Source organism: Bradyrhizobium sp. CW1, from assembly GCF_023100665.1.
Classification (GTDB): Bacteria; Pseudomonadota; Alphaproteobacteria; order Rhizobiales; family Xanthobacteraceae; genus Bradyrhizobium; species Bradyrhizobium canariense_D.
The window spans coordinates 1,386,728-1,838,408 of the sequence record NZ_CP064684.1; the positions used below are offsets into that span (position 1 = coordinate 1,386,728).

Sequence of the window (451,681 nt, forward strand, 5' to 3'; positions counted from 1 at the left end):
TGATCAGATTGTGCGCGGGAGTTGGCGCGAATTTCGACGCGGTCGCTGCTACAATGGCGGCCATCGGCGCGGCCATCCCCCGGTAATACTTTTCAGCCGGCGAACCCGGGGAGGTAACAACGTTCATCGGACGAAATTTGACCGCTCTCTTGGTGGTTGATTTCTTGGCCTTGCCCGATTTCGCTTTCGTAACTGACTTCTTCTTTGTAACCGACTTCTTCGTCTTTGCCTTGGCCATGAGACTTTCCCCTCCTTGAGCAACCCGACATCCGGGCCATCAATATCGTTGCGCGCGTTCGCCGCCACGACGCACGAAATGCGAGAACGTCGATGGCAGCTCAATTCGTGAGCCCACCGGGAAGATCGCAGCCGCGATGGGACTTTCCCTCATTCTCCCCGTCGCTCCGCACGAGCATGCGAAGTGCTTCGGGGCGAGCGACAAGGGGCGCGTGCGAGCGCTGCCGATCTTACGGCGCGAGCTTGAGCACTCCCGGCATGAGGCCCTTGTGGATCACACAAAAGAAGTCGACCGGATCCTTGAACTTGTCCGTGACTTCCAGCCGAAGGCTTCCAGTGAACCCGACGCCGAACTTACTGGTGGTCCCGTTGCAATCGAGTTCGCGGAGCGCGGCGTTGGGTTTGGCCGTCGTGTCGTCGCAGGCAAGCACGGGACTCTTGTCCTCGGCCGGAGACCCGCCATCGGTTCGCTTGATGGTGACAAATCCGTGATGGACGGGGCCGCTGGGGATCTGAACCTCGACGATGTCGCCGACCTTCAGATCATCGACGGCGAGAGGTGTGGAAGCCGTCGATTTCTTGTCCTTGTAGGTCCAAGCGAGCCCCTGGACACCGATCACATGGGTGTCGGCCGCAGATGCAGCACCCGCAAATGCCAGAGTTGCACCGACAATGATGCTCGCCGTCGGAAGCGGCATTGACAACGTCCTCATTGGTCTCCTCCTCACTTGGCGTTTTGACGCTATTGCGCTGCCAGCCCGGGACCCCAGACCTCGATAGGAGCCATCAACCCTTTGTCCTCGTGCTTGAGGATATGGCAATGGAAAACGAATCGTCCGAGCTGCTGGCTTGTATCGAAGCTCATCACCACAAACACCGACTGCCCCGGAGGCAGCGGAATCGTATCGTGCCAGCGTCGCGTCGCGCCGGGATCCAGGTCGCTGTTTTGTTGATCGTCATAGAGATCATAGTTTGGCGTATTCGCCGGGCATGCGCCCTGGCCGCAAGTGCGCGCCGAAGCAGGAGGCTTTATGAAATAGCTGTTGAGTTCATTGCCTGTCGCCAAACGAAATTTCATCTGGTGAATGTGGAAATTATGCAGAGTGCCGGTTGCATTGGTCAGAACCCAAAGCTGTTTGTGGCTGCCCGCATGAGCTTTCTTGTCGATGAAGACACACACATGCTTCTTCGTCCAATCGACCAGCTCATCGCTTCCGACATATTCCTCGAATGGGATGCCCCCTCCGTTGAGCCCGACCGTGTTTTTGTCGGGATCTTCATCCGGTGGCGGGTTGTGCATCGGTTCGTCCTGCGGGTCCGGTCCCGTCGGGCGTATAATCTGGGTGAAAACGCTCCAATCCGTCATTTTCCCGTTGCTCGTCGTGACGCCATCCAGAAACATGACACGGCGATATTCGCGAAATGCCGGGGCCAGATCGCGAATGCATCCCGGGGGTAGCTCCGTCGTCTCAATCGCCAATGCGGCACTCGGAGTTTGGGGTGGACCGGGAGTGGCGACGGCAGCATTCAATGCGATCCGCACGTTGCTGGTGGTCGCATTTGGCTCCAGCACGATACGGGCCAGTTGGATCTCCGGCCATTCGTCCGTCCCCGCTTCGACCGTGTGCTGCTTGGTCTTGAGAATATAGACCCGCTGGCGCTCGTGCTTGTCGTCGTTGCGCACGTAAATCTCCGCACGCGTGGCCGGCATCATCAGCACATCGTCATAGTCGACGGCCTGCACCGGTTTCTGTGCCTGCCCGGGCGCAATCGGTATCGCCGGGACGACTCCATCGAGGCTGAGGATCGTCATCCGCAGAGGCTTCGTGTCCGTCGCGTCCTCGTTCCGCAGCTCCAGCCAGTACGGGATGTTGGCGCTGAGATTGCCCAGCCGGAGGAGGAGATTCTTGCCGCCCTCCACAGTGATCGTCGGGTATCGCTGCCCGTTCACAGTAAAAAGCAGTGCCTTCTTCTGCTCGCGCTGACAGAAGCCGGTTCGCAGCTTCGGATCGAGGTCCGGTCCGGAACCGTCCGGCTTCCACACCCCGCATGGCTTGCCTGGGGTAAAATCCCGCGCGGCCGGATCGGGATCCCACGTCGCGGCATCGCCGTTCGCCTCGCCGGGGAGCTTGGCGATGTTCATCACCGGCATGTCGCGGAGCAGCGCATAGCGCACCATGGTGATGCGCTTCAAGTCGCTTGTGTCCTTCGCGATGTCGTTGGAGCACTTCTCCTTGTCGTTCGGATCCGGCAGACAGCCCGCCTTGACGTTGGCCGTTGCTTCGCCGACCGAAAGCAGTCCCGACATTCCACCCATCACCTGATCCGACGAGGTGCCGTGCAGATGCGAGTGATACCAATTCAGCCCAAGAGGGTGCGGGATGAGTCCCGTGCTTTCGAGAACGCGTGCGTCGATCATGTCATTGCCGGGGATCGGCGTCTTTCCCGGGATCGGCACCTTGTAATCGAAACGCAGGCCGGACTTGAGATGGACATAGACGTTGTCACCCGTGCCAAGCTCCGCGGGCGCGGGTCGCGCGTTGTTCGGCGATACGATTCCGCCATGAAAATAATGAAGGTTCGTCGAACCGTCATTATGGTCGTGCATGCTGCCGTTGGCGCTGGGGGTGAGCGCGTTGATCAGGTGCGCCGAAACGGTATCGCCCGGCATCGCTTCAACGATTGGGGTCAGATAGTTGTAATTGTAGTTTCCGGAGGTGACCTTGTAGCCACCCATGACGATCTCGGCGCTGGCTGCCCTCAGAGTGATCTTCACCTCGTTTTGGCCAATGCCGAGCGGCGTAATGGAGCAGATGCCGGCGAGATCAGGCTGTCCTGCCGTTGCTTCAGAGCAGATTGGCGGCTGAACGAGCTCTGCTGCGATTGCCGGCTGAAGCAGGAAACCCAGGGCGACCCCGGTCACCCATGCAGCCTGGCCAAACCGGATCGGAAGCCGCGCTTCCCACGGATTTAAGCGTTGCATCACCTGACTACCCAAATGACGGTGCGCACATGACGCCGCGCACGAAAGCGCGGACCAAATTCAATCGATTCAAAAAATAGTTCGAACTAAATAAAAAGACGTGAGCCACCTCACGTTGCCGTTGATACTACATGCGCCTTTCTGATGTAGTCAATCCATTCCACGCAGCCAGCGACGAAGACCCCAGATGCGGCCATTGATTGAAATGGCTGGTCTGAGGACATTTCCGGCTCCGCGAGGGCGGCCGGTAACATAGGGACGATCAAACAGCCATTCGGAGGCAGCCGCGCCGGCTGATCCGCAGACTGTTTCAGCTCCTTCTGCGGGCGGTCGCCGGAGCTTCCAGTCCGGCCGTGACGATGCCGTTCCGCCAAAGCCAACCCAGAACCGCCAGGGCCTTCTCCATGCGGTTTGCCAGATTGCGATCAGTTCGGAGCGCGGTGGACAATGTCGACATCGATGCGAGGACCGCATGAAGCGGTACGCCGTCCACGAAGGCGACGGCTTCCTGCAAATTCGGATGGAACAGGAAGGTGGTGCGGACAACTTGGGCGCCGATCAGGCTGGGTGACTGCACGAGCTCGGCTGCTGCACTCAGGGCCAGTATCTGGTCCGGCGGCGGCAATGGTGTTGCTGGCAGGGCGTTTTCGACACGCGGCGGCATGGGCGTCGCCCGAACACGCCAAAACTCAGTCGCGTGGACATGGTACGCCTCGGCGTATCGGTCCGATGACCAGCTGCGATGTGTCGCGGCTTGCGCGGATCGGCGCGCCTTCCAGTATTCGCTTGCGGCGTCCTTGTCGGACGACGGCGCGAGCATGGTGTTGACGACCGGGCCCGCGCGGAGCGCAGATTGAATTGCGGCTTGGACGCCGCTAGACGACAGCGGATCGAGGGCTGTGTCGGCATCGCCAATCCGCGACACGCCCGGCTCGTCATTGTCTGTTTGATAGGGCGCGGCGTCGCAAACCCGCGGCTCGCCTTCAAGATCGAGGCCGGGTCCGAGCACGCCGGCTTCTTCTAATAGGCGCAAATAACGGTCGCCCAGCGAGCCCGCCATTTCCTGGAGGGGGTGCGCTGCCGCGAACGCGATGGCAAGGCGTCGACGACTTGCAATTGGCGCTGCCCAGCTCCAGGACGACGCGGCGGCGCCGATGCGCACGCTGGCCTGCGTGTTGCCGCTCCACGTGCCGCGTAGCGCCAGAGTGCGGGGACCCATTCAGGTTCGCCGCTACCGAGCGCGCGAAGTTCTGCCGCGCGCATCGATGATATAACGGTCCCGTATTGGCGGCCCGACGGTTCGGTGACATCGGCTTGCCATCCAGACCCATCGCGTGCCAGTCGATCTATCCCGGCGGGTTGGAGAACCCGAACGCCGCAATCTGCTCCCGCACTGAGCAGGTCCGCGTCAAACCGACCTCTGTCCGCGATCAACGTGGGGACCGGTGCCGGCTGGAAACCTGACGATCCCCAACGCAATTGCACAGTGGGCCGGATCGTCCAAGATGTGCCGGATGCCCAGGAAGCCGAGTTGGTGGATGACACCGGGACTGAGGCAGACGCCGACATGTTCGCGCGGGAAGCTTCAACAGCGGACGCACGCGCTCGATGATGCGCTCGAAGCTGCCTCGGCCTCCCTTGGAGGGACGAAGGCGATCATGGACATCGGCCGGCCCATCGAGGCCGACCGTGACGGCAAAGCCATAGGCGTCGAATCGCGAGGGACAGCGCGCGCACGGCCCGGTGGTTCGTCGCCGATCCGGGGCGCCTCGGGCGCGAGCCCGGACACGCGCAGCAACTCCGACATTTGCTCATCGTCGGTCGCGGAGACGTCGCAAGACGTCCGCGAAGCTCCTTCCAGCCCTCTTGCATGTCCATGCGCGCGATCGTTCATACGCGTATCTCGCGAGCGAGCAGTAGTCTCTGTTCTCAATCTCCTGCGTCGTCCACGTGGTTGGGGTTGTGGCAGCGATCAGCGAAAGAAAGTTGAGAGTTGCAGTCGAACCCGTGCCGGCCTCATTCCAAGGATCAAGCACGAACACATTCTGTTTAGCGGCGAAAGCCCGATGGAAGAAGGGTCCGGCTGCTTGAGCAATTTCGCCCTCCGGGTCGACAACGACGTCGGCTTGATCATCAAGCCCGCTACCGAAAAGAAACGGCGCAATCGCGTTGGTAAATTTGCCGCCGCCGACGTCACCTACAATGGGCTGACTAAGATCAGCGTTGTATCGGGAAGGGCTCAAAGTCGTTCTTGCTCTCCCACCCGAACCCGACAAACATTCCCGACGATGACAGCAGCTCGGAATCGTCTGCCTCGTCGCGGGTCGCCCATCGGGCTGTCCCATGAACTGACATGCTGAATTCCCCAACCCGCCCAAGGGCGGCCCCACGCAATTGGCATTTAGATTGGCACCGTCATATTCTCACCGCCATAGAAACATCCGCCGGTTGCATAGCGCATTTTTTCATGAGACAGTTGGGTCCGGGTAGCTGAGTATCCTGGAGCCGCCCAATGGCGATCTCCAGCCTCAATCACAGCTTTTTTGGCCGGAGCACCCATGCTGCCGGCTCCGCCAGCTTTTTGCCCGCTACGCCACCGGTCAAGACCGTTGCATGGAAATCATCAGCCGCCGGATGCCTAACGACCGGTCCGGCCTTATGAGGGGGGCTGGATCAGGAAGAGCAGGCCGAGCGCAAGAATGCCTGCGTTATCGACAAGGTGGTGGTGGCCCTTCCCTTAGAGCTGACCCACGATGAAGATGAAAACGTCAGCATTGTATATGCCTTCTGCCACCGAAGGACGGGCCTCCTGGGCGGCCGCCATCCACGCTGGGCCAAAAGACCTCGATAATCCTCACGCCCACATCATTTTCAGGGATCGTGACCGAGAACCGGCAAACGGGTTGTGATGACGACCGAGCGTGGCAGTGCCGAGCGCTTCCAAGAGGGATGAGAGCAGGAAGCCAATATCGTCCTTCAGAGGGCCGGATATGACATAAGGATGGACCGGCGCAGCCTGGCAGATCAAGGCATCGACCGCGAGGCCCAATTGCATGTAGGCCCCGCACGGAGCACTACCGCGAACGATACCAGGAAGCTTATTCTGCGAGCCAGTTGCACGGCCTCGCACGGGTTTTGGCCATGAAAGCGGAGGGCGCCGCGCCGCGACGGATTCGACACGCTCGGAAGCGGCGGATTAAACTTCTTGGCAAGATCTCAGAGTCCCTCGAAAGGCTGTTCGACGGACCTGCAGGACAAAAACGACAGGACGAAGGACGAGAGATGGCAGATGACAGGAAAACAATACCATTCGGCCGGTAGAACAACAGCAGCGCCAGGCAGAGGCCGAGCAAGCGGAATCGCACAAGGCCGAGATGGAGGCCTATTTGGAGCAGCGCTCGTGCGAGCGCGGTGTTGATCGAGTAAGATCGCGATAACTGGCACGCGACACTTTATTGGAGTTAGTTCCTGCGGAGCACGTCATGGTTTATTTGCTGCTTTTTGTGATTTCTGCCGCTCTGACGATTTTTCTGACGTTTCGATCGGAGCTTCCTTTCGTCGGAAAGCTAGGAGTGAACATCGCCATTGCAACTTTTGCATTCTATTGCCTACTTTTTGCGAAAGGCGTCTTCTTCAACCCATTCAATACCGGCGACCCGACCATTCCGTTCGGCGACAAGCTGTCTGACTTCTCACCTTTGCACCTGCTGGCGGCTATCTTTGGTGCGCTCCTTGGCATCGTCGGCAGCGTGTATTTCAAGCTCGGTACCCTTCGTGCTCCTTTGGCTGCATTTGTCCGCCCCGCGTGCTGCGCACCCATGACTCTCATACCGGTCATCAAGCTCGCAGAGTCGGCCAATGACACATCGCTGCTTGGGGTTGCGACTCTTTTCTTGCTGGCCTACCAGACCGGCTTTTTTTGGGAAACGTTGCTTCGCACAACGACGCGAACCAAAGCTAGCAGGTAGTATGCGTCCCCCTCGTTTTCTCACCGCGAGGCTATGGCGACTGCTCGTCATGGCCGCAGCATTGTACTGCGAAAGCGCTCTCGCCTGTCCGCAGGTGCCAGCCGATGCCAGATTCACGGTGGTAAGGTGCGATGATCAACCCGCACCAACTCCTTGGTCCCAGCTTCTCAGGATACTCTTTGGCCTCGACGCCCGCGCAACGCGTCCCCTTAGAGTAGCCGTGGTAGCTGGCATAGACCGCTATCCGCAGATGGCCAAAGAGCCCACGCTTCCACCCGCAGGAAAGGATATAGAGAATCTTATCGATCTCTTCGCGAATTTTCTGGCCTACGATGTAGTCATCGTTTCCAAGAATGAGGCTGTGGAGCCCACTCAATTTGTTCGGCTCTTTTCAGAGTACCTACCATCGATCCTTCAAAATCGTTTTGGTTCACAAGTTGTGTTTGCATACAGCGGACATGGAGGATTCTGGGCCAACGAGTCGTATATTCTTACACAACGTGCCGAACGCTTGATTATTGACAGTCAGAAGAGCGCAGACGACGCTATTTCCATGACCGATTTGCGATCGATGTTGAGGCCAACGATTATTGCGTCACACCAATTCCTTGCCCTGCTGAACTCGTGCGAAGGCGGAGCGTTTCTGCGGGATAGGTTGCGGTTCGGGCAACCGTCTTTCAAGGACGAAGCCGCCGTCGCAGCCACAGCTGGCCGCGAGCAAGACATCGTGTACGCGGGACCTAAGGGGATGGGGAGCGTGTTCTTCGAGACCATCATCTCCATTTTGCGAACGAACAAGCCGCCGGTCTGGATGTCAGCGAGCGGGCAAAATCAGCCACCCCAAGGAAATCCACCAGATCAGCCTGCGGCGACGCCAGATGGGATGATCACGCTGACCGACCTGATGTCCCAAGTACGAGGTTTGGTAAACCGCTATGAAAACTACCGCGTTCTTCCCCAATGGGGCCCGATCCTGGATAGCAGGCGAGAAAGCGACTTCGTCTTTTTTGTCGATGCGCCGAAAGTCAAGGAAGCACTAAAGCGAACACACTTCAAAAGCGCGCGCGCTGTGTTTGGCGTGAACGAAGTGCCGACGCCCCCTGCGTGGCCTCTCACCAATCTGTTCTCGATTGAAGAGGCCCAATCTCTCGCAAAAGAAGGCGATTACGAAGTCCTTGGTATGAAGGCCGGCAGGCGTTCCCAGATTTGCTTTATCGAATCGACGGGCGTTGCATACGGAAATTCATTGTTGGAAAAGAACCAGTTCCGCATGTGGCAGATGCGATTGTTCGGCACAGGGAAGCAGACAAAACTTCGCTACATTCCGTTTCAGGATGCGCTTCCAAACACCGCAGCCGGCTTCTGGTACCTGGTCGATGCGGATGCCCTATCAACACTCCGTCCAGCAACAGGTATCGAATTCGTCGTAGATCGCGCAACTAATGACAATTCGATGAGGGTGAAGATCGATAAGCCCACAGAACGAATTCAAGAAGGGATTGGCATAGAGCTCAAGTATAGAAATGGGAATCTGTTTGACGAAATCTCGAATGGTCGATGGATTTCGGTTACGGGGTTTGAGCGAAGCCAGCCCCTCCCGTTAACGCCCACCTTGGTGGAAATGAATCCGAAAACACTTGCCTTCTTGAACAGTCGAATATCCGGATCGATCGCTATAGCCAAGATCCTCGGTGTACAAGAGGACTTCGTCAAGCGTACGGCCGCAATGAAGGATCTGGTCAGGTACGATACCGAGCCAAGCTCCCAAAACGTGTCCGACATTGCCAAACGGGGAGAGTTCAAACAAGATAACCCGTTCACGAGTCGCCACGAAAACGCGGGGTACCAAGCCCTGCCATACGATCAACAGTTGCTCATCCAACGCTTGTCAGAAAAAGATTGGTTGGCAATTCTGTCTGCATATGACGTGGAACGGGAAATCTTCGGTGAGCAAATTAGCCTTTTTGGATTCACACGCGCATTTGACAAACTCCGTGAGGCATGTGCGCCGAACAATCCTTCTCATTTTCCGCCTCTGCCAAAACGTACATAACGCGACCTAGCAGCCCGAACCGGCGCGCCGCAACCATTGAGTAGTGGGACGGAGCTGCGCCATTCCATATGTACAGGCAGAACGCCCTGGAATCGACAAAGCATCCCTACCACATGCCCGCATGCGTCTTGGGGCTTTGTGCTCAGTCGGGCGATAGCGTACTTTATCTACGCCGCGAGCCGCGGTATCTGCCCTTCGGCCAACCGAAGGAATTGAGTGTTGCAAGCCCGGGATTTGGACTTCCCTGGGAACATTCGAAGCCGCAGTTGGATCGCAGACGTTGCGCTCTTGCCGCTCGGCAAGAGCGTTTGATTTTCAGTCCGGTTGGGTTGGCACGATGGCAGCCCGGCGCCGCTGTAGATCCCCAAAGTGCAGGCAGCATTCACACGGTAGGCGCTGAATTTTCAGATTGCAGGAGCCGAGCCCAAGAGCTTTGACGATTGCTCAGTAAATTGCCTGTATGCAAGACAATTGGTTCTCGGGACCACAATTGGGGGGATCGTACCGTGACAGCTTCTCTTGATGGCGAAATTCGCGGCGGTCACCATCATATGCAGGTCCGCGTCTATTTCGAAGATACGGACTCCGGCCAGATTGTTTATCACGCGAATTTCTTGCGCTTCATGGAACGCGGCAGAACAAATTACTTGCGTTTGCTCGGAACGAATCAGCGAGAGCTCCTCAAAGAAGCGCAGAACGATGCGCCAGGCTTTGCCTTTGTGGTCCGTTCGATGACCATCGATTTTCTAAAACCGGCAATCTTGGACGACCTGCTTGAGGTTGTCACAGTTCCAGAAGAGGTGAGGGGCGCATCGATTGCCTTGCTCCAGGAATGTAGGCGCGGAGACGATCTTTTAGTCACGGCCCGCGTACGCGTGGCATTTATCTCGGGCGGATAAGCACAGCGCATCCCGAAGTCACTGCGGCTCGCCATGGAAGGGCATGGATAAATCTACGCTTGTTCACGCTATAGCCCTCCAACGCCCCAATGAAATCAAGGCGCTGTGTTGCGATGTTGGCAAGCCAGAGTTTTCCGGCATCGTCTATCACGCCAACTATCTGCGCTTCATGGAGCGCGGGCGGACCAATCATCTGCGGCTGATGGGCGCCGAGCAGCAGGCATTGTTCGAGCAGGCCGGGGCGGAAGAGGCAAGCTTCGCCTTCGTGGTGCGCTCGATGCATCTCGATTTCCTCAAGCCTGCCCGGATGGACGACGTGCTCGATGTCGTGACCTGGCCGGTCGCCGTGAAGGGCGCCTCCATCATGCTGGCGCAGGAGGTGCGGCGCGGCGAAGTCGTGCTGGTCAAAGCCGAGGTGCAGGTCGCCTTCATCAGCGGCGGACGTGCCCAGCCGATCCCGAAATCGATCCGCGCCTTGATGAAGGCTGATCTGATTTCGTGATCGGGCGATAGCGGACGGCCTCTCGACTCCTCCGCGCGCGGCGATAGATTGCACTCCCGCCAACCGATGAGGCCCTCATGTCGCGCCCGCCGCTCCCGCCCTTTACCCGTGAGACCGCAGCGCAAAAGGCCCGCATGGCCGAGGATGCCTGGAATTCGCGCGACCCGGTGCGCGTCTCGCTCGCCTATACCGAGGACAGCCGCTGGCGCAATCGCTCCGAGGTTTTTCAGGGGCGCGAGGCCATCGTCACGTTCCTCACCCGCAAATGGGAGAAGGAGCACGACTACCGCCTGATCAAGGACCTCTGGGCGTTTGACGAACACCGCATCGCGGTTCGCTTCCAGTACGAATGGCACGATGCGAGCGGCCAGTGGTATCGCTCCTACGGCAACGAGCAGTGGGAGTTCGACGAGCACGGCCTGATGCGGCGCCGCGAGGCCTCGATCAACGACATCGCGATTGCGGAGAAGGACCGGCGGTTTCACTGGCCGGCACCGGGGCCGAGGCCTGCGGATGTGGTGGGGCTGGGGACGGATCCGTTCTGAGGCCTATCAAGACGAGCTTGTCGCTTTCTTCCCTCTCCCCTTGTGGGAGAGGGTGGCTCGCCGCGAAGCGGCGAGACGGGTGAGGGGTCTCCCTCAGCGAGCACCTCTCGCGATTGAATCCGCGGATAGAGACCCCTCATCCGGCGCTTCGCGCCACCTTCTCCCACAAGGGGAGAAGGGAAGAGTCTGCGTGGCGAGAGCTGCGGACTACGTTGCCGTACGCTTCGCCAGAAACCTTGCAATCGCGCCACCAAGCTTGGCGTGATCCATCGGCTGCGCCAGTGATTCCCTCGCGGTGGCAACGACATCCTCCGGCGCCTTGCCGATGCGCAGCTCGCAGCACACTTGCGCAAACTCCACGTCGAACTCCGGATGCGGCTGCAGGGTGAGCGTCGCGCCGTTGGCGTAGAGCAGGCCGGCATGCGGGGTGAAATCGGAGGAGAGGATCGTCAGCGCATCGTTGGGCGGCTCCATCACCTGGTCCTGATGCGAGCAGGCGATGGCGACCGCTTCGCCGTCAACGACGCCGTTGTCCGGCAGCACCTGATAGACGTGCCGGCCGATGCCCCAGCCCTTCTCCGACTTGCGCACGGTGCCGCCGAGCGCCTGCGCGATCAACTGATGGCCGAAGCAGACGCCGACCATGGGTGTCCTGTTGGCGTAGGCCGTGCGCACGAAATCTTCCAGCGGCGCGATCCAGTCGAGCCCGTCATAGACGCCGGCGGCCGCGCCGGTGATCAGCACCGCCTCCAAATTGCGCGGATCGGGCAGCGCATCGCCGTTCGGGATGCTGACGATTTCGACCGTAGCTGTCGGATCCTCGGCGCGGACCATGCGCTCGAACATGTCCGGGAATGAACCGTGGCGCTCGCAATATTTTTGTGGGACCTGTCCGGTCTCGATGATGGTGATGCGTGCCATGTGCCCTCCGGTAAAGGTCAAGCTCAGTCGCTTCCTGCCCCATGTTGTTGGTGTGGCGCTGTGCGCTCCAGCAGCGCACTCTCTTTCCGGACCTCGTTGAGAAACGCCTTGGCCAGGCGCGACAGCGGCTCGGCTTCCGACCATAGCATATAGGCCACGGCGTGCGTCGTCGGCGCGAACGGCCGTACGGCGAGGCCGGTCCCGCCGTTCTGCCGTGGCGAGAAGGGATCGACCACCGCGGCGCCGACGCCAGCGGCGGCGAGCACGCAGGCCGTGTTGCAGTAGCGCACCTCGACGGTCGGCTGGAACGGCGCGCCGGCGCGTGCGAAACTGTCGCGCACGGCCTCGCCAAGCCGCGTGCCGCGCTCGAGCCCGATGAAGGGCAGGCCGGACAGGTCGGCTGCCGAGATCACCGGCCGGTCGGCGAGCGGGTGCTGCGGCGGCAGCACGCAGACCATCTCGCCGGTGTGCACCACCTCATGGGCGATGCCCGGATGATGTGTCAGCCCGAGCGCGAAGCCGAGCTCGGCGACGCGGTTGAGCACGCCTTCGATGATGCCCTCATAGCGCCGCACGTCGAAGAACACCCGCGTCTCCGGGCGGCGGCGCAGGAAGCCTGACAGCGCCGCGGGGATGATGCTGTAGGCGAGCGGCGGCGTCGCGACCAGCGCGAGATGCCCGGAGCGGTTCTCGCGCAGATCGCGCACGCGGTTCTCGAGCTTTGCGTGCAGCGCGAAGATCGCCTCGCTCTCCTTGTAGAGCGCCATCGCTTCCGTGGTCGGAAACAGCCGGTTGTTGACGCGCTCGAACAGCGCAAAACCCGCCTGCGCCTCCATCGTCTTCAGCGCATTGCTGACGGCAGGCTGCGACAGCGCCAGTTCGTCGGCGGCCGCAACCGTGGTGCGGTGGCGGATGACGGCGCGGAGAATCTCGAGCTGGCGCAGGTTCATATCACTGCCGATTATACTCTGGGCCAAAACATCATAGCAGAACGAATTGATTTTGCAGCCCCGCTTCCGCGTAATGGCCGCGGATTTGCACGTCGCATCAAAGGGTTCATCCGCCCATTGAGGCGCCACTGCGCACAGATTGGAGGCAATCTTGGTTCGTGTCCTTCGCGCTGCCGCCGCACAGATGGGGCCGACGCAAAAAGCCGATCCGCGCGAGCATACGCTGTCGCGGATGCTTGCGCTGCTGGAAGAGGCGGCCGGCCGCGGCGCCAGCCTCGTGGTGTTTCCCGAGCTTGCCTTCACCACATTCTTTCCGCGCTGGTTGCTCGAAGGCGACGCGCTCGACCATTATTTCGAACGCGGAATGCCGAACCCGAACGTCGCCGCCTTGTTTGACCGTGCGCGTGCGCTGCGCGTCGGCTTCTATGTTGGCTATGCCGAGCTGACGCCGGATGGACGCCGCTACAATTGCGCCATCCTGGTTGACCGCGACGGCGAGCTGCTCGGCCGCTATCGCAAGGTGCACCTGCCGGGCTCGGTCGAGCCGCGACAAGGTGCGCGCTACCAGCAGCTTGAGAAACGCTATTTCGACTATGGCGACCTCGGCTTTCCGGCCTTCCGCGCCGGCTCGGCCTGGGCCCACGCCATTATGGGCATGATGATCTGCAACGATCGCCGCTGGCCGGAATCCTGGCGCGTGCTTGGCCTGCAGGGCGTCGAGCTTGTCTGCATCGGCTACAATTCGGCGGCCTATGATCCCAATGGCGGTAGCACGGAAGATGCCTCCTTGCGCACCTTCCACTCCACGCTGGTGACGCAGGCCAACGCCTATATGAACGCGACCTGGGCGATCTCGGTGGCGAAGGCGGGCGAGGAGGACGGCTCCGGGCTGATCGGCGGCTCCTGCATCGTCGATCCCAATGGCCGCATCGTCGCGCAGGCCGCAACGCTGACCGACGAGGTGATCGTCGCCGATATCGATCTGGACCTCTGCCGCCAGGGCAAGGACAAGATGTTCAACTTCGCCGCGCACCGGCGGCCGGAGCAATACAGGGTGATCACCGAACGCGCCGGCGTCATCGAACCCGCGGTTCTCGACGCGGACTGACAGGACGTTCCAGCAACGTTGGCAAAGGAGCCGATATGACGCGCCTCTCGTATTTCCTCGGCATCGCAGCGCTGACGGCCGCCACGTCCGCGCAGGCGGCGGAGCTTCCGGCCGAGATCAAGCAGGCGGGCGCGTTGAAGCTCACGGTCAACTCGACATACGCGCCGATGGAATATCGCGATCCCGCAACGAATGAGCTCGTCGGGCTTGACGTCGATCTGGCGAACGAGCTCGCCAAGCGCCTCGGCGTGAAGATCGTCTGGAGCGAGACGCCGTTCGCCGAATTGATCCCGTCGCTCCAGACCAGGCGCGCCGACTTCATCATCTCCGGCATCTCCGATCGCGCCTCGCGGCGCGAGACCGCAGATTTCGTCGATTATCTCGGGACCGGCCCGCAGTTCTTCGTGATGGCGGAGAACGAAGCCAAGGCTGCGACCGATCTCTGCGGCAAGAAGGTCGGGACCACCCGCAGCACCAGCTTCCCGGTCGAGATCGAGAAGTGGAGCAAGCAGAATTGCGAGCCGGCCGGCAAGCCGGCGATCCAGTACGTGCCGGGCGAGAACTCGATCGACGTTCGCAACCAGCTCAAGCAGGGCCGTATCGACGCCGCCGTACAGGGCAGCGAGACGCTGCCTTATGCGCAGACGCAGGAACCCGGCAAATACCGCGTGATCGGCGAGCCCTTTGCCAAAGGCTATCAGGGCATCATGTTCCGCAAGGACGATGCGGCGCTTCGTGAAGTGGTGACCGAGAAGCTCATCGCGATGATCGCCGACGGTTCCTACAAGGCCGTCCTCGACAAATGGAGCCTTGGCGGCAACGCGGTCGCCCAGCCCATGCTGAACGCGGCGCCGCAATGAAGCCGGCACCGGCACTCGCGGAGGGTTTTCCCGATCTGTCGGGAATGCGGGTCGCGCGCGAGCCGCACTGGTTTCGCTGGCTCAGCGCGGCGCTGATCGTCCTCGTGCTTGCATTGATCGGGCGCGCTTTTGCGGGCGGCCAGATCGAATGGTCTTATGTCGGCCGCTTCCTGACCGCAAAGGTGATCATAGAGGGCATCGTCAACACCATGGTGATGGCGGTGCTGGCGATGGCGCTCGGTATCTTCCTTGGCGTCGTCGTCGCGATCATGCGGCTGTCGCCCAACCCGGTACTGAAGACCGTTGCCGCCGGCTACACTTGGTTGTTCCGCGGCACGCCGCTGATCCTGCAACTGCTGCTGTGGTTCAATCTCGCGCTGGTGTTTCCGACCATCGGCATTCCCGGCCTGTGGAGTGCGCGCGCCGTCGACGTCATGACGCCGTTCCTTGCCGCGCTGCTCGGGCTCGGCATCAACCAGGGTGCCTATACCTCGGAAGTGATGCGCGCCGGCATGCTGTCAGTCGATATCGGGCAATATGAGGCCGCGCAGGCGATTGGCATGGGACGCCTGCGTGCGCTGCGCCGGATCGTGCTGCCGCAGGCGATGCGGGTGGTGATCCCGCCGCTCGGCAACGAGTTCATCGGCATGGTGAAGGCGACCTCGCTCGCCAGCGTCATCCAGTATCCGGAACTGCTGCACAACGCCGAAAACATCTACTACGCCAATTCGCGCGTGATCGAGCTCCTGATCGTGGCCGGGCTCTGGTACCTGCTCGTCGTCTCAATCCTGACGCCGCTCCAGATGCTGCTCGAACGCCGTTTTGCGCGCGGCACATTGCGGCTCGCGCGATGACAAGACCCCTCGTCGCGATTCGCTCCGTCGCCAAGAATTTCGGCGAGTTCCAGGCTCTCAAGAGCGTCACGCTCGACGTCTGGCCCGGCGAGGTGATGTGTCTGATCGGCGCCTCCGGCTCGGGCAAGACCACACTGCTCCGCTGCATCAACCAGCTCGCGGCGATCGACAGCGGCGGCATCTGGCTCGACGGCGAGCTCCTGGGCGTGCGCGAGCAGGGCGGACGACTGCATCGGCTCAGCGAGCGCGAAATCGGGCGGCAACGGCTGAAAACCGGCATGGTGTTCCAGCGCTTCAACCTGTTTCCGCACAAGACCGCGCTCGAAAACATCACAGAGGGTCCGCTCCAGGTTCAAGGCCGAAAATCCGACGAGGTGCGCGCTGAGGCGATCGAGCTGCTGCGGCGCGTCGGATTGTCGGCCAAAGCGGACGCGTATCCCGCCCAGCTCTCCGGCGGCCAGCAGCAGCGGGTCGCGATTGCCCGCGCGCTTGCCATGAAGCCGATGCTGATGCTGTTCGACGAGCCGACCAGCGCGCTCGATCCCGAGCTCGTCGGCGAGGTCTTGGCGGTCATGAAGGAGCTGGCGCGGAGCGGCATGAGCATGATGGTCGTGACGCACGAACTCGGCTTCGCGCGCGAGGCCGCCGACCGCGTCGTCTACATGGACAAGGGCGCGATCATCGAGCACGGGCGCGCATCCGATGTGTTGGGCGCGCCGCGCGAGGAGCGTACCAAGGCATTTCTTTCGGCAGTGATCTGAATGGGGGCGTATCGATGAAGAGACTTCTGGTTACGGCGGCACTCGTTGGCGCCATGAGCGCTCCGGTCATGGCAGTCGAGCTGCCGGCGGAGATCGCCAAGCGCGGCAGCATCAAGGTCGCGCTGGTGCCGAACTATCCACCGATGGAGTTCCGCGATCCCGCCACCAACGCGTTGTCCGGCTTCGACATCGATCTCGGCGAGGCCATCGGCCGCAAGCTCGGCGTCAAGATCGAGTGGCAGGAGACCAGCTTTGCCGAGTTCATGCCGTCGATCTCGACCGGGCGGGTGGACGCCATCCTGTCCGGCTTCACGGACTATGCCAGCCGGCACGAGATCGCGTCCTTCGTCGATTATTTGCGCAGCGGCCCGCAGTTCTTCGTGCAGCAGTCGCGCAAGGCGGAGTTCAAGGACGCAGCCGCGCTCTGTGGCAAGAAGGTCGGCGCCAGCCGCCGCACCATGTTCCCCGCGCAGATCGCGGCCTGGAGCGAGAAGAATTGCGGCACCAATCCGATCCAGTTCGTCGGCACCGACGGCTCGGCCGACGCCCGCACCCAGCTCAGGCAGGGCCGCATCGATGCCGCCGCCCAGGGCAACGAGACGCTGCCCTACATCATGGACCTCGAGCCCGGCACCTATGCGACCGTGGGCGAGCCCATCGCGCAGCAATTCACCGGCATCGCTCTGCCGGTCAAGGAAAAGGCGCTGCAGCAAGCCATGCTCGAGGCGGTCGATGCACTGATCGCGGATGGCACCTATCGCACGCTCCTCGCCAAGTGGAAACTGACCGACAACGCACTCGAAAAGGCGACCATCAATGCTGGACAGTAAGGCACTCCAGAGCATTCCGCTCGTTCCGGCCAACACCGCGGATCCTGCACCGGAATACCCCTGGCCGAAGCCGTACAATTCGGCGATGTTCCTGTCGTTCGACGTGGACGCGGAGAGCGCCTGGACCAGCAAGGACGCGGTGCACGCCCAGCGGCTCATCACCATGAGCTATGGCGGCTATGAGGCGCGCGTCGGCACGCCGAAGCTCCTGGAGCTGCTCGAACAGCTCGATCTCAAGGCGACCTTCTTCGTCACGGGATGGTCGGTCGACGCGCATCCGGCGATGGCCGAGGCCATTCTCAAGGCCGGTCACGAGATCGGCCACCACGGCTATCACCATCTGTTGCCCGATCCCGGCGATCCCTGGATCGAGGAGGAGCTCGAGCGCGGGTTCGAGGCGCTCAAGCGCCGGCTCGGCGTCAGGCCGACCGGCTACCGCGCGCCCTACGGCGAATTCACCGAGGAACTGCGGGTGGCGTTAGTGCGCCACGGCATCGTCTACACCTCCTCGTTCCGCGACGACGTGCGGCCCTATCGCCATCGTCTCGCCGACGGCAAGCCGGGCACGATCGAGCTGCCGGTGACCGCCAGCTATGACGACTGGATGCACGGCCTGTCCGCGCGCTTCAGTCCGCGCTCGATTTTCCCCAAGGAGCATGTGCTCTCGATCTGGAAGGACGAGCTCGACGAAACCAGAGACTGGGGCGCGATGGTGACGACCGTGCTGCATCCACAATGCAGCGGTCGACCGATGCGGCTGCGCCTGCTGCGCGAATTCCTGACCTACGCAAAGTCGTGCCCGGATGTCTGGATCACGACCGGTGAGAAGATCGCGGCCAACTTCCTGCGCCACGAGGCCGGAAAAAGTTGAGCCACGCCATGACCCGTATCCTCGTCATCAACCCCAACTCCTCCGCATCGGTGACGGCGGCGATCGACGACGCCGTCGCGCCGCTACGCATCGCCGGCGGACCCGCAATCGAGGTCGTCGGCCTTGCCGGGGGGCCGCCGGGCATCAGCTCGCAACGCGACGCCGACAGCATGGTGATGCCGCTGGTCAACCGTGTGTCGCGCGCCGATGCGGATGCCTTCGTGCTCGCCTGCTTCAGTGATCCCGGCCTGCATGCGGTGCGCGAGGCGGCCGGCGGGCGCCCGGTGATGGGCATCGCCGAGTGCGGCATCTTTCGCGCAATGATGCTGGGCGAGCGATTTGGCGTCATCGCGCTGTCGCCGTCGAGCATTCGCCGCCAGCAGCGGATGGTGCGGCTGATGGGCATCGACAGCCGCTATGCCGGAAGCTGGTCGGTCGGCGCGAGCGCGGCGGAGACGGCAGGCGCGGACATCCGGGGACGGTTGATTGAAGCCGGCCGCGCGCTGGTCTCGCAATGCCGTGCCGATGTCGTGGTGATGGGCTGCGCCGGCATGGCCTCGCACCGCGCGGCGATTGCGGATGCCATCGGTGTGCCCGTGGTCGAGCCGGCGCAGCAGGCGGTGGCCGCTGCGATCGGCGCGGTCTTGTTGAACACGTAAGATCCTTCAGGAGCCTCTTGCAATGCCCGTCTCCCGCCGTTCGCTCCTCAAGGCCGTAGCCGCGGTGCCGGCGCTGTCATTTCCGGGCATCCTGCGCGCCGAATCCCAGACCACGCTACGCTTCATTCCGGTGATCGACCTCGCCTTCGTCGATCCCATCTATTCGACGGCACAAGTGTCGCGAAACCACGGCTTCATGGTCTACGACACGCTCTACGGCATGAGCTCTTCGCTCCAGGTCTCGCCTCAGATGCTGTCGGGCCATGTCGTCTCCGGCGACCGGCTGCAATGGGACCTCAGCTTGCGCGACGGTCTGTTCTGGCACGATGGCGAGCGCGTGCTCGCCCGCGACTGCGTCGCGAGCATCCGCCGCTGGGCCGCGCGCGACGGCTTTGGCGGCGAGCTGATGGAGGCGACTGACGAGCTGTCGGCCACTGACGACCGCACCATCCGCTTCCGCCTCAAACGTCCATTCCCGCTGTTGCCGCAAGCGCTGGGCAAGGCCGCGATCAACGCGTGCTTCATGATGCCGGAGCGGCTGGCGGGCCAGGATCCGTTCAAGCCGCTCACCGAAGTGATCGGCAGCGGCCCGTTCCGCTATCTCGCCGACGAGCGCGTGCAGGGTGCGCGCAACGCGTATGCCAGGTTCGAGCGCTATCAGCCGCGCACGGACGGCAAACCGGATTGGACAGCGGGCCCGAAGATCGTGCACTACGATCGGGTGGTCTGGACCACCACGCCCGATGCCGGCACCGGCGTCGCCGCGCTGCAGACCGGGGAGCAGGACTGGCAAGAGACCACGCCACACGACCTGCTGCCGATCATCAAGGCGGCCGGCGACATCGAGACGCGGATCCTCGATCCCCGCGGTTACGCCTGCATGCTGCGCCTCAATCATCTTCAGCCACCGTTCGACAATCCTGCCGTTCGCCGCGCGCTCCTGGGGGCCATCGATCAATCCGCCTTCATGACCGCGGTGGCCGGTACCGATCCGAACTTCCAGGTCTCACCGATCGGCTATTTCGCGCCGAATACGCCGATGGCCAGCGATGTCGGCCTCGATGTCTTCCGCGGCCCGCGTGACTACGCCAAAGTGAAGGCCGATCTCAAGGCCGCGGGGTATAATGGCAAGAAGGTCGTGGTGCTCGTGCCCACCAACTCACTGGCGCAGAAGCCGCTTGGCGAGATCGCCGTCGACTCCTTGCGCAAGGCCGGCATGAACGTCGAATATGCCGGGCTCGATTTCGCCGTGGTGCTGCAACGCCAACTCAAGAAGGACCCGATCGGGCAGGGCGGCTGGAGCGCGGCGGTCGGCAACTGGCAGGGCATCGACTGGCTCAATCCGGCCGGCAACACCAATATCCGTGGTGAGGGCAAGGTCGCCGGCTGGTATGCGAGCGAGAAGATGGCCGGGCTCCGCAGCCAGTGGCTGGCGGCCTCCGAGCTCGCGGAGCAGCAGCGCATCTGCCGTGAGATCCAGGCGGTGGCTTTCCAGGAAATCCCCTATATTCCGATTGGCCTGTACAAGCAGCCGACCGCCTATCGCAAAGCCATCACCGGCATTCTCGACGGCACCGCCGTCTTCTGGAACGTACGCCCCGCATGAGCATGATCGCAATCTTCGGCAGCTATGTGCTGTCACGCAAGGACGGCGCGCAGGACGTGTTGCGCGACCATTGGGTTCTGGTCGAAGGCAAGAAGATTGCCGCGGTCACGCGCGACAAGCCGCGGGCGGACGAGGTGCATGACCGTCCCGGCCGCTTCGTTCTGCCGGGCCTGTTGAACCTGCACAATCACTGCTTCTCCGAAGCGCTGGCGCGCAGCCACACCGAGGACGGCAACGGCCGCCGCAACAATCAGAGCATCGTTTACACGGTGCTTTTGCCGCTGACCAAGCGCGGTGCAGATATCTTGTCGGCGGAAGAGCGCATGGCGGTCGCGCGGCTCGGCATCCTCCAACTCCTGAAGGGCGGCGCCACCACGGTGATGGAGCCGTTCCGCAACTCGATCCCGGAGATGTTCGATGCCGCCGAGGAGATGGGCATCCGCTTCTACGGCGCGCCCTATCTGTTCTCGACGTCGGACGCCAAGGCCGGCCCCGACGGCGTGGTGCACTATTCCGGCGATGACGGCACAGCCGACATGGCGACCTGGGATGCACTCTACCAGCGCTGGAATAATCGCGGCGACGGCCGCATCGGCCTTGCGATGAGTCCGCATGCCACCGACACCTGCGGGCCTGATCTGTTGAGGGCCTGTGCCGCGCGGGCACGCGAGCTCGGCGTGCCCGTCACGACGCATATGGCGCAGAGCCGCGCCGAGGTCGAAACCATCGGCAAGCGCTATGGCGGCCGCACGCCGGCGCAATATCTCGACTGGCTCGGCCTGCTGGCGCCCGACCTGATGGCGGCACACTGCATGTTCAGCACCGATGACGATCTCAAGCTGATGGCCGCGCGCGGTATGACGGTTCTCAACTGCCCGCGCGTGTTCGCGCGCGCCGGCGTCACCGCGGCCTTCAGCCAGTTCGCGGAGCACGGCGTGCGCACGGTGGTCGGCACCGACGGCTACAACATGGACCTGCTCGGCGAGCTCAATGCGGCGTCGCTGATCTCCAAGATCACCTCGGCGCGTGCCGATGTCGCGAACGCGCCCGAGTTGATCGAGGCGAACACGGCAATCGCGGCCGATGTCATCAAGCGGCCCGATCTCGGCCGTATCGAGCCGGGCGCGACCGCCGACCTCACGATCGTCGATCTCACCCATCCGCATCTTCAGCCGCTGTTCGACCCGCGCCGCGCGCTGATCGCGCTCGCCAATCGCGCCAATATCGATCAGGTCATGGTCGACGGCCGCATGCTGGTCGATGCCGGCCGCTATCTCGGCGCCGACGAGGCGGCGATCACGGCTGCCGGCACCGCTGCGATTGGCAAGATCTGGGACCTGCCGGAGGCACAGGCGGCGTTCAACGGCTGAGGGGTGGCTCGTCGAATTCGGCGAGCGCCTTGCGTATGGTCTCGACCAGATCGAGCGCTACCGGCGAGGGGCTGCGCTGTGCCGGAAAGACCGCCGAGAATTCGAAGTCGATGCGCGGCAGGAAGCGGCGCACGACGACGCCGCGGGTGGAAAATTCCTGGGCGGTGAAGGGATCGCAGATGGCGACGCCAAGTCCTGACGACACCATGCCGCACATGATCTCCGACAGCGTGGTCTCGACCCTGAGCACGCGGCGGACATCGTGGCGATGGAAGACCTGGTCGACGAGGTGGCGGCTCGACGAGCCCGCCGACAGCGAGATGAAAGTCTCGCCCTCGAAGTCGCGGGGCTCCAGCACTTCCTTTTCCGCGAGGCGGTGACCGGTGGGCAGTACAGCCACACGCGCGGGCGCCGGCAGCTTCTGGCTCGGCAAGCCCGAATGCGCGATGGGCACCTCGGCAAAGCCGACGTCGCACTGATTGTTCAGTACCCAGTCGACCACGATCGGCGAGATCACGCCGAAGAAAGCGAGGTTGAGGTTCGGCCGCTCCCTCAGGAAGTGCCCGGTGAGCCGCGGCAAATAGCCATTCGACAATGCTGGAAGTGCCGCGATCCGCAGTGAGCCGGTGCGGCGGCCGCGGATTTCCTCGGCTGCCGCGGTGATGCGTTCGAGGCCGACGAAGGAGCGCTCGACTTCGGTGTAGAGTGCCATGGCCGCAGCGGTCGGCACGAGGCCGGTGCCGCGCCGTTCGAACAGCTCCATCTTCAACAGCGCCTGGAGGTCGCGCAGCAACCGGGAGACCGCCGGCTGCGTCACGGTCATCAGCGCCGCCGCCTCCGTCACGCTGCCGGTCAGCATCGTCGCCCGGAAAGCCTCCACCTGCCGCGAATTGATCCGGGCCATCCCCATTTCCATTCATAATATTTAGGCATGCAGAGGCTGCCATTATTCATTGGACGATGGAAGCCGGAGTTTGCGATCTTTTTCATCAGTGCTGGAGACGGCCCGCTTTTTCGGCAGATTGGAGGGGTTTAAACCTCCGGATCGCGCCAAAATTCGCCGCGCAAGGGCTGGAGCCCTAGTCGGAGAGGGATCTGCGCGGAAGGAAATGCGGAAGGTTCAGCCAACGAGACTCGTCGGCACGTCACCTCATCCCGGTATGGAGATCGGACCACATGAAGACTTTTCGCCTTCTGACAGCGGTCAGCATCGCGGCCCTCATCGCCGCCCCCTCGGTTGCCACGGCTCAGCAAAAGACGCTCTATGTCGCCGGCTATGGCGGCTCGTTCGAGAAGACCATCCGCGACGAGGTGATCCCGACTTTTGAGAAGGAGAACGGCGTCAAGGTCGAGTACGTCGCCGGCAACTCCACCGACACGCTGGCCAAGCTCCAGGCGCAGAAGGGCAACCAGCAGATCGACGTCGCCATCGTTGACGACGGCCCGATGTACCAGGCGATCCAACTCGGCTTCTGCGGCAAGCTCGATGGCCTGCCGACCGATCTCTACGACACCGCGCGCTTCAAGGACGATCGTGCGGTCGCGATCGGCATCGTCGCGACCGGCCTGATGTACAACACCAAGGTGTTTGCGGAGAAGGGCTGGGCGCCGCCGACCTCCTGGAACGATCTCAAGGACACGAAATACGCCAAGCAGCTCGTGATCCCGCCGATCAACAACACCTATGGCCTCGAAGCGCTGGTGATGCTGTCGAAGATGAATGGCGGCGGCGAGTCCAATGTCGATTCCGGCTTCAAGATCTTCAAGGAGCAGATCAATCCGAACGTGCTCGCCTATGAGCCGTCGCCGGGCAAGATGACCGAGCTGTTCCAGTCCGGGCAGGCTGTGATCGCGGTGTGGGGCACCGGCCGCGTGCAGAGCTTTGCCAATACCGGCTTCCCCGTCGATTTCGTCTATCCGAAGGAGGGCGCCGCGACGTTGCTGACGACCGCCTGTCCGATCACCAAGCCGAACGCCTCGCCGCTTGCGTCTAGCTTCGTCAAGATGCTGCTCGAACCCAAGATCCAGCTCGTGATGCTGAAGGATTACGGCTACGGCCCGGTGCTGAAATCGCTGGTGATCCCGCCCGAGCTCGGCAAGATGGCGCCGATCGGCGAGCGCGCGGCAAAGCTCTATAATCCGGACTGGACCGTCATCAACGAGAAGCGCGAGGAATGGACCAAGCGCTGGAATCGCGAGGTCGAGCGCTGATCGGTCATCCCGGAGACAGTGCGATGGCCTATCTCGAGCTCGAAGGGGTCGCCAAGCAATTCGGAGCGCAGACTGTCGTCGACGACTTCAGTCTCGCGGTCGGGAAGGGGGAGTTCGTCTCCTTTCTCGGCCCCTCCGGCTGCGGCAAGACCACGACCCTGCAGATGATCGCGGGCTTCCTCGATCCCACCCGCGGCGCGATCCGGCTGCAAGGCAAGGATCTGACCGCGATCCATCCGGCCAAACGCGGGCTCGGGATCGTGTTCCAGAGCTACGCGCTGTTTCCGCACATGACCGCGGCCGAGAATGTCGCCTTCGGGCTCGAGATGCGCAATGTGCCGCGCGGCGAACGGACCGAGCGCGTTCGCGCAGCGCTCGCGATGGTCGGGCTTGCCGGCTACGAGGATCGCCATCCGCGTCGCATGTCCGGCGGCCAGCAGCAGCGCGTGGCGCTGGCGCGCGCGCTGGTGATCAAGCCGAGCGTGCTGTTGCTCGACGAGCCGCTATCGAATCTCGACGCCAAGCTGCGCGAGGAGATGCAGATCGAGCTGCGCCAGATCCAGCGTACCATCGGCACCACCACGATCCTCGTCACCCACGACCAGAACGAGGCGATGTCGTTGTCCGACCGCATCGTGGTGATGAGCCAGGGCCGGATCGAGCAGATCGGCACGCCGCAAGAGACTTATGAGAAGCCGGCCTCGGCCTTCGTCTCGCAGTTTTTGGGAAAGACCAACGACTTTGCCGCGACGATCGATCGGACCAGTGCGCCTGGGCGATTGATTGTCGGCTCGTGGAGCGCGCCTGCGCATGTCGGGCGCAGCGGTCCCGTCACCATTAGCATTCGCCCCGAGCGGATCGACTTTGGCGACGCGGGCCTCAGCGCAAAGATCGTCACACGCATCTTCCAGGGCAATCACTGGCTGTTCCAGTGCGAGAGCGAATGCGGCCCGGCGACCGTGATCCGCCAGAATGACGGCCGGTCGCAGCCGGTCGAAGGCGAGGCCGTTCACCTCACCTGGCGGCCCGAGGACATGAGCGTGAGGGGCGTCGCATGAGCGCTTCCGCCGAGGAACGAAACGCACGCACGCCCTGGGCGCTGACGGCGCCCGCTTTGATGCTGTTCGTCGGCGTGCTCCTGATTCCGCTGGCAATGACCGTGATGCTGTCCTTCCATGATTGGGGCCAGTACAAGGGCATCGAGCCGGTCTTCATCCTCAAGAACTGGCATGAGATCGTAACCGATCCCTATTACGCCGAGATGTTCGGGCGGACGTTTCGCATCGCGATCCTGACTACGCTGCTCACCGCCGTGCTCGGTGCACCCGAAGCCTACATCCTCAACCGCATGAGCGGACGCTGGAAGAGCGTTTTTCTCCTGGTCATCCTGGGGCCGTTGCTGATTTCCGTGGTGGCGCGGACGCTCGGCTGGGCGCTGCTGTTCGGCGGCAACAACGGCCTCGTCAATAAGCTGCTGATGTCGGCCGGGCTGATCCGCGCGCCTATCCCCTTCATGTTCACCGAAACCGGCATGGTGGTCGCACTCGCGCACGTGATGATGCCGTTCATGGTGCTGTCGGTGTGGGCGGCGCTGCAGCGGCTCGATCCGCAGATCGAGAATGCCGCGATGTCGCTCGGCGCCGGCCCTGCGACCATCATCCACCGCATCATCATGCCGCAGATCATGCCGGGCGTGCTGTCTGGGGCGATCATCGTGTTCTCGCTCTCGGCCAGCGCGTTTGCGACGCCCGCCATCATCGGCGGCCGTCGACTCAAGGTCGCGGCGACGCTGGCCTATGACGAGTTCCTCAACACGCTGAACTGGCCGCTGGGGGCGGCGGTCGCCACGCTGCTGCTGGCCGCGCTGGTCTTGATCGTCGTCGGCAGCAACGCACTGATCGAGCGCCGTTACGCGGAGGTGTTCCGATGAGCCGGAATGGCCCGCTCGCGCTGATCTTCCACACCATCTTTGTCATCGTCATGGTGGCGCCGATCCTCGTCGTCTGCCTCGTTGCGTTCACGCCTGAAGGCTTCCTGTCGTTGCCGACAAACGGTTTTTCGTTGCGCTGGTTCAGGGCGATCGCCAACTATCCCGAATTCGTCCATGCTTTCTGGGTCAGCCTTGGCCTGGGCGCACTATCGTCGTTCGTCGCGCTATTATTCGCGGTACCGGCGGCGCTCGCGATCGCGCGCTATCGCTTCCGCGGCCGTGATGCGCTCGCGGCCCTCTTTCTCTCGCCGCTGATGATCCCGCATGTCGTGCTCGGCATCGCGTTCCTGCGCTTCTTCACCTCGGCCGGGATGGGCGGCAGCTTCGCCGCGCTGATCATCGCGCATGTCATCATCGTGTTTCCGTTCGCGCTACGGCTGACCCTGGCGGCGGCGACCGGCATGGACCTTTCGGTCGAGATGGCGGCGGTCTCGCTCGGTGCCGGCGGCTGGACGCTATTCCGCCGCGTGACGCTGCCGTTGATCCTGCCCGGCGTCATCAGCGGCTGGGCGCTCGCCTTCATCCAGTCCTTCGACGATCTCACCATGACCGTCTTCCTCGCGGGACCCGGCACCGAAACACTGCCGGTGCGCATGTTCCTCTACATCCAGGACAACATCGATCCGCTGGTGACGTCCGTCTCGGCCTGCGTGATCGCGATCACCATGACCGCCCTCATTCTGCTCGATCGCTTCTACGGGCTCGACCGCGTGCTCGCCGGCAAGGGCGATACAGGGCGATAGGAGAATCCATGCGAACAGATTACGACGTCGCCGTCGTCGGCGGCGGATTGCTCGGCTCCGCCATCGCCTGGGGCCTGGGAAGACTCGGCAAGAAGGTGGCCGTGCTCGACGAAGGCGACATCACCAAGCGCGCCTCACGCGCGAACTTTGCGCTGGTTTGGGTCCAGAGCAAGGGGCTCGGCATGCCAGCCTATACCGTCTGGACGGTGCAGGCGTCACAGGCGTGGAGCAGGCTCGCCTCGGAGCTGAAGCAGCAGACCGGCCTCGATGTCTCGCTTCAGCAGAACGGCGGTTTTCATCTGACGCTTGGCGAGGACGAGTTCGGTCAGCGCGCCGAGCTGGTCAAGCGCATGCACAACCAGACGGGTGCCGCCGATTACAAGATGGAGATGCTGCCGGCATCCGAGGTGAAGAAGGCGCTGCCGCTGATCGGGCCCGAGGTCTCCGGCGGCAGTTATTGTCCACTCGACGGTCACGTCAATTCGCTGCGCACGTTTCGTGCGTTCCACACCGGCTTCAAGGCATTCGGCATCGACTATCTTCCGGAGCGCCCGGTCTCGGCGATCAGCAGGAGCAGCGGCGAATTCTGCCTGACGACGCCGCAGGGCGAGCTCCGTGCCGCCAAGATCGTGCTCGCCGCCGGCAATGCTAACCAGACCCTGGCGCCGATGGTCGGTCTCCACGCCCCGATGGGCCCGACCCGCGGCCAGATCGTGGTGACCGAGCGCACCATGCCCTTTCTGCCGCATCCGCTGACCACGATCCGCCAGACCGACGAGGGCACGGTGATGATCGGCGACAGCAAGGAAGACGAGCTCGACGATCGCGCGCTGAAGCACTCGATCAGCGCCGTGATGACGGATCGCGCCCAGCGCATGTTTCCGCATCTCGCGCGGCTCAACGTGGTCCGGAGCTGGGCCGGCATCCGCGTCATGCCGCAGGACGGCTTTCCGATCTACGACCAGTCGGAGACGCATCCCGGTGCCTTCGTCGCCTGCTGCCACTCCGGGGTGACACTCGCCTCCAACCACGCCTTCGAGATCGCGCGGATGGTTGCGCAAGGCGCGCTCGAGCCCGAGCTGGTCGGCGCGTTCTCGGCCAGCCGTTTTGGCGCCGCCGGTGCCGCGAACAACAGCGGCTACTAGGGACATTGAAGGAGCCAGGATGTTCAAACGATCCGAGCAGGACAAGCGGCCAGCGGTGCAAATCTTCGTCGATGGCGTTGCCGTCGCGGCGCGGCAGGGCGACACCGTCTCCGCCGCGCTGCTGGCCTCGAGCTGCGATGCACGCCGTTCGACCGCAGTCAGCGGGGCGCTGCGTTTGCCCTATTGCATGATGGGCGTGTGCTTCGATTGCCTCGTCACCATCGATGGCGTCGGCAACCGACAGGGCTGCCTGGTGCCGGTCACCGACGGCATGCAGATCGAGATTCAGAAGGGCAAGCGGGAGATCGGGAAATGACTGTGGCTCCCAAGCGCGAAGAATATGACGTCGTGGTGATCGGGGCCGGGCCTGCCGGCCTTGCCGCCGCCGCGACGGCCGCCGAAGCCGGCCTGTCCACGCTGCTGCTCGACGAGAATATCGGCCCCGGAGGCCAGGTGTTTCGTGCCATCGCCTCGACGCCGGTGACCGACCGCAGCCAGCTCGGTGAGGACTATTGGGTCGGTACCGATCTCGTGCAGGCGCTACGCGCAGGCAACGCGGAGGTCATTCAGCGCGCAACGGTCTGGAGCCTCGATCGCAATCTCGATATCGCCGTCTCGGTCGGCGGCGCGTCCGCCTTCGTCAAGGCCAGGCGCGTGATCCTCGCGACCGGCGCGCTGGAGCGGCCGTTTCCGATTCCCGGGTGGACGCTTCCGGGCGTGATGACCGCGGGCGCCGCGCAGACCATGTTGAAAACATCGGCCCTGGTGCCGGATGGCCGCACGGTGATGGCGGGGCAGGGGCCGCTGCTCTGGCTGCTCGCCGCGCAGATCTTGCGTCTCGGCGGTCGCATCGATCGCATTCTCGACACCACCGAGCGCGGAAACTATTTCGCCGCACTCCCCCACGCTTTCGCTTTCCTGACCTCGCCGTATTTCGCCAAGGGCTTGTCGATGATGCGCGAGGTGAAGGCGAAGGTGCAGGTCGTCTCAGGTGTCAGCGAGCTTGCTGCCTCTGGTGACGGCCAACTCGCGAACGTCAGCTATGTCGCCGGCGGCAAACGCGAGACCGTCCTTGCGGATCTCTTGCTGCTGCACCAGGGCGTCGTGCCCAACGTCAATCTGGCGATGGCGGCCGGAATCGAGCATCGCTGGGATGATTTGCAATTGTGCTGGTCTCCGGTGCTGGATGCCAGCGGCAATTCGTCGGTCGCCGGCATTGCGATTGCTGGCGACGGCGCCGGCATCGGCGGGGCGAACGCAGCCGTAGTGCGCGGCCGCATCGCGGCACGCGCGGCAGTGGAGGCGTTGGCGCCTGCGGCTGCAAAAAAATCTGCGCCGATGGCGAGCCTCCGCGCCGATCTCGCCAAGGCCGAACGTGGTCGCGTTTTTCTCGACACGCTGTTCCGGCCGGCGCCGCAGTTTCGCATTCCCGCAGGCGACACCATCGTCTGTCGCTGTGAGGAGGTCACCGCAAAGGATATTCTCGACGCCGTCGCGATCGGCGCGACCGGGCCGAACCAGCTCAAGGCCTACCGCCGCACCGGCATGGGGCCGTGCCAGGGCCGGCTCTGCGGCCTCACCGTCACCGAGCTGATGGCGCAGGCGCGGGGCAAGAGCCCGCAGGAGATTGGCTATTACCGGCTGCGCGCGCCGGTCAAGCCGATCACGCTCGCCGAGCTCGCCGCCGTTCCGAAGAGCGCAGACGACATCAAGGCGGTGGTGCGCGGATGACGAAAAACGTGGATGCGATCGTCGTCGGCGGCGGCATCCACGGGTGCTCGACCGCGCTATATCTGTGTCTCGCCGGCCTCAAGCCGGTGCTGATCGAGAAGGACTATGCCGGCCGGCACGCTTCCGGTGTCAACGCCGGCGGCGTGCGCCAGCTTGCGCGGCACATCCCCGAAATCCCGCTTTCGATCCGCTCGATGGGTATCTGGGAGAAGATCACCGATCTCCTCGACGACGATTGCAGCTTTGAGAGCTATGGCCAGGTCCTCGTCGCCGAGAACGAAGAGGAACTCGCGGTCTGCCGCGCACGTGTGGCCGAGCTCAACGCGCTCGGCTTCACCCACGAAGAGCTGATCGATGCCGCAGAGCTGCGGCGCCTCGTGCCGGCGGTGGCCGAGACCTGTCCCGGCGGCGTGGTCTCGCGCCGCGACGGTGCGGCCAATCCCGCGCAGGCGACGACGGCGTTCCGTCGCAAGGCGGAGCAACTAGGTGCGACCGTGCGCGAGGGCATTGCCGCCACGAATATCCGGCACACCGATGGTCTCTGGCATGTCGATGTCGGCGCCGAGAGCTTTGCCGCGCCGGTGCTCGTCAATGCCGCCGGCGCCTGGGCCGGGACCATCGCAGCCGCGCTCGGTGAGCCCGTTCCGGTCGAGACGGTGGCGCCGATGTTGATGATCACCTCGCGCGTGCCGCATTTCATCGATCCGGTCGTGATCCTGCGCGGCCGCAAGCTGTCCTTCAAGCAATTCAAGAACGGCACGGTGCTGATCGGCGGCGGCCATTTGGCTACGCCCCATCAGGATCGCAACGAGACGGTGTTGGACTGGAAAAGCCTCGCGACCAGCGCCCGCACCGTGTTCGAGCTGTTCCCGGTCATGCGCGACGCGACGATCATGCGGGCCTGGGCCGGCATCGAGGCCAAGACCAAGGACGATCTGCCCGTGTTTGGACCGAGCAGCCGGCACAAGGGCCTCTATCACCAATTCGGTTTTTCGCTGCACGGTTTCCAGCTCGGCCCCGGCGCGGGCGCCGTCATGGCGGAGCTGATCGTCAACGGCGGCACCCAGACCCGCATCGGCGATCTCGGCATCGACCGTTTCCACCCCTCCACGCTCTAGCAAAAGAGGACATCATGAGCATTACCCGCAGCATCCGCACGCCCATCATGCACCGCGCCGTCGAAGCCAACGGCTTCGTCTTCATTGGCGGCACCATCGCCGACGACACCTCTGTGTCGATGGGCGAGCAGACCCGCAACATCCTCGGCAAGATCGCCGGCTATCTGAAGGAAGCGGGCACCGACAAGTCGCGCGTCGTGAGCACCTCGATCTTCGTCACGGACCTTTCCAAGAAGAAGGAGATGGACGCGGTCTGGACCGAGTTCTTCGGCGACAATCTGCCGACCCGCGCCACCGTCGGCGTCGCCGATCTCGGCGGCAGCGCGCTGATCGAGGTCGTGGTCACCGCGCTCAAGGGTTGATCGCGCGGGCCTGCGGCGGACGTCGGCGCTCCGCGCGCCGTCGTTCCTCAGAGCCTCGCCTTGATCTCGCCCTTCGATGGGATTAGTTAGAGAGCCCTCAAACAGGATATTCGAGATCCATGGATTTGACCCCGACCGCAAAGCCGACCTGCCTTGCTCACGGGGAATTCCATGCCTGCTTCCATCATCCTGTCCAACCTGTCGCTGTCCTCGCCTGACGGCCGCTCTCTTTTTTCCAATATCGATCTGACGTTCGGCGCCGAGCGGACCGGCCTCGTCGGCCGCAACGGCGTCGGGAAGACGACGCTGCTTGCGTCGATTTCGCGAGAGCACATTCCTCAATCGGGGCGCGTTGCTATCAACGGAACCGTTGGTCTGTTGCGCCAGGACGTCCAGCCCCTTGCGGGCGCGAAGGTGATCGACCTGTTCGGTGCGCGAGCCGCGCTCGATGTGCTTCGCCGTGCCGAGCGCGGGGATGCCTTGGCCGAGGAGGTTTCCGAGGTCGATTGGACCCTCGAAACACGGCTTACGTCCGCCCTTGCGCGTGTCGGGTTCGACGTCGCTCCGGAGATCGAGCTCGACCGCCTGTCGGGCGGGCAGGTCACGCGGGTTCGTCTGGCCGCGCTGATCTTTGCGGAGCCAGACTTCCTGCTGCTCGACGAGCCCACCAACAATCTCGATCGGGAGGGGCGCAAGGCGGTGATCGATTTCCTTGCGTCTTGGCGCGGTGGGGCGATCGTCGTCAGCCACGATCGGAGCCTGCTCGAAACCATGGATGCGATCGTCGAGCTGACGTCGCTCGGAGCTACGCGATACGGCGGCAATTGGAGCAGTTATTGCGAGCAGAAAGCCGTTGCGCTCGCGGCTGTCAGGCACGACCTCGCGCATGCCCAGAGGCGCCTGTCCGAGATCGACGGGAAAGCGCAGGAGGCCGCGGAGAGGAAAGCGCGCAAGGACGGCGGGGGCAAGAAGAAGCGCGCCAAGGGCGACATGCCGCGCATCCTGGCCGGCGCACGCAAGGACCGTAGCGAAGACACCGGCGGCAAGACCGCGCAGATCGCCGAGCGGCGGCGTGCGGATGCGCTTGAGGCCCTTGATACGGCGCGCCGGCGCATCGAGATTCTTCAGTCGCTGTCGGTGAAGCTGCCCTCGACCCGGCTGCCAGCGGGCAGGGAGGTGGTTTGGCTCGATTGCGTCAGCGCCGGCTATCGGCCGGACCGGGAAGTCTTGCGCGATCTATCGCTCGCGATCGTTGGTCCGGAGCGCCTGGCAATTGTCGGACCCAACGGTTCCGGCAAGACGACGCTGCTGAAACTCGTCGCCGGCGAACTACGTCCGCTCTCCGGCACCATGCGGGTCAGGCCGGATCTTGCGCTGTTCGATCAGAAGGCCAGCCTGCTCGATCCCGCGGTCTCCATCCTGGATAACTTCAGGCGCTTCCATCCGAAGGCGGGTGCAAATGAATGCCATGCGGCGCTGGCCCGGTTCATGTTTCGAGCCGATGCCGCCTTGCAGATTGCGGGACATTTGAGCGGCGGGCAGATGTTTCGTGCAGGCCTTGCCTGCGTGCTGGGCGGAGCGATGCCGCCGTCGCTGCTGATCCTCGACGAGCCGACCAATCATCTGGACATCGAATCCATCGAAGCCGTCGAAGCGGGCTTGAGGGCCTATGACGGCGCGCTGCTCGTCGTCAGTCATGATGAGGCGTTTTTGCAGGCGATCGGGATTACCCGACGGCTCGATCTTGCTGCCCCGAGGCAGCGCGCCGGTTGCAGGATCATTTGATCCCGCTTTGCGGTTCGGCACGACGACAATTTTCAAAAACCCGACGCCCTGCCCCCAGCGCGTCGGGTGGAAAAAGATGAGTATCAATCCGTGATCCCAACGCAGCAGTTGTGACTCGCGTCGCTCCAATTTACCACTCCGGGAAACTACCGCGTTGGAACCGGACGCCGCCCAACCTGCGCGCGGCCTAGGAGGCGGCGCTGCCGCCCGGTTCGAGCGCCTCACCCATCTCCAGCGGATGGGCCATGGTCTCGTGCAGCGCATCGCGGTCGAGCTCGCCTTCGGAGATGCTGATGACGACACAGGCGACGCCGTTGCCGATCAGATTGGTCAGCGCGCGGCACTCGCTCATGAACTTGTCGATGCCGACCAGGATCGCAATCGACTGGATCGGGATGTCGGGCACGATCGAGAGCGTCGCCGCCAGCGTGATGAAGCCCGCCCCCGTCACGCCAGAGGCTCCCTTCGAGGTGATCATGGCGATGCCGAGAATGCCGAGCTCCTGCCAGATGGTCAGATGGGTATTGGTCGCCTGCGCCAGGAACAGCGTTGCCAGCGTCATGTAGATGTTGGTGCCGTCGAGGTTGAAGCTGTAACCGGTCGGAATGACGAGGCCGACCACCGAACGCGAGGCGCCGAGATGCTCCATCTTCTGGATCATCTGCGGCAGCACCGTTTCTGATGACGAGGTGCCGAGCACGATCAGCAGCTCGTCCTTGATGTAGGCGATGAAACGCAAGATCGAGAAGCCGGCGAGCCGCGCGATTGCGCCGAGCACGACCACCACGAACAGGATGCTGGTGAGATAGAACGTGCCGATCAGGGCCGCGAGGTTGAGCAGCGAACCGAGGCCGTAGGCACCGACGGTGAACGCCATCGCGCCGAACGCTCCGATCGGGGCGACGCGCACGATGATGCGGATGATGCCGAAGAACATCTTTGCGGCCTTGTCGATCGCCTCCGCAATGGGCTCGCCGGCCTTGCCGAGGAACGCGATGGCGAAGCCCGACAGGATCGAGATCAGTAGCACCTGCAACAGATCGCCGCGTGCGATGGCGCCCAGATAGCTGTCGGGGATGATCGCCATCAGATGGGCGACGATGCCTTCTTCCTTGGCCTTGGTGACGTAGGTCGCCACCGATTTCGGGTCGATCGTGGCGGGATCGATGTTGAAGCCGTGCCCGGGCTGGAGCACCTCGCCGACCAGCAGGCCGACCGCGAGCGCCACGGTCGAGACCGTCTCGAAATAGATCAGCGACTTCAGCCCGACCCGACCGACGCGCTTGAGGTCGCCCATCGAGGAGATGCCGTGCACCACGGTGCAGAAGATCACCGGCGCGATCATCATCTTGATCAGCGCGATGAAACCGTCGCCGAGCGGCTTCAGGGCCTTGCCGAGATCGGGATAGAAATAGCCGACGAGCACCCCGAGTGCGATCGCGATCAGCACCTGAATGTAGAGGATCTTGTACCAGGGCTGGTGCCGGCGGTGGACGGCTGGCTGGATCGCAATGTGTGTCATAGAATAGGCCCCGGACGTATTGATCTTGTTTGATTTGCATCATGTGATGGCCGCTGCAGAAGCGACAATCACATTTTTATCTGTTCGCACGAAGATCTGTCGCTGCACCGCAACTGGGGGGAACATGCCGATTGCAACGGGCTCCGATGAGCGAGCGCAAGGCTATTTTCCGCGTTGGATTCTGAAGTCCTCCGGCGTGATCATGCCCGAGCAGCGGCTGCCGCTTGGCCAGACCGTCGTCTCCGGTCTCCAGCATTGCGTCGCAATGTCGGGCTCGACGATCATCGCGCCGCTGCTGATGGGGTTCGATCCCAATGTTGCGGTGCTGTTTTCCGGCATCGGCACGCTGATCTTCTTCGTCATCGTCGCGGGGCGCGTGCCGAGCTACCTCGGCTCGAGCTTCGCGTTCATCGCGGTCGTGATCGCCGCCACAGGCTATGCCGGGCACGGGCCGAACCCGAACCTGTCGGTTGCGCTTGGCGGCATCGTAGGAGCCGGCGTCCTCTACGGCCTGATCGCGCTGGTCGTGATGTGGTCGGGGGTTGGCTGGATCGAGAAGCTGTTGCCGCCGGTCGTCACCGGCGCTGTGGTCGCCGCGATCGGCCTCAACCTCGCGCCGGTGGCGGTCAAGGCAGTGAGCGCCAATGCGTTCGACACAGGAATCGGGCTCGCGACCGTTCTGATCATCGGCGTGGTTGCCGTTGGCGCGCCTGGCCTGTGGCGCCGCCTGCCGATCATTCTCGGCGCGATCGGCGGATATCTTTTGTACCTGCTGTTCGCGAACGGCCTCGGCTTCGGCAGGCCGATCGACTTCACGCAAGTTTCGGCTGCGTCGTGGATCGGCCTGCCGAGTCTTACCACGCCGACCTTCCAGGCCGATGCAATCGTCCTGATCGCGCCGGTCGCGATCATTCTCGTCGCCGAGAACCTCGGTCACATCAAGGCCGTCGGCGCCATGACGGGCCGGAGCCTCGATGACTATCTCGGCCGCGCCTTGCTTGCCGACAGCCTCGCGACCATGGTGGCCGCCTGCGGCGGCGGCACCGGCGTCACCACCTATGCCGAAAACATCGGCGTCATGGCGGCGACGAAGGTCTATTCGACCTTGCTGTTTGCCTTCGCGGCGATGGTGTCGATCGTGCTCGTTTTCTCGCCGAAATTCGGCGCGCTGGTCCTGTCGATCCCGGGTCCCGTCATCGGTGGGCTCTCGATCGTGCTGTTCGGGTTGATCGCCGCAATGGCCGGCCGGATCTGGGTCGAGAACAAGGTCGACTTCTCAAGTCCGGCAAACCTGATCACCGTCGCGGTCGCGCTCACCGCAGGCGCCGGCGACCTCACGCTCAAATTCGGCGCCTTCACGATCGGCGGGATCGGCACCGCAACCTTTGGCGCCATCATCCTGTACCAGATCCTGACTTCGCGACTGGCTCGCCGCTAGGAGTGAATCCCAGCGGTGCGCCGACGGATGGAACAAAACGCCGGTTCCCTCCATATTGATGTGTCCCCCGGAGAAGAACGATGCCACATATCGACCGCTCGACCACCTTTTCTTCGCGCCTCGTCGGCCAATACGCGCTGGTGACGGGCGCCTCGCAAGGCATCGGCCGCGCCGTCGCCATTCGGCTTGCCCAGGAAGGCGCGACCGTCGCCATCAACTATGTCGATCATCCGGAAAAGGCAGAGGAGGTGCTCGCGTCCGCGCGTACGGCATCGAGCGATCGCGGCCACGGCAAGCTCGACCATATCGTCGTCAGGGCCGACGTCAGCAACGAGCAGGACGTAGCCGCGATGTTCGAGACGATCCTGGCGCGCTGGAAGCGTCTCGACTGCCTGGTCAACAATGCGGGCTTCCAGCGGGAATCGCCGAGCGAGGCGCTCGACATCGACACCTATCGCCGCATCATCGACGTCAATCTCAACGGCGCCGTGCTCTGCGCCCAGAAGGCGCTCGCGCATTTCGTTGCGCGCGGCGCAGGCGGCAGCATCATCAATTGCTCCAGCGTCCACCAGATCATCCCGAAACCCGGCTACCTCGCCTATTCCATCAGCAAGGGCGGCATGGCCAATCTGACACGCACGCTGGCACTCGAATTCGCCGGCCGCGGCATTCGCGTCAATGCGGTCGGTCCAGGCGCGATCGACACCCCAATCAACGCGGCCTGGACCGGCGATCCGGAAAAGCGCGGTGTGGTCACCAGCCACATTCCGCTCGGCCGTGTCGGCACGCCGGAGGAGATCGCCGGCGTGTTCGCCTTCCTCGCCTCGGATGAGGCCAGCTACATCACGGGGCAGACCATCTATGCGTGCGGAGGTCTGACGCTGTTTCCCGAATTCCGCGAGAACTGGGCAAGCTAGCGGGCTTCCTCGCCATCTGGCAAAACCGGCCTGCGCAGACTACATCTGCGTCATGGCAAATCATCCGCTCCGCGATTTCGTCGGACGGCACGAAAATCTGTTCGTGCTGACCGGCGCTGGCTGCAGCACCAATTCGGGCATCCCCGATTATCGCGACAGTCACGGCAACTGGAAGCGGACCCAGCCGGTGAACTTCCAGGCTTTCATGTCGGAAGAGCATACGCGTCGGCGCTATTGGGCGCGCAGCCTGATCGGCTGGCGGCGGTTCGGCCAGGCGAGGCCGAACGATGCGCATCACGCGCTCGCCCGGCTCGAGGCGAGCGGGCGTTGCGGAATGCTGCTGACCCAGAACGTCGACCGGCTGCATCAATCCGCCGGCCACCGCCAGGTGATCGACCTGCACGGCCGGCTCGATCTGGTCCGCTGCATGGGCTGCGGTCAAAAGACCCCGCGGAGCGAATTCCAGAAGACGCTCGGCCACGCCAATGCGGAATGGTTGACGCTCGACGCGGCCGATGCGCCCGACGGCGATGCGGACCTGGAGCATGCGGATTTTTCGTCGTTCAAGGTGCCGGCCTGCGAATCCTGCGGCGGCATCCTCAAGCCCGACGTCGTGTTCTTCGGCGAGACCGTCCCGCGCGACGTGGTCGTGACCGCGCAGGATCATCTGGCGCAGGCGGACGCCATGCTCATCGTCGGCTCGTCACTGATGGTCTATTCCGGTTTCCGCTTTGTGCAGGCGGCCGCGCAACGGCAAATCCCGATCGCTGCGGTCAATCTCGGACGCACCCGCGCCGATGATCTCCTCACGCTGAAGGTCGAGGAGCGCTGCGAAGCGGCGCTTGCATTCCTGCTCTGATCGCGCGGCCTGCGAACACGCCTTGCCTATTGCATGGGTGCCAAGCAGAATAGCTGGACGGCAGCATGTTCCTGTCATCCATGGCATGGAAATTGCTGCGCTTTTGTCCTCGGTCTTGACGATCAGCACGGAGAGTTTGGAATGCTTGAGGGAGCCGAGGTGCGGCTTGCCGTCGATATCGGTGGCACGTTCACCGACATCGTGCTGGACGTGGGCGAGGTGCGCAAGACGCGCAAATTGCTGACGACGCCGCAGCGGCCGGAAGAGGCGGTGCTGGACGGCATGCGGCTCATTCTCGCTGATGCGCGCGCCTATATCAGCGACATCGACGTCTTCATTCACGGCACGACGCTCGCGACCAACGCCATCATCGAGCGTCGCGGCGCCAAGACGGCGTTGATCGCGACCGAGGGCTTTCGCGACGTGCTCGATATCGGCACCGAGAGCCGCTACGACCAGTATGACCTCTCCATCGACAAGCCGAAGCCGCTGGCGCCGCGATCTTTGCGCTTCACCGTGCCCGAGCGCATCGACGCGCATGGCGCCGTCCGCCTCCCGTTGGACGAAGCGGCGGTGCGCGCGCTCGCGCCAAGATTGCGCGCGCTGAACGTCGAGAGCGTCGCAATCGCGTTCCTGCACTCCTACGCCAATCCCGAGCACGAGCGCCGCACGGCCGCGATCATCAGTGAGGAGATGCCCGGCATTTCCGTGACCGTATCGTCCGCGGTGTGCCCGGAGATCCGCGAATATGAGCGCACATCGACTGCAGTGGCCAACGCCTATGTGCAGCCGCTAATCGATGGTTATCTCGCTCGCATGTCCGACGCCTTGCAGGTCGAGCAGTACCGCGGCGCGATCTATCTCGTCACCTCCGGCGGCGGTGTCACCTCGATCGAGACGGCGCGGCGCTTTCCGGTGCGCCTCGTCGAATCCGGTCCTGCCGGCGGCGCCATTTTCGCGGCGCAGATCGCGGCGCGTCTCGGCGAGAGCAAGGTGCTGTCCTTCGATATGGGCGGTACCACGGCAAAGATCTGTCTGATCGAAAAATACCAGCCCGAGACCTCGCGCGTGTTCGAGGTCGATCGCGCAGCGCGCTTCCTGAAAGGTTCGGGTCTGCCGGTGCGGATTCCCGTGATCGAGATGGTCGAGATCGGCGCCGGCGGCGGCTCGATCGCCCATGTCGATGCGATGAAGCGCGTCACGGTCGGTCCTGAGAGTGCCTCGTCGGAGCCCGGGCCCGCCTGCTACGGCCGCGGCGGCCTGCGCCCGGCCGTGACGGATGCCGACGTCGCGCTCGGCATGATCGATCCGGACGACTTCGCGGGTGGCACGATCAAGCTCGACCCTGAACTCTCGAAGCAGGCGCTGCTGCGCAGCGTCGGCGAGCCGCTGGGTCTGTCGGCAGAGACTGCGGCCTATGCCGTGCACGAGGTCGTCTGCGAGAACATGGCGAGCGCGGCGCGCGTGCATGCGGTCGAGCGCGGTGAGATTGTCGGTCAGCACACGCTGATCGCCTTCGGCGGCGCGGCGCCTCTGCATGCGGCGCGCGTCGCCGAGAAGATCGGTGTCTCCCGCGTGATCGTTCCTTCCAATGCCGGCGTCGGCTCGGCCGTTGGCTTCCTCGCGGCTCCGATCGCCTACGAGCTGGTGCGCAGCCGTCATGTGCGGCTCGACGATTTCGACACCGAAGGGGTCTCCGATCTGCTCCAGGAGATGGTGACCGAAGCGCGTGCGCTGGTCGAGACGGGTGCGGCAGGCGCGCCGGTCCGCGAGCGCCGCGCGGCCTTCATGCGCTATGTCGGTCAAGGCCATGAGATCTCGATCGAACTGCCGAACCGGCGGCTGGCGACGGCCGATCTGGCCGGCCTGCGTCAGAAGTTCGAGGCGGATTATGCGGTGATGTTCGAGCGGCCGATCCCGGGTGCGGCGATCGAGGTCTTGAGCTGGTCGGTGCTTGCGACGACCGAGGCGCGCAATCCGCCTATTGTCGCGGCCGTTACGCGCAAGCCCGCCGGGAAGGCGACCGGCAGCCGCAAGTTCTTCGATGGCCGGGTCGGGGAGGTGATCGAGATCCCGCTCTATCGCCGCGAGGACATGGCGCCAGGCGCGACGATTGCAGGTCCCGCCGTGATCGCGGAGGACGAGACCTCGACGTTCGTCTCCAACAGTTTTGATGCCCATATCGACGGTGCCGGCAGCATCGTCATGGAACGGAAGGCGGCCTGATCATGAGCAAGGCAAGCGGCGCGAGCCTGATCGACCTTCAGATCATGTGGCACCGGCTGATCGCCGTGGTCGAGGAGCAGGCGCAGGTGCTGCTCCGCACGGCCTTCAGCCCGATCGTGCGCGAATGCGGCGACCTCTCGGCCGGCGTGTTCGACCTCAAGGGACGGATGCTGGCGCAGGCGGTGACCGGCACGCCCGGCCACGTCAACTCGATGGCGGAATCGGTCAAGCACTTCATCGCCCACTTTCCGATCGAGACGATGAAGGAGGGCGACGCCTACATCACCAACGATCCCTGGATGGGCACCGGCCATCTCAACGATTTCGTCGTCACCACGCCCTGCTTCAAGGACGGCAAGCCGGTCGCGCTGTTTTCCTGCACCAGCCATCTCATGGACATCGGCGGCATCGGCTTCGGACCCGACGCCACCGACGTGTTCATGGAGGGGCTCTACATCCCCATGCTGAAGCTGATCGACCAGGGCGTCGTCAACGAGACGCTGATGGCGATGATCCGCACCAACACGCGGCTGCCGATCGACACCGAGGGCGATACCTATTCGCTCGCCGGCTGCAACGACGTCGGCTGCGAGCGCCTGGTCGAGATGATGACCGAGTTCGGCATCGACTCGCTCGATGCGCTCGGCGACTACATCTGCGACCGCTCGCGCGAGGCCGTGCTGGCCGAGATCGCCAAACTGCCGAAAGGCAGCTGGCGCAACACCATGGTGGTCGACGGCTATGATGAGCCGGTCACGCTGGCCGCCGTGCTGACGATCTCGGACGAAGGCATCCACGTCGACTTCGACGGCACCTCGGCCGCGTCCAGGTTCGGCATCAACGTGCCTCTGTCCTACACCATCGCTTACACCGTGTTCGGTCTCGGCTGCGTCGTCGCCTCCCAGATTCCGAACAATGCCGGTTCGCTCTCGCCACTGACGGTGTCGGCTCCCAAAGGCGCGATCCTCAATGCGCCAAAGCCGGCGCCGGTCGCCTCGCGCCACATCATCGGCCAGATGCTGCCCGATGTCGTGTTCGGCTGCCTGCGCCAGATCATTCCCGAGCGCGTGCCCGCGGAAGGCACCTCGTGCCTGTGGAATCTCAACGTGCGCGGCCAGACCCGCTCGGGCGCCGGCGGCAATTACGGATTTTCGATGGCGGTGACCTCCAATGGCGGGACCGGCGCGCGCTTCGCGAAGGACGGGCTGTCGGCGACCGCCTATCCCAGCGGCGTGCGCGGCACGCCGGTTGAGATCGCCGAGACGCAGACGCCGCTGATCTTCTGGCGCAAGGAACTGCGTCCGGATTCCGGCGGGGCAGGGCGAACCCGCGGGGGCCTCGGCCAGATCATCGAGGTCGGCAGCGGTGTCGATGGGCCGTTCGACATCCTGGCGGCATTCGATCGCATCGATCATCCGCCACGCGGACGTGATGGCGGCAAGAACGGCGAGGCCGGCTATGTCGGCCTGAAGTCCGGCAAGAAGCTGCGTGGAAAAGGCTTTCAGCAGGTGCCGCCGGACGACCGGCTGGTGGTGCTGACACCAGGCGGCGCCGGCATCGGCGATCCCCGGGAGCGCGCGCCGACAGCCGTCAACGACGACATCGAAAGCGGCCTCGTGTCTGCCGACAATGCGGTTGAAATTTATGGGCACACGCGATGACGCTTCAGGCGTCGTGCGCGTAGCAAACGGAGGGGCTCAATGATCACGCGACGGACTTTTACCGCGGGCGCAGCGACGCTGCTCGCAGCCGGCCACATCTCGACCCGCGCGCGAGCGGCGACGGTAAGCTGGGACATGTCGACGGTATGGCCCGACGGCAATTTCCACACCCAGAACGCGTTTGCCTTCGCGGAAGAGGTGAAGAAGCAGACGGCTGGCTCGGTCGCGATCACCGTGAAGGCCGGTGGACAGCTCGGCTTCAAGGGCCCCGAGCATCTGCGCGCCGTCCGCGACGGTCTGGTGCCGCTCGCCGACGTCCTCAATATTCAGCAGGTCGGCGACGAACCCTTCATGGGCGTCGAAAGCATTCCCTTTCTCTGCGGCTCCATGGACGAATTGAAGGTGCTGCACAAATACGTGCGGCCCGAATACGAGAAGGTCGCCGCGCGCAACAACCAGAAGATCCTCTACATCGTGCCCTGGCCGACGCAATATCTGCATCTCAAGGTCAAGGTCGCCGATGTCGACGGCTTGAAGAACATCAAGATCCGCGTGCCCGACAAGAACGCCGTCGACATGCTGGCCGTGGTCGGCATGGCGCCGGTGATGATTCCGTGGGGCGAGACCATCCCGGCGCTGGCGTCGGGCGCGGTCTCCGGCGTATCCACCTCGTCGGTGTCGGGCGTCGACGGAAAATTCTGGGAATTCCTGAAATACATCTACCCGACCAACCACGTCTGGTCGTCGCAGATGCTCACCGTCAACCTCGATTCCTGGAAGGCGCTGAGTGCCGATCAGCAGCAGCTCGTCGCCGGCATTGCCGCGAAGATGGAGCCGGGCTTCTGGGCGAACTCGCTCAAGGCGGACGTCGACAGCCTCAACCGGCTCAAGGAAGGCGGCATGGAGGTGATGCCGGTCTCGGATGCCATGATCACGGACATTCGCGCCAAGACCGCGCCGCAGCTCGACGCTTTCGTCAAGCGCGTGCCGGCGGCCGACAAGCCGGTGCGGGCCTATCTCGCGGAAATGAAGCGCTGAGGACTTGCAGTGGCGGATGTTTTGCCTGCGTCGTCCCATAGTCTCAACGCGGCGGCGCCGGAGCCGCTGCGCATCCTGCTCGACGGCATCGACCGTCTTGGCCGGCTGGACGGCTGGATCGGTGGCGGCTGCCTCTTGATGCTGACGCTGCTGATGCTGTGCGAGGTCGCAACGCGCTTCCTCTCGAACTTCCTGCCGTTCTTTCCGCCCACAATCTCGATCGCGTGGGAGTATTCCTCCTATCTGATGGCGGCGTCCTTCACCTTCGGCGCCGCCATGACCCTGCGCGTCGGCGGCCATATCCGTGTCGTGCTGCTGCTGAAGAACGTCCCCGCTCCGTTTCAGCGCGCGATCGAAATCCTGTCGGCCGCCGCCGGCTTCGCCTTCATGGCCTTCCTGACATCGTCGATGGCGAAGTTCGCCTTCGGCGCCTATGTGCGCGGCCAGGTCTCGACCTCGAGCGACACCCCGCTGTGGTTTCCACAGGCCGTCGTCACCTTCGGCATGCTGCTGCTGACGCTGCAGTTCCTGGCGCGCGTGATCCAGGCCGTGCTCGGCCTGCCGCTGGAGGACCACCGCATGAAGGCCTCGCCCGTCGAATGATCGCCCACGCGCCAGCCAGCAGACACCGGATACCATGACCATCGAAGTCATTGCTCTCTTCGGGATCCTGTTTGCGCTTCTGGCATGCGGCGTATGGATCGGCCTGACGCTTGCGCTCACCGCAACGCTGCTGCTGGCGATGTTCCGCTCAATCCCGCTCGACAAGCTGCTGCCGCAATACGCCTGGAACATCTTGACGACGCAGGAACTGCTGGCGCTGCCGCTGTTCATCCTGATGGGCGAGTTGCTGTTTCGCACCCGTCTGTCACGTTCTCTGTTCCAGGGGCTCGCGCCCTGGGCGGGGCTTTTGCCGGGTCGTCTTCTGCATGTGAACGTGATCGGCTGCACCATCTTCGCCGCAATCTCCGGCTCGTCGGCGGCGACGACGCAGGTGATCGGCCGCATGTCCCTGAACGAACTGCTGCGCCGCGGCTATTCCCGCGACATCGCGATCGGCTCGCTCGCCGGCGCCGGCACGCTCGGCTTTTTGATCCCGCCATCCAACATCATGATCATCTACGGCGTGCTCGGCGACGTCTCGATCCTGAAACTGTTCACGGCCGGGGTGCTGCCCGGACTGCTGCTGGCCGCCACCTTCATGGGGTGGGTGATGCTGCACACGACCCTTAACCCCGGCATGGTGCCGGAGGCGGAAGCCAAGCTCTCGCAAGTGCCATGGCGCGAACGGTTTGCGGCGCTCAAGGACCTCGCGCCGGCGCTGTTCCTGATCGCCTGCGTGCTCGGCTCGATGTATGGCGGGCTGGCGACGCCGTCGGAGGCCGCCGCGGTCGGCGTGTTCGGCGCGGCGCTGGTCGCCTGGGCGCAGGGCTCGATGTCGCAGCAGGTGATGCGTGACGTGCTGATCGGCTCGGTCGTGACCTGTTCGATGATCGCGCTGATCGTGCTCGGCGCCTCGATCCTCGGCAACGCCGCGGCCTTCCTCGGCATCCCGCAGGCAGTCGCCGCCTTCGTGAAGGGCTTGGGGCTATCGCCGTTCATGCTGATCGTGGTGCTGATTATCTTTTATCTGATCCTCGGCTGTTTCCTCGATGGCTTCTCGATGATCGTGATGACGCTGCCGATCGTGCTGCCGATCGTGAAGGGCGCGGGCTTCGACGAGATCTGGTTCGGCATCTTCCTCGTGCTCGCGGTCGAGATGGCCCAGATCACGCCGCCGGTCGGCTTCAACCTGTTCGTGATCCAAGGCCTGACCGACGACGGCCTCGGCTACATCGCGCGCGTCACGATGCCCTATCTCCTCATCATGGTCGGATTCGTGCTGCTGCTGACGCTCTGGCCCGGCATAGTCACGATCCTGCCGAGGGTGTTGTACGGATAGATTGCGCCGTCCCGGCCGCTCAGCCGGGACGGCGCGCCTCAATCGTCAAAGCTTACGCCGCGGCCTTCTTCCGCGCCTGCTCGGCCTTGTACAGCTCGAACTCTTCCGCGATCGCCTTGGCGATCGAGGGCCGTTGACGCAGGCGTTCGTAATAGGCCTTCACGTTCGGCCATTTGGCGAGCTCGATCGGCGGCGTCGCCATGGTCCAGTTGATGACCGTGACGAGATAGGCGTCGGCGACGCTGAATTGGTCGAGCAGGAAGTCGCGCCCCTTCAGGTAATTGTCGAGATAGTCCAGCCGCGACAGGTTCTTCTCCAGCGCGTAGGCTTTCGTCTCCTGCGGCGCCTTGCGGTCGAGCACCGGGATGAACAGGCCCTTGTGCAGCTCGGTGCCGATGAAGCAGAGCCATTGATGCAGTCGCGTGCGCTCGATGCCCGCTGCGGCTCCGAGACCCGATTGCGGGAAGCGGTCGGCGATATATTGCAGGATCGCGGCGTTCTCGGTCAGCACCACGCCGTCGTCCGTCCGCAGTGTCGGCACCAGGCCGATCGGGTTCACGGTTCGAAAGTCGGTGCCGTCGCTCAGCACCGTCTTGGTCGGCGGATCGACTTCGAGATAATTGGCTTCGGCGCCGGCTTCATACAGCGCGACGCGGCTCGCCATCGAACAGGCGAGCGGCGAGAAATAAAGATCCATCTTGAGCCTCCTTGGGCAATTCTTCGATGTGACTTTTGGAGTGGCGCTCAACCTGGCCAGATTGATTTTTGTACTGTCTTGCATATTATGGAGTTGGTCAAGGATTAAATTGCGAAATGGTACAAAAATCGAAGCCGCCAGCTGCTGCCACTGAGCCCAAGCGCCGCGGCCGTCCGCGCGCCTACGAACCCGAGGTCGCGCTCGGCAAGGCGCTCGACCTGTTCCGCACGCAGGGTTTCGCCGCGACCTCGCTCGACGATCTCAGCGAAGCCACCGGCATGAATCGCCCGAGCCTCTATGGCGCCTTCGGCGACAAGCGCGAGCTCTACATCAAGAGCTATCAGCGCTACCGTGAGGACGCGCGCGCATCCATGGTGGAGATCTTTCGACAGGAGATGCCCGTGCGCCAGCGGCTGGAGCGTATCTTCGCCTCCGCGCTGAACATCTATCTGTCCGGCGCAACCGGCCCGCGCGGCTGCTTCACCGTGGTCACGGCGGCCTCCGAAGCGGTCGGCGATCCCGACATCCGCGCCATGGTGCTCGATGGCCTTAACGAACTCGACAAGGCGTTTGCGAGTTGCTTCCGCCGCGCCAAGGAGAAAGGCGAATTGCCCGAAAGCGCCGATCCCGCCGTGCTGGCGCAGCTCGCTTCAGCGACCGTGCACTCAATTGCCATTCGTTCGCGCGCGCGCGTGTCGCGGAAGGATCTCGAGGCGATCGTGAAGGGAGCGATCGACGTGATGGTGGGACGAAAGAGCTAGGCGGTTGCGTGGCGCGAGCTAACGTCGTCCTGGCGAAAGCCAGGACCCCTAGCCACCGAATCTGGTTTGGCGAAGATTCGGAGTTGCCGCCGTCGCGCCGCAGCTCCTCCCTGTAGCCCGCCTACGCCGCGCGAATATGCGCGAGGAAGCGGTCCACCTCGTCCCGCAGCCGCTGCGATTGCTTTGACAGCTCGATCGCGGAGCCCAGCACCTCCTCCGCTGCTGTTCCCGTCGCGGCGATGCCGGCGGTGACGCCTGCGATGTTTTGCGAGACCTCGCCGGTGCGGGCGGCTGCCTGCTGCACGTTCTGGGCGATCTCCTGCGTTGCGGTGCCCTGCTGGCCGACGGCGGCGGCGATCGCGGCGGAGATCTCGTCGACCTCCTGGATCGTTGCGCAGATCGACTGGATGCCGTCCACTGCGCCGGTGGTCTCGCCTTGTACCGCCGTGACCTGGGCGCCGATCTCCTCGGTCGCTTTGGCGGTCTGGGTTGCCAGCGCCTTCACCTCGGAGGCGACCACCGCAAAGCCGCGGCCGGCTTCGCCCGCGCGCGCCGCCTCGATCGTCGCGTTGAGTGCCAGCAGATTGGTCTGCTCGGCGATGCCGCTGATGAAGGAGACGACGTCGCCGATTTTTTGCGCGGCGTCGGCCAGACTTTGCACGCGCTCGTTCGACCGTCGTCCGTCGCTCGCGGCTTTGCCGACCACCGCGGTCGCGTGCGCAAGGCGCCGGCTGATCTCGGTCATGGACGACGACAGCTCTTCCGCGGCGGCAGCGACCGTCTGCACATTTTCCGAGGCGAGCGCCGAGGCCGACGACACCGTGCCGGTCTGCTGCCGCGACCGCTCGACGATATCAGACATCGAGCGCGCCGTGTTCTCCATCTCGACCGCGGCCGAGGAGACCGTGGTGACGACCTCGCGGATGCTGGCTTCGAAATTGTCGGCGAGCGCGGCGAACGCGCGTCGCTTCTCCGCTTCGGATTGCGCCTTAGTGTCGGCCTGTTCGGCCTGGAGCCGGTTGAAGTTGACGGCGTTGTCGCGGAACACCGCGACAGCCTTGACCATCGCGCCGACCTCGTCATTCGCCTTGCTGACGGGGACGGTGACATCGAGGTGTCCGTCGGCCAGCTCGCGCATCACGCTGGTGATGGAAATGATCGGGCGCGAGATGCTGCGGGCGATGAGATAGCCGACGATGGCGGCGAGCACGAGCCCGAGCGCGGCGATGCCGAATGCCAGCAGCCAGGCACGGTCGGCGGAGGCCACATAGTCGGCATTGTCCATCACCAGTTCGACGGCGCCGAGCGGCTTGCCGGAAAAATCCCTGATCGGTCCGAGCAGCGCCGCTACCGGCGTCGTGTCGAGCTTGGCCTGCCGTACCGTGAAGTCGCCGCCGGCGGCGCGGCCGTAATCGGCCGCATCGAAGAAGCTCTTCCCCTTCAGCGTGCCGCCGAACAGCTTGAAGCCGCCGCCGTCCGCGAGATGGAAGGCGATGTCGACATGGCGGTTGGTCTTGAAATCGTCGAGGAAGGACTGGCCGAAGGTCAGGCCAAACTCCACTGAGCCGAGATGCTTGCCGCCTTGCGCGATCGGCACGACGCCGCGGATGCCGAGCCCAGCCAAGCCGCCCTCGAGGCCGACCACGACCTTGCGCTCCTGGTTGGCCATGATCACGGTTTTGCGGAAGCCCGAGAGGTCGTCGCCAAATTTAGCAGGCTGGTGCACGCGCAGGAACGAGGTCGCGGGCGCCACGTGGAACTGGAACTGTTCGACGCCGTACTCCGATTTGGTCGCAGCAAACACCGGCCCGAACAGGCTGATCAGGGCATTGCGATCCTGTTTGGCCATCGCGTCCTGCGTTGCCGGCATCGCGGCGACGACGGCGCTCATGGCGGCGGCGCGCTGGGATTCCTCGGCAATTCGCGACTGGAGCGCGTCGTAATGACTGCGAAGCTCGCGCTGGTCGGCCCGGTCGATGATGCCGGAGATGATCCACATCGCCCCGAGCACGGCGAACAGGGCGGTCGCCGCCGCCGTCACCGCCAGCGCAACCGTGATCCGCATCCTGAGGCCGAGCGTGAAGCGCATGTCCGACTCGTTCGTTGAGCGTTGATTAAGGAGACCTATCAACTTCTCGCTAAGAGAGGGTGAACGGGATGCCGGCCGAGCGGGTGCCTTCGGGGGTGACGGAGTGACCAAAGAAGTCTGGTGTCGTCCTGGCTTTCGCCAGGACGACACGGAGGGTAGGGAGCGGTCGTGCCTTTTTCAGGCGTGCGGCCTAATACCCCCGCGTCCGGTCCACCACGTTCTCCAGCACACCACACGCCTCGAACCGCGCGATCTGCTCGGCGACATAGGCCGAGATCGCGTCGGCGTCGGTGTCGGCGGCGTTGTGCGGGGTCAGCAAAACCTTGGGATGGGTCCAGAACCGGCTGTCCGCCGGCTGCGGCTCCTGTACGAAGACGTCGAGCGAGGCGGCGCCCAGCGTGCCGTCGTCGAGGCAGGCCAGGATGTCGGCTTCATTCTGGAGGCCGCCGCGGCCGGCGTTGATCAGCACGGGCGCACCGAGCGGGCTCTTGCGGTTGAGCTTGGTGAAGACGTCGCGGTTGAGGATGCCGTGTGTATCAGGCGTCAGCGGCAATAGGCTGACGAGAATATCGGTCGTGCGCAGGAACGCGTCGATTTGCCCGGCGCCATGGAAACATTCGACACCCGCGATGATACGCGGGCTGCGGCTCCAGCCGGCGACGCGGAAACCAAGCCGCCGCAGCACATCGGCCGCATCAGTACCGAGCGTGCCCAGGCCCATGATACCCACCGTGACGGCGCTCGCTGGCCATTGATAGGTCGGCTCCCAGCGCTTTTCGCGCTGCGACTGGCGCAGATAAAGCTCCTGGCGGTGGTGCATCAGCACGTGCTGCACGACGTATTCGGTCATGCGGCCGGTCAGATCAGGCACGGCCACGCGCACCAGCGGCACGTTCGGAAGGCTCTTGTCCGCCATCAGCGCGTCGACGCCGGCGCCCAGATTGAAGATCGCACGCAGATTGGGGAAAGAGCCGAGGTCGCCCGGCACCGGCTTCCACACCGCGGCATAATGCACCTCGGCCGGATCGAGCCCGGCATCGGGCAGCAGCACCACGCGGCGGCCGCCGCAGACGGCGTCGAACCGGGCCTTCCAGCGCTCAGGCAGCCAGTTCTGCTGCGTGCTGTTGATCAGGACGGCCAGGGTGCCAACGGTCATTCGAAGTGCCTCTTTAAGTTCCGCTTTTGAAGGCCCTCCTTGGCACGATCTGCCGGATTTTTCTTGCAATTTTTTTCCGCAGCCATGTCGGGGCAAGGCATACTGGATCGTCTTCAAAACAAGCGCTCAGAGAAGGTACTGCCCATGCTTTATGCGATCCTTTGCTATCACGACGAGGACTTCGTCGGCTCATGGAGCAAGGACCAGGACGAGACCGTGATGAAGAAGCTCGCCGTGGTGCAGGAAGGTCTCGCGAAGCAGGGCAGGCTCGGCCCGGTGGCGCGGCTGCTGCCGACCACTGCGGCAGCGACGCTGCGCAAGGAGGACCCGCCACTGGTGCTCGACGGCCCCTACGCTGAGACCAAGGAGCAGTTGCTCGGCTTCTATATCGTGGATTGCAAGAATCTCGATGACGCACTCGATGTCGCCCGCGACCTCGGTGCCGCCAATCCCGGCGGCGCCTACGAGGTGCGCCCCGTCGGCGTGTTCAGTCCCGGAGGGAATCTGAAATGAGCGAAGCCGATACCGCCTGGATCGAGACCGCGCTGACCTCGGCGCGCCCCCAGGCGGTCGGCGCGCTGCTGCGCTATTTCCGCGATCTCGACACCGCCGAGGAGGCCTTCCAGAACGCCTGCCTGCGCGCGCTGAAGACCTGGCCGCAGAACGGACCGCCGCGCGATCCCGCCGCCTGGCTGATCATGGTCGGCCGCAACGTTGCCATCGACGAGGTGCGCCGCACCCGCAAGCAGCAGCCGCTGCCGGAGGACGACCAGGCGATCTCCGATCTCGACGACGCCGAGGGCGCGCTCGCCGAGCGGCTCGACGGCTCGCACTACCGCGACGACATCTTGCGGCTGATGTTCATCTGCTGCCATCCAGGGCTGCCGGCAACGCAGCAGATCGCGCTGGCGCTCCGCATCGTCTGCGGCCTGACGGTGAAGCAGATCGCGCGCGCCTTCCTGGTGTCGGAAGCGGCGATGGAGCAGCGCATCACGCGTGCCAAGGCCAAGGTCGCGGAGGCCGGGACGCCGTTTGAAACGCCGGGCGCGGTCGAGCGCTCGGAGCGGCTCGCCGTTGTCGCGGCGATGATCTATTTGATCTTCAACGAGGGCTATTCGGCGAGCGGCGACACCGCCGAAATCAGAAAGCCGCTGTGCGAGGAAGCGATCCGGCTGGCGCGGCTGCTGCTGCGGCTGTTCCAGAGCGAGCCGGAGATCATGGGACTCACGGCGCTCATCTTGTTGCAGCATGCGCGCAGTGCCTCGCGCTTTGCCGCGGATGGCTCGCTGATCCTGCTGGACGACCAGGATCGTTCGCTGTGGAACGGCACGATGATCGCGGAAGGCCTCGCGCTGATCGACAAGGCGATACGCCATCGCCGCAGCGGGCCCTACCAGATCCAGGCCGCGATTGCTGCGCTGCATGCCCGCGCCTCCACGCCTGAGGAGACCGACTGGGCGCAGATCGACCTGCTCTATGGTGCGCTGGAGGTGGTGCAGCCCTCGCCGGTGGTGACGCTCAACCGCGCGGTCGCGGTTTCCAAGGTGCGCGGACCGCAAGCCGCGCTCGACCTGATCGAGCCGCTGGCGCCAAAGCTTGCCAACTACTTCCATTTCTATGGCGTGCGCGGCGCCTTCCTGATGCAGCTCGGCCGCAACGACGAAGCCCGCATCGCCTTCGACCGCGCCATCGCCCTCGCCAACACGTCCGCAGAAGCCGCTCACATCCGCATGCATCTCGATCGCCTGATCCGGGACAGCCAGCCCAAGGGCGCCAATGGCGGCGCCAGGCAAGACGCTAAGGTCGAAGGCGCAAAGGTGAAGTAGGGAGCGCCTGCCTGGGGCATAACAAATTTTTCCGCTTCGCCTTGTCGGGCCCGGTCCCCTCCCTTCGTCCTAGGAGCGTATCCAGGGAGCCATTCATGCTGAAAGCCATTGCCGTCATCGCCATCCTGCTCGCGGTCGGAATCGTGGGCGTGCTCGGCTTTGCCCTGACGAAGCCCGACACATTCCGCGTCGAGCGCAGCCTCGCCGTGAAAGCGCCGGCCAATGCAGTCTATCCCTTGGTTGCCGATTTCCATCGCTGGACGGCCTGGTCCCCCTACGAGAACCGCGATCCTGCGATGAAGCGGGCGTTTGGCGGCACCGCGCAAGGCAAGGGCGCGACCTATGCCTGGGACGGCAACAACAATGTCGGCGCCGGCCATATGGAGATCCTCGAGGCGAGTGCGTCGTCAAAACTACGCATCAAGCTCGATTTCGAGCGGCCTTTCGAAGGCCACAACACCGCCGAGTTCACCTTTGTGCCGCAAGGCGATGCCACACTGGTCACGTGGGCGATGTCCGGTCCGGCCCCGTTCCTGTCCAAAGTCATGCAGGTGTTCGTCAACATGGACAACATGATCGGCAAGGATTTCGAGGCGGGCTTGGCCAGCCTGAAGAAGCTCACCGAGAAGTAGCGCCGTCACCCCGAACCAAAGCAAAAAGGAGAGAAACGATGCTCAATCCCTATCTGTTCTATCAGGACACCTGCGAAGCGGCGTTCAATTATTACGCCAAGGTTCTCGGCGGCAAGATCGACGCCATGATGCGTTCTTCGGACGCACCGCCGGACATGGCTGCGGCGCCCGGCCGCGAGAAGACGATCATGCATGCGCGGATGTCGCTGCCCGACGGCAGCGTGCTGATGGCCTCCGACGCACCAAGCGAACATTTTCACAAGCCGCAGGGCTTTTCGATCTCGCTCACGGTCGCGGACCCGGCGGAGGGCGAGCGCAAGTTCAACGCGCTCGCCGATGGGGGCAACGTCACCATGCCCTTCAGCAAGACGTTCTGGGCCAAGGGTTTTGGCATGTGCGTCGACAAGTTCGGCATTCCCTGGATGGTGAACTGCCCGGCCGAGGAAATGTGACAGGCGCGATCGCCTGACGCGCTGAACGGCGATCCCCTCTCCTCTACGATGCGGGAGAGGGGCGCCCATGAGGACGTCGCGTCGACCGCGTGCCCCTCAGCGGATCGATCCGGTCACGTCATTGCTCGGTGGCTGGGAGGAGGGAACGCAGCGCGGACAGATCACGAGCTTTGTCCCGAGCTGCCTGTCATTCTCCGCTTCGATTTCGTCATGGATTGCCCACCACGCCGGGGAGTACGGGCGCAAGGTGCCGAGGACTCTCTCCCGCTCCTGATTCGGATCACTCGCCGCGGGAGCTTGGGTCGCCACGCGACGCTTGATGCCGGAGGGACGGTTCGGATCCTGACCGAGGCCGTCCCATGCGATCGGACGGCGATCCTGCGCAGGCGCGACCACGCATCCCATGAGCGTTGCGCAAAAAGTGAGCAAGACGAAGCCGTGTCGGATCATGCCGGACCCTTGGGTGTTGTATGCGACGCGCCAAGTCCGCTTACCGAAGCTTGCGTCGCACCGCTCAAATGGAACCTAAGGGAAACGCGTGGCCGACATGGCCGAATATGAATTCTGCTGTCGCACCACATTGCGAGAGCAGTGAGGCCGCTTCGTGAAATGATGCGGACCGCATCGCACAACAACTGGCGCAATATTAGGCTGTGAACTCCGGGACAGAATCGTTATTTATTCCGTCATAAATTCTAAAAACTGGGGCGGGCGGACTTGGAAGGGGAGCGACCGATGGCGGCGGCGCTGCAGATCAACTTTGCACTTTGGGGTATGCTCATCTGCGCGAGCATGGAATTGACCGAGTTGATCCAGAGTTTTTACTAGAGCTCTCGAAGCAGGTGACCGGCGCAATTTTGCCGGGCACTCGCGTCCGTCGATCATCACCGGCAGCGCGGATAGATCGCGGCGAGGTCGCGTCCCTTCAGCAGAAGCAACCGCGACGAGAGGCCGCCGCGGCGACTGATCCAGTCGCGCACCGGGCCGGGATAGGCCGCAAGCACCGCATCGGATGCTTCCGGCTCGGCGTAGAAGCGTCCGCGCCGATCGACCGAGCGCGCCGCATGGAAGCCGAGCACGGCGCGTTTTGTCACACAAATCCGCTCGCCCGGCACGATGCTCAGTACCAGTGTGCAGGCGGACAGGCAGGGACCGTCGATCACCACGCGCTCGCCGCTCTCGCGCACCTTCTCGAACAAATCGAGGAACGGCCCGACCTGTCCACCGGGCGACTGGATGATGCGGATTTCGGCCGAGGCAGGTGTGGCGGCGAGCAGCGCGGATGCGAGGATCAGGGCCCTGAGAAAGGTGACGCGCCGCATGAAGCCTCCGCGAATTCGAGTCCGTAGGATAGGCCGACGAGAAGAGGTGGTAACGCTTCGCTAGGCCAACCTACGCGGTGCCTACCCGTTCCTCCGCTCGCCGCGCAGCGTCGGCAGGCCGATGCCTGCCGCATCGAAGCCGCCATCGACGGCCAAAATTTGTCCGGTGATGTAGCTCGATCGTTCCGAGCACAGGAAGTAGATGGCTTCGGCGAGTTCCTCTTCCAGGCCGTAGCGGTTGAGCGGAATGGCGTCGTGATAATCGGCGCGGATCTCGCTGGTGTGCACCTGCTTCGCCATCGCGGTGTCGACCGGTCCCGGCGCGACCGCGTTGACGCGGATGTTGAGGGACGCGAGCTCAACCGCGAGCTGCTTGGTAAGGTGCGCGAGGCCGGCCTTGCTGGTGCCGTAGGCCGAGCGCAGCGTCGAGGCGCGCACTGCCGAGATCGAGGTGATGTTGACGATGGCGCCGCCATTGCCGTCGCGCATCAGCGGCACCGCCGCCTTGGTGCAGAGGAACGGGCCGGTGAGGTTGACCTCGAGCACGCGCCGCCAATCGGTCTCCGACGTCTCCATCAGCGGCGCGAACACGGCAACGCCGGCATTATTGACGAGCGCATCGAGCCGGCCAAACCGCTGTTCGACCGTCGTCATCGCGGCGGCAACCGCGGCTGCGTCCGAGACGTCGCAGGTCAACGCCAGCGTGGCCTCGTCCCGGCCGATCTCGGCGACCGCGCAGCCGAGCAACTCGCCCTCGATGTCGATCAACGCCACCCGCCAGCCCTCGCTCAAAAACTTCTTCGCGGTCGCAAGCCCGATGCCACGCGCGGCTCCGGTGACGAGGGCAACGCGGTGCGGGGTAGGGGGCATTGGCTGATCGGTCCTTATGAAAGATTGGGTCGCGCAAACGCGAGCCTCTTTTTACTTCGCTTTCGTCCCGACGAGGAAGGCCTTAACTCGAAGGCACGATGTCGGGACGGTCCTCGATGGATCGTCTTCCAGGGGATCATTGCCAGGGAGATCCGCAATGTCCAACCACGAGCGCCAGATTCGAGACCTTTTCGCCGCTTATCTCGGCAACGACCGGCAACGGGTCGCCGACGCGTTGGCGGACGATTTTCGCTTCACCAGCCCGTTCGACGACGATCTCGACAAGGCGGCTTATTTCGAGCGTTGCTGGAGGGACACCGGCTGGATTGCGCGGCACGACATCGAGCGGATTTTCGTCCAAGGCGACGAGGCCTTCGTCACCTATCTCTGCCTGGCGACAGATGGCAGGAGCTTTCGCAACACCGAGTTCTTCACCTTCGCCGGCGGCAAGATTCGCTGCATCGACGTCTATTTCGGCGCTGCCCGGCAGGACGGGCGTTTCCTGCCGCAGGCGCGCTAGGGCCAGCCAATAATCGCCAGAATAATTTTCGTCACCTGTCGGTTTCGTCAAGGTTCCTTCGTCTTGGAGGTGAGGGTGGGCGGCCCGGGCCGTCGCTCCGCCCATCCGGAGTGGCGCCTCGGCGCGCAACCCGAACGAAAAAGCACGCAAGGAGTGCTCATGCGATTCATGATGCTGATGATCCCGCTCGGCTACGAGACCGCGGCGCCCGACGTTCAACTCGATCCCGAGCGGGTCGCTGCGATGATGCGCTACAACGAGGCGCTGAAGGACGCCGGCGTGCTGATCACGCTCGACGGCCTGCACCCGCCCTCGATGGGCGCGCGCGTCTCGTTTGCGGCCGGCAAGCCCATCGTGACCGATGGTCCGTTCGCCGAGGCCAAGGAGGTCCTGGGCGGCTACTGGATGATCGAGGTTGCCTCGCGTGCCGAGGCGATCGCCTGGGCCAGGCGGTGTCCGGCCGCACCGAACGAAATCATCGAGATCCGTCAGGTGCAGGAGATGAGCGACTTCCCGCCTGACGTGCGGGAGGCCGCCGGTTTCGGCGACCTGAAGAAATAGCCGCAGCTTCGTCTATCCATCACCAAAGGAGAGAACCGATGAGCACCGACACCTATCTCGCCGTTTTCCTCGGCAGCAAGACCAGTTCCAAATGGACCGCATGGAATGCGATGCCCGAGGCCGAGCGCAAGGCGAAAGAGCAGGAGGGCATGGCGGCGTGGAAAGGCTGGGTCGAAAAGCACCAGGGCGCGATCGAGGCCATGGGCGGCCCGCTCGGCAAGACCAAGAAGGTCGACGGCAAGGGCATCGCCGACATCGCCAACGAGATGGGCGCCTTCACCGTGGTGCGCGCAGCGTCCCATGAAGCCGCGGCGAAGATGTTCGAGAACCACCCGCACTTCACGATCTTCCCCGGCGAACGCGTCGAGATCATGCCGGTGCTGCCGATCCCTAGCGGCTAGGATCTCGGGCCGCCTCGCCGGACCGGGAAGAATACGGGCTGATCAACCCGTCGCCGCTAGTGACCTTCACCGCCGGCTCATGTAAAGGTCGTTCACATGAGCTGGCGCAAGGAGACGCGCCGCGCCGAGCGCGGCTATCACCACGGCAATCTGAAGGAAGCCCTGTTGCAGGCCGCCCTCGGATTGATCGCCGAGAAGGGCGCGGCCGGCTTCACCTTTGCCGATGCCGCGCGCATGGCCGGCGTCAGTGCGGCGGCGCCGTACCGGCATTTTCGCGACCGTGAAGAACTGCTGTCCTCGATCGCGCAGCGCGGCTTCGAGCAGTTTGAATCGCGCCTGACCGCGGCTTGGGACGACGGACGGCCCGACACCGTCACGGCGTTCGAGCGTGTCGGCAGGGCCTATCTCGCCTTCGCCCGCGAGGAGCCCGCGTTCTACAACGCGATGTTCGAATCTGGCCTCCCGGTGGATGCCAATCCGGCGCTCCAGGCGGCCAGCGAGCGTGCTTTCAACATCATTCGTGCCGCGGCGGAGCGGCTTGCCGCGCTGGCGCCGCCGGGCACGCCGCGGCCGCCGGCGATGATGATGGCGCTGCACATCTGGTCCATGGCGCATGGCGTGGCCTCGCTGTTCTCCCGCGGTGACGCCGCGCGTCGAAAGCTGCCGATGTCGCCGGACGAGCTGCTCGACGCTGAGGTGCTGATCTATCTGCGCGGTCTCGGCTTCCCGACCGATCGCCGTCCCCCGGCGAAAAGCGCCGAGCCGCCGCCGGTGCCGCCGGAGGCATCCTCCGGTTCAGGCGTGCCGCCCGGTGGTCCCTGGGGCAAGCCGAAATAAAGTTACCCAAATAATTGCCCCGCCCTGTCAGGCGGTCGGCTTGACAAAACCGCGGGATGATCTACCTATGTAAATGTTATTTACATTCACAACGGCGCTGATGCCGTCATGGAGAGGGAAATGGCCTACACCGCTGATGTCAATCGATGGCGCGGCCCTTCGGACCAACAATACGAGCGCCCCCACATGCTCAATACGCCCTGGCATCCCGGCTGGATCGCCGTGACCATCCTCGGCTTCATCATCTGGTGGCCGATCGGACTTGCCCTTCTCTTTTTCACACTCGGGAGCAGAAGAATGTCGTGCTGGAGCAACCAGGATCGCTGGCAGAACAAGATGGAGCGGATGCAGTACAAGATGGATCGTATGCGCGGCCGCATGGAGCGCCACGGTTTCGGCTTTGGCTTCGGTCCGCCCTCGAGCGGCAACCGCGCCTTTGACGAGTACCGCACCGAGACATTGCAGCGGCTCGAGGAGGAGCAGGTCGAGTTCAAGAACTTCCTCGACCGTCTGCGTCACGCCAAGGACAAGGAAGAGTTCGACCAGTTCATGGCGCAACACAAGACACGCCCGACCCCGCCGCCGACCGACCAGCAGCAAGGTTGATCTCAAGCTTGATCTCGGGACTGACGCCTCTCAAAGCCGTCAGGCGCATGCCCCCAAAGTCCTGATGGCCCCGAGCCGCCCGCCTGCGCAACCCGCAGGCGGGCGGTTTGATTTTGGGAATGCGCGTCAGGCTGCCGCGACCGTCCGGATTGCCTTGGTTTGGAAAAGTCTTGATCTGGAAAGTCCTGGTCCAGAGAGACTTGGTCAGCGCGCCGTGGCGAGCTGCGCGCGAACCGACTCCAGGAAGTGTTCGTAGGCATAGTCCACGATCTCGTTCAGTGATCGCGTTCGCGCAAACATCGCCTTGGCCTCGGCGAGAAACTCGTCGCGGGTCGGAATCTTCGGCAAATGCAGATGCGTCAGTGCATCGACACCTTCGTGCGCGCGACTCAGGATGTCGTGCAGCGTCGGCAGTTGCAACTGGGCCAAATCGGCTCGGCGGAGCGCCGACGAAATCGCATGCGCCAGGGTCTGCGCATCGAACCGTCCGGCAAGCTCGCGGGCCGCCCGGTTGATGACGCGTGCGCCAAGCGGCTGCTCGTTGCGCAGCACCTGCTCGGGTGGCGACTTCATGTTCCAGACGATGCCGAACCAGGACAGCACCTTCAGGATGTAATAGGTGACGTCGATTTCCCACCAGCGAAAACCCTGCCGCACGCTGCTCTGGTAGGCGTGGTGATTGTTGTGCCAGCCCTCACCGAGAGTGAACAAGGCCAGCAGCCAATTGTTGCGTGAATCATCGCCGGTCACGTACCGCTTGCGTCCATGCACGTGGGCGAGGGAATTGATGCAGAAGGTCGCGTGATAGACCAGCACGGTGCTCCACAGGAAGCCGACGACGAGACCGGACCATCCGCCAACCAGGAAGCAGATCGCAGCCAGCGTGACGGCTGGCAGGAGTTCCAGGCGATGCAGCCACATCAACTCCGGATAGGCGGCGAAATCTCCGACTTTCACGAGGTCGGTGCCATCGTGCTCCCTGTAAAAAATCCAGCCGAGATGACTGTAGAGGAAGCCTCGATGACGCGGCGAATGCACGTCGTCTTCGGTATCGGAATGCAGATGATGATGTCGATGCTTGGCCGCCCACCACAAAACGCTTTTCTGCGCGGTGCTTTGCGCAAGCCAGGCCAGGATGAACTGAAACACTCGACCGGTCGCAAAAGCCCGATGGGAGAAATAGCGGTGGTAGCCTGCTCCGATCGCAAACATACGGACGACATAGAGTGAGGCGCAGATCGCGATGGCCTGCCAGGTAACGCCGGTCCAGATCGCAGCAATGCAGCCGAGATGGACCAGCAGGAACGGCAGGGCGGAGGGATACATGATGTCGTCGTGTTGGTCGTCAGCGGGGGCGTTGGGCGACATGTATTGGCGTGACCTTGGAGGACGGGGATTCGGGATTCGCTTCGGCAGCACTGAGGGCCGCTGTGTGCGACAATCCCGGGGATGGCGGACCACTGCGGGGCTTTGAACGAGATGCTTTGCCTGAGCAACCCGGGCCAGCGCGGCAGCACGAACCTGAGACCATAGCTACGGGCGGAACTCGGCTGCCTCCATATATATGATCCCGACTGCTTGGCATGCAAGCTCGTAGCCTCACGGGGTGCGTGGCGCGCGGGCTGCCGACGGCCTATAGCCGACAGTGAAAAGGAAGCGTCAAAATACCGCAGGCAGCAACGATGGCGGAAGCGGCGATGATGGCGAGCGAAACCCTCTGGCAGAAGATCCGCGACGAGGCGCAGCGCACCGCGGCAGCCGACGCCATATTCGGCAAGGCTCTTGTCGGACTCATCCTCGTCCATGACGATTTTACCGCCGCACTGTCCGACCTGATCGGACGCCGGCTTGGCGACAGCGAGGTCGAACGCGCGCGCTTCACGACATTTTCCCGCGACGCCTTCAATGGTCAGCCGGATCTGATCGAGGCGGCCGGCCGCGACTTGCAGGCCATCGTGCTTGGCGATCCCGCCATCAGCGGAGTGTTGGCGCCGCTGCTGCACTTGAAGGGCTACGTCGCCTTGCAGGCGTGGCGCGTCTCGAACTGGCTCTGGCATCACGACCATGGTGACGCGGCGCTGCTGTTTCAGAACGAGGCGTCGAACGTCCTGCAGGTCAGCATTCATCCGGCGGCGAGCTTGGGATCGTCGGTGTATCTCGACCACGCCACCGGCATCGTGATCGGTGCCGATGTGGTGATCGGCGACGAGGCCACCATCCTTCAGAACGTCAGCATCGGTCGTGGCACGGAACTGCCGGCGCGCTCGCCTCGCATTGGTCGCGGCGTGTTCATCGGCTCCGGCGCGACAATTCTCGGCAACGTCAGAATCGGCGATTTTGCAAAGATCGGCGCCGACACCGTCGTGACGAGCGACGTGCCCCGGGGCTGCACCGCAATCGGCAATCCGGCGCGGCTGACCAATTGCCCAGAGCCCGCTTCCGCGGCCTGACTCGCCGTCACGTCATCAGGCGACGTGCTCCTCGTTCACGCGGCGCGGCGGCGGCTCTCGCCGCCATGACGCGGGCTGACCGGCTCCGAACTGGTCTGGCCCGGCGCGTCCAGCACCGCGACGTGATGCCGGTAGACCAACTCCCAGCCCTTCCAGCCCGTGAAAAGCAGAATGCCGACCACGACCAGGGACAGCGCCACGCCCCACGGCTTGATTGCAGCTTCCGCGCCTTGCGCGTAGCGGAGGTAGAAATTGATCAGGGCCAGCACGACGGCTACGAGATTGCCGATCATGTGATACCAGGCGTCATTGAGGCTGCGGATGCGGGCATCGCTGAAGAAGTCGGTGAAGCCGGCCACGGCCGCAACGAGCGCCATCACAATACCGGCGCCGATCAGCCAGATCGCGGCTCTGGCCCAAAAGCCGTCACCGGTGCCGATGAAGGCGAGATCGGCGATGGGCGCGCCGACCAGGAAGGCGACGGGGAACGGGATGATCATGGGGTGGAGCGGATGATCGCCGACCGCGGCGGTCGTCTTGGGGTTGATGCTCATGGCAAAACCTCGCGAGAAGTGATTTTCCAGACAATTTTTCGGACGGAGGCTGGTTCCTCTGACCGGGATAGCGGGCTCCGCTCCTGATGCGCACGGGAAAGCGGAACTCTGCTGTCCCGGGCGCAGCGCACCGTCCCGTCGGGAACACGGCCCGCCCGCCGCGCCTCCCATCCCCCTGTGCGACCTCCCTTTCCCGCACTCAAATTCGTCTGCGGTAACCCAGCATTAACCATCGCCGGGCTCTGGTAATTGCGGACAATCGCGCGCCCAAAGCCTGAAGTCTGAGCCTTGGGGTCGGGCCCATAGTTTTGACATCTTGGCAGGGAATGCAGGCGGCCGGCTTTGGACGAGCCCTGCACCCCAGAAAGACAAGGCTTTGAGCGGGCTTGCCGGCCGCGCCGGTTCTAGCGCGGCTATTGGGGAACCGGCGGCCATTTGCTGGCCGGGACATTAGGTCGGGACATCAGGTAACGATCGCCTTGAGAGGATACTGCTTATGAATCCGGCCGACGTGGCTCAGTCAGCCCTTCCGGTTGCCGCTTCCGCGGACGTGTCGCTGATCGCGCTGTTCTGGCAGGCTCACTGGATCGTGAAAGCGGTGATGCTGGGGCTTCTCGCCTGCTCGGTCTGGGTCTGGGCGATCGCCATCGACAAGATCTTCCTGTTTGCCCGCACCCGCCGCTCGATGGACCGTTTCGAGCAGGCTTTCTGGTCCGGCGAGTCGATCGAGGACCTCTATCGCACGCTCTCGGCCAAGCCGACACATTCCATGGCGGCCTGCTTCGTCGCCGCGATGCGCGAGTGGAAGCGTTCGTTCGAGAGCCAGGCCCGCTCGGTCGCAGGCCTTCAGATGCGCATCGACAAGGTCATGAATGTCTCGATCGCCCGCGAGGTCGAGCGGCTGGAACGCCGGCTGCTGGTGCTCGCCACCGTCGGCTCCGCAGGCCCCTTCGTCGGCCTGTTCGGCACCGTCTGGGGCATCATGTCGAGCTTCCAGTCGATCGCGGCGTCGAAAAACACCTCTTTGGCGGTGGTGGCCCCTGGCATCGCGGAGGCGCTGTTTGCGACCGCCGTCGGCCTTATCGCCGCCATTCCTGCCACTATTTTCTACAATAAGTTCACCTCCGAGGTGAACCGGCAGGCCCAGCGGCTCGAAGGCTTCGCCGATGAATTTTCAGCCATCCTGTCGCGCCAGATCGACGAGCGGGGCTGACGGACGGCATGTATAGTGTGAAGGGCAATTTGGGCACCAGACCATGGGCATGAACGTTGCGAGTTCGTCCGGAGGCGGTGGGCGCCGTGGCCGGCGCAAGCCGGTCGTGGCCGAAATCAACGTCACGCCGATGGTGGACGTGATGCTGGTGCTGCTCATCATCTTCATGGTCTCGGCGCCGATGTTGACGGTCGGCGTGCCGCTCGACCTGCCGCAGACCCAGGCCAAGAGCCTCGAAAACAACGACCAGAAGCCGATCCAGATGTCGGTGGACATCAAGGGCAAGGTGTTCATCAACGACGCCGAGATCGCGATCAACGAACTGATCCCCAAGCTGAAGGCGATCACGGACGCGCGCGGCGGGCTCGAGGAACGCATCTATTTGCGTGCCGACAAGAAGGCGGATTACGGGACGGTGGCCAAGGTCATGGGCCAGTTGTCCGGCGCAGGCTTCAAGAAGCTGGCGCTCGTCACGGAAGCGGATCAGGGGTAAACCGTGAAGGTGAAGGTCGACAAGACACTCGTTGCGTCGATTGCCCTCCACGTCCTCGTGCTGGGATGGGGGCTCGTCACCTTTAGCAGCAGGGCTTTTGTGCCGGCGGAAGAGTCGCTGCCGATCGACATCATCTCCACCGATCAACTCGCGCAGATGATGTCGGGGCAGAAGACCGGCGACAAGAAAGAGCCGAAGCCGAAGGTCGAGAAGATCGCGGAAGCCAAGCCCGAGGAAGACGCTGTCGGCAAGGTCACCGAGAAGAAAGAGCTGATCAAGACCAACTCGACGCCGGAGCCGCCGCCAAAACCCGTGGAGAAGCCGGTCGAGAAGAAGCCCGAGCCGCCCAAGCCCGTCGCTGAGGCGAAGCCCAAGGAAGAACCGAAGCCGCCGGAAAAAAAGCCTGACCCGGCCAAGGAAGATCCGATCGCCGAGCTGCAGAAAAAGCTCGAAACCAAGAAGCCGCCGCCCAAGCCGCCGGAGCAAAAGGTCGCGGCGGTGCAGCCGCAACAGCAGCTGCCGAAGCCCAAGGAGCGCAGCTTCGATCCCGCGCAGATCCAGCGCGATCTCGACAAGCGCGCCGCGACCCGGCACGAACTCGCCGGCTCGACGCTGAATGCGTCGGCCTCGCTGGGATCGACGACCGGAACGGCCGCCAACAACATTGCGACCTGGCGGGGCGCGTTCCAGGGGGCGGTGAAGCGCTGCTTCACGCCGACCTATAACGGCCAGGATGCGGATCAATACGAAGCCGACATCGACATTCCCATGAAGATCGACGGATCGCTCGCGTCCGAGCCGATCGTCGTCGCGGTGAGGGGACCGTCGCGATCGATCGCACAGGCGGTGGCGGAGAGTGCCAGACGCGCCATCGTGCAGTGTCAGGTCTATTCGTTCATGCCGAAGCAGCAATACGAGAGCTGGAAGCTCATTCCGATGACTTTCGGCCTGAAAGACATGTTGTGACATCCGAACAAAAGAATTTTGCGATGAATGACGTTCGATCGATGAACCGCCGCCGCTTCATGACCCTGACCGGATCGACGCTCGCGATGCTGGGGGGCGGACAAGCCTTGGCCCAGCAGCCGCAGGGACGGCTCCGCATCGATCCCACCGAGTTTCGGCCGATTCCGATTGCGATCACCAATTTTGTGCCGGGCTCGCCGGCCGACGGTGACGTCGGCAACGGCGTCACCCAGGTCATCACCAACAATCTGAAGCGCTCGGGCCTGTTTGCGCCGGTCGACCAGGCCGCCTTCATCGAGCGCATCAGCAACATCGACGTCGCGCCGCAGTTCGAGAACTGGAAGACCCTGAACGCGCAGGCCCTCGTCACCGGCCGCATGACGCGGCAGCCGGACGGCCGCCTCAAGGCTGAATTCCGCTTGTGGGACGTCGTCACGGGCCAGCAGCTCGCCGGCCAACAATATTTCACCTCGCCGGAATATTGGCGTCGCATCGCCCACATCATCTCCGACCAGATCTATGAGAAGCTGACCGGCGAGAAGGGCTATTTCGACAGCCGCGTGGTGTTCGTTGACGAGACCGGGCCGAAAGAGCGCCGCGTCAAGCGGCTCGCGATGATGGACCAGGACGGCGCCAATGTGCGCTATCTGACCCGCGGCTCCGACCTCGTGCTGACGCCGCGCTTCTCGCCGAACTCGCAAGAGATCACCTACATGGAATTTGGCCAGGGCGATCCGAAGGTCTACCTGTTCAACATCGAGACCGGCCAGCGCGAGATCGTCGGCAACTTCCCCGGCATGACCTTTGCGCCGAGGTTCTCGCCGGACGGCCAGCGCGTCATCATGAGTCTGCAGCAGGGCGGCAATTCCAACCTGTTCGTGATGGATCTGCGCTCGCGCTCGACCACGCGCCTCACCGACACGCCCGCGATCGACACCTCGCCTTCCTACTCCCCGGACGGCACCCGCATCTGCTTCGAGTCCGATCGCGGCGGCAGATCGCAGATCTATGTCATGGCCGCGGGCGGCGGAGCGGCGCAGCGCATCTCTTTCTCCAAGGACGACAACAACGCCACCTATTCGACGCCGGTGTGGTCGCCGCGGGGCGATTACATCGCCTTCACCAGGCAAGGTGGCGGGCAGTTTTCGATCGGCGTGATGAAGCCGGACGGCTCCGGCGAACGGCTTCTCACCTCCGGCTATCATAACGAAGGTCCGACCTTCTCGCCGAACGGCCGCGTGCTGATGTTCTTCCGCGATCCGGGCGGCAGCGGCGGGCCGTCGCTGTTCTCCGTCGACATCTCGGGGCGCAACGAGCTGAAAGTGCCGACGCCGGGCTTCGCCTCCGACCCGGCATGGTCGCCGCTCTTGTCCTCGACATCGGGCTAGCCGCCGCCCCCGGCGCGCGATGATTTGACCGCGCGCCTTTTCCGAAAACTTGGCGAGATGTTTCCCCGCGATAATTGTTCTTTAAGGTTGCACTAGGCAAACTTTTCCCATGGGTTTGTTTCTATTGATGTATTCCGACTATTGGTCATTCAAAACAACTCGACTTTAACGATGTTCCCTCAGAAAGACTTCATACCGGATCGGTAAAACTGCGCTCCAGACAGGACGCGCGTAAACACCAGATGCAGTTTGCAAGTCAGAGCGGAGAGCCGGAACAGCGGCCGCCGAAAACTTCGGCGGCGCAAATCGATTCGTTGTTCGAAGCGCCTGGCCCGTTGCTGGCGGGACTCATTTTCGTGTCGATTGGTGCGGCCCTCACCGCGCTGAGGACGGGCGAGCCGCTGATCTGGGCGTGCGTCGCACTTCTGATCCTGGCCGGGACCGCGCGGGCGATCGACCTGCGCCTCTATCAGGCACGTCACGCGGTCATGACCGTCGAGGCGGCCGCACGCTGGCAGAAGCGCTATCAGATCGGAGCAAAGATCCAGGCGGCTGCGATCGGCATCTGGTGCGCCACCACCCTGTTGGCCACGGACGACGCCGTGGCCCACATGATCGCCTTGTCCGTCACGACCGGAATCGCGGCAGGCGGCGCGGGCAGGGCATATGGCCGGCCTGCGATCTTCCACCTCCAGGCCGTGCTGATCTTCGGCCCGGCCGTGCTTGCCTTGGCGCTGCGTGGAACACCCTACTACATCGCGATGGCGCTGGTCAGCGCCGCGTTCCTGATGGCGATCATGCAGCTCTCGGTGAATCTGCATCGAATCTTCATGGGAGCGGTCGTGGCACGTGAGCGTGAAGCCGCGCTCGCCGGCCAGTTCGATACGGCTCTGAACAACATGCCGCACGGCCTCTGCATGTTCCGCGTCGACGGACAGCTGGCGGTCATGAACCACCGCTTCGGCGCAATGATGAATCTGCCGGAAGGTCTCGCGCAGCGCGGGGTCAACGCGCGTGACATCGTCGCGGCGTGCGTGAGCGCGGGATCCATCTCCGCTGGGAGCGGCGAGCGAATCGTCGCGGACATCGAGAGTTCGCAAGCCAAGGAGATCATCACCGCCGATCCCGATACGCAGCGAAACCGGTCGTTGTCCTGGACTGTCCAGCCGATGGCTGACGGTGGCGCGGTGGTGCTGCTCGAGGACATTACCGAGCGACGTAGCGCCGAGGCCAAGATCACGCATCTGGCGCGCTACGACGACCTCACCGCGCTGCCCAACCGCGTTCATTTCCGCGATGAGATCGAAAGGCTGCTGGCGATCTCGCACGGCGCCGAGCGCCTGTCCGCGCTGCTGTTCGTCGACCTCGACCAGTTCAAGCAGGTCAACGACACGCTCGGCCATCCCTGCGGCGACCAGCTCCTGTGCGCGGTCGCCAACCGTCTGCGCGAGATGCTGCGCCCCGAGGATTTCGTCGCCCGCTTCGGCGGTGACGAATTCGTCGTGTTCCAGGAGAACATCTCCTCGCCCGAGGACGCCGCTGCGCTGGCGCGCCGGATCGTCGAACGGCTGAGCGAGCGTTACCGCATCGACAATCATCTGGTCGAGATCGGCGCCAGCGTCGGCATCGCATTGACCTTGCCGGAGGGCATCAGCGCAGACACGCTGCTCAAGAATGCCGACATGGCGCTGTACCGGGCCAAGGCCGACGGCCGCGGCACCTTCTGCTTCTTCCGCGACGAGATGGCGGCGACCGTCGAGGCGCGCCGCATCCTCGAGCTCGATCTGCGCAAGGCGCTCGCCAACGAGGAGTTCGAGCTGTTCTATCAGCCGCTGGTCAATCTGAAATCCGGCAAGATCACGACGTGCGAGGCGCTGCTGCGCTGGAATCATCCGGTGCGCGGCACGGTCTCGCCGATCGACATCATCCCGGTCGCCGAGGACATGGGGCTGATCGTCGATCTCGGCCGCTGGATCCTGCGCCGCGCTTGCATGGAATGCATGAAATGGCCGGAGGGCGTCAGCGTCGCCGTCAACTTCTCGCCGCAGCAATTCCACCAGCGCGACGTCTTGAGCGAAATCCGCTACGCGCTCGAGGTTTCGGGGCTCCCGGCGCATCGGCTGGAGATCGAGATCACCGAATCCTCCCTGTTGCGCAACACCCAGCTCACGCACGACATCCTGTCGCAATTGCATGCGATCGGCGTGCGCATTTCGCTGGATGATTTCGGCACCGGCTATTCGAGCCTCAGCTACCTGCACAATTTCCCGATGCAGAAGGTGAAGATCGACCGCTCCTTCCTCGAGGGCATCGATGCCGACCGGCCGCTGACGCTGCTGCGCGGCGTAGCGCGGCTGTCGGCCGATCTCGGCATGGCGGTCGTGGTCGAGGGCATCGAGACCAATGATCAGCTCGAGTTGATCAGCGCCGACGGCACCGTGACCGAAGGGCAGGGCTATCTGTTCAGCCGGCCGGTGCCGGCAGTCCGGATTCGCCAATTGCTCAATGCCTCGCATGGCCGCCGCGGGGCTGAGGACCACATCGTCATGGTGTCCTCGCGATCGATCGCCTGATCTTTCTCCGCCTCGCTCCTTCAACGCATTTAGCTCTCGTTCGCCCGTGTTTTTGCGGGCTGCAAAGGTTAACCCTAACGTTTCTAAGCCTTTGCAATTCCGTTAATGAACCATTAATCTCCTCACACTCGCAGAAGTTGCTTTGGAGTGTAGGGGTACTGGATGACGTCTGGAGCTGAACCGCAAACGGTGCTCCTTCCGCGGGGAGCCGCTCTGTTTGACCGCATCGATTACCGCCTGATCGAAACTCCCGAGGACCGAGACAACCTCTATTTGATGCGGTACCGGGCCTATCTGCACGCCGGTCTGATCGAGCCGTCGGAGTCGCGGCGCGTAACCGATCGCTTCGACGATGCGCCCAACACCTGGAATTTCGGGGTCTATGTCGATGGAGAGCTCTGCAGCTCCGTTCGCATTCACGTCCTGACGTCGGACTGGCGGATGTCCTACACGACCGAAGTGTTTGGCGACGTGCTGCATCCCCGCCTCGACCGCGGCGAAGTTCTCATCGATCCATGCCGGTTTGTTGCCGATCCCGAAAAGCACCAGCGTTTTCCGGAGCTGCCCTATCTGACGGTGCGGCTGGCCTTTGTGGCCTGCGATCATTTCAACGCCGATACCGGGCTGGCCATGATCCGGACCGACCACCAGGCGTTTTATCGTCGCATCTTCCTGCACGAGACCATTTCACCGGAGCCACGCGGGTTTCCGGGCTGGCCCACCAAGAAGGCCGTGCTGATGGCGTCCGATTTCCGGAACCAGCGGGAAAAGGTCCTGACGCGCTTTCCGATCATGCGCTCCAGCGCGTTTGAGCGGCGCATGCTGTTTCAACGCAGCAGCCCCCGCCAGGCTGCCGCGCGCCCGGTGTCGCTGGCCACGCAGCGGCCCCCGGACGTAGCCGTCTCGGCAACGGGTTCTGCCCGCTAGGCCCCACGCGACGAGCCTAAAATTCCAGCAAAGGCCGCGGTTTTTGCCGGTCGTTGCGGCTTGCCTTCACCGTCGCGCCACATTTACAACCCATTAACCATGACGGTTGCTTTTCGCTGGTTGGGGGCATTTGACCGGCTGTGGCAAGGTTCCATCAAGGTTGACGGAACGTTCGCTTAACCAACCCCCTGTAGACCGGACAGCAGTGGACGAAACGTGAGCGTGGAGGCTCCGGAATGAAACATCCTATGCGCATCCTCCAGGGATTGAAGCTGGCCGCGGTGCTTGCCGTCGCGTTGTCGATGGGTGCCTGCGCCAACAAGAACTCTGCCACGGATGCGATGGCCAACGCGGCGACGCCGGGCAGCCAGCAAGACTTCGTCGTCAATGTCGGCGACCGCGTGTTCTTCGAAAGCGACCAGACCGATCTGACCCCGCAGGCGATCGTGACCCTGGAGAAGCAGGCGCAGTGGCTCCAGAGCTATCCGCGCTACAGCTTCACCGTCGAAGGTCATGCCGACGAACGCGGCACCCGCGAATACAACATCGCGCTCGGCGCTCGCCGCGCCCAATCGGTGCGTTCGTTCCTCGCCTCGCGCGGCATCGATCCGAACCGCATGCGCACGATCTCGTACGGCAAGGAGCGGCCGGTGGCCGTTTGCAACGACATCTCCTGCTGGTCGCAGAACCGCCGCGCCGTCACCGTGCTGAACGCGAGCTCCTGACGATCGGTCAGGCGCCGTTCATCTTCAGATAGCGATTATGCCGGCGCCCTCTCGGGCGCCGGTTTCGTTTCAGCGATCTGTGACAGAAACCCGTTTGTTACAGTCACAGTTTTGGCGTACTCCCCTTCAATGTGTGGCGCGTCGAATGTTCGGTCGCAGGCCATTTCGCTTTCGTCGTCAGGGCAAGATGTCATCCAGATTTAAGGTCTTCACCGGCACCGTGGCGATCGCCGCGCTGCTTTCGTTGTGCTCGCCCGCCCTCGCACAATCGGACGATGCAGATCCCGAGATGCGGATCGAGCGGCTGGAGAACCAGCTGCGCCAGCTCACCGGTCAGAACGAAGAGCTGCAATATCGCAACCGCCAGCTCGAAGAGCGGCTAAGAGCGCTCGAGGGCGGCGCGCAAGCTTCGCCCGGCCAGACGCCGGTCCAGCCCAATGTCGCGGCCATGCCGCCCGCACAAGCCGCGCCGGCCTATCGCCAGCAGCCGCCGCACCAGCAAGCGGCCCAGCCGAATTACGAGCAGCCGCAGATCGCCTCTCCGGCACCGATCGTTCAGGAGCAGCCTGCGCCCGGCGCGCCGGGCACGCGCCGCCGCGGCGATGCCTTCGACCCGAACCAGAGTCCGAATGCGCCGGGTGCGCCGCGCGCGCTCGGCGGCGGGCAGCAACCGATGCCTGCAGGTGCCCCGAGCGGCGCGCCCGGCGGCCGTGGCGCCGGCGAACCGCTTGATCTCGCCAACAGCGGCCCCCGCTATCCGCAGGCGGTCGGGCCTCAGGCTGCGCAGCCCGGCTATCCGCCGGTCTCATCCGGCTCTCCCGCGCCATCAGGCGGCACGGGCCTTGCGACCCTGCCGCCCTCGGCAACGCCGCGCGACGAATTCGACCTCGGAATCGGCTACATGCAGCGCAAGGACTACGCGCTGGCCGAGCAGACCATGAAGAATTTCTCGCAGAAATATCCGAGCGACCCGCTGCTCGGTGACGCGCAATACTGGCTCGGCGAGAGCTATTTCCAGCGCCAGCAATATCGCGACTCCGCGGAAGCCTTCCTCGCCGTCACCACGAAATACGACAAATCCGCCAAGGCACCGGATGCCCTGCTGCGGCTCGGCCAGTCGCTGGCGGCGCTGAAGGAGAAGGAGGCGGCGTGTGCCGCCTTCGGTGAAGTCGGGCGCAAATATCCGCGCGCTTCCGCCGGCGTCAAAGCTGCGGTCGACCGCGAGCAGAAGCGGGTGAAGTGCTGAGGCGCGGCGATTGATCCTGACAAGACGGATGGCGCTGCGCTAAACAGTGTCCATCCGCGGACGATTGCAGTGTCATGTCAGAGGACAATTCACCGATCTCGGCGCGTGAGGCCAAGCGCCTCTTCGCAGGCCTGAAAGGCGCGCAGGGACTGCTGCTCGCGGTCTCCGGCGGGCCCGACTCGGTGGCGCTGATGTGGCTTGCGGCGCGCTGGCATCGCAGCCTTTCGCGCGGCCCGCGTCTCACCGTAGTCACCATCGACCACGGCTTGCGGCCGGAGGCGGCGCGCGAGGCGCGCGCGGTCAAGCGTCTCGCAACCGGGCTTGGCCTGCCGCACCGGACCGTGCGCTGGCGCGGGGCAAAGCCGAAAACGGGACTGCCGGCCGCCGCGCGCGAAGCTCGCTACCGCCTGCTTGTGCAGGCCGCGCGCCTCGCCGGTGCGAGCCACGTGCTGACCGCCCACACCCGCGACGACCAGGCCGAGACCCTGTTGATGCGGCTTGTGCGCGGCAGCGGATTAGCCGGGCTGTCGGCGATGGCCCGTCTCACCGAGCGCGACGGCGTCGTTCTTGCGCGTCCACTACTCGATGTTCCGAAGTCGCAGCTGATCGCGACCTTGAAGCGGGCGAAGATCGGCTTTGCCGACGATCCCACCAACCACGACGCTGCCTTTACCCGGCCGCGGCTGCGTGCGCTGCTGCCGCAGCTCGCGGCGGAGGGCGGTGATGCCCGCAGCCTGGCTCGGCTCGCGGCAAGGCTGGCGCGCGCCAATTTGGCCGTCGAGGTGCTGACCGATGGAGCCGAGCGCTTCCTCCGTTTGCGGGATCGCGGCGATGCGCCGCAGGCCGGCGTTCGAAGCTTCGAGGCCTCCGGGTTTGCCGCCCTGCCGGAGGAGGTCCGGCTGCGGATCCTGCTGCGGGCCATCAACGCGTTCGGGCATGAGGGGCCGGCGGAACTCGGCAAGGTCGAATCCCTCCTGGCCGTGCTCGATCAGGCCATTGCCGCAAGTGCCCGCGCACCCGCAAATGGCCGGCCGGCCCTGAAGCAGACGCTTGCGGGAGCCTTGATCAGCCTTGCCGGGGGACGTATCCGCATCGCCCCGGCGCCGGCCCGGCGCAAGGGTGGATCAAGGGTGGATAAGGGCGGATCATGGCACCGGCCATTTCGAGACCGCGCCGTGAGGACACCTTAACCAGGCAGGAAAAACCCGGATCCGGGCGCCATTATTTCAGCGGGAATCGGACTAAGATGGGCTAAATAGTCCCATCTCGTTCCCTTGGCAGCGACCGGAGCGACACCTAGATTGTATGCGTCTAACCGAGAGGATTCCTTGGGGATTTCCTCGCGCTGCCCAAATAACTGCCCAAGGCTCAGGCCGCGATCCGCGCGACCACGAAGGAAGATCGATGAACGCCAATCTGCGCAATTTCGCCCTCTGGGTCATCATTGTCCTGCTGCTGTTGGCGTTGTTCACGCTCTTCCAGAATCCGGGTCAGCGCGCCTCCTCGCAGGACATCGCCTTCTCCCAGCTCCTGAGCGAGGTTGACCGCGGCAATGTGCGCGACGTCGTAATCCAGGGGCCGGACATTCACGGCACCTTCACCAACGGCTCGAGCTTCCAGACCTATGCGCCGAGCGATCCGACGCTCGTGAAGCGCCTCTATGACAGCAAGGTGCAGATCACCGCGAAGCCGCCCGGCGACAACGTGCCGTGGTTCGTCTCGCTGCTGGTCTCCTGGCTGCCCTTCATCGCGCTGATCGGCGTGTGGATATTCCTGTCGCGGCAGATGCAGGGCGGCGCCGGCAAGGCGATGGGCTTCGGCAAGTCGCGCGCAAAAATGCTGACTGAAGCGCATGGCCGCGTCACCTTCGAGGACGTCGCGGGCGTCGACGAGGCCAAGCAGGACCTGCAGGAGATCGTCGAATTCCTGCGCGACCCCGGCAAATTCCAGCGCCTCGGCGGCCGAATTCCGCGCGGCGTGCTGCTGGTCGGACCTCCCGGCACCGGCAAGACCCTGATCGCGCGTGCGGTCGCGGGCGAAGCCAACGTGCCGTTCTTCACCATTTCGGGTTCTGACTTCGTCGAGATGTTCGTCGGCGTCGGCGCCAGCCGCGTCCGCGACATGTTCGAGCAGGCTAAGAAGAACGCGCCCTGCATCATCTTCATCGACGAAATCGACGCCGTCGGTCGTCACCGTGGCGCCGGCCTCGGCGGCGGCAATGACGAGCGCGAGCAGACGCTGAACCAGTTGCTGGTCGAGATGGACGGCTTCGAGGCCAACGAGGGCGTGATCCTGATCGCCGCGACCAACCGTCCCGACGTGCTCGATCCCGCGCTGCTGCGTCCCGGCCGCTTCGACCGTCAGGTCGTGGTGCCCAACCCGGACGTCGTCGGCCGCGAGCAGATCCTCAAGGTCCACGTCCGCAAGGTGCCGCTGGCGCCGGATATCAACCTCAAGACCATCGCGCGCGGCACCCCGGGTTTCTCCGGCGCCGACCTGATGAACCTCGTCAACGAAGCCGCGCTCACCGCCGCCCGCCGCAACAAGCGGATGGTGACCCAGGCCGAGTTCGAGGAAGCCAAGGACAAGGTGATGATGGGCGCCGAGCGCAAGTCGCTCGTCATGACCGAGGAAGAGAAGCTGCTGACGGCCTATCACGAGGGCGGCCACGCCATCGTCGGCCTCAACGTCGTCGCGACCGATCCGATCCACAAGGCGACCATCATTCCGCGCGGGCGTGCGCTGGGTATGGTCATGCAGTTGCCCGAGCGTGACAAGCTGTCGATGTCGCTGGAGCAGATGACCTCGCGCCTTGCCATCATGATGGGTGGCCGCGTCGCCGAAGAGCTGATCTTCGGTCGCGAGAAGGTAACCTCGGGTGCGTCGTCCGACATCGAACAGGCGACGCGTCTGGCGCGCATGATGGTGACGCGCTGGGGCCTGTCCGAGGCGCTCGGTACCGTGTCCTACGGCGAGAATCAGGACGAGGTTTTCCTGGGCATGTCGGTGTCGCGCACCCAGAACGCATCGGAAGCGACGGTTCAGAAGATCGATACCGAGATCCGGCGCTTCGTCGAAGAAGGCTATAACGAGGCAACGCGTATTCTCACCGAGAAGCGCGCCGATCTCGAAGCTCTCGCCAAGGGCCTGCTCGAATTCGAGACGCTCTCCGGCGACGAGATCATCGACCTGCTCAAGGGCAAGAAGCCGAACCGCGAATCCGTGCTCGAGCCGACCGCACCGCGCGCCTCGGCCGTGCCGCCGGCCGGCAAGTCGCGCCCGCGACCCGATCCGGATCCCGGCCTGGAGCCGCAGCCGCAGGCGTAATCGCGTACGGCAGATCGAATTGAAAAACGCGGCGGAAACGCCGCGTTTTTTGTTGGTGATGGTGATTTGCGGGTGGTGCCAACTCAGCGCCCGTCATTGCGAGCGCAGCGAAGAAATCCAGAATAGATCCGCGGTGACAGTCTGGATTTGCTTCACTGCGCTCGCATTGACGATTTTGATGCAGTTGCACTGGAAACTCAGAAGTACGGCAGGCAAAGGTGCCTAAGCGCCGGGCCCACCATCTCTCGCCAATCACGCTAGAAGTGGTGGCACACGCTCCGGAGTTTGCGTCATCACTTCGGCGCCCGCATCGCCAGCCGCAGATTGGATTCAGGAATGCGGCGACATTGCCGGCTCGCCAGACCCTGCCGGACTGCGCAACGCGCCGAACACGACGCCGATGAGAGCGACGATGAGGAGCGGCGATAGTCGTCCCGCCGGAATATACACCGCCGGGCTGAGCAACGGCACCATCCAGATGCCGAGCCCGATCAGCCAGTCGCGAAAGCGTGGAGCATCGATCGATGCGGCAAGCCACAGCACGACGGCGACCGTCAGCAGCGTCGCGTCATAAGGGCCCGAATGCGGGGCTGCCAGCACGGTTGCCGCAAGCAGTACGATCAGCTTGTTGTTGGTACGGAGCGAGGAGCGAAAGACCGCGAACGTTGCCGCCGCGCTCGAAAGGATCGCGGCCAGCTGCAGGATGGAGGCCAGCCGCTCCGGCAGGCCTAGCAGCATCGCGCAGGCCCACACGCTGTGACCCCAGATGCGGCCATAGGCCAGCCATTTCGCGTCGGGGCTGACCAGATTGTTGTACGCCTGCGGTATCCACCAGAGCCACAATTCGACGCCAAAAATCATGGCACTTGCAGCCGCCAATGCGAATGCCGAGCATGCAGCAGCGCACAGGCTGCCATAGCGGCGCGCCCCCATTAGCGCGAGCGGGACGAGCAGGAAGAATTGCGGCTTGAAACTCAGCAGCCCGAGGATTGCCCCGGCCAGGAGCGGTCGCGGTCCGAGCAGCCTGACGCCCGCGACCAGCAGTGCGGCAACGAGAAAGGCGCATTGTCCATCGGCCAGGTTGAGAGATGCCGATGGCGAGACCAGCACGGCCGCGATGATGTAGGGCGTCAGTTGCGGCTGATCGGACCGGTTGCGAAGCGCCCAGGCCAGGAAGCCTGCGGTCGCGGCCTGGAATGCGACATAGGAGCCGATGAAGCCAAGCGGCGCGAATGGCAGCAGCAGAACGAGGAAGCCGGGCGGATAGAACCATGGACGGAACTCCAGAGGCACCGTGAGCCATGATGCGAACGACTGGTTGAGATAGGCCGTGAACGCGTCACCATCGGTGACCAGCGCAAGATTGCCGGCGAGCGACGATTTGACGGCGCCGTAAAACACCATCCAGTCGGTGCCGGGAGCGACGTGGTTCAGCCCGATCCAACCGGGATGGGTGAAGGTGGAGATCAGGACGCCCCAGGCGAAGAGCGTTGCGATCGAAAACGCTGGCAGCATCACGAGAGGAATTCCGATCCAGCGGCGCGATGGACCGGATATCGGCTGCTGAGCTGACGCGCTCACTTGACGGCTTCCCTCGAGGACTCCGCTTCCGGCATCGCGCCGGCCTCTGTGCCGCCGGTTCGCACGTGGATCACGGCGATGTTGTCCGCGTAGAGCCGCTTCCAGCCCTTGATGTGGTCCAGCACCTGGGCGGCCGGTGCGTCCGCGACCATGAGCGTGGCGTCGATCTGGTACGCGTCGAGCAGCCGCGTCAGACTGTCGAGCTTCTTGAGCTCCACGGCCTTGAAGACGTCCATGGCGAAGGTTTCGCCGTAGAGCTCGGCGCGGCCGTCGATGAAGACCGGGATGTCACGCGAGATCAGATAGCCGCCGAACTGGTAGGCGTTGAAGATGCGTTGCGCCTTGCGTTTCTCGAGCAGATCGACGGCGGCGACCGGTGTCTGATCCATCGTGAAGGTGAAGCGGTGATGCGCCATGTAGAGTGAGGTCGAGGTCCAGCCTGCGGCCACGATCATCAGCGCGCCGGTCGCGGTGACGTAACGGGCAGCCCAACTCTCGCCGCCCTGCGTGCCAGGCTGCGGCAGCGCAGACCGTTCGCCGAGGGGCTTGGCCAGCACCAGCGGCACCAGGAAGGCGAAGGCCTCGATGCTCCTGACGTGGGTGAGCGCCATCCAGGTCAGAAGCAGGATCAGAAGAATACGCGGGGGCGAGAGCGTCAGGCCGCGATACAGCCCGATCGCAATGAGGCCGAACAGCGCGCCTTCGAATGCGTTGAAGGAGGCGAAGTTCGCGGGCGCCCACTCGGAGATGATCGTCAGCAGCTCGCCCAGATTGAGGATGTTGATCGCGCCGAGCAATGTGCGCCAGCCATAAGGCGTGACGCAGCTTGCGGCGAGTGCCGCAACACCGAACAGGAACCAGCGCGACAGCAGTCGGACCTGCTTGCCGGACTCCATGCCCCAGAGCGCCACAAATGACATCGGGCCGATCAGGGCCAGGCCCAGCACGAAGCCGCCATGCAGGTTCGACCACAGGGACATCAGCGGCAGCCAGTACCATGACGGGGCGCCCTTGCGGTCGGCTGCGGCCATCAATACGCCGACCCACGCGATCATCACGGGCAGCGCCAGCATGTGTGGCCGCGCCAGAACGTGGTGCAGCGACAGCAACAGCGCGAACATCGCGAACAGGACCGCTCGCGGAATTTCCAGATGGGCCTCGAGCAGGCCGACCAGCATCGCCGCCGACAATGCGACCGCAAGCGCGGTGAGGACCACCGGGCCGGCCCAATCCCATTGCGCATAGGAGAGGGCGAACAGGACCTGCGACAGCCATGAGGTCGAAACCCAGGGCGCCCCCGGACGGGTGAAGGAATAGAAGTCCGTGTAGGGAAGCGCCTGGTGATCGAGGATCCATTGTCCGATCTTGATCTGCCAGAGCGAGTCGGAGTCCTGAAGCAGCGTGTCGCCGACATACGCGAAGAAGAGATAGGCGCCCGCACCGACGCACAGCGGCACCAGGGCTCGCGCACGACCCTGCACCGTGATGCTGTTGGCAAAGGAAAGGGACATGCCGCCTCGTCGTCCTGGTGTTTTTGTCGTTGTGCCGAGCGATCGACATTGGACCACGGCGGTCATAATTCCGGGTAAACCGGTGAGGCGGGGCCGGCTTGATGTCTCGACAATTTAACGGATCGTTTTAGATTTCGGTTTACCATCGACGCATACACGCAAACCGCTCTGTGTTTCCGCAGTCGAATTAACTGCGGCGCAATTCTTTGCCTCTACGTTCGGTTCCATGGTCAAGCGGCGCTGGGAAGCCCAAAAGACCAGATCAGTTGTAGCCTCGTGTACTCATTTGGAGCTCTTTATGAAGAACCTCGTTGCGCGTTTTGCGAAAGATGAATCCGGCGCCACCGCTATTGAATACGGTCTGATCGCCGCCGGCATTGCGCTGGCGATCATCACTGTCGTCAATAACCTGGGCACCACGTTGAACGCCAAGTTCACCTCGATCTCGAGCAGCCTCAAGTAACGCTGTACGAATCGCGAATTCAAAGAGCCCCGTCCTTGACGGGGCTCTTTTCTTTTGGCGGACGATTTCCGGATCTGGGAAGTCGTGAAGCTGTAGCAAGCTTGTAGGGCGGCAAAGCGTCTGCCGCGGCTCCGAAAGCGCAGGCGTTCCCACCGTCGAGAACATTGAACATTGAAAGTTGCCGGCGGGCACGCCGCTACGCGCGGACCCTAGGGCAACTTGTCGGCTGTCATTCCGCGAGGCCGGGCTGCCAGACCGCCGACGGCGCAGGCGCGGCAGACGTCTGCTGCGCGCGGCGGTGCCATTCGAGATAGAATTTCGCCGCCCAGATCGACGCTGCGGCGACTGCGATTCCGCCGGCGACGTCGATGACGTAATGCGCGCCGATCACCGGTGTTGCCGCAATCATCAGCAGATTGAGCGCAGCCGCGATGCCGCCGAGGCCGCGCACCGGCCACAGCGCCCACATGTAGAGCACGGCGGATGCGGCGTGGAAGCTCGGAAACGAGACAACGCCGGCGAGGAAGAACAACTGGAGCTCGTGCAGGCTACCGTCGCGAAGCGCGAGGATGTCGCGCAACTGCCCGGCATAGACCGCGGTGTTGATTTCGGGAAAATGCGCGGCGGACAGCTGCAGCCCCCAATAGGTGCCGATCGCGGGCACGACGGCGGAGATCGCGATGGTGACCGCGAGCGCGAGGCTCATCGCGAGCATGAACAATTGCAGCCGCATATAGTGCGCCGTCAGTGCCAGCACGACGGGAATGCCGAGCAGCGGCAATTTGATCAGCCCATATCCGCGAGCCAGGCAGTCCGCGAGCCAGGGATGGTCGTTGACGTATCGCGCGATCGGTTCGGGATCGAGGCCGAGTGCACGGTCGATCGCAAGCAGCGCCTGGTCCTGCAGCGGCCAGTTCAGCTTAGCCGCGACATAGCTGAGCGGTCCGACGATGGCGCAGGTGAGAATGATCTGTCCGATCGTTCCGAGCGAAAACAGCAGCTTCGGGTCGGCAAGCTCGCCTTTGACGATGCGGTGGCCATAGGCCAGCGCGAGCAAGACTGCAGCAACTGCCAGCGTCACCCAATAGGCGACTGGTTCGAGGCTCAGGCCGGTGAAGGCGAGGCCCAGCGCCAGCAGGCTGCCCATGGCTGCGATGGGAAGCCAGTTCAGGTGGAAGAGCTGCCAGGCGGTCCGGGCGTCCGTGTCGACCATGCTGCACCGAGGTGGGATCGCGATACCGCAGCACAGTCGCGGAGCAGGTTTAAGATGGCGGTAACGATCGTGGTTACCCCTTCACCAAAGCAGTTCGCGACGTTTTTAGCTGTTTGAGCTCGCGTTTTTTTTGCGTGACGCTTCATGCATTTGCACCTTGTCATCCACTCTGAATAGTTGTTCAGTCCTTGCGGGGCGATTTGCGATATCAGTGACGAAGCGTTCGGCCGCAAGGCGTGCGACCGGCGTGTGGGACAGGAAGCGCGCCATGGTTTATCGGCGGACGCATCAAGTGGTGAAGCGCCTTGCGGCCCGGCGCAGTGCGATACTGGCGGCGGCGCGGGAGGCGGCGGCGGAAGGCGGGATGGCGGCGGTGCAGATTGCGCCAGTCGCGGTTCGCGCCGGCGTCGCTGCGGGTACGGTCTACCGCTACTTCCCCTCCAAGGCCGATTTGATCTCCGAGTTGATTGCCGAAGTCTCCCGCGACGAGCTCACGGCGATCCGGCGAGCCGCCGATGCCGCGCCGGGGCCGTCCTCGGCGCTGGCGGCGGCGGTCACCACCGTGGCTGTCCATACCCTGTCACAGCGCAGGCTCGCCTGGGGCATCCTGGCCGAGCCGGTCGATGTCGATGTCAGCGCTTCACGTCTCGCCAGCCGGCGCGAGATCGCGGGCGAGATGGCCTCGCGGATCGACGCCGCCGTGCGCGCCGGCCACCTGCCGGCGCAGGACACGGCCCTTGCTGCCACCGCGCTGCTCGGCGCGCTGCACGAGGCCCTGGTCGGACCGCTCGCGCCGGACAATCTCGACGATCCCGCCAGGATGCGCGATGCCGTGCAGACCGTGACGCTGCTGGCGCTCCGCGCGGTCGGCGTCATGGACGCCCGCGCCAGGGGGCTCGTCGTGCAGCAGACGCTGCTGCCGACGGCGAAAGCGCTGGTTGGGGCCTAAAACGTCATCCTGATCGACCGGCGGACCTGATCGCGCCCAGGCCGTTGCTCGAGCTCGCCTTTTCAAAAAACCTCAGCACATCCGCCGGACCCGCCGGCTACTGTGCATGGGGTTGTTTTCGACATTTTTTGTTTGCCGGGTGCCGGCGGAGCTAGATATTCGCTTCGCCCTCGGGGCCGACCGAGGCGATGCGCACCATGTTGGTGGTGCCGGGGATGCCGAGCGGCACGCCGGCGACGATGATCACGCGCTGGCCCGCCCGGACGAAGCCGTCGCGGAACGCGATCTGGCCGGCGCGGCTCACCATGTCGTCCTGGTCGCGCGCATCTTCTGCCACCACGCAATGTATGCCCCAGACGACCGACAGCCGGCGTCCCGCCGCGACGTTCGGCGTGATCGCCACGATCGGCGGCTTCGGCCGCTCGCGCGCCACGCGCACGGCGGTCGATCCCGAACTGGTCCAGCAGATCAGGGCCGGCAGGTCGAGCGTCTCGGCGATCTGCCGCGCAGCGTCCGCGATGGCATCGCCGGCGGTGGCTTCCGGGGCCGGGCGCTGTGCGGTGATGACGGAGCGATAAATCGGGTCGCGCTCGACCTCCTCGCCGATGCGATTCATGGTCGAGACGGCCTCGACCGGGAATTTGCCGGCCGCCGATTCCGCCGACAGCATGATGGCGTCGGCACCTTCGTAGACGGCGGTGGCGACGTCGGAGACCTCGGCGCGGGTCGGCACCGGCGACTGGATCATCGATTCCAGCATCTGGGTCGCGATCACCACCGGCTTGCCGGCGCGCCGCGCCATGCGCGTCATCTGCTTCTGCAGGCTCGGCACGCGTTCCAGCGGCAGCTCGACGCCGAGGTCGCCGCGCGCCACCATCAGGGCGTCGGAGGCGTCGATGATGTCGGCGAGGCGATCGATCGCCTGCGGCTTCTCGATCTTGGCCATCACCGCCGCACGGCCGCGGATCATCTTCTTGGCCTCGAGCACGTCGTCGGCGCGCTGCACGAAGGACAGCGCGATCCAGTCGACGCCGGTGACCAGCGCCGCTTCGAGATCGGCGCGGTCCTTCGGCGTCATCGCCGAGACCGGCAGGTCGGTGTCGGGCAGGCTGACGCCTTTGCGGTCGGACATCCGGCCGCCGACCACGACGCGCGTCACCGCGTGCTCCTTCGAGGTCTCCTCGGCGATCAGCCGCACCTTGCCGTCGTCGAGCAGCAGCGCGTGGCCCGGCCGCAGCGCGGCCAGGATCTCCGGATGCGGGAGCTGGACGCGGGTGGTGTCGCCCGGCGCCTTGTCGGAATCGAGCGTGAAGGTCTGGCCATTCTGGAGCTGGACCGCGCCTTCGGCGAAGGCACCGAGCCGGAGCTTTGGCCCCTGGAGATCGACCAGAATGCCGATCGGCCTTCCATAGCTGCTCTCGACGTTGCGGATCGTCGCCACCAGCTCGCGCATCTTGTCATGCGGGGTGTGGCTCATGTTGATGCGGAAGAGGTCGGCGCCGGCCTCGAACAGGCGGCGGATCATCGCGAGGTCCGAAGAAGCGGGTCCAAGGGTCGCGAGAATCTTGATACGGCGAAGACGCCTCATGGCTTATTTCCAGACGGGGGCGAGGGAGCTGGCGGGAGGCCAGGCGCGGCGGGGGGCGTACCACCGGGCGGGCCATTGGGCAAACCCGGGACCCCCGGGCCAACAGGGCCGGGGAGGCCTGGCACGCGCTGCTGCTTTGACGGCTGTTCGTTGGCATCGGTGAGCTGCACCGTCCAGGCCCGCTGCTCGCCGGTATCGACCTCGAAATAGCCGGTCCGGTCATAGCCGCGCGCAAGGCAATCCTCGGTGCCGCGGATGGTGAACTCCTTATCGCGCGAGCACATGAAAGCCTGGCCCGACCATTCGCCGCCGCGGTCATAGTCGATGGCGTAGATGTAATAGAAGCGGGCCACCAGAGTTCCGCGCAGCAGGGTCTCGCAGGAGCGCGACGAGATGTTCCACCAGCCTTCGGTGGTCCAGCCCTCGGCATCCTTGTAGCCGAGCGCGATGCCGACCCGGCTCGATGTGTTGTTGCAGAGCCGGAAATCGGCGGAAGCCGGGCTGGCCCAGAGGTACAGCAGGCCAACCACCAGCACCGGGACCAACCGGGCGAGCAGGCGAAGGCGGGAGCGGGGAGATTCGGCGATCATTGTCGCGGAAGCTATATCAGATCATTGACGATTTGGCGTAGGGCCCAGGAACTGCCTGAAGCCGGCTTCGCGCCCGTTTGCGCCGCGATATGGCAAAATCTGTGACAGGCCCCACCTGATCTCGTAAGGGTGACCCATCCAGGTCACAGCCAATTCGCAAAGCCGAGGGATCCAGCCATGGCAATTGACGACAAAACCAGAACGGAACTCGAGGCTGCCGCTTTCCGGCGCCTGGTCGATCATTTGAAGACGCGGACGGACGTCCAGAACATCGACCTGATGAACCTCGCAGGCTTCTGCCGCAACTGCCTGTCCAACTGGCTCAAGGACGCCGCCGACGCCCAAGGCGTCGCCTTGAGCAAGGATGAGAGCCGGGAAGCCGTCTATGGCATGCCCTATGAGGCCTGGAAGTCGAAATACCAGGGCGCGGCCACGCCTGAGCAGCTCGATGCCATGAAGAAGGTTCATCCGGGGCACTGAACGGCCTCGCCGGCAGCCTGATATGCGGTGCCTTTGAGTCGCATCACACAACCGCTTTCTTCGACACGCCGCAGGAAGGTGTGGGCGCGCTGTGGACGAGCGCGATGCTGCCTTGAACGCGAGAGGTCCGAACCCTAAGGGTCTAACCAGCACGCGCGGTGAGGATGCCGGCGTCACCTCGTTTTGCCAGTTCCATTGGGAGTACCAAGATGGCCCCCTCCGCCGCCGTCCGCGACGACGAGCCCGCGACGAAATTTGCCAAGGACCAGCTCAAGTCCATCATCGAGCGCATCGAGCGGTTGGAGGAAGAGAAGAAGGCGATCTCCGACGACATCCGCGACGTATTCGCCGAGGCCAAGGGCAACGGCTACGACGTCAAGGCGCTGCGCACCATCGTGCGCATGCGCAAGCAGGACCCGAACGAGCGCGCCGAGGCCGAGACGATCCTTGAGACCTACATGCAAGCACTGGGGATGATCTGAGCTATCGGTGTCGTCCTGGCTTTCGCCAGGGCGACACCATGCCGATCGAAGGAGACCGCGGTGACTGCGCCGCCGCTGCCGCGCGAGGTAAGCCGTGCCTACGATGCTTTTCCGGCGTCGATCGGCAAGCGGCTGCTTTGGGTACGCGAGCTGATCTTCGCGGCCGCCGCGGCGCATGAAGGCATCGGCCGTCTTACCGAAACGTTGAAATGGGGCGAGCCTGCTTATCTGACCGAAGAGACCGGCAGTGGCAGCACGATCCGGCTCGGCCGCCTGAAGGACTCCGCGCACGCCGCGATTCTGTTCAACTGCAAGACGACGCTGGTCGATACCTTTCGTGAACGCTTTCCCGATCAGTTCGAATATCGGCAGACCAGGGCGTTGCTGTTGCCGGTGTCGGGCAAGCTGCCGAAGCAGGACCTATCGGTCTGCCTGTTGCTGGCGTTGACGTATCATCTGGATCGACGGAGGAAGCGTTAGCGGCGCGCGAAGACGTCAGCGCAGCGAAGCCGTCCGTACGACGAAGGACGTCGTCTCGAGTTTGGCGGTGGCGGTGCCCGAGAAACTGTCGCAGGACAGGCCCTGCATCGGATCGTCGGCAAAACCCATGGCGATCACGGACTGCGGCTTGACGAAGTAGGCGCGCATTGCGGCGGTGTCGAGCTCGCCCATCAGCGTGACCGACATCGCGCGGCTGGCGCTCGGCGACAGCATCACGATCTTGAGCCAGATGCTTTCGCCCTTGGCTGCGGAGAGCCGGGTCGCGGTTGCGACCATGCCGTCGATGCGCTTGCCGACCACCGTGTTGATCTCGGTCGCGGGCGCAACGTTGCGCGATGCGGCGGCGGGACGGGCGGAGCGCGGGATCGGCGCAGAGGCGGCGACGACATTGGCGCGGTCGACCGGGGAGGCGGACGCCGGCGCGTAGGCCAGCGCCTGATAGGCGGCGCTGGACACGCTCGCGGTCGGCTGCGGATCGGTGGCGGCGGCAAGCGCCTGCCGTGCCTTCAGCGCAGCAATTTGGGCCGGCGTCGCCTGCTGCGGCGCAGTCGGGGTATCCCAGAAGCCGCGGGCATTGATGATGTCGGCGGGGGTCTCGGGCTTGGCGTCAGCAGATTTGCCGGCGGCCGGCTTGTCAGCCACGGGGGCCGGCTTCGGCTTGGCAAGCGCGACGATCTGCGCATCGGCCGAGGCGAGCTGGATCGTCGCCGCGACTGACGGCTTGGCGCGCGGCGTCGGCACCGGATCGGCCGGCTTGGTCGCGGCGGCGACCACGGTCGGCGCGACAGTCTTCGCGGACGGGGCGGGCGCGCCCTCGTCATCCTCGTCGTTGCTCGCCGCGGCCGGAGCCGACTTGCCCTTGAACAGGGCGGCAAAGAAATTCGACTTGCTGCCGGAATCCTCGCCGCTGCCGCGCCGCTCGATCTCTGCCTTGGCGAGCTCATAACCCTTCAACGGCGTGCCGTCGGTCGGGAGGTGGACGGTGCGTCCGTCCGGGAAGACCCGGGCGAGCTGGTCATGCGTCATGCGCGGCCAGTGCCGGATGCTGCCGGTGTCGAGATGTACGAACGGCGAGCCGGAGGTCGGGTAGAAGCCGACGCCGCCGCGCTGGAGGCGCAGGCCGGCGAAGCGGATCTGCTCCAGCGGCACGTTCGGGATGTAGAAGTCCATCGCATGCCCCAGCATGTGCTGGCTGAAGCGCGCCACGCCGGAGGAGCGGCGGCGGAGCATGGAGTTGGTCGCGGGCGAGCGGTAGGCGGAGATGATCTGGATCGGCTGCTTGCCGTCGACGTCGCGGTAGACTTCCCAGAGGATGTCGAAGAGGTGACGGTCCATGACCGTCTCGTCCTGGCTGCGCCAGTCGCGCAGGAAGTGGTTGAGCTGCTTCAGCGCCGCTTCGTCGTAGCGTCCGTCGCGCTTGAAGGTGACGGTGAGGTCTTCGCCGGAATGGGTGTGGTGGAAGGAGAGCGTCTTGGTCTCGTTGAGCGCGGCGGCGTTGTGAACTGAACCCGCGGCAGCAAGCAGCAATACGGCAGCGAGGCCGATTCTGGATCCGGCCTTCACTCCCGCATGGGACAACGACAGCACAGCGAATTGGCGTGCGATTCCAGTCAGCACGTTAGAGCCCACCCAGTCGACGAGCGTTCAAAATGGACTCTCCCGCTAACCCCGTTAGCGCGCGAAAGAGGATGAACGCTTTGTTAAAGCGAGAAGGTTAATTCGAGGTTGACCTTCCCGCCCCCAAACCAAGTCAGATCGCGAACCTAACCGGGTGAGTGTGGCAAAAAAACGCCCGCTGCCTGAGGTCAGGTGGAGAATGGTTAACGTTAAGCGACCCCATCCAGAGGATGAGGTCGCTGATTTTACTGCAGAATTTCAGGAAATCAGGCGCCGGGCGGCCTGGCTCAGCGGGTGAATACCCGCTGCTGCTGCGGCCGGCGGCCGACCGGGGCCGGCGGCGGGGTGGGCGCTCCGAACAGCCGCTCGAAGAAATTCGGCCCGGACGAGCCGCCGTTGTTGGCCGCCAACACCCCGTTCGGCAGTGTCGTCGCCGGGCGTGAATAGCTCGGCTGGGAGTGCGCGACGACGTTCTCGAGATCCTTGCCGCGACCGTTCTTCAGGATGTTGATCATGGTCGCGTCGCGGCCATAGACGTCCTTGCGGAATTGCAGCTTGCCGCCATCGTCCACGAATGCGGTCTGATAGGTGATGTTGACCGGGATCGGGGTCGGGAATTTCAGGTCGATCTCGCTCTTGCCGTACATGCTGCGGATGCGTTCCGGCGTGTACTTCTCGTTCGGCATCGCGATGTTGAGCAGGACCGAGGCGTACTGATCCGGGTTCTGCACGCGCATGCAGCCGTGGCTGAAGGCGCGTTCGTCCCGGGCGAACAGGTTCTTGTCCGGCGTGTCGTGCTGATAGACCAGGAACTTGTTGGGGAAATTGAAGCGGATGCGGCCGAGCGCGTTGGCTTCACCGGGCGGCTGCGAGATGTGCACCGAACCATCGCGGTTCTGTTCGAGCTTGAGGCCCATGCGCTGGAGCACTGTCGGGTCCTGCTGAAGCGCCGGCAGATATTCGTTGTAGACGATCGACGGCGGCACGTTCCAGGTCGGATTGACCGTGATGTACTTCATCGTCTCGGTGAGCAGCGGGGTCGCATGCGTGCCGGGCTTGCCGGTGACGACGCGGGTGGTCCAGACCTGTTGGCCGCGCTGCATCACCTTCAACGTGTAGTCGGGAATGTTGAGGATGACATAGGCATCGCCCAGCGAGGGCGCGCCCAGGTCGCGCGGCAGCCAGCGCCAGCGCTCCATGTTCACCAGCACCACGTCGATCTGCTTGTCGCGCTTCGGGGCGTTGATCGCCCTCACCGTCTTGTCGTCGAGGATGCCGGTCGCCTTGAGCTCGGCGCTGTTCTGGAATTTGCGCACGGCTTCGGCGACCGCCGCGTCATAGCGGGTGTCGCTGGCGTTCTCGGTGATGCCGAGCTTGGCGCGCAGCTGCGGCACGCGCGGATCTTCAACGACGATTTCAGCCTGCTTCTTGCCGGCCGGGGTGTATTTCAGCGCCGGACCATCGGCGATCTCGATCACCGGGCCGTTGCCCTGGCCGCGGAGCTCCGCGAGCTTCGCCTTCAGCTCCTTGTAAAGTTTTTGCGGCGGATTGTAGCTGTCGAGCGCCGCGGAGGCGTCCGCCGCGGTCGTGACCTTGGCGAGCACCTCGTTCGGATCGACCGGATGCTCGGGATAGAGGATGTCGCCGCTGACCTGCGACCAGTGCATGCGGCCGCTCTGGGCCTGGCGCGCATAGTCGAACATGCTGGCGGTGAGCTTGAGCTCGGCATCGGCGAGCGTATCGGGTGTCGTGGCGGCCGCGAAGTCCGGCACCGGGTAATCGGCGGGATTGAGACCGTCGGACGCCGCGTCCTTCAGCCGTGCGATCACGCCCTTGGCCGCAGCGGTCAGGCTGCCGCCCTGGCTCCAGACCGGCGCGAAGTCGCGTGCACCGTAGAACTTCTCGATCGCAGCGCGTTCGTTCTTACGGTCGAGATAGCGCGAGGCCTTTGCGCCAATGATGTCCTTGAGCTTGTCGGCGACCGGCTGGTCGGCCGCGGGAACGTTGCTCGCGGCCCTCACCGGCTCCGAGGCCGGAGCCGCAGCGGTGGCGGGCGCGGCCGGCGTTGGGATCGCCGTGTCGGCCTTGGCAGGTTCGGTCTTGGCAGGTTCAGTCTTCGCCGTCTCGCTCTTCGTCGCCTCGGCGGCGGGCGTGGTGGCGACGTCGGAAGGCTTGGTCTCGACCTTGTCCGGCGCGGGGGCGGATTCGGCCTTCAGGGGTTCCTTGGCGGGCTCCTTAGCAGGGTCCACCACCGTGGCGGTGGTGTCGAGCTTGATGTCTGATGCGGTCGGGGGCGGGACGTTTGCGGGTTCGGGGCGCGGGATGGCGGCTTCGATCGCGAGCTCGGCAGCGCTGCTGTGCGCCTGATCCTGCGCCAGGGCTGAGCTGGCCGATACCGTGAGGAAGGTCGCCGCGACCGTGATCAAGACACGGTCAAAGCCTGCACGGTGGTTCAAACAGTCACGCATTGTGTCGCACCCCTCGGGTGAACTGTCCCCCGTGGAACAGCTTCGTTATCGCCTATTGAGCTTCGGCTAAACCGCGCCGGCCTCTCGAAAGTTGCACGCCTGCACGCAACGATTCCTACGCAGACGAATCTTACGCGGACGATATACAGGCCCCGATTTCGCAGCCAGCGCTACCCGGGACAACTCACGACAAACTGACTTCAAGCACGCCTCTTGGCAACGGATTGTGCGCTTCTGCCACGCGCTTTTCCCTGTGTCTGTCACTTCCAAGTCACGGTTCAAATCGCAGTCGAATTCCGTCGTCATACGAACGGCTTACAGTCGTATCGCTCCGCCCGGACGAACCGCCGTTCGCGTCCGGCTCAGTGCGTCTCCTCACCGCTTTTGCCGCCATGGCCGGGAACTCCGGCTTCATCGAGTTTGCGGTAGAGGGTGGACCGGCCGATTTTGAGGCGGCGGGCGACCTCCGACATCTGCCCGCGGTAATGCGAGATCGCGAAACGGATGATCTCGTTCTCAATGTCTTCCAGCGGCCGGACGTCGCCGGTCGCGGTCAGCATTGAGAGGGCACCCGCCATGGGCAGCGGCGCGATCGGTATTTCATTACCTGACACCACGGAGGGGGCCGCGATCGGCTCCAGCATCAGCGGCGCGGTCGGAATGTCTGTTCCCGGATGCGGCTGCGAGGCGATCAGAGGGAAGTCGTCGAGGCCAAGCTGGTCGCCCTCGCTCATCACCACGGCGCGATAGACCGCGTTTTCGAGCTGGCGAATGTTGCCGGGCCAATCGAGCTGGGCAAGGTGCGCAACGGCCTCGCCGCTGATGCCGGTGATGGGGCGGTTCTCCTCGGCGGCAAAGCGCGCCAGGAAATGCCTGAGCAGATGCGGAATGTCCTCGCGCCGGGCGCGCAGCGATGGGATCGTCAGCGGCAGCACGTGCAGGCGATAGAACAAGTCTTCCCGGAAGTGGCCCTGCTTGACCCGCTCGAGCAGCCTGCGGTTGGTCGCCGAGATGATGCGGACGTCGACCTTCACGGGTTTGCGGCCGCCGACCGCCTCGACCGCGCCTTCCTGGAGCGCGCGAAGCAGCTTGACCTGCGCGCTCAGCGGCAGCTCGCTGACCTCGTCCAGGAACAGCGTGCCGCCATGAGCTTCGACGAACTTGCCGGTGTGGCGTTCGGTGGCGCCGGTGAAGGCACCCTTCTCGTGACCGAACAGAATGGATTCGACGAGGTTGTCGGGGATCGCGCCGCAATTGACCGCGACGAACGGCTTGGCCTTGCGCTCGCCGCTGCCATGAATGGCACGCGCGAACATCTCCTTGCCGACGCCGGACTCGCCCTCGATCAGCACCGGGATCGAGGAGTTTGTTGCTTTCTGCGCCGCGCGCATCACGCCCGCCATCGCCTCGGCGCGTGTGATGATGTCGGAGAAGGTCAGCCGGCCTTCGCGGCTGTGACGGATGCGCTGCAGTTCGCCCTTGAGCGCGGACGAATTGAGCGCGTTGCGAAGCGAGACCTGGAGCCGCTCCAGGCCGACCGGCTTGACCACGAAGTCGGCCGCACCCGCGCGCATCGCCGAGATCACATTGTCGATGCCGCCATGGGCCGTCTGCACGATGACGGGGATGCTGAGACCCGCTTCGCGGATTTTCGCCAGCACGCCCATGCCGTCGAGGCCGGGCATCACGAGATCGAGGATGACGCCGTCGATGGCCGCGTCGGGGGCGGTGAGGGCGGCGATCGCCGCATCGCCGGAGTCCACCACGATCGTCTCATAGCCGCATTTCTGCACCATGTTTTCGACCAGCCGGCGGGCTACAGCGTCGTCGTCGGCGATCAAAATACTGGCAGCCATGGTGTTCCCCGCACGCTACTACTATCTGTCTCGAATCGGGGCACTCTGGCCGAAGCCGATTAACGCACTGTTAAATCCTGATGCCCCCGCCCGCCGTCGCGATTGTTGAACACAGGTTTCCCACACAATGAATTCGAGCTCCAAGCTTGCACTCAAAAAGTCTGCTCTCAAAAAGTCTGCTCTCCGCAAACCAGGCACCAAGCAATCGGTCATCAAGGCAAAGTCCTCCAGACCTTCACCCGCAAAGCCTGCGAGCAAGACCGGCAAGCTTCCGGAGTGGAACCTCGCCGACCTCTATTCCGGGATCGATGCGCCGGAAGTGGCGCGCGATCTCGCAAAGATGGATGCCGATTGCGTCGCGTTCGAGACGGACTACAAGGGCAAGCTCGCAACAGGAACAGCAAAGGAAGATGGCGGAAAATGGCTCGCAGAAGCCGTGCGACGCTATGAGGCGATCGACGACCTCGCCGGCCGGCTCGGCTCGTACGCTGGCCTCGTTCATGCCGGCGACAGCGTGGACCCCAAGATTTCAAAGTTTTACGGCGACGTTTCCGAGCGCCTGACGGCGGCATCGACGCATCTGCTGTTCTTCGCGCTCGAGCTCAACCGGATCGATGACGATATTTTGAACCGCGCGATGCAGGCCACCGAGCTCGCGCACTACCGTCCCTGGATCGAGGATCTACGCAAGGAGAAACCGTACCAGCTCGAGGACAAGCTCGAGCAGCTCTTCCTGGAGAAGGCGCAGACCGGCTATTCCGCCTTCAATCGGCTGTTCGACCAGACCATTTCGAGCCTGCGCTTCAAGGTCGGGCCCAAGGAGCTCGCGATCGAGCCGACGCTCAATCTGTTGCAGGACCGCGACGGCGCCAAGCGCAAGGCCGCGGCAGAGGCGCTCGCAAAGACCTTCAAGGCCAATGAGCGCACCTTTGCGCTGATCACCAACACTTTGGCCAAAGACAAGGACATCTCCGATAGCTGGCGCGGCTTCAAGGACGTCGCAGATTCCCGGCACCTGAACAACCGCGTCGAGCGCGAGGTGGTGGATGCGCTGGTCGCCTCGGTGCGCGCAGCCTATCCAAAATTGTCGCATCGCTACTACGCGCTGAAGGCACGCTGGTTCGGCAGGAAGCGCCTGGCCTATTGGGACCGCAACGCGCCGCTGCCTTTTGCTGCGACCGACGTGATCGGCTGGGGCGATGCGCGAAACATGGTGCTCTCCGCCTATCGCGGCTTCTCGCCCAAGATGGCTGATATCGCCGAGCGCTTCTTTGCCGACCGCTGGATCGACGCGCCGGTACGTCCGGGCAAGGCGCCGGGGGCCTTCTCGCATCCGACCACGCCGTCCGCGCACCCCTACGTGCTGATGAACTACCAGGGCAAGCCGCGCGACGTGATGACGCTCGCCCATGAGCTCGGCCATGGCGTGCATCAGGTGCTGGCGGCCAGGAACGGCGCGTTGATGGCGCCGACGCCGCTGACGCTGGCGGAGACCGCGAGCGTGTTCGGCGAGATGCTGACCTTCCGGCGGCTGCTGGCGCAGACCAGGAGCGCAAGGCAGCGCCAGGCGCTGCTCGCCGGCAAGGTCGAGGACATGATCAACACCGTGGTGCGGCAGATCGCGTTCTATTCCTTCGAGCGCGCGGTCCACACCGAACGCAAGAACGGCGAGCTCACCGCGACGCGGCTCGGCGAGATCTGGCTCTCGGTGCAGGGCGAGAGCCTTGGTCCGGCAATCGAGATCAAAGCGGGCTACGAGAACTACTGGATGTACATCCCGCACTTCATCCATTCGCCGTTCTACGTCTACGCCTATGCATTCGGCGATTGTCTCGTGAACTCGCTCTACGCCGTCTACGAGAACGCGGCCGAAGGCTTTGCCGAGCGCTATCTCGACATGCTCGCCGCCGGCGGCACCAAGCATTATTCCGAACTGCTGCGGCCGTTCGGGCTCGATGCCAAGGATCCAAAGTTCTGGGACGGCGGCCTGAGCGTCATCGCCGGCATGATCGACGAACTGGAAGCGATGGGCTGAGCCGAACCGCCTTCAGCGCTGCAGCGAGCAGGTCGGGTCGGCCGTCCGAGTGTCCCGTTGTTCCGACAACGGGGGAGGCGGGTTGTAAAGATCCCGCCATGCACATTGAACGTTTGTGCCCGGGACCGGACTAATTCTTGCAGGCGGGTTCGACCTGCAATGCAATCTGTGATCGTTGATCGTCGCGTGTGCTCGGCCAGGGAGGCGAACATGGCCAGGATCAGTGCCCCAGACCCCAAGGTGGAGCCGCCACGGGCTGTGGGGGAACAGCAGCTGTGGGGGACGCAGCACCGGAAGATCGTCAAGCGCGAGCTCGCAGCCATCAACAACCGCCGCCTAGCCCAGGGTATGGATCCCGTTGCATACCCTGGCGACGAAAAGGCGATCGACACGGTCGGCCTTGCGCTGTCAGGCGGCGGGATCCGATCCTCCGCAATCTGCCTCGGCGTCTTGCAGGCTTTCAATCACCACGGGCTCATCAAGCACATCGACTATCTGTCGACCGTATCGGGCGGCGGTTACACCGGCTGTTCGTTTACGGCGACCATGACGCGGGCGCAGAATTTCGTCTTCGGAAGCACGCCGACACCTGGAGCCGAGAGCGCAAATGAGATCAGTGACACGCCTGCGGTGGGCCATATCCGGAATTACTCGAACTATCTCGTTCCGGCCGGCGCGCGCGACCTGATCACCGGCGTCGCAATCGTCGTGCGTGGACTCGTTGCCAATCTGAGCCTGACGCTGCCGGTTGTACTGCTCGTTGCAGTGATCACGATCCTGTCCAACGCCGCACGCTCGTCACTCTATACGACCAATTTCTTCGGCCTGAGCGTCGACGACACCCACAATCTTGGTCCCCTCTCCAGCCTGGGATTGATGCCTGCCTTCTTTCTTGTCGGCCTTGTTGTCGCTTTGCTGCTTTTGTTGGTCGGGCGCCTTTTCAAAGTCGGGCGGCGCGAGCTGTTTCGGTACCTGGCCGGTCTTGCGTTTGCGATGGGTCTCATCTGTGCGATCGCCAGCTGCCTGAATGTCGATCACTTTGGCCTTTCGCTTGCAGCGGTCCTGCTCGGCCTTGCGCTTTTCTTTGGCTGGGCAGTGCTGCGATCGATTTCGTCGACCAAGGGAGGTGAATTCCGCGGCTATCCGTCGACGGTCGGCGCGACCTATCTCGTTCTGCTTGCCGCCATCTGCTTCTTCGAATTTCAGCCCTTCATGATCGCCCAGATGTTCGATGTCGCCGACGCTAACACGACTCAGTCCGGCGGCATCATTGGCGGCGTTGCAATCAAGTGGGTCCAATCGCTTGCGGCCATCACTGCGCCGGTTGCGGCGGCTGTCACGCTGTTCCGGCAGCAATTCGCCGACCTGCTGAAGGGCGCCGGCGCCTCGGACCTGGGATCACGCCTGCTCGCCCATGCGGCGAAAGCAGCCGTGCTTGTCGCGGGACTGGCGCTGCCCTTGCTGATCTGGGTCGGATATCTCTATCTTTGCTATTGGGGCATCGCGAACGACAAGACCCTCGACGCCGCCTACCGTCAATACCCCATGATCGAGGAGTGGGGAGCGGCTGGCGTGCAACCCGTGCCGCCCGCGGCCGGTGTCGATGTCAAGGGAAATGTCCAGTTTGACTCGGCGACCCGCAAGCTCTCGGCCGAAATCACCAATCGCGAAGCGAAGGTCGTCGTCTCCAAGCCGGTGGGGCCGATCTCGCACATTCCCGCATGGCTGTTTTCCGTTGCGTCATTGCAGTCCCCGGACAAATTCACTTGGTCGAAGTACCAGTTCGGCAACAGTGTCAGCTGGCGGATGATGCTGCTCTACTTCTTGTCGGGCTCGGCCATGTTCGGCCTGTCGTGGGTTCTCGGGCCGAATGCCAATTCGTTGCACCGGCTCTATCGTGATCGCCTCAGCAAGGCCTTCTTGTTCAATCCGCTCTATTACGCCGACGGGGAGCCGTCGCGGAACATGCCGAGCCTGGACCAGGGGAGGGATTTCCTTCCGCTCGACGAGGAGAAGCTGAGCGGTCTGTTACATCAGATGGTCTACGGGGTCGATCCAGCGGGAGCGATGACGGTCGCGACATCGAAAAAATGCAGCCTGGCCTCGCCATATCCCATCATCAACGCCGCGCTGAACATCCAAGGATCCGACTTCGCCAATCGGCGGGGACGGAACGCGGATTTCTTCATATTCTCGCCGCTGCACGTCGGCAGCGAGGCCACTGGCTATGCGAATACACCGGCATTCGAGAAGGTCGCGCCGGGCCTCGATCTTGCGACCGCGATGGCAATCTCCGGGGCCGCTGCTTCGTCGAACATGGGCTCGGGGTCGATCCGCTCGCTGACCCCGACCCTGGCGCTCCTCAACGTGCGCCTGGGGTACTGGTTGAAGAACCCGCGCTGGGTCTCGACAAAGGACAAGCCGCAGCACCACTCGACCCCTTTGTTTCTATGGTCTGAGATCTCGGGCCGGCTTTACGAGAATGCCGATGCGGTCTACCTGACGGACGGCGGACACATCGAGAATCTCGGTGTCTACGAGTTGTTGCGACGACGCTGCAAGGTGATCATCGCGGTTGACGCCGAAGCCGATGCACCCATGAATTTCTCATCCCTGGTGACGCTGCAGCGCTATGCGCGCATCGATCTCGGGATCATCATCGATCTGCCGTGGACGCCGATCCGCAACACCACGCTCGAGTGGATGAAGTGCAACGCAACCAAATCCCCGGCCCGGCGCACGGCGGGCGGACCGCACGTGGCGGTCGGCACCATCGACTACGGCTCGGGGGAAAAGGGGTACCTCGTGTACATCAAGTCGTCCCTGACCGGAGACGAGAACGACTACATCCGCGACTATGCACGCCGCAACGACACCTTCCCGCATGAAACCACCGGTGACCAGTTCTTCTCGGAGGAGCAGTTCGAGGTCTACCGCGCGCTGGGTTTCCACATGAGCCACGGTTTTCTCACCGAGGATGCCGGCGCGGATGCAATCGTCGTCAACGTTCCGGGAGAACGCTGCGCAAAGCGAAACTTCTGCGACAGCAAGGTGGAGCCGATCGGCGCAGTCCGCCGTGCGCTCGGCCTGCGCTGAGAGGCCTCGGCTCGTGGCATCGGAGACCGCCTCTGACGGGCGGATCACCGGTCTGAGCCGAATTCCCGCCCATTGGAATTCCAAATGACCTGATTTGCCGGGAAACCGCGCCTCCGTGCCGTTGCCCTGCCCGGAAGTTTGCGGTATCCCAGCCACGAAATTCGACTTTCGACTGGGGACAATTCATGGCTGACCATAGCGAAGTGGCGTACAGCACCGCCGACGGCAACGACTACGTTGCCCACGAGCAGACCTACGAGGGCTTCATCAAGCTGGTGAAGTACGGCACGGTCTCGGTCGCGCTTATCGTGATCCTGATGGCGATCTTCCTGACCTGATTCATCCCCTGCAGCACCGCCAGTGTCGTCGGTGCCTATAAAATTTGCAATCAAGCCGGATTGAAAACCGGTATCCAACGTTGCGGGAGTAACGCTAAGTTCGCGTGCGCGCTTCTTCCCGCGTCGCCGGAGGGCCTATGAAGATCGCCGTTGCCAAGGAAATCGATCCGTCGGAGCCGCGGGTCGCCGCTTCGCCGGATACGGTGAAGAAGTTCAAGGCGTTGGGCGCCGAGATCGCCGTCGAGCCGGGCGCCGGCCTCAAGTCGGGCCTGCCGGACTCCGAATTCACCGCCGTGGGCGCCACCGTCAGCGCCGACGCGCTGAAGGACGCCGACATCATCATCAAGGTGAAGCGCCCTGAAGCCTCCGAGTTGGCGCAGTACAAGCGCGGCGCGCTCGTCATCGCCATCATGGACCCCTACGGCAACGAGGCCGCGCTGAAGACGATCGCCGATGCCGGTGTCTCCGCCTTCGCGATGGAATTGATGCCGCGCATCACGCGCGCGCAGGTGATGGACGTGCTGTCCTCGCAGGCCAACCTCGCCGGCTACCGCGCCGTGATCGAGGGCGCCGAGGCCTTCGGACGCGCCTTCCCGATGATGATGACCGCGGCCGGCACGGTGCCCGCCGCCAAAGTGTTCGTGATGGGCGTCGGCGTCGCCGGCCTCCAGGCGATCGCGACCGCACGCCGTCTCGGCGCCGTCGTCACCGCGACCGACGTCCGGCCCGCCACCAAGGAGCAGGTCGAATCGCTCGGTGCAAAATTCCTCGCCGTCGAGGACGAGGAATTCAAGAACGCGCAGACCGCCGGCGGCTACGCCAAGGAAATGTCCAAGGAATACCAGGCCAAGCAGGCCGCGCTCACCGCCGAGCACATCAAGAAGCAGGACATCGTGATCACCACCGCGCTGATTCCGGGCCGGCCGGCGCCGAGGCTCGTCACGGCTGACATGGTCAAGTCGATGAAGCCGGGATCAGTGCTGGTCGATCTCGCCGTCGAGCGCGGCGGCAATGTCGAAGGCGTCAAGGCGGGCGAGGTCGCTGATGTCGGTGGCATCAAGATCGTCGGCTACACCAACGTCGCCGGCCGCGTCGCGGCGTCGGCCTCCAGCCTCTACGCGCGCAATTTGTTCAACTTCATCGAAACGATGGTCGACAAGACCAGCAAGGCGCTGGCCGTGAACTGGGACGACGAGCTCGTCAAAGCGACCGCGCTGACCAGGGACGGCGCCGTCATCCACCCGAACTTCCAGCCGAAAGCGTAAGGAGAGCCGCCATGGAGCATGTTGCACAGGTCGTCGACCCCTTCGTCTTCCGGCTGTCGATCTTCGTTCTCGCCGTCTTCGTCGGCTATTTCGTGGTGTGGTCGGTGACCCCGGCGCTGCATACGCCGCTGATGAGCGTGACCAATGCGATCTCCTCGGTGATCGTGGTCGGTGCGCTGCTCGCGGTCGGGGTCGGCATGATCTCGAGCGGCTCGGGCTGGGCGCGCGGCTTCGGCTTCATCGCGCTCATTTTCGCCTGCGTGAATATCTTCGGCGGCTTCCTTGTCACCCAGCGCATGCTGGCGATGTACAAGAAGAAGGTGAAGTGAGCGGCGTTCACCTCGGGGTGACAAAGACAAAGGGGACCTGAGATGAACGCCAATCTGGCTGCAGTTCTGTATCTCGTGGCAGGTGTGCTGTTCATCCTGTCGCTGCGCGGGCTGTCCAGCCCCGCCACATCGCGGCAGGGTAATTTCTTCGGCATGATCGGCATGGCGATCGCGGTCGCCACCACGCTGGCCAGCCATCCGCCGGCGGACGGCCTCGCCTGGATCCTCGTGATCCTTGGCATCGCGATCGGCGGCAGCGTCGGCGCAGTGATTGCCCGCCGGGTGCCGATGACCTCAATGCCGGAACTGGTCGCCGCGTTCCATTCGCTGGTCGGCATGGCCGCGGTGCTGGTCGCGGCCGGTGCGTTCTACGCGCCGGAGGCCTTCGACATCGGCAGCCCCGGCAACATCCATCCGCAGAGCCTGGTCGAGATGTCGCTCGGCGTCGCCATCGGCGCGCTGACCTTCACCGGCTCGGTGATCGCGTTCCTGAAGCTGTCCGCGCGCATGAGCGGTGCGCCGATCATCCTGCCGTTCCGCCACATCATCAACATTGCGCTCGCGATCGCGCTCGTCGTCTTCATCGTCGGGCTGGTCATGACGGGCAGCGCGCTCGACTTCTGGCTGATCGTCATCATCGCGCTGGCGCTCGGCGTCCTCATGATCATCCCGATCGGCGGCGCCGACATGCCGGTCGTGATTTCGATGCTTAACTCGTACTCGGGCTGGGCCGCGGCCGGCATCGGCTTCACCCTCGGCAATTCCGCGCTGATCATCACCGGCGCGCTGGTGGGATCAAGCGGCGCGATCCTGTCCTACATCATGTGCCACGCGATGAACCGCTCCTTCATCTCGGTCATTCTCGGCGGCTTCGGCGGCGAGACCGCGGCGGCCGGCGGTGGCGGCGGCGAGCAGAAGCCGGCCAAGCTCGGCTCGGCCGACGACGCAGCCTTCATCATGAAGAACGCGCAGAAGGTCATCATCGTGCCCGGCTATGGCATGGCGGTGGCACAGGCTCAGCATGCGCTGCGTGAAATGGGCGACATCCTGAAGAAAGAAGGCGTCGAGGTGAAATACGCCATTCACCCGGTCGCCGGCCGCATGCCCGGCCACATGAACGTGCTGCTGGCCGAGGCCAACGTGCCCTATGACGAGGTGTTCGAGCTCGAGGACATCAACTCCGAATTCGCGCAGGCCGATATCGCCTTCGTGATCGGCGCCAACGACGTCACCAATCCGGCGGCCGAAGAGGACAAGACCTCGCCGATCTACGGCATGCCGGTGCTCCAGGTCTGGAAGGCCGGCACCGTGATGTTCATCAAGCGCTCGCTCGCTTCCGGCTATGCCGGCATCGACAATCCGCTGTTCTATCGCGACAACACCATGATGCTGCTCGGCGACGCCAAGAAGGTCACCGAGAACATCGTCAAGGCGATGTAGCGCGGAGGCAAGCGGGCCATTGCCAATGCGACGCGCGAGCAGCGCGTCGCGTGGCACACCGCTCACCAGGCGGCGTGCGGCTGCCGTGACGTTCCGGCCCGCCTCGGGCGATGTCATGAAATTGCTGCCGAGCCGGTGCAAACCCTGAACAGGGGCCGGGTCGCGTCATCATGACCATCGTCAAATGGATCGCCATCCTGCTCGTGACCGTCTATTGCGCCGGTCTCCTCGTGCTGTATGTCAGGCAGCGCGAGATGCTGTTTCCGATCCCGCCCGTCGGTCGCACCACGCCGGACGCCGCAGGCTTCCCCGAGGCCGAAGAGCACGTCCTGACTACCTCCGATGGCGAGAATGTCATCGTCTGGCACGTGCCGGCGAAGCCAGGCCGCCCCGTGATCCTGTATTTTCCGGGCAATGGCGATTATCTCGCTGGTCGCGTCAGCCGCCTCAAGGCCATGACGGCGGACGGCACCGGCCTGGTCGCGCTGTCCTATCGCGGCTATGCCGGCTCGAGCGGGGCGCCGAGCGAGGCGGGCCTGCTGCGCGATGCCGCGGCCGCCTACGCCTTCACCACCGCGCGCTACGCGGCGGAGCGAATCGTCGCGTGGGGCTTTTCGCTCGGGACCGGCGTGGCGGTCGCGATCGCCTCGGAGCATCGTGTTGGAAAACTCATCCTGGAAGCGCCCTATACATCGACGGCCGATATTGCAGCTTCATCGTTCTGGTACGTTCCGGTCCGCCTGCTGATGCGAGATCCATTTCATTCCGACGAGCGCATCCCGCGCGTCACTGTGCCGCTATTGGTGATGCATGGCACCGATGACCTTGCCATTTCCATCGTGTTCGGAGAGCGTCTGTTCGCGCTTGCGCACGAACCGAAGGAGTTCGTTCGCTTTGCGGGCGGTGGACACGACAATCTCGATGCGTTCGGTGCGATTGAAACGGCGAGGCACTTCATTGCTTTCTAGACGGCTTGTCGTTCGGCGCGCGAGCGGGTTCATCGCCGCGATCCTCCTCGTGTTGTTGCCACAGCACGCATGGGCGGCGACCGGGCTCGACGGCGCGGCGATGCGCTGGCCGTATGCGCTGCCCTTTGCCGGCCTCCTGCTGTCGATCGCTCTCGGGCCGCTGCTGTTTGCAAAAGTCTGGCACCATCATTACGGCAAGATCGCCGCGGCCTGGTCGCTGCTGGCACTCGCCTCGCTCGTCATCCTGGCCGGGAGCATGGCGACGTTGGCGGCGCTCGTTCACGCCATGCTCGCCGAATATCTCGGCTTCATCGTGCTGCTGTTCTCGCTCTATGTCGTGGCTGGCGGCATTCTCGTGACGGGCGACATCAAGGCGACGTCGGCATCAAATGCCGGCATCCTCGCGCTCGGTACGGTGATGGCGAGTGTCGTCGGCACCACGGGGGCGGCCATGATCCTGATCCGCCCTCTGATCCGCGCCAACCGACCGCGGCGCTACAACGCCCATGTCGTCATCTTCTTCATCATCCTGGTCGCCAATGTCGGTGGCGCGCTGAGCCCGCTCGGCGATCCCCCGCTGTTCGTCGGCTTCCTGCATGGTGTCGACTTCTTCTGGACCACGCGGACCATCTGGCTGCAGACGGCGATCGTTGCCGGACTGCTGCTCGCGATCTTCGTCGTCATCGACGTCTGGCGCTTCCGCAGCGAACCCTTGCTCGGCGCCGCCGGCGCCGCGAAGCCGGTCCGCATCCGCGGCCTCGTCAACCTGGTGCTGATTGCAGCCATCGTCGCGAGCCTGCTGGCCTCGGCGATGTGGAAGCCCGGCATCGCTTTCGACATTCTCGGAACCAGGCTGGAGCTGGAAGATATCGCCCGCAACGCGGCGCTGCTGGCCATAGCGGGCCTGTCGGTGTGGTTGACGCCGGACGAGCACCGGCAGGCCAACGGCTTCACCTGGGAGCCGATCCGCGAAGTCGCAAAGCTGTTCGCCGGCATTTTCATCGCGATCATCCCGGTCATCGCCATGCTCGATGCCGGCCATCACGGCGCGTTCGCCTGGCTGTTGTCGGCCGTGACCGCTCCGGACGGCACGCCGCGCGAGGTTGCCTATTTCTGGTTCACCGGTCTGATGTCGGCGTTCCTCGACAATGCGCCGACCTATCTGTTGTTCTTCGAGCTCGCCGGCGGCGACCCGCAGATGCTGATGCACGAACTCTCGGGCACGCTCGCCTCCATCTCCATGGGCGCAGTCTACATGGGCGCGCTTACCTATATCGGCAATGCGCCGAATTTCATGGTGAGCAGCATCGCCAGCGAGAACGGCATCGAGATGCCGAGCTTCTTCGGTTATTTCCTGCGCGCCAGCGCGGTGCTGATCCCGCTGTTCGTGCTGCTGACGCTGCTGCCGTTCGCTCCGATCCTGCGCTGGCATTGAATCTGCCGCGCGATTGCTACTGCTCGGCTGAGACAATTGGAGCCGATGGATGAGCGCGCACAATCCGACGCCTCGATCGGCCTGGATCTTTCCGGCGCTGGCCGTGCGAGGCGCATCTGTCGGGCCGGGCCTTGGTGCTCAGCGTCGTGCTGCTGCTGATTGCGCTGCTGGCGGTCGTGTTGCTGTCCAAGAAATTCTCGCTGGTGGTCGATGCCGTCGCGGCCAGGATCGGCGCGCCGCCTGCCTTTGCTCCTGACCTTCTTCCTGAGCATGCTGACCTTCGGTACGGGCAGGACCAATGTCCTGTTCGGGCTGGTCCATAAGGTGGTATTTGCCGTCTACGTGTTCGTGGTTTTCGTGCCCTGAACCGGTTTTCCGGATATGCCCCAGGAGAGTTCCGATGCTTGCCGCCGAGTCCGAGGTTCAGGTCGACAATGAGCAGGTTCGGGTGACCGAGTGGCGGCTCGCGCCAAACAGCGCCACCGGGCATCACACCCATGGCATGGACTACGTCATTGTTCCCGTGGTCGGAGGGGAAATGACCATCGTGGCGCCCGATGGCGAGCGGTCCAAAGCACAGCTTGCGGCCGGGAAATCCTATTTTCGCAAGGCCGGCGTCCAGCACGACGTGCTTAACGAAACCGCAACCGAGATCGTGTTCCTTGAGGTTGAGCTGAAGTCGTAAGTCCGGCGTACCCCTTTGCCATTGATCCGTCGCAGTTGATCCCTCACTATGCCTCAAAGTTCCCGCATCAGATCGCGCGGGGAGTGGCCGGAATGCTGAAATACATCGCTAAAATCTCGATGGACATCTTCCCCTCGGTGCTCGCAACGATCATCGGGGCGTATATCGTTAATCATTACATCAACGCCAAGCCGGCGGCGGATGCGCCCGCGGCCGTGACGGCCCCCGCCGAGGCCGGCAAGAACGGCAAGCCCGCCGATGTGGCCAACCTCCCCGCGCCCGGCGTCAAGGCCAAGGGCATCTCCGAGAAGAACGTGACGGACAAGCCGGCGGCCGAGAAGGCTGCCGATCATCCGGGCGCGGAGTCGAAGACCTCGACGGCGGACGTGGCACCGGCCGAGGCCGCCCCGCGCGGCAAGCCGTCCGGTCGCGAGAAGGCAGTCGCCAAGTCCACGCCGGCCGTCAGTGCAGCCGCTCCCGCCGCCCCGGTGGTGGAGGCCAATTCGGCGCCCGCTGCTGCCGCGCCGGCCGCAACCCCCGACGCCAACGATCTCGTGCGCGCCGCGATCGAGCGCCTGCGCAAGTCGCCTGAGAGCAAAGCGGCTGAGGCCAAAGCTTCCGACACAAAGGCTGCCGACACAAAGGCTTCCGACAATAAGTCTTCCGAGACCAAGGCGCCCGAGAAGACTCAGGAGCCTGCGGTGCGTGAAGCCGCCCGCACTCCGGAGGCCCCGCGTATCATTCCCGTGGATACGTCATCGGTGCGTCCGTTGCCGCCGCCGATCACGGTCTCGACACCCGCAGCCGAGGCCTATGGCAATGGCGGCTCGTCGCAGCCGAGCCCGCCCTACACGGCGTCGGTCGGCAACGAGAACCCGAATCGGCTGACGCCGCCGGCTGATATTCCGGTCCCGATGATTGCGCCCCCGCTCGATCTGCGCGCCGATGCCGGCGCGTCGATGCCGCGGCCGAAGACCAATGTCGCCGACGACATGCTGTCGGGCGTTAAGTCCATGTTCCACTCCGTTCTGCCGAAGAGCGTCACCCCGGATTAAGACGGCGCCCGCGCTGCGCCAGACTCGTCAGCCGCCGACGCGGGCGAGGCCGCTGCGGGCGGCGTCGTCGCGTGGGCGAAGCGAGACCGCCTTGGTGTAGGACGCCGCCGCCTTGGTCCTGTCGCCCAGCCGTTCATAGGCTTGCCCGCGTATGGTCCAGACTTGGGCATTGTGGGGATCGGCCTCGGAAGCCTCATCCAGATCGGCCGCGGCCTCCTTGACCTTGCCGACGGCGAGATAACTGGTGGCGCGGCCGAGCAGCGGCTCGACCTTCTGCGGGTTAAGGCCGCTCGCGGCACTGAAATCGGCGATGGCGAAGTCGTGCTGGTTCTTGCCCTGGTAGATCAGGGCGCGGCCATAGAGCGCCTGCGCGTTGTACGGATCGAGTCCGACCGCGTGATTGAATTCATCGAGCGCGGCCGCCGTCTCGCCGGACTTTGCCAGAGCCTGGGCCTTTGCCGTATGGGCTTGGGCTTCGCTGACATTGCCGGCGCTGACCACGTTCTCAGCGGTCGTGGCCGCCTTGGGTGCCTCCTGCGGCTTCTCCTTCTCCGGCGTCAGCGACCCCAGGTCGAAGGAGCAGCCGCATAGCGAAATCCCCATCAAGGCCAGCGCAAACGGCTGCTGCAAGATCTGCCGTAGCCGCGCCAAGCCGCGCTTGGGGAGAGGGGAGGCCATCTACGGTTCGCTCGCGCTAGTGCCGCATCGGTAGTGCCCCATCCCAGCAAGGCACCGCTCACAAAACAATAACGCGGGCCAGGGGCCCGCGTCATCGAAAACTGAAATCTCTCAAGTCGGGTAAATCAGCGCGGTCCGCGCGGACCAGCACTTGCACCTGCGCCTGCACCCGGGCCGCCGCGACCGCCACGATCACCGCCGGGGCCAGCACCGAACACCGGCTTCGGCTTCATCGGCAGCAGGCCTTCGCGCTGCAGCTTCTTGCGGGCCAGCTTGCGTGCGCGACGCACGGCTTCGGCCTTTTCACGGGCCTTCTTCTCGGAGGGCTTTTCGTAGTGACCGCGGAGCTTCATCTCGCGGAAAATACCCTCGCGCTGCATCTTCTTCTTCAGCGCCTTGAGGGCTTGATCGACATTGTTATCGCGAACGAGAACCTGCACGCGGCATCCTCTTCAGTGGATCGGATTTGAATTCTGGTAAGTCAAAGGGGATGGCGAAACGCACAAGCCCTTAACCTTGAGGGCGCGGATGTATCAGACAAAACTTGGGATGTCCACCGGCCAAGCGGGTTTTCGGGCCAAGTTCAGCCATTAAATGAGGCAAAATACCTCTGTGCGGCCCTGATTTGGGAGATTTGACGCCAAGGGTGGGGCCGTTTCCGGAGCTTTGTTCCGGAATCTTTGAAAGCAGGGGACGACACATGGATATGAAGAAATACGCGGCCGAAGCTATCGGTACCTTTTGGCTCACATTCGCAGGTTGCGGAAGTGCGGTGATCGCAGCCGGCTTTCCGCAGGTTGGCATCGGTCTGGTCGGTGTCTCCCTCGCGTTCGGACTGAGCGTGGTCACCATGGCCTATGCGATCGGCCACATCTCAGGCTGTCATCTCAATCCGGCCGTCACTGTCGGTCTTGCCGCCGGCGGACGTTTTCCGGCCGGACAGATCCTGCCTTATGTGATTGCGCAGGTCGCCGGCGCGATCGTGGCCGCGTGGCTGCTCTACGTCATCGCAAGCGGAGCTCCCGGCTTCGACGTCAGCAAGGGGTTCGCGTCCAACGGGTACGATGCCCATTCTCCCGGCCAGTACAGCATGATCGTGTGCTTCCTCACCGAGGTGGTCATGACCATGATGTTCCTGTTCATCATCATGGGCGCGACTCACGGCCGCGCGCCCGCCGGCTTTGCGCCGCTGGCGATCGGGCTCGCGCTGGTGATGATCCATCTCGTCAGCATCCCCGTCACCAACACCTCCGTGAACCCGGCGCGTAGCACGGGGCCCGCGCTGTTCGTCGGCGGCTGGGCGCTGTCGCAGCTCTGGTTGTTCTGGGTTGCGCCACTGATCGGCGGCGCGCTGGGCGGGGTGATCTATCGTTGGCTCAGCGAAGAGCCCACTGGCGTCGTCGCGGGCGCGAAGACGGCATAACTGCAAAGCGGGATCGCGGCATGCGCCGCGGTCCCGTTATTTGCCGGTCGTGGGTCGCACTTCGGTGACATGTCCCATCTTGCGGCCCGGACGCGGCGCGCCCTTGCCGTAGATGTGCACCGTTGCGCCCGCGACGCTCAGCCACTTGTCATATTCGTTGATCTCGTCGCCGATCAGATTGGTCATGGTGACGACTTCGCCGTGGCGCACGGGCTTGCCGAGGGGCCAGCCGGCAATGGCGCGGATGTGCTGCTCGAACTGCGAGACGGACGCACCGTCGAGCGTCCAATGTCCGGAATTGTGCACGCGCGGAGCGATCTCGTTGACCAGCACCTTGGGTCCGGTGCCGTTGGCGAGCACGAACATCTCGACGGCAAGCACGCCGACATAATCGAGCGCGCCCGCGATCTTGCCGGCGATACTGCGCGCTTCCTCGGCGAGCACGTCCGGGATCCGGGCGGGCGCACGGGAGATCTTCAGGATGTGGTCGCGGTGCTCGTTTTCGGTGACGTCGAAACACTCGACCTGGCCCGTGGCCGAGCGGGCGGCGATCACGGAAATCTCACGCTCGTACGGCACGAAGGCTTCCAGGATGGCCGATTTGGTGGCGAGACTGGTCCACACTTTCGCGACGTCGTCGCCCTCGCGGATGATGGCCTGGCCCTTGCCGTCATAGCCGAAGCGACGGGTCTTCAGCACCGCCGGAAGGCCGATCCTGGCGATCGCCTCGCGCAATGACGGGACCGAGGTGACGTCGGCGTAGGCTGCGGTGCCGATGCCCAGCCGCGTCACGAAATCCTTCTCGGCGAGCCGGTCCTGGGTGGTCTCGAGGATCTTGCGGTTGGGCAGCACCGGGCGGCGCGCATCCAGCACCATCGCGGCCGCGGACGGCACGTTCTCAAATTCGTAGGTGATGACGTCGACGTCGTTGGCGAACAGCTCGAGTGCTTCGACATCGGCATATTCGGCGCAGGTCGCATTCAGGACGACGTCGAAGGCCGGTGAGTCCGGATCGGGCGAGAACACCTGGCAGCGCAGGCCAAGCCGGGCCGCCGCCATGGCCAGCATCCGCCCCAATTGTCCGCCGCCGAGGATGCCAATGGTGTCGCCGGGCTTCAGCTTCACCTGCTTTGCGTCAGTCACGCCTTGTCCTCCGGGCGCTCGGCCACGGCCTCGGTCTGCGCCTTGCGCCAGGCGGCGAGGCGATCGGACAAGGCCGGGTCGGACAAGGCCAGCACGGCCGCCGCCAGCAACGCCGCATTGATGGCGCCCGCCTTGCCGATGGCGAGGGTGCCGACCGGGATGCCTGCGGGCATCTGGACGATCGAATAGAGCGAATCGATGCCCTTGAGCGTCCTGGATTCGATGGGGACGCCGAACACGGGCAATTCCGTCAGAGCCGCCGCCATGCCGGGCAGGTGGGCTGCGCCACCCGCGCCGGCGATGATGACCTTGTAACCAGCCGTCTTGGCGCCTTTGGCGAACGTAAACAGCCGGTCGGGGGTGCGGTGGGCCGAAACGATGCGGGTGTCGGCGGCAACGCCGAGCCCTGCGAGCGTGTCGGCGGCATGCCGCATCGTGTCCCAGTCCGACTGGCTTCCCATGATGATGGCGATCGGCGCGGTCATGACGTGAATTGTTCTCGAAAAACAGAAAGATAGGCCAGACTAAAGGTTCCGGCCGGTGGCTCGCAAGGCGGTGGCAAGGAGAAGGGAATGAACTATCCTGTCTTGGTGAATCCCCGCAAGCCTTCATTGAGCAGGATGCCCATGAAGAAACCAAAAAGGGCAAGCGCTGCGAAGGCCAAAAAGGGCCCGAAGCCCAGTGCCGGCCGCTCCAAAGTTGCTCTCAAGCGTCCGGCCAAGCGTCGGATCAAGGGTCCGGCGCGGCGTCCGACCAGGCCGTCGCAGCGGGCAGCGTCTGCCGATGATGGGGCCAAAGCGGCCATCGAGCCGGCCATCAACGCGACCATCCGCGAGCTCCGGAGCAAGCTCAGGGGGGCGCTGCGGCGGGTCGCGGAGCTCGAGGCGGCTGCCGACACCGATTTCCTGCTCGAAATTCCGAACCGGCGCGGCTTCGAACGCGAGCTCGCCCGCGCCGTCGCCTACATGAAGCGCTACCGCGCCAGCGGGGCGCTGATCGTGCTCGACGTCGATCGGTTGAAGCCGATCAACGATTCCTTCGGCCATGCGGCCGGCGACGAGGTCCTGAAGGCGATTGCCACCACGCTGACGCGGCAGATCCGCGCTTCGGACGTGGTCGGCCGGCTCGGCGGCGACGAGTTCGCGCTGCTGCTCTGGAATCTCAGCGAGACCGACGCCAAGGCGAAGGCCGCGGCTTTCGAGCAGGCCATCGACGAATTGTCCTTTGTCTTTCGCGGCCAGCACGTGAGCGCGGGCGCTTCCGCCGGCGTCGCCCTGCTCGGAGTGCAATCCGACGCCACGCGCGCCCTGGAGGAGGCCGATGCCGCGATGTATGTGCGCAAGGCGCACCGGCGGCACGAGCCGCACATCAGGCTCGTCAGCAGCTAGTTAAAGCGTGCCGAGGTCTTTCGGTACGTCGCCGAAGCTGCGGAGCAGTTTTGCGTCCCCGAATTCGCCGGTCATGGGATCGCCGCTGCGGCTGAACGCGACCGCGCCGGTGTGGCCGGCGCCGTGCGACATAATCTCGGCGCGCCGTAGCGCGGCCGCCGCGCTCTGGCATTCCTCGGCCGCACCCGCGACCGGCGATCCGTCCTCGTCGGTCAGGAAAGGTAATGCAACGTAATAGGTGACATCGGACATGGTCGGCTCCGATAGCTGACAGTCAGGCGGCGCTGCTCTTGCTCCGCATCTTGCTGCGCGAGGTCTCCGGAATGCAGCCTGCGGAAACCGCCGCCTGCAATTCTTCCAGCTCGGCCTCCAGATATTCATTGGCCATGATCAGCGCCTTGATGGTGCTGCGCAGATTGCCGTCGCACATCGCGATCGCCTGATCGCAGGCTTGTTCATAATGGCTGTTGTCGAGAAGGGCGGTTGCCGACATCTGCATTTTCCTTAGACGGTTTCCCCGGGGGTGTTGGGTGCTCAAATGTTCTTATTTTGTTCCTTTCGAGTCAAGCGGATTTACGTGCGGCGGGGCCGCCGTAAAGTTCTACCCGTGGATCAGGCGATGATGTCGGGCGTGATCTGGTCTTCGATGAACGCGATACGGTCACGCAACAACAGCTTGCGTTTCTTCAACCGCTGTAACCGCAACAGGTCGGGGGCGGGCGATTGATGCAGTGCATCGATCGCCACATCGAGATCTCGGTGTTCCTGGTGCAACCGGGCGAGCTCGGATTCGAGTTCGCGCGCATCTTCATTGGTCATGTCTGCGGTGGCCGAAAAACCGATAGGCGTGAGATTAAGGCTGTGGATGCCCTGTGGAAACTATCGTCCTTGCGCGCCGTGATCGCAAGCGATCTCGGGCTGTCGCGCGCCGATCTCCCGCGAGATATTTCTGCGGTCGCTCCGGCGTTGCGCAAGCGCATTGATATCACGGATTTTTCCCGCGTGGTTCCCTTACTCACGCTTCGTTACATATGAATTTCTAAAAATGACAGCGCGACGACTGATATCCATCGACAGAACAAATCGGTGATGTACACTTCCTCGTCCGGTCGAATCCAAGGTTCACCCCTACCGAGGAGGTTTCGAATGACAATTCAGGCACATCTGGTTGAATTGGAACGGAAGCACAAAACTCTCGAAAACGAATTGCACGAAGCTCTCGTGCACCTTTCAACAGACGACCTGCAAATTGTTGAGTTGAAGCGCCGGAAGTTGATGGTCAAGGACCAGATCGAGCGTCTCAGGCACGGCGACACGCTCCACTAGTAACCCCGTAACAGCGTAGAGTTGATCGCACCCTTTCAGGCAGGGATGGGAGCCTTTGCGCTCATCCCTGCTGCAAGGCGCGCAGCGTGCAAGGATTTGCGCGGCTCCAGCGTCTTGTCTGGACGCAGTTCTTTACGCGCAACCGGAATCCAATTCGCTTTAAACCACTAGATGTTTGCGAGCTCGGCGACGTGATCCGCGATCGCGAGCGATGACGTCAATCCGGGCGACTCGATGCCGAACAGATTGATCAGGCCTTCGACGCCGTGATCGCGCGGGCCCTGCATCAAGAAATCCTGCGTGGCCACCGCCGGCGGCACAATCTTCGGGCGGATGCCCGAATAGCTCGGCATGAGAGCACCGTCAGGCAACGTCGGCCAGTATTTGCGGATCGCCGGGTAGAAGCGCTCGGCGCGTGACGGGTCGACCTCATAGTCGATCGTCTCGATCCACTCGACGTCAGGGCCGAAACGGGCCTGCCCGGCCATGTCCAGCGTCAGATGCACCCCTAGGCCACCGGGCTCGGGCACCGGATAGATCAGGCGCGAGAACGGCGCCCTAGCATTGCAGCTGAAGTAGTTTCCCTTGGCGAGGTAGGCCGTCGGGATCCGTTCCAGCGGCATGCCCTCGATGTTGCGCGCCACGGTGGTCGCCGAGAGCCCGGCGGCGTTGACGAGGAGGCTGCATTGCAGCGTCATCGGCGCTTCGCCGCCCGCCTCGATCTCGATGACGCCGGCGGTCGCCTTGGCACGGATCAGCGGGGTGTGAAACGCGAAGGCCGCGCCCGCGTCCTCGGCTTCGCCGCGCAGCGAGAGCATGTAGGCGTGGCTGTCGATGATGCCGGTCGACGGCGACAGCAGCGCGGCGTCACAGGCGAGCGCCGGCTCCAGCGCACGTGCCGCATCACCCGTGAGCAACTGCATGTCGAGCACGCCGTTGGCCTCGGCATGCGCCTTGATCGATTGCAGCTTCTCGGTCTCTTTCGGATTGGTCGCGACGATCAGCTTGCCGCAATTCCTGTGCGGGATGCCGCGCTCGGAACAGTAACGATAGAGCGCGTGCTTGCCGTCGACGCACATGCGCGCCATCCAGCTTCCGGCGCGGTAGTAGATGCCGGCATGGATCACCTCGCTGTTGCGCGAGGAGGTGATGGTGCCGATGGCCTCGGCTTGCTCGAGCACGATCACCTCGCGCCCGGCTTGCGCCAGCTTTCGAGCCACCGCGAGCCCGATCACGCCGGCTCCGATGACGACGCAGTCCACCCTATCCATGGTCGTGCAGGACGTCCGCTCGAAGCGACGATGGCCCCACGCCTGGGGAGGGCGACGCGGGGGCTTTTTCCGTTAAGGAAGCATTTATCATGTCAGGGCAATTGCCGTATTTGATGCCACATTGTTCCGTTGCGCGTACAGGCGTTTACCCGATCCAAACTCGCGAGGCCAGACAATCCGACGTTGAAATCGCGGGTGGCTGATGGCTGAGAAGAACTGGCACGCGGGCAGCGCGCTTCCGATTGCGGTGCAGGCCGTCGTGTGCCTGGCCGCAGCGGTCGCGCCTGCGCGCGCCTTTGCCCTCTCAGACAGCTTCACCCCTCCGAGCTATCTCGGCGAGCTTGATCCCAACGTGATCTGGGAAGCCCTGATCGCGGGAATTGTGATCTGTTCGTTCTTCGCCGCGATCGCGCTGTGGATCCATTCCTCGCTGCGCCGGACCAGGCGTCTGCAGCTGCGGCGCAATGCCTTCGTCTCCTCCGCCATGAACAATCTCAACCAGGGCGTGGTGATGACGGATGCGCAGCGGCGCGTCATCTTCTGCAACGACCGCTATATCGAGATTTACGGCCTGGCGCGGTCGGATCTCTGGGCCAACATGAACGGCTACGAACTCCTTGAGCTGCGACGCAAGCGCGGGGTGCTCGGCGCCGCCTCCAACGACGAGTTCTACGAGAAGGCGGCAAGCACCAACGGCTTGATCACCGAACTGCCGGACGGGCGGGCCATCCTGGTGAAATATTTCGTGCTGCCCAACGGCGGCTCGGTGACGACGCATCTGGACGTCAGCGAGCAGCGCAGGCTGTCGCGGCAGCTCGCCTCCACCAAGCAGTTCCTGGAAACGGTGCTGGACAACGTGCCGGCCTGCGTGGCCGCAAAGAACATCGAGGATGGTCGCTACATCTTCGCCAACAGCGCCTATGAGCGGTTCTGGGGCTTCTCGCGCGACCATGTCGTCGGCAAGAACGCGCGCGAGCTGTTTGCGCCGATCTCGGCGGACAGCATCGAGGCGACCGACCGCACGGCACTCGATTCGCCGGACGGCCAGTTTCGCAACGAATTCGAGGTCGACCGCGCCGGTGAGCGACGCATGGTTGCCTCGATCCGGATCGTTGTCCGCAACGAGAGCAACAAGCCCGAATTCCTGATGCTCGTGTTCGAGGACATCACCGATCGCCGCTCGCTGTCGAAGGAGCTGGAGAGCACGAAGAAGTTCCTCGAGCTCGTGGTCGACAACATCCCGGTGGCCCTGATCGTCGAGCAGGTCAAGGACGGCCGCTACCTGCTCGCCAACCGCAGCGCCGAGACGATCCTCAACCGCAGGCGCGAGGAAGCCACAGGCCTGACCGCGTCCGACATCTTCAATCCCAAGGAAGCCAAGCTGATCATCGCGCGCGACGAAGCCGCGATCAAGAAGCGTGGGATGATCACCGAAGAGCACCCGATCTCCACAAAGGACGGGCTGCGGCTGTTCCTCACCCGCCGCGCCACCGTGCTGAGCGACACCGGCGAGCCGCAATATCTGATCAAGACCCACGAGGACGTCACCGATCGCCGGCAGACCGAGTCGCGCATGGCGCACATGGCCTATCACGACGGCCTCACCGATTTGCCGAACCGTGCCGCTTTCCTGCAGGCGTTGACCCAGATGATCGAGGCCTGCGAGGGCACCGGCGAGGAGTTCGCGGTTCTGTGCGTCGATCTCGACGGTCTCAAGGAGGTCAACGACGTCTTCGGTCATGCGCACGGCGACAAGCTCCTGGTCGAGGTGGCCCAGCGGCTCCAGGACTCCGCGCGCGGCGGCGTGGTGGCGCGCCTGTCCGGCGACGAGTTCGGCCTGATCATCGACGGTAAGCAGCCGGATGCAGGTCTCGCGCTGGCGCAGCAGATCGGTGATGCCGTCGCTAAGGAATTCCAGATCGACGGCCGCCCGGTCCGCGCCGGCGTCACCACCGGCATGTCGATCTTCCCGCACAACGGCGCCGACGCCGCCTCGTTGCTCGCCAATGCCGGCGCGGCGCTGTTCCGCGCCAAGCAGAAGTCGCGCGGCACGATCAGCCTGTTCCAGCCGGAGATGGACCAGCAGATCCGCGATCGCCGCGTGCTGCACCAGGATCTCTCGATGGCGATCAAGAACGGCGAGCTCTCGCTCGCCTTCCAGCCGCAGGGAGCAGCGGGCCACAGCGTCGCCGAGAGCGAGATCATCGGCTTCGAGGCGCTGGCGCGCTGGCAGCATCCGGTGCGCGGCCAGGTCTCCCCGGCCGAATTCATCCCGATCGCGGAGGAAAGCGGCCTGATCGTCGAGATGGGCGAGTGGATCCTGCGCGAAGCCTGCCGCGAGGCCGCGTCCTGGCCGAAGCCGCTTCAGATCGCGGTCAACCTGTCGCCGGCGCAGTTCATGCACGGCGACGTGGTCGGGCTCGTGCATTCCATCCTGCTCGAGACGGGTCTCGCACCCGGTCGGCTCGAGCTCGAGATCACCGAGGGCGTGCTGATCGAGGACTTCGATCGCGGTCTGGCGCTGCTGCGCCGGCTGAAGGCGCTCGGCGTGCGCATCTCCATGGACGATTTCGGCAGCGGTTATTCCTCGCTGAGCTATCTCCAGGCGTTCCCGTTCGACAAGATCAAGATCGACCGCGCCTTCATCATCAATCTCGGCCGCAACCCGCAATCGGCGGCGATCGTGCGCGCGGTGATCGATCTCGGCCATGGCCTGGAAATGTCGATCGTCGCCGAAGGCGTCGAGACGCTGGAACAACTCGCCTTCCTCGCCGCGGAAGGCTGTGACGGCGTGCAGGGCTATCTGCTCGGCAAGCCACTGCCGATCGGGAAATATGCCGGCCTCGTCGGTCGTGCCGAAGTCATGGAGCTTGCGCTCAAGACCGGCTAGAGCGTTTTTCGAGCGCAGCGGATGCGGGTTCGCGTCAAGAGAACGCGCCAAACCAGAATCTAGAGCCCCGTTCCGATTTCATCGGAAGGGAAATGGCTCTAGAGATGGCGAGCGTTTCGCTCCCATTCGACGGCTTCATGGCGGATTACGATTTTGCGATCATCGGCGGCGGCCTGAACGGTGTCAGCCTCGCGCGCGATGCCGCCGGCCGCGGCCTGCGGGTCATCCTGTTGGAGCAGGGCGATCTGGGCGGCGCGGCGTCGTCGGCAACGCCGCGGCTGATCCACGGCGACCTGTCGGTTCTGGAACGGCGCGGCTTCCGCCGGGTGCGCCGGGCGCTCGCTGAGCGCCGGATCTGGCTCCGGATCGCGCCGCATCTGGTTCGGCCGATGCGCTTCGTGATCCCGGCGCATTCCGACGAGCGCCCACCATGGCTGCTGCGCGTCGGCCTGCTCCTCTACGACAGCCTCACCAGCCGGAGCGGCCTGCCTGCAACGGCGACCCTCGACATCACGCATCATCCGGTCGGCAACGCGCTGAAACGACCATTCGGCACGGCCTTCGAATATTCGGATTGCGTCGTCGACGATTCCCGACTGGTGGTGCTCACGGCACTGGATGCGGCCGAGCGCGGCGCCGTGATTCGGACTGGAGCGCGCTGTGTGCGCGCCGATCGAACCGACACATGGCGGCTCGCGGTGGTCGACCGCGGCCATCGTCGCACGATCACGGCCCGGGCACTGGCCAACGCCACCGGCGGCTGGACGTCGATGGTCGCCGAGACCGTGCTGCGGCAGCCGCAACCCGCCGTGGCGGCGATGCAGATGAGCCAGATCATCGTCCCGCGATTGTTCGATTCCGATAACGTCTACGTCTTCCAGAACAGCGATGGCCGGCTGATCTTCGCGAGTCCTATCGCGCGCGATTTCACACTGATTGGAACAGTCACGCACGATTTCACCGGCGATCCTGCGATCGTCGCGATGCGGGGGGCCGACGTCAGCTATCTCTGCGAAGCGGCCAGTCGCTATTTCCGCGAGCGCGTTGCCCCGACCGACGTGGTGCGCGCGGTCTCCGGCGTCAACCTGACGCTGGCGTCCGCGCGCGGGCGTGATGGCACGACGCTGTTCGACGCGCGACGGCGCAAGGCGCCGCTGATCACGATGTTTGGCGGTGACGTCACCACCTCGCGCCTGCGGGCGGAGCGCGCGGTGACGAAGTTGACGCCGTTCTATCCGATGTCGCCGCCCTGGACCGCAGGCGCGGCGCTGCCGGGCGGAGATTTTGCCTGGGATCGTTTCGACACCGAGGTCGATCTTGCGCGTGACCGCTGGCGCTTTCTCTCGGAGGCGCAGGCCCAACGCCTCGTCGCGGCCTATGGCTCGCGGCTATCGGCTGTGCTTGCCGAGGCGAAGACCCGGGACGATCTCGGCCCCGCCTTCGGTCCCGAACTGACCGGGGCCGAGGTGCGCTATCTCATGACCCACGAATGGGCGCGTTTTCCCGAGGACATCCTGTGGCGCCGCTCCAAGCTCGGCCTGACGATGTCAGCGGGGGAATGCAATGCGCTGGCTGCGTTCATGGCGAATGCGTGAACGAACGGCCTCTAACCGGTTGAGTGAGGGACGATCGGCCGCTAGCGTGCGGCTTGATTGGGGTTGGCAGGAACCATGACTGACGAGTTGCCCAGAACAGACGCGGCTGCGGCTGCGGTCGGAGAGACGCAGCTCGCGGCCGGCGAGCCGTTGCTGCGCATCGAGGGCGTCGCCAAGACGTTCGGGACGTTCCGGGCCGTCGATGGCGTCTCGCTCGACATCAAGGCCGGCGAGTTCTTTGCGCTGCTCGGGCCCAGCGGCTGCGGCAAGACCACGCTTCTGCGCATGCTCGCCGGTTTCGAAGCGCCGGATCAAGGGCGCATTCTGCTCGGCGGCAAGGACATCGCGCAGGCGCTGCCGCATGAGCGGCCGATCAACATGATGTTCCAGAACTACGCGCTGTTTCCGCACCTGTCGGTGCGCGACAACATCGCCTTCGGCCTGAAGCGCGCCGGTATGGCGCGCGCAGACATCGCCACGCGTGTGGCGGAGATGGTTGCGCTGGTGAAGCTCGACGGACTCGAGAAGCGCAAGCCAGACCAGCTCTCCGGGGGACAGCGCCAGCGCGTGGCGTTGGCGCGTGCACTGGCGCGACGCCCGCAGCTCCTTCTGCTCGATGAGCCGCTCGCAGCGCTGGACAAGAAGCTGCGCGAAAGCACCCAAGGCGAACTGATGGAGCTTCAGCGCCGGCTCGGCATGACCTTCATCATCGTCACCCACGACCAGGAAGAGGCGATGACGATGGCGAGCCGGATCGGCGTGATGAGGGACGGCAGGCTGGCGCAGGTCGCGAGTCCCCGCGAACTCTACGAGGCGCCACGCTCGCGCTGGATCGCGGAGTTTGTCGGCGACATCAACCTGTTCGACGCCAAGTCCAAATTGCGCGACGGTCATCGTCTGGTCATAGGCACGCGCGATGCGGGACCGCTGGTGGTGGCGGAGCCGCGCGAGCCGTTCGGTGAGGTCAGATTATCGGTTGCGATCCGCCCCGAGAAGGTCAAGCTGTCGCGCCGTGGGCCGGCGAGGGAGGCCGGTCATGAGACGGCGATCAACCAGCTGGACGGCGTGATCGCCGACATCTGCTATCTCGGCGGCACCACCACTTACAAGGTGAAGCTCGAGGCCGGCGGGACGGTGCAGGCGTCGGTCGCCAACAGCGCCCGCCTTGACGTCGACGCCTACAGCGTGGGCCAGCCTGTCGTCGCCTGGTTCACGCCCGACGACTGCGTGGTGCTGCCGTCATGAGCGGGCGCCGCATTTTTGCGCGACCGGCTCACTTTGCCGCGATCGCGCCCTATGTCTGGATGGTGCTGTTCTTCCTGGTGCCGTTCGGCTTCGTGCTGAAGATCAGCCTGTCGCAGACGGCGATCGCGCAGCCGCCTTACGAGCCGGTGTTCGACCTGATGGCGGGATGGGGGGCGCTGAAGGCCGCCTTTGCCGCGCTGTCGATCGACAATTTCAGGCTGCTCGTCTCCGACGATATCTACGTGTTCGCCTATGTGCGTAGCCTCACCGTCGCCGTCACCGCGACCGCGCTGTTGCTCCTGATCGGCTATCCCATCGCCTACGGCATGGCGCGGCTGCCGGCGCGCTGGCAGGCCGTGGCGATGGTGCTGGTGATCGTGCCGTTCTGGACCTCGTTCCTGATCCGGATCTATGCCTGGATCAACATCCTCCAGCACGACGGCCTGCTCAACCAGATACTGCTGGCGCTGCATCTGGTTAGTCAGCCCGTGGTGTGGCTCTCCACCGACAGCGCGATGTATATCGGCATCGTCTATTCCTACCTGCCGTTCATGATCCTGCCGCTCTACGCCACGCTGGCCAAAATGGAGCCGGTGCTGGAGGAGGCCGCCTCCGATCTCGGCGCGCCGCGCTGGCAGGTGTTCTGGCTCGTCACCTTCCCGCTGTCGCTGCCCGGCGTCGGCGCCGGCGTGCTGCTGTGCTTCATCCCCATCGTCGGCGAGTTCGTCATTCCGGATCTCCTGGCCGGCTCCAATGCGCTGATGATCGGCCAGACCTTGTGGCTCGAATTCTTCACTAACAAGGACTGGCCGGTCGCCTCCGCCGCGGCCATCGTGTTGTTGGTGGTGCTGCTGGTCCCGCTGCTGCTGTACGAACGGCTGCAGAAGCGGCAGCTGGAACAGGGGCGGTGAGCGATGCGCAAGGTCTCCCGTCTGTCCCGCTTCAACGTCGCCTCGCTTTCGCTGGGTCTGGCCTTCCTCTATCTGCCGATCCTGATCCTCGTGATCTATTCCTTCAATGCCTCGCGGCTGGTGACGGTGTGGGGTGGCTGGTCGCTGCGCTGGTATCACGAGTTCTTCAATGACCGCGCCATGATCGAGGCGGCCTGGATGAGCCTGCGCGTCGCGGTTTCGTCGGCAACCATTGCGACCCTGATCGGCACGCTCGCCGCCGTGGCGCTGTCGCGCGGCGAGCGGTTTCGCGGCCGCACCCTGTTCTCCGGCATGCTCTATGCGCCGCTGGTGATGCCGGAGGTGATCACCGGACTGTCGCTGCTGCTGCTGTTCGTGGCGCTAAACGCGGAGCGCGGCTTCTGGACGGTGACGATCGCCCATACCACGCTGACGATGTGCTTCGTCGCCGTCGTCGTGCAGTCCCGCCTCGGCTCGCTCGACCGCTCCTTGGAAGAGGCCGCGATGGATCTCGGCTACGACCCCCTGCGCGCGTTCGTGGCCGTAACGCTGCCGCTGATCGCGCCTGCGATCGTCGCGGGCTGGATGCTCGCCTTCACGCTGTCGCTGGACGATCTCGTGATCGCGAGCTTCACCACCGGCCCCGGCTCGGCGACGCTGCCGATCCGGATCTATTCGGAAGTGCGGCTCGGAGTGAAGCCCGAGATCAACGCGATCTGCACGCTGGTGATCGCCTTGATTGCTGTTGTCATCGTCATCGCCTCGCTCGCCTCGAAACTGTCGAGCTCGCAGGGCGAGAGCGCGGCGCCGCTATAACGGGAGGCGATGATGACGTTTGCCTATCAGGTCCTGGTGCATACGCCGCTCTGGGTCTGGACCTTGCTCGCCTATCTGGTCTGGCAGGGCATCAAGGCGATGCAGCCGCGCAAGACGCCGATCTGGCGTGCGCTGATCGTTCCGATCGTATTCATCGTCTGGGGCATTTCGCGGATTGGCTTCGGACATCAGGATAGCGCGTGGCCGCTGGTTGCCTGGGGCGGGGCCGCATTGGTGTTGTTGCCGATCGGCGTATTAACGTCGCGTCCGTTCGACGTCGATCACAAGACAGGCGAGATCATCCGCGCGGGTGGCGCCTTTGCGCTGATCCGCAACCTCGTCATATTCTCTCTGCAGTATGCGGTCGGCGTGATCTCGGCGGTCGATGCGAGCGACCGTGCACTCGCACTCGTCGTCGGCCGCGCGATTTCGGGCGCGACCGCGGGCTATTTCATCGGCTCGATGATCGCGCTGCTGGTTGCCTACCAAAGAAAGCGCGCCGTGGATCTCAGGACTTCACCGCACCGGCCGTGAGCCCGCCCACCATGTAGCGCTTGAAGGCGTAATAGACCGCGGCCGGCGGCAGCGCGTAGATGAAGCCGGTGGTCATCAACAGCTCCCACGGCGAGTCGTCGGCGGCGAGGAAGTTGCCGAGCGCGACCGGCAGCGTGATATCGGTGTCCTTGGACAAGAGCAGGAACGCGTAGAGATATTCGTTCCAGGCCAGCAGCACGGCATAGGTGCCGATCGCGACCAGCGAGGGCATCATCAGCGGCACATAGACCAGGCGGAACAGCTGCAGCGTGGTCGCGCCGTCCATCACGGCGGCCTCGTCGAGCTCGACCGGCAGCTTGTCGGACGCCTGCTTCAGCACCCAGATCGCGTAAGGCGAAGCGATTGTCACCATCGCCAGGATCAGCGACCAGTGATTGTTGAGCAGGCCGTAGTTGCCCATGGTGCGGTACATCGGCACGGCGAGGAACGCCGCCGGGATGAAGTAGGTGAACAGCGCGAGATTCATCACCCAGCGGCCGCCCGGCGCCTTAAGCCGCGAGATCGAGAATGCGGCGGCGGTCGCGACGAACAAGGTCAGCGCGCCTGCGGCCAGCGCGATCACCGTCGAGTTCCAGAACTGGATCCAGAAGTCTCGCAGGAAATAGTGCTCCTGGTAGAACACGATGTGAAAGTTGTGCAGCGTCGGATGATCCGGCCACAGCTTGCCCGAGAACGCGTCCTCCTTGGGCGAGATCGCGAACAGGAACATGTGGTAGATCGGAATCATGGTCCAGATGAAGACCGGGATGCCGATCAGCAGGAGCTTGGCTTCGGTGCCAACTTCGCGGAGGGTGGGAAGCTTCATCGCGACAACCGTTTCATCATGAAGTATATCAGCGGCAGCACGAGCGGTATCGCGCAGACGATAGAGGCCATCGCAAGCGAGAGCTGGTCGAGCCGGAGATAGCGGATGCCGAGTGTCGACAGCACGTGCGTGAGGTCGGCCGGCCCGCCGCCAGTGAGCAGATAGACGCTGTTGAAGTCGCCGAGCGTCCAGATCATCGAGAGCAGCGTGCAGGTGACGTAGAGCATCTGCATCGACGGCCAGGTGATGAAGCGGAATTTCTGCCACGGACTGGCGCCGTCGACCTCGGACGCCTCGTACAGATCCTGCGGGATCGCGAGCCGCCCGGTCAGCAGGATCAGCGTCCAGAACGGCAGCGACTTCCAGATATGCACGGCGATCGCCATGGTCAGCGCGACCGTCGGATCGTTCAGCCAGTTCGGCCCGTCATCGCCGGTGAGAGAGAAGATGAAATGGTTGACCATGCCCCATTCGGGATTGAGCATGAAGCGGACCGACAGGATGGTCGGGATCGACGGCACCGCCCAGGGCAGGATGAAGATCACCGACAGCCATTTGATCCAGGGGCGCTGCTGGGCGAAGAAGCCGGACAGGAACAGCGCGATCAGCATCTTCACGTTGATGCCGATGACCAGGAAGATCAGCGTGTTGACCGCGGCGCGCGCGAAGATCGGGTCGTTGTACAGCGCGACATAGTTCGCCGGACTGCGCGCCAGCCACAGGCCGTAGCCGACGGGATAGACGACGAAGGCCAGGAAGACGAGTAGATAGGGCACAAGCAGCAAGATGCCCCAGACCTGCTGCGTGGTCAGGCGCGCCGACAGGGGAGGGGCCGGAATTGTGTCTGAGCCGGAAAGTGTGATCGCCATATCGCATACCCACCGAAAGCAACCGGTCGCGGAGAGCCGCGACCGGTATTAGCATATACCTTATTGCAGTCCGAGATCAGCCCGCGACCGCCTTGATGCGGGCGATCAGCTCGTCGACCGCCTTGTCCACCGGCACCTTCTCGCTGACCACGCGGTTCATCGCCTTGGCCCAGACGTTCTCGTTGTTCAGGATGGTGAACTTCCAGTTCTTGGTGAAGTCGAACGCGGCGGTGCCGCCCTTGAACTGCGAGTAGACCGCCTTGCGATGCCGGTCAGCCTGCCAGAACGGGCTCTCTTGGCTTTCCTTCGTCACCGGGAACCAGCGGCCGAGCGCACCCTCGATATAGGGGCGGACGTTCTCTTCCTGGAGCAGGAAGGCGATGAACTGCTTGGCCTCGGCCTTGTTCTTGGCCACGGAGAAGACCAGCCCGGTCTTGACGTCCGAGCGGTAGCGGATCGTCGAACCGTCCGGAGCCTTCGGGAAGGACGCGGTGATGATGTCCTCGCCATAGGCCTTCTTGCCGGCTTCGCGCTGCTCGGGCGTGAGCGTCTGGTTCTGGGAATCCTCGAACCACTTCGCCGCGATCGAGATCGTGAAGTTGTGGGTCATCACGATGGTCTTGTTGTGGAACGCGACGTTGTTGTCGGGATCCTTCCAGGTCGTCGAGGACGGCGGGGTGCAGCCCTTGATGTAGGTGTCGGTGTAGTCCTTCATCGCCTTGATCAGGTTCTCCCGGACCTTGGGATCGTCGACCGTAAGCTTGCCGTCGTCGTCGACCAGCTTGACGTGATAGGCATCCATGAAGGTGTAGAACGACTGGAAAGCGTCGGTGGATTCCACGCCCATCGGCTGGCCGACGCCGTAGACGCGCTGGCCGGTCGCCTTGCGGATCCCCGGTTGCACCTTGTCGCACCAGAACGTCCAGTAGCCTTCCCAGTCGGTCGGGATGTCGGCGAGCTTGAAGCCGGCCTTCTCAAGCATGTCGTTCCAGATCTCGACATGCATGCTCTGCTGCTTCAGCGGGAAGCCGTAATAGGCCTTCTTCTTGGTGACGTCGTTATAGAGGATCGACGCATCCAGCGTGTTCTGCACGAACCGATCCTTGATCGGCTCCATGATGTCTGAGAGGTCCTCGAGCCTGCCTTCGTAGGCCCACTTGCCCTGGACCTGCACGTCGTAGGTGTCGGAATAGGCAACATCGGGCACGGTGCCTGAATCGAGTGCGGCGACCGTCTTCGGAATCATGTCCTGGATCGCGTACTGCGACAATTCGACCTTGATGCCGGTCTTGGCTTCGAACTTCTTGATTGTCTCGAGCAGCGCGTCGTCTTCGGAGCGGTAGAAGCCCTTGCCCCACCAGACCGTAATCGTCTTCTGCTGCGCAAATGCGGGTGCAGCGGCTGCAAACAGCCCGGCCGCAGCGACCGCCAGTGATACTGCGCCAATAACCTTGGATTTCACGTTTTTCTCCCTCAAACGGCCGGTGTTTTTAACCGGTCGTATAAAACACTAGCGCATGGCCGCTATCCGATCTAGCGGCTTCTTGTCAGACATAGGTCGTGGGGTGTCGGGCGAGAGGAGATGCTTAATGTGCGCATCGATCCAATCGCCGCATCAATTCGCCCTGATCAATTCGGGCCGATCTGCTGGCGCCGCTTGATCGCCGTCCTTAATTGGACTTCGCGCCTTCCTTGGCGTTCTCCGCCGTCGGCGCTTCGGCCGGTGCGGGACGTTTTCCGGTGCCGGTGATGCGCTCAATCGCGGAGCGCACCGCGTCGCCCGGCTTGCGGTCTTTCAGCATGTCGAGCAGGGGCGCAGAGGCCGGCGAACGGCGGATCAGGCTTTCCGGATCGGGGAAGACGAGGGGGTCGTCCCAGGGGCCCTGCACCACGAAGGGCAATTCGAACCCCGACGCGCTGTTGAGGCTGGCCACGCCCTTCATGTCGTATTCGCGCGTCGGCACCGAGGCGGTACCGGTCATGGTGATCTTCGCCGCCGGTCCTTCGACGCGGATGTCCTCGGCGGTGGCGACGCCGTCGGAGAACTTCACCGCGATGGTGAGATTGTCGTAAGGGGTAGAGCCGTTGCGGAAATTGCCGCCGCCGGACAGCGGCCGCCGCTCGAGCCGCTTCAGGAGCTGCTCGGCATTGAAGCCCGCGATCGCGCCGTCATGCCCGGTCACTGTGGCGCTGCCGTCGAGCGACTGCACGAGGCCGAACGGGCTCGAGCCGGACGCGAGGAGCGAGACGTTGATGTTGCCGCGCCCGGACAGCTTGTTGATGCCGAACAGCTCGGAGGCGCAGGCCTGAAGGTCGACGTCGGTGAACTGGAATTGCGCCTTGATGTCGGCGACGGTGTCGGAGCGCGCGATGCCGAACGAGCCCTTGGCGATGCCGCCATAGACCTGGGCCTCGCCGACCGAGAGCGCCAGCGTGCCGTTGCGGAGATTCGCGCCGATCGCGGTGCGGCCGAGTTTCGACGTCCCGACCGTCAGCTTGGCGGCCGACAGGCGCATGTCGAGGTCGGTGGTCGACAAGGCGTTGAGATCGAACAGCTGCCTGTTCCAGTCGCGCGCGCCGCTCGCGAGCAGGCGGAAAGTCGAGATATAGGGGGTGAAGTCGAGCGCGTCGGCTGCGAGCGTCGCCTGCAGCGTCTGCCGGCCGTTATTGGCGTAGGTCATCACGCCCTCGGCGGTGTTGCCGTCGAGCTCGACATTGACGTTGGTGAGCGCGATCGACGCGCCGACGACATTGGCCCGCGCCTTCAGCGCGAAACGGCCGAAGCCGCCGCTGGCGGGCTGCGGCTGGCCGGTCCAGCGCAGCGCGTTGCGCAAGGACGGGCTGTCGATGGTGAGCGTACCCTCCATCATCGGGCTGGTGCGATTGGCGACGCTGCCGTCGAAGGCGAGCTTGAGCGGTGCGCTCGCGATCCGCGCCTTCAACCCCGAGCGCTCGCCGGAGAGGGCGGCGACGAAATCGGAAAAGCTGATCGAGCCGTCGACCCGTTCGCCCCGCCAGTCGAATTGTCCGGTCGCAGCGAAGGAGCGCGAGATCGAGGGCCAGGCCAGCGACAGGTCGATGTCCTCGAGCTTCTCGGTGCCGTGCGTGGCGGCGTCCTCGTAATTGAGCACGCCGTCCTGGATCCGGATCTCGGAGAACGACACTTGATTCTCGGCGCCAGGCTTCATGGTGCGCGCGATGGTCTGGATGAACGGTGTCCAGTTGCTTTCACCGTCCGGCTTCAGGCTGACATGGATGCGCGGCCGCAGCAGCGTCAGGTCGGCGATCTCGAACCGTTGCAGCAGCAGCGGCAGCAGCCGCAGGTTCGCGGTGAGAACGTCGACATGGAGCGCGGGATCGCTGGTGCCGCCGCCCTTCAGCCCGACGTCATGGAAGGAGATGTAGCTTGCCGGCAGCACCGAAATGTCGATCGCGCCTGCGACGTTGACCTCGAGTCCGGTGACGTCGCGGATCTGCGTTTCCACGGCCTTGCGCAGTGCGTCGCGGTTGATGAGCCATGAGGTCGCGATCAGGGCGATCAGCGCCACGCCGAGCAGCGCCGCGATCGGCGTCCCGAGGCGCTTCATTCCTTGGGCCATGGTCAATGGCATGTCCTGATCGAGTTGGTCGCTGGAGCCAGAAGGCGGGCTGGGAAACCTGCGCGCCCCACGCCCAAGACCTATTGTGTTAAGTGCCGCAACTTGATGGGTTTTCTTGTCGCTTTCAAGGCCGCGGGAACGGTTGCGCCCACGGCTTGGGCAGCTTCTATCACCCGGGGGCGGAGCGGAGAACCCCGTATCATTGACGGCTTCGGACGATTTCGCCTAATAATCGCCGCCACTAAGGCGCGACGCCTGCAAGCCGAAGGTTCACTCGAAGGTAATTTGCATGAACAAGGTCTATCCCGACGCCAAGTCGGCTCTCGAGGGCGTTCTGAAAGACGGCATGATGATTATGTCGGGCGGCTTCGGCCTCTGCGGCATCGCCGAGACGCTGTCGGACGCGATCCGCGACTCCGGCGTCAAGGACCTGACGGTGGTCTCAAACAATGCCGGCGTCGACGGCATTGGCCTCAGCCGCCTGCTCGAAACCCGCCAGATCAAGAAGATGATCTCGTCCTATGTCGGGGAGAACAAGCTGTTCGCCCAGCAATTCCTCGCCGGCGAGCTGGAACTCGAATTCAATCCGCAGGGCACGCTGGCCGAGCGCATCCGCGCGGGCGGCGCCGGCATTCCGGCCTTCTACACCAAGACCGGCGTCGGCACGCTGATCGCCGAAGGCAAGGAAGTGAAAGAATTCGACGGACAGAAATACCTGATGGAGCGCGGCCTGTTCGCCGACCTCGCCATCGTCCACGCCTGGAAGGGCGACACCGCAGGTAACCTCATCTATCGCAAGACCGCGCGCAACTTTAACCCGATGATGGCGACCGCCGCCAGGGTCACGGTGGCCGAGGTCGAGCATCTGGTTCCGGCCGGTGAACTCAATCCCGACCACATCCACACGCCCGGTCTTTTCGTCAAGCGCATCGTCGAGGTCGGAACGGCCAAGAAGCGCATCGAATTCCGCAACACCCGCCCGCGCACGGCAGCTTGAGATCAGGAGACTAAGATGGCCTGGACCCGTGAACAGATGGCTGCGCGCGCCGCGAAGGAACTGCGTGACGGCTATTACGTCAATCTCGGCATCGGCATTCCGACGCTGGTCTCGAACTACATCCCGGACGGCATGGACGTCAGCCTTCAGAGCGAGAACGGCATGCTCGGCATGGGCCCGTTCCCGTACGAGGGCGAAGAGGACGCCGATCTCATCAACGCCGGCAAGCAGACCGTGAGCGAACTGCCGTCGACTTCGTATTTCTCGAGCGCGGATTCCTTCGGCATGATCCGTGGCGGCCACATGGATCTGTCGATCCTCGGCGCCATGCAGGTGGCCCAGAACGGCGATCTCGCCAACTGGATGATCCCCGGCAAGATGGTCAAGGGCATGGGCGGCGCGATGGATCTCGTCGCCGGCGTCAAGCGCGTGGTCGTGGTGATGGAGCATTCGGCCAAGGACGGTCCAAAGCTCCTGAAGCAGTGCAATTTGCCGCTGACCGGCGAGCGCGTGGTCGACATGGTCGTGACTGACCTGGCCGTCTTCACCATCGACAAGCACGGCAGCGGCGGCATGGCGCTGATCGAGCTCGCCGACGGCGTCTCGCTCGACGAGGTCAAGGCCAAGACCGAGGCCGAATTTCGCGTCGCACTGAAGAACACGTAAGGTTTTCGCGAAGGGGGCGCGCATGACGATACGGTCTGCGCGTCCCGAAGACGCCGATTTCATCGCACAAACCATCCTTTCATCGCAGCGCGGCTACCGGCCGCGCGGCTGGTTCGACGTTGCGCTCGGTTGGCCTGAAACACAGTGCCGCGATTTCATCGCGCACGTCGCAGCCGCTCGCGCGGTGTCGATGTGGCACGTCTCGCAATTTCTGGTCGCCGAGATCGATGGCAAGCCTGCTGCCGCCTTGTGTGCGCTACCGGCGGCCGGCACGGGACCAGCGGCTTGGCGTGCGATCGAGGAAGTCGCAGCCGCGTCCGGAATCGCCGCGGCAGAGCTGGAGGCCATCCGTCAACGCGGCGGCTACACCCGCGCCTGCTGGGTTCAGGGCGGCGAAGGCGATTGGATGATCGAGCATGTCGCGACCGATCCCGCCTATCGCGGCCGCGGCCTGGTGCAGTCACTGATCGCGCATGCGCTGGAGAAGGGGCGAGCGGCTGGATGTGCACGGGCGACAATATCGTTCCTGATCGGCAACGAGCCCGCCGAGCGCGCTTATACCAAGGCCGGCTTTGTCCTTGCCGAGGAGAAGCGCGATCCTGCCTTCGAGGCGATCATCGGTGCGCCGGGCTTTCGCATGTTTGCGCGGGTGATGTGATCGGTCTTGAAAATCAAGCCGCCGTTGCCGCCAATGGCCGGGCGCCTTTGCGCCATGCGGTGATGGTGCAGCCGAAATGGCCGCGAAACCAGCGGGCCATGGCGCTCTGTGCGGAGAAGCCGAGCTGCACGGCGATGTCGGCCAGCGGCCGGCCGGGGTCGTCGATGAGCTGGACCACGAGATCGGCGCGCTGCGCGTCGAGAATGGCCGAGAAGCTGGTGCCGGCTTCGGCGAGGTGGCGGTGGATGGTACGCCGGGTGCAGGCGAGGTGTTCGGCGACGCGCTCGACCGTGCAGTCGCCGCCGGCGAGCAGGAGACGCACGACCTCGTCGACCTTCTCCTCCCAGCTTGCCGGCCGCGTCTCGATCGCCTCGATCCGCTTGCGCAGATAGCTCGCGATCAGCGGATGCGCGCTCGGGATCCGGCGCTCCATGTCGTGTGCCGACAACAGGATCGAATCGGCCTCCGCATTGAAGGTCACACGGCAGCCGTAGAACTCGCGGTAGCGTTTGCGGTCGAGCGGCGGTGGGTAATGCAGGTGAACTTCCTGCGGCCGCCAATCGCTGCCGAACAGCGACTGGATGATGCGGTGGACGCTGCCGAGCGCCATGTCGATCGACTGGCGCGGCGCGGTCGGCTGCCGGCCGCGCAGGTGCTGCGTGACGGTCACGGTCTGCTTGTTGCGGGTGACGTCCAGCTTCATGCCGTCGTGATGGATCGGGATGAAGCGCGAGAAGGCTTCGATGGCTTCACCAACGGTCGCCTGTTCGCGCACGATCAGGCCGACCGCGCCGAAATTGGTCAGCCCGCCGCGTTCAGCAAGCCGCAAGCCGAAATCTTCGGCGCCGGACGCCTCGGCCGACAATTCGAGCAGACGGCGGAGACCGGTGACGGCAATGGGCGTGTCGGGCTTGTCGAGGCAGGCCAGCGGCAGCCTGACCTTGCGCATCATGTGTTTGGGGTCGAGCCCGACCGACCGGGCGACCTCCGGGTAATAGCTCAAGCCCGCGCTGCGAATGAGGTCGGTCATGCGACCCGTTCCTGCCGGACATCCCGCAGATGTCCCGAAATGTAAAGTTTCTGTCCCGATCCGTCAAATCCGGGAACCGGGTGGAACATACATAAGTAAAACCGAAGCACGGGCGTGAATGCCGTGCATATGACGGCGCGGCGCGACGAGGCCCCGCTGCCGTCTCGGACCATTTGACCCAAGACATTGCTGGATCGGAATTATGCCGGGGAACATGCTTTCCAAGGGTGAGGTATTCGTCATCGACACCGATGCCGCCTCCCGCGAACAATTGTCCACCGCGCTTCAACAAAGCGCATACAACGTGATCTGCTTCGCCGACGGCGCGTCTCTGCTCTCGGAGGCCAAGGCGCGGATGCCGGCCTGCGTGCTGCTGGAGATGCCGCCCGATCGCTCCGGTCTCGACGTGCTCAAGCGCCTGCGCGAGGAAAACTGCATGGCGCCGGTGCTGGTGACCGCGACAAACGGCAGCATCGCCATGGCGGTGGATGCCATCAGGAGCGGCGCGGCCGACTTCATCGAGAAGCCGTTCCGCACCCGCGACATCGTCGACCGGATCGATGCCGCCATCGACGAGTTCGCGCAGCCGGGCTCCAACCGGCAGCGGTGGTTGCCCGGCTGCGAACCCCTGTCCGCGCGCGAAGGCGACGTGCTCGAGCATCTCGCCGCGGGCCTGACCAACAAGGAGATCGCCCGGCGCATGCATCTGAGCGCGCGCACGGTCGAGGGCTATCGCGCCGGCATTCTGAGGAAGGCCGGTGCGAAGAACGTGACGGACCTGCTTCGCCGCATCTTCGCGCAGGGTTCTACCCCTCAGGATTAAGCGCTCCGTCGCGGGCCTTGCTGCCGCCGCGGCGGCGCCCCACGGAAACCCCAATCGAACCAGTTCCTCCCCTGCCGCGTCCAACCGTGTTGGCGAGGCATTGGATCGCGCGTCCGGCTGGCGGCGGCGATGACTTGGAGGAGGGACTTGATGCGCATCACCGCAAAATGTTTGGCAACGACGAGCCTGGTTCTGGTGACCACGGCATTCGCGTCGTGGTCATGGGCCGCCGAATTGGACGCCACATCGGCGATCGATACCGTTACGGTTTACCCCGATGGCGCGACCGTCACCCGCGTCATCGCGGTGGACCTGCCGTCTGGTGACTCGACGCTCATTGCCAAGGACTTCCCGCTTGGTCTCGACACCTCCTCGATCCGGGTGGAGGGTGAGGGGGGAGCGAAGCTCACCATCGGTGCGATCGATGCGCGAACGCCGCGTGCGGCGCCGGTCAATCTGCCGGAGCTGGACAAGCGCATCGAGGCGCTGAACGACCAGCGCGCCGACCTGCAAGGCGCGATCGACTCGGCCATTGCGCGGCGCAAATTCGCGGAGCACTTTGCGGAAGCCTCTCCCGCGGGCATCGGCGACAAGGGCGAGGCGCGGCCGATTGCCGAATGGCGCACGGCCTTTGCCGCCGTTGGCGACGAAATTGCGAGCGCCGATACCGCCGTTCGCGACGCCACGCGCAAGATGCGCGAGATCGATCGGCAGATCGCCCAGCTCGAAGTCGAGCGCAAGGCCAAGCCGCCGAGCAAGCTCGAAGTCCGCATGGACATCGCGGCGCCGGCAGCAACCAAGGCGACGTTGCGGGTCACCTACAATGTGCGTAATGCGCGCTGGCTGCCGCTCTACGACGCCCGGCTCGATACCGGCGCGAAGGACCGCAAACCGCAGCTCGAGCTTGTCCGCCGCGCCGAGGTCACGCAGGCGACCGGCGAGGACTGGTCGAACGTCGCGCTCGGCGTCTCCACGGTCCGCATCGGCCGCGGCGGCAGCGCGCCGGAGCTGAATTCGCTGGTCTCGCAGTATCCGCAAGTGCCGAAGCCGCGGGCGCTGGGCTCAGTTTCGGATTCGGCAATGCCTGCGGCGGCGCCCATGCAGCAGCGCAAGATGGAAACTTCCGCGGCCAAGGCGGCGGACGATATCCGCGAACGCGCCGAAGAGCAGCAGGCGGTCGCCGAGATCGGTGACTTCCAGGCCACCTACAAAATTCCCGGCCGCGTCAGCCTCGGGGCCGCCGAGGGCGCCAAGAGCCTGCGCATCGCCTCGATGACCGTGCCCGCCGATCTCATGGTGCGCGCGGCACCGGTGATGGACCCCACCGCCTTCCTCGAAGCGAGCTTCAAGCAGACCGACGACACGAGCCTGTTGCCGGGCAAGGTCGCAATCTATCGCGACGGGACTTTCGTCGGCCGCGGCAAACTCTCGGCTTCGGCCAAGGACGATATCGTGCGGCTCGGCTTCGGCGCCGACGACAAGGTCAGGATCGAGCGCGCGGTGCTCAAGCGCAACGAAGGTTCGGCCGGTCTCCTGGTCACGACGTCGAAGACCGACGAGCGATCGTTCAAGACGACGATCCGCAATGGTCACGACTTCCCGATCAAGGTCGCGATTGAGGATCAATTGCCGGTCAGCGAGAACGAGGACATCCTCGTCGAGATGCTGCCTGCGACCACGCCGCCGACCGCAAGCAACATTCGCGACCGGCGCGGCGTGCTGGAATGGTCGTTCGACGCCAAGCCCGGCGAGGTCAAGGACATCAACTTCGTCTGGCGCATTCGCTGGCCGAAGGACAAGAGCATGGTGATCGTGCCGGCGGGTTGATGTGCGGCGCCGAGGTGCGAGTTGTCTTTACCTCGTGCTCGCTCACTGTCCGTCATGTCCCGCCTAGTGCGCAGTTACGCACGAGGGCGGGGCATCTAGTACGCCGCGGCCTCACGATTTGATCGCTGGCGCCGCGGCGTACTGGATCGCCCGGTCGAGCCGGGCGATGACCCGCGTTGAGAGAGCGCTGGCTTACTTCGCCTTCAGGAAGTCCGCGACATCGAGCAGCATGAACTCGTCGTCGTCGGCCTTGTTGGGATCGCGGCTGGACGAGAACGGCAGATTGTTGTCATTGCCGACGATGATGTGGGTTTCGTCGACACGATCGACGTTCTCGATGGTGAAGAACGGGAACGTGTAGACGCCGTCATTGAGCGGCTTCTTCGCCTTCTTGTCGGGATCCCTGATCTTCAGGAGGTCGATGTAGCCGATCTTGCGCACGGGCTTGCCGACATTGGCGTCGGTGAGCTCGATCTTGTAGACGCGCTTGAACTTGGCCACGTCGGGGAAGCAGTTCTCGCCGCGGGTGCCTTGCGGGCAGGCCTTTTCGGGCGTGCCTTCGCCGTTGTCGCGCTCGATGATCAGGCCGGCGCTCGGGTCGATCATGTTGAAGTCGCCGATGGCATTGCCGTTCTGCTCGAACACATACTGCCAGTAGCGGCCGGTGAATTTTTCCGCGGCGACGTCGAATTCGAGGATGCGCGAGGCTTCCTTGCCGTCGACCTTCTCCCAGTCCTTTTTCTCGGCATCCCAGAGCGGCCCCTCGAGCAGGCCGTAGAGAAACTTGCCGCCTTTCGAGGCGGCGAAGCCCTCGTAACCCTTGGAGCGTCGGAGGTTGACGTTGGTGTAGGTCGCACCCGGCGCGCCCGGGGTCGCCACCGCCCAATGATCCGGCGATCGCACGGGCTTACCGTCGGCGACCGTCTCGAATACGGCCAGAATCTTGCCGGTCTTGTCGGCCTTCAGGATGTAGGGGCCGAACTCGTCGCCGATCCAGAAGGTGTCGCCGATAATCTGGAAACCTTCGGTGTCGAAGTCGGAGCCGGTGAGGTAACGCCTCTCGGTGTCTTCATGCACGATGCGGAACGGCACGCGTCTGTCGGGATCGTGCAGGAACACGGTCTCCAGCCGCTCGATCTTGCCGCCGGCCCAATCCATCCTGTAGCGGTTGAGGTACAGCATCGAATCTGGCGAATTGGCGCGCGCGCCCATGCCGTTGTCGGTGATGACCCAGAAAGTGCCGTCCCCCATCGACTTGATACCGGAATGGCCCTGCAGCGGCTGGCCCTTGAACGGCAGCGACACGCCGGTGGCCCGCTCATAGGACTTGCCCATCACCGTGCCGAGCGCGTCGACCCGCTTCCCGGTGGTGTATTTACCGGATGTCTTGAGATCGGCGGGAGCATCAGCCGGCGCGTCGATGAACGTGGCGGCCGGCATCACGACGTGGCCGGCGAGCTTGGCGGGGAATTCGCCTTCGCTCTGCGCCAGCGCGGAGCTCGCGGTCAGAATGATCGTTGCGACGGTACTAAGCAAAGTCGCGCGCATGTGCGTCTCCTGTTAACGGAGGCCGTCTTATGCGGACCGCGCATTGCAGTTTTGTGAAACCGGGCCAAACGCCGCAGCCGACAGCTACTCCTTGACCGCGCCCGTCAGCGACGACACGTAGTAATCGACGAACAGCGAGTAGAAGATCGCAACCGGCAGCGAGCCGAGCAGCGAGCCCGCCATCAGCGCGCCCCACTGATAGACGTCGCCGGTGACGAGCTCGGTCAGGATCGCGACCGGCACCGTCTTGTTGGCGCCGCTCTGGATAAAGGCGAGCGCGTAGATGAACTCGTTCCAGGACAGCGTGAAGGAGAAGATGCCGGCCGAGATCAGGCCGGGCACCGCCAGCGGCAGCGTGATCCGCCGCAGGATCTGGAGCCTGGTGGCACCGTCCACCAGCGCGCATTCCTCGAGCTCGTAGGGGATCGACTTGAAATAGCCGATCAGGAGCCAGGTGCAGAACGGCACCAGGAAGGTCGGGTAGACCAGGATCAACGCAAGCGGGCTGTCGAACAGGCCGAACTGCACGACCACGGTCGCGAGCGGAATGAACAGGATCGACGGCGGCACGAGATAGGCCATGTAAATGCCGAGGCCGACATAGGGACTGCCGCGGAAGCGCAGGCGCTCGATCGCATAGGCGGCCAGCGTGCTCGCGATCAGCGACAGCGTAGTCGCCCCGACCGCGACCAGCATCGTCGTCCACAGCCAGCGCGGATAGGCGGTGTCGAACAACAGGTGCTTGATGTGGGCCAGCGTCGGCGAGGAGATCCAGAAAGGGTTGTGCTCCTTGTAGTTCATCAGCTCTGCGTTCGGCTTGAAAGACGTGATCGTCATCCAGTAGAACGGAAATAGGAGGATCAGCACGAAGCAGCCGAGCGGCAGATAGATCATCATCAGCCGCCGCAGCCCGGAATCCCAGGCCATGGTGTCCGGCGGCGTGGTGGCGACGGCGGCCGGCTCGGCGGCGGTATCAGTCATTGCTCTCTCCCTGCTGCCATTTGCGGCGCGCCAGGCCGAAATAAGAGAACAGCGTTGCGAACACGAGGAACGGGATCATCGACACCGCAATCGCCGCGCCCTCGCCGAGCTCGCCGCCCGCAATGCCGCGCTGGAAGGCCAGCGTTGCCAGCAAATGGGTTGAGTTGCCGGGGCCGCCCCGGGTGATGGCGTAGACCAGCTGGAAATCGGTGAAGGTGAAGATGATCGAGAAGGTCATGACGATCGCGAGGATCGGCATCATCATCGGGAAGGTGATGTAGCGGAACCGCTGCCAGGCGCTGGCGCCATCGAGCATCGCGGCTTCGTAGAGCGAGGGCGAAATGGTCTGCAGGCCCGCCAGCAGCGAGATCGCGACGAAGGGAATGCCGCGCCAGATATTGGCGGCGATCAGCGAGAAGCGCGCCGGCCAGGGCGAGCCGAGGAAGTCGATATTGGTGGTGCGCCAGTGCAGCACGTCGACCAGAAGGTAGGAGATGATCGAGAACTGCGGATCGTAGATCCACCAGAACGCCAGCGCCGAGAGCACCGTCGGCACGATCCAGGGCATCAGGATGATCGCACGCAACAGGCTCTTGAACGGAAAATGGTTGTTGAGCAGCAGTGCGAGCCAGAAGCCGAGCGCGAACTTTCCAAAGGTCGCGATCCCCGTGTAGACCACGCTGTAGAACACCGCGTTCCACCACAGGGAATCGGTGAGCAGATACTGGAAATTCTCGAAGCCGACGAAGACGCCTTTTCTGCCGATCGTCGTGTCGGTGAAGGCGAGCCAGATGCCGAGGCCGAGCGGATAGGTCAGGAACACCGTGAGCAGCCCGATCGCAGGTGCGAGGCACATCACGATCAGGAACGGCTTGTAGTCGAACAGGCGCACCAGCCAGGAGGGTTGCCGGTGCACGAGGGCAGGAGAAGAGAGTGTGGTCACGGACATCGGTTTGTTGTCCCGTCTCTGAAAGTCACCAGGCCCGTCACTGCGAGGAGCCCGTAACAAAATTGCGAAGCAATTTTGCACTGGGGCGACGAAGCAATCCAGGCTGTAACTGGGAAGACAGGCTGGATTGCTTCGCTTCGCTCGCGATGACGCGCTTTTGGCCAGCGCTACTTCTGCCGCCGGAAGTACCGCTTGCAGCGCTGCTCGGCTTCCGCGGCTGCGGCTTCCGGCGTGGCAGCGCCGGTCGCGACGGATGCGAACATCTGAATCAGCACGTAGTCGGCGCTGACGGCACCGGTCGCGGTCGAGATCGGGCCAGCATAGCCGTCATAGTAGATGGTGTTCATGGTGTCCTTGAAGATCTTGATCTTGGGATCTTCGCTCCAGACCTTGGCCTCCGCGTAAGCCGCGAGCGGCTGGGCCCAGTAGCCGGAATTGGCGTTGAGCCACGGCTCGTACTGGTCCTTTTCCAGCATGTATTGCAGGAAGGCCTTTGCGGCGTTGGGGTACTGGCTGTGCTTGAACAGCATGGCGTTTAGCGTCAGGCCCGCCATCGGCGAGACCTTGGCGACACCCTTCGGCAGCAGTTGATGTTCGCTGTCGTCGGCGATCGCCTTGGTCGCCGGATCGTTCTTCAGTGAAAAATACAGCGAGACGCCGTTGGCGGTCAGCGAGATCTCCTGCGCGGCGTAGGCGCGGTTGTTGCTGACGTCGTTCCATGACGTCGTGCCGGCGATGAAGGTCGGATAGAGCTGTTTGACCCAGTTCAGTGCGGCGATCGTCTCCTTGCTGTTGATGACGACGTTCCCCTCTTCGTCGAGCAGCGCCGCGTTGTGCGACCACAGCGCCCAGTTCGCAAAACCGTTGCCGTCGCCCTTGGCGTTGCCGAGCGCCAAGCCGGCCGGCTTGCCGGCCTTCTGAAGCTTCTGGCAGAGATCGAGGATTCCGGCATGGTCTTCCGGCACCTTGTCGAAGCCGACCGATCGCAGGATCGACTTGCGGTAGATCAGCGGACCCGCGGTCGCGCCGAACGGCAGTCCGATCCAGGCGTCGCTCTTGTTCTTCTTGCCGTAGCGCTGCGCCAGCGGCAGCCAGCCGCCGTACCGCTTGCCGACATAGTCGGCGACGTCGGTCAGCTCGATCAGCTTGTCGATATAGATGTGCGGCGCATCGGAGAAGCCGATGATAATATCGGGGCCGGCACCGGAATTCGCGGTCACCGCGGTCTGCTGGTTGATGTCCTCCCAGCCGACGAAGTCGACCTTGACCTCGACCCCGGTCTCCTTGGTGAATTTGGCCGCATTGGCGCGGAACACGTCCTCGTCGGCCTGGACGAAACGTACCGGTCGCAGCATGCGCAGGGATGCGCCTTTCTCGATCGGCAGTTTCGGTGTGGGGACGTCCGCGGCCTTGATCGCGGATTGCGCATTTGCCGGAGCACCGGTTGCCGCGATTGCCGCAGCGGACAGGCCCAGCGCCAAGGCATCACGACGCGTGATGTCGTTCCTCATCGGTTCCTCCCTATATGTTTCCCTTCCCGGCGTTGATCGCCGGTGAAGGGTCTTTCCGGTTGCCGGCGCGCCTTCGCGGCCGTCCCGTCTAGCTGTTCGGGCCGCGGTCCATGCTGACAGGCTGCCAGCGGCGGAGCGCGGTGTCTTGCAGCACCGACGGATTGACGCAGCTTACCGGCCACATGCCCTGAAGCACCAGTGACAATTCGTAGCCCACCCGGCGCTTGCGCGCCTCGTCAAACCGTGCCGAGGCGGAGGCGACGTGGGCGGTCAGGGTGACATTGTCCATGCCGAGCAGCGGATTGTTGTGCGAGGGCGGCTCCTTCTCCAGCACGTCGAGGGCGGCATGGGCGATCCAGCCCTCCTGAAGCGCCTTGATCAGGCTTTCCTCGTCCACGGTGGCGCCGCGACCCGTGTTGATGAAGACGGACCCCTTCTTCATCTGCCGGAAGTGCTTCTCGGTGAGCATGTGATGCACCTCGGGCCGGGCGGGGGCGTGCATCGAGACGAAGTCGGATTGCGACAACACCTCGTTCAGCGTCGCCGGAATCACGCCGTGGTCGGACATCAGCGTTTCCTGGATGAAGGGATCGTAGGCCATCATCCGCAGGCCGAAGGGAGCTGCGCGTTTCGCAACCGCACGCGCCACGCGGCCGAACGAGATGAAGCCGAGCGTCTGGCCCATCAGCCGCGGTATCTTCGACAACGCCGGCCGGCCCTCGGCCCAGCGGCCGCTACGCACCATCCGGTCCTGCTCGACCAGCCGGCGGAAGCCAGCGAGCAGCAGCATCATGGCATGGTCGGCGACCTCCTCGATGAAGGTGTCGGGGATGTTGGTGACGGGAATGCCGCGCGCGGTCGCGGCCTTGATGTCGACGCTGTCGACGCCGACCGAGCCCAGCGTGATGACCTTGCAGCTCTCCAGCGCGTCGATGATGGTCTTGGTGATCGGGATGCCCTTGGCGTAGATGGCGTCCGCTGTCTTCGCGGCGGCGATGAACCCGGCCTCGTCGGCCGGCGCCTCGACGATCTCGGCGTCGATCGGATCGAGCGCCTCGCGCTCGTAGGAATAATCGCTGCTCGCGACCGTGAAGCTCGCGCCCTTCGGCGTCACCACCCTGTATCTCGGCATGTCCTGCTCCCGATTTGGTTTCTTGTTGTGACCCATGCTTTGCGCGGGCCTTTGCGTCTATTACGCGAAATCGAGGAGGTCGCGTACAATTCCCGGTTGTCATTGAGGCGATTTATACGACTGGTTCGACGTCTTCTCCGGGCTTCTACGGGGCGCCCCGTAACAGCTTGCTAAGGGGTCACCCCCTAAAGGTTAATTTGATTTCGATCGATTCACTCGCGCGTCCTTATCCCTGTGTTGCCGGAGCATCCCGTGAAATTAAGCAATATGAAGATCGCCCCAAGCTCGGCATCCTCGTCGGCGTCACCTTGTTCGGACTGTGCATTTCCGGGATCCTCGCCGGATACCTGATGAAGCAGGAGATGGTGAACGCGCGCATCGATCAGGCCAAGGCGATCGTGGAGATGGGGCGCAACTACGCCGCTGCCCTCAAGAAGCGGGTCGACGCCGGCGAGCTGACGAAGGATGCGGCGATGGCCGAGATTCGTCGCTACGGCAATGCAATGACGTATGACAACGGTGCGGGCTATTTGTTCGGCACGTCCTATGACGGCATCACCCAGCTCGCGCCCGATCCGAAGCAGATCGGCAGCAACCGCATGGATGTCGTGACCAACGGCCGCAAGCTGTCTGCCGAGTTGATGGACGGGGTCAAGGCCAATGGTTCGATCCTGCTGTATTATGAATATGTGAAGCCCGGCCAGGAGAAGCCGATCCGCAAGCTCGGCTACGCGGTCGCGGTCCCCGGCTTCGACATGTATCTCGGCACCGGCGCCTATCTCGATGATATCGACGCCAAGATGGGTCCGGTCTACTGGCTGCTCGGCTTGGCCATGCTCGGTATCGTCATCGTCGCCGGCAGCGTTGCCTGGCTGATCGGTCGCAGCATCAGCCGCCCGCTCGCCCTGCTCGGAGCCCGCATGAAGGATCTCGCCGAGGGCAAGCTCGACGGCGACATTCCGGGCGTCGGCCGTGGTGACGAGGTCGGCGCAATGGCGTCGACCGTCCAGATCGTCAAGGACAACGCTGTCCGCATCCGCGACATCGAGAAGAGCGAAGCCGATGCCAAGGATCGCGCAGCGGCGGAACGTCGCAGCGTGATGGAGGGCATCGCCAGCGACTTCGAACGCAGCGTCAATGGTATCGTCCGCTCGGTCTCCTCGGCTGCGACGGGCATGCAAGCCACTGCGCAATCGATGACCGCGACCGCCGGCGACGCCTCGTCGCGTGCGGCGACGGTCGGCGCGGCCTCGCAGAGAGCGTCGGGCAATGTCGGCACGGTTGCCGCGGCTGCCGAAGAGCTGTCGAGCTCGGTTGCGGAGATCTCGCGCCAGGTCACCCGCTCGACCGAAGTGGCGAGCCGCGCTGTCAACGACGCCGAGCGCACCAATGCCACGGTGCAGGAACTCTCCACCGGCGCCGAGAAGACCGGCGAGGTGGTCAAGCTGATCCACTCGATCGCGGCACAGACCAATCTGCTCGCCCTCAACGCCACCATCGAAGCGGCGCGTGCCGGTGAATCCGGCCGCGGCTTCGCCGTCGTCGCTTCCGAAGTCAAGGCGCTGGCCAACCAGACCGCCAAGGCCACCGAGGAAATCTCCGCCCAGGTCGCGGCGATGCAGACATCGACCAGCGATGCGGTCGCCGCCATCGGCGGCATCACTCAGACCATCGCCGAGATGAGCGAGATCACCGCGGGCATTTCCGCGTCGATCGAGCAGCAAGGCGAGGCGACCCGCGAGATCGCCCGCAACATTCAGTCGGTCGCGGCCGGATCGAACGAGATCAACGCCAATATCGGCAGCGTCACCTCGGCCGCGGAAGCGACCGGCACGGCGGCAAGCGACGTGCTCACCAACGCTCGCGAGCTCGACAGCCAGTCCGGCGCGCTGCGCAGCGCAGTCGACGGCTTCCTCGCCAAGGTGCGCGCGGCGTAGGTCGCCACACCAAAGCGACGCCATCTCCTCTATCGTCATGCCCGGGCTTGTCCCGGGCATCCACGTTCTTGGACACCGGACGCTTTGATCGACGTGGATGGCCGGGACAAGCCCGGCCATGACGGAGAATGCCGAGCGCGCGGCTTTCGCGAGCCCCTACTGCTTCTCGATCCCTGCCTCGCGGATCAGCTTCTCCCACAACACCAGCTGTTCGTTCACGAACGTGCCGAGCTGCTCGGGCGTGCCCGAAAACGCGTCCATGCCGAGGGTGGCGAGCTGGGCCTTGATCTCCGGCTTCTCGACGATCTTCCGGATCTCGGCGTTGAGTCGCGTCACGATCTCCTTGGGCATGCCGGCGGGGCCAAAATAGCCCTGCCACGACGAGATGTCGAAGTCCGGCACGCCGGCCTCCTGCATCGAGGGCAGGTTCGGCACCAGCGACGAGCGGTCCTTCGTCGTGACGGCGAGCGCGCGTAGCGCGTTGCCCTGGACATGCGGCAGGCCGGTCAGGATGTCCACGAACATCATCGAGACGCGGCCGCCCATGACGTCGTTGAGCGCCGGCGGCGAGCTCTTGTAGGGCACGTGCAGGAGGTCGAGCCCGGCATTGTGTGCAAAGGTCGCCCCCGACACGATCGCCGAGGACGAGCCCGAGGCGTAGCTCAGCTTGCCCGGATTGGCCTTGCCGTAGGCGATGAGCTCGCCGACGGTCTTGGCCGGCACCTCCGGGTGGATCACCAGCATGAAGGGCAGGTCGCCGGTGCGCGCGATCGGGGTGAAGTCCTTGACCGGATCGTAGGTCAGGCTTTTGAGCAGATAGGGATTGGCCGAATGCGTGGTGTTGGTGGTCACCAGCAGCGTGTAGCCGTCGGGCGCGGCGCGCGCGACATAGGTGGCGGCGATCATGCCGTTGGCGCCCGCCTTGTTCTCGATGACGATGCCGACGCCGAGGGCCTGCGACAAATGCTGCGAGATCAGCCGCGTCGTGGTGTCGGTGCCGCTGCCGGCGGCGAACGGCAGCACCAGCGTGATGTTGCGGCTCGGATAATTGTCGGCCTGCGCAGCGGACGCGGCGGCGAGACAAAGGGCGCCCGTGCCGATGGCACGCAGGTTTCGGATCAACGCTGAAAGCATGTCTGGTCGTTCCCTCTTTTTTGGTTGGCGGGGAACCTAGCGTCTCCTCGTCGAAATCGGAAGGCGCGAGTTTGTCGCCTCGTCTCGCGTCGCGGAATTACTTCACCGCAGAACCCTGGCGCGAGGCGATCACGACGCCGGCGAGCACCAGCAGGTAGCCGATCAGGTGGAAGGGCTGAATCTTTTCGCCGAGCAGCAGGATCGCCATCGCCGAGCCGAACACCGGCACCAGATGGAAGAACGGCGCGGCGCGGTTCGGGCCGATCAGCGCCACGCCCCGGTTGAAGAAGAGATAGGCCAGCGTCGAGGGAAAGATCAGGATGTAGCCCAGCGTCGCTAGCGTCACCCCGTCGAGTTGCAGGACGCGACCACTCCAGGCCTCCCAGATCGCGGTCGGCAGCAGCATCGTCGCGCCGCAGCAGGTGGTGAAGGAGAGAAAGGAGAGCTGGTGGATCTTGGGCCGCCGCGGGATGAAGGCAGAGTAGATCCCGAACGCCACCAGCGAGGAGGCGAACATGATGTCGCCCCTGTTGAAGCTGATGCTCGCGAGCGCGGCGAGATCGCCGCGCAGGATGATGATCAGCACGCCGAGAAGCGAGATCCCGATGCCGGCGAGCTGCGCACCGGTCAGCCGCACGCCGAACAGCACCAGCGACCACAGCGCCACGAACAACGGTCCGGCCGACTGGATCAGCAGCGCGTTCAGCGCTTCCGTGTACTGCATCGCCCAGTACGAGATCGCGTTGTTGAAGGCAAAGCCCACCAGCGACAGGAACAGCATCAGCGGCAGGCTCTTGCGCAGATTCGGCCAGTCGCGCTTCAGATGCGGCCAGGCGAAGGGCAGGAGGATCAGGAACACGCCGAACCAGCGGATCGTGGTCACCGTCAGCGGCGGCACATGCGCGCCGACGTGGCGCGCGAGCACGATGTTGCCGGCCCAGAACAGCGAGCTCAGGCTGAGCAGCAGATAAGGCTGGTTGTTGAGCCAACTGGCCGGATTGGAGGCCGGTGGCGCGGGCGAAGCGATCGTCATTGGCGTTGCATACGAGCTTGCGCCGGATTTGCGTCGTGACACAAGTCATGCGACCGCAATGCTACAATGCAGGCATGACCAGAGGAGGCGGCATTGGCGGTTAATATGTTGAACATCGATGGCCTTGATCGGCTCGATCGGCATGCACCGGTGGTGATGTTGAACCTGATGCGCTTCCACGCGCACTCCGGCGACGGCGACGGTTCCGGCTGGGACGCCTATCTGCGCTACAGTGCGGTCACAGTGCCGATGATCAAGGCACGCGGCGGCACGCTGCTCTGGACCGGCGAGGCCAGGGCCGTCGCGCTCGGCCCGCAGCAGGGCAACGACTGGGATTTCGCGGCGCTGGTCTATTATCCCACCGTCACGGCTTTCATCGACATGATGACCTCGAAGGCCTACGAGACGGAGGCTGATCCGCACCGCGTCAACGCCTGCGCCGAGCACGTCATCATTGCGACCAGCGAAGCGTACAGCAAGTTCAAGATGAAGTAGCGCCGCCTGCTGCCGGCTTACTTCAGCCCGTCCACAGCCGCGTGGCACGCCGTCTGCAGCAAGCGACAGACCTCCTCCGTCGACCGCTGCCGGCTCAGCGCTGCAAACGTCGGATAACTCGTCAGCACGAAGATCAAATCAACCGTGTCCCGCATGGCGCGCTTTGCCGCGTGCTTGCCCACGATCCGCGACAGCAGCGCGGTCAGCAATTCGCGCCGTCGCTCGTTACGCTCGATCAGCGCCTCGCCGAATTCCGGATCGGTCGCGATGGCCTGGTTGAGCCCGCCGATGGCGGGATCGCGCCCCCAGAACGTACAGAAGATTTCGATGACGCGGTCGAGCGCGGCGCGCGGATCCGCCATCGTCATCACCTCGGCCAGTTCGAACAGTCCGCCCTGGTGCGCGATGTCGTCGAACACGGCCTCCAGCAATCCCCGCCGCGATCCGAACTGGTTGTAGACGGTCAATCGCGTGACGCCGGCCGCCTTGGCGACCACGTCGAGGGAGAAGTTCGCAATGCTCGCGTCCTCGCGTAGGAGTCGCGCGCCGGCCGCGATGATGCGCTCGCGCGTCGCCGCCGCCGCGGAAGCCCGCGCGGAGCTCACATAATTGCGCTTCGGCATCGCCTTGCCATTCTGTTGACGTATTGACTATACATGTAGTATATCTAATTTAGAAGCCGGTTCGGAGCTTGCCATGCAAACTGCCCTCGTGATCGCCTTGTCACTTCATGTGTTGTCGTCCGTGTTCTGGGCGGGATCAAGCTTTGCGCTGGCCCGCATCGGCGGAGTTGCCGGTGAGCAGCTGGTCTTTCCACAACTCGGCGCGGCGACGATTGCCATCCTGACCGGCGGCTATCTCGGCCATCTCGTTCATTCCCACAGCTTCGGCACGACCGAGCAGGTGCTCGCCGTCGGTGCTGTCTGTGCACTGATCGCGGCCGCTATTCAGGCTGTCATCGGTCCTCGTGCGCTCGCGGCCTTGCGTCGCGGCACCGGCAAGCCGGAGGACCTCCGTGCACGTATCGCCGCCGCCCAACGTGCGGCGGCCGGCCTGCTGGGCATGGCCGCGCTCTGCATGGGCGCCGCGCGCTACATTTGAATGCAGTCCAGGGAGGAGTGTTGAGAGCTCTCTGTTCCCAATGTCAGACCATAGCGCGGCTTCCAGCCGCTTTCGAAGGAAAAGCAATGTCCAAGATGATTCTGGTCAACCTGCCGGTACGCGATCTCGCCGCATCGACAGCGTTCTACGTAGCCTTGGGTGGCGCGGTGAATCCTCAATTCTCCGGAGCAAATTCGACGTCGCTCATGTTCACGGACGCGATCGGCGTGATGCTGCTGACCCACGACCGGTATCGTGAATTCACCAGCCGCGAGATCGGCGACGCGCGGCGCCACAGCCAGGCTATGTTCGCTCTCACGGTCGACGACCGCGATGCCGTCGATGCAACGCTGGCGCGCGCGGTGGCTGCGGGCGGTCGCGCCGATCCCAATCCGGCGCAGGATCTCGGCTTCATGTACAACCGACACATTGAAGACCCCGATGGCTATGTTTGGGAGATGGTGTGGATGAACCCGTCGACAAACGCTTGATCGCAGCCGATCGAACCGGGCCCCAAGCCTAGCTCGCCTGCTTCCGTGACGCCACGAACACGCCGGCCAGCACCAGCGCGAAGCCGATGAAGTGGAACGCCTGCGGGTGCTCGCCCAGAAACGCCATTGCCATGATCGAGCCGAACACCGGCACGACATGGAAGAACGGCGCGGCGCGGTTGGCGCCGATCAGGCGGACACCGCGATTGAAGCAGAGATAGGCGAGCGTCGAGGGGAATACCGCGACATAGAAGAGGGTCAGGAGGTTCGGCCCGTCGAGCTTCATCCCGGGACGCGCGGACAACTCCCAGATCTCCAGCGGAATGAGACAGGCAGCACCGCAGCCGAACGTGAAGGCGAGGAACGACAGGCCGTGCATCGGCGGCCGCTTCAAGGTCAGCACCGAATAGAGCGCGAAGATGATCAGCGCGACGACAAAGATGAGGTCGCCCTTGTTGAAGTCGATGTTCGACAGCGTGGTGAAGTCGCCATGCAGCAGGATGATCAGCACGCCGCACATCGACAGCAGCACGCCGAAGGCCTGCGCTACGGTGAGGCGGACGCCGAGGATGGCGAGCGACCACAGCGCCACGACCAGCGGCGCGGCGGATTGCAAGAGGAGAGTGTTGAGCGCCTGCGTATGCTCCAGCGCCCAATATTGCAGCGTGTTGAAGGCGCCGATGCCGGTGATCGAGAGCGTGACCATCAGGCCGAGCTTGCCGTGGATCGCGGGCCAGTCCTGCGCAAGGTGTTTCCAGGCGAACGGCAGCACCAGCAGGAAGGCGAAGAACCAGCGCAGGAACGACAGCGTCACCGGCGGGATGTGACCGGCGGCGAGCCGGCCGACGATGGCATTGCCCGCCCAGCACAGCGCGGTGATGCTGAGCAGCAGATAGGGCTGGTTGGCGATCCAGTTGTGGCCGGACGTGGCGGCGCCGGTGGTCTCGTCGGTGGCGGACATTGGATTGTTGTGGCCCCCCGCGTCATGCGCCAAGCCTCCAGCCCGGTGGCACCCGGGCCGGTTCAAACCCGGCCCCGTTCAAAGACACGGAAATCGAGGTTGCATCAACGGGGGCCGGATGCATCGCGACCATGCAGCGGCGGAAGCAGCCTCTCACGCTTTGGTCGAAGCATTGCACCCGCCGCGAAGGTTTCTGGATTTTCAGGGGATATCAAAGGCTTGGAGTGCGCTCGCGGCCTCGAAAAAGTCCCGTTCTTGCTTGCCTAGAGAGGCTGCATCCTTTATCCGGTTGGCTGCCTCGCGTTCGAGCGGCCCCGGCCGTGATTGGGCTGGGCGCATCTGACAGATTGCATAGGGATTACCCGCGAATGGCCAATGTTGTCGTCGTCGGCGCCCAGTGGGGCGACGAAGGAAAGGGCAAGATCGTCGACTGGTTGTCGGAGCAGGCGGACATCGTCGTCCGTTTCCAGGGCGGCCATAACGCCGGCCACACGCTGGTGATCAACGGCAAGACCTACAAGCTGGCGCTGCTGCCCTCGGGCGTGCTGCGCGAGCAGAAGCTGTCGGTGATCGGCAACGGCGTCGTGTTCGATCCCGCCGCCTTCCTCGACGAGGTCACCAAGCTGCGGTCGCAGGGCGTCGCGGTCGGCCCGGACAATCTGCGGGTCGCCGAGAACGTCACCCTGATCCTGCCGCTGCACCGCGAACTCGACGCGCATCGCGAATCCGCCAATGCGGCGACCGCGATCGGCACCACCCGCCGTGGCATTGGCCCGGCCTACGAGGATAAGGTCGGCCGCCGCGCCATCCGCCTGATGGACCTCGCCGATCTCGACACCCTGCCGCACAAGATCGACCGGCTGCTGGCGCATCACAACGCATTGCGCCGCGGCCTCGGCCTGCCGGAGTTCGACGGCAAGGAGATCGTGAAGGAATTGACCGCGCTCGCGCCGCAGCTCCTGCCCTATGCCGAGACGGTGTGGCGGCTGCTCGACATCAAGCGGCGCGAGGGCAAGCGCATGTTGTTCGAAGGCGCGCAAGGCGCCCTGCTCGACGTCGATCACGGCACCTACCCTTACGTCACCTCGTCCAACACGGTGGCGGCGCAGGCGGCGACCGGCTCGGGCCTCGGCCCCGCCGCGGTCGGCTATGTGCTCGGCCTCTGCAAGGCCTATACGACCCGCGTCGGCCAGGGCCCATTCCCGACCGAGCAGGACAACGAGACCGGCCGCAAGATCGGCGAGCGCGGCCGCGAGTTCGGCACCAATACCGGGCGGCCCCGCCGTTGCGGCTGGTTCGATGCGGTTCTGGTTCGCCAGGCGGTCCGGACCTGCGGCATCAACGGTCTGGCGCTGACCAAGCTCGACATCCTCGACGGCTTCGATTCGATCGAGGTCTGCACCGGCTACAGGCTGGACGGCAAGGAGATCGATCATTTCCCGGCGGGCGAAGGCGCCCAGGCCCGGGTCGAGCCGATCTACGAGACCATCGAGGGCTGGAAGGAGCCGACCGCCAATGCGCGGTCCTGGGCCCAGCTGCCGGCCCAGGCGATCAAATATGTCCGCCGGATCGAGGAATTGGTGGGGTGCCCGGTGGCGCTGCTTTCCACCAGCCCCGAACGCGAGGATACTATCCTGGTACAAAATCCGTTTGAGGCTTAACGATCTCTTACCGGGACGCGCGTATAATTGAGTAGAAATGGCTGATTACTACCCGCTGATCGCCCGCGCTATTGCCGCCCTGGACCCCAACGCTCCCGGCGAGAGCCGTCGCGCGCTCTATGAGCGGGCGCGCACGGCGCTGATCGCGCAGCTCCGCAGCGTGCAGCCGCCGCTCTCGGAATCCGAGATCACCCGCGAGCGCCTCTCGCTGGAAGAGGCCGTCCGCAAGGTCGAATCAGAGGCGGCCCAGCGTGCCCGCGAGGCCTCGCGCCCCGCTGGCGGCGCCCGCAGCAGCGGCAGCGGCGACGCCTTCCGCCGCGCCAGCACCCGCGCCACCGAGGGCAACTCGCCCGCGCCGCAAACGGCTGCCCCGCCGCGCACCCGTCCGGCTCCGCCGCCGCCGCGGGCTGACCGGCCCTCCTTCAATGTCGATGACCAGGGCGACGCCCCGCGTGCGCCGCGGGCCCCGCGTTTCGACGCGCCGCGGCAGCCGGGTCCGCCGGCCCCGTCGTCGATGCCGGAGCCTCCGCCGGTCGGACGTGATCGCGCTGGTGGGCGCCGTCCGCCGGACATGGGACCGCCACCGCCGCTGCCGCCCGCACCGGGCGTGCGCGGCTTCCGCGACATCACGGCGGACGCCAACGAGCTCGGCGGCGCCGCCGCGCAGGCCAACCGCGCGGCGCGCCGCACCTACGCCAACGTGCCCTCGCCCTCGCCGGAATTCGACCGGCTCGAGCCGAGCCTGGAGAATCGCGGCGCCGGAGCCGACGCGCCGTATTCCTACGACGAATCGATCGAGGAAGCTGAGCGCTACGCGCCGCCGTCGCAGCCGCCGTCGCAACGTCCGCACATCCCCGTTCTCGACCGCGAACCCAAGAAGAAGCGCGCCCGCACCGGCCGCGCCTTTCCGTTCAAGAGCGCGATCGCCGTCGGCATCGTGCTGATCCTGGTCGGTGCCGGCATCCTGTGGGGCAAGCAGCTGGTCCAGACCGCGACCAACCTGTTGAAGTCTTCGCCGACGCAGGTGGTGGAGGCGCCCAAGGATTCGTCTCAGCCGCAGAGCAAGCCCAAGATTCCGGATCGCGTCGGCCAGCCCTCGGCCAGCGACCAGCCGGTCGCGCCGGTGGCGCAGAAAGTCGTGCTCTACGACGAGGATCCATCCGATCCGAAGGGCAAGCAATATGTCGGCTCGGTGGTGTGGCGGCTCGAGCCGATCAAGGCGTCGGGCAACCAGAAGGCCGACGTCGCCGTGCGCGCCGACATCGAGATTCCCGACCGCAAGTTCAAGATGACGATGTCGTTCCGCCGCAACACCGACTCCTCGCTGCCGGCGAGCCACACCGCGGAGCTGACCTTCGTCCTGCCGCCGGACTTTCCGGGCGGCGGCGTTTCCAACGTGCCGGGCATCCTGATGAAGTCGAACGAGCAGGCACGCGGCACGCCGCTCGCAGGCCTCGCGGTCAAGGTCACCGACGGCTTCTTCCTGGTCGGCCTCTCCAACGTCGATGCCGACCGCAGCCGCAACGTCCAGCTGCTGAAGGAGCGCTCCTGGTTCGACGTGCCCTTGGTCTACGCCAACCAGCGCCGCGCCATCATCGCCATCGAGAAGGGCGCTCCCGGCGAGCGCGCCTTCAACGACGCCTTCGCGCAGTGGGGCGACTAGATCTCTACTCCGTGAGACCTCGGCCTGCATGGTTCGAGACGCCAGCCTTGGCGGGCTCCTCACCATGAGGGTTTGATATCTCGCCGCGAAACGAGACCTCATCCTGAGGGCCCGCCCCTTGGGCGGGCCCTCAGGATGGCCGCAGATACGCTCTCTCTATTGCGCGGCTGCTTCCCGCTTGCGCGATCCTGTCGCGGCGGCGTGCTCGCGGTCCATCACGGCGCGACAGCCCGGGCTGACCTGAGCCTTCTTCTGCACCATGCAGGCCCTGATCCTGGGGATGTCGGGGATCTCACTGGAGCACAGCCGCATCGCATCGCCCGAGCACATCTGCTGCGCTTCGGACGAGAACGCGAAGCTTGGCGATGTCGGGATTGCGATGGCGGTGGTGGCGAGGGCGAAGAGAGTTGCGATCGTCTGATTGCGTGTCATGTAGAATGCGTCCCCGAGTTCCGTGGGCTTGAGCCACTTGGTTTTGGGGCGCCGCACGCGGCTTGACCTGCCGCATGTCTCAGCCATCACGCCGGGACCTCAATCCCGCATGTGGTTGCTCGATCTCTGGTGATGTTCGAATCGAAAAGTGCTGCGCCGCCCGAGCCAAGTATGCGCCATTGTTGCGCGACCGCAATGGCAGGCAAAAAGGAATTCGCAATTGTTGCGCGCACGTCACGCACAACGCGACTCGCGTGCGATCAGATCAACCGATCGGAGGATACGCTCGCTTGTTCCACATCGCTTGCGCCAAGCGCTGCATGCTCTTCGACCGCCGTAACGCCCTTTGCCGTGAGCTCGAACAGATCTCCGTCCTTCATCACATAACCGTCGGCGATCAGCTCGCCTATCTTGCCGTGCCGGTCGTCGGCAAAGGCGATGGATTGGCTGATGTCCCTGAGGATCGAGAGCTGTTCGTCGCGCAACATGGCTTCACTCTCCGTTCGCCGGGGATGGTTCCGGTCCTCACATGCCGTGGCTCTGAAAGACCTTGCTGCAAGACCGCGACAGTTTGGTCCGGTTGGCTTGCAGGCAGGCCTGCACCGCACCGTCATTGCCGAGGTCCTTGCGGCAGAAGCGCGAGGCGTCCCGCGAACAGGCCTGCTGCTCCTGCGGCGAACCCATATGGCCTTGTGCGAGAGCGGGCGCGTTCGACAGGCCGCTCACGGCCGTCAGTGCGATCGTCGCCAGGAAGAACAGTTTGCGGGACATCGGCGGCTCCAAATCTGAGAGGTGAATTTCAAGTCCGTCGCTATGCCGCTTGTTCCCAGCGCAGAGCCCGCACCCCCGCTATTCAAGGTTCCCGCGGCGCTGCTATAGTAAGGTGAAGGATGAGGGTGCCTGATGAAACGCTATCTCGTGTTTGCGCTGGTCGGCCCGTTCGTGGGCGGGTTCCTGCTGCTGCTGACGACGACCTATCAGTCCGGCTATTGGACCCAGACCAGTCTCGCTGAGGTCGGCAAGCTGTTCGCGGTGTTCTTCAAATCCTTGCAATACAGTTATCTGTTCGGCTTCCTGCCCTCGCTGATGATCGGTGCGGTCGACGATATCCTGGTCCACGTCCGCCGGATCGGCCCGGTGCTGCGGATGCTGCTGGTCGGCGTGTTCGCCTTCATCCTGGCCTCGCTGACCTACAGCTCGCGCGGGCCGGACTCGGGCGCGGTGCAGTTCATCCTGTACGGCCTCGTCGGGTTCGTGCCGGCGGTGATTTCATCCTGGCTCGTGCATAAATATGTCGCGGAGCCGCAGCCGGCGGCGGCACAGACTTGAGGGCGCGACCTTCGATCACGCCGCAGCAACCTCCGCCGCGCTGGCGCGTTCCCTACAGGCCATGACCATGTCCGATGACGATATTCTTGCTCCGCGTCGATCCCGTTCGGGAAGCCGCTCGGGTGCGGCCTCTTCGGGCACCGACGGGCGTGGGCCGATCATCGATCAGGACGGTCACGAGATCCGGCCCGAAACGCTGGGGCAGGGCTTTCGCGAATTTCGCTTCGAGTTCGGGAAGGACAGTCCCTTCGCCGGCAACCCGTTTGGCAATCTAACGCGCGAGCAGCGGATCGCGCGGATCGAGGCGATCGCAAAGCTGCTCGACGTCGCCTTCGTGCTGCCCGGAACCAACATCGGCTATGGCATCGATGGGTTGATCGGGTTGATCCCCGTCGTCGGCGACATCATCACCACCGCGATCTCGCTCTGGCTGGTGCAAGAGGCGAGGGCGCTCGGGGCGCCCTGGTACATCACCGCGCGCATGCTCGGAAATGTCGCCCTCGACGGCGTCGTCGGTATCGTCCCGTTCGCGGGCGACGCATTCGACGTCATGTTCCGTGCCAACATGCGCAACGTGCGCCTGCTCCGCCGCTGGCTCGACAAGCAGCCTCGCATCTGACACGCCCCAAAACGCAAAAAGCGCGACGGCCTTTCGGGCCATCGCGCTTTCAGCGCACATCGGAGCGCGTGACGAAAACTTACGCCGCGTCGGCAGCGTCGGTGCTGGCTTCCACCGGCTTGCGGTGGCGGGGCAGCGGGAAGGCTTCGCTCTCATAGAGCGACCGGATGCCGTTCTGGTCGAAGCGCGCTTCTTCGACTTGGAGATAGGCGCCGTTCAGCGAATCCGTCGGCAACTGCTCCATCGCGAACTGGACGGCTTCGGCCGCGGTGCCGAACCGGCGATAGGTGAAGCCTGCACGCTTCTTCTTGCGGATCGCAGCGGGGAAGAGTTCGGCGGAAGTGTTGAAGTTGAACGGACGCAGTGGACGCATGGTCAAAGACCTCGTGATCTCTCTGGGGCTTTAAGCGCGTGGGGTTGGGACGGGCAGAGGCCACGATTGAGTGGGCGCCGCACATGTCATTTTCGTCCTCTAATATAGCCCGTTTTGACAAAATTGCGACCCCCGCGATGCGAGATGATGAATCTGCGCATGGCAGCTCCGCAGCCCGGGAAATTGCAGGAATATCAGCGACTTGAATGGTCTACAGCTTGCCAAGGAGCAGCAGCACGAGCAGCACCACCAGGACGAGGCCGCCGATCCCCATGCCGGAATGACCCATTCCGTAGCCGTAGCCGCCGAAGCGGCCCGACAGGCCGCCGACGAGATAAATGATCACCAGGATGATCAGGATGGTCCCAAGCGTCATGGCATCCTCCCTGGCGGCCGCCGCCACGCCATGGCCAGCCGCACCACCAGGGAAGAAAAGCACATCGCGGCGCCGGGTTCCATGACGGAACTCGGCGCCGCGCAAGGTTTATTTGGGTTCGAGCTTCAGCGCGGCGGAATTGATGCAGTAACGCAAGCCCGTCGGTCCCGGGCCGTCGGGGAAGACATGGCCGAGATGACCGCTGCACTTGGCGCACAGCACCTCGGTACGGATCATGCCGTGGCTGACGTCCCGCTCCTCTTCGATATGGCCCTCGACGGCGGGTTGGGTGAAGCTCGGCCAGCCGCAGCCGGAATCGAACTTCGCGTCGGACTCGAACAGCACGTTGCCGCACCCGGCGCAGGTGTAGGTGCCGGCGCGGTGGTCGTGCTCATATTCGCCGGAGAAGGGACGCTCGGTCGCCTTCTCGCGCAGCACCGCGAATTGCATCGGCGACAACTCGCTGCGCCATTGCTCTTCGCTCTTGATGACCTTGTCGTCCGTGGTTTTCGTCTTGGTGTCGGGCATGGGTCTCCCGTTTTTTCAGTTGGTGGCCTTGCTGGCGCTCACCAGCGTCGGCTTCTCGATATAGTTATCCGCGAACAGCTTTTTCAGGTTCTCGACCTTCGGAAGGTCGTTGTAGGCGATATAGGGCTGGTTCGGGTGCAGGGTCAGATAATCCTGGTGATAGGCCTCCGCCGGATAGAATGCCTCCAGCGCGCCGACCTTGGTCGCGATCGGCTTGCTGAAGACCTTGGCGCCGTTGAGCTGGGCGATATAGGCCTCGGCCACCTTCTTCTGTTCGTCGGACGTGGTGAAGATCGCCGAGCGATATTGCGGACCGGTGTCGGGGCCCTGCCGGTTGAGCTGGGTCGGGTCGTGCGCCACCGAGAAGTAGATCTGCAGGATCTTGCCGTAGGAGATCTTCTTGGGGTCGTATTTGATCTCGACGGATTCCGCGTGGCCGGTCCGGCCGCTCGAGACGGTCTGGTAGTCGGCCGTCGCCTTGGTGCCGCCGGCGTAGCCGGAGACCGCGTTGACGACGCCCGCGGTGTGCTGGAACACGCCCTGCACGCCCCAGAAGCAGCCGCCGGCGATCACGGCGGTCTGGATCCCGCTTGCGGGGGCCACATCAACGGCAGGAGCGGGGATCACGACCGCATCCTCTGCGGCCCGGGTCGGCGCGGCAAAGGCCAGCGTCAGTGCGGTGGTTGCGGCGAGCAGGGACAGGACGGCAGGTCGGCGCATGGCGATCCTCTTTCGGAAGGTCTGACAGTCTAGGGCGGTTGGGGCCGGGCGAACAGCCTGCCCGGCATTTTCGGACATTCGAGATACGGGCGGACCGGGCGATTGTTACGGCCGGAGGGACACGAGTCCGTGAAACGCGCCGCCTCCAGCGGCCCGGCTTGGCGACGACCGGAACTCCGCGCTAGATGAACCGGCGCGATCGGTGATCGACTTAAGAGAATCGTGGCTGGAGCTGACCTGACAACATGCTGCGCGTGGCATCCCTGACCCTCGTCGTCGTGCTCGCCATCCTGGCCGGCTGGAGCTCGCTCGCGGCGGCCGAACCGCAACCCGGCGACGACCTCGCCATTTGCCGCGACCGCCAGGCGGATGCACAGGCGAGGGCGCAGGCCTGCGACAAGCTGCTCAACGCCGACCGGCTCACCGGCAAGGACAAGGCCATCGCGCTCTCCGTGCGCGGTAACACACTGCTCAACAAGCGCGACTACGGCCACGCCATCGAGACCTTGTCCATGGCCGTCGACCTCGATCCCGACAACGTCGTCACGCTCAATTTGCGCGGCCTCGCCTATGAGCGGACGGGCCAGGACGATCATGCGATGGCGGACTACGACCTCGCGCTCCAGAAGCGCCCGACCTACGGTGTCCCCTACAACAACCGCGGCGTCATCCAGTTGCGCCGGGGTGCGCTGCAAAGCGCGCTCGACGATTTCAACCTGTCGATCAAATACGCGCCCAGGTTCCTGCTCGGCTACACCAACCGCGCCCGCGTGCGCACGCTGATGCAGGATTTTGACGGCGCGATTGCCGATTTCGCGGAGGCCGAGAAGATCGAACCGGCCGCGCAGCAGATCACCGGCAACCGCTGCATCACCTACGGCATGATGGGCAAGTTCGACCAGGCCTTCGCCGACTGCAACGGCCTAATCGAGAAGCAGCCGAAGAACACGTACGCGATCAACAATCGCGCCGACGTCAACATGTTGAAGGGCGATTTCGACGCCGCGCTGAAGGACTACAACACGGCCATCCAGATCAACCCGAACAACGTCCGGGCACATTCAGGTCGCGGCCAGATCTACGAGCGCAAGAAGGATCTCGCCCAGGCCCGTGCCGACTATCGTGCGGCGGCCTATTCGCTGACGAAGTTCGACGAGCTCGACGTCGCGCGCGCCCGCGCGATCGCGCAGGAGCGATTGGCCGCGCTGACCCCGCAGGCACCGGCCGGATCCACGGGGCGCCGTGTGGCGCTGGTGATCGGGAACGGCGCCTACAAGAACGTCCACGCCTTGCCCAATCCGCCACGCGACTCGAAAATGATCGCAGCCGCGCTGCGCGATGTCGGCTTCCAGACCGTGATATCCGTCAGCGACCTCACCCGCGACAAGTTCTTCGAAGCGTTGCAGACGTTTGCCGCCGAGGCGGAGAAGGCGGATTGGGCGGTGGTCTATTATGCCGGCCACGGGTTCGAGATCGGCGGCGTGAATTATCTCGTTCCCGTCGACGCCAAGCTCGCCGCCGACAGGGACGCCGAGACCCAGGCGGTCGCGCTGGAGCAGGTGATCGCGGCGGTGGGCGCTGCGCGAAAAGTGCGTCTGGTGATGCTGGATGCCTGTCGCGACAATCCGTTCGCGCCGACCATGCAGCGCACGCTGTCGCTCAAGCTCGTGGACAAGGGCTTTTCCAACATCGAGCCGGGCGCCGGCTTCATGGTGGTCTACGCCGCCAAGCACGGCGAGACCGCGATGGATGGCGACGGCGGCGCCGACAGCCCGTTCGCCACCGCGCTCGCTCGCGAGATCAAGATGCCGCGCGTCGAGATCCGAAAACTGTTCGACATCGTTCGCGACGATGTCTGGCTTGTGACCAAGCACGAGCAGCAGCCGTTTTCCTACGGCTCGCCGCCGGGGCGCGAGGATTTTTATTTCGTCGCGGGGAAGTGACTTCGTAGCCCGGGTGGAGCGCAGCGAAATCCGGGAATCACGATCGCGGAGCTAACCCCGGATTACGCTGCGCTCCATCCGGACTACCGCAGTTTCAAACCACGATGCTCAGCCGCTTCGCCGCCCGCGTGATGCCCGTGTACAGCCACCTCGCCCGGCTCTCCTGAAACGCAAAGCTCTCGTCGAACAGCACGACGTCGTCCCATTGCGAGCCCTGCGACTTGTGCACGGTCAGCACGTAGCCGTAGTCGAACTCGTCATAGGGCTTGCGCTGCTCCCAGGCGATCGCCTCGACGCCGCCCTCGAAGCAATCGGCGCGCACCGAGACCTTGGTCACCTTGTGGCCGAGATCCTCGTCCGGCGACAGTCTCATGCTGAGAATGCGGGATTTCGAGCGCGAGGTGTTGCGCGACTTCACGCGCCACAGCCCGCCGTTGAACAGGCCCTTCTTGCGGTTGTTGCGCAGGCAGACCAGCTTGTCGCCGGCGACGGGGAAGATGTCCTCGATGTTCTGGCGCTGGCGCACCCGCATGTTGTACGCGCGTCGCGTGTTGTTGCGGCCGACCAGCACCTGGTCGGCGGCCATGACGCGATCAGGGTCGAGCTCCTTGCGCGACACCACCTCGCTCTCGCCGTAGCGGCCGATGTCGAGCTCGCGGCCCTCGCGGACGTCCATCGACATCCGCACGATCGGATCGTCCTGGGCCTGGCGGTGCACCTCGGTCAGCATCGCGTCGGGCTCGGTATTGGTGAAGAAGCCGCCGCCCTGGATCGGCGGCAGCTGCGCGGGATCGCCCAGCACCAGCAGCGGGCAGTCGAACGACATCAGGTCGCGGCCCAGTTCGGCATCGACCATCGAGCATTCGTCGATCACGATCAGCTTGGCCTTGGAGGCCGGGGCGTCGTCCCACAGCTCGAAGCTGGGCTGCTCCTCACCGGATTCGCGGGTGCGGTAGATCAGCGAATGGATGGTGGAGGCTTCGTCGCACCCCTTGTTGCGCATGACCAGCGCCGCCTTGCCGGTGAAGGCGGCGAACTTCACCTCGCCGTCGACGCCGTCGGCGATGTGCCGCGCCAGCGTGGTCTTGCCGGTGCCGGCATAGCCGAACAGGCGGAACACCGGCGGCGTGCCGTTGCGGCCGGGTTTGGCCTTGAGCCAGTCGCCAACGGCCTTGAGCGCGGCATCCTGATGCGGGGTGAATGTGGCCATGTCTGTCTTGAGGAGGGGGCGAAAACGGAGCGATTCGCCAGCCCCAAAACTAACCATTCGCACCGCTGGTTCAAGCCGGGCGGGGCGCCCTATTGCCAGCCGGGAACGCCGCGCATGTCGGGCAGATGGTGGGCGATGCCCTTGTGGCAGTCGATGCAGGTCTTTTCCTTGGTGAACAGGAAGCGCTGGTGCGCGACCGAGGCGCGCGGCGACTGCTTGGTGATGTCCATGGAATCGGCGCTGTGGCAGTTCCGGCATTCCAGCGAATCGTTGGACTTGAAGCGCGCCCATTCATGCGCCGCCAGTTCGAGCCGGTGATCCTGGAATTTCTCGCGGGTGTCGATCGTGCCGAAGATCTTGCCCCAGACCTCCTTGGAGGCCTGCATCTTGCGGGCGATCTTGTCGGTCCAGTTGTGCGGCACGTGGCAATCCGGACAGGTCGCGCGCACGCCGGAGCGGTTGGCGAAATGGATGGTCGACTTCAGCTCGGCGAAGACGTTGTCCTTCATCTCGTGGCAGCCGGTGCAAAATTTTTCGGTGTTGGTCAATTCCAGCGCGGTGTTGAAGCCGCCCCAGAAGATCACGCCGGCCATGAAGCCCGCCAGCACCAGCACGCCGAGCCCGAACACCGAGCTTGGACGGATCAGCACCTGCCAGAGCTCGCGCGCGAAGTCCCAGCTTCGCGCGACGAAGCCGCGTCTGGCCTTCAGTCCCTCGCCGGGTTCATCAGCGGTCGTCGTCATCGGCGGCCACCGGGGCTTGCGCGCGACAGCAGCGTGTCGATGTCGGTGAAGTCGTTGCTGACGGGCGGATTGGCGGTGTTCTGCGGCACGTGGCATTCCGTGCAGAAGAAGCGGCGCGGCGAGATCGAAGCCAGAAACTGGCCGTCGCGGTCCATGAAGTGGGTGATCGAGACCATCGGCGCCTGCGATTCCGCGATGCGCGCCCGCGCATGGCAGGACAGGCACTTGTTGCCGTTGAGGTCGATCTGATAGCCGTCGATCGTGTGCGGGATCACCGGCGGCTGCTCCGGATAGTTGCGCACGGGTTGGCCGATCCTGTTCACGCCCATGTACTTCATCGCGATCTGGGCGTCTCATTTCCCGAACGGCGGCTGGTCCCGCAGCTGGCCACCGGTGCTGCCGAATTTCCCCCTGACCCATCTCTGGTTCATCTATGTGCTGCTGGAGCTTTATGTCGTCGTGCTGCTGCTGCGCGGCGCATTTGTCTGGCTAGATGCGTCAGGCAGGTGGCGAGCGGTGATTGACCGCGTCTTCGCCGGGATCATGAAAAGTCCGCTGGCCCCCCTTGTTCTGGCAATCCCGATCGGCGCCGCCTTCTGCCTCGACCAACGCTGGATCAACGTGACGGGCGTGAGGACGCCGGATCAATCGCTCGTCACCAACGCGCAGGCCTGGATTGGCTTCGGCACCGCCTTCGCGATCGGCTGGCTGCTGCATCGGCAGATCGATCTGCTGCGACTGATTGAGCGGCGCTGGCTCCCGCATCTTCTGCTCGCAATCACTCTGATCCTGATCAGTTTCGTGCTGGTTGGGGCGATGACGTCCGCGCCGGGGGCACTGAAACTGCCTTTCGGCTTCGCCACGCTCCGGCTTGTCTCCGTGATCCTGTATGCGCCGGCGATATGGATTTCGACCTTTGCGGTCATCGGCCTCGCGCTCCGCTTCATGTCCGGCTTCAGCCCGACCTGGCGCTATCTCGCCGATGCATCCTACTGGGTCTATCTGATCCACCTGCCGATCGTGATGGCGCTGCAGGTCGCGCTGTCGCAGCTCGACTGGCCCGGTCTGATCAAGTTCGGTGTTCTTCTCGTCGTCGCGCTTCCTCCGATGCTGGCGAGCTATCATCTGCTGGTGCGCTTCACCTTCATCGGCGTGGTCCTGAATGGCCGCCGCGCCGAAAAGCACCTTCTCCCGCAAGGCGGAATTGCGACTGCGTAGACAGCGCCGCCCCGCCCATTAAGATGCCCGCAACAAAAACATAAGCGGCAAGAAAATTTGCAAGAAAACTTGCAACAAAACCTGGGAGAGACGGCGTCATGAAGTTCGGCATCTTCTATGAGCTGCAACTGCCACGGCCGTGGGTGGCCGGCGACGAGCTCAGCCTCTATCAGAACGCGCTGTCGCAGATGGAACTCGCAGACAGCCTCGGCTACGACCACGCCTGGGTTGTCGAGCATCACTTCCTCGAAGAATACTCGCATTCGCCCTCGCCGGAATCGTTTCTCGCAGCCGCGAGCCAGCGCACCAAGAACATCCGGCTCGGCCACGGCATCCTCCAGCTCACGACCAACCACCCCGCACGTGTCGCCGAGCGCGTCGCGGTGCTCGATCTGCTCTCCAACGGCCGCTGCGAATTCGGCATGGGCGAGAGCGCCTCCATCACCGAGCTCACGCCGTTCGGCCGCGACATGGAGACCAAGAAAGAGGTGTTCGAGGAGGCCGTCGCCGCGATCTTCCCGATGTTCAAGGACGCAGGAAGCGAGCACCACGGCAAATATTTCGACATCCCGTTGCGCAACGTCGTGCCAAAACCGGTGCAGAAGCCGCATCCGCCATTGTGGATGGCCTGCTCGCAGCTGCCGACCATCGAGCGCGCCGGCCGCCAGGGCTTTGGTGCGCTCGGCTTCCAGTTCGTCAGCGCAGACGCCGCGCACGCCTGGGTGCACGCCTATTACAACGCCATGACCAAGCGTCTCGCCAAGCTCGCCGACTACGAGATCAACCCGAACATGGCGCTGGTGTCGTTCTTCATGTGCGCAAAGACGGACGAGGAGGCGCGTGCGCGCGCCGACGGCGCCACCTTCTTCCAGTTCGCGCTACGCTTCTACGGCGCGTCGCAGAATCGCCAGCGTCCGGCGCCCTATACCGTCAACATGTGGGACGAGTACAACAAGTGGAAACGCGACAATCCCGAGGCGCAGGAGGCTGCGCTGCGCGGCGGACTGATCGGCTCGCCCGAGACGATCCGCAGGAAGCTAAAGCGCTTCCAGGGCTCGCATATCGACCAGGTCATCCTGCTGAACCAGGCGGGCAAGAACAGCCACGAGCACATCTGCGAATCGCTGGAGCTGTTCGGCCGCGAGGTGATGCCGGAATTCCAGAACGATCCCGCGCAGGCGGCCTGGAAGCAGGGCGTCATGAGCGGCGAGATCAAGCTCGAGGAGATCGACACGCAGGCGTTCACCGACCGCTATGGCAAGCTCGCGATCAACGTTCCGCCGGCGAAGGCGGCGGCGGGGTAGGGTCTTTCGCCGCTGCGGCCGGCTGAGTTTATTTGGATTGGGTTTTCGTCTGGATGTTCTGAACGGCTCCGCCCGCCGGAGTCCACTGCACGCGGCCATCCAAAGCGGAGAAGTTTAGACCACCGCCGGTCCCGAAGAGAACCATGTGACCCGAGCTGACGGAGTCCACAGCGAGCGTCGCACGGGGAAGTTTTGCAGCATTGTACATCGTCAAGGACGCATCCTGATGATCGTTCAGGGACAGCACTGCCCGCTGACCCTGCTCCGTATCGAGGAGCGACACCGAAGGTACGCCATCCTGGCGAAGCCCGATGCTGAGACGCACCTTCTCGCGGCTATCCAAGAGCGAGATGTGCGGCGTTCCGTCGGAAGTGGATGAGATCAAGGCGACGATTTTGCCGGTGCCATTTCGTAAGGCAATTGTTTCCACAGACAGGGTCTTGGCCTTGACTGTATCGGCATTAGCGGTCGCATGCCATTGCGATGAAATGATCGCCGCAGCCGCCAGGATCGTAGCCCCCAAAACGCTCCAACTCATAGCCTTCAGTGACCGGTCCTGCCGCTGGATATGCGATGCGAGATTTTCAAGCGTGGGTTCGACCTTGAACATAGCTGCGCCTTTGCCTTGGAGTAAGCTTCACATCCGAGCATACCCTGCTGGGTGCGAATTCTGCTAACCTAGCAGGGGGTGCCGGCAAAACACTGTCGAGACAGTCACCTCAGCGGCCGCCCGGAACGTGGTTGCGCTGGCACGATGCAGAGTGCCGCAACTGCCTTGAACGCTCAGTGACCGATATCACTGGCGCTTTGATGGAGCGCATTTGCCGCCGTATATTGCTTCGCGGGGCTTCTCAGTCAGAACCTCTACAGGCAACTCCATCGATGATATCGTATAAGGCCTTCGGCCGCAGCGAGATCCATGGAGTGGTTATGGCGAAACACAGGATCTATACCACCAGCTTCGCAAGCGTTTACCCGCTTTACGTTGCGAAGGCGGAGAAGAAAGGACGTACCAAAGCAGAGGTCGATCAGGTCATCTCCTGGCTGACGGGCTATGGTCAGACGGAATTGGAAGCTCAACTGGAGCAGGGGACGGACTTCGAAACCTTCTTTGCGAAGGCCCCAAAGATCAATCCTTCGCGAACCCTGATCACAGGCGTGGTTTGCGGCGTCCGGGTCGAGGACGTCAAAGAACCCACGATGCGAGAGATCCGCTACCTGGACAAGCTGATCGATGAGCTGGCCAAGGGAAAAGCAATGGACAGGATTCTGCCAAAAGTGCTTCCTGAGCCCCTTCGTCCGCCGGCTCGGCGACGTGGCAGGAGATATCGGGCGACACCCGCCTTCCGCTGCGCGGCCATTGCTGATAAATTTCGTCAAAAGGCGATGGGGAGAAAACGATGCGCCCTCGCGGGACGCCCGCAAATCCGGCAGCTGGGGATGTCACGCCCGCCGTGCTTGCCATCGGTCGCCCGGATTTCCCTGATGTCCTGATCGAGACGTTGCGTCGGCAGGCCGGGGTCGGGCATTGCATGGTGTTCGCGCTGAGCCGCGCGGGCGCCGCACACTGCCTGCTCGATGCCGGCAACATCCCGATCGGCGGCGATCTCGGCGCTGCCTATGCCGGCCAGTTCCACCAATCCGATCCCAACCGCGATGCGCTGTTCGAAGGCGAGGGCCGCGCCACGCTCGTGCTGCCCGCCTTCGCGCCGCGCATGTACGGCGCCCGCTACCGAAAAATGTTCTTTGTGGATTCCGGCATCGTCGACAAATGCGCGACCGCGATCTGGGTCGACGACACCTGCTTCTACGTCAATTTCTATCGCATCGCTGTCCAGGGCCGCTTCAGCGCCCCCCAGCGTGCGCGGCTTCAGGCCATCGCACCGGCCATCAGTGCGAGCGTGGCACGCCATTTCCAGCACGGCTCGGCTGCGACGACCGAGCAGTCTCTCGCCGCGCTCTTCGCGACGCGCGCGCCGCTCGCCAGCCTCACCCCGCGCGAGCAGGACGTTTGCCGGCGCATCCTCTCCGGCTTCAGCTCCGAGGCGATCTCGCAGACGCTCGGCATCAGCCTGCATTCGACGCTAACCTATCGCAAGCGCGCCTATGAGCGGCTCGGCATCTCGTCACAAAGCGAGCTGTTTGCGATCGTGCTGCGCCTGCTCGCCGGCCCGCGCGGCCTGAACTGAAGCTGTCCCAATCGCTGGGGACAGACGGCGCCTCCTGAAGCCGCTAACCTCGGTGGCGAACAGCAATGGAGCGAAGCTTGAGCACCGCGCCGCGCATCGACATCGACCCGGCCGCATTCTGGGCCGATCCATATCCGATGCTGGCAACGATGCGCAAGGAGGCGCCGATCGCCTTCGTGCCGCAGCTCGGCTCGACACTGCTGACGAGCCGCGACGATATCTCGATCTCCGAGAAGCAGATCGACGTGTTCTCCTCGCACCAGCCCGCGGGCCTGATGAACCGGCTGATGGGCCACAACATGATGCGCAAGGACGGCGAGGCGCATCAGGTCGAGCGCCGCGCGATGTTTCCAACGGTGTCGCCGAAGACGGTGAAGGCGCACTGGGCCGCGCTGTTCCAGGCCCATGCCGACCGCATCATCGAAGCGATCGAGCCCGGGCGGATCGATTTCATGCGCGACTTCGCGTTGCCGTTCTCCGGCGAATGCCTGAAGTCGATCACCGGCCTCACCAATATCGGCTTTGCGGACATGGACGCCTGGTCACAGGGCATGATCGAGGGCATCGCCAATTACAGCGGCGACGCGGCCGTCGAGGCGCGTTGCCATGCAGCGACGTCGGGCATCGATGCCGCGATCGACGACATCCTGCCGGTGATGCGCAAGCATCCCGACCAGAGTATCCTCGGCGTGCTCCTCGCGTCCGGCATGGCGATGGAGAGCGTGCGCGCCAACGTCAAGCTCGCGATCTCCGGCGGCCAGAACGAGCCGCGCAAGGCGATCGCCGGCACGGTGTGGGCGCTGCTGACCCATCCCGACCAGCTCGATCTCGTGCGCAAGGGCGAGGTGACGTGGCTCCAGGCCTTCGAGGAATATGCCCGCTGGATCTCGCCGATCGGCATGTCGCCGCGGCGCATCGCAAAGCCGTGGACGATCCGCGACGTCGCGTTCGAAACCGATGAACGCGTATTCCTCATGTTCGGCTCCGCCAACCGCGACGAGAAGCATTTTGAGCGCGCCGACCAGTTCGACGTGCGGCGTGATACGGCCAAGAGCGTCGCGTTCGGCGCCGGTCCGCATTTCTGCGCCGGCGCCTGGGCCTCGCGCGCCATGATTGCCGACGTCGCACTGCCGACCTTGTTCGCCCGTGCCGGCCGGCTCGAGATCGCCGACGACGAGCCGGTACGGATCGGCGGATGGGCCTTTCGCGGGCTGCAGAATCTACCGGTGAGATGGCTGCATTAGGCCGGCAGGGACCGGTCCATCCGCAACGCCGCCACGATGCCATCCTGCTCCTGTTTTGCCCGACGAGTCAAGGTCAATTTCGGATAAGCGTAAGTCATTGTTTTCGCGCGCCCCGGCTACTGTGCATGGGGTTGTTTTCGCGATTTTTAATTTCTCGGCTCGGTTGCGTGCGTTTTTCACATTCGCGTGCGGAAAAATATCCCCTGCGTTCGCTCCGTGGATCGAAAGATTAATCATGCGCTCCGCCACGTGCGCAGTGCATGCATCGCTATTTTTCCGCGCGTCTCGACACCTCCGATAAGCCGCCCCATCATTCCCGAGCACGAATGAAGGACGGCCGCACGCGGCCGGGAGTGTCGGATGCAACGTCGGGATTTTCTCAAACTATCCGTTGGAACTGCGGCAGCCGCCGCATTCGTTTCGCACGCCAACGCGCAAGCAACGTCACAAGGCGCGGTGAAGGACATTCGTGTCGGCTACCAGAAGACCGGCGTGCTGGTTATCACGCGTCAGCAGGCCGCCCTGGAAAAGCATTTCGCGCCCCTGGGCATCGACGTGAAATGGGTCGAGTTCTCGTCGGGGCCTCCGATGATGGAGGCAATGAATGTCGGTAGCATCGATTTCGGCGCGGTCGGCGACTCCCCGCCGGTGTTCGCCCAGGCCGCGGGCGCGGCGATCGTCTATGCCGCCGGCCAGCCCATCACCAACGGGCAGGGCATCCTGGTGCCGAAGGATTCGCCGATCCGCGGCATCGCCGACTTGAAAGGCAAGCGCGTCGGCTTCACCAAGGGCTCCAGCGCCCACAACATCGTGGTGCAGACGCTCGAGAAAGCCGGCCTGACCTATGCCGATATCACGCCGGTCTATCTGACGCCGCCGGATGCCGGGCCTGCCTTTGCCAATGGCAGCATCGAGGCCTGGGCGATCTGGGATCCGTATTTCGCGATCGGCGAGACCAAGCAGGGCGGCCGCATCCTGATCAATGCGCGCGAAGTCACCAAGACCAATTCCTTCTTCATCGCCAACCGCGAATTCGCCAGGAATCACGGCGCCATCCTGCAGCAGATCATCGATGTGACGACCGCGGCTGGTCAATGGGCCGAACAGCACCGCGACGAGGTCGCCAAATCGCTCGCCGCGGTCACCGGCGTTCCACTGGACATCCAGACCGTCGCCGCCAATCGCGCGAATTTCGTGGTCGGCCCGGTCACCGACGACATCGTCACGACCCAGCAGGGCGTCGCCGACCGCTTCCACAAGCTCGGCCTGATCCCGAAGCCGATCGTGATCCGCGACATCGTCTGGCGCAACCCGGCAGCCTGATCGTGCCAACCAGCCTTCCCATTCAAAAGGGTTTGAACATGAGGCGTATCATCCAGCGTCTGATCGCAGCCATCGTGCTGTCGATCGGCATCGTCGCCGCCGCGGTCGGCACCTCCTACGGACAGGACAAGGTCGTCCGCATCGGCTACCAGAAATACGGCAAGCTGGTGCTGCTCAAGAGCAAGGGCACGCTGGAGCCGAAGTTAGCTGCCGACGGCTACAAGGTGGTGTGGACCGAATTCCCCTCCGGCCCGCCGCTTCTCGAGGCGCTCAATATCGGCGCGATCGATTTCGGCAACACCGGCGAAGCCCCGCCGATCTTCGCGCAAGCCGCCGGCGCGCCGATCCAGTATGTCGCCTACGAGCCGCCGGCGCCGAAGGGCGAGGCGATCCTGGTGCCAAAAGACAGCCCGCTGAAATCGGTCGCCGACCTCAAAGGCAAGAAGGTCGCGCTCAACAAGGGCTCCAATGTCCACTACCTCCTGGTCAAGGCGCTGGAGAAAGCCGGCGTCAAATATTCCGAGATCGAGCCGGTGTTTCTCGCACCAGCCGATGCGCGCGCCGCTTTCGAGCGCGGCGCGGTCGATGCGTGGGTGATCTGGGATCCGTTCCAGGCCGCCGCGGAAGCCGCGACCGGCGCCCGCACGCTCGCCGACGGCACCGGCATCGTCGCCAACTACCAGTTCTATTTCTCCTCGAAGAAATTCCTCGAAACCAATCCGAGGATCGTCGACGCCGTGCTGGCCGAGCTGAGCGCGGTCGATGACTGGGCCAAGGGCGACATCCACGCAGTTGCCGAGCAGCTGGCGCCGTCCATCGGCCTGTCAGTCCCGGTGGTCGAGGTCGCGCTGAAGCGGCAATCCTACGGCATCAAGCCGCTGACCGATGCCGTCATCGCCAATCAGCAGCAGGTTGCGGACGCGTTCTTCGCGCTCAACCTGATTCCCAAATCCATCAAGATTTCCGACGTGGCCCGGAAGCCAGGATCATGAGCAAACAAATGAGCAAGCAAGCGAACGCCAACATCCTCTGGTTCCTGCCGACCCATGGCGACGGCCGCTATCTCGGCACCGGCATCGGCGGCCGCGAGGTCAATTTCAACTATCTGCGCCAGATCGCGCAGGCCGCCGACCAGCTCGGCTATTTCGGCGTGCTGCTGCCGACCGGGCGGTCTTGCGAGGATTCCTGGATCGTCGCCTCCTCGGTCGCGCCGTTCACCGAGCGGCTGCGCTATCTCGTGGCGGTCAAGCCCGGCCTGCAATCGCCGAGCGTGGCCGCGCGCATGACCGCGACGCTGGACCGCATCACCAACGGCCGGCTCCTGGTCAACGTCGTCACCGGCGGCGATCCCGTCGAGAACAAGGGCGACGGCATCTTCCTCGCCCATGACGAGCGCTACGAGGTCACCCGCGAGTTCCTCAACGTCTATGGCGAGCTGCTCGCCGGCAAGACCGTCAATGTCGAGGGCAAGCACATCCATGTCGAAGGCGGCAAGCTGCTGTTTCCGCCGGTTCAGTCGCCGCGTCCGCCGCTCTATTTCGGCGGTTCGTCGGATGCCGGTATCGACGTCGCCGTCGACACCGTCGACAAATATCTCACCTGGGGCGAGCCGCCGGCCTTAGTCGCCGAGAAGATCGCGAGGGTGAGGGAGGTCGCAGCAACTCGCGGTCGAAAACTATCCTTCGGCATCCGGCTCCACGTGATTGTCCGCGAGACCAATGACGCGGCCTGGCGTGCGGCGAATGAGCTGATCAAGCACGTCAGCGACGAAACCATTGCGACCACGCAGAAGAACTTTGCGCGGATGGATTCGGTTGGCCAGCAGCGCATGGCGCAGCTTCACGGCGGCAAGCGCGACAAGCTCGAGATCGCGCCGAACCTGTGGGCCGGTGTCGGCCTCGTGCGCGGCGGCGCTGGCACGGCGCTGGTCGGCGACGCCCAGACGGTCGCGGCCCGCATTCGGGAGTATCAGGACATCGGCATCGATACCTTCATCATGTCGGGCTACCCGCATCTGGAAGAAGCCTATCGTTTCGCCGAGCTGGTGTTTCCGCTGCTCTCGCTGGAGCAGCCCAGCAACGTGACCAGGCTGCACTTCAACGGTGGTCCTTTTGGTGAAACGGTCGGCAGCGACTTCCGTCCGCAACAGAAGGTGTCGCAGTCATGAGTCTGATCGACAGCGTTTCACTTCCCCGCAGTTTGCGCCTGCCGCGCGTCGACGGCCTGATCCAGTGGATCGTGCCGCTCGCCATCATTGCGATCTGGCAGGTCGCCAGCGTCACCGGCTTCGTGCCGACGCGGGTGCTGCCGGCGCCGAGCGACGTGTTGCTTGCGGGCTGGAAGCTGCTGCTCTCCGGCGAGCTCGTTCGCAACATCTGGGTCTCGTTCTGGCGCGCCTCGATCGGCTTCCTGATCGGCGGCAGCATCGGCTTTGCCTTCGGCCTCGCCAATGGCCTGTCGCAGCTGTCGTCAAAGCTCACCGACACCACGCTGCAGATGGTGCGCAACGTGCCGCATCTGGCGCTGATCCCGCTGGTCATCCTGTGGTTCGGCATCGACGAGAGCGCGAAGCTGTTTTTGGTCGCGCTCGGCGTGTTCTTCCCCATCTACCTCAACACGCTGCACGGCATCCGCACCGTCGACCCGCAGCTGATCGAGATGGGGCGGATCTACGGCATGAGCGACGGCGAGCTGTTCCGCCGCGTGATCTTCCCGGGCGCGCTGCCCTCGATCTTCGTCGGCATCCGCTTCGCCCTCGGCATCATGTGGTTGACCCTGATCGTCGCGGAGACCATCGCGGCGTCCTCGGGGCTCGGCTACATGGCGATGCAGGCGCGCGAGTTCATGCTGATCGACGTCGTGGTGCTCTCGATCCTGATCTACGCGCTGCTCGGCAAGCTCGCCGACAGCGCCTCCCGCGTGCTGGAGCGCCTGACGCTCTCCTGGCACCCCGCTTATTGGAAACGCTGAGCAGACATACTGGGAATCACATGCAGACAGCCCTTCGTACCTCCCTTCCGGACACCGAACTCGCCAGCCGGGCCAATTTCGCGCCTCACGCCCGCGTCGTGCGCGAGGAGCGCCCGGTGCAGACCTCTGGCCTGCCGCTCAGCATCTGCGGCCTGCGCAAATCCTACGGCGACAACGAGGTGCTGCGTGGCATCGACCTGCAGATCCCCGCCGGCCAGTTCGTCGCCATCGTGGGCAAGAGCGGCTGCGGCAAGAGCACGCTGCTGCGCCTCATCGCCGGCCTGGAGAAGTTCGAAGCCGGCAGCATCTCGCTGGGCGACGCGGTGAAGCCCGAGGATATCCGCGTGATGTTCCAGGAGCCTCGGCTGTTGCCCTGGGCCCGCGTTCTCTCCAATGTCGAGGTCGGCCTTGGCCGCGATCGTCCATCCAGTGATGCGCATACACGCGCCGATAAGGCGTTGACCGAAGTCGGACTGACCGACAAGCGCGACCAGTGGCCCTCGGTGCTGTCGGGCGGCCAGAAGCAGCGCGTGGCGCTTGCCCGCGCGCTGGTCTCGCGCCCCCGCGTGCTCGCCTTCGACGAGCCGCTTGGCGCGCTGGACGCGTTGACCCGCATCTCGATGCAACGGTTGCTGGAGCGCGTCTGGCGCGACCAGGGCTTTACCGCGATCCTGGTGACCCACGATGTCGCCGAGGCGGTCGCGCTGGCCGACCGGGTGCTGGTGATCGAGGAAGGGCGGATCGCCCATGACGTCGTGGTTAACACGGCCCGGCCCCGCCAACGCGGTTCGGCCGAGCTCGCGGGTCTCGAAGGCTCGATCCTGAGCCACCTTTTGTCGGCGGACGATCGTACCTAGATAGACAGGGACCCCGCTTGGGGACGAAGCCATGAATGTAGTGCCCCGCGATCTCATGACCGAAAATGCCGTCTCCTCCGCCGATTTCCGCGGCGCCATGCGCCACCTTACCGGCGGCGTCAGCGTCATCACCGCCGGACGGGGCAAGGACATCACCGGCATGACCGTCACCTCGGTCAGCTCGTTCTCGGTCGATCCGCCGACGCTGATCGTCAGCATCAACCGCGACGCCTCCTCCTTCCCGCTGATCCGGCGCCACGGCGCCTTCGGCGTGAACATCCTCGCGGCCGATCAGCTCGACATCGCCGAGCGCTTTGCCGGCAAGGGCGGGCTCAAGGGTGCCGATCGTTTCGCGGGCGCCAGATGGGTGACGGCGGTCTCGGGTGTTCCGCTGCTGGTTGGCGCATTGTCCGCCGTCGATTGCGAGGTCGAAGAGATCTTCGAGCGCCATTCGCACGGGATCATCATCGGGCGTGTCAGAGACGTCAGGAATTCGACCCGCAACGCTGCGCTGGCCTATTGGCACGGCCAGTACGTGGCGGTGGATCAGGACGAAGACGCACTCCGGCTTGCGGACGTCAGCGTTCCCACCCAGGTACGGCGCGGCATTTGATCGCCGCCGGCGACAGGCCGTGCAGGCTGGCGTTTTCCTCCTCATCGCTCTAGAAGCGCTGCCTGAGCCTCCCGCCGGGACAGCAATGGAGCGCAATGATGAAACGCGTCGCGACCTGGGCCTTCTATGCGGTCGGCGCGCTCGCGATCGCCTATCTCGCGCTCTATGCCTATGCGATGTTCAGCGGCCATCCGATCGTGCCGGGCGACCCCATCCAGATCTTCCGCAGGCCGGATGCGCCGAGCTATTCGTGAGGTTTTCGCGGGCGGGCGCGGCACCTGTTTTTACCCCCGCAAGATCGCCAGCGCCAGCGCCTGTGCGCGCGGCACGATGCTGTCGAGCTCGAGATATTCCTCCGGCGAGTGCGCGAGCCCGCCGACCGGGCCGAGCCCGCAGATGGTCGGTGTCCCGACCGCGGCGGTGAAGCCGGAATCGGCGCAGCCGCCGGAGAACTCGCCCTGGAGCGTGGTGAGGCCGGCCTGCCTTGCGGCGGCCTGATAGTTCTCGAACAGCGCCCTTGAATCGGCGCTCTGTACCACCGGCACGAACTCGCCTTTGACCGTCAGCGTCGCGCTGGTGCCAGGAACGTAGGACGTCGCGATGATGGTCTCGATCGCGGCCATCACCCTCGCGCGGTCCGCCGGATCGACGTAGCGCAGGTCGATCTGTCCTTCGGCGTAAGGCGCCGTCGTGTTGACGGACTGCCCGCCCGAGACGAGGCCGACATTGAGCGTGATGCCCTTGTCGAGATCAGTCAGCGCGTGGATATGGACGATCTTGTGCGCGAGCTCGCCGATCGCGCTGACGCCGGCGGCGAAATTGGCGCCGGAATGCGCGGCTTTGCCGGTGATCGCGACATGCATGAAGATGCCGCCCTTGCGCCCCGTGACGATATTGCCGGTCGGGCGGCCCGGCTCGGAATTGAACACGGCGCGCGCGGCGCGCCCTTCGCGCTCGATCACCGGCCGCGAGGAGGGCGAGCCGATCTCCTCGTCCGAGGTGATCAGCAGCTTGATCGGGTGCGGGTTGCCGCCGAATTTGTGGAACGCGGTTGCGACGAATATGTTCATGACGACGCCGGACTTCATGTCGGCAACACCAGGACCATAGGCGCGCTTGTCTTGAATCGTGAACGGACGCCGCGCGGCCTCGCCCTTGCCGAACACGGTGTCGCGATGTCCCATCAACAGCACCGGCTTCTCGTTGCTGCCGGGCTTTGCGACTTCGGCATGGATGGCATCGCCGAATGTGGCATGGCTTTCGCGCCGGAACGGAATGCCATGCTCGGCGAAATGCCGCTCGAACCGCGCCCCGACCGCATCGACGCCTTCCTTGTCATACGACCCGGAATCGATGTTCACGACATCGCGCAGCAGGTCGATCATCGCCTGCCGCTGCGTCGCCAGCCAGTCCGTGATTTGAGCTTGAGACATGTTGACCCTCGCGTGGTTCTCACGCGGGTTATAGGGCCTAGCGCCGGTGTGACCTAGTCGGAGAACGCGGTGCGGCCATGTCGCCGGTCCACGGAATTGGACGCACCGTGCCTTCCACGTCGTCCCGGCTTTCGCCAGAACGAAGTTGAGCGTGTGGCAACCGGCTAACGCCTCGGCTCCGCCATCGCTTCCACGCCGCGAAGCTGCGTGGCGACGGTCAGCGCGCCGATCTTCCGGCCCATCTCCTTGCCGATCTCGGTCGAGAACCGATAGTGAAAGCCGGCCCAGATACGGGCGTTGGAGACTTCGTCGCTATAGTCCTGGAGCCGCGTCCATTTGCGGGTGACGCCTGGTGCCGTGGGGCTGGTCACCGAGAACTCGCCGAAATCTCCAACGATGGTCTGGAGCACGGTCGAAATCGCTGCCGACGTAATGCAGTGAGCACAGGGATATTCCGGATGCATCGGCGTGTCCCCCAGCGGCAGCCAGGATGCGTCGCGAGGCGTCGCTGCGTTCGATGTCAGGTCGGCGTTGCGTATGGCCGTGATCGGCCGCCAGAAATTGTAGTGGTACTTCGCGTCGAAAACGGCGACGAAGGCGTCGTTGCCGGCAATTGAGGTCAGCGCGTACAGCCGGGCGCAGTCGACGAGATCCATGCCCTTGGCCGTTGCCGCCTGCCTCACGATCGGATTGTAGGTGCGGGCACCGACAAAGAACCAAAATCGCCGACCGTGGTTTGCTCGGGCGTCCGGATCACACTTGTTCGGCTGCCGACCTCGCGGATTTCGTTGACGTCCCGGGTCCACAGCTCTGAACCGAGCGCCGGCGGCGGGCCGGGGCGATACTGAGATCCGGACGTCATGACCCAGGGCGTCGTCGCGCCCGCGATCGAGAACAGCGGGACGGTCGTCGGAACGTAGGCACCCGCCGTTGTCAGGGGCCGGTAAGTTTCAAGGGCGGCGCTGCCATCGTTCTCACGAAGCGCGATGATCTGCATCGCGGCCTCCTTGCCGAGGCCGATGCCCGCGATCTTGGACTCGCCGTCGGCGATCGGCACCAGAGAACTCGTCAGCGCCGCATCCAGCTCCGGCTTGAGGTCCGGATAGAGCGACAGCAGCACGTCGTGAGCCGCAACTGCGGCCGCAGCTTCCCGCGACGTCGAACGATCCGCGGATAGGGCAAGCTTGTAAGGCGCGTACCGGCGATCGATCGCGTTGACCGCCTCGAACATCGCGACGTGCATCATAGACAAGGCACGGCTGTGGGGCGCTGGAAGGATTTGCTTTTCAGTGGCGATCGCGTCGGCCTTTGCATTCCAATCCATGATCACGTCGGCGCGCGCAAGCGGCGCCGACGCTGCGAGCAGCGTTACAATCAATGAGAGGCGGAAGATGGTCCACGACGAGTTCTTCATGGGATGCCCTTTCGATGTAAAGGACGTTTCGCGAGACCAATGCGGCTCTGCCCGACATCACGTCGCGCGGCTCGAGGACTTTAACCATCTTGTTGTGGTTTGATTGTGAACTGCTTCACGCGGCGGAAGAGTAGCTCCGAATGGGTCGGCGTGGCTTACCGTTCGCACTGAGTAATGGATCCTGACTTTCGCCGGAAGCCACGGATTGTGGTGACTGCTTTGCGTTCTTCTCAAAGAAAAATGCCCGGGACCATCCCGGGCATTCGTTTCTCTCAGTCAGCGTAGAGCGCCTACGCCCCCACCATCGGCATGCGTGGATATTCACCCGGCGTTCCCGCTGGCGTGATCGGAATGCCGCCGTCGGAATATTCGTTGAGCTTGTTGCGCAGCGTACGGATCGAGATGCCCAGGATATTGGCGGCATGGGTCCGGTTGCCGAGGCAGTGCTTCAGCGTCTCCAGGATCAGGTCACGCTCGACGTCGGCGACGGTGCGGCCAACCAGGGCCCGCGTCACCTGCTCGGCGGCCATGGTGGCATGGGCCACGGCCGGCACGGTTTTGGCGAGGTCGAGGCGGTCGCCGTCGGGCGTGAGGATCGCATCGGCGCCGATCTCGTCGCCCTGCGCCATCAGGACTGACCGGTGCATGGTGTTTTCGAGTTCGCGGACGTTGCCCTGCCAGCGGTTGGTGGACAGCACCCGGCGCGCTTCCGCCGAGATCGGGCGCATCGGCACGCCATTGGCTTCGGCGTATTTCTTCACGAAGTGCTGGGCGAGCTCGAGAATGTCGGCGGGACGCTCGCGCAGCGGCGGGATCTTCAGGTTCACGACGTTGAGCCGGAACAAGAGGTCCTCGCGGAACGTGCCCTCGCGCACCGCGTCCACCAGGTTGCGGTTCGAGGTCGCGATGATGCGGATGTCCACCGGGACGGGCTTGGTGCCGCCGACACGGTCGATCACGCGCTCCTGGATGGCGCGGAGCAGTTTCGATTGCAGGCGGACGTCCATCTCCGAGATTTCGTCGAGCAGCAGCGTGCCGCCGGTTGCCTCCTCGAACTTGCCGATGCGGCGGGCGATCGCGCCGGTGAAGGCACCCTTCTCGTGGCCGAACAGCTCGGACTCCAGCAGATGCTCGGGGATCGCGGCGCAGTTGATCGAGATGAACGGGCGCTTGGCGCGGGCCGAGCGGGTGTGGACGTAGCGAGCCAGCACTTCCTTGCCTGTCCCGGATTCGCCGGTGATCATCACCGAAGCGTCCGAGCCTGCGATCTGCTGGGCGAGCTTGATCACCTTGGCCATCGCCTCGTCGCGATAGACCAGCTCGCGGGAATCGTTGGCGACGGCAGCCAGCACCGCCGCGATCAGTTCCGGGTCCGGCGGCAGCGGGATGTATTCCTTGGCGCCGGCGTGGATCGCGGCGACCGCGGCGCGGGCGTCGTTGGTGATGCCGCAGGCGACGATCGGCGCGTGGATGTGCTCGGCCTCGAGCCGCATCACGAGATCGCGGATGTCGAGGGCGACGTCGACCAGCAGCAGGTCGGCACCCTTGCCGCCGCGCAGCACGCGCATTGCCTGTTCGTTATCCTCGGCGTGGGTCACGGTGGCGCCGTTCGCCATCGCGATCTTGGTGGCGGTGGTGAGCTGGCCCTTCAATGTGCCAACGATGAGAAGCCGCATATCAGTCTCCTGTCCGTCTGGACGCGCTGCCGCGCGTCGTCGCTTTAGGCGCGTTCAGTCTTGATGATTTCGGTCATGGTCACGCCGAGCTTGTCCTCGACCAGGACCACTTCGCCGCGGGCGACCAGCTTGTTGTTGACATAGATGTCGATGGCCTCGCCGACGCGCCGGTCGAGCTCGAGCACGGTCCCGGGTCCGAGCTTCAACAGCTCGCTGACGTCCATCTTGGAGCGGCCGAGCACGGCCGAGACCTGCACCGGAACGTCGAACACGGCCTCGAGGTCGGCGGCGGCGCGCGTCGCGTATTCGTCCTCGTTGTAGCCGACGTCGGTGCCGGTAGGCGGCATCGGGCCGTTGAGATCGGGCAGCGGGACCTGTCCGTCAGTGTCGCTCATGGCTTAACTCCCCCTGCGGGACGCAACATAGCGTCCCACCATTTCGTCGATCTTGGCCGTGATGGCGGCGCGCTCCAGCACGACGCCGCCATCGGCCCATTCGATCCGGCAGTCGCCGGTGGCAATCTCGGGTTCGGCCAGAATCACCAGCCGGCCTTCGAAGCCGTTCTGCCTAGCCAGGCGCTCGATGTTCTCGCGCGCGGAATCGTAGAGCGCGTCGTTGATGCGGACGACGAGATGCGGCGTCGCGACCAGATGCGAGAAGCAGTCCTTGACCAGCGCGACGATCTCGCCGAGCGGCTCGGCGGCGACCAGATCGGCGCACAGCTTGCGCGCCACCGCGACCGCGACGTCGACCGCCTCGGTTTCCATCTTGGATTCGATGTTGCCGATGCCCGAAGCGATGCCGCGGATGGCGATGTTGATCTCTTCCATGGCGAGCGCGACACGGCGGTCGCTCTCGGCCTTGGCCTCGCGCTGGCCGGCGGCGAAGCCGTCCTGATAGGCGCGCGCCTCGGCTTCCGCGACCTTCTGGGCGATCTCGGCCGCGGTGGCGGCCTTCTCGCGCGTCCGGTCGGGCGCTGCAAAGTCGTTGTCGAACAGGAATTTTGCCGGAGCGGCCATCAATACACCAGCTCGTCGTCGGCGCGGTTCTTGGTCAGCATGATCTCGCCCTTGGCGGCGAGATCCTTGGCGAGGTTGACCAGCAGCGCCTGAGCCTCGTCGACGTCGCGCAGGCGGACCGGGCCCATCGCCGCCATGTCGTCCTGGAGCATTTTTGCCGCACGCGAGGACATGTTGCCGAAGAAGAAGTTGCGGACGTCCTCGTTGGCGCTCTTGAGCGCGACGCCGAGCTTGTCCTTGTCGACGTTGCGCATCAGGGTCTGGGCGGAGCCGGAATCCAGCTTCACGAGGTCGTCGAAGGTAAACATCAGCGCCTTGATCCGCTCGGCCGATTCGCGGTTGTCCTCTTCCAGCGAGGTGATGAAGCGCGTTTCGGTCTGGCGGTCGAAATTGTTGAAGATTTCCGCCATCACCTCGTGGGCGTCGCGTCGGCGGGTCTGTGACAAATTGGACATGAATTCGGTGCGCAGCGTCTTCTCCACGCTCTCGATCACCTCCTTCTGCACCGCCTCCATCTTCAGCATGCGGTTGACGACGTCGAGCGCCAGGTCCTCCGGGAAGATGCCGAGCACGCGCGCGGCGTGTTCCGGCTTCAGCTTCGACAGCACCACCGCGATGGTCTGCGGATATTCGTTCTTGAGATAGTTGGCGAGCACCTCTTCCTGCACGTTGGAGAGCTTCTCCCACATGTTGCGGCCGGCGGGGCCGCGGATTTCGTCCATGATGCCGTTGACGCGCTCGGGGGCCAGGTATTGCTGGAGCAGCCGTTCGGTGGCGTCGAAATTGCCCATCAGCGCGCCGGAGGCCGACATCCGCGAGACGAATTCGAGCAGCATGTCCTCCACGGTGTCGACCTCGACAGTGCCGAGCGTCGACATTTCCAGGGAGAGCTGGCGCACCTCGTCGTCGTCGAGCAGCGACCAGATCTTGCCGCCATATTGCTCGCCGAGCGCCAGCATCAGGATCGCGGCGCGCTTCGGCCCCGCCACCGCTTCGGTCTTCGCGCCTCCGCGGCTGCCCGCACGCTGACCGAGCGTGGAGATCACGCTGGTGATGTCGTTGGAATTGGCGTTTTGCAGGGCGGCGGCCATATCAGATCACTTCTCGATTATTTCGTGGGTTCGGTCAGCCATTGGCGGATGATGGCGACGGTCTCGTTGGGATTGCGCTCGGCGAGTTCGCCGACGCGATGGACGGATTGGGCATGGACCTGGCCCTGGACCGTGGCGACGTCGATCGCGCTCGCGGCGCCGCTCGGCAAGAGCGCCTGGCTGGCAGGCGCGGCCTCGTCGCTCGCCGGACCGGTGAGGGCGCCGGAGATGGCGGCTGCGACTTCGTCGGATGCCAGGATGCGCTTGACCAGCGGCCGGACCACCAGGAACAGCACGACCAGGCCGAGCAGCATCATCACGCCGAGCTCGACGAAGTACATGACGTCGTCCTTGGTGAACTGGAGCATGCCGAGTAAGCCGCTCGGCTCGGCGATCGGGGGGGTGGAGGGGGCATCGGCAAAGCGCAGATTGACCACCTCGACCTGATCGCCGCGCTTCTGGTCGAAGCCGATCGCCGAGCGCACCAGCGTGGCGATGCGGTCGAGCTGCTCCTTGGTGCGGTCCTGGTAGGCCAGATCGCCCTTCTCGTTCTTGGAGTAGATGCCGTCGACCAGCACCGCGACCGAGATGCGGTTGACCCGGCCGGCCTCGGTCACCTCGGTCTTGGTGGTGCGGGAGATCTCGTAATTGTTGGTCTCTTCGCTCTTCTTGCTCTGGTCCTTGGCCGCAACGCCGCCGTTCTGCTGGTTGCCCGGCAATTCGTTGTTGACGGTGACCTGGCCGTTGTTGTCGGCGGTCATGCTCTGCTCTTCGCGGGTCTGGCTCGAGCGCAGCACGCGGCCTTCGGGATCGTACTTGTCCGAGGTCTGGGTGACCTTGTTGAAGTCGAAATCGGCGGAGAGCTGGACCCGGGCGCGTCCCGTCCCCACCACGGAGGAGACGATGTCCTCGACCTGCTTGCGCATCCGCTTCTCGAAGGCGGTGCGGCGCTCGTCGCCGATCTGCTGGTCCGGATCGGTCTGGGCGCCGTCGGCGAGCAGCTGCCCGGTCTCGTCGACGATCGAGACCCGCTGCGGCTTCAGCCCGTTCACGGCCGAGGCGACGAGGTGGCGGATGGCGCGGATCTGCTGGGCTTCCAGCGCGCCGCGGACCCGCACCACGATCGAGGCCGACGGCTCCGGCGCCTCGCGCGAGAACAGCGGGCGCTCGGGCAGCACCAGATGGACGCGGGCGGCCTGGATGCGGTCGATGGCGCGGATGGTGCGGGCGAGCTCGCCTTCCAGCGCGCGGAGATGGTTGATGTTCTGGACGAAAGAGGTGGTGCCGAGCGCATCCGACTTGTCGAACACCTCGTAGCCGACGCCGCCGCCCTTGGGCAGGCCGCCCTCGGCGAGCTTCATCCGCAGCCGGGTGACCTTGTCCTTGGGCACCATGATGATGGTGCCCTCGTTGCGCAGCTCGAACTGGATGCCCTGACGCTCCAGGTCCTTGATGATGCCCGAGGAGTCCTCGACGCTGAGGTCGGTGAACAGCGTCGTCATCTGCGGCGTGGTGACGCGCATGATGACGAACGCGAAAAAGCCGACGAGCGCGGCGGTGACCGCGATCATCGCCCCGAACCGGGCGGCTCCGATACCCTTCAGAAAGTCCGCAAGACCTTGCAAGCAACCGCCCCGACAGATTCGGCTGCTTTCACAGGAAAGGCCGACTGGGCAATTATTGCCTAGGTGATGGTTTCGATATGGTTAACGAAGGTTAAGAGCTGCGACAAAAGTCGCGCCAAAACGAAGCATGAAAAAAATCGGCCTCGCAAGACGAGGCCGATTTTCGTCAAAAGCCGCAGATTTCCGGATTGCCTACTGGCGATATTGTTGGATACGGGTGGTGCGAAGTCCCGCCAGACCATGCTGGTCGATCGAAAACTGCCAGGAGAGGAATTCGTCAACCGTCAGCGTGTAACGGCTGCAGGCCTCCTCGAGGGAGAGAAGACCGCCACGAACTGCGGCGACGACCTCGGCCTTGCGGCGGATGACCCAGCGTTTGGTGCCGGGTGCAGGCAGATCCGCAATCGTCAACGGACTACCGTCCGGCCCGATGACGTATTTTACCCTCGGGCGATGGGGTTCTGTCATGGCGTACTCACAAACTCTCAACCACTGAACTCACTCAGGAACCCTACGCGCGCCGGCTTAAAAATCCGCTAAGCCTAAGGCTTCAATACAATTCTCGTTGAAAATGGCTGGAACGCAGCCGACTCGGCCGGCGGGACGGTGCGTCCAGGCGGGCCGAAGGGGGTGTTCGTAAATACTTTACTAACGAACGAGGCCTGCGCGCGGCGCTGCAAGACCCCAATTGTCGTCCTGGCGAAAGCCAGGACCCATTACCCCAGGGAGGAGTCGCTACGACGACTCGGGGTTACGAACCAAAGCGACTTTCGGTGGCAATGGGTCTGGCTTCGCCAGGACGACACCGTTATCCAGGGGCATTCCGCCTTTAATTGCTGGCCGTCGCGATGATGCTCTTGACCTGGCTCAGCGTGTAGCTGGCGCCGTCGATGGTCAGCAGCGGCGGCGACTGGGTCAGGTCGACGGATGACACCGTGCCCTGCACCTGCGCAGCGATGCCGACATTGTTGTTGGCGACATCCTTGCCCGTGGCCGAGATCGTGTACTTGCCGTCGGGCCATTGCGTGCCGTCATTGCCCTGGCCGTTCCAGGTGAACGGAACGTCGGTGCCGGCGCCGGCGGTGTATTTGCCGGTGAACACGGTCTGGCCGCTGGCATTGGCGATGGTGATGTCGACCGTGGCGTCGCTCGGCACGTTGAGATGCCAGGTCGCCGACGAATTCGTCATGGTCCCGGTGGTGCCGTCGACCAGGGCGGTCTTGCCGACGAAGCCCAGCGCCTGGGTCGCCTGCGTGGTCTGCTGCAGGGTGACGAGCTGGGACAGCGAGTCGTTGGTCTTGAGCTGCTGCTCGACCCCGGCGAACTGCACCAGCTGCTGGGTGAACTGGTTGGTGTCGAGCGGATCGAGCGGGTTCTGGTTCTGCAGCTGCGTCGTCAGCAGCGTCAGGAAGGTCTGGAAGTTGCCGGCGAGCGTCGCGCCGGTGGTCGAGCCCAGGCTTGGGTTCGACGAGGATTTCGGCAGGTCGGTCGTGCCCGAGACGACGGACGGGGCGGTGGCGGCATTCGTGGTGGTCATGATCGAATACTCCTCACACTCTGATGTCGACGCCGCTGCTCGATCCGAGCATGCGGCCGTAGCTGCGCCCGACCGGGGCCGCGGGAACTGCGTCCTCGTCGCTGACGATCAGCCGGCGGGCATTGCCGCCATTGTCGTTGTTCTGGCCGGAGTTCTGGCCCGATGAATTCTGGTCGCGCAGACTGAAGGACAGCCCGTTGCTGCCGGTCTTCAGGCCGGCATCGTCGAGCGCGCGCTGCAATTGCGGCGCGTCCTGCCGCAGCATCTGCAGCGTCTCCGGCTTCTCGACGGTGAGATGCGAGGTGACCTGTCCGTTGCGGTCGACATTGATGCGGACGTCGATGCGGCCGAGGTCGAGCGGATCGAGGCTGATGTCGAACCGGGTCTTGCCCGCGCGTGCGGCGGCGGCAATTTCGATCGGCACGCCTGTGATCGGAATGGCCGTATTGGTGGCTGCGGTCGCCGTGAGCGTCGCGGTCGATGCGGTCGCGGCCGAAGTCGTATTGGTCAGCGACGCCTGCACGGCCGAGGCCGCCTGCGCGCCGGTGTCGGTGGTGGAGACAGCGGCCTGCGTGCCCGCATGGGCATGCGGTGCTGCCGTCGCCGGTGCCGCATCGGCGGTGCGGTCGGAAGTCCCAGCCTTGGCGTCGGTCGCGTTCGCGTCGATCGGCGGCTTGTCGGCGTGCGGATGCGCCGCGTTGGCGGACGCTGCCGTCGCCGAGGTCTGCGCGGCGTTGGCCTTGCCGGTGTCCTGGCCGATATTGGAGACGTCGCTGGCGCCTTGCGCAGTGACTGCGGCCTTGAACGAGGTTTTTGGCGTGCCCTGGTCGACGGCGGCGATCAGGCCGCCATTGGTCTTGGCATCGGCCGCGGTCGAATCGGTGGTCCCGGTCGCGGCATCGGCCAGCACCGCCGAGGTGTCGGCATCGACCTTGGCGCTTGCGGTCTTGGCGCTCTTGTCGCCCGGCGTCGCGGTATCGGTCTTGGTGCCGGCGATCTGCGCTGCGATGGATGCGCTGGCGGCGATGCCGGCGGCGGCAATCGTCAGCGGCGAGGCGGCGGCGCCGGCGACTTGGTTTGCAGCCGCGTTGGAATCGACCGGCACGGCGACCACGAGTGCATTCGGATCGGGTACGGCGGCCTGCGTCGCGTCGACTTGCGCGGCGGCGGCGGTATCGACGGCGGCGAGGCCATCGATGCCGCCGGCCTTGTCCGCATTGGTCTCGTCGGACTTGTCCGCAGATTTGTCGGCCGATTTGGCGTCGGACGCCTCCGGCTTGTCCTTGGACTTGCTATCAGCCTTGGCCGCATCAGCCGTCGAGTCGTTCTTGGCGTCGCTCTTGGCGTCGTTCTTGATGTCGTTTTTGGCGGGCGCGGAATTGTCGGCGTCGTCGCTGGCCTTGCTCTGCGAGGACTGGTCGGTCGCCGAGCGATCGCGCGGGCTCTTGTCCGAGGCGGAGGACGATGAATCGGGTCGGCGCGGGGAGTCCTGCACGGAGGACGCCGCGCTATCGCTGATCGCCTGGGTGTTGCTGTCCACCAGCGAGCCAAAGGAGTCGTTGGACGTGTCTTTCGGCGCTTGCGACCGGGCAAGCTTTTGCTGCGCGCTTGGGACTTGCACGCTTGCCACGACATCTGACGTACGACCGACCACAGGCAACCCCTTGGAAACATCTTCGCCATGAGAGGTAGCAAGGAGCGGGCCACCTCTGCGAAAAGCATTTTACGCAGTTAAATCAATGGCTTGATAACTTGACCTTGCCGCTGCGGGGCCTCCGAAGCCCCGCCATTTCTGCCTCCCCGGCAAGAATTGCCGTAAACCTTGGGGGGTCCGTGATTGCTTCACCGGAAGGCCGCCTATATTAAAGAGACAGCTCTCAACCGCTTTCGACCGGGCAGGCCGCGCCCTTCGGGAACTCTCGGTTCCCGGGGATTGCCTTTGTCCCGCCGGAAGCACCCAGCGGATCGCCCAACACCGCCGTCCACAACGCTTTAAGGCCCATGCTCAACAGTCTGGATCTCGAAGGCCGTCCTGAGGATACCAGGGTCGTCGTTGCCATGTCAGGCGGCGTCGATTCATCAACGACGGCTGCGCTTTTGAAGGCGGAAGGCTACGACGTTGTCGGCATCACGCTGCAGCTCTACGACCATGGCGCGGCGACCCATCGCAAGGGCGCCTGCTGCGCCGGCCAGGACATTCATGACGCCCGCGACGTCGCGGCCAAGCTCGGCATTCCCCATTACGTGCTCGACTACGAGGACCGCTTTCGCGAATCCGTCATCGACAATTTCGCCGACAGCTACGCGCTCGGCGAGACGCCGGTGCCGTGCATCGAGTGCAACCGCTCGGTCAAGTTCCGCGACCTCTTGAAGACCGCGCGCGAACTCGGCGCCACCGCGCTCGCCACCGGTCATTACGTCGCCTCGCGCCGCCGCGCCGACGGCTCGCGCGCGCTGGTGTGTGCCGCCGACGCCGATCGCGACCAGAGCTACTTCCTGTTCGCGACCACGCAGGAGCAGCTCGATTATCTGCGCTTTCCGCTCGGCGACATGACCAAGCCCGAGACGCGCGAGCTGGCGCGGCGCTTCGGTCTTGCCGTCGCCGACAAGCACGACAGCCAGGACATCTGCTTCGTGCCGACCGGGCGCTACACCGACATCATCACCCGCCTGCGGCCGAACGCGATGGACCCCGGCGACATCGTCGATCTCGACGGCCGCGTGCTCGGCCGGCACAACGGCATCGCCAATTTCACCATCGGCCAGCGCCGCGGCCTCGGCATCGCAGCCGCCGCGCCGCTGTTCGTGGTGCGGCTGGAGGCCGCCAACCGCCGCGTCGTCGTCGGCCCGCGCGAGGCGCTGAAGATGCACCGCATCGTGTTGCGCGACGTCAACTGGATCGGCGATGGCGACATCGACCGCGCCATCGGCAATGGCCTCGAAATGTTCGTGCGCGTGCGCTCGACCCGCGCGCCCCAGCCGGCGTGGCTGCGCGGCGCGAACGGCCATTACGAGGTCGAGCTCGTCGCCGGCGAAGAGGGCGTTTCGCCGGGACAGGCCTGCGTGTTCTACGACGCACCTGGCGGCCAGGCCCGCGTGCTCGGCGGCGGCTTCATTCAAAGCGCCGCCGCGAAGGCCGCAAGCAGCACGACGAGGCCGCTCGCAGAAGCGGTCCGCGGCTAAGCGCATGATCCGGAAAAGTGTGCAGCGGTTTTCCGAACAGATCATGCGCAAAATAAGAATCTAGGCAGGGCAGGGGGCATGGCAGCAGACATCTCGCGGGCCGGGGTCGAGAAGGCCTATGGCCGCTGGGCGCCGGTCTATGATCTCGTGTTCGGCAAGGTGTTCGACGCCGGCCGGCAGTCGACCATCGCCGAGGCCGATCGCATCGGCGGCCGCATCCTCGACGTCGGCGTCGGCACCGGGCTGTCGCTCTCCGACTATGCGCGCACCACGAAGATTTGCGGGGTCGACATCTCCGAGCCGATGCTGCGCAAGGCGCAATCGCGCGTGCGCGCGATGCGCTTGAGCAATGTCGAAGTACTCTCGGTGATGGACGCGAAGAACCTCGCCTTCCCCGAAAACTTCTTCGACGCGGTGGTCGCACAATACGTCATCACCGCGGTGCCCGATCCCGAAGGCACGCTCGACGAGTTCATGCGCGTCTTGAAGCCCGGCGGCGAGCTGATCCTGGTCAACCACATCGGGGCCGAAAAAGGTTTGCGCAAACTCTCCGAGCTCGCGTTTGCGCCGCTCGCCCGCCGCCTCGGCTGGCGCCCGGAATTTCCATGGCAGCGCCTGGTCGACTGGGCCGCAAAACACGGCGGCGTTACGCTGGCCGAGCGCCGCCCGATGCCGCCGATGGGCCACTTTTCGCTGATCCGCTACCTCAAATCGTGATCGGGGGTGCGGAACACGCGGGCTGACCCGCGCGTTTCCCTCCCATGCGCACGACATCAAACATCATTCTGGCCAGCCTCCTGATCGCCGCCTCCGGCAGCGCGATCGCGCAGGCTCCGCCCGCCCCGGCAACGCCGCCGCAAGCGACCGCGCCGCCATCCCCGCAGCATGCGACCAATTGCACGCCGCAGGACCGCCCGAACCGCTCGGCCGACGGCACCACCACCGGCCAGTCCCGGGAACCGCTCGGCGACAAATTGGCAAAATCGGACGGCGTGCTCTGCCCGCCCTCCGGCGTCGATCCCGAGATGCACGCCCCGGCGCCCAGCACGAACGGCGCCATGCCCGTCATCCCGCCCCCCGGCAGCCCCGGCGGCGACCCGACGGTGCGGCCGAAATAGCTCGTCGCGCCGAAGCCTTGGCGTAGGCGGAGCCTGTTCCGCATCCCAATCTCGTCGTCATGCCCGGGCTCGTCCCGGGCATCCACGTTCTTGTGGCCGGCCGGGATGGCCGGGACCAGCCCGGCCATGACGGATTCAGCGCCAAAAGGCCCAAATCCCCCGCCGACATGTCCCGCCGAAGCTTTAGCGAAGGCGGAAGCCTTGGCGAAGGTGGAAGCTTTGCCAAACTCGGATTGACAGCCCGCCGCCCCCTTCCTTATATGCCGCGCGTTCGCGAGGTCGGCTTGTTTCGGCCCTCGCGACCCTGTGGCGGGGTAGCTCAGCTGGTTAGAGCACGGGAATCATAATCCTGGGGTCGGGGGTTCGAGTCCCTCTCCCGCTACCAAAAATGCAATAGAGTCAATCGCTTATGGAAATGGGTTCTTCGGCAAAAAACTCCGTAGCAAATCCGTAGCAAGCGTTCGGCGCTTATCTTTCGTGATCAGACGCACCGCTTAATAGCGTTGCCTCTCTGCCGCAGCGCACACGATCGTCCGTCTCATGAAAGTCTTCATCGCAGCCGACATCGACAGCGAGGTCGGGCCGCACGACTACGACGTTCGGGGGGGGCCTGGACTTTGACCTCGCGGTGTGCGCCGGCGACGTCCACCACGCCCAGCGGGCGGTGGGCTGGCTAACCAACCAGCCGTCGCTGTGGAGTAAGTCGGTCCTCTTCGTCGTCACCACTCACCGCGTGCTCATCCTACAAGGCCCGGATTGAGGCGGCGCATGCGTACGGGATCCAGCAGCAGCCGCGCTACGTCGACGAGGAATTGCGGAAGCGGTGGGCTGGCGTGATGACCGCTCGGGCTCAGCACCCCATGACCGCCGTTAACGCCAACGTGTAGGTGAACAACTCGCACTGACGCGGCTAATACCAAGAAGCCAGCAGGGAATCGATGGAAGAGATTCTTCCACAACTTCCTTCGCTATTGCGAGCCCGTGTGCGCCATCTACAGTGTCGTTCGAGAACACCAGCGGCGCGAAGCATCGGGAATATCGTCTTGGTTGCCGGGGCGCTACATCGCATCTCATTTAAGCCGAGCCACCGTACACCCCGGTCGATCCAAGAAGCAGATGCAATTTAAAAAGAACCCGCCGTGACGGCGGGTTCAAGCATTCAGCGGCTGCGGACCCAATCTCGCAGCTCGGCAAGCCCGTCCATGAGCGAGCCATCGACCGCGCAGCCCTCTTCCCTTGCCTGGTTCAGATAGGCATCACAGATGACTTGGAGCTCTGTGTCCGTGGTTTGCCCGGTGACATCACCGCCCGGCGCAACCCACTCCCGCACAAACTCACCAACTTCCACTGGCTTCAAACCCTTCCGCTTCATTCGTCTTCTCCGAAAGCCATAGAACTGCCGAACTCTGTGTGACCACAGCAGTCTCCGTTTCATACAAGCTAAAGCTTGGACGCGGAGTTCTAATGGTGTTGATAACGGACCCGCGCGAACGCGGAAAAAAGCAAAACCTACCCGCGCGGAACGCGGAAAACACATGGCAGATGCGTACAACCGAAGCCACCTACTTAAGTTTTCTCGTAAACGGCTTCAAGCCTCACGGCAGCAATTGGTTAATGCCTTCGCGGGAGTGCAGGCGCGTGAAGGCTTTGTCTACCGTCCACGTGAATAAGACCCTAAAACAGCTGCGCGACGATGGTCTCCGCTTCGCCAAGCGATTGACCCATCCTGGACCGGCACGACGGCCTTGCTGGGATGCAGGTAGTTAACATGGAAGTCGGCAAACTCCTTGAGGCATTGCCCCAAACGAAAAGCCATGCCCCCGAACCCGGACTCGACTCTGTGTTCTTGTTATAGGCGGTGCGAAATCGAGATCGCGGCCGTTCTCCACAGCAAAAGATTTTTGTCAAATTGACTAAATTTGTTTTTCGTTGTCTCGCCCCCGCGCGCCGGCATAATTCGCCAACGGATATTCGGGAGGTGGCGGTGACGGACTCGGGCTTCGAGGCGGAAGAGCTCTACGACATGGCGTTCGACGGCACGGGCTGGGAGCGCGCATACCATGCGGCGATCGAACGGTTGGCGTTCGAGGCGGCGGCGAAGTGCGTTCATCCCTACGATCCGGACACGTTCGTGGATGCCGTCGCGGCCTCGATCTTCCATCCCGACGTCAGGACCGAGATTGTCCGTATCTTCATGGCGGGCATCCGCCATTTCATCAACGAACAACTCGACCTCGGGCTCGACATAGAGATGACGCGCTACGGAGGCGCCTTCGCACGCGGTGGTAGCGTCTACGGACGGATCGAGACCAATATTTCCGACGCGGAGCTCGTCGAGCGGATCCAGCGTTTGATGGTCGCGCGCTGCGGCGCCGTACCTGATTTCGCGTTGGACTGCGCAGGACGCTTTTTGATCGAATGGTTGCTGGAGTGCATCGAGGTCGCCGAGAGCAGCAATGTCGACCACTATCCGGAGGGCGACTGCGCGATGGCGATTGCGGAGAGGCTCCAGGAGGACGGCCTCGTGCTCCAGTGCCTCCGCAAGGCGTTGCGCCATGCCGAGGTGGAGCGGCGCCTGGGCGATCCCGGCGTTGTCGCCTTCGAACAGAAGCATCGCGCGAGAGCGAAATACTTCTGAGCAGCAGAAAATCGAAACCACGATTTAAAGTACATGACCGATCATCCTTGCAAGGGCATGACCAGAGCCGCGACCCTCGCCTTCGAGGCCATCGCCATCAACCAGATTCCGCGCTGTTCGAAAGCGACCCTTCAGAAGCTGATCGATTGCGGGCTCATCGTGCGCCAGGACAAGCTTCTGCATTTCAACGACGGGCTGCCGCCGGTGAGAACGGAAGACTATTTCGTGCCCGTGGCGATCCACTATCAATGGTGCGTGTGGGGCCGCGAGCGGTTTCGCGAATAGGGCTATGAAACCAGTCGCGCACTTGCGAGCGTAAAAGTCAGTTGCGATCTGCGCAGCGCCTCGGACCCAGGTGTGATGCTGCGCCTTCTTCTCGAACGAGCTGGGTCTCCTCTCTCCAAGGACGCGCTGATCGAGGCGGCTCCTGGCGGGCCTGAAGCTTGGGGCGCGCCCGCGCAAGGTCGCCTCGCTCTACGTCGGCCGACGCCAGAACGGCAAGCTGCTCTACGCCGGCAAGGTGCGTACCGGCTACACCGAGACGACGGCGCGCGAATTGCGCGAGCGGCTGGACGCGTTCGGCAGCTTTCTTCAGCTTGGGATTGAAGCCGCGAATGCCGAGCCGGATCAACGCTGCTTTCATTCGGTTGACGATCCGACTTTGTTCTCCGACGAGGCTCTCGTGTTCGCGGTTGGGCCGCTTGGCATCTTCGTCCTGGATTGTCGGGATCGCCACCATCTTGCAGTGATCACGCTCGCCGCGCAGCCAGCCGAGAAAAGAGCGTTTGAGCAGCTCGGTGTCGAGCCGATCGGTCTTGGCGCGCCGGTGCTCGCGCGACACCGCCACACTCGATGCGTGAATGACGTGAGCCTCAATGTCGCGTGCCCTGAGCCAGCGCGCCAGCCAGAAGCCGTCACGGCCGGCCTCGAAAACGACGGCGATGCGTTTGATCCGATGCCCGGCCTTCGTTGCTTCCTCTCGCCATCGATGCAGCAACTTCAGCAATGCGCTCTCGTCGACCGCGAGCTTCTTCAATGGCTGGCGCTCGACGCCAGGCACGATGCCGGCGACGAGCCAGCTCAACAGGCTCAGTTCGATAACTGCGATCAGCGTGCCATTCGGGTCGAGGGGGCTCGAGGATCGGCTCAGATCGTTCAACTTCTGCATGGGGCGCTCCATCGGTTCATCAGCAACAATGGATGCAATATCCTCGTCGCCGCCCCATAGCATCTCCTTTGGAGGCTTTCGGAAGCCGGCCCTCGGAGCCCGCGGCACCGTCACTCACTGGGCCGGCATCCGAAACCCTTCACAGGCGCGGACTCGTGCATTGCAGCAAACTGCGCCTTTACCAGCGCTTGCATGCGAGCACTTCACACAGCCTTGGATGGCTAATTTGTAAGCTGACTTTCCGCCGGCGACCTCTAGTGTTGCGGTCAAATTCGCTTTGGACATCTGCGCGACTGGTCTGAACCGACGGTGCCGCATTGCGGTAGGGAATGCAGCAATTGATGCTTGCAAGGGGTTATAGTCGCACCGCAATCGAGCCATCGCCATGCGCCACGTCTCCTTGTTGGACGCTCTCGCCATAGCCGGCCTGTTCACCTGGCTGTTCCTCGGATCCAGCCTCATCTCAGATGCATCCGCCGCGACCGCCGGCCACGCTTTGGCCGTCTCCGTCGACGTTTTCAATTATATCGACACGTCGAACGAGCCTGCCGATCAGACGGTCGTCCATGAAAAGCGATTGCGGGCTTTCATGACCGCACTGCTGGACGACGTCACGGCAGACCACCGCTTCGAGCTCGTGCCCTCCTCCTGCGCACCAAATTGTCCGACAGACGGACCGGCGTTGCGCGATCGGGTGCGCGCAGCATCACAGGCCGGCACGCAGATGCTGCTAATCGGCATCGTTCACAAGCTAAGCACGCTGGTCCAGGTTGTGCGGATTGCTGCCATTGATACAGCAGCCGAGCGCGTCGTGTTCAGAAAGTACTTCCAGTTCCGCGGTGACAATGACGAGGCATGGCAGCGGGCGGAGCGCTTTGTATCAGAAGAGGTCCGCGACCGGCTGCTTGAAAGCAGATCGCAGCGATAGGCCGCGCGCGTCTGCAATGGGTTAATCGCGTCGGTGCAGACCTCTACCTGTGAGTTCCGGTCCCCCGTGAACAGCGGACGTAATCGAAGCGTCCCAGTTGGTCCGAGGCGGCCAATAGCTGACTTCGTCGAGGACCAAAGCAAGGTCCGGCTGTCCCATGGCGACCACTCGCTTAGAATCGGATGATTGCCTGCGCTAATTCTTGGGGCCGACAAGAAACCACGTTCGCATAAGGCCTTTTCCGCGCACTTCAATGGATCCGCGTTCCTGGAACTCGAAGCGATCCTTGAGCAATTCATGCGTTACCGGTGCAACCTGAATTTTTCCGACCTCGCCGGTGGATTCCATGCGGGATGCGGTGTTTACCGTGTCCCCCCAAACGTCGTAGAAGAACTTTCGTGTTCCGATGACACCCGCCACGACCGGGCCGGACGCGATGCCAATGCGGACCGGCACCGGGCGGCCTTTTGGGTCCCGCAAGCCATACAATGTGGCTTGGACATCCAGCGCAAGATGAGCCAGAGCACCGGCGTGATCCGGGTCGGCTTTTGGTATGCCAGCAACGACCATGTAGGAGTCACCGGTGGTCTTTATCTTCTCAAGGCCACGACTCTCGACGCTAGAGTCCAGCTTTGTGTAAATGCTGTTCAGAAACCGTACCAATTCCTCTGGTTGGGTGTCGCTGGCACGCGCTGTAAAGCCCGCCATGTCCGCGAACAGAACGGATGCTTCCGGATACGCGTCGGCAATGATTTGATTTGGACTCTGTTTCAATCGACGGGCGACATGCGGGGGCAAGATATTGGACAGCAACAGTTCCGAACGTTCGTATTCCCGTTCGACCATTGCTTCCGCACGGGTAAACTGCCGGATAGCGTAAAACAGGATGCCGTACAATATCGCCGAGCTGGCCACGACGTTGACGACGAAATAGCCATAAAACATCCTCTCCGGCGATGCTATTCCCGTTGTGACAGGAACAAAGGAATGGAGAACAATGATTGCTCCTGTCGCAATTGCCGCGAGTGCTACGGTAAGCAACATCCGTTCAGGCCCAAGAAAGAGGATGCCAAGCGCCGTAAAAGCGGAATAGTAAAAGAAAATGCCGATGCCGGTACCTAGGCGCGTGCTGACGTAAAACAGGAATGCGTCGCCAATCAAGGCCAGAGCGAACGGAGCGGCCGCTGAACTGAAGCGGTGCAGTAATGGAAGAGCCGCAAGGATGGGCGCGGTGGTCAGATTGGCTACGGCGAGTTGCCAGGTAAAAGGCGTCGTCTTGTCGAAATAGCGGAGAACGCCGAAGAACAGGATAAGTGCTGCACCGCTCCACACCACGATATTGAAAGCGCGGAGGCGCCTGGCGACTTTTTCAGGATAAACTCTGGTGCCGTATCTGATGTCCGGAATGAAGCGCAAGTTCACGGTCCACTATATGACAGGAAGGGATGGGCCTTGCGATCGTCAGTGCGAAGGCAATCGCGTTTTCCTCTTCCGAGGTTCGTCATCAGCTACTTCGATATTCCGATATGGCTCTGCTGATCCGATGTTTGCGATGTGTGCCCATTTGGTCACAAGTCGAGGGAATAGCATGTCGAGGCATCTTGCCCGACCGGAAAGTTACTGGCCAGCTCTGTGGAAGGAGGTTTGAATGTCGACAAGCCGGTCGCACTTTGGAGAAATGCGATGCATGGGCTGCGTAATTGCTGCGTTGCATTCATATTGCTGATTGCAAGCGGGTGTCATTGTGGCGTTCTTGCCGGAGGCTGGGATCGCTTCGATCAAGGCGTCGATTTGCTTTTCGATCCTTCCCAAGTGGTAGTCGATCTCGGTCTTTTTGATCTGATCCCGAACCGCAAATTTCAGACGGTCAACGGTGCGCCGGAAAGCGTCAGCACGGCACCGAACATTTTTCGACCGTCGATCAATGCGAAGTTTTCACTCGTTGAAGACGCGGCTTGCCTTGCGACATATCGGCAACCGTTTGGCCTGAACAATGACTATGGCTCGACATGGAGCCAAGCCAGCATCATCGTATCACGAGCGCTCACGGTAGACGAGCTGGGTCTCACGTGCTCTTACCGGGTGAAAGCTGGGCCTGGATACATCCGCCTGATCGGAGGCATCACCGAAAGCTTCGCCACCTATCACGAGGAGGCATTTCGGAGGCTCCCAAATGGTTCTTCCATCCGACCGGCGCTAGACCTCGAAGCCTCTGCGACCGGTTGGCGCGCGGGCCTTGCTTACGAGATTCCCAACAAGGCATTTCGTGCAAGCCTCATGTACTACTCCAATCTCGATTTTTCTGCGCGGGGCTCGTTGCAGCAGTTGCCTCTCGGAGGAAATGCATTTCTTGGCACCGTAAGTGTCAATGCCGCCACTCCTCTTCCACAGGCATTGGAGGCCGTTCTTCATACTGCGATCGCTCCCGCTTGGCTGAACAGCGTTTCCGTGAAATGGGCTGACTGGAGTACATTAACCTCTGTTCCAGTCATTCTCAGCGCGGATGCGGCACCACTCCGTTCTGGGCGCACTTTGACCTCTCTGAACGTATTCTTTCGTGATGGCTGGACGATCTCAGATACAGTCACTTACTTGTGGAGTCCCAAGCTTGCCCTTTCGGTCAGGGCTGGATGGGATCGTGGTGTTTCGACCGGCTGGACCGATCATCCTGATGCTTGGAGTACGCTTGTTTTTGCAAATTATAGGATCAACGAACATGTCGAAGTCATCGGCGGGATTGGCATAATCCATTTGGCAGCGGGAGAAATCAACAAAGCCGCGCAGCCCGGCGGGTTCACGGCAAGCGCAGGGCCGAGCAACATCCTATTTACAAATTTGGGACTGCGGACTCGCTTCTAAATTTCGCGAGAAACGAGAGTATGGACCAGGTCCAGACTATGTCCGCTGAGGCCACAAGCCGACGAACTGGCGCTCGGCTGCAAATTTCCGGTCTGCTCCTGTCAGCCGACAAGCAGCGGCACCCCGCCAATGGAAGCGATGGGCCATAGCGGCTGTCCCAAGTAGGCCAAACCGGAACAGCGAAGTAGACGGTCCTGCCATTCAGCAGTACCATTTTGCCACTTAGGTGGGAGGGCGATCTGTGACGTTGAATAGACGAGAGACGCTAAAAATTTCCGCAGGAGCACTTCTCGCACCAGTGCTGGCACCGAGCCTCGCCGCGGGACAATCTGCCCGCACGAAACTTGTGTTGTTGGGCACGACCGGCGGCCCCCCCTTGCAGGTCGGGCGAGCTGCACCTTCAAACGCCATTGTAGCCGGCGGCTCCCTTTATGTTGTTGATTGTGGGAACGGCGTTGCCCGGCAGATCGTGCAAGCTGGTCTTAGGCTCAACGCGCTAAAAAGCATTTTCATTACGCATCAGCATTCGGACCACAATTTAGACTATGGCAACCTTTTTTATTTTGCGTGGTATTCGAGCTTGCCGAAGGCAGTCGATTCTTATGGCCCGCCACCATTGGCAGAAATGACAAAGAAGTTTTTTGAGCTGAATGCTTTCGACATCGACATTCGCATTCGCGATGAAGGCAAGCCCGATCCCAGGGCAATGCTAGTTCCGCATGAGATAGGGGCGGCCGGAATTGTGATGCAAGACGACAATGTGAAGGTTAGCTGTGTCTTGGCTGACCATCCACCGATTCCTGTGGCGCTATCGTACCGCTTTGATACCGCAGATCGCTCCATCGTTTTCTCTGGGGATACCCGGAAGACCGACGCTCTCATCAACCTTGCTAAAGGCGCGGATGTATTCGTGTGCGAGGCACAATATCTTCCGGGAACGCGTAAAGCGCTCGATGGAGCAGTGAAAGCAGGCAGGTTCGACAAGGAGACGGCGGATAATCTATTCAAAAGCATTTCAGGCAATGCACTTACAGTTGAACAGGCGGGCGAAGTCGCTCATGCCGCAGGTGTCAAAACGCTAGTGCTAAGTCATTTTGTTCCAGGAAATGGCGCTGTTCCCGATCAGGTGTTTGTGGACGAAGCCCGCAAAGCCTTCTCCGGCGAGATCATAGCGGGCCGGGATTTACTCGAGATTTAGCTTCACGTTTGACCGTCAACGTCCCGTTCGGGTCACAAGCCGCCGATCGCCCAAAGTGGACGACTTCCGCTGCGCGTCGCTAAGCCGACGTTTATGATGGGGCGGACGCCCCGCCGACGGCATCGATGTGCGGTGGAGGTGTTTAGCACCACTTAAGGGAGGCGTCCGTGTCGGAGGTTAGCATAATCGGTCTGGACATCGCCAAGCATGTTTTCCACGCTCATGGAGCAGACGGGAAAGGGCGAGCTATATTCAGCAAACGGATCAGCCGAGGAAAGCTGCTGGATTTCTTCTCAGCCCAGCCGAGTTGCACGGTAGCGCTGGAGGCACGTGGCGGAGCCCATCACTGGGCCCGTCAGCTCACTCGGCTTGGCCACGAAGTTCGGCTGATCCCTCCCGCCTATGTAAAGCCGTTTGTGAAGCGGCAAAAGAACGACGCGATCGACGCCGAGGCGATCTGCGAAGCAGCGCAGCGGCCGAGCATGCGGTTCGTGGCCGTGAAGAGCGAACAGCAACAGGCGGCGGGTCTGGTGTTTCGGACCCGTGACCTGTTAGTGCGGCAGCGAACGCAGCTCATCAACGCGATCCGGGGACATCTCACTGAATATGGTTGGGTCGCACCTAAGGGGCCATCGCACGTGGCGATGCTTATCGATCTGATCGAGGAGGAAGAGATGGCCAGCTCGCTTCCCAAAGCGGCCCACGCCATGTTCCGATGATGTTGGACCTGCTGACCGACCTCAATGGCAAAATCGCGGATCTCGACCAGGAGATCGCGCGACGTGCTCGCGAGGACGAGGTATCGCGCCAGCTAATGACCTTCCCTGGTATCGGCCCGATCTCTGCCACCGCAATCGCCGCCCTGGCACCGCCGATCGAGACCTTCGCCAAAGGCCGCGACTTTGCCGCTTGGTTAGGTCTCACACCCCTTCAAAAATCGACGGGCGGAAAGCAGAAGCTTGGCGCGACATCCAAGATGGGGGAGCGCACGCTCAGGCGTCTCCTCATCATCGGAAGCAGCGCTGTCGTGCAGCAGGCCAGCAAACGCGGGGCGCTAAAGGGGTCTTGGCTTGAACGGAGTTTGACTCGCAAACCGCGCATGTTGGTAACGGTCGCGCTTGCGAACAAGATGGCTCGGATCGTCTGGGCGTTGCTTGTAAAGCGTGAAAATTATAGGGCTCCGGTCTTAGCCAAGGCGTGATCCTGGCGGACCTGAGGTCGTCAGAGATGTAGTCGGTCGAAGGAGGGTATGGCGCAACAGTCGGCGAGACGAGGTCGGAAGAACCAGGTGTACTCATCGTGCCTAGAGCACGCCTTTATGATTTGGTTCCGGCCTGCGAACTCCCATACGGGCCCCAGCTTCATCGCTGCACCATCAGAGGCCGGACAGATGGCAGCATCCCACTATGTGCCGATCTTCTTCAAAAATCGCTTGCATCTCGTGGGGCGTCCACAGATGAGTACACGACCTAGCACTACTTTGGCAGATTGTTGATTTTGCCGCGATTTATAGGATTCCCGAATCAATTGTTCAATGATTCATGGGTGGTCGGCTCTTGGAGGGCTGACCATGCCGGGATGGGAAGACGAACTCGAACGCTGGCTGATGCCGTTCTTGGACCGGCTGGGTCATAAGACCCGACAGCGGATGTGTCCTCTATATGTTGCGGGATTGATCGGTCCTGGCGATCGCAAGAGCGTTCAGCCGATGGCGGAACGCCTTGCCACGAGCAACTACGACCAGTTGCACCATTTCATTGCGGACGGCGTCTGGAACGCGACGCCGCTAGAGACAGAGCTGCTCAACCAGGCGGACCGACTTGTCGGCGGCAGGGATGCGGTGCTGGTTATTGATGACACCTCACTGCCGAAAAAGGGTGAGCGATCGGTCGGTGTTGCGGCTCAATACGCGTCGGCTCTCGGTAAAACTGCAAATTGCCAAACGCTGGTGTCTTTAACGCTTGCGCGCGGGGAAGTGCCCGTGATGGTCGCGTTACGTCTCTTTCTGCCTGACAGCTGGACAAGCGACATGCCTCGCTTGAAGCGCGCTCGCGTGCCAGTCGAACACCGAACGCCGCGGTCCAAGCCGGAGATCGCTTTGGCCGAGATTGACCGCGCGATGGCAGCCAACATACGCTTTGGATGTGTGCTGGCGGATGCAGGATACGGCCTCAGCGCGCCGTTTCGACAAGGGCTAACAGAGCGCGGGCTGGCCTGGGCGGTCGGTATCCCTCGGCACCAGAAAGTGTATCCGGTCGATGTGAAGCTCATTTGGCCGATCACCAAAGCCCGTGGCAAACCACGAAAGCACCACGTGCCCGATATCTTATCGATTGCGGCAGAACAAATGCTGGCCAGCGCCAAATGGAAAACCGTGAGTTGGCGCAGCGGGACGAAAGGTCGGCTCAAAGCCCGATTTGCTGCTCTCCGTGTCCGCACCGCCGACGGCCCTCCGCAGCGGATATGGGATAAAGGTCAGCAGCATCTCCCAGGCGACGAAGCCTGGCTCATTGGCGAGCAACGTGCCTCCGGGGAGAAGAAATACTATCTCGCCAATCTTCCGGCGACGACGGATCTGCGCACGCTGGCCGCCACCATCAAGGGACGGTGGATTTGTGAGCAGGCGCATCAACAGTTGAAGGAGGAACTTGGACTTGATCACTTCGAAGGGCGATCATGGCAAGGTCTTCATCGCCACGCCCTTATGACAATGATTGCCTACGCCTTCCTGCAACATCGTCGCCTCGCAAACGCGGGGCGAAAAAAAAAGAATCAACGGGCCTCCGCCTCAACCGACTATGCCCGCCGTACGTCACGCCATCGTCGATCTCATCCTTCGGCCGCCGCCCCAGCAGTGCCCACATTGCCGAAAGCAAATCCTTGAAAAACAGCGGCGAAAACACATTCTGCCAAAGTAGTGCTAGGCCGTGCCCGCTCCGACTCCGAGCAGACATCGCCGTTCGGCCGTAGCGACCCCGCCGCGACAAAGAACTGGCTCAGGCCCCGCAGCGGAGTGGCTCAAGATCCTGAAGGACATCGAGCGCGGCTCCTTTTTAGGAACTCGCTCCCCTGTTGTACATTCCCCCTGTATGAAGACGGCATCTCAATACCTGCGCCTGTCGGCGGAATACGAGCGGGCAGCGGCGCAAGCCGCAGACCAATTTTCCCGCCATCAGTTTCTCGTTCTGGCCGACAGCTATCTGACGCTGGCGCGCAGCGCCGAATTTCTGAGCCAACCTGATGGCCTCAGGACAGGCCAACACCAGCAAGAGCATTAGTCCGCTTTTCTCACGCAGGGCGACCGACGCGCATCTGAGCGAATGCAGAAACCGGAGTATGGCAAAGCCCGGCCTCATCCTCAGACGTCGAAGCGATCCGACGTGCCCTTCAGGCGCCCACGCATCTCCACGGAAACGAGCCCTGATAGAGCCCGGCGCAGCGGCCCCGAGTAGTCGCGCTCAGCCGTGCTTGAGGGCCGACGAGCCAGATTGCGCACTACTTGCCGCTAAGCGACAGGCTGATGCGAGTGACGATCTCGTCCCAGTATCGTTCTTCTTCGGCGGGATAGTTGAACGGGACGCAATGGACCAGCCGCCCCGAGAAGTTGCAGCGGTTGTACCAAACCTTGTCGCCCTTGTAGCTGGAGACCGCGAAGAACCGCTGTGTCACCCGCTTGTATTGAATGCGTGGAGGCGGATGCTTCTTGGCCAGAAAGGCAGCGGGAGAATCGTTTTGAGCGTTGGGCGCGGCCTGGATCGTGAGGTCCGCGCGTCCGTCCGCGGTCTGGAAGCGTTGCCCGTATCCGTCTGGGCGACCCGCTGCCTCGGAGAAAATCGAGGAAGGGTAGTCGACCGACGTGCCGCTCTCGGGGATGTTGAACCTGCTCCATCTGACCGGCTGGGCCGAGGCCGCCAACGTTGAGGCGGCAAGTGTAAATGCAAGTGCCACCCACGCCGATTTCATCGCACTTCCCTTCGGTTGCACCCTCAAAAATGCGTCAGAAGCGCACTACGTTCCAACAGCAGCAGCTGGGGAGTTACTCGCCTTCGGCGACGGAATCGCCCTGACCGAGTGAGCTGAGCGCGATCTCGATCTTCGCGAGAATTCGCTCGATCTCCTCCCGCTCGTTCGGGCCAGGATTTTTCTCGAGTTGCTCCATGACTTGTTGCTTCTGCACGAGCAGCTTGGCGACGGTCGACATCGTGCCTTCCTCCCTTTCCTTGGGTACGAGAAGGGAGGTGGTGCGCCACGAGGCTCGCGCCAGCCTACCCTCAGAAGATCCCGAGAAGGGTGAACACCGCGACCTCACCCACGAAGGCGGCTGTCATGACCGAAACCGTGAGAACTACGTCGCCTATCGGCATTGGGGCCATTGGCTGCTGCCTCTCGCTCGAATGCCCCTATGCTGAATTCATGAAGGCATGAAAAGGTTTCGGTTCCGGCAGCCAGGTTCCCTGGTGTAACCTCCGGCCGGGCAGGACATTTGAACCTGGGAGCGCATCATGCGAGTCCTCGAGGTGTCATGCTGGTGCGTGACAGCGGCTGGCCTGGCCGTCGTGGTTGCCGTCATCACCTTGCTCTGATTCCAAGTAACGCAGTCGTTCCATCAGACGGGAGCCGAGCCCGTGTTCAGAAGCTGGGAAATGGCCGTGATCAACTGCACCGGCGCAAACGGCTTTTCGATCAGGATGCTGTGGGGGACGCCTTGCGACTTCCACTCCTCGGCATGGCCGCCCGTCATGTAGACGACGGGAAAGTCGGGATCGATTTCACGGACTTTCCGGGCGAGAACCCAGCCATTCAGCTCGGTGCCGATACCGATGTCGGTGAGCAGTGCTCGGTACCTAAAGCGGTCCTCGCGGAAGCGGGAAAGTGCCTCCTCGCCCGATTGAGAAATGTCGGCCTCGAAGCCGCCGTCCGATAAAGCTTCCCGGGCGAATTCCTGGATCATGGACTCGTCCTCGACGACCATGATGCGTATGGGATTTGTCACTCACGGCTCCGTTGCGACAATCAACCCGAACAGGACTGCCCGCCGGCGCTGTCGGGCGTCTGATCACCTGCACGATCTTGCGGTCGCTCGGCCCGCTCCTTCAGATCGGCAGCCTTCTCGACCAGACCAGCCGCGACCTCCGGATCGGCGACCGCCTTCGCGAACTTGAGCAGGGTCGCAGCCTGCCCGTTGAAATACTCTCGTCCCACCACGTCTCCGCCACGCAGAACAGCGCCGCCGGCCCAAAATGAAAGTACAGGGCCAGCCGTTGGTTCCGAGAAATGTACAAAAGTGAACATTTCGCCGCGAACGATTCCTTGCCCTGAATGTTGGCAACCAGGAGGAGGATAGCTGGCATCATGAGGAATCCGGTCCGCCCAGACGACCCGCACAACCGCGCGATCGCGGCCGAGATCGGCGAACGCCTGCGGCAGACACTCGGGGTGGAGAGGGAACTTCCGCCCTCACTGAAGTCACTGCTCGACCGACTGCGCGCATCCGAAGACGCTTGACGGAACCGCCGGATTTAACGAGGACGCGCCTTCACGCGAACGCGCAGTCCCGCATCGAGCCGCTCGTACAGGATCTCGCCCTCAAGCTGCTGGGTCATAAGCTGGACGATCCGTGCGCCCAGTCCGCCAGGATCCGCATCCTTCGACAGCCCCACGCCATTGTCGCAGACCGAGAGGTCCAAGGCCGCCGCGCGTGTGACATGCCCCGGCCTGTCGTCAGGGAATGCATACTTGAGGCAAGTTGGTGGCCAGTTCATTGACGATGATGCCCACCGCAAGCGCCTGCTGGTTCGGCAAATCCGCATTCTCGCAATCGACCTGGAACGCGACTGGCCTGTGGGAGCCAAGGATTGGAAGACCTTTTCGGCGACGTCGTTGAGGAAATAGCGCATGGCGACGAGCCGTGTATTCGGCTTGAGCGACAGATGATCGTAGAGCTCCGCCATCACCTGCAGCCGACGCGCGGTCGCTTCCAACGTTCGCAGATGCCTGGCGCTCCGTCTCTCGCCTGCAGCCGGATCATCGCCCCGAGGCCGGCCAGATTGTTCTTGGTCCGGTGAGCCAGCTCCTGCAGCAGCACGGTCTTGGTCTTCTCGGCCTGCACGACGCGCTTGAGCTCGGCGCGCTGGAATTCGGCCACGGTCGCGGTGCTCGCGGCGGTGATGGCAAAGAGGGCATTCATCGCGAGATAGTCGATGCGTATCCCCCTGAGTAGCTGAGATACGCACCCACCCCCACGGCAATGAGGGCGGCAAGCACGCCGGCGCCGCGATCGAAGATCAAGCCGGAGAGAAACACGCCTGGCGGCAACAGGAAGTATCCCGTCGCCCCGGTCTGCATCTGCAATGCCATCTGCAGCACGGCGCACACGAGCATGATGCAGGCGGACACGCAGTACCGAACCACAGCTGGAAGATGTTGCTCCAGCACCAGCGGGTATAGCCTGTTCATGGGATCAAAACCGCCGGCCAAGAACGGGCGTTCGTTTCGCTCTGGCAGTAATTCGTCGTCCGTTAAGAAGCCGAATTGAGCGGGAGCGGACAGGCAAGCGTATGCGATAGCTGGATCAGGAAGAGGCACAAGAGTTCTGTGAGCCAGGCGAGGATACGGCGGAAGTTGTGGCCGACTGCTGAGAGCACGACGTTGGCGGCGTCGCCGGCGCGGCCTTTGACATAGCAGCGGCCAAGGTGACCTTCGGCCTTCAGATGTCCGATGATGGGCTCGATGGCGGAGCGGCGCCGGAGCTCGCGTTTGATGGCGCCGAACACGCCGCGCTTCTGGCCCGAAATGAAGACGCGACGGGGATTTTGCGTGTCGTGGCCGCGATATCCCTTGTCGACATAGGCCCGCTCGATCGGACAGCCGGTGAGCGCCTCGGTGCGGTCGATGACGTCCCGCAGGGTATGACCGTCGTAGGGATTATCGGGCAGCGACCTGGCGTGCAGTACGAACAGGCCACCGGGCGCCCGGCGGTTGTTGGTGACGATGGAGGCCTTCACGCCGAACTCGTAAGGCGCGGCGGCCTTGCCTTTGCCGATGCATTCCACCTCCGGGGCATGGAAGGAATAAAGCTTCCAGCCGAGCTGGCGCTGCTGCTGCGAGCGGATTTGCACGGCCCGGCCAAGCGGGAGGGCGTATGCCCCCTCCAGTGCCGGCTGGCCCTCGATCTTGCGGCGGATGTCGCGGATGATGCGGCCGAGCCGGCTGCGCAGAATGCGCAACTGCCGCTGATGCCGCCCGAACTGTTTGGCATGCGCGTAGCGGCCCGCCATCATCGCGGCGGCCTTGGCCACACGAGAATAGGATTGCCGCAGCCTGACGGCGTGCCTTCTCGCCAGGCGGTTGAGCCCCTTGATAGCCGCATGAAGCAGCTTGGCATCGATCGGAAAGGTGATGGCCTTCGGCTGCACCGTGGTGTCGACGGTGACGCGCTTGAGGTCCTGGCCGCGTAACGCGCCGGCCTCGTGCGCCACCCGCAGGCTCTCCGCCAGCAGCAGCTCCAACTTGTCGCCGAGCCGCTTGCGCCAATGGCTCAGGTCCGAGCGCTCGTGCGGGAAGGCATGCTGAAAGAACTCTTGCCCGGTGAAGAACTGGAAATACGGGTCGTGAACCCAGCGCTCGCAAACGCCCTCATCGGAAAGCCCGTAAGTGTGCTTGAGCAACAGCAGCCCGATCATGAACCGGGTCTCGATCCCGGGCCGGCCATTCTCGCTGTAGAGCGGCGCGACCTCGCCGTCGATCCAGTCCCAATCGATCTTGCCGGCGAGCTGAACCAGCTCGTGCTTCATGTTGATGATCTGGTCCAGCCGCGCCCGGAACAGATCGTTCGATCCCGTCGTCCTGTGCTTCTTCGGTCGCATCGGCCCCTCCGATGCACCACAGAATCATGGTCCGCAGCGAAAGGGAATCCACAAACGAAAATTGCAAGGTTTGGGGGCCTCAAGCCCCCAATCCCTGCAATCTCAAATGCCGCCGCAACGGAAAACTGACTCCTGCTCAATCGCTTAGTGCCTTGTTCACGGACGACTAATTCCGATCGCAAGTCGTGAGCAGGTCGCGCCGGTCCAGAGGGAACCGGATCCTAGAGCCATGATTAAACCCTCAAACCCGGAAGTACGATGGACCTCGGTAGCCAGCGCTGCCGAGGTGCATTATGGCCGAGAGAATTGCCTTCGGGGAGCCTGTTTTTCTCGAAGGAGCGGCGCGGCATTTCCTCCGCCATCTAATGCGGGCCGCAGAGGTGCGGCGCGAACAACGGTGAAATGGATGCTTGTAGGCCTGGTGGGCGGCATAACCCCGGCCAGGGCCGACCTGGTGTTCGACAATCTTCCGAATGCCTTCGCTGCAGAAGAGCAGATGCGCGAGCACTACGCGGACGCATTCGAGCCTTGGGACAGATGGGCCGCGGCAAAATCGAGCGACGACCCGAATACACGCGTGATCTGCAGGCCAAACGGCTGCTGAGCAACATCGGCAAATGCGTCCCTCAAGGGGGCGATCAGGCCGCCGTGCCCGCTCCCCAGCAGCCGCCGGCCGCAACCTTCGCCGGCGCCGGAGCCAAGCCCACGAACGTGACGCTAGGCAAACCAGGGCACGACCCGTGAGGCAGCAGGACCGAACTCAGTGGCAGCGGCGAATATGCCGAACCACCACGGTGCCGTTGGGGCGGCGGTCCCTGATCACAACAGTGCGGCATCCATGGCGGTTGTACGCTCTGAAGTGCCGTTGATGATGGTGATAACCAGGGCCCTCCTTGATCACCACGCGCTCCGCCATCGCGGGCCCAGCAAATCCGACACAGGTCAATGCGACAACACCAAGGATCAGTCTATTCATTCGCGGAGCTCCGACTTGGCAGCAACTACTTGACTAATGATCAGTCAGGCCGTGCGTTCCGAATGTCGCCGCGGCCGAGCGAGCCCGATTGTCACATCGTCGAAAGTCTGAGATCAACAAAGTCAGCCGTCAACATCCGTCGAGCTTGAGCACAGCTGCCGGCCGAGGAGTCCGTCCTGTTGTTGACGAAGTGGGGCGAGGCGCAGCTGAGATCTGGCCTTGCGGCGTCGGCGCCAGGCGGAGGGGCTCGGGCAGGGCCACGTTGGACCTAGTGAATACCGGCGGAGCGGCGCCGCTCTGGCCGCAGTGAAGCCCGCCCGATGTCACCTATCCGGTTGATGAAGCGCTTCGGCGCGAGCGGCTCCCCGCTGGATCTCCGTGGCCTGCCGAACGACTAGCCGAAGCCAGCAGCATCAGAAAGAGCGCCCGACCGGCCTGGTACCTAGCAGCCGCGCGGGTGGCTTCCGAGCCCTGCATGATCGGGTGCCCCTCGGGCGTGCAGAGATACCATCTGCATGACCGGCGGCGCCGCCTGAGGTGGATTTCGAAGAGCGGCAATTGGTACGGCATTTCCGGTGTCCCACTTACTGCATTGTCTTTGCAGCAGGCTCCAGGTTCAAGTGTTCATGAAAAAGGATTTGAAAGCTCGAATCGTTGGATATAGCCTATCTCCGTCGGAGCTCACGTTCTTGCCGCAACGCAGAATGCGAGTGAGCGGCGGGCCAAGGCCGCCCCGTACCCAAACTCCATCTTTGACAAACCATTCGCATGCGGGAGCGGTGCTTCCGCTGGGATCATACGGGCTGCCACCATGCCATCTTCGCCCAACAAGATTGCTCTGTTCATCGACGGCGCCAATCTTCACGCCACCTCCCGAAGCCTTGGGTTCGACATCGACTACAAGTGCCTTCTCAAGGAATTCCAGAGCCGAGGTATCCTGCTCCGCGCCTTCTACTACTCCGCGCTCATCCAGGATCAGGAATTCTCCTCGATCCGGCCGTTGCTCGATTGGCTTGACTACAACGGCTACAGCGTCGTGACCAAACCGACGAAGGAATTCGTCGACTCGTTCGGACGGCGCAAGGTCAAAGGCAATATGGACGTCGAACTTGCGGTGCATGCCATGGAGCTGGCCGGCGACGTCGACGAAATGGTTCTGTTTTCGGGCGATGGCGATTTCCGTTCACTGGTGGAGGCGGTGCAGCGCCGAGGCGTACGGGTGAGCGTGGTGTCGACCATGGCGACCCAGCCGCCAATGGTCGCGGACGAGCTCCGGCGGCAGGCGGACGCCTTCATCGATCTGGTGGAGCTACGAGCCAGTGTCGGACGGGACCTGTCCACGCGTCCACCACCACGTGAGCGCGGCGATGTTCGTGGGCCGCCGCTGCGGCGCGCCACCACGGCGGCTCCGCGTCCAGAGCCGGACGAACTCATGCCCTAGCTCATCGAGCGCACCCGCCCGGGGCGCGTTCGGCTTGCCGGCATTCGGTCATGAGCTTGCGACCTCGATCATGAACTCCGCTCAAGGCCGGGGGCTCCCGTGGCAGAGGTCGACTGCGCGACCGGATGTCTGGGGCAGAGATGCCGCGACCGCCCGGTTTCGTCCGGTTTAGCCTTCCTCATAAGAGAGTCGTCTCAGCTCCAAGGTTGTGCTATGTTTGGAATATCGCAGCACCCTTCATCGGCGCGCTGACGGCTGAGAGATCCGCGCGCTCCCGCCTAAACACAGGAGGGGCGCTTGGTCTCTTCTTTCAATTCCAGCACCAACAATCCAATAATCCGCAAGCTTCAAGCTGTTCTTTCTCTCTCGGATGAAGAACGAGCAGCGATACTGGCGCTCCCTCTCGACCAGAGAGAGGTTCGCGCGCGCCAGGAAATCGTGCGCGAGGGAGACCGTCCGACCCGTTCTTTCGTCATTCTGGAAGGCGTGGCTTGCGCGTTTAAGTTGACCGGTGAGGCGAAGAGGCAGATCCTCGCATTCCACATCGCCGGTGACATGCCCGACTGCAGAGCCTGCATCTGGAGACGCTGGACATCAGCATTGCCGCCATTTCAGCTTGCCGGGTCGGCTTCATTCAGCACACAGCGCTGCGTCATTTATGCGAGCGCCACACTCGGGTCGCGGCGGCGCTTTGGCGCGAAACGCTGGTTTACGCATCGATATTCCGAGAGTGGATGACCAACATCGGCCAACGCGAGGCGCGAAGCAGGGCGGCCCATCTCATGTGCGAATACGTGGTTCGGATGCGGGCCATGGGTCTTGCGGAGGATCACGCCTGCCAAATACCAATGACGCAGGATGATCTGGGGGATGCGTTGGGGATCTCGACCGTTCACGTGAACCGAGTGCTCCAGGAACTGCGTCGCTTAGGCCTAATCAAGCTCGGGAGCGGGAACTTGACCGTTCTGGATTGGGAGCGGCTGAAAGCAACCGGAGACTTCGACTCGGGGTACCTTCATTTGCGACGTGCCGAAGCAGCGACCGCGTAGCGTTCACCCGTGCTCACACTCAGATGGCGAACGACCGGTTTCCGTGTTGGGTACTGGCCTGTTGCCGAGTGCGGCGGCGGAGCTTAATTTCAGCAGTGGCCTAATGTGCTCGAAGCTGTTTTCGGGCGTCCAGGAACAAGCTGGCCTGAAGGTCCATCAATGAAAGTGAACTCCAATCATGGGATTTGGGTCATGGGCATCGCGAGAATGCACTCTTCGAAATACTGGCGGGAGCGCGCGGAAGAATTACGAGCCAAGGCAAACAACTGCGCATATCCCAAAACGCGGGAGGCTCTTCGCACCGCTGCCAAGAACTACGACGATCTCGCGCGGAGCGCCGAGGAAATTCGACGTACCGCCGAAGCTCGCGTAGTAGCTGAGGAATATGCCCTCGATCAGCGCGAGCTAGAACGGAAGCTCCGCCGCCAGATGAACTAACGCTTCGTCAGTTTGCCCCCCAATGGGCATTTGACAGGCGAGGCCTGCACAAGCAGGCGGCTCTCCTCGATCCGCTCCCGCGTTTCACCGCTGGCCGACCTAAACAGTTCCGCCTCCAGTGTACCTTGCGCATAGCTTCCTTGGCTTCGTCGCGGGCGCCGCGTTCACCGATTTCGGTGGAGAGCAGGATCGTTTGGCAGCCTCGCGCTATCCCATCATAAAGCAGGCCTTAGTTGGCAGCCTTTTTAATCCGACTTCTGCTGGTGGTCCGATTCCGTTGAAAAAGGCGGCAGTAATCCCGCGTATTGGCGTCAGGCCCCGAAGCAGTCGAAGGGCTCCGCCGGTTCTTAGGCGGGCATTGGGATCAGCTTGGCCATCTTGCGGAGGTTCTGGGCGGTGGCTGCGAGGGTGAACTCGTCACGCGCGCCGTTTGGACCTCGCAAACGCAAACGATCGAGCTTGAGAATGCGTTTGAGGTGCGCGAACAGCATCTCGATCTTCTTGCGGAGCCGACGTGAAGTGCGGCCTTCCCATGATCTTGCGATCTCGCGCGCCATGTCGCGAGCGCCTTCGGAGATCGAGCGCGGCACCCTTCGTGATGCCTGCTTGGGGCAGCACCGGGACTTCAATGCGCAGCGATCACAATCGCGCTTGCTGGCAAGGTAGAGCATGGTGGCGCCATCATTCACCCGCGTCCCGGTCGTAGTGAGAACTTTGCCGCTGGGACAACGATAGACGTCTCCGGCATGGTCATAGGTGAAGTCGTCGCGCGAGAATATCCCGTCTGTGCGGGCCGACTTGTCAAAGACTGTAACGTGCGGCTCGATACCACGCTCATAGACCAGCCAGGCGAGCATCTCGGCCGAGCCGTAGCGGCTGTCACCGAGGAGCCGGCCCGGATAGAGATCAAACCGCTCCAGCGAGCGCTCAATCATGCGCTTGGCGGCCAATACCTCCGCCTGCCGGATTGCCGTGGTCGCCTCCATATCGATCAGGCAGTTCGTCGAGTAGGCAAAAAAGGCCTCGGCCGCCGTGCGCCCCCGCCCAGCGCGCCGCCGGGTCGGAGGGCGACACAAACTTCGGGGTAACCTCGGTCGCTGCTCCGAAGGCTGCATCGTCGAGGACAGCTAGATATTCATCGATAGCTCGTCCGGCGGCCGCCGGCGGAAGTCCCTTGTCACCTTGGATGCCCTTCTGCCGATTGGCATCAGCCTTGATCAGGCTCGCATCGACTGCAAATCCTTCACCACCGACCAGCCGCTCCGCGATACAGCGGCGCAATACGCTCTCGAATACACGACGGAAGAGGTCGCTCTGTCGGAAGCGGCCGTGCCTGTTTTTGGAGAATGTCGAGTGATCCGGTACTGCACCGTCCAGACCCAACCGGCAGAACCATCGATAGGCCAAGTTTAGGTGGACCTCATCGCACAGGCGCCGCTCCGATCGAATGCCGAAGCAGTAGCCGATCAGCAGCATCCGGATCATCAACTCGGGATCGATCGAAGGTCGACCGATACTGCTGTAGAAGGGTGCCAGGTCCTGCCTGACCTGTTTAAGCTCGACAAATCTGTCGATCGACCGGAGCAAGTGGTCGGCGGGGATATGCCGTTCGAGCGAGAACTCATAGAACAAAGCAGCCTGTTCGGCTTGCCGATGTCCCATCATGATCTTCAGTCCTGCCAACTAGACAGACTGAATCACTGATTTATCTGCGTCGCAACAGCCGCCTTTTTCAACAGAATCGGCCCAACTCCGAAGTCCGCTGAAGTGCCGTACCGCGCCCGATATCAGAGCGGAGCGGACCTCATCCGCAACCTGAGTACAGCGGGCAAAAATCTGCATGCGGGCGAATCCAGAATCTCGCCTCGCCTGGAAGCAGTTCAATTCCGCAGGATGGGCGCCTCGCTGAGGGCTCTCCGGCCGACCTGCTTCAGCCCGTCTACCGAGGTCTCGCCTTTGCTGGCCGCCTCAAGGATCATGGAGGCGACGTGCGTGCGTGCCGAGGTCTCGTACCGGGATACGGCTTCGCACACCTCATCAAGGACAGCGCGCAAAAGCGCTGTGGTCTGAGCATCGAACATTCGAAGTTTCCCAGCTACGGCACCATCCTGCCTGAACCCTCTCAATCTGGGATTCACGCAAGTTAGGGAAAACGAAAAATTCTACGGAATGACGGCCAGGAATGAGCGTGGCCCCGCCTTTTGGGGCTGGGGGGCTTGAGGGCGGAGCCACGCAGGCCGTGCATTTGCGCGCAGTCCACCAGGCTAACCTGATCCCGCCGCGCCCGTTCCATGCTCCGCAAGGCGGCCATTGCCGGCGCGAAAGACCTACGGCTCCGGGGGCTTCAGCGGGCTGTCTGCCCAGTTGGGTGCCGTCGGGTCGCGCAGCGGGTCGTCGCCGCAAGCGGTACAAACGTAGCGCAACGGCCGCTCGTCGTCCGCGTCCGGCATGACCAGCATCGGCTTGCCGCAACCCGGGCACGCTTTGCGGATGGAAAAACGCACTGCCATGGACGCCCCCGCAGCCGCAACTCTGATTCCGCTGACAGGACTCAAGCGGATGCCAGAAATCTTTCCGGGCGGCACCGCGTCTTGACTCCCTGGGTGAGGACGTACTCAACTCTGGGCAGTGATGTCGTGGGAGTGCGTCATGGAGCAGGAGTTCTATCGGGGTCTCGCCCAGAGGGTCCGGGACCTCGCGGGCAAGGCCGACCCGTTCACCCGGCGTCGTCTGCTGGACCTGGCCAAGCGGTACGACGCCAGGAGCGGCACCTCGCGATCCGGAGCCGCCGAGCGTCCGCTGCCGGTGCCGCGCAATACGCCGCCTGCATCGAGCTTCTCCGAATCCGGCGAGGCCTGACGCGCACGCTGCACGTTGTTGATGGTGGTGCAGCGCGCCCAGCAGCGTGCGGCCTTCCCGCAGCGCGCAAAGAGAGCCGCCGACTGAGGCCTCCCGATAACCAAGCTCGCGTACCCAGCCGGTGGTTCTACTGGCAAACCGGCGCTACTTCGACGAGCGCCTCGAGGAGGAATGGGCCCGGGCCAAGCGCGCGGCACATCGCTGTTGCTGATCGACGTCGATCACTTCAAGAATTCAACGACCAATACGGCCATCAGGCAGGCGATGCCTGCCTGCGCTCGCTGGGCAGGATTTTGGCTGAGCAGGTTCGCAGGCCGGCCGACTTGGCTGCTCGGTACGGCGACGAGGAGTTCGCGCTTTTGCTGCCCACACCGGCGCCGACGGATGCGCCGAGGTGAGTGAGCGAGTTCGGAAGGCCCTGGGCGAGCTACGCATGTTGCGCGCGCTGAATCCAGCTTCCAACCTTGTCACGGTCAGCCTGGGAGGCGCCACCAAGACCCCCATCCAGGGTGTCGCCGAAGACGCCCTTGTCGCGACAGCGGACCGGCGCTCAATGCGGCTAAGGAAAGCGGTCGCGATCGCGCTGGTCAGGCAGGTCAGGTTATCCCTTGGCCCGGCGCAAAGAGCGCATGAGCCCAGCCGCTGTTGCCCGGTACTCCTGAAGCCGAGGCGGAAGCGAGCGCTGCCAGCGTTCCGCCCGAGCCATCCGACGAGGGCGTTCTGCCCATTTGTCCGGGGACCCGCCTGTCTTCGCGGGGAACGGTTGGTGGAAACGGACAAGTCCGGCTTCAACCAGCGCCTCGCAGCTAGTTGATACCTCACGCCGCGGCTGCTGACGCCGCGAGGACCTGCTGACGCTCCGTTAGGAACCTGCTCTCGGTACTTGGTTTGTTGTCTCGCTCGCTCATCCGAGCTGCCGGAGCGGCCCCGGCCTATAATCTCCAGCCCGCTGAAGCCGGGGCCGTTTCTCCGCCGTCCGGGTCGGCCTGCTTACGGCAACAGTGGCCTATAAACCGGGAGGGTGCCCTGAAGAACTATCCTGTTGACCCCGGACGTCCGCGGGAATGCGGTGAGGTCGCTTGTCCAGAAAGCTCGATCATCGCCTTGGATGCCGAGGACGAGCTAGAAGCTTTGCGCATTGGGAACAAAATGGCGGCCATGCTCAACAAGGCAATTACCGTCAGAGCTGCCGACGGCAAGATATTGGCGAGGCTGCAGCCGCCAAGGTCGCGCCTTCGCTGACCTAGAGAGGAACCGAACGCGTTAGCGCAGCGTAAGCGGATGCGTTCAGCGCGGCGTAAGCTGACGCGTTCGCACCACGGGCATCGTTGCGCCGGTGTCGTATTGTTCACTTGCGATCCGCTCAATCGTCGAGCGATGCCTCTTGAAGGTCTCAATAACGTCGCTTGGGCTGGTTCCGTCTGCCGCAGCGCGATCCCGCAGGGCGGCTATATCCACTCGGCAATCGATACGGTCGTCGCCCGCGAACATCGCGAAGAATAACGCTTCATTGTTCGAGGCATCGAACTCGCCAGATGGATCCGAGGTAAGGGGCATCTCGGGAACTCCCTCGCTCAGTGTTGTATAAATCGCGGCCCAGCCGGGATGAAGCCTCACCCTCATCGGCGCGCGCCTCCAGTCGTCTCATCGATCTGGTTGGTGAGCCATGACCATGGCATCCAACGTCTTGTCATCCCCGCCGGCGCGCATCCTGATATTCGCACCCGACATCCAGACTTCGTTGCACACAGGCGACGTGATGCTCGGTTGCGTCATGCAGAGCCTGTCGTCGCGAATTTTCCAGGTTACGGTCCAGGATTCTCCGATCTGAACCGATGACTGAGTCGTCTGGTCGGAGATATAGCGACCAGTGCGCGCCATCCGTGATGTCTTTCCCCACCATACGCAAACGATCTGCTTGCCGTCGAGTATCCGAAGCTGGTCCCCTGCGCGTGCTTCGAGCGTAAGGACCAGCACCGCCGCACAACCCATCAGGCGCAAAGCGTCTCGTGAAGCGCGCCTCATTCCGGCATCCCCTCGTAGGCCCGCTGCACGACGCTCCAATTGACCGCCGCCATAAAGACGTCCACGTAGCTGCCGGCCTTGGCGCCATAGTCGATGTGATAGGAGTGAACGTCGGCGCCCGCATCTCCGCATGCTTCAGGCGGAGCTCCGGCTTGCTCTAGGCGGAACCCCGAGCTTGTCTAGCGAAAGCATCAAACGCCGCCGGGTTTGCCTCGACCAGCTCGCCGTAAACTTCGATGACATTCGGTGAAAATTGCCGACCGACCAAGGTCATCCCCTGCACGTCCGAGTGGGTGCACACGATCGTGACATCCGCTTTGATGCAGCCGATGAATTCGTCGGCCGCACCGAAAAGGAAAGACAGGTTTTTCGGCTTTCGCTCCAACAAGAGCTCAGTGAAGGCGAATGACCAGACCGGGTTCGCTTCGATGCAATAAACCCGCTTCGCCACCTGCGCCATGTGCAGCGACAGGAGGCCGATCCCGCCCCCGATCTCCACGATGGTTTTTCCCGTGATTCTCGGAGCCAGATGCCGTGCGAGCAAACTAGCCGTTTCGTCATCGGGGACCGTCAGAAATGGCGCAGACCTCACATTGTGCCGCTCGCAATAGGCCGCGAATGCCTCCGAGCCAACCTCGTTGCCAAGGCCATCGGAAAGCTGGCGTTCGAGCTCTAGCTTATCGGTCATGGACGGCTCCATATAGATGACGCCCGGCTTCCGCTCCAGCGCACTCACGGACTCGCGTTCGTTGCTGCAGAAACTGAGCCATCAGAGGCGATCGAACTGCAACCCAAAAATAGGTTTAGCGATCGCTCTCCGCATATTTTTTGACACGTCAACCAGCAAGGTCTCCGATCGGAGACATCTTTCGCTGCCGTTTAGGAACAGAACGTGATTGATGTTCGCGTCACGATCCCGCCTCTATCGGACAAAGCTCCAGAGCAGTGCTTTGGTGCGAGCCGCCTCGCGTTTTTAGTTCGGTCGCTTGCGGTCAACGGGCTGCCGCAGCGGAGGAACCTGCGGCGCAGCGACTGTCGCCGTAGTCTCCGGGATCAAAGGCGCCTGGCTCGGTTCGGGCGCAGCGGGGTGGGTTTCCATGAACTCGAGCACCGCCCGTCCCGTCGAGATCGGGCACCCGCGCGACGAGGCGTCTGGTCCGGTCCGCCCATTAGCGGCCACCGGTCGGCAGGATGGCCGACACCAAAGGAGGCTCGCGCTCGGCGCACTCTGTCGAGCGCCAGCTTCCGCTGCCGCGCACGACACCGCCGGGGACGATCTTCTCCGGACTTGGCGAGGCCTGACGGCGCAACAGCCTTCGTTTGCGCTGCTTGCACCTAGCCGGCGGGCGCCTTGAAATCGTACGAGATGCGTCCGGCCGGGAGATAGAACAGCGCGATCACCGCACCGCCCCTGACCTCCGGAAAGTGCCTGCTGCCCGGATCGGGCGCCGTCCAGCCGGGTCCCTGCCAGCCCTGCAACCCCTTCAACTCCGCGCCCGCGTTCAAGGGCACCACGAGGTTGATCTCGCCATAGGGGTGACCGTGATACTGCCCGCGCAGCACGTCGTGGTCGTCCTCGTCCTTGAACCGGCGCGGAGCAGCGCTGTTCATGTAGACCGCCGTGAGGCTGAACTGGAAGGTTTCGGCAGTCGGCTCGACGATGCGGCTGCGCCGGTAGTTCGGGCCGTCCACCTCCTGGTTCGCCGCCCAGCCCTCCTCGACCCCGATCTTGATCAGACGAGACAGATCCCGATAGAGCACGCTGCTTTCGCCGTACGTCTCGTTGAGCCAGCGCTCCATATCGGCTCCGGGCGTCATGTCCTTCACTTCGCGGAGAAAAGAAATGCTGCGCTGGATCAGTTCTTCTCGACTCGCCATGGCGATCTCCTCTGTTGATTGCCTCTTACGCGTCCAATCCCAAGAACGTCGCGAACTCATCTACATGCGCCCGCGGCATCAATCGCTGCCCCTCGACTGCGGGCTTCCCGACCGAGATGCCGCGCACCACTATCTGCTCCTCCGGAATCGAGAGCAGGGGGCGCAAGATCCGGTGATATTTCGAGAACGTCTCCTGCGGACACGACTGAAGTCCGCGCCCCGCTGCGGCGAGCATCACGTTCTGGACGAACATGCCGAGATCGAGCCAGCTTCCGGCTTCCAGCCGGCGATCGATCGTCACGATCAGTCCCACGGGGGCTCCGAAGAACGTGTAATTCTTCGCGGTCTGCCTGCTTCTTGCCTCGGCATCGGCCTGGCGGATTCCGAGCGACCCGTAGAACAGCCGCCCGAATTCCTGTCGTCGCTTCAGGTACGGATCAGGTAACTCGCTGGCGTAATATTTGTATTCCGAGACGTGCTCGTCCCGGCATGTTTCATGCGCGTTCAGCAGCGCCGCCGACACGTTGGCCTTGGCGGCGCCACTCAGCACGTAGACATGCCAGGGCTGAATGTTCGCACCGCTTGGCGCGAAGCGCGCGACTTGGAGGATCTGCTCGATCGTTCGTCGCGGGACTGGAGCATCGCAAAAGTCACGGCACGCGATCCTGCGGGTCATGATCTCGTCGATCGGGCTCTGCGCAGCGCCGCACTCCTCGCTCGGTCCGATCAAGGTTTCTTCAGGTCCGCACTTCCTGGCTCGGATGACGCTCATCTGGATTTACTCCGGTCCAGCAACGAAGGTCAGTTCGGCCAGGCCGAACCGAGGATGATCGAACAGAAGTTCTGGCGGACATAGCTCATGTCCTTCAGCGCAAGGACATCAGCCTTCACGTTCCCGAACGTGGTCAGCGGCTTCTTGATGATTCCTTTGGCGAAGTGATCTATGATGTTCTCCTTGAAGTTCGTCTCGCGCGGATGATGGACGCAGACATGGTCACGCTGTTCATGCGTGAAGTCGTGATAGGCGATCCCGAGCACGTCCATCTCGACACCCGCGGTGACCAGCGAGATGGTGGGTCGCATATGTTCGGGAATACCTGGCGTGGTGTGGAGCGCGATCGCGGTCCAGACGTCCTCGATCTCACGCTCGGGCAGGCCGTAGCTTTTCATGAAATCGCGCGCGGCATTGGCACCGTCGACCTCGAAGCGCAGGTTGGGACTGGAATACTTCTCTGTGAGGCCCATGTCGTGGAACATCGCGCCGAGGTAAAGTAGCTCCGGCTCGTACTTAAGGCCGTTGCGCTCGGCGGTGAGCGCACCCCAAAGGAAGACGCGGCGACTGTGGTTGTAGAGTAGGTCGTCTTCGGTATCGCGCACGAGCTGCGTGGCGGCGCGGGCGATGGCACTGTCGGGCAGGCGGATGCCGGCGATGATCTCGGACATGGAGCGCTCTCCTATTTTGCGTAGCAGGCTGGTTGCTTGTGCCTATTTGCCAACCGGGCACCGCTCCACACAAGGAAGAGCATCCCGCGGATCAGGACAGCCGCACGTCTTTTCCTGACATGACGCTTTGTAGCGAAAGCAGGATCGCGAGCGTTGCCTTGGCGGGGAGCGCGCGGTCTATTCCGGTGTCGCCCGCCGGAAGCTGGCGCGATATTGGATGGGGCTGACGCCAAGCCGGGCGGTGAACACGATCCTCATCCGATCCGCCGAGCCGAATCCGCAGTCGAATGCAACCGCCTTTAGCGGCCGGTCGCTTCCCTCCAGCATCATGCGCGCCGCATCGATGCGGGCGCGCTCGATGAATTCGTGCGGCGTGATCCCGGTCGCCTGCACGAAATGCCGGGCCAGATTTCGGGCGCTCATCCCGACGACGGCGGCAAGGGACTCCAGCGAGTGGCGATCCCCGACGTTCGCCATCACATGGTCCTGGATACGGGCGATCGGCGATTCCGGATCGGCTGGCGCGGTGAGATAGGGGCTGAACTGAGACTGTCCGCCTTGGCGCTGGGCGACTACGACCAGCCGCTTGGCCACTTTGAGCGCCGTTTCCCCACCGTGGCGCTGCCCGACCAGCGCCAAACCGAGATCTATTCCCGCCGTTACACCCGCGGCGGTGATCAGCCGCCCATCTCGGACATAGATCAAATCCGGTTCGACTTTTGCCTTTGGGAACCTGTTCGCCAGCGCCTGCGCATCCTGCCAATGGGTCGTGACACGCCGATCATCGAGCAGACCGGCATAGCCAAGGACAAATGCTCCGGTGCAGATCGAACCATAGAGGCTCGACCGCCACGGCAGTTCCTTGACCCACTGAAGCAAGTGCGGCTCGGGCTCCGTTTCAGGTGGGGTGGGCGTGCCGGCCACCAGAACGATGTCGAACCCACCCGTCGCCTCCTCAAGCGTTAGATCGGCAATAAGCCGTATGCCGTTCGAGGCGCGCAGCGGATTGTGGTGAGCAGCAACGAGTACGGATTCATAGCGGTCGGCGCTGTCGAGAAATGTGTTCGCCTCGCTGAACACGTCCATCGGCCCGGCCACGTCCAAGGCCTGGACCCCCTCGTAGATGACGATCGCGACAGCTTGTACCGGCACCTTTGCTGCCTCTCCGATCAGGCGCCTTATTATGCATGTCGTTCACACCGTGCAAAGGCCGGGCGGTGACTGGACAGGCGATCCTGTCGCGCCATCATCTCGGTGCTGCGTCCTTGTCGGGGATCGTCAATGCCCCGTCTTTGGAATCGACCACGAAGACCGCGAGCAAGCTGGCGGGCTCCGTGTCGCTCGCGTTCTCGCTCACCCTGTGATGTGAGCCTGGCGTTTCGTAAAAGCCCTCGCCTGTGCGAAAGACCTGCGCAGGGTCATCGCCGACCTGGCTTCGGATGGCCCCGGACAGCACATAGGCGTAGATGAAGGCCGACGCTGCGTGGCGGTGAGGCAGCGATTTGCTCCCGGGCGGATAACTCACCAGGACGGCAGCCATTCTCTTTCCTTCGACGTTCGGCAGCGCGTGCTCGAAGACAAGCTTGACTTGCTCCCGATCCTGAGCGATGGCGGGCGAAGCTCCCGCAATGGCCGCTGCTACGATCGCCAAGAACATCGTGCGTGGCAATTCTATTCCCTGTCTGGGCGTGATTGCTGAACGGCGTAACAGCGCCGCCATTCGATTGGTGAATGCACTGATCGACATCATGACCTCCTCTTCTAGTGAGACCAGGGCGAACCCGCGATCAAGTCGCAGGCGTTGGGGCTCTTGAACCCCGGCATGAAGCGTTCGCAGACCGCGGCGTTGACGGTGCCGTACGTGGTCGCCGGCTTGTGCGCAAAACCAGCGAAATACTCCCGAACGAAGCCTTCCTTGAAATTCGTGCGGGGATATTTGGCGACGATCTCCTCGCGAAGCTCCGCGGGAAACTGGTCGAAGCCTACCCCGACGACATCGAGCAGAACACCTGAATTGAGGAGCGCGACCTCCGGACCCATGTACTTCGGGATGCCGGGAGTGGTGTGCAGCGCGATCGCTTCCCAGACCCTCTGCACCTGGTCTTCGGCGATGTTGTGCGCGCTCAGAAACTGCCGGGCGGCATTTGCACCATCGACCTCAAAGCGTTCGTCTGCGCTCGCGAATTTGTTGATCAGGCCGAGATCGTGGAACGCGGCGGCCACGTAGAGAAGCTCAGAGTCGAAGCGCAGCTTTTTCTGACGACCCTGCTCCGCCGCAAAAAGGTACACGCGGATCGAGTGATTGAAGAGCAGATCGGTGGAATGCTCGCGCAGGACGTCTGTCGCCTCTTTCGCCAGCAAGGAATCGGGAATGACGAGGGCCGGGGCGGGAGTTCGGGGTGTCATTTTTTGTCCTTTCAGCAAAAATCGATGGGCTTGGCTGGCGCTCCGGACGCGTGAGCGCAAGAGAGGCGCGAGATCGGTCAGTCCGCTCCAACCGCGAGCACGATCTTGCCTTTTGGCCGGGGCCGCGCGCCCTCCAGCATGAAGTGAGCCTCGCGCGCATCCGCGAGGGGCAAGACCACGCCGACGTTCGTTCGCAGTTCTCCACCATCGAGGAGGCGAGCGATTTCCGTCAGATACCGGCTCGTGACGTCGACCAAAAAGAAGGTGGCTTCCACACCGTGCTGCTTTGCGAGATCCTGATCCGGGCGAGACACTGCCGAGATCAGCTTGCCGCCTCGACGAAGGACCTGGAACGAGCGGCTTTGCGTCTCGCCCCCGACGAGATCGATGACGGCATCCGCATCTCGCACTTCCTCCTCGAAGCGCTCGCTCCGGTAGTCGATCACCGTGTTGGCGCCGAGGTTGCGCACGAAGGAAACATCGGCCGTCGATGCTGTCGCAATGGTTTGCACACCCGCATGACGGGCCAATTGGACCGCGTAGGCTCCCACGTTGCCAGCCGCGCCGTGAATGACCACAGTCTGGCCCGCTCTGAGTTGCGCGTGCTCGAACAGCGCCTGCGATGCGGTGACGGCAATGACGGGAACGGAGGCGGCTTCGGCGTGACTTAGCGAGTTCGGCTTGCCTGATACCATCTCCGCGGAAGCCAACGCGTACTCGGCGTAGCTCCCGACGAACCGCGAATTCGTAACACCGTAGACCTGCTCTCCCGCACGTCCTTGAGAGACTCCGGGCCCAACGGCGACGATTTCACCTGAAAGGTCCGAGCCCAGAGTGAGCGGGAGCGGCTGCGGCAATGCACTCTTTCCGGCTCTGATCCAGCCGTCCCATGGGCCTACTCCGGCAGCTGCAACTTTGACCAGGACCTCGCCGGGCCCGGGCTCTGGACGGGAGAGGGCCTCGAACTGCATGACCTGCGGCGGCCCAAACTCATGTACGCGCCACGCCATCATCGTCGATCCGGTCCGCGCTTCCGTAACTTGAGTAACCATGCTGATCGAGGCCATCTCACTCTCCTTGCGCTCAGCTCGTCGCGAGTAGCGCCGACCACTCTCGGGAGCCTTGCGGCGGTTTTCCCGGTCGTCTCCTCGGCCCCCGGGCGGGATTGCCCGTATGTCGCCATGGAGCCCTCGTTTGGACAACGGACAAGATCCTACGGATCAGGACAGCCGAACGTCCTTTTCTGACAAACAGCCGCCGGAGAGTTCGCGGCAAGAGTTTTCGACACGCTGGGCTCCGAGATCGCTGGAGAGGCGGTCCGATGGAGGACCGATCAGGGCAGCCAGGCGAGCAAGAACGGGTGGCAAGACAACTCGGACCTCCGCAGGAGCGGCGCGCCTCCGGGAACTCACCCCGCAACAGTTTGGAATTGCACGACACTCCCGAAAAGGCCGTGAATTGCCTGTCTTTCGGATACCTTCCGGCCGGCGCCCTCGGTATCGTGGGCTTCCGGTCAATCGGTAGGGACACCACGAGAAGAGATGTTTCAAAACCCATCGGATCTGGCCGCGATGGCGGAGGCCCTGAGCCGGTCGGCCGACTATAGGGTGCTGCGGCGACTGGTGCCGCGGCCCACGTCCCAGCCCGCCGCCGGGCAGGAGGTCAGGACCGGCATTCTGCTCGACACCGAAACGACCGGTCTCGACCACGCCAAAGACGAGATCATCGAGCTCGGGATGGTCAAGTTCGACTACACGCCGGACGGGCGGATCGTCGGGTCCGCGACACCTTCTCTGCCTTCAACGAGCCGAGCGCGCCGATCTCTGCGGAAGTGACGGCGCTCACAGGCATCACCGAAGAAATGGTTGCTGGTCGAAAATTCGACGATGCCGCCGTAACGGCTTTCGCCGAAAGCGGGGTCATCACGGTCGCGCATAACAGCTCTTTCGACAGAAGGTTCGTCGAGCGCTACTGGCCCGTATTCGAGGATAAGGCCTGGGCCTGTAGCATGAGCGAGATCGACTGGCGCAAACACGGCTTCGCGGGCTCGCAGCTCGGCTATCTCCTGAACGGAGCCGGCTACTTCCACCAGGCGCACCGGGCGGTCGACGACTGCCACGCTTTGTTGGAGATCCTGGACTTTGTACTGCCGGCGACCGGTGCGTCGGCACTCGCGCTCTTGCTCGAGACCGCTCGCAGGCCGACAATGCGGGTCTGGGCGGAGCAGACCGCTTTCGAGCTCAAGGAGTCGTTGAAACGCAGGGGCTACCGCTGGAACGACGGGAGCGACGGGAGGCCCAAGTCCTGGTTCGTAGACGTCGGTGAGATCGCCCTCGATGACGAGATCGCGTTCCTGCGCAGCCAAATCTACATGCAGGACGTCGAGCCAACCGTGCAGAGGCTGACCGCGTTCACAAGGTTTTCCGGCCGGATTTGAGGCGTCCTAGCGGCCGAGACGCTTCTCGACGCGCTTGCGGCTGTTGCCGACCTTCTTGACGGCCTTCTTCACTGCCGATGCCGAGCGGCCGGTCTTCTTCGCTTCGTAGCGGACTTCGTAATCCTGTCCCTTGGCGACGCGTGCCCGGTCCTGCTTGCGTCCACGCGCGGTTTTCTTCTTCGCTGCCACCATCGGCTCCTCCTCTTGCGAACTTGATGACGATGCAACGCCGCAAGGATTCGCGGGTTCCGCGCCAGCTCTCTCGCACGCGGCTCAGTGGTCACAAGATGGAGCCCATCCGTCGAATAACAGACCGTCCCAAGCTACGAACCCCTCATCCCATTTCGACGCGTGTTGGCGGTACCTCGACGCCCACCGGGGATTCCATTGAATGATCTGGTCATTGAGGCCATCGTGAACGCGGCACGGCATATCGGGATCGAACGTGTCCATCGAGTTCATGCCGGATGCGAAATCGACGTCCCTTCGCCGACCGAGCTCTTCGCTCCGCATGTCGTCCTGGGATCGTCTCATTCCATCCGAGCCTTGTCTTTCAGATCGCGGATCCGGGTTTCGGCTTCTTCCTTCGAAGTCACGATCTCCGATTCGTCCGGCACACGCGCGATTGCACTGAGCCTCTTGAGCTCGTCGAGTTGTTCTGTTGTGGGCTTTTCCATCTTCAAATCCTTGAGCGCCTGCACGACGGCTTCGTCGTCGAGCACATCCAGCAGCTTATTTATGGTTTGCTCGCAATCTCTGAGGCCGGGCTCGACATGCCGGGCCAAGATGCCTTGTGCGTCTTCCAAGGCCTTCGCAACTCGCTGTTCCGGATCCATGACCGGTACTCCACTTACTTGCAGGAAAACGCGGCTATGATCGGCGCGTTCCTTTGCTCAGCCCCTTGAACGAACTGGCCCGCAGCAGACCTTCGGATGTGATGTCACGGTACTCGATGTCTGCATAGAACTTGGGTTCGACCCACGTGGCCTTGGGCTTCCTAATGGTCTTGGTCAGCTTCTGCTTCGGGCTTACCACGGTGTCGAGCGCCTTGCGGATCTGCGCCGAGGTGGTTCGGCTCCATCCGGTCCCGACCTTTCCCATGTAGACCAGATCCTTGCCTTCCTTCTTGCCCAGATAGAGCGCGGCCACGCCGGATGGGTCCTTGATGAAGCCGACCACGGGAAACTTGCCCTTCTGAACGACCTTGATCTTCTGCCAAGCCTCCACCCGATCCGATCGGTATGGTGCATCCACCCGCTTGGAGACGATGCCTTCGTAATTCAGCTTGCTGGCTGCGGCGAACAGTGCCTGGGCGTCCCCTTTGTGGTGCTCGCTATAGAGGCGGGCTCCTTGAGGTCGTGCTCCTCGATCAGATCCTTGAGCAGCATCTTCCGCTCGATCTGCGGCTCTTTTCGCAGATCTCTGCCGTCCAGCCAGAGCAGATCGAAGGCGAAGTAGACCAGTCGATCCTGATCGCCTCTGCCGAGGTCTGCCTGCAGCTCGGAGAAGTTCGTGCGCCCATCATGGATGACGACAACCTCGCCGTCCACGATGGCCTGTCCTTCGATATCGAAGGCGGCGGCGATCCTCGAAAACTTGCTGATCCAATTGTAACCTTTGCGGGTATAGGCTCGGCGATCGGCACCGTCGATCCTGAGCTGGATGCGGTAGCCGTCGTATTTGACTTCGTGAATCCATCGAGATCCCGAAGGTGCCTTCATCCTCAGGGTCGCCAACTGGGGTCCGATGAACCCCGGCATGGTAGGGACCTCCGGCACTTCGGCCCGAGGTGCCTTTGTACGCTTTGCCACGCTACTCAACTCACAAAAAACCCGCCGCCGGGTTGGGGCCGACGGCGGGCAGTCTAGCTACCTCAATCAACGAGTCTCGCAACTTCGAAGGCGGCGAGGAGTTCCAGGGACCGCACTCTTCGCGCATTTGCGCCAGGCCGCGACGGGCGATCCAGTCTTCGCAGAGCCCATCGAACTCCCGGCGAGAGCCGGCGTTTACTGACATCATGTCAGACGCATTCGACTATTTCCGCGCCTACGCCGTCCGAGCTCTCTGCAAAGAGAGATCCATGCCGCGGGGCAAGATGAAGCATCTGCAACTGGTGGCGGGTCGGATCTACAATCTCCTCAAGAAGGAGGCTGCCTACGGCCCCAATGTCCAGCATCTTGAGGACTTTCGCGCAGCCCAGAAGCTCGAGGCCTCTCTCGATCGCCGGCCAAGTGACCGCTCCGGCGGTCATCTTGCTCCGGCGGCGCCGCAAAGCTCGGACCGGGAGGCTGGCTGAATGCCTTCGCTAGACGCGCGCGGTGTGGCAAGTCTTCTGCGAGAGTATGCGCAGCGCACCGCCTTGCGAGGCGGCAATCCATACCGGGCGAAAGCCTACTCTCGGGCCGCCGACAGCCTGGCGGCCCTAGCCGTTCCTCTGGACGTACTCGTCGCTGAAGATCGACTTACTGAGATCCCGGGCGTCGGCGATGCTATCGCCGACATCATCACCAAGGTTCATAAGACGGGCAGTCATCCCAGCCTCGAAAAGCTGCGGAAGGAGATTCCCGCGGGCGTGCTCGAGATGCTCGCTGTGCCCGGCCTTCGTCCGGAGAAGGTGCTGCGCCTGTACAAGGATCTCGGCATCGGCTCGCTCTCGGAGTTGGAGGCCGCCGCCAAGAATGACCGCATCAAGAAGGCTAAAGGCCTCGGCGCCGCGCTGCAGACCAAGATCCTGCAGAACCTCGCGATTGCCAAAAGCGGAGAAGGCCGCCTCCACCTGCACCGTGCCGCCGTCCTGCTCGCCCACGCCAAGGATTCGCTCCGCAAGTCCCGGCCCGAACTCAAGCGCGTGACGATCGCGGGCGACTTCCGCCGCGGCTGCGAACTGGTCGGCGACCTCACGATCGTTGCAGAAGCGCCCAAGGTCGCCAAAACGTCGAAGGCTTCCGGGGCGGATGGAATGGAGATCCGCTTGTCCGATCGCAAACACTTCGGCGCCGCTCTTCTCTTCGCCACCGGCTCCGCCGCTCACGTTGAGCAGCTCCAGGCGTTGGCCATTGAGAAGGGAATGCGGTTGGAGGCCGACGGCTTGCACAAGGGCCGCACCCTGATCGCCGGCGACGAGGCCCAGATCTATAGTGCCCTCGGCCTGCCGTTCATTGATCCTGAACTCCGTGAGGGCCGCGGCGAGGTCGAGCTGGCCCTGAAGGGCAAGCTCCCGAAGCTCGTCACCGACAAGGACTTGCGCGGAATCCTTCATTGCCACACCGATGCATCCGACGGCACGGAGACCCTGGAGACGATGGCCAAGGCGACGCGCCAGCGCGGTTTTGAATATTTCGGCGTCGCCGACCACTCCAAGTCCGCGCACTACGCGGGCGGGCTCTCGGTCGAGGAGATCGCGCAGCAGCACCGGGAAGCCGACCGCCTGAACAAGCGCTTCGGCAAGGATTTCCGGATTCTCAAAGGCATTGAGTCCGACATTCTGGCCGACGGCTCGCTCGACTATGACGACGACGTGCTGGAGCGCTTCGATTTCGTTGTCGCGAGCATCCATGGCCGCTTCAAACTCGAACGCAAAGCGCAGACGCAGCGGCTGCTGCGGGCCATCGCGGATCCTCACATCACCATCATCGGCCACATGACCGGGCGGCAGCTCCAGCGGCGGCCCGGCTACGACATCGACGTCGAGAAGGTGCTGCGGGCCTGCGCCAAGCATGACGTCGTTGTCGAGATCAATGCTCATCCATGGCGGCTCGATCTGGACTGGCGCTGGCACCAGGCGGCGCTGGAGTTCGGCTGCATGCTGAGCATCAATCCGGACGCGCACTCGATCCCCGAACTCGACCACATGCACTGGGGCGTCCTGATGGCCCGAAAGGGCGGCGTCCCTGCCGACCGGGTCCTGAACGCGATGAAGCTTCCCGAGATCACGCGCTACTTCCGCCAGAAGCGGCGCTCGCTCGCCCGGGCCGCCTGATGCCGGAGGCGCACGATCTCTCGCTCGAGGGAAAGGTGACGGCGGTCGCCGCCGACCCTGGGCACCACTTCAGCAAACCAGTCCAGGACCATATCGTTCTGGTGGAGGGCCACGGCGTCCAAGGCGACGCCCACGCCGGCCCTTTCGTCCGGCACCGTTACCTTGCCCGTCGCCGGCCACGCCTGCCCAATCTCCGGCAGGTTCACCTGATCCCGTCCGAACTCTTCGCGACGCTACTTAAAGCCGGCTTCGAGGTCGGCGCCGGCGACCTCGGCGAGAACATCAGCACCGCCGGCTTGGCCCTCGAGCGGATGCCGCTCGGGACGCTCATCGAGCTCGGACGCACCGCGATCGTAGAACTGACCGGCCTCCGGACGCCTTGCGTTCTGATCGACCGCTTCCAGCTCGGCCTTAAGCAACAGGTGCTCTCGTCGGCGGAAACGGGCCCTCCGTTCAAATCCGGGGTCTTGGGCGTGGTACGGGCAGGCGGGATGGTCGCGGCTGGTGATACCGCGCGGGCTCGCCTTCCGTCCTCCTCGTTTCGGCCTCTGCCGGCCGTGTAGAAAGTCCCAACCATGGCTCGCAAATCGACCCTGCCATATCGCCTGCAGCCCATGCTGGCCACGTTGACGGATGCGCCGTTCGACGATCCAGATTGGGTCTTCGAGGACAAATTCGATGGTTTCCGCATGGTCGCGGAGATCCGGCATGGGCGGGTCGCGCTCTACAGCCGTAACGGGAAGATCATCAGCCACTCCTACGTGGAGGTCGCGAACGCACTTGAATGCGTGAAGGCGGACGCGGTGATCGATGGCGAGCTCGTCGCGATCGGCAAGGACGGCGTATCCCATTTCCAGTTGCTCCAGAACGCCCTGCGCCATGAGGCGAAGCTTCTGTACTGCGCGTTCGACCTCATGTTCGCGGACGGCGAAGACCTGCGCGCGCTGCCGCTCCTTGAGCGCAAGAAGCGGCTAGAGGCCATCCTGCCGCGCCACAAGCTGATCGCGTTCAGCAACCACCGCAAAGGCAAGGGAACGAAGTTCTTCGCGGAAGCCGAGCGGAGACATCTCGAAGGCGTCATGGCCAAGCGCGCCGACAGCCCGTACGCGTCGGGACGCCGGACCGCCGATTGGCTGAAGGTGAAGACCGCGCAGCGGCAGGAGGTCGTGATTGCCGGCTTCACGGCGCCGAGGCGAACTCGGCCCTTCTTCGGCGCGCTCGTGCTGGCGGTACGCGAAGGGGATGCATGGCGGTACATCGGCCACGTCGGCACGGGCTTCAGCCACCAGGTTCTCGAAGAGCTTCACGGCAAGCTCGTGAGGCTCAAGACGGCCAAATCGCCCTTTCCTGCGAAGGTGAAAGATGAGCAGGTCACGACCTGGGTGCGGCCTTCGCTGGTCGCGGAAGTAAAATTCGCCGAGTGGACCGGCAAGGGCGAGCTGCGCCAGCCGGTCTATCTCGGCCTGCGGTCCGATAAAAAAGCCATGGACGTCGTCCGCGAAAATAAGGTGCCGCGCAAGTAGCGCCGCCGAGCCGCAGCGTGCGCCTCGGAGTTCAGCTGGCAGCGCGCTCGGACGCCGAAGGCCACGGCGGCAGGGGCGGCAACCCCAGAGCCTTGCGTACTGGTCCGAACGACCGCCGGTGAGCTGCGCAAGCGCCAAGCCTGGCGAGCGCCTCATAATGAGCCGGCACCGGGTAGCCCTTGTGATCCGCGAAGGCGTAGCCGGGATGACGCACCTCGAGCGTCCGCATGACCGCGTCGCGCTCGACTTTCGCGAGGATGGAGGCGGCCGCAATGCTGGCGGACTTGGAGTCACCTTTAATGATGGCCTGCTGAGGGATATCGATTTCCTTCAACCGCTTCGCATCGATCAGCAGGTATTCCGGCGCCAACCCCAGCCCCCGGACCGCGCGCTGCATGGCCTGGATGCCTGCCCAATAAATGTTGATTTCGTCGATCTCCTCGACCTCGACGAACGCCACACACCAACTCTCTGCCTTTGCCTTGATTTCCTTCGCGAGTTCTTCGCGAGCCGCGGCATCGAGTTTTTTCGAGTCGTCGATTCCGACTATTCGCGTGCCGGGTTTCAGGATCACGGCGCCGGCGGAGACTGGCCCGGCGAGGGGGCTCATTCCGGCTTCGTCCACGCCTGCCACGGCCTGAAGGCCGCTCTCCCAGAGAGAGGTTTCGAAACTGAGGATCTTCCGGAGGCGCTGTCCTTCGGACCTGTTTTCGAAACGCCGTTTATCGATTAAAGCCAGAATGGCACGGGCTCCCGCGCGGGTGTCGGCGCGCAAGGTCTGCTCGATGCTGGCCTCGAGTGGTCTTTTCTCGATGACATAGCGCTGGCGCAGCGCATCGAGCGAATATTGGGACATAGCGGCCTTCGTAAAGACTGACTGTGGGGAGCGTGTCGGTGAACTTTGTGGCGATTGTCTGAAGTTGATCCCTGCCGCCGTCGTCGCCTGCGCAGAGACCTGTCCAATGGAACCGCCGGCTCTGAGGAGGTCCGCGATATGCTGCGCGGCCACTGAATCCGCCTCAGAGCGGAACCGACCGGTGTCTTCGCCCATGCTCCGACAGACCGGCAAGGCCGCGACGGCCGACCGAAGTCCTGGTAAATCAACGTCTGCGAGAGCGCCCTCGCCGAAGAGATCGCGTTTGTCAGAACGGAGATCTATCTGCGGGGCGTCGAGCCGCGCCTTCAGACGCTGACCACATTCACCCGCTTGTCCGCGAGCGCGTAAGCGATGCCTGCGCGGCGGAGGCGTCCCGCGTAATCCTTGAGCGACAGGCTGGTTGCGCTGGACGTGAACTTGACGGCTTCATCGAAGCACATCTTCCGCCGTGATCCGGGTCGTTTCGCCCGCGAATGCCTCCATCGGATGGCTCAAACCTTGCCTTCCGCCAGCGCCAGCACCACCGCCGCAGCCTGCAGCGGCGCGTCTCAAGGTCGCCGCGAAGATACTAGGGCCGCCGCTACGTCTATATCCTCGGCTCGGACCGACAGGCGCCTCGAAGCAGAGGATTACGTGAAGGCAACGGCGCTGAAATCGATCGAAACCAGCAGAAGGTCCGTGACCGGCCTGCGATCAGGGCCGCGCACGTAGGCGCGCCGCATGCTCGGAAGGCGAATACCGTCCGCCTCGATATATGACGACGTAAGCTGGGCGACCGGAACGCCGCCGGCGATGTTCACGCTGTAATCATGACGGCGCAGCATCATGTCATCGCCGAAGAAAAAGTCCTGAACCATGCAGTGAGTCTCCATCCAACCAGGCAGATAGGCGCGCAGCACGCGCCAGGTCTCGGCTCCCTCGCGCCAGGCCTCGGTCTCCTCAAGACGGACCCCATCCATCACAAGCAAAAACGGCGTCGTCAAATATGTCCAGACCGCTTCCCCGTTGAAGTAGGCGCGGTGCAGCGGGTCCCAGGGTGTGTGCATCTGGTGGCCGGCGAAAGAATCTCGCGGCGCGTACCGCTCGGCAACCAGCGTACCATCGAGCTTTTCAATGGCGATCCGGTCCGGCGTGAACATCGTTCGTTGATCGTGAGCTCCGTAAGGCGTGACCGACGACCTCTCCTCGTGCAGCCACACGGTCATGCGACGAGGACTGCGATCCTGCAAAAGGCCTTTGAGAGGAAACAGACCGCCTCCTGTGACAATGGTCGCCTCAACCTTATCGAATCCTTGCCAGCGCTCCAAACCACCGTGGGCGGCGACAACCTTAGTAAGCAGCTCGTTCATGGAGTTCGTCTCCCATCAGCAAGAATCGACCGAGATTGCCTCTACCCGCCGAACCGTTCCGTGCGGATCGTCTTCGCATTGACTCCAAGATCTAGCAGGTGACCCGTGACGGCTTCCACGAAAACATCTGAGCCGCACACGAAGGTCAATCGGGGCGCAGGGCCAAGTCTCGCCAGCGCGGCCTTGAGCAGCGCCGCGTCGATCCTACGACCGGCATCTTGGGGACGACGTGCGGTGTCCCTCGACACACTGAACAGAAGGGAGAAGTCAAGTTCGGCTGCATCTCGCGCCACCAATTCCTCACGGTAGATTACGTCCTGCCACGTGCGCGTGGCATAGAGAAGAAGAGCTGGCGCAGCTTCGCGGACCGTGGCGCGATGGCGCAGAATCGACATGAGCGGCGCGATTCCGGAACCACCGCCGATGAGGAGCAGGGGGCCGCCGTCCTCGACATTCCAAGTGAAGTGACCACCGAACGGGCCGCGGATCTCAATGCTATCCCCGACCGCGGCAACATCATGGAAGAAGGTGGAAACCTCTCCGCCCTCAAGACGCTCGACGATGAGCTCATAAAGCCCTTCGAGCCCCGGCTCAGATGCCACCGAGTAGCTTCGCTGCGCCACATAACCATTCGGCGCGGTAAGCTTGACGTCGAGATGTTGGCCAGCGTGAAAGGAACGCCAATTCTCAGCGCGAAGGTAGAAGCTTCGTACCGTCGTGGTTTGGGGCTGTATACGTTCGATCACCGCGTTGCCCCAAGGAACGCGGGCTGCCTGAATCGCCTCGCCGGTCACCGGTCAATCTCCCGAGTAGCGCTGCTCGCGCCATGGATCGCCATAGATGTGATAACCGCGCAGCTCCCAGAAGCCGCCCTCTTCGCGCTCGGTGAATTGAATCCCATTGATCCATTTCGCAGATTTCCAGAAATAGAGATGGGGAACGAGGAGCCTTGCCGGACCGCCATGGTCAGGCGTCAAAGGCTTGCCCTCGTAGTGGGTCGCAATCATGGCTTTGCCCTTGATGAGATCGGTCACAGGCACGTTGGTCGAGTAGCCATCATACGAATGCGCCAGTGCATGTGATGTTGGCGGCTCGAGACCAGCATCAGCGAGGAGATCGTCGATAAGGACGCCACTCCAGGGTGTATTCAGTTTCGACCACTTCGTGACGCAGTGGATGTCGCGGGTCATCTTGGTCTGCGGCAGACTACCGAACTCCGCCCATGTCATACGCTTCACCGGACGTGGACCGATCTTGAGTGTGAACGACCAGTCCTCGACCGAGATTCGGGGAGTTGGACCGGCGGAGAGAACAGGAAAATCTCCCACAAGATGTTGGCCGGGCGGAATTCTATCGGATTGATCCGGTGCGGTCTGCTTGCCCTCGAATCCACGTGTGACCACGATGTTTCTCCCTTGGTTCAGTTGGATTGCGCTTTCCGTCCTGTGTGCAACATCAGTTGCGCTCGCACCTGAAAATATGTTGCGTGCATCCGGCAGCCGCCACGGAGTATCGCCGCGAAGCTGGCCAGTTGCCCGTGAGGTATCGTTAGAAGCTGTTAGCGTTCGCGATTGGCGACAGGGCGAGCGGGCTTGTTGGAGGAGTGCGCATCACATTCAATCCAAAGCTCGCTCATCGCCCATCCCGCTGTTCTCTGATGCAGCCACGTGAAGGTGGCCCGCATGCGTCGTGCAGATCTGGTTGCGGAACCGCCGCGCTAGGACCAGAATGATGGCCAGGGCGATCATGTTGACGAGCTGTGTAATCATGAAGACGGGATCGCCGATCGTGACCGAATGACCTAGAAAGAGAGCTGACGACAATACCCACAGCGCGTAGGCGCGCTCGCTGATTCCGGCGGAGCAATGCTCAGTCCAGAGGTGCCAGATCTGGGGGGCGTAGGCGCCGATGACGAGCCCAGTCCCCATATAGCCGATGACCGACAGCAAGTTTTCCATAGTGTTGGCTCCCAGGCGATCTGAGCACCGTAAGTGCCGAGCTTGGCTCAGGTCCCCGTGCTCTCGAGGACGGCTTCTGGCGTGTTCCGAAAACTGATGGAAATGCGGTTGTAGGCGTTCATCAGACTGATCGCTATCGTGAGGTCCACGAGCTCACGCTCGTCGAACACGGCGCGCGCTGCCTGGTACGCCGCGTCCGGAACGTTCGTCTCCGCCACGCGGGTCACGGTCTCCGACCAGGCGAGCGCGGCGCGCTCGCGCTCATCGAAGAGATTGTCGGCTTCCCTCCAAGCCTGCACCAACGTCAGCTTGTCGATCTTCACGCCGTTCTTGATCAGTTCGCGCGTGTGCGAGTCGAGGCAGTATGCGCAATTGTTAATCTGCGAGATCCGGAGATAGACCAGTTCGATCAACTCCGGCGACAGGCCGCTTTTGGAGACATAGCCGTAGACCCCACCCAGTGCCTTAACGCCGGCAGGTGCGATCTGATGATAGTCAAGGCGCTTGCTCATGGTGTCGCTCCGCGACAGTCGGGTTGAAGTTCATTCCGTCGTGTGTCCGGCGGGTGGCGAGAAAAGACCGTCGTGGCCCTTAGGCAGGAGCTCGGGCGTTCCCGCCCGAGCAGGATCCGTCACCTCGCGAGCATCGCTTTCAGCGAGTCGACGAATATCCAGAACGAGGCCGCAAACAGCCCGATGTCCTTGAGGAGGAACTGGCCCGGCGCGACGGTGATCGCCGGGATCCCGAGCTCGGGCACTATTACCCCAGGGGTCGAGAACATGAAGCTGACCGTGGTAACAAAGAGTCCGGCCGAGAGCAGACCACCCACCGCGGAAAACGCCGGAGAGGCCGCCCTGAGCGCGATCAGTAGTCCGATACTGAGCTCCAGGCCTCCAAGAAAACCGGAGAAGCCGCGTATCGAGAACAGGGCGTAGAACCAGCTCAACAGCGGGCTGTTCTCGACGAGAGGCACGAGCCCCTGGGCTTCGTAGGCGGTGAACTTCATGCCGCCGAACCAGGCGTAGATGACCGCCAAAGACACGTACAACGCTACCCGGCTGACGGGTTCGGCGTGCGCCACGAAGCGTGCGGTCCGATGGCGCAGGTCCTGGCGGAGGGCGAGTGAGGGGTGAGTGAGTGAAAGTCCGGTCGTGCTCATGGTATGCTCCTGTTTTATTTCCGAGTTGCTGCTCGTGGCCTATTCCACGAGCGTGATTGCCAGGTCGATGTTGCCGCGGGTCGCCTTCGAATAGGGGCAAGATCCGTCGGCCTCGCAGATCAGGCTCTCCGCGGTGGCAAGCGAAACGCCCGGCATGAAGACGTTGAAGCGGGCGCTGAGGAAGTGACCGTTTTCGGCCGCGTTCAGATCCACCTCGGCATCGATCGTCACGCCGAGGGGCAAGCTGATTCCCCTGCGCTTCGCCGCGGACAAGATCCCGGTTTCGAAGCAGGCCGACCACGCGGCGGCGAATAGGTTTTCGGGGTTCGTGCCGATCCGATCCGAACCCGGTGCAGCCAATCTGACGTCCAGGCGGCCGTCGGAGCTGCGCGAGATTCCGTTCTCGCGGCCGCCTGTGGTTCGGGTGTTGCCGGTATGGACGACCCGTGAGCTTCTAGTCATCGCGCATTCTTTCCTGTCGTTGCTTAAGCCGTGGCGACGTCGACGATGGCGTCGACGAACGCCTTGGGAGCCTCTTGAGGCAGGTTGGGTCCGACCCCGCCTGCGTACGTTCCGGTGCTGATACCTGCCTGCGAACTTCTCACGTAGGCCTTGGGGTCGAGGTGGGGTGCACCGTTCGCGTCGCTCTCGAGCGTGATCGCGGATAGGCGTCGTCTGGTTGGCGGATTGGGCCCGCGCCGATGCTGGGATCAACGGAATGGCGCTGGCGACCGCTGCGGCGGCGCCTCCGACGAGAAGGCGGCGCTGCCTGTCGATTGTCTGGTCGTTCGGGGAGCGGTCCATTTCTCGTCTTCTTTACCGAACGGTCTTTCGGCCCGCTCAAGCCGCATCCGCGGTCCGATATCGCGCGGCCACAGCGGTGAGAGAAAGGTTCGGCATGAGCTTCTGGCGTGCGCCCTCGAAGGTCGACCAGTCCTTCGCTTCGGGAAGCGAAGGGATCGTGACGAGTTCACCCTGGTCCAATCCGGCCAGCGCCGCGTCCACCATATCGTCGGAGCGCATGACCATCTCGCGCGGCAGGTTGTCGACCGCACCGCCCGCCGCATCCCAGAAGTTGGTTGCCGTCGCGCCGGGCAGGACCACCTGGACACGGACGTTCTTGTCGGCCAATTCCTTGTGAAGCGACTGGCTGAGCGCGAGAACGAAAGCCTTGGAGCCGCCGTACACGCCATTCAGGACCTCGGGCGCTACAGCCACGATCGAGCCGATGTTGATGATCGTGCCACCGCCGCGCGCGACGAACCTCGGGGCGGCGGCATAGGTGAGCCGCGTCAACGCGAGGACATTCAGCTCGATCATCTTTTCCATCGCCTCGATGTCGGATTGCAGCATCGGCTCGAGTGCGCCGACGCCGGCATTGTTGACGAGCATCGTTATGTCGGGATCGGTCTCGAATATCGCCTCGACTCGCCTCAGATCGGCCCTGTCGTTGAGGTCGGCGACGACCGACCTGACGGCGCGTCCGGTCGCGCCGGCGATGCGGGTGGCTACCTCCTCAAGTCGGGCGTTATTGCGGGCGACCAGGACGAGATCGTAGCCGCGCCGAGCCAGGCGATCGGCATAGATGGCGCCGATGCCGCCGGAAGCTCCCGTCACGAGCGCAGTGCCTTTGTTTGAAGCGGACATCGTCTTTTCTCCTCTTTTTATGCGCCGGTGGCGCTTGATGGATACTGAACCTCGTTCGACATCTACGCCTGACCGCCGGAGAACGCCCGTTATGCGTTGTGAGATGCCGTTAGCTGATCAACCGAAACTGAAGGCGAATGCCTCCGCGCCGTCGTCCAAGAACTCGATTACAAAGTCGCGGTCGACGATCTGACCCGTTTGCCGCACGAGCGAGTACATCCGCTGTTCGGTCACCGTGCCGTTTCCCTGTTCGTCGACGTCCACCCCATGAGCCGCACCGGGTGGCTGTCCGTCGACGGTGACCCGGAACTTTACGGGAGCCCCGCCGCGAGGCGGACCCATGACGAGATGGAGATCGCGAGCATGGAAGCGGTACACAATGCTTCCGTTCCGCTTGTTCAGTGCGACCGCATCCTTCCGGACCGTCCACTCGCCCGAGAGCGCCCACTCGTTCAGCCGCAGCGAGGCTGGAGCTCCGTAGAGATGAGGCGTGTTGGGTGTCGCTCCGCCGGGCGAAGCGAAATTTTCGGTTCGTTCGAGTCCGACGTAGTTTTCTGGAGATCTGAGATCGGTCCAGTCCGCTCCGGCCTCCGCTCCCGTGGCGTTCACCATCACCGGCTCGCGACTGACGTCGGCGCCGCCAGCCTCACGCAGCAGTGACTGGATCAGCTTCTCAGATTCCTCGTAGCCGCCTTCGCCCAGCACGCGATGGCGGACGCGCCCCTGCGCATCGATGAAATAGAGCGCGGGCCAGGCCTGATTGTCGAACCCGCGCCAGATGTCGTAAGTGTTGTCGATCGCGACGGGGTAAGAGATGTTCATGTTCGTCGTCGCCCAGCGGACGTTCGCGGTGTTCTTCTCGAACTGGAACTCCGGCGCGTGAACGCCGATCACCACCAGACCTTGGTCCTTGTACTTCTCCTGCCAGGCGCGGACATACGGAAGCTGGCGTCGCCAGTTGATGCAGGTGTAGGTCCAGAAGTTGATCAGGACCACCTTGCCGCGCAGGCTCTCCGGCGTCAGAGGCTGCGAATTCAACCATTCGCCCGCTCGGCGGAGGGAGACCAACTCGCCGCGATCTTCGAACGAGGCGATCTGGAGCGGGTCGAGAAACGAGGAGGCGGCGCGTGCGGACATGATCGGGGTACCCTTGATGTCGCCGAGGAGGCCTGCGATCGGTGCCGCGACGGCGAGCGCGAGGATGGTGGCGAACAGGAGCTTGGACTTGTTCATTGCACATCTGCGGAAGTTCGACCGGGCTGGGAAACGACCGGGGTCGCGCGCGATCCGAAGGAGGCGCGGACCTCCGCGACCGTTCGCTGCGGATCCTGAAGGTGAGGGTAGTGGCCAATGCCGGGCAGAACGGTGAGTTCGGCATGCACCCTGTCGGCGAACTCGACGCCTGATTGCTTGGAGATGTAGAGGTCCTTCTCACCCCACAGCACCTTCACGGGCGTGTTAAGATTGGCGAGGTGCGATTCTAAGTAGTCCTGATCCCTTGTAAAATGCGAATAGTAGTGCGCGAACGCATCCACCGTGGTGATCTCGCCCTGGCTCCAGCCCTTTGCCGCGTCGTCGCTGAACTCCTGCGAAATCCGGTACCGCGCTTCCTCGGGCAGTCCTCTTGTGAAGGTGTTTTGGAGGATCTCCTCGCGATTTTTGTTCATGAAGGCGCGGACCTGGTCCATGGCCGGTCCCGCCTTCAGCTTCTGAAGGCTGTCGTACATGTGCGCGGGTCTGTCGAACGGCGCGAAGTCGCCGACGATGAGCCTTCTCGCGATCTCGGGGTTGTCCAGCGCCAGGAGAAGAGCGGGAAGGGCGCCGATGTCGGTCGCGTAGATCGTGAGCATCGACTTTTCGATGCCCGCCGTCGATATGTACTCGTCCAGGACGCGCGCATACTCCCTTGGTGCGTAGGAGAAGCGCTCTGCGCTCGGGCGCGACGACAGCCCATACCCCGGCCAATCGAACGCGTGCACCTCGTACTCGTCGGCGAGCGCGATGGAGATGTCCTTCCAGGCGTAGAGCGTCTCGGGAAATCCGTGCAGGAAAAGGACCGTCCCCCGCGAGCTCGGAGCGTGCACCACCATTCTCCTGAGCGTCAGGTCGTGATCGATCTGCAGAAACGAGATCTCGACCTGGTGACCCGAGGAGGCCTGAGATGTGCGCGCCGGCGTGGAGGCAACCGATGCAAACTGCGCCTTTCTCGCAACCTGTACCGCGGCGGTGGCCTCACTGGTACCTCCGACGATGTCGCGTCGATCAATATAGCAATTTTCTGAATCGGTCATGCTCGTCTCCTTCGCGCAGCCGCGCGTTGGCGCTGCGCCGTTTCGGTTCTGCGGTCGCTCCGCGACGTCCTTCAGTACGGCGGAGCCTTGCGCTGACGCTGCGCCTTGCCCGCGTCGACCCACCACGCGAGATCGTCGGCGAAGCGCGGGAAGGCTCGTTCGAGCGCCTGCCCGTCTTCGCCGAGTGCTTCGGTCGCGGGCGACAGCGCCTGTCCGATGGCACCGACCGCAAGCGTGCTGGAGATCACGACCATTCCCATCTCGGACAGGATGCCGTGCCATGCGGTCGCCGCGCGCGCACCGCCCTGACGACCGGCGGAGTAGCTTACGATGGCGGCGGGTCGCCAGAACCACTCCTCGAGGAAATGGTCGGTGAGATTCTTCAGCCCGGCCTGGACGCCCCAGTTGTACTCGCCGACGACGAAAACGAAGCCGTCGGCGCGGCGTATCTTGCCGGCCAGGGTCTCGAGCACCTGCGGCGCCTGCCCCTTCGGGTATTCCTTGTACATCCGGTCGAGGATCGGGAGGTCAATCTCTTTGGCATCGATCAACTCCACGTCGTCGCCCCGCGCTCGCAGCCGCTCGACGACGTATCCAGCCAGGCGGATGCCGATGCGGTCGGACCGGTAGGAACCGTACAAGACGAGAATGCGGTTGCTCATGATGAAAGCTCCGTGCTGCGGGACAGGCCGCTACAAGGGTTGCGGCGACTGAATTTCGTGGTCGTCGCGCTCATCGCGGCAGCTCGGTGCCGGACTGCTCCGCCAACATGTACTCGGCATACCAGTCGGGCCAGTTGGCGTCGTGACGGCCGCCGTCGCGCTTCTCGTGCTCGCCATGGGCACTGGAGGCTCGCCGGAGCGCGGCTGCAAGATCCGCTTGGGATCCGAACGTCGCGCTACCGCCGACGCGACCGGGCAACCGCGTCGTGACCTCCTGAAAGAGCCAACCGTTGCCGTCGGGGTCCTTGAACGAAGCGTAGGAGCGATAGCTTGCGCGCGCGGGTTCGAGACCCGTCTTGCGCACGCTGCCGAGTAGATAGGGCTCGTCGCGGCCGACATGCACATCGCCATCGGCGTGGAAGACGTCGCCGACGTCTACGCCGCGCTGCCGGAACTCTCTCCGCGCAGCCTCTATGTCGGAGACCACCAGGTAGAGACCTTGCGCCGAGCCGGGCGCGGCGGAGGTGACGTTCTTGCCGAAGATGACGGATGCCGGCGAGCCGGGCGGGGTGAACTGGATGACGCGCCAGCCTTCGCCGGAGAAATCCGCGTCGAGACGCCAGCCCAGCTTGGCGTAGAACGCCTTGCTGCGATCGACATCCGACACCGGAATTACGACGACTTCGAGCTTGGTATCGATTTGGTGCGAACTCGCGCCATCGGTGGCCGATTCGCGTCTTTGGATCGTGCTCATGTTGATTCCTCAGATCTTGGATTGCGGGAGATCGGGCGTGCTACTCTTTCACTGCGAGAAGGGGCTTCCCCTTCTCGACGACGTACGTGGCCAGCTCGGCGGCCTTGTCGGTGCCGACGTTCCTCACGGAGTGAGGTGTCCCACTCGGAATGAAAAGCGCCTCCCCGGCCTTGATCACGACGGGCGGCTTGCCCTCGAGCCGATACTCCAGGGAGCCTTTCGTCACGTAGACGATCTCTTCGCCCGGATGCGAGTGCTTGGCGGCCGTAACGCCGGGTTCGAATTCGACCAGAACTTGAACGGCCTCGCGCCCCGGCGCACTGATGTCGTTGCGCAGGAGATTGGTGCGCTTCAAATCGCCCAGGCTGGCGCCGTGCGCCTGTGCCATCGCGACAAGTAGCGTGGCGGCTGCGGTGATGGTGTAGATCGGTTTCATGTGCTGCTTCCTTCAGGTGTTCTGCTGTGTCGATTGATGTCTACGCTTCGTGGACGGAGATCGCCCGTTATGCGTTGTGAGGTGATGTTAGCTGCCGCTGCTAGGTGGTGTCGCGCGCCGCTCGGTCTTCGCCACCCATGCGCGGCTTTCGGACCTATCGCAGGGATCGGAAAGCCGCCCTCAACTCGCGCGAGAACAGATCGGGCTGCTCCCAGGCGGCGAAGTGACCACCCCTTTCGGCTTCGCTGAAGTGGATGAGGTTTCGGTAGGAGCGTCGCGCCCATGTCTCGGGAGCTCGGTAGACCTCGCCCGGAAAGACGGTGATGCTGACGGGAAGCGAGATCTCGGAGGTCTTCTGTGCGGCGGAGAGAATGACGCTCTGACCGGCGGTCTCCCAGTAGATCCGCGCCGCGGACGTGGCAGTGTTCGTCAGCCAGTAGAGCGTGATGTCGTCCAGAACATCGTCGCGGTCGAGCAGGCGCCCCGGTTCCCCGTTGTTGTAGTCGTAGATCCAGGCTGCCAATCCCACCGGAGAGTCGGCCAGCGCATAGCCGATGGTCTGCGACCGCGTTCCCATGACGAGTCCGTAGGCTCTGTACTTCTTGAAGAACGTCTCGATTGAGGCGAAGGCGGCGTGCTCCATCTCGGTGAGCCCTACAGGAGCGGGCCCGCCGACGGCGAGCACCGAAGCCACTTCGGACGGGACCGATGCGGGCAGATTGATATGGATGCCGAGCAGCCCCGGCGCAGCCTGACGCGCCATTGCGCTCGAGACGGGAGAGCCCCAGTCGCCACCTTGCGCGACGTACCGCTCGTAGCCGAGCCGGTTCATCAGCTGCGCCCAGGCACGGGCGATGCGGTCGGGATTCCAGCCACGACCGCTCGGCTTGCCCGAGAAACCGAAGCCAGGCATCGAGGAGATCACGACATGGAAGGCATCGGAGGCGTTTCCGCCGTGCGACTCGGGGTCGGTGAGCGGACCGATGATCTTAAGCTGTTCGATGATCGAGCCCGGCCAACCGTGGGTGATGATGACGGGCAGCGCGTTTTCGTGCTTCGACCGGGCATGAATGAAATGGATGTCGATGTCGTCGATTTCGGTCATGAACATGGGCAGCGAATTGAGCCGTGCTTCCACCTTGCGCCAGTCGTAGTCCGTGCCCCAGTGGCGGACCAGACTTTGGAACTCGTCAAGTCGCGGGCCTTGGCTGCCGTCGGCGACCGTCTCCCGATCCGGCCATCGCGTGGCGGCGATGCGCGCGCGCAGGTCCGCGAGCTGCTCTTCGGGAACGTCGATGCTGTAGGGGCGAATGTCGTTGGTCAGGGATGCGAACACCTGAGACGGCAACACGCTTGCCGCTGCCGCCAGGCCCGTCGCCATCGCGGTCTTGCTCAACATCTCGCGGCGCGTCCAGCCGGCGGATCCATTGGTCTGGTTCGTGATCATGGCGCTCTCCTTCTCAGAAGCTCGATGTCCTGATGCTACATCGATGACCGGAGGGCGGTTGTTATGCGGTGTGAGCAGCCGTTAGATCTGAGCATCGTCGGAGATCGCGACCTACGATCGCGATCTCCCGGTCGCTCACTGTGACCGATTCAATGCGCGTCGGCGGACGGGGATTGAGGCGGAGCGACTTTGCGCATCAGCGGCACCATCACGCATGCGAGCACAAAGCAGGCCGTGATCATCAGATAGGCATCCGCGAAGGCCTGCACCTGGGCTTCGCGGAACGCCAGCAACCACAGGCTCTTGAGCGTGGCGGCGTGCGCATGGACCGGGTCGCCCCAAGTCGCCGCATAACGTGAGATCGTGGAATCGATCAGCTCCGCGACGTTTGCGTTGGTGGTGCCGAGGTGATCGGCAATCCGATGGAAGTGCAGGTTGGCCCGGTCGTTGAGGATCGTTCCGCAAGCCGCGATACCGATCGCGCCGCCCAGATTGCGCATCAGATTGAAGAGGCCGCTTGCCGATTTGAGACGGTCCGGCGCGAGCGCTCCGAGCGTCAGGGTCACGACGGGCGCGACGCAGAACTGCTGGGCAAGGCCGCGGAAGGCTTGCGGGATCAGAAGCTCGCGCCAACCCCACTCGTGGGTGACGGAGGTGAGCATCCACATCGCGACCGCAAAGCAAGCCAGGCCGAACATCAGTAGCCATCTCAGGTCGATGCGGTTGGCCACCGCGCCGTAGATCATCACGGCCACCAGCTGGAATACGCCGGCCGAAAGCAGCGCCGTTCCGATCTGCCAGGCGTCGAATCCGCGGATCCGACCCAGGAAAAGCGGTGTGAGATAGACGGTGCTGAAGATGCCGAGCCCTGTGATGAAGGAGAACCAGCTGCCGAGCGCGAAATTCCGGATCTTGAGCGCGCGTAGATCGACGACCGGCTGCGCAAAGGTTAGACTGCGGATCACGAAACCGACCCCGGCGGCCGCCGAAATCCACGCGCAGTGACGAATGGTGTCGTCCCCGAGCCAATCCCACCGCGGTCCTTCCTCCAGCACGTATTCGAGACAGCCAAGAAACACCGCCATCAGCATCATGCCCGCGTAGTCCGCGCCCTTGAGCAATCCGAGATTGGGACGGTCGACATCGACCAGGAGCGGCACCAGCAGCGTCACCAGCAATCCCGGAGCGACGTTGACGTAGAACAGCCAATGCCAAGACCAGTTGTCCGTGATCCAGCCGCCGACGACCGGACCGAAAGTCGGTCCGAGCGAGGCGAGGGCGCCGACCAGCGACGCGGCGATCACCCGCTGCTTGCCCTGGAAGAACGTCAGCGCTGAGGTGAACACCAGGGGGATCATCGAGCCGCCCAGAAATCCTTGGAGCGCTCGGAATACGATCATGGAGTGGATGTCCCACGCCGAGGCGCAAAGCGCGCTCGCCAGGGTGAAGCCTGCGGCGGATGCGGTGAAGAGCCAGCGGGTCGACATGACGCGGCTGAGCCAGCCGGAGAGGGGAATGACGATGATCTCCGCAATCAGATACGAGGTCTGCACCCAGCTGACCTCGTCCTGGCTTGCCGAGAGCCCGCCGCCGATCTCCTTGATCGACGCCGCCACGATCTGGATGTCGAGGTAGGCGATGAAGAAGCCGACGCTCATGATGCCGAGCGCCAGCACCTTGTGGGCGGTCGGAAGGTCCGCGGGCGACCGAGGGGCCGCGATGGCGCTTCCTGCGTCGAAAGTCGCGACGGCGGTCATTGTCGTGTCTCCCGCAGCGGCTGGCCATGCTGCGGTCGTTCGTCCACGTGCACCTCCGCCGACAGCCCTGGCCGCAGGTAGATCGCATCGTCTTGCAGGTCGATGGCGATACGGACCGGCACGCGCTGCACGATCTTTGTGAAGTTGCCCGTGGCGTTCTCCGGCGGGATCACGCTGAACTGCGCGCCGGTCGCCGGTGCCACGCTCAGGACGTGTCCGCCCAGAGTCTTGCCGGGGAGCAGGTCGACGTCGATCCTGACGGGCTGACCCTCGCGAATTCGGGAGAGCTGGTTCTCCTTGAAGTTGGCGTCGATCCAGAGCCCCTGGTTCGGAACGACGGAGAGTAGCTTCGCACCGCTGACGGCATAAGATCCGACGCGCGCGCCGCGATTGCCGATCACGCCGTCGATCGGCGAGCGAACTTCGGTGTAGCCGAGATTGATGCGCGCCAGATCGCGGTCGGCGACCGCAGCCTCGAGAGCGGCGCGGGTCTGCTGTTTCTGCGTCTCGATGACGTCCAACTTGCGTTCGCTCGCCTCCAGAGCGGCGCGGGCCTTCTGATCGGCCGCTCTCGCCTTCTTGTAGTCGGCGTCGGCCTGCTGATAGCGCTGCAGCGAGGCGTTCTGTCCGTCGGACAATATGCGGTAGCGATCCGCGTCGAACTTAGTGCGCTCCAGTTCGGCGGCCGTCGCGGAAATCTCCGCGCGCGCTTGCTCGATGGCCGCATACTGCAGTCGGAGATTGGCGTCGAGATTGGCCAATGCCGCGTTCTGGGCCTCGACGGCGGCATCGGCGCGGGCAAGCTGCGCGCGATAGTCCCGGTCGTCGAGCTTGATCAGCAGATCACCGGCCTTGACCTGCTGGTTGTCGGCGACCGTGACGGTCTGCACGAAGCCCGGCACCTTCGAGGCGAGGGTCGTCACTTCGCCGCCGACATACGCGTCGTCGGTCGATTGGATGTAGCGCCCTTGCGTGTACCAGTACCACCCGTACCAGCTCACCGAGGCACCGACGAGCGCAACGCTCGCTCCCAGAGCAAATCGCTTGGCCATGCTCTTCAGAACCTGAAGAGGTCGGCCGCGGGTCTGTTTGATGGTGCCGTGCATGGTCGCAGTCCTTCGGAACCGGTTGTTCGGTCGTCCATGGAATAGGACCGCGGCCGTGGAAACGCCCGTTATGCCTTGTGAGCCGTTGTTAGGGGTGTCCGGAGCCGGCGCGGAATGCGGGATTAACGCGGTCCAGCCCGCGAAGACCCGCGCCGAGGTTCCACCCGGACCTGGCCCGGCAACGGAATCAGGAATTTAGGCCAGTTCGCTCAGCAGCGACTGCGCCGCCCGGATGTCCGGCGTGTCCGAAGCCTCGATCAGTCCATGCAGGACAGGTTCGAGGAGGTTGCGCGCCTCGTCCGCACGTCCCTGCCTTGCCCAGTACGCGGCAAGATCGGTCGCCGTCCGCAATTCCCACGCTCGCGCTCCCTGGCCGTGGCTGAGCTCGAGCGACTGCCAGAAGCAGGTCTCGGCTTCCTTCGGGCGTCGCATGTTCAACAGGATGTTGGCCTCCACCCGCAGGAGTTCGGGCAGGTACGACGTGTAGCCCTTCTCCGCGATCTGCTGCGCCGTCTCCTTGACCAGCTTCAACGCCTCCTCCGCGCGCCCGCAGTCGGCTAGGCCGCGGGCAAGCACGGTCTGCAGCCGCATGGAGAAAAGCCTGTAGCGCGCTTCATGCAGGCGGTGCAGCCGATGCTGCAGGATCTCGATACCGCTCTGCAGATCGCCGCGGCAGATCGCGAGTTCTCCTCGCAAAGCATGACCGAGGTGCAGGTACGGCTCGAATGCCTCCGACTGGGCGCGCGAGATGAACACGTCCAGATGCTTCTGCGCATCGTCGAGGTCACCCATCCAGAGCAACGCGCCGGCGGAATTGATCAGCACCGCCAGCGAGACCGGATGGTGATTCCGTTCGACCTCGGCGAACGCCTCCCGGATCATCGCTCGCGCCATGCTGGAAAGTCCCTGTTGGCTCAGCACGGAGATCTTGGCGACCCGAACCCAGGTATAGTGGTCGAATCCGAAGTGTATCTTCCTGTTTCCAGCCGCCGCCTCCGCCTCCAGCGCCGCATCCAGTTCGGCCCAAGCCTGGTTCAGATCGCCCATGATGGTGAGTGCGATGCCCATCAGCGTGTGGCCCAGAGCGGAGGCCGGGGCGTCATCCAGCGTGCCCGCTATGTCCGAGCATCGCCTGGCCAGATCGAGGCAGAGCTTAAATTCTCCGCTTCTCAGCTGATAGAAGAAGAAGGGACCGAGCAGGCGAACCTCGTTGAGCCGATCTTCGCGTGCGCCAGCGATCTCCAGACTGCGCTTCAACGCTGCGCCCGCGACTTCGCTGTGTCCGCTAATGTACATCAGCGACAGGCCCAGGGAGGCCTGGAGCTGCATCTCCTCCTTGCCGCCGCGATCGGCCTCCGCGAGCGCCTGCAGGGCCCGCTCCGACCAGCGATAGCATTCGGGCAGAAGCGACATCGCCAGGAAGACCGGGACGGCGGTCGCCGCAAGTCTGACGCCCAGCGCGACGTCGCCATTGCCATCGAAGCACCAAACCAACGCCGAGCGCACGTTGTTCAGTCCGGCGAAGTGTGGAGCTCGCTCGACGCCAGTGGTCAACGTGGCCCACTCGGTCCCGCTCTGCTCGAGCCAGCGCCGGTAGTAGTTCGCATGACGAGCGGCGAGCGCGGCCGCCTCGGAGGGTTCTATCTGGATCTCCAGCGCATATGCGCGGGTGGTATCGAGCAGTCGATAGCGCATCATCGCGCCGATGGGCCGGGTCGCCAGCATGGATTTAGCGACCAGGCTGTCGATTGCGCTGAACACGGCGGAGCGGTCGAGTTGCGGGCTGCTCACGACATCCAGTGCGGCGTCCAACGTGAATGGCCCGACGAATACGGCGAGGCCGCGAAGGACGCTGCGCTCCTCGTCGGTCAGAAGCCCGTAGCTCCAGTCGAGCGTCGCTTGCAGGGTCTTCTGTCTCGCGGGCGCTGTCCGGGAGCCTTGCCAAAGCCGCGCGAGGCGCTCGTCCAGCAGTGCGGCCGTTTGCCGCAATCCGTGGGACTCCACCCGCCTGGCGGCGAGCTCGATGGCAAGGGCCACGCCGTCGAGCTTCCGGCAGATGTCCGCGACTAGAGGAGCTTCCTCTTCCGTGAGATCCAGATGCGCGCCGCTCGCCATGGCGCGTTCGACGAACAGCCGGGTCGCCGGAAACTCGCGGATCGCAGCGGCGGACGGCACCCTTGCGTCCGGAGGGCAGGCAAGCACATCGAGTCGGTACACATGCTCGGCATCGACACGCATGGCTTCGCGGCTCGTCGCGAGGATGTGCACTTTCGAGGCTGCCTCGATGATCGTATCGGCAAGCCCCGCGACCGTTTCCAGCAGATGTTCGCAGTTGTCCAAGACCAGCAGGATGTGCCGATCCTTCAGGTAGGCCAGCAAGCGCGGGATCGCATCGTCCGACTGAACCGGCTGCCCCAACATGGAAGCAATCGTCGACGGCGCGAGCTGGGGATCGGACACCATCCCTAGGTCGACGAAGAGAACCGATCCGGCGAAGGCTTCGGTGAGCCTGTGCGCAACAGCAAGCGCCACCGTCGTCTTTCCGACCCCGCCTGTGCCTACGATAGTGACCAGGCGCGATCTCGCAATGTCGGCGCACAGCTTCGTCACATCCTCGTCCCGGCCCACCATCTGGCTCAAGCGGATCGGAAGATTCGCGTAATGAAACTCACCAGAGGGCTTGGCCGGCGCCTGCGGCGCGGCTGCCCGGGAGACGGGCGCGACGAAGCAGTAACCTCGACCAGGAAGCGTGGTGATGTAGCGCGCGCCGTCCTTGCCGTCACCAAGCGCCTTGCGGAGACTCACGAGGTGAAAGCGCAGGCTATTTTCCTCGACGGTGACGTCCGGCCAGACCCAGGCGAGCAGGTCCTTCTTGCTGACCACCTCGTTGGGATTCGAGATCAGGGCCATCAGCAAGTCGAGAGCGCGCGCTCCCAATTCCACGGGGATACCATCCCTAGTCAGGAGTCGTTCGCCGGCGGCCAGACTGAACGGGCCGAACGACCAGACGTCCTTGCTGCTGTGACCAGACGTAATGCTCATTGTCACCCGGGGAGCCGTTTCTTCCGCCCCTAAGTATAAGCCGATACCGGCACAACTTCGCAAGACCGACCCATCCTCGTCGGGGTCGGCGACAACTCGCCGCGTTGACGTCCGATGCTCGGACACTGGAACCCGGACGCGTCTCGGCCGGTGCTAATAACAACTTCTCACGAGCGATAACGGGCTTTCTAGTCCGGACGGCTGTATCTCGATCCTGTTCACGCGGCGGAGCGTGTACCGGGAGCGGAGGTACTTTTCCATGCAGATCAGAAAAATGCTGATATCGGCATCGGTCCTTGCCACCATCGGTGTGCCAGCGGGCCTCGTTGCAGCCTCCGGTCGATGGGACCTGGCTGGACACGCCGCCGAGAAGCCCGCATTTCCCGTCGTCGACGTCGACGTCGCTCCAGTGTTGCTGAAGCAAGTGGACCGTTGGGACGAGTTCAATGGTCGCATCAGCGCGGTCGGCTCGGTCGAGATCCGATCCCGAGTGACCGGGTACGTCACCGATATCGCCTACAAGGAAGGCGATGCGGTCAAGCGCGGCGACGTTCTGTTCACCATCGATGCAAGACCCTACGAGGCGGCGCTGCAGAGCGCCCAAGCGCAGCTGCAGCGCGCCCGAGCGACTGCCGTGCTGGCAAGGAGCCGGGACGAACGCGCGCGACGCCTCGTCTTGACAAGCGCGGTTTCGCAGGACGAAGCGGACGCCAGGCGTGCAGCGTCGGAGCAAAGCGACGCCGACGTACTCAACTCGGAGGCTGCTGTTCAACTCGCCCAGCTCAATCTCGAGTTCACCCAAGTACGATCGCCGATCGACGGGAGGGCCGGCCGGGCGCTCCTGACACCCGGTAACCTCGCGGTGGCGGACCAGACCTGGCTGACCGCGGTGGTGTCGCAGGACCCCGTCTATGTGGATTTCGATCCCGACGAGCAAAGCTATCTCCGCTACGGCGCCGAAGCTCGACAAAGCCACCGCAACGCGCTCACCGTCCGCGTCGCGCTGCAGGGCGACGGCGATTTCTCTCACGTCGGAACGGTCGATTTTCAGGACAATCAGGTCGATTCAGCGACCGGGAGCATCCGCATGCGGGCAAAGTTGCGGGATCCCGATCGCGTGCTCACCCCCGGCCTGTACGCGCGCGTCAAGGTCTCATCAGGCAGCCGAACAGAGGCCGTCCTCGTCGACGAGAAGGCGGTGCTGACGGACCAGGACCGCAAATACGTCTACGTGCTGGGCGCCGACAACACCGCGCAACGCCGGGAAGTCTCGCCAGGCCGCAAGGCCGACGGCTTCCGGTCGATCGAGGCGGGCCTCATGCCGGGTGACAAGATCATCGTCGGTGGATTGCAGAAGATTTACAGCTCCGGCGCCCCTGTGAAGCCTTCGGAAACCAGCATGCTGGCTGCAGCGAACTGAGAGGCAAGAAAATGAACATCTCCAGGTTCTTCATCGAACGCCCGATCTTCGCCATCGTCCTGTCCATCGTCATCTTCCTGGCGGGTCTCATCTCCATTCCTCTGCTCCCGGTGGGCGAGTATCCCGACGTCGTTCCGCCCAGCGTGGTTGTGCGCGCCAACTATCCAGGGGCCAACCCGAAGGAGACGGCTGAGTCCGTGGCGTCGCCGTTGGAGCAGGCGATCAACGGCGTCGAAGGCATCATGTACATGAAATCGGTCTCCGGATCTGACGGCAGCTTGCAGATCGTCGTGACGTTCCTGCCCGGGATCGATCCGGACACCGCTGCGGTCCGCGTGCAGAACCGGGTGAGCCAGGCGCTGAGCCGACTTCCGGATCAGGTTCGCGAGTATGGTGTGACGGCCCAGAAACAGTCTCCGACCCCGCTGCTGTATGTGAGCCTGTATTCCACCAAGGACCGCTACGACACTCTTTATTTGCGCAACTATCTGACCCTTAACATCAAGGACGAATTGTCGCGCCTGCAGGGCATCGGCGACGTCGGTCTCTACGGAGCGGGAGACTACGCCATGCGCGTGTGGCTCGACCCGAACAAGCTGTCGTCGCGCAACCTGACCGCCACCGATGTGCTCAAGGCCATTCGCGAGCAGAACGTGCAAGTCTCAGCCGGTCAACTCGGCGCCGAACCATCTCCGTCGACTACGGATTTCCTGGTCTCAATTAACGTGCGCGGCCGCCTAAGCACGCAGGAGGAGTTCGGCGGCATCATCCTCAAGAGCGGGGATGACGGGCAGCTGGTTCGTCTTGCGGACGTCGCGCGCATCGAACTCGGCGCCGGTGACTACACCCAACGCGTCTTCGATGGTGACAAGACGGCGGCGACGGCGGGCGTGTTCCTATCTCCAGGAGCAAACGCGATCGGGGTGGCCGACGAGGTCTATGCCAAGCTTGGCAAGCTCTCGAAAAGCTTTCCGCCGGGCATCACCTACAAGGTGGTGTGGGACCCGACCGTGTTCGTTCGGGAATCGATCCACGAGGTGCTTAGCACGCTCGTCGATGCCGTGTTTCTGGTGATTCTCGTCGTCATTCTCTTCCTGCAGACATGGCGAGCCTCGATCATTCCGCTTATCGCGGTGCCGGTCTCGATCGTTGGCACCTTCGCGGTGCTGTATCTGCTCGGCTTTTCCATCAACACGTTGACCCTGTTCGGACTGGTGCTCGCCATCGGGATCGTCGTCGATGATGCGATTGTCGTCGTCGAGAATGTAGAACAGCACATCGAGAAGGGCATGAGCCCCTATGATGCGGCCCAACAGGCGATGCGCGAAGTCTCCGGTCCGATCATCGCCATCGCGCTGGTGCTCTGCGCAGCCTTCGTGCCGATGTCGTTCCTCTCCGGCGTGACCGGCCAGTTCTACAAGCAGTTCGCCGTTACGATCGCCATCTCGACGGTGATCTCGGCCATCAATTCCCTGACTCTGTCGCCTGCGCTGGCCGCCAAGCTGCTGCAACCTCACGAAGCTCCGAAGGACCGCCTCGCGCGGGTGATCGGATGGGCGTTCGGCTGGATCTTCCGCCCGTTCAACCGCTACTTCCAGGTCGGCGCTGGCGCATACGGGAGGCTCGTGGGCAAGCTGCTGGGCCGCCGCGGCGGTGCATTCGCCGTCTATGCGGGGCTCCTGACGATCACCGCCCTGCTTTTTCAGTCGGTCCCCGGCGGGTTCATCCCGACCCAAGATAAGCTCTACCTGTTCGCCGGGGCTAAGCTGCCCGAGGGCGCGTCCCTTGCGCGTACCGATGCGGTCACGCGCGAGATGGACGAGATCGCCCGGTCGGTGGAAGGCGTGGATTTCGTCAATGCCTATGCCGGCTTCAACGCCTTGCAGGTGGTGAACACGCCCAACATCACCACCGCCTATGTCCTGCTCAAGCCCTATCACGACCGCAAGCGCAAGGCGGCCGCGATCTCGGCGGAAATCAACGCCAAGTTCGCCGGCATCAAGGGCGGGTTCGCGTACGCGCTGCTGCCTCCGCCCATCCAGGGCCTCGGCAACGGATCGGGATATTCCCTGTACCTGAAGGATCGAGGGGGCCTGGGCGCTGGCGCACTGCAGAGTGCGCTGAACGTTTTCATGAGCGAGATCGCCCGTGTGCCCGCTATGACGCACCCGGTCAGCTCCTACCAGGCCAACATTCCCCAGCTCGAGGTGAAGATCGACCGGCTGAAGGCGAAGGCGCAGGGTGTCGCCCTGTCCGACGTCTTCGAGACGCTGCAGGTCTATCTTGGCTCGAGCTACGTCAACGACTTCAACAAGTTCGGCCGCGTCTACCGCGTTCTGGCGCAGGCCGACGCGCCGTTCCGGCAACAGGCAGAAGACATCGGAAACCTGCGAACGCGCAACTCGCGGGGAGACATGGTCCCGATCAGCTCGATGGTGACCGTCGTTCCGACGTTCGGACCCGATCCGCTCGTCCGCTACAACGGCTTCCTCGCGGCCGACGTCATCGGCGATTCCGATCCAAGGGTGCTGTCGTCGGCCGAGGTCATCTCGAAGATCGCAGAAATCGCTGAACGGGTCCTGCCCCGGGGCATCGAACTCGAGTGGACGGATCTGAGCTACCAGCAGGTGAGCCAAAGCAGCGCCGCTCCCGTCGTCTTTGTGCTTGCGGTGGTGCTCGTCTTTCTCGTGCTCGCTTCACTCTACGAGAGTTGGACCCTTCCGCTGGCGGTCATTCTCATTGTGCCGATGTGCATCTGTTCAGCGATGTTCGGCGTTTGGCTGACGGGCGGCGACAACAACATCTTCGTGCAGGTCGGACTTGTCGTCCTGATGGGCCTGGCCTGCAAGAACGCCATTCTCATCGTCGAGTTCGCCCGGGAACTGGAGCGGCAAGGCAGAAGCATCGTCGATGCGGCGCTGGAAGCGTCCCGGTTACGGCTCCGACCGATCGTGATGACGTCCCTAGCGTTCATCGCCGGCTGCGTGCCTCTGCTCGTCGGTCACGGAGCAGGAAGCGAGGTCCGTGCCGCCATCGGAGTGACGGTCCTGGCCGGCATGCTTGGCGTGACGCTGTTCGGACTTCTGCTCACACCGATCTTCTATGTTGCGCTGCGCACATGGTCGAGCGCGCGGACGCAAGCGGAGCCGGCCAGGCAAGCCGCTGTCAACGTGAATGGCTGAGACGGCCGGCCACGAAGAACCTATATACGTTGGAAGACCAGCACCGCGAGGCGCTTCGCACCACAGATGACGTCAAGGCTTCCGTCCTCTGGCCACGCAAGGTCGTGACGAAGGTCTCGCCTGGGAAGCCGAACCAGAGCATCTGGACTATCTGGAGCGCTATCAGGAAGGCTACACCTGCCACTTCCCGCGACCACGATGGAAGCTTCCGCGCTCCTGAGCGCACAGGATAGTTCGCCGCATCAGAAATGCGTTGCAGGCCGTCGGCCGGCCTGCTGCTGACCCTTCGCGGCCATGTAGTGCGGCAGCAGCGCTATCTTTCACATCGCTTCTTTCTCAGCGCTTCGATCGGACTGCCGTCGAGCTCATCCGCCCGGTCGCTGGGCGTACGGCGGCCGCTTTCGCTCCTTGGTCACGATCCGCTTTGATTCGAATGGTCGTCTCGCGCGGCCGCGCAACTTGCTGAGGCCAGCCGATCTGCGAAATCTCGGCTCCGCCGAGCAAGCAAGGACTCGCATTCCCTCACATCGCATAACGGGCTTCTTCCCGTCCGCTCTACTAGGTTGTGCATGCGCAGTTGAGAACAGGCTGACCGCACTTAGAGGAGACCGTGATGAGACTGTCACTTGCCCAGCGAGCCAATGCCTTCGTTTCCGATCTCGTCAGCAGCTTTCTGAAAAAGAAGGCCGATCAGATCGCTTTCCGAGCCGGAGCAGATGACGGCGTCACAAATCCTGGCGGAGAAGTTTGGCGCGAAAAGCGATTCGCGGTCCAAGCAGCTGTCGAACGTTGCGTATCACTCGCGCACATCAACGCTAGGAGGCAATTATGCTGACCATTCGACTGAACCAAACCACGACCCTGACACCCGAACAATACATCGCCGCACTGACCGACTTCGGTCCGGGCCGTGCTGCGATCTTCACCAACAGTGCCGATGGATATCTCGAGGTGCACTCCAGAGACGGCTCTCGCGCCGACGTCACAGAAGGCTCCGGCGGCATCTGGGAACGCCTGCACTATGACTGGTCCAACACCGAGCGGGTGGTCCTGAAGACCGTGGCCTCGAACATTTGGGGCGGCGCATCAGGCCATGCCTACTGCTTCAGACGCCTTCCGAGCGGGCGCACTAACATCGAAGTGGTGGTCGTCCGCCAGGGTAAGAACCTGCGGGGACGGTTTATGGAGGTCGTCCTGCGAACCCTCGGGAGGGGCATCTTCCCGAAAGCCTTCGAGGCATCCATTTTGGCTCTTGAGAAGCGCGACGGTTTGACCAGCCACGATGCCTCCGGTGAGCCTTCCAACTTGAAGGCTTGTAAGTGGTGCTGGTAGGTCTTGCAGCGCGCGCGTTCCGGATTCTGCCTTCGTGTACTGCTTGCCCGCTTCCGTAGGGCGGATGGGCGGCCTCTATCGTGCGCCTTATAGGCGGCAGACCCGCCACACGGAGGGCGGGCAAGGCGCGAAAGGCTGCAGAAGAGAGCCGAACCCGCGGGCTGTCGCCGGCCGCCACTACAGGTGAACCGTCCTGCCGCGCCGGCTGTCGAGCAGGGATGAGTGGGACTAGGGAAGGCCGCTCAGGTCGGGCAACGCGGCATGCAATAGATCGTCCAGGACCAAGTCAGCTCCGCCTCTTCGCCGTGAGTCATTTCCCACCTCAGCCTAGTAGGGCGTAAGTGCCTATCGCTTGAGCGGCGGGTAGCCATCCACATAGACCCAATCCGTTGATTGAGCCGGCGCGTGGCAAGATTGACAGTCGGTCTGATAGTCCGTGCTGGTTGTTCGCGACGGGTTATCGGCATCGAACCATGACCAGTCCCATCCGTCCCCCCAGAGCTTGTTGCCAGGATGATGGTTGTTGCTGTCCTTCAGCATGACGAACCAGCCCTTGAGCTTGCCGGGCCGGCTCACGATGCCGGTCGTCATTGGCTCGGTCGCGGCTTCGAACACTTCCTTCACTAGGACGGTGCCGTCAGCGAACACTCCGTCCTTCCTATAGGATTGCGCCACCCCAGGCGACGCGTAGACCGTGTGGATCTCCTTGGAGCCGGGCCCCTGGTCCGCCGCGACCGCCCAGCTACCGAGGATCTGGTAGGTCGATCGATAGTTCTGCGGCACGTGGAGAGCGCCTTGGGCATCTGCGATCTCTTCCGGGGTACCTTGTGCTCTTCCGCTCATGACGCCCCAGCCCGCGACGGTGAGCATGATCGCGACCCCGGCGACGGTGTTGATCAATATGTTGGCCTTCTCCATCTGTGCCTCCATCTCATCTCTGAATTGGTCGAATCGCCGCGGGACCTCGCGAAGTCAGTGATCCGCGCCCGCCACTCACGATCGCTCGCGCACGCTCCTGAAAGCGGTCCGAAGCTCATCGGCGAGGAGCAGCGGTTGCTCCCACGCAGCGAAGTGTCCGCCTTTAGCGACCTTGTTGTAGTGGATGAGTTTCGGATAGGCCGCTCGAGTCCAACTCAGCGGCGCCTCGTATTGCTCGCCGGGAAAGACGCTCACTGCCACGGGAATGGCGACGCCCTTCACGTTGAAGAAGCCGCCCTTGTACTCCCAGTAGAGACGCGAGGCCGAAACCCCGGTGTTGGTCAGCCAGTAGAGCGTGATGTTGTCGAGGATCTCGTCGCGCGTCAGTTCCCCGTTGTCGCTCGTATAGCGGTGAAGAGCCGAAGCGACCGCTGCCGCAGGCTGGCCGTCGGCGTCGTTGTGATCGAGTAACCAGGCCGCCAAGCCGATGGGCGAGTCCGCGATGCCGTAAAGCGTCTGCGGGCGCGTCGCCATCAATCTAGCATATGAGACCTGCTTGAACGTCCGGACGAGCTGCGCATAGGCGCGCTGCTCTTCGGCGGACAGGCCCGCCGGTGCGGGAGCGCCCGCTTGCAATGCCTTGTCGACCTCGGCAGGAACGGTCGCCGGCATGTTGGTGTGGATGGCGAGGAGCCCCGCGGGCGCCTGCAGGCCCATCTGGTCCACGACGAATGCGCCCCAATCGCCGCCCTGCGCAACGTAGCGCCTGTAACCCAGCCGCTTCATCAGCTCTGCCCAGGCGCGCGCCATACGCTCTGGCCCCCAGCCGGTGCTGCTCGGCTTTCCGGAGAAGCCGTACCCCGGCATGGACGGAATGACGACGTGGAAGGCGTCCTCCGGCGCGGCGGGATTCGTCAGAGGATTGATGAGCTTGAGTTGCTCGATGATCGAACCAGGCCACCCGTGCGTGACGATGATGGGAAGTGCGTTCGGGTGTTTGGAGCGCACGTGGATGAAGTGGATATCCAGTCCATCGATGTTGGTCAGAAACTGAGGAAACGAATTCAGCTTGGCTTCGATCCGGCGCCAATCATAATCGGTCGCCCAATGCCGAGCGAGTTCTTGAATGGTGGGAAGCTGAACGCCTTGCGAGGCGTCTCCCACGGTCTCGCGGTCGGGCCAGCGGGTGTCGGCAATCCGACCTTTCAGATCGTCCAGCTGCTTTTGCGGGATGCTGATCCTGAACGGACTGATGTCGGTGGCCTCCACCGCCTGCGCCATGCTGGCGAAGAAGGGTTCGGCGGCGGCAATCACGCCCACAGCCGCGCCCAAGAGCTGGCGTCGGTCGAGGCGGGCGGTCTCGAGGTAGCTGAACATATTCGTCTCCATCTGGCATCGAGTGTGGCAGGCATTAGGACTTCGCCTTCGTGACACTGGAACGAGGCCGGATGAAACGCCCGTTAGCTGTTGTTAGCTGGTGTGAGGGTGAAAGCGGGCTTGCGAAGCGCTGTTCGAGCAGTGCACGCGGATCGAGGCCGGCAGTACCGGCCGCAAACGTTTCGGCGGAGCCGTGGACCTTCGATGATCGACCGGCTCGGCTCCGCGCCGCTGCGCACATACGACCGAGCACGCGCCCACGCCCGGCTACGTGCCGGCCCCCGAATCCTCACAGGGCCTGACGAAGCCTGTTTCCCGAGGCGGGCGCACTCTGGACGCCGAGGGCCACTGGATGCCCACTATGACGGAGGTGAAACATTCGATGGATAGTCTTGGTTTGATCGTTGCTCTGCCGCTCAGTGCGACTGCTGCTCCTCTGCAGTACCGTCAGGAGCATGACGCTCTGCATTCGATAGGGCGCGCGCCTTTGGTCGCGCACTCGAGGCGCCGTTGGATTTTCGGTATGGACAGGTGCCGCGATACGTCGATCAACCCGATCCCACGGTCGACAGCTCCTTCAAGACTTGGGGCAGTTAGCTCAAGGGCGCAGGGTGGCGGCATGCCCGAGCCGCGGGCAAGCAGCGTTTACCGGTTGCGGCAGGCCGCGTTGCCAGGCGGCGCCGGAGCGGGACGCGCCGAGAAGTCCAAGAATTCATGTGGCCGGTCTGAAACGCGTCGAAATTGACCGAGTTTCATGGTGGAATCGGCCGGTCAGGTGGTACACAGCGGTGGTCACAAATTGCGACCGGTTTTTTTGGAATCCTTGTTTTGTGGGGTTTTTTGCGTGTTTGCGGGATCGGGGAAGAGAGTCCCACTCTCTCGGCCGGAGCCGCTCCGTTTGCTGCGGCTGACGTCTTTAAACATCCGGAGCAGGTGTTCACTCGCATGAAATGCAGCACCTGTTCGCGCGCTCGATCGTGCCGGCCACCAGACTCGTGCCTCGCCTTGCAGCAGAGGCGTTAAGGCGGAAGAAACCAAGCGCCTTTACGCGCTCTTTCTGTGTTCTGCCTTAGCTTGACGCCGGCTAGGGCTAACTCGATGGGCATACTTAAGCAAATCCGTGGCGCATTCTCAGTGGGCGATACGACCGATCCAGTCGGTCGCTCGCTGCTGGTCGAGCAATTCCGCATCCTGCGCAAACAGGTGCCGGCGCTCTACGCGGCGCTGCTCGTCGACAGTATCAGCGTAGGGTTGGTCCTCCCGTCCACCGTCTCACCATGGCTGAGGTTCGGCTTGCCGGCCGCACTCCTCGTCATGTGTCTCGTTCGATTATCCCAATGGATTCGGCTGAACGGCACCGATTTCTCGCCCGAAGAGGCTTACCGTCAATTAGCCAAGACCCGCCTTGTTGCGGTCGTGCTCAACGCCGGCTTCGTGTTCTGGATCCTGGCGCTGTTCGGGACAGTTGAGCCTAGTCTGCGAGCCCCGGTGGCATTGCTCGTCTTCATGGGCTGTGTGGGCACCGCCTACTGCCTCGGCAGCTTCCCGCCTGCCTCTCGGCTGACGATGCTGATTGCCGGTGCACCGATCGGGACGTTGCTGCTCCTCTCCGGCGACGCAATGATGATCTCACTCGGGATCAATCTGTTGCTGCTGCTCGGTCTGCTCGGCCGCATGATCAACACGAACTTCCGGTCCTTCGTTCAACTGGTCCAGACCCACAGCAAGATGACCGAAGAAGGTGCGCGCGCGCGGGCTGCCGAGCAGACCGCCACCGCTTTTGCCGAGCGGTTTGACACCGCTCTGAACAACATGTCGCAGGGCCTGTGTTTCTTCGACGAGGACCAGCGCCTAATCGTCTGCAACCGCCAATACCTGGAAGTCTACGATCTCGATCCGGAACTCGTTCGGCCGGGCATGAGCCTGAATGCGATCGTGGACCTTCGGTACTCGGTAGGCAGTGCACCAAAGATGTCGAAGGCCGAATATCTCGTCTGGCGCAACAGCGCCCCAGTGATCGCTCGACAGTCCGATACCACAGTCGAACTGACAAACGGTCGCATCGTGCGTATCCGGCACCGGCCGATGGAGGGGAACGGATGGGTCGCGACTCACGAGGACATCACTGAGCGCCACCGGACCGAAGCCGCACTTGCCGAGGCCAAGGCCGCTGCCGAGCAGGCGGAAGCTGCCGCCCGGTCCGCGCATACCCACCTCACGGAGGCCCTCGACGTCGTCCCGGAAGGGCTGGCGGTATTCGACAAGAACGATCGTCTGGTTCTTTGGAATCGGCAATACGCCGAGTTCTATACGGCCAGCGAAGAGGCGCTCGAGAGCGGAGCGCCGTTCGAACATATTCTCCGGGTTGGCCTAGCTCGGGGGCAGTACCCGGACGCTATCGGGCGCGAGGAGGAATGGCTTTCAGAGCGCATGGCCTGTCACGTTTTGCCGCGCTACTCCCATGAGCAGCATCTGGCCGGTGACCGGTGGGTGCGCGTGAAGGAGAGACGCACCGGGGACGGAGGCAGTATCGGGGTCCGGATCGACATCACCGACCTGAAGCGCCGCGAAGCGTCCTTCCACCTGCTCTTCGAGGAAAACCCGCTCCCAATGTGGGTGGCTGACGCCAAGACGCGACAACTCATTGCCGTGAACGGCGCGATGTGCCGCCATTATGGATATGCCCGCGAAGCTCTCCTGGCGATGTCAGAAACGCAGCTCGAGCACGGTGAGACCGATGGCGGTGCCGAACGCGATTTCGAACTGCACAAGAGTGCCTGCGGGGACGCAATCCAGGTCGTGATCGAGTCGCGACCGCTCATCTATGAGGGACGCCAGGCCTACGTTAGCGTCGCCTTCGATGTCACGGAGCGCAATCGGACGCAACAGAAGATCAGCTATCTGGCTTGCCACGACGCGCTCACGGACCTGCCCAACAGGACCGCATTGGATCAGCATCTCGTTGCCGCGATCCAACGAGCGGAAGTCTCGGACGGCGGGCTCGCGGTGCTCTGCATCGATCTCGACCACTTTAAGGAAATCAACGATCTGTTTGGACACGCGATCGGAGACGCCGTCCTTCGCGAAGCATCCAGGCGTCTGCAGGAGGCAGCGCAAGGTTCTTATGTGGCGCGCGTCGGGGGAGACGAGTTCATCGGTCTCACCGACCAATTACCTTTGCCGGCCAGTGCGGAATTGCTTGCCACCAGGATGCGAGCGGCCTTCGATCAGCCGATCGAGGTCGAAGGTCACGCCTTGAAGGTAGATTTGTGTGTCGGCGTGGCCCTCTTCCCGAGAGACGCCGGTGATGTCGTCTCACTGTTGGCCAACGCCGATGCAGCACTCTATCGCGCGAAACACGAAGGCAGGGGCGCAATACGTCTGTTCACGAGCGCCATGGATCAGCAGCTGCGCAACCGTCGCGCCCTCGAGCACGATCTCCGGCTCGCCGTAGAACGGGGAGAGTTGTACCTCGAGTACCAGCCGCAGCAGCGCCGGGATGGGCGGATCGCCGGATACGAAGCGCTTGTGCGTTGGAAACATCCCGTGCGCGGCATCATTGCTCCGGGAGAGTTCATCCCCGTCGCCGAGAAGAGCGGGGCAATCGCGCAGATCGACGACTGGGTGCTGATGGAAGCGTGCAGGGAGGCCGCCTCATGGGATCAGCCGCTCCGGATTGCGGTGAACGTCTCGGCCGCGCAGTTCCGCCGGGAGAATCTCGACGCGCATGTCCGCAAGGCACTTCGTGAAACCGGGCTGGCGCCATCGCGGCTCGAGCTCGAAATCACGGAAGGCGTCCTGATCGAGGACATCGCCCGCGCCAATAAGACAATGCAATCTCTCAAGACCTTGGGAATTTTGTTCGCACTCGACGATTTCGGCACGGGGTATTCCTCCCTGTCGTACCTCGAAGCGTTTCCTCTGGACAGGATCAAGATCGATCGGTGCTTTGTTGCATCGCTCGGCCAGAGCGAACGATCGCTCGCCATCGTCCGAGCCGTGATCGGCCTCGCTCACGGGCTAGGCGTGCCGGTCCTTGCCGAAGGGATCGAGACCGACGCGCAGATGTCGCTCCTGCTGCACGAAGGCTGCGACGAAATGCAAGGCTACCTGATTGGGCGTCCCCGGCGCTTGGCGGTCAACAGAGAGACCAAGCACGACGTGATGCAAGCGGCATCGTAAGGCACGGGACGGTCCGGCGGCAGGGTCTCGGCTCCTGCGCACGAACTGCCGCCCTCGCGCAAGCGGCTGCCAGTAAACAGCAGACCTCCGGAACAAATCTCGAATCAAGACGTTCGATGTCGCGGAGCCATCGCCCGCCGTTCACAACGGCGCCAGTCGCGGATAGCCAAAGGTCGACGGACCCGCTGTTATTCACCACTAGCGCTCGCGCGGATAGCCAAAGGCGATGGCTGCCGTCCCGAAGCATTTCATGTCCGCGACATGTGAAGCAAGGCCCACCTCGTCACCGGCGGTTGATGAGGCGACAACCTCCGATAGGCTCGAATTGATACGGCGGTAGTTTGCCGACCAGATCAGGCCTTAAAGCGTACGCTTGCTTGTGAAGCCGTAGCAGTCGAAGAAGGCACGATGACGCCGCCGTCGAGCTTCTCCTCTTTGCGGCTACGTCCAATCTGGTTTCCTAAACCTTGCGAGACTTGAACTTGCCCCGACGGCTTCTAACTTGAATAGTTGCCGGGCAGCAGTTCGGCAAAGTGAAAATCAAGAGGGAAGACAAGCGCTCCTTTCGCGCGGGAATTTTGGAGGAAAGTGACATGAGAAAGCTTGCTCTTGCAATCGTCGCGGCAGCAACGCTCCTCATCGGATCGGTTGCGCCGGCTTCGGCTCATTGGCGTCATCATCATTGGGGCGGCCCGGGCATCGGCCCCGGACTTGCTCTCGGGCTATTTGCCGGAACATTGGCTGCTGCGGCCGCGCCGCCAGTCTATTATGGACCGGTCTATGGCCCGCCACCCTACTACTACCGTCCCGGATACCGGGTGGTCCGCTATTATCGGCCGGCCTATCCCTATTGGTACGGTTGGTAGCCCAGAAGGAGGGCCCGGTTTCAAGCGAACCGGGCCTTTCCTGCGAACGCGCAGGCTTCAGCGCTTTGCTGAGATGACCCTGTTGATGTGCCTCCGTCCTGTCCGGCACTCGTCCTGAAACCTCGCCTGTTCTTACTAGTTGTTCCAGAGACCAACAGCCCGTCGCTACTCAAATCGAGCCTATGGCATGACTCAGAAGAGCCGATTTAACTTCGCGTATGCTGTTTTCGCGATCTTTGCGCTGCTGTTCATTCAGTACGTCGTCGCTGCGGCGAACAGAATCGCTGTCATTCCCTACAGTGAATATCAGCAACTGCTCCGGGACGGTAAAGTCGACAGTGTCGGTATTTCCGATCGCACTGTGCAGGGAACGCTGAAAGAGGCGTTGCCCGGCGGGCAGAAGCAGTTCGTGACCACCCGCGTCGACCAGGACGTGGCGCAGGAGCTGGACAAATACCACGTCCGTTTCACCGGCCAGATCGAGAGCACGTTCCTCCGCGACTTGCTCTCATGGATCATGCCGGTGCTGCTTTTCTTTGGCGTATGGTGGTACATCGGCCGCCGCGTTGCCGAAGGAGGTGGCCTTGGAGGAGGCCTGATGCAGATCGGGAAGAGCAAGGCCAAGATCTATGTCGAGTCCAACACCGGCATCACCTTTGCGGATGTCGCCGGTGTGGACGAGGCCAAGGACGAACTTCGCGAGGTCGTCGACTTTCTGAAGAATCCCTCCGACTATGGCCGGCTCGGCGGCCGCATGCCGAAGGGCGTGCTGCTGGTCGGTCCGCCCGGGACGGGCAAGACCTTGCTCGCCAAGGCAGTGGCCGGCGAAGCCAAGGTGCCGTTCTTCTCGATCTCGGGTTCGGAGTTCGTCGAAATGTTCGTCGGTGTCGGCGCGGCACGCGTGCGGGACCTGTTCCAGCAGGCACACGAAAAGGCGCCCGCGATTATCTTCATCGACGAACTCGACGCGCTGGGCCGGGCCCGTGGCATCGACCCCTTTGCTGGCGGACATGACGAGAAGGAACAGACACTGAATCAGCTCCTGGTCGAGCTCGACGGCTTCGACTCGCGCTCGGGCCTGGTGATCCTCGCTGCAACGAATCGGCCAGAAATACTCGATCCTGCGCTGCTCCGGGCCGGCCGCTTTGATCGCCAGGTGCTGGTTGATCGGCCGGACAAGAAAGGCCGTATCGAGATCCTCAAAGTTCACATGAAAAAGGTGCAGATCGCACCTGACGTTGCTCCGGATGCCATCGCCGCATTGACACCGGGCTTTACCGGCGCCGATCTCGCGAACCTCGTCAACGAGGCGGCACTCCTCGCCACTCGACGCGGCGGAGATGCGGTCACGATGAGCGACTTCAATAATGCGGTAGAGCGCATGGTCGCAGGTCTCGAAAAGCGCAACCGGCTACTCAATGCCAAAGAGCGCGAGATCGTTGCCTATCACGAGCTGGGCCACGCGCTGGTCGCGCTCTCATTGCCCGGCGTGGATCCGGTGCACAAGATCTCGATCATTCCTCGGGGCGTCGGAGCCCTCGGCTACACTATTCAACGGCCCATCGAAGATCGCTTCCTGATGACCAAAGAGGAGCTCGAGAACAAGATGGCGGTCCTGCTGGGCGGCCGAGCGGCGGAGTTGATCGTCTTCGGTCATTTGTCAACCGGAGCGGCGGACGATCTGCGCCGTGTCACCGACATCGCCCGCAGCATGGTGACCCGCTACGGCATGTCGGAAAAGCTCGGGAGCGTCGCTTATGAGGGCGAGCCTGGCAATTTCCTGGCGAGCGCGGACCGGCCCTACCCGGTTCGTGAGCGTGACTACGCGGAGGAAACCGCTGCCAGCGTTGACCGTGAGGTCAAGGACATTGTCGATCGGGTTCTGGAGCGGGCCGAAGCCATCCTGACGACTCGCCGTCCAATTCTCGACCGCGCGGCCAAAAAGCTATTGGAGAAAGAGACGCTGGAGCAGAACGATATTGACGCGCTGATCCGGGAGATGCCCAAAGAAGCTCTGCGGGCCGTGTGAGCAGGAGGCACGCGGCTCAACCGGCAGGGTTCGTCCCAGTGCCCCTGCGCGGCTCAGTCATGTTCTCATATGGTGACGGCGCGTTCGAGATAAGGGCTGGCAAAGCAGATGGCTCATGGCGAGTCGACGGGTCGGCTGTGTTCTCCAGGTAGAGCTGCCCCCGACCAACATGATGCCAGCGTCACGCTTAAAGTCACCAGATCTCAATCGTCCATCCCTCTCACCCCCAGATCGACCGACGACCGAACGCGGCCATTTGCGTTTCGGTTGCAAACGTGCCGAGCGCCTGCTCTGTGTCACTTACTCAGCCGTGACGCTGGACCTGTGTCGGCGCGCTACTTCGCCGCGCTGCGCTGTGCGATGGCCTCGGGCCGCGGTTGATCCTTGGCCTTGGCGAGCCGTTCCGGGGACGTCGGCCTGACAAGACGAAACGCAATTGCAGAGCCGGGAATCGGATCTTCGCCCGCTCGTCTGAGTAGCTGGCGCTCGACGAGGTGTTTCAAGGCGAGTGCCAGCTCCTTTGCCCGCCCCACGATGCCGGCGGTGGCGGCCAGAGGCGGTTCGAAGGCTGCAAGAAAGTTGCGCTCGATCTGCTGGACGTTCGTTGAAGTCCCGCTTTCCATGACTTTGTTCCTGCATACGCGCCGAGATCAACAGCAATGGCTGTTCCGGCCGGTGCAGCCAAGATTTCTCCCCCGCGCAGCGGCGGCGCGGGGAGGAGTCAGCGGCAGAGGCTCAGGCCATCTGCTGGTGCTCGAGCTTCTGATTGTCGTTGCCGGCCATCTGACGCGGCTTCATTGCTTGCGGGACCTCACGCACCAGCTCGATCTTGAGCAGCCGTCCACCAGGGACGCGCCTTTTACTTGCACGTATTCGGCTAGATTGAACTGCCGCCGGAACGGGCGAGACGAGATGCCCTGATACAGGAACTGATGGGCACCTCGATCGGCCTTGCGGCCTTCGACGGTCAGCATGTTCTGCTCCGGTGATGGTCACCTCGTCAGGCGAGAAGCCGGCCAGAGCGAGCGATATCTGATAGTGGCCCTCGTCGCTTCGCTCGATGTTGTAGGGCGGATTCCGGCGCCCGATAGCCGCGTCCTAAGAAGGCACCCGGAGCAGCACATGAAGCAGCGCTGCACTAATGGAATTAGAATGGACGCGGCCATTTTCAAGGCCCTATGCCTCGCAAGCTGATGTCGATAAGAGCGCCACCTGCGAACTCTGCTGATTTGCAGGGCTCGGCTACGGCTCGAACCGCCACTGACCGGTTTTCACATCCTCCCGCTGGGCCCCGCCGTTTCAATACCGGGCGCAAGCGCGGTCTGCGAGGCGATTGCCGGCCAGCAGACGCACTCGGCGATGCCCGACCGCTCCGGGACTATCAAGCACCCTTTCTAGCTTGTCGGCGGCATACATCGTTCACCGGCCACACCTGTGCAGGGGCTATCCCTCATCCGGACGCCAGCGCCTCTCAGGCGGCAAGTCCATGATCAACGCGCCTGAAGTCGCCGTAGGGCCGGAGATCGCGCGTACGCCAGGCACGGCGGTGCGAACAAGACGCGCCGCGACGGCTGCTCGGAACGTCGACCCGCCGTCCCTCGGATCGCGAGCCGGCCTTCCGCCCAAGAGATCCCGCGCGATCTGCCGGACCTTCCAGAAGCTCTCCCCCCCTCCGGTTCCAAAGAAATGCCAGTCTCTCAGGAGGCGCGGTTGCGCCCCCTCGGGTGGTATCGATCACCGCCGGCCGGCGCGAGCAACGGGTGCTTATTAGCTCATGGGTGAGCTGACTGGAGGAACCGATTCCGCCCGCGCCCGATTGCTTGTCGAAAGAGACTCCGACGAACGGAGGCGTGATGGCGCATTTCGCACAGCTCCGCGATCGCATGGTCAAGGTTCAACTTGCAGGTCGCGGGATCCGCGACGGGCGGGTTCTGAGCGCCATGGCGCAGGTGCCCCGGGAGCGGTTCGTCGAACCTGGCTTCGAGGAATTCGCCTACGAGGATGGCGCACTGCCGATTGCGCACGCCCAGACTGTCTCGCAGCCCTACATTGTCGCACTGATGACCGAAGCGGCCGAACTGAACCCGGCAGATAAGGTTCTCGAAATCGGAACCGGCTCAGGCTATGCCACGGCCGTGGCCTCGCGGCTCGCCAGAACCGTTCACACCATCGAGCGGCATGGTGATCTGGCCAGTGTCGCAGCCGACCGTCTTTCGAGACTAGGATACACGAACTGCGTTGTCCATACGGCGGACGGCACACGAGGCTTGCCCGAGGAGGCACCATTCGATGCAATACTGGTCGCTGCTGGCGGACCAGCGATACCGGAGCCGCTCAAGCAACAGTTGGCGATCGGCGGGCGCCTCGTCATCCCCGTCGGCGATTTCGAGCACGAACAATCATTGCTGCGGCTCACCCGCCGGAGCGACTTCGAATACGAGGAAGAAGCCTTCGGAGCAGTGCGTTTCGTGCCCCTGATCGGCGAGCACGGATGGGCCGAAGATGGGACGCGCTCTGCAAGCAATCACGTTCCCGGACAGGCCCAATTCCGCTCACTCCCGGACATGATCCGAGCCGCCGTCGACCCCTTGCCGCCTTTCGACGATCCCGCATTCGGCGAGCCGTTTGATCGCTTCGCGTCCTCTCGGATTGTTCTGCTTGGGGAAGCCAGCCACGGCACGTCTGAGTTCTACCAGGCGCGAGCCGCGATCACGCGCCGCCTGATTGAGAAGCACGGCTTTACGGCCGTTGCCGTCGAAGCAGATTGGCCTGACGCCGCGGCGATCGACCGATACGTTCGCCAGCGAGCGTCCCGCAGCTCGAGCGGGAAGCCGTTCCAGCGCTTCCCAAGCTGGATGTGGCGCAATATGTCAATCGGCGTTCAAATTTGACCCCGTATCGGCGTCCAATTTTGACCCCTTCGAGCGGCGGGTTTTGGCGGTAGCGCTCGCACCGTCGGAGCTGGTCGGGGTTGCGGAGACGGTGCGAGCGCGGGTTGCGTGATCGTCGTCGCGGCTTTTGAAGCGCCAGCTGTCGTTGCCGGTCTCGACGATGTCGCAATGGTGGGTCAGGCGATCTAGAAGCGCGGTGGTCATTTTGGCGTCGCCGAAGACGCTGGGCCATTCACCGAACGCGAGATTGGTGGTGACGACGATGGACGTGCGCTCGTAGAGCCGGCTGACGAGGTGGAACAGGAGCTGGCCGCCGGATTGGGCGAACGGTAGATAACCGAGTTCGTCGAGGACGATGAAGTCCATCCGGGTCAAATGCTCGGCAATCCGACCTTGCCGTCCATTGCGGGTCTCGATCTCCAGACGGTTGACGAGGTCGACCACGTTGTAGAAGCGGCCGCGGGCACCGGATCGGATGCAGCTTCTGGCGATTGCGATGGCCATATGTGTTTTGCCGGTGCCGGTACCGCCGATCAGCACGGCGTTACGTTGCTGGGCGATGAAGCCGCCGCCGGCGAGATCATTGACCAGCGTCTGGTTGATGGGTGTGCCTTCGAACTGGAAGTCCTCGAGATCCTTGGCCAGCGGCAGCTTGGCGATGGTGAGCTGGTACTTAATCGAGCGGGCCTGCTTCTCGTTGATCTCGGCGTTGAGCAGGTCGCCGACAATGCGCTGGGGTTCGTGCTGGCGTTTGACAGCGGTCGCCATGATCTCGTCGAAGGCAGCCTTCATGCCGTAGAGTTTGAGCTCGCCCATGAGGTCGAAGAGTTGAGTACGTTCCATCAGATGGTTCTCCTGAGGTTGTCGTAACGGGCACAGTCGGCGATCGGGGCGTGGCGCAATGTCAGTGCGGCCGGGGTGAGAATGTTGGCTGGCGGCGCAGGATCACGCTGGCGGGCCAGGATGTTGAGCACGACATCGGCGGAATGAACGCCGTGAGCGATCGCCTCGGCGCAGGCTGCTTCGACGGCCGGCAAGCCGTCGGTCAGAACCGCGTTGAGGATATCGACCATCTGCCGGTTGCCATCGTCGGCACTGGTAAGCTTACGCCGCACACGTTCGATCGCAGCCGGAAGCACCCAGTCCTTGAAGGGAGCGCCGTTGCGCAAGGCACCGGGTTTGCGAGCCAGTACCGGCACGTAATGCCAGGGATCATAGGTCGTCTCGCCGCGGCCGAACGAGCGAGCATGCTCGGCAACGATGCGTCCGTCCTGACGGATCACAATGCGGTCGGCGTAGGCGTGAACCTCGACAGGCCGCCCGACAGCGTTGGCCGTGACCGAGTATTTATTGTTGTCGAACCGCACCAGACAGGTCGTCGAGACCGATGCCGGCACCGCGTGGAATCCGTCGAACCGGCCGGCATAGGGAACGAGCTTCGGCCGCTCGGCTTCGAACACCTCCCAGACCGTCTGTTCGGCCAGTTCTGGATGCCGGTGCGCCTTGGCGTAGGCGATGCACTTGTCCAGCAGCCACGCGTTCAACTCGTCGAGGGTTTTGAACCGCAGCCGCGGCGTGAAGAAGCGCTCCCGGACAAGCCCAACCTGGTTCTCGACCTGGCCCTTCTCCCAACCCGACGCTGGCGTGCAGGCAACCGGATCGACCAGGTAGTGGCTGCACATCTGCATGAAGCGGCGATTGTAGAGACGCCCTTTGCCGACGAAGATCGTCTCCACCGCCGTCTTCATGTTGTCGTAGATGCCGCGCACGCAGGTGCCCTTGAACAGGGCGAACGCCCGGTCGTGGGCGTCGAACACCATCTCCTGTGTCTCGCGCGGATAGCAACGCACGAACAGCATCCGGCTGTGGCAGAGCCGGACATGGGCGGCCTTCACCATCACCGTCACGCCATTGAGCAGGACGACCTCGTGGCTCCAGTCAAACTGGTAAGCTTCTCCGGGCGCAAAGCTAAGCGGGACGTAGGCAGCGGCCGTGGATTGTCCGCGCTCCTTGCTCCATCGCCTGGCGTAGCGCCGCACGGCGTCGTAACCGCCGTCATAGCCGCGCTCACGCAGCTCCTCGAACATCCGGATCAATGTCAGTTGCTCGCGAGCGGACTTGCCCGCGTTCCCTGACAACAACCCGTCGAGTTCTGCTGCCCATCGTCCCAGCTTCGGCCGCGGCTGGACAACACGCTCGTACTCGAATGAGGTCTCTCCCGATCTCAGCACCTTCCGGACTGTGTTCCGCGACACCTTCAGGTCACGGGCGATCTCCTTGATCGTCTTGCCCTTGATGAAGTGCTCGCGCCGTATCCGGGCGATTGTCTCCACGATCAGCATCCCCGACCACCTGCTTCATGACGAAGCAGGCAGCGCAACAGACCAACCTGTAGGGGGTCAATTTTGGACGCCGATCCCCCGGCTTAGGGGGTCAATATTGCAGGCCGAATGACACAATACGGATGTTGCCGCTTTCGTCGAGTGGATGCGCGAACACAACGACAGAAAGCCTGCGCGTGATCGGGCCGCATTCTTCGGTCTCGATATCTACAACATGCGAAGCTCCATCGCCGCCGTCCTCACCTATCTCGATAGGGTAGATCCTGCAGCAGCAGCAATTGCGCGCGAGCGTTATGGGTGCCTGACCCCTTGGCAGCGCGAACCATCGACCTACGGTCGTGCCGTCCTGACCGAAGGTTATCGAAAATGCGAGGCGGAGGTGGTCCGGCAGTGCCAGGAGATCCTCGGAAAGCAACTCGACTACGCCGCGAACGACCCGGACAGCTTCCTGGACGCGGCGCAGAACGCGCTTCTTGTCGCATCCGCCGAACGCTACTATCGGATCATGTATTACGGAGGCGCCGAATCTTGGAATCTGCGCGATACCCACATGTTCGAGACCTTGGGGCATATCCTCGAGGCGCAAGGTCCCCAATCGAAGGCAGTGGTCTGGGCGCACAACTCTCATATCGGCGATGCCCGCTTCACGGAGATGGGTGTCGTCCGGGAGGAGCTGAACCTCGGTCAGCTTTGTCGAAATAAGTTCGCTGGCGCAGCATGCTTGGTCGGATTTGGCACCCATAGGGGTACCGTGGCCGCCGCGTCGGACTGGGACGGCGAGATGGAAGTGATGCAGGTGCGGGCCTCTCGGCCGGACAGCTACGAGCGCCAGTTTCACGACGCCGGTGTGGCGCGCGGCCTTCTCGAGTTTCGCCGCGATGAGAGCCTTCGCCGTCGCCTGATCGAGCCGCGGCTCGAACGTTTTATCGGAGTTATCTACCGTCCCGACACCGAACTGCAAAGCCACTACGCGGAAGCCTCCTTGCCCCAGCAGTTTGATGCGTTCTTGTGGTGCGACGAGTCTCACGCAGTCCGGCCTCTAGGGCCCGAACATTGCCGTGCCGGCGTCCCCGACACCTATCCATTCGGCCTGTGATGCGAGCTGGCGCGAGGGCAGCTATCGAAGCTGCAGTCCTGCTACCAGGCAATTGGCGAGTTCGCGACAGGCGCACAGGCTCGACATGGAAGCCACTGTAGCGTTTCGTAGTATTTGTGGAGCAACCCACATCGCCCGAAGCGGGGCACAACCTGACTCGCACCCGACGATGATCCTCCTGAGACCTGTAGTCGCGGAAACGCGTTTGGATCGTTTCCGCTCGATGCGAGTTCTTGTCGATGTTGCAACCGCCCCGCGCCATAGAGGCAGTCCTGCCAGAGATCATCGATGACGGAGATCGGCTATTCTTATGCGCTTTCTTGGCGGCGCGTCTCGGCGGCGATGCTCGCGCTGATTATTCTGTTTGTCTCGCCCTGCCGCGCGGAAAGTGCTCGTGTCCGTATCAACATCGCGGGCCTGGGCACCGAGAGGTGCGATGTCATCGAGACCGGACGCGCCAGTAAGGTCGACGTGATGAAATGGGTTGAAGGGTTCTGGAGTGGACTAAACTACGTGGCTGCGGCAAGCGGCCAGAAGCAGTCGATTGTCGATACCGACTTGATCATAACTGAACTTGAGAAGGCTTGCCGCCGCCGCCCGTCCCAGATTTTGGCGACTGCCGCCTGGAACGCATTCCTTGCGCTGAATGAAAAGTAACGCCGCGTCAGTTGGGGTGGCGGGAGGCCTGGACGTACGCCGGCCTCCCTCCGCCAGTTGGACCAGGCCTTACGCTGTGGCCTGCGCATGGCCGCCCTGGGCGTACCAGATCCGAACAGCAGCGATCAGAGCCACCAGCGTGCCGGCGACAACGTGGACCGGCATCGCGGTGGGGCTGTTCGAGAACTTCACAAGCCATGGCGATAGCGTGACCCACACGCCGACCGCAAGCGCGATCCACTCCTCCCATTCGGCGAACGCGGTCAAGGCGGCAAGGGCCAGCGCGGCGATGACGAGGCCGCTCGCCCAGGCATTCCAGCTTGGCGTACGCTCATTGGAAAAGCCCAGGAGCCAGGGGGATATGAACAAGCCTGCCCCGAGCAGAAGATTGAGCACGTCGGGTATCAGCTCTTTTTCTCCAAGTGCTGTACATCGTTCGTCTCCTTCATGATCCAGGTACCCGGCGGGAAGCAGAACCTCCCGCCGGCTAAACACTCATTTGCCGTTGATTGCGATCCGTTTCACCTTCTGCTGAGCGGTGGGTGACTTCGGCAGCGTCACCGTCAGCACGCCGTTCTTGAACGACGCAGCGACCTTGTCCTGGTCGATGTCGTCAACCGGGATAGCCCGCTCGAACCGTCCATAATAGCGTTCGCTGAAGCGACGCTCCTTGTCCTCGGTCTCGCTCTTCTTTTCACCGCTGATGGTCAGCAGACCATTGCGCAGTTCGACGTTGACGTCCTTTTCTTCGAGACCGGGCAGTTCCGCGACCACTTTGACGTCCTTCTCGGTCTCGTTGACTTCGACGCTCGGCCAACCGAGCCCGTTTGACTTGAACGGGGCGATATCAAACGCACGAAACGCATTGTCGAACAGCCGGTTCATTTCGCTGTGCAGCGCGAAGAACGGATTGGCCTCATTGCGTTGGAAGGACATCTCCCGTGAGCCATTTCCGAATGGAATGAGATCTCGCAGTGCCATGGTATTCTCTCCTTTGTTTGCTTTTTGCCGTGCGTGCGGACGGGCGCGCGGCAACGCCGCGCACCACCCGCAGCTCTGACCGGTAGACCGGTCAGGCTACTTGCTTCTGCTCGATTTGCTGGTTGTCATTGCCGGCCAAGCCGATCTCGATGTGACGCGGTTTCATTGACTCCGGCACTTCCCGAACCAGATTGATCATCAGCATACCGCTCTCGAACGTCGCATTCTTCACCTGGACGTGGTCGGCCAGGTTGAACACGCGGCGGAACGGCCGCATGGAGATGCCCTGGAACAGGAAGTTGTGATCACCTTTGTCGGCCTTGCGGCCCTCCACGGTGAGCTTGGATTGCTCCGCAGTGATCGTGATCTCATCCGGGGTGAAGCCGGCCAACGCCAGCGAGATTCGGTACTGGTCCTCGCCAGTCCGCTCGATGTCGTACAGCGGATAATTGTCCCTGTCGTTCATCGCGTCGTTGGCCAGGTCAAGCATTCGTTCGAAGCCGATGCTCGAACGCCAGAATGGGGACAGATCATAGGTCCTCATAGCCATATCCTCCTTTGAGCAACATGGATAAGAGCGCGCCGGGATCTTCCGGCGGTTTCTGCCGGACCGTAGAACGCGTCCGGCGCCACACCGGTGGCAAGCAACCATTTAGAAGCACGTTTTTCGACGTCAAGAGATCCCGCCCGCTCTTCTGCTGAATTTTCGAAGTCACGGGTGTGCTGCTCAGCACCCGGCACGCCGGCGGCGGGGTTCCTAGGAGGACCGTCTGCCGGCCGTTGCATGGGCCCGCGTCTGCGCCTCACAGAGAGGCCGTTCCGATCCGAGAGCAGAGCGGGACGAGGGCTGTCGGGCAAGCGCTCAGCCGCGCGCCATCATCTTCCGTCTGCTGGTCGGACTCGGAGGGCACCCGACGAGGAACAAGGAGACAGACGACACGCGCTCTAGTGGCAACTCCAAACTATTCGCCACGCCGGCGGTTTAGTTTTAGGTGGATTCAACGCGCGTATGTCGCCTGGTTCCTTCAGCCAAAGGATCCAGAACGGGCCGTCCGTCGCGCGAATCCGTGCCACGCAAGCGGGACGGCGACTATGCAGAGAGCTGCCATCGGAATGAATGCTGCCCCGGCATACGCCTCGTAGAGAGCGCCGGAAACGAGAGTCAGCAGCGTGCTCACCAGTCCGGAGCCGAACGCGTACACCGCCTGGGCTGTGGCCGCGATGGTTATGGGCACTACGGGCCGCATGAGGCGCATGCAAGCGAGATGAAGCAGAGCAAAAGTCAGTCCGTGCAACGGCTGTATCATCGCAAGGAGCAAAACCGAGCTTGTCAGTCCCGCAACGCACCAACGCACGACGCCGGCGGCGGCCGCCAGAACAGCGGCGGCACGGGCGCCAAACCGATCAAGCATGGCCGGACCGACCAGCAAAAAGACGAAGACCTCTGCCAGGACCGCTTCGGCCCATAGGAAGCTGATTGTCGACGGGGCCAAGCCAGAATCGCTCCATCGGATGACCGCGAAGGCGTCATGCATTGCGTGACTGCCGTAGACCAAAGCTGAAGCCGCCATAACCGATCGGAACCCCGGAATCTTGAGAACTGCGAACACTTCGTCCACAGCGGAGCGGAGCCCGCCGCTCGATGAGGCTTGAGCGACCGGACGGGGAACCCATGCCGTTGCGCCGGCGGCCGCGATCAGGAGGATCGCATTCACCCAGGCGACCGGCGCGAGATCCGTGGAAGTTATGAGCTGCCCAACTGCCAACGTGCCCAGCACAAAAGCGACCGAACCCGCACCTCGTATCCAGCCGTACTCGAGGGGCCTCCCTGCCGTCGCGGCCGCGCGGCATTGACCGACAACGCATCGGCAATCGCGGTCGTAGGAGCAAGAGCCGCCGCCTGAACCAGTGCGGCAAGGAGCAACAGCACGAATGTATCCGTCCCGAGCAAAGCAGCGGCGGCGCCTGCGGCAACGATCGCACAGCCGGCGAGCACAAGGCGCAACGATGCGATCAGGTCGGCGAAGGCTGCGACAACTGGTCCGGAGACGAGCCGCATCAGCATCGCGCCCGCGAGTAGCCCCCCGATCTGCTGGGCGCTCAGCGCCTTCGCTTCGAAGAACTTCGGCCAGAACGGTGATGCCACGCCAAATGCTGCGTATAGCGCGCCATACAACATAACATAGGCGAACGGTCCGGTTACGCGCACGAGTCCGCGCCCTCAAATCCCACAGGCCCGAATGCATAGCTGGCGCAAGTAGGGCCAGCTAGTCGCGACCCCACTTGCCCCAGCAACTCCGCACTTTCGAACGGATCATCGCCGTCCGCAACGGCTCGATCCGGTCTTGTCGATCCTAGGCGCGAACCAGCATGTCGCAAATTGGTTATGGCGTAGCAGCGAACGCGGGCCTTCGGAAACGGAACAGGCAGCATGGCGAACAACGAGGAACAGAGCTATCTCGAGTCGCTCGTCCGCGCCGACTTCGAGCGTTGCCACCCCGACGACACGTTCGAGGATCTCAAGCGGCGGGCGGCCTTCTCGAAGGAAGACAAGGGGCTGCTGCGGGACTGGATGGCCATTGCCAAGGCTCGTGCCGCAGCGCAGCGCGCCAAGCCGTCACCGATGCACCCCGCGGCATAGAGGCAGGAGAGCCGATGGCAACTCGGCGCCACCACGCAACAGGGCGCGGGCGATTTGACGCTGATCGCCGGCAGCCTGGTCGCCTTTGGCCGTTACTCTGCTTCGCCGCGCCAGACAAGATCCAGCACCAGCAAAGCCGAACGATGTTAGACACCTTCATCAATTCGCTCCACAGCTGATGCTGCGCTTCCAGCCAGCTCTCTCTTGAGGCGCTGCACGTCGCCCGCGGGGCGGTCATGCCGTCGTAGGCTATGGGCTTGCCAATCCCGGCAGCTCACTTCGAATGCCCGTCATAATGAAATTCACGCCGATCGCGGCGACGATAAGGGCCATCACGCGGGTCATGACACTGATGCCGGTACGACCCAGCACCCGCTGGACCGCTGCGGCCATCCATAACGTCAGTCCGATCAGGAAAGTAGCCACGAGTGCGGCGGCGCCCAGGAATGCCTTGGCAAGCCACCCCGGATTGTCATTGGAAAGAGTGATCAGGATGCCCATCTCGGCCGGCCCGACCAGCAGCGGAAAGGCAAAAGGGGTAATGGCGAGCCCGTGGACGTCGACTTCGCTGCGGCTCGCCTCGTCCGAGCGCGGTATCAGTTTGCCATGTTGCGCCTGAAACATTTCAAACGCGATCACCAGCGCGAGCAGCCCGCCCGCAATGCGGAAATCGTCCAGTCCGACATTGAAGAACTTCAGGATCTCCTTGCCAAGGAGCACCGAGCTGACGAAGAAGGTACCTACCGCTGTGCACGCCAGGAGTATCACCCGGTGCGCCTTTCCGGTGCCTGCATGTCGAGTGAGCGCCAAGAAAATCGGAATGGCGCCGATAGGGTTGCTCAGTGCGTACAGGAGCATGGTAGTTCCGACAAATTGATTCCAGGCCATGGCTCGTCCCCACATTGCTCTTGCGATGACCGCTGCCGATTTCGCCTATATGGGCGCATGAGCTCGGAATGGCAGCGACAAGCTTCTCCGGCACTCAAGACTGTCTGCCACCGCGGCGCCGGTCGGGCATCCCCAGCCGAGCGCCTCTCCAACCGATGCTCTTTCCAAGGCGCGACGGGAACAATGCGACTGGTTCGTGATTTTGTGAGCGCGACCGATGCGCTTGGGTGCCGCTCCCGGGCCCAAGGCGCACCCTCGGTGCTCCAACCCACTTTGCTCTCAGGAGGAATTGGATATGAGCTCCCTGTCACTTCCATCAACGATGCCCACCGTTTATTCTGAAGGCGGGCTCTCGCGGTACCTAGCGGCCATTCGCAACTTCCCGCTGCTCAATCCGACCGAAGAAGCAATGTATGCCGAACGATGGCGCGAACACGGCGATCGCGAGGCCGCATACCGTCTGGTGACAAGTCACTTGCGGCTGGCGGCGAAGATTGCGCTGCGCTATCGCGGCTACGGTTTGCCCGTCGCCGATCTGATCTCAGAAGCGAACGTCGGGCTGATGCTGGCTGTGAAACGGTTCGAGCCCAAGAAAGGCTTTCGTCTCGCCACCTATGCGATGTGGTGGATCAAGGCAAGCGTCCAGGAGTACATCCTGCGGTCCTGGTCGTTGGTCAAGATCGGCACGACGGCAGCGCAAAAGAAGCTGTTCTTCAACTTGCGCAAGCTCAAGAACCGAATAGGAGCGAGCGAGGAAGGCGAGCTGTCACCGGAGCAAGCCGCGTACATCGCTGGGCAATTGAAGGTTGAGCCCCGCGAAGTGGTCGAGATGAACGGAAGGATCCGAGGAGACGTTTCGCTCAACCTGCCCATGGCGCAGGCGGACACCTCCGAGGAGATGCAAGACCGTCTGATCGATCCCTCGCCTGATCCTGAAACGCTGGTCTCCGACGCACAAGATCGCGAGCGGATAAGGGACGCCTTGAAGAATGCGCTCGCAGCCCTGACTTCGCGAGAGCGCAGCATCATCGAAGCGCGATTCCTGACGGAACAACCGACGACATTCGACGAGCTTGCTGTCACGTTTGGCGTGTCGCGCGAGCGCATTCGTCAGATCGAGGCGCGCGCGCTGCAGAAGATCAAAAGCGCAGTCTGCGCTCGCTTAGACGCAGCTTCGTTGGCTCCAACCCGCCTACATTCCGAACTTCAGGGCTGACCAGCCAGCCCTATCAGCTCCCAAGCCTGACCTGCCCGTGCCGCCGAGGCCGTCTGGCAGGTCGGGTTCTCGGGACGACCGGCTAGACACAACAGAAGTGCCCCGCGGCTCAGCGGGGCAGTTCGGCGAGCAAGTCGTCGAGCTTAAGGGGCTCGCCTCGCGCTGCGAACCACTCCGTCGCGCAGCCGCACGGCGGCGACCGCGTCCGTCTACCGGTAGCCTCAATGCATCCAGGACGCTCTGCACCTCGCGCTCAGCCACGGCATGCGCCGCATCGGCATCAATACCGGGCGCATCGCCGTCCAGCCCCGAAAGGCCACGGGGAAAGAGATTCCGGTAAACCGGACGCTCAGGTAGCCCAGCGCCGTTTCGAAAGCCCAGCGCCAATCCCAGTTCGTTCAAGCTTTCAGATAGCACCGATTTACCTGAGGCCGGATCAGGGGAAAACCGGTTGCGCGGCACGATCCAATCGATGAGGGTGCCGTCGACAGACCGGCGATGGCGACGCATTTCGCGCACCAATTCCCCGTAGTGGCTGACGCCAATGATGCCCAGCGTCACGGCATCGAGGCTCGCCAGCACGTCCAGATCGACGAAACTGTCCTTGAGCGGTGTCACAACTGTGTCCGCGATGGAATGCGCCAGCCGCATCAAATAGCTGTCGTGCGGTGGGGTATCGATCACGAGGAAGTCGTGGCGGCGCCCGATGGATGCGATGGCTTGCTCGAACTCCTGCAGCTCGGCGACCTCGTTTTCGTCCACCTTGAGACCGTCGGCACGCGTGACGGTGAAATGAGTCGGCAGCTCGAGCTCGATATGACATCTGCGAGCCCAGTCGCGCCGGTTCTGAATATAGCGGGTAAGGGTGCGCTGGCGGCCGTCGAGATCAATAGTCGCCAATCGCTGGCGACCTTCAACAGGGCGACGGCGATATGCATCGCGACCGTCGTCTTTCCCGTACCTCCCTTTTCGTTTCCAACCACAATGACGTGGGGCGCGGCATCCGCTTGTATGTCGACGTTCAGCATGATCCGGCCTCTGAAACGGACGGCGCCACAATGTGCCGACCGAGTCAGTATTTCTCTCGGGCAGTTTCTCCGTCGCGACCGTCGAGTGGCTCAATCGAGGCGGGCATCGCGAACAACCAAGAGGAAGCTGCGTGGTTTCAAACTAGATGGCAAGTTTAGCTCGACTGAAGTTCGTGGCGAGGCGGCAGCTCGCGAGCGACCGTGCTTCAAATGGTACAGAATGCCTGCGCCTGTCCCCGCGCGTGCTCAGCTCGAGCCACTCGCTCAAGCGTCGCATTTGCGAGCGGTCAAAGGAACTTTGATGAGCCGTGCCCGTTCGACCGCCAAGCGCTTGAATTTGAGGGCGAGAGATGAAAGCTGTACCGAGATTACTCGTGGTCATGGGCTTGGCCGTCACCGGATGGCTTGGCCCCGGCCTGGGCACTGCGTTTGCGCAGACAATCTATCTGGATCCGTACCCCCCGATCTTACCACCGGCGATAACCTACTTAGTACGGCGGCCGATCATGGAGCCGCCCGCAGCAATCGTCCGCGAGCGGACCGTCGTGGTGAGGCGCCCCGTCTATGTGCCCGCGCCGGTATATCGCGCGCCGCTGCCGCCCTACGGGTATCTTGCCGAGGTCGACTACGTGGCACCAGGTTGGTGATCGACGCCCAAGCCGTTCTACGGTGAACCTAGGCTCTAGCTCGCGGACTCGCGCAAGATGGCCCAACGGCTGAGTGCAGCCCTGCCGGTCAGCCGTTCATGACGGCCGCGGACGGATCGACAGCAATGGGCTTTGCGCCTGAGATCGCTTCAATTTTTGCCGCGAGATCCGCAAGGGAATAAGGCTTGCTGAGAAATGCCTCCTTGCTGATGCGCTTTCTATTCTCCTCGATCAGGTCTGGAAAGCCGCTGCAAAACAGAATGGGAAGGCGCGGCGAGCGTTGCCGTAGTTGCCGCCCTACATCCACTCCGGAAATCTTCGGCATGGCCAAATCAACCAGCGCTAGGTCAACGCTCTCTCGGCCGAGAGCTGCCAACGCGGCTTCGAGGTCATCAGTGGCTACGACCCGGTAACCTAAGGTCTCCAACATGCCGCCGGTCGTTTCGCGCACGTCAGCATCATCGTCGATAACCAGAGCCGTCCCCCTCGCAGACGCCGTCGGTTCGCTGGATCCCTGGCCGGCAACGACGGCCTCAGTCGAACGAGGCAGGAAGATGCGGACCACGGTGCCTCGACCGAGCTCGGTTTCGATCTTGACCGTCCCACCGGATTGGCGGGCGAAGCCGTAGACCTGTGACAGACCGAGGCCCGTGCCTTTGCCGGGAGCCTTGGTGGTGAAGAACGGATCGAAGGCACGGGCCAGAACATCCGGCGGCATGCCCGTGCCGGTGTCCTTGACGGAGATGCACACATATTGCCCTGCTTTGAGCTCGCTCGCCAGTTGGTCGGGGACGCGGTTCAGAGCGGTAGTTTCGATGACGATGGTGCCACCCGTCGGCATGGCATCGCGTGCATTGAACGCAAGGTTGAGAAGCATGAGTTCAAGCTGGGTGGGGTCGACCAGCGCCGGCCACAAGCCCTCTTGGGTGGCGACTTCAAGGCGGATGCCGGTCCCGATCGTCCGCGACAGGAGCTCGGCGACCACTCCGGCAAGCTCGTTGATGTCGATGGGCTCTGGTGCGAGGTGCTGCTTACGCGAAAATGCCATGAGCTGCTTCACCAGCTTGGCGCCGCGTTCCGCCCCGTGCATGGCGTTGCGCAGGTAACGCTGGAGGCGCTCGTCCTCGATGCGCAAGCCAAGCAGCTGCAGATTGCCCATGATGGTCGTCAACAGGTTGTTGAAGTCGTGTGCGATGCCACCGGTGAGTTGTCCCACGGCCTCCATTTTGTGGGCGTGGCGAAGCGCGACTTCGGTCCGCTCGCGCTCAACCATTTCGGCCATCAACCGCCGATTTGCATTCGCCAATTCGTGGGTACGATCCTCGATGCGCCGTTCCAGCGAGTCGGTCAGATGTGTCAACTGATCCAGATAGCTTTCAGTCTGTCGCTGCTTTACCCGCGCCCGGACGGCCGCTTTGACCGCGCTCTTGAGCGAAGCCGCAGCGAGGGGCCGTTCGAGCACGGTCACGTTTCCGAGCAACTCGACGAGATCTGGCTGCGGATTGCGCGCTGCCCTCAGCGTCAGCAGGACAAAAGGAAAATCCGACCATGGCGGCTGGTTGAGGATCCACCGCGCAAGGCTGCCGCGATCCTCGTGGGTCAAGGCCTCTTCTGCAATCACGGCGGCTGCCGCCTCGCCCAGATTGCCCACCAGCTCGGTAAGGCTCCGCTGCTCAAGAGCAAAAGTGCCGTCAGCCTGCAGCATCGAACAGATTACTGCCGCATCCCTACCGACCGGCGCCAGTACAAGCGCAGGCCCATTTTCAACATGCTCACGCCGCGCCATTCGGGCTTTTTCCAAGCAGAATCTTGTGTTGGCCTGTATAGGTCGGCGATCCGGACAGAACCCCTTGAAATTCCGACAGTGGAGGACCGACCATGATTCCGCGATCATCGAGCCGGTATTCCCTGATCTCGTCCTCATGGCGGCCAGTCCGCTTCTTCAGGACCGAAATGGCCCTTCTGATCCTTCCCGCGGCCTCAAAGAAGCGAAGCAGAAGCACGGTATCGCTGAGATAGGTCAGATCGACGCTGGACTGCATCGGGCCGATGAGACCATGTTGCGCGAGCGTAAGAATCGTCACGACCCCGCGGTGGTTCAGATAGGTCAGCGTCTCATGCATGAGCAGAAGCATGAACTGCTCGGCCGGCATCGCGTTCTGGTAACCGCTGAGACTATCCAGGACCACGATGCGGACGCGCTCAACCTCCACCCGGCGGCGCACCATTCCGGTCAACTCACCGGGAGACAGTTCAGCCGGATCCACCTGCTCCAGAATCAATTGACCGCCCTCAATTGGTCCGGCGAGATTCCAGCCCATTCCTGCCGCGCGTTTATTCAAGATGCTTTTGGTCTCGTCGAACGTTACGAAGAGTGCGCGCTCGCCTCGCCGAAGCGCAGCCATCACGAATTGCATGGCGATCGACGATTTGCCAGATCCGGAAGGCCCCATCAGAAGGGTGCTGGTGCCCCGGTCCAGCCCGCCTCCCAACAGTTGATCCAGCTCGGCAATCCCTGAGAGAATCGGCTCCGCAACCTGCTGACCGTCCGCGTATTCGGCTGCGACCAGTCTCGGGAACAAGGCAATGCCGCCCTTCCGGATCAGGAAGTCATGATAGCCCCCGCGAAAACTTCGGCCGCGCATCTTGAACACGCGCAGCCTGCGCCTCTCGGCGCCGTACTGAAGGGCGTAGTGCTCGAGGCGAATGACGCCGTGCACCAGGCTGTGCAAATTTTGATCGTCGCCCTCCTCGGTCAGGTCGTCCAGGAATAATGTGGTGCAGCCCTGCTGAGCAAAGAAGTGTTTCAACCCAATCACCTGCCGACGATAACGCAGCGGGTTTTGCGCCAGCAGGCGGATTTCCGACAGGCTGTCGAAGACCACGCGAGACGGCGTAACGCGCTTCACCTCGTCGAAGGTCATCTTCGTCGTCTCACCGAGTTCCAGGTCGGAGGCGTAGACCACGGTCTGCCGCTGCTGGGGATCCAGACTGAGTTCGGCCGGAACCAACTCAAAGATGTCGATCCCGCGAAGATCCCATCCGTGGGTTTCGGCAACCTGCTCCAGTTCGTCCTTGCTTTCGGACAGCGTGATGTAGAGACAGCGTTCGCCGACTGCCGCCCCCTGCATCAGGAACTGCAGGGCGAGCGTGGTCTTTCCGGTGCCGGGCTGCCCTTCGACCAGATGCACCCTGTTGGAGGCATAGCCTCCGTCGAGAATGCCATCAAAACCATCGATGCCGGTCGATATCTTCCTTGAAGCTTTGCTGCGGTTCAATCCCTTCATGTTCCTCTCGTCGAGCGGGCGCGCCGTCGCGCGCGGAACAACTCCTTCGCTCGATCAGCAAGGTGACAGATGATAAGATTTGGCTTCCCAAGGGTGTGTCACCAAGGCCCAACAAGGCACCGAGGTCCTGCAAATCCTTCGGACGGCACTACTTTGCAACGAAACCATGCGGATTTGTCAAGCACCTATCCGAAGGAAGCCAGGACGAGCTCGCGCGCAATGAACTGTTTGGCGAAGTCCGATTGCGGCCAGCAGTTTAGGCGTGATGGTTTCCATCACGTGCTAACACTTGTGACGCGCAGAGTAGCTTCAGGTGTCGCTCTGGCCCTTGTGCAAGTAGCGATCGTTGAAGCCGCCCATTTTCGCCACTTTGGCTGCATCGGTAAGGCTGACCATCTTCCTGCGCACATCCAGTACGCCATCACCCCGGAGTTCTCGGATGACCCGATTGACGTGAACGGGCGTGAGCCCAAGTGCGTCGGCCAAATCGACCTGGGTGATCGGAAGCGCAAATTGCTGTCCGGCGACCAGCCCGACCGCGGCGAACCGCTCCCGCAGTTCGGCCATGAGGTGGGCCAATCGCGCGGGTGCGGATCTGGCCGCGAGATTCACGATCCACTCTCGAAAAACCGCGGCATCGACCAGAGTGTCGCGCCAGAGCGCCTGGGCCACTGACCATCGCGCCTTGGCAACCTCCAGCAGGGCGTAATGGCTGACGAAGCCAAGCTTTGCCTTCGACATTGCCGTCAAGTCGTGATCCATGGTTTCGAGGAAGAGGCTTTGCAGGTCGGGCATGTCCCCCGGGATGTGGAATGACACGATCTGTCGCTTGCCCGTTTCAGCTATTTTCGACCGACATGCCAATCCATCTAGCAAGAAGCAGCAGTATTGCGGATGATCGCCCTCTCTCACAATGAGAGACCCGGCCTCGATCTGTCTGACCTGAACCGAAAGCCTCCTAAGCGCGGAGACGTCATCCTCCCTCAATCTTGTATTGACCCGCAACTTGCGGATCATCATTTCGGCGTCTTGGGGGCCGGCCGGGCGCTGGGGCACTGCAGTGATCCGATCGTCAATGGCTATCCAAGCCGAAGCAACCGGGAGCACTTTCACACGTTCCTATGCTCCGGCCGACGCGGGAAGAACGCCTCCGGAGTGGATGCGGATCTCGATCGGGGCTTGAGACGCCGACGCTGGTTCCTCAATGTTCGTCGGGGACCGAGTGTGGCCATCCTGCCAGCATTCCGGCGGGCCCAGAAAAGTTAACGGGGGCGCGAGGGCGTGTTGCTTTGCACCTCGCGACGCCGATCCGCTGTAGAGCCAAGAAGCGCTTGGCAGCTGCCCTGCGCACTTAACTGGCAAGCCCAATGTCAGCACCCTGCGCAAGCCGAAGCCATTTCTCGGAAAGGAGAAGCCATCTCTGCTTTTCGATCGAGCTAATAGCCTTCAGGGCATGCTCGCGGCATTCTTCGGCTTGCTTGCGAAATATAGCTGCGTCCGTCATCAGCAGACCGCCTCACGTTTGGTTCATTTTGGCGGCCACTCAAGCGGCCTCCAGCGGAGGCTTGCCGCGCAGGGCAAGCCAGTGAGCACCGCCGGTTCTGAAGACCGCGCAGACCAACGTGCCCAACGCGGGGAGCGCCGTCCTTAACAATTGTTGATGTAGTCGAAATTATCAGAGCTCGTGGCCCCGCTGACGACGAGTCGGTCGGAGTCCAAGCGGCCTGAGCCTTAGCGATTCACCACCAGTGCCGGTGCCAACCCTGGTGCCCAGCAGCGCCGGGCGAAGTAAACAGACGGCGGCGGCGGATAGAAGGCGTACGCGCCATAGAAGTTGGGCGGCACCTGCAGCGGCCCCAAGGATTGCAGATCCAGCGCACCCCTTCCACTCCGGCACCGGATTTTGCGAGCTGCTGCGCATGGGGCAGACCGTTGGGCATGGCGAAGGCCACTGGGGTGAACCCTACGCTTCCCACCAAAGCTACAAGGCGTAGACAAGCGGTCCGGAACTTCATTGGAGTCCCTCCCTCGAATCGTCTGCGCGACAAACGCGAAAGCTCTGCGGAGACTTCAGAATGGCCTTCAGTTTTCATCTGCCTGTTCGCCGCCCCAAACACGGCCAGCTAAACCTCGCGACCGGGGAAACTGGTCTCATCCAGCCAATCGTTCGACCCAGCCTTTCAGCAGGTTCGCCTCGGCCACTCCGGCATGGCGGGCAGCCACTTCGCCGCGGTTCAGCGCGAAGAGGGCCGGAATGCCTTGGACACCATAGTCGCGCGCCGCCTGCGGATTGTCGTCTACGTTTATTTTGACGAAGCGAGCTCGGGGCTCGAGGCTCCGGGCAGCCTGCGCGAAGATAGGTGCCATGGCTTGGCACGGACCACACCACGGTGCCCAGAAGTCGACGATCACGGGCACATCGGAATTGGCAATGTGCTTTCGCAAGCGCGCGGCATCGAGCTCGACCGGGGCGCCCTCGAAAAGCGGCGCATGGCAGCGGCCACACCTGGCTTTCTCTGCCGGCCGGCTTGTCGGTACGGCGTTGATGCTGTCGCACTTTGGGCAAACGACACGACGTTTTTCCACGGTCATCTCCATCTATCCTGTGTTGCGGGCTGTTGCTTGGGATCTGGTTATGAAGAGCAGCCGTTGCCAGCCTGGATAGGGTGGCGCGATTCACTCGCGCTCCTATATCAATCGCGAGCGGCGGCGCGTCCGCGCTCGCCCGCCTCCTGAACAGACTGAACAGAAAGGAAAGATCTTACGACGGAGCACAGCCATGGATACGCATGCAGGTCCACTGGACGTTCGTTCCAGCCGCTTAGAACAACTGGAGGGGGACTTCGCCGCCCTCGCACCCCAACTTGCGCAGGGGCCCGAGAAGCAGGCTATCTCGACGCTGCACGGAATGGTGCAGGAGTTGTGGCGCGCAGTGGGGCCTTCCGGTCCCGCGCAGGCCAGACCAGGCCCCAACATCGAGGACATCGTTGAACTGCATCAGCACGCCCCGGCTATGGAAGGTGATGCCGTCAGCACGCCCCTCGAGATTGGCCAGGTGGCGCCCGAATTCGCCCTCCCCGACGCAAACGGTCGTACGGTGCGCCTGTCCGATTTCCGTGGCCGGCCGGTTGTCTTGGCGTTTTATCCGCTCGACTGGAGCCCGGGCTGCAGTCGACAGCTCGATCTGTACCAGCAAGAGATCGAGGAGTTTCAGCGCAGGGGTGTCGAACTCGTCGGCATCTCCGTCGACAGTCTCTACAGCCACGGCGCCTGGGCGGCCGTTCGGGGACTGAAGTTCCCCCTGCTTGCCGACTTCAACCCCAAGGGCGAAGTCGCCAAGCGATACAATGTCTGGCGAGACAAAGACGGATTCTCCGAGCGGGCGCTGTACGTCATCGATGACACGGGCGTCATCCGCTATGTCCATGTCTCGCCCAAGCTCCAGCACGTGCCCGACATCTACGAGCTGCTGGAGGTCCTGAACGGGCTGAACACCCGCAAAGCTGCTTAAGGAGGCTAAGTCATGTACACGACGACTTCTTCACGATCCGGATATCGGCCCAACATCGGCGAAATCGTCATCTATGGAAGCCGCTGGTGCGGCATCACCATGATGGTGCGCAGGCATCTCGACAGGGCTGGCGTACCTTACCGTTTCGTGGACTGGGATAGCTATCCGCAGGTCCGCGACGAGCTCGAATGGCTGGCCGGCGGCCGCATCGGCAGCCCGACGATCACGGTCGGCGGTCAGGTGCTCGTTCAGCCCTCCTTGCGCGAACTCGATTGGGCGCTGACCCGCGCCGGATATCGCTGAGCAGCGGCAGGGCGATGCGTCAGCGCCGGGCCCCCTGCCTTGGCGCAGCGGGGCTCGGCGTGGCGCCCGCTCAGAAAGCCGCATGCAATTAATTATTGATCCAGTTGAACGCGACAGGAGACGTGCGCCGCGGGACCGATCGAACCCGAGGAACATCCGGGTACAGCCCTCGTTATGAGGCAAAATTCGCCGCTCGACAGAGGAGCGACGCGGCTAGGGGTTGAAGACGCAAATCAGGGATATCTACCATGCCAAAGGCAATCGGCATTGATCTTGGTACAACGAATTCCTGTGTAGCCGTGATGGAGGGAAGCAGCGCTAAGGTGATCGAGAACGCCGAGGGCGCGCGCACCACCCCGTCGATGGTTGCGATCACCGACACGGACGAAGTACTCGTCGGGCAGCCGGCGAAACGCCAAAGCATCACCAATCCCGAAAACACGATCTTCGCGATCAAGCGCCTGATCGGCCGGCGCTACGACGATTCCTTCACCCAGAAGGACAAGGACATGGTCCCGTACCGGATCATAGCCGGACCGAACGGTGACGCGTGGGTGGATGTCAGAGGGAAAAAGTACAGTCCCAGCCAGATCAGCGCGTTCATCTTGACGAAGATGAAGGAAACCGCGGAGGCCCACCTGGGAGAGAAGGTCGAGCAGGCGGTCATAACGGTGCCGGCCTACTTCAACGACGCCCAGCGCCAGGCCACGAAGGACGCAGGCCGCATCGCCGGCCTGGAGGTCATGCGCATCATCAATGAGCCCACTGCGGCGGCACTCGCTTACGGACTGGAGAAGAAGGCCACCGGCAAGATCGCGGTGTACGATCTGGGCGGCGGCACGTTTGACATTTCGATCCTCGAGGTGGGCGACGGCGTCTTCGAGGTCAAGGCGACGAACGGCGACACCTTCCTAGGGGGCGAAGACTTCGACAAGCGCATTATCGACTATCTAGCGGATGAATTCAGGAGAGAAAGCGGCATCGAGCTGCGGAACGACCGCCTGGCGCTACAGCGTCTCAAGGACGCTGCGGAGAAGGCCAAGATCGAGCTGTCCAGCAGCACACAGACCGACGTCAATCTGCCGTTCATCACCGCGGATCAGCACGGACCCAAGCACCTCAACATCCGGTTGACCCGAGCCAAACTGGAAGCGATCGTCGACGACCTCATCCAGAAAACCATCCCACCATGCCAGGCTGCCCTGAAGGACGCCGGTCTGGAGCCTGGTCAGATCGATGAAGTCGTACTGGTCGGCGGCCAGACCCGCATGCCCAAGGTGCAGGAGACCGTCCAGGCCTTGTTCGGGCGCGAGCCCCATAAGGGCGTCAACCCCGATGAGGTCGTGGCCATCGGGGCCGCCATTCAAGCCGGCGTGCTGCAGGGCGACGTGAAGGACGTGCTCCTGCTCGACGTCAATCCCCTGTCCTTGGGAATCGAGACGCTCGGCGGCGTGATGACCAAGCTGATCGACCGTAACACTACCATTCCCGCGAAACGCAGCCAGGTGTTCTCGACTGCAGAGGATAATCAGAGTGCCGTCACTGTGCGTGTGTTCCAGGGCGAACGCGAGCTGGCCGCCGACAACAAGCTGCTCGGCCAATTTGACCTGGTGGGAATTCCACCCGCTCCCCGTGGCATGCCGCAGATCGAGGTCACTTTCGATATCGATGCCAACGGCATCGTGCATGTTTCCGCGAAGGACAAAGCGAGCGGCAAGGAGCAGTCCATCCGCATCCAGGCGTCCGGCGGACTGAGTGAAGCGGACATTCAGCGGATGGTTCGCGAGGCCGAAGCGAACGCCGAGCAGGATCGCCGGCGGAAAGAGCTGGTGGAGACGCGCAACCAGGCCGATGCCGCAGTCTACCGGATCGAGAAGACCATGCAGGAGTTGGGCGAGCGCATACCAGCCGCCCTGAAGGCTGAAGTCGGGCAGCTCATCACCCGGGTCAAGGACGCCATGCAGGGCGACGAAATCGGCCGGGTTCGGGAAGCTGTCGCCCAGCTGGAGAAAGCTGCGCAGCGTCTTGCGGAAATCCAGCAGCACGGTAGCGGAGCAGGCAGCTCGCAATCCTCCGGAACATCCGGCGATCGGGGAGACGCCGACGTGATTGATGCCGAATTCGAGGAGCTGGATGACAAAGATCGCAAGACGGGATGAGGCACTGCGGCTCTCAAAGCTCCTCTAGCCGCTTAACAGATCCGCGATAGGAGGTCCGGATGCAGGGGAACGTCACGGGCGAGCAGGCGCCGCCTGTCTATGAAGCCAAAGAGCGCGATTCTCTTCAGGCGGAAAATACCGCCCTGCGTGATCGGCTGCTGCGCGCGCTGGCGGATGCCGAGAACACTCGCCAGCGCGGCGAGCGCATGGCGAAGGATGCCCGCCAGTACGCCATCGCCGACTTCGCTCGCGAGCTCCTGACGGTGCTCGATAATCTGCATCGTGCCATTGCTGCCGCCGAGCAGCGACGCGCCGATATGACCGATGACTCTTCCCTGCTCGAAGGAATTAAAGCCACCGAGAGGATTCTGACCTCAACGCTTGAGCGGTTTGCTGTCCGCCGGGTCGAGGCGCTCGGAGCAAAGTTCGATCCTGCCCTGCACGAAGCCGTAATGCAGGTGGAGGATGACGAACACGATCCGGGCACCGTCATGCAAGTTCTCGAGGATGGCTATGTCATCCACGAGCGGCTGCTGCGTCCGGCCCGGGTCACCGTTGCGAGGCGACGGCAGGAACGAGCCTCGCATTCCGAAGCTGTCAAACCTCGAGACCACGACGGATTCCACCATTTCGAGACGTGAGAGGAGAAGGCGTTGGCCACCGACCCCTACGAAACACTGGGCCTGAAGAAGGGCGCCTCGCAGGAGGAGGTCCAAAAGGCCTACCGCCGGCTGGCCAAAAAGCTGCACCCCGACCTCAATCCGAGCAACAAGCGGGCAGAGGAACAATTCAAGGAGGTTTCGGCCGCCTACGACCTGCTCAGCGATCCCGACAAGCGAACGCGTTTCGACCGAGGAGAAGTCGATGCCTCGGGAGCCGAGCGACCGCGGTACCGTTCCTATCGGGACTTTGCCGAAGGTGCCGGAGCCTCGGCCTATAGCAGCGACGCCGGCTTTTCCGATCTTGACGACGAAGGAGATTTGTTTGGCGAACTGTTCCGCCGGCGCGGACGATCCGGAGCCGCCGGCGCGACTTTCCGGATGAGAGGAGAGGACGTCTATTATCGCATGGAAGTCGACTTCCTTGATGCGGTGAACGGCGCAAGGCGCCAGATCACGCTCCCGGATGGCTCTGCCCTCGAAGTCACCATTCCGCCCGGGAGTCGCGACGGTCAAATACTGAGGCTTCGCGACAAGGGACGGCCGGGTCTGGGTGGCGGGCCCGCCGGGGATGCCCTGATTGAAATAGAAGTGCGCGAACACCCGCTGTTCACGCGCAAGGGCGACGACATCCATGTCGAACTGGCAATCCCGCTCAAGAAGGCTGTGCTCGGCGGCAAGATCGAGGTGCCGACACCGACAGGCACGGTCACCATCACCGTGCCGAAATGGTCCAACACCGGAACGGTCCTGCGGCTCAAGCAAAAAGGCGTTCGGCGCTCCAACGGCACGCGAGGAGATCAATACGTCACCTTAAACATCAAGTTGCCCGAAAAGCCCGACCCGGAACTCGAGAGATTGATATCGAGCTGGCGCGCGGGGGCAAGCCATGCAGCGTGAACCAATGGGGCCTCGCATGGAGATCAATGAATTTCTCGTTCACGCGCGGCTCGACCGCGAGCACCTCCAGAGCTGGGTCGAGGCCGGCTGGCTTGCCCCCAGCAGCGAAGGTGAGGAATGGCTGTTTGCCGAGATCGACGTCGCCCGTGCCCAGCTGATCCGAGACCTGAAGAGCGACATGGGCGTCAACGACGAAGGCATTGCGATCATCCTGGACCTATTGGATCAGCTGTATGGCGTGCGCGGAACGTTGCGCGATATCGCGTCGGCCATTGCCGCACAGGATGAGCCGGTACGTCGACGTGTCCTGGCGCAAATCCGGGGTGCCCCGCTCAAGGCGTGGTCCCGGGAAAGCATGGACAGCGAACGCCGCGTTTAGCCGAATTCCCGGGCGGCCTATGCGGCGATAGGCTCGGTGCCGTCCGGCCGCAACCGCAACCCGGGCCAGCTCGCCCGCACATCGCCGACCCTGGAAAGAGGCCTTGCGACTGCGGACGTACGGCGTCGCGACAGAGCCTTTTCTCCCGGAACGCCGGCTCAGATAGCAACCCTGCACTCGAAGCAACGTTACTGCCCGCAAACCGCCCGACCCCTGAGGCGCCCAGCGCAACCGGGAAGGCGGGCTCGTTTGCCTCGACGGAAAGGACTGTCTTATGGCCGGCAATCTTAAAGCGCGACTGTTCTGCACCTTGTTCGCGAGTACTTTTGGTGCCGCAATCTGCTCGACGACGCTGCCGGCTCACGCACAGCAGGCGGCAGTTCCGACCGACTTTACCGCCGTTGTGAAACAGAAAGCCCCCGCGGTGGTCGCGATTCTCACGAAACAGATGATCGAAGACGAAGCGCGCCAGGCTCCGGACGACCTGCCCCTTGGCGAGCTATTTCGGCGGCGGTTCGGCGAACCTCGCGCACGCGAGCGGACGGCGCTAGGTTCGGGTTTCATCGTCAGCCCCGAGGGGCACATCGTCACGAACAATCATGTCGTGGATAACGCCAGCGAGATCCACGTCCGCTTCGCGGACAAAACCGACGTGGCGGCGAAGCTGGTCGGTCGTGATCCATCGACGGATATCGCGGTGCTCAAGATCGAGCCGCGGCCCAACATGGCTGTAGCGGCGTGGGGTGATTCCGACAAGATGGAGCCTGGGGCGTGGACGATCGCGATCGGCAGCCCCTTCGGACTCGGTGGCACGGTGACCGTCGGGGTCCTCTCGGCGCGGGCACGCGACATTCAAGCTGGGCCCTACGACGATTTCCTGCAGACGGACGCGTCAATCAATCAGGGTAATTCCGGAGGTCCGTTGTTCAACGCCGCAGGCGAGGTCATCGGCGTCAACACGGCGATCCTATCGCCACTCGGCGTCAACGTAGGCATCGGATTTGCCGTGCCGTCGCGGACCGCGCAGACGGTCGCGGATCAGATTATCCGCACCGGAAAAGTCGAACGCGGCTACCTCGGCGTCCGACTGCAGGAATTGACAGCCGGAATCGCACAGGCGTTGGGCCGTTCCGATACGACGGGCGCCCTCGTTGCATCCGTGGAGCCGGGTAGCCCCGCGGAGAAGGCCGGGATCAAAATCGGGGACGTCGTCACCCGCGCTGATGGTCAAACCATCGCCGGACCGCGCGACCTGTCGCGCGCCGTCGCGCGGACCAAGCCGGGATCGCCGTTGAATCTAACGGTGGTCCGAAACGGCAACACGGAGGAACTCACGGTCGCGGTCGGCGGGCCCAAGAGGACCGACGGAGCGGAACGAGCGATTTGCAGGACTCGGATAAGACGAGCAAGCGACTTGGATTAAGTCTCGTGCCGATCCCGGAGCCGGCGCGGAAGCAACTGGGCGCGGATACGACAGGTTTGATGGTCGGCGATGTGGAGCCCGGTAGTCCGGCTGCCGAAAGCGGGATCCGTCCGGGGGACGTCATTACCAGCGCCAACAACCGCGAGGTCCATCAGCCGTCCGATGTGGCCGAGGCGTGGACGAACGCACGGCGGGAGAACAGGCCGGTGCTCCTGCGCGTCAAGCGCGATGGCCAGTCCCTTTTTATCGCGGTCTCTTGAAGCAGGAGTAGCATTCTCTGTTGCGGAGAGCGGAACGCCGCGCCGGGCACCCCCGCTCCTCCAGCACCGGCTCGCGCCACGCCTGACGCCGTAAGAAACTTCGTGCTCGTAGCTCCTTGAGCAGCCGCGCTGGCCGCAAGGACTGCGACTAGCGCGACTTACAACCACAGCAACCGTTAGCCATTCTTCCCCTCGGCGGCCGGTATGCTTTGCTTCCGTTCGGAATTCAGTCGAGATGCTTGAGGCGTCGCCGGAGATTTCCTAAATTGTTTGTTGCCAATGCCTCGGCAGGATTGGCGCGATCACCAGGCAAGAAGCTTGGATCCACGTTGCTTTTAGGAGGATGTGGTTATGAAAACTACGTGTCATCTCTCAACCGGCGCTTCGTCAGAGCGCATGATTGGCCGCACTCTGCGGCGCTCAGCCCGGCGCATCGCTGCACAATCCAGGATTCGCAGCGTCGGGCCACTTTCCGCGATGGCTGAAGCTGGCGCGCGAGCGTGGCGCCCCTTGGTTTCAGCTTTACTAGCGCTGGCACTGCTGCTGAGCGCGACAGAATTGGCCGGCGCAGAGCAAAAGCGTTCGAAGCGGCCGGACGGTGCGAACGCAGTCGTTCAGACCTCATCGCCCGAACGAACGATGCATGGCCGGCTTACCAGAACCAAGCGTAACATCAGTATGGACACGTTCCGGGCGGAGGAGATTGTCCCCGATATCTGCAGGGGCTGCTCCTCGTGAAAATGGGGGATCGCGATTAAATTGGGCGACGTGCGCGCGGCGCGATATCCATCGGCCGCGCGCACCCTCGACCAAGCGCCGGCCGCAACTTAAGCAGCCTTACAAGGACGGCAGACGCATCGTCCCACAAACGATGGATGCCGAGTTGTCATGGAAATCGATCTGGCGCGCTTGGGCGCACGTGGCCGGCCCAGACATCTCTCAAGCGACCGCCTTCAAACAACCTTTCCAGCCCTTGCGAAATCCTGGGCTGCAATCCCATTTTCTTGCTGCAAGCAGCTACCCAGCGCTAAGCAATGAATTCCAATCGGTGCAAGCGAGAGCTACGATGACCATCTTGCAAGACGACCCGGTCGATACCGCGCTACTGGAGTCCTTCCCTGCCAGCGACCCGCCGAGTTTTGTCGCCCGCGGAGTCATGATCGGCAATCCTCCACGAGGCGACGCAGCGCAGGAGGGCCGGTCCGAACCAAGCACCGGGAAAGCCCCGCCGGTCAGAACAAAATCAGCAGCCCGCCGCGCGACCGCACTCGTTGCACACACGGAGGATGGAAATGAAGATTGCGCAGATTGCACCACTGTTTGAAAGCGTACCACCCCGGCTCTACGGCGGTACGGAGCGGGTTGTCCATTACCTCACTGAGGAACTCGTTAAGCAAGGACACCAGGTCACTCTGTTCGCGAGCGGAGATTCTATCACCTCCGCCGAGCTGGTCTCGTGCACGCCGCGGGCGTTGCGGCTCGACGCTGATGTCCGCGATTCAGTCCCTCACCAAATGCTGCAGCTCGACAAAGTTCGCGAGCGCGCCGACGATTTCGACGTCCTCCACTTCCATACCGACTATCTGCACTTCCCCTTATTCCGAGCAGAAGCCGGCCGCACGTTGACCACCCTGCACGGCCGCCAGGACCTAGCCGACCACCTGCCGTTCTACGCGCACTTCGCGAAGATGCCGCTCGTGTCCATTTCAGATGCGCAACGCGCGCCACTCCCCCGCGCAAACTTCGTGGCGACGGTCTATCATGGCCTGCCGCTTGACCTTCACACGCCGACTTTCGCTCCCCGAGGTTGCTATCTGGCATTTCTCGGCCGGATTTCTCCGGAGAAAGGACCCGACCGCGCGATCGCCATTGCGCGCGCGGCGGGGATACCGCTCAAGATCGCAGCGAAAGTCGACAAGGCCGACGAAGCCTATTTCCGGGAAGTCGTCGCGCCGATGCTGAATGGACCGGGAGTGGAATTTATCGGTGAGATTAACGAGAGCGAGAAGACTGAATTCCTCGGCCAGGCCGCTGCGCTGCTCTTTCCTATCGACTGGCCTGAGCCGTTCGGGCTGGTCCTGATCGAAGCGATGGCCTGCGGCACCCCGGTACTCGCCTTCCAACGCGGCTCGGTTCCGGAGATCGTCGAAGATCGGCGTACGGGGCGGGTTGTCTCGACCATGGAGGAGGCTGTGCAGGCGATCCCGGAGGTACTGGCCCTGGACCGACGAAGCGTCCGCGCCCGGTTTGAGGAGCGCTTTTCCGCTTCGCGGATGGCGACCGATTATCTGAGGCTCTACCAGAAGATGGCCCGCCGGCGTCCAGGCCCGGAAGGCGAGTTCTCGGCGCTCGCCGCGCGCTCGCTCTCGATCGCCAAGCCTGTCGGGCGTGTGACGGCGCCCCGACCGCAGTCCGAGGCGAATTGAGGATCGTCCATTCACCGGGCGCCACCTGCCCCAGGTCTGCAGTCGCTCATTTTGCCGCGCGTTCGAAGCGCAACGAAAGAACAGCGCACGTCCGTTGCATGCAAACCGGTCGGCCCCGCGCCGCCAAGGTGCGGCGGGCGTCCGCGCGGTGACGCGTGAATTCAAAGCGCTCGTGACGCCGTCGACCATCTCAGGGCTTTAGGCCTGCCGGAGATTTTGCTGGGCATCACCGGAGATTTTGCTGGGCATCATATGTGATCGATGCCGATGTCTCAGCGCTTCCCAGACCTCGGACAGTAGCCGGCACTTGAAACTGGCAACTACTATCCTAGTTCGTTTGAGGCGAGATGACCAGGCGCTGCTTCCTTCGGCAAGTCCTGTCCGGAAGACGGCGCACAGGCGTGCCGTACGGCTCAGAATTCTTCGGGAGGACGATATGAGCGCGAAGGAAGTCCGATTCTCAACCGACGCCCGCGAAAAGATGCTCCGAGGCGTTGATGTTCTTGCCAACGCGGTCAAGGTGACACTGGGACCAAAGGGCCGAAATGTCGTGCTCGAAAAGAGTTTCGGGGCGCCCCGCATCACTAAGGACGGGGTCACGGTGGCAAAGGAAATCGAGCTTGAAGACAAGTTCGAGAACATGGGCGCGCAGATGGTCCGCGAGGTCGCATCGAAGACATCCGACCAAGCCGGCGACGGCACCACGACAGCAACAGTGCTGGCGCAGGCAGTCGTGCGGGAAGGCGCCAAAGCCGTCGCGGCGGGCATGAACCCGATGGATCTCAAGCGTGGGATTGATCTGGCAGTTGATAGGATCGTTGAGGAACTGCAGAAGAATGCGAAGAAGCTGACCTCAAACGATGAAATCGCACAGGTCGCGACGATCTCGGCCAACGGAGACCGGGAGATTGGACAGTTTCTTGCAGATGCCATGAAGAAGGTGGGCAACGACGGTGTCATCACGGTGGAGGAGGCCAAATCGCTCGAGACCGAGCTTGAGGTCGTCGAAGGCATGCAGTTCGACCGCGGCTATATCTCCCCTTATTTCGTGACCAATACGGAGAAGATGCGGGTCGAGTTGGACGATCCCTATATCCTTGTCCACGAGAAGAAGCTCTCAACCCTACAACCCATGCTGCCACTGCTCGAGGCGGTGGTCCAAAGCGGAAAGCCGCTGCTGATCATAGCGGAAGACGTGGAGGGCGAAGCTCTTGCTACCCTTGTTGTCAACAAGCTGCGCGCCGGACTAAGGATCGCAGCTGTCAAAGCACCAGGCTTCGGCGATCGCCGCAAGGCCATGTTGCAGGACATTGCCATTCTGACCGGTGGCAATTTCATCAGCGAGGATCTTGGCACCAAGCTCGAAAAAGTCCAACTCAACATGCTCGGGCGCGCCAAGAAGGTGACGATCGACAAGGACAATACTACGATCGTCAGCGGCTCAGGTAAGCAGTCAGAAATCGAGGCGCGCGTCAGACAGATCAGAACGGAGATCGAGGACACTACCTCGGACTATGATCGCGAAAAGCTACAGGAGCGGTTGGCCAAGCTTGCCGGCGGGGTAGCCGTGATACGTGTTGGAGGCGCGACCGAAGTCGAGGTGAAGGAACGCAAGGACCGCGTTGACGACGCCATGCATGCAACGCGTGCCGCGGTCGAGGAAGGGATCCTTCCAGGCGGCGGAGTGGCGCTGCTCCGCGCCGCAGCCGCGCTGGAGAAGCTCAAGGCGGCAAATGACGATCAGCGGCATGGGATCGAGATCGTCAAACGAGCAGTCGCTTGGCCGGCGCGGCAAATTGCAGAAAATGCGGGCGAAGAGGCTTCACTCATCATCGGACAGGTCCTCGAGAACAAGGATTATGCTTGGGGCTTCGACGCCCAGACAGGGGAATACGGCAATCTGTTTGCGAAAGGCATCATCGATCCGACCAAGGTCGTTCGATCCGCATTGCAGGATGCAGCTTCGATCGCGGCCCTGTTGATCACGACGGAAGCCATGGTGGCGGAGGCGCCGAAGAAATCAAACGAAGCTGGCCAAAACGCTCCTGCTGGCGCAGCAGAAATGGCTCCTTAAACGAGCCGCACGGCCAGTGCAGGGCTGTTGCAGCCTTGGCCGCGACGCAACGGTGATGAGTATGGTTGCGGAAACGATATTAATGGTTGTCCTTGCCAACCTTCTCGGCACGGCCGCGTCGATGCCGTTCTTGGCCGGATATGACCTATTCTTGCAATCGTACCGAACGTTCCGGGGCCATCCCGCAGACCCGGTGTCCTTTGCGGCACGCAGTAGCTCGGCGTCAGCCGCGCATGCCGTGAAGTATGCCCAGGTGGTCGGCTGCAGGGCCTGCTCGCGCGTACACTCCTTGGATCCTTGCATTCGCAACCCAGATTGATGATGCGCGCTCGGCCCAGTCGCAGCTGACTTGGCCCGCCCCGAAGGCACGAAGGCCGAAAAGGCCGTGCCGCTCCCGACCACCTGCTATGGAATGGGTCCGTTCTGAAGGATAGGAACGGATGGCTGGCCGGCCGATTGTTCCGCGGCTGCGATTAACCGAGACGGTGCCGCCAACGCCCAGCTTCGGATGCGGCCGGCTCAGGCATTACGTCATGAATGATGACCTCGACAAGCCGGTTCAGAAACTGCCAATGACAAGAGATGGCTATACGGTCCTTCGACAAGAACTGGGTCACCTTGTTCAGGTGGAGCGTCCCCGCATTGCCGAACGCATCCGGGAGGCGATCGCGGACGATGCGAATCTGGCGGAGAATGCAGAGTATCAGGCCGCTAAATCAGAGCAGGACGTCAACGAGGCCCGCATTGCGGAAGTACAGAACAAGCTCGCTCGGGCTGAAGTGATCGACGTTTCAGAACTCTCGGGCGATACGGTCAGGTTTGGTGCCATCGTGACGGTCGTGGACGAGGACACCGGGGATGAACGGCGGTGGCAGATCGTCGGTGAGCCCGAGGCCGACGCCGCACGGGGTAAGATCTCCATGTTTTCGCCGCTTGCTCGCGCGCTTATCGGAAAGACGAAAGATACAACCGTGGAGGTTCTGACGCCTCGCGCGGCGAAGGCCTACAGGATCACCAGCGTGGAATGGCGCTGAGCTGAGTGCCGACGCTCGTTCGGCCGGGCGGCCTGATGCCCCAAGGCCAGCTTGGTCGCTGGAGGGCAACGTGCAACGTGGTCCCGCAGTCGCCACCGATCGCGGTCACCACTTCAACAAACCGCCTCAGGATCGCAGGGGACCTAGGCGAGAGCATCACCACCGCAGGCTTGGACCTCGAGCGAACGCCGCTCGGGGGCGTTATCGAGCTCGGACCCACAGCGATGATCGAGCTGACCGGCCTCCGAACGCCGTGTGTCCTGATCGACCGCGGCAGGTGCTCTCGTCGGCGGAAATCGGCGCTCCATTCTAATGTGGGGTGCTGCGAGGGGTGGGGGCCGGCGGCGCGGTCGCGGCCGGCGACATTGCGCAAATCCGGCTCCCGTCGTCTTGATTTCGCGCGTTGCCACCTCTGTAGGACACCTCAACACGCGTTGGCCCTTGCTCGTTCGCGCGCCTCACGACGACGTTCGCGGCGTTCGCGCCGCCGCTTGGCGCGGTCAGCGGGCTGCCGCAGCGGAGGAACCTGCGTCGGAGCGACTGTCGCAGCCGTAGCATCCTCGACCAAGGGCGCCCGGATCGGCTCGGGCGCAGCGGTTCGGGCCTCCATGAACTCGAGCACTGCCCGTCCCTTGGACGTGATCCTCCAGCCACCGCTGATGCGTTCGACCAGCCCTTGGGAAAAGATGTGGAGATCCGGGACTCGGGCGGCGAGGCGCCTGGTCCGGTCCGCCCATTCGCGACCACTGGTCACCAAGATGGCCATGTCGCGCTTGAGGTCCTCCATGACGGCGAAACCATCTGGATAGCTCACCAGGATCTTGAGGACCGTCACCTGGAAGTTCATGCCCGCCCCGCGCGATCAGCGCCACATCGTGGGCGCGTCGGAGAGAGCTTCGCGTCCGATTTGCTTGAGTTGGTCCCGAGATGTGTTGCCCCTGGTCACAGCTTCCGGAATTGTCGACGCCACATGGGTGCGGGTGCTGGTCCCGGCCCGGGAAACGCTTTCGCAGACCTCGTCCAGCACCGCGCGCAAAAGCGCGGACATAGCAGGATCGAACATGGGAGACCCCATAAGAATCAACGCATGACGTGGAAATCAAGAGTGCTGCAAAATCTAGCGAATTCTACCTCCTCGCGAAGGCTTGGCAATGGGGAGAGTGCGTCTCGCAGCACTCTCATGCTGATTGACGCTCAGGCATCCCCGAAATTGCCGCGCGGCAGCGCCCACCCTTTCGACCACTACGACAGCGGTGAGCGCGCCTTCGCCCTTGTGCTATGGCGACCCCGTCGGCCAGCTGAGTCGATGGCTCGCGCCGCACTCATCCTCAGGATTGCATCACCGGAACCAGCCCGTAGCGCAACATCGTTTCCTTCATTTTGGCCGGATCAGGCGTGCCGGCCGATAGCAGGGCCGCCATGTCCTTGAAGTATTGTGGGCCGAGTACGCCGGGGCTGAGGATGCACAGGCAGGTCGCCGGTCGAGGCGAACGGTTGATAAAGCCGTGCACCACGCCCCGCTTGATGAAGAGGCTTTCGCCCGGCGCCACGTCGATGTCCTTTGCGTCCATCCGCCAGGTCGAGATGCCGCTGAGTCCATAGATCGTCTCGTCCCAGCGATCGTGATAATGCGGAATTGGCATGCGCGCGTTCGGCTGTAGCGTCATCTCAAACAGATCGAGGCTGCCAGCGGTTTCATCCTTGGTCTGTAGGAACGTCAGCTGCAGCGCGCCAAGATTAATGATCTCAGGCATGGCGAACTCATCCAGTCGTGTGGCGCGCAATATTAGCGCACGACGAAAGGAAGCCAAGACGGAGGAGTCCAAATTGCCGAGCATGCAGCAGGCGCCCCTTGCTGTGCACTGCCGAAACGCGCGCTGCACCCGCTCTGATTTTCCCGGCGGCGCCAGCAAAGCCTCGAAATCACCTGAAATTTGAGTCCTTGTCCGCCCCGCAAAGTGGTACACAGCGGTGGTCACAAAATCCGACCGGGCTTTTCAGAAATCCTTGTTTTACGGCAGTTTTCGCGGGTTCGCGACATCGGGGAAGAGAGTCCCACTTTCCCCGCCCCAGGCTTCCTTTTCTCGGTCACCTAGCTGCATCCGGAGCTCGCCTCGCCCGCGCTGCCTTGCGCCGTTCCTTCGCTGCCTTCGCGACCGCGACGTCGAAGTTGGTGCGCCTGCGGCGGTTGTGCGGCGCCGGCGGATCGTCCAGAGCGGCGATGTCGTAGCGCGGATACTTCTCGATCTCGGCCGCCATCGTCTCGATCCAGCGGTCGCCACAGTCGTTGCCTGCATTGGAGTCCTTCGGGCTGTGGCCCGTGATGAAACCTTCAACCTCGCGGTCCATCTTGACGTGCCTGGCCACGCTCTTGAACAGATGGCGCCAGCCGTGGTTCGGTTTGACGTCGTACGGGATCCCGAGGCCATGCACCCATTCGCCGATCCGTTCGGCGATCTTGTGGAATTGCGGATGCCGCACAATTCCACCGCGGCGGCGCTCCGGATCGTAGAACAGCGGCTTCTTGAGCTTGGCGCGGACCGCCACATAGTCCAGAAAACGCTGTCCTTCGGGACCTTGCTCGATGATGGGCGAATGGATGGGCACCACGCGCCATGTCTTGGTCTTCTCGAGGGAGGGCTTGATGCGCATCGCCCAGAGCTTGATGCCGTAAGGAGCGATATCCTCCGGCCGCAGGCTGGTCAGTTCGTTCACGCGCGCGCCGCTGTAAGCGCACAGCCACGGCAACCAGCGGCGGGCCGCGGCCATCTCGACGGAAATGAATTCGCTCGGCGCCACGAGGGTGGCCGTCAGGATGCGCTTGGCTTCCTGCGGCGTGAATCCCTTGCGTGGCGGCTCCGCCTCCTGCTTCTTCTTTTCTTCGTCCTCCGACGTGTCCTCGTCGCGCACGCGGATGCCGAGAAATGGATTCTGGTCGAGCTTGCGTCGTTCAATGGAAGGTCGCCGTGGCGGATAGCGCGGCGATCCAGACCTTGCGGATGCTGTCGCGCGGGATCTTCTTGGCGATCAGGTGGTCGACCCAATCGTATCCATCCGACGTCTTGATCCGCTTCAGGTCCCTGTGGCCGACAAAGTCGCAGAACTCCTTGACCTTCGGCCGCCAGCGGCTCGCCGTGCGTCCCGCGCTTCCGCCCTTGAGCCCCCCTTTCGCGGCGTACTCTTGGAAGGCCGCGAGGAAATCAAGCGCCGGCGTAGTTCGTTCCGGAATCTTCGTCAGATCCGTGATCTTGTCGTATTCGCCGAGCCTGGCGTACTCCACGTCGGAGGCAGCTTCCTTTCTAGCCCGCATCAGGAGCGGTACCAGGCGTTCTACGTTGGCCGGAGAAGCTGCATACCCGCCGCTCTTCAGAAGGTCGATGGCGTCCAGTTGAAGCGAGTCGTCGTCGCCCAAGGTCATCCTCACCTTGTTGAAGCCGGTCGGCGGTTCCGGCATCCAGTGATCCCGAACCCGCGTGTGCTCGTCCCGCCGCAAAGCATGGAGGTCCTGATGGGTGAGCTTGAACGGCTCGGGAACGGATGCCGCCGCGGCCGGTGGGCGGGCTCCGTCGGCGCGCAGGCGGGCCCATTCGGCCTCGATCCTGGCGTTCACGGCGCCGATCTCGATGTTGGCCTGCCGCTCGCTGTCGGTCTTGAGGCTCGCCCAGATCTCGGTCTTGCCGACGCGGGGGCGCAGGTCGGCCGGGACCTTCTTGCGGATCCAGTAGTTTTGGGAGGTCGGACGCTTGACCGGCTTTGGCATCTTGATCGTCGGCATGGTGGAGCACCTCGGTGTAGCACCGGCCGATCAAGAACCGCTTGATTCGAAGGATAAACTTAAGAAAGGGGTTTCCGAGCCCTAACGCTTAGGTTGCGAAACAGTGTCCCCCTTTATCTCGGGGGAATCAACCAATGAAGAGAGTTTTCATCAGCTTCCGGCACGAGGACAAGCCACAGGTAAATGGTCTGCGTCTTCTGGCGGCAAACGACAAATTCGACATCGAATTTTATGACGAATCCCTCCAGGTCGCAATCGATAGTGACAATGCCAAGTATATCAAATCCAAAATCAAAGAGAAAATTGATAGGAGCAGCGTGACGGTCTGCATGCTCAGCGCTCTGACTCATACCAGTACATGGGTAAATTGGGAGCTTGAAACGAGCTTCGCCAGAGGAAATAGGATTATCTGTATGGGACTCAAAGATGGGCCAGACAGGTTGACTCTCCCGCCGCTCGCGAAGCAGTTACAGTTGCCTTGGTACGCTTGGGATCATGAACATCTTGCTCGATTGATCGACGCCAAATGATTGCAACAACTCATGATGAGCCTGACTCCGGGTATCTACGGCTCGAACAGCAGATCGAATGGTACGACTCAAAATCCGGTACTGCACAGTCATGGTTCAAGCGAGTAAAGTTCTTTGAATTTATCTTTAGCGGTCTAGTTCCCATCTCTGCGCTCTTGCTTAACGGATGGGTCACCGCATCGATTGGTGCAGCGGCTGTTCTCCTTGAGGGCTTGCAGCAGCTAAATCAATGGCAGCACAATTGGATAACGTACCGGTCCACATGCGAAGCTCTGCGACACGAAAAATATTCTTACATCGCACGATCCGGCTCCTACGATGGGCTTACTGATGATCAAGCGATGAAAGCTCTAGTCGAGAGAGTGGAATCGCTGGTCTCAACCGAACATGCAAAATGGATCACACGGCAAGAGTTTGATCCTAAGAAGGTCAAACCGGCCGGCGACCACTGAGCCATCGCCCGTTGTAAACGTCGGCTTACCAACGCGAAGCGGAAGTCTGCACCTTGAGCGTGATCGGCGGCTTGTGACCCGAAGCGGACCTCGCGTTTATGGAAAATTGAGTATTGGTCGTTGCCGCGGTTGACGTTCCACTTGAGAGCCTCGTAACCAAGGGCGCAAATGGCCAGCGCCGGAGCAGCCGCATGAGCCCTAACTGGAAGACGGCGGTCCTAGCTTTCCTTGTCGCTAGTTCAATTTCGATCGCGCGGTGCGAAGAAGCGATAAAGCGAGCCTCGGACGGAAGATATCTTGTTGACTTGAATGGCGTGACCGTTGCGCTGCCGGATGAGGACCCAAAGGATCAACAAACTGGCTTCTATGTAGCAAGCCCGCCAGGCAAAAGCCCATTTCACTTCTACCTCAACGACCTTCTACGTGATCCTGAACGATTGGCGTCCCGATTGCGCTCCGCAGAATGGGTCTCTGTAAGTGTAGGCTCATCAACCAACCACCCGCGTGAAATCATAGGCGTTTCCGTAGTAAAGGGAGTGAACCGGGCCAGCATCCTTTCCGGCGTGGATACGAACTGCGAGGCATGGCAGGCCGATTGGGCTCGCTATCGAAAGGTGGCTATCGGCCTACCCGCCGACGAATACGGATGGACCAGACAAGACCAAGCGGGGTCTCCTTACGGCAGCATGTTCATCAAATTTCTGGACGCAGGTGGTCGGGAGCAAAGCCGATATTATCCAGTGCATTGCAACTTCGCAGGCGGCTGTTCTCTTTGGGCCTGCCACGATAGGCTTACACAGAGAATTTCATTCTATTCGTCGAACAAGCCGAAGGGCGAGGACTACTCCGTGAAGGAGTTCGACCGGCAGATCGCCAGCGGGAAGACCGTGCTTGAGCGTCTACTCGTGAACAGGTCGGTTGATCTATCCCATCCTTAGTTGTCGTAACGCGAGGTCCGCTTGTGTGAAGGGTTTCGGATGCCGGCCGCATGATTGACGGCGCGGCACATTCGGGCGGCCGGCGTCCGAAAGCCTCCAAGGGAGATGCTATGGGGCGGCGACGAGGATATCGTTGGCGATTCCATTCGCGAACGAGGCAATGAGGCTCCGCTTGGATTCTTCAATCCAAGCTTCGAGCTCGATCTCGGCCTTCCTTCGGATCATCGCGTGGAAGCGGCCAACGAGAGCTTGGGCATCGGCCAGCATAGGAACGTTTTGTTCGATGACCGCAAGCGTGACGGTCTCCGCCCTGGTTAGGTGGTCGCGCTTCGTCGTCATCAGCTGCGCTATCGTCCTGGCGGCGGGGACCTTCTGCAATTGTTGATGGCTGATAGTCTCGTACGCCGCCGTCGCGTCGTCCATTCCGCCACCACGCGCAGCGATCCCTTGAAGCCTTGTCCCTTCAAGCGGCGCCAGAGCTCGGCACCGTTGCGACAGCCGCCTGACCACTGCGCGTCCAGAAACGGCAGATGCCCGTCCAGGGTGCTTTGACGGGTGCGGAACATATCCGTACCGCCGCCGCGGCTAATTTGGCGAACCAGATTGCGACTATGTCCTGTGCGGCGGACGATCTCCTTGAGCGGCACACCGTCGCTGACGAGAGCCGTAATTGAGGCATGGCTGTCCTGGCGCTGCAGATAGCCCTGATAGCGCAGCTTTTCCGCACAGGTCAGCAATTCCGGGTTGATCGTCGTCGCTCCGATTGCGGTTCGGATTCTGTTCATGGAGCGGCGCACCGCATCAAGGAAGGCCGCGCTCGCATTTTCCATCAGATGCCAGCGGTCGGCGACTTGGATGGCGTTCGGCAGCGCCTTGGCTGCTGCCTCGCCGTATCCACCACCGCGATCTCGCGACACAATGTTGATCGCTGGGTGCTTCGATAGCCACGCCCGAACGGTCGCAGTTTCCCGGTCGGGCAGCAGGGTAACGATCCGCCGGCGCTCCAAATCGCACACGATCGTCCCGTATCGATGGTTTCTCCGGAACGCCCAGTCATCGATGCCCACAACAAGCAATGGATCTGTCGGCATCGCCGCCCGCCGGCGGACCACCCGTAGCAAGGTATCGTTGCTAACGGGCAGCATGAGCCGCTTGGCGAAGCTTGCCGCCGGCCGGCCGCCCAGCGCCAACCCCAAGTGATGGACGATGTATTCCAGCCGTGCCGTCCGGCGCCGTCGAAGCGGAACGATGTCTTCTCCAAACCGCTCTGAGAAGATCCGCCGGCGGCAATGCGGCACCTCACATGTGAAGCGCCGCGTGAGCAATCGGAGGCGCACCTTTCTGCCCGCTGATGGCAAATCAGCCACGTGCCGGATGTAACGGCTATGGATTCGGCGCGATGCTGTCGTGCACAAAGGGCACTGGGCCTCCGTAGCCTCTGACCGAACAGCCAGAATAACCGAATCCTCTGAATCACTTACGCCATCAAACACCAAACCACTCGGTACGAGCGATGAAATTCGAAAGCCTGTCCGCATGGCGCTGATTCTCCGTTTGAGAACACAGTCGCCCGGCAAACTTCATCAGAAATGAGTCAGACCCGAACTTTGACCCCCATCGGCTTCCAACATTGACCCACAATTCTTCAACATTCTGACGGCTGATCAAAGGATTGGTCATTCCTCGCAGGGGTCAACCTTTGGCGCCGATAAGGGGGCAAATTGCGCGCCGAATAACACCCTCGATGGCCCAAGACATGCAGAAGGCCGTCGCACTGACATCGAATTCCTCGTTGCTTCGTCGTGAATGAGCGCGGAAAGCTGGGAATAGCTTCCCCGCCAACGCCGCACTGACTAACATCGTCAAACGCGTTGAAAGCGGTGAGCTGAAGCCGGATCCGAAGCACATCATCGAGCTGCAATTGAACTGAGCGGCGCCCTTACAGTCTCTCCCGCCAATCTTCCTGGAAGGCGCCGCGTTTTCTTGCGAGCGCACGCCGGATTGCTGCGCCCTGATGATTACGCATGTCCGCGGCCAACCTCGCGGTTGCTCGAATTAGAAATCGACCGAAAGAAGTTGGATTATAGGGGCCGCTGCAGCTACTCTCATGGTCGGCTGGACGGCGAGCCAATTTGTCGGACCTGCCGCTTCGAGGAAATTGTTTGCTTCGGGCCCGGCTCGCTCTTTGAAGGGGCGCATTCCAGACTTTGGAAGGCGACGCGCCGGCAGTGAGCTGCGTTAAAGCAGAGAAGGGGAGCTTGAGCGCACTTACCCGGGACGGTATGTTAATCGAATTCACTGTGGCGCAGCGCACCATCACCGCGCTGCCGGTATACCTAGCTTATATTCGTGGGGCGGCGTAATGAGAGAGTGCAGCCATGTCGAATGAACCTGTTGAGCTAGACGCGCTGGTTGTTGGTGCGGGCTTTGCGGGCCTTTACCAGCTGTTTCGGCTTCGGGATAACCTTGGCTTGAAAGTAAAGGCAGTAGAAGCAGCTCATGGTGTTGGGGGCACGTGGTTCTGGAATCGCTACCCTGGGGCGCGGTGCGACTCTGAAAGCCATGTCTATTGGTATACGTTTTCCCTTGACTTAATGCGACAATGGGAATGGTCCGAACGCTATCCGGGCCAGGCAGAAATTCTGCGTTATCTGAATTTCGTGGCGGACAAGCTTGACCTGAAACGCGACATTCAATTTGGTACCCGGGTTGCGTCCGCGCACTACGACGACGCCTCCAACCGCTGGCATATCCGTACAGAAACGGGCGAGACCTTCATCGCGAAGTTTCTCATCACCGCCGTCGGCTGCCTGTCCACTGCCAACGTACCCAAGATTCCAGGGCTGGAGACCTTCAGGGGTGACTGGTACCATACGGGGCAGTGGCCGCACGAAGGCGTCGGGTTTGCGGGCAAGCGAGTGGGGATGATCGGCACGGGATCGACCGCCATCCAGGCAGCCCCGGTGATTGCCGCTCAAGCCAAACACCTGACCGTATTTCAGCGTACCGCGAACTATTCAGTACCAGCACGCAATGTCCCGCTAACGCGGGACTTCAAGCAATACGTCAAAGATAACGCTCGCGAAATCCGCGCGACCACACATCAAACCTACAATGGCATGGGATTTAAGGTCGCTGAACGCAAAGCGATCGACACGCCGCCAGAGGAGCGCGAGAGGATTTATGAGGAGGCCTGGGAGCGCGGCGGGCTGCAGTTCCGCGCATCCTTTGAGGACATGCTCATTTCAAAGGAAGCAAACGACACGGCTGCCGACTTTATAAAGAAGAAAATCCGTTCGATTGTGAAGGATCCCAACACCGCGGCGGTGCTCGCTGACATCGATCATCCCTATGCAGCCAAGCGCCCGCCGATCGATACGGACTATTTTGAGACCTACAATCGATCGAATGTCACGCTCGTGGACGTGAAAGCTGCTCCAATCCGGCAGATCTCCGAGACCGGAATTCGCACGGATGAGGCCGAGTACCCGCTGGACATCATCGTTTTCGCGACAGGGTTCGATGCGATGACCGGACCGCTGCTCAAGATGGATATCTGCGGGCGCGGCGGGATGTCACTGAAGGATGTCTGGGAGGCAGGACCGCGCAACTATCTAGGTTTGCAGGTCGCTGGTTTTCCAAACCTGTTCACCATTACGGGGCCCGGCAGTCCATCGGTCTTGTGCAACATGCCCGTAGCCATAGAACAACATGTCGACTGGATCGCAGATTGCATCCATCATATGCGGACTAACGGACTGGAGCGGATCGAGGCACGGCCTGACGCTGTCGAAAAATGGGTGAGCGAAGTCAATGAGGCTGCTGCCCGAACACTGCTGCCGCAGGCAAAGCATTCCTGGTATCTCGGGGCGAATATTCCGGGCAAGCCGCGGGTGTTCATGCCATATGCCGGCGGCCTGGTCCGTTATCGTGAAATCTGTCAGAACGTCGTTTCCCGCGGGTACGAAGGTTTCGCCCTATCATAATCGTTAGCTACCGGCAGGCGCAGGTCGCCGAACTCGTTATCGAGGAGGCGGATCCGGGTTCGAGCGTATCCGCGATATCGAGGCGGCGTCGCGGGGCGCCGCTGGGTTCGGCCCGTCCGTGTGCCGTCGGCTCAACCAGCGTCCGGCCGCTTCGAGCCGATCGAGCCGGTCCGGCCGACGGACGTTGTCAAGGTCCGGCAGGTCTTCGCCGAGCCGATCGCCGCTCCCGAGACCATCCAGCGCTATGTCCGCAAGCTCGTTGTCATGCTTTGCGCCCGGGCTCGAGGCGCGGGGCCTCAGGGCGCGTCGGCTGGCTCTGCTGTTCGGACCCGGCGACGATGTGCAGGCCGTCCGCGTCGGGACGTCGATGGCGACGCGGGACGTCAAACGGCTCACGCGGCTGGTCGGTGACCAGATCGAAAAGGTCCGTTAGGGATAGGCTTCAAGCCTAGCGTCTTAGTTTGGCCCGTCAGCCTTTGTCGGGAAATTTGACCGCCCGCAGGGAAGTCGCTTTGTCCGTCTTCGCGACCGGCGCGTCGACCACGAGGCTGTCGAACTCCATCTTCGCCGACGGCTTTATCACCGGATCGGCGGGCAGAGCCTCGAACGGTGCATACCACGGCGCCTTCTCGATCGCGCCGCCTTCCAATGCCTTGGCCATCAGCTGGCCGATCTCGGGGCCGGTGAGGGGGGCTAGGCCATCGTCCGCATGCTTGTAGAGCTGTGGGCAGAAGTATAGCGCGTGGATCCGCGGATCGTACCCGTCCAGAACCAGGAAGTATTCCGGCTTCCGGAAGAGCTTTCGCTTCTTCACCAGCTTGCGGTCCCGCGTTGTGAGGGCGACGCGAAGCTTTTCGCGATCGTTCCCGACGATGGTGGCGGCTTCCAGCAGGATTACCCAGTCCTTCGTGCTGGTGTTGTCCTCATGGATGGGAACCAGGCTTCCTTGCTGCTTTCCGAAGATTGTCATGCGTTTTCATCCTGCCCGAGGCGGCGTTTCCCTGCTGCATACGCGGCAACTGACGTTACGCATAGCCCGGGCCCGCGCAATCAAAAAGTCCACAGCATCACGGACGGGCCGAACCGACATTGTTAGATATCTCCCGGAGCCCCTGAAGAAAGGATGCCGCACCTTCCGTCCGACTAGTTCGCGCGGTATTCGACTTCCGCGAAAACTTGGGCGCGGGACTCAGACGCCCTTTTGAGCGATGCACTTGGCGTACGGCTTGGTTTTCCTGATCAACGGGTCCAGACGCCTCTGGAGCTCGGTGGTGGAAGTCTTGCCGAATCTGCGGTCACCTTGCCCCGCCTACACGAGGTCGGCGCCCTTGCGGCGGCCGCCCTCGTGTGGGGAGTCCGCCACCTTGGACACCACGCCCTCCAGCCCTGAGCCGCACGCACGCCGGTGCAGCTCGATCCGGTCATGCTTCAGCCGATCGATGGACCCGTGAGCAAGCGGATGGACTCCAGAAGGCGTTCAAAGCGCTACGGTTTTGACGCATGCTGCCGGATTAGGGACGCGGGGCGGCCTGTGTGTAGCCGGTGGCGTAAATGAGGGGGACCTTCGGGTGACTGTCCGTGCATTTGATTGGACCGGCGCATCCTGTCGGGGACCCCGACAACATCACGTCGGTTGAAGACCAGATCTGGAGTGGCCTGCGTACACAGTTCGAGGGCGCGCTCGCCGCTCTCGGCCTCAAGTATATTGTGTCCGTGACTCTCCAATATCTACAATGACGTCCCGGATCAGGTCTTCGTCCTCGACAACAAGCACTCGCAACCGTCCTCCTAACCGCCTCGGCAACACGCTCTGTACTCGCGAGTCCCTGTTCGAGGTCCTCCAGATCGGATCGACAATCTCTCCGTGTCATTCGCCCTGCAATATTGGCTCTGACGCAGTTTTGGTGCAGCCGTGATCATGTATTACCGATCAAGCGGGCGCTGAGCAGGTCAAGTTTGGCGCGGCCGTACATTTGACGCTTTACGGGTTTGAGCTGGGTGATCTGCCCTTCGGTCTGCCCGTTGGACCAAGATGTTGTAATTGCCGCGGTGATGGCGGCCTTTTTTTGACGCCATTAGGCGCGCGAGCGTGTGACTTCGAGCTTCTGAAGGCCCGCACTCGCGTCCGCCGGATCAGCCTGTCCCCGGGCCGGCCGGAGCGGTGCCCCCAGACTGGCAAACGCTGCTGCATGAGTATGTGGCAGCTACTGCCTCGAGGCTGATTTTCCGCGCGCGTTCCTCAGAACGGCGGCTGCTGATACCCTTGGGACAAATTTCATGTCGGCCTCGCTCTCGCTGCTGCTGGCGGGGTGATCTGCGTTTGCGGCCGATGACATCGCTTTCGATCTCGGGCAAGACCTTCCTTAAAGGCAAAAAGCCTGGCGTTCGGGAGGATTTCATGAGCTACCAGCACATCATCGTCGACGAACCGCGTCCGCGCGTCCGGCGTATCACGTTGAACAGGCCGGAGAAGCGCAACGCGCTGAACAATCGCCTGCGCAGCGAAATTTTCGAGGTGCTCGAAGAGGCCGATCGCGACGGCGAAGTCTCGATTACGATCTTACGCGGCGCAGGGCCTTGCTTCTCTGCGGGCTACGATCTCTCCGCCGACAATCGCGTCGACCAGCCCTATCACTCGGCCTCAGGCCCGGGCCAGTGGTCACGCCACGTGGTCGAAGGCTGGTTTCGGATCTGGGATCTCGCTAAGCCCGTGATCGCGCAGGTGCACGGCTACTGCCTTGCGGGCGGCACCGAGCTCGCCACCGCCTGCGACGTCGTCTACGTCGCCGAAGATGCGCAGATCGGTTATCCTCCAGTGCGTCTGATGAGCCCGCCCGACATGCAGTATCATCCTTGGCTGCTGGGCATGCGCCGCGCCATGGAACTGATGCTAACTGGCGATGCGATGTCCGGCCGCGAAGCTGCCGATTGGGGGTACGCGACGCGGTCGTTCCCGCTCGCCGAGCTCGACGAGAAGACGCTCGATTTCGCCGAGCGCGCCGCCAAGGTGCCGGTCGAGCTGCAGCAGCTCAACAAGCGCAGTGTCCACCGCGCGATGGAGATCATGGGCGCCCGCGCTGCCATTCGAGCCGGCACCGAGATCCAGGCGCTGGCCTTCACCACTGAGGCGAGCAGGGCCTACATGGGCAGTTTTCGCCGCGACGGCAGCAGCGTGAAAGACCTCCTCGACCAGCGCGATACGACTTTCGGCGATTATCGAACGAAGAAGGAGTAGAGCGAGGGCTTGTCACCACGCGGCAGTTCGTAAAATGGTAGAGCGGAGCGAAACCGTCATCGCTCCTCCACAAGAAGGACAAAGGATTCGCTGCTCTGTACAAATCCCTACAAGCTCCACGTCTGGTCGTAGAAGGCCGAGGCGGCACTTCCGCTGTCTTGTGGCAAGGCGCTGCACGAAACGATTGAGCGCGCTATCTTATCTTAGTCGATGGTCGAAGCGTCGATTTAATTAGCTGCTTGACTAACAACATCGACCGTCCTCATATCGAAAAAAATCAGGCGCGACGCGCCATTGGGACGGAAATGCTCGATTTCACGCAGCAATTGATTAGCGGCGTAGCGTTGGGGTGCGTCTATGGGCTGATCGCCCTTGGGTTCGTCCTGATCTACAAGGCGACCGAAGTGGTGAATTTTGCGCAGGGCGAAATCATGATGCTCGGTGCCTTCATGTCGGTCACCTTCATCACGACGCTTGGGCTGAATTACTGGTTGTCGTTCCTGCTGTGCGTGATCGCAATGGCGATCCTCGGCGCGATCATGGAACGGCTCGTGCTTCGTCCCATCCTCGGTTATCCGCAATTCTCGATCGTGATGGCGACGATCGGTCTTGGGCTCGTGATCCGGGCGCTCGTTGGCATTATCTGGGGCACGGACGATCTGCGGATCGAGACCCCCTTCACCGACGGCGTCTTGACGATCGGCAAGCTCGTCATCGCCTGGGACGCGCTTTCCATCATCGTTGCGACGGTGCTGCTCTGCACCGCGCTCTACGCCTTCTTCCGCTACACTCGGGTCGGCATCGCGATGCAGGCGACGTCGCAGAACATGCTCGCGGCGTATTACATGGGCATCCCGGTCAAGCGGATGTTCTCGCTGATCTGGAGCCTCTCCGCCATGGTGGCGTGCGCCGCCGGGATCTTGCTGGCACCGATCACGCTGGTACATGCCAATCTCGGCTTTCTCGGCATCAAGGCATTTCCGGCGGCCGTGCTCGGCGGCTTCGGCTCGATTCCCGGGGCGGTCGCCGGCGGCATCACCATCGGCATCGTCGAATCGCTGTCCGGCTTCTATCTGCCTGAGGGATTCAAGGACGTCGCGGCCTATGTCGTCCTGCTCGCGGTGCTGCTGTGGAAGCCGCAGGGCCTGTTCGGCCTCAACGCCGTCAAGAAGGTGTAAGGCATGGCGCACCATGTCCGCACCGGTTATGGCGACAGCGATCCGCTGTTCCCGTCGAAGGCCGCAGTGTTCTGGTACGCTGTTCTGCTCGCAGGGCTGATTGCCGCGCCCTACGTGATCGAGTCTTATTATCTCAGCCAACTCGTGTTCATCATGATCTACGCCATAGTCGGCGTGGCGCTGAATATCCTGTCCGGGCAGGCTGGGCAGGTCTCGATCGGTCACGCCGCCTTTCTCGCCATCGGCGCCTATTTCACCGCGGTGGCGCAGAAGCACGGCGTTCCGCTGGTGCTCTATCTCCCGCTCGCCGGTGTCTTCACAGGGATCGCGGGCTACCTCGTCGGGCTGCCGGCGCTTCGCCTGCACGGGATCTATCTCGCCATTGCCACGCTCGCCTTTGCCTTCATTGTCGAGGAGATCATCGCGCGATGGGAGAGCGTCACCCACGGCAATGAGGGATTGATGCTGCCGCCGCCGAGCGTGTTTGGGCTGAAGCTCGGCACCGAAGGCTTCTATTACCTCTGTCTGCTCGTCACCGTGCTGGTGATCCTCGCCGCCATCAACATCATCCGGTCCTCGACGGGACGCTCCTTCATGGCGATCCGAGATTCCGAGACCGCCGCGCGCAGCATGGGCATCGACACCGCGCGCTACAAGACCACGGCGTTCGCGCTGTCGGCCGGCATTACGGGAATCGCGGGTGCGCTCTATGCGCACAAGATGTCGTTCATCTCGCCGGAGATGTTCAGCCTGGCTGTCTCGATCGATTTCGTCATGATCATCATCATCGGCGGGCTGGTGAGCCTCCGGGGCGCGGTGTTCGGCGCGATCTTCATGATCATGGCCGATCCGTTGCTGATCATCCTCAAGGACAAGGTGCCGGTGTGGAGCGAGGCCATGATGCACGGTCTGTTCCTGCCGGAGACCGTGACCCAGGCCGTTCAGACCGGCGTCCTTCGCGTCGTCAACGCGCCCGGCCTGAAGTCGCTGATCTTCGGCATCATCATCATCGTCTTCATCATCTACGAGCCGATCGGCCTCGACGGCCGCTGGCAGCGCGTGAAGGCCTATTTCAAGCAGTTTCCGCTGGCGCGCCAACGCAGCGCACGCCCACCCCGCATGTTCCTGAAGTCCGAGCGCCGATGACCTTCTTCGACGTAAAGAACCTGACTGTGAAGTTCGGCGGTCTCACGGCCGTGGACAACGTCTCGTTCGGGATCAACGAGGGCGAGGTCTTCACTATCATCGGGCCGAACGGAGCAGGCAAGACCACGCTGTTCAACCTCATTAGCCGGCTCTACACGGCGAGCGCGGGCCAGATCATCTTCCGGGACGAGGACGTCACGCGTCTTTCGGCGCAGCAGATCGCCGGGCGCGGCATCGCCCGTACGTTCCAGAACATCGAGCTGTTCGAGAGCGCCTCCACCTTGCAAAACCTTCTGGTCGGCCGACACCGGCACTCGACCACGCGGGCTTGGCAGGACATTCTCCGCACAAAGAAGGTTCGCGCGGAGGAAGTCGCGCACCGTCGTGCGGCCGAGGAGGTCATGGACGTGTTGCGGCTGCAAAGATACCGCGACATCACGATCGGCGCGCTTCCCTATGGCGTCCGCAAGGTGATCGAGGTTGCCCGCGCGCTGTGTGTCGGTCCGACGCTGCTGCTACTCGACGAGCCCTCGTCCGGCCTCAACGTCGAGGAAACCAATGCCATGGCGGAGTGGATCCTGGAGATCAACCGTCGTCTCCGCGTCACCGTGCTGATGGTCGAACATGACATGTCGCTGGTTAGCCGCGTCTCCAACCGCGTGCTCGCGCTGAACTACGGGAAGATGATGGCGCTCGGCACGGCCGCCGAGGTCCAGGGCCAGCCGGATGTCATTGCAGCCTATCTCGGGACATGACGATGGACGCGCAGCCAATCCTTCGTCTCGCCAATGTCGAGAGCACCTACGGGCCGATTACCGCGATCCGCGGCATCAGCCTCGACCTGATGCAGGGGCAGATCGTCACCGTGCTCGGTGCCAACGGCGCCGGCAAGACCAGCATTCTCAAGACCATCTCCGGCGTGCTCGATCCCATAAAAGGGACGGTCGAGTTCGAGGGCCGCAAGATCCGCTCCATGGAGCCGGACAAGGTCGTCCGGCTCGGCATCAGCCACGTGCCGGAGGGACGCGAGGTCTTTCCATTCCTCTCCGTCCGCGACAATCTGCGGATGGGCGCCTACATCCGCAAGGACAGCAAGACCATCGCCAGTGATCTGGAGAAGGTGTTCGACTATTTCCCGGTGCTGCGCGAACGGCAGAACCAGATCGCGGGACAGCTCTCCGGCGGCCAGCAGCAGATGCTGGCAATCAGTCGGGCGCTGATGAGTCGCCCGAAAGTGCTGCTGCTGGACGAGCCGTCGCTCGGGCTCTCGCCGTTGCTGGTGAAGGAGATTTTCACGATCATCCGCCGGCTCAATGCGGAGGAGGGAGTCTCAATCCTGCTAGTCGAGCAGAACGCCAAGATGGCACTGGAGACGGCGCATTACGGGTACGTGCTCGAGGTCGGCCGTGTGGTGATGCACGACACTTGCGCCAATCTGCTCCAGTCCGACCAGGTCCGCGAATTCTATCTGGGTATGCACAGTGAAGGTGGTCATGGCGGGCGCTGAAAACGAGGCACTCTCGGCACGTCTTGCCGCGGCCCTCGCGGCGCACGGCGCGGCGACCGTCATGCGCTCGAAGCGTTACGGGCTCTGGCAGCCGCTCAGCGGCACGGAGGCCGCGACGCGTATCGCCGCGATCGCCCGCGGCCTGCGCGCAGTCGGTATGCGGGACAACGACGTGGCGGCCATCTGCGGCGACACCTGCGCGGATTGGGTGCTCGCCGATCTCGGCATCATGGCCGCTGGCGGCATTTCGGCGGGTCTCGACGCTGACGCTAATGCTGAAGAGTTGGCGCGAGTCGTCAATCTGTTTGAGGTCACCATTCTGTTCGTCGCCGGGGACGCGCATCTGCACCGGGCGCTCGGCATCCGGGATCGTTGCCCGGGATTGCGACTGATCGTCGTCATGCACGAGCAATGGGACGACGGCGCGCGCGTCGGCCACGTGATGACTCTGGCCGAGCTGCAGGCCCGCGGCGCGAGCGCCGAGCTGCTTGCAGGGCCTGCCGCGGCCTCGATCGCGGCCATCGTGATGACCTCGGGCGTTACGGCGCCGGCACGCGGTGCCTTGCTCACGCAGGCGGCCCTCGGCCGGCAGGCTGCGCGCGCCGCCAGTGAGCTGCGGTTGAGCGCGAGCGACGAGCGTTTGTCGTTGACGCCGCTGCATCATGTGATGGAACGCGTGGTCGGCGTTTACGCCTCGCTGCTCGCGGGCTGTATCATCAACTTTCCCGAGAGCCGCGAGACGGTGCTCGCCGATCTCAGGGAATTGCAGCCGACCGTCGTGCAGGCGCCGCCACGGATGTGGGCGAAGCTGAAGTCCGGCGTCGAACTCGCTGCGGCGGAGGCGACGAAGTTTCAGCGCCGCATGGTCGCGCTGGCCGTGAAGCCCGGAAGCGACGGACCGAGCCCCATTCTCGATGCCTTGGTCCTGACGCGGGTCCGCACTCGCCTCGGTCTATCGCGGGCACGACTGTGCCTCACGACGGGGGCGCCGGCGCGCGCCGATGTTGGTGCCTGGTTCGCGGCGATCCGGCGGCCGCTTACCGATGCCTATGGCCAGGCCGAGTCCGGCGGGGCCGTGACGCTGGCTCCGCATCGCGGCACGCCCAGAACGCTCGATGGCGTTACGCTGGAGACGCTGGTATCAGGCGAAATCCGGCTAAGGTCCGATACGCTGTTTGTTGGTTACGCGGGCGAGACTGAGAACGCGGTCCGCGACGGCTGGTGGCATAGCGGCGATGTCGTCCATTCCGGCCAGCCGCATCCCGCTGGACGTGTCGCGGATCAGCTCGACTGCGGCGCCGCGTCGCTCAGAAGCGAAGCCGATCTCGTGACATCGCCCTACGTCGCCGATGCCTTCCTGCATCGCGATGACGAGGGAAGGGTGATTGCTGCGGTGTTGATGGACGCTGATTCAGTCATCAAGTTCGCGCAGGACAACAGCATTCCATTCACGCACTTCCTCAGCCTTTGCCGCTCCGACGACATCCGCGCACTGATCGGCTGCGTGATCGCGCAGACCAATGCGCGGGCGCCCGTAAAAATCGACGATTTCACCTTGATCGAGCGTTCGCTCGGTCCTGGCGACCCCGAGATGAGCGCCATGCTCGTGCTGCGTAGACGATTGCTGCGTCCTAGAGAACATTCCGTAACAGCAAGCGCCATTTCACAGAGCGCATAACCGAAAGCCCTGGAGGTATACCATGACTTCACGTTTCCTTTTGTCAGCCGCGATCGTCGCGCTCACGGGTTTGCCGGCGCAGCCCGCGCTCGCACAGTTCAAGACGCAGGGCGTTACCGACACTGAGATCGTGATCGGCACGCATATGGATCTCTCCGGGCCGATCAAGTCATGGGGCGTTCCCGCTTCCTCGGGCATGAAGCTTGCAGTCGAGCAGATCAACGCCGCCGGCGGCATCAACGGCCGCAAGATCAAGCTCATTCTGGAGGACGACAGCTACGATCCGAAGAAGGCCGTGCTGCAGACGCAGAAGCTCATCGAGCTCGACAAGGCGTTCTCGATCGTGTCCGCGATGGGCTCGGCCACGACGCTGGCGCCGATGCCGCTCGTGCAGGGCGCCGGCCTGACGCATCTATTCCCGATCACGGCCGCCGAATTCACCTTCAAGATGGATCCGGCCAAGCCCGAGGACAGGCTGAAGTTCAACATGTTTAGCCCCTACTACGACACGATGCGCCTAGGCATCAAGTACGTGATGGAGAAGAACGGCATCAAGAAGCCCTGCATCGTCTATCAGGACGACGAGATGGGGAAGAATTTTACCGATGCCTATTCCGATCAGCTGAAGGATTTGAAGGTGCCCGAGGCCACCCGCGTGTCGTTCAAGCGCGGTGCAACCGACTTCAACTCGCAGGTTGCGCGCATGAAGGCGGACGGTTGCGATCTCGTTGCGCTCGGCTCCGTGGTCCGCGAGTCCGTCGGCATCGTCACCGCCGCCAAGAAGCTCGGCTGGACGCCGCTTTACGTGGTGTCGTCACCGAGCTACGTGCCTGACCTGCACGATCTCGGCAAGGACGCCACCGAAGGCATTTTCGGTGTCGGCCAGACCGAGATTTTTTATCCCGATACGGCAACGGGCAAGGTGAAGGAATTCATCGAAGCCTATCGCAAGATGTTCGGCATCGATCCCAATCTGCAATCCACCTCGGGCTATGACGGCGCCATGGCGTTCGCGTTCTATGCCGGCCTCGCCGGCAAGAACCTGACGACGGATTCTCTCATCGCTGCGATGGAATCCGGCAAGGTCTTCGAAGACATCTTCGGTGGCGCGCCGGTGTCCTTCTCCAAGGACAATCATCTCGGCGTGTCCGCCGCGACCATTGGCCAGATCAAGAACGGCCGCTGGGTGACGATCGCAAAGAACCAGTCGTACAAGAGCGAGAAATAGACGGTTGAGAATGACGCGACGCCTAAGCTGCAGGCATCGCCGTCGAGCTTAATGCTCGTAGGATGGGTAGAGCACTTGCGAGCCCATCATACTTGCGGCGAGGGGAAGCCGATGGAGGCCGAAACCGCCAAAGCCCAGACCGTCCCGCCGAGTAGGTGCGCTGCCAGGCCGGCAACCCTAGTCGCCGGGCCACTTCATACCCTGTCATTTTCGCAGAAGACGGCCGAACTGAAACGCTGCATATTGCCGCCTGGGATCGAGTGATCATGCCGCCGAGAGCCGACGAGGTTGAAGGTCGGGCCCCAGCGTCTCGGCCAGGGCTTCCGGATCGTACCGCACGATCGGGAGCCCGCTGCACCTTTCGGGACCATCGGGCGCGAACGTCGCGATGATGACATGACCGCCTGGGCGAACCGCTTTCTTCAGGCAAGCGATGTATGCATCGCGGTCGGCGGGGTCCGTCAGGAAGTGGAAAGCGGCCCGATCATGCCACAGGTCGAAGGTATCCGAAGGATTCCAGGTGGTGACGTCCGCAACAATCCAGGCGACCGCCTCGCCGCCGCGACCAAGCCGCTGTTTGGCTGCTTCAAGCGCCTTGGCGGAGAGATCCAGGATCGCTACCCGGGTAAAGCCCCGTTGCACCAAGCCATCAACCAGCCGTGAAGCGCCGCCTCCGACGTCAATTATGCCGTCGTCAGTCGAGATGCCGGTTTCGGTGATGAGATCGAGCGACGGAGCCGGATCCTCCTGAAACCAGCTTACTTCCCTTTCCGCTTTCGTCGCGTATACGCTCTGCCAATGAGCCTGGCGGTCGAGGTCGTTCATGGCTTCCGTCCCTCCATCGTTTCAAGGTGCATAGATGGCCATCCCCCCGATCCTTGAGAACAAGGACCCCTCGGCTCCCTCCGTTTTCATGCCGGCTGCCTTGATGCGGGAAGCACGCCGACAGAAGAACATCGAGGCGGTCGGCGTCCCCTCCGTTTGCCTGCTCGATCCGGACGGCGATCTCGTGCGCCATCTCCGCCGGACCGGGCGCGCAAAGCCCTTCGGAGGCTGGCCATGCTATCACACTGAGCTCGATGTGTTCTCCCTTGCCGGAAGGGAGGTCGGCATCGTCGGACGGGCCGTGGGGGCCTCCTTCGCCGTTCTGGTCGCCGAGGAGCTGTTTGCCAGCGGCTGTCGCCTCCTGATCAGCTTGACGTCCGCTGGGCAGATAGTCGCTGCCGGCGAACCGCCGTACTTCATCATCATCGAACGGGCGCTTCGCGACGAAGGGACTAGCTACCACTACGCTCCGCCTTCGGAGTATGCCAGCGCGTGTCCTCACCTGCTGGAAGTCGCGAAAGAGGCAATCAAACACGGCGCACCGCGAACTATCGCGGGCGCAAGTTGGACCACGGATGCTCCGTTCCGCGAGACCAGCCAAGCTGTTCAAGCAGCCGCGGACCGGGGAATACTTGCGGTCGAGATGGAAGCGGCCGCGCTGTACGCCTTCGCCGGCGCCACCGAAAGCAAAGTCCTCTGCGTCGCTCACGTGACGAACACGATGGCTCAAACGGGCGCGGACTTCGAGAAGGGCGAAGACGACGGCGCGGTGGATGCGTTGGCGATACTGGGCCCAATAGTAGCTGCTTTGGCCGAAGAATAGAGGGGTTCGTCTCCTCAATCGGCTATGCTCGGCGCGTTGCACAAAACCCCCTTCCTCACCTCACCCAGCAGGCTCCAGTAAACGCAATACGGTGGGCTTCGTCACTTCCGGCGCTTGTCCCTTGGTGTTGTCCTCGGGAGGCAAGCGGAAGCCCTTGAACAGCCCGAAGATCGCCGGGATCACGACCAATGTCAGCAGCGTGGATGAGATCATTCCGCCGATCATCGGCACCGCAATGCGCTGCATGATCTCCGAGCCCGTCCCGGTGCTCCACATGATCGGCAGCAGGCCCGCCATGATGGCGACCACCGTCATCATCTTGGGGCGGACGCGCTCCACCGCGCCCTCCATGATGGCGTCATAGAGGTCGCCGCGGGTCAGGGCCCGCCCCTCGGCGGCACGCCTGGCCGCGGTCTCCGCCAGCGCCTGATTGAGATAGATCAGCATGACGACGCCGGTCTCTGCGGCGACGCCGGCGAGCGCAATGAAGCCAACGGCGACCGCCACCGAAAGGTTGAAGCTCAACCACCACATCAGCCAAAGCCCCCCGACCAGCGCGAACGGCAGCGAAAGCATCACGATCATCGTCTCGACGATCGAACGGAAGTTCAGGTAGAGCAGCAGGAAGATGATCAGCAGCGTGACGGGCACGACGATTTTCAGCCGCGCGGTGGCGCGCTCCAGATATTCGTACTGACCGCTCCACATCGCGTAGTAACCGGGCGGGAACTGAATGCTGGCCTGCACCGCAGCTTTCGCGTCCGCGACGTAGCCGCCGAGGTCACGGTCGCGGATGTCGACATAGATGTAGGTCGCAAGCTGCCCGTTCTCGGTCCGGATCGAGGTTGGACCGCGCGTAGGGGCTACCTTCGCCACCTCGCCGAGCGGCACAGCGCCGCCGGCGGGCATCGGCACCAGCACATCGCTCGCGATGGCCTGCGGATTGTCGCGCAGATCGCGCGGATAGCGCATGTTGACGGTGAAGCGCTGCCGCCCTTCCACGGTCGTGGTCACGGTCTGGCCGCCGAGCGCAGTCGCAATCGTGTCCTGAACGTCCTGGACCATGATGCCGTAGCGCGCCAGCGCGGCACGGTTGGGGGTGACTTCCAGATAGTAGCCGCCGATGCCACGCTCGGCATAGGCCGATGAGGTGCCCGGCACGGCCTTGAGGACCTGCTCGATCTGCTTGGCGAGCTTGTCGATCTCGACCAGGTCGGTGCCAATCACCTTGACGCCGATCGGCGTTCGTATGCCCGTGGACAGCATGTCGATGCGGGCCTTGATCGGCATGGTCCAGGCGTTGGAGACCCCGGGAAACTGCAGTGCCTTGTCCATTTCGGCGATCAGTCCGTCGATGGTCATGCCGGGGCGCCAATTCTCCTTCGGCTTGAGATTGACGATCGTCTCGAACATCTCGGACGGCGCCGGATCGGTCGCGGTTGCCGCCCGCCCCGCCTTGCCGTACACCGAGGGTCGCCACCCGGGATCCGCAGCGACATAGCTCAGCCGTCCTTTTGGGCCGCCCAGGAGGATCCCAGGCTTTTGGCCGGCCCTGACATCCCGTTTCGCTCCAACGCGCCCGTGCGCGCCGCACACCGGGGCAGTGGCAGCACCCCTGCACCTCGCGCTCCGTCACTCAGCGGGCGTCTTCAATCTGGCCTGGCCTGCACACGGAGGCCACATCAGTGCGGACGAGCCTTTTATCCTCCACTGCGCAATATCGCCGAATGGAACTGCGATATGGATCGTTAACTCCACAACCGCAGACTTCTGCAAGACGCACGGCTTCGCCTCCGTCTGTCGACTCAACCGGTCCTGTGCGTTCCCAGCGCGCGGGGACCGTTCCTTTTTCGCCCCATTCCTCGGCGGCAGAACCCCTCCGGCGCAGCGCGGCAGGGGCAGCGCTTCTGTGAGGTCAAACCAATCGCTCACTCCGTCCGCAGCTTCTCACGAAGGCCGTGAGCGACTTGGAGAGGAGGCGTTTACCACCTCGCCTGCCGCTGCCGGGCAGGCAAGCCGACATTAAGACCTCGGTGGGAACGTGCCGCGAACGGAGCCGCCTCCTAGATGTCAACCAGCCGCCGAGAAGTGGGCAAGTCCCGCGTCCCGCTATGGGTCGCGGGCTTTGTCGCGTTGGCTTGCGTTGCCATCCTCACCCTGAGCGGATGGCGGGAATGGGAAGCTCGCCAGGTCGACCTGAGAAACGCGGAAGTGGACATGGCCAATCTGGCCAGTTCGCTCACCAGCACGCCGAGGACATGTTCGAACTTGCGGACACCATCCTCGCCGGTATGGTCGATCGCATAGAGATCGGCCGAACGAGCGCCGGCGCATTGACCAAGATCCAGACTTTCCTTCAGGCGCGCAAGTACAACAGGAAGCGGATCCGCGGCATCTTCGTCTACGACGAAACCGGCCGCTGGCTGGCCACCACCGAGGACGTCGATCTGGCCGGCCTGAACAACAGCGACCGCGACTACTTCCAGCAGCACCGCGCGAGTGCTGACCGCGGCACACTGCTCGGCCGACCTGTCAAAAGCCGTTCGGGCGGCCAGTGGATCATCACCGCGTCTCGGCGCTTCAATCATCCGGACGGCAGTTTCGCTGGTGTGGTGCTGACGAGCATCGACGTCGCGTACTTCGCCGAATTCTACAAGCAGTTCGATATCGGTCCAAACGGCGCGGTGTCTCTGCGCAGCGGCGACGACCAGGGCGCCTATGTGGGCCGGGACCTCTCCAACTCGCCGCTGTTTTCGAATTTGGGAAACGGACCCAGTGCCAGCGTCTACTACTTCAAGTCTCCGCTTGATGGGCGGCAACGCCTGAGTTTCTATCGGTTGAGCACCCGTTATCCGATCCTGACGGTCGCGACCAAAGCAGAGGAAGACGTTCTCGAACCGTGGCGTCGGCAGGCGGCCGTGCGCATGACCATCGTCTCCGGCCTCACACTGGCGATCGCGCTCATCGGATGTTTTCTGGTGCGCTACCTCTGGCAGCGCCAACGCATGGCGGCGGCGTTGGTGGCGAAGGAGGCGGACTTTCGCCTGTTGGCCGAGCAGTCGAGCGACATCGTCATGCGCATCGGTCTGGACGAGCGAATCCTTTACGTCTCGCCATCCTGCACGCGCGTTCTCGGGTGGGAGCCTGCCAAGCTGCTCGGCACGCCGGCGCTTGCCGGGATCAATCCTGAGGATCGTCCCCGGTTGGAGCAGGCCATCAACTCCCTCAAGACGGGGGAAGCCGAAGAGGCGCGGATCATCTACCGGACTCGCACTCGGGCGAAGTCCGAGATCTGGGTCGAGACGGCGCTGCGGGTCACCCGGTCCGCGCTCAGCAACGAGATCGACGGAGTGGTCGCCATCTCACGGGACATGACTGAGCAAAAGGATCTGCATGACAAGCTGGCAACTCTTGCCACCTCCGATGGTCTGACCGGACTGGCAAACCGTCGCCATTTCGACGAACGTCTTGCCGAGGAATGGGCCCGGGCCAAGCGCGATGAAACGCCGCTTTCCTTGCTGCTGATCGACGTGGACCACTTCAAGAAATTCAACGACCAATACGGCCATCAGGCAGGCGATGCCTGCCTGCGCTCGCTGGGCAGGATTTTGGCTGAGCAGGTTCGCAGGCCCGCCGACCTGGCTGCTCGGTACGGCGGCGAGGAGTTCGCGCTGTTGCTGCCCAACACCGGCGCCGACGGATGCGCCGAGGTGAGTGAGCGAGTTCGGAAGGCGCTGCGCGAGCTAGGCATGTTGCACGCGCTGAATCCGCCTTCGAAGCTTGTCACGGTCAGCCTGGGAGGCGCCACCAACACCCCCATCCAGGGTGTCACCGAAGACGCCCTTGTCGCGACAGCAGACCGGGCGCTCTATGCGGCCAAGGAAAGCGGTCGCGATCGGCTGGTGATGGCAGGTCAGGTTATCCCTTGGCCCGGCGCAAAGAGCGCATGAGCCCAGCCGCTGTTGCCCGGCACTCCTGATGCTGAGGCGCAAGCGACCGCTGGCAGCGTTCCGCCCGCCATCCGATCAGGTCGTTCTAAGACGGGGTGGACGAGCGAGATTGAGGAGCGCCACCCACCTTACCATCTCGCAGATGCAGCTGGGCGCGGTAGCCGTCCGCCTTAATTTCTTAGACCCAGTCTTCGCCGCGCGGCGGCCTCTCGCGCAACGTGGGATTACACGGCTCGATGTAACCAGGAATAGCAGCTTTGATGGCGCCGTGGACGCGCGATACTCCCGAACGAGACTGACGCAACGCCACGGCACACATGCCGATTCAACGCGGTCGCGCTGATTCGTTCCGTTCCGCAGAAGTCTACATCTGCGCCGGAGCGAGCTTCCGGGGCAGGCTCGTCATGCATCCTAATGCGAGCGCTGCTTGATAGCAGCGCCAAGCCCAGATGGAGCGTTCTCCGAACTTTGCCTTCCACAAGCAGCCGGCGGGACCTCGGAACTGTTCACTTGCCGTCTGCGTCCTGCTGGGGGTGAGCGGAACAGGTCTCGCACTGGTTAAGCATGACAAGTCGGATCCAGAGGCCTTCCTTCACGCCTTTTTCTCTAGATTGCAATGCTTGCCCCGAACGGCCGTCATGGGGCGTTCGGCGCTCAGATCCCTGCTGCGCTACTGATGTTCGCGCAGCTGCCGCTCCAGCTCTATTGCTCGATCTGCGTTATAAGCGCGCTTCAGCAAGGACTTGCGTTCCTCTCCCGGAGGTTTCTGATCCGCCTGCTCTCGCAGAGTCATGGCGAACTTCGCCAGCCGAATTTCGAGAGAAACTGTTTGCTTGAACCGTCGCCTGCGTTTGATCAACATTGACACTCCCTTCCGTTGCTGGGCGGTTGTATCTCCGGCGGAATGGAAGCTGCAGGATCATAAGCTAATTGCGCCTGCGATTTATTTTCGGTCGGCCGTCGCAAATGTTATGGCGGGCGTGTCACCGGGCACCAGAATCTCGCGCCGTCAGTATCGGCGTGTGCTGGCGCGTTCCGCCCATCTGCCGGTATGAGACGGCCAGAGAAAAGCGACAAGCCACCAAGTAGCCGCGCAAGGCAGTGGCCGGAGAGAGGTGTGCTGATGCCGATCGAAGGAAAACATAAACGGGACGAAGAAGCCGACTTGCAACCCTCGGCGGCATTCGCTGTTCCCCTTCGGGCGGACGCAAAAGCCTTTGCTTTGCGCTCTCTACTCGGAGGTGGACAGCGCGCGTGCAAGCGCACGCGCGTCGACCGGCTTGTCAAACCGGGGGGCGTCAGCATATGCGCTCGGTATTAGCCACTGGTCATAGCCGGTGGCGAAGATGAACGGCACTGCTCGCGCGCGCAGATCGTCGGCTACAGGGAAAACCTTCTCGGCACCGAGATTCACGTCGAGGATGGCAAAATCGAGCGCCGACTCTCCTGCGACAAGCGCCAAGGCGTCTGCCACGGAGGCTGTGGGACCGATCACCGTCGCGCCGAGATCCTCGAGAGCCCTCGCAAGGTCGACAGCGATCATGTATTCGTCCTCGACCACCAGCACGTGTCGTCCTTCCAGCACCCTTCTCGCTGCATCAGCCATCCACAGCCCCATGGCTCTCAATCTCGGTTGCGATCCGGCAGCGCACGCCGTCGGGACCAAATTCCAGACAGGTCTTGGCATTAAGCTGGTAGGGGAGCGCGCGCTCAATCAGCTCGCTGCCGTAGCCCTTCCGAGCCGGACGGCCGCTTCCATGCGGCATCTGGACGCCGCTCTCGCGCCAGTCAAGCACGGCTCGCCGCTTGGACCCGTTAGCTCCCTCCAGCCCCCACAGAATCTCGAGCCTACCCGCCGGTTGCCTCAATGCCCCGTACTTGAGCGCATTGGTGGCGAGTTCATGGATCGCAAGCGCGAATGTTTGAGCTGAGCTGGGAGGCAGCATGGCCGGTGGACCGTCAATCGTGACCTTGCCCGGCTCTACACCACCGTCGCCGTGCGCCGTTAGCTCCAGCTCGATAAGCTCCCGCAGATCAATGGCGCCGTGGTCGACCCGCGCGAGCAGCCCCTGCACCCGGCTGAGAGCGCGCAATCGGCCCTCGAACTCGGTTGCGAATTGGTCTGTCGAGCCGCTGGTGCGGATCGTCTGGCGCGCGATCGACTGTACCACCGCAAGCAGGTTGCGGGTTCGGTGCTGGAGCTCCGCCAAGAGGACCTTTTGGCGTTCCTGGAGCCCTCGCATGTCGTGGACGTCTGTTGAGGTGCCGACCCAGTCGCTGTCCTCGTCCTGAGCGAGGCCGAGCGGCTTCGCCCTTGTCTGATGCCAGCGGTACTCGCCCTCTTTCGCTTCTCGGATGCGGTGCTCGACGTAGTATTCGCCGGTTGTACGAGCCTGCGTCCATTCCGCGACGGTCACATTACGATCGTCGGGATGGACCGCATCGAGCCACCCGAAGCCGAGACTTTGCTCGAACGTCACTCCGGTGAACACGATCCATTGCGGGCTGCCCCAGTTGCGCTCGCCGGTGCCGCGCGCGCGGAACACGAGTTGGGGAATGTTGGTGGCCAGCAGACGAAAGAGCTCCTCGCTTTTGCGGAGCTGCTCCTCCGCATTCCGGCGCTTGGTCAGATCGCGCAGGATCTTCACGAAGCCGCTCCCGTCCGCAAGTGGCATGATGGCCCCTGACCCCCAGAAGCGCGAGCTATCCTTCCGTACGTGCCAGCGCTCGTCTTCCGCCCGCCCTCGGGCGCGGCCCTCCTCACGCTCTTTTTGAGGAGCCATGGCAGCGCGGTCCTCAGGCGTGAACAGGATGTCGCCGTCGCGGCCGACGATCTCGTTGGCGGCGTAGCCCAACAGTCGCTCGGCCCCAACATTCCAGCTTGTGACAACGCCTTGTCGGTCTAAGGCCATGATCGCAAAGTCCGTTGCACTCTCCACCAGAAGGCGCAACATTTCGTCACTGCTGGGTGCGCCTCGTTTGGGTCGGCTAACTGGATCGTCCGTCACTTGCTGCCTCCACTTGGCCTGCAGGCCGGAAGGAGATCGAAGCCGGTCTGAAACGCCCTCGGAACTGCAATCGCGCGACAGAACGGACGTTCCTACGCGCATGCCATTGCGCGTGAGTAGATCCCTCGTCTCTTTGGGCCCCCGGCTCCGCCAGTACGTTCTTCTCGGTCCGGGCTCAATTCAGCAGCCGCAGACTGCTGGCCCGAATGGTTGAGCACGACCGCTCGCCGAATGCCGAGCTGATCTAGGCATTCCTGGACGGCTGGGCGTCCGGCGTCCTCATGACGCCGGGAGGCCGCGAGCTGTGCCCGATGGCTGGGGCGGTCGAAAGGCATCGCTCGGTGATTCTCCGCCGCCGGCTGCGGCAACCTCCTGTTATCGCCCCACGATTGGAGCGCCGGCGCTCAGAAGGGTAATAGGAACGGGTGCGTCATCTGCAACATTGCTGCTAAGCAGACAATGGGAGCCCTAAATGGCAACGCATATCGTGATGGACCACAGCGGCGATAGCCGTCACCACTTCAGTAATACGGATGCAAGGGCGCTGGCAGATGCCGAGCGGCGCTTCTTGGAAATGACGGGCAAAGGCTTCACCGCGGCGGCCCGCACTGCCGAAGGCGACGTGAGCAGGATCTCCAGATTCGACCCCACCGTAGAAGAGACGTTGTTTTTCCCGCGTCTTGTGGGTGGTTAGTCGGCTGGGCGAATGCATAACTCCCGTCGAGGCCGCTGGAGCGTGCGGGCATGGGCCGTAAGGCGGTTGTACCGCGCTTGCCGCGAAGAGAACACAAGCCATGCGCGAGCCCGGCAGCTGCTCCGCGCTTGGCTGTCGCCTCACCAGAAGATGCAATTCGAAGCGAATGGCCACTTTGACGTCGTCGGCTGTCACAGCGGGAAGCGATATCGCATCAGGCGAGGAACATCAGCGAATATCAACGAGCTCGACGGAAACGGCCACCTGGGCCCGGGATGGTGCTTTGTCCCTGCAGGCGCCTTGGCTGAAGGGGACGTCATGCTTGCGCAGAAAATAGCGCTGGAGACAAATGAACAAGGAGCGTTGGACGTTGCCAACAGCTTCCCCGGCCCGATGAGATGGCGCGGCCCATTCGCAAGCCATCCAAGATCTCACCCGATGGCAGAGCGGGCGCAGCCGGTGGGCCAGGACGCCAGCACTCCAAGAACGCCCTTGCTAACATATTAATGCTCGCCGTTGTCAGATGGGAGCCTAGCACCGGTCGGGAGGGTCATCGGGAGATCCGGACCTTCTCGATCGGCTTTGATGGCGTCGGGAGCCATTCCGGCGATGAGTTCGAGTATTCCGACCTCATCGCGCGCCAGTTCGGGACAAAGCACGAGCAGATACGAATCGACGGGCTTGGCGCGCTGGATGCACTCCCCGAGGCGATCACGTCCATGTCGGAGCCTATGGTCAGCCACGATGCGCTTGCGTTTTATCTGCTGTCTGCCGAGGTCTCAAAGCGAGTGAGGGTCGTCCAAACTGGACAAGGAGCGGACGAAATATTCGGCGGCTACAGCTGGTATCCCTCTTTCCTGCCTGCCAATGATGCCGCCGAGCAGTACCAAAACGTCTACTTCGATTGGAAGCACGCGGACCTGGTCAAGCTTCTATCCGGTGACTTTATCTCGGAAGACTTCAGCCGGGATTTCGCGGAAACGTTCTTCGCCTGAGCCGGTGCAGCATCTCCCGTCGACAAAGCATGATCTCCGAATCGATTTATCCGGTCAAGCGGGTCGACAACATGACCATGGCGTTTGGTTCTCGAAGCGAGGGTGCCGTTTCTCGACCATCAAGTCGTGGAGCTCGCGGCGCGCGTCCCCTCGAGCCTCAAGGTTGGCGGCGGCGGCAAGACGATTATCAAAGACATGGCCCGTAGAGATGTGCCGAGAGCCATCATCGATCGGCCCAAGGGCTATTTTCCAGTTCCTTCTCTGCGCTACCTGAGAGGTCCATTCCTCGACTATGTTCGCGAGATCATGACTTCATCGAAGGCCGCGATGCGGGGTTTGTATCGCACGGATTTCATCGATCACATGCTGCAGCATCCTGAAGCTGAAATGAGCCCGAAGGGCCATTCGCGCCTGTGGCAGGCGGCTGTTCTCGAAGCGTGGTTGCAAGCGCATGCGATTTGATCCGAAAATACTGCAGATGTTGAGGGTTCAGCTGAGCCGTGACGGCGGCCACCTGATCATCCGCTCCGCTGCCGGCGTCGATGAGACCAGCGAGTACTCGTTCGGGATCGAGGAGGAGTACTTCCTTGCGGACAGGAAGACGCTGGATGTCGCCACTCAAACGCCGAATGATCTGTTCGAAGCTGCGAGCTGGTCTACGGGCGGCCAGGCGATGCGCGAGATGCTGCAGGCCCAGCTGGAGGTCGCCACGAACGTCCATATCCACGCCAACGACGCTCGCGAGGAATTGAAGTTTCTGCGGCGCGAGGTTGCTGCCGTCGCCGCGCAATACGGCTCGGCGATCATGGCACCGCATCGTGGCGGTACTCGCAGCCCAGTCCAAAGCCGCGTTATGAGGATATGATCGAGGATCTTAGAACCCTTGGACACCGCAATACGAAGAGTATGTAGCTGCTCTCGTCTGCCCGACGAAAGTTACGTGTGGTGGGGAATGCGTCCGTCGTCCCGCCACCCCACCCTGGATTGCGAGCTCCCGACGTCTGCACCCGGGTTGATGACGCGGTTGCGATCGCATCCTTGTATCGCGCGTTGTCGCGGTACTTGTACGAGAGGCCGCACCTCTCTCAGAGCAGGTGACGAACGTCGATCGAGCAATCGCAGCTGAGAACAAGTGGCGTGCTCAACGATACGAAACAAACTGCATCTTGGCCACGAGAGACGGGTCTACAGGAACGGTGGGCGCAACCTGGGCGAAGTTAATCGGTGGATCGCCCAAGCCACGGTAGCCGGGCAGGTCGATCCGTCTTCTGGGGCGTCCAACCAAGAGATTGTTTAACAACACGCGCGTTGGCGACGATGATGCCACAAGAACAGGAGCGAACATGAGCATACCGATGCCACTTCCCGTGTTCGATCGCAGACCGAGCAAGCTGTTCGACGAGTTTATGGACGACGGCACTTCGACGTACGAAGCCAGACCCCATCGCTCCGTCATCCAGTGGATCACGTCCTCGCCCACCGTTGATTGGCTCATTGCCGCTTACCAAAACACGCGGTTCACCGCGCGAAAGATCCATCCTTTCATTCGCAAGCACAAGGTCGACATGTCGGAATTCGAGCCAGGCCCCTTCGATAGCTATGCTGGGTTTTCGAGAGACGTTTTCTGCCGGTAAGCGCCCATTTCCGGATCGGGCAAATGAAATGGGGGCCTTCGCCGAAGCGCGTTACTTCGGCTGGGAAAAGCTCACCCCGGAGCAGCGCTTTCCAGTGAAGGGCGCCTCCCTCGAAGCCGAGACGCTGCTTGGCAGCGCAGACGGCGCCAAGTCGTTCGAAGGCGGCCCGGTGATCCTCGCCCGGCTATCGCCAGTATTATGACCTCGCTGACGCGGCGCGTCTACTCCTTCCTTGACGCTTGCTTGCTGTGTCACGCGCATTTCCCGGGTTGTGCGGTGCTCCACGTAAAGCTGCCCCGTTACCAGCACCACAGCAGAAAAGGCAGCGGCGAGCATTGCAGTTGCCAGTTCGGGATGATCGTTTCGGTCTTCTCCCGTAGTGACTTCTGAAAATTCGTTATGGCGGGGGACGTTCCTGCGCGGATACAGGGAGGGCCCTTCGGCCTTCCGAATGGCTAATGCAGAACGTTCCGGCACCGCACCGAGCTTCGCTGACATGGGGCGCTAACTTGAAGCATCCGATATTCGCTCTATCGCTGAGGCGCCGGCGGATGTAACCGGAACGTCGAAACTTCCTCTTGGGTTGCAGCCGTCTGGCAACAGACTGGAGGTCGGTTGCGGGCCAACAACCGACCCCAGCATCTTCGCCTGAGGCGGAAACTCGGGCACAATCGGAAGGAAGCTGCAGTGTTTCCTGAGTGGCGCCGGATGTTTTCTGAATTTTTACCTATGTTATCGCGCCTACATGCTGCGGTTGGCAGGCTCTGCGGGTCGAGGCGCCCATGAAAGGAATCATCCACGAGCTCGACGCGTGAACAAGGTACGTGCCTGGCAGCTAGTGGGTATTCGATTTTTGCCACCGCTCGAGATCAATCGGGGGACGCTTTGGGTCGATCTGCTCCTTCTCGGGATTCCCTTGCCAAGGCTGGTCCGTCTGCCGGTGGGTCGGCAAATCCGTCTGCTGTCGCGGATCGTCGACCGGTGTTTCTCTCGGGTCGTTTTCAGGCGCTTTCGCTTTCGGCATAAGTTGTCCTCTTGATGCTTTGTCCATGTCCATGCGGCGGCACGCGATCAGCGTACGCCGGCGACAATTGCCGCGACGCGGCGCGAATGCTGATCGACGATGACGAGATCCTTTCCGGCTATCAGGTACTGGTTGCCCCAGAATCCGTTCAGCACTTGGGTGACTTCGGGCGGCAGGTCGGCCACTTCGGTCTGGCGCGGGACCGAAGTGCCGATCATCATCTCGAAATTGGGGCGATCCATCGTGGGACCGTGCGCTGACGAGAGGATGGAGCGCAGCTGTTCGCGCTGCTGATCGTTGAGGCCAGCGGGCTGACTGGTCTTCTGAATATCCCGAGCGCGACCGCCCGTCGTGTCCTCGTTGCCCGCGGGATTCTCCTTCGCCGCTTTGCTGACCGCTTCGTGCTGGGTTGGAACTCCAGTGCCGACCGTCGTAGCCGCAGCACCTTTGTCTGCGCCCGTGGAGGGGCGGCCCAGATAGTCTGTTGCCCCGAACATCTGGGGGACGGCGAACCAGACGATGAAACCTACAAACAGGACGGCGGCCACGACCGATCCCGCCATCATCAGCTTTCGGGTGCCGTCCTTCTCCGTTTCACGCGATAGATCCTTGACCATGAACAAAAAGCCTTCGGTATGAACTAGGGGTCAACACGGGCAGGAATCGTTCGTTCCTACGGCATGCATCAGCATCGATCAGGAACGACCGCCACCGCATCTCATTGCCAGCGCATGAGGTCGCGGGACCGAAGCAAGGAGCATGCAATGACTAAAATGCCCCCGTACCGCCAGAGCAGCGCAGCGACAAGGGACCCGGATCTGATCCTAGGATCGAGACAGACGAAAAGGTGCCCGTCCTAGGATCGAGACAGACGAAAAGGTGCCCGGCCGCGAGAACTTCGACACCCAGGGCCGTCACGGCAACATCAAGCAGAACACGACAAACCAAGGCTACCAGCAGGACCGATGAATGCCACACAAGAACTCAGACACTGAGCGCTTCGGTGGTCCGGGCTCCTCGCGGCAGGATCGCAAGCACCCCGAAAAGGAAGGTCGCGAGCATGAGCGCCCTGCGCCCGGAACGGCTACCAACGACCGCAAATCACACGTCTCGGGAGGCGGTGGTGAGCGCGATCAACATCACACGCACAATGATCGTGAGAGGAGCTGAGCAATGGCTAAGACAACTTCGAGCCTGATGTTGATCGCGTTCCTGGCGACCGCGTCGATAGGGGCCGCCTCGGCGCAGAGTGGCGGTGGCGGCGGTTCGGGAGGATCGGGCGGAGCAAGCGCGAGCAGCACGAGCGGCGGCACCGGCGGTGCCACAAGCCCTGGGTCGGCCCGCGGTGCCTCAAGCCTTGGGTCTTTAGGCGTTGGGTCGGCAGGAGCTACAAACCAGACGGGTGGTGCATCGCCCAGCTTGGGCAATCCAGGCGACGCGGCAGCAGCTTGGCGAGGCACGACGGCTACTGGCACGAACACCGCCGGAACGGCCCAATCAAGGGTAGCGGCCCGCAAGGATCGACCACCGTCGGGCGGGCAGGAAATCCGGCAGGAGGGACCAGCAGCGGACGGATTGACGGAACTGCGACACCCGCTCCGTCGATGCCGGGCGACGCCGAAATACGCTCGGAGAACTCTCAGGATTCCCATGTCGATCGAAAGATCAAGAGCATCTGCAAAGGCTGCTAGATTGGGCGATCAGCACGCTGGGTTTCCCGGCGTCCAATCGAGGTCGTCCTCGCTTCGAGGTTCGGGGTCGGGCGAGCAGGGCTTGATCTTCAGGTCATCCTCGAGCCTCGGCTGACTACCGTCGCTTTCGACCAGACCAGCGTCCTCGGCCTTTTTCAGCGTTTCCTCTTTCGTTGAAAACGTGCGGCTCAGTTTCTCGCCATCCAGGGCATATGCCATCTCGGCGCTCCTCGCGGTTTGATTATCGGCGACTTTGGCGGCGCCCGTCACCTACGGCCACCGCCAACGCTACGGCCATCACTTCCGCTCGCGCTTGAGTCGTTGCGCGCCGTTTCCTCTCTTGCCTTTGCCGTGTTCCACGGCGGGCCGTCCCGACCTTCTTGCCATTTGTACCTCCTTGTCGCCGGGGTGAAGCTCTAGCCGACTTCCCTGAGATTGCTCAGGATCGCCAGGTGGCGCTGAATGATCGGCAGCGACATCTGTGCGACCTGCTGTTCGCCGGGGTTGCCACCGGATCGCAAATAGGACGTGTTGAGCGCGAGCAATTCACGGTGCCCGCGAATCTGCCCCTGCACATACATCCGGTCGAAGGGACCCGATGGTGTGGCCTGAAGGCGCTGAAAGAGGGCGGCATGATCCGGTCGCAGTGGTGCCGATCCAGGTGCTGCTCCGAGCGCGCTCGCGACCTGGACCTGTTCGGCGATCTCTGCATTCGCGAAGTTGATGATGTCGGGATTGCCGGTGCGCGTCAGGGCGAGCTGACTCGTCTGCATCGCAAACGCCCCACCCATGAGGTCGGCCGTTCGAAAATCCCGCTGTGGGACTGGTTTGGATTGCGCAGCGTAGGTCGATAGTCCGAGGCCGCCCAATGCAAGTAAAAACGATCTTCTCAGCATGATGGAATCTCCAATGTTGGATTCACAAGACGCTGCGATCGTTTCGAACGTTCCTATCGCCGCCGTAAACAGCCGGGCGATGCTCCGCCTGATGTCATCGGCATCGTGCCATGAGCCGGCAGGTTAACGCAGGTTATTGGAACGGGAAGTGCGTCATGATCATAGGAACGGCAGCACTGAGGACGGTTTGTCCATCATCCAGATGCCGACCGGCGCACGAGCAAAATCATGCAATACAGAAATTCACGCAGCTTCCCGATTTCCGCGGGCGTCCTTCTCGGGCTTGGTCTGGGCGGGTTTTTTGACGGCATCGTGTTTCATCAGCTGCTGCAATGGCATCATATGTTAAGCGGCTGGTATCCGCTCAACTCCATCGACAACGTCAAGCTCAACACGACCTGGGACGGCATCTTCCACAGCGCGGCCTATGTTGTTGTGCTCCTCGGCCTGTATGTGCTGTGGCAACGGGCGCGCAGGTCTGACATCCACTGGTCGCGCGGCCAGTGTCTCGGCGCGGTGTTGCTCGGTTGGGGCATCTTCAATCTGGTTGAAGGCGTGGTTGACCATGAGGTCTTCAAGCTGCACCAGGTGAATGAGACCGTGCCTCACGAGCAGCGCATCTTCTGGGACATCGGCTTCCTGCTATGGGGTGCGGCCATGTTGGTCATCGGCGCCGCCATGACACGCGCCGGCACGCAAGGGAGGGTCCATGCGGAAAGCAGTCTACAGCCTCGCTAGAGAGACCCCGCCAGCTCTGGTCTATGCCATTTTTATATTGCTGCTGATGCTCGCTACAGCACCGGCCTTTCGCATCGTGCTGTTGGGTGTGTCGCTGGATGATCTTCTGCAACTACGCTGCTTCAATCCCGGCTGATGCGCGGTTATCACGCCTCATGTCTTCCCGGAGGTAACATGGTCGAGTTCAGGCTTCCGAAACACTCCCGCGTCGAAAAGGGAAGGATCTGGCCCAAGCCGGCCAGCAAATCGTTGCGCGAATTCCAGGTCTATCGCTGGAATCCCGACGACGGACGCAATCCCCGGCTCGACACCTACTTCGTCGATATGAGCGATTGCGGGCCCATGGTTCTGGATGGTCTGATCTGGATCAAGAACAACATCGACGCCACGCTGACATTCAGGCAGTCCTGCCGCGAAGGCGTGTGCGGCTCCTGCTCGATGAATGTCGCCGGCCAGAACACGCTCGCCTGCACCAAGTCCATGAGCGAGGACGTTCCGAACGGCGAGCCGCTGCGCGTGCTGCCCTTGCCGCATCAGCCAGTGGTCAAGGACCTCGTTCCCGACCTGACGAATTTCTACGCACAGCTCGCATTGATCGAACCTTGGCTGCAAACCGTGTCACCCACACCACCGAAGGAATGGCGACAGAGCCATGAAGATCGGGCCAAGCTCGACGGGCTCTACGAGTGCATCCTCTGCGCCTGCTGCTCGACATCTTGTCCAAGCTACTGGTGGAATTCCGAGCGTTTCCTCGGCCCAGCGGCCCTGATCCAGGCGGCGCGCTGGGTCAATGACAGTCGCGACGAGGCGACGGGCGAGCGTCTCGACAAGCTCGAAGACCACTTCAGGATTTATCGCTGTCACACCATCCTCAACTGCGCGAAGGCGTGTCCCAAGGGCTTGAATCCGGGCGAAGCCATTTCCGGATTGCGCCTCAAGATGGTCGAACGGAAGTTCTGACCGGGACGGACACTCCCCGCAGAAAGGAACGATGGCTGCGACGTAGGCTTATCGGCCAAACTGGAGGTGCCTGATGGGCAAGAAACAATTCGCCGCGTTGCCGTTCATGCTGAACAATTCCGAGTTGCGCGTGATGCTGATCACGACCAGGCGCAAGCGCAGGTGGAGTGTCCCGAAGGGATCGCCGATGCGCAAGACGGAGCCGCACCGTACGGCTGCGCTCGAGGCGTACGAGGAGGCCGGTCTCGTCGGTGTCACCGCAAAGCGCGCGCTGGGCTCCTTCAAGCATCGTAAACGGAAGGGTGATCGCAAGCGGACCATGAACGTTGCCGTCTTTCCCATGAGGGTCCACGGGCAGGAGCGCTGGTGGCCGGAAAAGGGAGAGCGTGAAGCAATCTGGGTCTCGCCGAAGACGGCGGGCCGTCTGGTGCACAAGGCGCAGCTTCGTCGTCTAATCGCCCGCTTCGCGGCGCAGACGGAGAAGACCGCCTCCTCACCGCCGAGCGATGGCATGGCTCCAGGAACCCGCGTCTCGTCCAGTTATTCAAGGTAGATGAACCAGCAACCGACCGGACTCGCATTCGAGGAGCGACCGCCTCATGAGGTCTTGGCCGCGGCGATCAAGCGACGCTGCGCGATCCTGTTCGTCGGCGCCGGCGTCTCGATGGCTGTCGGCCTGCCGTCCTGGCATTCTCTGATCGACCATCTGCTGGATGACCTTGGACTTGAGCGCGACGTGATCGCTGGGATGCACGGCGGCTATCAGATGCTGGCGGAGTACTACCGGCTGAAGCGCGGCGGAATCGGCCCGCTCCGCAGCTGGCTCGACCGCAACTGGCGCGTCGACCCGGACAGGATCGCGGCCTCACGGCTCCACCGGCTGATCGTGGAGCTCGATTTTCCGACCATTTACACCACGAACTACGACCGCAACCTCGAGACGGCCTTCGAGGTCCTGGAAAAGCCCTATGCCAAGATCAGCAACGCAAAGGACATTGCAAGCGCCCGTTCCGGCGTCACGCACATCATCAAATTTCATGGCGACTTCGACGACGATGCCTCGCTCGTCTTGACCGAGACCGACTTCCTCAACCGGCTCGCGTTCGACTCGCCACTCGATATCCGGTTTCGCGCCGATGCTTTGGGCAGCACGCTGCTTTTCATCGGATACAGCATGTCCGATCCCAACATTCGGCTCCTGCTGCATCGGATTTGGCAGAGTTGGGATGAGTCCGGGCACCGCCAGGACCGACCGAGGTCCTTCGCTTTCGTCACGCAACGCAATCCGGTGCAGGAGGCCGTATTGGCGAACTGGGGCATCACCACCATCGCGCCGCCTGACGGCGTCAGCCCGGATGAAGGTGTTAGCCGGTTCTTGCTGGACATCCGCCAGCGTATCGACCGAGAGACCTAGGCGGACTCTGGCGCGCTGAAACGCTGCGAGCCTCGCCTTACGCTGCATATCCCGTTCCGGAGAGCCACGGATCCGGCATGCTGCATGTCCAAAAAGCCCGCGCGCCAACGCTGCGCCATGGCCGCTTCCGACAGGTCGAAAGATTTTTCAGGGCCGGCTTCCTCGCGGCCGGGTCGGTAGCTCAGGAGATAGATCCTGTCGTTGCGATCCCGGCCCTGTAGCTCGGCGCGAAGCTGGCGAGCTTCGAGGGCGTGACGAAGGCGCTGAAAGGTCTGATTGCCGAAGGTGAGATCGCTCTTGCGCTCAGCCGCGGCCTCGAGGCCGTCAGGGACGTTGCCGTCCCGTGCATAGAGGTCGACGACGTAAAGGCGAAGCGAGGCTGGAGCTTCGAGGACCGGATCGAACGGCGCGTTGAGCGAAAACCCGCCATCGCCGAGCCATCTCCCGGCAACCTGCACCGGACCGAATTCGGGAAGAAATCCGCAACTGGCCAGGATGTGATCCATTTCGATCCGCTCCGACGACGAATCGAACAGCACGGCATCGCCACTTTCGAGGTCCGTTGCGCAGATGGAAATGCGCAGCTCGCCATTGTTCACACGCCCGAAATCGATCAATCGCTGAAGGCGTTCGCGTGTTGGGCCGAGATCGTACAGACCCGTGAAGGGGAAGGACGGTAGAGGCAGGCGGGGATGGAAAAAGCCAGTGTGGCCAAGCAGGCGCGTATTGATTGAACTCAGCCAAGCGGACAGGTGGCGGCTGGGGCTCCTTGTGACGGCAGGCGCGGCGGGAGCATGCCAGTAGCCGCGCAAATTCGCGAGGCGGTCGGGGATGGGACATCCCGCGATCAATGCCGCCGTGATCGCGCCCGCGGACGCACCGGTCACCCAGTCGATGTGCGGCGAGACAGAAGTGAGGGCTTCAAATGCGCCGCCATGATACGCGCCAAGGCCGAGACCGCCGGCGAACACAACGGCCGTGAGCGTTGGCTCTGCTGCCATGGGTTCGCTCGGGCTAGTGAGAGGGTCGGTCTGAGAGACGCTCGCTTACCACCCGAAAGCCGGGCATGTTCACCGATATCCCCTATTTCGCCGTGCATAGGCATAGCGAGGATTGACGCCGCAAGGCGTTCGTTCCCGATGCGCTTGCCATACACTGAGCGTAACTGGCGAACTGGCAGTTGCCGGGATAGCCCCAGATGCGGCCCTGAAGGCAGTAGCGGTCTTGTGCGACGGCGGCCGTCGAGCAGCCGAGGCTCGTCACGAACGCGAGAGAGGCGGCAGCTCGAAGCAATCGATGTGCCATGGAAATCTCCAATTTCAGCATTGAACGTCGCTGGTGAAGCGGCGTTCCAAAGTGCAACGTTCATGGCTCCTTTTCCAGGTTCGAGGCGAATCGTTAACCTGTGTGAAGCCGTCCGATGTCGATCACGATTAAGGTGAGGGATGTCCTCGATCGGAAGCGAAGCGATATGCCTGAGCAGTCTCCCAGCTTGAGAAACTTCACCATCAACTTCGGTCCCCAGCATCCCGCCGCCCATGGCGTGCTTAGGCTCGTGCTCGAACTGGACGGCGAAATCGTCGCACGCGTCGATCCGCACATCGGTCTTCTACATCGGGGCACCGAAAAGCTGATCGAGGCCAAGACTTATCTTCAGGCAATCCCCTATTTCGACCGGCTGGACTATGTCGCTCCCCTGACGCAGGAGCACGCGTTTTGCCTGGCGATCGAGAAACTGATTGGCCTTGAAGTTCCGCGGCGAGGGCAGCTGATCAGGGTGCTCTATCACGAGATCAGCCGCATCCTGTCTCATCTTCTGAACGTCACGACGCAAGCGATGGACGTCGGGGCCTTGACGCCGCCTCTTTGGGGCTTCGAAGAGCGCGAGAAGCTCATGGTGTTCTACGAGCGTGCGTCCGGCAGCCGGATGCATGCCAACTATTATCGCCCCGGCGGCGTGCATCAGGACCTGCCACCAAAACTGATTGACGATATCGAAGCCTGGTGCGATCCCTTCCTACGTGTGGTGGACGATCTGGATCGATTGCTCTCGCTCAACCGCATCTTCAAGGCCCGAAACGTGGATATTGTGTCATTCGGCCTGCAATATTGACCCCCTAAGCCGGGGGATCGGCGTCCAAAATTGACCCCCTACAGGTTGGTCTGTTGCGCTGCCTGCTTCGTCATGAAGCAGGTGGTCGGGGATGCTGATCGTGGAGACAATCGCCCGGATACGGCGCGAGCACTTCATCAAGGGCAAGACGATCAAGGAGATCGCCCGTGACCTGAAGGTGTCGCGGAACACAGTCCGGAAGGTGCTGAGATCGGGAGAGACCTCATTCGAGTACGAGCGTGTTGTCCAGCCGCGGCCGAAGCTGGGACGATGGGCAGCAGAACTCGACGGGTTGTTGTCAGGGAACGCGGGCAAGTCCGCTCGCGAGCAACTGACATTGATCCGGATGTTCGAGGAGCTGCGTGAGCGCGGCTATGACGGCGGTTACGACGCCGTGCGGCGCTACGCCAGGCGATGGAGCAAGGAGCGCGGACAATCCACGGCCGCTGCCTACGTCCCGCTTAGCTTTGCGCCCGGAGAAGCTTACCAGTTTGACTGGAGCCACGAGGTCGTCCTGCTCAATGGCGTGACGGTGATGGTGAAGGCCGCCCATGTCCGGCTCTGCCACAGCCGGATGCTGTTCGTGCGTTGCTATCCGCGCGAGACACAGGAGATGGTGTTCGACGCCCACGACCGGGCGTTCGCCCTGTTCAAGGGCACCTGCGTGCGCGGCATCTACGACAACATGAAGACGGCGGTGGAGACGATCTTCGTCGGCAAAGGGCGTCTCTACAATCGCCGCTTCATGCAGATGTGCAGCCACTACCTGGTCGATCCGGTTGCCTGCACGCCAGCGTCGGGTTGGGAGAAGGGCCAGGTCGAGAACCAGGTTGGGCTTGTCCGGGAGCGCTTCTTCACGCCGCGGCTGCGGTTCAAAACCCTCGACGAGTTGAACGCGTGGCTGCTGGACAAGTGCATCGCCTACGCCAAGGCGCACCGGCATCCAGAACTGGCCGAACAGACGGTCTGGGAGGTGTTCGAAGCCGAGCGGCCGAAGCTCGTTCCCTATGCCGGCCGGTTCGACGGATTCCACGCGGTGCCGGCATCGGTCTCGACGACCTGTCTGGTGCGGTTCGACAACAATAAATACTCGGTCACGGCCAACGCTGTCGGGCGGCCTGTCGAGGTTCACGCCTACGCCGACCGCATTGTGATCCGTCAGGACGGACGCATCGTTGCCGAGCATGCTCGCTCGTTCGGCCGCGGCGAGACGACCTATGATCCCTGGCATTACGTGCCGGTACTGGCTCGCAAACCCGGTGCCTTGCGCAACGGCGCTCCCTTCAAGGACTGGGTGCTTCCGGCTGCGATCGAACGTGTGCGGCGTAAGCTTACCAGTGCCGACGATGGCAACCGGCAGATGGTCGATATCCTCAACGCGGTTCTGACCGACGGCTTGCCGGCCGTCGAAGCAGCCTGCGCCGAGGCGATCGCTCACGGCGTTCATTCCGCCGATGTCGTGCTCAACATCCTGGCCCGCCAGCGTGATCCTGCGCCGCCAGCCAACATTCTCACCCCGGCCGCACTGACATTGCGCCACGCCCCGATCGCCGACTGTGCCCGTTACGACAACCTCAGGAGAACCATCTGATGGAACGTACTCAACTCTTCGACCTCATGGGCGAGCTCAAACTCTACGGCATGAAGGCTGCCTTCGACGAGATCATGGCGACCGCTGTCAAACGCCAGCACGAACCCCAGCGCATTGTCGGCGACCTGCTCAACGCCGAGATCAACGAGAAGCAGGCCCGCTCGATTAAGTACCAGCTCACCATCGCCAAGCTGCCGCTGGCCAAGGATCTCGAGGACTTCCAGTTCGAAGGCACACCCATCAACCAGACGCTGGTCAATGATCTCGCCGGCGGCGGCTTCATCGCCCAGCAACGTAACGCCGTGCTGATCGGCGGTACCGGCACCGGCAAAACACATATGGCCATCGCAATCGCCAGAAGCTGCATCCGATCCGGTGCCCGCGGCCGCTTCTACAACGTGGTCGACCTCGTCAACCGTCTGGAGATCGAGACCCGCAATGGACGGCAAGGTCGGATTGCCGAGCATTTGACCCGGATGGACTTCATCGTCCTCGACGAACTCGGTTATCTACCGTTCGCCCAATCCGGCGGCCAGCTCCTGTTCCACCTCGTCAGCCGGCTCTACGAGCGCACGTCCATCGTCGTCACCACCAATCTCGCGTTCGGTGAATGGCCCAGCGTCTTCGGCGACGCCAAAATGACCACCGCGCTTCTAGATCGCCTGACCCACCATTGCGACATCGTCGAGACCGGCAACGACAGCTGGCGCTTCAAAAGCCGCGACGACGATCACGCAACCCGCGCTCGCACCGTCTCCGCAACCCCGACCAGCTCCGACGGTGCGAGCGCTACCGCCAAAACCCGCCGCTCGAAGGGGTCAAAATTGGACGCCGATACGGGGTCAAATTTGAACGCCGATTGACACGCAAAAGCGGCGTTGAGCAGCAAAGCGATGGAAAAGCCCGCCGACCTCACTGCCGAACAACTCGCTAGACCAATACGAACCGCCGACTTACCCGACCTTATGTCCGCTATTGCGCCGATCATCGCAGATTTCGTTGGCAAGGTCATCGCCCCGTTACAGACGCGGATTCGCGAACTCGAAACTGGCGGCGGCATCCGGTATCAGGGAAGCTGGCAAGCACCAAAGGACTACTCGCGCGGAATGATGGTGACGTTTGACGGCGGCATTTGGCATTGCAATGTGAGCACCACTCGCGACAAGCCAGGGACAAGTTCAAGCTGGACTTTAGCCCTCAAATCGAAAGCGCATTGACGTGCAAACAGCGCGGGAAGCAAAGGTAGCTGCTGCGAAATTCCTCGCATCGAAGGGCATGCTGCTGAGCGATATTGTCGAATGGGAAATCTATTTAGACGAAAACGATGATGATCGCGGCGGCAGCACCGTTTCGGCTTACTTTCTGTGGTACGGGGGCAGCCATGTTTGCTGTTTCGACTGGCCCTGGGAATCGGAAGCATTCGATGCGAAGGCATACAGACAATTCTTCTCAGCGGAGGCTCGGGTATCGGGCCAATGTCCGTTCACCCGGGGTATACCGGAAGTCATTGGCGGAGGGGCAAACCGAAGCGATTGACCCGTCCAGCGGCCAGCCTTCCGAACATCCCTTGCTTATTCCGCTGCCGCTAGTTCGCGCCCTAGAGGCGAGGTGAACCGGACGGCCAAACTCAAGCCACGTCCGCTTCCGGGGGACTGGGAGACGTTCTCCGGCCGTGCCATTAGGGCAGGTTTTGACCCGAAGCGGTCATGACGGTCGTACCCATTTTGCTCCTGTCTCCCGCAAATCTGGAGTTTTAATTGGTGGAGCGTGTTATATACTACGCTTGATAGTTGTGGTTAACCTCGAAGGGGAACGACCATGAAAATCTCGTTGGTCTTTGCTGTGAGTTTAGCTATCGCTGCCTTGTCGATTGCATCCGCCAATGCTGACAATCGGCGACCACCACCTACCGGCGGGATAGCTGTCGCCAGCGGTCCCGGATGCGGCAGCGGAGTTTGGCCAGCTTTTGGGACTTGCAAGAACGTGTTCAAATACAAAACGTATTCCGACTGCCACGCGGATGCGATGAAGATGTCTTGGAGGGGCAATGACATCTGGTGGTACTGCTCAAGTCTCGGGTTGAAGGACTGACCTCCCGCGTCAAGAATGCCCCGAGCCGCCGCAGTTGGCGGCCTCTTTCATTTCTCCAATGTCGCCTTCTGGCTCATCGCGTCAGCTGGCGCAGTGCTGCGCCATGTCTGGTGCCAGGGGTGGACCGGAAGTGCCGAGCTGAGGTGCCGCCCGACCCGATTGACCCTAAGCCGACTTGACCATAGGCGTCCCCGCCGCAGCGAGCAGAACTTCACGTTCGTTAGCAGGCATCGCCCGGATACGGCGCATCGTCGTAAGCCGTATCGCAAGGAAGCCGCCGACAAAAATAGCCCCCTTGCTGGCGATGCCAAAGATCGGCATGACCATCGCCCAAGTCTGGACAGTGCAGACCGCGGCCACCAGTGCATTAAGGGCGGCGGACAGGAACATGAGAGCAGCCCAACAGTAACCTACGACGATAGCGACATCGGAAGAGACCGCCTTTGCAATCGCCGGCAGGTAGCGGATCATCCAGCCCGCCCTAAGCATCACGGCTCCTACGATCCCGTAAATAACGCTTGGCTTGAACAGCACGAAGCGCGGATCGTCGGTGGCGATGGTCGCCGAACCTGCGGCGAGGACCAGAAAGAGGCTCAACCACTCCATGCTGTGGACCGGCCTCCCTCGAATAAGCTGAACTATGATCTGGATCACCCCTAAAGCCGAGCCCAGAACAACCGATAAGACCGTATTGTGCGTCAGGAGGTGCAGCACCACGAAGAAAATCGTAGAGGAAAGATCAAGAAGCAGAAACTTGGCCGTCCTCAAAAAATCTGACACCGAATCGGCTCCCAGTCCGAGGCTTCGCTTCTTCCAGATTCAACCATGGGTTGGTTTGAGGCAAGTCCTATCGATCACGCGGTCTCTCCACTTGTGGCCCTTCGCGACAGTTTGCGCGGCGCGGCTACATGTCCGGAGTTGGGGTTAGACGGGAAACAACCGGCTGAGGCTCAAGCCGGCGCTTTTGACCCATTGCGGACCTCGGCACGCCGATGGATGATGAGGCATGGCGGATCGACCACCTATCCTCATAGTCTTCGGCGGTCTTCCCGGCACCGGGAAGACCACTGTATCTCGCGGGCTGACAAGACGGCTCGCGGCTACGTATCTTCGCATCGACGCGATTGAACAGACCTTGCGTGCGGGGGGCCAGGCAATTGGACCAATGGGCTACACCATAGCTAATGCCCTGGCGGCTGAAAACCTTGAGCTTGGCCGCGTGGTTATCGCGGACTGCGTAAATCCGGTGCAGGCAAGCCGCGAGGGCTGGCGAAAAACTGCCTTGCACAGGTCGGCACGCCTCGTCGAAATCGAAGTGATTTGCAGCGATGTGGCTTTGCATCGGCAGCGGGTACAGAGCCGCACGTCTGATATCGATGGTCTCAGCCTGCCAACCTGGGACGAAATAGTGAGCCGACAATATGAGCCTTGGGATCGAGACCATTTGTTGCTTGATACTGCCAACGGTTCCCTCGATCACCTGATCGAACAGGCGGAGACATATGTTCGCGATGAGATCGGGTAGTCTGCAGTTGGCCCGAATGCGAACTCTAGGCGGCGTCCCCGGTGGTCGGCTCATGGGAGTAGACCGGAAGCAACCGGCGGCCACTCCGAAGGGTGCTCATGACCCGGAACGGACTTCGATAACTGTCCTGAGTGACGATCAAGGCTCAGTCAGAACCGGTTCGGCTGCCGGAGAACCAGAACGCTAGTCTTTCTCTATGCCGCTGGGCTGAGCAAAGTCGGCGGTGGTCAGGGTATTTGCGAGAGTGTTTTTGCCATGATCTGTACGGCCATCCAGTCTCTTGCCACGATAGGCAGATAACCAGGGCAACCGAGACTTGATGCCCGTTGTAATGGGCTCATCAGTCACCTCTAGCGTGATTTCATTCCAGCTCACGCCCGGACCTACCGTTGCCTGCAAGTTGTCCGGATTGACCTGGATGACCGACCCAGGATTATTGACGTCGGCGAAAGTAACGAGATCGGGCAATCGTCCCGAGTCAATCTTGCGCGGGCCGCGCTGGCGGGCGATTGTGGCCACGGCATCCATGATGTTCGTCGGCGGCGCCATGTTATAAAGCTCGCACACGAACTCAAGGTTCGGTCCTGCATAACGGGTCCAGCCATAGTACCCGCGAATTTGGTTTGTCAGCAGCGCGACCAAGGGCCTCGCGCCTGAGCCCAGATCGAGGTAAAGGGCTTCGCCGCGCAAATTGCTAAAAGTGCCGCGCTCAGGAAAGATGACATTCTCCACCAACACCTCAACGACGCTCGACGCGTGCTTGACGCCGTCCGGCGTATTGACCGCAACTGTCAGCTTGTACCGATAGCTCTTAGAACAACCCGCAACAGCGATAGCCACCAGCCCTATCGCGACGATGCGGAGATAGCTTCGCCACCTTGCCTGCGTCACCGAACGCCTCGCGCTGCGATCAAGCGTCACTCGCTTGAGTCGGACGATCCATAAGGATCTGGTACCACCAGAGATTGTCTAACTGGTTAACTCCGGCTGTGCCGCTCCGTTAACATGGATTCCTACCTCGGCAAGAAGGTCGCTTCGGGGGACTCTCGCCTCAGCGAGTTTGCGTGCAAACGGAGCAGGTTTGAATGTCGGCTTGTGGCCCATCGCTACCGTTGGGGCGGTGCCGCTACATGTCGGCTCAGAGCGGTAGACCGGAAGTTTGCAGTTGAGCGCTAGACCGACGCTTTTGACCGGCAGCAGTCGCTTGCGGTGCTCATTCACTTCGGATTTCAGCTCTTCGCCCATGCGGACACCCGCGCCCAAATCATTGTTCGGTCGGCCGCAATCGCAGCGTCTAAACCTTCGTATGTAGCTCTTTAGTCGGATTTGACGTGCACTGAGAAATCCAAATCGGTAAGCATGCGCTTGGGACATGTGGGCGGGTGCGGATGATCAGGGCAGCACGGCAAAGCTCTGAAGAGTGCCGCAAGCTCGCGGCTGAATATCGAGCACGCGCCAACATTGAAGGTACGACAAAGCGGGTCGCCAACCTGCTTTTAAACGTGTCCCGAACCTACGCTGGCCTTGCCGCCACCCTCGATTTGCTTGAACAGGTCCAAAACGAGGAGGCACAACGGCTCTCGCACCAGCGTAGGTCAGAGCCACCGGAACCATAGGTGTGCTATTTGTTCCGTTTCAGCCGGTAAGCCGCGTGGCCGCTCCGTCTATTCCAGCACATCCGCCCTCGGCCTAGGATGCACCCGCGCATCGACCAAGACCTCAGTGATAGCATCTCGGAGGCTGTCGCGATCGAGGATGCGGAGCAGCCGGTCGACGGTGGTCTCGGCATCGCAGTCGCGCGTGAGGTAGTCGGCCAGCGCGATCATGGCGTCGTCATAGCTCTGCTCGATCTTCTCGGCGGGGGTGAGGCGCGCCATGCTCACGCAGCTCCCGGTAATGGAAGCGCCAGTTGGACCGCAAAGGGCCGGCTAGCATTCGCTTCGATGAAGGCCCGCAAGGCCGGCGTGATCTCGGTGTTGCCGGCGGCGCGCTCACCAAGCTCATCTGCGACTTCGCCGGTCGCGTCGCGCGACCACCCCTCAGTGGCGTTGAAGGCGACAATCCGGGACCGGATAGGCATACTGGCCGGAGATGAGGTCGCGGAGCACGGTCTCGCGATCGGTGTCCTGCTCGTCGGTCTCGCGCCAGGAGCAGCCGGCTCGGGCGCCGAAGTCCTCCAGCACCAGGTAAATGTCCCGGTCGAGCCGATCGAGCGGCACGATCGACGGCGCATGACGCATGACGCAACTCCTACTCAGAAGGTGCAATGACGCTGCTGGCTCATCGTTCCCGTGGGCTCGGCCTACGCCATAGGCCCGACCAATTCCTTCAAAGCTCCCGTCCGATCGCGGGATGGCTGCGGTTCTTCACCTTGAGCCAGTGCTTCTGCCGGCCGCCGCGATATGGCCGATCGCGGTGCTTCGACACGAGACCTTCAAGGCCCATGCGACACGCCGCAAGGAACAGCTCCGGCCCGATCTCGCCGCGCTCGAACGGCGCGACGGTGATCCCGTCTGGCCGGCGGGCCAGCAGCCGCACCAGGTTTGTCTTGCGCAGGTGCAGCGGGAGCTGCCGGAGATCATCGCCGGCCATGGCCAGAACGTCGAAGGCGTAGAGCTGCACCTCGTGCTCGTGCTTGCGACTGTGCAGCGCGTTGAAGTCGGAGACGCCATCGACGCCGAGCACCACGGCCTCGCCGTCGATGACGAAATGCTTCTCGCGGTTCTTGAGCGCGGCCTCGGCGATCCATGGATAGCGCCTGGTCCAGTCGGTGCCGTTGCGAGAGAACAGCCGCACGCGCTCGTTCTCCCGGATGACCAGCATCCGGTAGCCGTCCTGCTTCACTTCGTGGATCCAGTCCGGCCCTAAGGGGACCTGTTTGCCGGGGGTCGCCAGGCAGAGCTCGTACGCCATACGCATTTGCCACAGATAGAGCTTTGCGGGCGTTTTGGGAGTAGGGAACAACCGGCAATCAAGGGCATTCCCATTCAGCTTCGGTCATCTGAGTCCCAAGGGGTTGATCGCCAAGGAGTTGTAAGACATGCGCAAACTAGCACTCGCAGTGGCTGCCGTTGCCGCTCTTTCAGTGTTCCCAGTTTCAGCTTTTTCACAATCTATCGAAATAGGACCTGGCGGGGTCCGGGTGGATGACGGCCGCCGGGCGAGAGGCGGTGGACAATGTGAACAATTGCGCCTTGCCTGCGAAAACAAGGATAGGCTGGGAGAGCAAGGCGAAGGAAATTGTCGTCGCTATCGCGAGACGTGCCAACGGCCCGTCCGGCAAGATGTTTGCGGCGAGCTACGATCCGCGTGTCTCAACAAGGATCGGTTGGGCGAGCAAGGTGAAGGTAACTGTCGCCGCTATAGGGAAACGTGTCGCGGCGGCCGCATGTAGCCAGTTTTGGCATTTCGGCGCGCAACAAGAGGCGCCTCGCTGGCGGCCTCTTTGCGTGCCGGTTCACGCTGACGGCCCCGCTGTTCTCCGGGCGAGAACAGATTGTGATTTTAATAAATCTTCGTTCGTTCCTCGCGCGTGTATTTATAAGCGGAACACCTAGAAGTACGGCCGCCTCAGTTGGCGGCCTGATGCTGCTCTCTTTTCGGGGGGCGCCTATAAGTTAGGCCATTTGGAACTTGTGTACACTCTGGTACTTAGTGAGTCCTCCGCGAGGGCAGCACTGTGGACCGCGATTTTAAGAACGAAGTCTTTTCCAGCTATCAGCCAAATCCAGTGAAGCCGTGCAATCAGTGTGGCCGCCAGCCGATCTTTGCGGCGAAGATGCTCAACACCCAGACCGGTGGGATCGTTCGCATGTTCAAGTGCCAGTGCGGTGAGCAGACATGGACCGAGAGTAAAGAGTAGTCGGTGGCCCGCCAACTGACCGCTCGCCCTAGCTGCTCCGCCGCAAATCACAATCGCCTGATTTGACTTCAGCGGCCGGTCGCCGGGCATAATCGTTCCGTTTATGGAACGAATGTCATGGGCTGCCGCGCTTACATCCTCAACGATGAGGGGCATATCATCGGCGTGCATAAACTGAATTGTGCGGATGAGGATGAGGCTAAACAGCAAGCCGCCAAATTGCTCGACGGCCACGATTTGGAAGTCTGGGAGCACGCGCGCCGAGTGGCCATCGTGAGGTACCATACAAGGCATTGAGGCGGCCTCAGTTGGCGGCCTATTTCATTTCGTTTGGCGGTTCACGCCGGCGGGCCTCTGTTGGCGAAGAGACGGCCCCGGCTTCAAGGGAAACTCTGATTAGGGCCGGGGCCGCTCCGCCGGCTTGGGCTGGGAACCGGCGGCCCTTCAACAACCGCCCGCAGTTCTCGTTCCTATTTGCTCATTTCGTCTTTCGATAGCGAGCTAGACTCCGCTCTCGCGAGTGCCCGGGCCTTCTCTAGCGCTTCTGCCCCGGTCAGCCGGTCAGGCCCGAGCCGCCGTCCGGCGATATCGTCCCAACAGAAATAGACGCTCGGCCGACCGTCGCCGAAGCAGACTTCGTAACTGCCGGTTTGCGGCACAGCTTCATGCTTGCGGATGCGGACGGTCGCCATGCCGCCATCAAAGCGGGGCCACGCGCGGCTGGCAAATTGTCGATTGGTAGGAGGTCGGATCGGCGGCGAGCTACTGCCTGTCGTGGTGTGGACAAGGGCCGCCAAGGCGGCCTTACTCCTGCCGGAGACGGTCAGGATCATCCGTCTTTGTGGGGATCAAATCTTCCAGCCGCTTCAGCCCAGCCGCTTTAAAGAGACCGAGGACGACGACGATAGTCATCAGCACGGTTCCAATCAGTACTAGTAGCGTCCACATGGGGTGACCTCCATGTCCGCCCCGCGAATAAACTCAGGTGGTCAGGTCGCGGTTCCCCGAAATCAAGGGCTATGGTGGCTGCTGCCAGAGGCATCGGCTGAAGGTTGCCAACGTAGCGGTTGACCACGCGGAAGAGCGTTAGGACGGCGGCTTGGTTGGTGGTGATCAAATAGAGATCGCAAGTGGAGAACACCGGCCGGCGGCCCTACTCGACCTCGATCATTCGCTCCTTGCTCGCCCGCAGGCTGCGGAGGTAATAGCCCCGTGCCTGAACGGCTGACTTGATTTCGTGGCTGACCTTGAGAACTCTTTTTCTGCTCTTGCGCCACTTATGTGCAGAGTAAAGCACGGGTACGGCAGAGCCTGTACTTAGAACGAGCAAGTCGCGCTTGTCATTGCGATAGACATCAAACATCTTTCGCCCCCGCAGATCATATTGAACTAAGAATGAAATATGTTTCGTCGTGTCAGTCGATGTGCGACGCCCGCGACTATTGCTTCATCGCGTTCCGGGTTGGGAACGAACTAAAGCAAGCCCGTGGCATGGCCAAATTGGGCGCGTTTTGCGGATATGGTGACAGGTGGACCGCCTGTGCGCGGCGGTCGGGCCGGATAATCGGGAAACACGCCCGGCATCGGCGGTAGGTTGCCGACGTAGCGCTTGATCACGCGAAACAGCGCGCGGACGGCTTCTTGGTTCGTGGTGATCCAATAGAGATTGCACACGCCATCATTTCCCCGCGCCCTGCTTGACCCGAATTAACTTGCGGGGCCGCCCCACAAAGCGCACCCTTTCAGCATCACCGCCTCGACCCCTTGGCTGCGTTCGGTGACTGAGAGTGTTGCGCTCCCGGCCTATAAAGCGGGTGCGTTATGTCCGAGCCTCAAAACCTATATTGCCGCAGCGCCGAACCATGAGGCGCAGGTGCTTGCTAGCCAAGCTCCAATGGAAGTCCAGCGTATTGCTGCGGCCCGCGCGGGCTTTGAGCACTGGACACTCCGCTGCACAAGCTGCGGTCGCATCGACCAAATGCAGGTGGACACTGACCCATTGAACTCCGGGGCGCTGGGCTGGATCGAAGGCGAACTGAGGCCACAGCCTAGAATGTGCAATAACCGAATATGAAAAGCAAATGCGAGCGAGTTGCTGACGCGGACGTAGTGGCCGGTCGCCGTAGCAACAGCGTAGCAGGAGGCTCCCATGTCACGATTTCTCGTCTGCTTCATGAAAGACGTGCTTGGCAATAACGGCCGCGAGCGCGAGGTCTGCCAGAGTTCTATCGAGATCGACGCCGCCGACGAGGGGGTGGCCACCGAGACAGCAAAGCGAAAATTCTGCGCATTACAGTCTCTGCGTGACTGGTCACTGCATGCCGACCGAATCAAGACGATCTCGGCGGCCGATTTTCCATCTTGGACGCCTGGTATCGACACCCAAACTGTGATCGCCATCGGCTCGAATGGATCGGTCGGGTCTCGCGGCTTAGAAATTCCAGCGTTGAGGAAGTCTGCTGCTAAATAAAAGCGCATGACGCTGCGGAGAAGACGAGCACGCTGTTGAAGAGTCGGCCGGAGTGCAGTAAGACGCCCAAGCTAGGCACTTCACCACTCTCCCGGCCACCACGTCGACGGCGGGGTCGCTCGCTGAAATCTTCGTCGGTCGCAGTGCGACGAGATGGCTGCGCTTGCACGGATTAGCGCCGCACCTCCGAACAATCCTTTGCACCGCATGTACCGCTCCAACTCTTGGGATCGGCGTCGTCTTGGGCCGTCGGACGTCATCCAGCGCGATGGTCTGATGGGTGTCGCAGCCGAGGTATTTCACTTCAAGATACAGGTAACCGGCGTTGAGCACGTCGCCGAGTGCCGGGGACGGCTGCGCGGGTCCCAGATGGCCGAGCATGCGTTTATTCCACGCTTCGCAAGCGAGCCTGGTCGGTCACCTTGCGCGCCTCAGCGGCCCGCTCTGCTGATGCTCGGACTGAACCGCCGTAGATGGTCTCTCGACTTGGTACCCATGCTTTATGAAAGCGCGGCTTTAGGCGGCGCGCAAACTATCAATCCGTTGGGGATCGATCTCGGGACAGGCTACTGGGCATCGTGGGTGCGGATAGTTGCGGCACGAGCGGCAAGTTGCCGACCGAAGTGGTGTAATCCTTCAACAAATATGCTTTGAGAACTGACGCTGCACCAACCGTGTAATTTTGGTCCTTTTGATCGAGCTTCTTGCCGAAGAAGCTATCGCTTACGATCTGGTCAAGGTCGGCGTGGCCGCGATTTCATGGGGCGTGCTCTTATTTTTTCAAGCCACTCTGAAACAAGAGTTCTTGAACGACACTCCGAATGTCAGCGATCAATGGTTGTATGTCGCCACGCTTGGCGACAAAGAACCTATTGTGGGCCGACTTGTCGCCGACATCCTTGAGTTTCGGGAGCGGTGCCTTGAGGTTCCGGCTCGGGCTCCATTCAGTCTCGTTCAACGTCGCGGTGATCAAGTCTTTTAGGAACAAGTAATCTCCACCCAGACCTTTGATCTTGTGCGCTACCCCGTGCTTTTCAAAGGTCTCGATGATGAGCGTTTCGATTAGCCGCCTGATCATAACTGCGCAAGCGTCGTACCATCCTTTCTCATACGACCCATTGATCTGCTGTGCGATCTGCGCAATGTAACTGCGCGTGTCGTAGGTGAGAGACTTCATGATAACGAAATGCGAAGTCGGCGCGACACCCTCTTCTGGAGGACCCAATTCCCGCTCAACATCGGCGTTGATCGCTTGAGCCGCCGCGAAAATATTCCGCGCTGAGGTCATGACTGCTGGGCTACCGGCTTCGATCCATAAAGGTGCTTCGCCATACTTTCGAAAATCTTATCGATCTGCTCCGAAGATGAGTCCGGTGAGATGTGGATTTGGATGTCGATGTGCACAGCCGGATGTGGCAATGATGATCCAGAATTCTGCCCTGGCAACGCAGGTGCCATTGATGGCGCTGCTGGAGCATGCAAAGGACCAGTCGATAGGGCATTCCCCCCGGCCGAACTAAAATCGGCTTCTTCAACAAGGGTTTTGAACGTCTGAACTGTCTGCCTGATGACTTGTTCTCCCCCAGTGGAGCTTGTGCTGAACACATGGGTGAGATCGGCCACAGATGCCGCATTTGCGTCCGGATAAAGGGCAAATAAATCGGCGTAACCTTGCTTTATTGCTTTCCCAAGAACTGCTCGGTGCTTCTGCCCTCGGTACTCACTCCACAATGGAGTCGGAATGCTCGAACCATCGATTAAACCGATAAACCTCAGCACACCAATCATGGATGCGTCGTTGCTCGAAGTAAAACCAAGAGACTTGAGATGAGCCGTTGCGAGCTTCGGCGGAACGCCGGTTGAACGTACCTTCTGAAGCAAAGTTTTCAACTTGCCCGTGACGGGCGTATATGGATAAGACGGCAATGGGTTGTCTCCTCAATATTTTCGCCGAGGAGGATGCAACTATCGCGTGAGTCGCAATAGTGGAGCGAGCGTTATTCACACAGCAATCCGCGAGGGATCGTCCGTCTAATCAAGCGAGGGGACGTAGCGACCGCCGCGCGGGCCGTTAGTGAACGATAGGGAGCCGTGGCGCAAGGACACTATACGGACACCGATTTCGGTTTCCCCCCGATCTCAGTCGGTTAGGCAGAACCCCATTTTCCCACAAGAGAAGGGAGGGCACACCAGCTACCGCCAACCGTTAGGCCACGGAGACCAAGAACTCGGCCGAAAACGGTCGGGGGTAACGTGGGTAGCGCTCTCCCGCTACCAAAAAATCAGGCACTTCCTGCTAACCTGCGATCCTCGGACTCTCTTGGTACCACATTAGTCCCACCAATTCGCAAGCTGGCGAGCATGAAGCTACGCGCTGCGGAGGGGAAGACGGCGGGGTACATTTAGCGGTTTAGCGCCCGGAGTCGAAGCGTGGCCGCTTCTCAGCGGGCAGAACCCTACGGCTGAGCCGTGCTGCAGCCGACGCGATTGTGCCAGAGCCGCGGAACACGGGGACAAACCTCAGCTCTGCCGATTGCGAATCCCTGCTGCGTGCTAACCGCTCGGAACGAGAAGACGGGCCAAAGGATTCGTCCGGGCAGGAGCAAGCTCGATGCTGATGACGAAGGAAAGACGGCCGGCGATCCGAACGCTGCGCGGCTGGGCGCTCAGCGTGCTGCAGGAGGCGGGCGCCATCCACGAATGCGAGGAGCACGGCTGGGCGAAGGACCGGGCCGACCCGCATGCACGCGAGCACGCATTGGATATAGCCAGGCAGGAGCCACCCGAGGGCTTATCTCCGGATCAGGCCGTCGGGCAAGTGCGCGAGGTTTTGCATTCGATCGGCGATACGTGCCCGGAGTGCCCGCCACGTCCCGATTAAGTCCCCTGCGCTGTCGCGCCGCTCGAATGGCGTGCGAGCCTCAAACGCCTTTGGCAAACTTGGACGACGTAAGGGATATCAGCGGACTATTGCCAAAAGGCCCTTCAAGCGAGCAAGTCTAGTGCGTTCTCGATCGCTGCGCCGGCTGCGGTGTTGTCGAAGATGCACCAGGTCTCACTAGATGACGACGCAGCACCGAGCCGCAGCTTCAGCGATCGCAGGAACGCCCCGTCGTACGCGGAGTAGTAAATGCGCGGCGCTCCATGCAATCGAAAATAGCGCAGACTAGGCCACCCGCCCGGCAGGTCGGCATCGGGCCCCCGCGCCGGATCCGCGGCGACACGGGCAATCCGACGTTCCCCGAGCCAGGCGCCGACCTCGGGCGTAAACCAGCTGACGTGACGCGGCTCGCACGCGAGAGCGGCTGAGGTCTTTTCCTGCAGCGCGCGGAACAGGAACTCCGCATCGGACTCAACGAACATTTTGCGAGGCGCAAACTGAACGAGCAAAACCCCGAGCTTCGCACCAAGTCCGGCGCTCTCTTCGATGAACCGATCGAGTTCACCCTGCGCAAGCTGTGACGAGTGAGTAACAGACTTCGGCACCTTTACCGAAAAGCGGAAATCATCTGGCGTCGCGTTCGCCCATTTCTCATAGGTCGAACGCCGGTGCGGCTTATGAAATGATGAGTTGATCTCGGTGGCGTTCAACACCCGCGCGTAGCGTTCAAGCTGGCTACCTACCCCGCCAACTCTTTCCTTGCAGACTCGCGGAACATTCCATCCCGCTGTGCCGAGCCGCAGCTCAGCCTTGACATGCGCGGCCTCTTCCATGTCAGTCCGAAACTGCCATCGGGTATCACCGGATGTTTCACAATCTCACGCCGACTTCCGCCGCGTCCCTGCTGTCGGCTTCTTCGCCGCCGCTTCCTTAGCCAGCTTCTTACCGGCGATCGGCATCAGCATCTCCTTCTGAGCCGCGGCAGCCTTCTTCGTCTTCTTGGCAGGCTTTTTCGGAGCCTCGGTCTTTGCTGCCGCCCCGCCGACGCTCTTGCGTAGCGCGTCCATCAGATCGACGACGTTCTCGCCTTTCGGCCGATCCTTCGGCACGATCGGCTTGCCGGTGCGCTTCTGGTTGATGAGCTCGATCAGCGCGCTTTCATAATGGTCCTCGAACTTCTCCGGCTCGAATGATCCCGCCTTCTGGTTCACGATGTGCCTGGCCAGATCGAGCATGTCCTTCGTCACTTTGACGTCCTGGATCTCGTCGAAGTATTCCTGCTCGCTACGAACCTCGTAGGGATACCGCAGCAAGGTGCCGACCAGACCCTTGTCCATCGGCTCGAGCGCAATGATGTGCTCTCGGTTGGTGAGCACCACGCGCCCGATCGCAACCTTGTTCATCTCGCGGATGGTCTCGCGGATGACCGCGAAGGCGTCGTGGCCGACTTTTCCGTCCGGACGGATGTAGTAGGGGCGAATTAGGTAGCGCGGATCGATCTCGGCCTTGTCTACGAACTCATCGATCTCGATGGTCCGCGTGGATTCCAGCGCGATCTCCTCAAGCTCCTCCTTGGTCACCTCGATGAACTGGTCCTTCTCGAGCTGGTAGCCCTTAACGATGTCCTCGTTGGGCACCTCGTCGCCGGTGTCGGCGTCGAATTTCAGGTACTTGATCCGATGACCGGTCTGACGGTTGAGCTGGTTGAAGGAGATCTTCTCGCTCTCCGACGTAGCTGGGTAGAGCGCCACGGGACAGGTGACCAACGAGAGACGCAAAAAGCCTTTCCAGTTCGCGCGGGGGGCCATGGTACGCAAAACTCCATAAGGGGACTTGGACTCAAGACGAACGGCGCGACACAGTTCCGACACCGCCCGCAGGTGTCCACCGCAAATTGATGCCAGATCCCGGTCAAGCGCCCGGAATAGATGGCGGGCAGTCTTAACCCAACGAACAAAATAAGAACGTGTATCGGTGACGCAATCCCTGGCACTCCGCGGTGATTAGACCTCTGTGGAAAACGGCCAATCCCTTGCTCTAGGGAAGCGGCAACCCAGCCCGTCGGGCAACACACCCTTCTCCCGTCAATCCCTCTCCGCAAAAATATTCCACTTTACCGAAATTCGGAAACGGCGTATGTGTCGCTCATCCCGGCTCATCCTTGAGGGGCGATCTCGTTGTCGTCTTGATTGCGAGCCGGGCTTGCGATGGACGCGGCAGCGTCGGTACGAGATGGTGCGGGCAGGGCGGGTAGACCCTGTGAGCCCGCAACCGCGTGCGGACGAGCGGCGCTGCTAGGCTTCGTCTCGCCTGTAAGTTTTCGGCTTCGTCGACAGGGCTGGAAAAACTGCGGCGAAATGGCGGGCCGTGCGTACGGCAAAACCGTGTGGTCCTGGCCGTCGTTGCTACGGTCAAGCTTTCGCGGAGGTGTGTGCGAGCCCAACCGGGCAGACAGCATCATCCAAATTCGCGAGGCGAGGGAGGCCAAAGAGAACTCGGCTCCCGGGAGAGCACGGCATAAGCCGTCCAACCGTCGCGCAGGGAAGGCCGAGTGATTGGCTACACCTGTATGCTGCTGTGCGGTTTTCCTGCGTGTGCTTTTCGCGCAGCGGACCGCGGGTGCCAGCCGGCACCCGGCCTTCCCTGCGCCCTCTTGGATATGAGGGCGGAGTGACGAAGCAAAGCTCGGGCGAAACGCGCCGCGAGAACGAGAAATCATGTCCGCTGTTTGAATGCCTGGTCGCGTCATGTGCCGCGACGTCTCGGTGGCAGGCGCTCAGGATGAATTGCCGAAGCGGTGTTCTGGAAGTCCCTGTGCGATGCCATCGATGGCCAGAACATGACCCGCCTGGGGTTCGCGGCCCAGTTGCTCGCGATCAAGAAACTTTCTCGCCGTCGTCACGAACAGGGTCTTCAGATCGGCTCCGCCGAAGCATACGCAGGTCGGATTGGTCGCCGGCACCCGAATGACGGTATCGATCCGGCCGTCCGGCCGATAACGCACCACCCGGCCGCCGGAGAAGAATGCGGTCCACAGTCCGCCCGCAATGTCGATGCACGCGCCGTCGGGCCTCTCGCCGGAGGCGCTGTAATCCGCGAACAACCGTCTGTTGCTAATCACGCCGTTATCGAGATCGAAGTCGAATTGCCAGGTGCGGTATCGCCTCGTATCCGTGAAATAGAGCGTGCGATTGTCGGGTGAGAACGCAATTCCGTTCGTCACGATGACGTCGCCGAACATGCGCACCGTCCGGCCGTCCGCCTCCACCCGATACAGCGCTCCGTTCGGCCGATGCAGCTGGTTGTCCATGGTGCCGATCCATAGCCGGCCCCGCGCGTCGACGCGCCCGTCGTTCAGGCGATTGTCGGGGCCGCTTTCGACCTCGCAGAGCTGACCTGGAGGATCGTCATCGGACGCGCGGCGATAAAGCCCCAGATCCTGCGCGAGCAGGTGGGAGCCATCTGCCGTCAAGGCCTGACTGCCGAGGAAGTTGCACGCGTACGGAACAACCTGATGCGCGCCGGTCGCCGGATCGAAGGATTGATGCAGCCGCCGGTCGATGTCGACCCACCACAGCTTGCGGGAGCGGTCGCACCACAATGGCGTCTCGCCGAGGATGTCGCCTGCGGCGACCGCGGTCTCGACCCGATATGCGGGAATCATGTCAGGAGTCATCCCGAAATCCGATTGCAGCGACGAGCGCTGTCTCCGAACGACGTCAGGCCGCGGACGATCAATCCTCGTTCCAGGAGGCGAGGGCGTGCGCGACGCACCCGTTGATGTGATCGGTGAGCACGGTTTTGGCGCTTTTGATGTCGCGCTTGAGGGCGCATTCGAGCAGCGCCTTGTGCTGGTTGATCGTCTCTGCGCCGCGGTAGCGCAGCGCATAGCGGAAATATTTGTCGAACACGATCGCGTGGGTCTGCATCAGCTCGCGCGAACCGCAATTCGAGATGAGAGCCTGGTGGAATTCGCCGTCGTAGCGTTTGCGCAGCTCGGGATCGTCCCCCTCCTTGAGGACGGTGCGTTCGGTGGCCGCCAGCTTGTGATGCGCGGACACCACGCGGCCCTCCCACTCGACGTCGCCGGCACGAAACGACTCGGCCATTGCATGCTGCTCCAGCAGGATGCGCAGGCCGGCGAGTTCACGCAGGTTCTGGATGGATATCGGCGCCACCTCGAAGCCGCGCTGGCCCTCCGCGACCACGAATCCCTCCGAGGTCAGCCGATTGAGGATCTCGCGCAGCGTGGAGATGCTGACGCCGTAGTCCTCCTTCATGGCGTCGAGCTTGAGACGTCCGGACGGCGTCAGCACGCCGAAAATGATGTCGGATCGAATCCGCTGATAACCGCTGTCGCCCGCCGACAAAGGGCGCCCCTCGAGTGACGTCATGCTCTCCGATCCCGCAATATGCGCGCAACGCCCGTGGTGGGCGGCCGAACCATCACTGTTACCAGCAATATAGCAGACGCCTACCAACAGACGTAATCAAAAATATCAGATGAATTGCGATTTATCATTTGACCAAAAAATGTAGTTATGTTTTTTGATTGACCTGAGGGTGCAGAAAAGAATGGCTGAAGCCGCCGTCGTGCCCCGATCGAACAGGGAGGTCAAAATGAGCTTGTTGGTACGGGCGCTGTCTGCGACGGCGATCTGCGTGGCGCTGACGGTCGGTGCATCCGCTGAGGACATTCAGGAGCGCACGATCAGGTGGGGACACCTGAACAACACCGATCACCCCGTCAGCGCGGGGGTGCAGAAATTTGCGGAGATCCTGCTGGCGAAGAGCGGGGGCAAGATGAAGATTCGTGAGTTCGCGGCCTCGCAGCTCGGCAACGAGCTGCAGCAGCAATCCGCGCTACGCGGCGGCACGCAGGAAATGCTGTCGGCCTCGACGACGTCGCTCGCAACCGTCGTGCCGGAGTTCGGCCTCATCGACTTTCCATTCATCGTGAAGACCATCGAGCAGGCGGATGCTCTCGGCACCGGAAAATTCGGCACGTCGATGCTCGATACGTTGCCGTCGAAGGGATTGATCGGTCTGGGCTATTGGGGCCTCGGCTTCCGCAACGTCACCAACAGCACGCGGCCGATCACCAAGGTCGAGGATTTCAACGGCCTCAAGCTCCGCGTCATTCCGAACCCGGTCTATCTCGAGACCTTCGGATCCTTCAAGGCCAATCCCGTTCCGATGGCCTTCGGCGAACTCTATTCGGCGCTGGAGACCCGCACAGTCGACGGCGAGGAGAACCCCTTCACGGTCATTCTCTCCAACAAGTTCTACGAAGTGCAAAAATACGTTTCCGCCACCAATCACACCTTCACCCTGAACATCATCCTCGTGAGCAAGGCGTTTTGGGACAAGCTCTCGCCGACCGAGCAGCGCCTGATGCGCGAGGCGTACGAGGAAAGCCGAGGCTATCAAAAGGAGCAGACCCGCCTTCAGACTGAAAAAGCCCTCTCTGAATTGCAGGCGAAGGGCATGCAGTACAACACCGTCGCGCCGGAAGAGCTCGATCGGATGCGCAAGACGGCGCAGCCGGTCGTCGACAAGATTGCCGCCAATCTCAAGCCGGAGGCGGTCAAGCTGTTCAACGACGAGCTCGATCGCATCCGCAAGGACGTGAAATAGTCGACCTCGTCAGCATGCAAGAGGCAGAGCCGGCCAGTGGGCCGGCTCTGAACCCGACTTTGCCCGGACGGCACGCATGGCGCGAATTCTCGACCTCTATTGCACCCTGCTGAAGGGCATCATCGCCGCATTTCTTGCGGTGATGGTGGTGCTGGTTTTCGGCAACGTTGTCCTGCGCTACGGCTTCAACTCCGGTATTGCGATTTCCGAGGAGCTGTCGCGCTGGCTCCTGGTCTGGCTGACTTTCCTCGGTGCGGTCGTGGCAATGCGTGAGCACGCCCATCTCGGCGTCGATAGCCTTGTGCGGATGCTGCCGGCTTACGGCAAACGCATCTGCTTCATCGTCAGCTACGTCCTGATGCTGTTCGCCGACTGGCTTCTGCTCTCGGGAAGTTGGCGGCAGACGATCATCAATATCGACGACCGCGCGCCGGCGACCGGCCTCTCGCTCGGCATCTTCTATGGCGTCGGCGTGATCTTCGGCGTTTCGGCCGGAGTGATCCTTCTCTACGACCTGTTCCGCGTCATTTCCGGACAGGCCAGCGAAGCCGACATGGTAGCCGTCAGGGAATCGGAGGAGCACTGATGCTGTCTCCTCGTATCGTGCCGCCCGGCGCTCACATCCTGAAAATCACCGGGATCATGCCATGACGATTGCCGTCTTCACCCTCTCGCTGCTCGGCGCCATGGCGCTGGGCATGCCGATCGCCTTTGCGCTGATCGTCTGCGGCGTGGCCCTGATGAGCACGATCGACATGTTCGACGCGCAGATCGTGGCGCAGAACGTCATCAACGGCGCGGACAGCTTTCCGCTCATGGCCATTCCCTTCTTCATGCTCGCCGGCGAGGTCATGAACAAGGGTGGTTTGGCCAAGCGAATCGTCAACGTTGCGCTCGTCGCGGTCGGCCATTTTCGCGGCGGCCTTGGTTACGTCACGATCCTCGCGTCCTGCATCCTTGCGTCGCTCTCGGGCTCCGCGGCAGCCGATGCCGCGGCACTGGCTGCCCTGCTGGTGCCGATGATGGTGGCGGCGGGCCACAAGAAATCCTATGCGGCGGGTCTGGTCGCGGCCGGCGGCATCATCGCGCCCGTGATTCCGCCCAGCATCGGATTCGTCATTTTCGGTGTCGCCGCGGGCGTGTCGATCTCGAAACTGTTTCTGGCCGGGATCGTCCCCGGGCTGTTGCTCGGGGCGGGGCTCTGCCTGGCCTGGTGGTGGGTGGTCCGCCAGGAGAACCTGACGCCCCCGCCAAGAGCATCGCTCTCGGAAATGGTGAAAGCGGTGGTCGACGGCTTCTGGGCGTTGATGCTGCCGGTCATCATCGTGGTCGGCCTGCGTTTCGGCATCTTCACGCCGACGGAAGCCGCAGTGGTCGTCGCCGTCTATTCGCTGTTCGTTGCGACCTGCATCTATCGGGAATTGAAGCTGTCGCAGCTTTACGAGGTGTTCGTCTCCTCGGCCTTGACGACGAGCATCGTCATGTTTCTCGTGGCAGCCGCGCTGGTGTCGTCCTGGCTCATCACCGTGTCCGAGATTTCGGCACAGATCGTCACCCTGCTCAAGCCTTTCATGGGCAACAACACGCTCCTGATGCTGGCGATCATGGTCGTGGTGGTGATCGTGGGGACGGCTCTCGACATGACGCCGACCATCCTCATCCTCACGCCGATCCTGATGCCGATCGTCAAGGCGGCGGGCATCGATCCCGTCTACTTTGGTGTCCTCTTCATCATCAATAATGCGATCGGCCTCATCACGCCACCGGTCGGTATCGTGCTGAACGTGGTTTGCGGCGTCTCCAGGATCAGCATGGAGGACATCATCAAGGGCGTCTGGCCCTTCTTGATTGCGCAACTGATCGTCCTGTTCGCGATGGTGCTATTCCCGGGGCTGGTGACGATCCCGGCCAAGTGGTTCAGCGGCTAGACGCGTCGGCAACAAAAGAAGGACAAGCCAAAATGGCCGCAAGGATCATGATCCTCAACGGACCCAATCTCAATTTCCTCGGCATCCGCGAGCCCCACATCTACGGCTCGACGACGCTCGGGGAGATCGAGGCGAGCTGCAAGGCGCTGGCCGACCAGCTCGGGGTTTCGATGTCGTTCCATCAATCGAACATGGAGGGCGAACTCGTCAGCCTGATCCAGTCCGCCCATGGCAACGCGGACGCCATCATCATGAACCCCGCGGCCTATTCATTCACCTCGATCGCGCTGATCGATGCGCTGAAGATTTTCGAGGGTGTAAAGATCGAGGTGCATATCTCGAACATCCACGCGCGGGACGAGCTGCACCGCCACTCGATCACGTCGAGCGCCTCCACGGCAGTCATTTGCGGCCTGGGTCCCTATGGTTATCTCGCCGCGATGCTCGCGGCGGTCCAACGGCTAGGGCAATTGCCTGCGACCATCGCGCCAGCTCTGCACGGGCTTGCGGCCGGCGGCAAGGCGTAGGCATGGAGGGCGGGATGCGCGGCACGGGATTTCTCGCCATCTGGAGCGACGTCGAGGCTCACGACCTGACCGACTACCGGCACTGGCTGACGCGTGAGCACACGACCGAGCGCGTGACGACGAAGGGCTTCCTGGCATCGCGTGTCTTCCGCGCGGCAAGGGACGACATCAACCGCTTCTTCATTCTGTACGAGCTGGGGACGCCGGAGGTCCTCGACGGCGAGGCTTATCTGGCGCGCCTCAACGCACCGACGCCGTGGTCCCGGCGCATCATGCCGAAGCTTGGCAATTTCATGCGGGGCGGCGGCGTCATGATTGCGCGGGGAGGGCGGGGCGAGGGCGCATCGATCGTGCCGCTGCGGATCGAGACGTTGCCGAAGGATCCCCAGGGTCTGGCTCAGGCGCTCGTTGCGTGCGACGGGGTTGCCGCGGTGCAGATCGGCGCGACCGACGAGGCGCGGACATCGGTGCGGACGACCGAGAAGGGCATGCGGAAGAACGAGGGCTTTTTTGCCGGGCTTTTGCTGATCGAGGCGCTCGACGTCGCGTCGTTGCAGGGCGCCTTGCGGAAAGCCGCGGAAATTGCCCCCGACGTCATGGCCGGGGCGAGCGAGCCGGAAGTTTATCAAAGCATGTTTGCGCTCGAGGCCCGTATCGCAGATTTCGGCTGATGACAACGTTCTCGCTCGCCGCGGTGACTTGCTCGAGCTTGCGCCGCCTGCTGCCCGACGTCAGATTCGTCTGGATTGCTGGCTGACGTGGCATCCCGATACCTGAGGAACGCTCCGCGTCAGGAGTGCACCGCTCCATCCCGAGGCCTGTAAAGGCGGCGAGAGCGGGCTTCGTTCGAGCTCGCGTGTTCGCCGCTCCGGGCTAGGAACTCTTGCGCACCATCGAGGCTTGACTCAGCGGGCCAGCGTCGCCGCCGATTTGCTGGCCTGCACGGCCCCGCCTCCAAGCCCCCATACCCCCCAGGGTGGGGCCGTGTCTCTTCGCAGGAGATGCAATGCCGGAGCCGACCGATCACGACATCAGAGAACGCGCGCACCGCTTGTGGGAACAGGCGGGCAAGCCGGAAGGCCGCGAGGACGAGTTCTGGCACGCGGCCGAGCAGGAGTTGCGCAACGAGGACAAGTCGAACCCGATGCGGACGCCGGATACGCTGTGACCAACAAGGGCTGCCCATTCTGCCACGGTCTGGGATGGGTCTGCGTAAACCATCCGCTCCGCGCCTGGAGCGAGGAATTGGGCGGCTGCCGCTGTGGTGAGGGCATGCCCTGCACCTGCAACACGACGGAAGATCCCGAAACAAGAGTGGTGATCGTCGAAGCTGACACGACCTGGCATTGAAGGCGGAACAGAAGCCTTCCAGCAGGAATTGAGGTTGTGAGCAGCACGGGCTGCGACGCAGGCCGGTGGCTACGGCGGGGTTTGCGGTGGATGAGCAGCAAAAGATAGAGCACCAGATCGAACTCGCAACGCGAGCGGCTGCGCTCGTTAAAGACGAAACCACCGTCCAGCGATTCAGGAGTTTCGCCGAGGAGCTGAAGCAAAAGCTCCTTCGCATGATGCGGCGCGGCAAGGTACGAGCGCGCGCGTACGAGCTCTGGGAGCAGGCCGGTCGCCCGGCCGATCGCGATGTGGAGTTCTGGGTCGAAGCGGAACGGCAGATCGAAGAAGAGCGCGATCAGCGGAAGCTTTCGGACTCCTCAGACAAACGATAGTAGCTGGCGCTGCCGGTAGCCACATCGGCAGCGAACAAGCTCGGCCGCGCGTTCCTGGACAGAGAAAAAGCCGCCGAGCTCTTCACCCTGGCGGCTTCAAAAGTTCGTAGCTGTTGGTCGCCTCTCCAGCCTCATGCGTACCGCCGTTACCTTGTTTGCGGCCATGCAGGATCAATCTACGCGACGGCGCTCGATTCTGCTGTGACCTGAAGCACACATTGGAAGGACGATGTGTCGGGAAGCCTGGGAGGGCACCGACTTTGATGGGACGGCCCCGTCATTGGCCTATGCGCCGGCCGCGACACCGAGGCGGCCTATGCCTGGAAGCTTCAGCGCGGGGCGGCGGATGTCGAGGCCGAGCACCGCGCCGAGGAAATTGATCTCGACCCCTTCGACCCAGCCGATGGTCATGCCGAGATAGCCCGACAGCGAGGCGTAGAGCCCGGTGCCGGACGCCGTGATGCCGGCCCAGCGTCCGCTGTAGGGAAAGTCCTTGCCGATAGCGGTCGGCGGCAGCACGGCACGCAGCTCGGGAACAGCATCCAGCGCCGCCTGCACGAAGGTGTTGGAATTCGGTCCCGGCCAGGCGCTGTAGTCGCCATAGGCGCGGAACTTGTAATTCTCGATGACGGCACGGATCTTCGGAATCAGCGCTTCGGCCCGCGCGCCATCGACGGCGACCACCGTTTCCGGGAGGGCTCCGAACCAGCGGCCGTCGGGCGGAAAGCCGTTGCTGCGAACAGGGTCGCCCCAGGCCGTGTAGTCGTATCGGCTATAGGTTGTGGCGCCCTTCTCCTTGACGACGATCCAGGTGTGGACGGCAAAAATACTGCGCCAGCGCACGGTGCGCGCGGCGAACACTCGGATCAGCGCATCCGGATTGGCCGATGCGGGCGGCAGCAGGCCGGCGCTGGAGCGATCCGCCGTCTGCCAATTGCCGCGGCCGTCGCCGCGCAAATAATAGCGGCCGGCCGACACGCCGATCGGCAGGAAGATCAGCAGCAGGAACAGAATCAAGGATTTCCTCAAGGGCAAACGGCGATCAGGCGGGACGATGCCACCAATATAGTTCGCAAGGCACGCCGCGCCAGCGCTCTCCTGCTCTTGCATTCGGGTGGTGCGGCCATATGTTGCGTCCATGAGGAAGTTGTCGCTCGTCGAGGACCAGGCCATCCAAGCGCGAATCGCGTACATCGCGGGCGCCGAGATTTTCGATCGCCTCTTCGCCGGCATCCGGTTCGACGAAATCGACGGCAATCTGCTGTTTGCCATTGCCAGCGACGAAGACTGCGCGGCCGAGATCGAGGACGAGTTCTCGCACCAGCTCGCTGTGGTCGCCACGCACATCCTCGCGCAGAGCGTGGACGTGGTCGTCGTGCTGCCGAAGGTTCTGCAATAGCCGCCTGCCCGTTAGCCTTTTGCCCGTTCAGGCCGCTTGCCTTTGCCCCCTGTCTCTGCTTTTCAACGCAATTGCAAAATTGTAATGACGTCAGTGGGCGCTCAAGCCCGAGGCGCGTTATCGACGGAGCTCGACGGGAGGGCTCGTCGTCGCTCGCCTCTATTTGCGAAACAAAGTTGGATACACATTGGCGCCCACCAGCAAAGCCCGGGCCACGACCGGCGCGATAAAGACAAAAAGCAAGAGCTCGACAAGCGTAGGCTCGATAAGCAAGAGCGCGAAGAGCACGAGTTCGAAAAGCAAGAGGTCGAAAAGTACCAGCTCGACAAGCAAGCGCCCGGACAAGAGCGCCTCGCGTTCCGCGGTCGCCTCCTCATCGCCGCTCGGCATGCTGGCGCTGCATCTGCTCGAGCAGTGGGAGAAGTCCGGCCGCGACGGCCTCGTCTTCCTCTGCGACGACGAGAGTAGGGCGGAGCGGCTGGGCGGCGTGATCCACGCCCTCGATCCCTCGGTCGACGTGCTGGTGTTTCCGCGCCTGAACACGCTGCCCTTCGACGGCCTCGAGCCCTCCCGCGAGATCGCGGGCCGGCGCAGCTCGGTGCTGCGGCGTCTCGCCAAGACAAAGAAGCCCGTCTTCCTGGTGTCCACCGCGGAAGCCATCATGGAACGGCTGCCGCTGCCGGCGAGCTGGTCGCGATCGAGCCTCACGCTGAAGGTGGGCGCGCCCTATTCCGAGACCGAGCTGGAGACGCGGCTGGAAGCTCTCGGCTACGATCTCGACGAAGAGGCGGAGTATCCGGGCGGTGTCCTGTTCCATGGCAAGACGTTCGAAGTGTTTCCCGCCGGCGCACTCGCTCCCTTCCGGATCGAGCATTCCGGCGACACGATCCGCAAGATCGTCGCGGTTGATCCTATCGAGCACGAGGTCGTCTACGAGACCCCGGAATTGATCATAGATCCCATGTCCGAGCGGATCGCTCTGGGAGCTACGCGCGGACAGCGGGCGACACTGCCTGATTATTGCAGCCGCGCGCGATGGATCGCGGATGCCGGGGTATCGGCTCACGCCGAGAGCTGGCTGGGCACGATCGAGGACGCTGCCGGCCGCAGGGATGCGGAACGCGAATATCTGGGGCAGGCGGACTGGAAGCAGCTGAAGAAGCGCATCAGCGTGCTGCCGCGCAAGACGGCCTTCATCTCGACGCCGGAGTTCTCGAAGCTGGCCTCGCCTCGCAAGGCGCTTCGCGCCTTCGTCGCCGACATGCAGCGCGGCGGATCGCGGCTGCTGTTCGTCGCGGCCGTCGAGGACGACCTTCGCGCGATGGAGCGCATGAGCGGCATCAAGGCGGAGCGCCTGGCCGATTGGAGCGAGGTGACGAAGGCACGGAGCCGCGAAGGCGCGCTGCTGGCCGATTTCGACGCGGGGTTCATTGGCGCCGGCCGCAAGCCGCTCGTCGTCGTGACCGCGTCCGACGTGCTCGGCAGCCGAGCCCATCATCCGCAGCCGATGGCGCGCGCCTGGAATCCGGCTTTCGATCATCCCGACGTGCCGGAAAAGGGCGCCGCTATCGTCCATCTGCAACGCGGGCTCGCCGTGCTCGATGGCTTGCAGACCCTGGATATGGGCAAGGGATCGCGACGCGAGATGATCAGGCTCAAATTCGCGGGCGACAATGCCGTGCTCGTACCGCCCTCCGATCTTGCCGTGATCTGGCCTTATGCCGGCGAGCCCGGCAAGCTGACGCTGGACAAGGCGGACGGTAGCAGCTGGTGGGCGCGGCGCACCGAGGCGGAAGCGGAAATCCAGGTCGCCGCCAAGGCGCTCGCCAAACACATCAGCCAGCGCCTCCGCCGTCGTGCACCGAAACTGGTGCCGCCGGGGCCGGCTTACGAAAAATTCGTCGCGCGGTTCCCCTATTTCACGACAGTGGACCAGGCCCAGGCGATTCAAGACGTCCTCGACGATCTTGCGGCGGGCCATCCCATGGACAGGGTGATCTGCGGTGACGTCGGCTTCGGCAAGACCGAGGTCGCGCTGCGGGCGGCGGCCGCAGTGGCGCTGTCCGGCAAGCAGGTGGCGATCGCGGCGCCGACGACCGTGCTGGCGCGGCAGCATGTCGAAACCTTCCGCAAGCGATTCGGCCCTCTCGGCATCGAGGTGGGAAGCCTGTCGCGGGCCAGTTCAGGCCCGGAGACGCGAGAGACCAAGGAGGGGTTGCGGCGCGGCACGCTGAAAGTCGTGGTCGGCACGCAGGCGCTTGCGGCAAAGGACGTGAAGTTCGCCGAACTCGGCCTCGTCATCATCGACGAAGAGCAGCATTTCGGGGCGGCCGAGAAGGCGAAGCTTTCAGGCCTCGCCAAGGGGGCCCATTCGCTGTGGATGAGCGCCACGCCGATCCCGCGCACGCTCGCGGCGGGTCTTGCCGGCTTCAGGGACCTCAGCGTGATCGCCTCGCCGCCGGTTCATCGCCTTCCCATCGTGACCAGGATCGCGCCGCTGTCCGATGCTGCCATTGCCGCAGCGCTGCTCCGTGAGCGCAGGCGGCACGGTCAGAGCTTCCTGATCTGCCCACGCATCCAGGATCTGGAGCCGATGCTGGCGCGGGTGCAATCGGTGGCGCCGGAGCTGCGCATCGTCTGTCTTCACGGCAGACTGCCCGTGGACGAGATCGACGATCGCATGATGAGTTTCGTCGATGGCGAGGCGGATGTGCTGCTGGCGACCAATATCGTGGAAAGCGGTCTCGATATTCCGCGCGCGAACACCATCGTGGTGTGCTGGCCCGAAAAGTTCGGGCTTGCGCAGCTGCATCAGCTCAGGGGACGGGTGGGACGCGGCGGCACGCGCGCTTTTGCTCATCTGCTGACGGAATCGACCTCGGAGCAGTCCGAGAAGCGCCTGGCGGTACTGGAGGAGTTCAGCAAGCCCGGGGCCGGCTTTGCGATCAGCGAGCGCGACCTCGACCTCAGGGGCGCCGGCGATCTGTTCTCGGAACAGCAGTCCGGGCATGTCCAGGTGTTCGGACCGGTGCTCTACAGTCATCTGCTGAAGCGCGCGTCCGAGCGAGGCAGCGATACCGGGGCCGATCTGTGGGTGCCCGATCTCAATATGCCGCTCGCCGACATGCTGCCTGAAGGCTACGTGCAATCCGAGGCGGTCCGGCTCGAGATCTATGGGCGCGCTGCCAGGTGCCGGAGCGACGACGATCTGGAAGATCTGGAAGAGGAGATCTCGCGTCGTTTCGGCAGGCTGCCGCCGGAGGCCCGCGACTTCTTCGCCTCCGCCAGGCTGCGGATCGATTGCAAGCGGCGCGGTATCGTCAGGCTCGATGTCGGGCCCGAGGCCGTCGCCGCGACGTTCCTGCCGGGGCGACTACGGAAATCGAGGGCGAAGTCGCAGACGGGGGCGCTGCAGCGCGACGGCGACCGCGTTGTTCACGCCGGCCGCCGCGACCAGGATCCGTTCAGCCGGGTCGAGGAGTTTCTCGACCTGCTGGACGGCTAGGGATCATTCGGTCTGCTCGACTGCCGCCGGCATTTTCGCCACCGACATCAGAGAGCGAGCCACCTGGTTGAGAAGCTGATCGGCGTTCTCCTCCTCGGCGAGCGATTTCGACAGCAGGGCGACAATGGCACTGTGGCGAAGCTGCTGGGCGAGGTTGCGCGCCGTGGTGTAGCCCGCGATCTCGTAATGCTCGACGCGCTGCGCTGCGCCGATCAGGGCGAGGTCGGCCGCCGCGTCCTCCTTGTCCTCGCCCTCGGCCATGATCTCCTGGCCTTCCTCGACGAGGCCCATCATGCCCTTGCAGGGCTTGGCGCGGGCGGATTTGCCGAGCATTTCGAAGCATTCGTTGATGCGCTCGACCTGCGCTTCGGTCTCGGCGAGGTGCTGCTCGAACAGCTCGCGCAACTGATCGAAGCGGGCGGCCTCCGCCATCTTGGGAAGCGCCTTGGTCAATTGCTTCTCGGCATGCAGGATATCGCGCAGCTCGTTGATGAGCAGATCGCCGAGACCCGCTTCGTCCGCGGGCGGCGAGCTCTCGGTGACGATGGCCGAGGCCGGACCCGGTTCGCCCGCCTGGATCGCCGGCGACTCCGTGAACACCCAGTCGCCGCCCTCGTTCCACGGGCCGCGCGTGTCGATCTCGCCATGGTCGCCGGCGCCGGTGGAATCGTTGAAGAACTGGTCCACGAGGCCGGGCGTCGGCGCGATGCGGCCGATGCTGAACGCTGGCTTGCCCATGCTCTCGAGCGCGAGCGCGAACGCCTTCATGTGCGTGATCTCGCGGGTCATCAGGAACTGCAGCGCGTCCTTGCTGCCGGCGTCGTCGCAGAAATTGATCAGCCGCTCGTAGACGATCTTGGCCCGCGCCTCCGCGGCGATGTTGCTGCGCAGATCGACGTCAAGCTCGCCGGTGATCTTCAGATAGTCGGCGGTCCAGGCATTGCCCTGGGAGTTGAAGAGATTGACGCCGCCGCCGCCGGCGATGGCGATGAGGGGATCGGCTTCGGCCGCCTGGCGGTCGAACTTCGACGGCTTGAGATGCATCCGCGCCAGCGTGCCGACCACTTCCAGATGGCTGAGCTCTTCGGTGCCGATGTCCATCAGCAGGTCCTTGCGATCGGGATCCTCGCAGTTCAACCCCTGGATCGAGTACTGCATCGCGGCGGCGAGCTCGCCATTGGCGCCGCCGAACTGCTCCAGCAGCATGTTGCCGAAGCGGGGATCCGGCTCGTCGACGCGAACGGTGAACATCAGCTTCTTGACGTGGTGATACATGGTGGGGACTCTCGTATTGGGAGGACAGGAAAGAGGATGTCTTCCGAACGGGCGGCTTTAGCGTTCGTTCCTCGCGAAACGACCTGCGCCGATGATATCGGGCGCAGGTCGTTCGAAGTCGATCGGCAGGATCGTGGGCGTATTCGCTTAGCGCTGGTCCGGACGCTTGGCGGGCGGCCCATTCTTGTTGCCTGGCGCGCCCTGAATATTCGACGGGTCCTGCGACTGCACGGCGGTGTTGCCAGTGGAGCTCGTCGAACTCGATCCAACGGTCTCACCAGGCTTTGCGGCCGGCCCGTTCTTGTTGCCGGGCTGCCCGGCAATGCCGGCACCCGAATTCTGCGCGCTCGGCGCGGACGAAACGTCAGGCTTGCTGGCCTGCGCCCAGGCTGCTCCAGGCAGCGCGAGAGCGGCGAGGATAACGGCACCTGTGAACTTCATCTCGGTGTTCTCCGACTGATGCCCCATCTACTCGAACGCCGATAACCTGCGTGCGTTCCCTGTCGTCATCAACTCGAAAGCGTCGGCTCACCGTGTCACGACCAACTACCCCGGCAGCGGCGCCTCCACGACGTCCAGCAGCGCGCCGAGGCCCTGGCGCAGGCGGCGCGTGGCGATGGCTTCGGTGGCGAGACCGAACACCACGAGGGATCGCCCCGTCATCGCATAAACGTGCCCGAACTCGAATGCGGGCATTTGCCCCTCCGGTTGATTGGTGTCGATCAACCCGATCCAGCTGCGTCCCTCGGCGACTGCGGGCAAGGTGAAATTCACGACGTCGTAATGGGCGTTGTAGATCAGCAGCATGGTTGCGTCCGAGCCGCGGCGCTTGATCCCGGTCTCCTGGGCGCGGCCGTCGAGCAGCAGGCCGAAACATTTGGCGTTACCGTCCTGCCACTGGTCCGTCGTCATTTCCTCCCCGGACGGCGCGAGCCACGTCACGTCCTTCACGTCCAGCTCTTCATTGTGGGAGCCGACCAGGAAGCGGCTGCGGTAAAGAATCGGAAATGCCTTGCGCGTGGCGATCAGCTTGCGCGTGAATTCGCGCAGGCTGCGGCCATTTGCGGTGATGCGGAGCCAGTCGAGCCATGTGGTCTCGTTGTCCTGGGCGTACGCGTTGTTGTTGCCGTGTTGGGTGTGTCCGAATTCGTCGCCGGCAAGCAGCATAGGCGTGCCGTGCGACAACAACATGGTCGCCAGCAGATTGCGCTTCTGGCGCTCGCGCAGCGCCGTGATGTCCGGATCGTCCGTCGGTCCCTCGGCGCCGCAATTCCAGGAATGATTGTCGCTGTGGCCGTCGCGATTATCCTCACCATTGGCTTCGTTGTGCTTGTCGTTGTACGAGACGAGGTCATTGAGATTGAAGCCGTCATGGGCTGTGACGAAGTTGACGCTGGCCCATGGCCGGCGGCCGCGCTTGTTGAAGAGATCGCCGGATCCGGACACGCGCTTGGCGAAGTCCGCGATCGATCCCTCGTCGCCCTTCCAGAAGGCGCGCACGGTGTCCCTGAACTTGTCGTTCCACTCCGCCCATCCCGGCGGAAACTGACCGACCTGATAGCCGCCCGGACCGATGTCCCAGGGCTCGGCGATCAGCTTGACGCTGGAAAGCACGGGGTCCTGCCGGCAGGCATCGAGGAAGCCGCCGCCTTCATCGAACCCGTAAGGTTCGCGCGCCAGGATGGTGGCGAGATCGAAGCGGAAACCGTCGACCCGCATCTCGGTCGCCCAGTAGCGCAGGGAATCCGCGACCAGTTGCAGCACGCGTGGATGCGACAGGTTCACCGTGTTCCCGGTACCGGTGTCGTTGATGTAGTAGCGCTGCTGGTCCGGCAGCAGGCGGTAATAGCTGGCGTTGTCGATGCCCTTGAACGAGAGGGTTGGGCCGAGCTCGTTTCCTTCAGCGGTGTGATTGTAGACGACGTCGAGGATGACCTCGACGCCATGGGCGTGGAACTGGTTGACCATGGCCTTGGTTCGTTCGCGAACGGCGTCCTGAGGTAACGCGGCTCCGGCGCGAAGAAGGCAAGGGAGTTGTAGCCCCAGTAATTGCGCAAGCCTTTCTCGACCAGATAGCTGTCGTCAACGAAGGCATGGATCGGCAACAATTCTGCACTGGTAATGCCAAGCGAGCGCAGGTAGGCCGGAACTTCCGAGTGCGCGAGACCGGAGAACGTGCCGCGGTCTGCGTCGGGCACCAGCGGATGCAACTGGGTAAACCCCTTGACGTGCATCTCGTAGACGATCGTCCGCTCCCACGGCACTTCCGGCTTGCGCGCGGCGCCCCAGGTGAAGGCCGGGTCGATGACACGGCATTTCTGCATCAAGGGCGCGCTGTCGCGTTCGTCGTAGGAGAGATCCTTGTCGGCATGGTCGAGCTGGTAGCCGAACAGCTCCGGTCCCCAGCGCAACCGGCCGACCAGCTGCTTGGCGTAGGGATCGAGCACGAGCTTGTTGGGATTGAAGCGGTGTCCAGCGTCGGGTTCGTAGGGGCCATGGACGCGGTAGCCGTAGACGGTGCCGGGGCGGGCCGAGGGCAAATAGCCGTGCCAGACTTCGTCGGTATATTCGGGGAGTTCGATCCGCTCCAGTTCGGTTTCGCCGCTGTCGTCGAACAGGCAGAGTTCGACCTTGGTGGCATGGGCTGAAAACAGCGCGAAATTGACGCCGAGCCCGTCCCAGGTGGCGCCGAGCGGAAACGGCTTGCCCTCGCTGATGCGGGAGCGGCGCAGGCTCGAGGCCGCCCGCGTCAGGGTGTCGTCTGAATGTACCGTTTGATCCATCGCTGCCCCCGAATAGCCCCTCAAGAATTTGGTGAGGTTGCCGTCACTTCCGCGTCGCCTGCTCGCCGACGGTCGCAGAAGTAATCACCGCGACAGGGGGCACATCGTCCGGCTTCGGCAGCGTGGTTGCCCTTTGCAGCGCCGCCTCCTTGCTGATAGCCGCAATCGAGTTGCCAATCCGCTCGACGATGCTGGTCAGCTCTGCGTCGGATAGTCCGAGACGCTTTCTGACGAGGCGCACCTGAGTACGGTCGGCGAGGTCGAGCTTGTTGCGGATCGGCTGTGGCTTCGAGCGGCGCATGACGAAAACTCCCGTGTGGAGTTGCAACCGTCGCCCCGGCGATTCCGTTCCCTGTTTGCAACAGTGATCTTCCCCAACCCATCGTCGCCGCACCTCGGCCCAAAAGTGCACACAACGCACATGGCGCATCGGTGTGGCGCCGGCCTGAGGAACGAATGCCCACATCTCGGCTTCTCCCGTTGAGCATGCTCAAGCGATCGTAAAATCGAGCCTCGCGAAGCGTGCCGTAACTTCCAGCCATGCACGCAAAGGCGGCCAGGTTTGAGTCACAGTTTGGGAATGGCTGGGCCAGCGCGACACCACGGCCCTCGATGCCTCGACCACGGGGTCTGCTTCAATCTGTGGGCGCCGACGGCGCAATCGGTCGAATTGCTCGAAGCCGGCCGGCCGCCACTCCGGATGATGCGCGACCACGATGGCTGGTACCAGGCGTTGAGTCCCACCGCGCATGTCGGCACGCGCTATCAGTTCAGGATCAACGAAGACCTGGTCGTTCCCGATCCCGCCTCGTTCTTCCAGCCGGACGACGTCGGGGCCCCGAGCGAGGTGGTGGACACTGCGGCGTTCCGGGACTCGGTGCTCTATCCCGGCCGCCCTTGGGCGGAGGCCGTGATCTACGAGTTGCACGTCGGCACCTTCAGTGAGGAGGGCACCTATGCCGGCGTCGAGAAGAAGTTGCCCTATCTGCGCGATCTCGGCATTACCGCAATCGAGCTGATGCCGCTCAATGATGTCCCCGGCCGGCACAATTGGGGCTATGACGGCGTGCTGCTGAATGCGCCGAATGCGCGCTACGGCAGGCCGGAAGACCTCAAGCGGCTGTTACGCGCGGCGCATGCCCTCGACATCATGGTCTATCTCGATGTTGTCTATAACCATTTCGGACCGCAGCTGAACTATCTGCACCTCTATGCGGAAAGTTTCTTTACCGCGCGCCACAGCACCGGCTGGGGCCCTGCCGTCAACCTCGAGGGACACGACGGCGCGTTCGTGCGCGAGTTCCTGATCGAGAACGCGTTGATGTGGCTGCGCGACTACGGGTTCGACGGCTTGCGGCTCGACGCCGTTCACGCCCTGAAGGACGATTCCGACCGCCATTTCCTGATCGAGCTTGCCGAGACGGTTCGCAGTCAGCTGCCGGACCGGCGCGTGCATCTGATGCTGGAGAACGAGGCCAATCAGGCCCGCCTGCTCGACCGTGCTCAGGGGCGAACCCGGCTCTATGACGCGCAATGGGGCGATGATTTTCACAACGCGCTCCACGTCCTGTTGTCGGGCGAGGACGAAGGCTATTATCGCGCGTTCGCAGACAGGCCGCTTGAACATCTCGCGCGAGCGCTCACCGAGGGCTTTGCCTACCAGGGCGAAATCTTTCCGCTGCATGACGAACCGCGCGGCGAGCCGAGCGCGCATCTGCCGCCTGATGCCACCATCTTCTTCGCCCAGAACCACGACCAGATCGGCAACCGCGCGCTCGGGGAGCGGCTTTCCGCGCTGGTCGGTCCGGAGAAGCTGGACCAGGCCATGGCACTGGTTCTCTTGAACCCGCATATTCCCCTGTTGTTCATGGGTGAGGAAGCCGCGGCCGAGACGCCATTCCTGTTTTTCGCAGACTGGTCCGGCGAAGCTGCCGAGCTGACGCGGGAAGGGCGGCGCAAGGAGTTCGCGCACTTCAAGGCGTTCTCGACGCCCGGCATGCGCGCCAGGATTCCGGATCCGTGCGATGAAAAAACCTTCGGGGCATCGAAGCTCGACTGGGCCGGCATCGACCGCTCTCCCGCCAGCGCCAGGTTTCGCGGCCTCACAGCCCGATTGCTGAAGATAAGGCGCGAGAAGATCGTTCCGCTGATCAAACGGGGTTTCGTTTCGGCTCATTGCAGGTTGCTGGGGGAGAACCAGCGTAAGGGCGGCCTGGATGCCCGTTGGCGGACGCAGAAGGGAGACATCTTGCAGATTCTTGCCAATTTCGCCGACCACGAACTGCCCATGCCGGCGCTGGTCGCGGGCGAGAGCCTATGGCGATTGGGCGCCGCCGACGCGCCAGAGCTGTTGCCGAGCGACATCATCGTGCGGCTTGGCCACGAGGCGTGATGGAACCGCGAGGAACGCTTCCGAAAGCTTTCCGTTAGCGGAGTAAATCCCTGGAGCCACTCCATGACCGAATATCCAAAGCCGCCTTATCCGTCCCAGCAGCAATCGATGCCCGGTTCGACCCGCGCGATGAATCCACGACCGGATCACGGCGAAGAGAGTTACAAGGGCTCCGGGCGACTGTCCGGAAAGAAGGCAATCATCACCGGTGGCGACAGTGGCATCGGCCGCGCGGTCGCGATCGCCTATGCCCGGGAAGGTGCCGACATCGTCATCGCCTATTTGAACGAGGACGAGGATGCCGCTGAGGTCAAGACGCTGGTGGAGCGCGAGGGACGCAAGGTCGTCCTGATCCCCGGCGACATCCGCAATCCCGATCATTGTCGCGCGATCATCCAGCGCACCGTCGAGGCGTTCGGCGCAATAGACATCCTCGTCAACAACGCGGCGCATCAGGACACGTTCAAGGAGATCGCTGAGATCAGCGACGAGGAATGGCAGCGGACGTTCGAGACCAACATTCACGCCATGTTCTATCTCACCAAGGCTGCGGTCCCCCACATGCGCCCGGGAGCGGCGATCATCAACACCGCGTCGGTGAACTCCGACATGCCGAATCCAACCCTGCTGGCCTATGCCACGACCAAGGGCGCCATTCAGAACTTTACCGGCGGCCTTGCGCAGATGCTGGCGGCAAAGGGCATTCGGGTCAATGCGGTCGCTCCGGGTCCGATCTGGACGCCGCTGATTCCGTCGACGATGCCGGAGGACAAAGTCAAGAACTTCGGCAAGCAAGTGCCGATGCAACGGGCCGGCCAACCGGCCGAACTTGCGACCGCCTATGTCATGCTCGCCGATCCACTCTCGAGCTACACGTCGGGAGCGACCCTGGCGGTCACCGGCGGCAAGCCGTTCATCTGACCGAACCTGCAACGAGAACGTGGCAGCCCCGCGGGTGGGGCCGCCACGTCTAGTACGTCTTCACCAGCACGCCTTGACCAGCAGGTCTCGATCAAGCCGCGCTGGACGCCTTGGCATTGACGCCCTTGCGAAGCGCCACGGTGTTCAGCTTGGTGTTGGCGGCCTTCTCTTCGTTCAGGTTCGTCGTGAGGAAGCGCACGATGTCGTCGTGCCCGAGTTCCTCCGCCCATGCGATCAGCGTGCCGTAGCGGCACATCTCATAATGCTCGACGGCCTGTGCGTTGGCCACGATCGCGGCATCGAGCACGGCCTTGTCCTCGATTTCGCCCGCGGTCTCATCGGCCTCCTTGATGAGGCCGTCGATGGCGGGACAGTGTGTCCCGCTGGGCTCCTTGCCGAGCTTCGCGAATGCCTTGCCGAGCCTGTCGACCTGCTTGTTGGTCTCCTCCAGATGGGCTTTCAAGCCGGCGGCAAGGTCCCTGTTTGTCGCCTTCTCGATCATCTTCGGCAGAGCCTTGAGGATCTGCTGTTCCGCGTAATAGATATCCTGCAGGCCGTGCAGCAGCAGGTCTTCCATCGATTTGATGTCCTTGGTGAAGAATCCCATAAACGACGTCTCCTTTGACAATGATGGAACTGGAACGCTGCACAGCCCTAGCTGTTCCATTCCCGTGATCAGATCAGGAGAGCCGAATGAGCGATGGTGCGGATCATCTTGCGGGCTTGCTCGGACGAGCGGCCATGGACGTGTGGGGTGACATGCCTCGCGACATCCAGGAAGCGCTGTTCGAGACCGCCATGAAGGGGCGTCCTGCGGAGCGGGAAGAGCTCGCGCGACTGCTGCACGAGCGGCATCCCCGTACGCTTCATCCGGCACGGCCTGGCTGAGCCGCGGCAGGAACGATTGTGTCAGAAGCCGATTTGTAAAATGGGCGAGGCGCGGTGAATGGGATTGACGAAGCCCGTGAGCCGTAGCTCGCCCAGGATCAAATCGGTGAGTCGATCGGCGTGACTGAAATGATGATCGGAAAATGGTACGACCCGATCTCCCAGCGATGGATCGTGCCTCGCGAGGAACGTCCGGTGGCGGACTATTCGCAGTCCAACCCGGAGAAGGGGCCGGAAAGCAGCGCATCGCGCGAGGCGCAGCGGATCTGGGACCTGTTGGTCGATTGCTGCGCGCGCGGTTGATGTCCGAGCCGCACCATCATTCGCTTCTACTTGGCAATTCAGAGAGTGATGACATAGACCGCGAAGGCAATGATGAGCGCCAGGCTTACGACGGCGGTGCTGATCAATATCTTGCCCATGGCGCGTCCGTGCTGTCTCGCCGCGTCAATGTAACAGCCGCCATTTTCGTTCCGGAGCGGCAGGTGAAGGTGGCTCCCACTGTTCACATGTGAACAAAGGGTGTCGGCACCAATGGCGTGAACTATATCATTTGATACAGACATGGCTGCGCTCGCACTTATCATCGGCAATCCGGAAAGGCACCGCATGGTGCCATGAGATGGAGACCCGATCGTGCTCAGGCGGCGTCGCGTTCAGCAAACCACCACTCTGCAAGAACGGCTTGCGGAGTTCACCAGGACCATCCGTGAAAAGGCCGAGGCGTTGCCCGACGGCAAGGAGCGGGATGAGCTGATGAAACGGCTCAGAAGCGCCGACGCGGCGTCAAACCTCGACCGTCAATTCGCCGGCAGGGATTGAGCTGGTGGTCTGCCGAGGCGGAGTTTGCGCGTTCAGCCTCTCCGGCGTCAGCTGCGATACCAACTCGCCAGATTCCAGGTCGTGACGTCCCATCCCGACATGTCGACCATGAGGTTGTTGACCCCTGCGTTGACGATGTTGCGGGATAGAAGCGGCAGGAACACGTTGGCCTCGCAAAACGTTTCGTCGACCTTGATCAGCAGCGCGGCCCGCCTGACCGGATCAAGCTCGTTCTGCGCAGACTTGTAGGCCTTGTCGGCCTCGGGATCGGACCAGCGCGAGACGTTGCGGCCGAGCCATTTGTTTTCCTTGTTGGAGATCTCCCAGGAGACGCACTGGTTCAGGAAGCGCTCCGGGTCGGGCTGCGGCTGCGTGGTGTTGTACATCTCCATGTCGGCATAGAACTTAGAGTAGGTGTCGGGGTTGCCGACGTCGGACGAGAAGAACACCGATGCCGTGACCGCCTTGATTTCGATCTCGATCCCGGCCTTCTGGCAGGCCTGCTTGATGATGGCCTGCGTCTTCTGACGCGGCGCATTGGTGGAGGTCTGGAAGACGAATTTGAGCTTCTTGCCGTCTTTCTCGCGGATGCCGTCCGCGGCCTTGGCCCAGCCGGCCTCGTCGAGGATCTTGTTCGCCTTGTCGACGTCGAACTCGTATTTCAGCTTCGGCGACTTGAACTGTTTGGGCGCGTTGACGAAGCTCGCGGTGGCGACGCCGCCGCGCCCGTAAATGAATTTCTGAATCGACTCGCGGTCGATCAGCAGATTGATCGCGCGGCGAACGGCGGGATCGGACAGCGTCGGGTGCTTGGTCTTGGGGCTTGAGCGCTCGCCGTCCACCTCGGTCCAGGGGTCCGTCGTGTTGAGGATGATGAATTCGACGTTGCCTGATGGCGTGACGTCGAGCTTGCCCTTGCCGCTGGCCTCCATGCGTTTGAGGACCTCCTCCTCCACCTGCATGTTCCAGGCATAGTCGTATTCGCCGGTCTGCAGCACGGCGCGAGCCGCGGACACCGCATCGCCACCGCCCTTGATCTCGAGCGTGTCGAAATGCGGCTGGTTCTTGACGTGATAGTCGGGATTGCGTTCGGCCCGGATCAGGTCACCCGGCTTGAACTCGACGAATTTGTAGGGACCAGTGCCGACCGGCTTCAGATTGCCGGGCGCTTCGCGCGACTTCGCGCCGACATAGTCGCCGAAATGATGTTTCGGCAGGATCGGACCGACCGAGCCGACGAAGGGATCGGCCCAGAACGGCGTCGGCGCCTTGAACAGCACCTTGACGGTGTGGTCGTCGATCTTCTCGACCGTGATGTCTTTGTAAGACCCCGTAGTGTACGCCGCCGTGGCGAGATCCGAGGCGTATTGCCAGGTGAACACGACGTCGTCGGCGGTGAAGGGCTTGCCGTCATGCCATCTCACGCCCTGCTTCAGTTTCCAGGTCACGCTCAGGCCGTCCGGCGAAAGGCCGCCGTTCTGCTTGGACGGAGCCTCGGCCGCGAGGCAGGGGACGAGGTTGCCGTCCTTGTCCCAGCCGGCGAGGGGCTCGAAGAAGACGCGCGAGGCGATCTGGTCCTTGGTCCCGAGCGCGAAATGCGGATTGAGCAGTGTAGGGGCCTGCCAGAGCAGGATTTTGAGTGGGCCGCCGCCGCCGGCCTTGGTCGGCTTGTAGGGCAGGGTGGCGTCCGCCATCGCCACGTCGTTCCAGACCAGGATCTGGCTCGCGACAGGCGCCGCGATCCCGATCGCAGCCATCGTCTGCATGAACGAGCGTCGCGACAGGGTGCCCTGCTGCACCTCAGTGATGGACTTGCGGATTTCGTTCTCGTTCATCGGATGATCCCCCACTTCAAGGACAAGTCGTCACCGGCCAAGGCCCATCATGTTTGATCATGGGCGAGGCGGCAATGCCACCAAGGTCAGAAAACCCTGCGGCGAAATGACGAATGTGCGGGGAGAGGTCTGACGCCCGGATGGAGCCGAGCGCAACCAGGATAAGTCCAGCCGCGCTGGCGGCGCCCCGGATTGCGCATCGCTCCATCGGGCTACGGGCAACGATCCGTGGGTTTTGTCGTGACGCGTCTCACGCTTGCGCAGATGCATTCGTTCCCCGCATGCCGTCGAACGGAGAAGCGTCGTCCGCGTCAATCGGTCAATATGGATTTACATTTCATTGATTTCGCGCCGCGGAGAAGCGAATACGGTTCCAATCATTGCCGAGTCATGGAGACCAAGATGTCGTTCTGTTCCACCCTGATCCTTGCGACCGTGCTCGCCGTCTGGTCGGCCGCCGCTTCAGGCGAGACCATCAAGATCGGCGTGACGCCGGGGCCGCACGCCCAGATCTTCGAGGCGGTGAAGCCGATCGCCGCCAAGCAGGGTCTCGACATCCAGCTCATCGAATTCTCCGACTACGTCGTGCCGAACGCAGCGCTCGATGCCGGTGAGATCCAGGCCAATTCGTTCCAGAACCAACCATATTTGGACAATCAGAAGGCGGACCGTGGCTACAAGATCGAAGCCGTCGGCCTGACCGTGAATTTCCCGATCGGCGTCTATTCCAAGAAGCACAAGGCCTTCGCCGATATCCCCGAGGGCGGCAAGGTCTCGATCCCGAACGATCCGACCAATGGCGGCCGCGTGTTGCTGCTGCTGCGCGACCAGGGCGCGATCAAGCTGAAGGACGGCACGGGTTTCAAGCCGACGGTGCTCGATATCACCGAGAATCCCAAGAAGCTGAAGTTCATCGAGGTCGACGCGGCGCAGGCGCCGCGCGCGCTCGACGACGTCGACGCCGCCGCGATCAACACCAATTATGCAACCCAGGCTGGCCTCGATCCCGTCAAGGATCCGATCCTGCGCGAGGACCCGAAGGGTCCCTACGTCAATCTCATCGCCGTTCGCACGGTCGACAAGGACAAGCCCTGGGTCAAGATCCTGGTGGACAGCTATCACACGGCGGAGGTCAAGGAGTTCATCCTGACCAAGTTCAAGGGCGCGGTTCTGCCGAGCTGGTAGGCAGTCTGCCCAGCCAAAGTTCAGCTCAGGGCGATCCCGGCGGGCGGGCTTGCGTACTAGCCCTGCGCAATGCCCGCTTGTCTGGAGCTGCGGCAACCGACATCATCGGGACCTATCCTCGTCCGACAGGGGTCGTATGAAACGCTTAGCAAACCTGAAACGCCTGGGGTTTTTCACACGGCTTCTCGACGAGGCCCCGCCGGCCGACCGATATCGCTTCGCGGCCGAGCAGATCGTGCGCGCCGAGACGGCGGGCCTCGATTCCGCGTGGATCGCGCAGCACCATTTCCACGAGCGCGAGGGCGGCCTGCCGTCCCCCTTCACCTTCCTCGGTTATGTCGCAGCCCAGACCTCGCGCATCAGGCTCGGCACCGGCATCGTCACCTTGCCGCTGGAGAACGCGGTGCGGGTGGCGGAGGATGCCGCGGTGCTCGATCTGCTCTGCAACGGTCGCTTCGAGCTCGGTGTCGGCACCGGCGGCAATCCCTCGGCCTTTGCCGCCTTCGGCCTCGACAGCGCCCAGCGCAACGAGATCTTTGCGCGCAATCTGGACGTCGTCCGCACCGCGTTGGTCGGCAAGCCGCTCGAAGGTGGTGACACGCTCTATCCGCAGCGGCCGCAATTGGACGACAGGATCTGGCAGGCGACGTTCTCTGTCGCGGGCGGCGCGCGTGCCGGCAAGGCAGGCGATGGCCTGTTGCTGTCGCGCACCCAGCCTCGAACCAAGGAGGCGCCGAAGGCAACGCTCGCCGAGATTCAGAATCCGGTGATCGATGCCTATCTCGAGGCGCTGCCGCCGGGACGGGAGCCCCGCATCATGGCCTCGCGCACCGTCTTCGTTGCCGACGACCGGACTGAGGCGATGCGTCTTGCCGATATCGGCCTGCGACGCGCGCTCCCGCAATTCCTCAAGGGCGGCCACGCCAAGCCAGGCGAAACGCTCGAGGAGATGATCGTGGCGTTCGACACCCATGTCGGCGCGGCCGACGACGTCATCGCTTCGCTCCGCGCCGACGCCACGCTGGAGCGGGTGACCGATCTCGTCTTCCAGGCGCATTCGGTCGATGCCCCGCATCCCCACATTCTGCGCTCGATCGAGCTGGTCGCGGAGAAGGTCGCGCCGGCGCTGGGCTGGGCGCGGACGGCGCCCGACGTGGCGCTGGCGGGATAGTCGGAATGAACGGAATCGCGTTGCACGAGGCTGCAAGAGGCTGAATGATGGCTACGAAAGATATCATCGACACGCTCGCCGGGATCGAACCGGGTTCGGCTCTGGACGGCATTCGGGCCAAGCGCATCCAGGCGCGCGACAATGCGCAGAAGAGCTATCTCTCGCTGTTGGAGCCGATCGACGCCGGCGATGTCTCGCTGGTGGAGCGCGCCGCGGTCGCGCTCTTCGTGATCGGCCTTCACCGCGAGCCCACGATGGCCGGCTTCTATCGGGCGAAGTTAGCTGCGACCGCCGATGGCGCGCGCCTGGTCGAAGCTGTCGATGTCGAAATCGCGCGGGGCGAGACCTCGGGCCCCTACGGTGCCTTTCCAGCCGGCCCCCTGTCTGTCGAAAACAAGGCCGGCCTGATCTATCGCGTCGGCGCGGAGCGCAAGCCCGATCTCGGAGACCGGCTCGCTGCAGCGTTCGAGCATGCGCATCTGCTGGTGTTCCGCCCGCGCGATGCGGCTGCAGCCGACATGAAGGCGCTGCTCGCCGCCGGCTGGTCGAACACCGGCATCGTCACGTTTTCCCAGCTCGTTGCGTTCCTATCGTTCCAGGTGCGCGTCGTCACGGGACTGCGCGTGCTCGGTGCCTCGCTCGGGCGCACCACGAACGCCGCGGCCGGCGCGTAAGGAGGCTGCATCATGAGCGCTGCAAACAATGCCAATCCGCCCGTCGTCTTCACCCAGGACGAACTGGGCTGGGTGTCCTGGATCGACCCGCTGCTCGAAGCCGAGCTGACCGAGCGGCATTTCGCGGGCCTCGTCGATCGCTCCCGTTCCAAGTCCGAGTATTTCCGCCTGCTGGTGCGCGACCCCGAGGTGCTGGAAGCCCGCACCAAGACGGACAAGGACATCTTCTACAACGTCGCCGACGGCCTGCCGCGCGCCGAGCGCGAGCTCGCGGCGGCTGCGACCTCGCGCTACAACGGCTGCATCTACTGCGCCTCCGTGCATGCGCGTTTCGCCAGCACTTATTCCAAGCGCCGCGACGATGTGCAGCGCCTGCTCGACGAGGGCGTCGGCGCCGATCTCGGCGAGCGCTGGAATGCGGTCGTCAAGGCCTCGGTGGCGTTGGCTGCGACGCCGATCGCGTTCAGCGCCGACAATATCGATGAGCTGCGCCGCGCCGGTCTCGACGATGCCGAGATCGTCGACGTCATCAACGGCGCGTCGTTCTTCAACTGGGCGAACCGGCTGATGCTGTCGCTTGGCGAGCCCTCGAAATAGCCAATCTCACCGGCATGAAAATTGCTAGTTGTTTCAACGCCTGACAGGATGGAGCCGTCCATGAGCAACATCGATCGTCGTACCCTGGTCAAGGGCTCGCTTGCCGCCATGATGGCGGGGGCAGCCTTCTCGCGCGCCGCGCTTGCGCAATCGTCCGAACCGATTTTGCTGGGCGTCAGTGGTCCGTTGACCGGGCCGAACGCACAATATGGCACGCAGTGGAAGCAGGGCTTTGATCTCGCGCTCGACGAGATCCAGGCCGCGGGCGGCATCAACGGTCGCAAGCTCGCCTATAGTTTCGAGGACAGCCAGAGCGACCCGCGCCAGTCGGTGGCGATCGCCCAGAAGTTCGTCTCCGATCCCAGGATTGTCATGGAGCTCGGCGACTTCTCCAGCCCCGCCTCGATGGCGGCCTCGCCGATCTATCAGCGCGGCGGGCTGGTGCAGTTCGGATTCACAAATTCGCATCCGGATTTCACCAAGGGCGGCGACTTCATGTGGAGCACCTCGGTCAGCCAGGCTGACGAGCAGCCGCTGCTGGCGGCCTATGCCGTCAAGCGCCTCGGCCTGAAGAAGCTCGCCGTGCTGCACCTCAACACCGATTGGGGCCGTACCAGCCGCGACTATTTCGTTAAGGCCGCGAAGGAGCACGGCGCCGAAATCGCCGTCACCGAAGGCTACATCGCGGAGGAGCGCGACTTCCGCTCCACGCTGGTGCGTGTCCGCGACGCCAATCCCGACGGGCTGATCCTGATCTCCTATTATTCCGACGGTGCGCTGATCGCGCGCCAGGCGCGCCAGGTCGGGCTGAAGCAGGTGATCTGCGCCGCGAGCTCGGTCTACTCGCCGAAATTCCTGGAGCTCGGCGGCGAGGCCGTCGAGGACGTCCATGTCGGCACGCGCTACTTCCCGGAAGACCCGCGCCCCGAGGTGCAGACGTTCATCGCCGGCTTCAAGAAGAAATACAACGGGGTGGAGCCCGACGCGTTCAATGCCTACGCCTATGACGCGATGAACATGGCCGCCGCCGTGGTGAGGATCGGCGGCGCCGACCGTCGCGCCATTCGCGACGCCTTCACGAAAGTAAAGGACGTCTCGAGCGTGATCTTCGGCAAGGCGACGTTCGACGTCGAGAGTCGGCGCGTCAAGGGCGCCATGAACGCCGAGCTCGTCGTGCGCAAGGGCCAGTTCGCGCTCTGGGACGGCAAGCCGACCTGAGGGGATTTTCTGCGTGTCTTCCTGGCTCGACTACACGATCAACGGGCTGATCGTCGGTAACGTCTACGCCCTCGTTGCGGTCGGGCTCGCGCTGATCTTCGGCGTCAGCCGGCTGATCAACTTTGCGCAAGGGTCGATCTACCTCGTCGGCGCCTATATCGGCTGGGTCGCGGTCGTGCAGCTGCATACGCCACTGCCGCTCACCATCATCCTGGTCGCGGTGGCGGCGGCGCTGGTCGGCTTGATCATCGAGCGGTTCGGCCTGCGCCCGCTGCAGAACTCGGTGCGCATCGCACCGCTGCTGGCGACCATCGGCATCAGCTTCGTGCTCGATCAGCTCGTGATGCTGACTTTTTCGCCCAATCCGCGCGCATTGCCGAGCCAGTTGCCGGATGTCCGCTTCCAGATCGGCGGCGGCACGATCGGCCCGCTCGATCTGCTCATCGCCGGTGTCGGCCTCACCAGCGCGTTGCTGCTGTTCGTGTTCCTGCGCTACAGCAAGCTCGGCTGGGCCGTGCGTGCCACCGCGCAGGACCGCGACGCCGCGATGCAGATGGGCGTCGACGTCAACCGCGTCAATCAGGCCGTGTTCGGCATTGCGGCTGCGCTCGGCGGCGTCTCCGGCCTGCTGGTCGGCATGTACTACAACCAGATCGACACCGCGATGAGCCTGCAGGCGACGCTCAAGGGCGTCGTCGCCGAAGTCGTCGGCGGCGCCGGCAATGTGCCGGGCGCGGTGATCGGCAGCCTGCTGCTCGGACTCGTCGAGAGCTACGGCGTTGCCGTGTTTGGCACCAGCTACCGCAACCTGTTCGCGTTCCTGCTGCTAGTCGTGGTGCTCGTGCTGCGCCCGAACGGTCTGTTCGCCAGCGCGCGGCAGGCGCCGCCCGAGCCGCTCACCGGCACTTTCATCGCGCCGAGCCGCCCGGTCTGGATTCCGCGCTGGGCTCTGCTGATCGCTGCCGTCGTCTTCGCGATCCTGCCGCTGTTGCCCGTGTCGTTCTACGTGCTCCAGACCCTGATCAACGCTTGGCTGCTCGGCATGCTCGCGCTGAGCCTCACCCTGGTTGCAGGCACGATTGGTCAGGTCTCGCTGGGACACGCCGCGCTGCTCGCGATCGGCGCCTACACCTCCGCGCTGCTGTCGCTCACGTTCGCTGTCCCGGTCGGCCTTGCCATCATCGGCGGCGGCCTGATGAGTGCGGCGCTGGGCACGGCGCTGATCTCGCCGTCGTTCCGGCTGCGCGGACATTATGTGTCGATCGCGACGCTCGCGATCGGCGAGATCGTCTCGCTGGTGATCCTGAACTGGGAGAGCGTCACGCGCGGGCCGATCGGCATCTCCGGCATCCCGCCGCTGTCGCTGTTTGGCTATGAGCTGGTCAGCCCGATTTCGATCTACTGGTTCAGCTTCATCGTGATGGTCGTGCTGGCGTTGCTGCAGGGACGCCTGCTCGGCTCGCATCTCGGCCGCAGCTTTCGCGCCATCCGCGACGACGACATCGCCGCGCGGGCCTATGGCCTCAGCCTGAATCGCTACAAATCGCTGGCCTTCATCTTCGGCGGCTTTGCCGCGGGGGTCAGCGGCGGCATCGCCGCGCATCTCTATTCCTATATCAACCACGAGACCTTCAACACGCAGCAATCCATCCTGGCGCTGACCGTCGTCATCCTCGGCGGTCTCGGCAATGTCGTCGGGGCGATTCTCGGGGCGGTCGCGCTGGTCGGCCTGCCGGAAGTGTTCCGCATCGCGGCGGAGTATCGCATCCTGATCTACGGCATCGTGCTGCTGCTGCTGGTGCGGTTCAGGCCGCAGGGCCTTTTGGGGACGGTGTGATGATGGACGCACACACGGCGATGCTGTCCCTGCGCGGGCTCACGCGGCGCTTCGGCGGCCTCACCGCCGTCGACGCCATCGATCTCGATCTCGCCAAAGGCGAGCTGATCAGCATCATCGGCCCGAACGGGGCGGGCAAGACAACGCTGTTCAATCTCGTGACCGGGCTTGACCTTCCGGACGCCGGGACGGTTCGCTTCGAAGGTCAGGACATCACAGGTTTCTCGCCGGAACGCCTGGCGGCCGGAGGCATCGCGCGGACGTTCCAGCTCGGCCGCGTCTTCGGCAATCTCAGCGTGATGGACAACGTCCTGATCGGTGCGCATACGCGCTTGCGCGCGGTGAAACCGGCAGTGCCGGTGATCGGCCCGCTGCTGGAATTGGGTCTGGCGCTGCTGCGCCCCGCTAGCGTCAAGGCGGAGGAAGAGCGGCTGCGCGAGGAGGTGAAGGTCATTCTCGCGCGCTTCGGCGAGCGGTTGCTGCCGCGTATCGATCAGCCGGCCTACAGCCTCTCTTACGCCAACCGCCGCCGCGTCGAGATCGCGCGCGCGCTCGCCTTGAAGCCGCGCCTGCTGCTGCTGGACGAGCCGACCGCCGGCATGAATCCGACCGAGACCACGGAGATGCAGGGGCTCGTCGCCGAGCTGAAAGCCGAAGGGCTGACGATCTTGCTGATCGAGCACAAGCTCGAAATGGTGATGCGCCTCTCCGATCGCGTCATCGTCATGGACGAGGGCAAGAAAATCGCGGAAGGCCCGGGCGAAGCGGTGCGCGGTGATCCCAAGGTGATCGAGGCCTATCTCGGCCACGGCCTGACGACGAAGCAGGAGAGCGCGGCATGACGAACCCGCCTCCCGATGCGCTGCTCGCGATCACCGACGTCAATACCTTCTATGGTCAGGCCCAGGTGCATTTCGACCTGTCGATATCAGTTCCGCGCGGCCACATCGTCTGCCTGCTCGGCGGCAATGCCAGCGGCAAATCGACCACGATGAAGATCATTCTAGGCCTCGTGAAGCCGCGCTCGGGCGACGTGACGTTCGACGGCACTTCGCTACTGGGACTTACCACGCCGCAGATCGTCCGCCGCAGCATCGCCTCGGTGCCGGAGGCACGGCGGCTGTTCGCCGACATGAGCGTCCGCGAGAACATTTTGATGGGCGCCTTCGTGCGCGACGACCGCGAGGCGATCGCGCAGGATCTCGACAAGATGCTCACGCTGTTCCCGAAGCTCGGCCAACGGCTGTCGCAGCGCGCCGGCTCGCTCTCCGGCGGCGAGCAGCAGATGGTCGCGATGGCGCGCGCGCTGATGAGCCGTCCCAGGATGATCGTGATGGACGAGCCGACCATGGGCCTGTCGCCGCTTTACGTCGACCGCGTGCTGGAACTGATCCGTACCATCAACCAGGAGGGCGTCTCGGTCTTCATGGTCGAGCAGAACGCCAGCCTCGCGCTCGAGATCGCGCACGAGGCCTATGTGCTCCAGACCGGCAAGATCGTTCTCTCCGGCTCCGCCCGCGCGCTGAAGGACGATCCCCGCATCCGCGATGCCTATCTCGGCGGCTCCGAGGCGGCGTAGCGCCATCTCGGCCTGCATGGTTCGAGACGCCCGCCCTTGGCGGGCGCCTCACCGTGAGGGTCTGGCGATCTCGCGGCGAAGCGAGACCTCATCCTAAAGGAGCCCGCGCAGCGGGCGTCCCGAAGGACGCCGCAAGCACTGCTGCAGAACCGTGCCGCCCCTCCGGGATTGCACTGGTCAGTATGACCACCTTATGAAAAGATCATACCGCTCGTGCGATGGGTCGTGCAGCGGACGGAATGATTGGCGTGACGAAATTATCTTTGCGGGCGGTCGACCCCGGAATGATGCTGCTGTTCGGCGGGTTGATCGCGGCCAACATCGGGGCGTGGGCTTGGGCGTTCGCGGCGTTCGGTGACCGGCCGACGGTGATGGCGACCGCGCTGCTTGCCTGGGTGTTCGGCCTGCGCCACGCCGTCGATGCCGACCACATCGCGGCCATCGACAACGTCGTGCGCAAGCTGATGCAGGCCGGCGATGCGCCGCGCAGCGTTGGTCTCTATTTCGCGCTTGGTCATTCCACCGTGGTTGTGGTCGCGACCATGCTGCTCGCGCTGGGCTTGGTGACCCTTGGCGGCGACAGCCTGCTCAAGGACGTCGGCGGCTTCATCGGCACGTCGGTGTCGGCGCTGTTCCTGCTGGTGATCGCGGCCATCAACCTGGTCATCTTCGCCGGCCTGTGGCGGACGTTCCGGATCGCGCGCGCGCAAGGCATCCACGACGCCGCGCAGCTTGATGCGCTGCTCGCCAGCCGCGGATTGCTGGCGCGGCTGCTCGGCCCGATGTTCCGCCTGGTGACCAAGCCGGCGCATATGTACCCGCTCGGCTTCCTGTTCGGCCTCGGCTTCGACACCGCCACCGAGATCGGCCTGCTCAGCATCTCCGCCAGCGAATACGCGCTTGGTGCATCGCTGGCCGACGTCATGGTCTTTCCCGCGCTGTTCGCATCAGGCATGGCGCTGGTCGATACCGCCGATTCCGCGCTGATGGTCAGCGCTTATCGTTGGGCCTTCGTCGATCCCTTACGGAAGCTCTGGTACAACCTCACGATCACCGGTGCCTCGGTCGCGGTGGCGCTGTTCATCGGCGGCATTGAGGCGCTTGGCCTGATCGGGGATCGGCTCGGCCTGTCTGGCGGTGTGTGGACGCTGGTCGACGGCCTCAACGATTCACTCGCGAACGTCGGCTTCGCCGTGGTCGCGCTATTCGCGATTGCATGGCTGGTTTCGGTCATGCTCTATCGCAGGCTATTCGCGCTCGAGCGGCGGCGCACGCCCGATGTGCTGGTGGGCGTCGATGCTACCGAGACAGCGTGAGTCAATCGTGGGCTCAAGCCGAAGCTGCGCTCTCCGCCGGCAGGTCGTCGGCATTGGGATCGCCCGGCGCGGTGGCCCACGCCAATTCCACCAGCGTCACGAACCTGCGGCCGGCGCCGTCGAGCTGGCAGACGATCAGGCCCTGCTCTTCCATGTAGCCGAGCAGGCGCTGAGCCCGGCGCAGCGAATGCGAGCCGTAGGCGCGGGCGATCGCGGCGTCGCCGGGGCAGGGCCAGCCTTCTTTCGCCGCGCGCGCGATCATCATGAACACGCCTTGCATGTCGTCGGGCAGGATCGAGGCGCGCAGCGACACGTCCTGCCAAGCGTCGTCCTCGGCATGCTCGGCGCCGAGCCCGGCGCGTGCGCGTGTCAGCATGCGGCGGAATTCGGTGAGGTCGGGCACCGCCGAGCCGAGGCCCTCGATGCGGCAGCGGACCACGAACTCCTGGTACAGCACGCCCACCGCGCGGAAACCGGCATCGGGCGCGGCGAGCACGGCACGAAGGGTCCGATCCACGCGTTCGCGCCGTTCAGCGAGCTCTTCGGCACTAATCGGGACCTCGATTATTTCGGGGCCGATCTCCGGTGCGGCAGCCTTCGCGGCGCGGAGCTGCTCGAGCAGATCGGGCGCGGGCCGGCGCTGCGGCCGGCTGGCATCGGGCGGCGGCGCGGCCAGGATCACGGCGCGCATATTTTCGAGTGCGGCTTCGGGCATCGGCATCAGCCGCGGCGTGGAATTGCGCGGCTGGGTTTCGGTCGCGCCGATGTTCAAACGCAGCGGCCGGCGTGACAGCGCGGGGCCGAGCGCCATGAATTGTCCGCGTTCGAGATCGCGAAACGATTCGGCCTGCCGCCGCTCCATGCCGAGCAGGTCGGCGGCGCGCGCCATGTCGATGTCGAGGAAGGTGCGGCCCATCAGGAAGTTGGACGCTTCCGCCGCGACGTTCTTGGCGAGCTTCGCCAGCCGCTGGGTCGCGATGATCCCGGCAAGCCCGCGCTTGCGGCCGCGGCACATCAGATTGGTCATGGCGCCGAGCGAAAGCTTTCGCGCTTCGTCAGAGACTTCGCCCGCGACCGCAGGCGCAAACAGCTGCGCCTCGTCGACCACCACCAGCATCGGATACCAGTGGTCGCGGTCCACGTCGAACAGTCCGCCGAGGAAGGCTGCGGCGCGGCGCATCTGGTTCTCGGCATCGAGCCCTTCGAGGTTGAGCACGGTGGAGACGCGATGCAGCCGCGCGCGCTCGCCGGCAACCTGAAGGCCGCGTTCGGTGTGATCCTCGGCCTCGATCACGAGATGGCCGAAATGCTCCGCCAGGGAGACGAAATCGCCTTCGGGATCGATGATCGCCTGCTGCACCCAGGGTGCGCTCTGCTCCAGCAGCCGCCGCAGCAAATGCGATTTGCCGGAGCCCGAATTGCCCTGCACCAGGAGGCGGGTCGCCAGCAGTTCCTCGAGGTCCATGGCCGCCGCGGCGCCCGCCGTGGTCTGCCCCATCTCGATCGCAACCGTCATGCCCGACTCAAGTCCCATCATTCGCGGACAGGGGCTTATCAATCCGGCCACGGCGCGTCGAGCGCCATGGCGAGAATCATGCGTTGTTGCCCACGGCGGAGTTCAGGCGTGATTCGATTGCCGTAGAAGTGCGGGCCGATAGGGGGCTTGCGGATCGTCGTCCTGGGGTTATCGCTTGCGCGAGTTCCCCGCTGATGTACGAAACCGGCATTGCGCCGTGCGCTCGGCATGCGCCCAGTCAATGATGGATGCGCGAAGTCCGGCAAAGGGGATCGTGGCCCGTTACAGCGCGCCCGATCCGCCCTGCACGATCTTCTCGTTGAGCTTCAGGTCCACAGTCTCGACGGTGCGGTCGATCTCTGCATTGGGCGCGCCGAGCTGATGCGAGATCAGCTTGACCAGCAGGTCGACGCGCTCGATGAAGGGTGCGCCGCCGGCCACCGCGCGCGCGGCCGACGACGGCTTCAGCAGGCTCTCGGCAGCCTTGGCGTATTTCGCGAACGGCACCTGGTCCTGCGGATCGGCGCCGAGACGCCGGGCGATGTCGTCGACATGCTCATAGATGGTCTGCGAGCGCGCGAGATCACTGTGCACGGCGTCGCGGATCGACTGCGGCTCGTGCGGCGTGATGCAGCGGTAGTTGCCGGTCAGCAGCATCGACCATTTCGCCAGCGGCACGAACAGAGAATCGAACACCTTCAGCTTCACCGGCACGTCGTGGCCGTCGAGGGTCACCGCGTCGATGTCGGCTTCGAGCTCGCGCAGCACCTTGTTGTGCTTCTCGTCGGCGAACACGGATGCCTTGAAATTCGTGGGCAGACCGACGTGGAGCACGTTCGCAGCCTCTTCCGGCGGACGGAATGCCTGCGGGTCGGGCGAGCACAGGGTCACCAGCCCCGGCTCGAAGCGCTCCACACCTGCGCATTGGTGTAGGCCTCCTCGAGATCCATGTCTGCGAGCGAGGGGATCCGCTTCAAATAGGGCAGCGGCGGCATGTTCATGATCGAGAGGCACGGCAGCTTCGCCGCGGCGATCCTGACCATGAGAACGCGCACCGTGTGGTTGGTGTATTGCGGCTCCTGCATTGCAAGGCCGACCATGTCGTAACGGGACAGGTCCACATTGGCCGGCGTCACGGCGTCGAGCTTGCCGGGCAGGTCGCGCGAGAAGATGGCGCGGTGAACCGCCTCGTCACGCAACTTGATGCGCACCTCGGTCCCCTCGCGGTTGATCAGCTCCGCGGTCTTGGCGCGGCAGACCAGGGTCACGTTGTGCCCCGCCATCAGCAGCTTCGTGCCCAGCAGGGAGCCGTAGGAAGCCCCGAGAATCAGGATGTTACGCGCCATGTCTCGTCCCTTTGACAATTGGTGATTTTTGGGCCCCGGCCGTCAGCCGCGGGCGAGTTTGGCGGGCATGTAAGGCAAAGTGCGTGGGGATGGCAACTGGGATAATGGATACAAGGCGCGGATCAGCGGGCGGCCCGGCGTGTTGCTTGACGCCGAAAGCAAGACGACGCCAAACCGGCGGCGGTTGTGCAGGGTCGTTGAGTTGCTCAAATAACTGGCTTACCGAAGTAAGAAATGTTGCACATCTCGATCGCCCAGGCTCTCCCAGAACGCGATCATACCTCGTCACGTCTCGCGCGCCGGGTGCGGATGAGCGACTTCGAGGATTTTGTCGCGCCGGTTTTCCTGCGACATTGACTAGCGGAAAGTCCTTTGGCGAAGGCCGTCGGCATCGATCAGGCGGTAACCCGCCGCATTTTTATCGCTGGCGTGATTGGTGGCGCGCCGGATCGGCGTCATGAGGAATCATGATGGAAGCCGACACAGGTGATGCCTTCTCCCTCGTTAAATGAGCTCCAATTTTAGTCGTCCACCGCAACAAAAAACTGCAAACGCGGGACAGCAAAGAATGGCAGAGTGGTGCGGGGCCTAAACTGTGTATCAGCAACGGAGCTGAGACGTGACGATTGAGTTGGAGTCGGCGTGCGACTTGTTTTGCGACCGGTTCGTTCGGACTGTAGTCCGTCCGGTCCAGTGCCCCCGCCCGCGAAGGGAAAACGGAACGATCATCGGGACGGCAGACGCAAGCGCGATCACGCACGCGTGACATCGCATCGAGCAGACATGCAGGGCGTTGCGCTGACAGCGCTGCGCCGAGTCCAAGCAACCGCCGACGCGCCGTTCGGGGACGGACATGGAAGATGATCATTGGCCTCACGGCACGTGCGACGGCGCCGGTCGAAGCCTGGCGTGCTTGCGAAAACGTGCGTCTCATTTTTTTGAAAGCTTGTCCGTCGGGGAACTCGTGCGCGAGGCGCACAGGCATCGGTGGATTTCGGAGTGGTTGAGGATCTCAGGCGAGTACCGGATATTCGCCGAATCGGCACGCGTAACCAGTTCAGCTCAGATCGCGCGGGAAGCGTGGCTGTGCTCGCTGACGGCCCTTGAAGTCGCGAGGAACCTGTCTTGGCCCGGAGATCCCGGGGGTACCGACCTCGTAGACAAGGTCAGACTCTGCCTGAGGGGCTTCGAGGAGGACGCCGGTTCGGCGATCGAGCGTGTGGAGATCGACTGCTCTGATCAAGGCTCGCTTGCGGGCTACTTTCTGCCGGCGTTCCCCGATCGGTCTTTCGCACCCGCAGTTATCTGCGTCAGCGACGAGGACATCACCCTCGGCTCGATGATGAGCAGGCTGTTGCCGGCTTCAGGGCGACGGAACGTGTCACTCCTGTTCGTTGATGCCGGCGATTCATCCGGTTTTAGCCCCTTCAAGCCGGCGCATATTCTTCAATGCTGGCTGGATTACCTGGAAGCTCGTCCGGACGTCGATTCGCAGCAGATCGCGGTCTACGGCGAGGGGGCGGCCGCCAGTCACGCATCCCGTCTTGCCCTCGTGGATCGCAGAATGGCTGCCGCCGTGTGCGACGGCGGCATTGCGACGCCGGTCATGCGCCGGGCATCGCTGCGCTGGATGATCGGCGTCGAGCAGGCGGTCCGTGACGGGCCCTCGACGGGTTCGTTGCTGCCGTTGTGTCGGATACCTTGCCCGCTTCTGATGGTCGTCGGGAGCCGCTCAATGGTTTGGGAGGAGGATGCTCTCGAACTGCAAGCCGGCTATCGGCAGGCCGGAGCCGATTGCGCGACCGTCGTGCCGAACTGCATTCCGCACCCTCTGGGCGAGGTCGAGAATTTCATCGCGGTGGACGATTTCATTTTCGAATGGCTCGACAGCAAACTTGGAATTGCCCGCCAGCTGGATTCCGTGACCTACCTCTAAGGCGCCAAGAGATTGGGAAGGCGAGAAAAGATTGGGAAGGCGAGGAGAGATTGGGGATGAATCGAGGCGCGCGTTCCGCGCCTGACGTCAGGGAGTCAGGAAGCGTCGATGGCCAGCAACCGTGCGGCCAGCCGGGCATTCTTGGCAATCGTTGCGAGCGCGGCATTCAGGTCGGCCAAGGTCTTCTCGTCGAGCTCGTTGAACATGGTCGAGTTCAAGGCGAGCTTTCTCTTCGACAGTTTTTCAATCTCCGTCGTTGCTTTCGCCGTCAGCGACATCAGGACGTAGCGTGCGTCGTCTGCGGCCGGCCGTCGCGACAGGAAGCCGCCCTTTTCGAGACTCTTGGTCTGGTTGGTGACGAAGGCGGGGTGGACGCGCAGCTTGTTCGCGATGTCGATTCCCGCGACACCTCGCCCCTGGTCCAGTTCGGTGATGGCCATCAGGATCAGCCACTGCGGCTCGGTAATGCCCAGCAGTCCGGCCCAGCTGGTGTGGATGTCCTCCAGCTGGGAATGAATTTCGACGACGTTCCAGATGAAGTCCGTAATCGCCCTGTCGAGTTTCTTCTCGATCATGTGGCTCCCTCCCCGTTTATCCCTTGCCTATCCTTAATGGGATATCTTGGAAGCGTCTCGAAAATCGCGCGCCGACCAAAGGGGAGATACCGCGCGGAAGAAATCGTAGGCCCAATTATTACTTGCAAAGAACAATTAATTTCATTATCGATTATCGCACTCTATTTCGCTGCTCTTGACCGACGCGACGGACAGCGATGCGAGACCTCCAAGAAGCCCTCGGGATGCCCCCTGAGGGCTTTTCTGGCTTGTATGCAATGATATTCCGGGGTGATATCGCCGCTGTTGCCCTCAAGCCACATCGCGACCCGAAGTGTCGATTCATCAAAGCAATAAATTGAGACCATTGTTTTTATAAACTATATGTGAAGCCGCGACGGAGGGGGCACCTCGCTGTCGTTTCAGTCCGAACCTTCGGTGCGGGCCTGAATTGAACGGAAATTGAGAGGGTAAAGCGGCGTCCACCGAGGACCCGAGCCCCCTGAACCGACCTGGAGGTTTACTAATGAAGTTGACGAAGACACTCTTTCTCGGCTCGGCTGCCGGCCTGATGGCCGCCTCCGGGGCGTTCGCTGCCGATCTTCCCGTGAAGGCCAAGGCGGTCGAATACGTGAAGATCTGCTCGCTGTACGGCGCCGGTTTCTACTACATCCCGGGCACCGACACCTGCATCAAGCTCGGTGGTTACCTGCGTGCCGATGCGAACCTCAATACCAATTCGGACTTCAACCCGAACCAGAGCGGTGTTGCCGGTGCACGCAACCGCCTGATGAACTACTACACCTTCCGCGCTCGTGAAGACCTCAACATCGACACCCGCACCGCGACCGAATACGGCGTGGTCCGCACGTTCTTCGACGGCGTCTTTACCTGGACGACCGGCAACTATTCGGGCACCGGTTCGGCAACGGGTGGCACCCAGTACAGCGGTACGCTCGGTCTCAACGCTGCGGGCACAGGCCTCGTCGGTTCGGGTAGCGGCAACGTCAACGGCACCGACGGCAATACCTCGGCCGGTGCGCTCGGCGTATACTACGCCTTCATCCAGTTCGCCGGCTTCACGATGGGTAAGGCCGTGTCGCAGTTCGACGCGCCCTGGACCAACTATCCCGGCAACATCACCGACAACCTCGTCGGCGGCAGCGGCACCGTTACTGGCGTCACCCAGTTCACATACACCGCCGACTTCGGCCAGGGCGTCACGGCATCGTTCTCCGCTGAAGATGCGACGGCCTACTATCAGGCCGGCAACCTCAACATGACCGGCGCGACCGCAGGTGGCATCATCGGCGGTTCGTACGGCACCAACGCCCTCGGCGGCTCGCGTTCGCCGAACCTCGTCGGTCAGGTGCGTGTCGATCAGGCCTGGGGTCTCTTCCAGGCGTCAGTGGCTGCGCATGACAACCATGTCGCCTATTACGGCGCGACCGAAGCCACCGGCCATCCCGACGACAAATGGGGTTGGGCTGTTCAGCTCGCTTTGTCGATCAAGAACATCCCGACCGGCGCGGGTGACACGATCAACATCCAGGGCGTCTACACCGACGGCGCGACCCGCTACAACTTCCAGAACCTGTCGGGCAGCAGCTACTCGCTGTTCGGTAGCTCGGGTGTTGCCTACCAGAGCGTTGGCTTCGCCAATGCTCCTGACACGGTGTACGTGACCGGTAGCTCGCAGGAAACCGTCAAGACCTGGGGCTTCCGTGGCGCTTACACCCACAACTGGGATCCCAACTGGAACTCCTCGCTGTACGGTGCTTACGCTCAGGCCCAGTTCGGCACGCTGGCCAAGACCACCATCTGCGGCGCCGGCGGCGGCGCCGGTGTGTTCGGAGCCCTGGCAGGTGTGACGGGTTGCAACCCGGACTTCGCGATCGGCCAGCTAGGTGTCGTCACCCGGTGGACCCCGGTCAAGAACCTGACCTTCTCGGCGGACGTGTCCTGGACCCATCTCGATCAGAAGTATTCTGGTACGGTTGGCGCCTCCCCGAGCGTCGCGACCGCCAAGCCGACCGCGGCCTACGAGCTGAAGGATCAGGACTCGGTCGCCATGATCCTCCGCGCTCAGCGCAACTGGTAAAATCTATCGAAACACATGAACGAACACCCGGCGGGAAACCGCCGGGTGTTTTTTTGCGCAAGGCAGATGATATAGGGCGGCGAAGCCCCGGTGCCCGGATGGAGCGCAAGCGTGATCCGGGGGCTGCTCGCGCTGCGTCCGGCACCTTCCCGGATCACGCTTCGCTTCATCCGGGCCACGGGACCGCGCCTGTGTCGCCCCCGTGTCAATCCGCTCTCACAAAAATATTCCGCTTTACCGAAATTCGGAAATGGCGTATGTGTCGTCCATCCCGGCTCATCCTTGAGGGGCGATCTTGTGGTCGTCATGTTCGCGAGCCGGGCTTGCGGTGGACGCGGCAGCGTTCGGGTGCGAGAGGCCAAGGGCAGGGCGGATTGCTCTCCGTGAGCCCAAGGCTTCGTTCCGACGAGCGGCGCTGCTAGGCTTCGTCTCGTCTGTAAGTTTCCGGCTCCGTCGACAGGGCTGGGAAAACTGCGGCGAAATGGCGAGCCGTGCGTACGGCAAAACCGTGTGGTCCTGGCCGTCGTTGCTACGGTCAAGCTCTTGCGGATGCGGCAGTCGCGTCAACCGGCGCGGTGCCGGCGACTTTCGTTGGGACGAGGGAGGCCAAAAGGAACTCGGCTCCCGGGAGAGCACGGCATAAGCCGTCCAACCATCGCGCAGGGAAGGCCGAGTGATTGGCTACACCTGTATGCTGCTGTGCGGTTTCCCTTGCGCTACATTTTCGCGCAGCGGACCGCGGGTGCCAGCCGGCACCCGGTCTTCCCTGCGCCCTCTTGGCTTTGAGGGTGGAATGACCAGGCAAAGCTCGGGCGAAACGCCGCGAGGACGCGAAGGCGTGTCTACGGCTACACACTCCCTGTCATCGCCCGGCTTGACCGGGCGATCCAGTATTCCGAGACAGTTATGATTGAACCGAGAAGCCGCGGCGTACTGGATTCCCCGCTTTCGCGGGGAATGACAGTGGTGCTGGGAGGACGAAGCCGCCGCCTCATCCTCCGTCATTGCGAGCGCAGCGAAGCAGAGTCTTACCGCGGAGAGACTCTGGATTGCTTCCGCCTTCGCTAAAGCTTCGGCGGACAAGTCGCTGCCCTCGCAATGACGATGTGGAGAGAATGTGCGCCACACTCCGTTCTCGTGCCCTGGACGCAGCGCAGCGCTTTTGCGGTGCGGCTGCAGAGCCGGGGCCCATCTCGCCGCATTACGCCGTGTCGCCCTGGTCCCGGTTCTGCGCAGCAGCGCCATAAGCGCGTTTACGCGCGTCTTCGACACGCTTTGCGCGTTGCAGCTTGTCCGGAACATGAGAGGCTCTGTGCGCCTTTCAGAGATCGCCACCGCGCGGAAATTTACGCGTGCCTCACCCCTGGTTCACCACACGCGCGCGGTCGAGATGCTCCTCGATCTTGGGACGGTCGCGGGTGCGCTCGAAACTGGTGCAGAGCAGTTCAGTCTCCTCGAGCGAAACCGGGGCGCGATACAGCCGGCACATGAATTCGGCCGTTGCGCGTCCCTTGCCGGTACCCGGCCCGCGTTCGGCGAGAAACATGCAGTCCCGGCAGACGCTGGCATCGAGCCGCTGATGTGCCGCGTCGAGATGATTGAGGATCTCGCGCAGCGAATCGCGCAGCCTGACGCACTCGTCGGGTCCGAGCGCCGTGACCGCGTTCAGCACGTGATTGACCGGATCGTGCTGGCTCAGGCACTTCTCGCCCTGCGCAGTGACGTGCAGCACGACAGAACGCTTGTCTTCGTGCGACGGCTTTCGCACCAGGAAGGTCTTGCTCTCCAGCGTCTTCACGATCTGCGATGCAGTCGCCCTGGTGGCGCCGATGAAGCCGGCGAGCGCGGAGGGCGTGCGCGAAAACCTGTTGGCGCGGCCGAGAAAGCGCAGCGCCATCCATTCCCGATCGCGCAACCCATGCTGATCGCCTTCGAAATACCAAGCCCTCGCTGCCTGAACCAGCAGCTCCACGGCTTCTCTTGCCAATGGCATGAATTCCTACCTTGCCCCGGGAGTCACGTCTGCGGCGCTCCGGAGCCGCCTTCCGCCGTTGCGCACGAGCCGTTTGCGAGAAGCCGGACCACCGGCAACGTCCGACACATGCACCGTGCTCTTCTCTCGCGTGAAGGCACGGCCTGCCCGGCGCCCGACCTGGACTGATGAGCACTGCAAGCTATGGCGTGGGAGGCGGTGTTGCTGTGGATATGCCATTCGCGGCGTCGTCGCACGGGAGCCCGAATAGCCGTCGCCACCAGACGATGGATCGGAGTAGTTCAACCGAAGCCCCTAAGGTTCAAGTCATACGCAGACGTTTCTTATCTTCCGACGAAACGATGAATGACCTTCTCAACAAAATCAAGTAGAGACCATCTCGCAGACAGGATGTCGTCGCAGGCGAATGTAACGTTCAAGACAATCTCGCTCCTCGGGACACATGTTGGTGAACGCAATACGCTGTCCCACGAGCAACATGCACGCGACTATGCGACGGTTTTATTGCACGGCCCGTTGGCTGTCGTTGATGCAAGTTGATCGAAGCTTGTGCAGGACGACGATGTGCGTCCGCATGTCATCCACAACTTGTGCGTTCTGCCAAGAATTGTCCGAGGGAACTCACAGGAATTACACGCGGCGGTTGTCCGAACTGGGTCGAGAACTCGCCGGTCGGTCGCATTCGGCGCGGCCAGCCTCACCCGAATGGTGTAGGCGATCGCGGCGGAAACCGGAGACGGCCGCGCATGCGCTGGAAGCGTGGCGGCATGCGCAATCGCCTGTCGAAAACAACGAGCAAGGTGCGATCGCGTGGCGCCTCGCGCGCCGACTCAATCTGAGACTTGCTAGTCGCCCTTGAGCATGTCCCGCAGCTCGCGGAACGGATCGGCGCTTGGGGGAGCCGAAGCGTCCTGCCGCATCGCGCCATAGATTCTCGGGACCATGTCGACCGCCTGGTCGAGCCCCGAATCACGTCCCGCCTGGTATCCGCCCATCAGGCGAAGGTCGCGCGTGTCCTCGTATTTGGCGATCATGGCGCGCAGCTTGCTCACCAATTCGCGCTCTTCGGGGTCCCAGACGTTATGGGCGAGACGGGAGACCGAACCCAGAACGTCCACCGCCGGGTAACGTGCCTGGTCGGCGATGTGCCTGGAGAGCACGATGTGTCCATCGAGTGTGCTGCGGATGGTATCGGCGATCGGCTCGTTGTGATCGTCGCCATCCACCAGCACGGAGAAAATACCGGTGATCGTCCCGGATCCCTCCTCGCCGGGCCCGGCGCGCTCCAGAAGGCGCGGCAGATCGGTAAAGACGGTGGGTGCGTAGCCGCGCGCGACCGCGGGCTCACCGGCGGCGAGCGCCACTTCACGGGCGGCGTGGGCGAAGCGGGTGATCGAATCGACCATGAGCAGGACGGATTCGCCCCGGTCTCGGAAATATTCGGCGACCGCCATGGCCGTCTTCGGCGCCAGTCGCCGCATCATCGGGCTCTCGTCTCCCGTCGACACGATCGTGACGGCGCGGTGACGATCGGCGCCCAGCACGTCCTCGATGAACTCGCGCACCTCGCGGCCGCGCTCGCCGACCAGGGCCAGCACGACCGTGTCAAAACCCTGGCTGCGGGCGAGCATCGCAAGCAGCGTCGATTTACCGACACCGGAGCCGGCAAAGATGCCGACACGCTGGCCGGCACAGATCGGGGCGAACAGGTCGATGACGCGTACGCCGGTGCGCAGCGGCTTGTGGACCCGCGCGCGCTTCATGGCCGAAGGCGCCTCCGCCTCGGCCGAGACCGGACGCGACCCGGGGGTGAGAGGGCCAAGTCCGTCCAGGGGCGCCCCGAGCGCGTTGATGACGCGGCCCTTCCAGCTCGGATCGGGCGCGAAGGACAGGGGCGGCATCCGGTAGGCGACCGAGCCGAGGCCGCCGGCGAACTGCCGGTCGAACGGCTTGGCGATGATGCCCTCGCTGTCGATCCGCACCACCTCGCCGATCTGGGGCTTGCCGCCGGAGTTGACGCCGATCAGCTCGCCAAGCCTGACGAAGCGCGACAGGCCGGAGACGCGGAAATGCGTCGACGCGATCTCGGAGATCGCGCCGCTGACGCTTGCCAGGGGAGTGCTCTGCTGAAGCTCCAGCAGCGCCCACTCAAGTTGCCGAAGAGCGTTCAAGGAAACCGTCCAATCTCATTGCGCGCGGGCGCAGTCTATTTGCCGGGTTCGCCCAGCGTCCGGATTGCGTTCTGGAGCGAGCTCTCGGTGCCCTCGATCATCGAATTGGTGCCGTCGAAGGCGCGCGAGGCCGCGATCAGCTTCGTCAATTCCATCATCGGATTGGCGCCCGAGCCCTCGACATAGCCCTGCTTGAAGCCGTCGCGGGAGAAGTCGGCGATCGCGGTCGCAGGCCGGTTGGGCGTGACGCCCGAATTGCCGTAGCGGTCGAGATTGGCGTCGGCGGGAATGTTGAACAGGCCGATGGTGCCGATCTCGTTGTTGTCCTGGGTGATCGCGCCGCTGCGCGCGATCGAGACCGGTCCGCCGTTCGGATCGAGGGTGATCTGCGCGCCGCCGGAATCGATGACGGGGAAGCCGGACACGGTCTGAAGGTCGCCGTTGGCGGCGATCTGGAGTCGGCCGTCGCGCGTATAGACCGTTCCGTTCGGACCGGCGAAGGCGATCCAGCCCTGTCCGACCACGGCGACGTCGAGTGGGTTGCCGCTCTCGGTGATGCTGCCCATCTCGCGCGAGATGATGTTGTCGCCGGGCGAGGAGAAGGCGACCGGGTTCGCGCCCGCCTTGGACAGCACGGTCTCGAACTTCACCACGTCGGTGCGGAACGCCGCCGTGTTGACGTTGGCGACGTTGTTGGCGATCGTCTGGAGGCGTTTTTCGAGAGCGACCTGCGCCGACAATCCTACATAGAGGGCCGATTGCATGATTTACCTGTTGAACTTGATGTTCTGAAGTGTCGTGAGCACGTTGGAATCCATGCCAATCGACGTCGTGGCGCCGCCGATCAGGACCAGCGCCGGGTTGGTCGAGTTGTCGCTCTGGGCCTGGGTCGCATCCCACATCGCCGCGAAGCGCTGCACGAATTTGGCGACCTTGGCCGGGTCCTGGAAATCGGTGAGCTTGATCTTGCTCGTGATCATCTTGGCCTGGGCATCGATATCAGCCGAGCTGATCGTCGACGGCAGGCCGAGCGCCGTCTGCACCACTTGCGTCATCGCCTTGTCCGCGAGGATCTGGTAGGAATTGGTGATCGTGGAGGCCTTGCGCGTGAAATAGAGCGCCAGCCGCAGGCCCTCGTTCTGGTCGCCGGCCTTCTCCTCCATCGTCTGCGTAACGTATTGGGTCGCCGTGCCGGTCGTGGCCGCGGCGGTTTGGGTCGCCTTGTCGCCGAGGGCGGCGAAATTGAAGGCGGCCGCGAATTGCCGATAGCGGGTATCGGTCAGCTTGTTGGCGAAGGTCTTGTTGTCCGCGATACCCTCGGTCAGCACCTTGCGCATGAACGCCTTGGCATAGGTCATCTCGCTGAGGCCATATGCCTTCATCGCGTAGGAGTAGAGACGATAGTCCTTCAGGAAGTCGTCGATGGTCTTCACGTTGCCGATGTGGCTGAGGAAATAATCGGTGTCACGGCTGACGTCCGGCTGCGTCGCGACCTGTGTCAGCGACTTGCCCATGTCCTTGGTCAGTCTGGTGTAGTCCGCGATGGTGGATAGCATGACACGCGCCCCTCTGGCCGCTCTCGCGACGTCGTCCCAAGCTGCCGTGAATCGCTTGCGCGAGGCTGGCGAGGGGGAAGCCAGCCTCGCGCAAGGCTCGCCAACTAGATATTCCCGATGGGATCGGTGATGGAGCGGCGCGTTGGGCAGTTTCGTGGGGATCGTCATCACGGTAGCGGCACTGCTGGGCGGATTTGCCGCCATGGGCGGGCATCTGGGCGTGCTGATGCAGCCGTGGGAGTTCGTGATCATCATGGGCACCGCGGCCGGCACCTTCATCATGGCCAATCCCTGGAAGACGGTCGCGGATACCGGGCTTGCCTGCGTGCAGGCGGTGACGGGAGCGGTGCCAGGTCAGCGCTACTATCTCGATCTGCTCGGTGCGCTGCACGCGCTGATGCGGGAGCTGCGGGGCAAGGGCCGCAACGAGGTCGAGGCGCATATCGACGATCCCGCGTCCTCCGAGATCTTCAAGGCGTACCCGAGCGTGCTCGGAGATCCGTCGCTGCTCCAGTTCATCTGCGACTACGTCCGCCTCATCATCATGGGTAACGCGCGAACGCACGAGATCGAAGCGCTGATGGACGAGGAGATCCACACCATCGTGAAGAGCAAGCTGGCGCCCTACCACGCGCTGGTGGTGGTCTCGGAGGCGCTGCCTGCGCTCGGCATCGTCGCCGCGGTGCTCGGCGTCATCAAGGCCATGGGCGCGCTTGACCAGTCCCCGAAGCTGCTGGGCGGCTTCATCGGGGCCGCCCTCGTCGGCACCTTTGCCGGTATTTTCCTGTCCTACGGGATCATTTCGCCCTTCGCGATGAAGGTGAAGATGACGCGCGAGAAGCGCTGCCGGCCCTACATCATCGTCAAGCAGACGCTGCTGGCGTTCATGAACGGCGCCATGCCGCAGATCGCCGTCGAGCACGGCCGCAAGATGATCGCGAGCCCCGAGCGGCCCTCGATCGACGTCGTCGAGAACGAGACGATCGCGGGCCCCAAGGCTGTCGTGACCGAGGTTGAACCGAAGGCTGCGCGCGCATCATGATGGAAGCCCTCGAAATCGATCAGCGCAAGCCGCTGCCGAACTATCTGCTGGACGCCGCCGGCATTTCGATCGAGCGCATGCCGATGCTCAATGTGATCTTCGATCGCATGGCGGCATCGTGCACGGACAGCCTGCAGCCGATGGCTGGAACGCCATGCTATTTCTCGGTCAACGGCATCACCAACGACCGTGTCGGCGACATCATCAAGGACTACGAGGCCAACGCGGTTGCGGCGGTGCTCTATGCCGAGCAGTGGGACTCCCGCATCATCATCATGCTCGACCGCGACTTCGTGTTCACCATGGTCGAAGCGATGTTCGGCTCCGATGGCGCCGAACCGCCGCTCGACGTCGAGCGCAGCTTCTCGAACATCGAGATCCGCCTGGTCCAGGCGCTGTTCGAGCGGTTCGCCAAGGCGCTGCAATCCGCTTTCGCCGGCACCTCCAACGTCACCTTCCGCGTCGAGCGGGTCGAGACCGCCATGGCGTCGCTGGCGATCGGGCGGAGCGGCAACATGTCGATCTGCGCGAACATCATGCTGCAGGCGCTCTACCGCGGCGGTCAGATGTTCCTCATCATCCCGCATTCCGCGCTCAACCCGCTCAGGCAAAAGCTCGCGACCGTCGTCGTCAGCGACGGCCGCGCGGCCGATCCGCGCTGGCGCGAGCAGATGGAGACCGAGGTTCACCGCACCGAGGTGACGCTGAGCGCCGTGCTGGACGAGAAGATGATTTCGCTGGGCGACGTCGTGAAGTTCCAGGTGGGACAGGTGCTCGAGCTCGAAGCCACGCCGCGCACGCTGGCTCGGCTCGAGAGCAACAACCAGGTGCTGTTCTGGTGTCAGATCGGCCAGCTTGATGGCTATTACGCCATGCAGGTGGCAGATCCCGTCGATCAGAAACGGGAGTTCGTCGATGATATCCTATCTCGTTGATGCCGTGCTGCTGATCGCGCTCGCCTTCACCAGCATGCGGGTGACCCGGATGCATCGCGAGCTGGCGCGGTTGCGCAGCTACCAGGGCGAGTTCTCGACCATCGTCCAGGAGACGGCGGGCGCGTTCGACACGGTCATCACCGCGGCGCATGATTCCACCGCAAATCTCGGGCGGCTCGCCAACGTGCTGAGCACGAAGATCGACCAGGCCCACGAGGCGATCGCGGCGCTCGATGCGAGGAGCGGACTCGCATCCGCGGCGACCGCGGGCGGCGCCGACGTGAACAAGCATTGAAGCCGAAGCCGGCGGAATAAATACGATCGGAACGTCGCGGCGCTCCGGGAGCGGAAATACCAAGAGGCGATACCAAATGGCGCAATCCTTCGACTATGAGTCAGCATCGGCGTCCGACGAGGGGCATACGGAGACATCTCCGCTGGAGCGGCTGGCGGAGATCGCCGCGCGCACTGCGGAGGAGACCGGCAAGTTCGCCAATGTCGATGCGATCCTGCGCATTCCCGTGACCATGCAGGTGGTGCTGGGATCGGCAACCATTCCGGTGGCAAACCTGATGAAGCTCGGCCGTGGCGCGGTGGTTCCGCTCGACCACCGGGTCGGCGAACCCGTCGACGTCGTCGTCAACGGTCGCGTCGTCGCCCGCGGCGAGGTCGTCGTGGTCGAAGAAGACAATTCCCGCTTCGGCGTCTCGCTCACCGAAATTGTCGGGCCGTTGGGACAGGGTGATACCTGACCATGGCCGCACAGGTCGGCATGGCTCCCATCAAGCAGCGCGGCGTCGCCACGCTGGGCGGAACGGAGAAGGTCGCGGCACTCCTGCTCGCCATGGGCCGGCAGGCGGCCGCCAGCGTGCTCGCGCAGTTCGAGCCGCAGGATATCCGCACCGTGACAAAGGCTGCGGCCGAGCTGCGGCCGATCACGGCGCAGGAACTGGAAGCGATCGTCGAGGAGTTCGCCCAGCAATTCTCGATGGGCGCCAACATCCTCGGCACCCTCGGTGGCCTGGAAGCCGTGCTCGGCGACGTGCTTCCGGCCGACCAGGTGTCGGCCATCATGTCGGACCTGCTCGGCAATTCGAGCCGGTCCGTGTGGGACCGCGTCTCGTCGGTGTCGGAAAACTCGCTGGCAAGCTACCTCTCCAAGGAGCATCCGCAGACCGCGGCGCTCATCCTGTCCAAGGTCAAGCCGTCCTGCGCCGCCAAGGTCATGAGCCAGCTGCCGTCGAGCCTGCGCAACGAGCTGATGCGGCGTGTGCTCAGTCTCAAGCCGATCGTCGACGACGCCATGAGGGTCCTCGAGAAGACGCTGCATGAGGATTTGACGCTGAACTTCGCCCGCAACCTCGGCGCGGACACCTATGCCCGGGTCGCCGACATCATCAACAAGATGGAGCGCGGACACATCGAGGACATGCTGAAGAGTCTGTCGGAGAAGCGGCCGAAGTCGGCCGAAGTGCTGAAGGAGCTGCTCTTCACCTTCGACGACGTCACCAACCTGACGCCGAAGGCGCGCACCATGATCTTCGACCAGGTGCCGACCGATCGCATCGTGATCGCGCTGAAGGGCACCGACAAGCACTTCCGCGAGATGATCCTGTCCTCGGTCGCCTCGCGCGTCCGCCGGGTCGTCGAGCACGAACTCGCCATTGGCGAACCGTCGAACCAGCGCGACGTGCTGGAGGCGCGGCGCGTGATCACGGACCTCGCGCTCGACCTCGCGGAAAAGGGCGAAATCGAGCTCAACCCCGAGCAGGAGGATGAGCTGGTCTTTCGCTGACCGCTGAACGGGCATGGCAGAAACAACCGATCAGGAGAGCAAGACAGAAGAGCCGACCGAGAAGAAAGTCCGCGATGCGCTCGAACAGGGCAAAATCCCGGTCTCTCGGGAGGCTTCCATCTTCGCCTCGATGGCCGCGCTGATGGTGATCCAGGCGTTCCTGATCGGTCAGGGCGTGCAGCAATTGACGCCGATGCTGACGGGCTTTCTCGACGATCTCGACGGCTTCCCTCTCAGCACCGGGGCCGACGCCCAGAATCTCCTCATCGTGGTCGGGCTTCAGGCACTGCGATTCCTGACGCCGCTCGTCGTCACCCTGGCGGCGTTCGGGCTCGCAGCCTCGCTGTTGCAAAATGCTCCCAGCCTGGTGCTCCAGCGCATCACGCCGGACCTTTCGCGAATCTCTCCGCTCGGCGGCTGGAGCCGGCTGTTTGGATCGCAGGGCCTTGTCGAGTTCGCCAAGTCGCTGTTCAAGCTCGCCGCGGTCACCGTCGTCGTCGCGTTCGTGCTGCGCTCGTCGGAAGCGAAGGCGTTCGAGGCGATGTACACCGATCCGGTCGCGCTGCCGGAGATGATTCTCAACATCGCCATGCGAATCGTCTCGGCGATCTGCATCGCGACCATCGTCCTGGTCGCGGTCGATCTGGCTTGGGCGCGCTTCCACTGGCGGCGCGAGCTGCGCATGACGCGGCAGGAGATCAAGGACGAGCACAAGCAGGCCGAAGGCGATCCGCTGATCAAGGCGCGCCTGCGCTCGCTGGCGCGCGACCGCTCGCGCCAGCGCATGATCGCCTCCGCATCGCGCGCGACGCTGGTGATCGCGAACCCGACGCATTTCGCGATCGCGCTGCGCTACAATCGCGAGGAAAATCCGGCGCCGATCGTCGTGGCGAAGGGCATGGACGTGATTGCGCTGAAGATCCGCGAAGTCGCCGAGCAGAACCGGATTCCGGTGATCGAGAACAAGGCGCTGGCGCGCGCGCTCTACGAGGCGGTTCAGGTCGACCAGGTAATTCCGGCGGAGTTCTTCCGGCCGGTCGCCGAGATCATCTACTTCCTGCAGTCCAAGCAGACGCCGCAGTCCGAGAAGGTCCAGTAGAATTCCGAGGACGGCGTCCCTTCCATCAGCCTGACGAAAGCTTGCGACCCTAAGGTTACACCGTCTGAACCAGAATGGTGCTGCCGTGGGACCGCTCTATCTCTTCGAACTCGCATCGTCGCAGGCGCGATACCTCGAGCTCCGCCAATCGACGATCGCCACCAACGTCGCCAACGCCAACACGCCGGGCTTCAAGGCGCGCGACGTCGAACCCTTCAACAAGGTGCTCGACGGCATGCCGGTGAGACTGGCGACCACGTCGCCGTCGCACCTGCAGCTCTCCCCAGCCGAGAGCGACACGCGGGCGACTGCGAAGAAGGACAGCTGGGATGTGGTTCACTCCGGCAACTCCGTCAGTCTCGAGCAGGAAATGATCAAGGGCAGCGACATCAGTCGCGATTACTCGATGAACTCGGCGATCGTGCGGTCGTTTCACCGCATGCTGCTGTCGAGCGCGAAGACCTGAGGTGAACTGACATGCTGGACTCATTGCAATCCTCGTTGACGGTCGCGAGCTCCGGGCTCGAAGCGCAGTCGACGCGCATGCGCATCGTCTCGGAGAACCTCGCCAACGCGACGTCGACAGGGCGCTCAGCCGGCGCCGATCCCTATCAACGCAAGACGATCACCTTCGACGCCGCGATGGACCGCGCCTCGGGCGCGCAGCTGGCGAAGGTCAAGGAAATCGGGGTCGACACCACGCCTTACCGCGTGGAGTACGAGCCGGGGCATCCCGCCGCCGACAAGGCCGGCTACGTCAAGCTGCCGAACGTCAACATGATGATCGAGATGGCGGACATGCGGGAAGTCAACCGCTCCTATGAAGCCAATCTGCAGGTCGTGAAACAGGTGAGGTCGATGCTGGGCATGACCATCGACCTGCTGAGGAGCTGACAATGCTTGAAGCGATTTCATCCACGGCGATTTCGGCCGGGCAAGCGGCAAGCCGCGCGACCGAGACGCAGGCCATCTCGCCGGCGGCGACGCCCGCGATTCAGTCCGGTGGCGACGTCGGATTCGAATCGGTCATGAAACAAGTGACGACGGACGCGATCGGGACGCTGAAGGCGGGCGAGGCGGCCTCGGTCTCGGCGATGCAGGGCAAGGAATCGACGCGGCGCGTCGTCGAGGCGCTGATGTCGGCCGAGCAGGCCTTGCAGACGGCGGTCGCAGTTCGCGACAAGGTCGTGCAGGCCTACCAGGAAGTCGTTCGGATGTCGATCTGATCAAGGAGTGACGCTGTGAAATCGCTTGCCATCGCGGCCACGGGCATGAACGCCCAACAGACCAACATCGAAGTCATCGCCAACAACATCGCCAACATCAACTCGACCTCGTACAAGCGGGCGCGTGCCGAGTTCACCGATCTGTTCTACCAGATGGACCGCATGCAGGGCGTTGCGAACACCAGCGGCTCGTCGCCGATTCCGGAAGGCGCCAATCTCGGCCTCGGGGTCAAGTCGGCGGCAATCCGCAAGCTGCATATCCAGGGCGCGCTCACGCAGACCGGCAATCCCTACGACATGGCGATCAACGGCCGCGGCTGGTTTCAGGTGCTCGGTCCGAACAACGAGGTGCAGTATACCCGCGCGGGTTCGTTCAACACCAATGCCAATAGTCAGCTCGTCACGACCGACGGCTATCTGCTGGATCCGGCAATCACGGTGCCGCAGGGAACGGTCCAGGTCACGGTCAACCAGACCGGACAGGTGTTCGCCAAGCTGGATACGGAAGTGAACCCGAGGCAAATCGGGCAGCTCAATCTCGCCAATTTCGCCAACGAGGCCGGGCTCGAACCGCTGGGCAGCAATCTCTATCGCGAGACCACGGCGTCCGGCACGCCGGTCGTCGGGCTGCCCGGCGATTCCGGCTACGGCAAGATCAACCAGCAATATCTCGAAGCCTCGAACGTCGATCCCGTCAAGGAAATCACCGAGTTGATCTCTGCCCAGCGCGCCTACGAAATGAATGCCAAGGTGATCCAGGCCTCGGATGAAATGGCCCAGACGGTCTCGAAGGGCATGCGCTAGTTCCGGTGTATCCATGTTGAACAGGATGGGCTCGATCATGCGCGGGATGGCCGCCGTGCTGCTGGTTCTCGTCTCGGCGCGTCTCGCCGCGGCCGAGGAGAAGCGGCTCCCCGTGCCGGCCGTCTCGATCCGCGCCGGCGAACTGATCCGGGACGACATGATCACCGAGCGCGCCTTTGCGCCGAACGTGCTCGGCGTCGCCATATTCATCGAAGGACGCCAGGTCCTGGTCGGCCGCATGGCGCGCCGCGCGCTGCTGCCCGGCCAGCCGATCCCGACCAACTCGGTGGAGGATCCCTGGACGGTCGCCCGCGGCGCCATGGTCAAGGTCGTGGTCGAAGACAGCGGCCTGTCGATCGTGACCTACGGCGCAGCGATGCAGTCCGGCGCGCCCGGCGCGCTCATCCCGATACGAAACACCGATACCGGTGTGATCATCAGGGGCGTTGTCCAGCCGGACGGCACCGTCAAGGTCGTGGACGGGTCATGACCAGAGTCCTGCTTGCGCTCGTCCTGCTCGTTTCCGCCGCCAGCGCCCAGGCCGCCGTCCGCATCAAGGACATCGCGGACATCAAGGGATTGCGCGAAAATCAGATCGTCGGCTACGGCCTCGTGATCGGCCTGAACGGGACTGGCGACACGCTCCGCAATGCGCCGTTCACGGAGCAGTCCCTGCAATCGATGCTCGAGAACATGGGCATCAATGTCAGGAACGAGACCACCAGCACCAACAATCCGCCGCGTCCGACGACGCTGCGCACGCGCAACGTCGCGGCCGTCATGGTGACCGCGGACCTGCAGCCCTCGATCGGTGCGGGCGAGCGCATGGACGTGACGGTGTCATCGCTCGGCGATGCGACCTCGTTGCTCGGCGGCACCCTGGTGATGACGTCGCTGCGCGCGGCGGACGGAGCGGTCTATGCAGTGGCGCAAGGCGCCGTCACGGTCGCCGGCTACAGCGTCGGGGGCCAGGCCCAGAACGTCAGCAAGGGTACGCCGACCGCGGGTCGCATCCCGAACGGCGCGCTGGTCGAGCGCGAGGTGCAGGGTAGTCTCCATGAAATGGAATATCTTGTGCTGGAGCTCAAGAACCCCGACTTCGTCACCGCAACGCGAATCCTCGACGCCATCAACCGCTACGCGGGCGGACGCTACCGCGCCCAGATCGCCTTCGAGCGAGACTACCGCACGATCGTGCTGTCGAAGCCGCGCCACATCGGACCGGTCCGCTTCCTTGCCGAAATCGGCGAGCTGACGGTCGAGCCGGACACGCCGGCGCGGGTGGTGATCAACGAGCGTACCGGCACGGTGGTGATCGGACGCGACGTGCGGATATCGACCGTTGCCGTGACGCACGGCAATCTGACGGTCCGGGTCACCGAGCTTCCCGTGGTGTCGCAACCCGCGCCGTTCTCGAAAGGGCAGACGGTGGTCGTGCCCCAGACCGTGGTCGAGGCCAACGAAGCCGGATCGCAGGTGGCGATCCTGAGCGGCGTCGATCTCCAGCGCCTGGTGCGCGGCCTGAACCAGATCGGCCTGAAACCATCCGGCATCATCGCGATCCTCCAGGCGATCAAGACGGCTGGCGCCCTCCAGGCGGATGTCATCGTGCAATGACGCGTAAGCGCCGTGCAAGCTTGGTCGCTCAATGCTCTCTCGACCGAGAATCGCACGCGGGCCGATGTTGAAGCTGGATCATAAAGCCAAACTCCTCCTCCTGGTCGCAGCCTCCGCGCTCGCGAGCGCTTCGCCCGTTCTGGCGCTGGATGAGGCCAAGCCGTCGAAGCCGCTCAACCTGCTGTCCTTCGCGCGCGCCCGTGCGTCTGGCCCACAGAAGCCAATCTCATCGATCCCGAGCGACAATGCGTCGATGCGGGCGACAGCGTGGGCAGCCGAAGATTCGGGACCAGTGATCACGGGTGCCGTTTCGGCCTCCGAGAAGCCCGCGTCGGCACCCACAGCCGCGGCGCGACCGGCCAAGCCCGGCAGCGTCACGGCGCCGCCGAAGCCGGTGCCGCCCCAGGCCGCTGCAACCGCGGACAACGAAGTCGCCCTGTTCTGCAGCAATGTCGCCGACTCCGCCGCCGATGCAAGGCTGGCCTGGCAGCTCAAGGAGCTGGAGAAGGCCGAGAACCAGCTTCGCGAGCGGATCGCCGAGGTCGAGGCCAAGCGCGCGGAATATGAGAAGTGGATGGCGTTGCGCGACGAGTTCCTGAAGAAGGCCGAAGCGAGTGTGGTCGAGATCTACTCGCGCATGAAGCCGGATGCCGCCGCAACCCAGATCGCCGGGATGGCGGACGAGACGGCTGCGGCCGTGCTCGCAAAGCTCAGCCCGAGGAGTTCGAGCGCAATCTTCAACGAGATGGAGACGGGCCGCGCGGCGCACCTCGCCGATCTGCTCGGCGGGATGCGTCGCGTGGATGACGGAAAGACCAAATAGATGAAGAATCTGATCCTCATCCTGTCGCTGTTATCGCTTGCGGGATGCGTCATTGATCCGGCCGAGGTCCTGACTGGCCCGCGACTGTCGCCGGTCGGGAGCGGCCTGAGGACGCAGGCCGATCCGATTCCCGTGACCCCCCGTATGCACTCGCCCGTCAGCTATCGCTCGACCTGGGACGACGGCACCGACCTCTACCGCGATCCCCGCGCCCGGCGCGTCGGCGACGTCGTGACGGTGATCATCTCGATGCAGGACAAGGCCAAGCTCGACAACAAGACCGGCCGCTCGCGCGATTCGCAAATCAAGTTCGGACTCGACTGGCTGATGGACGTTGCGGGATGGCAGGACAAGGGCTCGACGAGCGCCAACCTCAACACCAACACCCAGATCAAGGGCAACGGCCAGATCGACCGCACCGAGGATATCAAGCTGTCGATCGCAGCCATCGTCACCGACGTGTTGCCGAACGGCAATATGATGATCAGCGGCTCGCAGGAATTCAAGGTCAACACGGAAATGCGCGTGCTCAACGTCGGCGGCATCGTGCGTCCACGCGATATCTCGCGAACCAACACGATCTCCTACGAGAAGATCGCCGAAGCGCGCGTGGCCTATGGCGGTCGGGGAAATCTCTCTGACGTGCAGCAGCCTGGATGGGGACATCGGATCTATGACGCCGTGGCACCGTTCTGAGATGCGCTCCCGTCGGGCCGCGTCACGAGGGCAGGGGACGTCATGCGCCTGATTGTGGCCATCGTGGTGCTGACCCTGATCGCGATCGGCGCGGGCGCGCTTGCCGGCCTGCATCTGTTTGCGGCCGCCGAGCGCGTCGCGGATGCGAAGAAAACCGCCACGCCGCCGCCTCTAGCCTCGAGCTACGCCGGCAGCGCGCGGCTCAGGAAGCTGTCCCCGATCGTGACCAATCTCGGCGCGCCGGCCAACAACTGGGCCCGCATCGAAGCCTCCATGGTGACCGACAGCATGAGCGACGAGGATGCCGGCATCCTGGCGGCCCATATCAGCGAAGACATCGTCACCTATCTGCGTTCGGCGACGGTGGCGCAGTTCGAGGGATCGCGCGGGCTTCAGCATCTGCGCGACGACCTGACCGAACGCGCCAATATCCGCTCCTCGGGCAAGATCCGCGAATTGATCATTGAGACGTTGGTGATTCAGTGAAACTGAGAGTCCTGCTGCTTGCGTTGCTCTTGGTCGTGCTGCCCGAAGTGGCACTGGCCCAGATTCCGGACCTCAATTCGCTGCTGCCACCGGGCAACGGCTCGACCAGCGGCCGGATCATCCAGCTGATGGCGGTGATCACGGTGCTGTCGGTGGCGCCGGGACTGCTCATCATGGTGACGAGCTTCACGCGATTTGCGGTGGCGCTGTCATTCCTGCGCGCCGGTCTCGGCCTTCAGACCACGCCGGCCAATCTGGTGCTGATCAGCCTCGCGCTGTTCATGACCTTCTACGTGATGGCGCCGACCTTCGACCGCGCCTGGGAAACCGGCATCCAGCCGCTGATGAAGAACGAGATCTCGGAGGAAGAGGCCTATCTGAAGATCACCGATCCGTTCCGCGAATTCATGCTGGCCCATGTTCGCGACAAGGATCTGCAGACCTTCGAATCGCTCGCCGCGGAGAGCTTCCGCAGGAAGTTCGACGACAAGCGCGTCGACATGCGCGTCATCATTCCGGCCTTCATGATTTCCGAGCTCAGGCGTTCCTTCGAGATCGGGTTTCTCATCATCCTGCCGTTCCTCGTCATCGACATGATCGTGGCGACGCTGACCATGTCGATGGGGATGATGATGATGCCGCCGACGATCCTCGCATTGCCATTCAAGATGCTGTTCTTCGTGCTGATCGACGGCTGGAACCTGCTCGCCTCAGGGCTGGTGCGGTCGTTCTCGTGATGGCAACGAGCGCCAGAGGAATGGTTATGGTTAGCGAGAAGTACCGGACTATGGTTAGCAAAATGTACTGTTAACCATTTGATTTTACGGCGTAATTCAAGCCAATCTTAATCCGCGCGCAAGATTCGGCGTGCTAGCAATGCGTCACGGCGGGTTGGACCCCACCCACATCAGTCCAAAGGCATGATGCCGCCCCTCCGTACCGGTGAAAGCCCGGTATGTCCCCTCGTGAAAATGTAACGCGTACATAAAGGGACATTCGCAATGTCAAGCCTGCTTACGAACTCGACCGCCATGACCGCACTCCAGACCTTGCGGTCTGTGAGCTCGCAGCTCTCCACCACGCAGACCCGCATCTCCACCGGCCAGCGCGTCTCGACCGCTTCGGACAACGCTGCCTACTGGTCGATCGCGACCTCGATGCGCGCCGACAACGCCGCGCTCTCGGCGGTCTCCGACTCGCTCGGTCTGTCGGCTGCGACCGTCGACACCGAATATACCGCTTTGACCACAGTCATCGGCGACAAAGACTCCGGCCTGACCAAGCTCCAGTCCCTGCTGGTCGAAGCCAAGACAGCCGGTATCGACCGCAGCAAGATCCAGGCCGACGTCACCCAGATCCAGCAGCAGATGAAGGCGACAGCCAATGCGGCGACCTTCAACGGCATCAACTGGCTGAGCACGACCGCCACCACGCCAACGACCTTCAGCCTGGTGTCGTCGTACTCGCGTGTCGGCGGCACGCCCACCATCGGCTCCATCACCGTGACCACCGCCAACTACTCGCTCTACACCTCGGCGCAGGGGGGCATTCTGGACACGGCCGGCTCGACCGCTCCGTCGATCGACACGATGAGCATCTCCGCACTGACCGACTCGGCAGCTGACCAGACCACGCTCGATGGCTACATCGCGCAGGTCACCGCTGGCATCAACTCGGTGGCCTCGGCCGCCGCCAACCTCGGTGCTGTCAAGAACCGCCTCTCGACCAACACGGACTTCGTGAAGTCTCTGATGGACTCCGTGGATCGCGGTATCGGCCAGCTCGTCGACGCCGACATGAACCAGGAGTCCACCCGGCTGTCGGCCCTCCAGGTCCAGCAGCAGCTCGGCGTCCAGGCGCTCTCGATCGCCAACAACAGCAGCCAGAGCATCCTGTCGCTGTTCCGCTAAGCCTCGAACCATCCGAAGAGGGCCGCGCTTCTTGCGAAGCGCGGCCCTTTTGTTTGGCGTGACGTCGCGCGCCGCAATTTCGGCCGCCTTGTTGCGGCAAAGCCACAGAGCCACAAGCCTCGCACAAGCTTCGCGGGCTATCGTCGCCGTTACGACAGGTTGGGCCTTGACGCTTCTGCGCAGCCCAAAGGCATGACGCCGCCCTGCCGTACCGGTGCAAGTCCGGTATGTCCCAAACTCAATCCAATCTCCAAAGGGACATCAAAATGGGTTCTAGCCTCCTCACCAACTCGTCTGCAATGACCGCGCTGCAGACCCTTCGCAACGTCAGCTCGCAGCTCGCGACGACGCAGAACCGGATCTCGACCGGTATGCGCGTGTCCACGGCCTCGGACAACGCGGCCTATTGGTCGATCGCGACGTCGATGCGCTCCGACAACGCCGCGCTTTCCGCGGTCTCCGACTCGCTCGGTCTGTCGGCCGCGACCGTCGACACCGAATATACCGCTCTGACCTCGGTCATCGGCGACAAGGACTCCGGCCTGACCAAGCTCCAGGCGCTGCTGGTCGAAGCCAAGACCGCCGGTATCGACCGCACCAAGATCCAGGCTGACATCACCCAGATCCAGCAGGATATGAAGCTCAAGGCCAACTCGGCGACCTTCAACGGCATCAACTGGCTGAGCACGACCGCCACCACGCCGACGACCTTCAACCTGGTGTCGTCGTACTCGCGTGTCGGCGGTACGCCCACCATCGGCTCCATCACCGTGACCACCGCTAACTACTCGCTCTACACCTCGGCGCAGGGCGGCATTCTGGACACGGCCGGTTCGACCTCCCCGTCGATCGACACGATGAGCATCTCCGCGCTGACCGACTCGGCAGCTGACCAGACCACGCTCGACGGCTACATCGCGCAGGTCACCGCCGGCATCAACTCGGTGGCCTCGGCCGCCGCCAATCTCGGTGCCGTCAAGAACCGCCTCGCGACCAACACGGAGTTCGTCAAGACCCTGATGGACTCCGTGGACCGCGGTGTCGGCCAGCTCGTCGATGCCGACATGAACGCGGAATCGACCCGCCTTCAGGCGCTCCAGACCCAGCAGCAGCTCGGCGTTCAGGCGCTCTCGATCGCCAACCAGAACAGCCAGAGCATCCTGTCGCTGTTCCGCTAAGCCGCGGCTTCGAAAACGACCGTGCTCCCCAGGGAGCACGGTCTCCGCCATGAACGGCGGATCTCGGCACACGACGTGCCAACATCGATTTCCTGACGTCGCATCCCAGGCAACATGCCGTCGCCGATCGCACCGCGATGCAACCGGCCGTCCGCCTGTTGCCGACGCGCGCGATTGCGTCACTCGCTCTCTGGTAAAATTGCAACGCCTCGCCTGCGAACCGACACATTCGTGGTCTCGCGCAACCTTCAGACAAGGTTGGCAGCAGAGTGTCCTCTACGTTCGTATTGGTACGAGGTCACATGCTGCTCAGTCGTGCGCAGGTACAGCAACTGCTCAACAATCTGCTGGAGCTTGGGCCGCGACGCCTGATGGCTTTGGGATTGATCGGTTTCGCCGTTCTCGTCACCGTCGTGGGCGGCGCCTATTATCTGAGCCGGCCTGAATTCGAAACGCTCTATACCGGCCTTTCCCGCGAAGACGTGACGCGCATGGGTGCAGCGCTGCGCGAGCAAAACATCACCTTCGACGTCAACACCGCCGGCGACGCGGTCTCGGTGCGTCCGAGCCAGACCATGCAAGCGCGGATGCTGCTCGCCGAGAAGGGGCTGCCGACCAGCGCCAATTCCGGCTACGAGCTGTTCGACAAGATCGGGTCGCTCGGTCTGACCTCGTTCATGCAGGAGGTCACCAAGCTCCGTGCGCTGGAAGGCGAAATCGCGCGCACGGTGCAGTTGATGAAGGGCGTGAAGGCGGCGCGGGTGCATATCGTGATGCCGGTGCGGGGGTCGTTCCGCGCGACGCAGCAGCCGCCTTCGGCATCGGTCGTGCTGCGCACCGACGGCGCCATCGAGGCGCGCACGGCGCAGTCGATCCGTCATCTCGTCGCGGCGGCCATTCCGGGCATGAGCCGCGACAAGGTCACGGTGCTGGACGCCGACGGTTCGATGCTGCTTGCCGAAGAGGACGAGGCCACTGCCGCTCCGACCAAGATGGCGAGCCTGCAGAAGACGGTCGGCGGAATGGTGCAGGAGAACATTCGCAAGGCGCTGACGCCGTACCTGGGCCTCGACAATTTCGAAGTGAGCGTTGCATCGCAGCTCTCCACCGACAAGCGGCAGATCAACGAAACCGTCTACGATCCGGAGAGTCGCGCGGAACGTTCGGTCCGGAACGTCCGCGAGAACGAGAAGTCACAGAACGCGGACCGTTCGCAGCCGACCACTGTGCAGCAGAATCTTCCCGACCAGCAGGTGAACGCCGGCGGCACCAAGAATTCCAGCGAGGACAAGACCCGCCGCGAGGACGTCACCAATTTCGAGGTCTCGTCCAAGACCACGACGACGGTGAGCGACGGCTATTCGGTGAAGAAGCTGTTCATTGCCGTGCTGGTGAACCGCGGGCGGCTCATTGCCGACCTGGGCGACAAGAGCAACCAGGCCATCGTCGACAGCAAGCTCGCCGAGATCAGCCAACTCGCAGCCACGGCCGGCGGCCTCGACAAGGCGCGCGGCGACCAGATCCAGGTGACGGCCGTCGATTTCATCGAAGGCTCGCGCGAACTGGCGCCGGTGCCGCCGATCAGCTTCGTCGAGATGATCAACAAGCAGCTCGGCAGCGTCATCAACGCGGTCACGATCCTGGCCGTCGCTTCGATGCTGGTGTGGTTCGGACTTCGTCCTGCGGTCAACGGCATTTTGACCCATCGCGCGGCGCAGGAGCAGACCGAGGCGGCGGAAGCCGCCCAGCTCCAGGCAGCCGCCGGCGCCCTCACGCTGGCGGACAGCGAAGAGGCCGAGCTCAACCTGGTCGAAGACCTCGAAGGCAAGATGCAACGAACGCCGCAGAAGCGGTTGGAGCAGATCGTCCGTCTCGATCAGATGCAGGCGGCAGCGATCCTTAAAGACTGGATGCGACGCGAGGAGGCGGCATGAACGCGGCAATCGGAAAGCTCCTGACGCAGTTCGATGCGAACGGGCGGGTCAAGTCGCCTCCGCCTCCACCGCCGCCCAAAATCCAGGATGTGCTGACGAGGCCGAAGGAAGCCCGGCGCGAGCCTCAGCCGCAACCCGAGACCCATTCGCAGCCGCAGCTTCAGTCGCCGCCTCCGGCGCCGAACGCGGAAGCCCCCGCGGTCAGTCTCCTGGACGATGCCTTTCGGCGCGGCCATGCGGCCGGCGTAGCGGAGGGCGAGTCCAGGATCGCCGAGGAAAGAGTTCGCAGCGCGATCCGGCTCGGCGAAGAGCGGGCCAAGTGGTCCGACCAGCAGGCGGTGGCGGTTGTCAGCGGCTTCGAGACGGCTTGCCGCGAAATCGAGACCAACATCGCGAGCTCCGTTGCGCGGATATTGCTGCCGTTCCTCGCCGATGCTGTCCGCGACAAGGCGATCGGGTCGCTGGTCGAGCAGATTGCGGCGCTGACCGGCAATTCGCCAGTGCCGGTGTTCAAGGTCACCGGACCAAGCGAACTGCTCGACTTGGTGAAGACGCAGCTCGGGACGGCCAGGCGAACGGGTTTCGAGTATGAGGCCGCCGATACTTTTGAGGTTCGCGTCGTGGCCGACCAGACCGTAATCGAGACGCAGATCACGACCTGGAGCGAGCGCCTGAAAGAGGCGCGCCGGTAGTCCGTCATGAATGAGGTCAAGCCAGAACTCGTCATCATCCGCCGGCGGAGTGCCTTCGACGACGAGAAGCCGCACGGCGGCGTCTGGAAGATCGCCTATGCGGACTTCATGACCGCGATGATGGCGTTCTTCCTCGTGATGTGGCTGATCAATGCGCTCAACCAGGATCAAAAGCAGGTAGTCGCGAGCTATTTCAATCCGATCAAGCTCGCGGAGAACGCACCTGCCCCGAAGGGCCTCAACGATCTCTCCAAGAAGGAGCCGTCGTCGTTCGACGGCCAGGACGGCAGGCGCCAGCCGGGGGGACCGAGCGAGGAACGTCGCGGTGACTCTCCGACGGCCGAGAAGCCGCCCTTCTACGAGGAGAAGGTCCTGTTCCGCGATCCCTATACGACGCTCGCCGAGATCGCCAGCAGTGCGAACCAGGCCTCGGGCCAGCGGCGCGCCGGCGCTCTGACGTCCGCCGAAGAGGATGGCCTCAAGGGAGGCGACGCCTACCGCGATCCGTTCGATCCCGGCTATTGGAAGCTTGCGCCGCAGGCAGCCAAGGATGCCGACCGCGTCATCGAGGGCGAGCCCAAGCCCGAGTCCAAGCCGAATGCGTCCGCGCGCGACACTGCCTCCGGCTCAAGCCAGGCCGAGCCGCAGGCGCGCCGAGCCAGGCAGGACGATGCCGGCGGAAGCCTGGCTCCGAGCGCCGATGCGTCGTCCGCAAGCCTGTCGCCTCTGCTGCCGCCGGGGCTCGCGCCATCGCAGGCCTCACGCGAAGGGAGCGCGCAGCCGGGCGCCCAGGCTGGTAATCAAGCCAATGTCGCCGCGCAGCCGCATCCCAACGACACGACCAAGGAATCCGGGCCGCGCGACGCGGTTCAGGCCCAGCAACTAACGGTCAAACAGCTTCAGTCGGCGATCGCGGACGCGCTGTCGGACGTCAAGGCTGGCGCCGGACCGGTGGCCGAGGTGCGTCAGGTTGAGGAGGGCCTGCTGATCAGCCTGACCGACGATGCGAACTTCGGCATGTTCGCGGTCGGCTCGGCTGAGCCGCGGCCCGAACTCATCCGTGTGATCGACAAGATCGGCCCGCTGCTGGCAAAGCGTCCCGGCGTGATCATCGTCCGCGGCCACACCGACAATCGGCCGTACCGTTCGGAGGCCTATGACAACTGGCGGCTGTCGACGGCCCGTGCGCAGATGGCCTATTACATGCTGGTCCGCTCCGGCGTCGATACGCAGCGCATCGAGCATGTCGAGGGTTATGCCGATCGGCGGCCGAAGCTTCAGAACGATGCGGCGGCCGCGCAGAATCGCCGGATCGAGATCATGGTCCGGGAGAAGCGCCCTTGATCAGGTCTCCTCTCCGCGCAGCGCTGCTGATGCTGCTGTTGCCGTTCACGGCGGCAGGCGCATTCGCCGAGCCGGCACCGGGGGCATCGGCATCGGGCGAGCCATATGAACTCGTTCGGGCGTTGCAGGCCGTGCAGGACGGCATCGCCAACGGCGATAGCGCGGCGTACGGCAGCCACAGCGCATTGATCCGGCAGATCGGCGAAAAATTTCTCGCCGCCGATCCGGGCCTGTGGAGCAACCCGCAGAACGGCCAGGCCGCCGTGATCTACCTGCTCAGTGGCGGCGCGCCGCAAATCATCCGCAAGCTGCCGCGCGACAAGCTGAACGTCGATGGACGGCTGTTCGATGGCGCGCTTGCCTATGTCGAGGGTCGTCAGGACGAAGCGCGCGAACTGCTCAAGGACGTCAAGCCGCGGACGGTTCCGTCGGGCCTGGGCGGACAGCTCGCGCTGGTCCAGGGTGCACTGTTCGCACGCGCCGAGGCATCGCTCGCAATCGAGCGTCTGGATGATGCGCGCTTGCTCCTGCCGGGCACATTGGTGGAGGAGGCCGCGCTGCGGCGCGAGATCCTGTTGGTCGGGCAAGCCGAGGATTTCGACAAGTTCGAGTTCCTGACGCTGGCCTATATCCGGCACTACCACAACTCGGTCTATGCCGGGGACTTCTGGCAGCGCTTTGCGACCGGCCTGACGCAGTCGGGCCTCGCGCTCGACGAGCGCCGGTTTGCGCGGATCACCACCTTGCTTGAGCAGATCGACCGCGCGAGCCGCCTCAAGCTCTATCTCGTGATCGCGCGTACCGCGATGGTGCGCGGAGGGCTGGCCGTCACCCGGCTTGCCGGCGAGCGTGCCCTGACTCTCAGCGCCGATGCCTCGGCGGAGCGCGAGCGGGCGCATTTGTTCCGCGGCGTGTCGCGGGCGCTCGCCGACGAATATGACGGCGGTCTCGCCGAGTTGAAGGCGCTCGACCGGTCGAAGCTGCCCGAGCGCGACATTCCCTTTCTCAATGCAACGGTGCAGCTCGCACTCGACGTTCGCAAGCCGTTCGCTGGCGGATCCGCCGCCGCAGCCGACAAGCCTCCGGTCACGCCGGCGCGTCTCGACCTCGCGTCGTCGACCGCAACGCTTGTTCGTGCGCGGAAGCAGCTCGGGGAGCTCGAACTTCTCACCAGGGATCGCCGTCCATGATGAAGCTCAGTGGAACCTCCGGACAGGTCTTTTCGGGTCTCGCCGAAAGCCTCAGCATGCGGGGCACATCGCGCTCCGGGAAGAGCGCCGGGGCGAAAGCGCAGGCGGACTCGTCCTTCAACGATCTTCTGCACACCGTCTCGAATCTCGCGAAGCGTGCGCTCAACGACGAGGGCAGCGCCACGGCCGTGAAAGCCGGAACGCTGCGGACGCGCCTGGCGCATCAGAGCGGGAAGGACAACGCGAGCGACGAGACGGTGCACGACCGTGCCGCGGCGGTCGAGGAGCCGGGATCCAGCGAGACGTCCACCGAGAAATCTTCCGACAAAAAGACCGATAAGTCGTCCGGGAAACATGGACCTCTCGATCACATCGAGCAGGCCGACGTCCAGAGCCGATCGAGTATTGCCGGGATCGTCGGACAGGAGATCGTCGCCGGGCCGCCGGTCGTGATGCCGCAGATGCAAGCACCGGCCGGCGACAAGAAGGATGCGTCCGGGCGCGACGAGCGGTCTTCCACGACGAAGCGCGACGTTCAGGCCTTGGGCATGGCGAAGGCGACAGCCGAGCTCCCACCTCCGGTGGCTCCAACCGCCGCCCGCTCGCAGGCCGCGGATTCGCACGCGGCGACCAGCGCCCAGGCGACATCGACGGACGACAGTGAGCCATCGCCGAAGGCAACGGCACCCGGCTTCGAGGCCGTCGCGGCCAATGTCGAGCGTGCTGTCAAGGCGTCGGCGCGGGACGCATTGCCCGAGACGACCAAGGTCACCGTGGTCCAGCAAGAGACCCATCTGCCGCCGGCGCAGTTCAACGCTCCGCAACAGGTTGCCAACGCCGTTGTCGCCGAGTTGAAGGAAGCTCCGGCATCGACGGCGTCCGCAGCTCCAGATCTTGCAGCGTCCCAAGCCAATGCGCCGGATCAGCCGCTCAAGATCCTGACCATCAATCTCGAGCCGCCCGCGCTCGGCAATGTCACCGTGCGCCTTCGCCTGGTCGGCAACGAAGTGTCCGTCCACCTCGCCGCTGCGCGCAAGGACACGAGCCAGATGCTCGACCAGCAGCGCGATTCGATCCGCGACCTGATGCAGTCCGCGGGCTACGTCGCCGACATTGCGCCCGTCCAGCACGGCTCGCTGGATGGTTTCCAGAGCGGCTCCGGCCAGTCGCAGCCGCAGCTTTCGGGCCAGCAACAGCCCTCGTCGCAGTCGCAAGGCACGTTTGACGGTACGAGTAATTCGTCGGGACAAGCGGACGGCGGCGCGAAGCAGGCTCGACAGGAGCGCCAGTCCAACCAGGAGACGCGTCATGACCAGGACGTGGCGCCGCAGATTCGTCGCGGCCCTGTTTATCTGTAACGCCGGCGCCGCGGCCGCGGCGACCGACAATTCGCGCCCGTGCGAGCGCGAGATGGCGCGTGCGTCCCAGCAGCACGGAATTCCGCTCGGCATTCTCTACGCGGTCGGACTGACCGAGACGGGGCGGCGCGGCGCACTTTATCCTTACGCGCTCGGCGCCGAAGGACAGACCGTGTTCGCCAAGGACATGAACGACGCGATCGCCAACTTCGAAGCCATGCGAGCCAAAGGGATCAAGCTGATCGACCTCGGCTGCATGCAGATCAACCATTACTATCACGGCGACAAGTTCGCCTCGGTCCGGGCGATGTTCGATCCCGCAGGGAATGTCGACTACGCCGCACGCTTCCTGAAGGAGCTCAAGCAGCGCGAGGGCAGCTGGACCATGGCAGTCGCCCGCTACAATGCAGGCCCCAACAACCAGCCGGCGCAGAAGCGCTACGTCTGCCACATCGTCGCGCATCTCGTCTCCAGCGGCTTCGGCGCGTGGACCGACAAGGCGCGCTCGTTCTGTCAGCCCAAGACGACCTAAGGAGACGACGCCAAGTTGTGCATCGTTCCCCATCATCAGCCCCGCGCAAGCAACAGTCTCCATTGTAGCTGCAACCTACCAAAGGAGCCCAATTCATGAGCCTGTATGGTGTTATGCGCACCGGCGTTTCCGGGATGAACGCGCAGTCCAACAAGCTGTCAACCGTTTCGGACAACATCGCGAACGTCAACACCACCGGTTACAAGCGGGCTTCGACCGAATTCTCCTCGCTGATCCTGAAGAGCGGCTCGGGCAATTACGATTCCGGCGCGGTCGAGACCACGGTGCGTTACGCCATCTCCGACGCCGGCAATTACCAGTTCACGACCTCGGCCACGGATCTCGCGGTCCAGGGCAACGGCTTCTTCGTCGTGCAGGATCCGAACGGCACCAACTTCCTGACGCGCGCCGGTGCGTTCGTGCCCGACAGCACGGGTAACCTAGTTAACGCGGCCGGCTTCCAGCTGATGGGCTACAACATTGCCAACGGTGCCACTCCCACCGTCGCAGCCAACGGGTTCGGCGGCCTCCAGGTCGTCAACGTCAACCAGATGGCGCTCCAGGCGTCGGCTTCGACCAAGGCGACCGTCGCCGCCAATCTGGATCCGAGCGCTACCTTCTCTGCTGGACCGGCCGGCCCCGCCAACTATACGTCGAAGACGTCGATCGTGACTTACGACAATATCGGAAATGCCGTGACGCTCGACGTCTATGCCAAAAAGACTGCGGCAAATACCTGGGATATGCAGGTCTACAACGGCGCGACCGCGCTTCCATCAAGTGGGCCCAGCACCACGTTCACGTTTGACGTAAGCTCGACCGGAAAAGGCAAGCTCGATCTGGTGGGCCCGCCGCCGAGTGCGACATCGCTTACGGTGGCGATCCCCGGTGGTTCGGCTGCCTTCAACATCGACCTCTCGGCCATGACCCAGGTCGCCTCCAGCTTCGACTTCAAGGCGACCGTGGATGGCAACGCTCCGTCCGCGGTGGACAAGGTGAACATCGACGACAAGGGCGTGGTCACGGCCGTCCTCAAGAATGGCACCACGCTGCCGAGCTTTCAGATCGCGCTCGCGACCGTCCCGAGCCCGGACCATTTGACGCCCGAAGTCGGCAACGTCTACTCACCGAACCTGGAATCCGGAAACGTGCAGGTCGGCCTCGCCGGCCAGGGCGGGCTCGGCACCATCCAGTCGGGTGCTCTGGAAGATTCCAACGTCGATCTCGCGGACGAGTTGACCTCGATGATCGAGGCACAGCGCGGCTTCACCGCCAACTCGAAATCGTTCCAGACCGGCGCCGATCTGCTGGACGTGGTCGTCAACCTGAAGCGCTGATTTCTTCAGCGCTCGTCCCCGGCAAGAGCAGATCATGAACCTTACCGCCGCTCTCGAATCCGCCCGCTCCTCGTTGATGGCGTCGGGCATCCAGTCGTCGGTCATCTCGCGCAACATCGCCGGTGCCAGCTCCGCCGGCTATTCGCGCAAGATTGCCGTGCTGGACAACCTTCCGGGAACCGGCGTCTACGTGGCGGCGATCCAGCGCGCCGCGAGCTCGGGTCTCTACACCAACGTGCTGACCGCAACCTCGACGTCGGCCAAGCAGAGCGCGATCCTTGACGGTCTCCAGAAGATCGCATCTGCCACGGTGGACGATCCGGAACTCGACCAGTCGCCGACGGCGCAGCTCAATGCGCTGAAGAAGGCGCTCCAGCAATATGCCAACGCCCCGGACAACACCACGCTGGCACAGGCCGCGGTGACGTCCGCCAAGGACATGGCGACCGCGCTCAATCAGGCGACCCAGACCGTGCAGTCGGCCCGGGAGGGCGCGGATGCCGACATGAATACGTCGGTTCAAAACATCAATCGGCTGCTCTCCCAGTTCCAGACCGTGAACACCGCGATCGTGAAGGGGACGATCTCCGGCGATGACATCACCGACTACCTCGACCAACGCGACAGCATCGTCTCGCAGCTGTCGCAGGAGGTCGGGGTCTCGATGTCGCTCCGTCCCAACGGCGACGCGGCGCTCTATACCGACAGCGGCGTCGTGCTGTTCGACAAGACGGCGCGAACGGTGAGCTTTGCGCCGACGAACGCCTATACGGCCGGCACCACCGGCAATGCGGTCTATATCGACGGCGTTCCGGTGACCGGCGCCAATTCCGCGATGCCGCTCAAGTCCGGCAAGCTTGCTGGCCTGGCGCAGCTGCGCGACAATGATACGGTTACTTACCAGAGCCAGCTCGACGAAATCGCGCGCGGCCTGGTCGACGCCTTCAAGGAAAGTGACCAGTCGCCTGTTCCGACGCTGCCCGACGTCCCCGGTCTCTTCACCTATCCGGGCGCGCCGGCGATGCCGGCGAGCGCTACCGTCTTGGTGGGCCTCGCTGGTACGATATCCGTTGCTGCATCGGTCGATCCCGCCCAAGGCGGTAATCCCAACCTGCTGCGCGATGGCCCGATCAGCGGCAACGTCGCATACCAATACAATACCGCCGGCAACGGCGGTTACTCGGCTCGGGTGCAGCAGCTCATCGGCGCCATGGATGCGTCGCAGCCGTTCGATGCGACCACGCAAGGCAAGCCGAACGGCAGCTTGATCGACTTCGCGTCGTCGTCGACGAGCTGGATCGAAAACCAGCGCAAGACCGCCGACTCCAATGTCACCTACCAGAAAACGCTGCTCGACCGCAGCACCGCGGCGCTGTCGAACGTCAGCGGCGTCAACATGGACGATGAGATGTCGTTGATGCTTCAGGTCGAACGCACCTATTCGGCCTCGTCGAAGATCATCTCGACCGTCGACGAAATGTTGCAGAGCCTGCTGGCTGCCGTGGGAAATTAAGTCATGATGAGCGCAAACTACATCTCGACCTTGATGCTGTCTTCGTCGTTGAGGTCTTCGATCACCAACAATCAGGCCGCGCTGGCCAAGGCCTCGAAGGAAGCCACCACCGGCCGCTTCGCCGATGTCGGCCTCGAGCTTGGTGCTACGACGGGAGGCGACGTCACCCTGCGGGCGGATTGGAGCTTCGCCGATCAGCTCGTCGATACCAACGGGCTGGTCTCGGGACGTCTGGACATAACGCAGAGCCGGATCACCCAGCTTGGTTCGACCGCAACGGACTTCCTCAAGGACCTGATCGCGGCGCGCAGCACCGACGGCGGCGGACGGATCATCCTGCCGCCTGCGTCCTCCAACCTCCAGGATCTGATTGGCGCGCTCAACGTCTCCTATAACGGCTCGTCTCTCTTCTCGGGCATCAACACGCAGAACACGCCGATCACGGCCTACACCGCGGGCTCAGCCAGCAAGAACCAGGTCGACGCCGACTTCCTTGCGACCTTCGGCTTCTCGCAATCATCGCCCAGCGTGAACAGCATCACCCCGGCCCAGATGCAGACCTTCCTCGACACCACCTTCGATGCCGAGTTCGCGAGCCCGGCCTGGAACACCAATTGGTCATCGGCCACCGACCAGGTCATGCAAAGCCGTATCTCCACGACCGAGATAGCGGATACCTCCGTCAGCGCCAATCAGACAGGCTTCCGCAAGCTCGCCGAGGCCTACACCATGATGGCAGATCTCGGGAACGCCAACCTGGATCAAGCGACGTTCCAGGTTGTCGTGGACAAGGCCATCGGCCTTGTCGGAAACGCCATCACTGACCTTGCCACCCTCGGCGGCGACATCGGCACGGTCCAGCAGCGGATCACCTCAGCAACCGACAAGCTCAAGACGCAGCAGGACATTCTGAACAATCAGATCGTGGGTATAGAGAAGGTCGATCCGACGGAAGCCTCCGTCAGGGTCAACACCTTGCAGACGCAGATCCAGACGGCACTTGCGCTCACCTCGCAGCTCCAGAAGATCAGCCTCATCAACTATCTCTAAGTCCCGCTCCTTCGTAAGGCTCGTAATCCTTGTCTTATTGTTCGGTCTCCTGCGCAGAGTTGTCCTGATGACGTTTGAAGCCTATGAAGCGGTCGTCGACGAGAGCGGCTATGAGGCGCGGGGCCGCGAGCGGCAGGCGCTCAGCCTTGGCATCGACCGGCTCGAGCGGATCCAGAAGGACCGCTTCAGCCTGGAGGATCTGGTCGAGAGCCTGCTCTATGTGCGGCGGCTGTGGACGATCTTCATCGAGGATCTCGCGCATCCGGAAAACGGGCTTCCGGAAAAGCTGCGCGCCGACATCATCTCGATCGGGCTGTGGGTGGTCAAGGAAGCCGACCGCCTTCGCGAAGAAAAGTCGAATGACGTGATCCAGCTCATCGAAATCAACCGCCTGATCCGAGACGCACTTTAATGAAGATATCCTTGCGTGCGGGCGAACGGGTCTACATCAACGGCGCTGTGCTGCGCGTGGACCGCAAGGTCTCCGTCGAGCTCGTCAATGACGTGATGTTCCTGCTCGAAGGACAGATCATGCAGGCCTCCGACGCCACCACGGCGCTGCGGCAGCTCTATTTCATCGTCCAGCTCATGCTGATGAATCCGACCGATGTCCGGGATGCTTCGGCTCTCTACGGGCAGCATCACGCCGCTCTGCTCGCGGTGTGCGAGAGCCAGGAGATGCTGGTCGGGCTTGGTGCGGTCGACGACCTGGTCGGGGCGACCCGTTACTTCGACGCGCTCAAGCGGATTCGGGCACTGTTTCCAGTGGAGCAGGCCATCCTGGCCGGCGCCACGATTGATTCCCCATTCGAGGCTGCCTGACAGCGGAGAGATACATGAACGTCACCAGCGCGACCGATAGCACCAGCAAGTCGTCCAGTTCGACCAGCTCGACGACGTCGACGTCGAGCACCGGCGTCGACTACAACACGTTTCTTCGGCTCCTCATTGCAGAGATGAAGAACCAGGATCCGACCAATCCGATGGATACCTCGCAATACATGAGCCAGTTTGCGCAGCTCTCGTCGGTCGAGCAGGCGATGCAGACCAACACCAAGCTCGACGCTCTGCTGTCTTCGCAGTCGCTGTCGCAGGCCGACGGGCTGATCGGAAAGACCGTCAGCTTCACGGATGCGACAGGAGCGAGCTTCAGCGGCAAGGTCGCCTCGATCTTCATCAACAGCGACGGCTCGGTCGCGACACTCGAGAACGGCACGAAGGTCGCGATCGGCCCCGGTCTCACGATCAGCCAGTCATGAACGAACGGGACGCTCTCGACATCGTCCAGGCGGCGATCTGGACCATTATCGTCGCCTCCGGACCTGCCGTCGGTGCCGCGATGCTGGTCGGCACCATCATCGCGCTGATCCAGGCCCTGACCCAGATCCAGGAGGTGACGCTGACTTTCGTTCCGAAGATCATCGTCATTCTCGTGGTCGTTGCCGTCTCCGGCTCCTTCATCGGAGCCCATCTCTCCACCTTCACTGAGATGGTCTATTCGCACATCGAGCGCGGCTTCTGACCCGACGGTCCCGGCCACCTCTGCCACCCTGCCACCACCCCCGCGTAAGCTTTGCACGGCAGATTACGGGCCGGATCCTCTGCCGGTGACCCATGTCCGATACGTTAGCTGCTAGCCTGCCGACCCCGCGACGATTGGGCGCCGACGCCGTTTTCGCGGGCGGCATCGTGGCCATGCTCACGATCCTGTTCCTGCCCATACCGCCGATCCTGATCGATCTCGGCCTCGCGTTCTCGATCGCGCTCTCGGCACTGATCCTGATGGTCGCACTGTGGATCCAGCGGCCGCTTGATTTCTCGGCCTTCCCGACCGTGCTCCTGATCGCGACGATCCTGCGGCTTGCGCTCAACGTCGCAACGACCCGTCTCATCCTGTCGCGCGGCGGGGAGGGCGAAAACGCCGCGGGCCATGTCGTTGCCGGTTTCTCGAAGTTCGTCATGGGTGGTGACTTCGTCATCGGCCTGATCATCTTTGCGATTCTGGTCACGGTGAACTTCGTCGTGATCACCAAGGGCGCAACGCGTATCGCCGAAGTGGGCGCCCGCTTCACCCTGGATGCGATCCCGGGCAAGCAGATGGCGATCGACGCGGATCTGTCCGCGGGCCTGATCGACGACAAGGAAGCCCAGCGCCGGCGCCGCGAGCTGGAAGAGGAGAGCGCGTTCTTCGGCGCCATGGACGGCGCCTCGAAATTCGTCCGCGGCGACGCCGTCGCCGGCCTGATCATCACCGCGATCAACATTTTCGGCGGTATCATCATCGGCGTGACGCATCATGGATTGACGCTGGCACGCGCCGCCGACGTCTACACCAAGCTCTCCGTGGGCGACGGCCTGGTAACGCAGATGCCCGCGCTGATCGTGTCGCTGTCGGCGGGCCTGCTCGTCTCGAAGGGCGGCACCAGAGGTTCGGCCGAGCAGGCGGTGTTGCGGCAGCTCGGCGGCTATCCGCGCGCGGTGTCGGCCGCCGCGCTGATGATGTTCGTGCTCGCCTTGATGCCGGGGCTGCCGACGGCGCCCTTCCTGCTGCTCGGCGGCGTCATGGCCTTCGTCGGATACTCGTTGCCGAGGCGGCAGGCAGCCCTGAGGCGCAAGGAAGATGCGCGCAACGCCGACGAACGCGCCCAGGTCGATGCCAAGGAATCCGTCAAGGAATCGCTTAAGACCGCGGAGATCGAGCTGGCGCTCGGCGGCCACCTCTCGGTCCATCTGCTGGGCTCGCGCACCGAGCTGGCGCACCGCGTGGCCAAGATCCGCAAGAAGTTCGCCAAGCAGTACGGCTTCGTGGTTCCCGAGATCAAGCTCACCGACAATCTGTCGATCGATCCCAAGGGATACCAGATCCGGATCCACGACACCCGCGTCGCCCAGGGCGAGCTCAGGCTCGGCGAAGTGCTGGTGCTGGTCGACAAGGATGGCAAGCCCGACGTTCCCGGCGAAGAGGTGATCGAGCCGGCCTTCGGCATGAAGGCGCTGTGGGTGACGGACGCTTTCACCGACGAGGTCAAGCGTCAGGGCTGCAAGCCGGTCGACAATCTGTCGGTGCTGCTCACGCATCTGAGCGAAGTGATCAGGGCCAACCTCGCCCAGCTCCTGTCCTACAAGGACATGCGCGGCCTGCTCGACCGGCTCGATCCCGAATACAAGCGCCTTGTCGAGGATCTCTGCCCGTCGCAGATATCGTATTCGGGGCTGCTGGCGATCCTGAAGATCCTGCTGGCCGAGCGCGTGTCAATCCGCAACCTCCATCTGATCCTCGAAGCCATCGCCGAGATCGCGCCCCATGTGCGGCGCTCCGAGCAGGTGGCCGAGCACGTGCGTACCCGTCTTGCCCAGCAGATTTGCGGCGATCTCTCCGACAACGGCGTACTCAACGTCGTGCGTCTCGGCAACCGTTGGGATCTCGCGTTTCACCAGAGCCTGAAGCGCGACGCCAAGGGCGACGTCGTCGAATTCGACGCCGATCCGCGCCTGATCGAGCAGTTTGCGACCGAAGCCAGCGCCGCGATCCGCAAGTTCACCGAGAACGGCACCAGCGTGGTGCTGGCGGTGACCCCGGAAGCGCGTCCCTACGTCCGGATGATCCTGGAGCGGGTCTTTCCGACACTGCCGATCCTGTCGCATGTCGAGGTCGCGCGCAGCACCGAGATCCGGGCCCTCGGAGCCATATCGTGATCAGCGGCCTCACCGATAGCGTGCTGGTGACGTTCATCGTGTTCTGCCGCATCGGTGCCTGCCTGATGCTGGTGCCCGGCTATTCCAGCGTCAACGTTCCGGCCCAGGTCCGCTTGTTCGTCGCGCTCGTCACGACGTTTGCGCTGACGCCGATCCTGATCGCCGTCCTGAAACCCCTTACGGACAACGCGGCGCCTCTGACGCTCGCGCTCCTTATCTGCTCCGAGCTCGTGGTCGGCTGCGTCATCGGGCTCGGCGGTCGCGTGTTCTTCCTCGCACTCCAGACCATGGCCACCGTGATGGCGAGCGCAATCGGGCTGAGCAACATCCCGGGGACCCCGGTCGGCGATACCGATCCGGCGCCGGCCCTGGTGCCGCTGATCATGACGGCCGTCACCACGCTGTTCTTCATGACCGACCAGCACTGGCAGGTCCTGCGCGGACTGATGAACTCCTACGCCGTCTGGCATCCCGGCGACCGGCTCGGCGGCAGCATGCCGCTCGGCCAGCTCGTCGGCAGGCTGTCGGAGGCGTTCGTGCTGACGCTGCGGATCGCCAGCCCTTTCATCGTCTATTCGGTCGTCGTCAACCTGGCGGTCGGCCTAATCAACAAGCTGACGCCGGCGATTCCGGTCTATTTCATCTCGGTGCCCTTCGTGCTGTTCGGCGGCTTCCTGCTGCTCTACCTCACCAGCGACGAACTCCTGACGCAATTCATGCTCGGCGTCTCGTCGTGGCTGGCGGAGTGATCAATCATGACGTCGCGCGCGGACAAGCTCGGCCGGATGGTCTCGCTCCTGAAGCTCCAGCTTCGGCTGTCAGAGTGGCAGCTCGCTCATCTCCGCCAGCAGGAGCGCAGCTTGCAGGACGAGCAGGAATGGCTGGTCGGAACTCTCAACGAGGGGAAGCCGCCGGCGGGATCATCGAGCGAATCGATCGCGCGGCGCCTGACCAGAGCCAGCGTCGGCGCTCGCGCGATTCAGGCCCAGGCCTCGCAGCAGCTCGACCAGGTTCGCACGGAGAGCCGCCGTGTGAAGCAGTTCGAGCAGGTCGCGAAGGCGGCGCTCGCGGACAAGCTTCGCGACGCCGAGAAGCGATCGCTCGAGGAGATGACGGGAACAAGCCTCACCGTGCGCGAGTGGCCGCCACGGCTAGCCAATCGGACCAAGACATGATCGTGACAGCGACACCCGACCTCGTTCTCGACGTCCTCGACGCCGCCGATCCCGTGACGCAGCGCGCGGCCACCGCGAAGCTCGACGCGCTGAAATCATCGGACGCGGATTTCGCCGCCACGATGGACGCGGAGGTCGGCAAGGCCAAGGCGGCTGCTGCCGATCAATTCGCGACGAAGATCTCGGAACCCCAGTCGGGTGCGGTGAACGGGGCGCCGGTGCAGGTGATCAAGGCGCCGGCATCCGGCGAGGTGTACCGCAAGTTCGAGGCCTTCATCCTCCAGACCTTCGTCGAGACGATGCTGCCGAAGGAGTCGGAGCAGGTCTTTGGAAAAGGCACGGCCGGCGGCGTCTGGAAGTCGATGCTGGCGGAGCAGCTCGGTGCTCAGCTGGCAAAGGGCAAGGGCATTGGCATTGCCAAGCAGCTCGCTGCCGCGCATCCGGCGGGACCGGACGCTTCGGGCAAGGCCGGATGACGATCCGGGAATGGATGACAGAAGTTGAAGGGTGAATTTCCTATGCAGGCACAAGAAGGCGCGGCGGCCCTGGTGATGGAACAGCCGGTCGTGGACCGCGAGGCGATGACGACGGCGGCCGTGTCGGGGGATGCCCTGTTGCCCGTGCTGCTGCCGAATGTCGGCGGCGAGGTGGCGAACGACGGCGCGGACGCGGCGAGATCGGACGAGGTACGCGGCCTGCTGGCTGCGATCCGCCGGCTCGAAGGCATCGTCGAAGAGGAGACGGCCGCGCTCGCGACCGGCAAGAAGATCGACTTCGACGAGTTCAGCGCCCGGAAGAGCCGGAGCATGCTGGAATTCGTCCGTCTGATGCGGGCACGAATGCACCTCGGCGGCGAGGTCGAGATCACCGAGGAGGTCCAGCGGCTGCGCGAGAAGCTCGAGCGAAACCGTTCCATCCTCGAAATGCATTACGATGCGGTGCGCGAGGTTGCGAGCATCATCGTCAAGGCCATCAAGGACGCCGAATCGGACGGCACCTATACCGGCCGCGCAGCACAGGACGGAAAATGATCAGACTCGTGCTAGCCGGGCTCTGGGTATGCATCCTCACCGCGGGAACGAGCTATGCCGTGGCCTATTGGAAGGAAAATGGCAGTCTGCTGCCGGCAAAGGATGAATATCTCGACGGGCTGCAGTACCAGAAGACGCGGGCCCTGAGCGTGCCAATGGTCGAGAGTGGCAACGTGCAGGGCTACATCGTCGCGCGCTTCGTCTACACCGTAGAGGCGCGGACCATGCATCAGCTCAACGTGCCGCCCGAGCCGTTCGTCGTCGATGAAGCCTTCCGCAGGATCTATGCCGACGACCGCCTGGATTTCAGAAAACTCGCCCGTTACGACCTCTCCATCCTCACAACGGCCATCAAGCAGCGTGTCAACGAGCGAATGCAGGCCGAAGTCGTCCAGGACGTCCTTGTCGAGGACTTCAATTACGTGTCGAAGGAAGAATTCCAGCAGAAGCCCTAGGCATTACCGGTTCTGATTGAATCAGAAGCGAGCCTCTAGAATCATACTTAGACGCGAGCCGCGGCGCCGGTACTGCCGCGCCTCTGTTCGCCGTTGATGTCGCTGAAACTACAACGGCCCCTGCGAAGGTGGCTCGCGAGGCCGTTGTCGGTTGCGTGGCAGCGCCCTGCCGATCAGTTTCCGGCCGGATACGCCGCCGGAGCGGCATGCGACCTGTTGAGCAAGATGCCGACTTCGTCGAGCTCCTGCATCGGCACGTCGATGGTTTCGCCGGCCGGGATGTCGAGGCGGTACCCGACGTAACGCCGCGCCACGATCGCATCGAAGCCGAGGCGGTCGCGGAGCTTCTTGCGCAGTTTGCTGACGTGGCTCTCGATCACGCTCTCGTCGAACGTCGCTTCGAAGATGCCGTAGACCGCGTTGAAGATCTGCGTCTTGGTGACCCACTTGCCGTGGTTGCTGACCATATATTCGAGAATGCGCAGTTCGCGGCGTGGCAGGGTGAGGGCGTGGCCAGCGATCTCGGGGTCACGTCCGTTGAAGAAGACCTGGATCCTGGTCTCGCAGGGCCTCGGCAGTTCCCCGACCCGGCGGCGCGCAATCGCGGCCGTTCGGGCGAGGATCTCGCGGAGGTGAATCGGTATGTGGACGACGTCATCGACGCCCGATTCGAAGAGCTCCAGCGTGTTCTTGAGCATCTTTTGGCCGCTCATGGCGATGATGGGCGCCGAGGAGCGCTTGCGCATCGCCCGCGGCAGGCTTCCTCGGGTGTCGCAATCCCCGAGGAGGAAGGCGTCCACCGCGGCCAGATCCGATTCACTCGCAGATTGCAGCCAGTCCCAGAATTCTCCGGAGGAGAAGCCGATCGACGATACACCTTCGCGAACGAGCCCTCCGACATAGCTGTTCGTGACGCTCTCGCGATCATCAACGATAATATACATCAGTCTTTCGCCCCTGTTTCGCACTTGTTACGGCCGGTTGGTTGTTGTGATGCCCGGCTCGGCAACTGTGCTGTTTGACGATATTCCTTCCCGCGAACCGTTATTATGGTTTCGATATTCGCGGGCAGCCCTACGCATTCAGTGCCTGCGTCTCGCAGGCCTGCTACTTCGACTCGATACTGAACGCTTACTGCGTGAGGCTCGGCGGGTGTCTTGCGGATCACCTCGCGGAGCGGATTGAGAAAGCGACCTAGAACAATTGCGCCAAGTCGCTCATGCGTCCGAACGCTACTGTACTGTGTCAATCCCCTCGCCAACTGGCGAGAATCACTTGAGTAGGACCGTAACAATTGCCGATTTCCGATCAAGCGTGCGCAACTAAGCGTTTGCTACACGTGCTTGATGCTGTTGGTTTGGTTCGAGTTGTTTCTTTGTATATTCAATCGCATCAGTTGATTTGGAATTCGAACTAGTTTTGCACCTTGGCGGTTCTAAACTTCCGCATCCCCGTATGATTACAGCTATTTCGGGTGGTGCTGCGCTTCATGCACATTGATGGGTTTTCAACCCGGGATTGACTCTCGTCATCGCGTTTCCACGTGCGACAATTCGACTCATGTATGGCGAGGCGACTCCAGCTTGGCGAAATCTTGGCGAGGGTGTGTCTTTCGAGTCGCACTCTCGCCACGTGCGTGACGCGTTTGACTCATGTGACGTCGCATCGCGCGTGATGAGAAGTTTTCGATGCGCACGTTTCAGGCAAGCTTCGGCAAATAATGTCACCGTTCGACAGATCGAACCGAACGGAGCATTCTCGCATGTTGTCCGATGGACAAGCTCGTCCCAACGCGAACGCCGATGTTTCCGCAGCGGCGAAACCGGCCGCGGAGACGCGCGATGCCAGAGACAATGCGGCGCCGACGGCCAGGCCTTTTGTAAATGCCAAGCATTTTGCAAATACCAAGCCTGCTGCAAATACCAAGCCTGCGAACACCAAGCCTGCGTCGGCAGCAGCGAGTGATGAAACTCTGGCGAAAGAGGCGCTCGAGGGTCTGAAGCGTATTCGCGCCAAGGCGCGCCTCGACAAGATGGCAATTTCCAAGCCTACGCCCATCGTGATCAAGCCGGCCGTGATCGTGGCCAAGCCGCCGCCCCCGCGTCCGACATGGGTCGTGCCGCTCGCGACATTGGCGGTCGCTGCGATCCTGGTCGTCTGCGCCTGCACCGGAGTGATCGCCTATCTCACCATGCAGCCTGCCCAGAGCAACGTCGCGGCCAACACTGAGATCAGGAATCTGCGCGAGACGGTGGCGCAACTGCGCAGGCAGGTGTCGGGCGTGTCCGACAATCTCGACGGCCTCCGCACCGCGGTCGACCAATCGAGCAAGGCGACCAATGACCGTTTTGGCCGGTTTGGCGAAAATCTTGATCGCATCGAACGGGTGGGCTCGTCCTCTACGGTGAAGCTCGACAAGCTTGCCCAGGTGCAGGCCCAGGCTCCGGCGCCCGTCGCCACACAGCCAATGCCGATGATGGCCTCGGCCGCTACGCCCGAGATCACGGGATCGGTAGCACCTTCCGAGCGCATCTCGGCGCCGCGCAAGACGGTCAAGGGCTGGTCGGTCCGCCAGGCCTATGAGGGGATCGCGATCCTGCAAGGCCCGAACGGCGTCGTCGAGGCGGTGTTGGGACAGCAGGTGCCCGGCCTTGGCCGTATCGAGGAGATCAAAAACGAGAACGGACGTCTGGTGGTCGAGTCCAGCGGGGGCGTCATCTATTCGTCACGCAAGGCCACGCCCTGATCGAGGGCCACTTCTATTTGCGGTGATGCTCGAAGCTGGTGCATAGCAGATCGACCTCCGCCTCCGCGATCGGCGCCCGAAACAGGCGGCAGCTGAACTCGGCGATCGTCCTGCTGTCCGTGGTGGTGCGATCTTCGCGGAGGAAGATGCATCGCTTGCAGACGTCGGTATGGTGCCGCTGTTCGGCCGCATCGGCCTGATCGAGCGCGTGCCGGAGTGTGTCGCGAAAGCGAGTCTTGGCCTCGTCGTCGAGAACGGCAATGGCCTCGAGCAGAACGCTGATGGGGTCGCGCACGAGAAATTTCTTGCCCTGCTGCGTCACGCTCAGCAACACGGAGCGCTTGTCCATGGCGGAGCGCTTGCGCTCGATGTAGCCCAGTCGCTCGAGCTCGCCGATGATGAACGAGGCGGTGGCGCGCGTGGTGCCAACGTAGCTGGCGAGCGCCGAGGGCGTCCGGGAAAACCGGTTGGCACGGGAGAGGAAACGCAGCGCCATCCATTCGCGGTCGCGCAGGCCATGCTTGGCGCCTTCGAACCACAGGATGCGGGCCGTCTGCCCCAATAATTCGATCGCTTCGCGAGCCAAATACATTTCAATATCTTTACTCAATTCAGCTTTTGGCAGCGCAATCCGGGTGGCTGATAATGAAGCTCCCTGAGAGAGGCGGAACCTTCCAGTCGTGGAACTAGAGCGTCACGAACAAAGTTCGAGTAAATCCCCCGGCTCAACTCTTCTGAAAATTTCACTCAAATGACCGCGGTGTACGCGCAGATTTCGCTCGCGCGGGATGTGCGTGCAACATGATGTGTCGCTGCGACCACCGCAAAGCCCATTTGTTGCGCGATGCGCTTCGAATCGCGCGAGCGGACGGATCGGCAGCAACTCGGGCAGCGGAAAAGGGGGCGAGAGAACCACCGTTTTCGGTTAATGAATGTTGCGTTGCAATGCGGCTAGGCGGTTAAATCGAAATAGGATCGAGCCCGGGAAATGATCGAGCAAGTGAAGCCGTTCAGCGTCAAGCGCGCAGCATTGGCCGCCACCGTCGGCAACATGCTCGAGTTCTACGACTTCATCACCTACAGCTTCTTCGCCATCCAGATCGGCCATACCTTCTTCCCGACGGGAAGCGAGTACGGCAGCCTGATGCTGTCGCTGGCGACTTTCGGCGCCGGCTTCGTGACGCGGCCGATCGGCGGAATCGTGCTTGGGATCTATTCCGACCGGATCGGCCGGCGGCCTGCCATGCTGCTGAGCTTCGCGCTCATGGGGCTATCGATCCTGACCATCGCGCTCACGCCGTCCTATCGATCGATCGGCCTTGCAGCGCCCGTCATCGTGATCGCGGCGCGTATGGCGCAAGGCTTTGCTCTGGGCGGGGAGGTTGGACCGACCACCGCCTATCTGATCGAGATCGCCCCGCCCCAGCATCGCGCGCTGGTGGTGGCCTGGCAACCGGCCAGCCAGGAGATCGCCGCGACCGCAGGCGCGCTCGTCGGCGTCATCCTGAGTAAGACGATGGGGCCGGAGATGCTCGACGCCTATGGCTGGCGGGTGGCGTTTCTGATCGGAGCGGTGTGCCTGCCGTTCGGGTTCTGGATGCGCCGGACGCTGCCCGAGACTATCCCGCAGGCCGAAGCCGGTGCCCGCACCGTCGAGCACACTGGTCATCTCTCGCAGGCGAGACGGCACCTTGGCGTCATCGGACTTGCGCTGATGATCCTGGCAAGCGGCACGATCTCGACCTACGTCACCCAATACATGACGACCTATGCGCAGAACACGCTGCATGTGTCGTCGACACTGGCTTTCGCCGTGTCGCTGGTCAGCAACGGCATCCAGTTTGTCGGCGCGCTGGTCGGGGGCTGGCTCGCAGATCGTCTCGGTCGCAAGCCGGTGATGATCTGGCCGCAGCTCGCAACGCTGCTGCTGACCTACCCGACCTTCCTCTGGATCGTCCATGCCTCCGGCGCGTTGTCGCTCCTGGTTGGTTTCGGTGTTCTGTCCGTCATCGGCTCGCTGCCGTTCACTGCGTTCTACGCGACCTTCACCGAGGCGCTGCCCCAGAACATCCGCGGCGGTGTGTTCGCGACCGTCTACGCGGTCGCGATCGCCAGCTTCGGCGGTACGGCGCAGCTCGTGGTCACCTGGCTCCTCCACGTCACCGGAAATCCGCTGGCGCCGGCCTGGTACCTGCTGCTCGCGGCGATCGTCGGACTAGTCGCGATGAGCCTCATGCCCGAGACTGCGCCAGTGAAACAGCATCAGAACAAGACCTGAAAACAAGGCCTGAAAGCAGCGCGTTCGCAGGCTGGTGATTTGCGTTTGCCGGCAACTATGGCGAATGCGTCGCCTGAACGATCAGGCGCACGCATCAGGAAGGATGAACCCATGAGTATCGATACCACCATGACATCCGACGTCGTCGGGCTGACCAAGGTCGCTCCGGTCTCGCGCCGCGGATTCATGAGCGCGACTGCGGCCGTCGCCGCCGGCTACACGCTTGCGGCCGGGCCCGTGCGCGCCGAGGCGATCACGACCGACACCCGCGGCCTCCAGACCGGGGACGCCAAGATCAAGGTCGGCTCCGAGCAGATGCATGCGTATTTTGCCCGCCCCGCCGGCAACACCAAAGCGCCGGTGATCATCGTGGCGATGGAGATTTTCGGCCTGCACGAATACATCAAGGATGTGACGCGGCGCCTCGGCAAGCTCGGCGCTTTCGCGATCGCGCCCGACTATTATTTCCGCAAGGGCGTCGATTTGACCAAGGTCACCGAGATCAAGGACCTGCTGCCGATCGTCAATGCCAAGCCGGACGCGGAGCTGCTGTCCGATCTCGATGCGACGGTGGCGTGGGCGGGATCGCAAGGCGGCGACACCGGTAAGCTCGGCATCATCGGCTTCTGCCGCGGCGGACGCACCGTCTGGGAATATGCCGCTCACAGGGGCAGCCTCAAGGCCGGCGTCGCCTTCTACGGTCCGCCGGTCGATCCAGCCAATCGGCCGTGGCCGAAGAGCCCGATGCAGCTCGCGCCCGAGATGAAGGCACCGGTGCTCGGCCTCTATGGCGGCGCCGATACCGGCATTCCCGTCGCCCAGGTCGAGCAGCTCAAGACAGCCTTGGAGCAGAACAAGAAGACGGCCGAGTTCAAGATCTATCCGGAAGCGCCGCATGGCTTCCATGCCGACTACCGCGGCAGCTATCGCAAGGACGCAGCAGAAGATGCCTGGAAGCAGGCCCAGGCCTGGTTCAAGAAGTATGGCGTGTTGAGCTGACGCTTGATCATGATCCTCCTTCCCCCGCTTGCCACAACGCATCCAGGGCGTGGCGGTAGGTCGGATAAGCAAGCGTGACGCCGAGCTCGCACTTCATTTTCGCGTTGGAGACGCGGGCGCTGCTCGCATAGAAGCTGCGGGCCATCGCCGACATCTCGGCGGTCTCGAACGGCTCTTCCGGCGGCGGTGCAACATTCATCAGCTTCGCCGCGTAAGCGATCACCTCCTGCGGCGGCGCCGGCTCGTCGTCGCAGACGTTCCACGTGCCGCCGCTCGGGTGATGAATCGCAGCCATGATCGCGCTCGCGATGTCGTCGACGTGGATGCGGTTGAACACCTGTCCCGGCTTGATGATGCGCCGCGCCGTTCGAGCGCGCAGCGTCACCAGCGCGTTACGGCCGGGGCCATAGATACCCGCAAGCCGCAGGATCGCGGCGTCGCCACCGGTCGTGTCGGTCCATGCCTGTTCCGCCGCGACCCGCATGCGCGTCCGGTCGAGGTCCGCCTTCGGCGGCGTGCTCTCGTCGACCCAGCCGCCGGCGTGATCACCATATACGCCGATCGTGGACAAATAGACGATCTTGCGGTCGCCGCCCGCCGCCAGCAGGCCGGAGAAGGCCGCGATTGCGGGATCGCCGGCACTGCCGGGCGGGATCGAAACGAGAAGGACATCCGCGTCCCTCATGCGTTCGATCGTCTCGCGTGCCGGACTGCTGCCGGAGAAAGCATGCACCTCGACGCCGGCGAGAGCGCCCCGCTGCGCGGGATCGCGCACCGTGCCGGCGATATGCGAGAAGCGGCCACCGAACAGGCGGACGAAGTGCCGCGCACTGTAGCCGAGGCCAAGGATAAAGAGCAGCATACATCTTCCTTGCAGGTCGGAGTTCCCGTTCGCGCCGCAGCGCGCCTCCGCTCATAAGAGATTTTTGGGTCCGGCAAAAGATATTGCAATTTGTCTCGCCCGCCTGTGCAGGCGATGGTCGCTCACCGGAGGGACGCATCGATCATGCAGGCAGAAGCGCCAGCCATCATGCTATCTGACGCGGCTGAGCTAGTCCGCCGCGCCGCCGCGCTGATCTTCGACGTCGACGGCACCTTGGCTGAGACCGAAGAGCTGCATCGGCAGGCCTTCAACCATGCCTTCGCCCGCCACGGTCTCGATTGGCAATGGGATCGGGCCGTCTACAAGGACCTGCTGCGGGTCACGGGCGGCAAGGAACGCATTCGCGCCCACCATGAAAGGCTGAGGATCGCCGCGCCATTATCGGATGTGGACATCGCGGAACTCCACCGCATCAAGACCGCGCATTATGCCGGACTGGTCCAAACCGGCTGCTGCCCCTTACGGCCCGGGGTGACGGATCTCCTCGTCGCTGCCAAGGCGCGCCGCCAGCGGCTCGCGATCGCGACGACCACGTCGCACGCCAACATCGACGCGCTGCTGTCGCGCGCCCTGGGAAAGTGCTGGGCCGCGGATTTTGATGCGATTGTCGCCGGAGATGACGTGCGGCATAAAAAGCCTGCGCCGGATGTCTATGTCGAGACCCTGGCGCGGCTGAAGCTCAACGCGTCCGACTGCGTCGCGATCGAGGATTCCGCTAACGGCCTGACCGCAGCTTCGCGGGCGAACATTCCCGTGCTCATCACCAGAAGCATGTTCTTCCGGGACGACGATTTTAGCCAGGCGCGGGTCGTGCTGGATGATCTGTCGGGGCTCGGGTGAGGCGGCAAAACAAAAAAACTGAAAAAACAACCCCATGCACAGTAGAATGTGCCTGCGGGCCGGGCGCCCGTTAATGGACGCGGTGGCTCGCTCTATCGTCCTCAGCTTGCTCGACAATCTGCGCGATCGGGCTGGACTGGTGGTGCACCAGGCGCCAGTCGTCGCCGACGCGCCGAAAATGGTTGGCCGCAGCCAATGCCGTGCCGTCGACGATCTCGATGCAGAGCACGCGCGCGCTGTCGCCATCGACGATGGCCTGCGGTTCCGCGCAGACGATCTGCGGCCGCTCCGGACTCTGCAGGATGTCGCGCCAGCTTCCGATCACCGTGGCCCGGCCGATGATGGCCGGCCAGCCGGGATGAATGCAGGAAATGGCGTCATCGTCCGCCCACATCCGCTCCATTTCGTCGAAATCGCCGGTCGAAAAGGCGGCGTAGAACGCTGCGTTCGCGGCGATCACCTTGCTGTCCTTTGCCATGCCTCTCGGGTGGGGCAATGACAGGCAAAAATCAAGCAAGACTTCCGTCGACTTTCCGTCGATCTGGACCGCAACGCAGCATCGCTGCCCGTTTTGTGGTCACGCCGAGACCAGAATCTCCACCGCACGCCGCGCGCCATCCTTGTAGAGCCGGCCGAGCGCAGCGGTCACGGCTTCGCGCAGGCGCGGCTCGGCGCCCAAGGGCCCGAACACTTTTCCGACGCCGAGCAGCGCGGGTGCCAATCGTTCGGCGACGGGACCTGCCTCGCGCGCCAAGCCGGCGAACTCGGCTGCGAGCGGATCGCGCACGTCGATGGTGCGGCCCTTCTCGTCAAGGCCGCTGACGTAGCGCATCCAGCCGGCCACCGCGAGCGCATGCGTCGCGATCGGCAGGTTCCTGGCGAGACGATCCTGGATCGCGCCGAGCAGGCGCTGCGGCAGCTTTTGCGAGCCGTCCATCACGATCTGCCAGGTGCGGTGATGCAGTGCCGGATTGGCGAAGCGCTTGAGCAGTGAGGCGCGATAGGCGGCCAGATCTGCGCCTGATGGCATCGTCAATGTCACCGCGGCCTCTTCCATCACCTGCGCGGCGAGGCGCGCGAAATGCGGATCCAGCATGGTGTCGGCAATGGTCTCGTAGCCTGCGAGATAGCCGAGATAGGCCAGCGCCGAATGGCTGGCGTTGAGCAGCCGCAGCTTCATCAGCTCGAACGGCTTGACGTCGTTCACCAGTTCGACGCCCGCGGCGGCAAGATCGGGCCGGCCGGCCGTAAAGCGATCCTCGACCACCCATTGCGTGAAGGGCTCGGTCATGACGGGCCATGCATCGCGTAAACCGAGCGCCGATGAAACCGCATCGCGGTCACTATCCGTCGTCTCCGGCACGATCCGGTCGACCATGGTCGAGGGGAAGGCCACCGTATCCGCGATCCACTTGCCGAGATCCTTCGAGCGCAGCGCGGCGAATTGCGTCACGATCCGCTGCACGGTGTGGCCGTTGGCGGCGAGGTTGTCGCAGCTCAGCACGGTGAAGGGCGGGGCGCCCAGCGCCCGCCGGCGCGCCAGCGCGGCGACGATGAAGCCGGGAGCCGAGCGCGGCGCGTCGAAATTGTTGAGGTCGTGCACGACATCAGGATGCCGTTCGTCGAGATCGCCGGTCTGGGGCGTGTGGCAATAGCCCTTCTCGGTGACGGTGAGGGAGACGATGCGAATGGCGGGATCGGCCATTCGCTCGACCAATCGTGCCGGGCTTTCGCGCGCGACCACGCTGTCGAGCAGCGCACCGATGATGCGGTGTTCGGTGCCTTCGGCTGCACGGACGGCAACCGTATAGAGATGATCCTGCGGGGCGAGGGCGTCGCGTGTGTCCGGGCTGCGCAGGCTGGCACCGACGATGCCCCACGAGGTGGCGCCGGCCGCAAGGCAATCATCGATGACGACGGCCTGGTGGGCGCGATGAAACGCGCCAAGGCCGAGATGCACGATGCCAGAGGTGACGCGCGAACGGTCGTAGGCCGGGCGGCGGATGCCGGGTGGCAGCCGGTCGAGATTGGCGCGGCCGAGGCGCATGTCGTCTCTCCCCTTGTTTGGCCGCTGCTTGACATGGCGCCCGTCCTCGGTCAATGCTTGCGGTCAATTGGTAAGACCAATTTTCCAAAATTGGCGGGCCGCGGGCAGCGAGAGCTGCCGGCATGACCCTTTCGGGAGGACCAGCGTGCCGCTGGAAGCTGTGGAGGCGAGACGGCTTTATCGCCAAGTCGCCGATCAATTGCGAAGCCTGATCGACAGCGGTGAGTACGCGGTCGGCAGCCGCTTGCCGACCGAGCGCGAACTCGCCGAGCAGCTCAAGATATCCAGGCCGACGGTGCGCGAAGCCCTGATCGCGCTCGAAGTCGAGGGCCGCCTTCGTATCCGCGTCGGTTCCGGCATCTATGTGATCGAGCCTGCGACGGTTGCGGCGACCGCGCCTGCTTCCGTCATCGAGGGCCCGTTCGAGCTGTTGCGTGCCCGCGAGTTCCTGGAAAGCGCCATCGCCGAAGAAGCCGCGCGCGTGGCGACGAAGGACGACCTTGCCCGCATCGATGCGTCCCTTGTCGCGATGGAGAATGTAGAACACCCCGGCGAAGCCTCGATGGTCCACGACCGCGCCTTCCACGTCGCGATCGCCGGAAGCCTCGGCAATGCCGTTCTGGTGCGCGTGGTCGGCGAGTTGTTCGACCAGCGCCTCAATCCCTATTTCGCGCAGCTTGCGCATTATTTCGAGAGCCCGGGCACGTGGCGCACTGCACTCGACGAGCATCGCGCGGTGCGCGACGCGATCGCGGCGCATGATCCCGGGGCCGCGCGCGAAGCCATGCGCGATCATCTCGCGAGATCCCAGGAGCGCTTTGCGCAGAACTTCGGCGCCGAGAGCGCGGCAGGACCGTCCTCCGGGCGCGCGGCGCGATCGACGGCAAAACCGACAAAACCGGAACGTGCGCCGAAGAAGAAGCGAGCTGCGAGCAGCAGCGCGCGACCGCGATGAGATCGTGCGGCCCGCACCCGCGTTTGGGGGCGGGCGGACAAGAAGCAGATTTAAAAGAAGCAGACTTGAAAAATGGAGGAAAAGTCAGTGTTGAAAAAGATGACAATGGTGCTGGCGGTCTCGGCCGCGGCGATGATTGCTACGGCTGGCGCCGGCATGGCGCAGACCAAGCTCAAATGGGCCCATGTCTACGAGACCTCGGAGCCCTTCCACACTGCTTCGGTCTGGGCCGCGCAGGAGATCGGCAAGCGCACCAACGGGCGCTATGCGATCGACGTCTATCCAGCGTCGCAGCTCGGCAAGGAGGCCGACATCAACCAGGGCCTTTCGCTCGGTTCGGTCGACATCATCATCTCCGGCTCGAGCTTCGCGGCCAAGAGCTTTCCGCCGATCGGCGTGACCTATTATCCCTACACCTTCCGCGATGCCGATCATCTGCTCGCCTACACCAAGAGCGACATCTTCAAGGAGCTCACCAAGGGTTATGAGGACAAGAGCGGCCACCACATCGTCGCGGTGACCTATTACGGCGTGCGCCAGACCTCGTCGAACAAGCCGATCAAGACCTGTGCCGACCTCAAGGGTCTGAAGATGCGCGTGCCCGATGTGCCCGCCTATCTCGCCATGCCGCGCGCCTGCGGCGCCAACACCGCGCCGATCGCGTTCGCCGAAGTCTATCTGGCGCTCCAGAACGGTACCGTCGAAGCCCAGGAGAATCCGCTCACCACGATCGAGGCCAAGAAGTTCTACGAGGTGCAGAAGCACATCGTGCTGACCGGCCACATCGTCGACCATCTCAACACGGTGGTGGCCGGTGCGCTTTGGAAGAAGCTCAGCGACGAGGACAAGAAGACCTTCACCGACGTCGCGCAGGAGGCCGCCGCCAAGGCGACCGCGGAGATCAAGCAGAACGAGGCCAAGCTGGTCGCCTTCTTCAAGGAGAAGGGCCTGACCGTCACCGAGGTCGACAAGAGCGAGTTCCGCGACACCGTGCTGAAGAACGTCGCGTTCGAGACCTTCGGCTACCGCAAGGCCGACTGGGAACGCATTCAGGCGGTGAAGTAATGACGTAGTCGCCATCCCGGGGCGGTCCGCTGGACCGAACTACGGTGTGCAATTGCGCACCTGAAAATCTCGAGGTTCCGGGTCTGGTGCTGACGCACCATCCCGGAACGACGTGATCAGTTTGAGGAGCACACCCATGTCCACCGCCGAAACGCACCGGCAGATCACCGCGGACGAGATCGCCCACACCTTCGAGGAAGAGGCGACGCCCAAGGTCGATCTCGGCATCTACGCTTTTGAGGACTGGGTCGCGCTGGCGATCTTCTGGGTGATGGCGCTCGCCGTCTTCCTCCAGTTCTTCACCCGTTACGTCCTCAACGACAGCTACGCCTGGACCGAGGAGATCGCGACCTACTGCCTGATCGGCGTGGTCTTCATCGGCTCCTCGATGTGCGTGCGGCTGTCGCGGCACATCCAGGTCGACCTGCTCTATCGCTATCTTCCGCACCTTGTGGCGCGCGCATTGTCGACAGTGATCGATCTGATCCGGATCGTCTTCTTCGGTTACGCCATCAAGCTGGTCTGGGTCTACATCCAGATCATCGGCGACGAATCCATGACCACCATCAATCTTCCCAAGGACTACGTCTATTACGCCGTGCTGGCGGGCTTCGTGCTGATGTTCGTCCGCTCGGTGCAAGTGGCCATACAACATTTGCGGCAGGGCTACTCGATCCTCGAACGTCCCGGCGCCTACGACGGCTTTGAAGGGTAATTCCATGTTGCTGTTGCTTGGAGGCTTCCTCATCCTCATGCTGCTCGGCGTTCCCGTGGCCATCGCCATGGCGGCGTCGTCGCTGCTCTACATCCTGGTCAGCGGCGTGACGCCCGACGTCACGCTGGCGCAGCGCATGATCGCCGGTGTCGAGAGCTTTCCGTTGCTCGCCGTGCCGTTCTTCATCCTGGCCGGCAATCTGATGAACATCGCGGGCGTCACCGGGCGCATCTATAAATTCGCCGTCGCGCTGGTCGGCTGGATGCGCGGCGGCCTCGGCCACGTCAATATCATTGGCTCGGTGATCTTCTCCGGCATGTCTGGCACCGCGATCGCGGATGCCGCCGGTCTCGGTACCATCGAGATCAAGGCGATGAAGGACCACGGCTACTCCACGGAATTCTCCGTGGGCGTCACCGCGGCCTCCGCCACGCTCGGGCCGATCATCCCGCCGTCGCTGCCTTTCGTGATCTACGGCATGATGGCCAACGTCTCGATCGGCGCGCTGTTTCTGGGGGGCGTCATTCCAGGCGTCGTGCTGACGCTCCTGATGATGGCCACCGTCACCTACTTCGCGCACAAGAACAAATGGGGCAGCGATACGCCGTTCTCCTGGCCGCAATTGGGATCGGCGGGGCTCGAGATCCTCGTCGTATTGAGCTTCCCGATGGCTGTCTGGCTTCTGACGGTCGCCGGTCTCTCCACCAATTGGGCAGTTGGTCTCGGCCTGTTCGCGCTGCTCGCGATCGACTGGTACTTCGACTTCTCCGCGGTGATGGCGCTGATGGCGCCGGTGATCCTGATCGGCGGCATGACGCTCGGCTGGTTCACCCCAACGGAAGCCGCGGTCGCCGCCGTGATCTGGTCGCTGTTCCTCGGCCTGGTACGCTACCGCACCATGACGATGAAAACGGTCGCGAAAGCGACTTTCGACACCATCGAGACCACGGCTTCGGTGCTGTTCATCGTCACGGCAGCCTCGATCTTCGCCTGGCTGCTGACGGTGTCGCAGGCAGCCCAGATGCTGTCGGACTGGATGCTCAGCATCACCCACAACAAATGGGTGTTCCTGGCGCTCGCCAACGTCCTGATCCTGTTCGTCGGCTGCTTCATCGACACCACGGCGGCGATCACCATTCTGGTGCCGATCCTGTTGCCGATCGTGCTCAAGCTCGGCATCGACCCGATCCATTTCGGTCTGATCATGACGCTGAACCTGATGATCGGTCTGCTGCATCCGCCGCTCGGCATGGTGTTGTTCGTGCTCGCGCGCGTCGCAAAGCTCTCGGTCGAGCGCACGACGGTGGCGATCCTGCCGTGGCTGGTGCCGCTGATGGTTGCGCTGATCGCGATCACCTACATCCCCGAATTGACCCTGTGGCTACCGAAATACATGGGACTTTCCAAATGACCTCAACTGCTCTCGCCGCAACCCTGTTTGGCCCCGAAGATCTGCGCATGGTCGAGCATCCGCTCGACAAGCTCGCTGAAGGCATGGTGCGCCTCCGTTTCGGCGCCGGCGGCATCTGCGGCTCGGACATGCATTATTTCCGCCATGCCCGGACCGGCGATTTCGTGGTGAAATCGCCGCTGGTGCTCGGCCATGAAATCTCCGGCGAGGTCGTGGAGATCGCGGGCTCCGCGGCAAATCTGAAGGTCGGCGACCGCGTTGCCGTCAACCCGTCGCGCTGGTGCGGCCATTGCGGCGCCTGCCGCCAAGGCCGGCAGAACCTCTGCGAAAATATCTACTTCATGGGCTCGGCCTCGAAGACACCGCACATGCAGGGCGGCTTTGCCAACTATTTCGACGCGATCCCGGCACAGTGCGTGAAGATTCCCGATCATGTGTCCTATCAGGCCGCGGCGCTCGCCGAACCGCTCGCGGTCTGCCTGCACGCCGTCGCGCGTGCCGGCAACATCGATGGCAAGCGCGGCATCATCTTCGGCGCCGGTCCGATCGGGCTTCTGACCATGCTCGCCGCGCGCCGCGCCGGCATGACCGACATCACGGTGGCCGACATCGCGCCGGCGCCGCTGGCCTTTGCGACCCGGCTCGGCGCCTCTCACGTCGAGAATGTCGCAGCCGGCGAGGAAGGCCTGAAGGCGCAGGCCACCTCGCGCCCCTACGATGTCGCTTTCGAAGTCTCGGGCACGGCTGCAGGCCTTGCCAGTGCGATCGGTATCGTCAGGCGCGGCGGCGTTGTGGTGCAGATCGGCAATTTGCCGGGTGGCCAGATTCCGGTGCCGGCCAATGCGGTGATGGCCAAGGAGATCGACCTGCGCGGCTCGTTCCGCTTCGGGCTTGAGTTCATGACGGCGGTGGAGCTGATCGCGGACGGCAGCGTCGACGTGCTGTCGCTGGTCACCGCCGAGCGGCCGCTGTCCACCGCGCCGGACGCGCTGCGGCTGGCGCTCGACCGCTCGCAGAGCGTCAAGGTCGTGCTGACCGCGAACTGATCGGGGAGAATTCTTATGATGCTCGAGGGATGGCGCTGGTACGGGCCGGACGATCCGGTCTCGCTCGACGATGTCAGGCAGGCCGGGGCGAGCGACATCGTCTCGGCGCTGCATCAGGTGCCGATCGGCGAAGCCTGGACACGCAAGGCGGTCGAGGAGCGCAAGAACTTCATCGAGAGCGGCCAACCCGGGCGCTCGCGGCTGACCTGGTCGGTGGTGGAATCGATTCCGATCCCCGACGACGTCAAGCGTCTCGGGGCTAAAGCGACGCGCTCGATCGAGACATGGATCGCCAGCCTGGAGGCGGCTGCCGCGGCCGGCATCAAGATCATCTGCTACAACTTCATGCCCGTCGTGGATTGGTGCCGCACCGATCTCGAATGGGAGCTGCCGAACGGCGCCCGCGCCATGCGCTTCGATCAAGACCGTTTCGCGGCCTTCGAGCTGCACATCCTGAAGCGTCCCGCCGCCGTCCAGGAATACTCGCCCGAGCAGCAGGCCCGCGCGAAAAAACTGTTCGAGCAGATGAGCCAGGCCGATATCGAATATCTCGTCATGGTCATCGCCAGCGCGCTGCCGGGCTCCACCACCGAGCCGTTGACCATCCCGCAATTCCGCGATCGGCTCGAAACATATCGCGACGTCACGCCAAAAATCCTGCGGCAGCATCTCGCCGAGTTTTTGGGCCGCGTCACCCCCGTCGCCGAGCAGCTCGGGGTCTCATTGACGCTGCATCCGGACGACCCGCCGCGCCCGCTGTTCGGTCTGCCGCGCGTCGCGTCCGGCGCCGATGACTATCAGGCGTTGTTCGATGCGGTGCCGTCAAAGGCGAATGGTATCTGCCTGTGCACGGGGTCGCTTGGCGTGCGCGCCGAGAACAATCTTCCCGCGATGGCCGAACGCTTCGGCCCGCGCATTGCCTTTGCGCATCTGCGCGCGACCAAGCGCGAGGCGGATGGCCTGTCCTTCTACGAGTCCGATCATCTCGACGGTGACGTCGACATGGTCGCGGTGCTGAAGGCGCTGCTGAAGGAGAACGCGCGGCGTTCGCCCGGCCAGAAAATTGTGTTCCGGCCCGACCACGGCCATCGCATGCTCGACGATCTCGCGGCCACCAAGCGCACCAATCCGGGCTACACCGCGATTGGCCGCCTCCGCGGCCTGGCCGAGCTCCGCGGCGCGATCCGCGCGATCGAGCATCGATAGAGGCCAAAACTTTATCCATACCGTCATTGCGAGCGCAGCGAACCAAACCAGAATTCCTCCGCGGAAGGACTCTGGATTGCTTCGCTACGCTCGCAATGACGCGGGGGGAGAGGTGCCTCGTCTCAACCTTGTCCCCTTAGGCGCAAAGGCAGAATACGTCCCGGGCACGCGCACAGATTGTCAAAATTCCAGCCATATGCGAAGGTAGCGTCATTCCGTTTTCGATCGACGTATTGCAGCAATAAGCCATTTAGGAGCTTGATGTGAGCATTCTGGTCGAACTTCCTCCCGATCAATATGACCGACGGGCATTTGCAAAATTCAACGAGACATCAACCGGCTTTGATCTCGACATCGCTCGCGCGATGATGTGGATGTCGCAACTCGCCTACGAGACCCATGTGCCGGACACGATCAACAGGGTCTCTCCTTTCTGGGATCTGTCCGGCGTCAAGTTGCTGAGCCAGCCGGCGCATTCGACGCTGCCGCTGACCGACACGCGCGGGATCATCGCGAGCAAGGGTGACGCAACCATTGTCGCCTTCGCCGGCACCGACCCGCTTCATCTCCTGAACTGGGTCAGCGATTTCACGCTTGGCCGACCGAAGGCGCCCGTGCACCAGGGGTTCGTCGATGCGGCGGCGGCCGTGTGGGACGACGTGAAGAGCGCACTGGCGGCAGCGCTGGCGCGCAAATCACCGATCTTCATCACTGGGCACAGCCTCGGCGCCGCGATCGCGGTGGCAACGGCGGACTTCGCGCGGGAGCAGCTCCAGCTCGCGGATGCGCAGATCTATCTTTACGGTTGTCCGCGCGTGGGCCGCGACGATTTCGTCGCCCTCTACAACGGTACGTTCGGCAGGACGACCTATCGTCTCGTGCACGGCACCGACATCGTCCCGACCGTGCCTCCGCCCGGGCTTGGCTTTCATCACGTCGGCCGTTATCTCGCCTGTGCACGCGGCGCCAAATTCAGCGCCAGCCAGCTCACGACGAATGTTGGTTCGGATGAGCCAATGGCGAATGCTGGAATTGGTGAGCAGGTCCGCAATCTCCTCAGCGGCGTATCCGAGAACACGCGGACGGATGTCGTCGGCAGGCTCACGGTGCTGCTGCCGGCAGGGATCGGCGATCACCTGCCCGATCGTTACTGTGCCGCGCTGACACCCGCCTAGACTCCGGTTTTGATGCGTTTTCTTCACGTGAACCGGTCCACTTCGCCCGAAAACGCTCTAGTAGCAAGCCGCCATCGCGCCGAGCTTCGGATAGAGCCGGTCGATCGCGGCGATCTCGCTTTTCATCTGCGCGGTGATCCAGTCGCGGATCTCGGCGGCGATGGGACGCATCGGCCGGTTGCGCGGTGGCAGGAATTCGCAGATGCGGCGTGTGGTGGTGAGCGTGTCGGAGGCGGGCACCAGCGCGCCGGTCAATAGCCAGTGCGAGGCGACCGTCAGCCAACCGAGCGCGATGCCCTGGCCGAGCAGGGCGGCCTGCATCACGACGGCATAGTCCGTGAAGCTCAGCGCCTTGGCCGCACCGCGGCGCCCGGTGAGAAGCGATGCGTAATCCGCGGCCCAGTCGCCCGGCGTCTCGGCGAGCCGAATGATGGTGTTGCCTTCGGCGGGATCGGTTTCGCCGAGATAGGCAGGGCTGCACATCGGCAGCATGACCTCCTTCATCACCAGCGTGCCACCGGATGACGGCTCCTCGCGATCGCGGAAGCGCATGCCGAGGTCGACATTCTCCACTGGTCCGCGCAGCGCGCCGGAGATCAGCTGAAAGCGCAAATCGACCTGAGGAAATTGCTTCTGCAGCTTGTCGATGCGCGGCATCAGCCAATGCGTGGTGAAGGCGGAGGAGACCGACAGTGTCACCGTCTCGGTGCCCTTCCGGCGCCGCTCGATCTCGACCAGCCCGCTTTCGATGCTGCGAAAGCCTTCGAGCACGCGGCGATACAAGAGTTCGCCTTCCTCAGTGAGCACCGCGCGTCCCGCCTTGCGGTCGAATAGGCGAACGCCGAGATGGTCCTCGAACTGACCCAGCATCCGGCTCACCGCAGGCTGGGTGACGTTCAGTTCGGCGGCCGCCGCCGTGAAGCTGCCATTGCGCGCCGCTGCGTCGAAGACGAACAGGGCGTTACTTGAGGGCAGCATCCGGCGCAGCTCGGGCATAACACCATGTTATGACCCAGGTGAGAATTTGGCAATTGCCGAGTTTTGCCAAGTCTGGTGTCATTGGCGTCATAGCCAAAAGACAGGGCCTGCGAGCGAAGATGTTGGTGCGGTGCACGCTTCGACCAGGAGTGCTCAAATTCCTGTCTATAAAGCAGGCTTATGGCGCGCAGTGAAGCACGCCGGCTCAGGACATGGCGAGGTCGATCGTTGGACAAACGAGCGGAAAGCGTCGAGATCAGATCCGCGAGCAAGGCCTATGGCGCCGTTCGTGCCCTCGACGACGTGTCCCTCAATGTCGCCGCCGGCGAGTTCGTCTCGCTGCTGGGCCCCTCCGGGTCCGGCAAGACCACATTGCTCGGCATCCTCGGCGGCTTCATCCTGCCATCGAGCGGAACGATCCTGTTCGGCGGCCGCGACGTCACCTGGATGCCGCCGCACAAGCGCGACATCGGCGTCGTGTTCCAGAACTACGCGCTGTTCCCGCATATGAGCGTCGGCGAGAATGTTGCCTTTCCCTTGCGCGCGCGACGGCTGCCGAAGGCGGCCTGGCCGGATAAGGTGCGCGCGGCGCTTTCGATGGTCGGTCTTGCCGGCTACGAAGAGCGCGGTATCGCGCAACTCTCCGGCGGCCAGCGCCAGCGCGTGGCGCTCGCACGCGCCATGATCTTCGAGCCGCGGCTGATCCTGATGGACGAACCGCTGTCCGCGCTCGACAAGCAACTGCGCGAATCCATGCAGATCGAGCTGCGCGCGCTGCACAAGCGCATCGGCGCCACCATCATCTACGTCACCCACGATCAGCGCGAAGCGCTGACCATGAGCGACCGCGTCGCCGTGATGAAGGACGGCAGGCTGATCCAGATCGACGCGCCCGAGCGCCTGCACGATCATCCCGCGGATTCCTTCGTCGCGAGTTTCATTGGCGAGGCCACGATGCTTCCCGTGCGACGCGTCGATGCCTCCGGCGTTGCGCTCGGCAATGTGCTTCTGCGCAGCGCCCGCGCCATTCCCGACGGGGACGCGCTGATGCTCGCCGTGCACAGCGAAAAACTGCTGATCGACGATGGTGCGCCGGACACCGCCTGCAATCGGCTCACCGGCACGGTCACCGACATCGTCTATCAGGGCGAGAGCCTGCGCATCTTCCTGGCGCTCGCCGATGGCATCGTGCTCAGCCTGCGCCAGGCGAGCTATCACCAAGCCTACAGCCGCATCCCGCCGCTGGGCGGCAGCCTTACCGTGACCCTTCACCCCGAGGACACCATCGTCGTGCCCAGGGTGAGGGACTGAACCCAAGCCTTGTCCAACCGAGAGAAGAAGCCAAAAATGTCGTCAGCAGCCTCGTTCAGCAATTTCAAGGTTCTCACCTTCGACGTCGTCGGCACCTTGATCGATTTCGAGACCGGCGTGCTCTCCGCGGTGCGCCGGATCTCGGGCAAGTCGCCGGCCGAGCTCAGCGACGACAAGATCTTCGAATCCTACAAGCGCGGTCGCGACAAGCACCACGAGCGGTCGAGCGAGGTGATGTTCCATGTCTATCGCTATCTTGCCAAGGAACTCGGGCTGCAGGCCGATGACGCCTCCTGCGACGTGTTCCAGCTCGCGGTGCTGCGCTGGGGACCGTTCCCAGACTCGGTCGAGGCTCTGAAGCGCCTGAGAACCAAATTCCGCCTGGTCGCGATGACCAATGCCGACCGCGTCGCGCTGTCCTGTTACGCGCACGCGCTCGGCAATCCCTTCGACGATACCGTTTGCGCCGACGAGACTGGCGTTGCGAAACCCGATCCGGAGTTTTTCGCCTACAACAAGGGCCGCCAGTCCGCTTTCGGCTACAAGCAGTCCGATATCCTTCACGTCGCGCAGAGCCAGTATCACGACATCGGGATTGCGCGGAAACTCGGCTACAAGGTGTGCTGGATCGAGCGCCGCCAGGGCATGGCCGGTTTCGGAGGCACACCGGCCGTGGAGACGCTGACCAAGCCGGACTTCCATTTTCCGACGTTGAAGGCGCTTGCCGATGCGGCCATCGGGCCGGCGGCGTAAGGCATGAGCGGTGGCATGACACGGGACTGGAAGGCGCTGCCGTCGGCCAACTCGCTGTGGGCCGCCACGGCCGAGCCGGCGCGCGAGTTTCCGGTCGTGTCAGGCGAGCACCAGGCGGATGTGGTGATCATCGGTGCGGGCTACACGGGCCTGTCTGCTGCGCACCACATCGCCAAAAGCGGTTTGTCGCCGATCGTACTCGAGGCCAACCGCCCGGGCTGGGGCGCGAGTGGACGCAATGGCGGCGTGATCACCGCAAAGTTCCGCCTCTCGTTCCGCGAGATCGACGCCGTGCACGGCCGCGCCATGGCGCAGCGCATGTACGGGATCGCGCATGAATCCACTGATACCGTCGAGGAGCTGGTCTCCGAATTTGGCATCACCAGTGCCGCGTTGACGCGCACCGGCCAGGTCAAGGCCGCTCACAACGAGACGACCCTGAAGGCCACGATCGACGAGGCCAACTGGATGAAGCGCGAGATGGGGGATGCGGAGGTCCGCATCCTCGACAAGGGGCAAGTGCGCGACGAGACCGGCTCCGACATCTTCGTCGGCGGCGTGCTCAATCCCGGCTCCGGCGGCATCCATCCGCTGAATTATCTGCGCGGCCTTGCCGATGGCGTGGCGCGCCGCGGCATCCCGATTTTCCAGGAGTCGCCGGTCGTAAGGCTCCGCCGCGACAACAGCGGCATCGCCGCTGAAACGCCGCAAGGCGCAGTGCGGGCAAAGCAGGCGATCATCGCCACCAACAGCTATTCCGACCTCACCGGCGCGACCGCGAGCATGCAGCGCACGCTGATCCCGTTCCGCAGCGCCATCATCGCGACCGACAGGCTGCCGCGCAACCTCGCGGGAAGCCTGATGCCGACCGGGCGCACCTACACCGAGACCAAGCGCATGATGCGTTGGTTCCGCATGGTCGACAATCGTGTGATTTTTGGCGGCCGCGGCGCCTTCGGCAAGCAGGATTCGGAAACCGCTTTCGACGCGTTGCGCAAGGCGATGGTCGGAATCTTTCCCGACCTTGCCGACGTCCCGCTCGCCTACAAATGGTCGGGCCTGGTCGGGATGACGTTGGACTCGGTGCCGCATATCGGCCGGCTCGACGACCGCACGCTGTTCTCGATGGGCTACAACGGCGCGGGCGTGGCGATGTCGAGCCTGATGGGCCGCTATCTCGCCGCCTTTGTGCGCGGCGAGACGCCAGAGGTCGGGCTGCTCGACGCGAGGCGATTGAAAGCCATCCCGTTCTATCCGTTGCGCGAGCCCGCCGTGCGCATGGTCGCCGGCTGGTACCAGTTTCTCGATGCGATCGGACAGTGACATTTATCTGGAGGAGGCGAGGATGAATACGAATCGGATTTTTGGACTTGGCTACACGCTGGTTGGTGCGATCGCGATAAGCGGCACGGCTGCCAGGGCTGCCGAACAGATCACCTTCGTCTCGCAAGGCGGCGCCTATCAGCAGGCGCAGACGGTGGCGATCCTCGATCCCACGGCAAAGAAGCTCGGCATCACAATCAACCAAGATTCGATTCCCGACGCCTGGCCTGCGATCAAGACGCAAGTCGGCAGCGGCAAGCCGATCTGGGACGTCGTGGATACTCCGACCGGCAACTGCCTGCGTGGGGGCGAGCAGGGGCTGATCGAGAAGCTCGACTTCTCGAAGATCCCGAATGGCGCCGCGATGCCGGAGTCCTATCGCAGCCCCTATTCGGTTTCCTACGAGTTCTATTCCAGCGTACTGGCCTACAGCCAGAAGACCTTTCCGAAGGACGCGCCGAACAGCTGGGCCGATTTCTGGGACGTCCAGAAATTTCCCGGGCGCCGCGCACTGCGCAACCACCCGTTCGCGACGCTCGAGGCGGCACTGATGGCCGACGGCGTCGCGCCCGACAAGCTCTATCCGCTCGACGTCGACCGGGCCTTCAAGAAGCTGGAAGAGATCAAGCCGCACATCACGGTGTGGTGGACCTCCGGCGCACAGTCGGCGCAACTGCTCAACGACGGCGAGGTCGACATGGAGATGGCCTGGAATGGCCGTGTCAGTGCGGTCGCGAAGGAAGGCGCCAAGGTCGCCTTCACCTACAACCAGGGCGTTTTACAAAGCACCTCGCTCTGCATCCTCAAGGGCGCGCCGAATCTCGAGACGGCCGTCAAGTTTCTCAACGAGGCCGTCGATCCCGTGCACCAGGCCAATCTGCCGCTCAATATCGATTACGGCCCGGGCAATCCCAAGGCGTTCGATACCGGCGTGATCAAGCCGGAGCGCGCCGCGCAATTGCCAAGCGAGCCGGCCAATGCGGCCAAGCAGGCCCTGATGTCCTACGCCTGGTGGTCCTCGCCGGCGGGCGAAGCCACCGAGAAGCGTTGGGCGTCGTTCATGCAGAAGTAGGCGAAGCGAGGCCGCGTCGATGACATCCGTGCCGGATCCCTCCCAAAAGCATCAGCGTCGCGAACACGGCCTGATGCTGGCATTGGTGTCGCCGGCGCTGCTGGTGATCTTGGCTCTGATCGTGCTGCCGGTCGGCTGGCTCGCCTGGCAGTCGATCTACCATGACGGCTTCACGCTGGAGAATTATCGCCGCGTCTTCACCGAAGACATCTACTGGCGCAGCTTTGCGCTGACCTTCGAGATCAGCCTCGTGGTCACGGGAATCGCGCTGCTGCTTGGCTATCCCGTGGCCTACCTCGCCAACTCGGTGCCGAAAGGATGGAGCATTCTCATCCTGTCGCTGGTCGTGCTGCCGTTCTGGACCAGTGTGCTGGTGCGCGCTTATGCCTGGCTGGCGCTGCTCCAGCGCACCGGTGTGATCAACCAGCTTTTGCGTTATCTCGAGGTGACGAGCGAACCGCTCGCGCTGGTGCACAACACCTTCGGCACGGTGGTTGCGACGGTACACATCCTCTTGCCGTTCATGGTGCTGCCGCTCTACGCCACCATGCAGAAGATCCCGTCCGACCTCATGCAGGCCGGCGCCAGCCTGGGAGCGAGCCCGTCGCTCACCTTCGTCCGCGTCTTCCTGCCGCTGTCTCTGCCGGGCGTGCTGGCAGGCTGCACCATGGTGTTCGTGCTCTGCCTCGGTTTTTACATCACGCCGGAACTGCTCGGCGGCGGCCGCACGGTGATGGTGTCGATGCTGGTGAGCCGCAATGTCGAGCTATACAACCAGTTCGGCGCGGCGAGCGCAGTCGCCGTCGTGCTGCTCTTAAGCGTGCTCGCGATCTTCTTCGTCGTCAGCCGCTTCATCTCGCTCGATCGCATATTGGGGCAGAAATGACGCGATTGTCACCCGCCCGGATCGCCCTCTATGTGATCAGCGCGCTGGTGCTGATCTACCTGATCCTGCCGGTGCTGATCATCGCGCCGATCTCCTTCTCCAGCGCGCGTTTTCTGACCTTTCCGCCACCGTCGTTCTCGCTGCGCTGGTATCAGCAGTATTTCTCCAACGCGGCCTGGATGCAGGCGACGCGGGTAACGCTGACGGTCGCGCTCCTTACCGTGCTTATCGCAACGCCGCTCGGCGTCTCCGCCGCCTATGCCATCAGCCAGTCGAAGCTGCGGATCATGCGGCTGATCCACATGATGCTGCTGTTGCCGCTGGTGGTGCCGATCATCATCACTGCGGTGGGGATCTTCTTCCTCTATGCCAAAATCGGCTTGGTCGCGACGCTGCCGGGCCTGGTGCTCGCCAATGTGATGCTGGGGCTGCCTTACGTGATCATTTCGGTGCTGGCGGGCTTGCAGAGTTTCGATCCGGCGCAGGAGATGGTCGCACGCAGCCTCGGCATGAATCGCCTGCGTAGCTTCTTCGCGGTGACCTTGCCGCAGATCAAGTCCAGCGTGGTCGCAGGCGGCATCTTCGCCTTCATCTCGGCGATGGACGAGACCATCGTCGCGCTTTTCATCTCCGGCGGCCAGTATCAGCCGCTGACCAAGCGCATGTTCACCGCCCTCCGCGACGAGATCGACCCGACCATCGCTGCCATCTCGACGCTGATGACGGCGGCCTCCTTCGTGCTGGTACTGCTGGCGAGCGCGCGGCAGAAAAAGGGCGGGTGATTTTTGTTCATCGTCCTGGCGAAAGCCAGGAGGTCCTGGCTTCGCCAGGACGACACCGAATGCTTGGCACGAACCTCGCCGTCTCACGCTTTCGCCGCCAGCCACGCCAAAATCATCTCCACGATCTGTGCCCTGCTGTTTGCCGGCACGTCGGCCTCGCTGAGGTCGCGGTCGAATAGGGCACCGATCTGGTTCGGCCAGGTCGTCAACGAAGGCGTCGAAGCTCGCCACCTCTCGTCCGGCAAGCGGCTGCGACATGGGCTGCAGTGCAACCAGCAGGGGCGGGCATGACGCCTGCGCAGGGTGCGAGGAGCCTTTCGATCTTGCGCGCCCTGTCGGCCTGTCCTACGCCAGCTCCGAGCAAAATTTCGCGAAGCTGCGAAACGCATCGCCAAAGCCTTGAGGGAGCCGTCATGACCATTCGCAACGCCCGCACCGGGGGCCAGATCCTGATCGATCAGCTCGTCGCCCAGGGCGTCGAGCGCGTCACCTGCGTGCCGGGCGAGAGCTATCTGGCGGCGCTGGACGCGCTGCACGACAGCCCGATCGACGTCATGATCTGCCGCGCCGAAGGCGGTGCGGCGATGATGGCGGAAGCCTATGGCAAGCTCACCGGGCGTCCCGGCATCTGCTTCGTCACCCGCGGCCCCGGCGCCACCAATGCGAGCCACGGCGTCCACATCGCGATGCAGGATTCCACGCCAATGATCCTGTTCGTCGGTCAGGTCGACACCGGCATGCGCGAGCGCGAGGCGTTTCAGGAACTCGACTACAAGGCGGTGTTCGGCACCATGGCGAAATGGGCGGTCGAGATCGATCGTCCCGACCGGATTCCGGAGTTGGTCGCGCGCGCTTTCCGCGTCGCCATGCAGGGCCGTCCCGGTCCCGTGGTGATCTCGCTGCCCGAGAACATGCTGACCGAGACCGCAGCCGTTGCGGACGCCATGCGCATCGAGCCGGCGGTGAGCTGGCCGGCGCCTGCCGATATCGAGCGCGTCGGCGCCATGCTTGCGAGCGCCAAGGCGCCGCTCGTCATTCTTGGCGGCTCGCGCTGGACGGATGAAGCGACCCGGAGCATCGCGCGCTTTGCCGAGCGGTTCGACCTGCCGGTCGCGACCTCCTTCCGCCGGGCCTCGCTGATCGACGCCGATCACTCGCATTATGCCGGCGATCTCGGCATCGGGCCGAGCCCGAGCCTGAAGGCGCGCCTCGACCACGCCGACGTCATTTTGCTGATCGGCGGCCGCATGTCGGAAATGCCGTCCTCATCCTACACGCTGCTCGACATTCCGACCCCGCGGCAGAAGCTGATCCACGTTCATCCCGGCTCGGAAGAGCTCGGCCGCATCTATCAGCCTGAGCTCGCGATCCAGGCCACGCCCGCCGCCTTCGCGGCCGCGGTCGAGACGCTGAAGCCGGCAGGCGCCGTTGCCTGGAAGGGCGAGGCCGCCAAGGCGCATGCCGACTATCTTGCCTGGACCGAAAAGGCGCGCGAGCTGCCGGGCACGTTCCAGTACGGCCAGGTCATGACCTGGCTGCGCGATCGCCTGCCCAAGGACGCGATCGTCTGCAACGGCGCCGGCAACTACGCCGGCTGGATCCATCGCCATCATCGCTTCCACAGCTTTGCCGCCCAGCTCGCGCCGACCTCGGGCTCGATGGGATATGGCGTGCCGGCGGCGGTGCTCGCGAAACGGCAATATCCGGATCGCACCGTTATCGCGTTCGCCGGCGACGGCTGCTTCCTGATGAACGGGCAGGAATTCGCGACTGCCGTGCAATACGATGCGCCGCTCGTCGTCATCATCGTCGACAATGCGCAATACGGCACCATCCGCATGCACCAGGAGCGCGACTATCCGGGACGCGTGGTCGGCACCCAGCTCAAGAACCCGGATTTTGCGATGTACGCAAAAGCGTTCGGCGGCCATGGCGAGCGCGTCGAGCGCACCGAAGAGTTCGCGCCGGCGTTCGAGCGTGCGCTCGCCTCGGGCAAGCCGTCGATCCTCCACTGCATCATCGATCCGCGCGCGATGTCGGTCGGCAAGGACTTCGCCCCTGCGGTGAAGGCTTAAGCGATGTCGGAGGGCCGCCACGTCGCCATCATCGGTGCCGGCGCGGTCGGCGTGATCAGCGCCATCGAGGCGCTGCGCGAGGGATATCGCGTCACGCTGATCGACGCCGGCGAGCCCGGTGGCGAACAGGCGGCGAGCTACGGCAATGCCGGCTGGCTCTCTTCGCATTCGGTAATCCCGCCGGCCGAGCCCGGTGTCTGGAAGAAGGTGCCGGGTTATCTGGTGGACCCGCTCGGGCCGCTCGCGATCCGCTGGTCTTATCTGCCGAAGGCGCTGCCCTGGCTGGTCAAATATCTGCTCTCGGGCTGGACCGAGGCGCGGGTCGAGACGACGGCCTTCGCGCTACGCGGCCTCCTGAAGGACGCGCCGCAGTTGCACAGGAAGCTCGCGGAGGAGGCGGGCGTCCCTGAATTGATCGAGCGTAACGGCGTGATGCATGTTTTCCCGTCACGCGGCAATTTCGACAACGATCTCGGTTGGCGCGTGCGCAAGCGCGTCGGCGTCGAATGGCTTGAGCTTTCGTCCGACGAGATGCGTCAACGCGAGCCGGATTTGCATCCGCGCTACACTTTTGGCGTGGTGGTGGAGGAGGCCGGGCGCTGCCGCGATCCCGGTGCCTATGTCGCGGCGCTCGCGCAACATGCCCTAGCAAGCGGCGCCAAGCTCGTGCGGGCCAAGGCAATTGGGCTGAAGCTATCCGGCAACAAGCTCGTGGCTGTCCTGACCGAGACCGGCGAGATTGCGTGCGATGCCGCGGTGATTGCCGCCGGTGCGCATTCGAAGCGGCTCACGGCGTCCATCGGCGATCCGCTGCCGCTTGAGACCGAGCGCGGCTATCACGTCATGATCGAGAATCCGGAATCGGGGCCGCGCAGCTCGATGATGGCCTCGGATGCGAAGATGGTGGTGAACTGGACCGACAAGGGTTTGCGCGCCGCCGGCACGGTCGAGATCGCCGGCCTCGAGGCCGCACCGAACTGGAAGCGCGCCGAGATCCTGCGCAACCATCTCGTCAGCATGTTCCCGAAACTGCCCACGGACATTCCGGCTTCGCGTATCAAGACCTGGTTCGGCCATCGGCCGAGCATGCCGGACGGACGTCCCTGCATCGGTTACGCGCGGGCCTCGCGTGACATCGTCTATGCCTTCGGCCACGGCCATATCGGCCTGGTCGGCTCGGCCCGCACCGGTCGTCTCGTCGCCCAGCTTCTGAGCGGCAAGCCGCCGGAAATTCCGCTCGCACCGTTTTCGCCCGATCGTTTTCTCTGAGATCGCATCATGACCGCTCCAGCCAACTCGTCCCCCCGAATAGCCCGCGGCGGCAAGGCCATCTATGGAGCGCCGCTCGGCATCCTGATGCTGGAGGCGCGCTTTCCCCGCATTCCCGGCGACATGGGCAACGGCACCACCTGGCCCTTCCCCGTGCTCTATCGTGTGGTGAGCGGGGCTTCGCCCGAGAAGGTGGTATTGAAGGGCGCCGCCGGTCTGCTGCCTGATTTCATCGACGCGGCAAAGGACCTGGTGCGGCTCGGGGCCGAGGCCATCACCACCAATTGCGGCTTCCTCTCGCTGTTCCAGAAGGAGATCGCGGCCGCGGTCGGCGTTCCCGTTGCGACCTCGTCACTGATGCAGGTGCCGTGGGTGCAGGCGACCTTGCCGCCGGGCAAGCGCGTTGGCCTCGTCACGGTATCCGGTTCGACCTTGACGCCGGCCCATCTCGCAGGCGCCGGCGTGCCGCTCGATACGCCGCTGGTCGGCACCGAGCACGGCAAGGAATTCTTCCGCGTCTTGATCAAGGCCGAGAAGGAGGACATGGACATTGCGCAGGCCGAACGTGATGTGGTCGAGGCCGGCAAGGAGCTGATCGCCAGGAACCCGGATGTCGGCGCGATCGTGCTGGAATGCACCAACATGCCGCCTTATGCAGCGGCGCTTCAGGCCGAGGTCGGATTGCCCGTCTACGATATCTATTCCATGATCACCTGGTTTCATGCCGGGCTGCGGCCGCGCCAGTTTGGCTAGAGGTCGAGAAGTTGTCTATGACTCCTCTTCCTTCTCCCGTGCGGGAGAAGGTGGCGCGAAGCGCCGGATGAGGATATCTCTCCGCGCATATGGATGCGGATGAGTTCGCGGAGAGATACCCCTCACCCAAATGAGTTTGTATCTGTCAGCGGTGATGTCCTCTCCCGCAAGGGGAGAGGGCGCAGCCATGCGCATCGTGCGCTGTCCCACCGGCAGCGGAAGAGGCAGCTATACAATCCCTCGATACCTGATCGCGCCAGACGGTCAGAGCTTTGGCGCCTGAACATCGCTAGAGTGCCTCTCGAAATCCACGGAGACCAGCGGTGCACAGCCTTCAATCCAATCCCGACACGCGCGCAGACGATTGGCCGTCCGAGCTCTACCGCATCCTGAAAGCCGCCGACGTGCGGCAGATGTTCTACGTTCCCGATGCCGGTCACAGCCAGCTCATCCGCCTGTTCTCCGCCGACCGCGACGTCACCACCAACGTGCTGACGACGGAAGAGGAGGGCGTCGCCATCGCCGCAGGCGCCTGGCTCGGCGGCCAGCGTAGCGTGCTCTTGATGCAGTCGAGCGGGGTCGGCAATTGCATCAACATGCTGTCGCTGTCGGCGATCGGACGATTTCCACTGCTGATGCTGGTGACGATGCGCGGCGAATGGGCCGAGTTCAATCCCTGGCAGGTGCCGATGAGCCGTGCGACGCAGCCCTCGCTGGAAGCGATTGGTTTGAAGGTGATGCGCGCGGAGACGGCGGAGGATCTGGTCGAGACCGTGGAATCGGCCGCAGCGCTCGCCTACGATTCCGATCAGCAGATCGCGGTGCTGATCGGGCAGCGCCTGATCGGCAAGAAGAAGTGGTGATGCCAATGCAAGCTCAGCTCGACCGCCGCGCCGCCGTCGCCGCGCTCCTGAAGAATCGCAAGGACACGCTGGTCGTGTCCGGCCTCGGCTCGCCGACCTATGATCTTCATTCGGTCGGCGACCATGACGGCAATTTCTATCTCTGGGGCGCCATGGGCGGCGCCGCGCTGATCGGGCTTGGCCTCGCGCAAGCCCAGCCGGGAAAGCGCGTCCTCGCTTTGACCGGGGATGGCGAGCAATTGATGGGCCTCGGCGGCATCGCCACCATCGGCGTCGCGCGCCCGCGCAATCTCGACATCGTCGTGATCGACAACCAGCATTTTGGCGAGACCGGTATGCAGGCCAGCCACACCGGGCGCGGCGTCGATCTCACTGCGATCGCTGTGGCCTGCGGCTTTGCCGCGACCGGGACCGTGCGGACGCTCGAGGAGGTGGAACGTCTGGCGACGCAGCTCGACGAGCCGGCCGATGGCCCGCGCCTTTTTGTCATCAAGGTTCTGGCCGAAAATCCGCCGCGCTCGCTACCCTCGCGCGATGCCGTCTTTATCAAGAACCGGTTCCGTGCTCATCTTAGCTTCGCGTCGGTCTGAGCCGGGTTTCTCGCCCGGCGACAGTCTGCTGTCGAAGCAGCTACTCTGGAGTGAGACCATGAAACTATCCGGCAAGGTCGCCGCCATCACCGGCGCGGCGCGCGGTATCGGCAAGGCTTGCGCAAAGCGATTCCTGGACGACGGCGTCAAGGTCGTCATCTCGGATGTCGATGCCGAGGGCTTGGCCGCGACGGCCGCCGAACTCGCGCGACCGGATGCCTTGCGCACTGTCGTCGGCAATGTCGCAAAGCGTGCCGATGTCGACCAGCTGGTCGCAACTGCCGCAAAAGAGTTCGGCCGGCTCGATATCATGGTCAACAATGCCGGCGTCGCTCGCAACCGGGACCTCCTGGAGATCTCCGAAGAAGAATTCGATGAAATCATCGGCATCAACCTGAAGGGCGCGTTCTTCGGCGTGCAGGCGGCGGCGAAGCAGATGATCGCGCAAGGCGGCGGCGGGGTCATCATCAACATGTCCTCGGTCAATGCACTGCTGGCAATCCCGGCGCTTGCGACCTACGCCATGTCCAAGGGCGGCATGAAGCAGCTCACCTCGGTCGCTGCCGTCGCACTCGCTCCGCACAATATTCGTGTCGTCGCGGTCGGGCCGGGCACGATTCTGACCGACATGGTGGCATCGTCCATCTACACCTCGGAAGATGCCCGCAAGACCGTGATGTCACGCACGCCGGCCGGCCGTGGCGGCGAGCCGAGCGAAGTTGCCTCCGTCGTCGCGTTTCTTGCGAGTGACGATGCGTCCTACATCACGGGGCAGACGATCTATCCAGATGGTGGGCGGTTGATTCTGAATTACACGGTGCCGGTGAAGTAGATCACTCCGCCGCAGCCGTCATCCCGTGACCCAGTCGTTTCGAAATGCCGCCCGCGCAATCGCGTAGCGCATGGGCGATCGGGCTGTCCCAGCGCGCGTCAAAAGTGCCTTCCGGCCCCATCGCGGTGATTACCAGCGCGACATGGCCGGAATGATCGAACACCGGCGCAGAGAATGCGTTGACGCCGGGCAGGGGGTCGCCGAGCGCGCGGGCGAGGCCGTGCTTGCGGACCTCTGTGAGCATCTCAGTGACCTTCGCGCCTTTCACGGCGCGCTTCGGATTATAGCCGACGCCATGACGATCGAGGCCGCTTTCGAGCGCGGCGTTGATCGTCTTCTCCGGCAGGAAGGCCGCAAAGGCGCGGCCCGTGGCCGTCTCCAGCAGTGCCATCACCGAGCCGGCGCGCATCACGATGTGAACGGGCTGGCCGGGTTCTTCGAGCTGCACCACGGTCGGGCCGTGCGTCCCCCACACCGCGAGCGAGACCGCATGCCCGATCTGACTTGCGAGCGCCGCGATCTTCGGTCCTGCGATGCGTACGCCGGATAGTCGGCGCAGGCTGATCAGGCCGAGCTCCAGCGCCAGCGCGCCGATCTCGTAACGGCCGGTGGTCTCGTCCTGCTCGATCAGGCCGATGCGGGAGAAGCTGGCGAGATAGGGATGCGCTTTGGCCGGCGTCATGCCGGCCTCGCGCGCGAGATCGCGCAGCATCATCGGCTCGCCGCATCTTGCAAGCGCGCGGAGCAATTCTCCGCCGACCTCGATCGACTGGATGCCGCGGCTCTCTCTTTTCATGCGCCTCCTGGCGTGGCTTACGCCGCGTTGCGCTTGGCGGCGCTGTCGGCGAGATGACGGCCGGCAATGTAGCCGAAGGTCAGCGCCGGCCCAAGCGTGATGCCGGCGCCCGGATAATTGCCGCCCATGATGCTCGCCATGTCGTTGCCGGCGGCATAGAGCCCGGGAATCACCCGTCCCTCCGCATCGAGCGCCCGCGCGTTCTCGTCGGTGACGATGCCGGCATAGGTGCCGAGATCGCCGACCACCATCTTGATGGCGTAGAACGGGCCGTTCTCGATCGGCGCGACGCAGGGGTTCGGGCCGTGCAGCGCATCGCCCTGGTAGCGGTTATAGGCCTTTGAGCCCTTGCCGAAGGCGGCGTCGTGTCCCTGTGGTGCGGTCGCATTGAACTGCTTGACGGTCTCGGTAAACGCGCTGGCATCGATACCCGCTTTTGCCGCGAGTGCCTCCAGTGTCTCGCCGCGCATGAGATATCCCGTCTTGAGGTGATGACCCAGCGGCATCGGGAACGGCGGCACGCAGCCGAGGCCGTATTTGCGCAGGGTCTGGTGATCGCAGACCAGGTACGCCGCGATCTCCTCGCCGGGTTTCGCCGCCTTGACCATGGCCTGGACGAAGTCGTGATAGGAATTGCCCTCGTTGGCAAAGCGCTTGCCGTCACGCATCACCGCGATCACACCGGGTTTGGCGCGGTCGATGAAATGCGGCATCACGCCGTGTGAGCCGTCCTTGCGCTTGGTGACCGAGACCGGGACCCAGGCTGCCGCGTTCGGCAGCCTGTCCTCGACATGTCCGCCGGCGCGTTCTGCGAGCCGCAGCCCATCGCCGGTGTTGCCGGTCGGTCCCGGCGAAAAATGCTCGTTCCCGGTCGGCGCGTGCGGGAACATCTTCTTGCGCCGTTCGACATCATGCGGGAAACCGCCGCAGGCGAGCACGACGCCTTGTCTCGCACGAATGCGGACGTCGCGTCCGTCGCGGGCGACAATGGCGCCCGTGACAGTGCCGTTCTCGACAGTGAGCTCGCGCACCGGCGAGGACAGCCACATCGGTATCTTCAGGTCCTGGGCCGATTTTGCCAGGCGCCCGGCGAGCGCATTGCCGTTGGTCAGCGTCATGCCGCGGCCATAGCGCAGTACGTCCATCAGATGCCGCGACAGGCGCTTTGCGACATAGACCGCCGAGCTTAGGGACTTCGTCGCGCGCATGAAATGGACGATGTCTTTGCCGGATCCGAGCATCATGCCGAATACGGTCAGCTCGGGCAGGGGCATGCCGAGGGTCTTGATCTGGTCGCCGAGTTCGCGGCCGTCGAACGGGCGCGCCACCATCGAACGACCACCCTGGGCGCCGCCGGGCGCCTCGGCGTGGTAGTCCGGGAACACCAGCGGCATGTCGAAACGGAGCGCCGTCTTGCTGGTGAAAAAATCGATCGCCTCGGGCCCGGCGCTCAGGAATGCATCGACGCGCGCGGCTTCAAAGTTGTTGCCGGCTTCGTGCCGCAGGTAAGTCCGCGCCTGCTCCGGTGTCTCCTCGATGCCGTAGGCCTTGGCCAGCGAGGTACCGGGAATCCAGAGCCAGCCGCCGGAGCGGGCGGTGGTGCCTCCGAAGCGCGGCTCCTTCTCGACGATCAGCACGTCGAGGCCGCGATAGCGCGCGGTGATGGCGGCCGACATGCCGGAGCAGCCCGATCCGGCCACGAGCACATCGCACTCGTAAGTCTCGTTGCGCTCGTTGCCGGTCATGCAGGCCTCACTTCTTGAGCAACGGACATTTCGACTCGGAG

Annotated in this window: 441 protein-coding genes, 1 tRNA gene and 27 pseudogenes (2 of these 469 cut by a window edge); 274 read left to right on the forward strand and 195 right to left on the reverse strand. The window is 63.1% G+C overall.

What is annotated here, in order from left to right; genetic code table 11:
- The 5 genes from IVB54_RS06670 to IVB54_RS06690 form a co-directional block, all read right to left on the reverse strand.
- Window positions 1-238, reverse strand: the 5' end (the start) of a protein-coding gene (locus IVB54_RS06670) for a hypothetical protein (RefSeq protein ID WP_039798710.1). 851 nt of this gene lie to the left of the window's left edge; 238 of the gene's 1,089 nt are visible here — the first part of the coding sequence; its start codon is at window positions 236-238; its stop codon lies off the left edge, out of view.
- 229 nt (window positions 239-467) lie between these two features.
- Entirely contained in the window at window positions 468-950 is a 483-nt protein-coding gene (locus IVB54_RS06675; RefSeq protein ID WP_157642895.1) for a hypothetical protein, read from the reverse strand.
- Between the two features lie 29 nt (window positions 951-979).
- Window positions 980-3,220, reverse strand: coding sequence for a multicopper oxidase domain-containing protein (locus tag IVB54_RS06680; RefSeq protein WP_247367500.1), 2,241 nt, complete (start codon window positions 3,218-3,220; stop codon window positions 980-982).
- 310 nt (window positions 3,221-3,530) lie between these two features.
- Window positions 3,531-4,382, reverse strand: a complete 852-nt coding sequence (locus IVB54_RS06685; RefSeq protein WP_247455918.1) for a hypothetical protein — start codon at window positions 4,380-4,382, stop codon at window positions 3,531-3,533.
- A gap of 1,692 nt (window positions 4,383-6,074) precedes the next feature.
- Window positions 6,075-6,275 carry a hypothetical protein gene (locus IVB54_RS06690; protein ID WP_039798712.1) on the reverse strand — a complete coding sequence of 67 codons (201 nt, stop codon included), beginning with the start codon at window positions 6,273-6,275 and terminating at the stop codon, window positions 6,075-6,077.
- A 427-nt stretch (window positions 6,276-6,702) separates the two neighbouring features.
- Here IVB54_RS06690 and IVB54_RS06695 point away from each other — a divergent pair, with 427 nt between their 5' ends.
- From IVB54_RS06695 to IVB54_RS06715, 5 genes are all read left to right on the forward strand, one after another.
- Window positions 6,703-7,188: a hypothetical protein gene (locus tag IVB54_RS06695; RefSeq protein WP_247361062.1), complete on the forward strand. Its 486-nt coding sequence runs from the start codon at window positions 6,703-6,705 to the stop codon at window positions 7,186-7,188.
- 49 nt (window positions 7,189-7,237) lie between these two features.
- A complete protein-coding gene (locus IVB54_RS06700; protein WP_247367505.1) occupies window positions 7,238-9,241 on the forward strand; it encodes a caspase family protein in 2,004 nt (667 codons plus the stop codon).
- 506 nt (window positions 9,242-9,747) lie between these two features.
- Complete coding sequence (locus tag IVB54_RS06705) at window positions 9,748-10,140, forward strand: YbgC/FadM family acyl-CoA thioesterase (RefSeq protein WP_247361066.1); 393 nt, start codon at window positions 9,748-9,750, stop codon at window positions 10,138-10,140.
- A gap of 43 nt (window positions 10,141-10,183) precedes the next feature.
- Complete coding sequence (locus tag IVB54_RS06710) at window positions 10,184-10,642, forward strand: YbgC/FadM family acyl-CoA thioesterase (protein ID WP_247367512.1); 459 nt, start codon at window positions 10,184-10,186, stop codon at window positions 10,640-10,642.
- Between the two features lie 77 nt (window positions 10,643-10,719).
- Window positions 10,720-11,187 carry a nuclear transport factor 2 family protein gene (locus tag IVB54_RS06715; RefSeq protein ID WP_018453738.1) on the forward strand — a complete coding sequence of 156 codons (468 nt, stop codon included), beginning with the start codon at window positions 10,720-10,722 and terminating at the stop codon, window positions 11,185-11,187.
- A gap of 207 nt (window positions 11,188-11,394) precedes the next feature.
- Here IVB54_RS06715 and IVB54_RS06720 read toward each other — a convergent pair whose 3' ends face one another.
- Together IVB54_RS06720 and IVB54_RS06725 are read right to left on the reverse strand one after the other, a co-directional pair.
- A complete protein-coding gene (locus IVB54_RS06720) occupies window positions 11,395-12,108 on the reverse strand; it encodes a type 1 glutamine amidotransferase (protein ID WP_018453739.1) in 714 nt (237 codons plus the stop codon).
- A gap of 23 nt (window positions 12,109-12,131) precedes the next feature.
- Entirely contained in the window at window positions 12,132-13,058 is a 927-nt protein-coding gene (locus IVB54_RS06725; RefSeq protein ID WP_018453740.1) for a LysR family transcriptional regulator, read from the reverse strand.
- Window positions 13,059-13,209: 151 nt separating this feature from the next.
- Here IVB54_RS06725 and IVB54_RS06730 point away from each other — a divergent pair, with 151 nt between their 5' ends.
- The 9 genes from IVB54_RS06730 to IVB54_RS06770 are packed head-to-tail and all read left to right on the forward strand — an operon-like array spanning window position 13,210 to window position 21,977.
- Window positions 13,210-14,166 (forward strand): N-carbamoyl-D-amino-acid hydrolase, encoded by a 957-nt coding sequence (locus tag IVB54_RS06730; RefSeq protein ID WP_083926347.1) that lies wholly within the window; start codon window positions 13,210-13,212, stop codon window positions 14,164-14,166.
- Window positions 14,167-14,201: 35 nt separating this feature from the next.
- A complete protein-coding gene (locus IVB54_RS06735; protein WP_247294020.1) occupies window positions 14,202-15,026 on the forward strand; it encodes an ABC transporter substrate-binding protein in 825 nt (274 codons plus the stop codon).
- A complete protein-coding gene (locus IVB54_RS06740) occupies window positions 15,023-15,880 on the forward strand; it encodes an amino acid ABC transporter permease (protein WP_018453743.1) in 858 nt (285 codons plus the stop codon). The genes IVB54_RS06735 and IVB54_RS06740 overlap by 4 nt, the downstream gene beginning before the upstream one ends.
- Window positions 15,877-16,641 (forward strand): amino acid ABC transporter ATP-binding protein, encoded by a 765-nt coding sequence (locus IVB54_RS06745; protein WP_247777109.1) that lies wholly within the window; start codon window positions 15,877-15,879, stop codon window positions 16,639-16,641. The genes IVB54_RS06740 and IVB54_RS06745 overlap by 4 nt, the downstream gene beginning before the upstream one ends.
- Window positions 16,642-16,655: 14 nt before the next feature.
- Window positions 16,656-17,471: an ABC transporter substrate-binding protein gene (locus IVB54_RS06750; RefSeq protein WP_026232589.1), complete on the forward strand. Its 816-nt coding sequence runs from the start codon at window positions 16,656-16,658 to the stop codon at window positions 17,469-17,471.
- Window positions 17,458-18,342 (forward strand): polysaccharide deacetylase, encoded by an 885-nt coding sequence (locus tag IVB54_RS06755; RefSeq protein WP_018453746.1) that lies wholly within the window; start codon window positions 17,458-17,460, stop codon window positions 18,340-18,342. Before IVB54_RS06750 ends, IVB54_RS06755 begins: the two co-directional genes overlap by 14 nt.
- An 8-nt stretch (window positions 18,343-18,350) precedes the next feature.
- Window positions 18,351-19,001 carry an aspartate/glutamate racemase family protein gene (locus tag IVB54_RS06760; RefSeq protein ID WP_247294022.1) on the forward strand — a complete coding sequence of 217 codons (651 nt, stop codon included), beginning with the start codon at window positions 18,351-18,353 and terminating at the stop codon, window positions 18,999-19,001.
- Between the two features lie 22 nt (window positions 19,002-19,023).
- The gene (locus IVB54_RS06765; protein WP_018453748.1) at window positions 19,024-20,607 is read left to right on the forward strand and encodes an ABC transporter substrate-binding protein; all 1,584 of its coding nucleotides are present in this window, start codon (window positions 19,024-19,026) and stop codon (window positions 20,605-20,607) included.
- Window positions 20,604-21,977 (forward strand): amidohydrolase family protein, encoded by a 1,374-nt coding sequence (locus IVB54_RS06770; RefSeq protein WP_018453749.1) that lies wholly within the window; start codon window positions 20,604-20,606, stop codon window positions 21,975-21,977. The genes IVB54_RS06765 and IVB54_RS06770 overlap by 4 nt, the downstream gene beginning before the upstream one ends.
- Here the strand turns inward: IVB54_RS06770 and IVB54_RS06775 are convergent.
- Entirely contained in the window at window positions 21,967-22,881 is a 915-nt protein-coding gene (locus tag IVB54_RS06775) for a LysR substrate-binding domain-containing protein (protein ID WP_018453750.1), read from the reverse strand. The genes IVB54_RS06770 and IVB54_RS06775 overlap by 11 nt on opposite strands.
- 272 nt (window positions 22,882-23,153) lie before the next feature.
- Between IVB54_RS06775 and IVB54_RS06780 the strand changes: the two genes are divergently transcribed.
- The 10 genes from IVB54_RS06780 (at window position 23,154) to IVB54_RS06825 (ending at window position 33,062) form a co-directional block, all read left to right on the forward strand.
- Window positions 23,154-24,188 (forward strand): ABC transporter substrate-binding protein, encoded by a 1,035-nt coding sequence (locus IVB54_RS06780; RefSeq protein ID WP_018453751.1) that lies wholly within the window; start codon window positions 23,154-23,156, stop codon window positions 24,186-24,188.
- Between the two features lie 23 nt (window positions 24,189-24,211).
- Complete coding sequence (locus tag IVB54_RS06785; protein ID WP_026232591.1) at window positions 24,212-25,246, forward strand: ABC transporter ATP-binding protein; 1,035 nt, start codon at window positions 24,212-24,214, stop codon at window positions 25,244-25,246.
- On the forward strand, window positions 25,243-26,118 hold the full coding sequence (locus tag IVB54_RS06790) for an ABC transporter permease (RefSeq protein WP_018453753.1): 876 nt from the start codon (window positions 25,243-25,245) through the stop codon (window positions 26,116-26,118). Before IVB54_RS06785 ends, IVB54_RS06790 begins: the two co-directional genes overlap by 4 nt.
- Complete coding sequence (locus IVB54_RS06795; protein ID WP_018453754.1) at window positions 26,115-26,921, forward strand: ABC transporter permease; 807 nt, start codon at window positions 26,115-26,117, stop codon at window positions 26,919-26,921. Before IVB54_RS06790 ends, IVB54_RS06795 begins: the two co-directional genes overlap by 4 nt.
- 8 nt (window positions 26,922-26,929) lie before the next feature.
- On the forward strand, window positions 26,930-28,066 hold the full coding sequence (locus IVB54_RS06800; protein ID WP_018453755.1) for an FAD-dependent oxidoreductase: 1,137 nt from the start codon (window positions 26,930-26,932) through the stop codon (window positions 28,064-28,066).
- Window positions 28,067-28,085: 19 nt separating this feature from the next.
- On the forward strand, window positions 28,086-28,382 hold the full coding sequence (locus tag IVB54_RS06805) for a (2Fe-2S)-binding protein (RefSeq protein ID WP_018453756.1): 297 nt from the start codon (window positions 28,086-28,088) through the stop codon (window positions 28,380-28,382).
- Complete coding sequence (locus tag IVB54_RS06810) at window positions 28,379-29,797, forward strand: (2Fe-2S)-binding protein (protein WP_247777110.1); 1,419 nt, start codon at window positions 28,379-28,381, stop codon at window positions 29,795-29,797. The genes IVB54_RS06805 and IVB54_RS06810 overlap by 4 nt, the downstream gene beginning before the upstream one ends.
- Entirely contained in the window at window positions 29,794-30,915 is a 1,122-nt protein-coding gene (locus tag IVB54_RS06815; RefSeq protein ID WP_018453758.1) for an FAD-dependent oxidoreductase, read from the forward strand. The genes IVB54_RS06810 and IVB54_RS06815 overlap by 4 nt, the downstream gene beginning before the upstream one ends.
- 14 nt (window positions 30,916-30,929) lie before the next feature.
- Window positions 30,930-31,277 carry a RidA family protein gene (locus tag IVB54_RS06820; protein WP_007596366.1) on the forward strand — a complete coding sequence of 116 codons (348 nt, stop codon included), beginning with the start codon at window positions 30,930-30,932 and terminating at the stop codon, window positions 31,275-31,277.
- Between the two features lie 171 nt (window positions 31,278-31,448).
- Complete coding sequence (locus IVB54_RS06825) at window positions 31,449-33,062, forward strand: ABC-F family ATP-binding cassette domain-containing protein (RefSeq protein WP_018453759.1); 1,614 nt, start codon at window positions 31,449-31,451, stop codon at window positions 33,060-33,062.
- Between the two features lie 187 nt (window positions 33,063-33,249).
- Here IVB54_RS06825 and IVB54_RS06830 read toward each other — a convergent pair whose 3' ends face one another.
- On the reverse strand, window positions 33,250-34,584 hold the full coding sequence (locus IVB54_RS06830) for a dicarboxylate/amino acid:cation symporter (RefSeq protein ID WP_018453760.1): 1,335 nt from the start codon (window positions 34,582-34,584) through the stop codon (window positions 33,250-33,252).
- 124 nt (window positions 34,585-34,708) lie between these two features.
- Here IVB54_RS06830 and IVB54_RS06835 point away from each other — a divergent pair, with 124 nt between their 5' ends.
- From IVB54_RS06835 to IVB54_RS06870, 8 genes are all read left to right on the forward strand, one after another.
- The gene (locus tag IVB54_RS06835; RefSeq protein ID WP_247376459.1) at window positions 34,709-36,022 is read left to right on the forward strand and encodes a solute carrier family 23 protein; all 1,314 of its coding nucleotides are present in this window, start codon (window positions 34,709-34,711) and stop codon (window positions 36,020-36,022) included.
- Between the two features lie 80 nt (window positions 36,023-36,102).
- On the forward strand, window positions 36,103-36,939 hold the full coding sequence (locus tag IVB54_RS06840) for an SDR family oxidoreductase (protein ID WP_247294038.1): 837 nt from the start codon (window positions 36,103-36,105) through the stop codon (window positions 36,937-36,939).
- Window positions 36,940-36,991: 52 nt separating this feature from the next.
- Window positions 36,992-37,798 carry an NAD-dependent protein deacetylase gene (locus IVB54_RS06845; RefSeq protein WP_018453763.1) on the forward strand — a complete coding sequence of 269 codons (807 nt, stop codon included), beginning with the start codon at window positions 36,992-36,994 and terminating at the stop codon, window positions 37,796-37,798.
- Window positions 37,799-37,939: 141 nt separating this feature from the next.
- Window positions 37,940-40,024, forward strand: a complete 2,085-nt coding sequence (locus IVB54_RS06850) for a hydantoinase/oxoprolinase family protein (protein ID WP_018453764.1) — start codon at window positions 37,940-37,942, stop codon at window positions 40,022-40,024.
- Between the two features lie 2 nt (window positions 40,025-40,026).
- On the forward strand, window positions 40,027-41,685 hold the full coding sequence (locus IVB54_RS06855; protein WP_018453765.1) for a hydantoinase B/oxoprolinase family protein: 1,659 nt from the start codon (window positions 40,027-40,029) through the stop codon (window positions 41,683-41,685).
- Window positions 41,686-41,724: 39 nt separating this feature from the next.
- Entirely contained in the window at window positions 41,725-42,723 is a 999-nt protein-coding gene (locus IVB54_RS06860; protein WP_247361073.1) for a TRAP transporter substrate-binding protein, read from the forward strand.
- A gap of 9 nt (window positions 42,724-42,732) precedes the next feature.
- Window positions 42,733-43,326 (forward strand): TRAP transporter small permease, encoded by a 594-nt coding sequence (locus IVB54_RS06865; protein ID WP_018453767.1) that lies wholly within the window; start codon window positions 42,733-42,735, stop codon window positions 43,324-43,326.
- 34 nt (window positions 43,327-43,360) lie between these two features.
- Window positions 43,361-44,665: a TRAP transporter large permease subunit gene (locus tag IVB54_RS06870; protein WP_018453768.1), complete on the forward strand. Its 1,305-nt coding sequence runs from the start codon at window positions 43,361-43,363 to the stop codon at window positions 44,663-44,665.
- Between the two features lie 52 nt (window positions 44,666-44,717).
- On the opposite strand, the gene IVB54_RS06875 is transcribed toward IVB54_RS06870, so the two are convergent.
- Window positions 44,718-45,362, reverse strand: coding sequence for a glutathione binding-like protein (locus tag IVB54_RS06875; RefSeq protein ID WP_018453769.1), 645 nt, complete (start codon window positions 45,360-45,362; stop codon window positions 44,718-44,720).
- A gap of 116 nt (window positions 45,363-45,478) precedes the next feature.
- On the opposite strand from IVB54_RS06875, the gene IVB54_RS06880 reads away from it, so the two are divergent.
- Window positions 45,479-46,123, forward strand: a complete 645-nt coding sequence (locus IVB54_RS06880; protein ID WP_018453770.1) for a TetR/AcrR family transcriptional regulator — start codon at window positions 45,479-45,481, stop codon at window positions 46,121-46,123.
- A 121-nt stretch (window positions 46,124-46,244) separates the two neighbouring features.
- Here IVB54_RS06880 and IVB54_RS06885 read toward each other — a convergent pair whose 3' ends face one another.
- Together IVB54_RS06885 and IVB54_RS06890 are read right to left on the reverse strand one after the other, a co-directional pair.
- Complete coding sequence (locus tag IVB54_RS06885; RefSeq protein ID WP_018453771.1) at window positions 46,245-48,212, reverse strand: methyl-accepting chemotaxis protein; 1,968 nt, start codon at window positions 48,210-48,212, stop codon at window positions 46,245-46,247.
- A gap of 190 nt (window positions 48,213-48,402) precedes the next feature.
- Window positions 48,403-49,368, reverse strand: coding sequence for a glyoxylate/hydroxypyruvate reductase A (locus tag IVB54_RS06890; protein WP_018453772.1), 966 nt, complete (start codon window positions 49,366-49,368; stop codon window positions 48,403-48,405).
- A 144-nt stretch (window positions 49,369-49,512) separates the two neighbouring features.
- Here IVB54_RS06890 and IVB54_RS06895 point away from each other — a divergent pair, with 144 nt between their 5' ends.
- From IVB54_RS06895 to IVB54_RS06910, 4 genes are all read left to right on the forward strand, one after another.
- Complete coding sequence (locus IVB54_RS06895) at window positions 49,513-49,881, forward strand: YciI family protein (protein ID WP_026232592.1); 369 nt, start codon at window positions 49,513-49,515, stop codon at window positions 49,879-49,881.
- Window positions 49,878-51,194 carry an RNA polymerase sigma factor gene (locus IVB54_RS06900; RefSeq protein WP_018453774.1) on the forward strand — a complete coding sequence of 439 codons (1,317 nt, stop codon included), beginning with the start codon at window positions 49,878-49,880 and terminating at the stop codon, window positions 51,192-51,194. Before IVB54_RS06895 ends, IVB54_RS06900 begins: the two co-directional genes overlap by 4 nt.
- A gap of 95 nt (window positions 51,195-51,289) precedes the next feature.
- Window positions 51,290-51,826, forward strand: a complete 537-nt coding sequence (locus IVB54_RS06905) for an SRPBCC family protein (protein ID WP_018453775.1) — start codon at window positions 51,290-51,292, stop codon at window positions 51,824-51,826.
- 38 nt (window positions 51,827-51,864) lie between these two features.
- On the forward strand, window positions 51,865-52,278 hold the full coding sequence (locus IVB54_RS06910) for a VOC family protein (RefSeq protein WP_204512222.1): 414 nt from the start codon (window positions 51,865-51,867) through the stop codon (window positions 52,276-52,278).
- A gap of 96 nt (window positions 52,279-52,374) precedes the next feature.
- On the opposite strand, the gene IVB54_RS06915 is transcribed toward IVB54_RS06910, so the two are convergent.
- The 3 genes from IVB54_RS06915 to IVB54_RS06925 all read right to left on the reverse strand — a co-directional run bounded on the left by IVB54_RS06915 (window position 52,375) and on the right by IVB54_RS06925 (window position 54,470).
- Complete coding sequence (locus IVB54_RS06915) at window positions 52,375-52,728, reverse strand: hypothetical protein (RefSeq protein WP_018453777.1); 354 nt, start codon at window positions 52,726-52,728, stop codon at window positions 52,375-52,377.
- Between the two features lie 434 nt (window positions 52,729-53,162).
- A complete protein-coding gene (locus tag IVB54_RS06920) occupies window positions 53,163-53,600 on the reverse strand; it encodes a hypothetical protein (protein ID WP_018453779.1) in 438 nt (145 codons plus the stop codon).
- A gap of 81 nt (window positions 53,601-53,681) precedes the next feature.
- On the reverse strand, window positions 53,682-54,470 hold the full coding sequence (locus IVB54_RS06925) for an SDR family oxidoreductase (RefSeq protein ID WP_018453780.1): 789 nt from the start codon (window positions 54,468-54,470) through the stop codon (window positions 53,682-53,684).
- A gap of 157 nt (window positions 54,471-54,627) precedes the next feature.
- On the opposite strand from IVB54_RS06925, the gene IVB54_RS06930 reads away from it, so the two are divergent.
- From IVB54_RS06930 to IVB54_RS06950, 5 genes are all read left to right on the forward strand, one after another.
- Window positions 54,628-54,990: a nuclear transport factor 2 family protein gene (locus IVB54_RS06930; protein WP_018453781.1), complete on the forward strand. Its 363-nt coding sequence runs from the start codon at window positions 54,628-54,630 to the stop codon at window positions 54,988-54,990.
- A gap of 159 nt (window positions 54,991-55,149) precedes the next feature.
- Window positions 55,150-55,551, forward strand: a complete 402-nt coding sequence (locus IVB54_RS06935) for a YciI family protein (protein WP_247294054.1) — start codon at window positions 55,150-55,152, stop codon at window positions 55,549-55,551.
- 38 nt (window positions 55,552-55,589) lie between these two features.
- Window positions 55,590-55,952, forward strand: coding sequence for a YciI family protein (locus IVB54_RS06940; protein WP_018453783.1), 363 nt, complete (start codon window positions 55,590-55,592; stop codon window positions 55,950-55,952).
- Window positions 55,953-56,048: 96 nt separating this feature from the next.
- The gene (locus IVB54_RS06945) at window positions 56,049-56,789 is read left to right on the forward strand and encodes a TetR/AcrR family transcriptional regulator (protein ID WP_247777111.1); all 741 of its coding nucleotides are present in this window, start codon (window positions 56,049-56,051) and stop codon (window positions 56,787-56,789) included.
- A 120-nt stretch (window positions 56,790-56,909) separates the two neighbouring features.
- The gene (locus IVB54_RS06950; protein WP_018453785.1) at window positions 56,910-57,395 is read left to right on the forward strand and encodes a DUF2852 domain-containing protein; all 486 of its coding nucleotides are present in this window, start codon (window positions 56,910-56,912) and stop codon (window positions 57,393-57,395) included.
- 204 nt (window positions 57,396-57,599) lie between these two features.
- Here IVB54_RS06950 and IVB54_RS06955 read toward each other — a convergent pair whose 3' ends face one another.
- Window positions 57,600-58,763 (reverse strand): acyl-CoA desaturase, encoded by a 1,164-nt coding sequence (locus IVB54_RS06955; RefSeq protein ID WP_247777112.1) that lies wholly within the window; start codon window positions 58,761-58,763, stop codon window positions 57,600-57,602.
- A gap of 314 nt (window positions 58,764-59,077) precedes the next feature.
- On the opposite strand from IVB54_RS06955, the gene IVB54_RS06960 reads away from it, so the two are divergent.
- Window positions 59,078-59,845, forward strand: coding sequence for a serine acetyltransferase (locus IVB54_RS06960; protein ID WP_247294056.1), 768 nt, complete (start codon window positions 59,078-59,080; stop codon window positions 59,843-59,845).
- Window positions 59,846-59,880: 35 nt separating this feature from the next.
- On the opposite strand, the gene IVB54_RS06965 is transcribed toward IVB54_RS06960, so the two are convergent.
- The gene (locus tag IVB54_RS06965; RefSeq protein WP_018453788.1) at window positions 59,881-60,399 is read right to left on the reverse strand and encodes a DUF2231 domain-containing protein; all 519 of its coding nucleotides are present in this window, start codon (window positions 60,397-60,399) and stop codon (window positions 59,881-59,883) included.
- 496 nt (window positions 60,400-60,895) lie between these two features.
- Between IVB54_RS06965 and tolQ the strand changes: the two genes are divergently transcribed.
- The 10 genes from tolQ to ftsH (IVB54_RS07015) all read left to right on the forward strand — a co-directional run bounded on the left by tolQ (window position 60,896) and on the right by ftsH (IVB54_RS07015) (window position 73,257).
- Window positions 60,896-61,612: a protein TolQ gene (tolQ, locus tag IVB54_RS06970; RefSeq protein WP_007596319.1), complete on the forward strand. Its 717-nt coding sequence runs from the start codon at window positions 60,896-60,898 to the stop codon at window positions 61,610-61,612.
- A gap of 43 nt (window positions 61,613-61,655) precedes the next feature.
- Window positions 61,656-62,105: a protein TolR gene (tolR, locus tag IVB54_RS06975; RefSeq protein WP_018453789.1), complete on the forward strand. Its 450-nt coding sequence runs from the start codon at window positions 61,656-61,658 to the stop codon at window positions 62,103-62,105.
- 3 nt (window positions 62,106-62,108) lie between these two features.
- Entirely contained in the window at window positions 62,109-63,071 is a 963-nt protein-coding gene (locus IVB54_RS06980; RefSeq protein WP_018453790.1) for a hypothetical protein, read from the forward strand.
- A 41-nt stretch (window positions 63,072-63,112) separates the two neighbouring features.
- Window positions 63,113-64,459 carry a Tol-Pal system beta propeller repeat protein TolB gene (tolB, locus tag IVB54_RS06985; protein WP_026232593.1) on the forward strand — a complete coding sequence of 449 codons (1,347 nt, stop codon included), beginning with the start codon at window positions 63,113-63,115 and terminating at the stop codon, window positions 64,457-64,459.
- Between the two features lie 242 nt (window positions 64,460-64,701).
- Window positions 64,702-67,032 carry an EAL domain-containing protein gene (locus tag IVB54_RS06990; RefSeq protein WP_018453792.1) on the forward strand — a complete coding sequence of 777 codons (2,331 nt, stop codon included), beginning with the start codon at window positions 64,702-64,704 and terminating at the stop codon, window positions 67,030-67,032.
- 162 nt (window positions 67,033-67,194) lie between these two features.
- Window positions 67,195-67,959: a hypothetical protein gene (locus IVB54_RS06995; protein WP_026232594.1), complete on the forward strand. Its 765-nt coding sequence runs from the start codon at window positions 67,195-67,197 to the stop codon at window positions 67,957-67,959.
- Window positions 67,960-68,195: 236 nt separating this feature from the next.
- Window positions 68,196-68,684: a peptidoglycan-associated lipoprotein Pal gene (pal, locus tag IVB54_RS07000; protein WP_026232595.1), complete on the forward strand. Its 489-nt coding sequence runs from the start codon at window positions 68,196-68,198 to the stop codon at window positions 68,682-68,684.
- A gap of 187 nt (window positions 68,685-68,871) precedes the next feature.
- Window positions 68,872-69,930 (forward strand): tol-pal system protein YbgF, encoded by a 1,059-nt coding sequence (gene ybgF, locus IVB54_RS07005; RefSeq protein WP_018453795.1) that lies wholly within the window; start codon window positions 68,872-68,874, stop codon window positions 69,928-69,930.
- A 74-nt stretch (window positions 69,931-70,004) separates the two neighbouring features.
- Window positions 70,005-71,120 (forward strand): tRNA lysidine(34) synthetase TilS, encoded by a 1,116-nt coding sequence (gene tilS / locus IVB54_RS07010; RefSeq protein WP_018453796.1) that lies wholly within the window; start codon window positions 70,005-70,007, stop codon window positions 71,118-71,120.
- Between the two features lie 214 nt (window positions 71,121-71,334).
- Entirely contained in the window at window positions 71,335-73,257 is a 1,923-nt protein-coding gene (gene ftsH, locus IVB54_RS07015) for an ATP-dependent zinc metalloprotease FtsH (RefSeq protein ID WP_247777113.1), read from the forward strand.
- A gap of 330 nt (window positions 73,258-73,587) precedes the next feature.
- Here ftsH (IVB54_RS07015) and IVB54_RS07020 read toward each other — a convergent pair whose 3' ends face one another.
- Together IVB54_RS07020 and IVB54_RS07025 are read right to left on the reverse strand one after the other, a co-directional pair.
- Entirely contained in the window at window positions 73,588-74,772 is a 1,185-nt protein-coding gene (locus IVB54_RS07020) for a glycosyltransferase family 87 protein (RefSeq protein ID WP_018453798.1), read from the reverse strand.
- A 62-nt stretch (window positions 74,773-74,834) separates the two neighbouring features.
- Window positions 74,835-76,349: a hypothetical protein gene (locus tag IVB54_RS07025; protein WP_204512217.1), complete on the reverse strand. Its 1,515-nt coding sequence runs from the start codon at window positions 76,347-76,349 to the stop codon at window positions 74,835-74,837.
- A 298-nt stretch (window positions 76,350-76,647) separates the two neighbouring features.
- Between IVB54_RS07025 and IVB54_RS07030 the strand changes: the two genes are divergently transcribed.
- Complete coding sequence (locus IVB54_RS07030; protein WP_007614256.1) at window positions 76,648-76,812, forward strand: Flp family type IVb pilin; 165 nt, start codon at window positions 76,648-76,650, stop codon at window positions 76,810-76,812.
- Window positions 76,813-77,041: 229 nt separating this feature from the next.
- Here the strand turns inward: IVB54_RS07030 and IVB54_RS07035 are convergent, their stop codons facing one another.
- A complete protein-coding gene (locus tag IVB54_RS07035) occupies window positions 77,042-78,025 on the reverse strand; it encodes a phosphatase PAP2 family protein (protein WP_018453800.1) in 984 nt (327 codons plus the stop codon).
- A gap of 268 nt (window positions 78,026-78,293) precedes the next feature.
- Between IVB54_RS07035 and IVB54_RS07040 the strand changes: the two genes are divergently transcribed.
- Entirely contained in the window at window positions 78,294-78,974 is a 681-nt protein-coding gene (locus IVB54_RS07040; protein WP_026232596.1) for a TetR/AcrR family transcriptional regulator, read from the forward strand.
- 151 nt (window positions 78,975-79,125) lie between these two features.
- Here the strand turns inward: IVB54_RS07040 and pyk are convergent, their stop codons facing one another.
- Both pyk and IVB54_RS07050 read right to left on the reverse strand, forming a co-directional pair.
- Window positions 79,126-80,562, reverse strand: coding sequence for a pyruvate kinase (gene pyk / locus IVB54_RS07045; protein WP_026232597.1), 1,437 nt, complete (start codon window positions 80,560-80,562; stop codon window positions 79,126-79,128).
- A complete protein-coding gene (locus IVB54_RS07050) occupies window positions 80,559-81,152 on the reverse strand; it encodes a DUF1036 domain-containing protein (protein WP_018453803.1) in 594 nt (197 codons plus the stop codon). The genes pyk and IVB54_RS07050 overlap by 4 nt, the downstream gene beginning before the upstream one ends.
- A gap of 177 nt (window positions 81,153-81,329) precedes the next feature.
- Between IVB54_RS07050 and IVB54_RS07055 the strand changes: the two genes are divergently transcribed.
- From IVB54_RS07055 to IVB54_RS07065, 3 genes are all read left to right on the forward strand, one after another.
- Window positions 81,330-81,632: a DUF1244 domain-containing protein gene (locus IVB54_RS07055; RefSeq protein WP_007596287.1), complete on the forward strand. Its 303-nt coding sequence runs from the start codon at window positions 81,330-81,332 to the stop codon at window positions 81,630-81,632.
- A gap of 209 nt (window positions 81,633-81,841) precedes the next feature.
- Window positions 81,842-82,114 carry a DUF2312 domain-containing protein gene (locus IVB54_RS07060; protein WP_018453804.1) on the forward strand — a complete coding sequence of 91 codons (273 nt, stop codon included), beginning with the start codon at window positions 81,842-81,844 and terminating at the stop codon, window positions 82,112-82,114.
- A 60-nt stretch (window positions 82,115-82,174) separates the two neighbouring features.
- Window positions 82,175-82,594, forward strand: coding sequence for a hypothetical protein (locus IVB54_RS07065; RefSeq protein WP_018453805.1), 420 nt, complete (start codon window positions 82,175-82,177; stop codon window positions 82,592-82,594).
- Between the two features lie 15 nt (window positions 82,595-82,609).
- Here IVB54_RS07065 and IVB54_RS07070 read toward each other — a convergent pair whose 3' ends face one another.
- The 3 genes from IVB54_RS07070 to IVB54_RS07080 all read right to left on the reverse strand — a co-directional run bounded on the left by IVB54_RS07070 (window position 82,610) and on the right by IVB54_RS07080 (window position 88,556).
- Window positions 82,610-84,244: a DUF882 domain-containing protein gene (locus IVB54_RS07070; protein WP_026232598.1), complete on the reverse strand. Its 1,635-nt coding sequence runs from the start codon at window positions 84,242-84,244 to the stop codon at window positions 82,610-82,612.
- Window positions 84,245-84,519: 275 nt separating this feature from the next.
- The gene (locus tag IVB54_RS07075; protein WP_026232599.1) at window positions 84,520-86,700 is read right to left on the reverse strand and encodes a L,D-transpeptidase family protein; all 2,181 of its coding nucleotides are present in this window, start codon (window positions 86,698-86,700) and stop codon (window positions 84,520-84,522) included.
- Window positions 86,701-87,062: 362 nt separating this feature from the next.
- Window positions 87,063-88,556, reverse strand: a complete 1,494-nt coding sequence (locus tag IVB54_RS07080; protein ID WP_018453808.1) for a sigma-54 dependent transcriptional regulator — start codon at window positions 88,554-88,556, stop codon at window positions 87,063-87,065.
- Window positions 88,557-88,683: 127 nt separating this feature from the next.
- Here IVB54_RS07080 and IVB54_RS07085 point away from each other — a divergent pair, with 127 nt between their 5' ends.
- From IVB54_RS07085 to IVB54_RS07135, 11 genes and pseudogenes are all read left to right on the forward strand, one after another.
- Entirely contained in the window at window positions 88,684-90,591 is a 1,908-nt protein-coding gene (locus IVB54_RS07085) for a M3 family oligoendopeptidase (protein WP_018453809.1), read from the forward strand.
- Window positions 90,592-90,801: 210 nt separating this feature from the next.
- A complete protein-coding gene (locus tag IVB54_RS07090) occupies window positions 90,802-93,687 on the forward strand; it encodes a cell division protein (RefSeq protein ID WP_026232600.1) in 2,886 nt (961 codons plus the stop codon).
- Window positions 93,688-93,872: 185 nt separating this feature from the next.
- A complete protein-coding gene (locus IVB54_RS07095; RefSeq protein ID WP_007596280.1) occupies window positions 93,873-94,025 on the forward strand; it encodes an aa3-type cytochrome c oxidase subunit IV in 153 nt (50 codons plus the stop codon).
- A gap of 137 nt (window positions 94,026-94,162) precedes the next feature.
- Window positions 94,163-95,290, forward strand: coding sequence for a Re/Si-specific NAD(P)(+) transhydrogenase subunit alpha (locus IVB54_RS07100; protein WP_018453811.1), 1,128 nt, complete (start codon window positions 94,163-94,165; stop codon window positions 95,288-95,290).
- A gap of 11 nt (window positions 95,291-95,301) precedes the next feature.
- Window positions 95,302-95,619, forward strand: a complete 318-nt coding sequence (locus tag IVB54_RS07105) for a proton-translocating transhydrogenase family protein (protein ID WP_018453812.1) — start codon at window positions 95,302-95,304, stop codon at window positions 95,617-95,619.
- Between the two features lie 42 nt (window positions 95,620-95,661).
- Window positions 95,662-97,059, forward strand: coding sequence for an NAD(P)(+) transhydrogenase (Re/Si-specific) subunit beta (locus tag IVB54_RS07110; protein ID WP_018453813.1), 1,398 nt, complete (start codon window positions 95,662-95,664; stop codon window positions 97,057-97,059).
- A gap of 170 nt (window positions 97,060-97,229) precedes the next feature.
- Window positions 97,230-98,027, forward strand: a complete 798-nt coding sequence (locus tag IVB54_RS07115; RefSeq protein ID WP_018453814.1) for an alpha/beta hydrolase — start codon at window positions 97,230-97,232, stop codon at window positions 98,025-98,027.
- Complete coding sequence (locus IVB54_RS07120) at window positions 97,981-99,462, forward strand: sodium:proton antiporter (protein ID WP_247777114.1); 1,482 nt, start codon at window positions 97,981-97,983, stop codon at window positions 99,460-99,462. Before IVB54_RS07115 ends, IVB54_RS07120 begins: the two co-directional genes overlap by 47 nt.
- Before the next feature lie 110 nt (window positions 99,463-99,572).
- A pseudogene (locus IVB54_RS07125) lies at window positions 99,573-99,828 on the forward strand (ionic transporter y4hA); the annotation flags it as partial.
- 34 nt (window positions 99,829-99,862) lie between these two features.
- On the forward strand, window positions 99,863-100,147 hold the full coding sequence (locus tag IVB54_RS07130) for a cupin domain-containing protein (protein WP_018453817.1): 285 nt from the start codon (window positions 99,863-99,865) through the stop codon (window positions 100,145-100,147).
- 92 nt (window positions 100,148-100,239) lie between these two features.
- Window positions 100,240-101,202, forward strand: coding sequence for a hypothetical protein (locus tag IVB54_RS07135; protein WP_018453818.1), 963 nt, complete (start codon window positions 100,240-100,242; stop codon window positions 101,200-101,202).
- A gap of 27 nt (window positions 101,203-101,229) precedes the next feature.
- Here IVB54_RS07135 and IVB54_RS07140 read toward each other — a convergent pair whose 3' ends face one another.
- Entirely contained in the window at window positions 101,230-101,880 is a 651-nt protein-coding gene (locus tag IVB54_RS07140; protein WP_026232602.1) for a tetratricopeptide repeat protein, read from the reverse strand.
- Between the two features lie 125 nt (window positions 101,881-102,005).
- On the reverse strand, window positions 102,006-102,320 hold the full coding sequence (gene rpsU, locus IVB54_RS07145; protein ID WP_007614218.1) for a 30S ribosomal protein S21: 315 nt from the start codon (window positions 102,318-102,320) through the stop codon (window positions 102,006-102,008).
- Window positions 102,321-102,580: 260 nt separating this feature from the next.
- On the opposite strand from rpsU, the gene aqpZ reads away from it, so the two are divergent.
- Window positions 102,581-103,303 (forward strand): aquaporin Z, encoded by a 723-nt coding sequence (gene aqpZ / locus IVB54_RS07150; RefSeq protein ID WP_018453820.1) that lies wholly within the window; start codon window positions 102,581-102,583, stop codon window positions 103,301-103,303.
- A 36-nt stretch (window positions 103,304-103,339) separates the two neighbouring features.
- Here aqpZ and IVB54_RS07155 read toward each other — a convergent pair whose 3' ends face one another.
- Window positions 103,340-104,446: a 5-(carboxyamino)imidazole ribonucleotide synthase gene (locus IVB54_RS07155; protein WP_018453821.1), complete on the reverse strand. Its 1,107-nt coding sequence runs from the start codon at window positions 104,444-104,446 to the stop codon at window positions 103,340-103,342.
- Complete coding sequence (gene purE, locus IVB54_RS07160; RefSeq protein WP_007614214.1) at window positions 104,443-104,931, reverse strand: 5-(carboxyamino)imidazole ribonucleotide mutase; 489 nt, start codon at window positions 104,929-104,931, stop codon at window positions 104,443-104,445. The genes IVB54_RS07155 and purE overlap by 4 nt, the downstream gene beginning before the upstream one ends.
- Before the next feature lie 141 nt (window positions 104,932-105,072).
- On the opposite strand from purE, the gene IVB54_RS07165 reads away from it, so the two are divergent.
- Window positions 105,073-105,834 (forward strand): GGDEF domain-containing protein, encoded by a 762-nt coding sequence (locus IVB54_RS07165; protein ID WP_018453822.1) that lies wholly within the window; start codon window positions 105,073-105,075, stop codon window positions 105,832-105,834.
- On the opposite strand, the gene IVB54_RS07170 is transcribed toward IVB54_RS07165, so the two are convergent.
- From IVB54_RS07170 to IVB54_RS07180, 3 genes are all read right to left on the reverse strand, one after another.
- Complete coding sequence (locus tag IVB54_RS07170; protein ID WP_007614211.1) at window positions 105,835-106,086, reverse strand: hypothetical protein; 252 nt, start codon at window positions 106,084-106,086, stop codon at window positions 105,835-105,837.
- A gap of 22 nt (window positions 106,087-106,108) precedes the next feature.
- A complete protein-coding gene (locus IVB54_RS07175; RefSeq protein WP_007614210.1) occupies window positions 106,109-106,327 on the reverse strand; it encodes a hypothetical protein in 219 nt (72 codons plus the stop codon).
- Window positions 106,328-106,446: 119 nt separating this feature from the next.
- Window positions 106,447-106,653, reverse strand: a complete 207-nt coding sequence (locus tag IVB54_RS07180) for a DUF465 domain-containing protein (protein WP_007596255.1) — start codon at window positions 106,651-106,653, stop codon at window positions 106,447-106,449.
- A gap of 69 nt (window positions 106,654-106,722) precedes the next feature.
- Here IVB54_RS07180 and IVB54_RS07185 point away from each other — a divergent pair, with 69 nt between their 5' ends.
- Together IVB54_RS07185 and IVB54_RS07190 are read left to right on the forward strand one after the other, a co-directional pair.
- On the forward strand, window positions 106,723-106,869 hold the full coding sequence (locus tag IVB54_RS07185) for a hypothetical protein (RefSeq protein WP_240543946.1): 147 nt from the start codon (window positions 106,723-106,725) through the stop codon (window positions 106,867-106,869).
- A 111-nt stretch (window positions 106,870-106,980) separates the two neighbouring features.
- Entirely contained in the window at window positions 106,981-107,160 is a 180-nt protein-coding gene (locus IVB54_RS07190; protein ID WP_007596254.1) for a DUF465 domain-containing protein, read from the forward strand.
- A gap of 167 nt (window positions 107,161-107,327) precedes the next feature.
- On the opposite strand, the gene IVB54_RS07195 is transcribed toward IVB54_RS07190, so the two are convergent.
- Entirely contained in the window at window positions 107,328-108,431 is a 1,104-nt protein-coding gene (locus tag IVB54_RS07195) for an NAD(P)/FAD-dependent oxidoreductase (protein WP_018453826.1), read from the reverse strand.
- 202 nt (window positions 108,432-108,633) lie between these two features.
- Here IVB54_RS07195 and IVB54_RS07200 point away from each other — a divergent pair, with 202 nt between their 5' ends.
- The 6 genes from IVB54_RS07200 to IVB54_RS07225 all read left to right on the forward strand — a co-directional run bounded on the left by IVB54_RS07200 (window position 108,634) and on the right by IVB54_RS07225 (window position 116,422).
- Window positions 108,634-111,321 (forward strand): EAL domain-containing protein, encoded by a 2,688-nt coding sequence (locus tag IVB54_RS07200; RefSeq protein ID WP_018453827.1) that lies wholly within the window; start codon window positions 108,634-108,636, stop codon window positions 111,319-111,321.
- A gap of 137 nt (window positions 111,322-111,458) precedes the next feature.
- Window positions 111,459-112,916, forward strand: coding sequence for a glycerol-3-phosphate dehydrogenase (locus IVB54_RS07205; RefSeq protein WP_026232603.1), 1,458 nt, complete (start codon window positions 111,459-111,461; stop codon window positions 112,914-112,916).
- 75 nt (window positions 112,917-112,991) lie between these two features.
- A complete protein-coding gene (locus IVB54_RS07210; protein WP_026232604.1) occupies window positions 112,992-114,161 on the forward strand; it encodes an ABC transporter ATP-binding protein in 1,170 nt (389 codons plus the stop codon).
- Window positions 114,158-115,072, forward strand: a complete 915-nt coding sequence (locus IVB54_RS07215; protein ID WP_018453830.1) for an ABC transporter permease — start codon at window positions 114,158-114,160, stop codon at window positions 115,070-115,072. Before IVB54_RS07210 ends, IVB54_RS07215 begins: the two co-directional genes overlap by 4 nt.
- A gap of 3 nt (window positions 115,073-115,075) precedes the next feature.
- Entirely contained in the window at window positions 115,076-115,888 is an 813-nt protein-coding gene (locus IVB54_RS07220) for an ABC transporter permease subunit (RefSeq protein ID WP_018453831.1), read from the forward strand.
- 9 nt (window positions 115,889-115,897) lie between these two features.
- Window positions 115,898-116,422, forward strand: a complete 525-nt coding sequence (locus IVB54_RS07225; RefSeq protein ID WP_245329496.1) for a DUF6622 family protein — start codon at window positions 115,898-115,900, stop codon at window positions 116,420-116,422.
- Here the strand turns inward: IVB54_RS07225 and IVB54_RS07230 are convergent.
- The 4 genes from IVB54_RS07230 to IVB54_RS07245 form a co-directional block, all read right to left on the reverse strand.
- A complete protein-coding gene (locus IVB54_RS07230; protein WP_018453833.1) occupies window positions 116,397-117,248 on the reverse strand; it encodes a carbohydrate ABC transporter permease in 852 nt (283 codons plus the stop codon). The genes IVB54_RS07225 and IVB54_RS07230 overlap by 26 nt on opposite strands.
- On the reverse strand, window positions 117,245-118,117 hold the full coding sequence (locus tag IVB54_RS07235) for a sugar ABC transporter permease (protein WP_018453834.1): 873 nt from the start codon (window positions 118,115-118,117) through the stop codon (window positions 117,245-117,247). Before IVB54_RS07235 ends, IVB54_RS07230 begins: the two co-directional genes overlap by 4 nt.
- A gap of 76 nt (window positions 118,118-118,193) precedes the next feature.
- Window positions 118,194-119,579, reverse strand: a complete 1,386-nt coding sequence (locus IVB54_RS07240) for an ABC transporter substrate-binding protein (RefSeq protein WP_018453835.1) — start codon at window positions 119,577-119,579, stop codon at window positions 118,194-118,196.
- Between the two features lie 208 nt (window positions 119,580-119,787).
- Window positions 119,788-121,716, reverse strand: a complete 1,929-nt coding sequence (locus IVB54_RS07245) for an AsmA family protein (RefSeq protein ID WP_162496341.1) — start codon at window positions 121,714-121,716, stop codon at window positions 119,788-119,790.
- Between the two features lie 289 nt (window positions 121,717-122,005).
- On the opposite strand from IVB54_RS07245, the gene IVB54_RS07250 reads away from it, so the two are divergent.
- Genes IVB54_RS07250 through IVB54_RS07260 form a run of 3 tightly spaced genes read left to right on the forward strand, consistent with a single transcriptional unit; the run spans window position 122,006 to window position 124,037 of the window.
- The gene (locus IVB54_RS07250) at window positions 122,006-122,713 is read left to right on the forward strand and encodes a CoA transferase subunit A (RefSeq protein WP_018453837.1); all 708 of its coding nucleotides are present in this window, start codon (window positions 122,006-122,008) and stop codon (window positions 122,711-122,713) included.
- A 15-nt stretch (window positions 122,714-122,728) separates the two neighbouring features.
- On the forward strand, window positions 122,729-123,379 hold the full coding sequence (locus IVB54_RS07255; RefSeq protein ID WP_007596236.1) for a CoA transferase subunit B: 651 nt from the start codon (window positions 122,729-122,731) through the stop codon (window positions 123,377-123,379).
- A gap of 22 nt (window positions 123,380-123,401) precedes the next feature.
- Window positions 123,402-124,037 carry a GNAT family N-acetyltransferase gene (locus tag IVB54_RS07260; RefSeq protein WP_018453839.1) on the forward strand — a complete coding sequence of 212 codons (636 nt, stop codon included), beginning with the start codon at window positions 123,402-123,404 and terminating at the stop codon, window positions 124,035-124,037.
- Window positions 124,038-124,050: 13 nt separating this feature from the next.
- On the opposite strand, the gene IVB54_RS07265 is transcribed toward IVB54_RS07260, so the two are convergent.
- On the reverse strand, window positions 124,051-125,067 hold the full coding sequence (locus IVB54_RS07265) for an AraC family transcriptional regulator (protein WP_018453840.1): 1,017 nt from the start codon (window positions 125,065-125,067) through the stop codon (window positions 124,051-124,053).
- A gap of 202 nt (window positions 125,068-125,269) precedes the next feature.
- On the opposite strand from IVB54_RS07265, the gene IVB54_RS07270 reads away from it, so the two are divergent.
- Both IVB54_RS07270 and IVB54_RS07275 read left to right on the forward strand, forming a co-directional pair.
- On the forward strand, window positions 125,270-125,890 hold the full coding sequence (locus IVB54_RS07270) for a response regulator (protein ID WP_026232606.1): 621 nt from the start codon (window positions 125,270-125,272) through the stop codon (window positions 125,888-125,890).
- 150 nt (window positions 125,891-126,040) lie between these two features.
- Entirely contained in the window at window positions 126,041-127,717 is a 1,677-nt protein-coding gene (locus IVB54_RS07275; protein ID WP_247777115.1) for a mucoidy inhibitor MuiA family protein, read from the forward strand.
- Between the two features lie 192 nt (window positions 127,718-127,909).
- Here the strand turns inward: IVB54_RS07275 and IVB54_RS07280 are convergent, their stop codons facing one another.
- From IVB54_RS07280 to IVB54_RS07300, 5 genes are all read right to left on the reverse strand, one after another.
- The gene (locus IVB54_RS07280) at window positions 127,910-129,265 is read right to left on the reverse strand and encodes an esterase-like activity of phytase family protein (protein ID WP_247294061.1); all 1,356 of its coding nucleotides are present in this window, start codon (window positions 129,263-129,265) and stop codon (window positions 127,910-127,912) included.
- An 84-nt stretch (window positions 129,266-129,349) separates the two neighbouring features.
- Window positions 129,350-130,246 carry a carbohydrate ABC transporter permease gene (locus IVB54_RS07285; RefSeq protein ID WP_018453844.1) on the reverse strand — a complete coding sequence of 299 codons (897 nt, stop codon included), beginning with the start codon at window positions 130,244-130,246 and terminating at the stop codon, window positions 129,350-129,352.
- Complete coding sequence (locus IVB54_RS07290; protein ID WP_018453845.1) at window positions 130,239-131,195, reverse strand: sugar ABC transporter permease; 957 nt, start codon at window positions 131,193-131,195, stop codon at window positions 130,239-130,241. Before IVB54_RS07290 ends, IVB54_RS07285 begins: the two co-directional genes overlap by 8 nt.
- Before the next feature lie 167 nt (window positions 131,196-131,362).
- Window positions 131,363-132,706 (reverse strand): extracellular solute-binding protein, encoded by a 1,344-nt coding sequence (locus IVB54_RS07295; protein WP_018453846.1) that lies wholly within the window; start codon window positions 132,704-132,706, stop codon window positions 131,363-131,365.
- 88 nt (window positions 132,707-132,794) lie between these two features.
- Window positions 132,795-133,838: a C-terminal binding protein gene (locus tag IVB54_RS07300; protein ID WP_026232607.1), complete on the reverse strand. Its 1,044-nt coding sequence runs from the start codon at window positions 133,836-133,838 to the stop codon at window positions 132,795-132,797.
- A 350-nt stretch (window positions 133,839-134,188) separates the two neighbouring features.
- On the opposite strand from IVB54_RS07300, the gene IVB54_RS07305 reads away from it, so the two are divergent.
- Window positions 134,189-135,775, forward strand: coding sequence for a methyl-accepting chemotaxis protein (locus tag IVB54_RS07305; protein ID WP_247777116.1), 1,587 nt, complete (start codon window positions 134,189-134,191; stop codon window positions 135,773-135,775).
- A gap of 156 nt (window positions 135,776-135,931) precedes the next feature.
- Here IVB54_RS07305 and IVB54_RS07310 read toward each other — a convergent pair whose 3' ends face one another.
- Both IVB54_RS07310 and IVB54_RS07315 read right to left on the reverse strand, forming a co-directional pair.
- A complete protein-coding gene (locus tag IVB54_RS07310) occupies window positions 135,932-136,909 on the reverse strand; it encodes a tripartite tricarboxylate transporter substrate binding protein (protein ID WP_018453849.1) in 978 nt (325 codons plus the stop codon).
- Between the two features lie 97 nt (window positions 136,910-137,006).
- Window positions 137,007-137,942 carry a DMT family transporter gene (locus tag IVB54_RS07315; protein WP_007614154.1) on the reverse strand — a complete coding sequence of 312 codons (936 nt, stop codon included), beginning with the start codon at window positions 137,940-137,942 and terminating at the stop codon, window positions 137,007-137,009.
- 105 nt (window positions 137,943-138,047) lie between these two features.
- Between IVB54_RS07315 and IVB54_RS07320 the strand changes: the two genes are divergently transcribed.
- Entirely contained in the window at window positions 138,048-138,437 is a 390-nt protein-coding gene (locus tag IVB54_RS07320) for a hypothetical protein (RefSeq protein ID WP_018453850.1), read from the forward strand.
- Window positions 138,438-138,454: 17 nt separating this feature from the next.
- Here IVB54_RS07320 and IVB54_RS07325 read toward each other — a convergent pair whose 3' ends face one another.
- Complete coding sequence (locus IVB54_RS07325) at window positions 138,455-139,060, reverse strand: TetR/AcrR family transcriptional regulator (RefSeq protein WP_018453851.1); 606 nt, start codon at window positions 139,058-139,060, stop codon at window positions 138,455-138,457.
- Between the two features lie 73 nt (window positions 139,061-139,133).
- Between IVB54_RS07325 and IVB54_RS07330 the strand changes: the two genes are divergently transcribed.
- On the forward strand, window positions 139,134-139,538 hold the full coding sequence (locus tag IVB54_RS07330; RefSeq protein WP_018453852.1) for a hypothetical protein: 405 nt from the start codon (window positions 139,134-139,136) through the stop codon (window positions 139,536-139,538).
- Window positions 139,539-139,624: 86 nt separating this feature from the next.
- Window positions 139,625-140,029, forward strand: a complete 405-nt coding sequence (locus tag IVB54_RS07335; RefSeq protein ID WP_018453853.1) for a VOC family protein — start codon at window positions 139,625-139,627, stop codon at window positions 140,027-140,029.
- Window positions 140,030-140,057: 28 nt separating this feature from the next.
- Here IVB54_RS07335 and IVB54_RS07340 read toward each other — a convergent pair whose 3' ends face one another.
- Window positions 140,058-140,990, reverse strand: a complete 933-nt coding sequence (locus IVB54_RS07340; protein ID WP_247777117.1) for a DMT family transporter — start codon at window positions 140,988-140,990, stop codon at window positions 140,058-140,060.
- A 368-nt stretch (window positions 140,991-141,358) separates the two neighbouring features.
- Here IVB54_RS07340 and IVB54_RS07345 point away from each other — a divergent pair, with 368 nt between their 5' ends.
- Both IVB54_RS07345 and IVB54_RS07350 read left to right on the forward strand, forming a co-directional pair.
- Window positions 141,359-142,651, forward strand: a complete 1,293-nt coding sequence (locus IVB54_RS07345; RefSeq protein WP_018453855.1) for an adenylosuccinate synthase — start codon at window positions 141,359-141,361, stop codon at window positions 142,649-142,651.
- Between the two features lie 37 nt (window positions 142,652-142,688).
- Window positions 142,689-144,314, forward strand: coding sequence for a hypothetical protein (locus IVB54_RS07350; protein ID WP_018453856.1), 1,626 nt, complete (start codon window positions 142,689-142,691; stop codon window positions 144,312-144,314).
- Window positions 144,315-144,470: 156 nt separating this feature from the next.
- Here the strand turns inward: IVB54_RS07350 and IVB54_RS07355 are convergent, their stop codons facing one another.
- From IVB54_RS07355 to IVB54_RS07365, 3 genes are all read right to left on the reverse strand, one after another.
- Window positions 144,471-144,746 carry a hypothetical protein gene (locus IVB54_RS07355; RefSeq protein WP_051112961.1) on the reverse strand — a complete coding sequence of 92 codons (276 nt, stop codon included), beginning with the start codon at window positions 144,744-144,746 and terminating at the stop codon, window positions 144,471-144,473.
- A gap of 260 nt (window positions 144,747-145,006) precedes the next feature.
- Window positions 145,007-145,234 carry a hypothetical protein gene (locus IVB54_RS07360; protein ID WP_018453858.1) on the reverse strand — a complete coding sequence of 76 codons (228 nt, stop codon included), beginning with the start codon at window positions 145,232-145,234 and terminating at the stop codon, window positions 145,007-145,009.
- A 37-nt stretch (window positions 145,235-145,271) separates the two neighbouring features.
- Window positions 145,272-145,517: a cysteine rich repeat-containing protein gene (locus IVB54_RS07365; protein ID WP_026232611.1), complete on the reverse strand. Its 246-nt coding sequence runs from the start codon at window positions 145,515-145,517 to the stop codon at window positions 145,272-145,274.
- 132 nt (window positions 145,518-145,649) lie between these two features.
- Between IVB54_RS07365 and IVB54_RS07370 the strand changes: the two genes are divergently transcribed.
- On the forward strand, window positions 145,650-146,075 hold the full coding sequence (locus IVB54_RS07370; RefSeq protein ID WP_085349175.1) for a DUF5413 family protein: 426 nt from the start codon (window positions 145,650-145,652) through the stop codon (window positions 146,073-146,075).
- A gap of 61 nt (window positions 146,076-146,136) precedes the next feature.
- Entirely contained in the window at window positions 146,137-146,694 is a 558-nt protein-coding gene (locus IVB54_RS07375) for a DUF4112 domain-containing protein (RefSeq protein ID WP_247294068.1), read from the forward strand.
- Window positions 146,695-146,773: 79 nt separating this feature from the next.
- Here the strand turns inward: IVB54_RS07375 and IVB54_RS07380 are convergent, their stop codons facing one another.
- The 4 genes from IVB54_RS07380 to msrA all read right to left on the reverse strand — a co-directional run bounded on the left by IVB54_RS07380 (window position 146,774) and on the right by msrA (window position 148,691).
- Window positions 146,774-147,067, reverse strand: a complete 294-nt coding sequence (locus tag IVB54_RS07380; protein ID WP_007596188.1) for a hypothetical protein — start codon at window positions 147,065-147,067, stop codon at window positions 146,774-146,776.
- 211 nt (window positions 147,068-147,278) lie between these two features.
- Window positions 147,279-147,443, reverse strand: a complete 165-nt coding sequence (locus tag IVB54_RS07385) for a DUF3309 family protein (protein WP_083926348.1) — start codon at window positions 147,441-147,443, stop codon at window positions 147,279-147,281.
- Window positions 147,444-147,551: 108 nt separating this feature from the next.
- A complete protein-coding gene (gene msrB / locus IVB54_RS07390) occupies window positions 147,552-147,971 on the reverse strand; it encodes a peptide-methionine (R)-S-oxide reductase MsrB (RefSeq protein ID WP_018453863.1) in 420 nt (139 codons plus the stop codon).
- Between the two features lie 15 nt (window positions 147,972-147,986).
- Window positions 147,987-148,691 (reverse strand): peptide-methionine (S)-S-oxide reductase MsrA, encoded by a 705-nt coding sequence (gene msrA, locus IVB54_RS07395; protein WP_018453864.1) that lies wholly within the window; start codon window positions 148,689-148,691, stop codon window positions 147,987-147,989.
- Window positions 148,692-148,936: 245 nt separating this feature from the next.
- Between msrA and IVB54_RS07400 the strand changes: the two genes are divergently transcribed.
- Complete coding sequence (locus IVB54_RS07400) at window positions 148,937-150,634, forward strand: caspase family protein (protein WP_085359416.1); 1,698 nt, start codon at window positions 148,937-148,939, stop codon at window positions 150,632-150,634.
- A 94-nt stretch (window positions 150,635-150,728) separates the two neighbouring features.
- Here IVB54_RS07400 and IVB54_RS07405 read toward each other — a convergent pair whose 3' ends face one another.
- The 3 genes and pseudogenes from IVB54_RS07405 to IVB54_RS07415 all read right to left on the reverse strand — a co-directional run.
- Window positions 150,729-151,844, reverse strand: coding sequence for an ATP-dependent RecD-like DNA helicase (locus IVB54_RS07405; protein WP_018453866.1), 1,116 nt, complete (start codon window positions 151,842-151,844; stop codon window positions 150,729-150,731).
- Between the two features lie 89 nt (window positions 151,845-151,933).
- Complete coding sequence (locus IVB54_RS07410) at window positions 151,934-152,587, reverse strand: NapC/NirT family cytochrome c (RefSeq protein WP_018453867.1); 654 nt, start codon at window positions 152,585-152,587, stop codon at window positions 151,934-151,936.
- Window positions 152,584-152,889, reverse strand: a pseudogene (locus tag IVB54_RS07415) (nitrate reductase cytochrome c-type subunit); the annotation flags it as partial. The pseudogene IVB54_RS07415 and the gene IVB54_RS07410, both read right to left, overlap by 4 nt.
- Here IVB54_RS07415 and IVB54_RS07420 point away from each other — a divergent pair.
- Window positions 152,882-153,805, forward strand: coding sequence for an acyltransferase family protein (locus tag IVB54_RS07420; RefSeq protein ID WP_247376466.1), 924 nt, complete (start codon window positions 152,882-152,884; stop codon window positions 153,803-153,805). The pseudogene IVB54_RS07415 and the gene IVB54_RS07420 overlap by 8 nt on opposite strands.
- A gap of 98 nt (window positions 153,806-153,903) precedes the next feature.
- Complete coding sequence (locus tag IVB54_RS07425) at window positions 153,904-155,109, forward strand: LLM class flavin-dependent oxidoreductase (RefSeq protein ID WP_018453870.1); 1,206 nt, start codon at window positions 153,904-153,906, stop codon at window positions 155,107-155,109.
- A gap of 28 nt (window positions 155,110-155,137) precedes the next feature.
- Here IVB54_RS07425 and IVB54_RS07430 read toward each other — a convergent pair whose 3' ends face one another.
- On the reverse strand, window positions 155,138-155,719 hold the full coding sequence (locus IVB54_RS07430; RefSeq protein ID WP_018453871.1) for a hypothetical protein: 582 nt from the start codon (window positions 155,717-155,719) through the stop codon (window positions 155,138-155,140).
- Window positions 155,720-156,039: 320 nt separating this feature from the next.
- Here IVB54_RS07430 and IVB54_RS07435 point away from each other — a divergent pair.
- The 10 genes and pseudogenes from IVB54_RS07435 to IVB54_RS07480 form a co-directional block, all read left to right on the forward strand.
- Window positions 156,040-156,381 (forward strand): annotated as a pseudogene (locus tag IVB54_RS07435) (DUF2200 domain-containing protein); the annotation flags it as partial.
- 128 nt (window positions 156,382-156,509) lie between these two features.
- On the forward strand, window positions 156,510-157,298 hold the full coding sequence (locus IVB54_RS07440) for a helix-turn-helix transcriptional regulator (protein ID WP_026232612.1): 789 nt from the start codon (window positions 156,510-156,512) through the stop codon (window positions 157,296-157,298).
- 77 nt (window positions 157,299-157,375) lie between these two features.
- The gene (locus IVB54_RS07445; protein ID WP_247294072.1) at window positions 157,376-158,542 is read left to right on the forward strand and encodes a cytochrome P450; all 1,167 of its coding nucleotides are present in this window, start codon (window positions 157,376-157,378) and stop codon (window positions 158,540-158,542) included.
- 360 nt (window positions 158,543-158,902) lie between these two features.
- The gene (locus IVB54_RS07450) at window positions 158,903-159,865 is read left to right on the forward strand and encodes a sulfonate ABC transporter substrate-binding protein (protein ID WP_026232614.1); all 963 of its coding nucleotides are present in this window, start codon (window positions 158,903-158,905) and stop codon (window positions 159,863-159,865) included.
- 38 nt (window positions 159,866-159,903) lie between these two features.
- The gene (locus IVB54_RS07455) at window positions 159,904-160,857 is read left to right on the forward strand and encodes a sulfonate ABC transporter substrate-binding protein (protein WP_018453876.1); all 954 of its coding nucleotides are present in this window, start codon (window positions 159,904-159,906) and stop codon (window positions 160,855-160,857) included.
- Window positions 160,858-160,865: 8 nt separating this feature from the next.
- Complete coding sequence (gene ssuD / locus IVB54_RS07460) at window positions 160,866-162,032, forward strand: FMNH2-dependent alkanesulfonate monooxygenase (protein WP_247777118.1); 1,167 nt, start codon at window positions 160,866-160,868, stop codon at window positions 162,030-162,032.
- Window positions 162,029-162,835, forward strand: a complete 807-nt coding sequence (gene ssuC, locus IVB54_RS07465) for an aliphatic sulfonate ABC transporter permease SsuC (RefSeq protein WP_018453878.1) — start codon at window positions 162,029-162,031, stop codon at window positions 162,833-162,835. The genes ssuD and ssuC overlap by 4 nt, the downstream gene beginning before the upstream one ends.
- Before the next feature lie 20 nt (window positions 162,836-162,855).
- Window positions 162,856-163,692, forward strand: coding sequence for an ATP-binding cassette domain-containing protein (locus tag IVB54_RS07470; protein WP_018453879.1), 837 nt, complete (start codon window positions 162,856-162,858; stop codon window positions 163,690-163,692).
- A 31-nt stretch (window positions 163,693-163,723) separates the two neighbouring features.
- On the forward strand, window positions 163,724-164,305 hold the full coding sequence (locus IVB54_RS07475; RefSeq protein WP_026232615.1) for a flavin reductase family protein: 582 nt from the start codon (window positions 163,724-163,726) through the stop codon (window positions 164,303-164,305).
- A gap of 95 nt (window positions 164,306-164,400) precedes the next feature.
- A complete protein-coding gene (locus IVB54_RS07480) occupies window positions 164,401-164,559 on the forward strand; it encodes a hypothetical protein (RefSeq protein WP_018453881.1) in 159 nt (52 codons plus the stop codon).
- A 30-nt stretch (window positions 164,560-164,589) separates the two neighbouring features.
- Here IVB54_RS07480 and IVB54_RS07485 read toward each other — a convergent pair whose 3' ends face one another.
- The 11 genes from IVB54_RS07485 to IVB54_RS07535 form a co-directional block, all read right to left on the reverse strand.
- On the reverse strand, window positions 164,590-165,738 hold the full coding sequence (locus IVB54_RS07485; protein ID WP_085349193.1) for a M20 family metallopeptidase: 1,149 nt from the start codon (window positions 165,736-165,738) through the stop codon (window positions 164,590-164,592).
- Between the two features lie 164 nt (window positions 165,739-165,902).
- A complete protein-coding gene (locus IVB54_RS07490) occupies window positions 165,903-166,421 on the reverse strand; it encodes a vanadium-dependent haloperoxidase (RefSeq protein WP_247777119.1) in 519 nt (172 codons plus the stop codon).
- A complete protein-coding gene (locus IVB54_RS07495; protein ID WP_247777120.1) occupies window positions 166,418-167,152 on the reverse strand; it encodes a hypothetical protein in 735 nt (244 codons plus the stop codon). Before IVB54_RS07495 ends, IVB54_RS07490 begins: the two co-directional genes overlap by 4 nt.
- Before the next feature lie 290 nt (window positions 167,153-167,442).
- On the reverse strand, window positions 167,443-168,828 hold the full coding sequence (locus tag IVB54_RS07500) for a sigma-54 dependent transcriptional regulator (RefSeq protein WP_026232617.1): 1,386 nt from the start codon (window positions 168,826-168,828) through the stop codon (window positions 167,443-167,445).
- A gap of 44 nt (window positions 168,829-168,872) precedes the next feature.
- On the reverse strand, window positions 168,873-169,223 hold the full coding sequence (fliN, locus tag IVB54_RS07505; protein WP_007596160.1) for a flagellar motor switch protein FliN: 351 nt from the start codon (window positions 169,221-169,223) through the stop codon (window positions 168,873-168,875).
- Between the two features lie 3 nt (window positions 169,224-169,226).
- Window positions 169,227-169,847 carry a FliH/SctL family protein gene (locus tag IVB54_RS07510; protein ID WP_018453885.1) on the reverse strand — a complete coding sequence of 207 codons (621 nt, stop codon included), beginning with the start codon at window positions 169,845-169,847 and terminating at the stop codon, window positions 169,227-169,229.
- Window positions 169,847-170,938 carry a flagellar motor switch protein FliG gene (gene fliG / locus IVB54_RS07515; RefSeq protein WP_018453886.1) on the reverse strand — a complete coding sequence of 364 codons (1,092 nt, stop codon included), beginning with the start codon at window positions 170,936-170,938 and terminating at the stop codon, window positions 169,847-169,849. The genes IVB54_RS07510 and fliG overlap by 1 nt, the downstream gene beginning before the upstream one ends.
- 17 nt (window positions 170,939-170,955) lie before the next feature.
- Window positions 170,956-172,563 carry a flagellar basal-body MS-ring/collar protein FliF gene (gene fliF, locus IVB54_RS07520; RefSeq protein ID WP_085349194.1) on the reverse strand — a complete coding sequence of 536 codons (1,608 nt, stop codon included), beginning with the start codon at window positions 172,561-172,563 and terminating at the stop codon, window positions 170,956-170,958.
- Between the two features lie 192 nt (window positions 172,564-172,755).
- Window positions 172,756-173,031 carry a DUF1153 domain-containing protein gene (locus tag IVB54_RS07525; protein ID WP_002714638.1) on the reverse strand — a complete coding sequence of 92 codons (276 nt, stop codon included), beginning with the start codon at window positions 173,029-173,031 and terminating at the stop codon, window positions 172,756-172,758.
- Between the two features lie 361 nt (window positions 173,032-173,392).
- Window positions 173,393-174,100, reverse strand: coding sequence for a flagellar hook capping FlgD N-terminal domain-containing protein (locus tag IVB54_RS07530; protein WP_018453889.1), 708 nt, complete (start codon window positions 174,098-174,100; stop codon window positions 173,393-173,395).
- 13 nt (window positions 174,101-174,113) lie between these two features.
- Window positions 174,114-175,754, reverse strand: coding sequence for a flagellar hook-length control protein FliK (locus IVB54_RS07535; RefSeq protein ID WP_247294083.1), 1,641 nt, complete (start codon window positions 175,752-175,754; stop codon window positions 174,114-174,116).
- Between the two features lie 347 nt (window positions 175,755-176,101).
- Here IVB54_RS07535 and mnmA point away from each other — a divergent pair, with 347 nt between their 5' ends.
- The 4 genes from mnmA (at window position 176,102) to IVB54_RS07555 (ending at window position 178,786) form a co-directional block, all read left to right on the forward strand.
- Window positions 176,102-177,283: a tRNA 2-thiouridine(34) synthase MnmA gene (gene mnmA, locus IVB54_RS07540; protein WP_027570436.1), complete on the forward strand. Its 1,182-nt coding sequence runs from the start codon at window positions 176,102-176,104 to the stop codon at window positions 177,281-177,283.
- A 78-nt stretch (window positions 177,284-177,361) separates the two neighbouring features.
- A complete protein-coding gene (locus IVB54_RS07545) occupies window positions 177,362-178,000 on the forward strand; it encodes a class I SAM-dependent methyltransferase (RefSeq protein ID WP_018453892.1) in 639 nt (212 codons plus the stop codon).
- A gap of 44 nt (window positions 178,001-178,044) precedes the next feature.
- Complete coding sequence (locus IVB54_RS07550; RefSeq protein WP_063994841.1) at window positions 178,045-178,401, forward strand: hypothetical protein; 357 nt, start codon at window positions 178,045-178,047, stop codon at window positions 178,399-178,401.
- 308 nt (window positions 178,402-178,709) lie between these two features.
- Window positions 178,710-178,786, forward strand: a tRNA-Met gene (locus IVB54_RS07555).
- A gap of 774 nt (window positions 178,787-179,560) precedes the next feature.
- On the opposite strand, the gene IVB54_RS07560 is transcribed toward IVB54_RS07555, so the two are convergent.
- Complete coding sequence (locus IVB54_RS07560; protein WP_247777121.1) at window positions 179,561-179,773, reverse strand: hypothetical protein; 213 nt, start codon at window positions 179,771-179,773, stop codon at window positions 179,561-179,563.
- Between the two features lie 612 nt (window positions 179,774-180,385).
- On the opposite strand from IVB54_RS07560, the gene IVB54_RS07565 reads away from it, so the two are divergent.
- Entirely contained in the window at window positions 180,386-181,039 is a 654-nt protein-coding gene (locus tag IVB54_RS07565; RefSeq protein WP_247777122.1) for a hypothetical protein, read from the forward strand.
- 33 nt (window positions 181,040-181,072) lie between these two features.
- Window positions 181,073-181,324: a hypothetical protein gene (locus IVB54_RS07570; RefSeq protein WP_247393189.1), complete on the forward strand. Its 252-nt coding sequence runs from the start codon at window positions 181,073-181,075 to the stop codon at window positions 181,322-181,324.
- A 37-nt stretch (window positions 181,325-181,361) separates the two neighbouring features.
- Here the strand turns inward: IVB54_RS07570 and IVB54_RS07575 are convergent, their stop codons facing one another.
- Window positions 181,362-182,270 carry a hypothetical protein gene (locus tag IVB54_RS07575; protein ID WP_247777123.1) on the reverse strand — a complete coding sequence of 303 codons (909 nt, stop codon included), beginning with the start codon at window positions 182,268-182,270 and terminating at the stop codon, window positions 181,362-181,364.
- Window positions 182,271-182,592: 322 nt separating this feature from the next.
- Between IVB54_RS07575 and IVB54_RS07580 the strand changes: the two genes are divergently transcribed.
- Window positions 182,593-183,135 (forward strand): DUF2380 domain-containing protein, encoded by a 543-nt coding sequence (locus tag IVB54_RS07580; protein WP_247406012.1) that lies wholly within the window; start codon window positions 182,593-182,595, stop codon window positions 183,133-183,135.
- A gap of 195 nt (window positions 183,136-183,330) precedes the next feature.
- On the opposite strand, the gene IVB54_RS07585 is transcribed toward IVB54_RS07580, so the two are convergent.
- The gene (locus IVB54_RS07585; protein ID WP_247406015.1) at window positions 183,331-184,551 is read right to left on the reverse strand and encodes an adenylate/guanylate cyclase domain-containing protein; all 1,221 of its coding nucleotides are present in this window, start codon (window positions 184,549-184,551) and stop codon (window positions 183,331-183,333) included.
- A 228-nt stretch (window positions 184,552-184,779) separates the two neighbouring features.
- Here IVB54_RS07585 and IVB54_RS07590 point away from each other — a divergent pair, with 228 nt between their 5' ends.
- The 5 genes and pseudogenes from IVB54_RS07590 (at window position 184,780) to IVB54_RS07610 (ending at window position 190,470) form a co-directional block, all read left to right on the forward strand.
- Entirely contained in the window at window positions 184,780-185,994 is a 1,215-nt protein-coding gene (locus IVB54_RS07590; RefSeq protein ID WP_247406018.1) for an outer membrane protein transport protein, read from the forward strand.
- Between the two features lie 241 nt (window positions 185,995-186,235).
- Entirely contained in the window at window positions 186,236-187,192 is a 957-nt protein-coding gene (locus tag IVB54_RS07595) for an MBL fold metallo-hydrolase (RefSeq protein ID WP_247406020.1), read from the forward strand.
- 167 nt (window positions 187,193-187,359) lie between these two features.
- Window positions 187,360-188,393 (forward strand): annotated as a pseudogene (locus tag IVB54_RS07600) (IS110 family transposase).
- Between the two features lie 333 nt (window positions 188,394-188,726).
- Window positions 188,727-190,076, forward strand: coding sequence for an IS701 family transposase (locus IVB54_RS07605; protein ID WP_247767993.1), 1,350 nt, complete (start codon window positions 188,727-188,729; stop codon window positions 190,074-190,076).
- Between the two features lie 205 nt (window positions 190,077-190,281).
- The gene (locus IVB54_RS07610; RefSeq protein WP_247400950.1) at window positions 190,282-190,470 is read left to right on the forward strand and encodes a hypothetical protein; all 189 of its coding nucleotides are present in this window, start codon (window positions 190,282-190,284) and stop codon (window positions 190,468-190,470) included.
- Between the two features lie 217 nt (window positions 190,471-190,687).
- Here the strand turns inward: IVB54_RS07610 and IVB54_RS07615 are convergent, their stop codons facing one another.
- From IVB54_RS07615 to IVB54_RS07650, 8 genes are all read right to left on the reverse strand, one after another.
- Complete coding sequence (locus IVB54_RS07615; protein WP_247400948.1) at window positions 190,688-191,155, reverse strand: hypothetical protein; 468 nt, start codon at window positions 191,153-191,155, stop codon at window positions 190,688-190,690.
- Window positions 191,156-191,228: 73 nt separating this feature from the next.
- Window positions 191,229-191,393 (reverse strand): hypothetical protein, encoded by a 165-nt coding sequence (locus IVB54_RS07620; RefSeq protein WP_247400945.1) that lies wholly within the window; start codon window positions 191,391-191,393, stop codon window positions 191,229-191,231.
- Window positions 191,394-191,798: 405 nt separating this feature from the next.
- Window positions 191,799-192,164, reverse strand: a complete 366-nt coding sequence (locus IVB54_RS07625; protein WP_256467732.1) for a response regulator — start codon at window positions 192,162-192,164, stop codon at window positions 191,799-191,801.
- A 41-nt stretch (window positions 192,165-192,205) separates the two neighbouring features.
- A complete protein-coding gene (locus tag IVB54_RS07630; protein ID WP_247777124.1) occupies window positions 192,206-192,394 on the reverse strand; it encodes a hypothetical protein in 189 nt (62 codons plus the stop codon).
- A 317-nt stretch (window positions 192,395-192,711) separates the two neighbouring features.
- Window positions 192,712-193,143 carry a hypothetical protein gene (locus IVB54_RS07635; protein ID WP_247400936.1) on the reverse strand — a complete coding sequence of 144 codons (432 nt, stop codon included), beginning with the start codon at window positions 193,141-193,143 and terminating at the stop codon, window positions 192,712-192,714.
- Window positions 193,143-193,379 (reverse strand): hypothetical protein, encoded by a 237-nt coding sequence (locus IVB54_RS07640; protein WP_247400934.1) that lies wholly within the window; start codon window positions 193,377-193,379, stop codon window positions 193,143-193,145. Before IVB54_RS07640 ends, IVB54_RS07635 begins: the two co-directional genes overlap by 1 nt.
- A complete protein-coding gene (locus IVB54_RS07645) occupies window positions 193,376-193,669 on the reverse strand; it encodes a hypothetical protein (RefSeq protein WP_247400931.1) in 294 nt (97 codons plus the stop codon). Before IVB54_RS07645 ends, IVB54_RS07640 begins: the two co-directional genes overlap by 4 nt.
- Before the next feature lie 41 nt (window positions 193,670-193,710).
- On the reverse strand, window positions 193,711-195,057 hold the full coding sequence (locus IVB54_RS07650) for an IS5 family transposase (RefSeq protein WP_247400929.1): 1,347 nt from the start codon (window positions 195,055-195,057) through the stop codon (window positions 193,711-193,713).
- A gap of 406 nt (window positions 195,058-195,463) precedes the next feature.
- Between IVB54_RS07650 and IVB54_RS07655 the strand changes: the two genes are divergently transcribed.
- From IVB54_RS07655 to IVB54_RS07670, 5 genes are all read left to right on the forward strand, one after another.
- Window positions 195,464-195,661, forward strand: coding sequence for a hypothetical protein (locus IVB54_RS07655; protein WP_247400927.1), 198 nt, complete (start codon window positions 195,464-195,466; stop codon window positions 195,659-195,661).
- Between the two features lie 1,183 nt (window positions 195,662-196,844).
- Window positions 196,845-197,474 carry an NYN domain-containing protein gene (locus IVB54_RS07660; protein WP_247400925.1) on the forward strand — a complete coding sequence of 210 codons (630 nt, stop codon included), beginning with the start codon at window positions 196,845-196,847 and terminating at the stop codon, window positions 197,472-197,474.
- Between the two features lie 297 nt (window positions 197,475-197,771).
- Window positions 197,772-198,212 (forward strand): cyclic nucleotide-binding domain-containing protein, encoded by a 441-nt coding sequence (locus IVB54_RS41590; RefSeq protein WP_346658844.1) that lies wholly within the window; start codon window positions 197,772-197,774, stop codon window positions 198,210-198,212.
- Window positions 198,213-198,286: 74 nt separating this feature from the next.
- Window positions 198,287-198,523 (forward strand): helix-turn-helix domain-containing protein, encoded by a 237-nt coding sequence (locus IVB54_RS41595; protein ID WP_346658854.1) that lies wholly within the window; start codon window positions 198,287-198,289, stop codon window positions 198,521-198,523.
- Window positions 198,524-198,715: 192 nt separating this feature from the next.
- The gene (locus tag IVB54_RS07670) at window positions 198,716-198,961 is read left to right on the forward strand and encodes a hypothetical protein (protein WP_247400921.1); all 246 of its coding nucleotides are present in this window, start codon (window positions 198,716-198,718) and stop codon (window positions 198,959-198,961) included.
- A 347-nt stretch (window positions 198,962-199,308) separates the two neighbouring features.
- On the opposite strand, the pseudogene IVB54_RS07675 reads toward IVB54_RS07670, so the two are convergent.
- The 3 genes and pseudogenes from IVB54_RS07675 to IVB54_RS07685 all read right to left on the reverse strand — a co-directional run bounded on the left by IVB54_RS07675 (window position 199,309) and on the right by IVB54_RS07685 (window position 201,471).
- A pseudogene (locus IVB54_RS07675) lies at window positions 199,309-200,626 on the reverse strand (IS1182 family transposase).
- 215 nt (window positions 200,627-200,841) lie between these two features.
- Window positions 200,842-201,042: a hypothetical protein gene (locus tag IVB54_RS07680; RefSeq protein WP_247400919.1), complete on the reverse strand. Its 201-nt coding sequence runs from the start codon at window positions 201,040-201,042 to the stop codon at window positions 200,842-200,844.
- A 246-nt stretch (window positions 201,043-201,288) separates the two neighbouring features.
- Complete coding sequence (locus IVB54_RS07685; RefSeq protein WP_247400917.1) at window positions 201,289-201,471, reverse strand: zinc ribbon domain-containing protein; 183 nt, start codon at window positions 201,469-201,471, stop codon at window positions 201,289-201,291.
- A 139-nt stretch (window positions 201,472-201,610) separates the two neighbouring features.
- Here IVB54_RS07685 and IVB54_RS07690 point away from each other — a divergent pair, with 139 nt between their 5' ends.
- Both IVB54_RS07690 and IVB54_RS07695 read left to right on the forward strand, forming a co-directional pair.
- Window positions 201,611-201,820, forward strand: coding sequence for a hypothetical protein (locus IVB54_RS07690; RefSeq protein WP_247777125.1), 210 nt, complete (start codon window positions 201,611-201,613; stop codon window positions 201,818-201,820).
- A gap of 130 nt (window positions 201,821-201,950) precedes the next feature.
- Window positions 201,951-202,453, forward strand: a pseudogene (locus IVB54_RS07695) (diguanylate cyclase); the annotation flags it as partial.
- A gap of 654 nt (window positions 202,454-203,107) precedes the next feature.
- Here IVB54_RS07695 and IVB54_RS07700 read toward each other — a convergent pair.
- The 11 genes from IVB54_RS07700 to IVB54_RS07745 all read right to left on the reverse strand — a co-directional run bounded on the left by IVB54_RS07700 (window position 203,108) and on the right by IVB54_RS07745 (window position 210,639).
- Entirely contained in the window at window positions 203,108-203,377 is a 270-nt protein-coding gene (locus IVB54_RS07700; protein ID WP_247777126.1) for a DUF1488 family protein, read from the reverse strand.
- Between the two features lie 87 nt (window positions 203,378-203,464).
- On the reverse strand, window positions 203,465-203,845 hold the full coding sequence (locus IVB54_RS07705) for a hypothetical protein (RefSeq protein WP_247777127.1): 381 nt from the start codon (window positions 203,843-203,845) through the stop codon (window positions 203,465-203,467).
- A complete protein-coding gene (locus IVB54_RS41420; protein ID WP_256465326.1) occupies window positions 203,842-203,940 on the reverse strand; it encodes a hypothetical protein in 99 nt (32 codons plus the stop codon). The genes IVB54_RS07705 and IVB54_RS41420 overlap by 4 nt, the downstream gene beginning before the upstream one ends.
- 62 nt (window positions 203,941-204,002) lie before the next feature.
- On the reverse strand, window positions 204,003-204,533 hold the full coding sequence (locus IVB54_RS07710) for a hypothetical protein (protein WP_247777128.1): 531 nt from the start codon (window positions 204,531-204,533) through the stop codon (window positions 204,003-204,005).
- Between the two features lie 647 nt (window positions 204,534-205,180).
- Window positions 205,181-205,723 carry a DUF4863 family protein gene (locus tag IVB54_RS07715; RefSeq protein ID WP_247400909.1) on the reverse strand — a complete coding sequence of 181 codons (543 nt, stop codon included), beginning with the start codon at window positions 205,721-205,723 and terminating at the stop codon, window positions 205,181-205,183.
- Window positions 205,724-205,748: 25 nt separating this feature from the next.
- Window positions 205,749-206,495: a nitroreductase gene (locus IVB54_RS07720; protein ID WP_247777129.1), complete on the reverse strand. Its 747-nt coding sequence runs from the start codon at window positions 206,493-206,495 to the stop codon at window positions 205,749-205,751.
- 29 nt (window positions 206,496-206,524) lie between these two features.
- On the reverse strand, window positions 206,525-207,166 hold the full coding sequence (locus tag IVB54_RS07725) for an HD domain-containing protein (protein WP_247400905.1): 642 nt from the start codon (window positions 207,164-207,166) through the stop codon (window positions 206,525-206,527).
- A gap of 177 nt (window positions 207,167-207,343) precedes the next feature.
- Window positions 207,344-208,318: a GlxA family transcriptional regulator gene (locus tag IVB54_RS07730; RefSeq protein ID WP_247400903.1), complete on the reverse strand. Its 975-nt coding sequence runs from the start codon at window positions 208,316-208,318 to the stop codon at window positions 207,344-207,346.
- Window positions 208,319-208,412: 94 nt separating this feature from the next.
- Complete coding sequence (locus tag IVB54_RS07735; RefSeq protein WP_247400956.1) at window positions 208,413-208,823, reverse strand: cupin domain-containing protein; 411 nt, start codon at window positions 208,821-208,823, stop codon at window positions 208,413-208,415.
- Between the two features lie 104 nt (window positions 208,824-208,927).
- Complete coding sequence (locus IVB54_RS07740; RefSeq protein WP_247777130.1) at window positions 208,928-209,572, reverse strand: HD domain-containing protein; 645 nt, start codon at window positions 209,570-209,572, stop codon at window positions 208,928-208,930.
- A 77-nt stretch (window positions 209,573-209,649) separates the two neighbouring features.
- Entirely contained in the window at window positions 209,650-210,639 is a 990-nt protein-coding gene (locus IVB54_RS07745) for an NADP-dependent oxidoreductase (RefSeq protein WP_247400899.1), read from the reverse strand.
- Between the two features lie 474 nt (window positions 210,640-211,113).
- Here IVB54_RS07745 and IVB54_RS07755 point away from each other — a divergent pair.
- A pseudogene (locus tag IVB54_RS07755) lies at window positions 211,114-212,009 on the forward strand (3'-5' exonuclease).
- A 6-nt stretch (window positions 212,010-212,015) separates the two neighbouring features.
- Here the strand turns inward: IVB54_RS07755 and IVB54_RS07760 are convergent.
- The 4 genes from IVB54_RS07760 to IVB54_RS07775 all read right to left on the reverse strand — a co-directional run bounded on the left by IVB54_RS07760 (window position 212,016) and on the right by IVB54_RS07775 (window position 213,769).
- On the reverse strand, window positions 212,016-212,201 hold the full coding sequence (locus IVB54_RS07760) for a DUF3606 domain-containing protein (RefSeq protein ID WP_247400896.1): 186 nt from the start codon (window positions 212,199-212,201) through the stop codon (window positions 212,016-212,018).
- 338 nt (window positions 212,202-212,539) lie between these two features.
- Window positions 212,540-212,845, reverse strand: coding sequence for a hypothetical protein (locus IVB54_RS07765; RefSeq protein ID WP_247400894.1), 306 nt, complete (start codon window positions 212,843-212,845; stop codon window positions 212,540-212,542).
- A gap of 34 nt (window positions 212,846-212,879) precedes the next feature.
- Entirely contained in the window at window positions 212,880-213,236 is a 357-nt protein-coding gene (locus tag IVB54_RS07770) for a hypothetical protein (RefSeq protein ID WP_247400893.1), read from the reverse strand.
- A 53-nt stretch (window positions 213,237-213,289) separates the two neighbouring features.
- Window positions 213,290-213,769 carry a hypothetical protein gene (locus IVB54_RS07775; RefSeq protein ID WP_247400891.1) on the reverse strand — a complete coding sequence of 160 codons (480 nt, stop codon included), beginning with the start codon at window positions 213,767-213,769 and terminating at the stop codon, window positions 213,290-213,292.
- A gap of 320 nt (window positions 213,770-214,089) precedes the next feature.
- Between IVB54_RS07775 and IVB54_RS07780 the strand changes: the two genes are divergently transcribed.
- From IVB54_RS07780 to ligD, 4 genes are read left to right on the forward strand one after another with little or no spacing between them, the layout of a single operon-like run.
- A complete protein-coding gene (locus IVB54_RS07780) occupies window positions 214,090-214,305 on the forward strand; it encodes a hypothetical protein (RefSeq protein ID WP_247400889.1) in 216 nt (71 codons plus the stop codon).
- Window positions 214,306-215,988, forward strand: coding sequence for a DNA polymerase/3'-5' exonuclease PolX (locus IVB54_RS07785; protein WP_247400887.1), 1,683 nt, complete (start codon window positions 214,306-214,308; stop codon window positions 215,986-215,988).
- Window positions 215,988-216,551 (forward strand): MOSC domain-containing protein, encoded by a 564-nt coding sequence (locus tag IVB54_RS07790; protein WP_247400885.1) that lies wholly within the window; start codon window positions 215,988-215,990, stop codon window positions 216,549-216,551. The genes IVB54_RS07785 and IVB54_RS07790 overlap by 1 nt, the downstream gene beginning before the upstream one ends.
- A 12-nt stretch (window positions 216,552-216,563) precedes the next feature.
- On the forward strand, window positions 216,564-217,511 hold the full coding sequence (gene ligD / locus IVB54_RS07795) for a non-homologous end-joining DNA ligase (RefSeq protein ID WP_247400883.1): 948 nt from the start codon (window positions 216,564-216,566) through the stop codon (window positions 217,509-217,511).
- 31 nt (window positions 217,512-217,542) lie between these two features.
- Here ligD and IVB54_RS07800 read toward each other — a convergent pair whose 3' ends face one another.
- The 19 genes from IVB54_RS07800 to IVB54_RS07890 form a co-directional block, all read right to left on the reverse strand.
- Window positions 217,543-218,367, reverse strand: a complete 825-nt coding sequence (locus tag IVB54_RS07800) for a ribonuclease HII (RefSeq protein WP_247400881.1) — start codon at window positions 218,365-218,367, stop codon at window positions 217,543-217,545.
- A gap of 326 nt (window positions 218,368-218,693) precedes the next feature.
- A complete protein-coding gene (locus IVB54_RS41425) occupies window positions 218,694-218,828 on the reverse strand; it encodes a hypothetical protein (RefSeq protein ID WP_256465320.1) in 135 nt (44 codons plus the stop codon).
- Window positions 218,829-219,017: 189 nt separating this feature from the next.
- Window positions 219,018-219,737, reverse strand: a complete 720-nt coding sequence (locus IVB54_RS07810) for a hypothetical protein (RefSeq protein ID WP_247400878.1) — start codon at window positions 219,735-219,737, stop codon at window positions 219,018-219,020.
- 41 nt (window positions 219,738-219,778) lie between these two features.
- Complete coding sequence (locus IVB54_RS07815) at window positions 219,779-220,531, reverse strand: FAD-binding oxidoreductase (protein WP_247400875.1); 753 nt, start codon at window positions 220,529-220,531, stop codon at window positions 219,779-219,781.
- Between the two features lie 3 nt (window positions 220,532-220,534).
- Window positions 220,535-221,140 carry a sulfite oxidase-like oxidoreductase gene (locus IVB54_RS07820; RefSeq protein ID WP_247400873.1) on the reverse strand — a complete coding sequence of 202 codons (606 nt, stop codon included), beginning with the start codon at window positions 221,138-221,140 and terminating at the stop codon, window positions 220,535-220,537.
- Between the two features lie 213 nt (window positions 221,141-221,353).
- Window positions 221,354-221,695 carry a PQ-loop repeat-containing protein gene (locus IVB54_RS07825; protein ID WP_247777132.1) on the reverse strand — a complete coding sequence of 114 codons (342 nt, stop codon included), beginning with the start codon at window positions 221,693-221,695 and terminating at the stop codon, window positions 221,354-221,356.
- Between the two features lie 47 nt (window positions 221,696-221,742).
- On the reverse strand, window positions 221,743-222,207 hold the full coding sequence (locus IVB54_RS07830; RefSeq protein ID WP_247400870.1) for a carboxymuconolactone decarboxylase family protein: 465 nt from the start codon (window positions 222,205-222,207) through the stop codon (window positions 221,743-221,745).
- 119 nt (window positions 222,208-222,326) lie between these two features.
- On the reverse strand, window positions 222,327-222,854 hold the full coding sequence (locus IVB54_RS07835; RefSeq protein ID WP_247400868.1) for a DUF417 family protein: 528 nt from the start codon (window positions 222,852-222,854) through the stop codon (window positions 222,327-222,329).
- Window positions 222,855-222,893: 39 nt separating this feature from the next.
- Window positions 222,894-223,316, reverse strand: coding sequence for an Ohr family peroxiredoxin (locus tag IVB54_RS07840; RefSeq protein WP_247400866.1), 423 nt, complete (start codon window positions 223,314-223,316; stop codon window positions 222,894-222,896).
- Window positions 223,317-223,694: 378 nt separating this feature from the next.
- Window positions 223,695-224,501, reverse strand: a complete 807-nt coding sequence (locus IVB54_RS07845) for an SDR family oxidoreductase (RefSeq protein ID WP_247400864.1) — start codon at window positions 224,499-224,501, stop codon at window positions 223,695-223,697.
- 117 nt (window positions 224,502-224,618) lie between these two features.
- Window positions 224,619-225,734 carry a redoxin domain-containing protein gene (locus IVB54_RS07850; RefSeq protein WP_247400861.1) on the reverse strand — a complete coding sequence of 372 codons (1,116 nt, stop codon included), beginning with the start codon at window positions 225,732-225,734 and terminating at the stop codon, window positions 224,619-224,621.
- On the reverse strand, window positions 225,731-226,792 hold the full coding sequence (locus IVB54_RS07855) for an alpha/beta hydrolase (protein ID WP_247777133.1): 1,062 nt from the start codon (window positions 226,790-226,792) through the stop codon (window positions 225,731-225,733). The genes IVB54_RS07850 and IVB54_RS07855 overlap by 4 nt, the downstream gene beginning before the upstream one ends.
- 71 nt (window positions 226,793-226,863) lie before the next feature.
- Entirely contained in the window at window positions 226,864-227,454 is a 591-nt protein-coding gene (locus IVB54_RS07860; RefSeq protein WP_247400855.1) for an NADPH-dependent FMN reductase, read from the reverse strand.
- A gap of 70 nt (window positions 227,455-227,524) precedes the next feature.
- Window positions 227,525-228,208, reverse strand: coding sequence for a VOC family protein (locus IVB54_RS07865; RefSeq protein WP_247400851.1), 684 nt, complete (start codon window positions 228,206-228,208; stop codon window positions 227,525-227,527).
- Window positions 228,209-228,248: 40 nt separating this feature from the next.
- Window positions 228,249-228,644, reverse strand: a complete 396-nt coding sequence (locus IVB54_RS07870) for a cupin domain-containing protein (RefSeq protein ID WP_247400850.1) — start codon at window positions 228,642-228,644, stop codon at window positions 228,249-228,251.
- Between the two features lie 154 nt (window positions 228,645-228,798).
- Window positions 228,799-230,025 carry an epoxide hydrolase gene (locus IVB54_RS07875; RefSeq protein ID WP_247777499.1) on the reverse strand — a complete coding sequence of 409 codons (1,227 nt, stop codon included), beginning with the start codon at window positions 230,023-230,025 and terminating at the stop codon, window positions 228,799-228,801.
- A gap of 215 nt (window positions 230,026-230,240) precedes the next feature.
- Entirely contained in the window at window positions 230,241-231,848 is a 1,608-nt protein-coding gene (locus IVB54_RS07880; RefSeq protein ID WP_247777134.1) for a DHA2 family efflux MFS transporter permease subunit, read from the reverse strand.
- Complete coding sequence (locus tag IVB54_RS07885; RefSeq protein ID WP_247400847.1) at window positions 231,845-232,954, reverse strand: HlyD family secretion protein; 1,110 nt, start codon at window positions 232,952-232,954, stop codon at window positions 231,845-231,847. Before IVB54_RS07885 ends, IVB54_RS07880 begins: the two co-directional genes overlap by 4 nt.
- 195 nt (window positions 232,955-233,149) lie before the next feature.
- Window positions 233,150-235,996, reverse strand: a complete 2,847-nt coding sequence (locus IVB54_RS07890; protein ID WP_247400845.1) for a winged helix-turn-helix domain-containing protein — start codon at window positions 235,994-235,996, stop codon at window positions 233,150-233,152.
- A gap of 259 nt (window positions 235,997-236,255) precedes the next feature.
- Here IVB54_RS07890 and IVB54_RS07895 point away from each other — a divergent pair, with 259 nt between their 5' ends.
- From IVB54_RS07895 to IVB54_RS07905, 3 genes and pseudogenes are all read left to right on the forward strand, one after another.
- A complete protein-coding gene (locus IVB54_RS07895; protein WP_247777135.1) occupies window positions 236,256-237,416 on the forward strand; it encodes an efflux RND transporter periplasmic adaptor subunit in 1,161 nt (386 codons plus the stop codon).
- Between the two features lie 11 nt (window positions 237,417-237,427).
- Window positions 237,428-240,598, forward strand: coding sequence for a multidrug efflux RND transporter permease subunit (locus IVB54_RS07900; protein WP_247777136.1), 3,171 nt, complete (start codon window positions 237,428-237,430; stop codon window positions 240,596-240,598).
- 32 nt (window positions 240,599-240,630) lie between these two features.
- Window positions 240,631-240,818: pseudogene (locus tag IVB54_RS07905) on the forward strand (peptide-methionine (S)-S-oxide reductase); the annotation flags it as partial.
- A 402-nt stretch (window positions 240,819-241,220) separates the two neighbouring features.
- Here IVB54_RS07905 and IVB54_RS07910 read toward each other — a convergent pair.
- Window positions 241,221-241,373, reverse strand: coding sequence for a hypothetical protein (locus IVB54_RS07910; RefSeq protein ID WP_247777137.1), 153 nt, complete (start codon window positions 241,371-241,373; stop codon window positions 241,221-241,223).
- Between the two features lie 53 nt (window positions 241,374-241,426).
- Here IVB54_RS07910 and IVB54_RS07915 point away from each other — a divergent pair, with 53 nt between their 5' ends.
- On the forward strand, window positions 241,427-241,930 hold the full coding sequence (locus IVB54_RS07915; RefSeq protein ID WP_247400837.1) for a hypothetical protein: 504 nt from the start codon (window positions 241,427-241,429) through the stop codon (window positions 241,928-241,930).
- Between the two features lie 345 nt (window positions 241,931-242,275).
- Here the strand turns inward: IVB54_RS07915 and IVB54_RS07920 are convergent, their stop codons facing one another.
- Window positions 242,276-242,848, reverse strand: a complete 573-nt coding sequence (locus tag IVB54_RS07920; protein ID WP_247400834.1) for a cytochrome P460 family protein — start codon at window positions 242,846-242,848, stop codon at window positions 242,276-242,278.
- Window positions 242,849-242,923: 75 nt separating this feature from the next.
- The gene (locus tag IVB54_RS07925; protein ID WP_247400831.1) at window positions 242,924-244,225 is read right to left on the reverse strand and encodes an epoxide hydrolase; all 1,302 of its coding nucleotides are present in this window, start codon (window positions 244,223-244,225) and stop codon (window positions 242,924-242,926) included.
- 1,134 nt (window positions 244,226-245,359) lie between these two features.
- On the opposite strand from IVB54_RS07925, the gene IVB54_RS07930 reads away from it, so the two are divergent.
- From IVB54_RS07930 to ftsH (IVB54_RS07940), 3 genes are all read left to right on the forward strand, one after another.
- On the forward strand, window positions 245,360-248,407 hold the full coding sequence (locus IVB54_RS07930; RefSeq protein ID WP_247777138.1) for an EAL domain-containing protein: 3,048 nt from the start codon (window positions 245,360-245,362) through the stop codon (window positions 248,405-248,407).
- 593 nt (window positions 248,408-249,000) lie between these two features.
- On the forward strand, window positions 249,001-249,273 hold the full coding sequence (locus IVB54_RS07935; RefSeq protein ID WP_083926592.1) for a hypothetical protein: 273 nt from the start codon (window positions 249,001-249,003) through the stop codon (window positions 249,271-249,273).
- Window positions 249,274-249,460: 187 nt separating this feature from the next.
- Window positions 249,461-251,302, forward strand: coding sequence for an ATP-dependent zinc metalloprotease FtsH (gene ftsH / locus IVB54_RS07940; RefSeq protein ID WP_018460183.1), 1,842 nt, complete (start codon window positions 249,461-249,463; stop codon window positions 251,300-251,302).
- 335 nt (window positions 251,303-251,637) lie between these two features.
- Here the strand turns inward: ftsH (IVB54_RS07940) and IVB54_RS07945 are convergent, their stop codons facing one another.
- The gene (locus IVB54_RS07945; RefSeq protein WP_018460184.1) at window positions 251,638-251,925 is read right to left on the reverse strand and encodes a hypothetical protein; all 288 of its coding nucleotides are present in this window, start codon (window positions 251,923-251,925) and stop codon (window positions 251,638-251,640) included.
- A gap of 112 nt (window positions 251,926-252,037) precedes the next feature.
- Window positions 252,038-252,391, reverse strand: a pseudogene (locus tag IVB54_RS07950) (Hsp20 family protein).
- Window positions 252,392-253,155: 764 nt separating this feature from the next.
- Between IVB54_RS07950 and IVB54_RS07955 the strand changes: the two are divergent.
- A pseudogene (locus IVB54_RS07955) lies at window positions 253,156-254,169 on the forward strand (protein-L-isoaspartate(D-aspartate) O-methyltransferase); the annotation flags it as partial.
- A gap of 3 nt (window positions 254,170-254,172) precedes the next feature.
- Here IVB54_RS07955 and istB (IVB54_RS07960) read toward each other — a convergent pair.
- Complete coding sequence (gene istB / locus IVB54_RS07960) at window positions 254,173-255,036, reverse strand: IS21-like element helper ATPase IstB (RefSeq protein WP_346658833.1); 864 nt, start codon at window positions 255,034-255,036, stop codon at window positions 254,173-254,175.
- Between the two features lie 8 nt (window positions 255,037-255,044).
- Window positions 255,045-256,535 (reverse strand): annotated as a pseudogene (gene istA, locus IVB54_RS07965) (IS21 family transposase); the annotation flags it as partial.
- 115 nt (window positions 256,536-256,650) lie between these two features.
- Between istA (IVB54_RS07965) and IVB54_RS07970 the strand changes: the two are divergent.
- Both IVB54_RS07970 and IVB54_RS07975 read left to right on the forward strand, forming a co-directional pair.
- Window positions 256,651-257,631, forward strand: a pseudogene (locus IVB54_RS07970) (erythromycin esterase family protein); the annotation flags it as partial.
- Between the two features lie 288 nt (window positions 257,632-257,919).
- On the forward strand, window positions 257,920-258,288 hold the full coding sequence (locus IVB54_RS07975) for a hypothetical protein (RefSeq protein ID WP_018460187.1): 369 nt from the start codon (window positions 257,920-257,922) through the stop codon (window positions 258,286-258,288).
- A 69-nt stretch (window positions 258,289-258,357) separates the two neighbouring features.
- Here IVB54_RS07975 and IVB54_RS07980 read toward each other — a convergent pair whose 3' ends face one another.
- The 5 genes from IVB54_RS07980 to IVB54_RS41375 form a co-directional block, all read right to left on the reverse strand.
- Entirely contained in the window at window positions 258,358-258,684 is a 327-nt protein-coding gene (locus IVB54_RS07980; protein ID WP_247400819.1) for an SPW repeat protein, read from the reverse strand.
- Between the two features lie 99 nt (window positions 258,685-258,783).
- Window positions 258,784-259,269 carry an Hsp20/alpha crystallin family protein gene (locus IVB54_RS07985; protein ID WP_247400952.1) on the reverse strand — a complete coding sequence of 162 codons (486 nt, stop codon included), beginning with the start codon at window positions 259,267-259,269 and terminating at the stop codon, window positions 258,784-258,786.
- A gap of 91 nt (window positions 259,270-259,360) precedes the next feature.
- Window positions 259,361-259,813: an Hsp20 family protein gene (locus tag IVB54_RS07990; RefSeq protein WP_018460190.1), complete on the reverse strand. Its 453-nt coding sequence runs from the start codon at window positions 259,811-259,813 to the stop codon at window positions 259,361-259,363.
- 481 nt (window positions 259,814-260,294) lie between these two features.
- Complete coding sequence (locus IVB54_RS07995; protein WP_253075703.1) at window positions 260,295-261,074, reverse strand: MFS transporter; 780 nt, start codon at window positions 261,072-261,074, stop codon at window positions 260,295-260,297.
- Complete coding sequence (locus tag IVB54_RS41375; RefSeq protein ID WP_253075702.1) at window positions 261,014-261,415, reverse strand: MFS transporter; 402 nt, start codon at window positions 261,413-261,415, stop codon at window positions 261,014-261,016. The genes IVB54_RS07995 and IVB54_RS41375 overlap by 61 nt, the downstream gene beginning before the upstream one ends.
- 285 nt (window positions 261,416-261,700) lie before the next feature.
- On the opposite strand from IVB54_RS41375, the gene IVB54_RS08000 reads away from it, so the two are divergent.
- Entirely contained in the window at window positions 261,701-261,910 is a 210-nt protein-coding gene (locus IVB54_RS08000) for a hypothetical protein (RefSeq protein ID WP_247400817.1), read from the forward strand.
- Between the two features lie 249 nt (window positions 261,911-262,159).
- Here IVB54_RS08000 and IVB54_RS08005 read toward each other — a convergent pair whose 3' ends face one another.
- Complete coding sequence (locus IVB54_RS08005; RefSeq protein WP_247400815.1) at window positions 262,160-262,798, reverse strand: MarC family protein; 639 nt, start codon at window positions 262,796-262,798, stop codon at window positions 262,160-262,162.
- 295 nt (window positions 262,799-263,093) lie between these two features.
- Here IVB54_RS08005 and rpoH point away from each other — a divergent pair, with 295 nt between their 5' ends.
- The gene (rpoH, locus tag IVB54_RS08010; RefSeq protein ID WP_247542500.1) at window positions 263,094-264,014 is read left to right on the forward strand and encodes an RNA polymerase sigma factor RpoH; all 921 of its coding nucleotides are present in this window, start codon (window positions 263,094-263,096) and stop codon (window positions 264,012-264,014) included.
- 109 nt (window positions 264,015-264,123) lie between these two features.
- Here rpoH and IVB54_RS08015 read toward each other — a convergent pair.
- The 5 genes and pseudogenes from IVB54_RS08015 to trxA form a co-directional block, all read right to left on the reverse strand.
- Window positions 264,124-265,042, reverse strand: a pseudogene (locus IVB54_RS08015) (division plane positioning ATPase MipZ).
- Window positions 265,043-265,777: 735 nt separating this feature from the next.
- Window positions 265,778-267,475: an ATP-binding protein gene (locus tag IVB54_RS08020; RefSeq protein WP_083926593.1), complete on the reverse strand. Its 1,698-nt coding sequence runs from the start codon at window positions 267,473-267,475 to the stop codon at window positions 265,778-265,780.
- On the reverse strand, window positions 267,462-268,976 hold the full coding sequence (locus IVB54_RS08025) for an ATPase domain-containing protein (protein ID WP_247542457.1): 1,515 nt from the start codon (window positions 268,974-268,976) through the stop codon (window positions 267,462-267,464). Before IVB54_RS08025 ends, IVB54_RS08020 begins: the two co-directional genes overlap by 14 nt.
- A 309-nt stretch (window positions 268,977-269,285) precedes the next feature.
- A complete protein-coding gene (locus IVB54_RS08030; RefSeq protein WP_157643145.1) occupies window positions 269,286-269,996 on the reverse strand; it encodes a Crp/Fnr family transcriptional regulator in 711 nt (236 codons plus the stop codon).
- A gap of 1,131 nt (window positions 269,997-271,127) precedes the next feature.
- Window positions 271,128-271,568 carry a thioredoxin gene (gene trxA / locus IVB54_RS08035; protein WP_157643146.1) on the reverse strand — a complete coding sequence of 147 codons (441 nt, stop codon included), beginning with the start codon at window positions 271,566-271,568 and terminating at the stop codon, window positions 271,128-271,130.
- A 187-nt stretch (window positions 271,569-271,755) separates the two neighbouring features.
- On the opposite strand from trxA, the gene IVB54_RS08040 reads away from it, so the two are divergent.
- The 11 genes from IVB54_RS08040 (at window position 271,756) to greA (ending at window position 284,104) form a co-directional block, all read left to right on the forward strand.
- On the forward strand, window positions 271,756-272,487 hold the full coding sequence (locus IVB54_RS08040) for a peroxiredoxin (RefSeq protein WP_018460200.1): 732 nt from the start codon (window positions 271,756-271,758) through the stop codon (window positions 272,485-272,487).
- A 12-nt stretch (window positions 272,488-272,499) separates the two neighbouring features.
- Window positions 272,500-272,790 (forward strand): glutaredoxin family protein, encoded by a 291-nt coding sequence (locus IVB54_RS08045; RefSeq protein WP_247400806.1) that lies wholly within the window; start codon window positions 272,500-272,502, stop codon window positions 272,788-272,790.
- A 248-nt stretch (window positions 272,791-273,038) separates the two neighbouring features.
- A complete protein-coding gene (dnaK, locus tag IVB54_RS08050; RefSeq protein ID WP_247777139.1) occupies window positions 273,039-274,949 on the forward strand; it encodes a molecular chaperone DnaK in 1,911 nt (636 codons plus the stop codon).
- A 59-nt stretch (window positions 274,950-275,008) separates the two neighbouring features.
- Entirely contained in the window at window positions 275,009-275,590 is a 582-nt protein-coding gene (locus IVB54_RS08055) for a nucleotide exchange factor GrpE (RefSeq protein ID WP_247400802.1), read from the forward strand.
- Window positions 275,591-275,602: 12 nt separating this feature from the next.
- Window positions 275,603-276,508, forward strand: a complete 906-nt coding sequence (locus IVB54_RS08060) for a DnaJ C-terminal domain-containing protein (RefSeq protein WP_247777140.1) — start codon at window positions 275,603-275,605, stop codon at window positions 276,506-276,508.
- Window positions 276,509-276,524: 16 nt separating this feature from the next.
- Window positions 276,525-276,887, forward strand: coding sequence for a chaperone modulator CbpM (locus IVB54_RS08065; protein ID WP_247400798.1), 363 nt, complete (start codon window positions 276,525-276,527; stop codon window positions 276,885-276,887).
- 274 nt (window positions 276,888-277,161) lie between these two features.
- Window positions 277,162-278,310 carry a trypsin-like peptidase domain-containing protein gene (locus IVB54_RS08070; RefSeq protein ID WP_247777141.1) on the forward strand — a complete coding sequence of 383 codons (1,149 nt, stop codon included), beginning with the start codon at window positions 277,162-277,164 and terminating at the stop codon, window positions 278,308-278,310.
- Between the two features lie 5 nt (window positions 278,311-278,315).
- On the forward strand, window positions 278,316-278,570 hold the full coding sequence (locus IVB54_RS08075) for a PDZ domain-containing protein (protein ID WP_247777142.1): 255 nt from the start codon (window positions 278,316-278,318) through the stop codon (window positions 278,568-278,570).
- A 1,292-nt stretch (window positions 278,571-279,862) separates the two neighbouring features.
- Window positions 279,863-280,996 (forward strand): glycosyltransferase family 4 protein, encoded by a 1,134-nt coding sequence (locus tag IVB54_RS08080; RefSeq protein WP_247777143.1) that lies wholly within the window; start codon window positions 279,863-279,865, stop codon window positions 280,994-280,996.
- 436 nt (window positions 280,997-281,432) lie between these two features.
- Window positions 281,433-283,070, forward strand: a complete 1,638-nt coding sequence (gene groL / locus IVB54_RS08085) for a chaperonin GroEL (RefSeq protein ID WP_247400793.1) — start codon at window positions 281,433-281,435, stop codon at window positions 283,068-283,070.
- Window positions 283,071-283,603: 533 nt separating this feature from the next.
- On the forward strand, window positions 283,604-284,104 hold the full coding sequence (gene greA / locus IVB54_RS08090) for a transcription elongation factor GreA (RefSeq protein ID WP_247542461.1): 501 nt from the start codon (window positions 283,604-283,606) through the stop codon (window positions 284,102-284,104).
- 424 nt (window positions 284,105-284,528) lie between these two features.
- Here greA and IVB54_RS08095 read toward each other — a convergent pair whose 3' ends face one another.
- From IVB54_RS08095 to IVB54_RS08115, 4 genes are all read right to left on the reverse strand, one after another.
- Window positions 284,529-284,951, reverse strand: a complete 423-nt coding sequence (locus tag IVB54_RS08095; RefSeq protein ID WP_247777144.1) for a hypothetical protein — start codon at window positions 284,949-284,951, stop codon at window positions 284,529-284,531.
- A 481-nt stretch (window positions 284,952-285,432) separates the two neighbouring features.
- On the reverse strand, window positions 285,433-285,942 hold the full coding sequence (locus IVB54_RS08105) for a cupin domain-containing protein (RefSeq protein ID WP_247400785.1): 510 nt from the start codon (window positions 285,940-285,942) through the stop codon (window positions 285,433-285,435).
- 250 nt (window positions 285,943-286,192) lie between these two features.
- A complete protein-coding gene (locus IVB54_RS08110) occupies window positions 286,193-287,014 on the reverse strand; it encodes a hypothetical protein (protein WP_247777145.1) in 822 nt (273 codons plus the stop codon).
- Window positions 287,015-287,054: 40 nt separating this feature from the next.
- Window positions 287,055-287,879 carry a DUF6538 domain-containing protein gene (locus IVB54_RS08115; protein WP_247777146.1) on the reverse strand — a complete coding sequence of 275 codons (825 nt, stop codon included), beginning with the start codon at window positions 287,877-287,879 and terminating at the stop codon, window positions 287,055-287,057.
- A gap of 134 nt (window positions 287,880-288,013) precedes the next feature.
- Here IVB54_RS08115 and IVB54_RS08120 point away from each other — a divergent pair, with 134 nt between their 5' ends.
- The 3 genes from IVB54_RS08120 to IVB54_RS08130 all read left to right on the forward strand — a co-directional run bounded on the left by IVB54_RS08120 (window position 288,014) and on the right by IVB54_RS08130 (window position 289,799).
- A complete protein-coding gene (locus IVB54_RS08120; protein ID WP_247400780.1) occupies window positions 288,014-288,409 on the forward strand; it encodes a TIR domain-containing protein in 396 nt (131 codons plus the stop codon).
- Complete coding sequence (locus IVB54_RS08125; RefSeq protein WP_247400778.1) at window positions 288,406-288,861, forward strand: DUF4231 domain-containing protein; 456 nt, start codon at window positions 288,406-288,408, stop codon at window positions 288,859-288,861. The genes IVB54_RS08120 and IVB54_RS08125 overlap by 4 nt, the downstream gene beginning before the upstream one ends.
- 305 nt (window positions 288,862-289,166) lie before the next feature.
- Window positions 289,167-289,799 (forward strand): hypothetical protein, encoded by a 633-nt coding sequence (locus IVB54_RS08130; RefSeq protein ID WP_247452298.1) that lies wholly within the window; start codon window positions 289,167-289,169, stop codon window positions 289,797-289,799.
- Between the two features lie 108 nt (window positions 289,800-289,907).
- Here the strand turns inward: IVB54_RS08130 and IVB54_RS08135 are convergent, their stop codons facing one another.
- Both IVB54_RS08135 and IVB54_RS08140 read right to left on the reverse strand, forming a co-directional pair.
- Window positions 289,908-290,138: a hypothetical protein gene (locus tag IVB54_RS08135; RefSeq protein WP_247777147.1), complete on the reverse strand. Its 231-nt coding sequence runs from the start codon at window positions 290,136-290,138 to the stop codon at window positions 289,908-289,910.
- An 8-nt stretch (window positions 290,139-290,146) separates the two neighbouring features.
- Complete coding sequence (locus IVB54_RS08140; RefSeq protein ID WP_247777148.1) at window positions 290,147-291,337, reverse strand: ISL3 family transposase; 1,191 nt, start codon at window positions 291,335-291,337, stop codon at window positions 290,147-290,149.
- Window positions 291,338-292,177: 840 nt separating this feature from the next.
- Between IVB54_RS08140 and IVB54_RS08145 the strand changes: the two genes are divergently transcribed.
- Window positions 292,178-293,785, forward strand: a complete 1,608-nt coding sequence (locus IVB54_RS08145; RefSeq protein WP_247407138.1) for an NAD(P)/FAD-dependent oxidoreductase — start codon at window positions 292,178-292,180, stop codon at window positions 293,783-293,785.
- Window positions 293,786-294,029: 244 nt separating this feature from the next.
- Window positions 294,030-294,218, forward strand: coding sequence for a hypothetical protein (locus IVB54_RS08150; RefSeq protein ID WP_247407137.1), 189 nt, complete (start codon window positions 294,030-294,032; stop codon window positions 294,216-294,218).
- A 36-nt stretch (window positions 294,219-294,254) separates the two neighbouring features.
- Here the strand turns inward: IVB54_RS08150 and IVB54_RS08155 are convergent, their stop codons facing one another.
- A complete protein-coding gene (locus tag IVB54_RS08155) occupies window positions 294,255-294,755 on the reverse strand; it encodes a hypothetical protein (protein WP_247489450.1) in 501 nt (166 codons plus the stop codon).
- A 222-nt stretch (window positions 294,756-294,977) separates the two neighbouring features.
- Window positions 294,978-295,184 (reverse strand): annotated as a pseudogene (locus IVB54_RS08160) (DNA ligase); the annotation flags it as partial.
- 999 nt (window positions 295,185-296,183) lie between these two features.
- Here IVB54_RS08160 and IVB54_RS08165 point away from each other — a divergent pair.
- From IVB54_RS08165 to IVB54_RS08195, 7 genes are all read left to right on the forward strand, one after another.
- Window positions 296,184-297,020, forward strand: coding sequence for an enoyl-CoA hydratase-related protein (locus tag IVB54_RS08165; protein WP_247407130.1), 837 nt, complete (start codon window positions 296,184-296,186; stop codon window positions 297,018-297,020).
- A 305-nt stretch (window positions 297,021-297,325) separates the two neighbouring features.
- Window positions 297,326-298,198, forward strand: coding sequence for a branched-chain amino acid ABC transporter permease (locus IVB54_RS08170; RefSeq protein ID WP_247407127.1), 873 nt, complete (start codon window positions 297,326-297,328; stop codon window positions 298,196-298,198).
- Between the two features lie 3 nt (window positions 298,199-298,201).
- A complete protein-coding gene (locus IVB54_RS08175; RefSeq protein WP_247407124.1) occupies window positions 298,202-299,344 on the forward strand; it encodes a branched-chain amino acid ABC transporter permease in 1,143 nt (380 codons plus the stop codon).
- The gene (locus IVB54_RS08180) at window positions 299,341-300,099 is read left to right on the forward strand and encodes an ABC transporter ATP-binding protein (RefSeq protein ID WP_247407121.1); all 759 of its coding nucleotides are present in this window, start codon (window positions 299,341-299,343) and stop codon (window positions 300,097-300,099) included. Before IVB54_RS08175 ends, IVB54_RS08180 begins: the two co-directional genes overlap by 4 nt.
- A 2-nt stretch (window positions 300,100-300,101) precedes the next feature.
- Window positions 300,102-300,851, forward strand: coding sequence for an ABC transporter ATP-binding protein (locus tag IVB54_RS08185; protein WP_247407117.1), 750 nt, complete (start codon window positions 300,102-300,104; stop codon window positions 300,849-300,851).
- Window positions 300,838-302,529 (forward strand): AMP-binding protein, encoded by a 1,692-nt coding sequence (locus IVB54_RS08190; RefSeq protein ID WP_247777149.1) that lies wholly within the window; start codon window positions 300,838-300,840, stop codon window positions 302,527-302,529. Before IVB54_RS08185 ends, IVB54_RS08190 begins: the two co-directional genes overlap by 14 nt.
- Window positions 302,530-302,551: 22 nt before the next feature.
- A complete protein-coding gene (locus IVB54_RS08195; RefSeq protein ID WP_247478678.1) occupies window positions 302,552-303,757 on the forward strand; it encodes an ABC transporter substrate-binding protein in 1,206 nt (401 codons plus the stop codon).
- Window positions 303,758-304,021: 264 nt separating this feature from the next.
- On the opposite strand, the gene IVB54_RS08200 is transcribed toward IVB54_RS08195, so the two are convergent.
- A complete protein-coding gene (locus tag IVB54_RS08200; RefSeq protein ID WP_247777150.1) occupies window positions 304,022-304,582 on the reverse strand; it encodes a class I SAM-dependent methyltransferase in 561 nt (186 codons plus the stop codon).
- A gap of 34 nt (window positions 304,583-304,616) precedes the next feature.
- Between IVB54_RS08200 and IVB54_RS08205 the strand changes: the two genes are divergently transcribed.
- A complete protein-coding gene (locus tag IVB54_RS08205; RefSeq protein ID WP_247407109.1) occupies window positions 304,617-305,405 on the forward strand; it encodes a nucleoside phosphorylase in 789 nt (262 codons plus the stop codon).
- A gap of 60 nt (window positions 305,406-305,465) precedes the next feature.
- Here the strand turns inward: IVB54_RS08205 and IVB54_RS08210 are convergent.
- Window positions 305,466-306,875: pseudogene (locus IVB54_RS08210) on the reverse strand (efflux RND transporter permease subunit); the annotation flags it as partial.
- A gap of 597 nt (window positions 306,876-307,472) precedes the next feature.
- Between IVB54_RS08210 and IVB54_RS08215 the strand changes: the two are divergent.
- Window positions 307,473-309,355 (forward strand): annotated as a pseudogene (locus tag IVB54_RS08215) (diguanylate cyclase).
- A gap of 670 nt (window positions 309,356-310,025) precedes the next feature.
- Here the strand turns inward: IVB54_RS08215 and IVB54_RS08220 are convergent.
- The 3 genes from IVB54_RS08220 to IVB54_RS08230 form a co-directional block, all read right to left on the reverse strand.
- Window positions 310,026-310,217, reverse strand: coding sequence for a hypothetical protein (locus tag IVB54_RS08220; RefSeq protein WP_249808924.1), 192 nt, complete (start codon window positions 310,215-310,217; stop codon window positions 310,026-310,028).
- Window positions 310,218-310,586: 369 nt separating this feature from the next.
- Complete coding sequence (locus IVB54_RS08225; RefSeq protein WP_247403556.1) at window positions 310,587-310,961, reverse strand: response regulator; 375 nt, start codon at window positions 310,959-310,961, stop codon at window positions 310,587-310,589.
- Window positions 310,954-312,309 (reverse strand): PAS domain S-box protein, encoded by a 1,356-nt coding sequence (locus tag IVB54_RS08230; RefSeq protein ID WP_247403555.1) that lies wholly within the window; start codon window positions 312,307-312,309, stop codon window positions 310,954-310,956. The genes IVB54_RS08225 and IVB54_RS08230 overlap by 8 nt, the downstream gene beginning before the upstream one ends.
- A 526-nt stretch (window positions 312,310-312,835) precedes the next feature.
- Between IVB54_RS08230 and IVB54_RS08235 the strand changes: the two genes are divergently transcribed.
- The 7 genes and pseudogenes from IVB54_RS08235 to IVB54_RS08265 all read left to right on the forward strand — a co-directional run bounded on the left by IVB54_RS08235 (window position 312,836) and on the right by IVB54_RS08265 (window position 315,888).
- A complete protein-coding gene (locus tag IVB54_RS08235) occupies window positions 312,836-313,057 on the forward strand; it encodes a hypothetical protein (protein WP_247403552.1) in 222 nt (73 codons plus the stop codon).
- 12 nt (window positions 313,058-313,069) lie between these two features.
- On the forward strand, window positions 313,070-313,564 hold the full coding sequence (locus tag IVB54_RS08240; protein WP_247403549.1) for a hypothetical protein: 495 nt from the start codon (window positions 313,070-313,072) through the stop codon (window positions 313,562-313,564).
- On the forward strand, window positions 313,564-314,052 hold the full coding sequence (locus IVB54_RS08245) for an asparagine synthase-related protein (RefSeq protein ID WP_247403546.1): 489 nt from the start codon (window positions 313,564-313,566) through the stop codon (window positions 314,050-314,052). The genes IVB54_RS08240 and IVB54_RS08245 overlap by 1 nt, the downstream gene beginning before the upstream one ends.
- Window positions 314,053-314,154: 102 nt before the next feature.
- Window positions 314,155-314,514 carry an asparagine synthase-related protein gene (locus IVB54_RS08250; RefSeq protein WP_247403543.1) on the forward strand — a complete coding sequence of 120 codons (360 nt, stop codon included), beginning with the start codon at window positions 314,155-314,157 and terminating at the stop codon, window positions 314,512-314,514.
- A pseudogene (locus tag IVB54_RS08255) lies at window positions 314,504-315,349 on the forward strand (glutamate-cysteine ligase family protein). Before IVB54_RS08250 ends, IVB54_RS08255 begins: the two are co-directional and overlap by 11 nt.
- Window positions 315,350-315,395: 46 nt before the next feature.
- On the forward strand, window positions 315,396-315,686 hold the full coding sequence (locus tag IVB54_RS08260) for a hypothetical protein (RefSeq protein WP_247403540.1): 291 nt from the start codon (window positions 315,396-315,398) through the stop codon (window positions 315,684-315,686).
- 28 nt (window positions 315,687-315,714) lie between these two features.
- Complete coding sequence (locus IVB54_RS08265) at window positions 315,715-315,888, forward strand: hypothetical protein (protein ID WP_247403537.1); 174 nt, start codon at window positions 315,715-315,717, stop codon at window positions 315,886-315,888.
- A gap of 633 nt (window positions 315,889-316,521) precedes the next feature.
- Here the strand turns inward: IVB54_RS08265 and IVB54_RS08270 are convergent.
- Together IVB54_RS08270 and IVB54_RS08275 are read right to left on the reverse strand one after the other, a co-directional pair.
- Window positions 316,522-316,710, reverse strand: a complete 189-nt coding sequence (locus tag IVB54_RS08270; RefSeq protein WP_083926604.1) for a hypothetical protein — start codon at window positions 316,708-316,710, stop codon at window positions 316,522-316,524.
- A gap of 47 nt (window positions 316,711-316,757) precedes the next feature.
- A complete protein-coding gene (locus tag IVB54_RS08275) occupies window positions 316,758-317,327 on the reverse strand; it encodes a DUF1236 domain-containing protein (RefSeq protein ID WP_247403534.1) in 570 nt (189 codons plus the stop codon).
- A gap of 147 nt (window positions 317,328-317,474) precedes the next feature.
- On the opposite strand from IVB54_RS08275, the pseudogene IVB54_RS08280 reads away from it, so the two are divergent.
- Window positions 317,475-317,679, forward strand: a pseudogene (locus IVB54_RS08280) (hypothetical protein).
- Entirely contained in the window at window positions 317,680-317,880 is a 201-nt protein-coding gene (locus IVB54_RS08285) for a hypothetical protein (RefSeq protein WP_247403530.1), read from the forward strand. It abuts the pseudogene before it with no gap.
- A 530-nt stretch (window positions 317,881-318,410) separates the two neighbouring features.
- On the opposite strand, the gene IVB54_RS08290 is transcribed toward IVB54_RS08285, so the two are convergent.
- Together IVB54_RS08290 and IVB54_RS08295 are read right to left on the reverse strand one after the other, a co-directional pair.
- Complete coding sequence (locus tag IVB54_RS08290; protein ID WP_247777151.1) at window positions 318,411-318,671, reverse strand: hypothetical protein; 261 nt, start codon at window positions 318,669-318,671, stop codon at window positions 318,411-318,413.
- Window positions 318,672-318,817: 146 nt separating this feature from the next.
- Window positions 318,818-319,297 (reverse strand): DUF4142 domain-containing protein, encoded by a 480-nt coding sequence (locus tag IVB54_RS08295; protein WP_346658845.1) that lies wholly within the window; start codon window positions 319,295-319,297, stop codon window positions 318,818-318,820.
- A 228-nt stretch (window positions 319,298-319,525) separates the two neighbouring features.
- Between IVB54_RS08295 and IVB54_RS08300 the strand changes: the two genes are divergently transcribed.
- The 5 genes from IVB54_RS08300 (at window position 319,526) to IVB54_RS08320 (ending at window position 322,409) form a co-directional block, all read left to right on the forward strand.
- Window positions 319,526-320,035, forward strand: coding sequence for a DUF2243 domain-containing protein (locus IVB54_RS08300; RefSeq protein ID WP_247777152.1), 510 nt, complete (start codon window positions 319,526-319,528; stop codon window positions 320,033-320,035).
- Window positions 320,007-320,171, forward strand: a complete 165-nt coding sequence (locus tag IVB54_RS08305; RefSeq protein ID WP_204511968.1) for a hypothetical protein — start codon at window positions 320,007-320,009, stop codon at window positions 320,169-320,171. Before IVB54_RS08300 ends, IVB54_RS08305 begins: the two co-directional genes overlap by 29 nt.
- A gap of 38 nt (window positions 320,172-320,209) precedes the next feature.
- Complete coding sequence (locus IVB54_RS08310; RefSeq protein ID WP_247777153.1) at window positions 320,210-320,995, forward strand: succinate dehydrogenase iron-sulfur subunit; 786 nt, start codon at window positions 320,210-320,212, stop codon at window positions 320,993-320,995.
- A 73-nt stretch (window positions 320,996-321,068) separates the two neighbouring features.
- A complete protein-coding gene (locus IVB54_RS08315) occupies window positions 321,069-321,548 on the forward strand; it encodes an NUDIX hydrolase (protein WP_247407367.1) in 480 nt (159 codons plus the stop codon).
- Window positions 321,549-322,409 carry an SIR2 family protein gene (locus IVB54_RS08320; protein WP_247777154.1) on the forward strand — a complete coding sequence of 287 codons (861 nt, stop codon included), beginning with the start codon at window positions 321,549-321,551 and terminating at the stop codon, window positions 322,407-322,409.
- On the opposite strand, the gene IVB54_RS08325 is transcribed toward IVB54_RS08320, so the two are convergent.
- Window positions 322,406-323,380, reverse strand: coding sequence for a patatin-like phospholipase family protein (locus IVB54_RS08325; protein WP_247777155.1), 975 nt, complete (start codon window positions 323,378-323,380; stop codon window positions 322,406-322,408). The two genes, IVB54_RS08320 and IVB54_RS08325, sit on opposite strands and share 4 nt — an antisense overlap.
- A gap of 99 nt (window positions 323,381-323,479) precedes the next feature.
- Window positions 323,480-323,735, reverse strand: a pseudogene (locus tag IVB54_RS08330) (DUF3551 domain-containing protein).
- Window positions 323,736-323,880: 145 nt separating this feature from the next.
- Here IVB54_RS08330 and IVB54_RS08335 point away from each other — a divergent pair.
- From IVB54_RS08335 to IVB54_RS08355, 5 genes and pseudogenes are all read left to right on the forward strand, one after another.
- Window positions 323,881-324,498 (forward strand): annotated as a pseudogene (locus IVB54_RS08335) (NADH-quinone oxidoreductase subunit D); the annotation flags it as partial.
- A gap of 115 nt (window positions 324,499-324,613) precedes the next feature.
- Window positions 324,614-326,104: pseudogene (istA, locus tag IVB54_RS08340) on the forward strand (IS21 family transposase); the annotation flags it as partial.
- Between the two features lie 8 nt (window positions 326,105-326,112).
- Complete coding sequence (gene istB, locus IVB54_RS08345) at window positions 326,113-326,976, forward strand: IS21-like element helper ATPase IstB (RefSeq protein ID WP_346658833.1); 864 nt, start codon at window positions 326,113-326,115, stop codon at window positions 326,974-326,976.
- Between the two features lie 30 nt (window positions 326,977-327,006).
- The gene (locus IVB54_RS08350) at window positions 327,007-327,330 is read left to right on the forward strand and encodes a hypothetical protein (protein WP_247777156.1); all 324 of its coding nucleotides are present in this window, start codon (window positions 327,007-327,009) and stop codon (window positions 327,328-327,330) included.
- A gap of 1 nt (window position 327,331) precedes the next feature.
- On the forward strand, window positions 327,332-327,649 hold the full coding sequence (locus IVB54_RS08355; RefSeq protein ID WP_247532491.1) for a hypothetical protein: 318 nt from the start codon (window positions 327,332-327,334) through the stop codon (window positions 327,647-327,649).
- Between the two features lie 720 nt (window positions 327,650-328,369).
- Here the strand turns inward: IVB54_RS08355 and IVB54_RS08360 are convergent.
- Window positions 328,370-328,984 (reverse strand): septation protein IspZ, encoded by a 615-nt coding sequence (locus IVB54_RS08360; protein WP_247777157.1) that lies wholly within the window; start codon window positions 328,982-328,984, stop codon window positions 328,370-328,372.
- Between the two features lie 226 nt (window positions 328,985-329,210).
- Here IVB54_RS08360 and IVB54_RS08365 point away from each other — a divergent pair, with 226 nt between their 5' ends.
- The gene (locus tag IVB54_RS08365) at window positions 329,211-329,729 is read left to right on the forward strand and encodes an AAA family ATPase (protein ID WP_247777158.1); all 519 of its coding nucleotides are present in this window, start codon (window positions 329,211-329,213) and stop codon (window positions 329,727-329,729) included.
- Between the two features lie 183 nt (window positions 329,730-329,912).
- Here IVB54_RS08365 and IVB54_RS08370 read toward each other — a convergent pair whose 3' ends face one another.
- From IVB54_RS08370 to IVB54_RS08405, 8 genes and pseudogenes are all read right to left on the reverse strand, one after another.
- Complete coding sequence (locus IVB54_RS08370) at window positions 329,913-330,620, reverse strand: hypothetical protein (protein WP_247777159.1); 708 nt, start codon at window positions 330,618-330,620, stop codon at window positions 329,913-329,915.
- Between the two features lie 773 nt (window positions 330,621-331,393).
- Window positions 331,394-331,606, reverse strand: coding sequence for a hypothetical protein (locus tag IVB54_RS08375; RefSeq protein WP_247336621.1), 213 nt, complete (start codon window positions 331,604-331,606; stop codon window positions 331,394-331,396).
- A gap of 2 nt (window positions 331,607-331,608) precedes the next feature.
- Window positions 331,609-331,969: pseudogene (locus IVB54_RS08380) on the reverse strand (hypothetical protein).
- Window positions 331,970-332,057: 88 nt separating this feature from the next.
- Window positions 332,058-332,648 carry an RNA ligase family protein gene (locus IVB54_RS08385; RefSeq protein WP_247777160.1) on the reverse strand — a complete coding sequence of 197 codons (591 nt, stop codon included), beginning with the start codon at window positions 332,646-332,648 and terminating at the stop codon, window positions 332,058-332,060.
- Between the two features lie 691 nt (window positions 332,649-333,339).
- The gene (locus IVB54_RS08390) at window positions 333,340-333,825 is read right to left on the reverse strand and encodes a hypothetical protein (RefSeq protein WP_247777161.1); all 486 of its coding nucleotides are present in this window, start codon (window positions 333,823-333,825) and stop codon (window positions 333,340-333,342) included.
- Between the two features lie 236 nt (window positions 333,826-334,061).
- Window positions 334,062-334,424 (reverse strand): hypothetical protein, encoded by a 363-nt coding sequence (locus IVB54_RS08395; protein WP_247777162.1) that lies wholly within the window; start codon window positions 334,422-334,424, stop codon window positions 334,062-334,064.
- 320 nt (window positions 334,425-334,744) lie between these two features.
- Window positions 334,745-334,954, reverse strand: a complete 210-nt coding sequence (locus IVB54_RS08400) for a hypothetical protein (RefSeq protein ID WP_247385951.1) — start codon at window positions 334,952-334,954, stop codon at window positions 334,745-334,747.
- 158 nt (window positions 334,955-335,112) lie between these two features.
- Window positions 335,113-335,265, reverse strand: a pseudogene (locus IVB54_RS08405) (SOS response-associated peptidase); the annotation flags it as partial.
- A 475-nt stretch (window positions 335,266-335,740) separates the two neighbouring features.
- Here IVB54_RS08405 and IVB54_RS08410 point away from each other — a divergent pair.
- Window positions 335,741-335,953 (forward strand): annotated as a pseudogene (locus IVB54_RS08410) (hypothetical protein); the annotation flags it as partial.
- Between the two features lie 188 nt (window positions 335,954-336,141).
- Here the strand turns inward: IVB54_RS08410 and IVB54_RS08415 are convergent.
- The 3 genes and pseudogenes from IVB54_RS08415 to IVB54_RS08425 form a co-directional block, all read right to left on the reverse strand.
- Window positions 336,142-336,536 (reverse strand): annotated as a pseudogene (locus IVB54_RS08415) (hypothetical protein).
- Window positions 336,537-336,833: 297 nt separating this feature from the next.
- Window positions 336,834-337,349: a hypothetical protein gene (locus IVB54_RS08420; protein ID WP_247777163.1), complete on the reverse strand. Its 516-nt coding sequence runs from the start codon at window positions 337,347-337,349 to the stop codon at window positions 336,834-336,836.
- The gene (locus IVB54_RS08425) at window positions 337,346-337,987 is read right to left on the reverse strand and encodes a DUF5343 domain-containing protein (protein ID WP_247777164.1); all 642 of its coding nucleotides are present in this window, start codon (window positions 337,985-337,987) and stop codon (window positions 337,346-337,348) included. The genes IVB54_RS08420 and IVB54_RS08425 overlap by 4 nt, the downstream gene beginning before the upstream one ends.
- Before the next feature lie 685 nt (window positions 337,988-338,672).
- On the opposite strand from IVB54_RS08425, the gene IVB54_RS08430 reads away from it, so the two are divergent.
- Complete coding sequence (locus IVB54_RS08430; protein WP_018453910.1) at window positions 338,673-338,942, forward strand: hypothetical protein; 270 nt, start codon at window positions 338,673-338,675, stop codon at window positions 338,940-338,942.
- Between the two features lie 104 nt (window positions 338,943-339,046).
- Here IVB54_RS08430 and IVB54_RS08435 read toward each other — a convergent pair whose 3' ends face one another.
- The 4 genes from IVB54_RS08435 to IVB54_RS08450 form a co-directional block, all read right to left on the reverse strand.
- The gene (locus tag IVB54_RS08435; protein ID WP_085393961.1) at window positions 339,047-339,775 is read right to left on the reverse strand and encodes a DUF72 domain-containing protein; all 729 of its coding nucleotides are present in this window, start codon (window positions 339,773-339,775) and stop codon (window positions 339,047-339,049) included.
- A gap of 45 nt (window positions 339,776-339,820) precedes the next feature.
- On the reverse strand, window positions 339,821-340,750 hold the full coding sequence (locus IVB54_RS08440; protein ID WP_247376469.1) for a Ku protein: 930 nt from the start codon (window positions 340,748-340,750) through the stop codon (window positions 339,821-339,823).
- A gap of 968 nt (window positions 340,751-341,718) precedes the next feature.
- Complete coding sequence (locus IVB54_RS08445) at window positions 341,719-342,618, reverse strand: SMP-30/gluconolactonase/LRE family protein (RefSeq protein ID WP_085393960.1); 900 nt, start codon at window positions 342,616-342,618, stop codon at window positions 341,719-341,721.
- A 58-nt stretch (window positions 342,619-342,676) separates the two neighbouring features.
- Window positions 342,677-343,336 carry an FCD domain-containing protein gene (locus tag IVB54_RS08450; RefSeq protein WP_085348502.1) on the reverse strand — a complete coding sequence of 220 codons (660 nt, stop codon included), beginning with the start codon at window positions 343,334-343,336 and terminating at the stop codon, window positions 342,677-342,679.
- Between the two features lie 226 nt (window positions 343,337-343,562).
- Here IVB54_RS08450 and IVB54_RS08455 point away from each other — a divergent pair, with 226 nt between their 5' ends.
- The 7 genes from IVB54_RS08455 to IVB54_RS08485 all read left to right on the forward strand — a co-directional run bounded on the left by IVB54_RS08455 (window position 343,563) and on the right by IVB54_RS08485 (window position 348,758).
- Window positions 343,563-344,579, forward strand: coding sequence for a TRAP transporter substrate-binding protein (locus IVB54_RS08455; protein WP_018453915.1), 1,017 nt, complete (start codon window positions 343,563-343,565; stop codon window positions 344,577-344,579).
- Between the two features lie 76 nt (window positions 344,580-344,655).
- Complete coding sequence (locus IVB54_RS08460) at window positions 344,656-345,165, forward strand: TRAP transporter small permease (RefSeq protein WP_085393958.1); 510 nt, start codon at window positions 344,656-344,658, stop codon at window positions 345,163-345,165.
- Between the two features lie 61 nt (window positions 345,166-345,226).
- The gene (locus tag IVB54_RS08465; RefSeq protein ID WP_085383158.1) at window positions 345,227-346,507 is read left to right on the forward strand and encodes a TRAP transporter large permease subunit; all 1,281 of its coding nucleotides are present in this window, start codon (window positions 345,227-345,229) and stop codon (window positions 346,505-346,507) included.
- Between the two features lie 32 nt (window positions 346,508-346,539).
- Window positions 346,540-347,034 carry a type II 3-dehydroquinate dehydratase gene (locus IVB54_RS08470; RefSeq protein ID WP_026232626.1) on the forward strand — a complete coding sequence of 165 codons (495 nt, stop codon included), beginning with the start codon at window positions 346,540-346,542 and terminating at the stop codon, window positions 347,032-347,034.
- A 14-nt stretch (window positions 347,035-347,048) separates the two neighbouring features.
- Window positions 347,049-347,705 (forward strand): hypothetical protein, encoded by a 657-nt coding sequence (locus tag IVB54_RS08475; protein WP_204512180.1) that lies wholly within the window; start codon window positions 347,049-347,051, stop codon window positions 347,703-347,705.
- Between the two features lie 335 nt (window positions 347,706-348,040).
- Window positions 348,041-348,202, forward strand: a complete 162-nt coding sequence (locus tag IVB54_RS08480; protein ID WP_018453920.1) for a DUF2934 domain-containing protein — start codon at window positions 348,041-348,043, stop codon at window positions 348,200-348,202.
- Window positions 348,203-348,470: 268 nt separating this feature from the next.
- Window positions 348,471-348,758 carry a DUF2934 domain-containing protein gene (locus tag IVB54_RS08485; protein ID WP_085394208.1) on the forward strand — a complete coding sequence of 96 codons (288 nt, stop codon included), beginning with the start codon at window positions 348,471-348,473 and terminating at the stop codon, window positions 348,756-348,758.
- A 285-nt stretch (window positions 348,759-349,043) separates the two neighbouring features.
- Here IVB54_RS08485 and IVB54_RS08490 read toward each other — a convergent pair whose 3' ends face one another.
- Window positions 349,044-349,775 carry a DUF3750 domain-containing protein gene (locus IVB54_RS08490; protein ID WP_018453922.1) on the reverse strand — a complete coding sequence of 244 codons (732 nt, stop codon included), beginning with the start codon at window positions 349,773-349,775 and terminating at the stop codon, window positions 349,044-349,046.
- 121 nt (window positions 349,776-349,896) lie between these two features.
- Here IVB54_RS08490 and IVB54_RS08495 point away from each other — a divergent pair, with 121 nt between their 5' ends.
- Window positions 349,897-350,157, forward strand: a complete 261-nt coding sequence (locus tag IVB54_RS08495) for a hypothetical protein (RefSeq protein WP_007595982.1) — start codon at window positions 349,897-349,899, stop codon at window positions 350,155-350,157.
- A 159-nt stretch (window positions 350,158-350,316) separates the two neighbouring features.
- On the opposite strand, the gene IVB54_RS08500 is transcribed toward IVB54_RS08495, so the two are convergent.
- Window positions 350,317-350,547, reverse strand: coding sequence for a hypothetical protein (locus tag IVB54_RS08500; RefSeq protein WP_018453923.1), 231 nt, complete (start codon window positions 350,545-350,547; stop codon window positions 350,317-350,319).
- Here IVB54_RS08500 and IVB54_RS08505 point away from each other — a divergent pair.
- Entirely contained in the window at window positions 350,546-353,662 is a 3,117-nt protein-coding gene (locus IVB54_RS08505) for a DEAD/DEAH box helicase (protein ID WP_204512179.1), read from the forward strand. The two genes, IVB54_RS08500 and IVB54_RS08505, sit on opposite strands and share 2 nt — an antisense overlap.
- A gap of 3 nt (window positions 353,663-353,665) precedes the next feature.
- Here the strand turns inward: IVB54_RS08505 and IVB54_RS08510 are convergent, their stop codons facing one another.
- The 4 genes and pseudogenes from IVB54_RS08510 to IVB54_RS08525 all read right to left on the reverse strand — a co-directional run bounded on the left by IVB54_RS08510 (window position 353,666) and on the right by IVB54_RS08525 (window position 358,021).
- The gene (locus tag IVB54_RS08510) at window positions 353,666-354,937 is read right to left on the reverse strand and encodes a DUF892 family protein (RefSeq protein WP_018453925.1); all 1,272 of its coding nucleotides are present in this window, start codon (window positions 354,935-354,937) and stop codon (window positions 353,666-353,668) included.
- Between the two features lie 147 nt (window positions 354,938-355,084).
- Window positions 355,085-355,378: a hypothetical protein gene (locus tag IVB54_RS08515; protein ID WP_026232628.1), complete on the reverse strand. Its 294-nt coding sequence runs from the start codon at window positions 355,376-355,378 to the stop codon at window positions 355,085-355,087.
- A 105-nt stretch (window positions 355,379-355,483) separates the two neighbouring features.
- Window positions 355,484-357,720 (reverse strand): annotated as a pseudogene (glgX, locus tag IVB54_RS08520) (glycogen debranching protein GlgX).
- Window positions 357,721-357,763: 43 nt separating this feature from the next.
- The gene (locus tag IVB54_RS08525; RefSeq protein WP_018453928.1) at window positions 357,764-358,021 is read right to left on the reverse strand and encodes a DUF3606 domain-containing protein; all 258 of its coding nucleotides are present in this window, start codon (window positions 358,019-358,021) and stop codon (window positions 357,764-357,766) included.
- Window positions 358,022-358,300: 279 nt separating this feature from the next.
- Between IVB54_RS08525 and treZ the strand changes: the two genes are divergently transcribed.
- Window positions 358,301-360,112 (forward strand): malto-oligosyltrehalose trehalohydrolase, encoded by a 1,812-nt coding sequence (gene treZ / locus IVB54_RS08530; RefSeq protein WP_247361093.1) that lies wholly within the window; start codon window positions 358,301-358,303, stop codon window positions 360,110-360,112.
- A 63-nt stretch (window positions 360,113-360,175) separates the two neighbouring features.
- Entirely contained in the window at window positions 360,176-361,033 is an 858-nt protein-coding gene (locus IVB54_RS08535; RefSeq protein WP_018453930.1) for an SDR family oxidoreductase, read from the forward strand.
- Between the two features lie 91 nt (window positions 361,034-361,124).
- On the opposite strand, the gene IVB54_RS08540 is transcribed toward IVB54_RS08535, so the two are convergent.
- A complete protein-coding gene (locus IVB54_RS08540; RefSeq protein WP_018453931.1) occupies window positions 361,125-361,640 on the reverse strand; it encodes a ferritin-like domain-containing protein in 516 nt (171 codons plus the stop codon).
- A gap of 86 nt (window positions 361,641-361,726) precedes the next feature.
- Here IVB54_RS08540 and IVB54_RS08545 point away from each other — a divergent pair, with 86 nt between their 5' ends.
- The 4 genes from IVB54_RS08545 to IVB54_RS08560 all read left to right on the forward strand — a co-directional run bounded on the left by IVB54_RS08545 (window position 361,727) and on the right by IVB54_RS08560 (window position 362,743).
- The gene (locus IVB54_RS08545) at window positions 361,727-361,921 is read left to right on the forward strand and encodes a hypothetical protein (protein WP_007614011.1); all 195 of its coding nucleotides are present in this window, start codon (window positions 361,727-361,729) and stop codon (window positions 361,919-361,921) included.
- Between the two features lie 120 nt (window positions 361,922-362,041).
- Window positions 362,042-362,224 carry a hypothetical protein gene (locus IVB54_RS08550; RefSeq protein WP_143273038.1) on the forward strand — a complete coding sequence of 61 codons (183 nt, stop codon included), beginning with the start codon at window positions 362,042-362,044 and terminating at the stop codon, window positions 362,222-362,224.
- Window positions 362,224-362,436 (forward strand): hypothetical protein, encoded by a 213-nt coding sequence (locus tag IVB54_RS08555; RefSeq protein WP_143273036.1) that lies wholly within the window; start codon window positions 362,224-362,226, stop codon window positions 362,434-362,436. The genes IVB54_RS08550 and IVB54_RS08555 overlap by 1 nt, the downstream gene beginning before the upstream one ends.
- Window positions 362,437-362,557: 121 nt before the next feature.
- A complete protein-coding gene (locus IVB54_RS08560; RefSeq protein WP_018453934.1) occupies window positions 362,558-362,743 on the forward strand; it encodes a hypothetical protein in 186 nt (61 codons plus the stop codon).
- A 47-nt stretch (window positions 362,744-362,790) separates the two neighbouring features.
- Here IVB54_RS08560 and IVB54_RS08565 read toward each other — a convergent pair whose 3' ends face one another.
- The gene (locus IVB54_RS08565) at window positions 362,791-364,578 is read right to left on the reverse strand and encodes a peptide ABC transporter substrate-binding protein (RefSeq protein ID WP_085348497.1); all 1,788 of its coding nucleotides are present in this window, start codon (window positions 364,576-364,578) and stop codon (window positions 362,791-362,793) included.
- Window positions 364,579-364,968: 390 nt separating this feature from the next.
- Here IVB54_RS08565 and IVB54_RS08570 point away from each other — a divergent pair, with 390 nt between their 5' ends.
- The 9 genes from IVB54_RS08570 to IVB54_RS08610 all read left to right on the forward strand — a co-directional run bounded on the left by IVB54_RS08570 (window position 364,969) and on the right by IVB54_RS08610 (window position 374,155).
- A complete protein-coding gene (locus IVB54_RS08570) occupies window positions 364,969-365,763 on the forward strand; it encodes a MetQ/NlpA family ABC transporter substrate-binding protein (protein WP_247295672.1) in 795 nt (264 codons plus the stop codon).
- A 136-nt stretch (window positions 365,764-365,899) separates the two neighbouring features.
- The gene (locus tag IVB54_RS08575; protein WP_085383546.1) at window positions 365,900-366,934 is read left to right on the forward strand and encodes a putative FMN-dependent luciferase-like monooxygenase; all 1,035 of its coding nucleotides are present in this window, start codon (window positions 365,900-365,902) and stop codon (window positions 366,932-366,934) included.
- A gap of 47 nt (window positions 366,935-366,981) precedes the next feature.
- Window positions 366,982-367,608: a CMD domain protein gene (locus IVB54_RS08580; protein ID WP_085383552.1), complete on the forward strand. Its 627-nt coding sequence runs from the start codon at window positions 366,982-366,984 to the stop codon at window positions 367,606-367,608.
- 12 nt (window positions 367,609-367,620) lie between these two features.
- Complete coding sequence (locus IVB54_RS08585) at window positions 367,621-368,205, forward strand: alkylhydroperoxidase domain protein (RefSeq protein WP_085383547.1); 585 nt, start codon at window positions 367,621-367,623, stop codon at window positions 368,203-368,205.
- A gap of 60 nt (window positions 368,206-368,265) precedes the next feature.
- Window positions 368,266-369,423: an ABC transporter substrate-binding protein gene (locus IVB54_RS08590; RefSeq protein ID WP_247295676.1), complete on the forward strand. Its 1,158-nt coding sequence runs from the start codon at window positions 368,266-368,268 to the stop codon at window positions 369,421-369,423.
- Between the two features lie 13 nt (window positions 369,424-369,436).
- The gene (locus IVB54_RS08595) at window positions 369,437-371,260 is read left to right on the forward strand and encodes an ABC transporter permease (RefSeq protein ID WP_204512172.1); all 1,824 of its coding nucleotides are present in this window, start codon (window positions 369,437-369,439) and stop codon (window positions 371,258-371,260) included.
- Window positions 371,260-372,102 (forward strand): ABC transporter ATP-binding protein, encoded by an 843-nt coding sequence (locus tag IVB54_RS08600; protein ID WP_018453942.1) that lies wholly within the window; start codon window positions 371,260-371,262, stop codon window positions 372,100-372,102. The genes IVB54_RS08595 and IVB54_RS08600 overlap by 1 nt, the downstream gene beginning before the upstream one ends.
- Entirely contained in the window at window positions 372,099-372,839 is a 741-nt protein-coding gene (locus tag IVB54_RS08605) for an ABC transporter ATP-binding protein (RefSeq protein ID WP_018453943.1), read from the forward strand. Before IVB54_RS08600 ends, IVB54_RS08605 begins: the two co-directional genes overlap by 4 nt.
- Before the next feature lie 284 nt (window positions 372,840-373,123).
- On the forward strand, window positions 373,124-374,155 hold the full coding sequence (locus tag IVB54_RS08610; RefSeq protein ID WP_247777501.1) for a HoxN/HupN/NixA family nickel/cobalt transporter: 1,032 nt from the start codon (window positions 373,124-373,126) through the stop codon (window positions 374,153-374,155).
- Between the two features lie 13 nt (window positions 374,156-374,168).
- Here the strand turns inward: IVB54_RS08610 and IVB54_RS08615 are convergent, their stop codons facing one another.
- Both IVB54_RS08615 and IVB54_RS08620 read right to left on the reverse strand, forming a co-directional pair.
- Complete coding sequence (locus tag IVB54_RS08615) at window positions 374,169-375,671, reverse strand: ATP-binding protein (protein ID WP_247295680.1); 1,503 nt, start codon at window positions 375,669-375,671, stop codon at window positions 374,169-374,171.
- A 282-nt stretch (window positions 375,672-375,953) separates the two neighbouring features.
- Window positions 375,954-377,017: pseudogene (locus IVB54_RS08620) on the reverse strand (2-dehydropantoate 2-reductase N-terminal domain-containing protein).
- 853 nt (window positions 377,018-377,870) lie between these two features.
- On the opposite strand from IVB54_RS08620, the gene IVB54_RS08625 reads away from it, so the two are divergent.
- Window positions 377,871-378,953 (forward strand): alpha/beta hydrolase, encoded by a 1,083-nt coding sequence (locus tag IVB54_RS08625; protein ID WP_247295684.1) that lies wholly within the window; start codon window positions 377,871-377,873, stop codon window positions 378,951-378,953.
- 95 nt (window positions 378,954-379,048) lie between these two features.
- On the opposite strand, the gene IVB54_RS08630 is transcribed toward IVB54_RS08625, so the two are convergent.
- Window positions 379,049-379,528 (reverse strand): MarR family transcriptional regulator, encoded by a 480-nt coding sequence (locus tag IVB54_RS08630; RefSeq protein WP_018453949.1) that lies wholly within the window; start codon window positions 379,526-379,528, stop codon window positions 379,049-379,051.
- A gap of 505 nt (window positions 379,529-380,033) precedes the next feature.
- On the opposite strand from IVB54_RS08630, the gene IVB54_RS08635 reads away from it, so the two are divergent.
- A complete protein-coding gene (locus IVB54_RS08635) occupies window positions 380,034-381,608 on the forward strand; it encodes a porin (protein ID WP_085357572.1) in 1,575 nt (524 codons plus the stop codon).
- A 1,357-nt stretch (window positions 381,609-382,965) separates the two neighbouring features.
- Here the strand turns inward: IVB54_RS08635 and IVB54_RS08640 are convergent.
- From IVB54_RS08640 to IVB54_RS08655, 4 genes are all read right to left on the reverse strand, one after another.
- A complete protein-coding gene (locus IVB54_RS08640; protein WP_026232636.1) occupies window positions 382,966-383,601 on the reverse strand; it encodes a MarR family transcriptional regulator in 636 nt (211 codons plus the stop codon).
- Window positions 383,602-384,446: 845 nt separating this feature from the next.
- Entirely contained in the window at window positions 384,447-385,772 is a 1,326-nt protein-coding gene (gene fliI / locus IVB54_RS08645; RefSeq protein WP_247777165.1) for a flagellar protein export ATPase FliI, read from the reverse strand.
- A gap of 35 nt (window positions 385,773-385,807) precedes the next feature.
- Window positions 385,808-386,536 carry a flagellar basal-body rod protein FlgF gene (gene flgF, locus IVB54_RS08650; RefSeq protein ID WP_007595915.1) on the reverse strand — a complete coding sequence of 243 codons (729 nt, stop codon included), beginning with the start codon at window positions 386,534-386,536 and terminating at the stop codon, window positions 385,808-385,810.
- Window positions 386,537-386,539: 3 nt separating this feature from the next.
- Window positions 386,540-387,328, reverse strand: coding sequence for a DUF1217 domain-containing protein (locus IVB54_RS08655; RefSeq protein WP_247295089.1), 789 nt, complete (start codon window positions 387,326-387,328; stop codon window positions 386,540-386,542).
- 142 nt (window positions 387,329-387,470) lie between these two features.
- Here IVB54_RS08655 and motA point away from each other — a divergent pair, with 142 nt between their 5' ends.
- The 37 genes from motA (at window position 387,471) to IVB54_RS08840 (ending at window position 418,246) form a co-directional block, all read left to right on the forward strand.
- Window positions 387,471-388,370, forward strand: a complete 900-nt coding sequence (gene motA, locus IVB54_RS08660) for a flagellar motor stator protein MotA (protein WP_018453956.1) — start codon at window positions 387,471-387,473, stop codon at window positions 388,368-388,370.
- Complete coding sequence (locus tag IVB54_RS08665) at window positions 388,364-389,305, forward strand: FliM/FliN family flagellar motor switch protein (protein WP_026232638.1); 942 nt, start codon at window positions 388,364-388,366, stop codon at window positions 389,303-389,305. The genes motA and IVB54_RS08665 overlap by 7 nt, the downstream gene beginning before the upstream one ends.
- A complete protein-coding gene (locus IVB54_RS08670) occupies window positions 389,286-389,600 on the forward strand; it encodes a hypothetical protein (RefSeq protein WP_018453958.1) in 315 nt (104 codons plus the stop codon). The genes IVB54_RS08665 and IVB54_RS08670 overlap by 20 nt, the downstream gene beginning before the upstream one ends.
- A gap of 76 nt (window positions 389,601-389,676) precedes the next feature.
- On the forward strand, window positions 389,677-390,057 hold the full coding sequence (gene fliN / locus IVB54_RS08675) for a flagellar motor switch protein FliN (RefSeq protein ID WP_007595899.1): 381 nt from the start codon (window positions 389,677-389,679) through the stop codon (window positions 390,055-390,057).
- Between the two features lie 2 nt (window positions 390,058-390,059).
- Window positions 390,060-391,100, forward strand: a complete 1,041-nt coding sequence (locus IVB54_RS08680) for a flagellar motor switch protein FliG (RefSeq protein WP_027570476.1) — start codon at window positions 390,060-390,062, stop codon at window positions 391,098-391,100.
- A gap of 13 nt (window positions 391,101-391,113) precedes the next feature.
- Window positions 391,114-392,199 carry a flagellar biosynthesis protein FlhB gene (gene flhB / locus IVB54_RS08685; protein ID WP_247295085.1) on the forward strand — a complete coding sequence of 362 codons (1,086 nt, stop codon included), beginning with the start codon at window positions 391,114-391,116 and terminating at the stop codon, window positions 392,197-392,199.
- A gap of 85 nt (window positions 392,200-392,284) precedes the next feature.
- Window positions 392,285-392,665, forward strand: coding sequence for a flagellar basal body rod protein FlgB (flgB, locus tag IVB54_RS08690; RefSeq protein WP_247777166.1), 381 nt, complete (start codon window positions 392,285-392,287; stop codon window positions 392,663-392,665).
- Window positions 392,666-392,676: 11 nt separating this feature from the next.
- A complete protein-coding gene (gene flgC / locus IVB54_RS08695) occupies window positions 392,677-393,093 on the forward strand; it encodes a flagellar basal body rod protein FlgC (RefSeq protein ID WP_085385293.1) in 417 nt (138 codons plus the stop codon).
- A gap of 2 nt (window positions 393,094-393,095) precedes the next feature.
- Window positions 393,096-393,425: a flagellar hook-basal body complex protein FliE gene (locus IVB54_RS08700; RefSeq protein WP_018453963.1), complete on the forward strand. Its 330-nt coding sequence runs from the start codon at window positions 393,096-393,098 to the stop codon at window positions 393,423-393,425.
- Window positions 393,426-393,440: 15 nt separating this feature from the next.
- Window positions 393,441-394,229 carry a flagellar basal-body rod protein FlgG gene (flgG, locus tag IVB54_RS08705; protein WP_007595892.1) on the forward strand — a complete coding sequence of 263 codons (789 nt, stop codon included), beginning with the start codon at window positions 393,441-393,443 and terminating at the stop codon, window positions 394,227-394,229.
- A gap of 13 nt (window positions 394,230-394,242) precedes the next feature.
- Entirely contained in the window at window positions 394,243-394,719 is a 477-nt protein-coding gene (gene flgA, locus IVB54_RS08710; RefSeq protein WP_247295083.1) for a flagellar basal body P-ring formation chaperone FlgA, read from the forward strand.
- Entirely contained in the window at window positions 394,716-395,846 is a 1,131-nt protein-coding gene (gene flgI / locus IVB54_RS08715) for a flagellar basal body P-ring protein FlgI (RefSeq protein ID WP_247777167.1), read from the forward strand. The genes flgA and flgI overlap by 4 nt, the downstream gene beginning before the upstream one ends.
- Window positions 395,847-395,910: 64 nt before the next feature.
- Window positions 395,911-396,669: a MotE family protein gene (locus IVB54_RS08720; RefSeq protein ID WP_247295081.1), complete on the forward strand. Its 759-nt coding sequence runs from the start codon at window positions 395,911-395,913 to the stop codon at window positions 396,667-396,669.
- Window positions 396,670-397,365, forward strand: a complete 696-nt coding sequence (gene flgH, locus IVB54_RS08725) for a flagellar basal body L-ring protein FlgH (protein WP_247376478.1) — start codon at window positions 396,670-396,672, stop codon at window positions 397,363-397,365.
- Between the two features lie 42 nt (window positions 397,366-397,407).
- Window positions 397,408-397,851, forward strand: coding sequence for a flagellar basal body-associated FliL family protein (locus IVB54_RS08730; protein WP_018453967.1), 444 nt, complete (start codon window positions 397,408-397,410; stop codon window positions 397,849-397,851).
- The gene (fliP, locus tag IVB54_RS08735) at window positions 397,848-398,588 is read left to right on the forward strand and encodes a flagellar type III secretion system pore protein FliP (protein WP_007595877.1); all 741 of its coding nucleotides are present in this window, start codon (window positions 397,848-397,850) and stop codon (window positions 398,586-398,588) included. Before IVB54_RS08730 ends, fliP begins: the two co-directional genes overlap by 4 nt.
- A gap of 264 nt (window positions 398,589-398,852) precedes the next feature.
- Entirely contained in the window at window positions 398,853-399,761 is a 909-nt protein-coding gene (locus IVB54_RS08740; protein WP_018453968.1) for a flagellin, read from the forward strand.
- A gap of 266 nt (window positions 399,762-400,027) precedes the next feature.
- Window positions 400,028-400,939: a flagellin gene (locus tag IVB54_RS08745; RefSeq protein ID WP_007613947.1), complete on the forward strand. Its 912-nt coding sequence runs from the start codon at window positions 400,028-400,030 to the stop codon at window positions 400,937-400,939.
- Between the two features lie 302 nt (window positions 400,940-401,241).
- Window positions 401,242-402,873 (forward strand): flagellar basal-body MS-ring/collar protein FliF, encoded by a 1,632-nt coding sequence (gene fliF / locus IVB54_RS08750; RefSeq protein WP_018453970.1) that lies wholly within the window; start codon window positions 401,242-401,244, stop codon window positions 402,871-402,873.
- Complete coding sequence (locus IVB54_RS08755) at window positions 402,870-403,565, forward strand: hypothetical protein (RefSeq protein WP_247295079.1); 696 nt, start codon at window positions 402,870-402,872, stop codon at window positions 403,563-403,565. Before fliF (IVB54_RS08750) ends, IVB54_RS08755 begins: the two co-directional genes overlap by 4 nt.
- A 6-nt stretch (window positions 403,566-403,571) precedes the next feature.
- Entirely contained in the window at window positions 403,572-404,909 is a 1,338-nt protein-coding gene (locus tag IVB54_RS08760; protein WP_085351958.1) for a MotB family protein, read from the forward strand.
- The gene (locus IVB54_RS08765) at window positions 404,906-406,099 is read left to right on the forward strand and encodes a chemotaxis protein (RefSeq protein ID WP_247295078.1); all 1,194 of its coding nucleotides are present in this window, start codon (window positions 404,906-404,908) and stop codon (window positions 406,097-406,099) included. Before IVB54_RS08760 ends, IVB54_RS08765 begins: the two co-directional genes overlap by 4 nt.
- Window positions 406,096-407,457 (forward strand): flagellar hook-length control protein FliK, encoded by a 1,362-nt coding sequence (locus tag IVB54_RS08770; protein ID WP_247295075.1) that lies wholly within the window; start codon window positions 406,096-406,098, stop codon window positions 407,455-407,457. The genes IVB54_RS08765 and IVB54_RS08770 overlap by 4 nt, the downstream gene beginning before the upstream one ends.
- Complete coding sequence (locus IVB54_RS08775; RefSeq protein ID WP_026232641.1) at window positions 407,408-407,989, forward strand: transglycosylase SLT domain-containing protein; 582 nt, start codon at window positions 407,408-407,410, stop codon at window positions 407,987-407,989. The genes IVB54_RS08770 and IVB54_RS08775 overlap by 50 nt, the downstream gene beginning before the upstream one ends.
- 95 nt (window positions 407,990-408,084) lie before the next feature.
- On the forward strand, window positions 408,085-409,326 hold the full coding sequence (locus IVB54_RS08780; protein WP_026232642.1) for a flagellar hook protein FlgE: 1,242 nt from the start codon (window positions 408,085-408,087) through the stop codon (window positions 409,324-409,326).
- 34 nt (window positions 409,327-409,360) lie between these two features.
- Window positions 409,361-410,839 carry a flagellar hook-associated protein FlgK gene (flgK, locus tag IVB54_RS08785; protein WP_231190391.1) on the forward strand — a complete coding sequence of 493 codons (1,479 nt, stop codon included), beginning with the start codon at window positions 409,361-409,363 and terminating at the stop codon, window positions 410,837-410,839.
- Between the two features lie 3 nt (window positions 410,840-410,842).
- Window positions 410,843-411,889, forward strand: a complete 1,047-nt coding sequence (locus IVB54_RS08790; protein WP_247295073.1) for a flagellar hook-associated family protein — start codon at window positions 410,843-410,845, stop codon at window positions 411,887-411,889.
- Window positions 411,890-411,956: 67 nt separating this feature from the next.
- A complete protein-coding gene (flaF, locus tag IVB54_RS08795) occupies window positions 411,957-412,301 on the forward strand; it encodes a flagellar biosynthesis regulator FlaF (protein WP_018453979.1) in 345 nt (114 codons plus the stop codon).
- Window positions 412,301-412,711, forward strand: coding sequence for a flagellar biosynthesis repressor FlbT (gene flbT / locus IVB54_RS08800; RefSeq protein WP_085351953.1), 411 nt, complete (start codon window positions 412,301-412,303; stop codon window positions 412,709-412,711). The genes flaF and flbT overlap by 1 nt, the downstream gene beginning before the upstream one ends.
- Window positions 412,712-412,725: 14 nt before the next feature.
- Window positions 412,726-413,148, forward strand: coding sequence for a flagellar hook assembly protein FlgD (gene flgD / locus IVB54_RS08805; protein WP_247376486.1), 423 nt, complete (start codon window positions 412,726-412,728; stop codon window positions 413,146-413,148).
- On the forward strand, window positions 413,145-413,411 hold the full coding sequence (fliQ, locus tag IVB54_RS08810; protein WP_018453982.1) for a flagellar biosynthesis protein FliQ: 267 nt from the start codon (window positions 413,145-413,147) through the stop codon (window positions 413,409-413,411). Before flgD ends, fliQ begins: the two co-directional genes overlap by 4 nt.
- 92 nt (window positions 413,412-413,503) lie before the next feature.
- On the forward strand, window positions 413,504-415,585 hold the full coding sequence (flhA, locus tag IVB54_RS08815; RefSeq protein ID WP_247295071.1) for a flagellar biosynthesis protein FlhA: 2,082 nt from the start codon (window positions 413,504-413,506) through the stop codon (window positions 415,583-415,585).
- Complete coding sequence (gene fliR, locus IVB54_RS08820) at window positions 415,582-416,334, forward strand: flagellar biosynthesis protein FliR (RefSeq protein ID WP_247295069.1); 753 nt, start codon at window positions 415,582-415,584, stop codon at window positions 416,332-416,334. The genes flhA and fliR overlap by 4 nt, the downstream gene beginning before the upstream one ends.
- 6 nt (window positions 416,335-416,340) lie before the next feature.
- The gene (locus IVB54_RS08825; RefSeq protein ID WP_085351951.1) at window positions 416,341-416,760 is read left to right on the forward strand and encodes a hypothetical protein; all 420 of its coding nucleotides are present in this window, start codon (window positions 416,341-416,343) and stop codon (window positions 416,758-416,760) included.
- Window positions 416,757-417,236 (forward strand): rod-binding protein, encoded by a 480-nt coding sequence (locus tag IVB54_RS08830; RefSeq protein ID WP_018453986.1) that lies wholly within the window; start codon window positions 416,757-416,759, stop codon window positions 417,234-417,236. The genes IVB54_RS08825 and IVB54_RS08830 overlap by 4 nt, the downstream gene beginning before the upstream one ends.
- Window positions 417,237-417,278: 42 nt before the next feature.
- On the forward strand, window positions 417,279-417,791 hold the full coding sequence (locus IVB54_RS08835; protein WP_018453987.1) for a FlgN protein: 513 nt from the start codon (window positions 417,279-417,281) through the stop codon (window positions 417,789-417,791).
- The gene (locus IVB54_RS08840) at window positions 417,788-418,246 is read left to right on the forward strand and encodes a hypothetical protein (protein ID WP_018453988.1); all 459 of its coding nucleotides are present in this window, start codon (window positions 417,788-417,790) and stop codon (window positions 418,244-418,246) included. The genes IVB54_RS08835 and IVB54_RS08840 overlap by 4 nt, the downstream gene beginning before the upstream one ends.
- Window positions 418,247-418,419: 173 nt before the next feature.
- Here the strand turns inward: IVB54_RS08840 and IVB54_RS08845 are convergent, their stop codons facing one another.
- The gene (locus tag IVB54_RS08845) at window positions 418,420-419,190 is read right to left on the reverse strand and encodes a response regulator transcription factor (protein WP_018453989.1); all 771 of its coding nucleotides are present in this window, start codon (window positions 419,188-419,190) and stop codon (window positions 418,420-418,422) included.
- Between the two features lie 818 nt (window positions 419,191-420,008).
- Between IVB54_RS08845 and IVB54_RS08850 the strand changes: the two genes are divergently transcribed.
- Window positions 420,009-420,992: a hypothetical protein gene (locus IVB54_RS08850; RefSeq protein ID WP_247295067.1), complete on the forward strand. Its 984-nt coding sequence runs from the start codon at window positions 420,009-420,011 to the stop codon at window positions 420,990-420,992.
- Window positions 420,993-421,005: 13 nt separating this feature from the next.
- On the opposite strand, the gene IVB54_RS08855 is transcribed toward IVB54_RS08850, so the two are convergent.
- Window positions 421,006-421,584 (reverse strand): MarR family transcriptional regulator, encoded by a 579-nt coding sequence (locus tag IVB54_RS08855; protein WP_247295065.1) that lies wholly within the window; start codon window positions 421,582-421,584, stop codon window positions 421,006-421,008.
- Between the two features lie 396 nt (window positions 421,585-421,980).
- Between IVB54_RS08855 and IVB54_RS08860 the strand changes: the two genes are divergently transcribed.
- Both IVB54_RS08860 and IVB54_RS08865 read left to right on the forward strand, forming a co-directional pair.
- On the forward strand, window positions 421,981-423,270 hold the full coding sequence (locus IVB54_RS08860) for an MFS transporter (RefSeq protein WP_247295063.1): 1,290 nt from the start codon (window positions 421,981-421,983) through the stop codon (window positions 423,268-423,270).
- Window positions 423,271-423,381: 111 nt separating this feature from the next.
- A complete protein-coding gene (locus tag IVB54_RS08865) occupies window positions 423,382-424,269 on the forward strand; it encodes a dienelactone hydrolase family protein (protein ID WP_085351944.1) in 888 nt (295 codons plus the stop codon).
- A 7-nt stretch (window positions 424,270-424,276) separates the two neighbouring features.
- On the opposite strand, the gene IVB54_RS08870 is transcribed toward IVB54_RS08865, so the two are convergent.
- A complete protein-coding gene (locus tag IVB54_RS08870; RefSeq protein ID WP_085351943.1) occupies window positions 424,277-425,131 on the reverse strand; it encodes an SDR family oxidoreductase in 855 nt (284 codons plus the stop codon).
- Window positions 425,132-425,275: 144 nt separating this feature from the next.
- Here IVB54_RS08870 and IVB54_RS08875 point away from each other — a divergent pair, with 144 nt between their 5' ends.
- The gene (locus IVB54_RS08875) at window positions 425,276-425,992 is read left to right on the forward strand and encodes an HAD family hydrolase (protein WP_204512155.1); all 717 of its coding nucleotides are present in this window, start codon (window positions 425,276-425,278) and stop codon (window positions 425,990-425,992) included.
- A 70-nt stretch (window positions 425,993-426,062) separates the two neighbouring features.
- Here the strand turns inward: IVB54_RS08875 and IVB54_RS08880 are convergent, their stop codons facing one another.
- Complete coding sequence (locus IVB54_RS08880) at window positions 426,063-426,470, reverse strand: nuclear transport factor 2 family protein (protein WP_018453996.1); 408 nt, start codon at window positions 426,468-426,470, stop codon at window positions 426,063-426,065.
- Window positions 426,471-426,569: 99 nt separating this feature from the next.
- Window positions 426,570-428,039 (reverse strand): mannitol dehydrogenase family protein, encoded by a 1,470-nt coding sequence (locus tag IVB54_RS08885; protein ID WP_204512154.1) that lies wholly within the window; start codon window positions 428,037-428,039, stop codon window positions 426,570-426,572.
- A 145-nt stretch (window positions 428,040-428,184) separates the two neighbouring features.
- Here IVB54_RS08885 and IVB54_RS08890 point away from each other — a divergent pair, with 145 nt between their 5' ends.
- The 7 genes from IVB54_RS08890 to IVB54_RS08920 all read left to right on the forward strand — a co-directional run bounded on the left by IVB54_RS08890 (window position 428,185) and on the right by IVB54_RS08920 (window position 435,612).
- Window positions 428,185-428,994, forward strand: coding sequence for a FadR/GntR family transcriptional regulator (locus IVB54_RS08890; RefSeq protein ID WP_204512153.1), 810 nt, complete (start codon window positions 428,185-428,187; stop codon window positions 428,992-428,994).
- 105 nt (window positions 428,995-429,099) lie between these two features.
- Window positions 429,100-430,059 (forward strand): sialic acid TRAP transporter substrate-binding protein SiaP, encoded by a 960-nt coding sequence (locus IVB54_RS08895; protein ID WP_018453999.1) that lies wholly within the window; start codon window positions 429,100-429,102, stop codon window positions 430,057-430,059.
- Window positions 430,060-430,195: 136 nt separating this feature from the next.
- A complete protein-coding gene (locus tag IVB54_RS08900) occupies window positions 430,196-430,774 on the forward strand; it encodes a TRAP transporter small permease (RefSeq protein WP_018454000.1) in 579 nt (192 codons plus the stop codon).
- Between the two features lie 4 nt (window positions 430,775-430,778).
- On the forward strand, window positions 430,779-432,185 hold the full coding sequence (locus IVB54_RS08905; protein ID WP_085351941.1) for a TRAP transporter large permease: 1,407 nt from the start codon (window positions 430,779-430,781) through the stop codon (window positions 432,183-432,185).
- Complete coding sequence (locus IVB54_RS08910; RefSeq protein ID WP_085361528.1) at window positions 432,182-433,231, forward strand: L-idonate 5-dehydrogenase; 1,050 nt, start codon at window positions 432,182-432,184, stop codon at window positions 433,229-433,231. The genes IVB54_RS08905 and IVB54_RS08910 overlap by 4 nt, the downstream gene beginning before the upstream one ends.
- Window positions 433,232-433,246: 15 nt before the next feature.
- On the forward strand, window positions 433,247-434,437 hold the full coding sequence (gene uxuA / locus IVB54_RS08915) for a mannonate dehydratase (RefSeq protein ID WP_247361106.1): 1,191 nt from the start codon (window positions 433,247-433,249) through the stop codon (window positions 434,435-434,437).
- A gap of 263 nt (window positions 434,438-434,700) precedes the next feature.
- Window positions 434,701-435,612 (forward strand): lipase family protein, encoded by a 912-nt coding sequence (locus tag IVB54_RS08920; RefSeq protein ID WP_085361526.1) that lies wholly within the window; start codon window positions 434,701-434,703, stop codon window positions 435,610-435,612.
- A 57-nt stretch (window positions 435,613-435,669) separates the two neighbouring features.
- On the opposite strand, the gene IVB54_RS08925 is transcribed toward IVB54_RS08920, so the two are convergent.
- Window positions 435,670-436,608: a LysR family transcriptional regulator gene (locus IVB54_RS08925; protein WP_204512151.1), complete on the reverse strand. Its 939-nt coding sequence runs from the start codon at window positions 436,606-436,608 to the stop codon at window positions 435,670-435,672.
- Window positions 436,609-436,818: 210 nt separating this feature from the next.
- On the opposite strand from IVB54_RS08925, the gene IVB54_RS08930 reads away from it, so the two are divergent.
- From IVB54_RS08930 to IVB54_RS08955, 6 genes are read left to right on the forward strand one after another with little or no spacing between them, the layout of a single operon-like run.
- The gene (locus IVB54_RS08930) at window positions 436,819-437,901 is read left to right on the forward strand and encodes an ABC transporter ATP-binding protein (RefSeq protein WP_018454006.1); all 1,083 of its coding nucleotides are present in this window, start codon (window positions 436,819-436,821) and stop codon (window positions 437,899-437,901) included.
- Between the two features lie 36 nt (window positions 437,902-437,937).
- Complete coding sequence (locus IVB54_RS08935; RefSeq protein WP_018454007.1) at window positions 437,938-438,654, forward strand: HAD family hydrolase; 717 nt, start codon at window positions 437,938-437,940, stop codon at window positions 438,652-438,654.
- Window positions 438,655-438,669: 15 nt separating this feature from the next.
- Complete coding sequence (locus IVB54_RS08940; RefSeq protein WP_247777168.1) at window positions 438,670-439,977, forward strand: FAD-binding oxidoreductase; 1,308 nt, start codon at window positions 438,670-438,672, stop codon at window positions 439,975-439,977.
- Between the two features lie 22 nt (window positions 439,978-439,999).
- Window positions 440,000-441,049, forward strand: coding sequence for an ABC transporter substrate-binding protein (locus IVB54_RS08945; protein WP_247295057.1), 1,050 nt, complete (start codon window positions 440,000-440,002; stop codon window positions 441,047-441,049).
- A gap of 19 nt (window positions 441,050-441,068) precedes the next feature.
- Window positions 441,069-441,935 carry an ABC transporter permease gene (locus IVB54_RS08950; RefSeq protein WP_026232651.1) on the forward strand — a complete coding sequence of 289 codons (867 nt, stop codon included), beginning with the start codon at window positions 441,069-441,071 and terminating at the stop codon, window positions 441,933-441,935.
- Window positions 441,932-442,717 (forward strand): ABC transporter permease, encoded by a 786-nt coding sequence (locus tag IVB54_RS08955; RefSeq protein WP_085361521.1) that lies wholly within the window; start codon window positions 441,932-441,934, stop codon window positions 442,715-442,717. Before IVB54_RS08950 ends, IVB54_RS08955 begins: the two co-directional genes overlap by 4 nt.
- Before the next feature lie 83 nt (window positions 442,718-442,800).
- Here IVB54_RS08955 and IVB54_RS41430 read toward each other — a convergent pair whose 3' ends face one another.
- Window positions 442,801-442,926, reverse strand: coding sequence for a hypothetical protein (locus IVB54_RS41430; protein ID WP_256464935.1), 126 nt, complete (start codon window positions 442,924-442,926; stop codon window positions 442,801-442,803).
- Between the two features lie 204 nt (window positions 442,927-443,130).
- Here IVB54_RS41430 and IVB54_RS08960 point away from each other — a divergent pair, with 204 nt between their 5' ends.
- The 6 genes from IVB54_RS08960 (at window position 443,131) to IVB54_RS08985 (ending at window position 449,099) form a co-directional block, all read left to right on the forward strand.
- Complete coding sequence (locus IVB54_RS08960; RefSeq protein WP_247295055.1) at window positions 443,131-444,792, forward strand: thiamine pyrophosphate-binding protein; 1,662 nt, start codon at window positions 443,131-443,133, stop codon at window positions 444,790-444,792.
- Between the two features lie 3 nt (window positions 444,793-444,795).
- Entirely contained in the window at window positions 444,796-446,061 is a 1,266-nt protein-coding gene (locus IVB54_RS08965) for an FAD-binding oxidoreductase (RefSeq protein ID WP_085351932.1), read from the forward strand.
- A 9-nt stretch (window positions 446,062-446,070) separates the two neighbouring features.
- Window positions 446,071-446,814, forward strand: a complete 744-nt coding sequence (locus tag IVB54_RS08970) for an aspartate/glutamate racemase family protein (RefSeq protein ID WP_085351931.1) — start codon at window positions 446,071-446,073, stop codon at window positions 446,812-446,814.
- 323 nt (window positions 446,815-447,137) lie between these two features.
- Window positions 447,138-447,677, forward strand: a complete 540-nt coding sequence (locus IVB54_RS08975) for a thiamine pyrophosphate-binding protein (protein WP_085351930.1) — start codon at window positions 447,138-447,140, stop codon at window positions 447,675-447,677.
- Window positions 447,677-448,267, forward strand: coding sequence for a thiamine pyrophosphate-dependent enzyme (locus IVB54_RS08980; protein ID WP_143273367.1), 591 nt, complete (start codon window positions 447,677-447,679; stop codon window positions 448,265-448,267). Before IVB54_RS08975 ends, IVB54_RS08980 begins: the two co-directional genes overlap by 1 nt.
- 58 nt (window positions 448,268-448,325) lie before the next feature.
- On the forward strand, window positions 448,326-449,099 hold the full coding sequence (locus IVB54_RS08985; protein WP_085351929.1) for an SDR family oxidoreductase: 774 nt from the start codon (window positions 448,326-448,328) through the stop codon (window positions 449,097-449,099).
- A 1-nt stretch (window position 449,100) separates the two neighbouring features.
- Here the strand turns inward: IVB54_RS08985 and IVB54_RS08990 are convergent, their stop codons facing one another.
- The 3 genes in view from IVB54_RS08990 to IVB54_RS09000 are tightly spaced (at most 17 nt apart) and all read right to left on the reverse strand, a layout consistent with a single transcriptional unit that may run on beyond the window.
- Window positions 449,101-449,895: an IclR family transcriptional regulator gene (locus IVB54_RS08990; protein WP_085361518.1), complete on the reverse strand. Its 795-nt coding sequence runs from the start codon at window positions 449,893-449,895 to the stop codon at window positions 449,101-449,103.
- A gap of 17 nt (window positions 449,896-449,912) precedes the next feature.
- The gene (locus tag IVB54_RS08995; RefSeq protein WP_085385314.1) at window positions 449,913-451,640 is read right to left on the reverse strand and encodes an FAD-dependent oxidoreductase; all 1,728 of its coding nucleotides are present in this window, start codon (window positions 451,638-451,640) and stop codon (window positions 449,913-449,915) included.
- 7 nt (window positions 451,641-451,647) lie between these two features.
- Window positions 451,648-451,681, reverse strand: partial view of an ABC transporter substrate-binding protein gene (locus IVB54_RS09000; RefSeq protein WP_085351926.1) — the final stretch only. It continues 1,181 nt past the right edge of the window; 34 of the gene's 1,215 nt are visible here — the last part of the coding sequence; its start codon lies off the right edge, out of view; it ends in the stop codon at window positions 451,648-451,650.

Coding starts and splice junctions, on each gene's coding strand:
- IVB54_RS06890 (WP_018453772.1), bottom strand. CDS start 49,368: ATGACCGTTGGCACCCTGGCCGTCCTGATCAACAGCACGCAGCAGAAC.
- IVB54_RS07800 (WP_247400881.1), bottom strand. CDS start 218,367: ATGTCCCAATATTCGCTCGATGCGCTGCGCCAGCGCTATGTCATCGAG.
- IVB54_RS08635 (WP_085357572.1), top strand. CDS start 380,034: ATGAAGTTGACGAAGACACTCTTTCTCGGCTCGGCTGCCGGCCTGATG.
- IVB54_RS08575 (WP_085383546.1), top strand. CDS start 365,900: ATGAAACGCTTAGCAAACCTGAAACGCCTGGGGTTTTTCACACGGCTT.
- flgK (WP_231190391.1), top strand. CDS start 409,361: ATGAACCTTACCGCCGCTCTCGAATCCGCCCGCTCCTCGTTGATGGCG.
- IVB54_RS07290 (WP_018453845.1), bottom strand. CDS start 131,195: ATGTCCGTGACCACACTCTCTTCTCCTGCCCTCGTGCACCGGCAACCC.
- IVB54_RS07335 (WP_018453853.1), top strand. CDS start 139,625: ATGTCCAAGATGATTCTGGTCAACCTGCCGGTACGCGATCTCGCCGCA.
- IVB54_RS07640 (WP_247400934.1), bottom strand. CDS start 193,379: ATGAATGCCCTCTTTGCCATCACCGCCGCGAGCACCGCGACCGTGGCC.
- IVB54_RS08225 (WP_247403556.1), bottom strand. CDS start 310,961: ATGGCTGATGCAGCGAGAAGGGTGCTGGAAGGACGACACGTGCTGGTG.
- IVB54_RS07230 (WP_018453833.1), bottom strand. CDS start 117,248: ATGAAGCTTCCCACCCTCCGCGAAGTTGGCACCGAAGCCAAGCTCCTG.
- IVB54_RS08545 (WP_007614011.1), top strand. CDS start 361,727: ATGAGCGATGGTGCGGATCATCTTGCGGGCTTGCTCGGACGAGCGGCC.
- ssuD (WP_247777118.1), top strand. CDS start 160,866: ATGAGCAAGCAAGCGAACGCCAACATCCTCTGGTTCCTGCCGACCCAT.
- IVB54_RS06845 (WP_018453763.1), top strand. CDS start 36,992: ATGGCAAATCATCCGCTCCGCGATTTCGTCGGACGGCACGAAAATCTG.
- IVB54_RS06995 (WP_026232594.1), top strand. CDS start 67,195: ATGACGTCTGGAGCTGAACCGCAAACGGTGCTCCTTCCGCGGGGAGCC.
- IVB54_RS07190 (WP_007596254.1), top strand. CDS start 106,981: ATGACAATTCAGGCACATCTGGTTGAATTGGAACGGAAGCACAAAACT.
- IVB54_RS06850 (WP_018453764.1), top strand. CDS start 37,940: ATGCTTGAGGGAGCCGAGGTGCGGCTTGCCGTCGATATCGGTGGCACG.
- flbT (WP_085351953.1), top strand. CDS start 412,301: ATGAAGATATCCTTGCGTGCGGGCGAACGGGTCTACATCAACGGCGCT.
- IVB54_RS07355 (WP_051112961.1), bottom strand. CDS start 144,746: ATGACACGCAATCAGACGATCGCAACTCTCTTCGCCCTCGCCACCACC.
- IVB54_RS08150 (WP_247407137.1), top strand. CDS start 294,030: ATGTCCGCAAGCTCGTTGTCATGCTTTGCGCCCGGGCTCGAGGCGCGG.
- IVB54_RS08980 (WP_143273367.1), top strand. CDS start 447,677: ATGCCAATGCAAGCTCAGCTCGACCGCCGCGCCGCCGTCGCCGCGCTC.
- IVB54_RS06795 (WP_018453754.1), top strand. CDS start 26,115: ATGAGCCGGAATGGCCCGCTCGCGCTGATCTTCCACACCATCTTTGTC.
- fliG (WP_018453886.1), bottom strand. CDS start 170,938: ATGGCCGCCGCCCTGCAAAACGCCAATTCCAACGACATCACCAGCGTG.
- IVB54_RS08855 (WP_247295065.1), bottom strand. CDS start 421,584: ATGTATTTGGCTCGCGAAGCGATCGAATTATTGGGGCAGACGGCCCGC.
- IVB54_RS07255 (WP_007596236.1), top strand. CDS start 122,729: ATGGCCTGGACCCGTGAACAGATGGCTGCGCGCGCCGCGAAGGAACTG.
- IVB54_RS08065 (WP_247400798.1), top strand. CDS start 276,525: ATGGAGATCAATGAATTTCTCGTTCACGCGCGGCTCGACCGCGAGCAC.
- IVB54_RS08700 (WP_018453963.1), top strand. CDS start 393,096: ATGCTTGAAGCGATTTCATCCACGGCGATTTCGGCCGGGCAAGCGGCA.
- IVB54_RS07220 (WP_018453831.1), top strand. CDS start 115,076: ATGCGCAAGGTCTCCCGTCTGTCCCGCTTCAACGTCGCCTCGCTTTCG.
- tolR (WP_018453789.1), top strand. CDS start 61,656: ATGGGCATGAACGTTGCGAGTTCGTCCGGAGGCGGTGGGCGCCGTGGC.
- IVB54_RS07115 (WP_018453814.1), top strand. CDS start 97,230: ATGACCATCGTCAAATGGATCGCCATCCTGCTCGTGACCGTCTATTGC.
- tolB (WP_026232593.1), top strand. CDS start 63,113: ATGAACCGCCGCCGCTTCATGACCCTGACCGGATCGACGCTCGCGATG.
- flgC (WP_085385293.1), top strand. CDS start 392,677: ATGCTGGACTCATTGCAATCCTCGTTGACGGTCGCGAGCTCCGGGCTC.
- rpoH (WP_247542500.1), top strand. CDS start 263,094: ATGAGCTCCCTGTCACTTCCATCAACGATGCCCACCGTTTATTCTGAA.
- tilS (WP_018453796.1), top strand. CDS start 70,005: ATGTCAGAGGACAATTCACCGATCTCGGCGCGTGAGGCCAAGCGCCTC.
- IVB54_RS07060 (WP_018453804.1), top strand. CDS start 81,842: ATGGCCCCCTCCGCCGCCGTCCGCGACGACGAGCCCGCGACGAAATTT.
- IVB54_RS07605 (WP_247767993.1), top strand. CDS start 188,727: ATGATTCATGGGTGGTCGGCTCTTGGAGGGCTGACCATGCCGGGATGG.
- IVB54_RS06955 (WP_247777112.1), bottom strand. CDS start 58,763: ATGTCGCCCAACGCCCCCGCTGACGACCAACACGACGACATCATGTAT.
- IVB54_RS07105 (WP_018453812.1), top strand. CDS start 95,302: ATGGAGCATGTTGCACAGGTCGTCGACCCCTTCGTCTTCCGGCTGTCG.
- IVB54_RS08935 (WP_018454007.1), top strand. CDS start 437,938: ATGTCGTCAGCAGCCTCGTTCAGCAATTTCAAGGTTCTCACCTTCGAC.
- IVB54_RS08445 (WP_085393960.1), bottom strand. CDS start 342,618: ATGACTCCTGACATGATTCCCGCATATCGGGTCGAGACCGCGGTCGCC.
- IVB54_RS08185 (WP_247407117.1), top strand. CDS start 300,102: ATGGACGCGCAGCCAATCCTTCGTCTCGCCAATGTCGAGAGCACCTAC.
- IVB54_RS08310 (WP_247777153.1), top strand. CDS start 320,210: ATGGTCGAGTTCAGGCTTCCGAAACACTCCCGCGTCGAAAAGGGAAGG.
- IVB54_RS07050 (WP_018453803.1), bottom strand. CDS start 81,152: ATGATCGCCGAATCTCCCCGCTCCCGCCTTCGCCTGCTCGCCCGGTTG.
- IVB54_RS06755 (WP_018453746.1), top strand. CDS start 17,458: ATGCTGGACAGTAAGGCACTCCAGAGCATTCCGCTCGTTCCGGCCAAC.
- IVB54_RS07110 (WP_018453813.1), top strand. CDS start 95,662: ATGAACGCCAATCTGGCTGCAGTTCTGTATCTCGTGGCAGGTGTGCTG.
- IVB54_RS06700 (WP_247367505.1), top strand. CDS start 7,238: ATGGCCGCAGCATTGTACTGCGAAAGCGCTCTCGCCTGTCCGCAGGTG.
- flgH (WP_247376478.1), top strand. CDS start 396,670: ATGAAGAATCTGATCCTCATCCTGTCGCTGTTATCGCTTGCGGGATGC.
- msrA (WP_018453864.1), bottom strand. CDS start 148,691: ATGCGCCGACCTGCCGTCCTGTCCCTGCTCGCCGCAACCACCGCACTG.
- IVB54_RS08605 (WP_018453943.1), top strand. CDS start 372,099: ATGACGAACCCGCCTCCCGATGCGCTGCTCGCGATCACCGACGTCAAT.
- IVB54_RS08155 (WP_247489450.1), bottom strand. CDS start 294,755: ATGACAATCTTCGGAAAGCAGCAAGGAAGCCTGGTTCCCATCCATGAG.
- IVB54_RS08305 (WP_204511968.1), top strand. CDS start 320,007: ATGCGGAAAGCAGTCTACAGCCTCGCTAGAGAGACCCCGCCAGCTCTG.
- IVB54_RS07620 (WP_247400945.1), bottom strand. CDS start 191,393: ATGTCGACCGTCGCCAAGCTGCTCGTGCAGAAGCAACAAGTCATGGAG.
- IVB54_RS06960 (WP_247294056.1), top strand. CDS start 59,078: ATGGCGGAAGCGGCGATGATGGCGAGCGAAACCCTCTGGCAGAAGATC.
- IVB54_RS06830 (WP_018453760.1), bottom strand. CDS start 34,584: ATGACACACATTGCGATCCAGCCAGCCGTCCACCGCCGGCACCAGCCC.
- IVB54_RS07700 (WP_247777126.1), bottom strand. CDS start 203,377: ATGCCCCTTACCTCGGATCCATCTGGCGAGTTCGATGCCTCGAACAAT.
- IVB54_RS08045 (WP_247400806.1), top strand. CDS start 272,500: ATGTACACGACGACTTCTTCACGATCCGGATATCGGCCCAACATCGGC.
- IVB54_RS07425 (WP_018453870.1), top strand. CDS start 153,904: ATGAAGTTCGGCATCTTCTATGAGCTGCAACTGCCACGGCCGTGGGTG.
- IVB54_RS07080 (WP_018453808.1), bottom strand. CDS start 88,556: ATGGCTGCCAGTATTTTGATCGCCGACGACGACGCTGTAGCCCGCCGG.
- IVB54_RS08910 (WP_085361528.1), top strand. CDS start 432,182: ATGACCTCAACTGCTCTCGCCGCAACCCTGTTTGGCCCCGAAGATCTG.
- IVB54_RS07500 (WP_026232617.1), bottom strand. CDS start 168,828: ATGCGGCTTCTCATCGTTGGCACATTGAAGGGCCAGCTCACCACCGCC.
- purE (WP_007614214.1), bottom strand. CDS start 104,931: ATGACCGCGCCGATCGCCATCATCATGGGAAGCCAGTCGGACTGGGAC.
- uxuA (WP_247361106.1), top strand. CDS start 433,247: ATGATGCTCGAGGGATGGCGCTGGTACGGGCCGGACGATCCGGTCTCG.
- IVB54_RS07880 (WP_247777134.1), bottom strand. CDS start 231,848: ATGACCGCCGTCGCGACTTTCGACGCAGGAAGCGCCATCGCGGCCCCT.
- IVB54_RS08905 (WP_085351941.1), top strand. CDS start 430,779: ATGTTGCTGTTGCTTGGAGGCTTCCTCATCCTCATGCTGCTCGGCGTT.
- IVB54_RS41425 (WP_256465320.1), bottom strand. CDS start 218,828: ATGTGCTTCGATGAAGCCGTCAAGTTCACGTCCAGCGCAACCAGCCTG.
- IVB54_RS07790 (WP_247400885.1), top strand. CDS start 215,988: ATGCCGGAGGCGCACGATCTCTCGCTCGAGGGAAAGGTGACGGCGGTC.
- IVB54_RS08590 (WP_247295676.1), top strand. CDS start 368,266: ATGAGCAACATCGATCGTCGTACCCTGGTCAAGGGCTCGCTTGCCGCC.
- IVB54_RS07325 (WP_018453851.1), bottom strand. CDS start 139,060: ATGCCGAAGCGCAATTATGTGAGCTCCGCGCGGGCTTCCGCGGCGGCG.
- IVB54_RS08195 (WP_247478678.1), top strand. CDS start 302,552: ATGACTTCACGTTTCCTTTTGTCAGCCGCGATCGTCGCGCTCACGGGT.
- IVB54_RS07270 (WP_026232606.1), top strand. CDS start 125,270: ATGCCGGGGAACATGCTTTCCAAGGGTGAGGTATTCGTCATCGACACC.
- IVB54_RS06915 (WP_018453777.1), bottom strand. CDS start 52,728: ATGATCCGACACGGCTTCGTCTTGCTCACTTTTTGCGCAACGCTCATG.
- IVB54_RS07140 (WP_026232602.1), bottom strand. CDS start 101,880: ATGGCCTCCCCTCTCCCCAAGCGCGGCTTGGCGCGGCTACGGCAGATC.
- IVB54_RS07685 (WP_247400917.1), bottom strand. CDS start 201,471: ATGGCAGTGCGTTTTTCCATCCGCAAAGCGTGCCCGGGTTGCGGCAAG.
- IVB54_RS07570 (WP_247393189.1), top strand. CDS start 181,073: ATGACCGATCATCCTTGCAAGGGCATGACCAGAGCCGCGACCCTCGCC.
- IVB54_RS07265 (WP_018453840.1), bottom strand. CDS start 125,067: ATGACCGACCTCATTCGCAGCGCGGGCTTGAGCTATTACCCGGAGGTC.
- IVB54_RS07705 (WP_247777127.1), bottom strand. CDS start 203,845: ATGAGGCGCGCTTCACGAGACGCTTTGCGCCTGATGGGTTGTGCGGCG.
- IVB54_RS07835 (WP_247400868.1), bottom strand. CDS start 222,854: ATGAGCACGACCGGACTTTCACTCACTCACCCCTCACTCGCCCTCCGC.
- IVB54_RS07785 (WP_247400887.1), top strand. CDS start 214,306: ATGCCTTCGCTAGACGCGCGCGGTGTGGCAAGTCTTCTGCGAGAGTAT.
- IVB54_RS07350 (WP_018453856.1), top strand. CDS start 142,689: ATGGCTGATTACTACCCGCTGATCGCCCGCGCTATTGCCGCCCTGGAC.
- IVB54_RS07235 (WP_018453834.1), bottom strand. CDS start 118,117: ATGGCGATCACACTTTCCGGCTCAGACACAATTCCGGCCCCTCCCCTG.
- IVB54_RS07745 (WP_247400899.1), bottom strand. CDS start 210,639: ATGGCCTCGATCAGCATGGTTACTCAAGTTACGGAAGCGCGGACCGGA.
- IVB54_RS07090 (WP_026232600.1), top strand. CDS start 90,802: ATGGCCAGGATCAGTGCCCCAGACCCCAAGGTGGAGCCGCCACGGGCT.
- IVB54_RS07225 (WP_245329496.1), top strand. CDS start 115,898: ATGATGACGTTTGCCTATCAGGTCCTGGTGCATACGCCGCTCTGGGTC.
- IVB54_RS08970 (WP_085351931.1), top strand. CDS start 446,071: ATGACCGCTCCAGCCAACTCGTCCCCCCGAATAGCCCGCGGCGGCAAG.
- IVB54_RS08670 (WP_018453958.1), top strand. CDS start 389,286: ATGATATCCTATCTCGTTGATGCCGTGCTGCTGATCGCGCTCGCCTTC.
- IVB54_RS07660 (WP_247400925.1), top strand. CDS start 196,845: ATGCCATCTTCGCCCAACAAGATTGCTCTGTTCATCGACGGCGCCAAT.
- ftsH (WP_018460183.1), top strand. CDS start 249,461: ATGACTCAGAAGAGCCGATTTAACTTCGCGTATGCTGTTTTCGCGATC.
- IVB54_RS06900 (WP_018453774.1), top strand. CDS start 49,878: ATGAGCGAAGCCGATACCGCCTGGATCGAGACCGCGCTGACCTCGGCG.
- IVB54_RS07710 (WP_247777128.1), bottom strand. CDS start 204,533: ATGACCGATAAGCTAGAGCTCGAACGCCAGCTTTCCGATGGCCTTGGC.
- pal (WP_026232595.1), top strand. CDS start 68,196: ATGAAACATCCTATGCGCATCCTCCAGGGATTGAAGCTGGCCGCGGTG.
- IVB54_RS07380 (WP_007596188.1), bottom strand. CDS start 147,067: ATGCGTCCACTGCGTCCGTTCAACTTCAACACTTCCGCCGAACTCTTC.
- IVB54_RS08055 (WP_247400802.1), top strand. CDS start 275,009: ATGCAGGGGAACGTCACGGGCGAGCAGGCGCCGCCTGTCTATGAAGCC.
- IVB54_RS08585 (WP_085383547.1), top strand. CDS start 367,621: ATGAGCGCTGCAAACAATGCCAATCCGCCCGTCGTCTTCACCCAGGAC.
- IVB54_RS07470 (WP_018453879.1), top strand. CDS start 162,856: ATGCAGACAGCCCTTCGTACCTCCCTTCCGGACACCGAACTCGCCAGC.
- IVB54_RS07295 (WP_018453846.1), bottom strand. CDS start 132,706: ATGAGGAACGACATCACGCGTCGTGATGCCTTGGCGCTGGGCCTGTCC.
- IVB54_RS08385 (WP_247777160.1), bottom strand. CDS start 332,648: ATGCGTATGGCGTACGAGCTCTGCCTGGCGACCCCCGGCAAACAGGTC.
- IVB54_RS07135 (WP_018453818.1), top strand. CDS start 100,240: ATGCTGAAATACATCGCTAAAATCTCGATGGACATCTTCCCCTCGGTG.
- IVB54_RS07200 (WP_018453827.1), top strand. CDS start 108,634: ATGGCTGAGAAGAACTGGCACGCGGGCAGCGCGCTTCCGATTGCGGTG.
- IVB54_RS08995 (WP_085385314.1), bottom strand. CDS start 451,640: ATGACCGGCAACGAGCGCAACGAGACTTACGAGTGCGATGTGCTCGTG.
- IVB54_RS08960 (WP_247295055.1), top strand. CDS start 443,131: ATGACCATTCGCAACGCCCGCACCGGGGGCCAGATCCTGATCGATCAG.
- IVB54_RS07715 (WP_247400909.1), bottom strand. CDS start 205,723: ATGGCGAGTCGAGAAGAACTGATCCAGCGCAGCATTTCTTTTCTCCGC.
- IVB54_RS08470 (WP_026232626.1), top strand. CDS start 346,540: ATGGCCGCAAGGATCATGATCCTCAACGGACCCAATCTCAATTTCCTC.
- IVB54_RS07030 (WP_007614256.1), top strand. CDS start 76,648: ATGAAGAACCTCGTTGCGCGTTTTGCGAAAGATGAATCCGGCGCCACC.
- IVB54_RS08600 (WP_018453942.1), top strand. CDS start 371,260: ATGATGGACGCACACACGGCGATGCTGTCCCTGCGCGGGCTCACGCGG.
- IVB54_RS08990 (WP_085361518.1), bottom strand. CDS start 449,895: ATGAAAAGAGAGAGCCGCGGCATCCAGTCGATCGAGGTCGGCGGAGAA.
- IVB54_RS06945 (WP_247777111.1), top strand. CDS start 56,049: ATGAGCTGGCGCAAGGAGACGCGCCGCGCCGAGCGCGGCTATCACCAC.
- IVB54_RS06680 (WP_247367500.1), bottom strand. CDS start 3,220: ATGCAACGCTTAAATCCGTGGGAAGCGCGGCTTCCGATCCGGTTTGGC.
- IVB54_RS07510 (WP_018453885.1), bottom strand. CDS start 169,847: ATGGCCGCTCCGGCAAAATTCCTGTTCGACAACGACTTTGCAGCGCCC.
- istB (WP_346658833.1), top strand. CDS start 326,113: ATGGAACGTACTCAACTCTTCGACCTCATGGGCGAGCTCAAACTCTAC.
- IVB54_RS07865 (WP_247400851.1), bottom strand. CDS start 228,208: ATGAGCACGATCCAAAGACGCGAATCGGCCACCGATGGCGCGAGTTCG.
- IVB54_RS07975 (WP_018460187.1), top strand. CDS start 257,920: ATGACGGAGATCGGCTATTCTTATGCGCTTTCTTGGCGGCGCGTCTCG.
- IVB54_RS07875 (WP_247777499.1), bottom strand. CDS start 230,025: ATGGCGACGGGCCTGGCGGCAGCGGCAAGCGTGTTGCCGTCTCAGGTG.
- IVB54_RS06760 (WP_247294022.1), top strand. CDS start 18,351: ATGACCCGTATCCTCGTCATCAACCCCAACTCCTCCGCATCGGTGACG.
- IVB54_RS06725 (WP_018453740.1), bottom strand. CDS start 13,058: ATGAACCTGCGCCAGCTCGAGATTCTCCGCGCCGTCATCCGCCACCGC.
- IVB54_RS08610 (WP_247777501.1), top strand. CDS start 373,124: ATGATGCTGCTGTTCGGCGGGTTGATCGCGGCCAACATCGGGGCGTGG.
- IVB54_RS08985 (WP_085351929.1), top strand. CDS start 448,326: ATGAAACTATCCGGCAAGGTCGCCGCCATCACCGGCGCGGCGCGCGGT.
- IVB54_RS08260 (WP_247403540.1), top strand. CDS start 315,396: ATGAGCATACCGATGCCACTTCCCGTGTTCGATCGCAGACCGAGCAAG.
- IVB54_RS08320 (WP_247777154.1), top strand. CDS start 321,549: ATGAACCAGCAACCGACCGGACTCGCATTCGAGGAGCGACCGCCTCAT.
- IVB54_RS07055 (WP_007596287.1), top strand. CDS start 81,330: ATGGCAATTGACGACAAAACCAGAACGGAACTCGAGGCTGCCGCTTTC.
- IVB54_RS07310 (WP_018453849.1), bottom strand. CDS start 136,909: ATGCTTTCAGCGTTGATCCGAAACCTGCGTGCCATCGGCACGGGCGCC.
- IVB54_RS08850 (WP_247295067.1), top strand. CDS start 420,009: ATGTTGTCCGATGGACAAGCTCGTCCCAACGCGAACGCCGATGTTTCC.
- IVB54_RS08105 (WP_247400785.1), bottom strand. CDS start 285,942: ATGCTCGGCAATTTGGACTCCTCCGTCTTGGCTTCCTTTCGTCGTGCG.
- IVB54_RS07370 (WP_085349175.1), top strand. CDS start 145,650: ATGAAACGCTATCTCGTGTTTGCGCTGGTCGGCCCGTTCGTGGGCGGG.
- IVB54_RS08525 (WP_018453928.1), bottom strand. CDS start 358,021: ATGCGCCGCTCGAAGCCACAGCCGATCCGCAACAAGCTCGACCTCGCC.
- IVB54_RS07360 (WP_018453858.1), bottom strand. CDS start 145,234: ATGTTGCGCGACGAACAGCTCTCGATCCTCAGGGACATCAGCCAATCC.
- IVB54_RS07850 (WP_247400861.1), bottom strand. CDS start 225,734: ATGAACAAGTCCAAGCTCCTGTTCGCCACCATCCTCGCGCTCGCCGTC.
- IVB54_RS06825 (WP_018453759.1), top strand. CDS start 31,449: ATGCCTGCTTCCATCATCCTGTCCAACCTGTCGCTGTCCTCGCCTGAC.
- IVB54_RS07340 (WP_247777117.1), bottom strand. CDS start 140,990: ATGTCCGCCACCGACGAGACCACCGGCGCCGCCACGTCCGGCCACAAC.
- IVB54_RS07040 (WP_026232596.1), top strand. CDS start 78,294: ATGGTTTATCGGCGGACGCATCAAGTGGTGAAGCGCCTTGCGGCCCGG.
- IVB54_RS08040 (WP_018460200.1), top strand. CDS start 271,756: ATGGATACGCATGCAGGTCCACTGGACGTTCGTTCCAGCCGCTTAGAA.
- IVB54_RS07410 (WP_018453867.1), bottom strand. CDS start 152,587: ATGACGACGACCGCTGATGAACCCGGCGAGGGACTGAAGGCCAGACGC.
- IVB54_RS08460 (WP_085393958.1), top strand. CDS start 344,656: ATGGCGCGAATTCTCGACCTCTATTGCACCCTGCTGAAGGGCATCATC.
- IVB54_RS08720 (WP_247295081.1), top strand. CDS start 395,911: ATGTTGAAGCTGGATCATAAAGCCAAACTCCTCCTCCTGGTCGCAGCC.
- IVB54_RS08265 (WP_247403537.1), top strand. CDS start 315,715: ATGGGGGCCTTCGCCGAAGCGCGTTACTTCGGCTGGGAAAAGCTCACC.
- IVB54_RS07580 (WP_247406012.1), top strand. CDS start 182,593: ATGCGCCACGTCTCCTTGTTGGACGCTCTCGCCATAGCCGGCCTGTTC.
- IVB54_RS07035 (WP_018453800.1), bottom strand. CDS start 78,025: ATGGTCGACACGGACGCCCGGACCGCCTGGCAGCTCTTCCACCTGAAC.
- IVB54_RS08875 (WP_204512155.1), top strand. CDS start 425,276: ATGCAGGCAGAAGCGCCAGCCATCATGCTATCTGACGCGGCTGAGCTA.
- IVB54_RS06895 (WP_026232592.1), top strand. CDS start 49,513: ATGCTTTATGCGATCCTTTGCTATCACGACGAGGACTTCGTCGGCTCA.
- IVB54_RS06940 (WP_018453783.1), top strand. CDS start 55,590: ATGAGCACCGACACCTATCTCGCCGTTTTCCTCGGCAGCAAGACCAGT.
- IVB54_RS06690 (WP_039798712.1), bottom strand. CDS start 6,275: ATGCAATTGGGCCTCGCGGTCGATGCCTTGATCTGCCAGGCTGCGCCG.
- IVB54_RS06745 (WP_247777109.1), top strand. CDS start 15,877: ATGACAAGACCCCTCGTCGCGATTCGCTCCGTCGCCAAGAATTTCGGC.
- IVB54_RS07725 (WP_247400905.1), bottom strand. CDS start 207,166: ATGTCCGAGATCATCGCCGGCATCCGCCTGCCCGACAGTGCCATCGCC.
- IVB54_RS07305 (WP_247777116.1), top strand. CDS start 134,189: ATGAAGCAGGAGATGGTGAACGCGCGCATCGATCAGGCCAAGGCGATC.
- IVB54_RS08500 (WP_018453923.1), bottom strand. CDS start 350,547: ATGCCGAGCGGCGATGAGGAGGCGACCGCGGAACGCGAGGCGCTCTTG.
- IVB54_RS08515 (WP_026232628.1), bottom strand. CDS start 355,378: ATGAAGTTCACAGGTGCCGTTATCCTCGCCGCTCTCGCGCTGCCTGGA.
- IVB54_RS07095 (WP_007596280.1), top strand. CDS start 93,873: ATGGCTGACCATAGCGAAGTGGCGTACAGCACCGCCGACGGCAACGAC.
- IVB54_RS08095 (WP_247777144.1), bottom strand. CDS start 284,951: ATGAACTTCCAGGTGACGGTCCTCAAGATCCTGGTGAGCTATCCAGAT.
- IVB54_RS07920 (WP_247400834.1), bottom strand. CDS start 242,848: ATGGAGAAGGCCAACATATTGATCAACACCGTCGCCGGGGTCGCGATC.
- IVB54_RS07740 (WP_247777130.1), bottom strand. CDS start 209,572: ATGACACCCCGAACTCCCGCCCCGGCCCTCGTCATTCCCGATTCCTTG.
- IVB54_RS07720 (WP_247777129.1), bottom strand. CDS start 206,495: ATGAGCGTCATCCGAGCCAGGAAGTGCGGACCTGAAGAAACCTTGATC.
- IVB54_RS08135 (WP_247777147.1), bottom strand. CDS start 290,138: ATGACGACGAAGCGCGACCACCTAACCAGGGCGGAGACCGTCACGCTT.
- IVB54_RS08430 (WP_018453910.1), top strand. CDS start 338,673: ATGCTGATGACGAAGGAAAGACGGCCGGCGATCCGAACGCTGCGCGGC.
- IVB54_RS07670 (WP_247400921.1), top strand. CDS start 198,716: ATGGGCATCGCGAGAATGCACTCTTCGAAATACTGGCGGGAGCGCGCG.
- IVB54_RS07680 (WP_247400919.1), bottom strand. CDS start 201,042: ATGTTCGATGCTCAGACCACAGCGCTTTTGCGCGCTGTCCTTGATGAG.
- IVB54_RS08220 (WP_249808924.1), bottom strand. CDS start 310,217: ATGTTGATCAAACGCAGGCGACGGTTCAAGCAAACAGTTTCTCTCGAA.
- IVB54_RS07025 (WP_204512217.1), bottom strand. CDS start 76,349: ATGTCCCTTTCCTTTGCCAACAGCATCACGGTGCAGGGTCGTGCGCGA.
- istB (WP_346658833.1), bottom strand. CDS start 255,036: ATGGAACGTACTCAACTCTTCGACCTCATGGGCGAGCTCAAACTCTAC.
- IVB54_RS07895 (WP_247777135.1), top strand. CDS start 236,256: ATGCAGATCAGAAAAATGCTGATATCGGCATCGGTCCTTGCCACCATC.
- IVB54_RS07870 (WP_247400850.1), bottom strand. CDS start 228,644: ATGAAACCGATCTACACCATCACCGCAGCCGCCACGCTACTTGTCGCG.
- IVB54_RS08350 (WP_247777156.1), top strand. CDS start 327,007: ATGGAAAAGCCCGCCGACCTCACTGCCGAACAACTCGCTAGACCAATA.
- treZ (WP_247361093.1), top strand. CDS start 358,301: ATGGCTGGGCCAGCGCGACACCACGGCCCTCGATGCCTCGACCACGGG.
- IVB54_RS06775 (WP_018453750.1), bottom strand. CDS start 22,881: ATGGCCCGGATCAATTCGCGGCAGGTGGAGGCTTTCCGGGCGACGATG.
- IVB54_RS08825 (WP_085351951.1), top strand. CDS start 416,341: ATGACGTCGCGCGCGGACAAGCTCGGCCGGATGGTCTCGCTCCTGAAG.
- IVB54_RS07260 (WP_018453839.1), top strand. CDS start 123,402: ATGACGATACGGTCTGCGCGTCCCGAAGACGCCGATTTCATCGCACAA.
- IVB54_RS06990 (WP_018453792.1), top strand. CDS start 64,702: ATGCAGTTTGCAAGTCAGAGCGGAGAGCCGGAACAGCGGCCGCCGAAA.
- IVB54_RS07280 (WP_247294061.1), bottom strand. CDS start 129,265: ATGCGCGCGACTTTGCTTAGTACCGTCGCAACGATCATTCTGACCGCG.
- IVB54_RS08885 (WP_204512154.1), bottom strand. CDS start 428,039: ATGCGCCTCGGCCGCGCCAATCTCGACCGGCTGCCACCCGGCATCCGC.
- IVB54_RS07400 (WP_085359416.1), top strand. CDS start 148,937: ATGCTGCGCGTGGCATCCCTGACCCTCGTCGTCGTGCTCGCCATCCTG.
- IVB54_RS08000 (WP_247400817.1), top strand. CDS start 261,701: ATGGCGAACAACGAGGAACAGAGCTATCTCGAGTCGCTCGTCCGCGCC.
- IVB54_RS08505 (WP_204512179.1), top strand. CDS start 350,546: ATGCTGGCGCTGCATCTGCTCGAGCAGTGGGAGAAGTCCGGCCGCGAC.
- IVB54_RS07915 (WP_247400837.1), top strand. CDS start 241,427: ATGCTGACCATTCGACTGAACCAAACCACGACCCTGACACCCGAACAA.
- IVB54_RS07735 (WP_247400956.1), bottom strand. CDS start 208,823: ATGTTCTTGGCGATCGTAGCAGCGGCCATTGCGGGAGCTTCGCCCGCC.
- IVB54_RS07165 (WP_018453822.1), top strand. CDS start 105,073: ATGAAGAAACCAAAAAGGGCAAGCGCTGCGAAGGCCAAAAAGGGCCCG.
- IVB54_RS08745 (WP_007613947.1), top strand. CDS start 400,028: ATGGGTTCTAGCCTCCTCACCAACTCGTCTGCAATGACCGCGCTGCAG.
- aqpZ (WP_018453820.1), top strand. CDS start 102,581: ATGGATATGAAGAAATACGCGGCCGAAGCTATCGGTACCTTTTGGCTC.
- IVB54_RS08240 (WP_247403549.1), top strand. CDS start 313,070: ATGCATAACTCCCGTCGAGGCCGCTGGAGCGTGCGGGCATGGGCCGTA.
- IVB54_RS08900 (WP_018454000.1), top strand. CDS start 430,196: ATGTCCACCGCCGAAACGCACCGGCAGATCACCGCGGACGAGATCGCC.
- IVB54_RS08955 (WP_085361521.1), top strand. CDS start 441,932: ATGACGCGATTGTCACCCGCCCGGATCGCCCTCTATGTGATCAGCGCG.
- IVB54_RS06715 (WP_018453738.1), top strand. CDS start 10,720: ATGTCGCGCCCGCCGCTCCCGCCCTTTACCCGTGAGACCGCAGCGCAA.
- IVB54_RS08235 (WP_247403552.1), top strand. CDS start 312,836: ATGGCAACGCATATCGTGATGGACCACAGCGGCGATAGCCGTCACCAC.
- dnaK (WP_247777139.1), top strand. CDS start 273,039: ATGCCAAAGGCAATCGGCATTGATCTTGGTACAACGAATTCCTGTGTA.
- IVB54_RS07615 (WP_247400948.1), bottom strand. CDS start 191,155: ATGAAATCGGCGTGGGTGGCACTTGCATTTACACTTGCCGCCTCAACG.
- IVB54_RS06905 (WP_018453775.1), top strand. CDS start 51,290: ATGCTGAAAGCCATTGCCGTCATCGCCATCCTGCTCGCGGTCGGAATC.
- IVB54_RS08565 (WP_085348497.1), bottom strand. CDS start 364,578: ATGAACGAGAACGAAATCCGCAAGTCCATCACTGAGGTGCAGCAGGGC.
- flhB (WP_247295085.1), top strand. CDS start 391,114: ATGGCAGAAACAACCGATCAGGAGAGCAAGACAGAAGAGCCGACCGAG.
- IVB54_RS08025 (WP_247542457.1), bottom strand. CDS start 268,976: ATGAAGGGATTGAACCGCAGCAAAGCTTCAAGGAAGATATCGACCGGC.
- IVB54_RS07560 (WP_247777121.1), bottom strand. CDS start 179,773: ATGAAGCGGAAGGGTTTGAAGCCAGTGGAAGTTGGTGAGTTTGTGCGG.
- flgF (WP_007595915.1), bottom strand. CDS start 386,536: ATGCAATCGGCCCTCTATGTAGGATTGTCGGCGCAGGTCGCTCTCGAA.
- IVB54_RS07385 (WP_083926348.1), bottom strand. CDS start 147,443: ATGACGCTTGGGACCATCCTGATCATCCTGGTGATCATTTATCTCGTC.
- IVB54_RS07655 (WP_247400927.1), top strand. CDS start 195,464: ATGCTTGTAGGCCTGGTGGGCGGCATAACCCCGGCCAGGGCCGACCTG.
- IVB54_RS08205 (WP_247407109.1), top strand. CDS start 304,617: ATGGCCATCCCCCCGATCCTTGAGAACAAGGACCCCTCGGCTCCCTCC.
- IVB54_RS08895 (WP_018453999.1), top strand. CDS start 429,100: ATGGTGCTGGCGGTCTCGGCCGCGGCGATGATTGCTACGGCTGGCGCC.
- IVB54_RS08865 (WP_085351944.1), top strand. CDS start 423,382: ATGAGTATCGATACCACCATGACATCCGACGTCGTCGGGCTGACCAAG.
- IVB54_RS07990 (WP_018460190.1), bottom strand. CDS start 259,813: ATGAGGACCTATGATCTGTCCCCATTCTGGCGTTCGAGCATCGGCTTC.
- fliN (WP_007595899.1), top strand. CDS start 389,677: ATGGCGCAATCCTTCGACTATGAGTCAGCATCGGCGTCCGACGAGGGG.
- ftsH (WP_247777113.1), top strand. CDS start 71,335: ATGAACGCCAATCTGCGCAATTTCGCCCTCTGGGTCATCATTGTCCTG.
- IVB54_RS08285 (WP_247403530.1), top strand. CDS start 317,680: ATGCCACACAAGAACTCAGACACTGAGCGCTTCGGTGGTCCGGGCTCC.
- IVB54_RS06765 (WP_018453748.1), top strand. CDS start 19,024: ATGCCCGTCTCCCGCCGTTCGCTCCTCAAGGCCGTAGCCGCGGTGCCG.
- IVB54_RS08295 (WP_346658845.1), bottom strand. CDS start 319,297: ATGCTGAGAAGATCGTTTTTACTTGCATTGGGCGGCCTCGGACTATCG.
- flgA (WP_247295083.1), top strand. CDS start 394,243: ATGTTGAACAGGATGGGCTCGATCATGCGCGGGATGGCCGCCGTGCTG.
- flhA (WP_247295071.1), top strand. CDS start 413,504: ATGTCCGATACGTTAGCTGCTAGCCTGCCGACCCCGCGACGATTGGGC.
- IVB54_RS07775 (WP_247400891.1), bottom strand. CDS start 213,769: ATGCCGGGGTTCATCGGACCCCAGTTGGCGACCCTGAGGATGAAGGCA.
- IVB54_RS07275 (WP_247777115.1), top strand. CDS start 126,041: ATGCGCATCACCGCAAAATGTTTGGCAACGACGAGCCTGGTTCTGGTG.
- IVB54_RS08580 (WP_085383552.1), top strand. CDS start 366,982: ATGGCTACGAAAGATATCATCGACACGCTCGCCGGGATCGAACCGGGT.
- IVB54_RS07780 (WP_247400889.1), top strand. CDS start 214,090: ATGCCGCGGGGCAAGATGAAGCATCTGCAACTGGTGGCGGGTCGGATC.
- IVB54_RS08455 (WP_018453915.1), top strand. CDS start 343,563: ATGAGCTTGTTGGTACGGGCGCTGTCTGCGACGGCGATCTGCGTGGCG.
- pyk (WP_026232597.1), bottom strand. CDS start 80,562: ATGAGGCGTCTTCGCCGTATCAAGATTCTCGCGACCCTTGGACCCGCT.
- IVB54_RS08200 (WP_247777150.1), bottom strand. CDS start 304,582: ATGAACGACCTCGACCGCCAGGCTCATTGGCAGAGCGTATACGCGACG.
- flaF (WP_018453979.1), top strand. CDS start 411,957: ATGACGTTTGAAGCCTATGAAGCGGTCGTCGACGAGAGCGGCTATGAG.
- IVB54_RS08495 (WP_007595982.1), top strand. CDS start 349,897: ATGAGGAAGTTGTCGCTCGTCGAGGACCAGGCCATCCAAGCGCGAATC.
- IVB54_RS06950 (WP_018453785.1), top strand. CDS start 56,910: ATGGCCTACACCGCTGATGTCAATCGATGGCGCGGCCCTTCGGACCAA.
- flgD (WP_247376486.1), top strand. CDS start 412,726: ATGAACGTCACCAGCGCGACCGATAGCACCAGCAAGTCGTCCAGTTCG.
- IVB54_RS08965 (WP_085351932.1), top strand. CDS start 444,796: ATGTCGGAGGGCCGCCACGTCGCCATCATCGGTGCCGGCGCGGTCGGC.
- IVB54_RS08120 (WP_247400780.1), top strand. CDS start 288,014: ATGAAGAGAGTTTTCATCAGCTTCCGGCACGAGGACAAGCCACAGGTA.
- IVB54_RS07180 (WP_007596255.1), bottom strand. CDS start 106,653: ATGACCAATGAAGATGCGCGCGAACTCGAATCCGAGCTCGCCCGGTTG.
- IVB54_RS07320 (WP_018453850.1), top strand. CDS start 138,048: ATGTTGAACATCGATGGCCTTGATCGGCTCGATCGGCATGCACCGGTG.
- IVB54_RS07120 (WP_247777114.1), top strand. CDS start 97,981: ATGCGTTCGGTGCGATTGAAACGGCGAGGCACTTCATTGCTTTCTAGA.
- IVB54_RS07925 (WP_247400831.1), bottom strand. CDS start 244,225: ATGTTCAGCTACCTCGAGACCGCCCGCCTCGACCGACGCCAGCTCTTG.
- IVB54_RS08625 (WP_247295684.1), top strand. CDS start 377,871: ATGGAAGATGATCATTGGCCTCACGGCACGTGCGACGGCGCCGGTCGA.
- IVB54_RS06920 (WP_018453779.1), bottom strand. CDS start 53,600: ATGCGGCGCGTCACCTTTCTCAGGGCCCTGATCCTCGCATCCGCGCTG.
- IVB54_RS07765 (WP_247400894.1), bottom strand. CDS start 212,845: ATGGATCCGGAACAGCGAGTTGCGAAGGCCTTGGAAGACGCACAAGGC.
- IVB54_RS08375 (WP_247336621.1), bottom strand. CDS start 331,606: ATGGCGCGCCTCACCCCCGCCGAGAAGATCGAGCAGAGCTATGACGAC.
- IVB54_RS08740 (WP_018453968.1), top strand. CDS start 398,853: ATGTCAAGCCTGCTTACGAACTCGACCGCCATGACCGCACTCCAGACC.
- IVB54_RS08535 (WP_018453930.1), top strand. CDS start 360,176: ATGACCGAATATCCAAAGCCGCCTTATCCGTCCCAGCAGCAATCGATG.
- IVB54_RS08480 (WP_018453920.1), top strand. CDS start 348,041: ATGCCGGAGCCGACCGATCACGACATCAGAGAACGCGCGCACCGCTTG.
- IVB54_RS08880 (WP_018453996.1), bottom strand. CDS start 426,470: ATGGCAAAGGACAGCAAGGTGATCGCCGCGAACGCAGCGTTCTACGCC.
- IVB54_RS07810 (WP_247400878.1), bottom strand. CDS start 219,737: ATGAACGAGCTGCTTACTAAGGTTGTCGCCGCCCACGGTGGTTTGGAG.
- IVB54_RS08030 (WP_157643145.1), bottom strand. CDS start 269,996: ATGATGATCCGCAAGTTGCGGGTCAATACAAGATTGAGGGAGGATGAC.
- IVB54_RS07890 (WP_247400845.1), bottom strand. CDS start 235,996: ATGAGCATTACGTCTGGTCACAGCAGCAAGGACGTCTGGTCGTTCGGC.
- IVB54_RS08950 (WP_026232651.1), top strand. CDS start 441,069: ATGACATCCGTGCCGGATCCCTCCCAAAAGCATCAGCGTCGCGAACAC.
- IVB54_RS08080 (WP_247777143.1), top strand. CDS start 279,863: ATGAAGATTGCGCAGATTGCACCACTGTTTGAAAGCGTACCACCCCGG.
- IVB54_RS08790 (WP_247295073.1), top strand. CDS start 410,843: ATGATGAGCGCAAACTACATCTCGACCTTGATGCTGTCTTCGTCGTTG.
- IVB54_RS07100 (WP_018453811.1), top strand. CDS start 94,163: ATGAAGATCGCCGTTGCCAAGGAAATCGATCCGTCGGAGCCGCGGGTC.
- IVB54_RS06935 (WP_247294054.1), top strand. CDS start 55,150: ATGCGATTCATGATGCTGATGATCCCGCTCGGCTACGAGACCGCGGCG.
- IVB54_RS07170 (WP_007614211.1), bottom strand. CDS start 106,086: ATGTCCGATGTCACCTATTACGTTGCATTACCTTTCCTGACCGACGAG.
- IVB54_RS08435 (WP_085393961.1), bottom strand. CDS start 339,775: ATGGAAGAGGCCGCGCATGTCAAGGCTGAGCTGCGGCTCGGCACAGCG.
- IVB54_RS07985 (WP_247400952.1), bottom strand. CDS start 259,269: ATGGCACTGCGAGATCTCATTCCATTCGGAAATGGCTCACGGGAGATG.
- greA (WP_247542461.1), top strand. CDS start 283,604: ATGAATGATGACCTCGACAAGCCGGTTCAGAAACTGCCAATGACAAGA.
- IVB54_RS08315 (WP_247407367.1), top strand. CDS start 321,069: ATGGGCAAGAAACAATTCGCCGCGTTGCCGTTCATGCTGAACAATTCC.
- IVB54_RS08245 (WP_247403546.1), top strand. CDS start 313,564: ATGCTCGCCGTTGTCAGATGGGAGCCTAGCACCGGTCGGGAGGGTCAT.
- IVB54_RS07250 (WP_018453837.1), top strand. CDS start 122,006: ATGAACAAGGTCTATCCCGACGCCAAGTCGGCTCTCGAGGGCGTTCTG.
- IVB54_RS07530 (WP_018453889.1), bottom strand. CDS start 174,100: ATGACCACCACGAATGCCGCCACCGCCCCGTCCGTCGTCTCGGGCACG.
- IVB54_RS08755 (WP_247295079.1), top strand. CDS start 402,870: ATGAACGCGGCAATCGGAAAGCTCCTGACGCAGTTCGATGCGAACGGG.
- IVB54_RS07020 (WP_018453798.1), bottom strand. CDS start 74,772: ATGCTGCCAGCGTTTTCGATCGCAACGCTCTTCGCCTGGGGCGTCCTG.
- IVB54_RS07900 (WP_247777136.1), top strand. CDS start 237,428: ATGAACATCTCCAGGTTCTTCATCGAACGCCCGATCTTCGCCATCGTC.
- msrB (WP_018453863.1), bottom strand. CDS start 147,971: ATGCCCGACACCAAGACGAAAACCACGGACGACAAGGTCATCAAGAGC.
- flgI (WP_247777167.1), top strand. CDS start 394,716: ATGACCAGAGTCCTGCTTGCGCTCGTCCTGCTCGTTTCCGCCGCCAGC.
- IVB54_RS08570 (WP_247295672.1), top strand. CDS start 364,969: ATGGAGACCAAGATGTCGTTCTGTTCCACCCTGATCCTTGCGACCGTG.
- IVB54_RS07405 (WP_018453866.1), bottom strand. CDS start 151,844: ATGGCCACATTCACCCCGCATCAGGATGCCGCGCTCAAGGCCGTTGGC.
- IVB54_RS08830 (WP_018453986.1), top strand. CDS start 416,757: ATGATCGTGACAGCGACACCCGACCTCGTTCTCGACGTCCTCGACGCC.
- IVB54_RS08925 (WP_204512151.1), bottom strand. CDS start 436,608: ATGCCCGAGCTGCGCCGGATGCTGCCCTCAAGTAACGCCCTGTTCGTC.
- IVB54_RS07545 (WP_018453892.1), top strand. CDS start 177,362: ATGGCAGCAGACATCTCGCGGGCCGGGGTCGAGAAGGCCTATGGCCGC.
- ybgF (WP_018453795.1), top strand. CDS start 68,872: ATGTCATCCAGATTTAAGGTCTTCACCGGCACCGTGGCGATCGCCGCG.
- IVB54_RS06930 (WP_018453781.1), top strand. CDS start 54,628: ATGTCCAACCACGAGCGCCAGATTCGAGACCTTTTCGCCGCTTATCTC.
- IVB54_RS06875 (WP_018453769.1), bottom strand. CDS start 45,362: ATGGATCTTTATTTCTCGCCGCTCGCCTGTTCGATGGCGAGCCGCGTC.
- IVB54_RS06810 (WP_247777110.1), top strand. CDS start 28,379: ATGACTGTGGCTCCCAAGCGCGAAGAATATGACGTCGTGGTGATCGGG.
- IVB54_RS07525 (WP_002714638.1), bottom strand. CDS start 173,031: ATGACAGAACCCCATCGCCCGAGGGTAAAATACGTCATCGGGCCGGAC.
- IVB54_RS07485 (WP_085349193.1), bottom strand. CDS start 165,738: ATGTCTCAAGCTCAAATCACGGACTGGCTGGCGACGCAGCGGCAGGCG.
- IVB54_RS08115 (WP_247777146.1), bottom strand. CDS start 287,879: ATGCCGACGATCAAGATGCCAAAGCCGGTCAAGCGTCCGACCTCCCAA.
- IVB54_RS06750 (WP_026232589.1), top strand. CDS start 16,656: ATGAAGAGACTTCTGGTTACGGCGGCACTCGTTGGCGCCATGAGCGCT.
- ligD (WP_247400883.1), top strand. CDS start 216,564: ATGGCTCGCAAATCGACCCTGCCATATCGCCTGCAGCCCATGCTGGCC.
- IVB54_RS07130 (WP_018453817.1), top strand. CDS start 99,863: ATGCTTGCCGCCGAGTCCGAGGTTCAGGTCGACAATGAGCAGGTTCGG.
- IVB54_RS07840 (WP_247400866.1), bottom strand. CDS start 223,316: ATGACTAGAAGCTCACGGGTCGTCCATACCGGCAACACCCGAACCACA.
- IVB54_RS07625 (WP_256467732.1), bottom strand. CDS start 192,164: ATGGTCGTCGAGGACGAGTCCATGATCCAGGAATTCGCCCGGGAAGCT.
- IVB54_RS06840 (WP_247294038.1), top strand. CDS start 36,103: ATGCCACATATCGACCGCTCGACCACCTTTTCTTCGCGCCTCGTCGGC.
- IVB54_RS06860 (WP_247361073.1), top strand. CDS start 41,725: ATGATCACGCGACGGACTTTTACCGCGGGCGCAGCGACGCTGCTCGCA.
- IVB54_RS07845 (WP_247400864.1), bottom strand. CDS start 224,501: ATGTCCGCTTCAAACAAAGGCACTGCGCTCGTGACGGGAGCTTCCGGC.
- IVB54_RS07300 (WP_026232607.1), bottom strand. CDS start 133,838: ATGCCGAGATACAGGGTGGTGACGCCGAAGGGCGCGAGCTTCACGGTC.
- IVB54_RS06880 (WP_018453770.1), top strand. CDS start 45,479: ATGGTACAAAAATCGAAGCCGCCAGCTGCTGCCACTGAGCCCAAGCGC.
- IVB54_RS08655 (WP_247295089.1), bottom strand. CDS start 387,328: ATGCTATCCACCATCGCGGACTACACCAGACTGACCAAGGACATGGGC.
- IVB54_RS07375 (WP_247294068.1), top strand. CDS start 146,137: ATGACCATGTCCGATGACGATATTCTTGCTCCGCGTCGATCCCGTTCG.
- IVB54_RS08540 (WP_018453931.1), bottom strand. CDS start 361,640: ATGGGATTCTTCACCAAGGACATCAAATCGATGGAAGACCTGCTGCTG.
- fliF (WP_018453970.1), top strand. CDS start 401,242: ATGCTGCTCAGTCGTGCGCAGGTACAGCAACTGCTCAACAATCTGCTG.
- IVB54_RS07450 (WP_026232614.1), top strand. CDS start 158,903: ATGCAACGTCGGGATTTTCTCAAACTATCCGTTGGAACTGCGGCAGCC.
- IVB54_RS08465 (WP_085383158.1), top strand. CDS start 345,227: ATGACGATTGCCGTCTTCACCCTCTCGCTGCTCGGCGCCATGGCGCTG.
- IVB54_RS08365 (WP_247777158.1), top strand. CDS start 329,211: ATGGCGGATCGACCACCTATCCTCATAGTCTTCGGCGGTCTTCCCGGC.
- IVB54_RS08395 (WP_247777162.1), bottom strand. CDS start 334,424: ATGATCCTGACCGTCTCCGGCAGGAGTAAGGCCGCCTTGGCGGCCCTT.
- IVB54_RS08275 (WP_247403534.1), bottom strand. CDS start 317,327: ATGGTCAAGGATCTATCGCGTGAAACGGAGAAGGACGGCACCCGAAAG.
- IVB54_RS07345 (WP_018453855.1), top strand. CDS start 141,359: ATGGCCAATGTTGTCGTCGTCGGCGCCCAGTGGGGCGACGAAGGAAAG.
- IVB54_RS08450 (WP_085348502.1), bottom strand. CDS start 343,336: ATGACGTCACTCGAGGGGCGCCCTTTGTCGGCGGGCGACAGCGGTTAT.
- IVB54_RS07885 (WP_247400847.1), bottom strand. CDS start 232,954: ATGCACGGCACCATCAAACAGACCCGCGGCCGACCTCTTCAGGTTCTG.
- IVB54_RS07075 (WP_026232599.1), bottom strand. CDS start 86,700: ATGCGTGACTGTTTGAACCACCGTGCAGGCTTTGACCGTGTCTTGATC.
- IVB54_RS07455 (WP_018453876.1), top strand. CDS start 159,904: ATGAGGCGTATCATCCAGCGTCTGATCGCAGCCATCGTGCTGTCGATC.
- IVB54_RS08730 (WP_018453967.1), top strand. CDS start 397,408: ATGCGCCTGATTGTGGCCATCGTGGTGCTGACCCTGATCGCGATCGGC.
- tolQ (WP_007596319.1), top strand. CDS start 60,896: ATGAATCCGGCCGACGTGGCTCAGTCAGCCCTTCCGGTTGCCGCTTCC.
- IVB54_RS06870 (WP_018453768.1), top strand. CDS start 43,361: ATGACCATCGAAGTCATTGCTCTCTTCGGGATCCTGTTTGCGCTTCTG.
- IVB54_RS06965 (WP_018453788.1), bottom strand. CDS start 60,399: ATGAGCATCAACCCCAAGACGACCGCCGCGGTCGGCGATCATCCGCTC.
- IVB54_RS08510 (WP_018453925.1), bottom strand. CDS start 354,937: ATGTATCACCACGTCAAGAAGCTGATGTTCACCGTTCGCGTCGACGAG.
- IVB54_RS08780 (WP_026232642.1), top strand. CDS start 408,085: ATGAGCCTGTATGGTGTTATGCGCACCGGCGTTTCCGGGATGAACGCG.
- IVB54_RS08005 (WP_247400815.1), bottom strand. CDS start 262,798: ATGGCCTGGAATCAATTTGTCGGAACTACCATGCTCCTGTACGCACTG.
- IVB54_RS08165 (WP_247407130.1), top strand. CDS start 296,184: ATGAGCTACCAGCACATCATCGTCGACGAACCGCGTCCGCGCGTCCGG.
- IVB54_RS08300 (WP_247777152.1), top strand. CDS start 319,526: ATGCAATACAGAAATTCACGCAGCTTCCCGATTTCCGCGGGCGTCCTT.
- IVB54_RS07690 (WP_247777125.1), top strand. CDS start 201,611: ATGGAGCAGGAGTTCTATCGGGGTCTCGCCCAGAGGGTCCGGGACCTC.
- IVB54_RS07550 (WP_063994841.1), top strand. CDS start 178,045: ATGCGCACGACATCAAACATCATTCTGGCCAGCCTCCTGATCGCCGCC.
- IVB54_RS08145 (WP_247407138.1), top strand. CDS start 292,178: ATGTCGAATGAACCTGTTGAGCTAGACGCGCTGGTTGTTGGTGCGGGC.
- IVB54_RS07330 (WP_018453852.1), top strand. CDS start 139,134: ATGCAAACTGCCCTCGTGATCGCCTTGTCACTTCATGTGTTGTCGTCC.
- mnmA (WP_027570436.1), top strand. CDS start 176,102: ATGCTCAACAGTCTGGATCTCGAAGGCCGTCCTGAGGATACCAGGGTC.
- IVB54_RS06785 (WP_026232591.1), top strand. CDS start 24,212: ATGGCCTATCTCGAGCTCGAAGGGGTCGCCAAGCAATTCGGAGCGCAG.
- IVB54_RS07650 (WP_247400929.1), bottom strand. CDS start 195,057: ATGCGACCGAAGAAGCACAGGACGACGGGATCGAACGATCTGTTCCGG.
- IVB54_RS08945 (WP_247295057.1), top strand. CDS start 440,000: ATGAATACGAATCGGATTTTTGGACTTGGCTACACGCTGGTTGGTGCG.
- trxA (WP_157643146.1), bottom strand. CDS start 271,568: ATGACCGTGGAAAAACGTCGTGTCGTTTGCCCAAAGTGCGACAGCATC.
- IVB54_RS06720 (WP_018453739.1), bottom strand. CDS start 12,108: ATGGCACGCATCACCATCATCGAGACCGGACAGGTCCCACAAAAATAT.
- IVB54_RS07635 (WP_247400936.1), bottom strand. CDS start 193,143: ATGGCGGAGCTCTACGATCATCTGTCGCTCAAGCCGAATACACGGCTC.
- IVB54_RS08640 (WP_026232636.1), bottom strand. CDS start 383,601: ATGCCATTGGCAAGAGAAGCCGTGGAGCTGCTGGTTCAGGCAGCGAGG.
- IVB54_RS08020 (WP_083926593.1), bottom strand. CDS start 267,475: ATGGCGCGGCGTGAGCATGTTGAAAATGGGCCTGCGCTTGTACTGGCG.
- IVB54_RS08270 (WP_083926604.1), bottom strand. CDS start 316,710: ATGCCGAAAGCGAAAGCGCCTGAAAACGACCCGAGAGAAACACCGGTC.
- IVB54_RS08760 (WP_085351958.1), top strand. CDS start 403,572: ATGAATGAGGTCAAGCCAGAACTCGTCATCATCCGCCGGCGGAGTGCC.
- IVB54_RS08440 (WP_247376469.1), bottom strand. CDS start 340,750: ATGGCCCCCCGCGCGAACTGGAAAGGCTTTTTGCGTCTCTCGTTGGTC.
- IVB54_RS06835 (WP_247376459.1), top strand. CDS start 34,709: ATGCCGATTGCAACGGGCTCCGATGAGCGAGCGCAAGGCTATTTTCCG.
- IVB54_RS06925 (WP_018453780.1), bottom strand. CDS start 54,470: ATGCCCCCTACCCCGCACCGCGTTGCCCTCGTCACCGGAGCCGCGCGT.
- IVB54_RS08125 (WP_247400778.1), top strand. CDS start 288,406: ATGATTGCAACAACTCATGATGAGCCTGACTCCGGGTATCTACGGCTC.
- IVB54_RS06675 (WP_157642895.1), bottom strand. CDS start 950: ATGAGGACGTTGTCAATGCCGCTTCCGACGGCGAGCATCATTGTCGGT.
- IVB54_RS07760 (WP_247400896.1), bottom strand. CDS start 212,201: ATGGTGGCAGCGAAGAAGAAAACCGCGCGTGGACGCAAGCAGGACCGG.
- IVB54_RS07475 (WP_026232615.1), top strand. CDS start 163,724: ATGAATGTAGTGCCCCGCGATCTCATGACCGAAAATGCCGTCTCCTCC.
- IVB54_RS06710 (WP_247367512.1), top strand. CDS start 10,184: ATGGATAAATCTACGCTTGTTCACGCTATAGCCCTCCAACGCCCCAAT.
- IVB54_RS06735 (WP_247294020.1), top strand. CDS start 14,202: ATGACGCGCCTCTCGTATTTCCTCGGCATCGCAGCGCTGACGGCCGCC.
- IVB54_RS06910 (WP_204512222.1), top strand. CDS start 51,865: ATGCTCAATCCCTATCTGTTCTATCAGGACACCTGCGAAGCGGCGTTC.
- IVB54_RS08555 (WP_143273036.1), top strand. CDS start 362,224: ATGTCCGAGCCGCACCATCATTCGCTTCTACTTGGCAATTCAGAGAGT.
- IVB54_RS07480 (WP_018453881.1), top strand. CDS start 164,401: ATGATGAAACGCGTCGCGACCTGGGCCTTCTATGCGGTCGGCGCGCTC.
- IVB54_RS08840 (WP_018453988.1), top strand. CDS start 417,788: ATGATCAGACTCGTGCTAGCCGGGCTCTGGGTATGCATCCTCACCGCG.
- IVB54_RS08070 (WP_247777141.1), top strand. CDS start 277,162: ATGGCCGGCAATCTTAAAGCGCGACTGTTCTGCACCTTGTTCGCGAGT.
- IVB54_RS07245 (WP_162496341.1), bottom strand. CDS start 121,716: ATGGCCCAAGGAATGAAGCGCCTCGGGACGCCGATCGCGGCGCTGCTC.
- IVB54_RS07935 (WP_083926592.1), top strand. CDS start 249,001: ATGAGAAAGCTTGCTCTTGCAATCGTCGCGGCAGCAACGCTCCTCATC.
- IVB54_RS07860 (WP_247400855.1), bottom strand. CDS start 227,454: ATGAGCAACCGCATTCTCGTCTTGTACGGTTCCTACCGGTCCGACCGC.
- IVB54_RS08860 (WP_247295063.1), top strand. CDS start 421,981: ATGATCGAGCAAGTGAAGCCGTTCAGCGTCAAGCGCGCAGCATTGGCC.
- IVB54_RS08170 (WP_247407127.1), top strand. CDS start 297,326: ATGCTCGATTTCACGCAGCAATTGATTAGCGGCGTAGCGTTGGGGTGC.
- IVB54_RS07575 (WP_247777123.1), bottom strand. CDS start 182,270: ATGCTATGGGGCGGCGACGAGGATATTGCATCCATTGTTGCTGATGAA.
- IVB54_RS08230 (WP_247403555.1), bottom strand. CDS start 312,309: ATGTTGCGCCTTCTGGTGGAGAGTGCAACGGACTTTGCGATCATGGCC.
- IVB54_RS06800 (WP_018453755.1), top strand. CDS start 26,930: ATGCGAACAGATTACGACGTCGCCGTCGTCGGCGGCGGATTGCTCGGC.
- IVB54_RS08400 (WP_247385951.1), bottom strand. CDS start 334,954: ATGTTTGATGTCTATCGCAATGACAAGCGCGACTTGCTCGTTCTAAGT.
- IVB54_RS08630 (WP_018453949.1), bottom strand. CDS start 379,528: ATGATCGAGAAGAAACTCGACAGGGCGATTACGGACTTCATCTGGAAC.
- IVB54_RS08680 (WP_027570476.1), top strand. CDS start 390,060: ATGGCCGCACAGGTCGGCATGGCTCCCATCAAGCAGCGCGGCGTCGCC.
- IVB54_RS06780 (WP_018453751.1), top strand. CDS start 23,154: ATGAAGACTTTTCGCCTTCTGACAGCGGTCAGCATCGCGGCCCTCATC.
- IVB54_RS08870 (WP_085351943.1), bottom strand. CDS start 425,131: ATGCTGCTCTTTATCCTTGGCCTCGGCTACAGTGCGCGGCACTTCGTC.
- IVB54_RS06855 (WP_018453765.1), top strand. CDS start 40,027: ATGAGCAAGGCAAGCGGCGCGAGCCTGATCGACCTTCAGATCATGTGG.
- IVB54_RS07285 (WP_018453844.1), bottom strand. CDS start 130,246: ATGACTGATACCGCCGCCGAGCCGGCCGCCGTCGCCACCACGCCGCCG.
- IVB54_RS07495 (WP_247777120.1), bottom strand. CDS start 167,152: ATGAAGAACTCGTCGTGGACCATCTTCCGCCTCTCATTGATTGTAACG.
- IVB54_RS06695 (WP_247361062.1), top strand. CDS start 6,703: ATGGTTTATTTGCTGCTTTTTGTGATTTCTGCCGCTCTGACGATTTTT.
- IVB54_RS06790 (WP_018453753.1), top strand. CDS start 25,243: ATGAGCGCTTCCGCCGAGGAACGAAACGCACGCACGCCCTGGGCGCTG.
- IVB54_RS06820 (WP_007596366.1), top strand. CDS start 30,930: ATGAGCATTACCCGCAGCATCCGCACGCCCATCATGCACCGCGCCGTC.
- fliQ (WP_018453982.1), top strand. CDS start 413,145: ATGAACGAACGGGACGCTCTCGACATCGTCCAGGCGGCGATCTGGACC.
- IVB54_RS08770 (WP_247295075.1), top strand. CDS start 406,096: ATGATGAAGCTCAGTGGAACCTCCGGACAGGTCTTTTCGGGTCTCGCC.
- groL (WP_247400793.1), top strand. CDS start 281,433: ATGAGCGCGAAGGAAGTCCGATTCTCAACCGACGCCCGCGAAAAGATG.
- IVB54_RS07195 (WP_018453826.1), bottom strand. CDS start 108,431: ATGGATAGGGTGGACTGCGTCGTCATCGGAGCCGGCGTGATCGGGCTC.
- IVB54_RS07945 (WP_018460184.1), bottom strand. CDS start 251,925: ATGGAAAGCGGGACTTCAACGAACGTCCAGCAGATCGAGCGCAACTTT.
- ssuC (WP_018453878.1), top strand. CDS start 162,029: ATGAGTCTGATCGACAGCGTTTCACTTCCCCGCAGTTTGCGCCTGCCG.
- IVB54_RS07825 (WP_247777132.1), bottom strand. CDS start 221,695: ATGGAAAACTTGCTGTCGGTCATCGGCTATATGGGGACTGGGCTCGTC.
- IVB54_RS06805 (WP_018453756.1), top strand. CDS start 28,086: ATGTTCAAACGATCCGAGCAGGACAAGCGGCCAGCGGTGCAAATCTTC.
- IVB54_RS07365 (WP_026232611.1), bottom strand. CDS start 145,517: ATGTCCCGCAAACTGTTCTTCCTGGCGACGATCGCACTGACGGCCGTG.
- IVB54_RS07610 (WP_247400950.1), top strand. CDS start 190,282: ATGAAGACGGCATCTCAATACCTGCGCCTGTCGGCGGAATACGAGCGG.
- IVB54_RS07315 (WP_007614154.1), bottom strand. CDS start 137,942: ATGACGATCGCTTCGCCCGCGCCACCGGCCTCCAATCCGGCCAGTTGG.
- IVB54_RS08420 (WP_247777163.1), bottom strand. CDS start 337,349: ATGACCTCAGCGCGGAATATTTTCGCGGCGGCTCAAGCGATCAACGCC.
- IVB54_RS41595 (WP_346658854.1), top strand. CDS start 198,287: ATGGGTCTTGCGGAGGATCACGCCTGCCAAATACCAATGACGCAGGAT.
- IVB54_RS07830 (WP_247400870.1), bottom strand. CDS start 222,207: ATGAGCAAGCGCCTTGACTATCATCAGATCGCACCTGCCGGCGTTAAG.
- IVB54_RS08845 (WP_018453989.1), bottom strand. CDS start 419,190: ATGTATATTATCGTTGATGATCGCGAGAGCGTCACGAACAGCTATGTC.
- IVB54_RS08615 (WP_247295680.1), bottom strand. CDS start 375,671: ATGACGGTTGCGATCGAGATGGGGCAGACCACGGCGGGCGCCGCGGCG.
- IVB54_RS08175 (WP_247407124.1), top strand. CDS start 298,202: ATGGCGCACCATGTCCGCACCGGTTATGGCGACAGCGATCCGCTGTTC.
- IVB54_RS08140 (WP_247777148.1), bottom strand. CDS start 291,337: ATGCGGACAGGCTTTCGAATTTCATCGCTCGTACCGAGTGGTTTGGTG.
- IVB54_RS07175 (WP_007614210.1), bottom strand. CDS start 106,327: ATGTCGGCAACCGCCCTTCTCGACAACAGCCATTATGAACAAGCCTGC.
- IVB54_RS07430 (WP_018453871.1), bottom strand. CDS start 155,719: ATGTTCAAGGTCGAACCCACGCTTGAAAATCTCGCATCGCATATCCAG.
- IVB54_RS07205 (WP_026232603.1), top strand. CDS start 111,459: ATGGCGGATTACGATTTTGCGATCATCGGCGGCGGCCTGAACGGTGTC.
- IVB54_RS08475 (WP_204512180.1), top strand. CDS start 347,049: ATGCGCGGCACGGGATTTCTCGCCATCTGGAGCGACGTCGAGGCTCAC.
- IVB54_RS06885 (WP_018453771.1), bottom strand. CDS start 48,212: ATGCGCTTCACGCTCGGCCTCAGGATGCGGATCACGGTTGCGCTGGCG.
- IVB54_RS08190 (WP_247777149.1), top strand. CDS start 300,838: ATGGCGGGCGCTGAAAACGAGGCACTCTCGGCACGTCTTGCCGCGGCC.
- IVB54_RS08940 (WP_247777168.1), top strand. CDS start 438,670: ATGACACGGGACTGGAAGGCGCTGCCGTCGGCCAACTCGCTGTGGGCC.
- IVB54_RS06815 (WP_018453758.1), top strand. CDS start 29,794: ATGACGAAAAACGTGGATGCGATCGTCGTCGGCGGCGGCATCCACGGG.
- IVB54_RS08180 (WP_247407121.1), top strand. CDS start 299,341: ATGACCTTCTTCGACGTAAAGAACCTGACTGTGAAGTTCGGCGGTCTC.
- IVB54_RS07085 (WP_018453809.1), top strand. CDS start 88,684: ATGAATTCGAGCTCCAAGCTTGCACTCAAAAAGTCTGCTCTCAAAAAG.
- IVB54_RS07440 (WP_026232612.1), top strand. CDS start 156,510: ATGCGCCCTCGCGGGACGCCCGCAAATCCGGCAGCTGGGGATGTCACG.
- IVB54_RS06740 (WP_018453743.1), top strand. CDS start 15,023: ATGAAGCCGGCACCGGCACTCGCGGAGGGTTTTCCCGATCTGTCGGGA.
- IVB54_RS08775 (WP_026232641.1), top strand. CDS start 407,408: ATGACCAGGACGTGGCGCCGCAGATTCGTCGCGGCCCTGTTTATCTGT.
- IVB54_RS06770 (WP_018453749.1), top strand. CDS start 20,604: ATGAGCATGATCGCAATCTTCGGCAGCTATGTGCTGTCACGCAAGGAC.
- fliN (WP_007596160.1), bottom strand. CDS start 169,223: ATGAGCGACACTGACGGACAGGTCCCGCTGCCCGATCTCAACGGCCCG.
- IVB54_RS07855 (WP_247777133.1), bottom strand. CDS start 226,792: ATGACCGATTCAGAAAATTGCTATATTGATCGACGCGACATCGTCGGA.
- IVB54_RS07215 (WP_018453830.1), top strand. CDS start 114,158: ATGAGCGGGCGCCGCATTTTTGCGCGACCGGCTCACTTTGCCGCGATC.
- IVB54_RS07210 (WP_026232604.1), top strand. CDS start 112,992: ATGACTGACGAGTTGCCCAGAACAGACGCGGCTGCGGCTGCGGTCGGA.
- IVB54_RS08835 (WP_018453987.1), top strand. CDS start 417,279: ATGCAGGCACAAGAAGGCGCGGCGGCCCTGGTGATGGAACAGCCGGTC.